Genomic DNA, 460,402 nt, shown 5'->3' with positions numbered 1-460,402 from the left:
GTGACACCCCGGCAGGTCTTCGAGGAGAAGACCCCCGAGCGCCTCGCGACCGTGGCGGAGACGGCCGACGGCGGCGGGCACACAGCCGTCGAGGACATCGGCGTCGGCGTGGTGCCCTGGACCCCGGTGATGCGGGAGCTGGGTGAGCCCGCACGCGGGCCGAGGTTCGCGCAGTGGGCCGTCATCGGCGCTCCGGCCGGCCTCGCGCACGACGTACTCCTGACCGGGGTGGCCGCGGTCCTCGACACCCACGACATGCTGCGCGCACGCGTGGTCACGGAGAAGCACGACGGCACGGACGGCGACGGCACCGAACCGCATCTCGTCGTCGGCGAACGAGGGACCGTGGACCCGGCGGCCCTGGTGACCCGAGTGGCAGCCGAGGACGCGGCGCCCGAAGCACTGGACGAGATCGCGGAACGCGCGGCGAAGGAGGCCGTCGGCCGTCTCGATCCATCAGGCGGCGTGATGTTCCAGGCCGTGTGGGTGGACGCGGGCCCGGCGCGGGTCGGCCGACTGGCCTTGATGGTCCACCACCTGGCCGTGGACGGAATGTCCTGGCGGATCCTGGTGCCCGACCTGGCCCAGGCCTGCGAGGCCGCGGCGGCGGGACAGGAGCCCGTGCTCGACCCGGTGGGGACCTCCTTCAGGCGCTGGGCGAACCTCCTGTCCGCACAGGCGAAAGAACCGGACCGCGTGGCGGAACTCGCCGCGTGGACGGCTCTCCTGGACGGCACGGAACCGCTGATCGGCCGACGTGCGCTCGACCCGGCGGTCGACACGGCCGAGAGCACACGCCGCGCGTCCTGGCAGGTCCCACGGGAGCAAGCGGCCACCCTCGCGGGCCGGACCCCCGCGCTGTTCCACTGCGGGGTCCACGAGGTCCTCCTGGCCACCCTCGCGGGAGCTGTCACGCACTGGCGCGGCGAGGCCGGGCCCGTACTGCTCGACGTGGAGGGCCACGGCCGTGAGCCGGTCGAAGGCACCGAACTCTCCCGCACCATGGGCTGGTTCACCAGCACACATCCGCTCCGTCTCGCCGTCGCGGACGTGGACCTCACCGAAGCGGCGGACGGCGGTCCGGCCGTCGGCGCACTCCTGAAGGCGGTCAAGGAACAGGCGCGGGCGGTGCCGGGCGACGGCCTCGGATACGGCTTGCTGCGCCACCTGAACCCCGGGACGGGACCGGTGCTCGCCGCCTTGCCCGGCCCGCAGATCGGCTTCAACTACCTGGGCCGGTTCACCGCCGGTGACCCTTCCGACAGCCGCACGGTCGCGGCCTGGCAGATGGCCGGGGACACGGCGATCGGCGGCTCGGCCGACCCGGACATGCCGTCCACGCACGCCCTGGAAGCGGGCGCGGCCATCGTGGACACTGCTGACGGGCCCGAGCTGACCCTCTCGCTCAGCTGGGCGGGCCGCGCCGTCGACAGCGCGGCGGCCGAACGCATCGGACGGCTCTGGCTGGACCTGCTCGGCGGCCTCGCCGCCCACACCACCGATCCCACGGCCGGTGGACACACACCTTCCGACTTCCCCCTCCTCGGCCTCGCGCAGAGCCAGATCGAGGAGCTCGAAGCCGGATTCGACCCGCGCTGAAGCCCTGTGGATCCGAAAGCTCCAAGGAGAGAAGAGATGACCCGATCACCGGTCGAGGACGTGTGGCCGCTGTCGCCGCTCCAGGAAGGGCTGCTCTTCCATGCCGCCTTCGACGACCAGGGACCGGACGTATACACCGTGCAGTCCGCGCTCGACATCGACGGACCCGTGGACGCGGGCCGGTTACGGGCATCGTGGGAGGCGCTCCTCACCCGGCACGCCGCACTGCGCGCCTGCTTCCGTCAGGTGAGCGGGGCGCAGATGGTGCAGGTCATCGCGCGAGACGTGGCGCTGCCCTGGCGTACGGATGACGTGTCGTCCCTCGCCGCGTCCGAACAGCCCGCCGCGCTGGAGCGCCTGGCGGAGAGCGAGCGGGCGGAGCCCTTCGACCTGGCGGTGCCTCCGCTGCTGCGCCTCCTCCTGATCCGCATCGGCGAGCACCAAAGCCGCCTGGTCGTCACCAGCCACCACATCCTGATGGACGGCTGGTCGGCCCCGATCCTCATCGGTGAACTCTCCGAGATCTACGCGGCGGGCGGCGACGCCTCCCGGCTCGGCCGCACGACCTCCTACGGCGAGTACCTGAAGTGGCTCGGCCGCCAGGACAGGGAGGCCGCGCGGGACGCCTGGCAGTCGGAACTCGCGGGCGCGGACGAACCGACGCTGGTGGCACCGGCCGTACCGGACCGGCTCCCCGTCTTCCCCGAGAACGTGAGCGAAGACCTCACCGAGGAGACCACGCGGGACGTGGTGGAGCTGGCCCGCGCCAACGGCCTGACGGTGAACACCGTGGTCCAGGGCGCGTGGGCGCTGGTCCTCGCGCGGCTCGCCGGGCGCACGGATGTGGTTTTCGGCGCGACGGTGGCTGGCCGTCCCGCCGAGCTGCCGGGCGTGGAGTCGATGGTGGGGCTGCTCATCAACACGCTGCCCGTCAGGGTTCAACTGGACGGCACACAACCCGTGTTGGAGATGCTCCGTGCGTTACAGGAGCGCCAGTCGGTGCTGATGGCGCATCAGCACCTGGGCCTCCCGCAGATCCAGAAGGCCGCGGGCCCGGGAGCGGGCTTCGACACGCTCCTGGTGTACGAGAGCTTCCCCCAGCCTCCGGCTGCCTCCGACTCCGCGTCTGCGTCCGCCTCGCCGGACAGTGAGCGTCTCTCCCTCAGGCCGGCGGGGTTCACCCGTGAGGCGGCGCACTATCCGCTGGCCCTGGTCGTCGGCCCCGGCGAACGCATGCACCTGAAGCTCGAGTACCGGCCGGACCTGTTCGGCCGAGGTGTCGCCGCGGCGGCGCTCGCATCGCTGGTGCGGGTCCTTGGAAACGTGGCCGCCGATCCCACGGTGGTCGTGGGACGCGTCGGCGCGATGGCGGCCGCCGAACGTGAGGCGGTGGTTCAGCCTCGGCGCGGGGTGGTGCCCGAGTTGATCGCCGGGCGCGTGGTCTCGTCGCCGGGCTCGGTGGCCGTCCAAAGCGAACGGACGCTGTCGTACGGGGAGTTGTGGGCTGAGTCCGGTCGCTGGGCCCAGTACCTGGCGGGCACGGGGGTGCGGCGCGGCGACCGTGTCGCGGTGGTGATGGAGAGGTCGCCGGACCTGGTGGCGCTGCTCCTGGGAATCTGGCGAGCAGGCGCCGCCTATGTGCCGGTGGACGCGGGCTGGCCGACGGAGCGGGTGGCGTTCGTTCTGGAGGACGCGGCTCCGGCACGAGTGGTGTGCACGTCGGGGAGCCGTGGCGTGGTGCCGGAGCGGGCCGCCGCGCGGCTGGTGGTCCTCGACGACCCTCAGGTGCGGGCGGCACTGGCGGCGTGCGGAACCGTCAAGCCGATCGTGCCGGTGGTGGCCGCGCAGGACGTGGCGTACGTGATGTACACGTCGGGCTCGACCGGCACACCCAAGGGCGTGGCCGTGCCCCACGGCAGTGTGGCGTCGCTGGTGGGGGAGCGGGGCTGGGATGTGGGTGCGGCGGACGCGGTCCTGATGCATGCCCCGCACGCCTTCGACGCGTCGCTCTTCGAGCTGTGGGTCCCGCTGGTCGCGGGTGGCCGTGTGGTGGTCGCCGAGCCCGGTGTGGTGGATGCCCAGCAGGTGCGTGAGGTCGTGAAGGGCGGTGTCACGGCGGTGCATCTGACCGCCGGTTCGTTCCGTGTCCTCGCCGAGGAGTGGCCCGACTGTTTCGCGGGACTGCGTGAGGTACTGACCGGTGGCGACGTGGTCCCGGCCGCGTCGGTGGCCCGTGTGCGCGAGGTCTGCCCGGACGTCGTCGTCCGCCACCTGTACGGGCCGACGGAGACGACGCTCTGCGCGACCTGGCACGTGCTGAGGCCGGGCGACGCGATGGCTCCCGTACTCCCGATCGGGAGTCCTCTGCCCCACCGCCGGGCCTACGTCCTGGACGCCTTCCTGCGGCCCTTGCCGCCGGGCGTGACCGGCGAACTCTACTTGGCCGGCGCCGGGTTGGCGCAGGGCTACTGGAACGGCCAGGGCCTGACCGCGGAGCGGTTCGTGGCGTGCCCGTACGTCAGCGGTGAGCGGATGTACCGCACCGGCGACCTGGTGCGATGGACCGAGGGTGGGGAGCTGCTCTTCGTCGGGCGCGCCGACGCGCAGGTGAAGATCCGTGGCTTCCGCGTCGAGCTGGGCGAGGTGGAGGCGGCCCTCGCCGATCACCCCGCCGTGGCTCAGGCCGTGGTGGTCGCCCGTGAGGACGGTCCGGGTGAGCGGCGCCTGGCCGGCTACGTCGTACCCGAGGGGACGGAGACCATCGACCCCCAACTCGTCCGCGCCCATGCCGCCGAGAGCCTGCCCGACTACATGGTCCCGGCCGCCGTCCTTGCCCTGGGCGCCCTGCCCGTGACCCGCAACGGCAAGGTCGACCGCGAGGCCCTGCCCGCCCCCGACTTCGCCGAGCGCGCCTCCTCCGGCCGCAAGCCCCGGACCGCGGCCGAGGAGACGCTGTGCCGCCTGTTCGCCGAGGTGCTCGACCTGGAGCGGGTCGGGCCCGACGACAGCTTCTTCGACCTGGGCGGCGACTCGGGCCTCGCGATGCGCCTCGCCGGACGGATCCGCGAGGAGTTCGACGCCGATCTCGGCATCCGGCAGTTCTTCGGCTCGCCGACGCCGGTGGGGGTGGCCCGGCTGCTCGCCACGAAGGCGCGGCCCGTGCTGCAAGCGGTCGAGAACCGAGACGAAGTCCCGGTCACGGCAGGGCAGTTCCGCACCTGGCTGATGTCGGGGCTCGACGAGGAGGCGGGAACCGACCGCATCCCGGTGGCGCTGCGGCTCAGTGGCGACCTTGACCAGGACGCGTTGCGGGCGGCCCTCGGCGATGTCGCCGCGCGGCACGAGATCCTGCGCACCACCTTCGACGGGGCCCGCGGTGGCGCTGTGCGGCAGCGCGTCCTGGACGCCGCCGTGTCCCGTCCCGCGCCGGCCCTGGTGCGGGCGACCGAGGCGGAGCTGCCGGAGCTGCTCGCCGCCCGCGCCAGGCACGCGTTCGACCTCGGGCAGGAAGTACCGTGGACGCAGGCACTCTTCCGCCTCTCGGACACCGAGTACATGCTGCTGCTTGTGGTGCACCGGATAGCCGCCGACGACGCCTCGCTGGACGTCCTGGTCCGTGACCTGGCGACCGCGTACGGGGCGCGCCGCGAGGGCCGGGTGCCGGAACGGGCCCCGCTGCCCCTGCAGTTCGCCGACTACGCGCTCTGGGAGCGGCAGCTCCTCCAAGGCGAGCAGGAACCCGAGAGCCTGTTCAACGACCAACTCGCCTACTGGCAGGACACCTTGGCGGGCATCGACGCCGAGATCGAGCTGCCCGCAGACCGGCCGCGCCCGACCATCGCCTCGCACCGGGCCGGGATGGTCCCGCTGCACCTCGACACCGAGGCGCACGGCCGTCTCGCCGACCTGGCCGATGACGACGGGACGACGACGTTCATGGTGGTGCAGGCGGCCCTCGTGCTGCTGCTCGCCCGGCTCGGCGCGGGCACCGACGTCACCATCGGCACACGGATCCCGCGTCGGGACGAGTCCGGTCTCGAATCGCTGGTGGGCCCCTTCGCCGGGGCGCTCGCGTTGCGTACGGACGCGTCCGGCGACCCCACGTTCCGCGAGTTGCTCGGCCGGGTCCTGACGGCGAACCAAGAGGCACGCGAACACCAGGACGTACCGTTCGAACGCCTCGTGGACGCCCTGGAACTGCCGCCCTCGCTCGCACACCACCCGGTGTTCCAGGTGCTCCTTGAAGTCGACGACAGCGTCGCCGAGCCCTGGGACCCCTGGGAGCTGCCCGGCCTGCGCACCACGCGCCTGGAGCTCGGCACGGAAGCCACCGAGCTGGACCTGGCGTTCAGCCTCACCGAACGGTACGAGCCTGACGGTGACCTCGGCGGCATAGACGGTCAACTCCGTTACGCCACAGAGCTGTTCGACCAGCGGACAGCGCAGACGATCGCGCAGCGCTTCGTCCGCGTGCTCGACCAGGTGACGGCCGATCCGGAGCGGCGCCTGAGCGAGGTCGACGTACTGCTCGACGCCGACGAGGCCCGTCGCCTCGTGGCGGGCGGGAACGACACCACCGCGGAGAGTCCCGCGCGCACCGTGGTGGAGATGCTGGCCGAGCAGACGGCACGTACGCCCCACGCGGTCGCCGTCACGGATCCGCACGGCGCCCTGACGTACGAGGCGCTGGACGCTGCGGCGCAGCGGCTCGCCCGTCGGCTGATCGAGCAGGGTGCGGGCCCGGAGAGCGTCGTCGACGTGGCGCAGCCGACCGGCAACGCCTTGGTCGTCGCGCTGCTCGGGGTGCTGAAATCCGGTGCGGCCGCCTCCTTTGCCGAAGACCCCGCACGCCCACGGAAGGGTGTCGATCTCACGGTCGCCGACGTCCCGATACCGGACGAGACCAACTGGGCGGCGGAGAAGGCCGGTTGTGCCCAGCCTGCCCTTCCGGGGCATCCGGCGCTGGTCCTCGCGGGCGCCGTCGTAGAACACCGCACGCTCGCCTCCCACACGGCGTACCACATGCATGCCTCCCCGGCGTTGGGCGCGGCACCGTTGCTGGATGCCAGGGCCCCGTTCGCGGCGCTCGTGTCGCCGCTGCTCGCGGCGCTCTGTGCGGGAGGGAGCGTGCGGCTCGGCATACCCGGTCAGGACCTCGGAGCGGGGGAGACCGGGACCCTGGTGGTCACCACCCCCGAGCAGCTTGAGGCCGCCCCCGAGGCCCTGGTCGTGGACCTGGCGGGCGAGGCGCGAACCGTGGGTCCGGCGGGCGAGTCGCCGGCCGTGGACCAGGTGCGCGGCTGGCGGGAACGGCACCCCTCGACGCCGCTGGTGTGCGGCTACGGAGTGCCGGAAACGGGAGGGGCCTGGCTGGAGCACCGGACGGGCCCCGAGACGGCCGGCGCCTGGGAGCCCCGCACCGGCAGCCCGGTCCAGAACACCCGCGCCTTCGTGCTCGACGAACGCCTGCGTCCGGTACCGCCGGGTGTCACGGGCGACCTCTACCTTTCGGGCACCACGCTGGCCCGTGGCTACGCGCGCGCCCCGGGACGCACGGGCGATCGGTTCGTCGCGTGCCCCTTCGGCGGCGCGGGTGAGCGCATGTTCCGTACCGGCGAACGGGCGAAGCGGACGAACGAGGGCCGCATCGCCGTACAGCCCGAGGACCAGGGGTGGAAGCGGGACACCGGCGCGGGGCGGCGCATGGGCAGGAACCGCGGCGACCTGGGTGTCCTGCTGCCACTGCGGCCGGAAGGCAGCCGCCCTCCGCTGTTCTGCCTGCACACCGGTATGGGCCTGAGCTGGACCTACGCCGCTCTCCTGCCGCACCTGCCCCAGGACCAGCCCGTGTACGGCGTCCAGGCGCGCGGGATCGCGCGGTCCGAGCAACTGCCGGGCAGCATCGAGGAGATGGCGGCCGACTACGCGGACGAGATCCGCACCGTCCAACCCGTCGGCCCCTACCACCTCCTGGGCTGGTCCATCGGCGGAACCATCGCCCAGGCCGTCGCCGCCCGCCTGGAGGAACTGGGCGAAGAAGTGGCGCTCCTGGCGCTGCTCGACGCCTATCCCGGCAGCGGCGCCGCCAAGTCGCGGTTCCGCGGCGAGGAGGGGCGGGAGTCGGAAGGCTACGGCGTGCTGCGACAAGGGGAGGGCGCCGACGTGGCCTCCCTCTACCGCTCGTCGGGCATGAGCGAGCAGGCCCTCTCCAACCTGGAGACGGTCGTCCGCAACATGTCGGGCTTCGCACCGGACCACACGCCCCGCCCCTCCCACGGCGACCTGCTGCTCTTCGTGGCGGCAGCCGACCGGACAGAGGAGCGGCCCGTCGCGGAAGCCGTCGCGAGCTGGCGTCCCTTCGTCGAGGGCGACATCGAAACGCACGAAGTGCCCGTCGGCCATTACGACATGCTCAAACCCGAAGCTCTTTCGCGCATCACGCGGGTTGTCGCGCGGAAACTCGCCGACAAAAATCCGGAACAGCGGACATCAACCCCAGCAACCGAAAAGGACTGAACGATGACCAATCCGTTCGACAACGAAAACGGCACCTTCCTGGTTCTCGTCAACGACGAGGGACAGCACTCCCTGTGGCCCGCTTTCGCCGAGATCCCCGAAGGCTGGACCACGGCCCACGGCGAGGGCACCCGGCAGGAATGCCTCGCGTACATAGAGGAGAACTGGACGGACATGCGGCCGAAGAGCCTCATCGCGGACATGAGCAGGAACGAGACGGCGGCGCCGTAGGTGGACACGGAATCGCTGGTGACCGTGGCGATCGGCGATGTCGCCGTCATCGTCATCGTCTCCCGCCTCCTCGGAGCGCTGGCCCGCCGCTGCGGCCAGCCGGTGGTCATCGGACAGATCGTCGCCGGTATCGCCCTCGGCCCCACGCTCCTCGGCCGCCTGCCCGGAGATCCGACATCGCGGCTCTTCCCGCCGGAGGTACTGCCGTTCCTGACGGTGCTCTCGCAGATCGCCATCGTGATCTTCATGTTCGTCGTGGGGTACGAGATGGACTGGCGGCAGCTGCGCCAGGGAGGCAGAGCGGCGGCCACCGTGGCGCTGTGCGCGTTCCTGGTCCCGGCCGGTCTGGGCGTGGGCGCGGTGGGGGTGTTCCACGGGGCGTTCGACGCGGTCCAGCCGGGGCACGCGGACGGCAGGGCGTTCTGGCTGTTCATGGCCGTGGCGGTCTCCGTCACCGCGCTGCCCGTGCTCGCGGCCATCGTCCGCGAGCGGGGGCTCGCGGGCACCCCCGAGGGCACCGTGGCCACCACTGCCGCCGGGCTCATGGACGTGGTGGCGTGGCTGGTCCTCGCCGCCGCGCTCGCCGGCACCGGGCACGCCACCGGCCGGTCGTGGCAGCTGACGCTGCTCCTGATCGCCCTGTTCGTGGCGGCCCTGTTCCTGCTGGTGCGCCCGGTGCTCGGGTGGTGGCTCCGGCGCTCCAGGGTGGTCCTCGCCAACCAGCTCACGATCGCGCTCGGCCTCGCGCTCGGCAGCGCCTGGGTGACCGCCGAGCTCGGTCTGCACCCCGTGTTCGGCGGGCTGCTCGCCGGCCTCACGATGCCCCGCAGGGACGGCGTGCCGGACGCCGATGTGCTGCGGCCGATGGAGCAGACCTCCGACCTGCTGCTCCCGCTGTTCTTCGTGACGACGGGCCTTTCCTTCAACATCGGCTCGCTGGACGGGAACGGCGGCCTCCTGCTCCTGCTGATCCTCGCCGTGGCGGTCCTGGGCAAGCTCGGACCTGCGTACGCGGCATCGCGGATCAGCGGCATGGACACGTACCGTTCGGCGACCGTCGCCGCGCTGGTGAACACCCGCGGTCTCACGGAACTGATCGTCCTGAACGTCGCGTTGGACGCGGGGATCATCGGCCCTGCGCTTTTCACCGTTCTCGTACTCATGGCATTGGTCACCACCTTCATGACGGGGCCTTTGCTCTCTCTCGCACGGCGCAGGCATGAACGGAAAATCCCGCACCGTCCGGAAAAGAAGGCCGTTCCCGCGCTGACGGATGGACAGCCTTGACGCCCGGGCAGGGCGATTTCAGACTCGACTGAGCATGAGAATTTGCTGTTTTCCCGTCCGGGAGAAAAGAGGGGGGATGACCTTGCCGGATTCCGAGGAATTCGACGTGGTGGTGGTCGGCGGAGGGCCCGCCGGGTCGACACTTGCCGCACTCGTGGCCATGCAGGGGCGGCGGGTCCTTGTCCTGGAGAAGGAGTTCTTCCCGCGCCACCAGATCGGCGAGTCGCTGCTGCCGTCCACCGTGCACGGCGTCTGCAGGCTGACCGGCGTCGCGGACGAACTGGCCAAGGCGGGGTTCCCGCGCAAGCGCGGCGGCACCTTCAGGTGGGGCGCCAACCCGGACCCCTGGACCTTCTCCTTCTCGGTCTCCCCGCGCATGAGCGGACCGACGTCGTTCGCCTACCAGGTGGAGCGTTCCAAGTTCGACGACATCCTGCTCAAACACGCCCGCAAGGTGGGCGCCGAGGTACGCGAAGGCTGCGCGGTGCTCGACGTCATCGACGACGCCGAGCGGGTCAGGGGCGTCACGTACACCGACGCCGACGGCAACGTACGCCGGGCGCTCGCCACGTTCGTCGTGGACGCGTCGGGCAACAAGAGCCGCGTGTACCAGCGTGTGGGCGGCAAACGCGAATACTCGGAGTTCTTCCGCAGCCTCGCCCTGTTCGGCTACTTCGAAGGCGGCAAGCGGCTCCCGGAGCCCAACTCCGGCAACATCCTGTCGGTGGCGTTCCCGAGCGGCTGGTTCTGGTACATCCCGCTCAGCGACACCCTGACGAGCGTCGGCGCCGTGGTGCGGCGCGAGATGGCCGAGAAGATCCGGGGCGACCAGGAGAAGGCGCTCATGGCGCTCGTCGACGAGTGCCCCCTGATCGGCGAGTACCTCGCGGACGCCAAGCGGGTCACCACCGGCCAGTACGGACAACTGCGCGTCCGCAAGGACTACTCGTACCACCAGACGACCTTCTCCCGCCCCGGCCTCGTCCTCATCGGCGACGCGGCGTGCTTCGTCGACCCGGTGTTCTCGTCGGGCGTCCATCTGGCGACGTACAGCGCGCTGCTCGCGGCCCGCTCCATCAACAGCGTCCTGTCCGAACGCGTCGACGAGGAACGGGCGTTGAAGGAGTTCGAGGCCCGCTACCGGCGCGAGTACGGCGTGTTCTACGAATTCCTCCTGTCCTTCTACGACATGCACCACGACGAGGACTCCTACTTCTGGCAGGCAAAGAAGGTCACCAGGACCGAGCGGCCCGAACTCCAGTCCTTCGTCGAACTCATCGGCGGAGTCTCCTCCGGCGAGCGCGTCCTGACCGACGCCGAGATCCTCGCCAAGCGGTTCTCCTCGGGGTCGCAGGAGTTCGCCGCCGCGGTCGACGAACTGGCGGGCAGCGAGGACGGAAGCATGGTGCCGCTGTTCAAGTCCTCGGTGGTGCGCGAAGTCATGCAGGAGGGCGGCCAGGTCCAGATGCGCGCCCTGCTCGGCGATGACGCCGAAGCGGAGGCCCCCTTGTTCAGCGGAGGCCTGGTGCCGTCACCCGACGGCATGTTCTGGCAGCAGCCCGTGCCCGCCCAGAGCCCGCCCGCATAGCAATCGAAGCGAAGGAGGTCCGCGCATGGCGCGGCCGTCAGACCTCTCCATGCACAACCGCAGGGACCGTCTCGACCCGCTGCCCGAGCTGAGCGAACTCAGCGCGCGGGCACCGCTGTCCGAGGTCGAGCTCGGCGACGGGCCAAGCTCCTCGACGGGCTGGCTCGTCACGGGCCACGACGAGGTGCGCGCGGTCCTCGGCGACGCGGAGCGGTTCAGCACGGCCCCGCCCGCGGGCGGCACCCGCCCTGTCCAGGCGGGCAACCTCATCCAGTACGACCCGCCCGACCACTCCCGGCTGAGGCTGCTGCTCACACCGGAGTTCACGGTCCGCCGGATGCGCGGCCTTGAGCCCGCCGTCGAATCCGTCGTGGCGGACTGCCTGGACTCCCTGGAGAAGGCAGGGCAGCCCGCCGACTTCATGCGGCACGTCGCCTGGCCCGTCCCCGGCCTCGTCATGTGCGAGCTGTTCGGCGTCGAGCGCGACGACCGGGCGGAGCTCGCGCGGCTGCTCAAGGTCAGCCGCCCCGCCTTCCGCGGCCGACAGCTGCAGATGACCGCGGGCGCCGCCTATCTCGCGTACGTCGACCAACTCGTCGCCCGCAACCGGCGCGCACCCGGCGACGACCTGCTCGGCAGGCTGGTGCGCCGGCACGGCGACGACATCGACGACGACGAACTCGTCGGCCTCACCGCGTTCGTCATGGGCTCCGGCGTCGAGAACATGGCCAGCATGCTGGGCCTCGGCATCCTCGCGCTGCTCGAACACCCCGATCAGCTCAGCCTGTTGAGGCGGTGCCCGCACCTGATCGACCAGGCGGTGGAGGAGTTCATCCGCTACCTCTCGATCATCCCGACGGCGTCGCCGCGGACCGCCCGCGAGGACGTACCCCTCGCGGGCAAGGTGATCAAGGCCGGGGACCAGGTGGCCTGTTCGCTGTTCGCGGCCAACCGCGTCCGGCCGCCCGGCGCGCCGCCGGACGTCCTCGACATCACCCGTGAGGCCACCGCCCATGTCGGGCTCGGCCACGGCATCCACTACTGCATCGGGGCGTCGCTGGTGCGGATGGAGCTCAGGAGCGCCTACCTGGCGGTGCTTCGCCGCTTTCCCGAACTGCGTTTGGCCGTACCGCCAAAGGAGATCCGCTTCCGGACACAGGCGCCGTACGGCGTGGAGACACTGCCGGTCACCTGGTAGGGGAGCCATGACATCGACGACTGAGACGACTGAGACGACCGAGACGACCGAGACGACCGAGTCCGGACCCGTGTACGTCCGCCGCGAAGGCTTCGGCCCGGCCGTACAGCTGCGCAGGCTGTCAGAGGGCCGTCCCGTCACCCGGATCGACGTGGGCCCGGGGACCGACGGAGTGCCCGTCTGGCTCGTCACGGGCCACGCGGAAGTACGCCAAGTCCTCGGCGACCACCGGAGGTTCTCCACCCGGCGCCGCTTCGGACCGCGCTCACCGGAGGGACGGGACGAGGGCCCGCGGCCCGACGAGCTGATCGGGCAGCTCATGGACTACGACCCGCCCGAGCACACAAGGCTCCGGCAGTTCCTCACGCCCGAGTTCACGCTGCGCCGGATGCGCAGGATCGAGCCGGGCATCACCGGCATCGTCACCGAGCACCTCGACGCCATGGAACGCACGGGGCCGCCCGCCGAACTGGTCGGGGCCTTCGCCTCGCCCGTCCCCGGCGCGGCCCTGTGCGAGCTGATCGGAGTGCCCCGCGACGACCGCGGCGACTTCCTGCGCCGCTGCCACGCCTTCCTCGCGCCCGGCCGGGGGCGGCAGCGCCGGGCGGCGGCAGGGGAACTGCTCTCGCGGTACGTCGCCGCGATGGTGGCCCGGCAGCGCACCGACCCCGACGAAGGCTTCCTGGGCATGCTGATCCGCGACCACGGCGACGAGGTCACGGACAAGGAACTGCGAGGTGTGTGCGTCCTGTTGGTGCTCGCCGGCCTCGACAACATCTCCGGCATGCTGGGCCTCGGCACCCTCCTGCTGCTCGGTCACCCCGACCAGCTCGCCGCCGTGCGCGACGACCCCGGAGCCGTGGACGGCGCGGTCGAGGAGTTGCTGCGCTACCTCTCGGTTCCGCACGCCCCGACGCCCCGGACAGCCCTGGAGGACGTCACCGTCGGGGACCAGCTCATCAAGGCGGGGGAGCACGTTCTGTGCTCGCTGCCGATGGCCAACCGAGACCCCGCGCTGCTCGCCGAGCCGGACCGCTTCGACATCGCACGGGCGCCGGGGGCCCATGTCGCCTTCGGCCACGGCATCCACCACTGCCTGGGCGCGGCACTGGCCCGCATGGAACTGCGGATCGCCTACCCGGCGCTGTTGCGGCGCTTCCCCGGCCTGCGCCTCGCCGTGCCCGAGCACGAGGTGCCGTTCCGCGTGCACGCGCTCGCCCACGGTGTGCAGCGGCTGCCGGTCACCTGGTGAAGGACAAGGCCAAGGAGGAACAGATGGACATACGGGTCGATCGCAACCGATGCGCGGGTTCCGGGCTCTGCATGGCCCAAGTGCCCGCTGTCTTCGACCAGTCCGACGAGGACGGCAAGGTCCTGCTGAACGCACAGGACCCGGGCCCCGCGGTGGCAGGGGCCGTGCGCGCGGCGGCCGCGCGGTGCCCGTCCGGCGCGATCACGCTGCACGAACACGACACCGCCGGCCACTGACGCTCTCTCAGACGCGGCCGCCCTGCGGCAAGCGCACCGTACGCAGCTCCCCGGCCGCCTCGACCCCTGCGCAGCCCGCGAGGCCCAGCGCGTCACGCAGCTCGTCGGCCAGCAGATCGAGGACCTGACGGACACCGGCCTCTCCGGCCGCGGCGAGCCCCCACACCGGCGGTCGCCCCACCAGGACCCCGTCCGCCCCCGACGCGAGCGCCTTGAGCACGTCGGTCCCGCTGCGGATACCGCCGTCCACCATGACCTCGCACGTGCCGCCGACGGCCTCGACCACCTCGGGAAGGGCGTCGATGCCGGGCAGCGCGCCGTCGAGCTGACGGCCACCGTGGTTCGACACCACGACGGCGTCCGCGCCCAGTTCGGCCGCCCGCACCGCGTCCTCGGGTGCAAGGACACCCTTCAGCACGAGCGGGAGACGGCTGGCAGCCCGCAGCTCCTCCACACAACGCCAGGTCACCGCGGGTGAGAACGCCTCGGCCGTATGGGCGGCCACCGCCGAGCCGTCCGCCGATGAGCGGTGCGCCGAAGAGGCCGCACCGCCGTCGAGATGCGCCGCCCGCACATGGCCGGGCAGCGCGAAGCCGTTGCGCACGTCCCGCAGACGCCGGCCCATCCAGGGCACGTCGACGGTGAGCATCAACGCCTCGCAGCCCGCGTCCTCGGCCCGGCGCGCCAGGTCCAGGGTGCGCTGCCGCTCGCGGAGCCAGTAGAGCTGGAACCACACCGTGCCGCCGACCGCCGTGACCTCCTCGACGGGGACGCTGCTCAGCATGGCCACCGTGAACGGCACACCCGCCGTCTTCGCCGCCCGGGCGGTGGCCAACTCGCCCTCGGGATGCGCCAGTCGGTGGTACGCGACCGGGGCGACCGCCACCGGCATCCGCACCGGACGCTTCAGGAGCGCCGCCTCCGTGGTGCACCCCGAGACGTCCCTGAGCACCCGGGAGGCGACGAAGATGCGGTCGAACGCCTCCCGGTTCGCGTCGAGGGACCGCTCACGGCCGCTGCCACCCGCGACGAAGTCCCACACCTCGGGTGGCAGGGCCGCGGCCGCGGCGCGCTCGACGTCGCTCAGATCGCGCACGGCCGCGGGGTCAGCGCGCCACACGCTGCCCGGTCCGTTCCAGCTCCACGGCCTCGTACAGCGCCTTGATGTTGGAGCTGCCGAAGGTCCGGGCGCCCTGGCGCTCGATGACCTCGAAGAAGATCGTGCCGCGCGGGTGCGTCGACGCGGTGAAGATCTGGAACAGCTGACCGTCGTGGTCCTCGTCGACGAGGAGGTTCGTCGCGCGCAGTTCGTTCAGGGTGTGGGACTTGAGCCCGATCCGTTCGGAGAGCAGTTCGTAGTACGTCGACGGGGTCTGGAGGAACGCGACACCGCGCGCGGACAGCGTGCGCACGGAGCGGACGGCGTCCTTGCTGGAGAAGGCCAGATGCTGGACCCCGGCGCCGTGGTGGCTCTTGAGGAATTCGTCTATCTGACCGGGCTGCGCCAGCGGATCGGGCTCTATGAGCGTCAGCGTCACCGCCCCGGTCGCGCTCTGCACGACCTTGGAGTCCATCGCCTGGGCGCCGACGACGATGTGCTCCTTGAAGACCTCACGGAAACCGAGTGCCTGTTGATAGAAGCGTGCCGTCGATTCGAGGTCGCCGGCGTTCAGGCACACCGCGATGTGGTCGATGTCGAGGAGCCCCACCTCACTGGTGCGCGCCTCGCGCGAGCCGAGCGCGGGAACGAAGCCGGCCGGGAGCCCGGGGCCTTCCTCCGGGGTCCGCTGGACCAGCGTGTGCACGACGTCGCCGAAGCCCGCGACGGTGGCCGTGACCGCAGGGCCCTCGCCCGCGTGCCGTGTCGGCTGCCGCACGGGACGTGCGCCGCCCGCCACCGCGGCGGCGAAGGCCGCGGACACATCCGCAGTGCGCAGGGCGATGTCGGCCACGCCGTGGCCGTGCGTGGTGACGTACGTGGTGGCGGGGTGGCGCCCCGCGGTCGCCTCGGTGAGCACCAGGGTCATCCGGCCCTGGCGCAAGGCGATGCTGCGGTGCTCGGCGGATCCGCCGGTGCCGACGACCGTGAAGGCGTACTCGTCGACCCAGGCGAACACCGCCGCCTCCAGGCCGTCGACATACATCTCGACATAGTCGATCGCGAGATCCGTGAGATCCGTGAGATCTGCGAGGTCATGGTTAGGGGCCGTTGCGGGTAAATCCGTCATCGGAGTCCTCGTGGGAAGAAGAATGCGGATTCTTGCTCTCGCGTCGGTTCGCGGAATGCCGGAACAGCAGAAAGCGCGAGGCAGAATTTTCTTTGCGGGCCTATGCTACGACTGCCTTTTTGTTTCCGCACCTGTCAAGCCATTGATGTGGATCTGTTGTCAGGAGACGCTGAAGCGATGGAAATCCTGCAAACGGAAATCGCCCTCGCCGAGTTGAACGCGGCCACACTGCACGCGTCGCTCGCCGATGTGTCGATGGAGTCCATGAACCTCCTCAACCAGGTCGCCGACACCTATCCGGACGCGATCTCGTTCGCGGCGGGCCGCCCGTACGAGGGCTTCTACGACGTGACCCAACTCCACGAATACCTCCAGGTCTTCTGCGACCACCTCCGTACCCGGCTCGGTCTGAGCGAGGCGGAGACCGCACGCACGCTGTTCCAGTACGGCGCGACGAAGGGGATCATCGGCGACCTCGTGGCGCGCAGTCTCGCCGTGGACGAGGGCATCGACGCCGACCCCGCATCCGTGGTCGTCACGGTCGGCTGCCAGGAGGCGATGTTCCTGCTGCTGCGCGCGCTGCGCGCCGACGACCGCGATGCCGTACTCGCCCCGAGCCCCACCTATGTCGGCCTGACGGGAGCCGCGTTGCTCGCCGACATGCCCGTGCTCCCGGTGCGCACCGCAGCGCACGGCATCGACCTCGACGACCTGCTGGCCCAGCTGCGCCGGGCACGCGCCGATGGGCGGCGGGTTCGCGCCTGCTACGTGACGCCCGACTTCGCCAACCCGGTGGGCGTCAGTCTGCCGCTCGCCGACCGGCACCGGCTCCTGGAGATCGCCGCCGACGAGGACCTCCTGCTCCTGGAGGACAACGCGTACGGCCTTCTGAACAGCGCCGCGGACCGGCCGCCCACGCTGAAGGCACTCGACCGCCGTCAACGCGTCGTCTATCTGGGCTCGTTCGCCAAGACCGGGATGCCGGGCGCCCGCGTGGGTTACGTGGTGGCCGACCAGCGCGTGACCGGCCACAGCGGCGGTGACGTCCTGCTCGCCGATGAGCTGTCGAAGCTCAAGAGCATGCTCACCGTGAACACCTCACCGATCGCCCAGGCCGTGATCGGCGGCAAGCTCCTCGCCCACGACTGCAGTCTGGTCGCCGCCAACCGCCAGGAGACGGAGGTCTACCGCCACAACCTGCACCAGGTGCTCGACGGACTCGACCGGCGCCTCGGGAGCCTTCCCGACGTCACCTGGAACGCACCGACCGGCGGCTTCTTCATCGTGCTCACCGTGCCCTTCACCGTCGACGACACCCTCCTGGAGCACGCTGCGCGCCGCCACGGCGTGCTGTTCACGCCCATGCACCACTTCTACGGCGCGTCGGACGGGTTCCGCCAACTCCGCCTGTCGATCAGCACGTTGACGTACGACCGGATCGAGCAGGGCCTCGACCGGCTCGCCGCGCTGATCCGCGAGCGTCTGGACGGTGAGGTCGCGTGACGATCCGCACCATGGCCGTCGTCGGCACCGGTCTGATCGGCACCTCCGTGGCCCTCGCGGCCCGCCTGCGCGGCGTGAGCGTCTACCTCTCCGATCGCGACGAGTCCGCCGTCCGCGCCGCCGCGGTACTCGGCGCCGGACGGCCGGAGCCCCCGCCGAGCCCCGTCGACCTGGCCGTGCTCGCGGTGCCGCCCAGCCAGATCGCCCCGGTCCTTGCCGAACTCCAGGGACGGGGCCTCGCGTTGAGCTACACCGACGTGGCGAGCGTGAAGGCGCACGCGGAGCGGGAGATCCTGGACACCGCCCCCGACCCGTCCCGCTACATCGGCGGCCACCCCCTGGCAGGACGCGAGCGTTCGGGCCCTCTCGCCGCCCGCGCGGAGCTGTTCCGGGACAGGGCCTGGGTGCTCACCCCCACCCGCCTCACCTCCCGGGCCGCCTTCGGCCGCGCCCTGGACCTGATCGCCCTGTGCGGCGCCGTACCCCGCGTGATGCGGGCCCGCGCCCACGACGACGCGGTGGCGCTGACCTCCCACGCACCGCATCTGGTGGCCAGCCTGATGGCGGCCCGCCTGCGGGAGGGCCCGGCGGAGGCGGCCCATCTGGCGGGGCAGGGGCTGCGCGACACCACCAGGATCGCCCGCGGCGACTCCCGGCTGTGGAGCGACATCGTCGAGTCCAACGCGGCGGCGGTCGCCGACATCCTCACCCGGCTCCAGGAGGACCTCTCCAGCGTCGTAGCCGCCCTGTACGACCTCGCCGACCGCGAGCGGGGGCAGGAGCTCTCCGGCAAGAGCAGGCACACCCTGGTGGACCTCCTCGACCGTGGCGTGGCCGGGATGGGGGAACTGGACGAGCCCCGCCCTGGACGGCCCGTGCCTTGCCCTCCGCGGTGAAGTCGCCGTCTTCGCAGGTGAGTTGGGGTGCTCTCGGCGCCTGCGCCCGGTGACCGGACGAGGCTGTACGGACGGAGCCGCTTGTATCCGCCGTGTGACCGGTCCCCGCGTAGAACTTGGCCCCATGTCCACCACACACAAGCGAAACACGCACAGGCGAACCGCACAGACACTGCTCGCGGCATCGGCCCTCGTGGCCGGCGTGCTCCTCAGCGGCTGCTCCGAAGACTCGTCGGCGTCGTCGTCCGACGACCCGAAGAAGGCGGACGCCTCACCCACAAGCCCCTTCGACCAGGCCCTCGCCTTCTCCCAGTGCATGCGCGAGAACGGCGTGTCCGGCTTCCCCGACCCGCAGAAGGACGCGGGCGGCGGCATCGCGCTCACGCCGGGCGGCGACGTCGACCCCAACTCGCCGGAGTTCCAGTCCGCCACGGAGGCCTGCCGCGACAAGATGCCCCAGGGCGGCCAGCTCGGCGGAGGCGGAGGCGGCGGTGAACCGCTGGACTCGGCCAAGGTCGCGGCGTGGGCGAAGTGCATGCGCGAGAACGGTCTGCCCAAGCTGCCCGACCCGGAGATCAACGGCGGCAACATGTCGCTCGACTTCGGCGCGAGCGGCATCGACCCCGGCAGCGACGAGTTCCAGAAGGCCAGGATCGCCTGCCAGGACAAGTGGCCCGGCGGCGGCCTCACCGGCTCCGGCGGCGGCGCCTGATGACCGCGCCGGACGAGACCCGTGAGAGGGAACGGGACGAAGAGGCAGGGGAGTTCGAGGAGGCCGAGCTCCATGAGACCTCGGCCCGCGGCGCCGGAGCCCTGGAGCTGCACACGCCCGGAGAGGTGTCCGAGCGGACCCCCGACGCCGTCGGTACCGCCTCCGAAGAGACCGCCCCCGGTGCGGGCGACGGCGACGACGACGGCGGCGACGGCGGCGAAGGCACCCCGCCCCCTCCGGCGAACCGCCGCAGGCGCCGCCCACTGCGGATGTCGCTGATCGTCGTCGTCGCGATCGCCGTGGTCGCGGCGGCGGGCGCCGCCACCACCGGCGTCTTCGGCGACGACGGCTCCGGATCGGCGGGCGACGCCCCCTCCGCGCCACCGAAGACCGCCGAGGTGGAGCGCACCACGCTGACGCGTACGGAGACCGTGGACGGAAACCTCGGCTACGGCGACGCGACAGCCGTACAGGCCCCGGCCGCCGCCAAGGCGGGCGCCGGGATCATCACCTGGGTGCCGGGCGACGGCGACACCGTCAAGCGAGGTGAGGCCGCCTACAGGGTGGAGGAGCGACAAGTCCCGCTGCTCTACGGCTCCACCCCCTTCTACCGCCCGCTGGAGACGGGCACCGAGGGCAGGGACGTCGAGATCCTGGAGAGGAACCTCTCCGCCCTCGGCTACACCGGCTTCACCGTCGACGACACGTACGACGCCGGAACCGCCGAGGCCGTGCGGGACTGGCAGGACGACCTGGGCCGCGAGGAGACCGGGACCGTGCAGCCGTCGGACGCCGTGGTCGCCCCCGGCGCCAGGCGCGTAGCCGAGGTGAAGGCCATGGCAGGAGCCCCGTCGAACGGGCCCGTCCTCACCTGGACCGGCACCGAACGCACCGTCACCGTCGACCTCGACGTGCAGTACGAGGACATGGTCGAGAAGGGCACCAAGGCCACCGTCACCCTGCCCGACGACACCACCGTGCAGGCCGAGGTGACCGACGTAGGCACCCCCTCCACGCCGTCCCAGGACGGCGGCTCCGAGGACTCGGGCGGCCAGTCGGGCGGCGACGACAAACCCACCCTGCCCGTGGAGCTGAAGGTCGGGGACCAGAAGGGCCTCGGCCGCTACCAGGCGGCAGCCGTGGAGATCTCCCTCAAGGCGGAGACCCGCAAGGACGTGCTCGTGGTCCCCGTCAACGCCCTGGTGGCGCAGAAGGGCGGCGGCTACGCCGTGGAGGTCGCCGGGGCCGACGGCGAGGTGAAGCCGCGGGCGGTCAAGGTCGGCATGTTCGCCGACAGCATGGTCGAGGTGTCCGGCGCCGGCATCACCGACGGCACGGTCGTGGGGGTCCCCAAGTGACCACTGCGGCCCACCCGGTGGTCGAACTGGCCGGAGTCTCCAAGACGTACGGAGAGGTCGAGGCGCTCAAGGGCGCCGACCTCGTCATCGGGCGCGGGGAGCTGCTCGCCGTCGTCGGCCCTTCCGGCTCCGGCAAGTCCACGATGCTCAACATCATGGGCACCCTCGACCGCCCCACCACCGGCACCGTGCACATCGACGGGCACGACATCGACCGCCTCAGCGACCGGGAGCTCTCCGCGCTTCGCGCCGGGACGATCGGCTTCGTCTTCCAGCAGTTCCATCTCGCCCCCGGAGTACCGGCGTTGGACAGCGTCGCGAACGGGCTGCTCTACAGCGGCAGGCCGCGCGCCGAGCGGCGCAGACTCGCCGAGCGGGCCCTGCGCCGGGTCGGCCTCGGCCACCGGCTCTACCACGAGCCGCATCAGCTCTCCGGCGGTGAGAAGCAGCGCGTCGCCATCGCACGTGCGGTCCTGGGCGACCCGCCGCTGCTCCTCGCGGACGAGCCGACGGGCGCCCTCGACTCCCGTTCAGGGGCGGTGGTGATCGAGCTCCTGCACGAACTGCACCGGGCGGGGACCACGGTCGTGGTCATCACCCATGACCGGGACATCGCGGGCTCACTGCCGCGCGAGGTCCGGATCAAGGACGGCCGCATCGAAGCCGACGCCGCGGCACTCCTCCCCGAGGAGGCCCTGCGATGAACCCGACCAAGGAGTTGAGTACGACAGGGGAGCGGGGCACGGCCCGCGAACTGCCCCGTCCCGCGCCACCGCCGCGCCCCAAGCCGGCCCGGATGGGCCCGGCCGACGTGCTGCGGGTCGGCGGGTCGGGCCTGCGCTCGCGCCCCATGCGGGTGTTCCTCTCGGCGCTCGGCATCGCCATCGGCATCGCGGCGATGGTCGGCGTGGTGGGCATCTCCACATCCAGCAGCGAGGACCTCAACCGGCGCCTCGCCGCCCTCGGCACGAACCTTCTGACCGTCTCGCCGGGCCAGTCGTTCGCCGGTGACGCGGCCCATCTGCCCGACTCGTCCGTCGACATGATCGGCAACATCAAGGACGTCGATTCGGTCTCCGCCATCGGCAAGACGAGCGCCAAGGTCTACCGCAACGACCACATCAAGAAGGAGGAGACCGGGGGCCTCAACGTCTACGCGGCCCGTACGGACCTGCCGAAGACGGCGGGCGCGCAGGTCGTCGACGGCCGCTGGCTGAACGCCGCGAACCAGCGCTACCCGGCCGTCGTGCTCGGCCCCAAGGCCGCCGAACAGCTGGGCGTCTTCCGGGCCGGACCCGACACGAGGGTGTGGCTGGGCGGTCAGTGGTTCACCGTCGTGGGGATCCTCGCTCCCAACGAACTCGTCCCCGACCTGGACTCGGCCGCGCTGGTCGGCTGGCCCGTCGCGGAGAAGGAGCTGGACTTCGACGGCTACCCGACGACGGTCTACACCCGCGCCGACGAATCCGCCGTGAGCGACGTCCAGTCCGTGCTCGGCGCCACCGCCAACCCGGAGAACCCCAGCGAGGCCAACGTCTCGCGCCCCTCCGACGTCCTGGAGGCCAAGGAAGCCACCGACGACACCCTCAGCGGCCTGCTGCTCGGCCTGGGCGCGGTCGCCCTGCTCGTCGGCGGGGTCGGCGTCGCCAACACCATGGTCATCTCGGTCCTGGAACGCCGCTCCGAGATAGGCCTGCGCCGCTCCCTCGGCGCCACCCGGGGCCAGATCCGTACGCAGTTCCTCTGCGAGGCCCTGCTGCTCTCGGCGCTCGGCGGCCTGGGCGGGGTCCTGCTCGGCATCGCCGTCACCTCCGGCTACTCCACCTACCAGGGGTGGCCCTCGGTGGTGCCGGTCTGGGCGATGGCGGGCGGTGTCGGCGCGACCCTGGTCATCGGCGGGCTCGCCGGCTTCTATCCCGCGGTCCGCGCAGCGCGGCTGCCTCCGACGGAGGCGCTTGCCACGACGTGACCCCATAAAGACGTGACCCCATACGGCAGTTACTCCATGGACTACCCCATGGACGCGGTGCCTTCGTCAGCCCAAATCCCCCGCGGGCGACGAGGGCATCGCTCTGTGCGTCGCTTGTTTCCGCAGTATGCCCAAATTGGTTCAACTGGACAGCCACCGTCTCTCGTATTCTCGCCCGTATGACTGAGCATTTAGGGAAAGTCGACGAAAGCGCCCTGCTCGATCTCCTTCAGGAGCAGCGCATCGGCACGCTCGTCACCCTCAAACGCGACGGCCGCCCGCAACTCTCCAACGTCGGCTATGCCTACGACCCCGACGACCGCCTCATCCGTCTCATGGTCACCGACAGCCGCGCCAAGACCCGTAATCTGCGCCGTGATCCGCGCGCGAGTTTCCTCGTCACCGACGGCACCGGCTTCTCCTACATGATCGCCGAGGGCGACGCCGAACTGACGCCGGTCGTGACCGACCCGCATGACGCGGTAGCCGACGAACTGGCCCTGGTCTTCCGGGGGTTCCAGGGTGAGCACCCCGACTGGGAGGGGTTCCGCGCCGCGATGGTGCGGGAGCGGCGCCTGGTGATACGGCTGCACGTCAAGCACGTGTACGGAGCCGCGGGGAAACGGATCCTCGCGGGCAGCGGTCCCAAGCTGGCCTTCAAGGGACCCGGCAGCGAGGCGGTGGCGGGAGGCCCCGGTCTACAGCTCGGCACGGACGGCCCGCCGCCTCACTTGCGGTAGAGATCGGTCAGGAGCGCCACGGCGGCGTGCGTCATGGGATGCGGGTCGTGGCGGCGCCAGATGAGATGGACGGCGATGGGGTCGGCGTCGCGCAGCGGGCGGAACACGACGCCGTCGCGGCGGTACTGGTTGGCGGTGCTCTCCGGGGTGAGGCCGACGCAGCGGCCGGACGCGATGATGGCCAGCCAGTCGTCGATGTCCTGGGTGTGCTCCACCGGAGGGCGCGCCTCTTCGGGCCACAGTTCGGCGGTGGTGGTGCCGGTGCGCCGGTCGATGAGGAGGGTCCGGTCCCGTATGTCGGCCAGGGGAACGGAGCGCCGCCTGGCCCACGGGTCGTCGCTCGCCAGGGCGCAGAAGCGGCGCTCGTGACCGACGACAGTGCTGGCGAAACGGGTCTCGTCGAAGGCCGTGCGGACGACCGCGAGGTCGCACAGACCCTCGGCGAGGCCGCCGGTCGCGGAGTTCGTCCGGATCAAGTACAGCTCGACGTCGGGGTGCCCGGCGGCCCAGCGGCGCTGGAACTCCGCCGTGTGCCGGCCCATCGCCGACCAGGCGTGGCCGATGCGCAGCCGGGTGTGTCCGGTGGTCGCCTCACGGATGAGGTCGTCGGCCTCCGCGAGCAGGTGCCGGGCCCGGGCGAGCACCTGTACTCCCGCGGTCGTGGGCGTGATGCTCCGGCTTGTGCGGTGCAGCAGGCGCACCCCGAGCACCTCCTCCAGTCCGCCGAGGGTGCGGGAGACGGCCGCCTGGGAGACACCCAACTCGGCGGCGGCATCGGTGAAGCCGCCGGCGTCGACGATGGCGACCAGGCAGCGCAGATGCCGCAGCTCCAGATCCATGACCTCAGTCTATGGGTGACCGGAGCGCATGGATAACCAGAGCGTATGGATGAGCACTCGTATGCATTTTTCGTATGCGCGCGAGTGACGCATTCTGCGGTGCATGCGAACGTCTCAGAGCGAAGCCGTGCCCGCCGCGGTCCAGGGTGTCCAGGAATGTTCGAGTGATCCGGCGCAGAGTTCACGGGGCCGCCTTTCGGGCATGGCGATGATGTTCGGCAGTGGCCTGTCCAACCAAGTCGGCGCCGCCACAGGCGCCTTGGCGTTCGGCGTCATCGGCCCTGCCGGTGTCGTGGCCGTACGGCAATGGGTCGCGGGAGCCGTGCTCCTGGCGGTGGGCAGGCCCAAGGTGCGCACCTTCACCTGGCGCCAGTGGTGGCCGCTGCTGTGCCTGGCGGCGGTCTTCGCCACCATGAACCTCTCCCTTTACACCGCGATCGACCGCGTGGGTCTCGGCCTCGCGGTGACCCTGGAGTTCCTGGGCCCGCTGACGGTCGCGCTGACCGCGTCCCGCCGTGCGGTGGACCTCGGCTGCGCTGTCGTGGCCGGGGCAGCGGTGGTCGCGCTGGCCCGCCCGCAACCCAGCACGGACTACGTCGGCATCGCGCTCGGCCTGCTCGCCGCCGCCTGCTGGGCCTCGTACATCCTGCTCAACCGCACGGTCGGAGCACGCCTCCCGGGCGTCGAGGGGTCGGCCGCCGCCGCGGGAATCTCCGGGCTCCTCTACCTGCCGGTCGGCATCGTGGTGCTCGCCCACCACACGCCGACAGTCACCGCCCTGGCGTGCGCGGCCGCCGCCGGGATCCTGTCCTCCGCGGTCCCGTTCCTCGCCGACCTGCTCGCCCTGCGCCGGGTCGACGCCCGCTTCTTCGGGATCTTCATGAGCGTCAACCCGGTCCTCGCGGCCCTCGTGGGCATGGTGGTCCTGGGGCAGTCCCTGGACTGGGTGGAGTGGCTGGCTATCGCGGCGATCGTGACGGCGAACGGGGTCAGCGTCCTGAAGTAGTCCCGAGACGACAACGGTCAGCCGCCCTTGCGAATGAAGCTGAGCTTAACGACGATTCAAAACTCTTTGCTTGTCCTTTCAGGTCGGCGGCGGCATCGTTCACTGCCAACGGCCCGAACAGGACAGGACAGGGAGAACAACAGTGAACGGCGTCCCCGGAAGAACGTGGGCAGCGGCAAGGGTGGGCGTACTCGCCCTCCTCTGGGGATCGACCTTCCTGTGGATCGAACTGGCCCTGGACGGCCTGTCTCCCGTACAGGTCACCCTCTTGCGCTGCGCACTCGGGGCGGCGACCTTGACGGTCCTGCTCTTCAGTACGCGCAACCGACTCCCGCGGGCCCGCACGACGTGGAAGCACATCTTCGTCGCCGCCTTCTTCTGCAACGCCCTGCCCTTCGGACTCTTCAGCGTCGGGCAGCAGACGGTCGACTCCGGGGTGGCAGGCGCGCTGAACGCGACGACTCCGCTGTGGTCCGTCCTGATCGGCCTCGCGATCGGTACGGAACGGGGACTGCGCCCCGTCCGCCTAGCCGGACTCCTCCTCGGTTTCGCGGGTACGTCGCTGATCTTCGCCCCGTGGCAGCAGTCAGGGCTGGCGAGTTGGGGCGCCCTCGCGATCGTGGGAGCGGCGGCGAGCTACGCCGTCGGCTTCGCCTACATGGGACGTCACCTCGTCGGGAAGGGCATGCCCACCCTGTCCCTCTCCGCCGCCCAGCTCATGGCGGCGACGGGCCTGACGGCGCTGGCCCTGCCGGTCGGCGGCCTGGAGACGATCCATGTCGATGCCACGGCCCTGATCGCCGTCGTCATCCTGGGGATCTTCGCCACCGGCGTCACTTTCCACCTCACCTACCGGATCATCGCGGACGAGGGCGCGACCAACGCCGCGACCGTCGGGTACCTGCTGCCGGTGGTCTCCGTGGCCCTGGGCGCCGTCGTGCTCGACGAGGCGTTCAGCTTCCGGGTGGCAGCGGGGATGGTGGTCGTACTCGTCGGAGTGGGCATGACGCGCCGCCAGAAGCGGATTCCGGTTTCACCGCCGATGGAAACCCCGGAAGCCTCGGGTCGTACGGCTGGGGCGCGGCGTCCGCGGGTAGATTCCCCGCATGACTGATGTCGTGGATGCCGACGAACTGCTGCGCCGAATCCAGCGGGCCCGGGACTGGGCCCAGCAGGAGGAGGGACGATGGAAGGCAGAGTCCGACAAATCCCAGACGGACGACCCGAACGAAGCGCTGAGAGCGGAGATCTTCGCCTCCGCGTACGAAGCGGTCCGAAAGGTCCTGGACGAGGTCGTCGAGCCGGGGGGCAACGAGCGCGCCTAGTGGGCGTCGCGGTCCTGCCGCCCCTGCCCAATTACCCCCCATGGCTGCGGCCCCCTGCTCGCAACAGGAGACAGCGGCTGTCCTGCGGCCACGGGGGCCGGGCTAGAACCTGCCGAAGTCAGCGCGACGTCCGATTTCCGCCAGCATCCGCGCCCCCACCGTCCCACTGTTGAGGGTGAAGGGAAGCGAAGAGAAGCAAGGCAGGAAAGAAGAGGGAGGTCATCATGACCGTCTACGCCACCGTCGGCAGCCCACTCGGCGAGTTGCTGCTTGTGGGCGAACCTACGCCGGACGGCGTCTCGCTGGCGTCACTGTCCATGCCCGGTCAGGGGAACGCGCCCGCCGTGCAGGGCAGTTGGGTCCGCGACCCGGACCGGTTCTCGGGGATCGCACGGCAGCTGGCCGCCTACTTTGGCGGTGAACCCACCGCGTTCGACATCGAGTTCACCCCGAGCAGCACGGACTTCCAGCGGCGCGTCTGGAGCGCCCTGGAGGAAATCCCGTACGGCACAACCACCACCTACGGCGCACTCGCCGCGCGCATCGGCGTGGACCGTGGGCGGATCCAGGCCCTCGGCGCCGCGATCGGCGCGAACCCGCTGCTTCTCGTGCGCCCGTGCCACCGCGTGATCGGCGCCGACGGCTCCATGCGCGGCTACGCGGGCGGCGTGGAGCGCAAGGTGCGTCTCCTCACCCTCGAAGGCGCCCTGCAGCCCACCCTCCTCTGACCCGCACGGCAGCACCTCGAAGGACCCACATCATGATCGACACCATGCACCCGGCGGCCGCCCGCGTCGGCGAACGCGTCCAGGCGGGGGACTGGGACGCGCTCGCCGCCGAGCTCGACGAGCACGGCCATGCCCTCACCGGCAGGATCCTTACCCCCAAAGCCTGCCGCGACATCGCCGCCCTGTACGACGAGACCGACCGCTTCCGCGCCACCATCGACATGGCCCGCTACCGCTTCGGCTCCGGCCAGTACCGCTACTTCACCCACGAACTCCCTGATGTCGTAAGGGAGTTGCGCGAGGCGTTCTACCCCCGGCTGCTGCCCATCGCCCGCGACTGGGCCGCGAGGCTCGACAAGCCCGCCCCCTGGCCCGACACCCTGGGGGAGTGGGTGGAGATGTGCCACGCGGCCGGGCAGGCCAAGTCCGCGCAGATCCTGCTCCGTTACGGACCCGGCGACTGGAACGCCCTGCACCGCGACGTCTTCGGCGACATGCTCTTCCCGCTCCAGGTCGTCATCGGGCTCGACGCCCCGGGGGCCGACTTCACCGGCGGCGAGTTCATCATGACCGAGCAGCGCCCCCGCGCCCAGTCGCGCGGATCGTCCACGACCCTGCCGCAGGGCCACGGGCTCATCTTCACGACCCGCGACCGTCCTGCGGCCTCCAAGCGGGGCTGGTCGACCGGACCGATGCGGCACGGCGTCAGCACCGTCCGCTCCGGGCGCAGGCACACACTCGGCCTGGTCTTCCACGACGCGGCGTGAACCCCTCCCGGGCGGGGGAGCCGGACCCGCGTACGTACACGCTGTGCGGCCCCGACGGAAAGCCGTACCCCAGCGGCACACCGGGCGCCCTGGGCGGGCACCGCCGCGGGCGCCTGTATGGCCGCCTCGACTGCCCCTCCGCGCTGCGGGCCGTCGCCCGCGGCCCCTACGCCACCCACCGGGTGTTCTTCCCCGACGAGGCCACCGCGATCGCGGCCGGACACCGACCCTGTGCGGTCTGCCTGCCCGCTCAGTACGCTCGCTGGAAAGCAGACCCAGAAAGCACCGGCACACCATGAGCATCCTCAAGGAGCGGGAGTCCTCCCGCTCGCCCCTCATCAGCGCCGCCGAGCGGGCCGCCTACGCGGACCTGCCCGCGCCCGCCCCGCACACCGAAGCCGAACTCGCCGCCCTCATCGGGGTGTTGACTCTCCCGAAGGCGCGGATCGAGACCGTCACCATCGGGCACAGCCGCGACACAGCCTCCCGCGCCGCCGCCGAAGCCTTCGCCGCCGCGTGGACGGATCGGGGTGGCACGGTCCTCACCGCAGTGAGCTGGCCCGAGACCGCCGCGTCCTGGCTGCGCCCCGCGCACCGGCTGACCGCGGAGATCCCGGACGCCTGGGTCGTGGCCGCGGCGCCCCTCGGCCTCGCCCAGCTGGCCCGCCGTCTGCGCCACTCCACCCGCTGGGACCCGGCCCGCACCTACGCGTTCGCATCCCTCCAGGACTCCCGCGTCCCCGCGCTCGCCGGGGACGACGTCCTGCACGGCTTGCGTGGCGTCACCGCCGGCGGCGCCACCTGGGACGTACGCCACCGCTGGGTCACCACCCACCCGCCCGCGGAGGCGACCTCGTGAGCGCCCTGATTCCCCGCCCCACCACGGAGATCGCCCCCGGCGCGGTGCACGTGCCCGAGTGGCTCACCCTGGCCCAGCAGCGCGAACTCGTCACCGTGTGCCGCGAGTGGGCCACAGGGCCGGTGCCGATCCGCCACACCGAACTGCCGCGCGGCGGGGTCATGTCCGTGCGGACGGTGTGCGTGGGCTGGCACTGGCAGCCGTACCAGTACACGCGCACCGCCGGTGACGTGAACGGCCGCCGGGTCGCCGCGTTCCCGGACTGGATGGTCGACCTCGGCCGCCGTGCGCTCACGGCGGCGTACGGCGACGGCGACCCGGCGGCCGCGGCCGACTACACCCCGGACACGGCCCTGATCAACTTCTATGACGGGCAGGCCAAGATGGGCATGCACCAGGACAAGGACGAGCGGTCATCGGCCCCGGTGGTCTCGCTGTCCATCGGCGACAGCTGCGTGTTCCGCGTGGGCAACACGGAGACCCGGACCAAGCCGTACACCGACATCGAACTGGCCTCGGGCGACCTGTTCGTCTTCGGCGGTCCCTCGCGCTACATCTTCCACGGCGTGCCCAAGGTCCACGAAGGCACCGCGGACCCCGCCACCGGCCTGACCTCGGGCCGCCTGAACATCACGATGCGGGTCACCGGCCTCACCGACTGACCCCGGCGACTACTCGAACCGCGAGGTGTCGCCCGCACCCCGGCGCACGATCTCGGCCTCGCCGCCGGAGAAGTCGATGACCGTGGTCGGGCTCGTACCGCAGTCGCCCGAGTCGACCACGGCGTCCACCACATGGTCGAGGCGTTCCTTGATCTCCCAGCCCTGGGTCAGCGGCTCCTCCTCGTCGGGCAGGAGCAGAGTGCTGGAGAGCAGCGGCTCACCGAGCTCGGCGAGCAGGGCCTGCGTGACGACGTGGTCGGGAATCCGGACACCGACCGTCTTCTTCTTCGGGTGCAGGAGCTGGCGCGGCACCTCCTTCGTCGCGGGCAGGATGAAGGTGTAACTGCCCGGCGTGGCCGCCTTGATCGCACGGAACACGTCGTTGTCGACGTGCACGAACTGGCCCAGCTGCGCGAAGTTCTCGCACACCAGGGTGAAGTGGTGGCGATCGTCGAGGTTCCGGATCTTCCGGATCCGGTCGAGGCCGTCGCGGTTGCCCAGCTGGCAGCCGAGCGCGAAACAGGAGTCCGTCGGATACGCGATCAGCGCACCGGAGCGGATGCTGTCGGCCACGGTGCTGATGCTGCGCTGCTGGGGGTTCTCGGGGTGCACGTCAAAATACTTCGCCATCCGCCGAGCGTACGTGATCGCATCAGCGGACCCGGGTTACTCACCGGGCCCAGCCGAACCACTTGGGCCCAGCCGAAACCACTCGGGCCCAGCCGAACCACGCGGGCTAGTCGTCGTCGACGACCGTGATCAGCGCGAGCGTGATGTTGTCGGGGCCGCCCGCGTCGATGGCGGCCTTCCACAGTTCGAAGACCGCCCGGCCGCCGTCGTGGGCCGCGAGCAGCTCGGCGAGGGTGTCCTCGGGCACGGGGTCGGTCAGGCCGTCGCTGCACACCAGGAAGCGTTCACCCCCGACCAGCGGCGACGTGCTGACGTGCGGCGTGATCGCGCTGAACCGGAGCGCGCCGCCGAGCGCCTGCGTGACGATCGACGTGGTGCGCCGGCCGGGCGCGGGCGGCGGGCTGTCGTCGACGCTCACCTGGCGGAGCGCGCCGTCCGCGCCGCCGCGGCCCACGTCCAGCACCCTGCTGTCGCCGACGTTGAACACCAGCAGTTCTTTCCCGAGGAGCACGACACCCGCGACCGTCGTCCCCATGGTCGTCAGCTCGGGATTCTCCTCGGCGGCCGCGTACACGGCGTGGTTGCAGGCGTTCAGCGCGTCATGCACGGCCTGCTCGCTGTCCAGCGAGGGCCCGATCGATGCCAGCTGCCGTACGACGAGGCCGCTGGCCACCTCGCCGCCAGGCTGGCCGCCTATGCCGTCGGCGACCGCGACGACGAGGGGGTTGCCGAGCGGGAACCCGAGGGTCTGCGGGTTCTCGGTCATCGTCGCGCACAGCGTCCATGGGCCGACGGCCAGGCTGTCCTCGTTGTGATCGCGTACGAGTCCGGGGTGGCTCAGCGCGGTGACTGTTATGTACGGCATCCGTGGGCCGCCTCTCCGCAACGGCGGGCGTGTTCCGCACCACCATTGTCGCGCCGGGAGCCGCTCCCGGCTCAGTGGCGGACCGTGGCCACCCTCTGCCCGTCGGTGACTGCGCGTGCCATGGTGGGAGAGTCAGCTGGTCTGGACCAGCTTTCGGTCGTGGTTCCGGTCGTGGTTCCGGTCGTGTTGAGGAGCGTACGCATGCGCGGCACAACGGTCTTGCCCGGCGAGGGGAACAGCGGATTACCGGGAGAGGAGGGCATGCCGACGCACCGCCTGGAAGTTCCCATGCCCAACGCGCTGCCGTTCGCCATCGGCACGTTCGACACCATCGGGCCGATGTCGCGCGCGTCGTTCCCGCACCGGCACACCTTCCACGAGATCGTCCACGTCACGGGAGGCACCGGCGGGCACGTCGTCGACCTGACCCGCTTCGCGCTGAGTCCGCCGAACCTGTGCTTCATCGCCCCCGGCCAGGTCCACCACTGGGAGAACGTCACCGGCCTGGAGGGGAGCGTCATCCTCTTCACCGACGACTTTCTCCTTGACCACCCCGCGGACCGCCAGGCACTGAGAGGGCTCGGACGGCACTCCTGGCTCGAACTCCACGACGAGGCGGCCGACCGGACCGCGCGCCTCGTCGCCGATCTCGACGGTGAGTACCGCGCGGGGGCCGAGGGTTTCCAGAGTGTGCTGCGGGCCCTGCTGCACGTCCTCGTGGTACGGGCGGCGCGGCTGCCCGCACACCAGTCGGCGGCGGCCCCGCCCACTCCCCGCACGCGGCCCGGCTCCGTCGCCGCGGAATTCGTGACCCTGCTCGGCACCCCGGAGCTCGGCACTCAGGAGGGGCCCCTGCGGTCCGTGCGCGCGTGCGCGAGGCACCTGAGCGTCTCCGAGAGCTACCTCAGCGAGGCGGTGAAGGCCTCCACCGGCCGCACGCCCGGTGAACTGATCCGGCAGACGCGCGTGCACGAAGCCAAACGCCTTCTCCTGCGTACGGAGTTGTCGGTCCGACAGATTGCGGACCGGGTCGGCTTCGGGGACCCCGCCTACTTCTGCCGCTTCTTCCGCCGCGAGACCGGAGCGAGCCCCGGGGACTTCCGGCGCGGCGGTGGCGATATTCACCACGACCACCGACTTGAGTCCATCGCCCGCGCACAGTCCCCGGCATAGCTTCGGAGCCGATCCGGAACCCACCCCACCCCTTCAGGAGGAGCGATGGAGCGCGAGATCGGTACGACCGGAGACGGCAGCGACGGCAGCGACGGCAGCGGCCCCAGCCGCAAGACCGTCCTGAGAGCGGCCGCCGCAGTGGGCATGTCCCTGCCCGTGGCCCTCATGGGCGTCCCCGCACTGGCCAGGACCGCAGGCGAACGGGGTGCGGTGCCGGAGGCGACCCCGGCCTGCGACGACGGTGACGACCCGACGCCGCCGCAGATGGAGGGGCCGTACTTCAAACCCAACTCGCCCCGGCGCACTTCGCTCCTCCAGCCCGGCACGCCGGGCGTGCGGCTCACCGTCACCGGCTACGTCTTCGGGCTCGCCTGCCGGCCGATGTCCCGGGTCCTGATGGACTTCTGGCAGGCCGACACTTACGGGACGTACGACAACACGGGGTTCCGTTTCCGAGGGCACCAATTCACCGACGCGAACGGCGCGTTCAGGCTCACCACGATCGTGCCCGGCCTCTATCCGGGCCGCACCCGGCACCTGCACGTCAAGGTGCAGGCCCCGGGGCGTCCGGTCCTCACGACCCAGCTGTACTTCCCCGGCGAGCCGCGCAACAACACGGACCCGATCTTCGACGCCCGGCTGCTCATGAACGTACGCACCGTCGGAAACGCGAAGGAGGCGGACTTCGACTTCGTCCTGAACGTGCCGCAGCAGCGCTGACTGCGGGCAGGCCGGGGGGCTGGGGCTGGGGCTGAGGGCGACCTCAGTCGCCCCCGCCGCCGCCCCCTCCGCAGCCGAATCCGGAGCCCGAGTCGTCGGACTCCAAGGCATGGTCCAGGGCGTTGCCCATACGGATCATGGCCCGGCCGAGGCCGGACGGAATCAACTGCGCCTCCATGACAGCGCGCCGGACCGTCCCCTTGGGGAGAACCTCGGGGCCGCCGAACACGTTTCAGCTGGCGCCGGGCCCTGGTCACCAGGCCCCAGTCCGCGAGCCGGTCACCGATCTCCGCAACCTCCGGGGCCTCCCGCAGGTCCGCGCACACGGACGCCGCGCTGCGGCTGTCAGGGCACGCCGTGACCAGGGCGATCTCGACCGGGTGCTCGGGCAACTCCCCACCATCGGCGCGTACGCGCGAAGCCCTGAATGCCCCCACCCCCTTCGGACACCCCGCCTTTCGGCTGTGGTGCCCGACGCCGGGAGCGCACATCCCTCTCCTTCGCCGCTTCAGAGCAAAACTTGAGGGTTCCGGCCCCATGAGTGCGCCCCTGTCACGCGGCCCCGCACCCCCTCCGTCAGCCCCGGGCGTCTTGACAGCAACTGCCTTGCGGAGATCGCCTGGAGGCCTGCCGCGTGGTGGCGGTGGGACACACGGGGGAGAGGCGGGCCATGTTGCGGGTGTACTTCACGGCCGAGGATCTGGCGCGGGTGCGGGTCGCCTCGGGACCTGACTTCCTCTGGGAGATCAGCAACAGCGTACAGACGCTGCAACGGCGGGACGGGGCAAGGGTGTTCGGGGAATGGCGGCGGTGGGCGAGGCCGCGTCTCTCCGACAGCTGCCGGCTCCTGTCGCCCCTGCTGCCGCCGCACGGCTGCTCCCCGGACTTCCTCACCCCCACCCACGGAGAAGGCGAGACACTCCACGCGGCGGTCGACACCCTCGTGCGCACCCCTCTGCCGCGGCTGCGCACCGATCTGACTCGGGTGGCCGCATCGCGTCCGCTCCCGGGCTGGACCGAGTCGCTGGCGCGAGGCGACGCCGCCGCTCTCCGGCAGTTGGGGCAAGCACTCCACACGTATCACCTGGAGGCGCTCGCGCCGTTCTGGCCGCGCATCCACGCCCAGATCGACGCCGACCGCATCATCCGTCTGCACAGCCTCCTAGGCGGCGGGACCGACGGGCTCCTCGGGGGCCTCGGGCCTCAACTGCGCTGGCTGCCCCCGGTGTTGGAGGTCGACTATCCGGTGGACCAGGAGCTGCGTCTCGACGGGAGAGGGCTCACCCTGCAGCCCTCGTTCTTCTGCTGGCCCACGCCCGTCACGCTCGCCGACGGTGAACTGCCGCCTGTCCTGGTGTATCCCATAGACCACGCGATGGACTGGACCCACCCCACGCCCTCCGAGCGTCCGGACGACGGCGCCCTGGGGCCGCTCATCGGACACACGCGCGCCGCCGTCCTCAAGGCGGCACGCACCGGCTCGTCCACGGTCGAGCTCGCCCGTCTCCTGGCGGTCACCCACCCGGCCATAAGCCAGCACGTGAAGGTGTTGCGCGCGGCCGGCCTGCTGACCACGGTCCGCAGGGCGGGGCGGTCGCTCCATGTCGCGACCGCGGAAGGCCGCGCGCTGCTGCGCAGTTGCGGGGCGTGAGCCGCCTCCGGCCGTAAGTCTGGGCTTTCATTGATTGCGTCTGGCATGGGCATGCAAGGAAGCTGGCTCGGCTGTTGCACACGCATCCCCCCACCGTGTTGCGTCCCGACACCCCGCCCTGCGCGCGCCGTTCAACGCGCGTCGACGTGTGAACTCCCGCGCACGGCACGAGGCGACGCATCGACGATCCGATGAAGGAGTGGCGTTGCGCACTACTCGTACTCTCACCCGCCGTGCCGCCGTGGCCGCCTCGCTCGCCATGACCGGCACTCTCTGCGCCGTGCCCGGCATCGCGCAGGCCTCCGCGCCCCCCACGCCCCCCGCGCCCCCCACGCCCCCCACGGCCTCCATGGCCTCCTCCGGGCACGGCCTGAAGTGGTTCCAGGAGCGTCACGGCCTGCCAAGGACCGGCTCGGTCGACGGCGCGACCGCGAGAGCCCTGCGGCAGGCGTCCGATGCCGAACTGCACCAGACCTTCCGGACGGCGGCCGACCTCGGGCCCGAGGAACTCGCCAACGCACGCACCGTCATCGGTGTCGGCAAGGGCGCACAGATCCCCGAACAGGGCCTCGTCATCGCGCTGATGACCGCCATGCAGGAGTCGAAGTTCGTCAACTACCTGACGCCCGTGGACCATGACTCGCTGGGGATCTTCCAGCAGCGCCCGAGCACTGGCTGGGGCACTCCCGAGCAGATCACCGACGTCGCCACCTCGTCGAAGTCCTTCTACGGAGTGGCCCCCTTCGGCAGCAATCCGGGGCTGATCCAGATCGACGGCTGGCAGACCATGCCCCCGGGCGACGTGTGCCAGGCCGTCCAGGTCTCGGCCTATCCCGACCGCTACGCGCAGTGGGAGCAGTTCGCCCGCGACCTGCTCGCCCAGGAAGGGCCCACGGTCCCGCCGATCCCCTGAGCCACGAGACCCACCGGCGACCCTCCCCCCCCACACCCCTCACTCCAGGAGCCCGTATGCGCAAGAGACTTGTCTCCACAGCGATCGCCGTGGCAGCCGTCGGCGCGCTCGTCACCCCGGCCGCCGCCCAGGCGGAACCCGCACACCCGCACAGCGTGTCCGTCCTCGGGCACGGTTCGAAGTCCGGCACCGCGGTCGTCAGCGGACAGAACGAGCCCGGCACCCGGCTGCGCGTCGGCGGTGCGCGGACCGAGAGCGCGCACACGCTCCCGGTCGACTACCAGGTCCAGGAGACCGGCTACTGGTGCGGACCCGCCGCCACCCGCATCGCCCTGTCCGCACGGATCGCCCCGCCGAGCCAGGGCGCTCTGGCCGCGCAGCTCGGCACCACCGAGGCGGGCACCGATCACATCAGCCAGGTCACCGGCGTGCTCAACGCCAACCTCGGCACCGGCTGGTACGAGACCAAGGAGATGCCGAACGATCCGCCCACCCAGGCCCAGAAGGACCTGCTGTGGAACGACATCGTCCTGGACATCGACAACAACTACCCGCTGGTGACCAACATCGTGGCGCCGCCCGGCAACCAGCCGCCCGGCTACCCGCCGGACCAGACGATCTACCACTACTTCACGGTCATCGGCTACGACGACGCGAACCGCACCGTCCTCATCGCCGACCCCGCCTCCTTCGGCGGCAACCAGATCTACTGGCTCTCCTTCGACCAACTCGCCACCCTGATCCCGCCGAAGGGGTACGCCGCCTGAGCGGAGAGCGGAGAGCGGTGAGTCGTCAGCCGTGAGCCGTACGTCGCCGGCTGTGGGTGGCGCCAAGACACAAGCGCCACCCACAGCCGCACGGTCGTCGTTCCGGGGGGGTAACGACGACAGCCTCAGCGGCGCCGACTCCGCTGAGGCCGAACAGGAAGCAGGGTCTGGGCGGACCTGCCGGCCTCAAGCTCAATGACGGTCACGACGAGCTACTTCTTGCTTCCGTCGAAACCAGGTGCATGGATGCACCGGCGCCCGGAATTTCTCAGCGGCCGTCCTGTACGTCCTCCAGGCGGAGGCGCAGACTGCGGATGCCGCGCCGGGCATGGCTCTTGACCGTGCCCAGCGGCCACCCGGTGCGCTCGGCGATCTGCGGGTGGGTCAGATCCTCGTAGAACGCCAGGCGCAACACCGTCCGCTGCGGCTCCGGCAGCCTCGCCAGCTCCTGTGTCATCAGCGTCCGGTCGACCGTCGAGTCCATGCCTTCGTGGGCGCGGTGATCCATGGTGGCGTACTGCGCGACCGCACCCTCGACGAGCGCCTCCCGTCGGGCGCGCGCGTTGAGCGCGTCCGCGATCCTGTGCCGTGTGATCCCCGTCAACCATGCGGCCAGGCTGCCGAATTCGGGGCGGTAGCCGGCCCGGCCACACCATGCGGCGAGGAACACCTGCTGCGTGATGTCCTCCGCCTCACGGCTGTCGCCGAGCGCGCGCTGGGCCAGGGCGTGCACCAGCGGACCCCACCGGCGGTACACCGCCGCGAGGCTCGCCTCGTCCCCACCGGCGAGACCCCCGCCCAGATCTGTGGTCCGCTCCCTGGCCTCCCTGGCCTCCCTGGCCTCCCTGGCCTCCCTGGCGGGGGCTCGCACCGGCTGTGCTGCCACCACTGCGCTCATAGGCGTCTCGTCACCTCCTCCCCGCGATCGCAATCGCCGTACGACCGAACGGAAACGGGCAGCCGCGCCGTCGCCGTGGCCGCGATCCGGTCATCCTGGAAACAACCGCTCGCGCTCGGCAAACCGCATCGGTTGTGCGTCGTATCGTGGCCGGATGAGCGAGGGGCAACGCCGTGGTCAGGGTGACGATGCGGCGATCACCGGAGTCACCACCGGCGCCCTGGCACGGCGCCTTGGAGTGTCACCGACGACGCTGCGGACCTGGGACCGCAGGTACGGTCTCGGCCCTGCCCGGCGCGATCCCGGTCACCACCGCCGCTGGTCCGAGCGGGACGTCGCCATGGTGGAGGAGATGGGTCGGCTCACCTCCTCAGGGATGCCGCCGGCCGAGGCCGCCCACGAGGCGCGCAAGCTGCTCGACCCCGGGACCGGAGCCGAGCCCGCCCCCGGCCACACCACCGTGCCGCGACAGCGAAGCACCGCAGGCCCTGCCCCGACGCAGTCACCCGACACGTTCGTCCGCCGCCGACGCGGCCTCTCGCGTGCCGCCGTACGGCTCGACGCCCCCACCCTCCAGGACCTGCTGGCCGACGCGGTGGAGAGCCACAGCCTGGTCACCGCGTGGCAGGAGGTGATGGTGCCGACGCTGCACGCGGTGGGCCGCAAGTGGGAAGAAGCAGGCGACCGTTATGTGGAGGTCGAGCACCTGCTGTCCTGGCACGTCTCCCGCACCCTGCACCGCTGCTCCATGGCCCCGACCGCTCCGGCGCCGCCGAACGCGCCCGCCGCGCACGCACCCCTCGTCCTTGCCTGCGTACCGGGTGAACAGCACTCCCTCCCGCTGGAGGCGCTCAGCGCGGCCCTTGGTGAACTCGGCGTCCCGCAGCGCATGTTCGGCGCGGCCGTGCCGGTCGAGGCGGTCTCGGCCGCCGTGCGCAGGACGGGTCCGGCCGTCGTCGTGCTGTGGGCACAGGCCCGCTCCACCGCGAGCGTCCCCCTGGCCCGGCACATCGCCGACACCCGATGGGGCGTGCGCGGCGCCCGCGGCCGTCCCGTGGTCATGCTCGGCGGGCCCGGGTGGGCGGGCCCGGCGGTGCGCGGTGCTCTGCGGCCCACCAGCCTGCGTGAGGCGCTGACCCAGATCGGCAGGGTGCGCGCCGAGAACGGGACCGACCGCGCAAGGTGACCGGCGCCGTCAGCCCGCCACCGTCAACGCCGTGCGCAGCGCGCTGCGTTCGTCGCGCCAGGCGGACAGAAGCCGTGCGCCCAGGCGGCCTTCGAGAAAGCCCGTGGCCTCGATGCCGAAGACCACGTCGGACTCCAGACCCGGTTCGCTCGCGAGGAGGCCGCCGATCACCTCGCGGCGCACCACCTGCTCATGGACGGCATCGGCTTCCACGTGCTCGTCGTAGAACCGCTCGGCCGCCCGCCCGGCGCCGCTCCTGCGCATGGCCTTGGCAAGCCGCCGCGAGCCCGGGGATGAGGTCACCTCGACGGCGGCGAAGTGCCCGACCAGCGCGCCGCGCAGCGCCCGGTGCAGGCCGAGCAGGGACATCAGATTGACCGTCGCGAGCGCCTCGCCCGGGGAGGCGTCGAGGTAGTGCCCGTACGCCGTCTCCAGCGAGAGGTCCTCCATGAGGTCGGCGAAGAGGCGGGCATGGATGTCCTCGGCGCGCCCGGCTCCGAACTCGTCGAACTCGACCGCCACCATGCCCGCCTTGGCCCGGCCGTGCAGCCGGGGGATGACCCAGGCGTGCGGGTCGGCCTCCTTGAGGTGGTACAGCGAGCGCGCCGCCGCGTACTCCCGCAACTGCCACAGTTCGCCGTCGCGTTGGAGATGGTGGCTGACACTGGTGCGGCTGTGGCCGACGGGCTCCACGAGCAGGTCGGCCAGGGCGCGTTCGGCGCTGTCCGTCGAACGGCAGTTGGCGCGCAGGGCGCCCAGGAAGCGCCCTTCGAACGCGCGGCGCAGTCCGAGGAGTTCGGGGTCCCATTCGAGGTCGTCGCGGACTCCGTCGAAGCCTTGGTAGTGCAGCTCGTAGAGCGTATAGAGCGCGAGCTGGAGGTCCTCGCCGTAGGGGTCGGCGTCGTGCGTGTCGAGGGGCAGCGGACCCGGACTCCCGCCCTCCCGCAGGGTGGTGACCACGAGCTCGGACAGTACGCCGCGGGGCTCGGGCAGGGCAGGGCTCGTGCGGCGCGACTCGCGAGGACCGTCGGAGAGCGCCTGGTACTCAGCGGACATCGGGTGCTTCCTCCCCCTCGGCGTGTTCGGCGTGCTCGGTGTCCTGGGTCTTCACGCGGCGGCGGTGACTGGTGTCGCACCACGGGTAGGTCCGGCTGCGGCGGCAGGTGCAGATCGCGGCGGTGAAGCGCCGGGAAGCGATGACGCTGCCGTCGTCCGCGACCACTTCGACAGGACCCTCGACGAGCAGCGGGCCCTCGGGGTCGATCGTGACGCGGCGGGGCCGCGGGTCCCGTGCGGCCGGCACGGGGTCAGGTGCGCTCTCAGCTGCGTTCTCAACTGTGTTCTCAGGTGTGCTTTCAGGTGCGTTCGGCACGGATGACCACCAGTTCTTCCATGTCCTCGTCCCCCAACAGCCCCTGCCCGCGCAGGAAGGCCAGGCGCGAGCGCAGGACCGGGCCGAGCGGAATCAGGGCGCGGTCGGCGACCGACGTCTCCAGGCCGGCCTTCGACAGACGCCGCAACGTGTCCTCGGTGCCGCACAGGGCCGAGTGGACCATGAGCAACACGCCCCCGGGGCGCAGCGCTTCGGGGGCCGCGTCACAGATGCGGTCGACCACCGCTCGGCCGTCCTGCCCAGCATCCCAGGAACGGGCCGCGCCGCGCCGCGGCAGCCGGCGGGAGGGAGAGGGCACGTACGGAGGGTTGCTCGCCACGAAGTCGTAGGACCGGCCCGGGACGGCGGCCGTGAGGTCGCCCTTCAGGACGGTGATGCGCTGCCGCGCCGCCACCGCGTTGAGGCGGGCGGTCAGGACGGCACGCCAGGCGATGTCCACCGCCGTCACCCGGGCACCGAGCCGCGCCGCGTGGACGGCGAGCGCGCCACTGCCGGTGCCGAGGTCCAGTACATCCGTGCCCGTACCGATGTCCTCGCGGCACAGTGCGCGGGCGAGCAGCTCCGTGTCGTCCTGGGGCGTGTACACCCCGGGAAGGGTCATCAGACGTCCCGGGGCCGCGCCCGCTGCCGTGTCGGCGACCATCACACACCTCCGGTCATCGCGGGGCCGGCCGGGCGGAACCCCTCCTTGCTCCGCCCTCTCACCACCCTCCGCCGTTCCGGCACCGGCCACCACTCGGGTGATGACGCACGGTGACGAGTCGGACCGACCGCGTGACTCTCCAGCCTCATGGGTTCCTTCTGGTGCTCGGGGCTCGCTCCCGCGACTGTCGTCCGTCCCTGGTGCCCGACGAACCGTGAAGCACACGTGCGGCGCCCGCCCTGCGGCGCCGGGCACGGGAGCGGGGCCGATGCGGAAGGAGGGGTGGTGATTGCGCCACTGCGCCGTGGGTACGCGGCCATCCCTGCCATCCAGCGGAACAGCTGTGGCACCCCACCACGAAAGGGCGCCATGCCGTACAACATCTTCGTACTCGGCCTCGACGAGGCCAATCTGCCGACCTTGCGCGCCGTGCCGAACGCGCAGGACTACGTCTTCCACCCCCTGCTCACCGTCGACGAGCTGCAGAGCGGTGAGGTGTCGGTCCCCGGGCTTCTCGCCGATGCCGAGCAGGTGCTCGACGCGTTCGACGGCCACATCGACGCGATCGTGGGCTACTGGGACTTCCCCGTCAGCACGCTCGTGCCGATCCTCGCCGAGCGCTACGGGACGCGCAGCACCAGTCTGGATTCCGTGGTCAAGTGCGAGCACAAGTACTGGAGCCGCCTGGAGCAGCAGCGGGTCACCGACGCGCATCCGCCGTTCGGCCGGGTCGACATGGAAAGCCCGGACCCCAAGCCGCCCGAGGGCATGGACTTCCCGATGTGGCTCAAGCCGGCGCTGTCCTACTCATCGGAACTGGCCTACGGGGTAGGGGACCAGGCCGAGTTCACGGAGGCGGCCGACCGCATCCGTGAGGGCATGGGGCGCATCGGGCGGCCGTTCGAGGACATACTCGACCGCGTCGAGCTGCCCCCGGAGATGGCCGACGTGGGCGGCCAGGTGTGCCTGGCCGAAGGGGCCCTGAACGGCATCCAGGTCGCGGTCGAGGGTTACGTCCACGAAGGCGAGGTCACCGTCTACGGCATCCTCGACTCGATCCAGTACCCCGACTCGTCGTGCTTCCTGCGCCACCAGTACCCCTCCACTCTCCCCGAGCCCGTGCTCGAGCGGCTGCGGGACGTGTCGGAGCGGGTGATGCGGCAGATCGGCATGGACGCGGCGACCTTCAGCATCGAGTACTTCTACGACCCGCGGTCCGACGCGATCAACCTCCTGGAGATCAACCCCCGTCACTCCCAGTCGCACGCGGAGATGTTCGAGTACGTCGACGGCGTACCCAACCACCACTGCATGCTGAGCCTCGCACTCGGCAAGGGCCCCGAACTGCCGTACCGCGAGGGCCAGTTCAATACGGCCGCCAAGTGGTACTACCGCTGGTTCGCCGACGCGACCGTCCACGACGTCCCCTCCCGCAAGGACATCGAGAGCATCGAGCGCCGCATCCCCGGAGTGCGCATCGACGTGGTGGTCGAGGAGGGGCAGCGCCTGTCGGACGGCTCCGAACAGGACAGCTACAGCTACGAGCTGGCCCACATCTTCACGGGCGGGGAGAGCGAGGAGGACATACGGGTCAAGTACGACCAGTGCGTGGCCGCCCTCGGCCTCACCTTCGACGAGGCCGAACCGGGCGGCCGCGACACGAAGAACGACTGAACCGCGAACACCTCCGCGACACGAAGGAGCGACCCGGCTTGCGCTATGTGAGCGACCTTCCGTACGAGACCAAGGAAGAGGAGAACGTCACCATCCCCGCGGCGGACGGAACCCGCCTCGCGGCCCGCATCTGGCGGCCGACGTCCTCCGACCAGGACCCCGTCCCCGCGGTCCTGGAGTACATCCCCTACCGTCAGCGCGACCTGACCGCGGAGCGCGACTCCATCCACCACCCCTACATCGCCGGGCACGGCTACGCCTGCGTCCGTGTCGACCTGCGCGGCACCGGCGACTCCGAAGGTGTGCTCAAGGACGAGTACCTGGAGCAGGAGCAGACCGACGCCGAGGACATCCTGGCCTGGCTCGCCGACCAGCCATGGTGCGACGGCACCACCGGCATGATGGGGATCTCCTGGGGCGCCTTCGCCGCGCTCCAGGTCGCCGCGCGACAGCCGGAGAGCCTGCGCGCCATCGTCATCGCGTCCTTCACCGACGACCGGTACGCCGACGACATGCACTACATGGGCGGCGCGCTCCTGTCGGACAACCTGGCCGAAGCGGGCACCATGTTCGCCTACGGCACCATGCCCCCGGACCCGGCCATGGTCGGGGACCGGTGGCGCGACATGTGGCACGAGCGGATGGAGGGCACCCGCCCCTGGGTGCTCGAATGGCTCAGGCACCAGCGCCGCGACGACTACTGGCGGCACGCCTCGGTCTGCGAGGACTACCAGGCCGTACGCTGCCCCGTCCTCGCGTCGAGCGGCTGGGCGGACGGCTACTCGAACGCCGTGACACGGCTGCTGGGCAACCTGGACGTGCCGCGCAAGGGCCTCATCGGCCCCTGGTCCCACAAGTTCCCGCACCTGGGCCAGCCGGGCCCCGCCATCGGCTACCTCCAGGAAGTGGTGCGCTGGTGGGACCACTGGCTGAAGGGCGTCGACAACGGCGTCATGGAAGGACCGATGCTGCGGACGTGGATGCAGGACAGCGTGCCGCCCTCCACGTCGTACGAGGAACGTCCGGGCCGCTGGGTGGGGGAGCCGTCCTGGCCCTCCCCGCACATCACTCCCGTCGTGCGGCGCCTTACGCGCCACGGTCTCTCCGACCCGGTCGCTCAGCATGAGGCTCCGGGCGACGCCGTCGGCACCGGCGGGGGCCTTTCCGTCCAATCACCGCTGTCCGTAGGCCAGTTCGGCGGGAAGTGGGCGTCCTACAACGCGCCCCCCGACCTGCCCTACGACCAGCGTGAGGAGGACGGCGGCTCGCTGGTCTTCGAGACCGACCCGCTGACCGAGCGTACGGAGATCCTCGGCTCGCCCTGCGTCGAACTAGACCTGAGCGTCAGCGAACCCGTCGCCATGGTCGCGGCCCGCCTGTCCGACGTGGCCCCCGACGGCAGAGCCACCCGCGTCAGCTACGGCCTGGTCAACCTCACCCGCAACGAGGCGCACAGCGATCCGCGTCCGCTGGAACCGGGGCGCCGCTACCGTGCGGTCATCCCGCTCAACGGCGTCGCCCAGGCCTTCCCGCCCGGCCACCGCATCCGCCTGTCCCTGTCCACCTCGTACTGGCCGCTGGCCTGGCCGCCGCCGAAGCCGGTGCTCCTGACCGTGTACGAGACGTCGAGCAACCTGACGCTCCCGGTCCGCCCGGTGGCTGAGCCCGATGCCCTGCCGGAGCAGCCCTTCGACGAACCGGAAGGCACACGGCCGAGGTCTCCCGTCCAACTCGTCGCGCCGGAGGAGCGCTGGCAGGTCAAGCGCGATCTGGTCGACTACGCCGCGGAGCTGGAGATCGTCAAGGACCGGGGGACGGTGCGGCTGGAGGACATCAACCTCGACGTCGGCCGCCGGGCCTACGAGCGCTACACCTCCATGGCCGAGGACTTCACCTCCGCCACCGGCGAGTCGGCCTGGACGATGTCCTTCCGGCGCGACGACTGGGACGTACGGGTGGAGACCCGCACGGTCCTCAGCTGCGACGAGGACAACTTCCGGGTGGACGCCACCCTCGATGGTTACGAGGGTGACCGGCGGGTTTTCTCGCGCACCTGGAATGAAACGGTGCCTCGCGACTTGCTGTGACACGCGGTGGAACCAGTCGCGGTGAGACGGCCGGAAGTTTCTGTTTGGCCTCTTTCCGGCAGGGCACCCGATGCGTTGGAGGTTGATCAACTCCTCCCGTTAAATGAATCCCCGTGTTTCAGGGAAAATCAACTGAGGAGTTCCCTATGAGCGACGAAATCTGGAGCTACGCTCCCACCGCCGGTCACGGCCCGGACGCCGATCTGACCGGTTACAAGGTCGAGGCCGCCGACGGTCACATCGGCAAGGTCGACAAGCACTCGAACGACGTCGCCAACCAGTACATCGTCGTCGACACCGGAGTGTGGATCTTCGGCAAGGAGGTGCTGCTGCCTGCGAGCACCGTCACCGCCATCGACCACGACGCGCGGAAGATCCTGGTCTCGCGCACGAAGGAGCAGATCAAGGACGCGCCCGAGTTCGACAAGGAGAAGCACCTGGGCGACCCCGCCTACCGTGACCAGCTCGGTGGCTACTACGGCGGTCTGGGCCCGGGTCACTGACTCTCGCGGAGATATCGACCGGGGCGTGAGAACGCCGCCCCAATGACACCGATGGCGTCCGAGGCACCAATTGCCTCGGGCGCCATCAGGTATTCGGGGAACTTCGGCAAGGGAACCCCGCGTCACTCGAATATCGCGGCACCCGGGGGACTGACAAAGCTTTTCTTGTCGGACGAATTCAATGCGCGATTCAACCGACGCGCGCGGCGATGGCTCGCGCGCACTCCAGGGACTCGGTACGCGTCGTGTCCACCTCCATGTCGTAGAGCACACCCTGGTGGACCACTTCGGCCTGGGAGGCGGCCATCCCGGCCACCCGGTCGCCCCGCGCCGTTTCCCGGCCCGCGGCGACCGCGCTGTCACAGCGGACGCCGACCCACAACACCCGCAGATCACCGAGGGCCTTCTGCCACCGCGTCTGCGACGCCGCACCGCCGAGGAAGACCTCGTCGACGATGACCCGCGCGCCGGAGCGGGCCATTGTCGCGACCCCTTCGATCCACGCAGCTTCCAACGCCCGGAACTCGGGGCCGACGGTCACCTCGCCGTCCGCGCCGAACTCGATTCCCTCCGACGCGGTCCGCATGGACGCGGGCATCGCGTCGACCAGCGTGTCGCAGCCGAAGGCCAGCCACGGGTCCGGCAGCACCGCCTGCAGACACCGCGCGATGCCGGACTTCCCGGAGCTGGACCCGCCGTTGAGCACGATCACTTGAGTCGTCACCGCGCCACAGTAGAAGCATCACCGCGGCGCAGGAAACGGATTTCGGCGCCCGTACCCGCGGCCGCGTAAGGTGCCCTCGACCGCGACCCGCTCGGTCAGCCCGTCCCGTCGTACGGGCTGACGCGGCGGTACGCGGCGCGCGCGTGCAGCACGCGGCCCGCCGTCGTGCCGACGAGGGCGGCAGCCAGCAGGCACGTGATCCACTCGGGGTCCCGGTGCCCGGCCCAGGAGATCTCCCCGATGGGATGCGTGGCGAAGACGTTCAGCAGCATCCAGCACAACAGGGCCGTCCCCGGAGCCGCGACGAAACGGCCCCGCACGCCGAGCAGCGCGGCCAGCACGGAGAGAGCCGCGAGCGCGAGCCCCGTGCGGTCGAGCGCACCGAGCAGATCGAGCACCGTCACCAGCACGAAGGCGCCGGCGTAGGCTCCCGTCCAGATGAAGGGCGTGGCCACGGGTTCGGGAACGACCCGCACGCCTTTTGCGATGTACCGCCACTCCACCAGCATCGATTCCTCCCCACCGCCGGTCCGCCGGGGCGCCGCTGCCCCGGGGACGTCCGTGACCGGCGCCTCCCGCAACGAGACCGACGCTCCGGAGATCGGGCACGGGCATGGTCTCGGGCAGATTGTCGCACCACATCCGATGAGGGCTGTCCGGCATCGTCCTCTGGTCGTGTCCCCGTCATAATTCCCGGATGAACCCCGTCTCGGCTCCCGAGCCCTCCGCGCCGCCACGGCGTGCCCGCGTCGTCGTCGTAGGAGCCGGACCGGCGGGCCTCACCGTCGCCAACATCCTCCGTGCCGCCTCCGTCGACTGCGTGGTCCTGGAGACGGAGACCAGAGAGTTCATCGAACAGCGGCCCCGTGCGGGCTTCATCGAGGAATGGGCGGTGCGCGCCCTGGAGGATCGGGGGCTCGCCGACCGGCTGCTCGCCCACGCGCAGACGCACAGCGAGTGTGAATTCCGCTGGGCCGGGGAGCGCCGCCGGTTCGCGTACGGAGAGCTCTCCGGGCACCGTCATTTCGTCTATCCCCAGCCCCTGTTGGTGACGGACCTGGTGCGCTCCTACGCCGATCAGGCGGGCGGCGACATCCGTTTCGGCGTACGCGACGTGGAACTGCACGGCATCGACACGGACCGGCCCTCGGTGTCGTACACCGACCCGGCGACGGGCGAGCGCATACGCGTCGACTGCGACGCGATCGCGGGCTGCGACGGCGCGCGCGGTGTGACGCGCACCTACCTGGGAGCCGAGCGGGCCACCATCGCCCGGCACGACTACGGCATCGGCTGGCTCGCCCTCCTCGCACAGGCGCCGCCGTCCTCGGACTGTGTCGTCTTCGGCATCCACTCGCGCGGCTTCGCGGCCCACATGGCCCGAAGCCCCCAGGTCACCCGCTACTACCTCGAGTGCCCGCCCGGCGACGACCCCGGGAACTGGCCGCACGAGCGTGTCTGGTCCGAGCTGCACGCCCGCCTCACGGTGGCGGGGGCGCCGCCGCTCACCGAGGGGCAACTGATCGAGAAGCGCGTCCTCGACATGCACAACTACGTCGTGGAGCCCATGTCCTACGGGCGGCTGTACCTCGCGGGCGACGCCGCCCACCTCGCCGCTCCGATCGCGGCGAAGGGCATGAACCTGGCATTGCACGACGCCCTGTTGCTCGGCGACGCCCTCGTCACCTACTGCGCGGAAGGGGACGACAGCGCCCTGAACGGCTACTCGGAGGCCAGTCTGCCGCGTGTGTGGCAGTACCAGGAGTTCTCCCAGTGGCTCTCGGAACTCCTGCACGGCACGTCGTCGGGCGACCCGTTCAAGGCGGGCACAGCGGCCGCCCGGCTGCGCAGGATCCTCGGCTCTCCGGCCGCCGCGGCCGCGTTCGCCGAGATCTACATCGGGAAGGGCGCCACCAACCACTGAGCGTCCGCGCCCGGTGACATTTGTACCGGGGGATCGGCGACATCCGGATCTGCCCCGCACCCTCGCTCGGCGGGCACGCTGAAGCGAGTGGTGGACGTCGGAGAAGAGGGAGGCGCGGAGGCCATGGTCCTGGCGAATCGGCAAGATCAGAATGTGCCGGAGAGCGGCACGTACGAGATCGACGCGGCGGCTTCGACGGTGCGGTTCCGGACGCGCACGGTCTTCGGCCTGTTCCCGGTCCGGGGCACCTTCGGCATCAGCCGGGGGCGGATCACCGTGGCTGATCCCGTCGAGGAGTCCTCGGTGGATGTGACGGTCAGGACGGACTCGTTCGACTCGGGTCTGCAGCGCCGCGACCGGCACATCGCGTCCGCCGACTACCTCGACGCGGCCAAGCACCCGGAGATCGAGTTCCGCGGCCGAGGGGTGACGGAATCCGCGACGGACACGGCAGTGCTGCAGGGGGAGTTGACCGTACGAGGCGTCACGCGGCCCCTCGCCGTCAGCGTCGGGTCGGTCGTGCTGAACGGGCGGCGGGTGACCGTCGAGGGCACGGCCATCGTCGACCGGTACGCGTTCGGAGTGACCACGGCGAAGGGCATGACCGGCCGCCGGATGAAGATCCGGCTCGCCGTCGAAGCGGTCGCCGGCTGACCGCAGCCGTCTACCGGCTGTGCCGGCCCCCGATCAGTGGCAGGACGGGGAAGGTGTGGTCCTGCCAGATTCGGCGGGACGCCTCTTCCGGGTAGGGGGCGACAGCCGGCCGGGAGCCGAAGACTTGCACCAGGCGTTGCGCGGTCTCGAAGACGGGCCAGCCGGGGTCACCGTTCGTGGCGAAGCCCGTCCACGCGGCGCGCATGCGGGCGGACAGCTCCGCCGCCTCCGGGGGCGGCTCCTCGCCGAGCAGCGCGGCGGGCTGGCCCCGGTCCAGATTGCCGAAGACGAGCGGCACGTCGAGGCCGTGACAGGCGCCGAGGACACCGCCCATGCCCGGGGCCGGCCAGGTCAGTTCGTAGACGTGGGCGCGGCCACCCCCGGTGGTCTGGGCCTCGGCGAGGTGGAGGCTCGGCATGCGGAACAGCCAGTCGGACAGGACCACTTCGTGCAACTCGTCAGGGCCCGCCGCCGGAAAACCGTCGAGGTAGCGGCGCGCGCCGTCCCGTCCGGGGCCAAAGACCCGCAGCGCGGCCTCCGCCTGTTCCTCCGTCACCTGACCGAGCAGCCCGTCGAGGGCGCTGAGCAGCCGCTGCTCGTCACGTGTGTGGCCGACGAGGAGCTCGATGCCGCGCCCCGCGCCGTCGGCCAGCGCCTGCCACGGAGTGACCGGCAGCGCATCCCCCTCGACGACCGGCGAGAACGCGATCGACCTGTGCGCCACCTGACCCCAGCGATCCGCCCACTGCCCCATCTTGGCGCCGACCGCGTCACCGGCGGCGGACAACCGCGCCGGGTCCACCGCGGACAGGTCGCCCACCGTGGGCCGCAGCCCCAGCTCGGTGGCGCACGCCGCGGTGATGTCGGCGGCCAGCTGCGGCGAGAAGAACGTGCCCTGCACACTCTGCGCCACGGCCCGGCCGAAGAGCCCGGCCGCGCGCGGCACAGCAAGGAGCGCGGCGACCGATCCGGCGCCCGCCGACTGTCCGAAGACCGTGACGCGGGCCGGGTCGCCGCCGAAGGCACGGATGTTGTCACGCACCCACTCCAGGGCTGCGACCTGGTCGAGCAGCCCCCGGTTGGCGGGCGCCCCCTCGATCTGCCCGAAACCCTCAAGACCCACCCGGTAGTTGAACGTCACCACGACCACGCCGCCGTCACGCGCGAGGCGGCCGCCGTCGTACTCGGGAAGGCCGGACATGCCGATCGTGTAGGCACCGCCCTGGATCCACACCATCACCGGGAGCCCCGCTCCCGGGCCGGGCTCGGGCGACCAGACGTTGACCGTCAGCCAGTCGTCGCCCACCACGTCCCGCGCCAGCGCGTCCATGCCGAAGTGGCCGCCCTGAGGGGGCGGCGGCCCGTACGACTCCGCCGGCCGCACCCCGTCCCATCCCCGCGCCGGCCGCGGCGCGGCGAAACGCAGCGGGCCGACCGGCGGCTCGGCGAACGGGATGCCACGGAAGACCGCCACCCCCGCCTCCCGAGTGCCGCGCAGCGCTCCGGCCGCCGTGTGTACCGTCGTGTCAGCGGTCATCACCACTCCCTCGCCAGGCAGCCGGGAACGCGAGCAGGAGGCGTCGCGCAGCCCCGGACACTCGGGAGCATCCCGCCGATTCCGGCTGCCGCGCCAACCATTTACGGGCGAGGCTGCGAGGCAGGCACGACCACGCCCTCGGGTGGGGCGTCCGTGCATACGAGTGAGGCGCGTGATGGACTCGGGGCATGGTTGTGAAGGCTCTCATCGTCGTCGACATGATCAACATGTACGACCACCCCGATGCGGAAATTCTCCGCAGGTCGGTCGAGGAAGTGCTGCCGAACGTCCGCAGGTTGATCGAGCGGGCGCGGGCCGAGGACATCGTGGTGATCTACGCCAACGACAACTTCGGTCAGTGGCGCTCCCACCATGACGAGCTCCTGGACATCGTCCTGAGCGGCCCCCATGCCGATCTGGTCGCTCCGATCCGTCCCAGGAACGACTCGCTCTTCGTGGTGAAGGCCCGGCACTCGATCTTCTACGACACCCCACTGGAGTACCTCCTCCGCCAGCGCGACATCGATTCCGTGCTCCTCTGCGGCCAGGTGACCGAGCAGTGCATCCTCTACTCGGCACTCGACGCCCACATCAGACACCTGGATGTGGTCGTGGCCGAGGACGCCTGCGCGAGCATCCACAGCGACCTCGCCGCCGCCGCGCTGAAGATGATGGAACGGAACATGCAGGCACGCCTGGTCCGTTCCACCGACGACGCGCTGTTCGGGCCCGAATGAACCCGCTGGACGAGCTGGACGCCCGCATCGCGGGGTGCGCCGCCTGCCCCCGGCTGGTCGCGTGGCGGGAGGAGGTGGGGCGGGTCAAGCGGGCCGCCTTCATGGACTGGACGTACTGGGCAAGGCCGGTGCCCGGGTTCGGACCGCCGGACGCCTCGATGATCGTCATCGGGCTCGCGCCCGCGGCGCACGGCGGGAACCGGACGGGCCGGATGTTCACGGGCGACCGTTCCGGAGACGTCCTCTACCGGGCGATGTACGAACTGGGCCTCGCGTCGAGCCCGCTGGCAGTGTCCATGGACGACGGCCTGACACTGCGTGGGGTGCGGGTGACGTCGCCGGTGCACTGCGCACCGCCCGAGAACAAACCGACCCCCGGCGAGCGCGACATGTGCAGGCCGTGGCTCGTGCGGGAGCTGGAGCTGCTGGGACCGCGGCTGCGGTCGGCGGTGATTCTGGGCGCGTTCGGCTGGCAGGCCGCCTTGCCCGCGTTCGCGGCGGCGGGGTGGCGCGTGCCGAAGCCGCGGCCGCGCTTCGCCCACGGAGCGCGGGTGACGCTGGAGCGCGAAGTGGCGCAGTCAACCGGCAGCCGCTCGGAGGCCGTCGCACCCGGGGAGTCCGAGCCGGGCCCTGTCACCCTGTACGGCTGCTTCCACGTCAGCCAGCGGAACACGTTCACGGGCCGGCTGACTCCGGACATGCTCAAGGACGTCCTGCGGGAGGCGGCGGGCGAGGCGGCCATTCCGCCGTACGCACGAGCGGATGGGCGGCACTGATCGGCCTGGCACGCGCCACCGATGACCTCAGCCGCCCTCGACCCCGGTCGAGTCGTGTGCCGAACCGACCGGCTTCGACTCCGGTGAGCCGCGCTGGCGCAGATAGACGGAGAAGATGGCCATCGACCCGACGGCGAGGAGTTCGGACTGCCAGTTCTGCAGCGTGCGGTTCCAGAAGTCCGCGGCGCCCAGGTACTGGAACCAGCTGATCGGCGCCTGGAGTTCGCGTAGGTGCTCCTCGTTGTACGCGGCCACGCCGGTGATCGACTGTGCCAGCCAGGAGAGCAGGAACACGGTGCACATAAGGGTGCCGAGGGACCGGGAGTACCAGGCCTGGCGCACGCCGCCCGCGGATGCCCAGCGCGGTGAGTCGGGCTTCGCGTGCCGGCCGACCTTCTGGTCCTTGTCCGCCTCCACGCCCGCCTTGCCGAGCTCCTTGGACTCGGGCGACCCTCGCTGGAGCAGCCAGACCGTGCCGAAGATGTAGAGGAAGAACTGCAGGTACTCGGACTGCCAGTTCTCCGTCACGTCCACGGCGAAGTCGGAGGTGAGGAGATAGCCGCCGAAGCTCACCGGCTGCAGTTGCTCGGCGACGAGGTGGTTGTTGAAGTCGGCGTGCCCGGCGATCGCCTGGCCGGCCAGGGAGAGGAGGAATCCCGTGCCGAACACCAGGGTCAGTCCGTTGTCGCGCAGAAAGCGCCCGACGCGCGTCATCGCTGCATCAGCCCCAGCGTGATGCAGTAGGCGAGGCCTCCGGTCACCATCAGGAGATACAGCGTGAACAGCGCCCGCACCCGTCAACCGCCCTTGATCAGACACTGATACGGCATGGCCGGGCGCTCCGTGCAGCCGGCCGCCGTGACCTTCCATCCGCCGGGGAAGGACGACAGGAAGAGCGTGTCGCGGTTCGTCACGACACGGGCCTGCCGCCCGTACACATCGACGACGCGCGCCTCGTCCGCCGTGCCCGCCTCGGGCAGCCCCGCGTCGGACAGGGCGCGTGGGCACGGCAGTTCGGCGTTCTGCTCCAGCTCGTCGCGGGTCCCGGGGGCGAGCGCCGCGCAGCCCCGCGTGGTGTCCGTCGTACGGAGGCTCTCCTGGAAGCGGAGCACCGCCGCGGATGCGGAGTCCTCGCGCTCCTGGACGCTGCCGCAGCCGCTCAGGGATGCCAGCAGCACCGCCACGAGCACCACCGGTCCCGCTCCGCGCATACCGCGCACCAGATCTGCTCTCCTTCGCGGGCCGCCGGTCTCCGAGTCGTCGCACCGGGGCGGTGATCCGCGCGGGTACGAGCTCTGCCGACGATGCCGCACACCTTCCCGGCGGGCGGAACCCGCGCATCCGACACGCTGTGGCAGCCGGTCCGATTCATCGTGGCGGCCTAGAGCACCTGCCCGCGGGCCGTGTGAGAGCCGTCCAGAACGGCGGAAGCCCCCGCACGGGAGTGGGCGGGGGCTTCGGCTTCGGCGGAGCCGGTCAGGTGTCGCGGCGCTTCATGGAGTCCCGCGTTTCCTGGGCGCGGTCGCGGGCGTCGCCCATGGCCTTCTTGGCCTCGCCCTTCGCCTGGTCCACCTTGCCCTCGGCCTGCTTGCCACGGTCACCCGTGACCTTGCCGGTCATCTCCTTGGCCTTGCCCTTCATCTTGTCCATGCCGCCCTTGTCAGCCATGACCACTCCTTTGTCGATACAGCGCCCACCGGTCTCACACACGGTGTCGGCCTCTGCGTTCAACGTAAGCGGGACACGGACACCCCGCCCGTCCAGCCGTCACACACGGTCACCACGGGCCGGGTCAGTCCAGGCAGAATTCGTTGCCCTCGGGGTCGGTCATCACGATGAAGCCCGCACTCATCGGGGGAGCGGGCTCGTCGCGACGCACCCGCTTCGCCCCCAGCGCGACGAGGCGGTCGCACTCGGCCTCAAGGGCAGCCATGCGCTCCTCTCCCTCAAGTCCGGGAGCCGCACGGACGTCGAGGTGGACGCGGTTCTTGGCGACCTTGTCCTCCGGGACCTGCTGGAAGAACACGCGTGGGCCCTGCCCTGCCGGGTCCTCGATGGCCGACTTCGAGTTGCGCTGGTCCTCCGGTACGCCGATCCGCGCGAGGAAGTCGTCCCATGCCGCGAGCGCGTCGGCGCCCTCCGGCAGGTCCACCCCGGGCGGGCCGGGGTGGACGTAGCCCAACACGTCGCGCCAGAAGGACGACAGCGCCCGCGGGTCATGCGCGTCGAAGGTGACTTGGATGTGGCGGCTCATGGGATTGCTCCGTTCGTGGCGGTATTCAAGCGGGGGCATTTCTTGCCGATCGGCGCACGCAGCCCAGCGTCTCCGAGGCGCCGCGCGGGCGCACGCTCGGCTGCGTTCATGAAGCCACCGTGACACCCCTGGCGGACAGGATCGGTCCGCCGGCTCCGTCGGCTCTGGCAGGCTGAGCGGCATGGACGGGGCACGCGATGACGAACTGGGTACGACGGAGCGGGTGCTCACCCTGCTCGGGCTGCTGCAGCAACGCCGGGTATGGACCGGCCCCGAACTCGCCGACCGGCTCCGGGTCACGCCGCGCACCGTACGGCGTGACGTCGAGCGGCTGCGCACGCTCGGCTATCCGGTGCACGCGGGCCAGGGCGTCGGCGGTGGCTACCGGCTCGGCGCGGGGCGGGACCTGCCGCCGCTGCTCCTCGACGACCAGGAGGCGATCGCCACCGCGGTCTCGCTGCTCGCCGGTGCGGGAGGAGCGGTGGCCGGCGCAGGTGACGCCGCACTCCAGGCGCTGACCAAGCTCGACCAGGTGCTGCCCGCCCGGCTGCGGCACGAGGTGCGCGCGCTCTCCGACTCGGTGGAGTTCTTCGGCGGAGGCCGCGCGCCCGTCGACCCCGAAGTGCTCATGACGCTGGCCAGAGCGTGCCGCGACGAGGTCGAGGCCGGATTCGACTACCCCTCAAGGGGCGAGGTGCGACGGCGGCGGGTCGAGCCCTACCGCCTGGTCGCCTCCGACCGGCGCTGGTACCTCCTCGCCTACGACCTCGATCGCGACGACTGGCGCAGCTTCCGCGTAGACCGGATGACCGACGCGTCCGCACGGACCTTCCGCTTCCGCCCGCGCGCCGCGCCCGACGCGGCGGCGTACGTACAGGAGGGGGTGGCCAGTCGGGTCTACTCGCACCGGGCGCGTTTCCTCGTGCACGCGCCGGCCGATACGGTGCGCGGGCAGATCCCGGCGTCGGCGGCGGTCGTACGACCGCGGGGGAGCGACCTCTGTGAAGTGCTCAGCGGGGCCGAGCGCCTGGACGCCGTGCTCATGCACATGCTCCTGCTGGGGCACGACTTCGAGGTGCTCGACCCTCCGGAGCTCGGCGAGCGGTGCCGCGCCTTGGCGGAGAGACTGCTGTCGGCCGGAGCGACGGCCCCTCCGTCGCCGGACACCAAGAAGCCCTGAACCGCGGCCACTTCGGCGCCATGCGGAGCCGGCGGTACGTGTCCCGCACGGCAGCAGGCCGCAGAAGACGTCGTCGAACGCTGACCTGTCAGGCTTCGCGCCACCAGTCTGGTCCTTGGGCATGGCCGCGTGAGGCTACCCGGCCGCGCGCTTCCCGAATACGGCTGTCAGGCGACGGAAGTGGCACGCGCGGGGTCGGTCAACCGCGCGGCGGCACACAGGACATCGGCGCCGACGATCGGCAGCCGGTGAACGCAACTCTCGTCGCACCCGTATCTAGGACCGGACATGTCCCCGGCTCCGGCCGGTGACCGCATTCGGTATCCCCCACAGGAGGCGACGAGTTGAGGCACAAGCGAATACCCAAGCGAAAGGCTGTGCTGGCAGGGGCTGCGGCATTGGGCATGGTCGCGACGGCCGTCCTGCTGCAGCAGGCCAACGCCTCGCAGTCCGGGTCGGAGACCGCTGAAGGGGCCGCCGCCAAGAGGCTCAGCGCGGCGTCGGCGACGAAGCTGGTCGAGCCGTTGGCCTCGCAGCTCGGCGACGCCTACGCGGGGGCGTACTACGACGAGGCGAAGCAGCAGCTCGTCGTCAACGTCGTGGGCGACGACAACGCGGTGAACGTCCAGGTGAAGAGAGCTGGAGCGGTGGCGCGGAGCGTCGACAACAGTGCGGGCGAACTGGGCTCCGCCACAAAGACGTTGGCGAGTCGCGCCACCATGGCGGGAACCGCGTGGGCCACGGACCCCAAGACCAACCAGATCGTGGTCACGGCCGACCGCACCGTCACCGGCGAACGCTGGGACAGGCTCGAAACGACCGTCGACTCACTCGGCTCAGGAATGGCCCGCATCCAGAAGTCCGCGGGAGAGTTCAAGCCCTTCGCCGCGGGCGGTGACGCCATCTTCGGAGGCGGCGCACGCTGCTCGCTCGGCTTCAACGTGACGACCGAGGACGGAAGCCCCGGCTTCCTCACCGCGGGGCACTGCGGGGTGGCCACCGACAGCTGGTCGGACGCCCAGGACGGCGCGGCCATCGGCACCGTCCAGGCCGCGACGTTCCCGGGGGACGGCGACTTCGCCCTTGTCACGTACGACGATCCGGCGACGGAGGCCCAGAGCACGGTCAACACGGGCGACGGCCAGAGCACGGAGATCGTGCAGGCCGCCGAGGCGGCGGTCGGGCAGGAGGTGTCCCGCATGGGCAGCACCACCGGGCTGCAATCCGGCGCCGTGACCGGCCTCAACGCCACGGTGAACTATCCGGAAGGCACCGTCAGCGGGCTCATCCAGACCGATGTCTGTGCCGAACCGGGAGACAGCGGGGGCTCGTTGTTCACCGCCGACGGAAGCGCGATCGGCCTCACTTCGGGCGGCAGCGGCGACTGCACAGCGGGCGGGGAGACCTTCTTCCAGCCCGTGACCACCGCACTCGCGGCGGTCGGGGCGGAGATCGGCGCGGGCGGCAACTGAGGTCCGCGCGGAGCTGATTGAGGCGCCGCGGTGGACACCTGCCGGTGATCACTCCGCGGCGCCGGTCAGCTGCCGGGAAAAAGAGGAGCCCACGGCAGGGCCGTGCGCCATGAAGGGCCGTCGCGCATCCAGTCCGCGATGACATCGGCGACCGGCTGCACCCCGATCACATCGCCCCGCGAGGGGACGTGAGCCTGGAAGTGCAGCTCGTTGCCGCCCTCCCGGTACTCGACCTGATGGCTGATGTCCTCGTTGAGGTACACCTGCATGAAGTGCTGGCCGTCCGGCAGCCGGTCGGTGCGTTCGATGATGACGAACGGGTGGCTGAGGTTCATGTCGGCGAGCAGGTCGTGCACTTCGTCGTCGGTGGGGGCGTCGATCGACTTCCCGCCGGCTTCACTCGCACGGAACAGCGGCTGGGTCATGCGATCAACTGTACGTGCCGGGTGGTGGGCGCCGCGGGCCAGCGGGCGGCCGGTGAAGTCCTGCCGACGGGGGCCGCGGGTCAGGAGGTCTGAGGCCCGGGCCAGGGGTGGTGCTGACGCCACCGCCCATGACCTGCGTCAGTCGACCGGCCTGCCGGGCTGATCGTGCGTGGAGCAGTGGATGCCGCCGCCACCGGAGGCGATGGCGTCGATCCGGACCGGCACGATGTCGCGCTGGGGGAAGTGCTCCCGCAGGATGCTCCGGGCGCGGCTGTCGGCCTTCCGGTCCCCGAACCTGGGCATGAACACGGAGTCGTTGGCGACGTAGAAATTGGCGTACGTCGACACGAAGTCGTCACCCTCACCGGTAATCCTGTCCAGGTCGGGCTGCGGCAGATCGATGACCTCGAAGGACCGTCCCCTGGCGTCCGTCGCCTCGCTGAGCACGGCCTTCGCCTGGTCGGCCGCGCGCGACCAGGAGTCGGCGGGCGTGCCGGGGAAAGCCCGGTCGAGGAGCACCACACCGGGCGCGGTGAAGCGCACGAGGCTGTCCACGTGCGCGTCGGTGATGTCCTCGCCGCGCACTCCGGCCAGCCAGATCACCTTCTTGATGCCCAGCGTCCGCTTGAGCTCGGCCTCGATCTGGTCCCGGCTCTTTCCGCGGTTGCGGTTGTCGTTGACGATCGAGCTCTCGGTGATGAGGAGAGTGCCCTCGCCGTCGGTCTCGAAGGAGCCGCCCTCGGAGACCAGGGGAGCCTTTCTGCGCGGGATGTCGTACTTCGACAGGAGGGTGCGGCCCACGCGGGCGTCGTTCGTGTGCTCCTGCTTGTCACCCCACCCGTTGAAGTTGAAGTCGACGCCGACGACACCGCCGTCCTGCTCCACGAACACGGGCACGGTGTCGCGGGCCCACAGATCGTCGATGACCAGAGGGATCACCTCGACGTCGCGCCCGCAGGCCTTCTGGGCGGCCTTCTGCTGCTCGGGCCCGGCCATCATCACGACGTACTCGTACTCCGCGATGGTGCGGGCGACGCGCGCGATGTCCTCGCGGACGTAGGGGAGGTCGTCGCCCCACACCGACTCCAGGGCGGGCCACGACATGAAGGTGCGCGCGTGACTCTCCCACTCGGCACCCATACGCAGCCCCTCGCTCGTCGTGCCCACTTCACCCGCGGTCCTGGCGCTCCCGGCCGGCTCGTCGCCGGGCCCGCACGCCGAGGCTCCGAGGACCGCGGTGCCGATACCGGCGAGCGCGCGGAGGGCCGAGCGGCGAGAGGGGAGAGGCGGGAGGAAGGAGGAGGAGGGAGACATGGCGGACAGGGGGGTCACGGTGAACTCCGATCATCGTGATGGGGATCCAGTTATCCCGTCTCGACTCTGACACGAACTGAAAATTCAGTCAAAGATGGAGACCTGGACCCATCACGGGTACGGCCGAAGGGCCGGGTAGGGTTCGGATCCATGGCGCCCCGCACTACTCAGATCCTCGAAGCGGCCGCACGGCTCATCGCCCGCCGCGGCGTCCGTGGCCTGCGTGTCGAAGAGCTCGCCGCCGAGGCCGGCGTCTCGACCGGGTTGATCTACTACCACTTCAAGGACCGCACCGGGATCCTGCGCCACACGCTGGAGTTCATCAACGACCGCGCCGAGCGCTACACCACCGGCCGCGCGGCGGACGCCGAACCGCTGGCTCCGCGTGAGGAGCTGGAAGAGACCCTCCTCCTGGAACTGCAGGAATCGCAGGTGGTCAGGGAGAACAGCACCGCCTGGGGCGAACTGCGGGCGAGCGCCGTCTTCGACGAGGTGCTGCGGGAGGACCTCGCCAGGGCGACCCTGGTGTGGGTGCAGGAGGTGGCGGCCCTCCTCGGCCAGGTGCGGCCGACGGCCCCGGCGCCCGCCCTGGCCGCGGCGGCAGAGCGGCTCACCGCCCTGCTCGAAGGGCTCAGCATGCGCTGGCTCAGCGGCGGACTGCGGATCGACCACGCGCGCGACCTGATGCGCGGTGCCATCGACGCCGAGCTGGCGCTGCTGCGGGAGCGGTAGATCCCTACGCTACTGAAAAACTAGTCAAAAACCCTGGCCGCCCGCCTCGGCCGGTGCGCGCCTCAGGCCATGCTCGTCGCGCCGTCCAAGGACTCACGGATGATGTCGGCGTGACCGGAGTGCTGGGCGGTCTCGCTGACGATGTGCATCAGCACCCGGCGGGCCGACCACTGCGCATCGGACTCGAACCACGGGGCCTTCGGCAACGGCCACCCGATGTCCAAGTCGGGCAGAGTGGCGACCAGTTGGTCGGTCCGGCGGGCCACCTCGGCGTACTCGGCCAGTACGCCGGCCAGCGTCTCGCCCGGCAGCATCCGGAACCCGTCGGACCGGCTGGCCCAGTCGGCCTCGGTCATGGATGTGAAGTCCGCCATCGTCGACGGGCCGTCCAGGATGAAGTCCACCCAGGACCGCTCGACCTCGGCGACGTGCTTGATCAGACCGCCGATGCACAGCTCGCTCGCGGTGGTCCGCAGCCCGGCCTGCTCGTCGGTGAGATCACGGGCGGTGAAGCGCAGGAATTGCCGCTGATGGGCCAGCGCCTCCAGCCATTCGGCACGCTCACCAGTGACGGCCGGGGTCTCCGCCACGTCGGGAGTGGTGTTCAGCTCGTTCGCAGCCATGGTCTCCGCCTTCCGGTGTTCCTGTCCTGCCGGTCAAGGAACACGCTATGAGGCGTATAGGCCAGATGCTGTCCTATATGGATTCATTACATGTAGGTCGCCACCCTCGCCCACGCCACTGGGGCCGCGCCGGCCGGGCGTACCTGGGGGTAGCCCTACCCGGAGCCGGGCGGCTAGCAGGATCGTCCCGGGCAGCGGCCTCCGGAAATGCTGGGACCGGCAGATGCCGCTGGTTTTCCGACATTCCGTAGGAGTTGGCTCGTGCGTGAGCAGGTATGGCAGACGTCCCGTTCTTCCCGGCCCCAGAGGGGGCAGAGGGGGCTGCCGCCCAGGCGGCAGAGCGGTCTGCGCAGAGCCGTTCCGGCCGCGGCCGTGGTGGCCGTCGGCGTCATGACGATGGGTGCCCTCGCGCCGCCCGCGGCGTCCGCCGCCCCCAGGCCGGACGCCGTGCGACAGGGCGTGAACTCGCTGGTGCACTCCGCTGGCCTGCCCGCCGCGCTGGCCAGCGCCCAGGACCGCGAGGGCCGCACCCGCACCTACACCGCGGGGGTCGGCGATCTGGCCACGGGCGCGAAGGTGCCCAGGGACGGGCGGGTGCGGATCGGCAGCAACACCAAGACGTTCACCGCGGTGGTCGTGCTGCAACTGGTCGGCGAAGGGAAGATCCGCCTCGACGCCCCGGTCGAGACCTATCTCCCGGGTCTCGTACGAGGCGATGGGATCGACGGGCGCCGCATCAAGGTCCGCCAGCTCCTCCAGCAGAACAGCGGACTGCCCAACTACAGCAACTACCTCGGGGACGACGTCCGTTACTTCGAACCCCGTGAGCTCCTCGACATCGCGCTGCGGCACAAGGCCGGCTTCGAGCCCGGGAAGAAGTGGGAGTACAGCAACACGAACTACGTGCTGGCCGGTCTGATCGTCGAGAAGGTCACAGGCCGCCCCCTCGCCAAGGAGATGGACCGGCGCATCATCAAGCGCATCGGGCTGCGCCACACATACTTCCCGGCCCCCGGCGACGCGACCATCCGAGGCCCCCACCCTCACGGCTACTACCGGGATTCGGCCGGCGCGCCTCTGCAGGACGTCACGGAGATCGACCCTTCCTGGGGGTGGGCCGCAGGCGCCTTGGTCTCCACCAACTCCGACCTCAACCGTTTCTACTCCGCGCTTCTGTCCGACCGCGGCCGCCTCCTCGCACCGGCCCAGCTCGCCGAGATGCGCGGTTCGACCCTCCCCGCCGAGGACACCTTCGGCCCCGGCGCCCGCTACGGCCTGGGAATCGTGAGCAAGCCGCTTCCGTGCGGTGACGGCCTCTACTGGGGCCACGGCGGCAGCTTCCCGGGATACGAGACCCGAGGCGGAGCCACCGACGACGGCCGCGCCGCCAACGTCGCGGTGACGATGCAACTGAACGACGAGGCGGGCAGGGAGCGCGTCGACAAGGTCGTGAACGAGGCCCTTTGCCGCTGAACCAGGCAGCCTGAGCGGCCTGAGTGGAGGCGGCCGCTCCGCTGAGCCCGTACCGGATCAGGAGCTCGCTCAGCGCGGGGCGGCCGACTCCTCGGCCGCCGTGCGCAGTGTTTTTGACGACAGCTCACCGAACCGCGGCCCGGCCCCGTACCGCCCCACCGCCACCGCCACCGCCTCCGCGTGAGCGGACCTGATCTTCGCGCTGCGCTCCCGGGCGACTCGGGTTAGTTTGATCACGTTTTTCCGACTTACTCCTTCTGTCCTGCTCCGTGTGGGGCGGAAGGGGAGCCCTACTGCGTGTAGGGGGAAGGCAGGCGATGGTCAAGACCCTGAGCGTCCCGCTCGCCGTACTGGAGAGGCACGGCCCGACGCCGGCCGTCCGCACCCCGCGACGCACCGGAGGCCAAGGCTGGCCGGCCGCCGTGGCGGTGGCCTTCACGCTGGCCCAACTGGTCCTCGTACGGCCCGGAATGGGGCTCGGATGGGACGAGGCGGTGTACGTCAGCCAGGTCAGCGGCCATGCCCCGGCGGCGTTCTTCAGCGCACCCCGTTCCCGAGGCATCTCCCTGCTGGTCGCGCCCATCGCCTCGTGGTCGTCGTCCACCTCACTCCTGCGGATCTATCTGGCTCTGCTGTCCGGCCTCGGCCTCTTCCTGGCGCTGCGCGTCTGGCGTGGTCTCTTCCCCCAACGGGTGGTGGTTCTGGCCGGCGTCCTGTTCGCGACGCTGTGGGTGACCGTCTTCTACGGCCCGGAGGTCATGCCCAACTACTGGGTCGCGATCGGCGCCCTGGCCTGCGTCGGATGCTTCCTGCGTGCCCAGGCCGACCGCCGCGACCGGGCCGCGCTGTGGGGCGCGGGCGCGAGCGCGGCGCTGCTGGCGTGGATGCGGCCCACCGACGCCGTCTGGGTGGTCATCCCGCTGTTCGTTCTGCTGGTGTGCGTCCGCCAGTGGCGGCGACCGCGGCTCCTTGCGGCGCTCGTCGTGGGGCTCGGGACGGGGGCTGTCGGCTGGGTGGCCGAGGCGTACGTCAGTTTCGGCGGCCTGGGTGAGCGCCTGGCCGACGCCTCCCGGATCCAGGGCGGCCTCGGCTGGAACATCGCCGTCCTGGACCAGCTGCGCAGCCTGGGCGGCCAGACCCTGTGCCGCCCGTGCAGCAACTCGCTCCCCTCCCCGGAGCTGATCGCATGGTGGTTCGCCCTGCCGCTGCTCGCCGCCCTGGGGCTTGCCGTCGCGGTCAGGGGCCGACGCACCGCGCGCACGCTCCTGCCGCTGGCCTGCGCCGCGACGGCGAGCGCCCCGTACCTGTTCATGATCGGTTACGCCGCGCCGCGCTTCCTGCTGCCGTTCTACGCGCTGCTGGCCATCCCGGTCGCCGACGCCCTCATTCACCTGGTCACCAGCGCGCGCCAAGCGTGGCGGCCGGTGGCGCTGACGTTGGCGGCGCTTGCCTTCGCCGGGCATGTGGCCGTGCAGTACGCGGTACTTGAGGACGCCGTGGCCCGTTCCACCGCCGGCCGGCAGGAGTGGGCCCGCACGGCAGCCGAGCTTCACCGACTCGGCGTACGGCCGTCCTGTGTGCTCAACGGACACGAGGCGCTCCCGATCGCCTTCTACGCCGGGTGCTCCTCCGCGCAGACCCAGGGGCACAACGCCAGCACCACCAGGGCGGACCTCCTTCGGACCGCACAGCGCACGCCGACGGCCACCCTCGCCACGGTGGAGGACGGGCCGCCGGGGTACGCGCGCGGCTGGGCGTCCCATCGGTTCGGTGACCTGAGCATCCATGTGGGACCTGCGGTGCGGGCAGGCAGTCGGGGGTGACGTCAGCCGGGCACCTGACACCCGTAGGGGCATATGAGCTCTTTTTGGCATATCAGCTGTTTGCGCCTCGTGGTGTCGGGTACCCCGGGATGGGGCCGGAACGCGGCGTTCCGGCCTGTGTCCCAGCTGCCCTCACTCGTCGCTCTGGAGAGTTCATGTCGGATCAGCGCAAGAGTTCGTTCGCGACCGTGAGCCCGTACACGGGGGAGACCCTCGTGGAGTTCCCGGTCATCGAGGGCGAAGAAGTCGATGCCACGCTTGAGACCGCGGGCCACGCGTTCGACGCCTGGCAAAAGCGCCCGATCGAGGAGCGCGCTGCCGTCGTCGGACGCGCGGCCGACCTGATGAAGGAACGCAAGGAAGAGCTGGCTCAGCTCATCACCCTGGAGATGGGCAAGCTCATCTCGGAAGCGCGCGGAGAGGTGGACCTCGCCGCGTCGATCCTGGAGTACTACGCGCGGCACGGCCCGGACTTCGCCGCGCCCGAGCCGCTGGACTTCGAGGGGGAGGGAGAGGCGTACCTCGTCAACGCCCCCCTCGGCGTCCTGCTGGGCGTCATGCCGTGGAACTTCCCGCTCTACCAGGTGGTCCGTTTCGCCGGGCCGAACCTGGTGCTCGGCAACACCGTGCTGGTCAAGCACGCCGGCATCTGCCCGCAGTCCGCACTCGCCCTGGAGACCCTCTTCCGCGACGCCCAGGCCCCCGTAGGCGTCTACACCAACCTCTTCGTGAGCCACGAGGAGATCTCGCGCATCATCGACAGCCCGGTGGTCCGCGGAGCCTCCCTGACCGGCAGCGAGGGAGCAGGGGCCCAGGTCGCCGAACGGGCCGGGCGGAACATGAAACCCAGCCTGCTGGAGCTCGGCGGCAGCGACGTCTTCATCGTTCTCGACGGCGAGAATCTCGAGCGCACGATCGGGGCCGCGGTGGCGGGCCGGATGGCGAACACCGGCCAGAGCTGCGTGGCCTCGAAGAGGTTCATCGTGATGGACGACGTGTACGACGACTTCGTCGACGGGCTGCGTCGCGAGTTCGAGGCGCTGCGGCCGGGCGACCCCGCGGACGAGGCGACCACCCTGGGCCCGCTCTCCTCCGAGCAGGCGGCTGCGGACCTCGCCGACCAGATTCGCGAGACGGTGGACCAGGGCGCGGAACTTGTCACCGGCGGGCATCGCATCGACCGTCCGGGCGCCTTCGTCGAACCGACGATCATCACCGGCGTCAAGCCGGGGATGCGCGCCTACGCCGAGGAGCTCTTCGGGCCCGCGGCCGTCATCTACCGCGTCGCCGACGAGGACGAGGCCGTCGCCCTCGCCAACGACAGCCAGTACGGCCTCGGCGGGTCCGTGTTCTGCGCGGACGTGGAGCGGGGCCGCCGGGTGGCGGAGCGCGTGGAGACCGGCATGGTCTGGGTGAACCACCCCACCTCGACCCAGCCCGACCTGCCGTTCGGCGGAATCAAGCGCTCCGGCTACGGGCGCGAGCTCTCGAAGCTCGGCATGCGGGAATTCGTGAACCGTAAGCTCGTGCGGATCCTGCCGCCCGACGCGGAGTTGAGCGGAATCGCCGGCTGAGCGACCCGCCCTCCCGCACGTCTCGCACATCCGCGGCGGGACAAGCCCTGACCACCAGCAATACAAGGAGCCATCGTGACCGCAGTACCCGACATCACCCTCAACAACGCAGTGCAGATCCCCCAGCTCGGCTTCGGCACCTTCCAGATCGAGCCGGAGGAGACCAGGGAGACGACACTGGCCGCGCTGGAAGCCGGCTACCGGCACATCGACACGGCCGAGATGTACGGCAACGAGAAGGAGGTCGGCCAGGCGGTCCGTGACTCCGGCATCGACCGCGCCGACATCTTCGTGACCAGCAAGCTCAACAACGACGCCCACGCGCACGACGACGCCCTCAAGGCGTTCGACCGCACCATGGACGACCTGGGCCTCGACTACCTGGACCTCTTCCTCATCCACTGGCCGCTGCCCGGCAAGGGTGACTTCGTGGAGACCTGGAAGGCCCTGGAGGAGATCTACCGCTCAGGGCGGTCCAAGGCCATCGGAGTCTCCAACTTCCAGCCCCACCACCTGCGCCGGCTGCTGCAGGGCAGCGACGTGGTGCCAGCGGTCAACCAGATCGAGGTGCACCCCTACCTCACCCAGGACGACGTCAGGGCCTTCGGCGCCGAGCACGACATCGCCACCGAGGCCTGGTCGCCCATCGCGCAGGGCAAGGTGCTCGACGACCCCGCCATCAACCGCATCGCGCAGCGGGTGGGCAAGTCGCCGGCCCAGGTGACCCTGCGCTGGCACATCCAGCGCGGAGACATCGTCTTCCCCAAGTCGGCGACCCAGAAGCGCATCGAGGAGAACTTCGACCTCTTCGACTTCGAGCTCAGCGAGGGCGACCTCGGTGAGATCTCCGCGCTGAACCGCGACGAGCGGATCGGCCCGGACCCGGACCGGTTCAACGGCTGATCGCTTCAACGGCCAAGGGCCGTCTCACCCCGTCGTGGGGAAGGCCTGTTCGGTCCAGATGGTCTTGCCGGAGGGGGTGTAGCGCGTTCCCCACCTCTGGACGAGCTGCGCGACGATGAACAGGCCGCGCCCGCCTTCGTCGTCCTCGCCGCTGTGGCGCAGGTGCGGTGAGGTGTGGCCCCTGTCCGCCACCTCGCACAGCAGGGTGCGGTCACGGATGAGGCGTACTTGGACCGGTCCTTCGGCGTACCGGACCGCGTTGGTCACCAGCTCGCTGACGACGAGTTCGGTCGCGAACGTCAGCTCCTCCAGCCCCCATCGGTGAAGCTGCTGGGTCGCCAGATCCCGGGCGCGGCCCACGGCGACGGGTTCCGCGGGCAGTTCCCATTCGGTGACCTGCGAGGCGTCGAGTTCGCGGGTACGGACGAGCAGCAGGGCGGTGTCGTCGGCCGTCGAGCCGCTCGGCAGGAGTTCCGCCACGGCCCGGTCGCAGAGTTCATCGAGCGACGCGTGCCGGTCGCTGAGCACCCGTCCCAAGGTGTCGAGCCCGTGATCGATGTCGCGGTCGCGCGCCTCGACCAGGCCGTCGGTGAAGAGAGCAAGCAGGCTGCCCACCGGCAGCTCGATCTCCATCGACTCGAACGGCAGGCCGCCCAGGCCCAGGGGCGGTCCCGCCGGCAGGTCGGGGAAGGTCGGCCGGCTGTCCGCGGCGACGACCGCCGGCGGCAGGTGACCGGCCCTGGCCATGACGCAGCGCCGGGAGACCGGGTCGTAGACCGCGTAGAGACAGGTCGCCCCGGTGGTCACATCGGCGTAGGTCCCATCCGGTGTTCCCAGCTCGCTGCGCTGCTCCTCCGCCGACTGCGCCACCAGATCGTCGAGCCGCGAAAGGAGCTCGACGGGATCCATGTCCATCTGGGCGAACGCGCGTACGGTCGTGCGCAGTCGACCCATGGTGGCGGCCGCCTGCAGACCGTGGCCGACCACGTCCCCGACCACGAGCCCGACCCGGGTGCCGGACAGGGGGATGACGTCGAACCAGTCGCCGCCGACCCCTGTCTCGTCGTCCGTGGGCAGGTAGCGGTGGGCCAGCTCGACCGCTGACTGCTCGGGCACGTGCTGCGGCAGCAGCTGGCGCTGGAGGGCGAGCGAGGCGGTGCGCTCACGGGTGAAGCGGCGGGCGTTGTCGATGGATACAGCCGTACGGGCGACCAACTCGTCGGCAAGTGCCACTTCGCCGCCGTCGAAGGTGGCCGGACCGGCGCCGTCGCGGATGAAGGTGACGAGTCCCAGGGTGCTGTTCCCGGCCCGCAGCGGCACGACCAGGACCGTGTCGTCGAGCACGAGCCCGCCCGAGGAGAGGCTGCGATACTGCGGCGAACCAGGTGGGTACTCCACGCGTGAATGGTTCACCGGGGGAGCCGGGGAAGCGGGGGGAGCGGGGGGAGCCGGGCGAGGGGGCGAGGCGTCCAGCCCCGGATTCTCCTGCGCGGCCTCCTCGGCCGAGCAGCGGGCGACCCGCACCAGAGACGTCGCCGCCGCGCGGCTCGTGGCCGGAACCTCGCCTTCCAGCACCCCTTGCGCGAGGTCGACCGTCACCGTGGTGGCGAACTCCGGTACCGCCACCTCGGTGATCTTCTCGGCGGTGACCCGCACGTCGAGGGCGGTCCCGATCCCGCGGCCTGCCTCGACGAGCAGGGCAAGACGCCGCTGGGCCTTGTAGCGATCGGAGATGTCGAACGCGTCCTCGCAGACTCCGATGACGCGTCCGTCGGCGTCCTGGAGCCGGTAGTAGGCGCAGGACCAGAGGTGGACCGTCTCCGGGTCGCTGGGGGGCCGGCCCTGGAAGTGCAGGTCCAGGAACGGTTCTCCGGTATCCAGTACGTGACGCATGACCGCTTCGAGCGTGGGCGGGTGCCCCTTCGTCACGAATTTTCCGTCGGAGTACAGCTCATCGGCCCGACGGCCCCGGAACTCGGCGAACGGCCGTCCGATCTCTCGTTCGAACGCCGTGTTGCACCAGGTCAGCCGCAGGTCGTCGTCGTAGATGCCCAGGCCGACGGGTGACTGGGTGGCAAGGCCGTGCAGCAGGGCCAGCCGGGATTCCCACTGCTGGAGATCCTTCAGCTCCGTCGCGACGAGGACGCGCGCCGCCGTGCCGGTGCCCGGCAGGGCGCACACCGCGGTGGCGACGATCAGCTCATGCCCGTCCCGGTGCCGGGCGACACGGATCTCGTTGCCCCGGAACTCAGGAGGCAGCGGCAGAACAGGGGGCTTCGGGCCGGGGGACAGGAACGTGGCAAGGGGCCGGCCGACGATCTCCTGCGGCGGGTAGCCGAGGAGCCGCTCCGCGGCGGGGCTCCACCCGATGACCGTGTCCTGGGCGTCGACGACCGCCGTGGCCGCCCTGGTGACATCGAGGGGACCACGAAAGTCGGCACCTTGCTCCGCGTTCCACGCCATCATGGCACCACACCAGCCCCGTTCATCCCCTACAGAATCCGCTGTCCTCGGGGCAGGCACAACCGCGGTACACCCACTCAACGGAATCGCGGCGGCGCGACAGGCCGTGTCGTGCCGGGGTTCAGCCGCGGGGCGTGCCGATGTTCCGCAGCCACTCCTGGACGTCGGCATCCGCCTTTCGGACCACTTCGCCGCGTAGTCGCGCTGCTTGCGCAGGCCCGTATTCGCCTCCCGGCGGGAGGCCGACCTCTTGACCTTGGTCGCCGCAGCCATTAGTTTGCGGTGGCTGTCGACCTGTCACGACCGAAAGGGGGCGACCAGCGGATGAACACCAGCTCTGATCTTGGTCGCCTCGCCCAGCGCACGGTCTGGGTTCCGGGTCGGATCGCGCACGGCTGCTGAGCCCGCCGTTCCGAACGGGCCGCAGAACCCGCCGTTCCGAACGGGCTGCTGAGCCCGCCGCTCCGAACGGCTGCTGAGCCCGCCGTTCTGATGTGCCCGTCGCCTGTCCGTGGCACATGTGCGCCCGCACGTCCGTGGCACATTCCGGGTTTCCCGTCACCACCTCTCGTCACCACCTCCTGGCACGTAACTGTTGCGTGCCGTTTTGCGCCCGCTTCTCTCACTGGCACCTCTGAGCACAGAAAGCTGCCTGAAATTGGCGAACATGAAGAATCGACCCATCGCGTACCGAAAAGAAGGCCTGGCATGGTAGCGGCGCGGATCACAGTCAACGGGAAAGAAGCACCGATTTCACCGGCTGCACCCCACACCACAACGCTGGACTTTCTGCGCGAGCGTGGTCTCACCGGCACCAAGGAGGGCTGTGCCGAAGGTGAATGCGGCGCGTGTTCGGTCCTGGTGGCCCGTCCCGGGGTGAACAAGCCCACCGACTGGGTGGCGGTCAACGCCTGCCTGGTCCCGGCCGCTGCCCTCGACGGTCAGGAGATCATCACCGCCGAAGGCCTCGCCACCGCAGGCGAGCCCGGCACGCCGCCCACGCTGCACCCGGTGCAGGAGGAGATGGCGGTCCGCGGAGGTTCCCAATGCGGTTACTGCACACCGGGATTCATCTGCAGCATGGCCGCTGAGTACTACCGGCCTGACCGCTGCGCGCACGCGGAACCGGCCGACAGCACCGCCTCGACTCAAAGCACTGACGCCGAGCACGGCCCGAACGGCTTCGATCTGCACGCGCTGAGCGGAAACCTGTGCCGCTGCACCGGCTATCGACCGATTCGCGATGCCGCGTTCGCCGTTGGTACGCCCACCGACGAGGACCGCCTTGCGCGGCGCCGCGAGCAATCCCCGCCCGCACCGGTCGCCACCGAATACACCCAGGGCGACACGACGTTCCTGCGGCCGAGCACCCTGGCGGAAGTGCTGCAACTTCTGCGCGAACGGCCCGACGCGGCGGTGGTCGCCGGAAGCACCGACTGGGGCGTGGAGGTGAACATCCGTTCCCGGCGGGAGAATTGCGTGATCGCTGTCGACCGGCTGCCCGAACTGCGGGAACTGCGGGTCGAATCCGGCCACATCGAGATCGGGGCCGCGCTGACGCTCACCGAGATCGAACGCCGTCTGAACGGCGAAGTCCCGCTGCTGGCAGAGCTGTTCCCGCAGTTCGCGTCCCGGCTCATTCGCAACAGCGCGACCCTCGGCGGCAATCTCGGTACCGGCTCCCCGATCGGTGACAGCCCGCCGGTGCTGCTCGCGCTGGAGGCGTCGGTGCTGCTCGCCGATGCCGACGGCGAGCGCGAGGTCCCCCTGTCCGACTACTTCACCGGCTACCGGCAGAGCGTGCGCCGCCCCGGCGAGTTGATCCGGGCGGTGCGCGTCCCGCTGCCGCTGTCGCCGGTCGTGGGCTTCCACAAGATCGCCAAGCGTCGCTTCGACGACATCTCCAGCGTGGCGGTCGCCTTCGCTCTCGACATCGAGGACGGAATCGTCCGCAAGGCACGGATCGGTCTGGGCGGCGTGGCCGCCACCCCGATCCGTTCCCTCGTCACCGAGGCGGCCCTGGAGGGCAAGCCGTGGGCGACGGAGACCGTCGAGGCCGCTGCCCGGGTGCTGCGGGGCGAGGGCACACCGATGAGCGATCATCGCGCCAGCTCCCTCTACCGTTCCGCGATGCTCGGCCAGAGCCTCCTGAAGCTGTACGCGCAGACCACCGAGGCGGTTTCCTCATGAGCCATCTGTCCGAACGCCCCGAAAAGCCCGTCGTCGGCGTGTCGATGCCGCACGAGAGTGCCTTCCAGCACGTCACCGGCACCGCGCTCTACACCGACGACCTGGTCCAGCGCACCAAGGACGTGCTGCACGCGTACCCGGTCCAGGTCATGAAAGCCTGCGGCAGGATCACCGCGCTGCGCACCGGGCCCGCGCTCGCCGTGCCCGGAGTGGTCCGCGTGCTGACCGGAGCCGACGTACCCGGCGTGAACGACGCGGGCATGAAGCACGACGAGCCGCTGTTCCCCGACGAGGTCATGTTCTACGGCCACGCTGTCGCGTGGGTGCTCGGCGAGACCCTGGAGGCGGCCCGGCTCGGTGCGGAAGCCGTCGAGGTGGACATCGACGAACGGCCTTCCCTGGTCACGTTGCAGGACGCGATCGCGGCCGAGAGTTTTCACGGAGCTCAGCCCGTGATGCTGACCGGCGACGTCGACGCGGGCTTCGCCGACTCCGCGCACGTGTTCAGCGGTGAGTTCCAGTTCTCCGATCAGGAGCACTTCTACCTCGAGACGCACGCGGCGCTGGCCCATCTCGACGAGGCGGAGCAGGTGTTCGTCCAGAGCAGCACCCAGCATCCTTCGGAGACACAGGAGATCGTCGCGCACGTACTCGGGCTGCACAGCCACGAGGTGACGGTGCAGTGTCTGCGTATGGGTGGCGGCTTCGGCGGCAAGGAGATGCAGCCGCACGGGTTCGCGGCCATCGCCGCGCTCGGCGCCAAGCTGACAGGCCGGCCGGTCCGGCTGCGGCTCAATCGGACGCAGGACCTGACCATGTCGGGCAAGCGCCATGGTTTCCATGCCAGTTGGAAGATCGGCTTCGACGCCGACGGACGTATCCGGGCCCTCGCCGCGACGTTGACCGCGGACGGCGGCTGGAGCCTGGACCTCTCCGAGCCGGTGGTGGCGCGTGCGCTGTGCCACATCGACAACACCTACTGGATTCCCAACGCGCGCATCGCCGGTCGCATCGCCAAGACCAACAAGGTCTCCAACACCGCCTTCCGCGGCTTCGGCGGACCGCAGGGCATGCTGGTGATCGAGGACATCATGGGCCGATGCGCGCCGCTGCTCGGCCTGGACCCCATGGAGTTGCGGGAGCGCAACTTCTACCAGCAGGGTCAGGCGACGCCGTACGGACAGCAGGTCGTCCAGTACGAGCGGATCGCCACTGTCTGGCAGAAGGTCCAGGAGAACGCCGGTGTCGCCGATCGCAGGCGTGAGATCGCCGCCTTCAACGCCGCGCACCCGCACACCAAGCGGGCACTGGCGATCACCGGCGTGAAGTTCGGCATCTCGTTCAACCTCACCGCCTTCAACCAGGGCGGCGCGCTGGTGCTGATCTACAAGGACGGCTCGGTCCTGATCAACCACGGCGGCACCGAGATGGGCCAGGGCCTGCACACCAAGATGCTGCAGGTGGCCGCGACCACACTGGGCATCCCCCTGCACAAGGTCCGGCTGGCCCCGACGCGCACCGACAAGGTCCCCAACACCTCCGCCACCGCCGCAAGTGCCGGGGCGGATCTCAACGGCGCGGCGGTGAAGAACGCCTGCGAGCAGCTGCGTGAGCGGCTGCTGCAGGTGGCCGCCACGCAGCTGGGTTCGAGCGCTGCGGACGTGCGCATCGTCGAGGGCGCCGCGCGCACCCTGGGCAGCGACAAGGAACTGGCCTGGGACGACCTGGTGCGCACCGCGTACTTCCAGCGGGTGCAGTTGTCGGCGGCCGGTTTCTACCGGACCGAGGGACTGCACTGGGACGCGAAGACGTTCAGGGGCTCGCCGTTCAAGTACTTCTCCCACGGCGCCGCCGCGGCCGAGGTGGAGGTGGACGGTTTCACGGGCGCGTACCGCATTCGGCGGGTGGACATCGTGCACGATGTCGGCGACAGCCTGTCCCCGATGATCGACATCGGTCAGGTCGAGGGTGGTTTCGTGCAGGGCGCGGGCTGGCTGACACTTGAGGACATGCGTTGGGACTCCAGTGAGGGGCCGAACCGCGGTCGCCTCCTCACCCAGGCCGCGAGCACCTACAAGCTGCCGAGCTTCTCGGAGATGCCCGAGGAGTTCAACGTCACGCTCCTTGAGAACGCCACCGAAGAGGGCGCCGTATACGGCTCCAAGGCGGTGGGCGAGCCCCCGCTGATGCTGGCCTTCTCCGTACGGGAAGCCTTGCGGCAGGCAGCCGCCGCGTTCGGGCCGAGCGGGGTCAGCGTCGAGTTGGCTTCTCCCGCAACGCCGGAGGCGGTGTTCTGGGCGATAGAGGCGGCTCGCCAGAGCGATGCCTCCCGGAACGGGTCCGCGCACGACGGGCTTGCCACCAACGGCCACCCCGGCAAGATCCGAACCGACGCGACAGCGTCAGCGCTGAACGGTGCCTGACATGACGTGGGTCGCCGCGGTCGCGCGGCTACGAGCACGCCGGGAGGCCGGGGTGCTCGTGACCGTCGCGACCGTGCGCGGCCATGCCCCGCGTGACGCCGGAGCGAAACTCGTCGTGGGGCAGACCGAGACGTGGGGCTCGATCGGTGGCGGCAATGTCGAGGCCGTCGCGATCGACCGGGCCCGGGAGATGATCATCGCGTCCAAGCCGGATCCGGAGCTGATCGATTTCGCCCTGAACGACAAGGTGACCAACCAGCACGGCGTGCAGTGCTGCGGCGGCACGGTCTCGGTGCTGCTCGAACCACTGGCGGTGGTACGGGCGGTGGCGATCTTCGGCGTCGGGCACGTCGGCCTCGAACTGGCGCGCATCCTGGCACGCCAGGACCTCGACCTCCACCTGGTCGACAGCCGTGCCGACCTCCTCACCGAGCGGCGGCTGGGTGCGCTGGCGGACGCGGTGGGCCAGGTGCACGTGCATCACACGCCGCTGCTGCCCGAGGAGGTCCTCGCGGAGTTGCCGCGCGGCACCCACGTCCTGATCATGACCCATGACCATGCCGAGGACGCCGCGCTGTGCGACGCCGCCCTGCGCACGACCCATCTCGGCTCCATCGGGCTGATCGGCTCGGCGGCCAAGTGGGCGCGCTTCCGTAAACGCCTCGCCACCGAGGGCGGACACGACGAGGCCACCATCGATCGCATCAAGACCCCGATCGGCCTCGCGGACATCACCGGGAAGGAACCCGCGACCATTGCCGTGAGCGTCGCCGCCGATTTGCTGCGCACGTTCGAAACCGAGGGGAACTGAGGAGCTCACTCTGGCGAAATCCGGAGTCCAGTGCGTCCCTGTTACGGCTTAGCAGTGCTGCTGCTCTGGCTGCTCTCCTCTTGCTGGTTCTTCGGACAGCTCGGGTTGTGGCAGGAACCCGGCTTCCACTGGGGGACGTAGATCCCCATCGTCTTGTGCCGCGTGACTTCCGCGGGCACGGGATTGTGGCAGGCGGGGCAGACGCCATCCGCGGCCTGCGGTGTCTTTGCATGCTCGTCGCTGCGCATATGACCAGAATAAGGTGATTTGCAAGAAAATGGGCAGAATTTTACGAAGGTGGAGTGTCCCGGTCCTCCTCCTGGGGTGGGTCGCTCCGCGGCTCCGGTGCCGGGACGGGGCGTCGAATGCTCAGCGTGACGGCCGCCGCAAGGACGGTGACGATCACCGCGAGGCTGATCGGTGACGGGATCTCCGGGATGCTGCTGCTGATCAGTTTGTGGGACGCCTGAAGGATCAGCTTCACGCCGATGAAGGAGAGGATCAGCGCGAGGCCCTTGCTGAGGTAGTGGAACCGATCCAGAAGGCCGGCGAGCAGGAAGTACAGCGCCCGCAGGCCAAGGATGGCGAACGCGTTGCTGGTGTAGACGATGAAGGCCTCGTCGCTGACCGCGAGGACGGCGGGCACACTGTCCACGGCGAAGATCAGGTCGGCTGCCTCGATCGCGGCGACGACCGCGAGCAGAGGAGTGGCGACGCGCTTGCCGGCCTCTCTCACGAAGAACTTCATTCCGGCGTACTCGTCCCTGACCGGCATTACCTTGCGCAGCAGCCGAACGGCGAAGCTCTTGCCCGGGTCGAAGCTTTCCTCTTCCCCTTTGAGGATCTTGTAGGTGCTGTAGAAGAGGACGGCCGCAAAGGCGAAGAGCACCGCGGTGAACCGGCTGACCACGGCCACGCCGGCGGCCAGGAAGATCCCTCGGAACACCAACGCGCCCATGACGCCGAAGAACAGCACACGATGCTGGTAGGCGCGAGGCACCTTGAAGTAGGCGAAGATCAGCGCGAAGACGAACAGATTGTCGACCGACAGGCTCTTCTCCAGCAGCCACGCGGTGGTGTACTCGACTCCCGGAGTCGTGCCGAGTACGAGGAAGACGACCGCTCCGAAGACGAGGGCGAGGCCGATCCACACGCCGCTCCACGCGGCTGCTTCCTTGAACCCGATGACATGCGCCTCCCGGTGCGCCAGCAGGTCAATGGCCAGCGACACGACCACGGTGACGGCGAACGTCGCCCAGAGCCAGAACGGCACATCGAGCACGGGAGACCCCCTGACACGGGCGGGGGCGGATGGAAGTCTTCCTCTGAACAATTCTGACCCAGCAGTTCACCCTTGTCGCCCGCACCCGGCCCACCGGGCCCACTGGGCCCGCCCGTCTGTGCCGTCCTCAGCGCGCGGTCCGCTCTGCCGCTTCCCGGGTGATGTCGGCGTAGAGGCGGAAGAGAGCCGGGCGCGATTCACCCTGTTCTCGTTCGTGCAGGGCCGCCCAGCACCGGGCGATGAGCTCCCGGGCCTGGGTGCCGGGCCAGGGCTGCGGCAGGAGCTGGGGCGGCAGCAGGGGGTCGGGCTCGATGGCGCGCGTGAGCTCCGCGGCCAGTTCGACCGCGATGGTGAGGAGCGCGGGGGGTGAGAGTTCGGTAGCCCCCGTGAGCAGGGCGAGGCGGGGCTGTGCGATGCGGCTGAGGCGGTGGTAGCGGTCGGCGATCTCTTGCAGGGGCCACAGACGGCGGGCGAGTTCGGCGGGCTCCTGGGTCTCGCCCCTGCGCAGGTCCGTCGTGGTGAGGAGGGTGAGCGCGTCGTGGGCGCCCAGACGGTGGGCCGCTTCTTCGACGTACGGCTCCCAGGTGTTGGCGCAGACGTACAGTCCGCCCTGGAGCGGGGCGCCGCCGAGGTGGACGAGCGTCTCACGCAGGGAGTCCCGGGCCGTGCGCGCCGACTCGGGCACCGCGAAAGCGACCAGGTGCCATACCCCGTCCCAGGGCGCGAGGCCGGCGTCCTGGTGGAATGCGTGCCGGAGGAAGTCCGCGTTGGGGGCGAGGGCACGCGTGGTGTCCTCGGTCGCGTGCAGCCGCGCCTTGCGGCCTCGGCCCTCATGGGTGAACCGTCCTTCGGCCACGAGGCGTTTGACGCACAGCCGCACCTGCTGGTCGCTCATGCCCAGGGTGTTGGCGACGGTGTATAGCTCGTCCGCCGCGACGGTTCCGTCCTCGCGGATCAGCGCGTGGACGAGCATGCGGGTGGGGATCTCGACGTGATCCGGCTCGGCGCTCACAGCTCTGTCATACCTTTCTCTCCGTGCGGTCCGTGCGGTCCGTGCGGTCCGTGCGGTCCGTCCGGTCCATGTGGTCCATGCGTTCCTCCCGTTCCGACGGCGCGGCGCATGGTGGTCACCGCGCCGAACCCCATCAGGCCGCGCAGGTAGGGCGTCCGCTCGGTCCGCACGGGCGCGAAGCCGCGCCGCTCGTACAGGGCCCTGGCCCGCGGATTGGTGTCGATCACGTCCAGTCTGATCTCCCGGCAGTCCTGCTCCGCCGCCACGGCGGCGACTTCCTCGAGCAGCAGGCTGCCGACGCCGCGGCCGCGCATGCCCGGGTCCACGGCTATGCCGTCCATGACGAGCTGGCCGGGGGCCGGGTGGCGTTCGAACAGGGCGAGGAGCAGGACTCGGTGCAGTCCTCGCAGGTGCCCGTACGCGCGCAGCACGCTGGCGGCCGATCCTCCGGTGAGGGCCCGGCCGTCGAGCTGGTAGCCGGCCAGGCCGACGAGCTGCCCGTCCAGCAGCGCGCACACCGCGCGATCGGTGTTGAGGTGGGCGACGATCAAGGGCACCGCCTTCTCCGGCGGGTTCAGAGCGGGGCCGAGTTTGCGCCCGAACGCGTCCCAGTACAGCTCGGCCGCCCGCTGTTCCGCCCCGGCCGGAACGCCCCGCCGGACCGTTACCGCCCCGGTGCCGGCGCTTGTCGCGTCCAGTCCCATGCCGTGCCTCCTCATCGCGTCTCTGACCTCAACTCAAAACTATCACCTTGCCTACGATCGTGGCAGTGCTGATAGTTTCAGTGCTGCGCGCAAACCGAGCAGAGGTGGTCAGATGCCCATGTCTCCCAAGATCCAGCCCCGACGGCGCGGGCTCCGCATAGCCGCATGGTTACTCGTCACCACCCTGGTCGTGGCGGCAGGCCTCGTCGGTGTGGTGCTGTGGCAGAACTCCTACGACATGGACGAGCGGCGAGTCTCGATCCGCCACGGCGGCCACACCCTCAACGGCGTACTGGCCACCCCCAAGGACGGCCGCAAGCGGCACGGCCTGGTCGTGTACGTCCATGGCGACGGCCCCGTCGACGCCACCCACGAGGACGGCTACAAGCCCATGTGGGAAGCGAACGCCAAGGCCGGGTACGCCTCCCTGTCCTGGGACAAGCCCGGAGTCGCGGGCGCCCCCGGCGACTGGCTCGCACAGTCCATGGACGACCGGGCCGAGGAGACAGCTGCCGCCATCGCCTGGGCGCGCGCTCGCCCGGATATCGACGGCGACCGGATCGGGCTCTGGGGCGCCAGCCAGGCGGGATGGGTCCTGCCGAAGGTCGCCGCCAAGACCTCCGTGAGCTTCGTCATCGCCGTCTCACCCGCGATCAACTGGCGCCGGCAGGGCCGCTACAACCTCCTCGCAGAGCTGCGCGCCGACGGCGCGTCGCCGGCCCGCATCAAGGTGGAGGTCACCAAGAGCGACACCACCCGCCGACTCCTCGAACGCCGTGCGACCTTCGAGGAGTACGTCACGGCGATGGGCGGCGACGCGGACGGCATGACCGCCGATCGCTGGGGCTTCATCTCCAAGAACCACACCGCGGACGCGACGCGAGACCTCCGCTCCCTGCGCGGCGTACCGGTGCTGCTGGCGCTCGCGGGCCATGACGTCAACGTCGACACGGCCGACACGGAGCGCGGCTACCGCAAGGTGCTGGGAGCGGACGGCGCACTGACGGTCGATCGCTACCCGGACGCGACCCACTCACTCCTCAAGCAGAACATCGAGCGGTCGGTCCTCAAGACCACGCTCACCGCACTCTTCTCCCCCCGCTCGCTCTTCGCGGACGGATTCCTGGACGGCCAACGAGAGTTCCTCAAGGGCCTCGGCCGAGTCACCAACGCCGCTCCATGACACTCCCGCACGGTCGGCCAAGTCGTGCGGCGCGTCCTATGCCGTGATCATGATTACCGAGTGCTGGATATAAGCGGCAAACCACGTGAAATGGTTTGGCGCGGGCGTGCGGGGTACCTGGCACGCCCAGTGGTCGCTGGCTCACGGAAATCGACAGGCAGGGAGAATTCATGTCCAACAACGCCGATGAGACAGTGGGATCCGTCCTCGTAGGGGTGGAGCAAGGGGATGACCAGCACACAGTCGTGCGATACGCGGCGCGGCACGCATCGCTCCACGGCGGTCGGCTGCACCTCCTGCATGTCGTGGAGGGAACTCCTCCGGCCGGGTCCGCAGCTCCGGCCGGGTCCGCAGCCGAACGGGAACGCCAGACCCTGGTGACGCAAGCGGTGGCGAGGGTCGTGCAACCGATGGTGGAGCTGGTCGAAACGGAGTTCCCCAAAGTCGCGGTGACGGCAGAAGCCGTGACCGGGCAGCCCGCCGGTGTACTCGTGGAACGTTCCGCCGAAGCGGCATGGCTGGTGGTCGGTCACCGCGGCAGTGGTGGATTCCCCCGACTGCCGCTGGGGTCGGTGAGCTGGCAGGTGGCCACCCACGCCTCCTGCCCCGTTGTCGTCATCCGCCCCGGCGCCAGTGCCGCCCGGGAGAACCGGATCGTGGTCGGCGTGGACGTCCGCGACATTCCCCACGAGGCCCTGGACCTCGCCTACGCCGAGGCCCAGGTTCGAGGCGCCGCCCTTCAGATGGTGCACGGCGCCTTTCACCTCGGCGAGATGCCTACCGGGCCGGGCATGGCGGCACCCGACTTCGCGGCTCTCGACGAGAAGGCGCGGCAGGTGCTGAAGGCGGAGGCCGCCAAGCGCCTCGCCCGGTACCCCGACGTACAGGTGGATGCGTACGTCGAGCGTGTTCGGCCCGCGACGGTTCTGGTCGAGGCGTCGCGGCGTGCCGGCCTGCTGGTCGTCGGTTCCCACGGGCGTACCGGGTTGCGGCGGTTGATGCTCGGGTCCGTGAGCGGCGAGGCGCTGCACAGTGCCGAGTGCCCCGTGGCCGTCGTACCGCACGCGCATTGACTGCTACATGTGCGGCTGGTTGTAGTAGCGGGCGAACTGTTCAAGGTAGGTCGGCTCGGTGCTGTATTTGGCCTCGTCGAATTCCGGGGCGTCCTTGATCTGGTCCTTCGTCCGATTCACGTAGACCTTTTCCTCGGCCGTGTCGATGCGGTCGATGGTCCCGGCCGGAAGGAGGACGTGCTTGCCGAAGATCCATGCTCCGGTGTCGACGACGATGTGGGCCGCGTCGACGTCCTCCGAGTGCTTGTCGATCTTGCCGATGTGGCCGTCGGTGGCCTCTACCTTGTAGCCGCTGAGGTCGATCCCCTTCTCGTGGCCCGAGCTGGGGTGGTAGCTCCAGATGCCTTCGCTCACGGAATGGCCTTTCTCGTGTGTGGAGATGCGTCTGCCGAAATCCACCAGTTTGGGCTGAACGTACGTCTGGGGCCGCGGAGCTGCCACCGGGTCGCCTGCGGTTGGCCGCCACATCCTTCGCCCGGCGCACCACCGTCCCCCGCACCCGCACCCGCACCCGGGCCGTCAGGTGATGGGCCGTCGACTTCGACGTCCCGAAGCACCATGAAGGTGGCGACGCCCGTCCGGACCAGTGCGCAACCTGAGCGTCTCGTGATCGTTCAGGAGGGTATGAGGAACACTAAGCGCGTAGTCGTTGCCCTGACCCTTACTGCCGCAGCCCTTTCTGTGGCCGGCCCCGCTAGTGCGGACGGCGGTTCCAGCGGCGAGGGAAGTATCAACCTCCCTGAAAGCCCCGGCGAGGTCGTCGATGGGGTGCGAACGGGTCTTGAGGTGGCGGCAATGAGCTGGGAGCTGGCCCAGGCCCGCGAGAGTTGAGCGCGAGGGGGGCTCATCGCTGACGGGGAACACCGCAGATGCTGCCGAGCGCACCATCCCGCTCGGCGGGGCGGGTGCAGGGCCGGCCTGGTCTTGTTCGAAGCCGGTACCCGCCGCCGATCGCCGATCGGCAACGCCCGCCCGCCCGCGGATCGGCCTGGTCCGCGGATGGGAATCACGGTTGCGACCGGCTCACTCCGCCACGGGCAGGCACTCGGCGAGGAGGTCGACGATGTCGTGCCAGGCGCGCTCCGCGTGCTGTGGGTGGTAGCCGACGCCGGGGAGCACGTTCTGGTCGACCGGTGGGTGGTGGAAGGCGTGCAAGGCACCGCCGTAGACCACGAGACGCCAGTCGACGCCCGCTGCCTGCATCTCGGCGGTGAACGCCTCCCGTTGCGCGGGCGGCATGATCGGGTCTTCCGAACCGACCCCGGCCCACACGGGGCAGCGTATGCGCGCCGCCTCGCCCGGACGGCCCGTGGTCAGTGCGTTGACTGTCCCGATCGCACGCAGGTCGACGCCGTCGCGCCCGAGCTCCAGCACGATCGCGCCCCCGGTGCCGTAGCCGATGGCGGCGATGCGGTCGGGGTCGGTACGCGGTTCGGCGCGCAACACGTCGAGCGCCGCGTGGCCGATGCCCCGCATCCGTTCGGGGTCGGCGAGCAGGGGCATCGCGTGCGCCAGCATTTCCTCGGGATCGGTGAACCAGCGCCCGCCGTTGATGTCGAAGGCCAGCGCCACGTACCCCAGTTCGGCGAGGGCATCGGCACGGCGGCGCTGGAAGTCGTTCAGCCCCGTCCCCTCGGGACCGACCAGGACCGCGGGCCTGGGGCCGACACCGGCCGGGAGGGCGAGGTGTCCGATCATCGTCAAGCCGTCGGCCGGGTACTCGATCGTGCGGGTTGTCACCGTCGTCATGAGACTGGACCGTAGTGATCGTCGATCCCGGCCGGGCCGGTGTTCACCGCTGGCAGAACGGCGTGGGACGTGGGGGCCGGCCGTCATCCAAGCTCGTTTGTGTGCTGGAACTGCCACGGCTGTGGCCACCACCCTCAGCACGGCGCGAGCGTGGCAAGGAAGCCGGTGCGGGCGAGCCCGCGGAGTCGGTGGGTGGGGCTCGTCCGGCCCGACTCCGGGCCCGCGACGGCCCCGGCGTCATCCACGCCGTACATGTTCCGCAGCGCGCGGACGCCGGTGCTGCGGAGCCAGAGCCCGGCGTCTCGTCCGAGGTCCGGCCAGGGCGCGCCGTCGCGCAGCTCCAGCTGCACCCGCCCGCGGGTGGCGACGCCGACCGCCTCGCGTCACTCTGCCGCGATCACCGCGATCACCGCGATCACCGCGACCACCGCGACCACCGCGACACGCGCGCTACCGCGCAGCGCGAGCGTCCCGACCGGGACTACTCCGTGCCGTCCGCCGGCAGGCGCTCCGGCAGCCCGAGCCGCGGGAACTGGTCGTCGTGGAACGTGACGATCTCGGTGATCGCCCCGCCGGTGACGCGCAGGACGTCGATCGGCAGCGGCAGGTACGCGCCCTCCTGATTCCGCCACTGGTAGAAGGCGACGGCGGACGTCGTCCCGCAGCAGTGTGGCGAGCCTGTCGGCGTCCGTGGCCACGCCGGCCTCGGTGTAGCGGCGCACCAGCTCGCGCGTCCCGGCATCCTGTTCGCCGCCGGTCCAGTCCTGCCGCTCGGCGGGCAGGTGCTCCCGCAGGAGCTCCGCGACGTCCTTCGCCGGCCAGCCGAGTACGTCCCGCAGGATCAGCACGGCCCGGGGGCTCGGCGCGAGGTGCTGGTCTGCGACCAGGTACGCCAGCTCGATCGTCTCCTGCGCGACGGCGACGGCGACGGCCTCCGGCTCGTCCGCGTCGCCCGCGGGCAGCTCATCGAGCAGCCGGTCCGGATACGGCTGGAGCCATAGCACCTCGCCGCCGGTCGCACCCTCCCGCCTCGTCGTGTCCCGTCGCGTTGGTGGGTTCAGAGTGAGAGTCACGGAATTCGCCGGGCGGGCGGTGAAAGGTAGTTCGGGCTTTCGCGGTGGAAGCGCATACGGGCCTCCAGCTGGTCCCACGGGATGTAGGCGGTGATCAGGCGGCGGGTGCCGGTGCTCGGGTCGAAGGCGTGACGCCCGTGCAGGATCCGAGTGTTGCGGAAGGCCAGGCATTCGCCTGCCTCGAACCGCCTGGTCACACGGTATTGCTCGCACGCGAGGTGCTTGAGGAACGTGTGGTAGGCGCGGTAGAAATCGGCGGCACGCTCGGGCGGGACCTGCCAGGACCAGGCGTGGGAGTGGCCGAAGTGCAGTGCCTGCACGCGCTCGTCGGGGCCAAGAGTGATGACCGGACGGCGCAGGCGGTACAGATAGCGGTGGCTGGAGTAGAGCTGCTCGAACTCCACGGGTGTGGTGGCCAGCAGGGCGAACCACGCCGGATACTCGGTGCGGAAGTCCTCGGCCGCCTTGAACCCGTCGAGGAAGAAGAACTCCCCGCCTGTCGCCTGGTTCTCGACGAAATAGCAGAACTCGAGCAGCGGGCCCACCGTCCGGTAGGGGTAGTCCGTGTGCGCGGTCAGGTTGAGGGACATCTCGGAGAGGTCCTCGGCTTCCGGCACCGCCCGCACGTCGGCGTATCGCCCGTACTCGGTGTGGTGAACGGGCTCGAACTCGGCCAGCAGGCGCTGGAGTTCGGCCTCCGTGGTGCCGCGGAGCAGGGCGAAGCCGTGGGTGAACAGATCGTCGGTCCAGGAACCGAGCCCGGCGTGACAGCCGGGCGCGTCATGCCACCGCATGTCCCGGATGCCCAGCGCCGCGGTGTCCCAGAGAACCTCGCCGGAGAACTGGCCCTCCGAGCTGCGGTTCCAGGCGTGGTCGAGCAGCCAATCCACTCGGTAGGTGCTGTGGTGGACCGGGTCTTCCCGCCATGTGATGTGCAGGAGCTCGCCATCCCGGCCGAGTTCAATCGTGATGGCCTCGGGCAGTGAGTCCGGCCGCACACTGAGGTCTGCGATCCTCTGGAATGAGGCGGAGTGCCGACAGGTTGCGCACGGGCAGCTGAAACGCAGCCATGGAACAGCGAACGCCGTCTCGTTCAGCGTGACGATGTCCCGTTCGATCGTCAGCGAGGTCATGCTTCCACTCTTTCCGCGCGCTCCCCACCAAACGCCCGCACCCCAGGGCCAGTTCACGCCTTTCTTTCGCTTGTTCCCGGATCTCATTGCGGCGAAGGGCAAGGACCTCGCACTGATCGACCGCCTTCACGCCGAACAGGGCGCCGGCACGGCCAACCCTGATGTTTCACCTCCGTACACGCGCCATCGACGCCCCGAATCGTCGCCTGGTCTGTTCAGGCCTCGCATCATCGGGTTGCGTATCTGAGGTATTGGACGTTGGAGTTGCGCGACTTGCTCCTGGAACAGAGGGTGGTGCGCCTGTGGGCCCGCCACCGACTCTGGCTCAGGAGATCCCAGCGGCGTGGCTGGGCCGGGACGCGAAGGCGAGAACTGGAGGCTGCTCTGGGTAAGTTGGGTATCCCTCGTGAGGAAGTGCCGGGAGTCCGCGGCGTCCTCGGGGCGTGGCGCCCGAACTGGGCGGCCTGCGCGCTGAGCGTCGTAGCGGGCTGGGTGACCATGTGGGCAGCCTGGCGGGTCTCGACCTCCTCGAGTGGACGGCGATGTTCGCCTCATGTCCCTCGTTCTCTTGTTGCCCTTGTTCTGGGCCGCACGATGGAGTTCAAGCGCTCGGTACCGGCTGGTCATGGGAGTGATTGCGGGGGTCGTGGCCGGCGGTGAGGTGCGCACCGCTCCTCGTGGCCGGCCGCGGCCAAGGCCGTGCCGGTCTACTTGGGTTCCGGCACGGCTTCGTCGTGTCGGATGGGTTCCGCCGGAGGGTACTTCTAGTCTTGCTCCGGTTCATCCATTTGTGACAGCGATCAGCCCCTGCGAGCTTGCCCTGGCCGATGCCGGGGCGGACGTCGCGGTGCTCGCCCGCGATGGGAGCCGCAACGCGGCAGTGGTCCGGGAAATCCAGACACGTGGCGTCCGCGCGACGCACCGGGAGGTCGACCTGACCGTGAAGGACGACCTGCAACAGGCCCTGGACGGCGCGGTCGAAGAGCTCGGAGCCCTCGATGTGCTGGTGAACAACGCCGGAGTGTGCGTGCACACCTCTTCGATGGAAGCCGACGAGACAGCGTGGCGCAGGGTGTTCGACCTCAATGTTGACGCCGTGTGGCGGTGCGCCACGGTTGCCGCCCGTCACATGGCGGCCCGCTCCGGCGGCTGCATCGTCAACATCGGCTCGATCGCCGGGCAGGTGGCCCTGCGCCCCCAGGCGCAGGCCGCCTACGACGCCTCGAAGGCGGCGGTGCATCAGCTCACCCGGTCCCTCGCGGTGGAGTGGGCCCCCGCCGGAATCCGGGTCAACGCGCTGGCCCCCGGCTATGTGCGTACCGAGATGGCCGCTGTCGATGAGCCGCGGCTTCGGCGCCGGTGGATCGATGACGTTCCGCAGCAGCGTTGCGCGCTGCCGGAGGAGATCGCCCCCGCGCTGGTGTTCCTCGCCAGCGAAGCGTCTGCCTTCATGACCGGGCAGGTCATCTTTCTCGACGGCGGCTACACCGCGGTGTGAAGCGCCTCGGAACTGTGCTGCCCGCACGAGGCGTTCGGCATAGGCCAGGCCAGGCCAGGCGATCCAGGTCAACGGCGAATGCCATGTGTTGGCAGCCCTTGTCGGCGTGCCACGTTCCACGCATCACGTCGGCCGTCAGGGCGGATTCGTGCTCTCCGACGATGAACTTGGCTGGGACCGGGTTGCCGGCGATCCGCATGCTCACGGTCGGGGATCCACCCGTGGGCATCGTCGGCCCGGCGAGATGAACCCGAAGCCCTTCTCGCCGTTGAACCATTTCACGGTGCCCTGCGCCATGTTCGCCTATCCCTTGTCCATGCCACGGCGCGCACGCGCGCGCCGGCCGTAGCATCGGCCCGGCTCCTGATCCTTCCCCTCAGCGGAGCCAATGAACCGGAGCCGCTACTGCCAGTAGGCCGGGCGTCGGTACCGGTGAGCGATGGTCATCGGTGGCACCAGGGGGTGCGGGGGACGATTGCCGGGCGCTGTGCGGATACCGCCGATCTCCAGAGGCAGGTTTGGATCAGGAGCGGCAGCAGGTCGAAGCGGCCCGGGCCAGGGGGCGGGGGCCAGCCCAGTTCGCGGGCCATCGCGGTGAGGCCGGCGTTACGGATCTCGCCGCGGACACTTCCGTGGGCGCAGACGTGCCCGGCGTAGGAGGAGAGTTCGCGGTTGAGGACGCGTGGGCCCGGTCTGCGCGATCTCTTCCGCGGTCAAAGGGTGGTCGGCTTGGGGTGGCGTCGCTGCGCCAACTCCGCTGTGAGCCAGGGGAGTTCATGCTTGACGTGTACGCGTGGGCTGCTGGCCGGAGCTAGGTCTTGGCTTCGAATACCCGGTTGAAGGGCGCGTCCGCGGTCCGGCGGAACGTACGGAAGCCCGCGCGCCGGGCGGTGTCGCGCAGCGTCGGCTCCGAGACGAGCGCACCGAGCGCGGGCCCCTCGGCTGCGAGGGAGTTGGGTACGCAGCACAGTGTGGAGATCGCGGCGAAGGCTTTGGCGACGGGATTGATGTTGCCCATGACGTCGTCGGCGGCCGGTGGCTCGACCAGCATGACGCTGCCGCCGCCGGGTGCCAGGGCGTGGTGGGCGGCGCGCAGGGCGCCGACGGGATCGCCCATGTCGTGGAGGCAGTCGAAGAATGTGATCAGGTCGTAGCCCTCGCCCCAGTCCTTCGTCGCGTCGATGCCCCGGAATTCGACGTGATCGGCGACACCGGCCTTGTCGGCGGCCTGGCGGGCATGCTCGATGGACGGCCCGTGGGAGTCGATGCCGACGAAGACGGCGTCGGGAAACGCCTGCGCCATCAGGATGGTGGAACTCCCGCGCCCGCACCCGACGTCCGCGACGCTGCCTCCGGCGCGGAGCCTCGCCTCGATGCCGGTGAGCGCCGGGATCCAGGAGGACACCAGGTGGCTGGCGTATCCGGGGCGTCGCATGCTCCGGTGGCAGCCTGAAGGCGCCCGTCGCGGAGTCGTACTCGACGTATCCGGCGGCGGCCTGCGCCAGCAGCCACTCCTGGACGTAGCGTTCATGGTTGCCGCTGGTCTCGGCCAGTTCCGTAGGTGTCTGCGGGCCGGAGTGGGCCATCGCGGCGAACAGGCCCTGGCGCAGGCCGATGTAGGTGAGGGCCGAGTGCAGAGCCGTCGACAGATCGCCGACGACCGTGCCCGCGAACTTTTCGACGCGCAGGGGATCCAGCGTCTTTGAACCAGAGACGGCGGATTCCTGCCCCGGGGCGGTCGGGGCGGACCGGCTGACGACGGCCCGGTATCGGGCCGTGCCACCTCGCACCGCGTCGAACGCCTGCTGGACGTCGTCCATGGCGAAGGGGTCGATGCGCGGGGTGATGTTGTTCATCGTGGCGAACCGGATCATCTCGGCCATCTCGGCCGGTGGGCCCACAGGCGATCCGGACACCAGCTTCTCGCCCATGACCAGGAGCGGCCCCGGGATCTCGACCGGCTTGGACTGGATGCCCAGCAGGTGTAGACGGCCTCCGGGCGCGAGTGCGGTGAGGTAGGTGGCCCAGTCCAGTGGCATGTCGGTCGTGACCAGGATCAGGTCGAGGGAGCCGGCGCAGGCTCGGACGGCCTCGCCGTCTCGGCTGTCGACCACGTGCCGGGCTCCGAGATCGATGGCGTCCGATTGCTTGCCGTCACTGGAGGTGAACGCGGTGACCTCGCATCCCTGAGCCCGCGCGAACTGCACGGCCAGATGCCCCAGTCCGCCGATGCCCGCGATGCCGACGCGGGCGCCTGTGCGCGGGAGGTTTCGCAGCGGGTGGTACACCGCGATCCCGGCACACATCAGCGGTGCGAGTGCTGCCGCGTCTGCGTCGGAGGGAAGAGGAACCGCCCAGACCGCCTGGCAGCGGACACGGTCCGCGAGTCCGCCGTATCTGCCCACGACGGTCCGCTCGATGCGGGGGCACAGGTGAAGGTGTCCGGCGAGGCATTGCGCGCAGTTCATGCAGCTGCGGGAGTTCCAGCCAAGACCGACCCGGTCGCCGACCGTGAGGTGTTCGACGTCCGAGCCGGTCGAGGAGACCGTACCGACGATCTCGTGGCCGGGGACGAACGGATGCGACGGGGCAAGCGGGGTGCCGCCCCAGTCCCCGTCGAGCAGCGAGACATCGGCGTGGCAGATACCGCAGTGCTCCACGGAGATCTCTACCTCGTCGGGTGCCGGCGGCCCGGGATCGTAGGTGAACGGCCTGAGTTTCGCGCCATGGGTCAGTGCGGCGTGGGCGGACACCCGGCTCATCGGTCTGTGCTCCTTCACTGTTCGTGTGCTCACAGTTCGCGCTTGCGTGCCAGCGTCATGCCGTCGGCGATCGGCAGCATGACGACTTCGAGGCGGTGGTCTGCGGCGAGACGGTCGTTGAACTCCCGTACGGCTGTGGTGTCGGGGCTGTGGATCTGTTCGTCGATCACGGTGCCCTTGCGCAGCACGTTGTCGATGACCAGGAGTCCGTCCGGGCGGACCCGTGGAAGCAGCTCTTCGACGTACGTCCAGTGGTTCCTCCTGTCGGCATCCAGGAAGACGAGGTCGAGTTCGGGCCGATGGGGCAGGGAGCGGACGGTGGACAGCGCCTTGCCGAGCCGAAGGTCGATCTTGTGTTGGACACCCGCGCGTTGCCACGCGGTCCGGGCGATGGAGGTCCATTCCTCGCTCAGGTCGCACGAGACCAGGCGGCCGGCCTGGGGGAGACCGCGGGCGACGCACAGTCCGGAGTAGCCGGTGAAGGTGCCGATCTCCACGGCGTGGCGTGCCCCGATCAGTCGCGCCAGCATCGTCAGCAGCGAGCCCTGGACGGGGGTGATCTGCATCCTGGAGATGTCGCCGAGTCGCGCGGTGGTGGCGATGAGTTCGGCGGCCACTGGATCGGGGGGACTGCGGTGGTCCACGACGTAGTCGCTCAGATCGCGCGTCATCGTGACGCTTTTGCTCCCGCTCACCGGCTGGTCTCCTTGGGGTGGGGGGACAGGGCCGGGCTGATCCGGATGGTGGCTTCGCGGTCGTTGCGGCCCTCGTAGAAGGCGCGCAAGCGAGGCTGTTCGGGGTCGACCATCGAGACGATGAAGCTCCACATCCCGCTGTTCTCCGCCAGCCTGGTGTCAAGTTCCGTGCAGGTGTCACGCAGGGGGTCGTCCGGCCACGGCACTCGATGGGTGTGATAGCTCCCGAACATCACTGACTCCAGGGCGTCGAAGGTGTTCTCGGCTTCCAGGAGCTCGGCAGGGTCGGCGACCCAGCCGCGCTGCTCGGCGGGCGTCTCCGAGGGGATCGCGTAGTGGGCGACGGCCTCGTCCATGACGTCTTGGTAGTGGCCGCTGCCGCGCAGGTTGACCCGGAGCGGAAAGAGGGCGGTGACACGGAAGCGGTGGCCGTCGGAGCGACCGCCCAGGAGACCGAAGGCTTTGCGCTCGGGCGTCTCCGAGGGTTCGTAGTGGCCCAGGAGCTTGCGTCGGGCATGGCCGACGATGGCGGCGTGGTGCTCTTCGGTGATGTGGATCTCCGGGCGGACGGGCCGGGTCATGCGAGTACGTCCAATGCGTCGCTGGTGTGCGCCAGCCAATGGCGGGCCTTGGTGGTCACCTGGTCGACCAGGGCGACGGATTCGCCGAGGTAGGTGGTGGGATTCACCAGGTCCGCGAGTTCGGAGTTGCTCCCGAGGTACCGCGAGGCATCGGCGGACCGGCACAACTCCGTCAGCAGAGAACAGTTGTTGCTCTGGGCGGCCTGGCTTCGTTCGTAGATCCATTGGTAGGCGGTCTGCTTGCCCATGTGGGGGGGGGCGAGCGCGAACATCAGGCGTTCGGTGCAGACCTCGTCGTCGAACAGGCGCAGGTTGTGGAGCATCCGGTCGGTACGCACGGCCATCCCGGACACGATGGTGCGCAGGAGGCTCGCTGCTGCCAGGGAGTAGTGCGACACGTCGGTCACGCAGGCCCATTCCAGCCGCAGCGAGCGCCCGTCACGTTCGTGCTCGCCGCCCATGGCGGTGATCGCGGTGGCCACCTGGGCGGCGGCGAGTTCGGCGAGCACCACGACCTGCTCACAGGTCTCCGGGTTGCGTTTGTGCGGCATCGTGCTGCTGCCGACCTTCCCCTGCCGCCAGGCCAGCTCGATTTGACGGTGTTCTGGTGGACGCCGAACAGAGCGGTCATCTCCGTGCGTTCAACCAGATGTGGGCCGAACTGGGGGTGCCGTGGCAGTGGACTGCCGGCCAGTACGCGCACAAGCTGCGGATCTCCGGCGGCACGGAACGCCTGGCCAGCCTGTACCACGACGCGGACTTCCGGGCCCGGGTCTCCCCGCCGCTCAGCTGGGAAGCGTGGATGCTCACGGTCCGCACCTGGCACCGGCACAAGACCCGTGTGTATCTGGCCCTGCTCGACGCGGGCGCGGTCCAGGCGCGGCCGGGGGTGCGCCGTCTCGCCGCCGAGGCCGCCGATGCGGGGTGGCGGCTCGCGGTGGCATCCAGCGGTGCGAAGGAGTCCGTGAGCGCCGCGCTCCGGATGGCCGTGGGGGCCGACCTGGCCGCCGCCTTCACCGTCGTGTCCGGGGCGCAGGTGAGCAGGAAGAAGCCCGACCCCGAGGTCTACCGGTACGCGGCGCAGAGCGTGGGCGTGGCCGCGTACGACTGCGTCGCCGTCGAGGGCACCCGTAACGGGATACTCGCTGCCCTCGCCGCCCGCATGCACTGCCTGGTGACGCCCACCCGCGTCTCCGCAGAGCACGACTTCACCGGGGCCTCCCGCGTCGTCACCCACCTGGGAGACCCGCACCGGGAACCGGCGCCCGACCTCAGCACGCCTGCCGCTCCGCACACCGCGCCGCCCGTCGTGCTGGCGGACCTGCAACAGCTGATCCTCGACGGACCCCGCGGCATCTCTTCCCCGGCGTGCCGCCCTGCGAGGTGCCGGCCCGGCCGCCCCCCGACCGCACCCGACAAGGAGGCGCACCCCATGACGACGGACGAAACCACCCCCGCCCGACACTCTGTTGCCGTAGGTCCTGCAGGTCCCGCAGCCTTCGCGCTGCTGCCCGACGGCAGCCCCCAGTGGACACCCGACGCGGTGCTCTTCGACTGCGACGGCACGCTGATGGACACCGAACCCTGCTGGAGCACTGCCCTGGCGGAACTGTTCGCCCGCAACGGGGTGCCCTGGAGGCCCGAGGACAAGCCCCACTACATCGGCGGGACCGTACGGGCGATGGCCGACCGGGCAGCCGACGCGTTCGGCGACCCAGGCCGGGCCGACGTACTGGAGAAGGAGTTGCTGGACCTCGTCGTCGAGGCAGTCGACCACTCGGCGGCGACCCCGTTGCCCGGCGCTCTCGAACTCTTCACCGCGCTCAGTTCCCTCGTGCCGACGGCCGTGGTCAGCAACTCGCCCCGGCGGGTCCTGGACATCGCACTGGAACGCGGCGGGCTGAGCCCCCTCGTGCGTTTCACCGTCGCCGCCGAAGACCCGCCCCGGCCGAAACCCGCCCCCGATCCATACCTCATGGCCTGCGCACACTTCGGCGTGAACGCGAGCCGCTGCCTCGCGGTGGAGGACTCCCTGACGGGCCTCACGTCCGCCCGCGCCGCCGGTCTGGTCACCGTCGGCGTTCCGACCTTGCCCGACCCGGCCTTCCCGGCCGACCTTCTCCTCGACTCCCTCCAGAACCCCGGGCTCGTCCGCTGGGCCACCGCCTGGAGCGGCTGAGTCGGCACAGCCATCGGCGGCTCCGTACTGCTCCCGCCGGGCACGACCTCCGGGTCCGTATCAATCAGAAAGCAGAGGCATGGGACTGGCATACCTACGCACGGACGCAGACCGGGCAATGGGCGTGGGCATGGGCCGCGTCCTGGTGCGGGAAACGGCGGGCTGCGGGCGGGACATGGCCCTGGCGCTGCGTATGGCGCAGGGGGCGAGCAGGCTGACCGCACCGTACTGGATGGGCCGCCGTTTCCTCGGGGCGGCCGGTCGCCCCCTCGCCGACGACGCCACGCTCTCGCTGAGCTTCCTCACCCCGCGACAGGCCGCCCGCGTACGCATCCGCAGGAACCAGAGCGACCTGCTCATCCTGTGGCAGGTCTTCCTCAAGCGCTTCTACGAACTCGGCGTCCACTACCGGCTCGACGAGGACATCGACACCCTCGACACGATCGTCGACCTCGGCGGCAACACCGGCCTCGCCGCGTCCTACTTCACCGCCCGCTACCACCCCCGCACCCTGCTGACCGTGGAGCCGATCCCGCAGAACCTGGCCGTCCTGCGGCACAACGCCGCGCTGTCCGGCCTGGACTGGAAGATCGAACCGGCCGCGGTGGCTGGGGAGTCCGGCACGGCGGAGTTCACCGTCAGCGCGTTCTGGGACACCTGCACCGCCGTGCCCGCGGTGGCGGATCTGCGTCGCACCCGCCCCTACCGGCTGGAGAACGTACTGGCCCGGCCCAGCGTGCGGGTGCCCGCGATCACCATGGACGAACTGCTCACCAAGCACGGCATCGAACACGTCGATCTGCTCAAGGTCGACGTCGAGGGCAGCGAGGCGGAGGTGTTCCGCGAAGTTCAGCCGTGGATGGAGCGGGTCGAACGGATCGTCCTGGAAGTCCACGACAAGTACATCGACGGAGACAGCGTCCGGGCCACCATGCGCGCGGCCGGATTCCGGCAGGTGCCGCCGTGCGTCCCGGAGCCCGCAGGGTTCAACCCGGTCGAGCTGTACGTCAAGTCATGAGCGAGGGCACTCCGATGTCTCGTAAAGCCGATCTCGCCGCACTGGTGAGATCCGCTCCACCCGTTGCCGTGGTGTTCGACTGCGACGGCACACTCATGGACACCGAACCGTGCGCCGATGCCGCACGCGGTGCCGTCTTCGCCCGCCGGGGGCGTGTCTACGACGACGCGGCCCGTGAGGCTCTCATCGGGCTGTCCCTGCCCCAGGGCGGCGAAGTGATGTCCCAGCTGTTCGGGGGCAACGCCGCCGAGCTGGCCGACGAGTTGGGGGCGGCGCTCCTGGCCGCGGTCGCCGCCGGGGCCAGGCCGATGCCCGGTGCGGCGGATCTGGTCACCCTGCTCTGCGGCGCCGGAGTGCCCCTTGCGGTGGCCAGCAATGGGCCGCGTGTTCTCCTGGACAAGTCGCTGGCGCGCGGCGGTCTGTCCCGGTGGCTGCCGGTCACGGTCTCGGGCGACGACGTCGTCTTCCCCAAGCCGCACCCGGACTGCTACCTCGCCGCCTGCTCCGCGCTTGGCGTCGAGCCCGGCAGGGCCCTGGCCGTCGAAGACTCGCCGGTCGGCGCGCGGGCGGCCCATGCCGCAGGGATGACCGTGCTCGGGGTGGGGGCCCTGACCCGCGGGCCGTACGTACACGCGCATGTACCGGCCCTTGACGACGCTGCGCTGGGGCACTGGCTCGCTGGGTGGCGATCAGCGGTGGCCGGGCCGCTTCAGAGCCCTCGCGCTGATCACCTCCTTCGGGGCGGGGCGGAGGAGTTGTCGCCCCACGCCCCTACTGTCTGATCCGTCAGCCGGGTCACGGAGAAGGAGTCGTCGGGGCGATGGCCTCGTTCGGTCCGGTCACCGCTTGCGCGCGCAACTTGTCCAGTGGGGTCACGCGTCCGCGTGCGTGCGTACTCATTCGGCGATGGCGGTGCGCGTCGTCCACCGGTATACGGGCAGCTGCTTGTTCCCGATGTCGCTGAACTCCCCCTCGTGCACGAAGTGTTCGTAGTGGGCGCCGAACCGGTACTTGAACTTCTCCGTCAGCGACGGGGACACCTGTACGCGCTCCGCGTCCGGAATGGCGGACGGACCGCCGACCAGCAGCACTTCGAAGTCCGACATGGCGTAAGCCTCCTGACACCTGGACGGGCCGTCTGTCGTGCCCCGCCAGGTTCGCGGCACTGCCTAAATTGGCGCCAAAAAGACTCCGCAGGGGGAGTTGTGGCGACCGTACGGCGCACGCCAGACTGGTCCTCAACACCCGTTGAGTAGAATCAATCCATTTGTCAGCTTCAGGGAGCAGATCGTGACTCCTCCGGCTGCCGGGCCGACCGCCGGCACAGCGCCGTCCGAACCGTCGGCCACGACCCGGCGTTCCACCAACTACCGTGTGCTGCTTGGCCCGTCGCTGCTCGGGCTCTTCCTGGTCATCGCCTTCGCCGGGCTGATGATCCCCGGCCTGCGCAACCCCGCCCCGCACGATATGCCGCTCGGGGTCGCGGGACCGCCCGCGGCCGTCGAGCGCCTCGGCCAGCAGCTGGAGGCGGGCGCACCGGGTGCCTTCGACGTGACCGGGTACGCCGACGAGAAGTCGGCCCGCGAAGCGCTGCGCGACCAGCAGATCCTGGGCGCCATCGTCATCGGGCCCCAGGGCGCGCCCGCCTTGCTCACCGCGAGCGCGGCAGGCGACGCGCCGACCCGGGCCACGACGGCGGCCTATGAGCGACTGACCGACCAACTCGGCACCCCGCCACAGGTGCAGGACGTCGCACCCCTGCCCGAGCACGACTCCCGCGGGGTCAGCGCGGTGCTGCTGTGCGTCGCCCTGTCCGTGGGCGGACTGCTCTTCCAGGTGGGCCTGAGTCTGGCAGCCGGAGGCGAACGGGCTTCTGCGCGTCGGCTGGCCTCCGTCGCCTACGCCGTGGTCGCCGGCCTGATCGGTGCCCTGCTCGCGGGACCGGTCACCGGTGCTCTCACGGGGCAGTTCACCGAGCTGCTGGGGATCTCGATCCTGCTGTCGCTGACCGTCGTCGGCGTAGTGGCGGCCTGTCAGGCCGTGTTGCGTGCGCTCGGCATCGTCGTCGGCGCGCTGCTTGTGCTGCCGCTCGGCGTGTCGTCGTCCGGCGGTGTCGTCGACCCCCACTTCCAGCCCACCTTCTACGCGGCCGTCTCGGAGTACCTGCCCATGGGCAGCACGGTCTCCCTCCTGCGGCGGGTCTTCTACTTCGACGGCAACGCGGTGGGCGGCCCGCTGCTCACCCTGGCGCTGTGGGCGGCCTTGTCCTGGATCCTGGCGCTGGTGGTGGAGCGGTTCCGGCCGTTCCGCCCGGACGTGGTCATCGTGCCCGCCTCCGCAGTACCCGTCGGCGACCCACGGACGGCCTGATGGCGGCCGAACCCGGCGGCCTTGCCGCGATGCCCGCGGAACCGGGCGGTCCCGACGGGTCGCAGGAGAACCGCCGCGAGCTGATTCGGCTCGCGGCGGTCGAGCTGTTCGCCCGGCACGGCTATCGCGGCACCACGGTCCGGGCCATCGCGGAACGCGCTGGTGTGGACCCGGCCCTGGTGATGTACCACTACGGCAGCAAGGAGAAGGTCTTCTCCGTGGTGATCCGGGAGGTGATGCGCGCAGAGGAGCTGCTGCCCGCCCTGCCCGAACTCCTCGACGAACCCCCCGGCACCGGCGGGCCCGACGGAGCACGGGGCGGTCCCGGCAGCCGGCTGGTCCGCGGCTTCCTGACCCGCTGGGAGGACCCGTCGACACGCTCCGCGCTCCTTGTGGTCTTCCGCTCGGCGATGGAGCATCCCGAGGCCTCGCAGCTGTTCCGGGAGGTGGCCGGCGGCGAACTCCTGATGCCGATCGCCCGCCGGATCCCGGCCCCCGACCCCGAACTGCGGGCCGTGCTTGTGGCGTCCCTGCTCGTAGGACTGATCACCGGCCGATACGTGGTGCCCATCGCCCCACTGGCCGACATGGACCTGGACACGGTCGTGGACCTCTACGGGCCACACGCGGAGGCCATGCTTCTGGGCCGGCTGGGCACGCCGCCGCCCATGCCGTGATGCCATCCCACTACCTCAACGGCGCCCGGGAAGCGTTCCCTTGACCAGTGCGTTCACCACCTGGCGCCGCTGGAGCTTGCCGCTCGGGGTCTTCGGCAGGGCGCCCCGGGGCACCACCTCGACCCGGTCGGGACGCAGCCCCGTCTCCGCGGAGACCGCCGCGATCACCGCCGCGCGGATCTCCGCGACGCGCTCGGAGTCGGCATGGCTGCGGGACTCCACCACCAGGACCAGTACCTCGGTGCTGCGCTCAGGGTCGGGGCAGCCCACGGCGGCCACCGCGTCCGCCCGCAGCCCGTCCACCGTGGCAGCCGCCGCCTCGAAGGCGTACGGGTGGTAGTTGGACCCGGCGATGATCACCACGTCCTTGATCCGGCCGGTGACGTACAACTGGCCGTTGTCCAGGAACCCCTGGTCGCCGGTGTCCAGCCAGCCGTTTTCGAGGACCTTCGCGGTCTCCTCGGGCTGGCGGTAGTAGCCCGACATCATGGAGAGGCAGCGCAGCAGGATCGTCCCCTGGCGGCGGTCCGGCAGGTCCGCGCCCGTCCCGTCCACCACCCGGATCTCGATCTCCTTCAGTGCGCTGCCCGACGACACCAGCTCCTGCCTGTCGGGATCGTCCGGCGAGGCCTCCACGACCTCCCCGTCGCCGGCCAGCCGGTCACGGCGGACGGGCAGCGTGATCAGCGGGTCGCCCGGCACGCACATGGTCGCCGCCAGGGTGATCTCCGCCATGCCGTAGCAGGGCGTCATCGCCCGCTCCCGGTAGCCGTAGGGGGCCATACGCTCGGCGAACGCCCGCAGTGTGCCGGCCTGTACGACTTCGGCGCCGTTGCCCGCGAGGCGCCAGGCGCTGAGGTCGAGCCCTTGCAGCTTGGTGTCCGGCACGTTCGTCGCGCACAGCCGGTAGGCGAAGTTCGGCGCCGAGGTGAACGTGCCACGGTAGCGGTGCATCGCCCACAACCACCGCTCCGGACGCAGCGCGAAGGACAGTGGCGGCATGCTCGCCACGGGCAGGCCGTGCAGCAGCGGAGCGAGGCTCAGCCCGATCAGCCCCATGTCGTGGTGGAGTGGCAGCCAGCTGACGATCAGATCGCCCGAGCGGTAGGCATGGTCACCGATCGCGGCGGCATTGGCGAAGACGGCCTCGTGGGTCAGCGTCACGCCCCGGCTGCTGCCCGTGGTGCCGGACGTGAACTGGATCAGCGCGAGGTCACCGGCTCGCGCCCGCACCGAGCCCGGCACAAGGCCGCCTTCGAACGGTGGCTCCACGACCGCCACCCCGGCCTGGGCGCACGGCGCCGACACGGCGTCCCGGAACTCCGGGGAGACCACCAGAGCACGTGGCTCCGCGCGGCTGATGAGCAGCCGCAGCCGGTCCTCCCAGCGCTGCCGGCGCATGGTGGCCAGGGGCGGCTCGCACACGAAGGGGACGGCGCCCAGCAGGAAGCAGCCGTGCAAGGCCGCGTAGGCGTCGACGCCGGTGTCCATGCAGACACCGACCCGGTCACCGGGGCGCACCCCGTGCTCGGCCAGCGTGGTCGCCGCCGCCCCCGCCAGCTCGGCGAGGTCCGCCGCGGTGAGCCGTACCGGCTCCCCGGAGCCCTCGACATAGGCCAGCGGCCGGTCGGGATCCTGGTCGGCCAGCTCCAGCAGGGCGGCGCCGATCGTGCTCGCGGAGGTCAGGGATACCGGGCCCGGGCGGTCTTCCGGCTCGAATCCCTTCCGGTCTATGTGTACGTCCTCGGTCGAAATGGCAACTGGCATTTCCTACCCCCGAATTGACCACCGCGGAGCGGCTGAAAATGACATGGTGAACGCGTGCGTATGATGTGCAGAATACAACGGGCAAGTCAAGCGCGGTAAGTTACGGACCACGGCTTTAGAGCACCGCAAGAGCGTCCTTAGTCGCCCCGGTCATTATGGATCGGCTGGAATTGTCCGGGCATTCTCGGGAATTCCGCAGCCGAAAGATCCGGATTGGTATTTCCGACGCAACCTAAGGAACATCACGCCGTGTTCGCGCTCGTTTTCCCCGGCCAGGGTTCGCAGCACAAAGGCATGGGTGCGCAGCTCTTCGCCGCATTTCCGGAACTGGTGGCGGAGGCCGACGAGTTCCTCGGCTATTCCGTCGAGGAACTCTGTCGTGACGACACGGACGGGCTGCTCCAGGACACAGAGTTCACGCAGCCCGCCCTGTACGTCGTGAACGCGCTGAGCCTGCTGGCACATCGCCTGGACGGCGGGCCCGAGCCCGACTACGTGGCGGGGCACAGCCTGGGTGAGTACAACGCGCTGCACGCGGCGGGCGTCTTCGACTTCGCCACCGGATTACGCCTGGTGGCCAAGCGCGGCGAACTGATGGCCCGGGTGGCCGACGGAGGTATGGCCGCCGTGGTGGGCCTGACGGCCGAGCAGGTCGACGAAGTCCTCGACGCACCGGGTCTGGGAAACCTGTCGATCGCCAACTACAACAACCCCACTCAGATCGTGGTCGCCGGTCCCCGGGAGGACGTCGAGCGCGCCCGACCCGCGTTCGAGGACGCGGGCGCGGGCCTCTACACGGTGCTGCGGGTCAGCGGCGCCTTCCACTCGCCGTACATGTCGGACCTCCGTGACGAATTCGCCGACCATGTACAGACCTTCGCTCTCCGGGCACCCGCCATCCCCGTGATCTCCAATGTGACCGCCCGCCCCTACGGCGATGACGTCGCAGGCGCGCTGATCCGCCAGCTCGACCACCCGGTGCGGTGGACGGACACCGTGCGCTACCTCCTCGCCCGGGGCGTCGCCGACATCAAGCCCGTCGGTCCGGGCCGGGCACTGCGCGGTCTGATCCAGGCGACCCGACGGGACGAGGAGCGGCCGGCCCCGCAGCTCGACGAGGCACCGGCGCCGCCGCAGGCGCAGGAAGGGGAGCTGCGCCTGCGGCGGCCCGAGCGGCAGCGTGGCGCCCGATCCGCCGGCACTTCCCGGGAGCCACTGCGCGACGCCCTGCTGAGCGACCTGCGCAGCGCGGTCGCCGAGGTGTTGAAGGTCGAGCCGTCCGCCGTCCGGTCCGAGGCGGAGCTCAGCACCCTCGGCTTCGACTCGATCCGGCTGATCGAGTTCGCTGAACGGCTGCGGCGGGATCTCGGCGTGGATCTCACCCCGTCCGTGTTCTTCGAGCACTTCACGCTGAAGGCCTTCGCCGACCATCTGCTCACCGAGCACCACGACCTGGTGACGGCCCGTCATCCGGACGCGGAGCACGAGGACGCGGAGCACGAGCACACAGAGCACAGGGGCAGGCGTCCGGTGGTGACCGCCGAGCGGGGCGCGCAGGCCGGCCGGGGCGCCGAGGACGACGCCCCGTATGCCGTCGCCGTCGTGGGTGTCAGCGCGCTCATGCCCGGCGCCGGGGACCTTGAGCAGTTCTGGCAGCGGTTGGTGGCCGGCGACGAACTCGTCACCGGCGTGCCGCGCGAGCGCTGGAGCGACTGGGCCGGGCCCGAGCGGGCGCGTGACGCGCACGGGGCCTTCCTCGACGAGGTCGACTCCTTCGACTGCTCCTTCTTCGGCATCTCACCGCAGGAAGCAGAGCTGATGGATCCTCACCAGCGGCTGTTCCTGCAGACCGTGTGGAAGGCGATCGAGGACTCCGGACGACGCCCCGGCGGCCTGGCCGGCAGCCGCACCGGGCTGTTCGTCGGCCAAAGCTCGATGGACTACCTGGAGGTGCTGGGCCACAGCGCCGCAGGACCCCAGGCGCACACCGCCACCGGCCTGGCGCACGCCGTCCTGCCCAACCGGGTGTCGTACCAGCTCGATCTGCGCGGCCCCAGCGAGGCTGTGGACACCGCCTGCTCCTCCTCCCTGGTCGCCGTCCACCGCGCGGTGCGCAGCCTGCGCTCCGGCGAGTGCGACCTGGCTGTCGCCGGCGGAGTGAACCTGCTCCTCAGCCCCACACCGTTCGAGTGCTTCGGCCTCGCCGGCATGCTCGCGCCGGACGGCCGCTGCAAGACCTTCGACCGGGCCGCGAACGGGTACGTCCGCGGCGAGGGCGTGGTGGCGGTCCTGCTCAAGCCCCTGGCCGCCGCCGAGGCCGACGGCGACCACATCCACGCCGTGATCCGGGGCAGCGCCGTGGGCCACTCGGGCCGCAGCGCCTCTCTCACCGCACCCAGCCCCGAGGCACAGGCGGACGTCATCGTCGACGCCTGGCGCGCCGCGCGCCTCGACCCGGCCACCGCGACACACATCGAGACTCACGGCACCGGCACCAGCCTCGGCGACCCGATCGAGATCGAGGGCCTCAAGCAGGCGTTCAGCCGCCTCTACCGCGACTGGGGGCACCCCGCGCCCGCCGTGCCGCACTGCTCCCTGGGCTCGGTGAAGACCGCCATCGGCCACCTGGAGGCGGCGGCCGGGCTCGCCGGGCTGGTCACCATGGTGCAGGCCCTGCGCTACGGCCGGCTTCCCGCCCTGCGCCACTTCGAGGCGCTCAATCCGTACATCCGCCTGGACGGCAGCCCCTTCCGCATCGGGGACCACGTCACGCCCTGGGGTGCGCCGACCGGCGCTGACGGCACCACGCTCCCGCGCCGCTGCGGCGTCAGTTCCTTCGGCTTCGGCGGCACGAACGCGCATGTCGTCCTGGAGGAGTACGTCACCGACCGGGCGACCCCGGTCCCGGCCGCGGGTCCGCTGCTGATCCCGCTGTCCGCCCGCACCCCCGAGGTGTTGCGGGAGTACGCCAGGGACCTGGTCCGCCACCTGGACCGGCACGCGCCCGCCGAGGGCGCCCCGGACTTCGCCCTGACCGCGCTGTCCGACACCCTCCAGCTCGGCCGTGAGCCGATGCAGACACGGCTCGCGGTGGTCGCGGCCGACATCGACGACCTGTACGACGCGCTCGTTCGCTTCCTGCGCGGCGAGGAGCAGGGCGACACCTGGTACACCGGGCATACCGGCGGCACCGCCGAGCTGTCCCGCGCCCTGCTCGACGGCCCCGAGGGAGCGGCTCATCTCGCCGCCCTGGTCGAGGCCGGGAAGACCGGCATCCTGGCCCGGCTCTGGGCCGCGGGCGCCGATTTCGACTGGGCGGTGCTGCGCGATGACCGGCCGGTGCGCCGGACGCCGCTGCCGACCTACCCGTTCGAACGCCGGCACTGCCGGCCGCAGGACCTCGCGTCGCACGGCCTCCCGCGCCCGGCGGTGGACGCGGCCGCCGTCGCCGCGGTGCCTGCCGCGCCCGCGGTCCCGGTCTCGCCGGAGGGGATCCAGGGGCATCTGGTCCAACTGTTCGCCGAGGCACTGAAGTGGCGGCCGGAGGAGATCGATCCGTCCGCCCGCTTCGAGGACCTCGGCCTCAACTCCCTCCTCGTGGAGAAGCTGCGCCGCCGCCTGGAGGAGCACTACGGTCCGATCGACAGCACCACGCTGTTCACGTACAAGAGTCTGGACGCGTTGGCACGCCATGTGACCGAGCGCGTCCGCCGCACGCCCGCACCGCCGGCGGTCCCCGCGTCGACCTCGGCACCCGTGCCTGCCGTGGCCGTCACGCCGACGGGAGTCCTCGGTGCCGCCTCCGACGAGGGGCACAACGCCGCAGACATCGCCATCATCGGCATCGGCGGCCGCTATCCCAAGGCCCCGACCCTGGCCGACTTCTGGGAGAACCTGCGCCACGGCAGGGACTGCGTCGGCGAGATACCGCTCGACCGGCCCGGCTACCGGCGTTACGCGGAGCTGGCCCGTGCGCGCTTCGGAGAGGCATGGCCCCGCTGGGGAGGGTTTCTGGACGACGTCGACGCGTTTGACGCGCAGTTCTTCCACATCTCGCCGCGCGACGCCCGGCTCCTCGACCCTCAGGAGCGGCTCTTCCTCTCCACCGCCTGGGAGACCCTGGAGGACGCCGGATACACCCCGGCGTCCCTGGCCGACCCCCGGCTCGGCGACCGGCGCGGCTCCGTGGGCGTGTTCGCGGGAGTGACCTACAACAACTACCAGATGTTCGCCGGGAACGACCTGGATCAGGGCGTCTGGCGCATGGTCACCTCCCAGACCTTCTCCGTCGCCAACCGGATCTCCCACCTGCTCAACCTCGGCGGCCCCAGCCTCGCGCTCGACACCGCCTGCTCCTCCTCCCTCTACGCGATCCACCTGGCCTGTGCCGCCATCCGCCGCGGCGAGTGCGCCACCGCTCTGGCGGGCGGCGTGAACCTGTCGCTGCACCCCAGCAAGTACGTGATGCTCGCTGAGGCCGGTTTCCTCGCCGAGGACGGCCGCTGCCGGGCCTTCGGCGAGGGCGGCACCGGCTACGTTCCGGCCGAGGCGGTCGGCGCGGTCCTGCTCAAGCCGCTCGACCGGGCCCTGGCCGACGGCGACCGGATCCACGCCGTCATCAAGGGCTCGGCGGTCAACAGCGACGGCCGCACCTACGGCTACGGCGTGCCCAACCCGGTCGCGCAGGCCGAACTGGTCCGTGCCGCGTTGCGCGACGCCCGCGTGGACGCCGGCACCGTCGGCTACGTCGAGGCGCACGGCACCGGCACCAGCCTCGGCGACCCCATCGAGGTGCGGGGCCTCACCGAGGCGTACGGGGACGCGGCGGCCCCGCACCGCCGGGACGGGCGCCCGCCGTGCGCCATCGGCTCGGTGAAGTCGGTCATCGGCCACGCCGAGGCGGCGGCCGGAATCGCCCAGGTCACGAAGGTCGTGCTCCAGATGCGGCACGGCACGCTCGTGCCCTCGCTGCTGCACTCGCCGGACCTGAACCCCCATCTCGACCTCGACAGCACGCCGTTCCGGGTACAGCGCGAGACCGCTCCCTGGGAACGGCTCCGGCCGCATGCTCCCGGCGTCGAGGAGGCGCCGCGCCGGGCGGGAATCAGTTCGTTCGGCGCGGGCGGGGTCAACGTCCACCTCGTCCTGGAGGAAGCCCCGGCCCGGCCTCGACCGCCCGCCGCGGGACCCGGCCGTCCGCTGGTGTTCCCGCTGTCCGCCCGTACGCCCGAGAACCTGCGCTCCTACGCGTCCCGCATGGCTGAGTTCCTGCGCTCCCTGGAGCGAACCCCGACGGGGCCGGACGAGGACGCGGCACGCCCGGGGGACGTCGCGCACACGCTGCAGCAGGGCAGGGAGGCCATGGAACACCGGGCCGCGTTCACGGCCCGCACCCTCGCCGAGGCGATCGACGGCTTCGACCGGGTGGCCGTCGGCCAGGACACCCCCGCCGGCGTCCACATCGGCCGCCGTCCCGGCCGCTCCGGCACCGCACCGACCGTGCCGGCGGACGCCACGCCCGAGGAGACCGCCGCCCGGTGGGCCGAGGGGGCCGACACCGACTGGGCGGCCACGCCCACCGGCGGGCGACGGATGTCGCTGCCGACGTACCCGTTCTCCCGCGAGCGTTACTGGCTGGAGCCGGGCAGCGGCACGGACCCGGCACGACCCGGACCCGTGCGTGACCCGCGCGCCGACGCGCGCGCCGACGCTCGTGATGACGCGGACCTGCGAGCCGAGCTCGCCGCCGTGCCCCGCAGCGAACGGCACACCACCCTGGCCACCCACATGCAGAGGGAACTCGGCGACCTGCTGCAGTTCCCGCCGGACAGCCCCCCTGGCCGGCAACGCGGCTTCTTCGAACTGGGCCTGGACTCCGTGATGGCCGTCCGGCTCGGCAACCTCCTGGAGGAGTCGCTGGGGCTGGTCCTCTACGCAGGCGTCGTCTTCGACTACCCCTGCATCGACGACCTCGCCGGCCATCTGCTGGAACAGCTCGACCTCGACGAGCCCGGCCCGGCCGCTGCGACGTCCGCCGTGACGCCGGTCGACTCCCCGGCACCGCAGGTCGTCCACTACACCGCCGACTGGGAACGGGCCGACGCGCCCCAGGGGCCCGGCGACTGGCTCACGCGCCCGGTCCTGGTCTTCGACGCCGACGGGTCCCTCACCGAACGCGTCCGGCGGTACCACCGCGACGCCGCCAAGGTCATCGGCGTACGGCCCGGCGAGCGGTACGAGGCTTCCGGCACCGAGCGGACCGTCCGGGCCGGGTCAGCCGAGGACCACGCGGTCCTCCTCACCGGCCTGGACTCACCGCCTGACACCGTCCTGCACGCCTGGACCGATCCACGCACCGCGCTGACGTCCGTGTTCCACCTCAGCCAGGCCCTGCTGCGGGGCGGTCTGCACCGGCCCGTGCGCCTGCTGCGCCTGCACACCCGCACCGGCGGACCGGCCGACGCGCTCGCAGAGGCCTTCGGAGGTTTCGCCCGCTCCGTCGAGCACGAGAACCCCCGCCTCGTCCAGCAGGCCGTGGCCGTGCACACCGCGGACGGCCACCCGGTGGACGCTCTCCTCGATGCCTGCCTCGCCGAACTGGCCGCCGAGACGCGCACCGAAGCCGAGGTCCGTCACGACGACCGGGGGCGATGGGTGCGCAGGCTCCGGGCGGTGCCCGCCCAACTGCCCGCACCGGCCGAGGTCACCGTCCGGGACGGTATGACCTGGGTGGTCACGGGCGGCGCCGGCGGCCTCGGCCTGCTCTTCGCCGGGCACCTGGCCCGCCGGGCCCGGGTCAACCTGCTCCTCGTCGGCCGCTCGGAGCTGACCGACGAGCGCCGGACAGCCCTGGAGGACATCCGCGCGCTCGGCAGCGACGTCCGCTACGAACGCGCCGATGTCGCCGACAGGGCCGAAGTGGACCGACTGCTCGCCCTCGCCCGGGAGCGCTGGGGCGCCGTGCACGGCGTCATCCACTCCGCCGGTGTGCTGCGCGACGGCCTGCTGCCGAACAAGACCGCCGACGAGATGGACACCGTCCTTGCCGGCAAGGTCGACGGCGCCGTCCACCTCGACGAGGCGACACGCGACGACGACCTCGACGTCTTCATGGTCTTCTCCTCGCTGGCCGCCCTCGCCGGCAACCCCGGCCAGGCCGACTACGCCTTCGCCAGCCGCTTCCTGAACGCCTTCAGCCGCGCCCGCGACGAGAAGCGGGCCGCGGGGGAGCGGTCCGGCGCGAGCATCGCCGTGGTGTGGCCGTTCTGGCGCGAGGGCGGTATGCGGGTCGACGCGGCCACTGAGGGCTTCGTACGCCGCAGGCTGGGCCTGACCCCGCTGGAGAACGCCGTCGGCTTGGCCGCGTTCGACGCGGCACTGCACCACGCGAGGCCCGAGTTCGGGGTCGTACACGCCGAACGGGCCAAGCTGGAACGGCTGTTGCGCATCGAACCGCCGGAGCACACCGACCGGCCGGAGCCGGCAGCCGTGGACGGCGTCTCGGCGGTCGCGGCCGAACTGGAGCACGTCCTGGCCGAACTGGAGCTGTAGGCGTGAAGTCCGCGCAGGTGTGCCGGACGGCCGCAACGGAGCCGGCCGCGCGGGCGCCCGGCGAACCACTGGGGGAGAGGAACAACCATGACCGATGACGCCCTGTTGAGGCGTTCCCTGGACGCCGTGCGCGCACTGCGGGAGCAGGTCGGGCAGTTGCGCGCCCGGACCGAGGAGCCGATCGCGGTGGTCGGTATGGGTTGCCGCTTCCCCGGCGGCGCGGACAGCCCCGAACGTTTCTGGGACCTGCTGCGCGCGGGCCGCGACGGCATCGTGGACGTTTCCGACGACCGCTGGCCGGCAGACCGCTGGTACTCGCCCGACCGCAACACCCCCGGCACCGCCTACACCCGCCGTGGCGGCTTCCTCACCGAAGGGGCTCACGCGTTCGACGCGTCGTTCTTCGGCATTTCGGACGCCGAGGCCCGCGAGATGGACCCGCAGCACCGGTTGCTGCTGGAGGCGAGCTGGCAGGCGCTCGAACATGCCGGGCTGCTCTCCGGAACCCGGGCCGAACAGCGCGTTGGTGTCTTCGTCGGCATCTCCGGCTCCGAGAACGCACTGCGGCCCCGCTCCCTGCGGGACGCCGGGCCGTACACCGCCACCGGCTCCGCGATCAGCGTCGCCGCGGGCCGGGTGGCGCACACCCTGGGGCTGCGTGGCCCCGCCCTCGCGGTGGACACGGCGTGCTCCTCGTCGCTCCTCGCCGTACACCTGGCGGTCGAGAGCCTGCGCCGCGGCGAGTGCGCGGCAGCCGTGGCCGGCGGGGTGAGCGCGATGATGTCACCCGCCGTCATGGTCGCCCTGAGCCGGATGGAGGCCCTGGCCGAGGACGGGCACTGCAAGGTCTTCGACGCCGCGGCCGACGGCTACGCCCGGGCGGAGGGCTGCGGCATGGTCGCCCTCATGCGCGCCGGGGACGCCGCGGCCGTACGCGCCCCCGTGCTCGCCCTCATCAGGGGATCGGCCGTGAACCACGACGGCCGCACCAGCGGCCTGACCGTCCCCAACGGCAGGGCGCAGCGCGAACTCATCACCCAGGCCCTGAAGACGGCCCGGACCGAACCGCACGACGTGGACTACCTGGAGGCGCACGGTACGGGCACTCCGCTGGGCGATCCGATCGAGGTGCGCGCCGCCGCCGACGTCCTGTGCGCCGGGCGGACCGCCGAGGCCCCGCTGCGCATCGGTGCCGTCAAGTCCAACGTCGGGCACCTGGAGGCGGCGGCCGGAGTGGCGGGCCTGATCAAGACGGTCCTCGCTCTGCGGCACGGGGAGATCCCGGGCAACCTGCACCTGCGCACCCCCAACCCGCGGCTCGGCATCGAGCGGCTACCGGTGGTCCTCAACGACCGGACGAGCCCTTGGCCGGGCCACCCGGACGGGCAGCCGCGCACCGCGAGCGTCAGCTCCTTCGGCTTCAGCGGCACCAACGTGCACGTCATCCTCACCGAACCCCCGACCACGCCGCCGCGCCAGACCGGCCCGGAACGCCCCGCCCACGTGCTGGCCCTGTCCGCCCGCGACCCCCAGGGCCTGCGCGACGCGGCGGCCCGCCTCGGCGACTGGCTGGCCCGCCACCCCGAGGCACCCCTCGCGGACGTCTGCCACACCACCACCGCCCGCCGCGCGCACTTCGCGCACCGCGCCGCTCTTGTGACCGCGTCGCGCGGCGAACTCACCGACTGGCTGACGGCCCTCGCCGCGGGCGACGTCCCCGAGGCGGCCGGCGGCGGCCGGCAGCTCTCCGCCTCCGACGCGGTCGGCGCCCGCGACCGCGCCCCCGCGCGACCGGTCGCTTTCCTGCTCGACGCCACCGCGGACCGGGCGGCCCGCATCGTCGCGGCGCTGCACCCCACCCACCCCGGCTTCCGCGCCCACTACGACGAGTGCGCCACCGAGTTGGCCACCGCCGCAGGCGCCACCCCGGTCGTCCCCGCGCACCCCGGCTCGGCCCTCGCGGCGGACGTGGGGACCGTCGCCTGCCAGGTCGCCCTGGTGCGTACGCTCGCGGACTGGGGCCTCGTTCCCGGTGCCGTGGCCGCCGGGAACGCCCCCGGCGACCTCGCGGCCGGCCTGCTCGGCGAGGCCCTCGACGTCCGCGACGCCGGCCTGCTGCTCGGCGCCCGGCACACCACTGCCCCCACCCCCGCGACCCTGCCCCGGCGCGCCCCCGCCCTGCGCTTCCTGTATGGCCCGCAGGCCACCGAGGTGACCGCCGACCAAGCCGCCGACCCGGCCTTCTGGTCCCGGACCGGGACCGGCATCTCACCGCGGGCGGCGGCCGGAGCGCTTGCCCCGCACGGCTACGACACCCTGGTCCACATCGGCGGCGCACCGGAACCGGGTGACCCGGACGGTGTGCGGCGGCTGCCCGGCCACGACATCTGGCGGGAGCTCCTCGACGGCCTGGCCCAGCGTCACCTGGCGGGCGAGGAGGTCGACTGGTCCGCCTTCGACGACGGTTACGACCGGACCCGGCTCGACCTGCCCGGCCAGGCCTTCCGGCGCCGCGCGTACGGCACCACGCCCGCAGAGCCGGACACCTCGGCGGTCCCCGGTACCGGCGCACCGGTCGGCACGCTGGGGCTACGGACGGTGCCGTCGCCGCTGGAGCAGCGGCAGTTCACCACCACGGTGAGCCGGGCACTGCTGCCCGAGGTCGCCGACACCGCGGGTGTCGTCCACGTCGGCTACTACCAGGACATGCTCGCTTCGGCGGCGCGCACCGGGGACGGACTGCGGCTGTCCGGCGTCACCTTCGAGCAGGCGCTCACGCTCCCCGGCACCCGGGAACGCGCCCTGCACCTCGTCATCGACCCGTCCGACGGCGACGGTTGGTCCGCGTTCTCGGTGCACAGCCGGGCCACCGACGAACCGGCCGGCTGGCGCCGGCACGCCGGTGGCCGGGTGCGACCCGGGCCGACCGCCGAGGACCCCGCAGCAGGTACTGAGCCGCTGACCGAGCAGGCCCGTGCGGCCATCACGGAGCGCTGTGCCGAACGGATCGACGGGGCCGAGTTCTACCGCCGCCTCAGCGAGCGCGGTGTTCCCTACGGACCTTCGGTCGAATGGGTCACCGAGGCGTGGCTCGGCGACGGCGAGATCCTGGCCAGGCTCCGTGCCCCGTCCACCGTTGAGACACAGGGCGGACCCGGCCGGCCGGCCCCCGAACTCCCGGTGCCGCCGGGCGTGCTGGACGCCTGCGCCCCGCTCTACGCGCTCGCCGCGCAGGAGCACTTGAACGAACGTGACCTGTTTATGGTCGCGGGCCTCGGCGAGGCCGGTTTCGGCGCCCCCGCGGACGGCCCCCTGTGGTGCCACATACGGCTGACCGTTCCCGCCACCCGCCACAGCCTGGTCGGCGACCACGTGCTGTGCGCCGAGGACGGCCGGGTGGTCGGCTGGGCCCGCGCCACCGAGATCCGGGTCATCAGCGCCGGCGATCCCACCCCGGACACCCCGCTCACCGACGCGGCAGCCGACGCGACCCGCGCGCGATGGCGCGGCCCGGCCGGCCGCGCGGCCCTGCGGTCCCGGCTCGCGCGGATGGTCGGGGAACTGCTGCACCTGCCGCCCGACGACGTCCCGTTCACCCGGTCGTTGTCGGATGCCGGCCTCGACTCGCTGGCCGCTCTGGAACTGCGTCAGCGGGCCCAGACGGAGACCGCGGTCGACCTCCCGGCCGACCTGCTCATCGCCGGACCCACGCTCGACGAGATAGTGGACCGCGTCACCGCGTCCGTCGAGGGGCACACCGTGACCGCGCTCCGGCGCCCCTACGACACGGACAGCGCCCGGTGGCTCCCGGCCACCCCGCGCGACGACTGCGCCGCCCGGGTGTTCTGTCTGCCCTACGGCGGCCGCGGAGCCTCGCTGTACCGGGACTGGGCGGCCGCCGCGGATCCCGAGATCGACGTGTGCCCGGTGCAGCTGCCGGGCCGCGAGGAACGGGGGGAGGAGCGTCCCCTCGATGCCGCGGAGGAGGCGGTGGAGGCCGTCGCGCAGGCCATCGAGCCCTACCTGGACCGGCCCTTCGCCTTCTACGGACACAGCATGGGCGCGCTGCTCGCCTTCCGGCTGGCGCACCGCCTTGGACCCAAGTACGGGGAGTCGCTGCGTCACCTCTTCGTCAGCGCGTTCAGCGCGCCGACGGGGCGGGAGAACCCGCTCGGCGCGCGGCTGCGGTCGGTCACCCGCAGCCTGGGCTTCACCGGCATGCCCGACCACGAGGACCTGATGCGCCTGCGCCGCGCGGAACCGGAACGCTATCTGGACGCGCTGCGCACAGAACTGGGCGACGATCTGGCCGGCATGGCGGAGGTGGCCCTGGACGGCGCGGGGTACGCGGACCTCCGCATCGTCGAGAACTACCGACACGACCTGACAGAGCCGTTGCTGGACGTGCCGGTGACGGTCTTCAACGGTGCCGCCGACCCGGTGGTGTCGGAGCCGGACGCGAGGGACTGGCAGACGCTGACCACCGGGGCTTTCGAACTGCTGGTCCTGCCGGGTGACCACTATTTCGTCCACGGCGACCAGAGCGGTCCGAGGGTCCTGGCGGAACTGACGCACCGCCTGCGTCCCTCACACGGGCCGACGCGGAGCTGATACCGGTCCGCCCCGGGAACCGGACCGGGCGGGCCGAGCCTGTGGCTCGGCCCGCCCGGTCGCGCAGGGGACGCCCGTCATGCCGTGTGGGGCAGCTCCAGCCGTTCGTCGGCCATCAGAATGGCCTGCTGCAGATCGCGCAGCGCCCGGCACGGTTCAAGGCCCAGCTCCTTGTTGAGCCGGGACCTGGCCTGCTGGTAGGTGCGCAGCGCGTCGGCCTGCCGCTCCGAGCGGCACAGGGCGAGCATGAGCTGGCGGTAGAAGGTTTCCCGCAGCGGGTGCTCGGACGTCAGGGAGCCGAGACGGCCCACGAGTTCGCGGTGCAGTCCGAGTGTGAGCTGTGCCTCGATGAGGGACTCGACGCACTCCAGCCTGGTCTCCTCCAGCCACGTGGCGAAGCCCTGGATGACCGGTCCGTCGCACAGGTCGCCCAGAGCCGGGCCGCGCCAGAGGGAGAGCCCCGCCTCGAAGGCGGCGACGGCGTTCTCAGGCCGGCCTTCCTTGAGGTGCCGCCGCCCCTGGTGGAGCAGCCCCTGGAACTGGTCGACGTCGAGCTCGTCGTTGCCCAGGTGGAAGAGATATCCCGGAGGCCTGGTGAGAATCGGATTGTGTCGGCTGCCGGGTTGTGCGAGGAACTTGCGGAGCTGGGAGATGTACACATGAATGCTCGCGGTGACCCGGCGTGGGGGATTGTCTCCCCAGATTTCGGCGATGGCCTCGTCGATGGAGACCACCCGCCGGGCGCGGATGAGCAGAAGGACCAGCAGTACCTGCACCTTCCTGGCACTGACGAACTTGCTGCCCCGGCTGTCGGTTACTCGAACCGGTCCGAGTATGTCGTATTGCACGAACGCAACCCCCGTTGAAAGCACGCTGTGTCCGGTACTGCTCTTTTGCCAGAACAAAGCTCATGTTTTGCTGCTCTCCACCTCCGTGTGATGAGCCGGGCTGTTGTTCCGTTGTGAAGGCTATGAGGAATCAGAGGGCGTCTGAAAGCCCCTAACCCCCCTAAGAATCCCCTAAGAATCGTCCCGAAACTACTGGTCATGGCCGAGATGACCGCGTTGTGGGCCGGCGTGGTCGCGGCGCCGGAGTCGTCGGTTCGGCAAGGCGGTCACAGCGCGAGTTTTCGCAGATTTCACAACGTCATGGAAGTTTGATACGTTGTGACAGTGACGAACTCTATTGCCGTGGCAGGCTTAGTGAAGACGTTCGGTCAGGTTCGGGCCCTCGACGGCTTCGACCTGACGGTCAGGCAGGGTGAGGTGCACGGCCTCCTGGGGCCCAACGGCGCCGGCAAATCCACGGCCATCCGGGTCCTGCTCGGCCTGCTGAGGGCCGACGCCGGCGAGGTGCGGATGCTGGGCGGAGACCCGTGGCACGAGGCCGTGGACCTCCACCGCCGTCTCACCTATGTCCCGGGAGACGTGAACCTCTGGCCCAATCTCTCCGGCGGCGAGTCGATCGACCTGATCGGCAGGTTGCGCGGCGGCATCGACAAGAAGCGCCGCGACGAGTTGCTGGAGCGGTTCAAACTCGACCCGACGAAGAAGTTCCGTACCTACTCCAAGGGCAACCGGCAGAAGGTGGCGCTGGTCGCCGCGCTCGCATCGGACGTGGAGCTGTTCATCTTCGACGAGCCCACCTCCGGCCTCGACCCCCTCATGGAGTCGGTCTTCCAGAGCTATGTGCTCGACCTGAAGCGGGCCGGCGCGACCGTACTGCTGTCCAGTCACATCCTGGCCGAGGCAGAGGCCCTGTGCGACCGCGTCAGCATCATCCGTGAGGGCCGCATCGTGGAGTCCGGCTCGATGAAGGAACTGCGTCACCTCACCCGTGTCTCGGTCACGGTCCAGACGGAACGCGAGCTGACCGGCCTGGACCGGTTCGAAGGAGTCCACGACGTGCGCTCCGTCGCCGACGGGCTCAGCTTCACCGTGGACAGCGGCAAGGTCGGTGCCGTGATCAGTCACGCGGCCGACTTCGGCATCGTGTCGCTGACCAGCACCCCACCCACCCTGGAAGAGCTGTTCATGCGGCACTACGGCGACGAGGTGCCCGCCCAGCCCGAGACGGCCGGAGCACGGCGATGAGCCGCTACTTCGCCGGCACCGGTGACCTCCTGCGGCTCGCCCTGCGCCGGGACCGGATCCAACTCCCGCTGTGGATCTTCGGCCTGACACTGGTACAGACGGCCACCGCCTCGAGCATCAGCGGTCTGTACGAGACCGAGAAGGACCGGATCGCCGCCCAGACCAGTGCCGCGGACAACCCGGCCTCACTGGTGTTCAGCGGCCTGGTCTCCGGCGCCAGCGAGGGCGCCACTGCGATGACGCAGTCCTTGCTGCTCGTGCTGGTGGCCGCCGCCCTGATGAGCACCCTCGCCGTCATCCGGCACACCCGGCAGAACGAGGAACTGGGGCGTTCCGAGCTGATCGGCTCCACCGCCGTCGGGCGGCACGCTGCCCTCACTGCCGGCCTGCTGCTCGCGATCCTGGCCAACGTGGTGCTCGCCGTCGTGAGCGCCTTGGGACTCGCCTCGGCGGGGCTGCCACTGGGCTCCTCCTTCGCGGCCGGCGCCGCGCTCGGCGCGGTCGGTGTCTCCTTCGCCGGCGTCGCCGCGATCACCGCCCAGATCTGGGAGAGCGCCCGGGCCGCCAACGGCGCCGCGGCGGCCGTGCTCGGTGTGGCGTTTATGCTGCGCGCCGTCGGCGACGTGGCCGGCCGCACCACCGGCGGCGGCCTGCGCGTGGAGAGCGCCTGGCCTTCCTGGCTCTCCCCGATCGGCTGGGGCCAGCAACTGCGCCCCTACGACCAGGACAACTGGTGGGTGCTGGCCCTGCCACTCGCCGCCTTCGCCGTCCAGGTCGGTGTGGCCTTCGCCCTGACCCGTATCCGCGACGTCGGTATGGGCATGCGCGCGGTCAAGCCCCGCCCGCCCGAGGCCACCCCCGCTCTCCTCAGCCCGACCGGTCTGGCCTGGTTCCTGCACCGTGGCTCCCTGGCCGGCTGGGCCGTCGGGGTGTCCGTCATGAGCTTCGCCTTCGGAGTCGTCGGCGACGAGATCAACGACCTGATCGGCGACAGCGAACGAACCGCCGAGATCATCCAGCAACTCGGCGGCACCGGCTCGCTGCTGGACTCCTACCTGTCCGCCACCATCGGCCTGATGGGCCTCGCGGTCGCCGGATTCGCCGTGCAGTCCCTGAACCGGATGCGCAACGAGGAGACCACCGGCGGAATGGAAACCGTGCTGTCCACGGCCACCAGCCGGTTCAGCTGGATGACGGGCCATCTGGTCGTCACGCTCGCCGGGGTCACCGTACTCATGTTGCTCACCGGGACCAGTGCCGCCGTCGGCTACGGCCTGGCCACCGGCGACATGGGAGCGGAGTTCGGTTCCCTCGTCGCGGCCGCGCTGGTGCGCCTTCCGGCCGTGCTGGTGCTGGCGGCGTTCGCCGTGCTCGTCTTCGGCTCCCTGCCCAGGCTCGCCGTAGGCCTGCCCTGGGCGGTGTTCGCGCTGTGCCTGCTGATCAGCCAGATCGGCTCGACCCTGGACCTGCCGCAGGTGGTCCGCGACATCTCGCCGTTCAGCCACGTGCCCGGGCTGCCCGGCGGCGACTTCACCGTCGGCCCGCTACTGGTACTGCTGGTGATCACGGCGGTGCTCACCGCCGCAGGCACCGCCCTGTTCCGCCGCCGCGACGTGGCCCTCCAGTGACATCCACCGGCTGAGGGCCGGCCGCGACGGCACGAGCCGTCACCGGGACCGCGGCAATTCCCCCGACGAGGTCCCGGTGACGGCTCTTCGTGTGCGCGGCGCCCCGCTCAGGACGGCAGGGCGCCGTCTCGCATGGCCAGCAGCGAGCCGAACGTCCACTGCACGGTCTGCTGGACGTGCCCCGGAGCACCGTGCACGTCGTCGAACTCATTGAGGGCCAGCCGCCGCACATGCCGACGCAGGAACACCGGATCCCCCGCGGGAATGATCTCGTCGCGCAAACTGGCCGAGTAGCACACCGGGATGTCCAGCGCGGAGAGCTCCTCCGGCGTCAACGGCCAATCGGCCAGCACATCGCCCAGCGCCGCGTCGTCGCCGGGGGCGACGCCCGTCAGACGAGCCAGCGTGTCCCGGGTGACGCGCGGCAGCTGACGCTGCCAGTCGCCGTCCGTGAAGAAGACACTGACCGGCGCCCCGGACGTCACGATCCCACGCAGCCGCGCATCCCGCCCGGCCCAACGCAGCGCCAGATGACCCCCGAAGCTGTTCGCGAGGGCGTAGGTGCGGGAGACGTCCGCACGGTCCGCGACCGCGTCCAGCACGGCCGGCAGCATCCGCCAGCTCTCCCGGTTGTACGCAAGGGTGTTCTCGCCCACGCCAGGCAGCTCCGTCACCACCACCGCCATGCCCAGCTGGGCCGCCTGGAGCACGACCGGTGCCCACTGCTCCTTCACGCTGACGATCCCTCCCGTCACCAGCAGCAGCGGCTTCGGCTCCCCGGCGGACAGACCACCCGCCCAGCAGACCAGCTCACCATCGGGCAACTTCACCCGCACCGGCTCGATGTCCGGATGCTGTGCGCGCCACCGGTCGAACACCGCCCGCGCTTGCTCGTACGCCGAGCGCCGCGCCGGACCGTCGACGAACGGGAAGCGGGCCATGGCCGAGCACAGGAAGGCCGGCAGCAACTGACCCGACCCGGTAAGCGTGGCCGCGGCCGCCGACCACTCCACCGCCCACGAACCCGGGGCGCCGTCCTCGTCGTTGGTGACGCGGTCCAGCACCCCTTCGTAGAGCTCGGGCGGCAGCTGCAGCGCCCGGGCGTGGACGGCCGTGAACTCCTTGAGTTCGGCGACGTCGTTCATCGTGTTCCCTCCCGCTTCCAGTGCACCGTCAGGCCCAGATGCCCGGGTGCCGCCGTGATCCGCCGCAGCTCGTGACGGAACAGGGCGGTCCCGTCCTCGGTGTGCCCCGACGCGTCGAAGCCGTTGCGTGGATAGAAGTCCTTGACCTTGCCGTTCTTCGAGGACGGCACATAACGCGCCTCGACCGCGCCGGCACCGGCGGCGCGGGCGTGCTCCAGCAGCACGGCCAGGCAGCCCTGTTCGATGCCCCGGGCGAAGACCCGGCAGCTGAGCAGGAAGTTGTCGATGTGCCACACCGGCCCGCCGGTTCGCACGAACACCGCCCCCACCAGCCCGTTGTCCCCGAAGCGGTCGCCGGACCGGATGGCGAGGACCAACTGTCCCGGCGAGCCGGCCAGGGCGCGTACCTCGTCCTCCTGGAGCCGCCGGGTCGTCAGGTTGAACTGGTTGGTGCGCTGGGTGAGCTGGGCGAGCCGGGCGGTGTCGGCCTCGCCCGCCGCGGTCAGTTCGACCCGCACCTCCAGCTCCCGCAAGTAGTCCTCCAGCGAGGCGAAGGAGTCCAGGAAGTCCTTGCGGACGAACTCCTCGCGGTAGCGCGCCGGGCGCCGTACGTCGTCCTCCGTGACGTCCCGCACGTCGAACCAGCCGTCGGCGAGTACCCGTTCGGCGTGCAGCGCCGGATCGCCGTCCAGATGCAGCACGGTGACTTCGGGCAGTTCGCGGGCGACCAGACCGCACTCGTATGCGCTGTCGTCGGCGAAGACCAGACTGTCCAGGCCGAGATTGAGGTCGTCGGCAAGGGCTCGCAGATTTTCGTGCTTGGGCTCCCAGTTGGCCACCACACGCACGAAGTCGTCCTCGCGCAGGATCATCTCGGGGTGCTCGCGCAGCACCTGCTGCACCGGCTCCAGGTCGTTCTTGCTGACCGCGGCCAGCAGCACCCCGCGCGACGCGAGTTGCGCGAGCACCTGTTGCAGGTGCCGAAAGGCCCGGCCCCTGCGCCCGCCGGCGACCTCGATGCCCTCCGGGCCGTCGTCGCCCAGCACCCCGCCCCACAACGTGCCGTCCAGGTCCAGGGCCAGCACCTTCTTCGCCCGGCCGGACCGGCCGCGCACCAGATGGGCCAGATCGCGGGCGAGCGCGGCGGTGAGCTCCGGCGTGTACGGCGTCCCCGTGTACGCCGCCAGGCGGGCGTCGCCCAGGGCGGCCGGGCCGGTGAGCAGCTGGTCCAGGTCGAGGACGACAAGACCCGGATGTTCCTCCATCAGCCCCAGCAGCCGGGCGTTCCCGTCCCGCCAGACCGCGCCCAGCCGGGCCCGGGAGCGGTGGTCCACCAACTGGGCCGGAAACTCACGGGGAAGGGGCAGCGAGGTGTACACGAGCGTGCCCGACCCCGCAGCGGCGTGGGTGGCGGCGAGCTTGTCCAGCAGCCGGACCTTCTCGGCCAGCACCCGCTCCACGTCCTCGGGCCGCCACGGCCGGGGAACCTCGTCGAACACCACGTCGGCGTCCAGCACACACACGACCAGGTCACCGCCGGCCGCATACACCTCGCTCGCCGGATCGGCCAGATCGAAGAGCCAACTGCCGAAATCGGCGACATGCGGCCGCAGCAGCAGCCCGTGCCGGGCCAGTTGCGCGGTGAGCGGCGGGATCAGACCAGCCACCGTCCCGTGCCCGGTGACCGTGACCGACACGGTCGGCTGCTCCGGGTGCTCGGCGAGCACCTCGTCGGCGGACAGGCGTGTCAACAACCGCCCTGCGCGCTGCAATTCGTCATCGCCGAGCCCGCGCAGCAGGGCGGGCAGCCGCCGATACTCGGCGATCAGGCGGCCGGACCGGTGCAGGTCGGCCACGGGGTCGGCGGCGGGCGGGGGAACGGGGGCCGGGGACACGGATCACACCCTCCAGGCGAGGCTTCGCGACGGTCCGCTCCGGGGCGCGACACCGCACCCGGGCGGGCGCCCCAGCCTCACCGCGCGCGCTTGGCGCCGGCTTGCAGCCGCCTAAAGCGGCCACCCTCCCGCCCTGGGCTCCCTGAAGTGCTCAGGACTCGTCGTCCGGAGCCTTACCCTGCGACTCGCGCCAGCGAGTCATGAGCTTGGGCACCTCGCCGCGGATGAACTCGAAGAACCGCCGCGTCTCGTCCAGCCGCGCAGCCCCCGGGTTCTCACTGCCGAGCGCGACGATCCCGTCGGCGAGGTTCTCCTCCAGCCGCAGGAACACCTCGTCGCGGCGGGCGAACATCTCGTACCACGTGCCGTCCACGACCCGGTAGTGATCATGACGCTGGCCCGGCTCACGCTGCCGCTCGACCAGCCCCAACTGCATCAGATAACGCACCGCCTGTGACACCGCGGCCCGGCTGATCTTCAGCTGCGCCGCCAGCTCGACGGCCGTCAGCCCGTCCTTGGAGATGAGTACGGCCACGAACACCCGCGCCGCCATCCGTGGAAAACCGAGCCCCGTCATGCTGAGGGCGAAGTGCTCGATGAAGCGGCCCACCGCCAGCTCCTGGTCGGTGCCTTGTCGAGTGCCGTCCGGGGCGACCGCCATCCGCGCATCCCTCCGCGTCATGTGTGCCGATGTGCCGTACGCCTGGGAGGAAGCCGAACGCACCGGGACTTTAGTTCAGTGTTTCATGAAAACTATATATTACCTGACGTCGAAAATGGCTTCCCGGCATACGCGTCGGCGCCGCGGCCCCTCAACAGGGCCGCGGCGCCGACACACACGCAACGGAACAGCAGAACCGAACCGTCAGTCCGCCTCCAGAGCGAACCCCGACTTGATCCACTTGCTGGACTCGATCGCGACCCCGAGAGCCCGGTCCCCCGGCGCCAGCCGCGACAGCAGCCGCTCCAGCTGGAAGAACACCAGCGCGTTGCCGTTGTTGCCGGTCTCCTCCACGCAGGACACCTCCCGCGCCTCCGGCAACCCCATCCGCTCCCGGATCCGCGCCGTCATCCGCCCCGACAGCTGCGGCGGCAGCACATACGACAGATCACCGGGCTTCCACTCCAGCCCGTCCAGCAATTCCTCGGCCGACTCGGCGGCCAGCAGGGGAACGGCCTCCTCGATCGCCTTGTAGTCCTCGCTCACCGGAGGACCATCAAAGCGCCGGCTCGCGCCGTACCAGTCCAGAGTCTGCCCCGGCTCCCGCCCCAGGCCCACCAGCCGCGTGAACACCGCCCGCAACGCCGGGCCCGGCGACGGCTCCGTGGTGAGCACCAGCGCACCCGCCCCGTCCCCGAACAGCACCAGGTTCACCAACTGCGACGGCGGCAGAGCCGCCGCGTCCATGTCCGGGTCCACCAGCTTCGCGGAGACGTCACCGCCCAGCACCAGAGCCGTGCGATGCCCCCCGGACAGCAGCAGCGACGCTGCCAGCGACAGAGCCTGCACCGCACCCGAACACCCCGACTGCAACTGGTACGTGGGCACCTGATCGATGCCCAGCCGGTCGGCAATCACGTTCACCGTCGTCGGCATCAGCATGTCGGGCATGGCAGTGCCCATCACCATCACATCGACGTCCGAGGGCTCCAGACCCGCCGCGGCCAGCGCCCGCCGACCCGCCGTCTCGCCCAGATCCGCCAGCGAGAACCGCGGCTCACCCGACTCCAGATCCACCGCGAGATGCCGGAACCTCGTACCGATAAAGGCCTCGGCCCACTGCTCCCACGCCGGACCCAGACCCATCCTGCGCCCCAGCGTCGCGTTGTCGATCCGCGGGCCCGGCACCGCCGTACCCACCGCCGCCATCCGCAGCACCGAAGGCCCGTTCAGAACCAGCACCGCGCCGCACCTCCCCGCCACCCGACGACCACCACGGGTCGGCACACCGAACGCACCGGACCCACCAGGCGCCCGGCACCCGCAGCCCGCCTCACCACGTCACCGGAAGCCGCTGCGCGGCGTACATCGTCGCCTGCGAACGCAGCGGCACCTCGTCCGCGTCCACCGCCAACCGGAGCCCCGGGAACCTCCGGAACAGCGCCGAATACGCGATCCGCATCTCCACCCGCGCCAGCTGCTGCCCGATGCACTGGTGGATGCCAAAACTGAACGCCATGTGCCCGGAGGTGGAACGCCCCACGTCCAGCCGGTCCGGATCCTCGAACCGCCCGGGATCACGATTGACCGCCGCGAGCGACACCGTCACCCCGTCACCGGCCTTGATCAGCTTGCCCTCCAGCTCGACGTCCTCCAGCGCCGTACGCGGCACCCCGAACTGCGCGATCGTCAGATACCGCATCAGCTCCTCGACGGCGTTGCCGAACAGCTCCGGTTCCTCCCGCAGCCGCGCCAGCTCATCGGGATGGCGCAGCAGCGCGTATGTGCCCAGCGCCAGCATGCTCGCCGTCGTCTCGTGCCCCGCCATCAGCAGCAGCATCCCGACCCCGGTCAGCTCCGCGTCGTTCAGCTCGCCGGTGGCGATCAGACCGCTCAGCAGATCGTCCGCCGGCTCCTTGTGCTTGAGCTGCACCAGCTCGTGGATCAACCCGTAGATCGCCGCGAAGGCCGCCGCCACCTCCTCGTGGGACGACCCGATCCGCATCACCGTCGTCGAATGGTCCTGGAACCGCGGACGCTCGCTGTACGGAACGCCCAGCAGCTCGCAGATGACCAGCGACGGGACCGGCAGCGCGAACGACGGCACCAGATCCGTCGGCGGCCCCTGGCGCTCCATCGCGTCCAGATGCTCCTCCGTGACCTGCGCGATACGCGGCTCCAGCGCCTTCATCTGCCGCACGGTGAACTGCCCGGTGAGCAGACGCCGGTACTTCGTGTGGTCCGGCGGGTCCATGTGCATGAAGAAGCCGGGCGGCACCGTCTCCCACGGCCGGCCCCCCGACGGCAGCTCGAACGGCACCTTCTTCAAGTCGCCGCGAGCGCTGAACCGTTGATCGCTGAGTACCTTCCGGGCCGCGGCGTGGCTGGTCACCAGCCAGCCCACGTGCCCGTCCGGATACAGCAGCGGACTCACCGGCTCCTCCTCACGCAGCCGGCCCAACTCCTCGGGTGGATCGAGCGGACGCGTGCGCTCGGTCGGCAACCGCCGCGGCGGCGTGGACAGCGTGTCCGTCATCTCGCGTTCCCTTCTCGGGCTGCTCCCACGACCGGCGAATCCGGCGCGGCGGGCGGAACCGGCAGGTGACACAACGCCAGGGCACGCCGGGCCGCGCCGCACGACGATGACGGGGAAAACACGGAGCGCAGCGCCCCGCCCTACCCCGCCGCGCCCGCGCGGTGCACGTGCGCCGGCGCACGGTGGTACGCCCACGCCGCGTGCGGGACACCGCTGTGCGACGGCGGCGCCAACCACACCGGTCCACGCCTTTTCGCCCAGCCTCGGGCAGCCCGCTTAAGCCGCCCTTGGATCCCCTTAACGCGGCAGCAGGCCGCACCCGCCTACCGGCTCTCGCCCCGCGCGGCCGCCTCACGGAAGCGGATGACCTGCCCCGGACACGAGCGCTCGGCCTCTTCCACCGCCTCCCAGTCCTCCGTCGGCGGATGCTCCTCCAGCAGCACCACCTGGCCCGTGCGCTCCTCCTGGTCGAAGACCCCGGGCGCGAGCAGCGCACACATGCCCGACGCCACACACCGGTTCACATCGACTCCGACCTGCATGGACGAATCCCGCATGAAGGCATCCTTCCGGACTCGGACCTGCGGAACAGGCCCGTAGCGTAAGGCCTTCGACCGTCCCTCACGAAGCCGCGAAAGGCTTTAGAAACCAGCAAGTCGCCTCTAAGCCGCACCCCGCAAGGTGAGCCGGGCGGCATACGTCGACCGCCCGGAACCGGACCACGAGAAAGGGCGGATCGGGGATGGTCGAAGCAACACCACGTGAGCGGGAGACAGTGCACGGCGTTGTGCTCGGTGGCGGCCTCGCCGGCCTTCTGGCCGCCCGCGCCCTGCGCAACCATGTCGACAAAGTGACCGTGATCGAACGCGACACCTACCCGGACCGACCGGAACCCCGCAAGGGCGTCCCCCAGAGCCACCACGCACACATCCTCTGGTCCGGCGGCGCCGAGGCCATCGAAGCCCTGCTGCCCGGCACACTCGACAGCCTGCGTGCCGCAGGAGCCCACCGCGTCGGCGTCAAACAGGACATGGTCCTTTACAGCGCCTACGGATGGCAGCACCGCTTCCCGTCCTCCCACTACGCCCTCACCTGCAGCCGCCCCTTGCTCGACCGGACGGTGCGGAACGCCGTACTGAGCGACCCGAGTATCGAAGTCCTCCAGGGCACGGAGGCACAGGACCTGCTGGGCGACCGCGAACGCGTCACCGGTGCCCGCATCCGCACCCAGGACGGCACCACCCGAGACCTCCCCGCCGACCTCGTCGTCGACGCCACCGGCCGAGGCTCACGCCTCAAGCACTGGCTGACCAAACTGGGCCAGCCACCCATCACCGAGGAGAGCGTCGACACCGGACTCACCTACGCCACGCGCGTCTTCCACGCTCCCGCAGGCGCCCCCCGGTCCTTCCCCGTCGTCAGCGTCTACGCCGACCACCGCACCGGCCGCCCAGGGCGCAACGGCCTACTCCTGCCCATCGAGGAAGGCCGGTGGATCATCACGCTCTCCGGCACACGAGGCGGCGAACCGACCGCCGACGAGTACCAGTTCGCCGAGTTCGCACGCGTCCTGCGCCACCCCCTGATCGCCGACCTGATCGACGCCGCCGAACCTCTCACGCCCGTCCGCACCACCCGCAGCACCCTCAACCGCCGACTGCACCTCGACCGCCTGCCCCGGCACCCCGAGGGACTCGTCGCACTCGGCGACTGCGTCGTATCCCTCAACCCCATCCACGGTCACGGCATGAGCGTCGCGGCCCGCTCCGCCCACGCCCTGGAGACCTGCCTCCGCCGCGCCGGCGGCCTCAAACCGGGCCTGGCCCGGACCGCCCAGCAGGCCGTCGCGGCCGCCGCCGACGCACCATGGCTGCTCTCCGCCTCCCAGGACCTGTGCTACCCCGACAACCGGGCCGACGTCAGCGACCCGCGCCTGACCACCCAGGCCGCCCAACGCCAGGGCTTCGCCGACCTCGTGACCAGCGCGTCGCTCGTGAACCAGCGCGTGTGTGACGCCCTCACGGCCGTCACCACCCTGACCGCACCGCTCGCCCACCTGGAGACCCCCGAGTTCCTCACGGCCCTGCGACAGGGCCCCGCACGGCCACCGCTGAACGCACCGCCGCTGAACGCGGAGGAAGCGGCGGTACTGCGGAGTACGAGGGCGCGGTAAGTCACCCCGCCGGTCACTGAACCGCCCCGCCGACGACGAACCGCCCCGGTGCCGATGATGGCACCGGGGCGGTTCGTCGTTGTGCCAGGAGCCGGTTCAGTGACCGGCGGACGGGGCGGCGTCGGCACTGTCGGCCCGGCCCAGCTGCCGGTCGATGAAGTCGAAGATCTCCTCCGTCGACGACTCCTGGATCTGGTCTCCCACATCCACGGCCGCCACCGGCCGTGCGTCGTTCCAGTTCGACAGCAGCGTCTGCAGTCGCAGCGTGATCCTCGCCCGGTCCTCGTCATCGGGCGTCAGCCGCGTCAACTCCGTCTCCAGCGTGTCCAGTTCCTCGATCACCCGCAGCGAGGCACTACCGGACGCCGGCACCAGTTCCTGAAGGATCCGACTGGTCAGGGCGTCCGGGGTGGGGTGGTCGAAGATGAGGGTGGCGGGTAGGCGCAGTGTGGTGGCGTTGGTGAGTCGGTTGCGGAGTTCGATGGCGGTGAGGGAGTCGAAGCCGAGGTCTTTGAAGGGGCGTTGTGGGTCTACGTTGTTGGGCTGGCTGTGGCCGAGGACGGCGGCGATGTGTGTGCGGACGAGATCGAGGATCAGGCGTTGTTTGTCGGCCGGCTCGGTGAGTGCGGCCAGCCGTTCGGCGAGTGCGGAGCCGTGGCTGGTGCCGGGGGGTGTGGCGGCGGTGCGTCGGGTGGGGTGCGGTGCGAGGTCGTGTAGGAGTGCGGGGATTGTTTCGGTGGTGCGGAGTGCGTTGGGGTTGAGGGGGAGGCAGAGGTGGTGGGGTTGGGTGGTGGTGAGTGCGGTGTCGAAGAGGTGGAGGGCGTGGTTGGTTTCCAGTGGTCGGGTGCCGTGGGTGACTTTGTGGAGTTGTGTGCCTGTGAGGTGGTGGGTGAGGTTGGTGGTGTGTTTCCAGTAGCCCCAGGCGAGGCTGGTGGCGGGTTGGCCGTGGTGGTGGCGGTGGTGGGCGAGGGCGTCGAGGTAGGTGTTGGCGGCGGCGTAGTTGGCTTGGCCGGGGTTGCCCAGGGTGCCGGCGGCGGAGGAGTAGAGGATGAAGGCGGTGAGGTCGAGGTGTCGGGTGGCGTGGTGGAGGTTCCAGGCTGCGTCGATTTTCGGGGCGAGGATGGGGTGGAGGCGGTCGGGGGTGAGGCTGGTGAGGGTGGTGTCGTCGAGGGTGCCGGCGGTGTGGATGATGGCGGTGAGTGGGTGTTCCTGGGGGATGGAGGCGATGAGTTCTTCGACGGCTTGGGGGTCGGTGATGTCGCAGGCCGCCAGGGTGACGTCAGCCCCGAGGGCCTCCAACTCGTGTTGCAGGTCAGTGTGTTGGGGTGCGGTGCGGGAGGCCAGGAGTAGGTGTTTGGTGGCGTGGGTGGTGATGAGGTGGTGGGCGGTGAGGGTGGCGAGTCCTCCGGTGCCGCCGGTGATGAGTACCGTGCCGTTGGGGTTGAGTGGTTGCACGGTGGGGTCGGCTGTTGTGGTGGTGCGGGTGAGGCGGGGTGTGAGGAGTTGGTTGTTGCGGTGGGCGAGTTGGGGTTCGCTGGTGGCCAAAGCGTTGGTCAGGTATGAGGTGTCGGCGGCCGGGTTGTCGGTGTCGATGAGGTGGATGCGGCCGGGGTTTTCGTTCTGGGCTGTGCGGACAAGGCCCCATAGGGGTGCGTGGGACAGGTGGATGTCTTCGGCTGGGCTGGTGGCAACCGCGTGCCGGGTGAGGATCACCAGATGGCGCTCGGTGGTCTCGTTGGTGGCCAGCCAGGACTGCAGATGCGTGAGAAGCGCCTCGGTGGCTGCGTGCGCGGCTGCCGGGTTGTCGCCGTCCACGTCCTCGTCCGGGGTGTAGAGGTCGACCTGGTCGAGGTCGACTTCCCCTGTGCCGGCTTCGGCCGGCTTCCAGGTGAGGTGGAAGAGGCTGTTGCGGGTTCCCGTGTCGGTGTTCTTGTGGAGTGTGGTGGGGTCGATGGGGCGGGTGGTGAGGGTGTTGATGGTGGCGACGGGTGCGCCGGTGGGGTCCCAGGCTTGGATGGTGATGTCGTTGCCTGTGGTGGTGAGGGTGACGCGTAGGTGGGTGGCGTCGGTGGCGTGGACGGTGACGCCGGTCCAGGCGAAGGGCAGCCGGGTCTCGCCGGTTGATGTGGTCTGGGTGGCGAGGGGGTGGAGGGTTGCGTCGAGGAGGGCCGGGTGGACGGTGTGTCCGCTCGGGTCGGCCTCTTCGGGCAGGTTGATCTCGGCGTGGAGGGTGCCGTCGGGCTGGGACCAGACCGAGGTGACGCCCTGGAAGGTGGGCCCGTACTCGTAGCCGGCTTCAGCCAGTTGCTCGTACAGGTTCGAGATCTCGACCGGGGTGGCGTTGGAGGGTGGCCACTGAGTGAGGGGTTCGGCGGGTTCCTGGGTTTTGGTGAGGGTGCCGGTGGCGTGGCAGGTCCATTCGGAGTCGGTGTCGTCCGGCTCGTGGGTGTGGGGGCGGGAGTGGATGGTGACCTGCCAGCCGCTTGCCTGGGGGACCGTTGTGACTTGGAGGTCGCGGTTGGTGGTGTCGTTCAGGGTGAGGGGTGTGTGGAGGGTGAGTTCGTCCAGGTGGGTGGCGCCGGTGTGGTCTCCGGCGTGGAGTGCCAGGTCGACCAGGGCCGTACCAGGCAGCAGGACGGTTCCGGACACGGCGTGGTCGGCGAGCCAGGGGTGGGTCTTCAGCCCGATGCGGCCGGACAGGACGATGTGATTCGTGTCTGCGAGCTGGGTGGCTGTGGTGACGAAAGGATGATCAGTTGCGGTGAGTCCCAGGTCGGTGGCGTCTGTCAGATGGGCGGGTATCTGGAGCCAGTAGGGCTGGTGTTGGAAGGGGTAGGTGGGCAGGTCGATGTGGGTGGTCTGTTGCTGGGGGAGTTGGGGTGTGAGGTCGATGTCGTGGTAGTGGGTGTGGAGGGTGGTGAGGGTGGTGAGGAGTTGGGCGGTGGTGTCGTGGTGGCGGGTGAGGGTGGGGTAGTGGTGTGGGTTGGCGGGGTGTGTGGTGAGGGTGTCGGCGAGGGCGGCGGCCAGGACTGGGTGGGGGCTGGTTTCGATGAGGGTGTGGTGGCCGTCGTCGAGGAGTTTGAGAGCTGTCTGGTGGAAGTGGACGGGGTGGCGGAGGTTGTCGACCCAGTAGGTGGCGTCCAGGAGCTGGTCGTCGGACAGCGGGGCGCCGGTGTGGGTGGAGTAGAAGGGAATGGTCGGCGCAACCGGCTGGATGTGGGCGCGGTGGGTGAGGTCGGTCAGGATCGTTTCGCGCAGGGCTTCGACGGCCGGGGTGTGCGACGCGTAGTCGACGGGGATGAGCCGGGCTCGGACGCCGCGTTGCTGGTAGGTCTCGACGAGTTCGGTCAGGGCGGTGGTCTCGCCGGCCAGGACGGTGGTGGCGGGTCCGTTGACGGCGGCCAGGTGGACGCCCTCGGGCAGGTCCGTCAGCTCCTCCGCCGGTAGTGGGAAGGACGCCATGGTGCCCGTACCGGCGAGCTGTGTGAGTGCCTGGGAGCGCAGGGTGACTACCGCGATGGCGTCCGCCAGGGTCAGCGCCCCGGCGATGTGGGCGGCGGCGATCTCGCCCTGGGAGTGGCCGATGACCGCGTCCGGGCTGACGCCGTAGTGCTCCAGCAGGCGGGCGATGCCGGTCATCACCGCGAACAGGGCAGGCTGGACGACATCGACCCGCGCCAGGGCATCCTCGTCGTCGGAGGCGAGGACGTCGAGCAGGTCCCAGTCGCACCAGCGGGCCAGCTCGTCCTGGCAGGCCGCCAGATGCGCGGCGAACAGCGGCTCTTCGGCCGCCAGCCGGTGTCCCATACCGGCCCACTGCGAGCCCTGCCCCGGGAAGACGAACGCGGTCCTGCCCGGTGCCGTTTCGCCCAGGCCGACGACTAGTGCGGGATGGCCGTTGCCGTCAACCAGTGCGGTGAAGGCGGCCTGCAGCTCCGCGCGGTCGTCGGTGACGATCCCGGCACGATGCTCGAGTTTGGCCCGTCCGTGCCACAGGTGGGTGGCGAGGGGGCCCGCCTCTACGTCCGGGTGGGCATCCACGAACGCGGCCAGCTGCCCGGCGGCCTCGGCGAGGGCGCTTGGCGTCCGTGCGGAGAGGACCACCGGCACCGGCCGGGACCGCTCCTGCGGTTCCGCATCGGGCTCTTCCGCGGCCTGCACGGAGGTGGGAGACGCGGATTCCAGAATGAGATGGGCGTTCGTGCCGCTCATACCGAAGGAGGAGACGGCGGCACGGCGAGGTCGGCTGGTCTCGGGCCACGGCTGGGGCTCCGTCAGGAGCGCGATGTGGCCGGACTCCCAGTCGACGTGGGTGGTGGGCCGGTCGACGTGCAGGGTGGGCGGCAGCGTTCCGTTCCGCATGGCTTCGATCATCTTGATGACGCCTGCGACGCCGGCGGCGGCTTGGGTGTGGCCGATGTTGGATTTGATGGAGCCGAGCCAGAGGGGTGTTTCGGTGGTGTGGGCCTGGCCGTAGGTGGCGAGGAGGGCTTGTGCCTCGATGGGGTCGCCGAGGGTGGTGCCGGTGCCGTGTGCTTCTACGGCGTCGATCTGGTCGGCGGTCAACTGAGCATTGGCGAGGGCCTGTTCGATGACGCGTCGCTGGGAGGGGCCGTTGGGTGCGGTGAGGCCGTTGGACGCGCCGTCCTGATTCACGGCCGAGCCGCGCAGGACTGCCAGGATCGGGTGCCCGCTGCTCTGGGCATCGGACATTCGTTCCAGCAGGACCAGGCCGACGCCTTCGCCCCAGCCGGTGCCGTCGGCCGCGTCGGCGAAGGGCTTGCAGCGGCCGTCGGGTGCCAGTCCGCGCTGGCGGGAGAAGACCTGGAAGGTGCCCGGCGTGGCCATGATGGTGGCGCCACCGGCCAGAGCCATGTCGCACTCACCGTTGCGCAGCGCCTGGGCCGCCAGGTGCAGGGCGACCAGGGAAGAGGAGCAAGCCGTGTCGACCGTGATTGCCGGGCCTTCGAGGCCGAACGTGTACGCCACCCGGCCCGATGCGATGCTCCCGGAGCCGCCCGTGGCGAAGTAGCCCTCCAGATGATCCGGCGCGCCGTGCATCCGCATCAGATAGTCCTGCGAGATGACGCCTGCGAAGACACCTGTGCTGCTGCCCTTGAGGGTGGTGGGGTCGATACCGGCGTGTTCGAAGGCTTCCCAGGCGGTTTCGAGGAGGAGCCGCTGCTGGGGGTCGGTGGCGAGGGCCTCGCGGGGGTTCATACGGAAGAAGTCCGCGTCGAACTCGCCCGCGTCGTACAGGAACGATCCCTTGCGCGTGTACATCTTGCCCGGGGCGTCCGGGTCCGCGTCGTACAGTGCGTCGAGGTCCCAACCGCGGTTGTCGGGCAGGTCACCGAGCGTCTCCCCGCCCTCGGCGACGAGCCTCCAGAGATCTTCGGGCTGCCTCACCCCTCCGGGATAGCGGCAGGCCATCGAGACGATCACGATCGGATCGTCGTCGACCACGGCCGACACCGCCTTGGGCGCCCGCATCTGCGGCTGCCGGTCCAGCAGCTCGGCTCGCAGGTGTGCGGCTAGCACGGTGAGCGTCGGGTGGTCGAAGACCAGTGTGGACGGGAGCTGGAGCGCGGTGGCGTTGGTGAGGCGGTTGCGGAGTTCGACGGCCGTGAGGGAGTCGAAGCCGAGGTCCTTGAACGGCCGTTGCGGATCGATCGTCTCGGGTCGGTTGTGGCCGAGGACGGCGGCTACGTTGCTGCGGACCAGGTCGAGCAGAAGGCGCTGCTGTTCCGGTTCGCCCAGGGCGGCCAGTTGTTGAACCAGCCCCGAGCGCTGCACCGCACTCGCTCCAGTCGCTGCCCCACGACGCCCCGAAGCCGTAACGAGATCCCGGAACAACGCCGGCACATCGGCACGTCGACGGAGACTCGCCGGCTCGATCGGCATACAGACCAGGGAGGCCTCCGCGCGTTCGTTGAGCGCGACGTCGAAGAGCCGCAGGCCCAGTTCCGTGCTGAGTGCGGTGTTGCTGTGGGCGAGTTGTGTGCCTGTGAGGTGGTGGGTGAGGTTGGTGGTGTGTTTCCAGTAGCCCCAGGCGAGGCTGGTGGCGGGTTGGCCGTGGTGGTGGCGGTGGTGGGCGAGGGCGTCGAGGTAGGTGTTGGCGGCGGCGTAGTTGGCTTGGCCGGGGTTGCCCAGGGTGCCGGCGGCGGAGGAGTAGAGGATGAAGGCGGTGAGGTTGAGGTGTTGGGTGGCGTGGTGGAGGTTCCAGGCCGCGTCGATCTTCGGGGCGAGGATGGGGTGGAGCCGGTCGGGGGTGAGGCTGGCGAGGGTCGTGTCGTCCAGGGCGCCGGCGGTGTGGATGACCGCCGTGAGCGGACGCTCCTGCGGGATCGACGCGATAAGTTCTTCGACGGCTTGGGGGTCGGTGATGTCGCAGGCGGCGAGGGTGACGTCAGCCCCGAGGGCCTCCAACTCGTGTTGCAGGTCAGTGTGTTGGGGTGCGGTGCGGGAGGCCAGGAGCAGATGCCTTGTGCCGTGGGTGGTGATGAGGTGGTGGGCGGTGAGGGTGGCGAGTCCTCCGGTGCCGCCGGTGATGAGGGTGGTGCCGTTGGGGTTGGGTGGTTGGGGGAGGGTGAGGATGAGTTTGCCGGTGTGGCGGGCTTGGCTGAGGTGGCGTAGGGCGTGGGGGGTGTGGCGGATGTCGAAGCAGGTGGTGGGTAGTGGTGTGAGGGTGCCGGTGTCGAAGAGTTCGCGCAGGGTGGTGAGTATGTGCTGGATGCGGTCGGGGCCGGCTTCGATGAGGTCGAAGTTCTGGTAGTGGGCTTGGTAGTCGGTGTGGATGGTTTCTGGGTTGCGGAGGTCGGTTTTGCCCATTTCGATGAAGCGTCCGCCGGGGTGGAGGAGGCGGAGGGTTGCGTCGGTGTATTCGTGGGCGAGGGCGTTGAGGGCGATGTCGATGCCGTGGTGGGGGGTGTGGGTGCGGAAGTGGTGTTCGAAGTCGAGGGTGCGGCTGGAGGCGATGTGGGTGGGGGTGAGGCCTTGTTGGGTGAGGAGGTGGTGTTTGGTGGGGTGGGCGGTGGCGTAGATGTCGGCGCCGGTGTGTTGGGCGAGTTGGAGTGCGGCTGAGCCGACTCCTCCGGTGGCGGCGTGGAGGAGGAGTGTTTCGCCGGGTTGCAGATCGGCAAGGTCGTACAGCGCGTAGTACGCGGTCAAGAAGGCCACCGGTACTCCGGCAGCGGTGGTGAAGGACCAACCCTCGGGCATGGACGTGACCAGACGGTGATCCGTGACGGACCGGGCGCCGGCGCCCGCCGGGAAGACACCCATCACGTGGTCGCCCACGGAGACGGTGGTGACGTCGTCGGCGATTTCTGTGACGACACCGGCGCCTTCGCTGCCGAGTGGTGCGTCGCCCGGGTACATGCCCAGGGCGATGAGGGTGTCGCGGAAGTTCAGCCCGATCGCACGGACGTCGACGCGCACCTGCCCGCTGGCCAGGGGGGCGTCCCATTCGGGGGCGGGCCGGCAGGTGACCGCTTCGATGGTGCCGGTCGAACCGGCGCTCAGTTTCCAGCTCTCCTCGGGTAGATCGAGTACACCGTTGCCCTCGGCGCGTTCGAGACGGGCCACGAGAAACTGGCCATGGCGAACGGCAATTTGAGGCTCGCCGGTGGCCAAAGCGTCGGCCAGGTATGAGGTGTCGGCCGGGTCGTCGGTGTCGATGAGGTGGATGCGGCCCGGGTTCTCGCTCTGGGCGGCGCGGACAAGGCCCCACAAGGGGGCGTGGGCCAAGTGGATGTCCTCGGCGGGGTGGGTTGCCACGGCGTGTTGGGTGAGTATGACGAGGCGTCGGTTGGTGGCGTCGTTGGTGGCCAGCCACGATTGCAGGTGAGCCAGGAGCGCTTCTGTCGCGGTATGCGCAGCCGTGGGGTCGTGGCTGTCCCCGTCCCTCTTCGGGAGGTAGATGTCCACTTCGTTGGGGTCGACATCTATGGTGCCTGCTTCGGCGGGCTTCCAGGTGAGGTGGAAGAGGCTGTTGCGGGTTCCCGTGTCGGTGTTCTTGTGGAGTGTGGTGGGGTCGATGGGGCGGGTGGTGAGGGTGTTGATGGTGGCGACGGGTGCGCCGGTGGGGTCCCAGGCTTGGATGGTGATGTCGTTGCCTGTGGTGGTGAGGGTGACGCGTAGGTGGGTGGCGTCGGTGGCGTGGACGGTGACGCCGGTCCAGGCGAAGGGCAGCCGGGTCTCGCCGGTTGATGTGGTCTGGGTGGCGAGGGGGTGGAGGGTTGCGTCGAGGAGGGCCGGGTGGACGGTGTGTCCGCTCGGGTCGGCCTCTTCGGGCAGGTTGATCTCGGCGTGGAGGGTGCCGTCGGGCTGGGACCAGACCGAGGTGACGCCCTGGAAGGTGGGCCCGTACTCGTAGCCGGCTTCAGCCAGTTGCTCGTACAGGTTCGAGATCTCGACCGGGGTGGCGTTGGCAGGTGGCCATTGGGTGAGGGGTTCGGCGGGTTCCTGGGTTGTGGTGAGGGTGCCGGTGGCGTGGCAGGTCCACTCGGAGTCGGTGCCGTCCGATTCGTGGGTGTGGGGGCGGGAGTGGATGGTGACCTGCCAGCCATTTGCCTGGGGGGTGGTGGTGACTTGGAGGTCGCGGCTGGTGGTGTCGTCCAGGGTGAGGGGTGTGTGGAGGGTGAGTTCGTCCAGGTGGGTGGCGCCGGTGTGGTCTCCGGCGTGGAGTGCCAGGTCGACCAGGGCGGTTCCGGGCAGCAGGACCGTTCCGGACACGGCGTGGTCGGCGAGCCAGGGGTGGGTCTTCAGCCCGATGCGGCCGGACAGGACGGTGGTGTGGGTGTCGGCGAGCTGGGTTGCCGTGCTGAGCAGCGGATGGTCAGTGGTGGTAAGTCCCAGGTCGGTGGCGTCGGTGAGTTGTGTGGGGGCTTGGAGCCAGTAGGGCTGGTGTTGGAAGGGGTAGGCCGGGAGGTCCAGGTCCTGTAGCGGCTTGGAGGGCAGATGCCGGGACAGGTTGATGTCGTGGTGGTGGGTGTGGAGGGTGGTGAGGGTGGTGAGGAGTCGGGTGGTGGTGTCGTGGTGGCGGGTGAGGGTGGGGTAGTGGTGTGCGTTGGCGGGGTGTGCGCTGAGGGTGTCGGTGAGGGCGGCGGCCAGGACCGGGTGGGGGCTGGACTCGATGAGGGTGTGGTGGCCGTCGTCGAGGAGTTTGAGAGCTGTGTCGTGGAAGTGGACGGGGTGGCGGAGGTTGTCGACCCAGTAGGTGGCGTCCAGGAGCTGGTCGTCGGACAGCAGGGCGCCGGTGTGGGTGGAGTAGAAGGGAATGGTCGGCGCAACCGGCTGGATGTGGGCGCGGTGGGTGAGGTCGGTCAGGATCGTTTCGCGCAGGGCTTCGACGGCCGGGGTGTGTGAGGCGTAGTCGACGGGGATGAGCCGGGCTCGGACACCGCGTTGCTGGTAGGTCTCGACGAGTTCGGTCAGGGCGGTGGTCTCGCCGGCCAGGACGGTGCTGGCGGGTCCGTTGACGGCGGCCAGGTGGACGCCGTCAGGAAGGTCCGTCAGCTCCTCGGCCGGTAGCGGGAAGGACGCCATGGTGCCCGTACCGGCGAGCTGTGTGAGTGCCTGGGAGCGCAGGGTCACCACGGCGATGGCGTCGGGCAGGCTCAGGGCTCCGGCGATGTGCGCGGCGGCGATCTCGCCCTGGGAGTGGCCGATGACCGCGTCCGGGGTGACGCCGTGGTGTTCCAGCAGCCGGGCGATGCCGGTCATCACCGCGAACAGGGCAGGCTGGACGACATCGACCCGCGCCAGGGCATCCTCGTCCTCGGAGGCGAGGACGTCGAGGAGGTCCCAGTCGCACCAGCGGGCGAGTTCGTCCTGGCATGCGGCCAGGTGTGCGGCGAAGAGCGGCTCTTCGGCTGCCAGCCGGTGTCCCATGCGGGTCCATTGGGAGCCCTGGCCGGGGAAGACGAATGCGGTCCTGCCCGCCTCCACCATGCCGGGGCCGACGACGAGTGCGGGGTGGCCGTTGCCGTGCGCCAGTGCGGTGAGGGCGTCACGCAGTTCGTCGGGGTTGTCGGTGACGATCCCGGCACGGTGCTCCAGCTTGGCCCGTCCCGACCACAGGCGGGCGGCCAGCGGGCCGACGTCCGTCTCCGGGTGGGTTTCGACGAAGGCGGCGAGTTGGCCGGCGGCTTCGGCGAGGGCCTGCGGGGTTTGTGCGGAGACGACCACCGGTACCGGACCGGCGTGCTGTGCCTGCGGCACCTCCTCCAAGGGTTCCGGCGCGGCCTCCAGGATCACATGCGCATTTGTGCCGCTGATGCCGAACGACGACACTGCCGCCCGGTTCGGCTGACCGGAGTCGGGCCACGGAATCGACTCGGTCAGCAGCGAGATGCTGTCCGCGCTCCAGTCGACATGGTGCGAGGGCTGATCCACGTGCAGAGTGGGCGGAAGCACCCCCTGACGCATCGCCTGGACCATCTTGATGACGCCTGCGACGCCGGCGGCGGCCTGGGTGTGGCCGATGTTGGACTTGATCGAGCCCAGCCACAGCGGCCGTTCGGCGGAGTGCTCACGCCCATAGGTCGCCAGCAGGGCCTGTGCCTCGATCGGGTCTCCGAGCGTCGTGCCCGTGCCGTGCGCCTCGACGACGTCCACCTGGCTCGCATCTAGCCGGGCGTTGGCGAGGGCTTGTTCGATGACGCGTCGCTGGGAGGGGCCGTTGGGGGCGGTCAGGCCGTTGGAGGCGCCGTCCTGGTTGATGGCCGAACCGCGCAGCACCGCCAGGACCGGGTGCCTGTTGCGCTGGGCGTCGGACAGTCGTTCCAGCAGGACCAGGCCGACGCCCTCGCCCCAGCCGGTGCCGTCCGCGGCCTCTGCGAACGGCTTGCAGCGGCCGTCCACGGACAGGACGCGCTGGCGCGAGAACTCGATGAAGGCGCCTGGGCTCGACATGACGGTTGCACCGCCCGCAAGAGCCATGTCGCACTCACCGTTGCGCAGCGCCTGAGCGGCCAGATGAAGGGCGACCAGCGACGACGAGCACGCGGTGTCGACGGTCACCGCCGGGCCCTCCAGACCGAACGTGTACGCCACCCGGCCCGAAGCCACGCTCGCCGCACTGCCGTTGCCCAGGTAGCCCTCGAAGCCTTCTGGGGCGTTTTGCATGAGGCGGGCGCCGTAGTCGCCGTAGATCACTCCGGCGTATACGGCCGTGTTGCTGCCCTTGAGGGTGGTGGGGTCGATGCCGGCGTGTTCGAAGGCTTCCCAGGCGGTTTCGAGGAGGAGGCGTTGCTGGGGGTCGGTGGCGAGGGCTTCGCGGGGGTTCATGCGGAAGAAGTCCGCGTCGAACTGGTCGGCGTCATGGAGGAACGTGCCGTAACTCGTGTAGCTCTTGCCGTTCGCCGCCGGATCCGGGTCGAAGAGGTTGTCCAGGTCCCACCCACGGTTCGTCGGGAAGCCGGACAGACCTTCGCGACGCTCGGCGACCAGGTCCCACAGGTCCGTGGCGGAGCGCACGCCCCCCGGGAAGCGGCACGACATCGAAACGATCACGACCGGATCGTCGGAGGTGTCCGTGCCAATGAGCACGGGCGCGGCCGATCGTGGCGCCGATTCCAGCAGCTCGGAGCCGATGTGGTCGGCCAGAAGCTGCGCATTCGGATAGTCAAAGATCAAGGTGGCAGGAAGCCGCAACCCGGTGACCCCGTCGAGCCGGTTGCGCAGCTCGACGGCGGTGAGCGAGTCGAAACCCAGGTCCCGGAAGGGCTGCTGCGGGTCCACGCCCGTCGCGTCGGAGTGCCCGAGGACAGTGGCCGCATTGCTCCGCACGAGATTCAGCAGCAGGCGCTGCTGTTCCGTCGGTGTCAATGCGGCGAGCTGCTGCGCCAGCCCCGAAGCCTCACGGGGCGCCGCCTTCGCAGCCCGGCGCAGCGGGCGGGGAGCCAGGTCGCGCAGGAGAGCAGGCACGTTGTCCGCGTCTCGGAAAGCGGACGCGGTCAGCGGGGCGCACAGGTGATACGCGGACGGGCTGACAAGAGCGGCATCGAGAAGGCGGAGGCCTTCCTCGGTGCTGAGTGCGGTGTTGCTGTGGGCGAGTTGTGTGCCTGTGAGGTGGTGGGTGAGGTTGGTGGTGTGTTTCCAGTAGCCCCAGGCGAGGCTGGTGGCGGGTTGGCCGTGGTGGTGGCGGTGGTGGGCGAGGGCGTCGAGGTAGGTGTTGGCGGCGGCGTAGTTGGCTTGGCCGGGGTTGCCCAGGGTGCCGGCGGCGGAGGAGTAGAGGATGAAGGCGGTGAGGTTGAGGTGTTGGGTGGCGTGGTGGAGGTTCCAGGCCGCGTCGATCTTCGGGGCGAGGATGGGGTGGAGCCGGTCGGGGGTGAGGCTGGTGAGGGTGGTGTCGTCCAGGGTGCCGGCGGTGTGGATGATGGCTGTGAGGGGGTGTTCCTGGGGGATGGAGGCGATGAGTTCTTCGACGGCTTGGGGGTCGGTGATGTCGCAGGCGGCGAGGGTGACTTCAGCCCCGAGGGCCTCCAGTTCGTGTTGCAGGTCGGTGTGTTGGGGTGCGGTGCGGGAGGCCAGGAGTAGGTGTTTGGTGGCGTGGGTGGTGATGAGGTGGTGGGCGGTGAGGGTGGCGAGTCCTCCGGTGCCGCCGGTGATGAGGGTGGTGCCGTTGGGGTTGGGTGGTTGGGGGAGGGTGAGGATGAGTTTGCCGGTGTGGCGGGCTTGGCTGAGGTGGCGTAGGGCGTGGGGGGTGTGGCGGATGTCGAAGCAGGTGGTGGGTAGTGGTGTGAGGGTGCCGGTGTCGAAGAGTTCGCGCAGGGTGGTGAGTATGTGCTGGATGCGGTCGGGGCCGGCTTCGATGAGGTCGAAGTTCTGGTAGTGGGCTTGGTAGTCGGTGTGGATGGTTTCTGGGTTGCGGAGGTCGGTTTTGCCCATTTCGATGAAGCGTCCGCCGGGGTGGAGGAGGCGGAGGGTTGCGTCGGTGTATTCGTGGGCGAGGGCGTTGAGGGCGATGTCGATGCCGTGGTGGGGGGTGTGGGTGCGGAAGTGGTGTTCGAAGTCGAGGGTGCGGCTGGAGGCGATGTGGGTGGGGGTGAGGCCTTGTTGGGTGAGGAGGTGGTGTTTGGTGGGGTGGGCGGTGGCGTAGATGTCGGCGCCGGTGTGTTGGGCGAGTTGGAGTGCGGCTGAGCCGACTCCTCCGGTGGCGGCGTGGAGGAGGAGTGTTTCGCCGGGTTGCAGATCGGCAAGGTCGTACAGCGCGTAGTACGCGGTCAGGAAGGCCACCGGTACTCCGGCAGCCGTAGTGAAGGACCATCCCTCGGGCATGAGGGTGACCAGGCGGTGATCCGTGACCGTCCGCGCACCGACGCCGTGCGGGAACATGCCCATGACGCGGTCGCCCACGGAGACGGTGGTGACGTCGTCGGCTACCTCCGTGACGATGCCAGCACCCTCGCTGGCCAAGAGCGCGTCGCCCGGATACATGCCGAGTGTGATCAGCACGTCGCGGAAGTTCAGCCCGATCGCACGGACGTCGATCCGCACCTGCCCCGGCGCAAGCTCGTCCGGGAGCTCGGGGTTGGGCAGGAACGCCAGGTTGTCCAGTGTGCCGGGGGCCGTCTTGTCCAGACGCCAGGTCGGTTCGTCGACCGGGATGGTCAGTCGGCCGTCGACGTGACCGGCCGATCGAACCAGCCTCGGTGCGAGGAACTGACCGTGACGCAGGGCCAGTTGATACTCACCCGTGGCGAGGGCTTCGGCAAGGTCCGACGTGTCGGCGGGGTTGTCGGTGTCGATGAGGTGGATGCGGCCGGGGTTTTCGTTCTGGGCTGTGCGGACAAGGCCCCATAGGGGTGCGTGGGACAGGTGGATGTCTTCGGCTGGGCTGGTGGCAACCGCGTGCCGGGTGAGGATCACCAGATGGCGCTCGGTGGTCTCGTTGGTGGCCAGCCAGGACTGCAGATGCGTGAGAAGCGCCTCGGTGGCCGCGTGCGCGGCTGCCGGGTTGTCGCCGTCCACGTCCTCGTCCGGGGTGTAGAGGTCGACCTGGTCGAGGTCGGCTTCCCCTGTGGTGGCTTCGGCCGGCTTCCAGGCGAGGTGGAAGAGGCTGTTGCGGGTCTCGTAGCCCGCACCGGTGGTCAGCGCGGTGGGGTCGACCGTGCGGGAGGCGAGCGTGGTGACGGTGGCGACGGGTGTGCCGGTGGGGTCCCAGGCCTGAAGGGATACGTCGTTGCCTGTGCTCGTGAGGGCGACACGGAGGTGGGTGGCGCCGCCCGCGTGCACGCTGACGCCGGACCACGCGAAGGGCAGGCGCAGTTCGCTGCCGGTGGCCGAGGAGAGGGCCCGGGCAGCGAGGGGGTGGAGGGTTGCGTCGAGGAGGGCCGGGTGGATGGTGTGTCCGGTCGGGTCGGCTTCTTCGGGGAGGGTGATCTCGGCGTGGAGGGTGCCGTCAGGTTGGGCCCACATGGCGGTGACGCCCTGGAAGGTGGGCCCGTACTCGTAGCCGGCTTCAGCCAGTTGCTCGTACAGGTTCGAGATCTCGACCGGGGTGGCGTTGGTGGGGGGCCATTGGGTGAGGGGTTCGGCGGGTTCCTGGGTTGTGGTGAGGGTGCCGGTGGCGTGGCAGGTCCAGGGCTCGGTGTCGGTGTCGTCGGGCTCGTGGGTGTGGGGGCGGGAGTGGATGGTGACTTGCCAGCCGTTTGCCTCGGGGGTGGTGGTGACTTGGAGGTCGCGGCTGGTGGTGTCGTCCAGGGTGAGGGGTGTGTGGAGGGTGAGTTCGTCCAGGTGGGTGGCGCCGGTGTGGTCTCCGGCGTGAAGTGCCAGGTCGACCAGGGCCGTTCCGGGCAGGAGGACCGTTCCTGCCACGGCGTGATCCGCCAGCCAGGGGTGAGTACTCAGGCCGATCCGGCCCGTGAACACCGTTGATGCACCGGAGGTTTCACCAGCCTCTGCCCCGGTTGTGGTGTCGGCAAGCTGAATGGCAGCGGCGAGCAGGGGATGCGCACTGGTCGCCATGCCCAGGTCGGTGGCGTCGGTGAGTTGTGTGGGGGCTTGGAGCCAGTAGGGGTGGTGTTGGAAGGGGTAGGTGGGCAGGTCGGTGTGGGTGGTTTGTTGCTGGGGGAGTTGGGGTGTGAGGTTGATGTTGTGGTGGTGGGTGTGGAGGGTGGTGAGGGTGGTTTGGTGGGTGTGGGTTTCGTTGGGGTGGTGGGGGTGGTGTGGGTGGGGAGGTGGGGTGTGAGGGTGGGGTGGGGGGCGAGTTCGGTGAACAGGGTGATGTGTTGGGTGTGGGTGAGGTGGGTGATGCCTTGGTGGAAGTGGACGGGTTGGCGGATGTGCTGGGTCCAGTAGGTGGGGCTGTGGTGCTGTTCGGGGGTTGCGGGGGTGCCGGTGAGGTTGGAGATGACGGGGATGGTGGCGTGGCCGAGGTGGTGGTGGGTGAAGAGGTTGGTGAGGTGGGTGGTGAAGGTGTCGAGGATGGGTTCGGTGTGGGCGCTGTGGAAGGCGTGGGTGACGTTGAGGGGGCGGGTGTGGATGCCGGCGGCCGTCAGTTCGCCGGCGAGTTCGTCGAGGGCGTTGCTGGGTCCGGCGAGGGTGGTGGCGGTGGGTGAGTTGTGGGCGGCGATTTCGATGTGGGGGTGGTGGTGGAGGTGTTTGGTGAGTGTGTCGGGGGTGGTGAGGGCGGCGAGCATGCCGGTGCCGGTGGGCAGGGTGTGGAGGAGTTTTGCGCGGGTGGCGACGATGTCGGCGGCGAGGTTGAGGGGGAGGGTGCCGGTGAGGTGGGCGGCGGAGAGTTCGCCGATGGAGTGGCCGATGAGGGCGTGGGGTGTGGCGCCGCTGGCCTGCAGGAGGCGGTAGGCGGCGATGTGGTGGGCGAAGAGGGCGGGCTGGGTGTAGAGAGTGGTCTCCAGCAGGGCCGCGTGGTCGCTGCCGGCTTCGGCGAACATCACCTGCTGCAGCGGTATCTGCAGGTGTGGGTCCAGGGCTTGGCAGACTTCGTCCAGGGCGTCGGCGTAGGCGGGGTACGTCTGGTGGAGGTGGGCTCCCATGCCGGGTTTTTGGCTGCCCTGGCCGGAGAGGACGATGGCCCAGCGGGCCGCTCCCGCCGTGGTGGGGGAGGGGCCGGTGATCAGGGCGGGGTGGTCGCGGCCGCCGGCCAGCGCGGTGAGCGCGGCGTGCAGTTCGTCGGGGTTGTCGGTGACGATGCCTGCGCGGTGTTCCAGCTTCGCGCGCCCCGACCACAGGCGGGCGGCCAGCGGGGCGACTTCCACCTCGGGGTGGGCTTGGACGAAGCCGGCGAGTCGGTCCGCTGTTTCGGCGAGGGCTTGGGGTGAGCGGGCCGAGACCACCACGGGCACCGGACCGGCGTGCTGTTCCTGCGGTTGTGTCTCGGCCGGTTGGGGTTCGGGGGCGGCCTCCAGGATCACATGCGCGTTCGTCCCGCTGATGCCGAACGAGGACACCGCGGCCCGGCGCGGACGGCCGGTCTCCGGCCACGGCCGGGACTCGGTCAACAGCGAGACACTGCCCGCACTCCAGTCCACGTGCCGGGACGGTTCATCGACATGCAGCGTCGAGGGCAGCACCCCCTGCCGCATGGCTTCGATCATCTTGATGACGCCCGCGACGCCGGCGGCGGCCTGCGTGTGGCCGATGTTGGATTTGATGGAGCCGAGCCAGAGCGGTTGTTCGGTTGAGTGCTCACGCCCGTAGGTGGCGAGCAGGGCCTGGGCCTCGATCGGGTCGCCGAGCGTCGTACCCGTGCCGTGCGCCTCGACCGCATCCACCTGGCCCGCGGTGAGCCCCGCATCCGCCAGGGCTTGTTCGATGACGCGTTGCTGGGAGGGGCCGTTGGGGGCGGTCAGGCCGTTGGAGGCGCCGTCCTGGTTGATGGCCGAGCCGCGCAGTACTGCCAAGATGGGGTGGCCGTGGCGCTGGGCGTCGGAGAGGCGTTCGAGGAGGACGAGTCCGGCGCCTTCGCCCCAGCCGGTGCCGTCGGCCGCGTCGGCGAACGGCTTGCAGCGGCCGTCGGGAGCCAGTCCGCGCTGACGGGAGAACTCGACGAAGGTGCCGGGGGTAGCCATCACGGTGACACCGCCGGCCAGGGCCAGTTCGCACTCACCGTTGCGCAACGCCTGGGCCGCCAGGTGGAGGGAGACCAGCGAGGACGAGCAGGCGGTGTCCACCGTGACGGCCGGGCCCTCCAGACCGAAGGTGTACGCCACCCGGCCCGAAGCCACGCTCGCCGCACTGCCGTTGCCCAGAAAGCCCTCGAAACCCTCCGGCGCGCGGTGCATAAGACGGCCCGCATAGTCGTCGTACATCACGCCCGCGTAGACGCCGGCCTTGCTCCCTTTGAGGGTGTGCGGGTCCAGGCCCGCGCGTTCGAAGGTCTCCCAGGCCGTCTCCAGGAGCAGCCGCTGCTGAGGGTCGGTCGCTGTGGCCTCGCGCGGGCTCATGCCGAAGAACTCGGGGTCGAATTCATCGGCCGAGTGCAGGAATCCGCCTTCGCGCGCGTAGCTCCTGCCGATCGCGTCCGGGTCGGGGTCGAAGAGGCCGTCGAGGTCCCAGCCGCGGTTGGCCGGGAAGCCGGAGATCGCGTCCGTGCCCTCGGCCAGCAGCGTCCACAGGTCCTCGGGCGAGCGAACCCCGCCCGGGTACCGGCAGGCCATCGCGACGACCGCCACCGGCTCCTGCCCTGCCGACTCGGCGTCCTGGAGGCGTTGACGCGTCTGGTGCAGTTCGGCCACTACGCGGGTCAGGTATTCCCGAAGCTTGGCTTCGTCCGACATGGGTCGTCGCTCCTCTATGCGGAATTGCTCTGGTGGTGAGCGGCTGTGGATCAGGAAAGGTCGAGATCGCCGTCGATCAGATCGAAGAGTTCCTCGTTGGACGCCGAACGCAGTTTGTCCTCGATGCCCTCGCCGCTTGTCGTCGGCCGTCCGCTCTCATTGAGGCGAGAGAGGAGAGCCTGAAGCCGACGGGTCACCTTCATCCGTCCGGAATCGTCCTCGGCACGTTCGATCAAGGCCTGTTCGAGCTCGTCGATCTCGGCCAAGAACGCCGATTCGATCGATGCCTCACCGATGCCGAGGGCTGTGCCGACGTACCGGGCCAAGTCAACGGGCGTCGGGTAGTCGAAGATCAGGGTGGAAGTGAGACGCAGGCTGGTGGCTTCACTGAGGCGGTTACGGAGTTGTACTGCCGTGAGCGAGTCGAACCCCAGCTCGTTGAAGGGCCGTTGGGGATCGATGGTGTCCGCACCCTTGTGGCCGAGCACTGCTGCGACGTCGGCGCAGACGACTTCGAGCACCAGCTTCTCCTGCAACTCCGGCGGCAGCGAACGCAGTCGGGTTGCAAGATCGGTGCCGGTCGGGTGGGCCGTGGCGGCGGTATGGCGGTTTGCCGGTGCGAGGTCATGGAGGAGGGGAGGCAGGCGATCGGTGGTGCGGAGTGCGTTGGGGTTGAGGGGGAGGCAGAGGTGGTGGGGTTGGGTGGTGGTGAGTGCGGTGTCGAAGAGGTGGAGGGCGTGGTTGGTTTCCAGTGGTCGGGTGCCGTGGGTGACTTTGTGGAGTTGTGTGCCTGTGAGGTGGTGGGTGAGGTTGGTGGTGTGTTTCCAGTAGCCCCAGGCGAGGCTGGTGGCGGGTTGGCCGTGGTGGTGGCGGTGGTGGGCGAGGGCGTCGAGGTAGGTGTTGGCGGCGGCGTAGTTGGCTTGGCCGGGGTTGCCCAGGGTGCCGGCGGCGGAGGAGTAGAGGATGAAGGCGGTGAGGTTGAGGTGTTGGGTGGCGTGGTGGAGGTTCCAGGCTGCGTCGATCTTGGGGGCCAGGATGGGGTGGAGGCGGTCGGGGGTGAGGCTGGCGAGGGTGGTGTCGTCCAGGGCGCCGGCGGTGTGGATGACCGCCGTGAGTGGGTGTTCCTGGGGGATGGAGGCGATGAGTTCTTCGACGGCTTGGGGGTCGGTGATGTCGCAGGCCGCCAGGGTGACTTCAGCCCCGAGGGCCTCCAACTCGTGTTGCAGGTCAGTGTGTTGGGGTGCAGTGCGGGAGGCTAGGAGCAGATGCCTTGTGCCGTGGGTGGTGATGAGGTGGTGGGCGGTGAGGGTGGCCAGTCCTCCGGTGCCGCCGGTGATGAGAACCGTGCCGTCGGGATCGAGGGTTTGAGGGGTGGCTTTTCCGGCTTGTGTGGTGGTGCGGGTGAGGCGGGGTGCGAGGAGTTGGTTGTTGCGCTGGGCGAGTTGGGGTTCGCCGGTGGCTAGGGCTTGTTGCACGTATGAGGGGTCGGCGGCCGGGTTGTCGGTGTCGATGAGGTGGAGGCGGTCGGGGTTTTCGTTCTGGGCGGTGCGGGCCAGTCCCCACAAGGGGGCGTGTGCCAGGTGGATGTCTTCGGTGGGGCCTGTTGCCACAGCGTGCCGGGTGAGGATGACGAGACGCCGGTCTGTGGCGTCGTTGGCGGCCAGCCAGGACTGAAGGTGGTGGAGGAGCGCTTCGGTTGCGTCGTGTGCGGCCTGCGGATTGTCCTGGGGATATGTCTCTGGCCGGTAGATGTCGACTTCGTTGAGGTCGACATCTGTGGTGCCTGCTTCGGCCGGCTTCCAGGCCATGTGGAAGAGGCTGTTGCGCGTTCCCGTGCCGATGTTCTTGTGGAGTGTGGTGGGGTCGACCGGGCGGGTGGCGAGCGTGGTGACGGTGGCGACGGGTGCGCCGGTGGGGTCCCAGGCTTGGACGGAGATGTCGTTGCCTGTGGTGGTGAGGGTGACGCGTAGGTGGGTGGCGTCGGTGGCGTGGACGGTGACGCCGGTCCAGGCGAACGGCAGCCGTACGTCACTCTCTATGCCCCTAGTGGTGGCGAGAGGGTGAAGGGCGGAATCGAGAAGCGCCGGGTGAATGGTGTGTCCGGCGGGGTCGGCCGTGTTGGGCAGGGTGACTTCGGCATGCAGGGTGCCGTCGGGCTGGGACCAGACAGCGGTGACGCCGCGGAAGGCAGGCCCGTACTCGTAGCCGGCCTCAGCCAGTTGCTCGTACAGGTTCGAGATCTCGACCGGGGTGGCGTTGGCAGGTGGCCATTGGGTGAGGGGTTCGGCGGGTTCCTGGGTTTTGGTGAGGGTGCCGGTGGCGTGGCAGGTCCATTCGGAGTCGGTGTCGTCCGGCTCGTGGGTGTGGGGGCGGGAGTGGATGGTGACCTGCCAGCCGCTTGCCTGGGGGACCGTTGTGACTTGGAGGTCGCGGTTGGTGGTGTCGTTCAGGGTGAGGGGTGTGTGGAGGGTGAGTTCGTCCAGGTGGGTGGCGCCGGTGTGGTCTCCGGCGTGGAGTGCCAGGTCGACCAGGGCGGTTCCGGGCAGGAGGACCGTTCCTGCCACGGCGTGATCCGCCAGCCAGGGGTGGGTCTTCAGTCCGATGCGGCCGGACAGGACGATGTGATTCGTGCCTGCGAGCTGGGTGGCCGTGCTGAGCAGCGGATGGTCAGTGGTGGTCAGTCCCAGGTCGGTGGCGTCGGTGAGTTGTGTGGGGGCTTGGAGCCAGTAGGGCTGGTGTTGGAAGGGGTAGGCCGGGAGGTCCAGGTCCTGTAGCGGCTTGGAGGGCAGATGCCGGGACAGGTTGATGTTGTGGTGGTGGGTGTGGAGGGTGGTGAGGGTGGTTTGGTGGGTGTGGGTTTCGTTGGGGTGGTGGGGGGTGGTGTGGGTGGGGAGGTGGGGTGTGAGGGTGGGGTGGGGGGCGAGTTCGGTGAACAGGGTGATGTGTTCGGTGTGGGTGAGGTGGGTGATGCCTTGGTGGAAGTGGACGGGTTGGCGGATGTGCTGGGTCCAGTAGGTGGGGCTGTGGTGCTGTTCGGGGGTGGCGGGGGTGCCGGTGAGGTTGGAGATGACGGGGATGGTGGCGTCGCCGAGGTGGTGGTGGGTGAAGAGGTTGGTGAGGTGGGTGGTGAAGGTGTCGAGGATGGGTTCGGTGTGGGCGCTGTGGAAGGCGTGGGTGACGTTGAGGGGGCGGGTGTGGATGCCGGCGGCCGTCAGTTCGCCGGCGAGTTCGTCGAGGGCGTTGCTGGGTCCGGCGAGGGTGGTGGCGGTGGGTGAGTTGTGGGCGGCGATTTCGATGTGGGGGTGGTGGTGGAGGTGTTTGGTGAGTGTGTCGGGGGTGGTGAGGGCGGCGAGCATGCCGGTGCCGGTGGGCAGGGTGTGGAGGAGTTTTGCGCGGGTGGCGACGATGTCGGCGGCGAGGTTGAGGGGGAGGGTGCCGGTGAGGTGGGCGGCGGAGAGTTCGCCGATGGAGTGGCCGATGAGGGCGTGGGGTGTGGCGCCGCTGGCCTGCAGGAGGCGGTAGGCGGCGATGTGGTGGGCGAAGAGGGCGGGCTGGGTGTAGAGAGTGGTCTCCAGCAGAGCCGCGTGGTCGCTGCCGGCTTCGGCGAACATCACCTGCTGCAGCGGTATCTGCAGGTGTGGGTCCAGGGCTTGGCAGACTTCGTCCAGGGCGTCGGCGTAGGCGGGGTACGTCTGGTGGAGGTGGGCTCCCATGCCGGGTTTTTGGCTGCCCTGGCCGGAGAGGACGATGGCCCAGCGGGCCGCTCCCGCCGTGGTGGGGGAGGGGCCGGTGATCAGGGCGGGGTGGTCGCGGCCGCCGGCCAGCGCGGTCAGCGCGGCGTGCAGTTCCTCGGGGTGGTCGGTGACGATGCCTGCGCGGTGTTCCAGCTTCGCGCGCCCCGACCACAGCCGGGCCGCCAGCGGGGCGACTTCCACCTCGGGGTGGGCTTGGACGAAGCCGGCGAGTCGGTCCGCTGTTTCGGCGAGGGCTTGGGGTGAGCGGGCCGAGACCACCACGGGCACCGGACCGGCGTGCTGTTCCTGCGGCTCCGTCTCGGCCGGTTGGGGTTCGGGGGCGGCTTCGAGGATCACATGCGCGTTCGTCCCGCTGATGCCGAACGAGGACACCGCCGCACGGCGCGGACGGCCGGTCTCCGGCCACGGCCGGGACTCGGTCAACAGCGAGACACTGCCCGCACTCCAGTCCACGTGGCTGCTGGGCTGGTCGACGTGCAGGGTGGGCGGCAGCGTTCCGTTCCGCATCGCCTGAATCATCTTGATGACGCCCGCGACGCCGGCAGCGGCTTGGGTGTGGCCGATGTTGGATTTGATGGAGCCGAGCCAGAGCGGTTGTTCGGTGGTGTGGGCCTTGCCGTAGGTGGTGAGGAGGGCTTGTGCCTCGATGGGGTCGCCGAGGGTGGTGCCGGTGCCGTGTGCTTCTACGGCGTCGATCTGGTCGGCGGTCAACCGGGCGTTGGCGAGGGCCTGTTCGATCACACGCTGCTGTGACGGGCCGTTGGGGGCGGTCAGGCCATTGGACGCGCCGTCCTGATTCACGGCCGAGGACCGGAGAAGGGCGAGGACGTGATGCCCGTTGCGCTGGGCGTCGGAGAGGCGTTCGAGGAGGACGAGTCCGGCGCCTTCGCCCCAGCCGGTGCCGTCGGCCGCGTCGGCGAACGGCTTGCAGCGGCCGTCGGGAGCCAACCCCCGCTGCCGGGAGAACTCGAGGAAGGCGGACGGTGTGGACATAACGGTGACACCGCCGGCGAGCGCCAGATCGCACTCGCCCTGGTGCAGGGCCTGGGCGGCCAGGTGCATGCCCACCAACGACGAGGAGCAGGCCGTGTCCACCGTCATGGCCGGGCCTTCCAGACCGAAGGTGTACGCCACCCGGCCCGAAGCCACGCTCGCCGCACTGCCGTTGCCGAGGTACCCCTCGAAGCCCTCGGGTGTCCGGTGCATCAGGCGCGGTCCGTAATCGGCGTAGATGACTCCGGTGAAGACGCCGGTGTTGCTGCCTTTGAGGGTGGTGGGGTCGATGCCGGCGTGTTCGAAGGCTTCCCAGGCGGTTTCGAGGAGGAGGCGTTGTTGGGGGTCGGTGGCGAGGGCTTCGCGCGGGTTCATGTGGAAGAAGTCGGCGTCGAACTGGTCGGCGTCGTGGAGGAAGGCGCCGTGGCGTGTGTAGGTCTTGCCGGTGGCGTCCGGGTCGGGGTCGTAGAGGTTGTCCAGATCCCAACCGCGGTTGGTCGGGAAGCCGGAGGTGGCGTCCTTCCCTTCGGCGACCAGCAGCCAGAGGTCTTCGGCCGTGCGGATGCCGCCGGGGTAGCGGCATGCGGTGGCGACGATGGCGATGGGGTCGTCGGTGGTGGGGGTGGTGTGGGTGGTGGCTGTGGTCTGGAGTGGGGTGTTGAGGAGCTGGTTGAGGAGGTGGGTGGTGAGGGCGTCCGGGGTGGGGTGGTCGAAGATGAGGGTGGCGGGTAGGCGCAGTGTGGTGGCGTTGGTGAGGCGGTTGCGGAGTTCGATGGCGGTGAGGGAGTCGAAGCCGAGGTCTTTGAAGGGGCGTTGTGGGTCTACGTTGTCGGGCTGGCTGTGGCCGAGGACGGCGGCGATGTGTGTGCGGACGAGATCGAGGATCAGGCGTTGTTTGTCGGCCGGCTCGGTGAGTGCGGCCAGCCGTTCGGCGAGTGCGGAGCCGTGGCCGGTGCCGGGGGTTGTGGCGGTGGTGCGTCGGGTGGGGTGCGGGGTGAGGTCGTGTAGGAGTGCGGGGATTGTTTCGGTGGTGCGGAGTGCGTTGGGGTTGAGGGGGAGACACACCTGATACGGCTGAGGTGCTGCCAGTGCGGAGTCGAACAGGTGGAGGGCGTGGTCGGTTTCCAGTGGTCGGGTGCCGTGGGTGACTTTGTGGAGTTGTGTGCCTGTGAGGTGGTGGGTGAGGTTGGTGGTGTGTTTCCAGTAGCCCCAGGCGAGGCTGGTGGCGGGTTGGCCGTGGTGGTGGCGGTGGTGGGCGAGGGCGTCGAGGTAGGTGTTGGCGGCGGCGTAGTTGGCTTGGCCGGGGTTGCCCAGGGTGCCGGCGGCGGAGGAGTAGAGGATGAAGGCGGTGAGGTCGAGGTGTCGGGTGGCGTGGTGGAGGTTCCAGGCCGCGTCGATCTTCGGGGCGAGGATGGGGTGGAGCCGGTCGGGGGTGAGGCTGGCGAGGGTGGTGTCGTCCAGGGCGCCGGCGGTGTGGATGATGGCCGTGAGTGGGTGTTCCCGGGGGATGGAGGCGATGAGTTCTTCGACGGCTTGGGGGTCGGTGATGTCGCAGGCCGCCAGGGTGACCTCGGCTCCGAGGGCCTCCAGCTCGTGTTGCAGGTCGGTGTGTTGGGGTGCGGTGCGGGAGGCCAGGAGTAGGTGTTTGGTGGCGTGGGTGGTGATGAGGTGGTGGGCGGTGAGGGTGGCGAGTCCTCCGGTGCCGCCGGTGATGAGTACCGTGCCGTTGGGGTTGAGTGGCTGCACGGTGGAGTCGGCTGCTGTGGTGGTGCGGGTGAGGCGGGGTGCGAGGAGTTGGTTGTTGCGGTGGGCGAGTTGGGGTTCGCCGGTGGCTAGGGCTTGTTGCACGTATGGGGCGTCGGCGGCCGGGTTGTCGGTGTCGATCAGGTGGATGCGGCCCGGGTTTTCGTTCTGCGCGGCGCGGACCAGGCCCCACAAGGGCGCATGTGGGAGGTGAATGTCCTCTGCAGAGCTTGTTGCCACGGCGTGCCGGGTGAGGATGACGAGGCGCCGGTCTGTGGCGTCGTTGGCGGCCAGCCAGGACTGCAGGTGAGCCAGGACCGTTTCTGTCGCCGTGTGCGCAGCTGCCGGGCTCCGGTCTTCCAGGTCGGCTGGGACCGCGTAGACATCGATCTGGTCGTGAGGCACGCCTTCATGGCCTGCTTCGGCGGGCTTCCAGGCTATGTGGAAGAGGCTGTTGCGGGTTCCCGTGTCGGTGTTCTTGTGGAGTGTGGTGGGGTCGATGGGGCGGGTGGTGAGGGTGTTGATGGTGGCGACGGGTGTGCCGGTGGGGTCCCAGGTTTGGATGGTGATGTTGTTGCCTGTGGTGGTGAGGGTGGCTCGTAGGTGGGTGGCGTCGGTGGCGTGGACGGTGACGCCGGTCCAGGCGAACGGCAGCCGTACTTCACTGCTCGTACCCGCCCCTGTGGCCAAGGGGTGGAGGGTTGCGTCGAGGAGGGCCGGGTGGACGGTGTGTCCGCTCGGGTCGGCCTCTTCGGGCAGGTTGATCTCGGCGTGGAGGGTGCCGTCGGGCTGGGACCAGACCGAGGTGACGCCCTGGAAGGTGGGCCCGTACTCGTAGCCGGCTTCAGCCAGTTGCTCGTACAGGTTCGAGATCTCGACCGGGGTGGCGTTGGCAGGTGGCCATTGGGTGAGGGGTTCGGCGGGTTCCTGGGTTGTGGTGAGGGTGCCGGTGGCGTGGCAGGTCCACTCGGAGTCGGTGCCGTCCGATTCGTGGGTGTGGGGGCGGGAGTGGATGGTGACCTGCCAGCCATTTGCCTGGGGGGTGGTGGTGACTTGGAGGTCGCGGCTGGTGGTGTCGTCCAGGGTGAGGGGTGTGTGGAGGGTGAGTTCGTCCAGGTGGGTGGCGCCGGTGTGGTCTCCGGCGTGGAGTGCCAGGTCGACCAGGGCGGTTCCGGGCAGCAGGACCGTTCCGGACACGGCGTGGTCGGCGAGCCAGGGGTGGGTCTTCAGCCCGATGCGGCCGGACAGGACGGTGGTGTGGGTGTCGGCGAGCTGGGTTGCCGTGCTGAGCAGCGGATGGTCAGTGGTGGTAAGTCCCAGGTCGGTGGCGTCGGTGAGTTGTGTGGGGGCTTGGAGCCAGTAGGGCTGGTGTTGGAAGGGGTAGGCCGGGAGGTCCAGGTCCTGTAGCGGCTTGGAGGGCAGATGCCGGGACAGGTTGATGTCGTGGTGGTGGGTGTGGAGGGTGGTGAGGGTGGTGAGGAGTCGGGTGGTGGTGTCGTGGTGGCGGGTGAGGGTGGGGTAGTGGTGTGCGTTGGCGGGGTGTGCGCTGAGGGTGTCGGTGAGGGCGGCGGCCAGGACCGGGTGGGGGCTGGACTCGATGAGGGTGTGGTGGCCGTCGTCGAGGAGTTTGAGAGCTGTGTCGTGGAAGTGGACGGGGTGGCGGAGGTTGTCGACCCAGTAGGTGGCGTCCAGGAGCTGGTCGTCGGACAGCAGGGCGCCGGTGTGGGTGGAGTAGAAGGGAATGGTCGGCGCAACCGGCTGGATGTGGGCGCGGTGGGTGAGGTCGGTCAGGATCGTTTCGCGCAGGGCTTCGACGGCCGGGGTGTGTGAGGCGTAGTCGACGGGGATGAGCCGGGCTCGGACACCGCGTTGCTGGTAGGTCTCGACGAGTTCGGTCAGGGCGGTGGTCTCGCCGGCCAGGACGGTGCTGGCGGGTCCGTTGACGGCGGCCAGGTGGACGCCGTCAGGAAGGTCCGTCAGCTCCTCGGCCGGTAGCGGGAAGGACGCCATGGTGCCCGTACCGGCGAGCTGTGTGAGTGCCTGGGAGCGCAGGGTCACCACGGCGATGGCGTCGGGCAGGCTCAGGGCTCCGGCGATGTGCGCGGCGGCGATCTCGCCCTGGGAGTGGCCGATGACCGCGTCCGGGGTGACGCCGTGGTGTTCCAGCAGCCGGGCGATGCCGGTCATCACCGCGAACAGGGCAGGCTGGACGACATCGACCCGCGCCAGGGCATCCTCGTCCTCGGAGGCGAGGACGTCGAGGAGGTCCCAGTCGCACCAGCGGGCGAGTTCGTCCTGGCATGCGGCCAGGTGTGCGGCGAAGAGCGGCTCTTCGGCTGCCAGCCGGTGTCCCATGCGGGTCCATTGGGAGCCCTGGCCGGGGAAGACGAATGCGGTCCTGCCCGCCTCCACCATGCCGGGGCCGACGACGAGTGCGGGGTGGCCGTTGCCGTGCGCCAGTGCGGTGAGGGCGTCACGCAGTTCGTCGGGGTTGTCGGTGACGATCCCGGCACGGTGCTCCAGCTTGGCCCGTCCCGACCACAGGCGGGCGGCCAGCGGGCCGACGTCCGTCTCCGGGTGGGTTTCGACGAAGGCGGCGAGTTGGCCGGCGGCTTCGGCGAGGGCCTGCGGGGTTTGTGCGGAGACGACCACCGGTACCGGTCCGGCGTGCTGTTCCTGCGGCACCTCCTCCAAGGGTTCCGGCGCGCCCTCCAGGATCACATGCGCGTTCGTCCCGCTCATTCCGAACGACGACACCGCCGCCCGACGCGGCTCACCCGTCTCCGGCCACGACTGCGCCTCCGCCAGCAGAGCGATATGGCCCGTCCCCCATTCCACATGGGTGGAGGGCTGGTCCACATGAAGGGTCTGGGGGAGCCGGCCATGTCGCATGGCTTCGATCATCTTGATGACACCTGCGACGCCGGCGGCGGCCTGGGTGTGGCCGATGTTGGACTTGATCGAGCCCAGCCACAGCGGCCGTTCGGCGGAGTGCTCGCGCCCGTAGGTGGCGAGGAGGGCTTGTGCCTCGATGGGGTCGCCGAGGGTGGTGCCGGTGCCGTGTGCTTCTACGGCGTCGATCTGGTCCGCGGTCAACCGGGCGTTGGCGAGGGCTTGTTCGATGACGCGTCGCTGGGAGGGGCCGTTGGGTGCGGTCAGGCCGTTGGAGGCGCCGTCTTGGTTGATGGCCGAGCCGCGCAGCACCGCCAAGATGGGGTGGCCGTGGCGTTGGGCGTCGGAGAGGCGTTCGAGGAGGACGAGTCCGGTACCTTCGCCCCAGCCGGTGCCGTCGGCCGCGTCGGCGAAGGGCTTGCAGCGGCCGTCGGGTGCCAGTCCGCGCTGCCGGGAGAAGACCTGGAAGGTGCCCGGCGTGGCCATGATGGTGGCGCCGCCGGCCAGAGCCATGTCGCACTCACCCTGGGTGAGGGACTGGGCGGCGAGATGCAGAGCGACCAGTGACGAGGAGCAGGCCGTGTCCACCGTCATGGCGGGGCCCTCCAGCCCGAACGTGTACGCCACCCGGCCCGAGGCCACACTGCCCGAACTGCCCGTGGCGATATAGCCCTCCAGCCCCTCCGGGTTCTGGTGGAGCCGCAGCAGATAGTCCTGCGAGATGACTCCGGTGAAGACGCCGGTGTTGCTGCCTTTGAGGGTGGTGGGGTCGATGCCGGCGTGTTCGAAGGCTTCCCAGGCGGTTTCGAGGAGGAGGCGTTGTTGGGGGTCGGTGGCGAGGGCTTCGCGGGGGTTCATGTGGAAGAAGTCGGCGTCGAACTGGTCGGCGTCGTGGAGGAAGGCGCCGTGGCGTGTGTAGGTCTTGCCGGTGGCGTCCGGGTCGGGGTCGTAGAGGTTGTCCAGATCCCAACCACGGTTGGTCGGAAGATCGCCGACGGCATCGATGCCGTCGCTGACGAGATCCCACAGCGCTTGCGCGTTCCGGACTCCGCCGGGGTAGCGGCATGCGGTGGCGACGATGGCGATGGGGTCGTCGGTGGTGGGGGTGGTGTGGGTGGTGTGGGTGGTGGCTGTGGTCTGGAGCGGGGTGTTGAGGAGTTGATTGAGGAGGTGGGTGGTGAGGGCCTGCGGGGTGGGGTGGTCGAAGATCAGGGTGGCGGGGAGCCGCAGGCTGGTGGTGCCGGTGAGGCGGTTGCGGAGTTCGACGGCGGTGAGGGAGTCGAAGCCGAGGTCTTTGAAGGGGCGTTGGGCGTCGATGGCCTCGGGGGTGTGGTGACCGAGGACGGCGGCGACGTTGCTGCGGACGAGGTCGAGCAGGCGGCGATCCCGGTCTGTTTCGGGCAGTGCGGTCAGTTCTTGGGCCAGGGCGCCGGCGGTGGTGGGGGACTCGGTGGCGGCGGTGCGCCGGGTCGGGTGCGGGGTGAGGTCCCGTAGGAGCGCGGGGACTGTTTCGGTGGTGCGGAGTGCGTTGGGGTTGAGGGGGAGACACACCTGATACGGCTGAGGTGCTGCCAGTGCGGAGTCGAACAGGTGGAGGGCGTGGTCGGTTTCCAGTGGTCGGGTGCCGTGGGTGACTTTGTGGAGTTGTGTGCCTGTGAGGTGGTGGGTGAGGTTGGTGGTGTGTTTCCAGTAGCCCCAGGCGAGGCTGGTGGCGGGTTGGCCGTGGTGGTGGCGGTGGTGGGCGAGGGCGTCGAGGTAGGTGTTGGCGGCGGCGTAGTTGGCTTGGCCGGGGTTGCCCAGGGTGCCGGCGGCGGAGGAGTAGAGGATGAAGGCGGTGAGGTCGAGGTGTCGGGTGGCGTGGTGGAGGTTCCAGGCCGCGTCGATCTTCGGGGCGAGGATGGGGTGGAGCCGGTCGGGGGTGAGGCTGGCGAGGGTCGTGTCGTCCAGGGCGCCGGCGGTGTGGATGATGGCCGTGAGGGGGTGTTCCTGGGGGATGGAGGCGATGAGGTCTTCGACGGCTTGGGGGTCGGTGATGTCGCAGGCGGCGAGGGTGACCTCGGCTCCGAGGGCTTCCAGCTCGTCGCGGAGTGTGGTGTGTTGGGGTGCGGTGCGGGAGGCCAGGAGTAGGTGTTTGGTGGCGTGGGTGGTGATGAGGTGGTGGGCGGTGAGGGTGGCGAGTCCTCCGGTGCCGCCGGTGATGAGTACCGTGCCGTTGGGGTTGGGTGGTTGGGGGAGGGTGAGGATGAGTTTGCCGGTGTGGCGGGCTTGGCTGAGGTGGCGTAGGGCGTGGGGGGTGTGGCGGATGTCGAAGCAGGTGGTGGGTAGTGGGGTGAGGGTGCCGGTGGCGAAGAGTTCGCGCAGGGTGGTGAGTATGTGCTGGATGCGGTCGGGGCCGGCTTCGATGAGGTCGAAGTTCTGGTAGTGGGCTTGGTAGTCGGTGTGGATGGTTTCTGGGTTGCGGAGGTCGGTTTTGCCCATTTCGATGAAGCGTCCGCCGGGGTGGAGGAGGCGGAGGGTTGCGTCGGTGTATTCGTGGGCGAGGGCGTTGAGGGCGATGTCGATGCCGTGGTGGGGGGTGTGGGTGCGGAAGTGGTGTTCGAAGTCGAGGGTGCGGCTGGAGGCGATGTGGGTGGGGGTGAGGCCTTGTTGGGTGAGGAGGTGGTGTTTGGTGGGGTGGGCGGTGGCGTAGATGTCGGCGCCGGTGTGTTGGGCGAGTTGGAGTGCGGCTGAGCCGACTCCTCCGGTGGCGGCGTGGAGGAGGAGTGTTTCGCCGGGTTGCAGATCGGCAAGGTCGTACAGCGCGTAGTACGCGGTCAAGAAGGCCACCGGTACTCCGGCAGCGGTGGTGAAGGACCATCCCTCGGGCATGGACGTGACCAGACGGTGATCCGTGACCGTCCGCGCACCCGCGCCATCGATGAAGACGCCCATGACACGATCCCCGACCGCCACGCCGGTGACGTCGTCGGCGATTTCTGTGACGACACCGGCGCCTTCGCTGCCGAGTGGTGCGTCGCCCGGGTACATGCCCAGGGCGATGAGGGTGTCGCGGAAGTTCAGCCCGATCGCACGGACGTCGACGCGCACCTGCCCGCTGGCCAGGGGGGCATCCCACTTGGGAGTGACCGCGCAGGTGACCGCTTCGATGGTGCCGGCGGAACCGGCAGCCAGCTTCCAGCTCTCCTCGGGCAGATCGAGTACACCGTTGCCCTCGGCGCGTTCCAGACGGGGCACGAAGAACTGGCCACGACGGTAGGCGAGTTGAGGTTCACCCGTGGCCAGGCCCTGGGTGACGTACGAGGTCTCGGCCGGGTTGTCGGTGTCGATGAGGTGGATGCGGCAAGGGTTCTCGCTCTGGGCCGTGCGGACCAGACCCCACAAGGGGGCGTGGGCCAGGTGGATGTCCTCGGCGGGACCAGTGGCCACGGCGGACCGGGTCAGGATCACCAGGCGGCGCTCGGTGGTCTCGTTGGTGGCCAGCCAGGACTGCAGGTGAGCCAGGACCGTTTCTGTCGCGGTGTGCGCAGCTGCCGGGCTTCGATCCTCCAGGTCTACTGGGGTCGCGTAGACATCGATCTGGTCCTCATCCACACCTTCATGGCCTGCTTCGGCCGGCTTCCAGGCCATGTGGAAGAGGCTGTTGCGCGTTCCCGTGCCGATGTTCTTGTGGAGTGTGGTGGGGTCGACCGGGCGGGTGGCGAGCGTGGTGACGGTGGCGACGGGTGCGCCGGTGGGGTCCCAGGCTTGGACGGAGATGTCGTTGCCTGTGGTGGTGAGGGTGACGCGTAGGTGGGTGGCGTCGGTGGCGTGGACGGTGACGCCGGTCCAGGCGAACGGCAGCCGTACTTCACTGCTCGTACCCGCCGCTGTGGTCAGGGGGTGGAGGGTTGCGTCGAGGAGGGCCGGGTGGATGGTGTGTCCGCTCGGATCAGCCTCTTCGGGGAGGGTGACTTCGGCGTGGAGGGTGCCGTCGGGCTGGGACCAGACGGCGGTGACGCCGCGGAAGGCAGGCCCGTACTCGTAGCCGGCTTCAGCCAGTTGCTCGTACAGGTTCGAGATCTCGACCGGGGTGGCGTTAGAGGGTGGCCACTGAGTGAGGGGCTGGGTCTGTTCGTTCGTTGTGGTGAGGGTGCCGGTGGCGTGGCAGGTCCATTCGGAGTCGGTGCCGTCGGGCTCGTGGGTGTGGGTGTGGGGGCGGGAGTGGATGGTGATCTGCCAGCCGCTTGCCTGGGGGACCGTTGTGACTTGGAGGTCGCGGCTGGTGGTGTCGTCCAGGGTGAGGGGTGTGTGGAGGGTGAGTTCGTCCAGGTGGGTGGCGCCGGTGTGGTCTCCGGCGTGAAGTGCCAGGTCGACCAGGGCCGTTCCGGGCAGCAGGACGGTCCCGGACACTGCGTGGTCGGCCAGCCAGGGGTGGGTCTTCAGCCCGATGCGGCCGGACAGGACGATGTGATTCGTGTCTGCGAGCTGGGTGGCTGTGGTGACGAAAGGATGATCTGTGGCGGTGAGTCCCAGGTCGGTGGCGTCGGTGAGCTGGGCTGGGGCTTCAAGCCAGTAGGGCTGGTGTTGGAAGGGGTAGGTGGGCAGGTCGATGTGGGTGGTCTGTTGCTGGGGCAGATGCCGGGACAGGTCGATGTTGTGGTGGTGGGTGTGGAGGGTGGTGAGGGTGGTGAGGAGTTGAGCGGTGGTGTCGTGGTGGCGGGTGAGGGTGGGGTAGTGGTGTGCGTTGGCGGGGTGTGCGCTGAGGGTGTCGGTGAGGGCGGCGGCCAGGACCGGGTGGGGGCTGGACTCGATGAGGGTGTGGTGGCCGTCGTCGAGGAGTTTGAGAGCTGTGTCGTGGAAGTGGACGGGGTGGCGGAGGTTGTCGACCCAGTAGGTGGCGTCCAGGAGCTGGTCGTCGGACAGCAGGGCGCCGGTGTGGGTGGAGTAGAAGGGGATGGTCGGTGCGAGGGGCTGAATGTGGGCGCGGTGGGTGAGGTCGGTCAGGATTGTCTCGCGCAGGGCCTCGACGGCCGGGGTGTGCGACGCGTAGTCGACGGGGATGAGCCGGGCCCGCACACCACGTTGCTGGTAGGTCTCGACGAGTTCGGTCAGGGCGGTGGTCTCGCCGGCCAGCACGGTGGTGGCGGGTCCGTTGACGGCGGCCAGGTGGACGCCGTCAGGAAGGTCCGTCAGCTCGTCCGCCGGTAGCGGGAAGGACGCCATCGTGCCCGTACCGGCAAGCCGCGTGAGCGCCTGCGAGCGCAACGTCACCACTGCGATGGCGTCCGCCAGGGTCAGTGCTCCGGCGATGTGGGCGGCGGCGATTTCGCCCTGGGAGTGGCCGATGACCGCGTCCGGGGTGACGCCGTAGTACTCCAGCAGCCGGGCGATGCCGGTCATCACCGCGAACAGGGCAGGCTGGACGACATCGACCCGCGCCAGGGCATCCTCGTCGTCGGAGGCGAGGACGTCGAGCAGGTCCCAGTCGCACCAGCGAGCCAGCTCCTCCTGGCAGGCCGCCAGGTGTGCGGCGAACAGCGGCTCTTCGGCTGCCAGCCGGTGTCCCATACCGGCCCACTGCGAGCCCTGGCCCGGAAAGACGAACGCGGTCCTGCCCGCCTCCACCAGGCCCTGCCCCACCACCAGGGCCGGATGACCACTGCCGTCCGCCAGCGCGGTGAGGGCGTCACGCAGTTCGTCGGGGTTGTCGGTGACGATCCCGGCACGGTGCTCCATCTTGGCCCGCCCCGACCACAAGCGGGCGGCCAGCGGGCCGACCTCCACTTCAGGGCGGGCTTCCACGAACGCGGCCAACCGGGCCGCAGTATCGGCCAGCGCCTGCGCCGACCGTGCGGACACCACCACCGGTACCGGACCGGAGTGCGGTTCCTGCGGCTCCTCCTCGGCGGGTTCCGGCGCGCCCTCCAGGATCACATGCGCGTTCGTCCCGCTCATACCGAACGACGACACCGCCGCCCGACGCGGCTCACCCGTCTCCGGCCACGACTGCGCCTCGGTCAGCAGCGAGACGGACCTCGCGCTCCAGTCGACATGACTTGACGGACGGTCGACATGCAAGGTCGGCGGCAGCACCCCGTGCCGCATCGCCTGCACCATCTTGATCACGCCCGCCACGCCCGCCGCGGCCTGCGTGTGACCGATGTTCGACTTCACCGAGCCCAGCCACAGCGGCCGTTCGGCGGAGTGCTCGCGCCCGTAGGTCGCCAGCAGGGCCTGCGCCTCGATCGGGTCTCCGAGCGTGGTACCCGTGCCGTGCGCCTCGACGACGTCCACTTGACCCGGCCGCAACCGCGCGTTCGTGAGCGCCTGCTCGATCACCCTGCGCTGTGACGGGCCGTTGGGGGCGGTCAGGCCGTTGGACGCGCCGTCCTGGTTGACGGCCGAGCCGCGCAGCACCGCCAGCACGGGGTGGCCGTTGCGCTGCGCGTCGGACAGCCGCTCCAGGAGCAGGAGGCCAACGCCCTCACCCCAGCCCGTGCCGTCCGCCGCCTCCGCGAACGCCTTGCAGCGGCCGTCCGCCGCCAGGCCCCGCTGTCGGGAGAAGACCGTGAAGGCGGAGGAGCTGGTCATCACCGTGGCGCCACCGGCGAGTGCGGCGTCGCACTCGCCGTTGCGCAGTGCCTGGATCGCCAGGTGGATGGCGACGAGCGAGGACGAGCAGGCGGTGTCCACTGTCACCGCCGGGCCTTCGAGACCGAAGGAGTAGGCCACCCGGCCCGAGGCCACGCTGCCCGCACTGCCGGTGGCCGCGTAACCCTCCAGATCGTCGGTGGCCCGGTACAGACGGAGCAGATAGTCCTGGGAGTTGAGCCCGGCGAAGACGCCGGTCGCGGATCCCTTCCTCCCGGTCGGGTCCAGGCCCGCCCGCTCGAACGCCTCCCAGGCCGTCTCCAGCAGCAGCCGCTGCTGTGGGTCCATGGCCAGTGCTTCGCGGGGTGAGATGCCGAAGAGGTCCGGGTCGAAGCGGTCTGCTCCTTCCAGGAAGGCACCCATCCGCGTGTAGCTCTTGCCGCCGGCAGCCGGGTCGGGGTCGTACAGGTCCTCCGCCCAGCCGCGGTCGGTGGGGAACTCGGTGATGCCGTCACGGCCTTCGGCCACGAGGTTCCACAGGTCCTCGGGCGAGCCGACCCCGCCGGGGTAGCGGCAGGCCATCGAGACGATGGCGATGGGCTCCGTGGACTTCGACTCGACCTCGCTGAGGCGGCGGCGGGCCTCACGGAGTTCCGCGGTCACCCACTTCAGGTTGTCCAGAAGCTTCTGCTCGTTCTTCATCGGCGCAAGCTCCTTGTCGAGGCGCGGAGTGGTGCAGGGGTGGTGAGGGACGATCGGTGGGCTGGTGCGTGGTGGTCGACGGGAGTCACGACTTGCCGAACTCCGTCTGGATGATGTCGAGGAGGTCGTCGACGGAGGCGGACTCCAGATCGCGGTTCTGCCGCTCGGCGGAAGCGTCCCGGTGCTCGCCGCTGGTCCCGTTGTGAGGACTGCCGCTGGTCCCGTTGTGAGGACTGCCACCGGTCCTGCTGTGAGGACCGTCGCCGGAACCGCTGTGCGAACCGTCGCCGGTCCCGTTATGAGAGCCGTTGCCGGAACCGCCGACCGACCCGTTTGCGGCAGCGCCGCCTGCGCCGGAACCTTCGTACGGCGACGTCTCGTTGAGCCGTTCCAGCATCCGCCGCAGCCGCTCCGCGGCCCCGCGACGTACCTCCGCGTCCTCCAGCGCGTCGCCGGTGAACGCGGTGTCGAGGCGTTCCAGGTCGGCCAGCAGGGACGCGCCGGTGGCGACGGGGCCGCCGAGTTCGGAGCGCAGACACTCGGCGAGGGCGTCCGGCGTCGGATGGTCGAAGACCACGGTCGTCGGAAGGCTCAGGCCCGTTTCGGCATTGACGCGGTTGCGCAGCTCGACGGCCGTGAGCGAGTCGAAGCCCAGGGCGTTGAACGGCTTCCCGGGGCGCACGCCGTCCAGCGAGACGTGCCCGAGCACGCCGGCGACCTGCGTTCGGACCAACTCCAGCAGGACTCGGTGCCGTTCCTCGGACGACAGTCCGGTCAGACGCGCGCGCAGTCGCGTACCGGGGTCCGTGTCCGTGTCCGTGTCCGTCCGCGGATTCGCCGAGGCCTGTGCGTTCCGGCCGGTTGGCTCCGCCAAGGCCTCCCGCACGTCCGGTAGTTCGGCGAGCAGCGGGCTGGGACGGCGGGAGGTGAAGGCCAGGGCGAAGGTTGCCCAGTCGATGTCAGCGATGGTGAGGTGCGGCTCTCGACCGCGTACGGCCTCGGCCAGCGCCGCCACGGCCGTCCGCGGATCGAGGCCCCGGATGCCGCGGCGGCGCAGGCGTCGTGTGTTCTCCTCGGTGTCGGCCATGCCACCGCCGCTCCAGGCGCCCCACGCGACCGCGGTGGCGGGCAGACCGAGGGCGTGGCGGTGCTCAGCGAGCGCGTCGAGGTAGGCGTTTCCGGCGGCGTACGCGCTCTGCCCGCCGCTGCCCCACACCCCGGCGGTCGAGGAGAACAGCACGAAGGCGCTCAGCCGGCCGGCGCCGTCCGGTTGCCGGGTCAGTTCGTGCAGATGGCGGGCCGCTAGGGCCTTCGGGCCCAGGACGTCCGCCACGTGCCGGGCGTCCAGTTCGTCCAAGGGACGGTCGACGCTTACGCCGGCCGTGTGGACCACCGCCGTGAGCGGGGTCTCGGTCGGTACGGCGTCCAGCAGCGCGGCGAGCGCCGACCGGTCGGTGACATCGCAGGCGCTGATGGTCACGGCGGCGCCGGCCTCGGCGAGTTCGGCCCGCAACGCGTCCGCGCCCGGGGCGTCCGGACCACGGCGGCTCACCAGCAGCAGGTGTTCGGCACCGTTCGCGGCCAGCCATCGGGCCGCATGGGCGCCGAGACCTCCGGTGCCGCCGGTGATCAGGACGGTGCCGCGTGGTGGCCAGGGCCCGTCCGACGTCGTGGGCATCGCCTGGGATGCCGGCGCGGGCGTCGCGTCGGATGTTGCTTCGGATCCCGACTGGGGCGCCACCTCGGATGTCGCCCCGGATCCCGACTGGGGCGTCGCCTCAGATGTCGACTTGGCCCCCACCGCGGCCCCGGCCCCCACCGCGGCCCCGGCCCCCACCGCGGCCCCGGCCCCCACCGCGGCCCCGGCCCCCACCGCGGCCCCGGCCCCCACCGCGGCCCCGGCCCCCACCGCGGCCCCGGCCCCGGCCCCGGCCCCGGCCCCGGCCCCGGCCCCGGCCCCGGCCCCGGCCCCGGCCCCGGACGCTGCCGCGACCGTCGCCTCGGACATCGGCTCCGGCTCCGGGGCCGGGGCCGGTGCAGACTGGGACACCGACCCCCCCGGCGTCATACGCCTGACCCGCCGTACGCGCGCCCCGTCCCCCCGCAAGGCGACCTGGTCCTCGGGCGCCGCTCCGCCGGCCGCATCCCCCGAGTCCATCGGCCCCAGCACGCGGACGAGTTCCTCCCGTCCGCGCGTACCGAGGTCTTCCGGAGTAGCGGGCAGGTCGATCAACCCGCCCCATCGAGCGGGCGCTTCGAGTGCCGCGACCCTGCCGAACCCCCACACCAGGGCCGCGTCCGGATCGGCGAGCAGCTCGCCCTCGTCCACGGAGACGGCCTGCCGGGTGACGGCCCACAGCGGAGCCTGGACGCCCGCGTCGCCGAGTGCCTGGGTGAGCGCGATCGTGGCGGTGAGCCCGGCCGGCACGCCCTGGCCGGTCTCCCGGACCAGGGCGAGCAGGGACAGCACGCCGTTGACGCGGCCGCCCTCCGTGCCGCCGTCCGTGCCGCCCTCCTCGGCGATCCGCGCGGTGATACGACCGGTCAGTTCCGCCCGCTCCGTCCCGCCCGGGTTGGTCTCCAGAGTGGCGATCCGCGCCCCGGCGTCCCGGAGGGCCCGGGCGCAGAACTCCGCCCATTCGCCCGCGTGTCCGTCCTGCGGCAGGACCAGCAGCCACGTCCCTTCCAGGCGGGCGTTCCCGCCGCGCGGCAGTCGGGTCCAGGCCGCCCGGTAGTGCAGCCCGGACTGCGCCGCGGCCGCCGCGCGGTCCTCCTCCGCGGGGTCCACCGGGTCCACCGGGTCCACCGGGTCGATCCAGTGACGCCGGTGCCGGAAGGCGTACGTAGGCAGGTCCACGGGCCGGGCGGGGCGCAGGACATCCGCCCAGTTCGGGCCGGTGCCATGGGCGTGGAGGGTGGCCAGGGCGTGCGACAGGGCCGTGGGTTCGTCGGGCGTCGCCTCGGCGGTCGTGCGGGCCGGCCGCAGCGCCGCGATCGCCGTGTGAGACTCCCCTCCCGGCAGGATCGCCCGCGTCAGGGCCGTCAACGTGGCGTCGGGGCCGATCTCCAGGAACGTGGTGGCGCCCTCGCTGAGGAGATGGGTGATGCCCTGCCGGAAGCGGACCGGGCGGCGGATGTGCTCGGACCAGTAGGCGGGATCGGTGAGTTGTTCCGCCGTGGCCTCGGTGCCGGTGATGTTCGAGACGACCGGCAGGGTCGGCGGGCGAAGGGTCAGCTCTGCCGCGGCGCCGGTGAACTCGTCCAGGACGGGGTCCATCTGCGCGGAGTGGAAGGCATGGCCGACCTTGAGGGCGCGGGTGCGGATGCCGGCGGTGCGCAGCTCCTCGGCGAGCGCGGTCAGGGCCGGGACCGGACCGGCGAGCACGGTCGCCGTGGGGGAGTTGTACGCGGCGATCTCCACCTCGGGATGCCGCAGCAGAGCGTCGGCGAGGGCGTCCGCATCCGCCTGCACGGCCAGCATTCCGCCGGTGTGACGTGGGAGCCGCTGCATCAGGGAAGCGCGGGTGGCGACGAGGCGGGCGGCGGTGGGGAGGGGCAGGGCGCCGGCGATGTGGGCGGCGGAGAGTTCGCCGATGGAGTGGCCGATCAGATGGTCCGGACGGACTCCCCACGCCTCCAACTGCCGGGTGAGTGCCGTGTGCAGGGCAAACAGACCGGTCTGGGTGTACAGGGTCTGGTCCAGCAGCGCGGCCCGTTCGGTGCCCGCCTCCGCGAACAGCACCTCGCGCAGCGGTACGTCGAGGTGGTCGTCCAGCGCCGCGCACATCTCGTCCAGTGCCTCGGCGAACACCGGGAGTGCGCCGTACAGTTGCGCTCCCATGCCGGGGCGCTGGCTGCCCTGGCCGGAGTACATGAACACGAGCGCGCCGGGTTTCGGCTCGGTCTCCGTGCGGATCACCCCGGCGGCGGCCGCCGACCCGCCCCGGGCCACCGTCCGCAGCCCGTCGAGGAGTTCCGTACGGTCACGGCCGAGCACCGTGGCGCGGTACGGCAGGGCGGTGCGGCGGGACGCGAGCGACCAGGCCACGTTCTGCGGGTCCAGCTCGGGGCGGGCCTGAACGTGATCGGCCAGTCGCGTGGCCTGGGCACTCAGCCCGTCCGGGGTCGCCCCCGAGACCAGCCACGGCACGACGGGACCGGACACCGCCGCCGCCGCGGACTGTTCGCCCGCAGAGCCGGAGCCGGGCGACACCCCCGTGCCGATGCCCCGACCGGCGTCTCCCGCTGCTCCGCTCCCGGCCCCTGGTGCCTCCTCCACGATTACATGCGCGTTCGTCCCGCTGATGCCGAAGGCCGACACCCCGGCCCGCCGCGGTCGTTCCGACCCGGCGCGCGACCAGTCGCGCTGTTCGGTGAGCAGCGCGACGGCCCCGGTGTCCCAGTCGACATGGCGCGACGGCCGGTCCGCGTGCAGCGTGCGCGGCAGCACGCCGTGGCGCATGGCCAGGATCATCTTCATCACACCCGCGACACCGGCCGCGGCCTGCGTGTGTCCCAGGTTGGACTTGACCGACCCCAGCCACAGCGGCTGGTCGGCGGTGTGTTCCCGCCCGTACGTCGCCAGTAGCGCCTGCGCCTCGATGGGGTCGCCCAGTGTGGTGCCCGTACCGTGGGCCTCGACGGCGTCCACCTCGGCGGCCGTCAGCCGGGCGTTGAGCAGGGCCTGCTTGATGACGCGCTGCTGGGAAGGGCCGTTGGGGGCGGTCAGGCCGTTGGAGGCGCCGTCCTGGTTGACGGCCGAGCCGCGCAGCACCGCGAGTACGGGGTGGCCGTTGCGCCGCGCGTCGGACAGCCGTTCCAGCAGCAGCAGGCCGGCGCCCTCGCCCCAGCCGGTGCCGTCGGCCGTGTCCGAGAAGGACTTGCAGCGGCCGTCGGGCGCGAGTCCGCGCTGCCGGGAGAACTCCACGAAGACCGCCGGGGTGGCCATCACCGTCGCGCCGCCCGCCAGGGCCAGTTCGCACTCGCCGTTGCGGAGCGACTGCGCGGCCAGGTGCAGAGCGACGAGGGAGGAAGAGCAGGCCGTGTCGACGGTCAGGGCCGGGCCCTCGAAGCCGAAGGTGTAGGCGACACGCCCGGACGCCACGCTCGGGGCGCTGCCGTTGCCCACGTACCCCTCGTACTCGGCGGGGGTGCGCAGCAGCAGTCGGCCGCCGTAGTCGCTGTACATGATCCCGGCGAAGACGCCGGTGGCCGAGCCGCGGAGCCGGTCGGCGGGGATGCCTGCGCTCTCCAGGGTCTCCCAGCACAGTTCCAGGAGCAGCCGCTGCTGCGGGTCCATGGAGGCCGCCTCGCGCGGCGAGATGCCGAAGAACTCCGCGTCGAACCGGTCGGCCTCGTGCAGGAAGGCGCCCGCGCGCGTATAGGTCGTGCCGGGCCGTTCACCGCTCGGGTCGAAGATCGCCTCGCCGGGCCAGCCGCGGTTCTCCGGGAAGGTGCTGATGCCCTCCCCGCCCCGGCGCAGCAGGTCCCACAGGGCGTCGGGCGAGTCCACGCCGCCGGGGTAGCGGCAGGCCATGGAGACCACCGCGATGGGGTCGTCGTCCGGGGCGCGGGTCGTGGTCACCGGTTGCACCACACCTGCGGTGGGGCCGGACAGTTCGGTCCCGAGCCAGTCGGCGAGGGCCTGCGGCGTGGGATGGTCGAAGACCGCCGTGGCCGGCACGCGCAGTCCCGTCGCGGCGCTCAACTGGTTGCGTATGTCCACCCCGGTGAGTGAGTCGACCCCCAGGTCGCGGAAGGACTGGCCGGGGCTCACCGACTCCCCCTCGGGGAGGTTGAGCGCCACCGCGGTCGTACGCCGAACCAGTGCGAGCAGGGCACGGTCCCGTTCGGGTCCGCCGAGCGCGCTGATGCCCGACCCGGTGGGGGAGGCCTCCGGTCGGGTGTCCGTCGCATGCGCGGCTGCCGGCTGAGGCGTGGGCGCCACGGAGCGCAGGACCGCCGAAAGGGTCGCGTTCCGGGACTGCGCGCGCAGCGCCTGGCGGTCCAGGAGCACCGGCGCGGTCAGCGCGGCTGGGCTGCGCAGCGCCGCGTCCAGCAGCGCCAGAGCCCGGTCCGCGGGCATCGCGCGGACACCGGCGCGGGCGATCCGGGCCCGTCCCGCCCGGTCCAGGCTCTCGCCCATCCCGCCCTGGTCCCACAGACCCCAGGCGAGGCTGACAGCGGGCAGCCCCCCGGCCCGGCGGTGCTGGGCGAGGGCGTCGAGGAAACTGTTGGCGGCGGCGTAGTTGGCCTGGCCGGGGGTGCCGATCACCGACGCGAACGAGGAGAACAGCACGAACGCCGCCGGGGGGCGGTCCGCCGTCAGCCGGTGCAGGTGCCAGGCGCCGTCCGTCTTCGGCCGCAGCACGGCGTCGAGTTGACCGGGCGTCAGCTCGGTGACGGTCGCGTCGTCCAGGACACCCGCCGCGTGCACCACGGCGGTGAGCGGATGCTCCGCCGGGATCAGCGCCAGCGTGTCGGCCAGCGCCTGCGGGTCGGCGACGTCGCAGGCCGCGAACGTCACCTCGGCGCCGAGCGCGATGAGTTCGCCGCGCAGGACCGGAGCGGACTCGGCGGCCTCGCCGCGCCGGCTGACCAGCAGCAGCCGGCGTACGCCGTGCGCGGCCACCAGGTGGGTGGCGACCTGCCCGCCGAGCGCGCCGCTCGCCCCGGTGACGAGGACGGTGCCCTCGGGGTCCAGGGCCGGCGGCGGGCCGTCCGCGGTGATGCGGGTGAGCCGGGGGACAAGGAGGCGGTCGCCACGCATCGCGACCTGCGGTTCGCCGGCGGTGAGCGCGTGACGCACCGCTTCGGCCACGGAGACGGATCCGGAGACCCCGTCGGAGGGGGCGCCGGAGGGGTCGTCGTCGATCAGCACGATCCGGTCGGGGTGCTCGGACTGCGCCGACCGCAGCAGCCCCCACAGCGGGGCCGTGTCCAGTGCGGGTACGTCCTCGTCCGGGCCCGTTCCCACCGCGCCGCGGGTGACCATCACGAGGCGGCTCGTCGCGGGCCGGTCGTCGGCGAGCCAGTTCTGCAGAACGGTCAGCGCGCGGGCCGCGGTGGTCCGCGCCCGTTCGGCGGTGGAACCGTCGCTGTCCCCGCCGCCCGCCGGGCATCGCACCACCAGGGTGCCGGGCTCGTCCGTGCCGGCGGGCGGCTCGGCGTACGTGTCGAGGCCCGTCTCCCACAGCGGGGCCGGGGCCACCGCCTGGCCCCCGGGCACGGTGAGCTCCCGCCACTCCACCCCGTACAGCGGATCCGGTACGGCGCCCAGGCCCGCCGCCGGGACCGGACGCAGTGTCACCTCATCCGCTCTGAGCACCGGAGTGCCGTCGGTGCCGGCGAGATCCAGGGCCAGGGTGTCCGGGCCGGTCGGTGTCACCCGGGCGCGCAGCCGGGATGCCCCGGCCCGTCCGAGGAGCCGTACGCCGGACCAGGCGAACGGCAGCCGCAGGCCCGTCCCCGTCGCGTCCAGCAGGCCCATGGTGTGCAACGCGGCGTCCAGCAGCGCCGGGTGGACGCCGTACTCCTCCAGATCCGTGTGCCGGTCGCCGGGCAGGGCCAGGTCGGCGTAGAGGTGCTCGCCCAGCTTCCAGACGGCGCGCAGCGAGCGGAAGGCCGGGCCGAAGCGCATCCCTCGGTCGTGCAGTCGCTCGTAGAGGTCCTCCAGCGGTACGGCCGTCGCGCCCGCGGGGGGCCAGGCACCGCCGCCGTCCCACGGAGCCGGGGTGTCGGGCGGCTCGGTCGCCAGAGTGGCGGTGGCGTGCAGGCTCCACTCGGCGCCATCGGCGCCATCGGCGCCATCGGCGCCATCGGCGTCATCGGCGTCCGGTTCGGCGGAGCCGTCGTGTGCGTCCGGCTCGGGGCGGGTGGAGAAGGTCAGCGTTCGGCGGCCGTCGGCCGCCGGCGCGCCCACGCCCACCTGGATCTCCAGGGCGCCGCCGTCCGGCACCACCACCGGGGAACGCAGGGTCAGTTCCTCCACCTGGGAACCGCCCGCGTGCCGGGCGGCGCACAGGGCGATCTCCGCCGTGGCCGTGCCCGGCAGTACCACCGCCTCACCGAGCACGTGGTCGGCCAGCCAGCCCGGTGCGCGGGTGCTGACGCGGCCGGTGAACAGAGTGCCCGGCCGCTCCGGATCCGCGACCTCCAGTACCGCTCCGAGCAGGGGGTGGCGGGTGGCCCGTACTCCGGGCTGTGTGCCGCTCGGTGCGGCCGGCGCCAGCCAGTACGTGCGTCGCTGGAACGCGTAGGCGGGCAGGTCGACCCGGCGGATGTCCCGGCCGGCGAACAACGGGCGCCAGTCGACGTCCGTCCCGTGTGCCTGCAGCCGAGCGACAGCCGTCAGCAGGGCCGGAGCCTCGGGGTGGTCGCGCCGCTGCGCCGATGTCACGACGACCGGCTCGGGATCGTCCGCCGCCGGGTCCGCGCCGTCGAGGACCGCTTGGACCAGGGGGCCGAGTGTGGTGTCCGGGCCCAGCTCCAGGAAGCCGGTGACACCGTGGCCGAGCAGGTCGGTGACGCCTTGGTGGAAGCGGACGGGCATGCGGATGTGCCGTGCCCAGTAGCAGGGGTCGTGGTGCTGCTCGGTGGTCGCGGTGGCTCCGGTGACGTTGGAGATCACCGGGATGTCGGCGACGCCGAGGGGGTGGCGGGCGAACAGCCCGGCCAGATGATCGCCGTAGGCCCTCAGGACGGGGTCGGTGTGGGCGCTGTGGAAGGCGTGGGCGACCTTCAGCGCCCGAGTGCGGATCCCGGCGGCCGTCAACTCGCCGGCCACCTGGTCCAGGACGTCGCTCGGCCCGGCGAGAGTGGTGGCGGCGGGCGCGTTGTGGGCGGCGGCCTCCGCCCGTGGATGCCGCGCGAGGTACTCCGCCAACGGCTCCGGGCCGCAGAGCACGGCGAGCATGCCGGTGCCCGCGGGGAGGGTGTGGAGGAGCTTGGCACGGGTCGCGACCATGTCGGCCGCCACCGGCAGGGGGAGCACTCCGGCGAGGTGGGCGGCGGAAAGCTCCCCGACCGAATGCCCGATGAGGTGATCCGGCCGGATGCCCCACGCCCGGAGCAGGCGGGTCAGCGCGGTGTGCACCGCGAACAGCGCCGGCTGCGTGTAGAGGGTGTGGTCGAGCAGGGCGGCCTGCTCAGTGCCCGCCTCGGCGAACAGCACGTCCCGCACGGGTACGTCGAGATGCTCGTCCAGCGCCGCGCACACCTCGTCCAGCGCCTCGGCGAACTCCGGAAACGCCGTGTACAACTCCCGCCCCATGCCGGGACGCTGGCTGCCCTGCCCCGGGTAGAGGAACGCGATGCGCCCGCTCTGCCGGACGCCCGTGACCAGCCCGCCGGCCGGCTCGCCCCGGCCGAGCGCGTCCAACTGGGCCAGCCGCTCGTGGCGGTCGTGGCCCAGCAGCACCGCGCGGTGCCCGAGGGCGGCCCGGCCCGTCGCCAGCGCGTGCGCCACGTCGTCGTCCCCCGGCTCCGGGTGGGCCCGCAGATGGCCGGCCAGTCGGACGGCCTGGGCCCGCAGCCCGTCCGCGCTCGCACCGGAGACCAGCCAGGGCAGGGCCGGTCCCGTGCCCGCGGGGCCGGAGGCGGGAATCCGGTCGGGGGACGCCGGCTGCTCGTCCTCGGCGGGCGCCTGCTCGACGATCACGTGCGCGTTGGTCCCGCTGATGCCGAACGCCGACACCGCCGCGCGCCGCGGGCGGCCGTTCTCCCGCCATGGCACCGGCTCGTTCAACAGGGCCAGCGCGGCCGGATCCCACTCGATGTGCGGGCTGGGCGAGTGAGCGTGCAGCGTGCGGGGCAGCTCCTTATGTCCCAGTGCCAGCACCAGCTTGATCAGTCCGGCCACGCCCGCGGCGGCCTGGGTGTGCCCGATGTTCGACTTCACCGACCCCAGCCACAGCGGCGCACCCGAGATACCGCGGCCGCGCCCGTACGTCTCCAGCAGCGCCTGCGCCTCGATCGGATCGCCCAGTTCGGTCCCGGTGCCGTGCGCCTCGACCGCGTCCACGTCTGCGGCGGCCAGGCCCGCGTCGGCCAGGGCCGCCCGGATCACCTTCTCCTGCGCACGCCCACTGGGCGCCGTCAGCCCGTTCGAGGAACCGTCGGAGTTGACCGCGCTGCCCCGGATCACCGCCAGCACCCGGTGCCCCCTGCGGCGGGCCTCGCCCAGCGGTTCCAGGAGCACCATGCCCGCACCCTCGGCCATGCCCATGCCGTCGGCACCGGCGCCGAAGGCCTTGCACCGGCCGTCCGCGGCCAGCACCCGCTGCCGGCTCATCTCGGTGAACGGCCCCACCGTCGAGAAGACCGTCGCCCCGCCGGCCAGCGCCATCGCGCACTCCCCGCGGCGCAATGCCTGCACCGCCAGGTGCACCGCGGTCAGCGACGTGGAGCAGGCGGTGTCCACGCTCACCGACGGCCCCTCCAGACCGAGGGTGTAGGCGAGGCGGCCGGACAGCACGCTCAGGACCGTGCCGGTCAGCAGATGCCCGCCGACCCCGGCCGGGGCGTCCCCGAGGAGACCGCCGTACTCGGTGGGATTGCTGCCGACGAACACGCCGGTGGAGGTGCCGCGCAGCGCGTGCGGATCGATACCGGCCCGCTCCGCGCTCTCCCAGGCCAGTTCCAGCAGCAGCCGCTGCTGCGGATCCATGGCGAGGGCCTCACGCGGCGAGATGCCGAAGAAGGGCGCGTCGAACCCGGACACGTCGTCCAGGAACCCGCCCTCACGCACGTACGAGGTGTGGGGCCGGCCGGGGTCGGGGTCGAAGTGGTCGTCCAGGTGCCAGTCGCGGTTCGCGGGCATCGCCGAGATGACGTCCCGGCCGTCCCGCAGCAGCTCCCACAGCTCCTCCGGGGAGTGCGCGCCGCCGGGGTAGCGGCAGGCCATGCCGACGACCGCGACCGGCTCCCGCCGCTGCTCCTCCAACTCCCGGAGCCTGCGGGTGGTCCGGCGCAGATCGGCCGTGAGCCGCTTGAGGTAGTCGCGCAGCTTGTCTTCCTCGGCCATGGCCTGGACAGCTCCTTTCGTCCGCCGCTTCCGGCTACGGTCGGCCGGTGACGTCGCGTCGGTTGCGGTTCAGTCGACGCCGATGCCGTCGGCGCCGAACTCGTGGTCGATGATCTTCAGCAGGTCGTCGGTGCTGGCCTCGTCGAGGTCCGCTTCGACGCCGCCGGGGCCGCCTCCGAAGGGCAGCGGGACGAGCGTGTCGGCCAGTGCCAGCAGCCGGTCGCGTACGGCCGTCCGCTCCCCGGCCGCCACGGGCGCCGCCTCCAGGGCGGCGGTCAGCCGGTTCAGTTCCTCGTGCACCGACCCGGCCGGCGCACTCGCGCCGTCCTCGCCCAGACGGCCCGTCAGGAACCGGGCCAGCGCCTGCGGACTGGGGTGGTCGAAGACGAGCGTCACGGGCAGCACCAGCCCGGTCGCCGCACGCAGCCGGTTGCGCAAAGCCACCGCGGTGAGCGAGTCGAACCCCAGCTCCTTGAACGTCCGTTCCGGACTGGGGCGGTCTGCGGGGGAGTGGCCCAGCACCGCGGACACCTCCGCGGTCACCACGTCCAGCACCTCCCGGGCACGGGCCGCCTCGGGCAGCCGGGCCAGCCGCCGCAGCCGCTCCGCGTCGACGCCCCCACCCGCGGCCTCCGGGTTCGCGGCACGCTCCAACGCGCCGCGCGCCGCGGGGATCTCGTCGAGCAGCGGCCGGGGCCGGGCCGAGGCGAACACCGGCGCGAAGGTCTCCCAGCGCACGTCGACCAGGGCCACCGGACGTCCACCGCCGGCGGCCAGTTCCCGGCCGAGTCCGGCCAGCGCGAGCCGCGGCTCCAGCAGGGGCAGGCCCTGCCGCTCCAGCTGCGCCTCGTCCAGTTCCTCGGGCAATTCGTCGCTGCGCCACGCGCCGAAGGCGACCGCCGTGGCGGTGCGGCCCCGCTGCCGCAGCTGCTCGGCGTACGCGTCGAGGAACGCGTTCGCCGCCCCGTACGCGCCGTGCTCGCCGCTGCCCCAGACAGCGGCGATGGAGGAGAAGAACACCAGCTCCGGCGAGCCGTCGGCATCCGCGACTTCCGCCAGGTGCACCGCTCCGAGCGTCTTCGCCGCCAGCACGTCGGCCAGCTCGGCGGCACCCGTGGCGGACAGCGGCGCGAGCCGGGTGGCCGTGGCCGCGTGCACCACCGCGCGCACCGGGCCCCCGCCCAGCGCGGCGGCCTCCCGCAGCAGCGCCCGCACCGACTCCCGGTCCGTGATGTCGCAGGACAGCGCCGTCACCCGGGCGCCGTGCGCGGCGAGTTCGGCGGCGCGCGCCGCATGGCCGGGTGCGTCGGGCCCACGACGGCTGGCCAGGACGACGTGCTCGGCACCGGCGTCGGCGAGCCAGCGCGCCAGGTGCGGCGCGAGCGCCCCGGAGCCGCCGGTGACCACAACCGTGCCGCCCGGCCGCCACACCGGACCCCCGGCGGGCACCGGGGCGGGGACCAGCCGGCGTACCCGGACGCCGCCCGGGCGGATCGCGAGCTGGTCCTCCTCACCGGCCCCGCCCGACAGGACGGTGCACAGCCGCTGCCACTCCTCGGCGCCGGGGTCGGGCGGCAGATCGATCAGACCGCCCCACATCCGGGGCTGTTCCAAGGCCACCACCCGGCCCAGACCCCAGGTCTGCGCCTGGACGGGATGCAGCAGCGGATCACCGTCGAAGGCACTCACCGCGGCACGGGTCAACGACCAGAGCGGAACGTCCGTCCCGAGGTCGGCCAGAGCCTGCACGAGTCCGAGCAGCCCGGCCACTCCGGACGGCAGCGCGCCGTGTGCCGGATGCGGCCGCTCGTCCAGCGCCAGCAGCGACAGGATCCCCTCGACCGGCCCGCCCGCCGACGCCTCCGCCACCCGCCGCGCGATCGCCGCGCGGTCGTCCGGTCCCAGGCCGGTCAGCTCCAGCTCCGTGACCCGCGCACCCCGGGCGGCCAGGGCGTCGTGGGCCGCCTCGGCCCAGTCGGCGGACCGCTGTCCGGATGGTGCGCCCGGGGTCACAAGCAGCCAGTGCCCGGTGCATCCCGCGGCCGGCCGTTCCGCGACGGGGCGCCACACCACCTCGTAGCGCAGGCCGGCGAGCGCGGCGTCGGCGCGGGTTCGGCCGCGCCATTCGTGCAGCGCCGGGACCACCTCGCGCAGCGCGTCCTCACCGACCCCCGGCAGCTCCCGGCGCAGCGCGGCGGCGTCCGCCCGCTCCACCAGGTCCCAGAACCGGTCGTCACCATCGTGTCCGCGGGTCGGCCCCGGCTCGCTCTCGGCCCGGTCGGCGAGCCAGTAGCGGCGGCGCCGGAACGGGTACGTAGGCAAGGGCACGGCCCGCGCGCCGGGGAAGACTGCCTGCCAGTCGGGCACCACACCGGCGGCGTACGCCTCCGCGAGCGCCTGCCGGAACCGTGGTTCACCGCCCTCGCCGCGGCGCAGCGTGCCCAGTGCCCGGCCGTCGGTCCCGGTCGCGTCGAGGCACTCCTCGACGGCCGGTGCCAGCACCGGGTGGGGGCTCATCTCCAGGAACACGGTGTGTCCCGCGTCCAGCAGCCGCTCCACCGCCCGCGCGAACAGCACCGGAGAACGCAGATTGCGGTACCAGTAGGCGGCGTCCAGGGTCTCGGTGGGCAGCAGCTCCCCGGTGACGGTCGAGAACAACGGCACCGAACCGGCGCGCGCGCTCACTCCGGAGAGCTCGCGCAGCATGTCCTCGCGCACGGGCTCGACCAGCGCCGAGTGCGAGGCGTACGCGATGGGCACCGCGCGGGCCCGCACACCCTGCCGCGCGCAGTGGGCCAAGTACGCCTCCACCGCGTCGGAGGCGCCGGCCACCACCGTGGCCGACGGTCCGTTGACGGCCGCCACACCGATCTCGCCGCCCTGCTCGGCCAGTTGGCGCTCCACCTCCGCGTCGGGCAGGGCCACCGTAGCCATGGCACCGCGCCCGGACAGCGCGCCCACGACCCTGCTGCGCGCGGCCACCAGCCGGGCGCCGTCCTCCAGGGACAGCGCGCCCGCCACCACCGCCGCGGCGAACTCGCCCTGCGAATGCCCCACGACCGCGGCCGGCGCAACCCCGTGGTGCCGCCACAACTCGGCCAGCGACACCATCACCGCCCACAGCAGCGGCTGTACGACGTCGTCGCGGCCCCAGCACGCGTCGTCCGCGGGGGCGTCCAGCATGCTCCGCAGCTCCCAGCCGGTGTGTGGTGCGAGGGCCTCTCCGCAGCGCCGCATCCACGCGGCGAACACCGGCTCGGCGTCCCACAACGCGAGCGCCATACCGGACCACTGCGAGCCCTGACCGGAGAACACGAACACCGGGCGCGCCGCACCTGCCACGGCCCGCCCGCGCACCAGTCGCGGCGACGTACCGCCCACGGCCAGGGCGTCGAGGCCCTCCACAAGTTCGTCCCGGCCGGCGCCCAGCACCACGGCCCGGTCCTCGAAGGACGCCCGGGTCGTCGCCAGCGACCACCCCACGTCGGCGACCGGAACCCCGGACACGCCGCGGACGGTGTCCGCCAACTCGACGGCCCGGGCCCGCAACGCCTCCTGCGAACGGGCGGACAGCACCCACAGCCCGGTGCGGGGGGCTCGGTCCTCCTCGTCCGGGCGCCGTCCGGTCTTCGCCGCGACCGGCCGGGGCGCGGCCTGCCCGGCCTCCCCCGCGCGCTGCTCGTCGATCGGCTCCGCAGGGCTCACGCCGCGCTCCCCGCGCTCCCCGCGCTCCCCGCCCTCCTCCGCCTCCACCGGCCGCGGCGCCTGTTCCAGGACGACGTGCGCGTTGGTGCCGCTGATGCCGAAGGCCGAGACCGCGGCGCGCCGGGGCCGGTCCGCCTCCGGCCACGCGGTGTCCGCCGCCAGCAGCGCCACCCCGCCCGACGTCCAGTCGACGTGCCGGGAGGGCCGCTCGGCATGCAGGGTGCGCGGCAGACGGCCGTGCCGCATGGCCTGCACCATCTTGATGATGCCCGCCACGCCGGCCGCGGCCTGGGTGTGCCCGATGTTGGACTTCACCGACCCCAGCCACAGCGGCTGTTCGGCCGAGTGCTCCGGCCCGTACGCCGCGAGCAGCGCCTGCGCCTCGATCGGGTCGCCCAGTGCCGTGCCCGTGCCGTGCGCCTCCACCGCGTCGATCTGCCGCGCGGTGAGGTGCGCGTCGGCGAGGGCCTGGGCGATGACCCGCTGCTGGGACGGGCCGTTGGGCGCGGTGAGCCCGTTGGAGGCGCCGTCGGAGTTGACCGCGCTGCCCCGTATGACGGCGAGCACCGGATGCCCCTGCGCCACGGCGTCACCGAGCCGTTCGAGCACGAGCAGACCCGCCCCCTCGGCCCAGCCGGTGCCGTCGGCGTCGTCGGAGAACGACTTGCAGCGCCCGTCGGAGGCCAGCCCGCGCTGCCGTGAGAACTCCACGAACATGCCCGGCGTCGACATCACCGTCGCACCGCCCGCCAGCGCAAGCCCGCACTCTCCCCGGCGCAGGGCCTGCGCCGCGAGGTGCACCGCCACCAGCGAGGACGAGCATGCCGTGTCCACGGTCAGGGCCGGCCCTTCGAGCCCGAGCGTGTACGCGATCCGCCCTGAGACGACACTGGGCGTCGTCCCGGTCAGCACGTAGCCCTCGGCGCCGCCGCTCGCCTCGTGCAGCCGCGGCCCGTAGTCCGTCGCCGACGCCCCCGCGAACACGCCGGTGGCCGATCCGCGCAGCCGGTCGGCCGCGATCCCGGCCCGCTCCAGCGCCTCCCACGCCAGTTCCAGAAGCAGCCGCTGCTGCGGATCCATCGCCATGGCCTCGCGCGGCGACACTCCGAACAACTCGGCGTCGAATTCCGGCAGATCGTAGAGGAACCCACCGCGGCGGGCGTAGCTCGTGCCGGCCCGGTCGGGGTCGGCGTCGAACACGGCCTCCAGGTCCCAGCCCCGGTCGGCGGGGAACTCGCCGATCGCGTCCCGTCCCGCCGCCACCAGCTCCCACAGGGCTTCCGGCGACACCGCCCCGCCGGGATAGCGGCAGGCCATCCCGATCACCGCGATCGGCTCGTGCTCGCGCTGCTCCATCGCCTGCAGCCGCTGCCGGGTCTGTTGCAGATCGGTGGTGACCGCCTTCAGATACGAGCGGAGCTTGTCCTCGTTGCTGGCCATGGAACGCCTTCGGGAACGGCGCCCGCGGGCCCTGCGGGGCAGGGAACCGCGCGGCGGATGCGGACCGGTGGGACTGCGTTCGGCGGGACGCGGCCCGTGCCCGGTCAGGGGCACGGACCGCCGGTGGTCACAGGGCTGGCTTGCGGGCCGAGGCGACCACGTAGTCCAGCGACTTCAGCTCCTCGGTGAGCAGGTCCTGGTCGCGGTGCGCGAGGGCGACCATCTTGTAGAAGAGCTTGCTGGAACGGCGCTGGAAGGCCGGGTCCTGCACTCGGCGCACGTGGTACTGCCGCCACTGCTCGTAGACGTTGTCCCGGATCGAGCGGACCTCGACGGCATCGAAGCCGGCGGAGGTCAGCAGATCGCCGTAGCGGTCGCGTGGGTACCAGTTGGCGTCGTCGATCATGATGCGGATCCACTTGATGGCGTGGGACCTGATGTCGGCCTTGGCCTTGCCGCCCGCCATCGGGATGATGTCGGCGGTGACCAGCACACCGCCGGGCCGCAGCACACGGAACGCCTCGGCGAAGAAGTCCGCGCGGGTGTCGAAGTGGAAGGCCGACTCCAGGGCCACCACCTTGTCGACGCTGTTGTCCGGCAGCGGGATCGCGGTCGCCGAGCCCTCACGGAAGTCGACCCGGTCCTGCAGGCCCTGCTTGCGGGCCCGTTCCTGGGCGATCCGGATGTGGATCCTGGTGATGTTGATTCCGATGATCTTGCTCGGCCCGTACCGGTCGATCCAGTGGAAGTCCTGGTCGCCGTAGCCGAAGCCGACGTCCAGGATCGTGTTGTCGGGCTTGAACTCCGCGGTGTCCGCCACGACGTCGGCCAGCGTCTCCGCGGCCTCGTCCAGCGTGGTGCAACCGGGCTTCCAGTAGCCGAGGTTGTAGTAGTGAGTGTCCTCGACCACGAGCCGATCCGGTGGGTACATCTCGTACAACCGCGCGGTCTTCTTCTCGGGGTCTGACGTTGTGCGAACCAGGAACAGGTTCCCCAGCATCCGCATGTCCTGCCACAGTGCCGACAGCTTCACGACGGCGCTCCCTTTCTGCGATCGGGCGCCCGAGACGGCCGCGGAAATCCCACATCTGACGAACGGGAAGCTAGGGGCGGGTTCTAAAGACCGCCTTGGTCCGGTCTAGACGCGTCAATGCCGGAGTGAACGAAGGGGGTCCGGCGCGCGCAGGGGGAGGCGACGGGAGGGACGGCAGATCCGTCGGCTTCTCCGTGTCCCACAGCGGAGGCCTGGCGGCCGTCGCCGTCTCGGAGCACACCGTCGGCGTCGATGTCGAGGACACAACTGACGGTCGGAACCCGGTGACTTGGGCGCTGTCGGAGCTCCACCCGCCTCCCTGTCGCCCGCACCGCGCGAACCGGTCGCGGACTGGTTGCGGGGCGCCGCGGCGGACTGGACCCCGGTGTACGCCGGTGAGTCCCGCCGCCGACTCCGCCTACCGACGCACCGGATGCGGCGCCGCCACCACTGGCCGGCCGGGGACGTGTCCGAGCCGGGCGCGCCCTGACGCTTTGGCGTGCCTTTGGCGGCGGCGCCCAGCATGCTCCCCGGGCCGGACGAGCCCGGACCGCCGTCAGGGGAGGAGCACCCGATGCTGGACGAGGCCGCGCGCAAACACATCGCCCTGGAGTACTGCCGGCGGATCAACGAGGGTGACGTGGACGGAGTCCTCTCCCTCTTCACCGATCCGCCGCACATCGAGGATCCGGTCGGCGACAAAACGTTCACCGACCGCGCCGCCTACCGGTCCCACCTCGCCGGCCTGGTGGCCTACGGCGTCCACGAGACCCCCGGCACCCCCGTCGCCGCCCTCGACGGAGAGCACGTGGCCCTTCCGATCGTCGCCGAACTCCGCCCCGATCAGGTACCGGAGGGAAAGTCCCTGCGGATCTCCCTGATTGCGCTTATGCGGATCGACGCGAGCGGCCGCATCCGGCACATGAGAGTTTTCAGCGGCCATACGGACATGTCACTGCACACGATGCCCGACACAGCGCCGAGCCGGCGCCTCCGGGACTTCGGCAATTCTTAGGGGCCCTTTAGCGGCCGTACGGAAACTCGCCGAAAGCATGCCTTCGCCTTTCGCCACGACTGGATCGAGTGCGGATGTCCAAGGAAGAAAAGCTCGTCGAGTACCTGAAATGGGTCACTGCCGAACTGCACGAAGCACAGCGGCGGCTTTCCGTCCTGGAGAGCGGGGCCAGGGAGCCGGTGGCGGTCGTCGCGATGGCCTGCCGGTACCCGGGTGGGGTTCGCTCGCCCGAGGACCTGTGGACGCTGGTGGCCGAGGGCACGGACGCGATCTCCGGCTTCCCGGCCAACCGCGGCTGGGACCTCGACGGCCTCTTCGACTCCGACCCGGACGCGTCCGGCAGGAGCTACGCGCGCGAAGGCGGATTCCTGCACGACGCGGCGGCGTTCGACGCGGCGTTCTTCGGCATCAGCCCCCGCGAGGCCACAGCGACCGACCCTCAGCAGCGGCTGCTCCTGGAGACGGCCTGGGAGACCTTCGAACGCGCGGGCCTGGACCCGCACACCCTCAGGGGCAGCAAGACCGGTGTCTACGCGGGCGTGATGTACAGCGAGTACGTCGCCCGGCTCCTCGACCGGCTGCCCAGCGGCTACGACGGTTTCCTGGGCAACGGCAGTGCGGCGAGCGTGGCTTCGGGCCGGGTGGCGTACACCTTCGGTCTGGAGGGCCCGGCCGTCACGGTGGACACCGCCTGCTCGTCCTCGCTGGTCTCCCTCCACCTGGCGGCCCAGGCGTTGCGCAACGGTGAGTGCGAACTGGCCCTGGCGGGCGGTGTCACCGTGATGTCGACGCCGGGGGTGTTCGTCGAGTTCTCCCGGCAGCGGGGGTTGGCTCCCGACGGCCGCTGCAAGCCGTTCGCCGACGCGGCCGACGGCACGGGCTGGGGTGAGGGTGTTGGCCTCCTGCTCCTGGAGCGGCTGTCCGACGCGCAGCGCAACGGCCATCCCGTCCTTGCGGTGCTGCGCGGCTCAGCGGTCAACCAGGACGGCGCGTCCAATGGCCTGACCGCCCCCAACGGCCCGTCACAGCAGCGTGTGATCGAACAGGCCCTGGCCGCCGCCCGGTTGACCGCCGACCAGATCGACGCCGTGGAGGCGCACGGCACGGGTACGACGCTCGGCGACCCGATCGAGGCCCAGGCCCTGCTCGCCACCTACGGCCAGGCCCACACCACCGAAACACCCCTCTGGCTCGGCTCCATCAAATCCAACATCGGCCACACCCAAGCCGCCGCCGGCGTCGCGGGCGTCATCAAGATGATCCAGGCGATGCGGAACGGAACGCTGCCGCCCACCCTGCACGTCGACCAGCCCAGCAGCCACGTGGACTGGAGTGCGGGCAGTGTCTCGCTGTTGACCGAGTCCCGGCCGTGGCCGGAGACCGGCCGTCCGCGTCGGGCCGCGGTGTCCTCGTTCGGCATCAGCGGGACGAACGCGCATGTGATCCTCGAAGCTGCCCCCGAACCCCAACCGGCCGAGACACAACCGCAGGAACAGCACGCCGGACCGGTACCCGTGGTGGTCTCGGCCCGCTCACCCCAAGCCCTCGCCGAAACAGCGGACCGACTCGCCGGCTTCGTCGAAGCCCATCCGGAGGTGGAAGTCGCCCCGCTGGCGGCCCGGCTGTGGTCGGGGCGCGCGAAGCTGGAACACCGCGCAGGGATCGTCACCGACCACCCCGAGGAACTGCACGCCGCGCTGACCGCGCTGGCCGGCGGCCGCGACCACCCCGCCCTGATCACCGGACCCTCCCCCACCACGGCGGGAGCGGCCCGCTGGGCCGTCGTCCTCTCCGGCCAGGGCAGCCAAAAACCCGGCATGGGAGCCCACCTCCACCAGACGTTCCCCGCCTACGCCGACGCCCTGGACGAAGTCTGCCAAGCCCTGGACCCACACCTGCAGATACCGCTGCAGCAGGTGATGTTCGCCGAAGCCGGCAGCGACCACGCGGCTCTGCTGGAGACCACTCTCTACACCCAGCCCGCCCTCTTCGCCCACCACATCGCCGCCTACCGCCTCCTGCAGACCAGCGGCGCCACACCCCACGCCCTCATCGGCCACTCCATCGGCGAACTCTCCGCCGCCCACCTCACCGGCACCCTCCCCCTCAACCTCGCCGCCGACATCGTCGCCACCCGCGCAAAACTCCTCCACACCCTGCCCACCGGCACCGGCATGCTCGCCGCCCTCACCACCCCCGACACACTCACCAAACACCTCCACCACCACCCCCACATCGAAATCGCCGCCCACAACTCACCCACCGCCACCACCCTCGCCGGACCCAGCAACGCCCTCGACGAACTCGCCGACGAACTGACAGCCGCAGGCATCCACACCCGCCCCCTCAACGTCACCCACGCCTTCCACAGCGCCCACACCGAACCCATCCTCGACACCTTCACCACCCACCTCACCAACCTCTTCACCCACCACCACCTCGGCGACGCCCACATCCCCGTCATCTCCAACCTCACCGGCACCCCCGCCACCCCCGAACAGCACCACAGCCCCACCTACTGGACCCAGCACATCCGCCAACCCGTCCACTTCCACCAAGGCATCACCCACCTCACCCACACCCAACACATCACCCTGTTCACCGAACTCGCCCCCCACCCCACCCTCACACCCCACCTCCCCACCCACACCACCCCCACCACCCCAACGAAACCCACACCCACCAAACCACCCTCACCACCCTCCACACCCACCACCACAACATCGACCTCACACCCCAACTCCCCCAGCAACAAACCACCCACATCGAACTACCCACCTACCCCTTCCAACACCACCCCTACTGGCTCCGGTCCGACCCCGCCAAGGGAAGCGAATCGCCCTACGTGGAGGCCGAGTTGTGGGAGGCGCTGGAGCGCGAGGACCTGGACGGCGCGGTGGCGGCGCTGGGGGTGGGGGACGCGGACGTCAAGCTGTGGCGGGAGGCGCTGCCAGGGCTCGCCGCTTGGCGACGGCAGCGGCGTTGGGGGCACCGGCTCGACTGGGAGGCCCTGGACGAGGAGCCGGTGTCCTTGCCGGCCGGCACCTGGGTGGTGCTCGTGCCCGCGCGGGCCGAGGAGCACCCGGTGGTGCGGACCGTGCGGGACGCCTTAGCCGAGGGCGGCGCCGGCGTTGTGGAGGTCCCTGTGGAGCGGGACACGGGCCGTTCGACGCTCGCGGCGAATCTGCGTGCGGCGCAGGCCCCCTCCCGCGGCCCGGTCGTCGGGGTGCTGTCGCTGCTCGCGTGTGCCGACACCGGACGGGACGGGGCGGACGGGCTGGATCTCTCCGCCACGCTGATGCACGCCCTGGACGACGCGGCCGTACAGGTGCCGGTGTGGTTCGTGACCACGGGTGCCGTCTCGGTCGGCTCGGACCCGTACGCCGACCCGGACCAGGCGCGTGTATGGGGACTGGCGCAGTCTCCCGCCGCCTCGGAACACCCCGAACGCTGGGGCGGGTTGGTCGACCTGCCCGTCGACGGGGCGGGGGACAGGCGGACACGGGAGCGGCTCAGGGCCGTGCTTGCAGGCCGTACCGGCCGCGTGGGCGGGCGCGAGGACCAGGTCGCCGTCCGGTCCGGGGGCTTCTTCGGGCGTCGTCTGCGGCCGGTCGACCTCACCGGTACGGGCACCGCGCCGCCCCTGACCCCGGACGGGACGGTGCTGGTGACAGGGGTGCCCGGAGCGCTCGCTGGTGAGATCGCCGTGCGGCTCGCCCGGGACGGCGTACGACACCTGCTGCTGGCCGCGGATCCCGGCGCCGAGGAGGGCGTCACCGAACTGGTCGCGATGATCGAGGAGTCGGGTGCGACGGCCACCGTCGTCCCGGTCGACCTCACCGACCGTGCCGCCGTAGTCGCGCTGCTCCGAACCGTCGCGCCGGAGCACCCGCTGACGGCGGTCGTGCACCTGGCCGCCGAGCTGGACGACACCGTGGCCGGTGCCGTGGACGGCGAGGACATCCACCGCCTGCTCGGGCCGGCCGCGGCCGCCGTGACCCATCTGTGCGAACTGACCGCGGAACGCGGACTGGAGGCGTTCCTGCTCTGCACGTCGGTGGTGGGCGCCCTGGGCGTGGCCGGGCTCGGCGGGCAGGGAGCCGTGCACGCCCACCTGGCGGCATTGGCGCAGGCGTACCGGGAGCGGGGGCTGCCCGTCACGTCGGTGGCCTGCGGCCCCTGGCACGACCCGGACGGGGCGGAGACCGCGGCCGGAAAACACCTGCGCTACCAGGGGATCCGTCCTCTGCCGCCGCGGCTCGCGGCCAAAAGGCTGCTGGGGTCGATGGGCGGCCCGGCGCGGGGACTGGTCCTGGTGGACGTCGACTGGGACCGCTGGGTCGGCCAGTCCGGGCAGGGCGCGACGGGCTCGCTGCTGCGCTCGATCCCGGAGGTCGAGGGACCCGGCGCGGTCGACGGCGCCCCGCCCGAGCCCGGCGCCGAGGCGGAACTCGGGGAGGCCGCCGCCCGGTTGCGGCACCAGCTGCTGAGCGCCTCCGGCGCCGAACGCGCGGCCCTGCTGCTCGATCTGTTGCGGGACACCGCGGCACAGGTGCTCGGCCACGCGGACGCGGCGGAGATCCCCGGGGACGCCCCGTTCACCGATCTGGGGTTCTCGTCCTTCACCGCGCTCGAACTGTGCAACCGGGTCGCGGCCCGGTCCGGGGTGCAGATCCCGCCCATGGCGATCTTCGACCACCCCACCGCCGAGGCCCTGGCGGGTCACCTGGTGACCACGCTCGACGCGGGGACCGAGTCCGCGCCGTTCGCCGGTGACACGTCCCCGACGACGTGAGCAACGCCCCGTACCGATCCATGTCATTTTCCGAAGGAGCCCTGTCATGAGTGAGCCGGTCGTCGTCGTGGGAGCCGGGCCCGCCGGTCTGATGCTCGCCTGCGAGCTGGCCATGCGAGACGTCCCCGTGGTCCTCGTGGACCCCCATCCCGCACAGCGTCTCGAAGCGCCCGCCATGGCGATCAACGCGGGCACCCTGGAGCTGCTTGACCAGCGTGGGCTGGCCGACGGACTGCGGGAGGGCACGGTCACTTTCCCCGAAGTCCGCTTCGCGGACCTGCCGCTGGCCTTCGACAAGGTCCCCGGACCACGCGAGCAGACGCACATGGTGTTGCAGTCCCGGCTGGAGAAGACGCTCATCGACCGGGCCCTGGACCTCGGCGTGGACCTGCGCTGGGGTACCCGGCTCACCGGCTTCGAGCAGGCACCCGACGGCTCCGGCGTCACCGCGGTCCTGGCCTCGGACACCGGCGAGGAGCGGCTGGACTGCCGTTACCTGGTCGGCTGCGACGGACGCGAGAGCCTGGTCCGCCAGGGGGCCGGCATCGACTACGTCGGGGACGACTGGGTGGTCGTGCGCGGGATCGTCGGTGACGTGGCGATCGACCGCGCGGACGTGGCGCCCGAACAGTACGGGCTGTCGTACACCCCCAACGGCGACCAGTTCCTCGGCGCCCCGCTGAGTCCTGGCACCATGCGTGTGTTCAGCGCCGAATTCACCACCAGGCCACCGGAGTTCGAGGACGGACCGGCGACCCTGGAGCAGCTCGGGGCCGCCGTGCGGCGGCTCACCGGGACGGAACTCAAGGCGACCGAGGCACACTGGCTGCGTCACTACTCGATCATCACCCGCAACGCCGAGCGCTATCGCGAGGGCCGGGTCTTCCTCGCGGGCGACGCCGCACACGTCCACTACCCGTACAACGGGCAGGGCATCGGGACCGCGGTCGGCGACGCGGTGAACCTCGGCTGGAAGATCGCCGCCGAGGTCCACGGCTGGGCCCCCGAAGGCCTGCTGGACACCTACCACGAGGAGCGGCACGCGGCGGGCCGGATGGCCTGCATGAACATCCAGGCACAGCTTGCCCTGCTCTACCCCCGCGCGCTCGCGCGCTACATGCGCGAAATGCTGGCGGAGTTCCTCGCGTTCGACGAGGTCAACGTCTTCCTGGCCGAGTTGGTGACCAACCTCGGCCCGGCCGTCCCGATGCGCTACGCGGGCTTCCCGGAGCCGCCCGAACGGGACCGGCTGCTGGGCCGCCGACTGCCGCGGGCCCGGATCAAGACGGCGAGCGGCGAGATCGCGGTGGCCGAGGTCCTGCACGGCGGACGCGGTGTCCTGCTCGACCTGTCCGGCCACACCGGAGGGCCGGACGTGGACGGCTGGACGGACCGGGTCGACGTGGTGCGGGCCCAGCCCGTGCCCGACCTCCCGGCCACCCTGCTGCTGCGCCCGGACGGCTGCGTCGCCTGGCACGACGACAACGGCTGGGGTGAGGACGTCCTCCGGGCCGCGCTCGCCGCCTGGTTCGGCGCCGCAGCCGACTGACCGGCGCCCCGCCCGCGCCAACAGACCAGGCCAAGGGCGGCTTTAGGTCATTCGCACAGAATCACCTCGTGGGCGCTGGGCCCGCCGCCGTGAGCCTCACCCGGCCTGTTCTTCCCAGCACATCCATCCGTCAGAAGGGACACCGTGCGTTCATCATCGTTCCCCATCCGGCTCACCGTGGCCGGAGCCGCGGCCATCGGGCTCGTCATACCGGCAGGCACCGCCGCAGGCGCGGCCGAGGCGGCCCCCGCCGACGGCAAGGCCCGCTCCGGCTGCGTCACCATCTCGTTCATCGAGCTGCTGGTCACCACCGAAACCATCGACGCGGCTCCGGCCGGGACGAGTGTCGGGGACGTCGTCGTCACCGAGGACGCGGTGCTCGACGAGGACCGCAACCGCATCGGCACCAACGACATCCAGGGCGTCATCATCAAGCACGACCCCGCGACGGGCGAGCTGTTCTCGTTCTCCACCTCCAAGTACACGCTCGACAAGGGCGTGATCCGGGTCGCCGGCATCGTCGACCTGAAGCGGCTGGTCGAGGGCGAGACGCTGAAGCTCCCGGCGGCCGGCGTGAAGGGCCGCTACGCCGGCAAGACCGGCGAACTGAGCTGGACCCTGATCAGCGCCACCGAGTCGCTCAACTCCATCAAGCTCTGCGACTGACCCCGCCGACCACCCGTACTACGCCCCGAGACCGGCGGGCCGCACCGCCCGCCGGTCACCGGCGTCCACTCAGCCGAGCCCGGGAAGGGCCATGACCCTCGAACACCTGATGCGGGCCGCAGCCACGGCCGACAGCCCCGGCAACTGGGCCACCGACCTCATGGAGAGCCTGGGCTCTCCCGGAGTCGCCGTCGCCACGGGGCTGGAGAGCCTCTTCCCCACCGTGCCCAGCGAACTCGTGCTCCTGCTCGGCGGGTTCACCGCCCGCCTCGGCGAACTCAGCTTCCTCGCCCTGCTGTTCTGGAGCACCGTCGGCTCGGTCGTCGGAGCCGTCGTCCACTACTACGTCGGCGCACTCCTCGGCAGGCGCCGCACCCGCGCGTTGTTCGTCCGCATCCCGCTGGTCCGGGAGACCGACCTGGACCGGGCCGAGGGCTGGTTCGCCCGCCACGGCGCCAAGGCCGTCCTGCTGTGCCGGCTCGTCCCCATCGTCCGCAGCTACGTCTCACTGCCCGCCGGCATCGAGCGTATGCCGCTGCTGCCCTTCGTCGCTCTCACCGCGGCCGGCACGCTGCTGTGGAACCTCGTCCTGCTCAGCGCCGGCTACGCGGCCGGCCGCAACGCCGACACCGTGCAGCGGTATGCCAACTGGTTCACCGCCGTCGTCGGGATCGCCCTGCTGGCGGTGATCGTACGGTTCGTCGTCACCCGGCTGCGCGCACGGCGCCGGGACCGCCCCGGCACCGCGACCGGATCGGTCTGACCTGCCCCAACGGCACTCAGACCATGGTTAGTTCCGCTTTACCCCTGCTGCTCAGCATGACCACAACAGCGCCCGGCACGGTATCCGCGCGCCCCGCCGGGCCCGACGGATCGGAGTTGGACCGTGTCGGAACCGGCGGCCAAAGACCTCGCAGGACTCGACCCCACCTCGGCCATCGCGGTGGTGGGAACCGCGTGCCGCCTCCCGCGGGCCGACACCCCCGAAGCCTTCTGGCAGGTGTTGCGCGACGGCCGAGACACCGTCACAGGCCTCCCCGCCGACCGCCCCGAACTGTGCGACAGCCCCGGGACACAGGCCACGCCTCGCAAGGGCGCCTTCCTTGACCACGTCGACCGGTTCGACCCGGCGTTCTTCGGCATCGGCCCCCGCGAGGCCGCCGCCATGGACCCGCAGCAGCGCCTGATGCTGGAACTGACCTGGGAGGCCCTGGAGCGCGCCGGCACCGTCCCCGCGACGCTCGGTGCCACCCGCACCGGCGTGTTCGTCGGAGCCATGTCCGACGACTACGCCCGACTCACCCAGCGCCACGGCCCGCTCGCCATCGGGCAGCACACCGCGACCGGGCTGCACCGGGGCATCATCGCCAACCGCGTCTCGTACACACTCGGTCTCACCGGCCCCAGTCTGACCGTCGACACCGGTCAGTCCTCCTCGCTCACCGCCGTCCACCTGGCCTGCGCGAGCCTGCGCAACGGTGAGTCCGCCCTCGCGCTCGCCGGCGGCGTACACCTCAACCTCGCCGCCGAGAACTACGCCGTCACCGAGGCCTTCGGTGCCCTGTCAGCGGCCGGCCGCAGCCACACCTTCGACGCCCGCGCGGACGGCTACGTACGCGGAGAGGGCGGCGGCGTCGTCCTGCTCAAGCGGCTCTCCGACGCCCTCGACCACGGCGACCACGTTCTCGGTGTCATCCTGGGCAGCGCCGTCAACAACGACGGCGCCACCGGCACCCTCACCACACCCGGCACCCGCGGCCAGGCCGACCTGCTGCGCCTGGCCTGTGACCGCGCCGGCATCACCCCCGGCGACATCCAGTACGTGGAACTGCACGGCACCGGAACCCGGCTCGGCGACCCCGTCGAGGCGGCGGCCCTCGGCGAGGCCCTCGGCGCCGGACGGACCAGCCCGGACCGGCTGCGCGTCGGCTCCGCCAAGACCAACGTGGGCCACCTGGAGGGCGCGGCCGGAATCACCGGGCTGATCAAGACACTGCTCTGCCTCCGGCACCGCGAACTGCCCCGCAGCCTGCACTTCCGCACCGCCCCCGAGTCCATCCCCCTCACCGAACTCGGCCTGCGTGTCCAGCGAGAGCACGGGCCATGGCCACACCCCGAGCGACGGCTGACCGCCGGTGTCAGCTCCTTCGGGATGGGCGGCGCCAACGCCCACATCGTCGTCGCCGAACCACCGGGCCGCACACCCCCGGCCGAAGAGCCCGCCCCCGCACCCGTCACTGCCGCGGGCACGCTGCCCTTCCTGCTCTCCGGCCGCAGCGCCGCCGCCCTGCGGGCGCAGGCACGCCGCATGCACACCCACCTCACGGAGACAGGCGGGCACGTGCCGCCCGTCGACATCGCCCGGGCCCTCGCCACCACCCGCACCGCCTTCGAGTACCGGGCCGCCGTACTCCCCTACCTGGCCGCCCCGCAGACGACCGACCCGACGGACACCACCGCCCTGCTCGCGGGCCTCGCCGCACTCGCCGACGACACCCCCGCCCCCGGTATCCTGCGCGGCACACCCCGCGAGGGCCGCGTCGCACACCTCTTCGCCGGCCAGGGCAGCCAGCGGGCAGCCATGGGCCGTGAACTGCACGCTCTGTGGCCGGTCTTCCGCGCCGCGTCCGATGAACTGTGCGCCGCGTTCGACACCGCCCTCGCCCCGTACACCGACCGCCCGCTGCGCGATGTCCTCTTCGGCGACAACGATCCCGACCTGCACCGCACGGTCTATGCCCAGCCGGCCCTCTTCACCTTCGAGGTCGCCCTGTTCCGGCTGCTGGAGAGCTGGGGCCTGCAACCGGACCTCGTGGCGGGCCACTCCATCGGCGAGCTCGCCGCCGCCCACGTCGCCGGAGCGCTCACCCTGCCCGACGCGTGCAAGCTCGTCGCCGCCAGGGGCGGACTGATGCAGGCCCTGCCCAGCGGCGGAGCCATGCTCTCCGTCCGGGCCCCCGCGGCCCACGTGGAAGAGCTGCTCGACGGACCGGACGCGCTCCACGGACTCGACCTGGCCGCCGTCAACGGCCCCAACGCCACCGTCGTGTCCGGAGACGCCGACGCCATCGACCGCCTCGCCCGCGCCTGCGCCGACCGCGACTGGACGACCCGCCGGCTGCGCGTCAGCCACGCCTTCCACTCGGCTCACATGGACGGCATGCTCGGCGACTTCGCCGCCGTCGCCGCCGGACTGGACCCGCGACCGCCGCGCATCCCGATCGTCTCCACGCTGACGGGCCAGGAGCTCACGACGGACGAGATCCGCGACCCCGGCCACTGGGTGCGCCATGTCCGAGAGACCGTCCGCTTCCACGACGCGCTGCGCCGGCTCGATGCCGTCGGAGTCACCACCCTTGTCGAGATCGGACCCGACGGCGTCCTGTCCGCCATGGCCGAGGACAGCCTGCCCAACGCCCTCGCCGTCCCCCTGCGCCGCGGCGCCGCACCAGAAGCCCGCGAGGTGCTCACGGCGGTGGCCCGCGCCCATGTGCACGGCGTCCCCGTCGACTGGCGGGCGGTCTTTCACGGCACCGGCACCCACCACGTCGACGTCCCCACCTACGCCTTCCAGCGCGAACGCCACTGGCTGGAGGGGGACGTACCCGGCCACTCATCCGCCGACCACGGCACAGCATCGGCCCCCTCGGCCCTACCCGAGCCCGTGGAATCCCCTGCCCTGGTCACGTCCGGTGCGCACCTCAGCCCGTCCGACGCCCTGGCCCTCGTCACCGCGGAGGCCGCCGACATCCTCGGCTACACCGACGCGTCGGCCCTGGAGACCCGACGAGCCTTCCGAGACCTCGGGTTCGACTCCATCTCCGCCGTCACCCTCAGGGACCGCCTGGCCGATGCCACCGGACTCGACCTGCCCAGCTCCCTGCTGTTCGACCATCCCACCCCCGAACGCCTTGCCACCCACCTTCACGCCCGTTTCTCCGGCACCGACCACCCGACCGAGACCACCGCTGCCGTCGCCGAGGTGGATGACCCGGTTGTGGTGGTGGGGGCGGCGTGCCGTTACCCGGGGGGTGTGGCGTCTCCGGAGGACCTGTGGGGGCTGGTGCGGTCGGCCGGTGAGGGCATTTCGGAGTTTCCGCAGGACCGTGGCTGGGACGTGGACCTGTTCGACGGCGATCCGGAGCGATCGGCAAAGTCGTCGTACACGCGTCATGGTGGGTTTCTGCATGACGCCGGTGACTTCGATGCGGAATTCTTTGGTATTTCGCCGCGTGAGGCGTTGGCGATGGATCCGCAGCAGCGGTTGGTGCTGGAGGTGTCGTGGGAGTTGTTCGAGCGGGCGGGTGTCGACCCGGACGCTCTGCGCAGCTCCCCGACCGGCGTCTACATCGGCGCGACCACCCACGAGTACGGCCCCCGACTCGCGGACGGCCATAACGGCCACGGCGGGCACCTGCTCACCGGGAGCACCGTGAGCGTGACCTCCGGGCGTGTGGCGTACGCGTTCGGCCTGGAGGGTCCGGCGGTGACCGTCGACACGGCGTGCTCGTCGTCGCTGGTCGCCCTGCATCTGGCCGCCCAGGCCCTGCGCAACGGGGACTGCACCCTGGCCGTCGCCGGAGGCGTCACCGTGATGGGTTCCCCCGGCATGTTCCTGGAGTTCTCGCGGCAGCGGGGGTTGTCGTCCGACGGTCGGTGCAAGGCGTTCGCGGAGGCGGCGGACGGTACGGGGTGGAGTGAGGGTGTTGGTCTGGTGTTGTTGGAGCGGCTGTCGGAGGCGCGGCGGCACGGTCATGAGGTGCTGGCGGTGCTGCGTGGTTCGGCGGTCAACCAGGACGGGGCGTCCAATGGTCTGACGGCTCCCAATGGTCCGTCGCAGCAGCGGGTTATCCGGCAGGCCCTGGCCAACGCCGGTCTGAGCGCGGGCCAGGTGGACGTCGTCGAGGCCCACGGCACGGGCACGACGCTCGGCGACCCGATCGAGGCACAAGCTCTGCTGGCGACCTATGGGCGGGATCACTCCTCGGAACGGCCGTTGTGGCTGGGGTCGGTGAAGTCGAACATCGGTCATACGCAGGCGGCGGCGGGTGTGGCCGGTGTGATCAAGATGATCGAGGCCATGCGGCACGGGGAGCTGCCGTCGACCCTGCACGTCGACCGACCCACCAGCCACGTGGACTGGAGCACGGGTGCGATCTCGCTGTTGACCGAGGCACAGTCCTGGCCGGAGAGGGGTGAGCCGCGTCGGGCGGGGGTGTCGTCGTTCGGGATCAGTGGGACCAACGCGCACGTGATTTTGGAGGCGGCGCCGGAGGTGGCGGAGTCTTCGACGGATGTGGCGGAGGCTCTTCCGGTGGTGCCGTGGGTGGTGTCGGGGCGCAGTGCGGAGGGGTTGCGGGCGCAGGCGGCGCGGTTGCGGGACTTCGCTGCGGATGCGGATGCCGGTGTGTCTGCGGTGGATGTGGGGGTGTCGTTGCTGTCGCGGTCGGTGGGGGAGTACCGGGCCGTTGCCGTCGGCTCGGACCTGGCCCAGTTGACGGAGGGGCTGGCACAGGTCGCCGACCGTCCCGTGGTGCCCGCTGGCTCCGGTGGGTCTGTCGGGTTGTTGTTTACCGGTCAGGGGTCGCAGTGGTCGGGGATGGGTTCTGGGTTGACTGGGTTTGCGGTGTTCCGGGAGGCGTTTGAGGAGGTGTGTGCGGGTTTTGATGGGTTGTTGAGTCGTCCGTTGGGTGAGGTGTTGGCGGATGGTGGGGAGTTGGTGGATCGGACGGAGTTTGCGCAGGCGGGGTTGTTTGCGTTTGAGGTGGCGGTGTTCCGGTTGTTGCGGGCGTGGGGGGTTGAGCCGGGTGTGTTGGTGGGGCATTCGGTGGGTGAGGTGGCGGCGGCGTTTTGTGCGGGGGTGTGGTCGTTGGGGGATGCGTGTCGTCTGGTGGCGGCGCGGGGGCGTTTGATGCAGGCGTTGCCGGCGGGTGGGGTGATGGTCGCGTTGCGGGGGAGTCTTGGTGAGGTGGAGGCGTTGTTGGAGGGTGTGTCGGGGGTGTCGGTGGCTGCGGTGAACGGGCCGAGGTCGGTGGTGATCTCGGGGTCTGGTGTGGTGGTGGATGGGTTGGTGGCGCGGTGGGAGGCGGGTGGTGGCCGGGCGCGTCGGCTGGCGGTCTCGCATGCGTTTCATTCGCCGTTGATGGAGCCGATGCTGGAGGATTTCCGTGGTGTGGTGCGGGAGTTGGAGTATCGGGCCCCGGTCATTCCGTTGGTGTCGAATGTGTCGGGGGAGTTGGTGGATTCGGCCGCTGTGTGTGATCCGGAGTATTGGGTTGGGCATGTGCGGGAGCCGGTGCGTTTCGCTGATGGTGTGCGGGCGGCGTGTTCGGCTGGTGTGTCGGTGTTTGTTGAGGTGGGTCCGGGGCCGGTGCTGTCGGCGATGGGGCAGGAGTGTGTGCCGGATGAGGCGGTGACGTGGGTGGCGTTGTCGCGTGGGCAGGGGTCGCCGGCTGCTGAGGTGTTGTTGTCGGGTGTGGGTGCTGCGTTTGCTGCGGGGGTGGGTGTGGACTGGCGGTCGGTGTTCGCGGGTGCTGGTGGGCGGCGGGTGGTGCTGCCGACGTATGCGTTCCAGCGTCGGCGTTTTTGGCTGGAGTCGTCGGGTGTGGGTGGGGGGCCGGAGGGTCTGGGGCTGGGTGCCTTTGGGCATGGTCTGCTGGGTGCGGCGGTGACGGTCGCGGGGACGGATACGACTGTTCTCACGGGGCGGGTGGCACGCTCCTCACATGGTTGGCTGGCGGGTCATGAGATCCGGGGCCGGGTGCTGGTTCCGGGTGCGGCGTTGGTGGAGATGGCGTTGCGGGCGGGTGATGAGACGGGTTGTCCGGTGTTGGAGGAGTTCACTCTCGAAGCGCCACTGGAGCTGCCCGGCACATCCGGTCTGCAACTCCAACTCACCGTCGAGCCGCCCGAAGCCGATGGATCCGGTCTACGCACTGTTGCCGTCCACGCCCGCCCCGATGACGATCCCACTCGACCGTACGCTCGTTGTGCCACGGGACGGCTTGCTCCACAGCGCGATCAGGGCGCCGGGGACTGGCAGGGGGCGTGGCCTCCTCCCGGCGTGGAGCCTGTGGATCTGATGGGCGCGTATGAGGAACTGGCCGAACGTGGTTATGCCTACGGCTCTGGCTTCCAGGGCTTGACGGGTCTGTGGCGTGACGGTGACGGTCACGTCCGCTATGCCGAGGTCACTCTGCCCGAGGAGCACACCGGCGGCCACGGCGCCGACGTCTTCGGCCTGCATCCCGCCCTGCTCGACGCGGTCCTGCACACCCTCCTCGTCGACAGCGACAACACCGACATACGAGTCCCCTTCGCATGGACGAGTGTCTCCCTGTACGCCACTGGCGCCACGCACCTGCGGGTCAAGGCCGTCCAGACCGGGCCAGACATGGCGGAGATCACTTTGTACGACGGTGAGGGCGGGCTGGTCGCGGAGATCGGTGAGCTGACCCTGCGTACGCTCTCTCCCGCCGATGCACAGGCCGATGCACTGGCCGTCACCGATCACCTCTACACCGTGCGCTGGACTCCTCAGCCGCTGAACACCAGCCCGGCGGACCTCACCCGTTGGGCCACCCTGGGCACCCCGGCACTGCCGGCCGGCGCCCGCCACTACCCCGACCTGCCCAGCCTCCTCGCCGACCCGGACCACCAGCCCGAGGCGGTCCTCTACGCCCCGCCCTCCGCCACACCCGTCCGCCAGGCCGTCCACACCCTGCTCACTCTCCTCCAGCAGTACCTGAGCGAACCCCGCCTGGCCAACACACCACTGACCATCCTCACCCGCCACGCCCACGCCCTGAACCCCGGCGACCCCATCGACCCCGCACACGCCGCCCTATGGGGCCTGACCCGCACCGCCCAAACCGAAAACCCCCACCGCATCCACCTCCTCGACACCGACAACAACCCCACCCACCTCCCCCAAGCCCTCACCACCACCACCCCCCAACTCGCCCTCCACAACAACACCCTCCACACCCCCCACCTCACCCGCCTCCACCTGCCGGAAGATCCCGAGGCAGTGTCGACTTGGCGTCAGGACGGGACGGTGCTGATCACCGGCGGTGCGGGTGCACTGGGGAGCCTCGTCGCACGCCACCTGGTAGCGACACACGGCGTACGGCACCTGCTCCTGACGGGCCGACGCGGCAGTGACACGCCGGGAGCGGGGGAACTGCGCGAAGAACTGGAGAGGCTGGGCGCCGAAGTGGCATTCGCCCGGTGCGACGTCGCCGACCGGGAGGCCCTGGCCGAGGTGCTCGCGTCAGTGCCGGAGGACCGGCCGCTCACCGCGGTCGTACACACCGCGGGCGTGCTCGCCGACGCGACGATCACGTCGCTCACACCGGAAGCGGTCGACGCTGTCCTCGCACCCAAGGTGGACGCCGCGATACACCTCGACGAGTTGACCCGCGACCTCGATCTCGACGCGTTCGTGCTCTTCTCCTCGGTGGCCGGCCTGCTCGGTACGCCGGGCCAAGGCAACTACGCGGCGGCAAACGCCTGTCTGGACGCCTTGGCCGCGCAGCGCCGCGCGCGGGGACTGCCCGGCCAGGCTCTCGCCTGGGGACTGTGGGGCGACACCAGCGACACGAGCGACACCAGCGACACCAGCGACACTGGTGGCTCTGGTGGCTCTGGTGGCTCTGGGGGCATGGGTGCGGCGCTCCGCGACGTCGACCTCGCCCGCTGGTCCCGCACCGGCATTGCCCCGCTGCCCCCGGCACTCGGACTCGCGTCAATTGACGCGGCGCTGCGCTCCCGCATGCCGAACATCGTCCCCGCGCGCCTCGACCTCCCGGCGCTGCGTGCCCAGGCTGGGACCGGTGAAATCCCCTTCCTGCTCCGGAACTTCGCGACACGTCCCGCGCGCAGGACGGCCGCTTCGACCACGGCCGGCGGTACATCCGCCCTGACCGCCACGCTGGCCGGACTCGACGAGCCGGCGATCCACGCCGAATTGCTCGGACTGGTGCGCGCCGAGGCGGCACGCGTGCTCGGCCACGACAGCGCAGGCACGATCGACCCCGAACAGGACTTCAAGGCCCTCGGTTTCGACTCGCTGACCGCCGTGGAACTGCGCAACCAGGTCAACGCGGCAGCGGGCACCCGGCTCGCCCCCACAGTCGTCTTCAACCACCCGACCCCTGCGACTCTCGCACGCCATCTGCGCGACGAACTCCTCGGAGCCGCCGCCACCGACGTCGTGACCCCCTCCGTAGCCCTTTCCACCGCTGAGGTGGATGACCCGGTTGTGGTGGTGGGGATGGCGTGCCGTTACCCGGGGGGTGTGGCGTCTCCGGAGGACCTGTGGGGGCTGGTGCGGTCGGCCGGTGAGGGCATTTCGGAGTTTCCGCAGGACCGTGGCTGGGACGTGGACCTGTTCGACGGCGATCCGAGCCGGTCGGGTAAGTCGTACACGCGTCATGGTGGGTTTCTGCATGACGCGGGTGATTTTGATGCGGAGTTCTTTGGTATTTCGCCGCGTGAGGCGTTGGCGATGGATCCGCAGCAGCGGTTGGTGCTGGAGGTGTCGTGGGAGTTGTTCGAGCGGGCGGGTGTCGACCCGGACGCTCTGCGCGGCTCCCCGACCGGCGTCTACGTCGGTGTGATGTACCACGACTACGCACCCCGCATGTCGACCGAGCACCAGGAGATCGAGGGCTACACGCTCACCGGAAACCTGTCCAGCGTGCTCTCGGGACGCGTGGCGTACGCCTACGGGCTGGAGGGTCCGGCGGTGACGGTCGATACGGCGTGCTCGTCGTCGCTGGTCGCCCTGCACCTGGCCGCCCAGGCGATGCGCAATGGCGAGTGCGACCGGGCCCTCGTCGGCGGTGTGACTGTGATGGCCACCCCGAACACCTTCGTCGAGTTCTCGCGGCAGCGGGGGTTGTCGTCTGACGGTCGGTGCAAGGCGTTCGCGGAGGCGGCGGACGGCACGGGGTGGAGTGAGGGTGTTGGTCTGGTGTTGCTGGAGCGGCTGTCGGAGGCGCGGCGGCACGGTCATGAGGTGCTGGCGGTGCTGCGTGGTTCGGCGGTCAACCAGGACGGGGCGTCCAACGGTCTGACCGCTCCGAATGGTCCGTCGCAGCAGCGGGTTATCCGGCAGGCCCTGGCCAACGCCGGTCTGAGCGCGGGCCAGGTGGACGTCGTCGAGGGACACGGGACCGGAACAAAACTGGGTGACCCCATCGAGGTCGACGCCCTGCTGGCGACGTATGGGCGGGATCACACGGTGGAACGGCCGTTGTGGCTGGGCTCGGTGAAGTCCAATCTCGGTCATACGCAGGCGGCGGCCGGTGTGGCCGGTGTGATCAAGATGATCGAGGCCATGCGGCACGGAGAGCTGCCGTCGACCCTGCACGTCGACCGACCCTCGGCACAGGTCGACTGGGACTCGGGGCATGTCGCCCTGCTGACGGACTCCCGGCCTTGGCCGGAGACGGGTGAGCCGCGTCGGGCGGCGGTGTCGTCGTTCGGGATCAGCGGGACCAACGCGCACGTGATTTTGGAGGCGGCGCCGGAGGTGGCGGAGTCTTCGACGGATGTGGCGGAGGCTCTGCCGGTGGTGCCGTGGGTGGTGTCGGGGCGCAGTGTGGAGGGGTTGCGGGCGCAGGCGGCGCGGTTGCGGGCGTTCGTCGAGGGTGAGGGTGCGGATGCCGGTGTGTCTGCGGTGGATGTGGGGGTGTCGTTGCTGTCGCGGTCGGTGGGGGAGTACCGGGCCGTTGCCGTCGGTTCGGACTTTGGCGAACTGGCGCGGAATCTGGTGAGCGCAGCCGAGACTTCTACCGCTGCGGCGACTGCTGCCGCCCGTGTCGGGTTGTTGTTTACCGGTCAGGGGTCGCAGTGGTCGGGGATGGGTTCTGGGTTGACTGGGTTTGCGGTGTTCCGGGAGGCGTTTGAGGAGGTGTGTGCGGGTTTTGATGGGTTGTTGAGTCGTCCGTTGGGTGAGGTGTTGGCGGATGGTGGGGAGTTGGTGGATCGGACGGAGTTTGCGCAGGCGGGGTTGTTTGCGTTTGAGGTGGCGGTGTTCCGGTTGTTGCGGGCGTGGGGGGTTGAGCCGGGTGTGTTGGTGGGGCATTCGGTGGGTGAGGTGGCGGCGGCGTTTTGTGCGGGGGTGTGGTCGTTGGGGGATGCGTGTCGTCTGGTGGCGGCGCGGGGGCGTTTGATGCAGGCGTTGCCGGCGGGTGGGGTGATGGTCGCGTTGCGGGGGAGTCTTGGTGAGGTGGAGGCGTTGTTGGAGGGTGTGTCGGGGGTGTCGGTGGCTGCGGTGAACGGGCCGAGGTCGGTGGTGATCTCGGGGTCTGGTGTGGTGGTGGATGGGTTGGTGGCGCGGTGGGAGGCGGGTGGTGGCCGGGCGCGTCGGCTGGCGGTCTCGCATGCGTTTCATTCGCCGTTGATGGAGCCGATGCTGGAGGATTTCCGTGGTGTGGTGCGGGAGTTGGAGTATCGGGCCCCGGTCATTCCGTTGGTGTCGAATGTGTCGGGGGAGTTGGTGGATTCGGCCGCTGTGTGTGATCCGGAGTATTGGGTTGGGCATGTGCGGGAGCCGGTGCGTTTCGCTGATGGTGTGCGGGCGGCGTGTTCGGCTGGTGTGTCGGTGTTTGTTGAGGTGGGTCCGGGGCCGGTGCTGTCGGCGATGGGGCAGGAGTGTGTGCCGGATGAGGCGGTGACGTGGGTGGCGTTGTCGCGTGGGCAGGGGTCGCCGGCTGCTGAGGTGTTGTTGTCGGGTGTGGGTGCTGCGTTTGCTGCGGGGGTGGGTGTGGACTGGCGGTCGGTGTTCGCGGGTGCTGGTGGGCGGCGGGTGGTGCTGCCGACGTATGCGTTCCAGCGTCGGCGTTTTTGGCTGGAGTCGTCGGGTGTGGGTGGGGGGCCGGAGGGTCTGGGGCTGGGTGCCTTTGGGCATGGTCTGCTGGGTGCGGCGGTGACGGTCGCGGGGACGGATACGACTGTTCTCACGGGGCGGGTGGCACGCTCCTCACATGGTTGGCTGGCGGGTCATGAGATCCGGGGCCGGGTGCTGGTTCCGGGTGCGGCGTTGGTGGAGATGGCGTTGCGGGCGGGTGATGAGACGGGTTGTCCGGTGTTGGAGGAGTTCACTCTCGAAGCGCCACTGGAGCTGCCCGGCACATCCGGTCTGCAACTCCAACTCACCGTCGAGCCGTTCGACGAGGACGAGAACGGCCGGCGAGGCGTCGAGATCTATGGCCGCCCCGACGACGACCCGACACGCCCCTACACCCGCCACGCCACGGGACGGCTCGCCCCGCAGGGAAAAACGCCCGCTGGCGACTGGCAGGGGGCGTGGCCTCCTCCCGGCGTGGAGCCTGTGGATCTGATGGGCGCGTATGAGGAACTGGCCGAGCGTGGTTATGCCTACGGCTCTGGCTTCCAGGGCTTGACGGGTCTGTGGCGTGACGGTGACGGTCACGTCCGCTATGCCGAGGTCACTCTGCCCGAGGAGCACACCGGCGGCCACGGCGCCGACGTCTTCGGCCTGCATCCCGCCCTGCTCGACGCGGCCCTGCACACCCTCCTCGTCGACAGCGACAACACCGACATACGAGTCCCCTTCGCATGGACCGACGTCAGCCTGCACGCCACCGGAGCCGCCCAACTGCGCGCGGTCGTACGTGAGGTGGATCAGGACACGGTCGCGGTCACCTTGTACGACGGTGAGGGCGGGCTGGTCGCGGAGATCGGTGAGCTGACCCTGCGTACGCTCTCTCCGGCCGATGCACAGGCCGATGCACCGGCCGTCACCGATCACCTCTACACCGTGCGCTGGACTCCTCAGCCGCTGAACACCAGCCCGACGGACCTCACCCGTTGGGCCACCCTGGGCACCCCGGCACTGCCGGCCGGCGCCCGCCACTACCCCGACCTGCCCAGCCTCCTCGACGACCCGGACCACCAGCCCGAGGCGGTCCTCTACGCCCCGCCCTCCGCCACACCCGTCCGCCAGGCCGTCCACACCCTGCTCACTCTCCTCCAGCAGTACCTGAGCGAACCCCGCCTGGCCAACACCCCACTGACCATCCTCACCCGCCACGCCCACGCCCTGAACCCCGGCGACCCCATCGACCCCGCACACGCCGCCCTCTGGGGCCTGACCCGCACCGCCCAAACCGAAAACCCCCACCGCATCCACCTCCTCGACACCGACAACAACCCCACCCACCTCCCCCAAGCCCTCACCACCACCACCCCCCAACTCGCCCTCCACAACAACACCCTCCACACCCCCCACCTCACCCCGCTGCACGACGACCCGCCCCTGTCCCCGCCGCCGGGCGTTGTGACCTGGCGCCTTGACACCAGCGAGCCGGGCACCATCGAGTCACTCCGGCTGGTGCCCTGCGAGGAGATGGCCGAGCCGCTCGCTCCCGGGACAGTCCGGGTGGCGGTGCGTGCGGCCGGGCTGAACTTCCGGGACGTGCTGATGGCGCTCGGGATGTACCCGGGCGAGCAGGTGATGGGCAGCGAGGGCGCCGGCGTCGTCACGGAGGTGGGGCCGGGGGTGACCGGACTCGCTCCCGGGGACCGTGTGATGGGCCTGCTGCCGCACTCCTTCGGGCCCGTCGCGGTCGCCGACGAGCGCCTGCTGGTGCGGATGCCGGACGGCTGGACCTTCGCGAAGGCCGCCTCCGTGCCGGTGGTCTTCCTCACCGCTTACTACGGGCTGCGCGACCTGGGACGTCTGGAGGAAGGGGACGCGGTCCTGGTGCACGCCGCGACCGGCGGCGTCGGCATGGCCGCCGTACAACTGGCGCGGCACTGGGGAGCGGAGGTGTACGCGACGGCCGGCCCGGCGAAACAGGGGCTGCTGCGGGACCTGGGGCTGGCGGAGGAGCGGATTGCGTCATCGCGCGATCTGGAATTCGCCGAGCGCTTCCTGCGGGTTTCCGGCGGAGGGATGCGGGTCGTGCTGAACTCGCTGGCGAAGGAGTTCGTGGACGCCTCGCTGCGGTTGCTGCCCGCGGGCGGGCGGTTCGTCGAGATGGGCAAGACCGACATCCGCGACGCCGCCGACGTCGCGGCCCGCCATCAGGGCGTCACCTATCGGGCGTTCGACCTGATGGAGGCGGGCCCGGACCGGATCCGGCAGATGCTCGGTGAGATCGTGACGCTGCTGGAAGCGGGCGTCCTTGACCCGCTGCCCGTGCGGACCTGGGACGTACGCCGAGCCACCGAGGCCTACCGTTTTATGAGTCAGGCACGGCACATCGGCAAGATCGTGCTGACCGTACCGTCGCCGCTGGATCCCGACGGCACCGTCCTGGTCACCGGTGGCACGGGCGCCCTGGGGGCCCAGGTCGCCCGGCATCTGGTGAGGGTACACGGTGTGCGGCACTTGCTGCTGACCAGCCGGCGCGGCCTCGACGCGCCGGGAGCAGGGGAACTGCGGGGCGAGTTGGCGGAGCTCGGGGTGTCCGTCACGGTGGCCGCGTGCGACGTCTCGCGGCGCGAGGAGGTGGCGCGGCTGCTGGCCGGTGTGCCGGACGCGCATCCGCTGACCGCGGTGGTACATGCCGCAGGGGTGACCGCCGACGGCACGCTCGAAGCGCTCGACGCCGATGCCGTGGACCGGGTCCTGGACCCCAAGGTGGCCGCGGCGGACCATCTCGACGAGCTGACCCGGCACCTCGACCTGAGCCGTTTTGTGCTGTTCTCATCGATCGCGGGCACGCTCGGTACGGCGGGTCAGGGCAACTACGCCGCGGCCAACGCAGGCCTGGACGCCCTGGCCCAGCGCCGGCAGGCGCTCGGTCACCCGGCGCTCTCGCTGGCCTGGGGGTACTGGGCACAGGAGAGCGAGTTGTCGGGGCACCTCGGTGACGCCGACCTGGCCCGGCTGAGCCGTAGTGGCATTTTGCCGCTGGCCACGGACGAGGGCCTGGCGTTGTTCGATGCCGCCGTGGCGCTGGGCGAGGCCGTGGTGGTACCGGCCCGGCTGAGCACCCGCGCCGAGCAGGGCTCCGACGTTCCGGCAGTGCTCAGCAAGGTGGTCCGGCCGATGCTGCGCCGCGCCGTGGGGAAGGACGCGTCCACCGGGACGGACGGGGCGCAGGCCCGGCAGCTGGCCACGCTGCCGCCGGCGCAGCGGGCCGAGGCGCTGGTGAGGCTGGTCCGTACGCACGCCGCGGTGGTACTCGGTCACGAGTCGCCGAACACCGTTCCCCGTGATGCCACGTTCAAGACCATCGGCTTCGACTCGCTGGCTTCGGTGGAACTGCGCAACCGTCTCAACTCGGCAACCGGGCTGCGTATTTCAGCCACTGCGGTGTTCGACAACCCGACGCCGGAGGCGCTGGCGGAGCTGCTCGGCACGGAACTGCCGGGCACGGTCACCGAGCCCGAGCCCGGTGCCGGCATGGAGAGCCTTGCCGCACTCGAAGGACAACTGGCCGCGGGCGCCCTGGACGACGAGGAGCGGTCGAGGTTCGCCAAGCGGCTGAGGTCGCTGCTCTGGCAGCTGGAAGACACGCACGCCGACCCCACCGGTGCCTCGGCGGCCGTGGACGAGCCCGGCGCCGAACTGTCCACGGCCAGTGACGACGAGATGTTCGCGCTGATCGACCGGGAGTTGGGCCGGGGCTGAGCGCCCTGCGGCCGGGGACACAAATGCCGCGGGCCCGTGAAGGAACGGGGCCCGCGGCAGGACGTGCAAGCGGTCGTACGAAGTGGTCAGGAGCCGGAGGCCGAGGCGGGTCGCCGATCCGTCGCACGAGAGGCGGCCGACTCGTCCCCGTCCGGGAAACCGGCGGCGTCCGGCCCGTACGTCTCCAGGAACTCCTTGAGTTCGGCCAGCACATCGGCTGCCTCGGCGCCGTCGATGACCCGGTGGTCGAACGCCAGGCTCAGCCGCATCATCGGAGCGACCACGACCGCACCCTTTCGGACAACGGCACGGTCCACCACCCTTCCGACACCGAGTGTGATGGTCGTACCGCCGAGCGACTGGAACCCGTCCACCGGCCGGTGGCCGAGGGAGGTGACGGCGACGGTGCCGACCAGCTCGCTGCGGTGTGCCAGTGAGCGGGTGGCCAGCCGGAACAGCAGCCGGCCGACCGGCACGGGCAGCCGGTGCAGCTTGCGCACCGGCGCGAACTCCGGCATGTGGTCGGGATCTCCGTCCCGGAACCGTTCCACGTGCCGCTGCACCGCCGCCAGGCTCGACCGTTCCAGTTCCGGGACGACGGTCGCCAGTACAACGCGTCGACCGCCCAGGGTCTTGTCCAGGGTCACCTTGCCACTGACCGTGGAGTAGCGCGCGATCCGGGGGCGCACCCGGCCGCGGACGGCCGCGTTGGCCTCCGGATGGCGGGCCAGTACCTGGCCCGCCGCCTGGAGGACGTAACTCACCACGGAGTACCGGCGACCCTCGTTGCGGGCCGCCGCCCGGTGGCGTTCGAGGCAGCTCATGTCCACCTCGGTGTCGAGGTAGACGGGCGCGGCGGCGCGGATCTCGTCGCAGTGGTAGAGGGTGTGCCGCCGCTCGACGGGGAACCGTGACTCGCTCACGCCGCGACCGCCACCTGATAGATGCCCCCGAGGGTCCCCGCCTCCAGCATGTCCGGCATGGAGACGCTGCGCCCGGTACGGCGTTCGAGAGCCGCGGTCAGCCAGAGCAGGTGGACGGAGTCCCAGCCGGCGATCTCGTCGAGGGGCCGTTGGGCGTCCTGGACGGACACCGCCAGCCCCAGCTCGTCACGGATCAGCACGACAAGATCGTCGATCGTGTTCATGAACGGGTCCTTCCGGGTTCGGGCCCACGACGGACAGTCAACGAGTCGTGGTCGCTGCGGAGTTCGAGAAGGCATGGAGATCGCGCAGGAGAGCGGTGGCGACGGCCCGTTCGGCGCCGTCCAGGTAGAAGTGGCCGCCCGGGAACCGCTCGATGCGGAAGCCGCCCGTGGTCAACTGCTCCCAGGCCCGCGCCTCCGCGTCGGTGACCCGCGGGTCGCTGGTGCCGGTGAAGACGGTGACCGGGCAGCGCAGGACGAGCCCGGGGTCGCGGCGATAGGTCTCGACGGCTGTGTAGTCGGCACGCAGCGCGGGCAGAATCATGCCCCGCATGTCAGGGTCGGCCAGGATCTGCGGATCGGTGCCGCTCAGCGCGGTGATCTCGGCGATCAGCCCGTCGTCGTCCTTCAGATGCACGGTCTCGTGGCGGGGTGTGGCGGGCGAGTGCCGACCCGACGCGATGAACCCGATGGGCGCATTGACGCCGCCGCGCTCCAGCAGGCCGGCCGTCTCGAAACCGATGACGGCGCCCATGCTGTGCCCGAACAGGACCAGCGGCAGGTCCGTCAGTGGTTCGAGCACCGAGGCGACCCGGGCCGCCAGGGCGCGAGTGTCCCGAAGCGGCGGCTCGTGACGGCGCTCCTGACGGCCCGGATACTGCACGGCCACACAGTCGACGGACGGCGGCAGTGCCCGGTGCAGTGCGAGGAACGCGCTTGCGGCGCCCCCCGCGTGTGGCAGGCAGACCAGCCGGACACTCGGTTGCCGGGCCGCGCCGAAGCGACGCAGCCACATGTCGTTGAACTCCCTGGGCACCGTCGTCATGCCTTCCTCCGCCCTCCCGGGTGCGAGAGCGCGTGGCACACGGCTGAGAGCGCAACCTGGGGCACTCGGTCTCATCTGACGTCAGCGACGGTAGGGACGCCGGTTGAAAGGCCGACAAAGCTCGGCTAAAGAACCGTGTACCGCAGCGCGGTCCGCGCGTTCACGCCGTACGGGTGCCCAAGTGGATGCCGATCTCCTTGCGATGCGTGATGCCCAGTTTCTGGTAGATGCGTGTGAGGTGCTGCTCGACCGTGCTGGCGGTGATGTGGAGGCGACGGGCGACCTGGCGGTTGGTGAGCCCCTTGGCCACCAGTTCGGCCACCCTGTGCTCGGCCCGGGTGAGCCTTTGGGGCGCGGCCGGGGGCGGCTTCGGCTCCTCCTCGCGGGGGACGGGCGTGGTCCCCTTCAGGCAGTTGTGGGCGATCAGGATGGCCGTGCGCCGGGCCAGGACGGCCCACTTGTCATGGCCGAGGACCCACAGGGCCTCGCCCAGGTCGATCAGGGTTCTCGCCAGCTCCGGTCGGTCGCCCGAAGCGTGGAACTCGTTTGCGGCCTTGAGGAGCAGACGTGGCCGTGCGTGCGGCTCGGCCAGTGCCGCTTGCAATCGAAGCGCCATGGCCTGGTTCCGGCCGGACGTGCGCGGGCCGCGCGCCGTGTGTTCCGCCATCATGTACGCCGCCTGTTTCGGGTGCCCGAGCCGCAGCCACGCCTCGGCGGCGAACAGCCGCCAGGGCACCAGGGTCGGGTGGTCGACGTGGAACTGCTCGGCCAGTTTGCCGATGCGCAGGTAGTCGGAGAGCCCCGCGTGCGGCCGGTTGGTGGCGATGAGGAGACAGCCGCGGGCCCGGAGATAGCTGAGCCAGTAGACGCTCTTCTCCCAGGCGGGCGGCACCGGCTTGGCGAACACCCGGGCGGCCTCGTCGTAGCGCCCCATCTCGATGTACAGGGCGGCGAGCGTGGACTCCGCGGCGCAGACCATCGCGCTGCTGCGCTCGGTGATGACGAGCTGCACGAGCCGGACGCAGTCCAGTCCGGCCGTCAGCTTTCCCTGGCGCAGGGCGACGAGAGCCTGTAGCAGGGCGAAGACCGTCTGCCAGCCGGGGGCTTCGCGGGCGGCGGACTCCTTGACCAGCCGCTCGCACCAGCGCCAGGCCGACTCCAGCCGGTCGGCGATGATCAGTGCCTTGACCGCACTGGACAGTGACCAGACGGTGGCGTCGGAGAGGACCGAGACCTCCAGGAGATTCTCGGCCGCTGTCGCCCAGTCGTCGCTGTCGCCGATGAGGAAGGAGCCTTCGGCGGTCCTGAACAGGGCTGTGGCCGATTCGTGCGCGGTTTGGCGGAGGAACGCGGCGGGCCGCTCGTCCGAGTGGACAGGGGTGAGGAAGCTGGACCAGGCCCACAGCCAGGCGATGTTGGGATGGTCGCCCGCCCTGACGTCCCCCGCGCTGGTCTTCGCGCCCTGCTTCTGCAGAACCGTGAAGGCCTCCTCCAGCCGGCCGCAGCCGAAGAGCAGGTCCGCCAGCCCGTCACAGGCCGTGCCGGGCATGGTGCCCGACTGGAAGGCCTCCATGAGTTCGGGCAGGTGCCGAGCCTCCACGGTCGTGGGGTTCATCCGCAGGGCGATCAGCGCCAGCCGCATGTGGATCTCGACGCGGTCGGGTCCTTCGGGACAGCCCTCCAGGGCGAGTTCGAGACACCGGACGCCCAGCTGGGTGTCCTCCTCGCCCATGGCAGTCTCCGCGGCGTTGCGCAGCACCGTCCGCTGCCATGGCTCCTCGGTGTGCCGTGCGGCCAACAGGTGCCGGGCCACTTCGGTGGCGGGTGCCCCCGCGCTGTACTGGGCGGCAGCCACCTTGATGTGCAACCTGGTCCGCACGGAGGGATCCACATCCGCGAGAACGGTCCGCTGGGCGGTCCGGTGGCGGAACGACATTCCGTCGATAACGCCGGAATCCCGGAGAGCCGCGATCTGCGCGTCGATGAGAGAGGAGGAAATACCGCTCATCCGGGACAGCAGCTCCGGTGAGGCGGAATCGCCGAGCACGGACAGCAGACAGCCGATTTTAACGGCGGCGCAACCACTGCGACGCAGGACGGACATCACTGCCTGCCCATACATTGCGAGTTCGGTGGACTGCTCCATTTCAGTCAGGGGAAGTGTCATGTCCCTGCCCTTGAAATCCTCGAGCAGGGCGCTCAGGAGGAGGGGGCTGCCGCCGCTGAGGTGATGGAGCAGCCGCACCCATCGATCGTGCGGCCGGTCGATCTCCGCCGCGGTCATCTCCCGGACTCCCCGCTCGTCGAGCGGACCCAGCCGGATGTGCTCGGTGTACGGGCGGCGCAGGAATTCCGTCTTGGTGGGTGCCTCTCGGTGCGGCAGGTGCGGTAAGTCGGTGACGACGAGCAGAATCCGTCGGTCCCTGTGCCAGGTGATGGTCTGGATCAGGAAGTCCAGCTGTGACCAGGGAATTTCCTGCACGTCGTCCACGCAGATCACCGCGAGGCCGCCGTCGGCCACGCGGGGCAGCGCGGTGGCGAACTGCACCGCCGGCGAGGCGGGCGCGGGCTGACTCTCCGGCAGGGACGCCGATGACTGCGCGACCAGCTGGTGAAAGAGGGAAAGGGGAGGGTCGGCGGTCACCGCCCTGCCCTGAACACTGAGGACCGTGACGTCAGCAGTTATGGCGTGTTCGGTGAAGGCGTGCAGCAGAGCGCTCTTTCCGGCGCCTGCGCCGCCGGTGACGACGATCGTTCTCGATGGGCCGTGGCCACAATTGGAAAGAGCTTCCTTCAGAATTCCGAGTTCTCTCTCACGACTTACGAAAGCCATTCCGGAATACTCACCCCCGTGGGCCTGCGTACTGTGGGCACGCAAGCGATGAGCAACTCTTCACCGTAAATCTCGGTCGCACCGTACATCTCGGCCACAAGATATCCACCGCGCGGTGATTTGCAAGGTCGCCTTCTCGCGGTGGCGGAAAAGTGCGCCCGTTTTTTGTTAAATTATCCATGCTGTCTGTATTCTCGTGGGCGCGTGAGGGTGCGTCCGGTAGCCGTGAATCCGGATTGGTGGCGTCCGGATATTCACTTGCGGGGCGCTGTGTACACTCCACCCGACGGCTTTGGTCGGGCTTTGGCCGGGCGGAACATCCTGCACGAATGGCTTCCCTGTACGCCTGGCTGCTCCGCGCGGCGCAGGATTCCCTGATCGCCTTCGGTCGGATATGGGTGTGGATCCCACCCGTCGAGTCCGAGCCGCCCTCGACGGGCCCGCCCCCGGGGCATCCGGAGCGGCTGTGTCCGGAGGTGCCGCTGAGCGCCACGGAGGCGGAGATCCTCAGGCTCCTTGCCGACCTCGACCCGCCGACGCCCCACGATCGCTAGCCGGATCGAAAGCGCTCGCTGCGAGGTGCATACGTGAGCGGTGCCCGACCTGGTTGAACGCAGGCAGTGGGCTGGTTGCGAGGGCATTCTTGCCACGTGCCATGTCGAGCTCAAGATCCACTGCGCCACCGTCACCCGGGGACGCACACTGTGTGGGATTCGTGACGATCGACGGCGCTCTGCTCGGTGCCGACGATCTGCTGCCCGGTGAGGTCGAGCCCGTCGTGGCCAGTCGCCCACGGGGCCTGCCTGGAGACGCATCATGATCGTCGGCAAGTGACGCCCCGTCAGTGGTCGACGTGGACGTGTCAGGCGCGGGCGCTGGGAAGAGATGAATGTCAGTCCGGCGACAGGATGGCCGGAAATCTTTCATGCTCGCCCAGCAGGGCGGGGGAGGGCAAGCCGTGGATATGTCGCACATCTGTATGGGTCGCAGCGTTCCCGCCGAGTGCTTGTGTTCAGGTTGACAGCCTTGTCGCTGAAGTCCCTGAAGCGGTTCGGCTTGGCGAATCACTCGGGATGCCAAGCCCTTGACTTTTTCTTTAGAGCATCGCTCACTCAATCCAGACGGCATCACAATTGGTGATTCAGGGTTCGCGAATCAGTGTGCAGGTAATGCGGGTGAAAGCGAGGAAAAGGTCGGCATGGCATTCGTAGGGGCGGTGCAGACGGTGGACTATGCGATCGGATGCCTCAGCTGGGCCAGCTCGCCTTGGATCCGCCGGTGGCCCCACCGCGGGTTCTCGTTGCCAGCCGCACGACCAGTTTCCTGACTGCGGCTGCCGTGGGCGGGCGCCCGGTGCGTCGGCGCCGATTGGTGTAGTCCCACTTCCTGGCGACCAGCCTTCGGTGCCAGGCCAGGAGCGTCCCTGGAGTGACCGGGAAGATTCTGCTCCAGTGGCGGCGCAGTATCAGCGGGGTAGCCGAGTTTCGGGCACCCACAGGGACGGGGACTGGGAATAGACCGGAACTACTGGTCAGGAGCGGTGTACCGGCGGGAGATACTGGGAGGGACCACACATTCCGGGCCACGCTGTGGCCTGATCCAGTAGAAGGCGCCTGGTGGGCAAAAGACCAGGTCAGGCGCCTTTTCTCGGGCCTCTAGAAGAAGCCGAGCTTCTTCGGCGAGTAGGAGACCAGAAGGTTCTTCGTCTGCTGATAGTGCTCCAGCATCATCTTGTGCGTCTCGCGCCCGATCCCGGACTGCTTGTAGCCGCCGAAGGCCGCGTGCGCGGGATACGCGTGGTAGCAGTTCGTCCAGACCCGGCCCGCCTGGATCGCGCGGCCCGCCCGGTAGGCGGTGTTCATGTCGCGCGTCCAGACTCCGGCGCCCAGGCCGTACAGCGTGTCGTTGGCGGTCTTGATGGCGTCGTCGAAGTCGTTGAAGGATGCGACGGAGACGACCGGGCCGAAGATCTCCTCCTGGAAGATCCGCATGCGGTTGTCGCCCTCGAAGATCGTCGGCTGGACGTAGTACCCACCGGCCAACTCACCGTCATACGTGATGCGCTGACCGCCCGTCAGGATCTTGGCACCCTCCTGCTGGCCGATGTCCAGGTACGAGAGGATCTTCTCCAGTTGGTCGTTGGAGGCCTGGGCTCCGATCATCGTGTCGGTGTCCAGCGGGTGCCCCGGCACGATCTGCTCGGTGCGGGCGATCGCCGCCTCCATGAACTCGCTGTAGTGACCCCGCTGGACGAGGGCTCGCGACGGACACGTACACACCTCGCCGTTGTTGAGGGCGAACATCGTGAAGCCCTCGAGCGCCTTGTCACGGAAGTCGTCGTTGGCGGCCCAGACGTCGTCGAAGAAGATGTTCGGCGACTTCCCTCCCAGCTCCAGCGTCACCGGCTTGATGTTCTCCGAGGCGTACTGCATGATCAGCCGCCCCGTCGTGGTCTCACCGGTGAAGGCGACCTTCGCGACGCGCGGGCTGGAGGCGAGGGGCTTGCCCGCCTCGACGCCGAAGCCGTTGAGAATGTTGACGACACCCGGCGGCAGCAGGTCGGAGACCAGACTCATCCAGTAGTGGATGGACGCCGGGGTCTGCTCGGCGGGCTTGAGTACGACCGCGTTGCCCGCCGCGAGAGCAGGCGCGAGCTTCCATGTCGCCATCAGGATGGGGAAGTTCCACGGAATGATCTGCGCGACGACACCGAGCGGCTCGTGGAAGTGGTATGCGACGGTGTCCTCGTCCACCTCGCTCAGCGACCCCTCCTGCGCACGGATGACCCCCGCGAAGTAGCGGAAGTGGTCGATGGCGAGCGGAATGTCGGCGGCCAGCGTCTCGCGCACCGGCTTGCCGTTCTCCCAGCTCTCGGCCACCGCGAGCTGTTCGAGGTTCGCCTCCATGCGGTCGGCGATCTTCCGCAGGACGTCCGCACGTTCGGTCGCGGAGGTGCGGCCCCATGCGGGCGCGGCGGCGTGCGCCGCGTCCAGTGCGCGCTCCACGTCCTCGGCCGTACCGCGGGCGATCTCGGTGAAGGGCTGCCCGTTGACCGGGCTCGGGTTCTCGAAGTACTGGCCGCGGGCGGGCGGGACGTACTCGCCGCCGATGAAGTGGTCGTAGCGGGCCTGGTAGGAGACAACTGCGCCGTCGGTGCCGGGCGCTGCGTAACGGGTCATCTTGGTGGCCTCCCGGGGAAGGCTGCCCGCCGTTGGGCAGCTCTCGCCCGGAGGGTAGGAGGACAGACGTTGCAGGTACGTTGCGGAAGCTGCTCGGCGGCTCGTTCGGCTATGGCGGGTGCGGTACTTGGGCGGGTGGCTGGGCTGCGGTTTTACCTCGCGTCACTCAACTCCGCATCCAGCTCCCGGAGCCGGGACAGCACCGGTGGTGTCGCCCGAACCTGTGCCAGCGCGCGCCACACCGCGAGGTCGCCCTCACCCCACGGGGTGTGCACCCAGTCCGCCAGGAGATCCGGGTCACGGCGTGCGATCAGCGCAGCCCGCAGCTGATCGGCGAGCCTGCGCCTCAGCCGGGCCACGGCAGGTGCCTGGGAAGCGGGCAGAAGTGGACCCGCGTACGCGGCGGCTGCCGCGGTGACCGCCCCCGAACCGAGCCGTCGCTCGACGGCGTCGACATCCGACTCGACCGGCACCGAGAGCCGGTACGGACGCGACCGCAGCAGATCCGGCCCCAGAAGCCGCCGCAGCCGGGCCAACTCGGCCCGCAGCGTCACGGGCGTCACCGACTCGTCCTCGTACAGCGCGCACAGCAGCTCATCGCCGGTCAGCCCCTCGGGGTGGCGAGAGAGCAGGACGACGATCTCGCTGTGCCTGCGGCTCAGCCGCACCTTGCGACCGCCGGTCAGCAGCAGTGCCTCGTCACGGCCGAGCGCGGTGAGCCCCACGGCATCTCTGTCCTCCACCGGCGGTGACAGCAGGGCCAGTTGAGACTCCGCTGCCCGAGCGACCGCCTGCACGAAGGCGAGGCTGTGCGGATGCGCGAGGCCGTCACCCCCGGTGATGTCCACCGCTCCGAGCAGCCGCCCGGTCCGCGGATCGTGCACCGGAGCCGCCGCGCACGTCCACGGCTGGACGCGCCGGATGAAGTGCTCGGCGGCGAACACCTGCACCGGGCGGTCCACCGCCACCGCCGTCCCCGGAGCATTCGTCCCCATCGCGGACTCCGCCCACCGTGCGCCAGGCACGAAGTTCATCCGCCCAGCCTTCTGCCGCGTCGCGGAGTGACCCTCGACCCAGAGCAGCCTGCCGTACGCGTCGCACACCGCGAGGAGATGCTCACCGTCCATCGCGAACGTGCCCATCAGCTCACGGAACAGCGGCATCACCCCGGCCAGCGGATGCTCGGCGCGATACGAACCGAGGTCCCCGTCGGTGAGCTCCACAGCCGCGCCGGTGTCCTCCGGGCTGACCCTGGCCCTGGCCGAGCGCCGCCACGAATCGGCCACCACGGAACGCACCGGTCGCGTGAGCGTCCCTGCCTCGGTGAACCTCTCGTGGGCGCGCCGCAGCACCCGCGCCCGCTCGGCAGGATCGGCACCGGCTTCCAGGGCCACCCATGGTTCGGTCAACTCGGCCTCCCGGGACGGCGATGGGTGCTGCCATCGTCGCCCCGCGAGCGTGCCCCGACAAGCGCTGTGGCAAGCCCCCGACAAGCGCTCGACCAGAGGTCCGACACGCGCCAGGTCGTGAGCCGACCGGTGTCACGCAGAGTTGACCAGGCGGATATAGCGCGTCCAGTCCCAGTGCCGCCCTGGATCGGTGTGGTCGGCGCCGGGCACTTCGACGTGCCCGATGATGTGCTTGCGGTCCTTGGGAATGTCGTACGTATCGCAGATGGCCGAGGTCAGCAGCGCGGACTGCTCGTACATCGCGTCGGTGAAGTACTCGGGCTGATCCACCCATCCTTCGTGTTCGATACCGATGCTTCGGGTGTTGTAGTCCCAGTTGCCGGCATGCCAGCCGACGTTGCGTTCGCGGACGCACTGGGCGATGTGTCCGTCCCTGGAGCGCACCACATAGTGGGCCGAAACCTTCTTCGCCGAGTTCTGGAAGATGGCGAGCGTGTCGGCGTAGCTCTCCTGGGTGACGTGGACGATCACGTAGTCGACGGGGTAGGTGCCGGGGCGGTTGGCGGCCGTGTAGTTGGAGCTGCTGGCCGGAACCCACTCGGCGAGTGGATAGTCGACCGCCCGAGGCCGGGCCGTGGCGCGGGTCGCGGGGAGGAGCGCGGAGGGAACGGCGGCCAGGGCCGCCCCCTGCAACAGCCTGCGCCTGCTGGGGAAGCGTCTTGCTCGATCCATGGCTGGCCTGCCTCTCGGTGGGGGGAACAGCTGGACTCTTTTTCAGTGGGCCAGCAGCGTGGCCGTCTCTCGCAGCCGCGCGTGCAGTCCCCGGTGAGTTTCGCGCGCGGGCAGCCACTCTTTGCGGAGCTTGGCCACGCACGTGTAGTTGGTGTCGCAGACATTGGCGAGCGGCGACTCGACGGTCTGTGTCGCGAACTGGTAGGCGTCGAGCTCGCTGAAGCCGTAGTCCCGCACCAGCCACCGCACCAGGTCGAGTTGGGATATTCGGAAGGCGTCCTCAAGCGGGCGTGCCGACCCGGTGGAGATGATGTGCGTATCGGACTCGATGCGTGGCCAGGGCGTGGTGATCCCCTTCAGGAGTTCGACGATCACGACTGTGTTCATCGCGCACTCCACGGCGACGCCGCAGGTTTCCCCCTCGCCTTGCCGTGCGTGTCCGTCGCCCAGGCTCAGGAGCGCGCCCTCCACGTTCACCCCGAGGTAGCAGGTGACCCCGGCCCGCATTTCGGGCGTGTCCATGTTGCCGCCGTGCGCGTCGGGCACGAGAGCCGAGCGCACCTCCAGGTTGGCGGGTGCGACACCGACCGTGCCGTGCATCGGATCCATCGGCAGCGCGATCTCGAAGTCTCCGTCGCGCGCGCTGAAGTGCGCGGTGCGCCGACCCCGGTCGAGCTGCCATATCCACACGGTCTCGGGCAGCGGAGGCTGGAGCGATGCGGTGGTGTGGGTGGAGGTGAGTGCTCCGAAGAGGGGGACCGTGGTGGACGCAGCCCAGTCGCGGGCCGGTTCGATCGACACGAAGTGCACGGCGACGGTGTCGCCCGGCTCCGCGCCCTCGACATGGAAGGGCCCGGTCTGCGGGTTCAGGAACGGGAACTGGCAGACCTCGGACACCAGATCCTTCTCGGAGCGCACATTCCCCGCGAAACAGTCCTCCGTATACAGGTCGAGCACCGTACCCGGAGCGATCCGCGCCACGGGTGGCGCACCGCCGAATGTCCAGGCGAACTCGCCCGGTTCGGGCCGTACGGTCAGGATCCGAGGCTGCTTCATGGCAGGACTGCTCTCTTCTGTCGCTCCGTGGGGGGCTTGGGGGGGCGTGGGGAAATTGGGGGACTTGGGGACCTTGTGCGGCCCGATGGCCCCGCGACGCAGCCCAGGACGGCTTGCTCCCGACACCTGAATCCCCCGATCCGCGTGGACACGAAACCGCCGCCGGAGCGATGGTGTCCCGCGTCAATTACGTTACGGCGAGGGAAGGTTGAGCCGGAAGAGCTCGATCTGAATCTGTGTACAGCACCGTGATTGTGGATAACGCGGCCACCCTTGAGGGTGCCCAGGGGATGAACGAGACGTACTCAGCCCAAAGCAGCCGCACCCACAGCGGCCTGTTCCTCCGCACGGCCGCGGGCGGTCGCGGCCTGAGCCGTGTCGCCGAGCCGGTCGGCCAGCCGGGCGCGGGCTCGCCAGTTGTAGGGGCAGATGGGACGCATGTTGATGCGTTCGCTGAGCAAGGTGCGCGCCAGGTCGTGCCGGCCGGAGCGGATGGCCGCCTCCACGAGGGTCCGCTGGATGGCGTCGCGCTGTGCGTGGCTGCCGCCGAAGGAATTGAGGTGGTACCGGATCGGGGCGAGCAACTCGACCACGCGGGCGTACCGCCGCTGCCCATAGGCGATCAGGGCGCGGCACACCGGGATGCCGATCTCGCGCGTCATCGCGTGGTTCGACACCGAGGGGCCGGGCCGGGCGAGCCATTGCTCGCGGTCCTTCACCAGCCGCTCGGCATCGGAGAGCCGCCCGGCCCCCACGTACGCCATGACGGCATGGACATCGTTGAAGGCGTAGTAGGCGCCGTCCTCGCGCCCGGCCCAAGCCTGGGCGAGGGCCACCCAGCGGGGCTCGACGTCGATATCGGCCAGGAGCAGCCGCCACAACAGGGCTGAGGAGTCCAGGAGTTCCATGGCGATGGCCTGCGACGCCTCGTTGTGGAGGGTGTTGTCGTAGACGCCGAGGACACGTTCGACGCTGCCCGCCTCCAGCGCGTACAGGGCGTAGTGCCACGCGTTGTGCACGGAAAGATAGTTTCCCTCGGCCCAGTCATCGGTCCGCGCGTCCAGATAGCGGATCCCCTCGCCGAACAGTCCTCGCATCTCGTACGTATGAACGACCGCATGGATGCCCCACACATCCCGTGGGTGACGTTCGACCGCCCGCAGTCCGATCTCCTCGGCGTGGCCGTAGTGCCCGGCCTCTTCGAGCCCGAAGGCGTACATCCCCAGCAGCGGGCCGAAGTGCGGGTCGTCACCGTCCCACGCGGAAAGCGCGCCACCGATGCGGTCACGCAGCCGCTGCGCGTCCCCGGTGAAGAAGTCGATCTGGTGCCCGACAGCCAGAGCGAGGGCGTCGCGGGGGAACTCGGTGCTGATCTCGCCGAGGATCTCCCCGGCCCGCAGCATGTCCCCGTCCAGCCACGACTCGGCAGCCGCCGCGTGCATCGTCTCGCGAGGCGAGAGCTCGGCAGGATCGATCGCGCTTCGGAAAGCGCTGAAGGAACGTCGGGCAGGGGCCGCGTCCTTCTCCTCGGTGCCGAGAAGCCCGAGGTAGGCGCCGAAGACGTGCGCCATCGCGGAATCCGGAGAGGCCGCCACCATCGCCTGGGCCTCGTCGGCGACTTCGGAACGGAAGAACAACAGCGCGTCGAGCGCTCGCTCGTAGTGGCGTGCGGCTTCGTCACTGGTGGCACTCAGGACGTGGGAATGCCGGTCCAATTCCATCGCTGTCCCCTCTCCCGTCGGATCGGTCCGATCCACGGGGTTTCGGTTCAATCGGCTGAGCCAGTCCGGCCGGTTCAGCCAGATCCACCCAGTTCAGTCTCGCGATTCTGCCCGCGAGGTACGAGGACGACGCTCGGTTCATCGGAACGACTTGTGACTGCGATGCGCTACGGCAGTTCCCGGGACCGCGGACCCGTCACGGTCTCGGCGTACGCGTGTTCCAGCCGATCACCAGCCCGGCCGGCGGGCAGACCAGAAGCGCCGCGAGAGGCGACACCCCTGTGGCGAGCGTCAGCGTGCCGGTCCCAGCCGCGAAGACACAGAGAAGTACGGAGATCTTGGGGCCGCGGGACAGGAGGTTCGGTACGGCGCCCAGAGCGAGGCTGCCCAGCACACTGCCGACGGACAGGATCCCCAGATACAAGCCGGTGAAGCCGTCCGCGTGGTACTCCCGTGCGTAGATCGGCAGCACCACATCCACCGCGGTCACCGCCATGACGAAGAGGGCGTCCGCGACCAGGAGGCGCCGCAGGGGAGCGGATGCCAGAGGGCCGAGCCAATGCCCGGACCGAGCGGAACGGGGCGGTGGGCCCTGCGAGTCGGACAGGAGACCGACCGCAGCGGCCGTCATCAGTGCCACGACCGCGAACGGTGCGATCGGTGAGACCGACAGGCTCAGCCAACTGGCAAGCAAAGGGCCGGTGATCAGCGCGCTGCCCATCATCGACGAGTCGAGAGCCATGGCCGTGGCCGATCGTCGCGAGTCGCCAGAAGCCGGGTACGTCCATCAAGTTCCGGTAGCCGGCGAAGGATCGCCGGGGCGCAGCATCGGTCGGCTCGGTGGGGTCGGCGCGGATCGAGCTTGCCCGGCCCACTACCGAGGCAGTCGGGCGCGCAGGGCCCGGACGGTCCAGTCGAGCGCCGGCGCCAGACTCTCGGGCGCGGGCCACCCGTTGATGACCGCGAGCAGCGTCAAGTAGCGGTCCCTGCGGGGGTCGTCCATGGTCTCCAGACGGGACACCAGGCGTAGGCGGAGAGCGGCGTCGTCAGGGAGGCCGAGGATGTGCGCGTAGTGATCTGCGAGCGTCGTGACGATCGCTTCGGCCTCGGGCGAGGCCGGATCGGTACCTGTCGTCAAGGCCGGGGTGATCTGCGCGCGAATCGCCTCGGCAAGGATGCGTGGCAGGCCGGTGCTGTTGTCCGGGGTGCGGTCGGCTGCCAGATCCCTGACCATGCCCTGCATGGTGGAGCGGAACCCCCGATCCTGGAACAGCTCGGCCAGCTCTACCCAAGCCTCGACCTGCTCGGCCTCGGGGTTGTCCGGCAGCTCGGGCGTGAGAGAGCGGGTGACCGCCGCGAAGGCAGGGTGGTCGTACAGGCCATCGAAGACTGCGCCCAGGAAGTCATCTATCAAACCTTGGCGTTCGTCCTCGGAGAGCTTGGCCAGCTTGTGCATGAGATCCAACTCCTCAGGGGTCGACCCGCGCTTGGCCACCGCTGTCAGGACCGCGCGCCGCAGGCGCAGCACACGGATCTGCACCTCCAACGCGTCCGCGTGCGCCGCCGCGACCTCGGGGAGCGAGACCTTCCGGATGGTGGGAAGGTCAAGGCCCAGGTCGCGCAGAGTGCGTACGAGGTCGAGACGGGCGACGGCGTCGGTGCCGTACAGGCGATAGCCGGCCGGGCTGCGGTCGGCAGGCGGCACGATCCCCGCGTCGGAGTAGAACCGGACGGTCTTGACCGTCAGGCCGGTCCGCCGCGCCAGATCACCGATCGAGTAGAGCGTGCTGCCGTTCATGTCCCCACCTTCACGTCTCCCCCTACTGGAGACTCAAGCTGAGTGCTGGGTCATTCACGGGGATGGGGCCCAGTACTTACTGCGCACGCGCGGAAGTGGTGACGTAGCGCGCCCCGAGCGGACGTCGGCCCTACGCCGCCGCCCCCGCCGCTCCCGCCGGATCATCAAGAACGGCCCGTACGACCGAGTGTGCCGCCCCCAGCAACGGGCCGTCGGAGCCCAGCCCGGAGACGGCGACAGCGCACGCCGTGCCCGCCGTGCGGCGCCCCAGCTCGCCCTCCAATGACGGCAGCAACCACGGCGCGAGCCGCGACAGCGCTCCGCCGAGCACCACCGAGCGCGGATCCAGCAGATTCACCGCACCGGTGAGCGCGATGCCCAGTGCGGCCCCCGCGCAGTGCAGCGCCCTTCGTACGTCCTCATCGCCCTGCGCGGCGCGCTCTGCGAGCAGGCCGACGCGGTCCGCACCCGGATCAAGGCCCGCCGCGCGCAACACCGCCTCCTCGCCCGCGTACTGCTCCAGGCAGCCACGGCCGCCGCACGGGCACGCCGGGCCGTCCGGCCACACCGGTACATGCCCCAACTCGCCCGCGAAGCCGCGTGTCCCGCGCAGCAGCCGCCCGTCGACGACCAGTGCGGCGCCGATGCCGATCTCCGCCGACACGTGGAGGAAGTCCTGGGGCACCTCGTCGCCGAGCCACAGCTCGGCCAGCGCCCCGAAGTTGGCCTCGTTGTCCACCGTCACCGGCAGCCTGCCCGGCACCAGGGCGCCGAGGTCGACGTCGTGCCAGTCGAGATTGGGAGCGCGTACCACCACCCCTGTGCCGCGGGCGACGAGACCCGGGACGGCGAGGGCGAGCCCCGCCGGACGCAGCCCTGCCAGGCGGGCTTCGTCGCTCACCTGCCGCACCAGCGCGATGAGTTCCTTGAGGACGGGTTGGGGTGCGCGCCCCCGGTTGTCTCCCTGTCGCACGGCACGCGCGCGTACCTCTCCGCGCAGGTCGACGACACACACCGCGAGATGGTCGACGCCCACTTCGGCGCCGATGCCGGCCGGTCCGCTTCCGCTGACTGCCAGCGCGGAGCCGGGGCGCCCCACCTTGCCGGGACGCTCGGGGCCCAGCTCGTCCAGGAGCCCGGAGCGGATCAACTCGTCCACCAGGGTGGAGACGGCGGCCCGCGTCAGACCGATTCGCGTGGCCACGGCGGCACGGGACAGCGGCCCGTGCGCCGCGACGGCGTGCATGACGCGTGAGAGGTTGCGGCGGCGCATCCCCTGCTGGGTGTCGGGCAGCGGGGCTCCGGACGTGCCCCGGCGCGCGTCGTGCGGTGGTGCGGTCATGCCCCCGTCAGTCCCCGTCTTCCGTCCTCATGGCCGGCTGTCCTCGTGGCCCCTGGCGCCGAGCAGCGGCGCCGCGTCGGAGACTACCCCGGCGATCCGTGCGAGCGCCGACTCGTCCCGCTCCACAGGGGGCAGTACGGGCCCCTCGGCCGTACCCCAGCGGCGCGCGACAGCCGCCGGATCCTCGCCCGTGAGGAGACCCGCGGCCTGGGCGGCGGCACCGAGGGCGACCAGTTCCCTGGCCTCGGGCACCTGAACGGGCCGTCCGGACAGGCGTCGCACGGTGTCCTGCCAGGCCGTGCCCCGCGCTCCGCCGCCGATGAGCAGGAGCGGAGTCGAGCGGTCCGCGTCCGCGTCAAGGACCAGATCGAGTGCGCCCAGGAGTGAGTGCACAGCCCCGTCGTACGCCGCCTGCAGCAGCTGCCCCGGAGTCGTGTCGTGCCGCAGCCCGTGCAACAGACCCGAGGCGTGCGGCAGGTCAGGGGTGCGCTCGCCGTCCAGGTAGGGCAGCAGGGTGACGGCGCCGCCCGCCTCCACCGCCTCTCGGTCGAGGCTCAGCAGCGCGGCCACGCGGTCCACGGCCAGGGTGCAGTTGAGGGTGCAGGCCAGCGGCAGCCAGTCCCCGCGCGCGTCGGCGAAGCCGGCCACCGTGCCCGTCGGATCCGCCTGGCGCCGCGTGGAGACCGCGTACACCGTGCCCGACGTTCCCAGGCTCAGGACCGGGGTGCCGGGGCGCAGGCCGAGTCCGAGAGCCGCCGCCGCGTTGTCACCGGTTCCGGGGGCGACCAGCGTGCCCTTGGAGAAGGGAAGTTCGCCGCTCCCGCGCACGGTGCCGACGACCTCACCGGGGCGGACCACGCGCGGCAGCAGCCCGGGGTCCAGGCCGACGAGTCCCAGGATCTCTTCGTCGTACGCCTCTGTCGCCGACCCCCACCACCCCGTACCGGAGGCATCGCCCCGGTCGGTCGAGCCGCATCCCGTGAGGCGTTCGGTGAGGTAGTCGTGGGGGAGTCGGACGGCTGCGGTGGCGCGGGCCGCCTCGGGCTCGTGCTCGCTGAGCCAGGCCCACTTCGTCACCGTGAAGGATGGCCCCGGCACGCTGCCGACGCGCTCGGCCCACGCCTTCGGGCCACCCAGGCGGTCAACCAGGGAGCGGGCCTGTGCCGCCGAGCGCACGTCGTTCCAGAGCAGGGCGGGCCGTACCGGCCTGGATTGCGCGTCCAGCGTGACGAGCCCGTGCTGCTGGCCGCCGACCGACACCGCGGCGGCCTCGCGTGCCGGCTCGCCGCACTGGTCGAGGGCCGCGCACAGGGCGTTCCACCACTCCTCGGGGTCGCTCTCGCGGGCGGCCCCCGAGCTGACGCTGTGCGAGGCCTGACCGCTCGCCACCACCCTGCCCGTGGCGGCGTCGACGACCAGGACCTTGGTGGACTGCGTGGAGCTGTCCACGCCGACGACGAGGGGCCCGTCGGCTGCTGGCGCTGATGACATCGGGGGTCTCCGTTCCCGCGGCTCTTTCCGGGCACGCCCGGACTTCTTTCCGTCCGACCTTCCCAGGGATGCCTCCGGATACTAATTTGTTAAGCGCCATGACGAAATAGGCGTGGCAACCGCAACAGGAGCGGGCACACAGCCGTGCCCGCCTCGGCCACACAGCCGTGCACCAGTCATCCAGGGAGCCGCACATGACGTACCAGCCCACTCCTGAGGACAAGTTCACCTTCGGCCTGTGGACCGTCGGCTGGCAGGGAAGGGACCCGTTCGGCGACGCGACCAGGGTGGCCATCGACCCGGCCGACTCCGTGCGGCACCTGGCCGAACTGGGTGCCTACGGAGTGACCTTCCACGACGACGATCTGATCCCCTTCGGCGCAACGGACATCGAGCGCGAGTCGCACATCAAGCGCTTCCGGCAGGCGCTCGACGCGACGGGCCTCGTCGTGCCGATGGCGACCACGAACCTCTTCACGCACCCCGTCTTCAAGGACGGCGGGTTCACCGCCAACGACCGGGACGTGCGCCGCTACGCGCTGCGCAAGACCATCCGGAACATCGACCTGGCGGTGGAACTCGGAGCACACACCTACGTCGCGTGGGGCGGCAGGGAAGGCGCGGAGTCCGGTGCGGCGAAGGACGTACGCGTCGCTCTCGACCGCATGAAGGAGGCCTTCGACCTGCTCGGCGAGTACGTGACGGAGCAGGGGTACGACCTGCGCTTCGCGATCGAGCCCAAGCCGAACGAGCCGCGCGGCGACATCCTCCTGCCCACCGTCGGGCACGCCCTCGCCTTCATCGAGCGCCTGGAGCGTTCCGAGCTGTTCGGCGTCAACCCCGAAGTGGGCCATGAGCAGATGGCCGGCCTCAACTTCCCGCACTCCATCGCCCAGGCCCTGTGGGCGGGCAAGCTCTTCCACATCGACCTCAACGGCCAGACCGGCATCAAGTACGACCAGGACCTGCGCTTCGGGGCGGGCGATCTGCGCAGTGCCTTCTGGCTGGTCGACCTCCTGGAGAGGGGCGGTTACGAAGGGCCGCGGCACTTCGACTTCAAGCCGCCGCGTACGGAGGACTACGCGGGCGTGTGGGCGTCGGCCGCCGGCTGCATGCGGAACTATCTGATCCTTCGGGAGCGTTCAGCCGCGTTCCGTGCCGACCCGGAGGTCCAGGAAGCCCTGCGGGCATCCCGCCTGGACGAGCTCTCCCTGCCGACCGCCGAGGACGGCCTCGCCGGACTGCTCGCCGACCGCGGCGCCTTCGAGGACTTCGACGTGACGGCGGCCGCGGACCGTGGCATGGCCTTCGAGCACCTCGACCAGCTGGCCATGGATCACCTCCTGGGGGCGCGGAACTGACCGGAAGCCCCACTCTGGAGCTCCACTCCGGAGGCATCAACTTGTGCGCAGGGGTCGCATCTTTACCCTTACGAGGCGACTCTTGACGGTATGGCCATGCCGCCCGTACCACCACCGCCTCCCCCTCCGCCGGGTGACTCGCCCCCTCCGGGCGATGGCGGCTTCGGACCGCCCGGGGGAGGGTACGGACCGCCTCCGGGCGACGGGTTCGGACCGCCTCCGGGCAGCGGGGGATGGCCTCCTGCGGGAGGCGGCGGTGTGCCCCCTGGCGGGGGCGGGTGGCCGCCTGCTCCGCCGTCGGGCGGGCCGTCCGGGCGCCGGGGCGGGCTGTTCGTCCTGCTCGCGGTGATCATCGCGATCGGAGCCGTCGTCGCCGTGGTCCTAGTGGCCACCAGCGGTGACGGCTCAGGTGACAAGAAGGGCCCCTCCGAGAGCAGTGAGACCTCGGACGGCAAGCCCACCCCGTCACTGAGCATCCCGTCGCAGATCCCTTCCGAGTTGCCTACGGAGGTGCCATCGAACCTGCCCAGTGGCCTGCCGTCGGACTTCCCCAGCGACGTTCCGAGCGACCTGCCCAGTGAACTGCCGAGCGCCCTGGACTCCCTGGTCCCCTCACGCGCGGAATGAAGTGCCCTACTACTGAGTTGGCGGGATCAGACGCCCTTCGGCAGCCGCACGTACGTCACCGTGGTCTCCACGTCGCTGTCCACGAGCCGGCCCTTCTCGTCGAACGCCTCCGCCCCGTCGGTCATCCCGAAGTCGTTGTCGTTGATCAGGGCGAGGGTGTGACTGTTCACGCGGGCCACGCCTTCGATCTTGTCGGGTACGCCGTCGATGCCCTCCAGGTCGACCAGGAGACGCTTCTTCAGGATGGGCACACCGGAGGCCGCCGGATCGTCGAGCTGCTCCAAGGAGGGCTTCGTGGCGGCGTCGTCCCACCGCTCGCCGAGGATGTCGGAGCGGCGGTCCAGCTTCACCGTCTGCAGCCGTGCGGCCTTGTCGGTGCGCTCCTCGACCAAGAGCCGGTCACGGCCGACGGCCACCACGGAGGAGATCTTCAGCTCGGACGTGTCGTTCTCGCCAGGGTCGACGACACCCACCGCGTCGAAGCGGTACGCGTACTCGGCGGTGACCGCCTGCTTCTTCGGCGAGAAACGCAGCAGCCGCGTCGTCCGCGATGCGTCACCCGCCTCCTCGTCCGGCACGGACAGGGGGCTCTGGACCGCCATCACCAGGTCCCCGCCCGGGAGTTGGGCAAGCCCTTCGAAGCCGCGATTGCCCTTGCGGTGCAGCAGGACGCCCGGAAGCGCCTCGACGACGGGATAGTCGGCGCCCGAGAGCTTCAGGCCCTCGGGGACAAAGCGCTTGAGCACCTTCCCGCGCGCGGAGACATGGACGAGCGAGGGCCCGTACTCGTCGACCAGCCAGAAGCTGCCGTCGTGCGCCCGCACGATGCCCTCGGTGTCGAGGCCGTTCGGGTCGTAGGTCAGCGCCGTCTTCGCGTCGTAGGTGTACGGCGCCTCATCGCGCCCCTCCTGGTTGGGGAGCCCGGTGACGGGCTTCCCGGAGGACGTCGTCAGCGGGAGCGCGTCGATGACCTTCACGGCGTCACCGGAGACGCGGATCTTCACGATCGCCGGATCGAAACCGGGGACGGGGAAGGTGCGCCGCTTCTTGCCGTCCACCTTGATCTGGCCGTTGGGCCCGCGGTCGGTGACCGTCCAGAACTCGCCCTTGCGGCCCGCCGGATAGATGTCACTGCCGATGCCGCCGAGATCCACACCGCGGTCGTCGCTCACCGTGCCGGGCAGCAGGGAGTTGCTGAACGCCCCCAGAGGGACGTCGCCGAGCGTCGCCGTCGAAGTGATCCGAGGCGCCTTCTCCTTGCCGCCGGTCTGGGCGCCCGTGGCGGTACTGGTCACCGTGATCGCGGCGAGCACGGCGAACGGCACACCCGCGGCGACGGAACGGCGGACGCGACGCTTACGGGCGGCGTGCGGGGACATGAGTGCCTCCTGGGGCGCAAGTGTTCGGTGACAGCGATCAGACTTCGCCGTCGCCGCGAACACAGGGAGGCGGACAGGTGAACGCGAGGGGGCGCGCCGACGGCGCCTCCCGCGAGGGGCAGGAGGCGCCGTCGTCACCCGCGGGCTGGTCAGCGGCAGTTGAGTACCTGGCCCTTGTCGTCCCCCTTCGCCTAGATCGCGCTGACGTACTCCATCACTCCGGGCTCTGCGGGAGGGGGCGCTCAGTCGCGGTCGGCACCCCCTGAACCGGCGTGATCCACACTCTCGGATGTCATGCCCGCGCTCAATCGCTGATGAGGGGGAGTCCACGGGCGGGTGTTCCCGGCGTGTGCGTGAGCAGCTTGGATACGCCGGTGGCCGCCGCGCGCATTCCGGCCAAGCGGAAGCTTCGGTGGCGTGAACGCGTCGGAGGGGCGAGCGCGTCGGAGGGGTGAACGCTTCAGGGTTGCTGGCGTGAGAGCGCTGTGGCTCGGTCGGTGCGGGCGTGGGCTCGGGTCCGGTGCGGGCGTGCGGAGGAGGCTCGCACCGGACCTGCCTGACCTACTCGCCGCTGGACACCACGGCCAGTGCCGTCGCGGGGTCATGGGTCGCGGGGCCCGCCGGGGTCCAGCGGCCGCGCTCCTTGCGGTAGGGCCACCAGCGGCCGTCGGAGCCGTGCCGCAGCTGGGCGTCGCTCCCGACCACGGTCCAGCGATTGCGGGCGGCGCGCAGCGGTGGACGCTCCCCGTCGTCCCAGGCCGCGTCCAGCGCCGCACGCGCGCGTGCCAGTGCGTCCGCCTCGGGGGCCCACTCCTCCTCCAGGACGGACAGGGCGGCCGGGCCTCCGTACTCCCAGGCCCGTACGGCCAGCGCGAGGCCGTCCTTGCCGCGGCCCCCAGCGGTCGCGAGGCGCACGGCCACCGACGCGGGAGCAGTGGCGGCGAGGCGTACGGCATCCTCGTCCAGCGTCAATTCCGGCTCGACCGGCTGCCGTTCGTGTCCGGGCGAGAGCGCCTCGGCCAGCATCCGGTGCGCCTCCACGGCCGCCTGCGCCGCCAGGAACTCGACTGCTGCCACATCGAGACCGGGCGCGGGCTCCGCCTCCGTGTCGAGGGAAGGCGGCAGGCCCGGCTCAGGCGGCAGCGGAGGCAGGTCGGGCAGCGGAGGCAGGATGGCCCCCTCCGCGTACGCCTCGTCGGCGTCCACGCCCTCCTGGGCCCCTTCCTGCTCCTCCTCGGGTGTCTCCTCGGCCTCCGCCCTTGCCACGCTTCGCACTTGGAGCTCGTCCAGGAGCTCGCGCTCCGCACGGCCACGCATCAGGAACAGCACGAACGGATCCTGGTCGAGCAGCCGGGCCACCTGATAACAGAGCGCTGCGGTGTGCCCGCAGTGGTCCCAGGCATCGCAGTCGCACTCCGGCTCCAGGTCGCCGATGCCCGGCAGGAGTTCGACACCCGATGCCGCCGCGTCCTCCACCAGATGCGGCGGCATCTCACGGTCGAGCAGCGCCGCGATGTGCCCGGCCCGCTCGACGGCCATGCCCAGGAAGCGGTCCCACTCGTCCCCGCTGAGCCGCTGCAGCAGCACGTCGGAGCGGCGCGGGGTGCCGTCGCGGTCCTGGACGACCGCGGTGATCCGGCCGGGGCGCACCGAGACCGCGCCCACGGCTCCCGCGCGCGCGAGCCTGCGTCCGGCCTTCAACTGCGCGAGGTCCAGCGCCGTGTCCTCCAGGGCCTTCAGCCAGGCCTGGCCCCACCAGCTCTGCGCGAACCCCCGGCCGTGCGTGGCCGGCAGCGCGGCGAAGGTGCGCTCATGGTCGTAGGCGCCCTCCCCGTGACCGCCGTCCCCATGGGTCTCGCCGGTCGTCTCGTCGTACATGTCGTTCATCGAGTCCCCCCTCGCAGTTCCACCAGATCCGACAGCTCGGCGTCGGTGAGTTCCGTCAGCGCCGCCTCCCCGGAACCGAGCACCGAGTCCGCCAGCTCGCGCTTGCGCAGCAGCATGTCGGCGATGCGGTCCTCGATCGTCCCTTCCGCGATCAGCCGGTGCACCTGCACCGGCTGCGTCTGCCCGATGCGGTACGCCCGGTCGGTGGCCTGCGCCTCGACGGCGGGGTTCCACCAGCGGTCGTAGTGCACGACGTGCTCGGCCCGGGTCAGATTCAGACCGGTGCCCGCTGCCTTCAACGACAGCAAGAAGACGGGGACTTCGCCGTCCTGGAAGCGCTCCACCATCGCCTCGCGCGCCGCGATGGGCGTGCCGCCGTGCAGGAACTGGGACGGGGTGCCGCGGGCCGCCAGGTGCTGCTCGATGAGGCGCGCCATCTGGACGTACTGCGTGAAGATGAGCACGCTCGCGTCTTCGGAGAGGATCGTGTCGAGCAGTTCGTCGAGGAGTTCCAGCTTCCCGGAGCGGCCCTCGATCCGCGGCTTGTCCTCCTTGAGGTACTGCGCGGGGTGGTTGCAGATCTGCTTGAGACCGGTGAGCAGCTTGACGATCAGGCCGCGTCGGGCGAACCCGTCGGCGCCGGAGATCTCGGCGAGGGTCTCGCGCACCACGGCTTCGTAGAGGCCCGTCTGCTCCGTGGTGAGGGATACGGCACGGTCGGTCTCCGTCTTGGGCGGCAGTTCGGGGGCGATGCCCGGGTCGGACTTGCGCCTGCGCAGCAGGAAGGGGCGTACGAGCTGGCCGAGCCGTTCGGCGGCCGCCGGATCCTTGCCGCTTTCGACGGCCTGGGCGTAGCGGGTGCGGAAGGTGCCGAGCTTGCCCAGCAGGCCTGGTGTCGTCCAGTCGAGGATGGCCCACAGCTCGGAGAGGTTGTTCTCCACAGGGGTGCCGGTGAGCGCCACGCGCGCGCGTGCGCCGATGGTGCGCAGCTGTTTGGCGGTGGCCGAGTACGGGTTCTTGACGTGCTGGGCCTCGTCGGCGACGACCATGCCCCACGGGCTGTGGGCCAGGCTGTCCGCGTCGAGCCGCATCGTGCCGTACGTGGTGAGCACGAACTCGCCGTCGGCGAGGCCTTCCAGGCTGCGCTGAGCGCCGTGGAAGCGGCGTACGGGGGTGCCGGGGGCGAACTTCTCGATCTCCCGCTGCCAGTTGCCCATGAGGGACGTCGGGCAGACGACAAGGGTGGGACCCGCGGACTCGCTGTTGGTCTGCCGGTGCAGGTGCAGGGAGATGAGCGTGATCGTCTTGCCGAGGCCCATGTCGTCGGCGAGGCAGCCGCCCAGACCCAGGGAGGTTATCCGGGCCAGCCAGTTCAGGCCGCGCAGCTGGTAGTCGCGCAGGTTGGCGGCGAGCGTTTCGGGCTGGCCGACGGGCTCCATGCCCTCGGGGTCCGCGAGGCGTTCGCGCAGAGTGGCGAGCCAGCCCGTCGGCTGGACGTCCACGCGCTGCCCGCCCACTTCGGTGGTGCCCGTCAGGACGGCGCTCAGGGCGTCGATCGGCGTGACCTTATGGTCCTGGTGTGCGCAGGCGCGCCGGGCCTCTTCGGGGTCGATGAGCACCCACTGGTCGCGCAGGCGGACCACCGGGCGGTTGGCCTCGGCGAGATGGTCGAGCTCGGCGCGGGACAGTTGCTGATCGCCCAGCGCGAACCGCCAGTTGAAGGCGAGCAACGCGTCGGCGGAGAGGTACGAAGGAGTGTCCGAGGACGGCTTGTCCGGGTCCTTCGCGTCGTCGTCGGGCGGGCCGATGACCGCGCGGGCGGTCAGGTTGCGCGCAAGTTCCTTGGGCCAGTGCACCTCGACACCCGCGGTGGCGAGCAGGCGGGACCCCTCGCCCAGGAGCGAGGTGACTTCTTCGTCGGCGAGCTCGATCGCATCGGGGACGGTGGCCGAGAGCAGTGGGGCGAGCGGCGGCCACGCGCGTGTGGCGCGCCGCAGCGCGAGCAGGGCGTCCATCCGCGACCGCGCCCCGAAGGCCTGCCCCGAGGCGCCGGAACCGGCCCACACCTCGGCCGCGTCCGCGACGAGCGAGGGGTCGCTGACGCTGTGCATCTGCAGCACGGCGCGGAACGGCAGCCGAGTCCCGTCGGAGGTGTCCGACACCAGGCCGGGCACCTCGACGCGCAGCGAGATCCGCACGCCGGCGTCGTGTCCGGCGGCGACATCGGTGGCCCAGGGGCGCTGCTCGGGGATGTGCTGAGGCTGCGGAGCGGCGAAGGCCGGAGCGCCGGCGGCCAGCGTCGCGGCGGGGGAGCGCGGCAGCGTGTCGGCCACCGCGTCCAGGAACTGGCGCAGCAGCCGCTCGGGTTCGGGCAGCCGCAGGGGCTCGAAGCCGCCCGCAAGCGGAAGGGCGTGCGCGGCGGGGGGCATCGCGGCGGCGAGGTCGCGCAGGCGTCGCAGATCATCGGTGCCGAGCGGCCCCGAGCGCCATGCGTCGTGATCACTCGGCGTCAGTCCGGGCAACAGGAGTCCGCGAGCCGCGAGTTGCAGTGCGAGCAGGCCTGCTGTGCCCCAGAAAGCGGCCGTCGGGTGAACCCCTGCCGATGCACGCGCGCGTGTCAGGACCGGCAGTGCCGCGCGCATCGGGAGCACGACTGCGGAAACGTCGCTGAGCTGGGCTCCGTCATCGCCGGGTACCGCGATGGTCAGATCCTCGACGGTGCCCGCGGAGCAGGAGGGCGGCGCCTCCCCGTCAGGTCGCCAGAAGGCGACCCGGCCGGTGCGTGCCGGGTCGGCGGATACGAACAGTACGGAGCAGCGGGACAGTTCAGAGATCTCGGAAGGTGAGGCGGCAGGGGGCCTGGACACGGCGATAGCGCATTCCTCAAACTTGACTACTGGGCCTGGAGCGGCCGAGAGTACAGCACATCGCGCCCAAGACGTTAGTGATCACGCGGTGATCCACGTCACGCCTTCCCGGGGGTGTACCTAACCCCCCTTCCCGGCGGTGCTGGCCCCCTCCCGAGACGGGTGAAGGCGCCATGGTTGCCGCAGGTCACGGGCTCATACGTTGTGCTACGTCAGCCCGATCCAGTCAGAGACCGGAGACCTCACCATGTCCCAGGCCGCCGCTGCAGTCGCGGAGCGTTCCCCAGGCACCACTCAAAGGCAGCCCGCCGGGAGCGATTTCGCGCCTCTCCTGCGCACCGTCAAGGAGCAGGGGCTCCTGGGCCGCCGAACCGGCTGGTACGCCCGCACCATCGTGATCAACGCCGTGGCGCTGGGCGCCGTGGCGACGGGTATGTTCCTCATCGGCGGCTCCTGGTGGGTGCTGCTCCTCGCGCCCGTCCTGGCCGCCCTGTGCGCCCGTACGGCGTTCATAGGCCATGACGCGGGTCATTCCCAGATCACCGGCGACCGTGGCGTGAGCCGCGCCATCGGGCTCATTCACGGCAACCTCCTCCTCGGCATGAGCTCGGCCTGGTGGAACGACAAGCACAACCGCCACCACGCCAACCCCAATCACCTCGACAAGGACCCCGACGTCGCCGCGGACGTCCTCGTCTGGACCAGCAAGCAGGCCAAGGTCCGCGTGGGCTTCCGGCGCTGGCTCACCCGTAACCAGGCCTGGCTGTTCTTCCCGCTGACGCTGCTCCAGGGCGTCGCCATGAAGATCTACGGCTTCCAGGACCTGCGCCGCCAGGAGCCGCGCGAACGCGTGCTTGAGGGACTCCTCCTGGTGGCGCACCTCGTCGGGTACGTGACACTCCTGCTGGTCACCATGCCGGTGGGCCACGCCCTTGCCTTCGCCGCCATCCACCAGGCGCTCTTCGGCCTGCACCTCGGACTGGCCTTCGCGCCCAACCACAAGGGCATGGAGATGCCCGACCCCGACGGTGAGCGATGGGGCCACCTCAGCCGCCAGGTCCTCACCTCGCGCAACATCCGCGGCAGCGTGCTGACCGACTGGTTCCTGGGCGGACTCAATTACCAGATCGAGCACCACCTGTTCCCGAGCATGCCCCGCCCCAGCCTGCGGCGCGCCCAGCGCTTGGTCCGCGCTCACTGCGCCGAGCTCGGCATGCCGTACACGGAGGCCGGATTCATCGACTCCTACCGGCAGGTACTGCGCCACATGTACGAGGTCGGCGAGCCGCTGAGGGCCGAGTAGCGGCGCCTGGACACGCGGCGGGCCTCAGGGTTACGTCAGGGTCGCTCCTCAGGGGTCTATCAGGGGAGCAGTCTGGAACCGTGGGCGGCCCGAGCCCGTTTCTCAAGACAGAGAGCGGCAGCAGCCGCGAAGGAGGCGACGCACATGTCGAAGAACGCGAAGATCGCCGCAGGAGGTGTGGCGGCCGGCATCATCCTGTTGATCTGGCTGCCCTGGTGGGCCGCCCTCCTGATCGTGCTCGGGGTCCCGGCCGCGGCCTATCTGACCCTCGACCCCGGACAGCGGCGCAGGCTGCGCCGCGTCTCGCGCAAGGAGATCGGCCACTGACCCGGCACCTCGCAGCGGGCACCACAGGGATGTGCGGACGCTCGGCGCCCAGGCCCTGACGGCTTCTCCGCTCGCGGTCCCGCCTCTGGGCGGCGCCGCGAGCGGAAAACCCATTGCGCCACAGCAGACCGGCGGTGACCATGTCCCACATGACTTCCCGAAAGGAGGCCCAGCGATCCCACGGTGATCGCTGATGGCCGCATACGAGGCGTCGCAGACGCCGTCCCCCCAGCCTCAGCCCCTTCCCGCGCCGCTGACATCGGCCTGGCTGAAGGCCCACTTCGACCCGCTGCCCTTCCCGGCCCGCATGAGCGCCCTCGCCCGCTACGCCCGCGCGCTCACCGAGGACGCGTACGGCACACTCCGCGCGGCTCTCGCCGCCGGCACACCTGACGAACGGCACACCGGCCTCTTCCTCGCCGTTGCCCGGCGCGACCTCACCACCATCGCCGAAGCCCTGACCGATCCCCACCTGCGCCGCCGCGCCCTCTCGGCCGCCATCCGGCTTCCCGTTCCGGAAGCGGCCCTGGAACAGCTCGCGTTGAGCGACATCCGGGCGGTACGGCACGAGACGTACCGCGTCCTGCGCCTCAGCCGCCGACGCACGCTCGCCGCACGCCTGCTGCCCGAGATCCACGAACGGTTCGGCGCCCGGGACGCCGCCCGCCTCCTGCCCGCCTGCCCCGCCGAGACGGCCGTCGCGTGGCTGCCCCGACTCGATCCGCCTCCGGGCGTACTGAGCGCGCTGACCCGCACCGCGCCGCTCGCCGTGGCCCAACTGCTCGTCACCCGCGGCGAGAGCCGCGCCAACCACGACCGCCATCGCTTCACGGGCCGCAACCGCGCGGTCGCCAGCGCGGCAGCGGAACGCGACCCGGAAGCCGGACTGCTGCTTCTGGCACGGGCCCCGCACCTCCTGACCTCGCGAGCCGCCCGTACGCTGCTGCGTCGTCCGGCCGAAGTCCTCGAGATCCTGCGCGCGGCCCCACCGGACCAGGACGGCTCATCCCGCGAATTGCGGATCTCAGCCGGGGCGTTGCCGCCCGCCACGCTGCGAGCCCTGCACACCCTTCCACCCGCGGACTTGGTGGACCTCGCCCGTCGCTGCCCCGTGACGCAGCCACGGCACCGCGGGCCGGGACGCCACGACATCGAGCCCGACAGCCTGCTGGTGCTGCTGCCCGCGCCGGAACGCCGCCGTCTGGTCGAGGAACGCACCGCCCGTCGCCGCTCGGTGCGGAGCCTGCCCGTGGCGACCCTCACGGCTCTGGAGCCGGCCGACAGGGCCGCACTCGTCATGCCCTGGGTGGAGCGCTGGTCCCGTCAGGAGTGGACATCGAGCCGACTGGCCGTCGCGCTCCCGCTCGCCCTGGGAGAACCGGTGCTGCGCGACATGGCCGGGCAGCACCGCATCCACCAGCGCCTGATGGCCTGGCCCGCGCTGCTCGCGTGCGCGGAACTCGAAGGCGACCCGGACGAGTTCGCGCGGATCGCGGGGGACTGCGAGCGGGCCTGGCACGACCAGGAGGAAGTACGCAGGGCCGCCCTCCAGCAGCTCGCGGGGGCGCCCCCGCGTCTGCTCGCGGCGCTGCCCGACCGGGTCCTGCGTGACGCGGCGCTGACCACCGTCCAGTCCCGCGACTCGACCTCCCACACCCTGGCCGCGGCGGACCAACTGCTCCGCCGCGCCGCCGAGAGCGCCGCGGCGACCGGCAGGCTCAACCGTGCGGCCTACGCGACGGAACTGCTCTGCCACGTCGTCTCCGACCCGCGCTCCCGCAAGACGGGCGCGCCGCTGCGCATCGGTGAGGAAGCCGCGCGTGCCGTCTGGTCCGCCACCTTGCCGGGCACACCGCCGCGCCCCGATCTCCGCACCGCCCTAGCGGAACTCCTTGCTCCGCACCTCACCGCGCTGCCGGAACTCGACGCACTGATGCGTGCCACGGCGTTGGAGTCCGACGACCCGGACCTCGCCGCCCGCGCGGCAGCAGCCTGGGCGGAACCGGCGGAGCTACGGGAGCGACGCAGCGCCGAACTGGTCGGTTGCGACGCCTCATTCGCAGCCGTGCCGACCATCCTGCGCACCGTCGTCACCCGTCGCACCGACCTGCTGGACTCCGTGCTGCTCGCAGCCCGGGAAGGGCTCACAGGCCGGCTACGCCCCCGAGCCGCTTCTTGGGCCCCGGGGCTGCACCCTGGTGTCACCGGTCGCTGGCTGCCCGAACAACGCCGCGCGTGGGATGAACACCACGCGCGCGTGGCCGCCGACGAACTGGCTCCCCTGCGCACCCGTGCCGACGCTGCAACGCAGGTGCACGACCCGGCGCTGCTCACCACACTCGTGGAGTCGGCGCCACAGCCTGTCGCCGCGGCAGCACTTGGCGCGCTGGGGGACGTCCTCAGTGCGGCTCACGACGGCGCACCGCCCGTCACGGAGCCACTGCTGGACATCCTGCTACGGCACGCCGCGACGGGCGGCGTCCGGGGGCGGGCCGCCATGGCGTCTGTCCGTCGACTCCTGGAGGCGGTGCCGGACGCGGAGGCGGTCGCCCTGCTCGCCCCCGTGGCCTGTGCGGCGGATGCCCCCGTCGGCTCCCGAAAGGAAGCCGTCCGAGCCCTCGGCGCGCTCACCGGGGACGCGGCGTTCGACGCTCTGGTGGCTGCCTGGGACGCACCGCGGCAACACCGTGACGTACGCGCCGTCGTGGCGCGCCATCTCATCTCCTCGATCGACCACCCCGCCGTAGCCGACCGCCTGGCCCGTGCGGCGGACGAACCCGCCGTACGGGAAGCGGTGGTTCACGCGCGCGTGGGGCCCGTGAGTGAATCCGCGGGGGAGGCTTACGCGGACTTTCTGGCCCGCCTGGTGAGGGACGGTGACCAGGAGACCGTAGTCGCGGCGTGCCGCGCCCTGCCCGCCTGGTTCACACCGGAATCGGCCGACGCCATGCGGGCCGTTGCCGACGTCGCCACGGACCCGGGGCGGCCTCGACGGGAGTGGGACGCGGCCGCACAGCAGTTGGCTTGGTTCCCCCTGGGGCCGGTAGGAGGGCCCATCCTGAAGGGCGTCATCCGGCGGCTTCAGGAACTGGCCGTCACCCAGGATCCGCAGGTGCGCGCTGACGCGCTCCGGCGCCTCTCGGGCATCGCCGAGGCCGTACGCGTCCGGCGAGGCTCTGCCCAGACGCTCCTCATCGCCGACGCCCTGGCCCTGTCGCTGCACGCCGTGGGCCTGTATGCCGATGCTGCGGCCCTGACATGGGACACCTCGCTGGCCGCCCTGCGCCACGGCGAACATCACGCAGCGCGCTGGCAGCGGCTGCTTGATCTGGTCGAGGAACGCCCCGAAAGGCTGCCCCTGGGGAGCGGATTCCACCTCGATACGCCGACGCCACGCGCGCGTGCGGCCCTGCGCGCCGCGGCCCGCCTGCTGCGTGAACGAGGTACTCCAGTGGCCGGAGCGATGGCGCTCGCGCTGGTGCGCGTCGGTGGCCGGGCGACGTCGTGGGACGAGGCCTGGCGCGCTGAACTGGTGGCTTTGCGCGATCACGCGGACCACGACACGGCGATGGCCGCGTTTCTCCTCGACCCCGAGCAGAAGCCCTGACGAGACACGGGACCAGGGGGCAGGGGGGAGGGGGATCAGGCCGGGCGTACGGCCATCTTGTCGAGCGCGTCGAGGAGCCAGGGCAGTTCGGGCCCGCGGCCCACCGGCAGCACCTCTCCCGGCTCTTCGTCGAGCAGCACGAACGCGATGTCGTCGGTCCTGGCGACCATGGACCAGCCAGGACCGTCGGCACGCAGGGTGCGCGCCTCTCCGGAGGCGAACGACGACCGCACGCGGCCCAGGGGCGGCGGAGTGCTCACGTAGGCCCGTGCTTCTGCCAGCACGCGACGTACGCCGGTGAGCGGAGCCTGATCGGCATCAGCGTCGGCGTCAGTGGGGGCGTCCGCATCGGCCTTGGAAGGCTCGCCGCTCTCCTGGCCGGTGGTCTCGCCCTCCTGCGCCGGGTCCTCCTCGGCACTGTCGGTCAAGAAGTCCGCGTCGTCGATCTGCTCGCGCCACGCCGCCCACTGGAGCGCGATCTCGTCGGCGCCGAGCCGACGTTGAGCGGGGCCCCATGTGTCGGACTGTGGAGGTGAGAGCGGCTTCTGGTCCGCTTCCTCGGGCTCGGGGTCGTGGGGAGCGGGCACATTGGGCGCGGCGACGGCGACCGCGAGCGGCCAGCCTGGCAGCGCGGCGACCACCGTACGTTCGTCGAGCGACAGGTCGTACTCCATGCCGCAGTCCCAGGAGGCGATGGCGACGGCCACGAGGGACACGTCGTCGACCACGACGGTCCAGCGGGCGCCCGCACCGTCCTGACCGAGCACCAGACCGTAACCGGCGGCGAGCGGGGCGAGCCCCAGGGCCGCGCACGCCTCCGGATAGTCGTCGCCGAGGACACTCGGGAACTTCGCGGGTGTCAGCAGCACCGCGGTCAGCACGTACAGCGCGTCGTCCTCGGCGGCGACAGCGTCGTCCGTTCCGGCCATGCCAGCCTCCCCATCGCTTCATCCGTCGGCGCACCCTAACCACAGGTCAGCTTGATCGTCGAGGGGTGCGTGATCAGGAAGAGCGCTCGTACGCACCGGGAAACTCGCTCGTACGCCCACGTTCCGGACGCCTACGCTGGGTGTCATGCCCAGAGCCAGTTCGCACTTCGTCTGTCTGCCGTGCCGCGCTTCTTTCAAGAAGTCGGCCGACTACGGCCGCGTGCGTGCCGACATCTGCCCTCGGTGCGGAGGTCAGTTGCTCAACGCGGGCTCCGCGCTCGCCGTGCCCAAGCGCCGTGATACGGCTGCCTGGCGCGCCTTGAGCGCGGTCCTGCTCTCCGGGCTCCGTTTCCGGCAGGGCTGCTGCGGCGGCCCCGGATACCGCCCAGGCACCCCGCGCGAGGTCCGAGAACGCCTCGCGCACGCGGCCGAGACAGGCAACCCCCTCCACGAGGCACTGGCCTGCCCCGATCCCACGCACACGGACGTCAGGCGGCAGGCAGGCCGAGGAGCGTACGCGCCACGTCCGTCGGAGACTCGTCGCGTTCCCGGGCCAGGGCGATGAGCGCTCGGCAGGCGAGTTCGCTCACACCGAAGGACAGAGCCTCCGGCGACACCCAGCCCGTCGCTTCGTCCTGGCGGTCCTGGTCGTCCTCGGCGCACGCCGCCACGTAGACGGCAGCCGCCTCGAAGAGATTGTGCGGGCGCTCCTCCTTCTTGACGCGAACAGCTTCGTCCGAGCGCCACAGCTTGCGGAGCTTGTCGAACATGTGGGCCACCTTCCCCCGGTTGTGGTTGCCGCTGATGATCACTCATCTGTTGTACCCCAACGTAGAGTTGGAGCTCCGGCGACAGAAGGGGGACGGTGCGGTGAAGCGTTATGACCGGCTCAAGGAGATTCGGCGTCTCGACCCGGAGAAGGACGCCCTGACGATCTACCGGCTCACCGCGACGTACGAGTTCCCCTGGGATTACACCCGCGCTCTCGAGCTTGCGCTCTACCGCACCTACGCCGTGCCCAGCATCGGTCGGCTCCTCGCCGAGACCGCGGAACTGACGGACCGTACGCAGAAGCGGTACGACGACACGGCCCTGCTCCTGGACACCGTCGTGGAGCACGGCTTCGGTACGGACGAAGGACGCACCGCGATCCGTCGTATCAATCAGATGCATCGCAGCTACGACATCAGCAATGAAGACATGCGCTACGTGCTGTGCACGTTCGTGGTGATGCCCAAGCGCTGGATCGACGCCTACGGATGGCGCAAGCTGTCACGCCACGAGACGACTGCGGCGGCTGTCTATTACCGCACCCTGGGGCGGCATATGGGGATCCAGGACGTACCGGACTCCTACGAAGCCTTCGAGGAGTGTCTCGATGCCTACGAAGAGGCCCACTTCGCGTGGGACGAGGGCGCGCGCAAGGTCTCCGACGCGACCCTCGACCTCATGGCCTCCTGGTACCCGCGTCCTCTGGCGCCCGTGTTGCGTGCCTCGACCCTCGCGCTGCTCGACGAGCCCCTTCTGCGCGCCTTCCGCTACGAACCGCCCAGCTCCGCCGCCCGCACGCTGGTCAGGCGCGCGGTGCGGTTGCGCGGCCGTGCCGTGCGCCTGATGCCGCCCCGTAACGCACCGCACTACGCCCGGCAGAACTGGGAGATCAAGAGCTACCCGAAGGGGTACCGGGTCGGCGAGCTCGGCACGTTCCCGGTGCCCGGCGTCCGGGGCTGCCCGGTGGCGCACACGGACGAGTCGGCGGCCACCTCAGCGGAGTGAGCTCAACTTCAGCGCAATGAACTCAACTTCAGCGCAGTGAATCCAACGTCGTCCGCAGCCAGGCGAGTTCCGCGCGGCTCGTCGCGCGGGCGATGGTGAGGATGCCACGTCGGAACGGGTCGTCCAGGTCCTCGGCGCCCAGCGGCCGTTCACCGTCGTAGAAGAAGCTGGCAGGCTCCTCGAGGAACGCCAGGCGGCGCTCGAGAACGCCGGCCTGGGCTGCCTTGTCGTCGACGTGGCGAAGGAATGCGAGGACCGTGAACCAGCGGTTCTCATCGGTGATGTCGGCCTGCTGAGGCTCCGTGAGCCTGCGGCGCAGCTCGCTCCGGCCCTCCGCGGTGAGGTTCAGGACATGGCGCGGGGCCGCCACGGAGCCGGGCTGCGTCTGGCGGGCCAGCAGGCCGGCCTTCTCCAGCCGTTTGATGGCGGGGTACAGCGTGCTCTCCGCGACCGGTCGTACGTGCCCGGTCAGGGCGGTGATGCGCTTGCGCAGCTCATAACCGTGCAGGGGTGCGTCGTAGAGGAATCCGAGGATGGCCAGTTCGAGCATGCCGTGCATTCTGCCGCACCAGCGGGGTACCTCCCACTCGTAATACATCGGTGCCGATGTATTCTCCTTCAGGAGCCAGGGCAGGCGAGTGAGGGAGTGGCGATGCGACAGGCACAGTTCGACGCGCAGGGCAGCTGTGTCCGCTGGACGGAGAGCGAAGGATCGAACCCGGCCCGGGTGTACGTGCACGGGCTCGGCGCGGCGTCGACGGTCTATCACGCGCACATCGCGGCCAGGCCCGAACTGAGCGGACGCCGGTCGCTCTTCGTCGACCTGCCGGGCCACGGCATCAGCGACCGCCCGGCGGATTTCGGCTACTCCCTGGAGGAACACGCCGACGCTCTGGCCACGGCGCTGGACGAGGCCCAGGTGACCGGAGCGGAGATCGTCGCGCACAGCATGGGCGGCTCCGTCGCCATCGTGCTCGCGCACCGCCGGAGCGACCTGGTGTCACGACTGGTCCTCACCGAGGCCAACCTCGACCCCAACCCGGCCGTGACGGCGGGCAGCAGCGGCATCGCGGCCTACGAAGAGGAGGACTTCGTGGCCGACGGCCACGCGCGCGTGCTCGACAAGATCGGCCCCCTGTGGGCGGCGACCATGCGGCTCGCCGACCCTCGCGCCTTGCACCGCAGCGCGACAGGACTTGTGAGAGGTACGCAGCCCACGATGCGCGCGATGCTCATGGAGCTGCCCGTGGAGCGGGTCTTCTTGCAGGGAGCGCGGAGCGGGGAACTCATGGGTGCGGACGAGCTGATGGCATCCGGGGTACGAGTGGTGACCGTGCCGAAGGCGGGGCACAACGTCATGTTCGAGAACCCGGAGGTGTTCGCCTCCGCCGTCGCCGGACGCCAGTGATCAGCCCCCTGGGGGCGTGCAGCCAGCCCCGGGGGGCCTAGCCCTCTCGTACGGCCAGAGCGAGGAACCGCGCGTCCTCGTCGACGTACGACGTCAGTTGCCAGCCCGCACCGGCGAGCAACGGGCGAAGGTTCGCCTCGGCCCGCAGATCGTCCGGGGTGATCTGTCGGCCCTGTCGCGCGGCCAGCGCCGCCCGGCCGATGGGGTGGAAAAGGGCGAGGGACCCTCCGGGGCGTACGACACGCCTCAACTCCCGCAGGTTCTCCGCCGGATCGGGCAGATGGGAGATCAGCCCCGCGCCGAACACGGCGTCGAGTACCGCGTCGCGCACCGGGAGCCGGGTCACGTCCGCGAGCAGGAGCTGCCCTTCGCGGTGTCTGCCCGCCCGTGTGGCTGCCTCCAGCATGGCGGGAGTCAGATCGACCCCGAGTACGACTCCGGAGGGCCCTACGGCCTCCCTGAGCGCGGGCAGCGCACGTCCGGTGCCACACCCGGCGTCGAGGACGCGGTCGCCGGGGCGCAGGCCGAGTTCGGACGCGGCCGCCCGATAGGCGGGCCCGTCATCGGGGAACCGGGTGTCCCAGTCGGCCGCTCGGGCGGAGAAGAAGTCACGGACACGCGTGTGGTCATCGCTCATGTGGCCATGATTGCTCAACGACTCGCATGCGCGCTGGGGGCACACGTTCGAGCGTGACGCGATCGTTCAGGACCCTCTCTCTGTCATATTCCAACACCTTTCGAACTGCGCCCCCGTTGTGCGCCCCTGTCCGGACTAGCGTCCCGGAGCCATGGGACACCTGGACCACGCCACCTTCGGATGGCTGACCCCCGTGCTGTCGTACGCGATGGCCTGTATCGGCGCCGCTCTCGGGCTGCGCTGCACCGTCCGTGCGCTCGGCGCCACGGGCGCGTCACGCCGCAACTGGCTCATCACCGCGGCCTCCGCCATCGGCACGGGCATCTGGACGATGCACTTCGTGGCCATGCTCGGCTTCGGAGTCACCGGCACCGAGATCCACTACAACGTGCCCCTGACGATCCTGAGCCTCATCGTCGCCATGGCCGTCGTCGGAGTCGGTGTCTTCGCCGTCGGCTACGGCCGTGATCGTGGGCGTGCGCTCGCGCTCGGCGGGCTCACCACCGGGCTCGGCGTCGCGAGCATGCACTACCTGGGCATGGCCGCGCTGCGGCTGCACGGCGACGTGCGCTACGACCCCGTGCTGGTCGGCCTCTCCGTGGTCATCGCCGTCGTCGCCGCGACCGCGGCCCTGTGGGCGGCGCTCAACATCAAGTCGCCGCTCGCGGTCGCCGTCGCGTCACTTGTCATGGGCGGGGCGGTGAGCAGCATGCACTACACCGGAATGCTGGCCGTGAGCGTGCGGGTCACCGAGTCGGGTGCGGCACTGCCCGGCGCGACGACCATGCAGTTCATCTTCCCCCTCGCGGTCGGCCTCGGGTCCTATCTCTTCCTGACCTCGGCGTTCGTCGCGCTCTCCCCGACCTCGGGGGAGCGTGAGGCCTCCGTGGCGGCCCAGCGACCGGTGGAGCGTGCCGCCCCGTAGCGGCGCACCCGGACCGGTTCACGGTCGGGCGGACACACGCCCCGAAATCTTTCCGAGCGAGGAGGCCATGCGTACACCCCGTAGGACCCCCGACCCGGCCGACGGCATAGCGCCGCCGAAGCCCGGGGCCCCGGCACGCGGTCGACGCGCACACGCGGGACCGCCCGCCGACGAACGGCCCGACGCGGAAGCCCCCGTGGAGCCCGGACCGCTGACGCACCCCGCGTCGCGCGAGCGCTCGTGGTGGCCGCGCCCTCGTACCGTACGAGCCAAGATCGTGTGCCTCCTGATGGTGCCGGTCGTCTCCCTGCTCGGGCTGTGGGGGTACGCCACGGTCAGCACGGCCCAAGACGTCGCGCACCTCAGGCAGTTGCAGCGCGCCGACACAGAGGTGCGCGGCCCCGTCGACACGGCCATCGCCGCACTGCAGGCCGAGCGTGTGGCAGCCGTGCGCTACGCGACCGAGCCCGCCCCCGACCGTGGCAGCGAACTCAAGAGGCAGGCGGAACGCACCGACCGCGCGGTGGCGAAGCTGCGGCGGGGCGAGGGCCGGACGGTCGCCGACGGCGCCGATCTGCCCACCGGCGTGGCGTCCAGGCTTACGTCGTTCGTCTCCGCGGCCGAGGGCCTGAGCACGTTGCGGACCGACGTGCTCGGCCGGCGCACGGGCTGGGACGCGACCTACGGCCAGTACACGAAGACCATCTCGGCCGCCTTCGGGGTCGGCGGCGCACTCACCGGCGTCCAGGACGCCCAGCTCGGCTCCGACGCGCGCGTGCTGCTCGAATTCTCCAGGGCCGCCGAGATGCTGGCGCGCGAGGACGCAGTCGTGTCCAGCGCCCGGCTCGACGGCTCCCTGGACGGCGAGCGACTGCGGCAGTTCACCGGAGCCGTCGACACCCGTCGGACCCTGACCGACGCGACGGTGGCGGATCTGCGCGGACCCGAACGAGCAGCCTGGCAGGACCTCGTGGAGGGAAGCGCGTACGCCGATGTGCGCGCCGTCGAGGACAAGGTGCTCGTCGCACCACCGGGCCGCGAAGCCGCCGACGCGTCATCGGCCGCCGCGTGGGACAGGTCCCACGCGGCCATACGGGACGAGCTGCGCGCGATCGACGTGGGCGCGAGCCGCAGCGCCGCCGACCGGGCCGACCCGTTCACCCGCGGGTTGCTCACACCGGCGGGCGCCGCCGTGCTGCTCGGGCTCGTGGCCGTCGCCGCCTCACTGGTCATCTCCGTACGCATCGGGCGAGGTCTGGTCGTCGAGCTGGTGAGCCTGCGCAACGGCGCGCTGGAGATCGCCCGCCACAAGCTTCCACACGCCATGCGGAGGCTGCGCGCCGGCGAGGAGATCGACATCCACGCCGAAGCACCACCCGGCCCGCCCACCGAGGACGAGACGGGACAGGTCTATGAGGCGCTCGGCACGGTGCACCGGGCGGCCCTGAGCGCCGCCATCGAGCGCGCCGAACTCGCCAGCGGCATCTCAGGCGTCTTCGTCAACCTCGCCCGAAGGAGCCAGGTTCTCGTCCACCGCCAGCTCAGCCTCCTCGACAGCATGGAGCGCAGGGCGGACGACCCGAACGAACTCAGCGACCTCTTCCGGCTCGACCACCTCACCACCCGGATGAGGCGGCATGCCGAGAGCCTGATCATCCTCTCCGGGGCCGCGCCGGGGCGCGCCTGGCGCCTGCCCGTCTCGCTGACGAACGTCGTCCGTGCGGCCGTCTCCGAAGTCGAGGACTACGCGCGCGTGGAGGTACGACAACTCCCCGCAGCCGCGGTCGTCGGCACCGCCGTGGCCGACCTCACCCACCTCCTGGCCGAACTCGTGGAGAACGCCGCCCAGTTCTCGCCACCCCACACCAAGGTGCGGGTCAACGGCGAACCCGTCGGCAACGGCTACGCCCTGGAGATCGAGGACCGTGGCCTCGGCATGGGCGCGGAGACCCTGGCCGAGGCCAACTGCCGCATCGAGCAGTCCGAAGCACTCGACCTGTTCGACAGCGACCAACTGGGCCTCTTCGTGGTCAGCAGGCTCGCCGCCCGGCACGGGATCAAAGTGCACCTCCGCACGTCCCCCTACGGCGGCACCACCGCGGTCGTCCTCCTGCCCACCGCACTGCTGCAGAGCACCACGCCGGAGAGCCCCGGAGCCCACACCATGGAACGTGACCGCGAACAGAACGGGCACGCGCGCGTACCCGATGCCGCACCGATGAACGGCAACTCCGTGCCTGCTCCGGCCCCCCGCCCCGCACTGGCCGCGTCGACGGAGACCCCCGCGGCGACACCCCCGGGCGTCACCGCTCTCCGCCTGCACAAGCCCCCGGACTCGGAACCCGACAGCGTCCCGGAGCCCTCGGACGACCTCCCGCGCCGCGTGCGCCAGGCCAGCCTGGCCCCCCAACTGCGCGAGCGACCCCGCGACGACGCGGCCGGATCCGTGAGCGTCCGCGAAGACACCGAACGCAGCCCCGAAGAGGCACGGGACCGCATGTCCGCCTACCGCGACGGCTGGGCCCGCGGCGGCGGCCGCCGACCGGGCATCGTCGGCGCGGTCCCCGACATCCCAGGGGCCGCCCCGGCCAGTGACAGCACCGAAGGAGATCACGCATGATCCAGGATCAGAGCATCACCGCCGGCAGGGCCGGCGAACTCGACTGGCTGCTCGATGACTTGGTGCTGCGCGTCGGTGAGGTACGGCACGCCGTGGTGCTCTCCAACGACGGACTCGCCGTCGGCGCCTCGACCGCCCTCACCCGAGAGGACGCCGAACACCTCGCCGCGGTCGCCTCCGGGTTCCACAGCCTCGCCAAAGGTGCGGGCCGGCACTTCGGGGCCGGGGGAGTGCGCCAGACCATGGTCGAGATGGACGACGGCTTCCTGTTCGTGGCAGCGGCGGGTGACGGCTCCTGCCTCGCCGTACTCAGCTCCGTGACCGCGGACATCGGCCTGGTCGCCTACGAGATGGCACGCCTGGTCAAACGGGTGGGCGAGCATCTCTACACGCCACCGCGCTTCGCGGCGCAGCCGCCGGCCGTCGGATGACACAGGGCGGTCGACGCAGATGACCGAGGACAGGAGCGGCGTCCCGCGCGACGCGGGCAGCCAGTGGTACGACAACGAGGCCGGACCACTGGTCCGTCCCTACGCGATGACGGGCGGAAGGACCCGGCCGGGCCCCCAAGGAGTGCGCTTCGATCTGATCGCACTCGTCGCGCTGGACGAGAACGCACCGGGCCCCGGGGACGACACCGCACTCGGTCCGGAACACCGGTCGCTCATCGAACTGTGCCGCACCGAGACCCAGTCGGTCGCCGAGCTCGCGGCCGACGCCGATCTGCCCGTGGGCGTGGTCAGGGTGCTGCTCGGAGACCTGCTGGAAATGGGCTGCGTGAAGGTGAACCGACCCGTGCCACCCGCACAGCTACCCGACGAGAAGATCCTGCGAGAGGTGATCGATGGGCTCCGAGCGCTCTGACGCCGACGGCGGCGACACGACCGCCATGGCGTTGAAGATTCTGGTCGCGGGCGGCTTCGGGGTGGGCAAGACCACCCTGGTCGGTGCCGTCAGCGAGATCCGCCCGCTGCGCACCGAGGAACTCCTCAGCGAGGCGGGCCAGTCGGTGGACGACACCGGCGGAGTCGACCGCAAGACCACGACGACCGTCGCCATGGACTTCGGCCGCATCACCATCAGGTCGGGCCTGTCGCTGTACCTCTTCGGTACGCCTGGACAGGACCGTTTCTGGTTCCTGTGGGACGAGTTGTCCCAGGGCGCGCTCGGTGCCGTCGTCCTCGCGGACACCCGACGGCTCGAGGACTGCTTCCCCGCCGTCGACTACTTCGAGCACCGGCACATCCCGTTCGTGGTGGCCGTCAACTGCTTCGCGACCGCTCGTACGTACGGTGCACATGAAGTGTCACGGGCCCTGGACCTCGACCGCGGCACCCCCGTGGTGCTGTGCGACGCACGGGACCGCGATTCGGGAAAGGAGGTGCTGATACGTCTGGTCGAGTACGCCGGGCGGATGCATACCGCCCGGCTGCTCGACACGGTGGGCTGAGGACAGCCGTTGGGCTGAGCGCAGCCGTTGGGCAGAGGTGTGGTCAGTCGGCGACGCCGCCGTGAGCGATCACCTTGTCGATCTTGACGCGCACGAGCAGCTCACCGGGCACGCCATTGCGCTCGCCGAACTCCTCGGCGCGCCCCTCACCCATGTAGCGGGCGCCGAGCCGGGCAGCCCAGTGCCGCACCTGGTCGAGATCGTCGATCAGTCGTGCCTGCCCTTGAATCACCACGAACGCGAACGGAGGCCTGTCGTCGTCCACACAAAGGGCGACGCGCCCGTCCCGCGCCAGGTTCCGTCCCTTGACGGTCTCTGCCCCGGTGTTGAACACCAGCTCGTCCCCGTCCAACAGGAACCAGATCGGTGCGATATGTGGGCTGCCGTCCGCCCGGACGGTCGACAGCTTGCCGGTACGGGTGCCCTGCGAGACGAAAGCCCGCCACTGGTCCTCGGTCATCTTCTGTGCCATGTCCTCATCATGCTTGCCGGAGGGCCGATGGTGGGGAAGGCTGGCAGGTCAGTTCCTTCAGCCAGGGGGAACAGAAAAGCGGGGAGACGGGAACATGGTGCAGAACACGGGCCTCGGTTGGCTGCTCGACGACCTGACCAAGCGCATGGAGCCCGTACGGCACGCGTTGGTGCTGTCCAACGACGGCCTGGTGACCGGCGCGAGCTCCGAGCTGAAGCGCGAGGACGCGGAACACCTGGCCGCGGTTTCGTCGGGCCTGCACAGCTTGGCCAAGGGCTCGGGGCGGCACTTCCGTGCGGGCAGCGTCCGCCAGACGATGATCGAGTTCGACGACGCGGTGCTGTTCGTCACGGCGGCAGGCGACGGCAGTTGCCTGTGCGTTCTCAGCTCCGCGGAGGCGGACATCGGTCAGGTCGCGTACGAGATGACACTCCTCGTCAATCGTGTCGGCGAGCATCTCGGCGTGGGTGCCCGGCAGCCGGAACGGATACCGGTCGTAGACCTCTGACCAGCTGAAACGTCGGCGTGTCGAGAGTTATCCACAGGCTCGACGCGGATCGCGTTGATCGCGCTACGGTTTTCCCGAGAGCAAAGACGCCTCACGGGGGAGAACCACCATGACAGGTCACACGATCACGCAGGAAACCGCTGACACGGCAGCGCGGACACCGGTCACGCAGAGCCGAGCAGCACGAGAACTGGGGCTGAAACGCGGCGAGTTCGAGCTCGCCGTGATGCTGGGACGCATCCACACCGTCAGCGACACAGGCGGGGGACGGCGCCGCGTCGCACGCGAGGAGATCGAGCGCGTCCGTGCCGGGGACGGCTTTCCCGAGGCATGGCTGGAGAGCATCAGAGCCGTGGGGACCACGGAGGGCGCGGCTCTCATGGACATCTCCACGGCCCGGTTCACCCGGCTCACACGCGCGGGCTTCGTCACGCCGGTGAAGTTCTACCTCAATCGCTACCGAGCGGTGGTCTGGCTGTATCTGGCCGAAGAGCTGAAGCATTTCGCCGAGAAGCTCAGGCCGCCTGTTCTCCCTGCTCAACGCTAGGACGCGGGCCCTCGGGCTCAACTTGAGGGGCGGCAGAAGGACCCTCGGGAAACGTGCCGTCAACGTCGGATTCAGTGACCTGGGGAGCGCCTGGGGAGAACGCCGGGGAATCCGATCCGCTCGCGAACCAGGCGTCCATTGCCTGCCGTCCGCGGCCGTCAGCTTCGGGCAGGAAGTGCCCGTACACCTTCAGCGTGATCGCGGCATCTGCGTGACCGAGCCACTTCGAGACTGCCACGGGATTCTCCCGCGCGTCCAGCTGCACGCTGGCGAACGTATGCCGCAGGCAGTGGAAGCCGTGCTCGTGCGCGGCATCGTAGACGAGCCGGTTCCCGCGCCCGGTCTTGCGCTCCCTCTTCTCCGGAGCCGGAATGACCCCCACCGCGGCGAGGGCCCGTTTCCAGTAGTGCTCGTTCCACATGTTCGCGCGCACCGCGGAGTTGTTGCGGTTGGTCACCAGCAACCGGTGCGTCTGCGGCGCACGCTCCCTGGCCTCCACCTTGGTCAGGGGCGGCCGTGGATCCTTCCAAGCCAGCGTCACAGCCTGCGCCGGGTAGGCGGCAACGTGCTCCTTGATGCGGGCCACGAGATGGCCAGGGACGGGCACGGTGCGGGTCTTGTTCCCCTTGGGCAGCGAGTACACCAGCTTCCCGCCCACGCTACGGACCTGTCGATTTACGTGGATGACACCGCCCTCAAGGTCTACGTCGTCGATGGAAAGGCCAAGCGACTCACCGTGACGGAGGCCGGCGCCTGCGCCGATGTCCACAAGGATCCGGTACTGCGCGGGCAGAGCCGCCTGTACGGCGCTGACGCGTTCGCGGGTCCACGCACGTGCCTTGTTCTGCGGCTTGGCCGGCGCCTTGATGCTCTTGGCCCGGCAGGGGTTCTTGGGGATGCGTTCGTCGTCGACGGCGCAATCAAGGATGTTGTTGAGGTACTGCCATACGGGTACAGCGGTGCCGGGGGAGATGACGCCTTCGAGGTCCTTGAGCCACATCCGGAGGGTGTCGACCTTGATCTGCCGTAGCGGCAGACTGCCGAGGAAGGGGAGGATCTGGTTGCGGACCCTGCGACTAACGGTTTCCAGGGTCGCGGGGTCCCCGGTGCGGCTTAGCCACCAGTGCTCCTCGACGTACTTGCGCAGCAGGATGTTGCCGTCGCGCGGATCGATGAACTCGCCCTTGGCGCTGTCACTCTGAGCGTCGGCGAGCCAGGATTTCGCGGCTGCGAGCTGCTTGTCAGGGAAGGACCGGGCGCGCACCCCGGGGATTCCGGTGACCTTGTAGCGCTTGCCCTGACCGTAACGGTCAGTCGGCTCTCGCGTCGCCTTGCCCGTCTCGGGATCGGGCGGCCCCTTCTTGTACCAGCGGTCTTCGATGTACCCCGGCATGCGACCCCCTCGAACGAGCCGTCAGGCGGCGACAGTCTCAGGGGAATCCATCGTGACGATCTCCCCCCGCCACAGCTGGAACCAGCATCCCCCCGCCAAGAACTCTTCGATGGCGGGATTGAGGACCTGCACGAACCGCTCGACAGTTGCGGTAGGGGAGATGTGCAGGGCGACCAGCCCCCGCAGCTCACGTATCTCCAGCAGGGGCGCTGGCCGGAGGCGCGACACCTCGAAGGTGCAGCTGAGCGGGCTGCCGGGCGTGGAGGCCGAGATGACCTCGCCTTCCCAGATCTGATACCACTCCGCCTGGGAAAGGAAGTCGCTGAGCGTGCGGTTGAGGGAGGGGATGAACTCGCTGGGCTGTGCCTGCCGGGCGACGGAGATCTCTACGAGCCCACGGTCTTCCCGCCAGTCGGACACCTTGCCGTTCGCAAGGTCAGTTGCGGCTCTGTACACGACGCGCAGCATGGGAACCTCCCGACGATCGGTACACGTGTGGCCTGGAGGTCGCATGTGTACGGGTGTGGAAGGTTACGACCCGCAAGCAGTCGTAGACAATCGGTTGTGGAAAATAGCGACTTGCGGTCTTTGCCGATCAACTCGCAGATTCGCGCCGACTGCTGTGCTATTCCTCTCGGCGTGCCCGCTCGTCGGCCTCGATCATCGCGAGCCAGCGCTTCTGTTCCTGCTCCGGCATGCCGCCTAGGTGGCCGAGGATGATGCGCACCGTGCCGCCGTAGCCGACGAGTTCGGTGGCGCGGTAGTCCAGCCACTGCTCGGCGGCGGCTGCCTTGATGCGGTCCTCGGACTTTCCGAGCGCTGCGGCGATGGCGCCGATCTGGATCGGGCTGGGTGCCGCGGCCGGGGGGTTCTTGACGAGTTTCTGGAAGTACTGCCAGGAGATTTTGGTTTTGGTCGTGGGGTCGATCGCGGCTTTGCCGAGTTCCCTCAGGCTCTTGCCTCTGTCGAGGGCTTCTTGGATGAGTTGGGAGAGTGCGCCTGCGGGGGAGGGGTCGGCCGCGCCGGGGTCCGGGGCGTTGGCCGGGGCCGTCATGTCCTCGTGGTCCTCTCGGTTCACTCTTGCACCTGCTGTTTCTGTCTGTGGGGGCGGACGTCGGGAAAATAGCAGGTCAGCCCGTACAACCATCCCCGTTTGTAGACGGATCGTCTACAGATCGATGCTATCCAGCCGGAAAGTTTGCCGATACTCGACATTGGGGTGACCCAATCTGTAGACACAGTGACTACGGGGGTGCTCTACTGGAACCAGTCAAAGCCACTCCGTACCACTGGAGATCCACTTGAGTCAGGCCCGCTATCCACTGAAAAGCCCCGCGATCTTCAAGTGGGCCATGGAGAACCCCGCCAGCGGAATCCCCTACTCGGTACGGAAGCTGGCTGCCGCCAGCGGGTGCGACGCAGGAACCATCCAGAAGCTGCGCGACGGAAAGCAGCAGACCGTGAGCGTCCGAGACGCCCACGCCCTCGCGGAGGCCACGGGCTACCCCCTCCTCGGTCTCTTCATGCCCCCAGTGACGCTAAATCGCGTCACATCGACTACGGATCAAGGACAGGAGTAGCCGTGCCGCGTACCCCCCAGTACGACCGACCGGCCCCGCCCGGATACGTCTACGCCGACGAGGCCTCACGCCTCACCGGGCGCGCCATCGAAACCCTCTATAAGGACCGGCAGAAGAAGCCCGAGGACAACACGGGTCCTGAGTCGGAAACGCTCAACCGGAAGGCCGTCTGGAGCCTCACCGCCATCGACGAATGGCTGGCAGAGCAGATGAGCCCGCGACCCAGCGCCGAGCGCGAAGCGGAGAACCGGCCGCCGGAGCCCCGCAGGCCGCGCAAGAAGGTCGCCGCCCGGACTTCGAAGCGTTCCGCCGCCGCGTTCGACCCCGCCGCCTAGAGCGGCTTGCGGCCCCAACCGCCGGGGGCCTAAGCCCGGCAGCCAGGGCCTCTGAGGAACTCCCTCACCTGCATCCACGTGCAAGAGAAAGAGACACCCCGTGTCCGACATGGTCCCATCTCCGAGCACCCCGTTGGTGTTCACCTTCCCGGAGACCGCGCAGCACGTGCGGTCCGTGATGATCGACGGCCAGCCCTGGTTCGTCGGCAAGGACGCCTGCGACGCCGTGGGCATTAGCAAGTACCGCGACGCACTCGTCCAGCTCGACGAGGACGAGAGGGTGTCCGCGGCCGTGGACACCCCTGGTGGCGCCCAGCAGATGGTGCTCGTATCCGAGCCTGGCGTTTACGCCCTGCTGCTGATCTCTCGATCGCCGCGGGCCAAGAGCTTCCGTCGTTGGATCGCCCACGAGGTCGTTCCTTCTCTCCGACAGACCGGTTCGTACTCGGTGCAGCCGCGCGAGATGACGAAGCTGGAAGCCCTCCAGGCGGCGATCGAGTCCGAAGAGGGGCGCCTCGCAGCCGAGGCTCGCGTCGCCGAGCTGGAGCCTGCGGCCAACTCGTGGCAGACGCTCGCCTCAGGCGACGGAGACTTCTCGGTCGCGGACGCGGCGAAGATCCTGTCCCGTGACCCGGCGATCGAGACGGGCCGCAACCGGCTGTTCGGGCTCCTCCACGAACTCGACTGGGCCTACGTCCAGAACGCCGACCACCGGTACCGGGCGAAGCAGTACGCGGTCGAGCGCCGCTGGCTGTCGGAGCTGCCCCAGTCGTACACGCACCCGCGCACCAAAGAGCTGACGCTCGGTGCCCCGCAGTTGCGCGTCACGGTCAAGGGCGTCCATGAGCTGCACAAGCGGCTCGGCGGTACAGCCTCCGTGCAGATCCCGGCGGCTTCGTCTCAGGGAGGCACGTCATGAGCGCCCTGACCCCGGACTTGATCGCTGACGTCGAGGAGTCGTTCCTGGGCTTCTGGGACGACGCACTCATGGACATCGTGCGCCAGCCGTACACGGAATGTGCACTGCGCGTCTACGCCTGGCGCGATGGCGGCTCCCACATCCCCGCCGACGGTGAGGACGGTGCCGCATGAGCGCCCGCCTGTCGCCGCAGCGCGAAGCCGAGACGGTTGCGGGTGCCGATGCCCTGATGGCGAAGTGCCGTCGTCGTGGGCAGGCTTCCCTCGCCGATGTCGAGTGGTTGAAGAACGACGTGCACGACCTGGCCGCCGAGCTGGCTGCGGTCCGCGCCGAACGCGACGAGGTCCGCACCGAGCTGGGGAAGTACGCCGACCACGAGCCGACGGCCGCCGAAGAGCTGGCCTACCTCACCCGCTGCCTCAACGACGTGCACGCGGTATGCGACGGGGCCGAGGAACAGTCTCTCCGCTGGGAGAACCCGCTGCCCGTCCCAGAGTGGGTGCCCGTCGTCCGTGAGGCCGCCGACGGTGTACGCCCCGACAACCCGGGCGACCGCCGCCGCCACATCTACATCGACGGCAAGGGCAACGCCTGGCTGTCCCTCAGCCACGAGAACGGCATCCGCTACATCGGCCGTCTCGCCGGCTCCTTCAACGGCGACGACACCGTCGACTCGGTCCGCGAGGCCACGGGATCGATCCGCGAGATCGGCAGGTGCTGGTGATGACGACGACTCCGCACCGCGACATCGCCGCCCTGGACGTGCCCGCCGACACGGTGGCCGCTGAGGCTGCGTGCATCACCCTCCGGCAGGCGGCCACAGCCACGCACAGCGAGTCCGACCGGCTCGCCTACGCGCTCGACCAGCGCCTCGTCGCCCACATGGACGAGGAGCCCACCGACGCGACCTATCCCGGATGGGCCGAGCACATCGCTGCCCTCGCCGCCAGCAACAAGCGCCACCAGGAGGCGTCATGAACAACCTGCACCTGGACGCCGGCCTCGCCGGGGTCATCGACGTCGTGCGTGAGGCGCACGCCCCGATCGCGAAGGCTCTCGCCGAGCAGGAGCCCGTTAGTGCCGTCGACTTCGCAGCCCTTCACGGCGCCGTCACCGGCCTGCTCGGCGCGATCGACGCCCGCACCCCGGCGCAGGCCAAGGCGGTGGCGGCATGACGACCGTGATCAGCACCCTGACAGATGCCGACGGCGTCGAAGAGTCCCTCGTTGCCCTCGACGCCGACTACACGGCTGTGTACGGGCCTGAACTGCGCACCTGGTCGCGCGGCGTGCGAGGCGAGTACTTCTCCACTTGCATTACGCGGCGCTCCCGACAGAGCGAGGCAGTCCCGCTGCGACCCCGCCGATCCTCGGCGGGCCGCAGGCGCAGGCACTGCAAGCAGTTGCCGTACCGCATCGACCAGATCGCGCCCGGCGCGGTCACCGTGCTGGCGACGCCCGTATGGACGGACACGTCGGGGGAGATGACGCAGACCTTCGTGGTCCGCGCCAGCAACGCGGACGGCGACATGGTCCGCCTGCCGCAAGGCGGATGCCGACGGCTCGCCGCACTGCTCCAGGGAGCATTCCCCGCAGCCGACTGGGAGCGCACGCAGACCTGGCACGCCGACACAGGTCGCCTCACCACCTGGGGCCGCCACGCGTCCCGAGCTTTCCGTGACAGCGCGGACGCCGGGTTCGTCGAGTCGCTCGCCGCCTACGACGCCCGCCTCGCCGCGAAGGAGGCGTGATGGGACTCGAACTCGGAACCGACGACCCCCGCCGCCGCAAGGCCAGCCCGGGACAGCAGCGCCGCGCCGCCGTCCGTGTCGCCGATGCGATCGCCGCCGAACACCCCCACGCGCTCGACGACATCATGCCGCGGCTCGCCGGACGTGAGCTCGGCCAAGACCCCGCCATCGCCGCCGACCTCAGCGGCCTCCTCGCCGCGCTCGGCATCGAGGCCAGGACCAACCGGGAGGCGCCGTGAAGGCCGCCCCGCGCACCACCCTCGCCGAACGCGTCGCCGGTCGTGGCCGCCTGGCCACCAAGGTCCGGGACATCGAGGAGCGGATCAAGCAGCGCCGCGACGACTCCTACGACGACCAGCCGACCCCCGAGCGGAGGAAGCCGTGATCAGCACAACCGCACCTACCAAGGTCGAGATCGCCGACGTCCTCGACAAGGCCATCGAGGTCATCGACCGCGTCGGCTGGCACCGCGGCTACCTCTACGACGAAGAGCAGTGCGAGGAAGGCACAGCGTTCGGCGAGTGCCGGGTCGACATGCTCGGCGCGATCAACACGGCCGTCACCGGAAGCCCGCTGCTCGGCGTCAGCAAGCGCCGCCTCGAAGACCGCATCGCGTTGGCCGACGCGACAGCGCTCGCTGTCGCCCGCTACCTCAAGATCCCGGCGATCCCGCGACAGATCGCCTGGTGGAACGACGAGTTGGAGCGCACCGCAGACGACGTCCGCAACGCCTTCCGCGACACCGCGGCCGAACTCCGGGCGGAGGCGGCGGCATGACCCTCACCGACCTCATCCCCGGCCTGCGGGACAAGCCGAAGGGCGAGCCCAAGCACCGCGTCGACGACTACCTGAAGGCGCTGAAGGCTGAGCACGCGCAGCAGCTCGCCGGACTCCGTCATCAGATGGACGGACTCCGTGAGGAGAACGTGGCGCTGCTCAACGCGAAGGCCGCAGCAGATGACGGCTCCATCATCCTGGAGCAGCTCATCACCGACCTCGAAGCGGACGTGAAGCGGCTCAACGAGCAGGCGGGCATCGACCGGAAGCACCTCGCGCAGCAGGCGGGCATGGTCCGCACCCTTCGCGAAGACCTCGACGAGGCGACAGGGCGCAGGGCCGACAAGAAGAACGTCGAGACGGCCGCCACCAAGACACAGGAAACCGACGTCAGCGCAGTCCGCAGGGCCGCCCGCCCGGTCGCCCTGCAGGACGCCGCCGCAGCCGGACTCCTCAGCCCCGTCGTCCAGGTGTCGACATCCGGCGCCTCCGCCGACCCCGGACACGTGCGGGCCGCCAGCTGGGGCGTCGACGCCACGGTGCCGCTCAAGACCGTGAAGGGGGTGGCGTGATGGACCCGTACTACAGCGACGGCCACGTCACGCTGTACCTCGGCGACAGCCTCGACATCCTGCCCACACTCCCCGACGCCTCGGTGGACTCGATCGTCACCGACCCGCCATACGAATTGTCGTTCATGGGCCGCGCCTGGGACGCCTCAGGTGTCGCCTACAACGTGAAGCTGTGGGACGAGTGCCTGCGCGTCCTGAAGCCCGGCGGGCACCTCCTCGCCTTCGGCGGCACCCGCACCTACCACCGCATGACCGTCGCCATCGAGGACGCGGGCTTCGAGATCCGCGACAGCCTCCACTGGATCTACGGCAGCGGCATGCCGAAATCGCTGGACGTGTCCAAGGCCATCGACAAGGCGGCCGGGGCGACGCGCGAGGTCGTAGGACCGCGGATGCGTTCGGACGGCAGGACGGCGCTAGCAGCCCGGGGCGGCGACGAATCACGCGGTGACGGCTGGGATCGCCCGTGGCGTAGTGACCCTGAAGCGGTTGCCGCTAACGGCATGATCACCGCGCCTGCCACGGAGGATGCCGCCCGCTGGCCGACGAACGTGCTCCTCACTCACCCTCCGCTCCTCAACGACCACGACGAACCCGTCGGGGACGCCTGCGCCGACGGCTGCGTGCCCGGCTGCCCCGTCGCCGACATGGACCGGCAGAGCGGCCTCAGCACAAGCCCGAGCAGCCCCGTGAAAGGGCAAAGGCGCAGTGGCGGAGTCATGGGCGTCAGCGACGGAAACCATGTCAGCAACAGCGGCCACGGCGACACCGGCGGCGCCTCCCGCTTCTTCCCCGTCTTCCGCTACGAGGCCAAAGCCCCCGCATCGGAGCGCCCGCGTCTCGCGGACGGCACCGCGCACACGACCGTGAAGCCCCTCGCCCTGATGCGCTGGTTCGTCCGCCTGATCACCCCGCCCGGCGGAACGGTCCTCGATCCGTTCGCAGGCTCCGGAACCACCCTCGAAGCCTGCGTCATCGAAGGCCTCCACGCGATCGGCATGGAACTCGGCCCCGACCACGCCGCCCTGTGCAAGACCCGGCTGTCCAAGCCCCTCGCCACCGTGCTCTTCGGCGACCTCGACACCGGCTAACCCGCGATCTGCCGGGCCGTCGGCTGCACACCCGCCGACCGCCCGGCACCCACACCACAACCCCATAGACGCCGCGTCGAACCGCCACCCCCCCTGGTGGATCCGCGGCAGCCGAGGCCCCGCCCTCCCTCCCCCTGGCGGGCGGGGCCCGGCAACTCACACCCGAAAGCGAGCCTCATGAGCACCAGCAACCCCGCGAAGGCCCCCAGGCCTCTCGCCTTCATCGACACCGAAACAACGGGCCTGGACGCCGACCACCACGACGCGTGGGAGATCGCCGTCATCCACCGCCGGCCCGGCCACCCCGACGCCGAGTACTTGTGGCAGATCCGCGTCAGCCTCGCCGAAGCCGACCCTGAGGCGCTCGATCTCAACGGCTACCACAAGCGGTTCGCCGTACCCGAGGGCGAGATGGCCGTCCGGCTGGCCACGGGCAGCACGCCCGACGCCCGCCCCGTCTCCGGCCGGGATCTGATGCTCGACCTGATGGGGATCCTCGACGGCTCTGTCCTCGTCGGATCCAACCCGGCGTTCGACGAGCGGTTCCTCACCAAGCTGTTCCGACAAGCCGGCACCACCCCGGCCTGGCACTACCGCACCCGCGACGTCGCGACGATGGCCGTCGGCCACCTGTACGGGCAGGCCTACACCCTCACCAAGCAGAACTGCGACGCCGAGTTCTACGCCCGCGCCGACCAGCTCCTCGACGACGGCTGGCGCTCCTACGAACTGTCCCGCCTCATGGGCATCGAGCCGCCGACCAAGGGCGTCGCCCATACGGCGCTCGGCGATGCCCGCTGGGCCCGCGACGTGTACGACGCAATCACCAAGGCCGACGCGTTCTACACCGCGTCCGACGAACAGCTTGCCGAGATGGCAGGCGAGGCGCTCTCCCGCACCAACGGAGACGCATCATGACCGCCCCGCGTCACGCCCACGAGACCGACAACGGCCGCTACTACACCGACCCGACGGGCGGCCCTGACCTCGTCTCCGTCACCAACGTCCTCGACACCTCCGTCAACAAGACGCGCGCCCTCGCACCGTGGGCAGTCAAGGTCACCCTGGAGTGGATTCTCGACCACCGCATGGAGGTCGCCCGCCGCGCCATCACCGACCGGGACGCGCTCACCAAGCAGCTCAAGCAGATCCACAAGGACGCCCGCGACACCGCCTCCGACCTCGGCACCCTCATCCACAAGGCCGCCGAGAAGCGGCTCCTGGGAGCGCCGTTCGCCGTCGAGCGCGAAGTCGCCCCCTACCTGGTGCAGCTGGAATGCTTCCTCGGCTTCTGGGGTGTCGACATCGACAAGCACGTCGTCGCCGCCGAGATCACCTGCCTGCATCGCAGGCTCGGCTACGCCGGGACCGCCGACCTCATGGTCTGGCTGCCCACCGGCGAAGACCGCGCCCTCGAACTCTGGTTGATCGACTTCAAGACGTCGGCGACCCGCTCCGCCAAGGCCGTCTACCCGGAGAACACCCAGCAGCTGGCGGCCCTGCGCTACTGCGAGACGGTCCTGCTCCCTGACGACTCCGAGCAGCCCATGCCGGAGATCCAGAAGGCCGGGGTCCTCAACCTGCGGGCCAAGTCCCACGCCCTCGTCGAGATGCCCGCCGGCCGCGACGCCCACAAAGCGTTCCGCGGGGCGCTCGTCAACGCGCTGTGGCACCACGCCGCCCCCTCCTCCTATCCGGCCCTCCTCGCCCCCGACCAGCCCGTCCCGGCCCGGTGGCGCAACTTCCGAAAGGTGGCCTGACATGGGCTCCCGGCTCCTCAACATCCAGCGGCGCGCTGCCGAACACGGCCGCCTCCGCACTGGCTACACCCAGGGCAACAAGCCGATGCGCTCCGCGACGTGGGTCGTCACGTCGCACTCCGAAGAGCACGTCCGTACCGCGGCCAAGCTGTGGGGCGGCGAGCCCGAATCGTGGAAGCCGCTGAACTCGACGATCGAGCAGTGGCGGGTCATCACCAAGGCGGCCTCCATCGAAGCCCTGATCACGCCCGGTGATCCGCTCAACCAGTACAACGAGATGTGGTCCAAGGGCGGCTGCCAGCGGCGCTGCGACGGCGAGACCGAACTCCTCTCCCGCCAGCCCTGCCTGTGCCTCGCCCGGTTCGGTGAGGAGTGGCACCAGCAGAAGAAGGGCACCGTCTGCTCCGCCACCTCACGCCTCAACGTGATGCTGCCCGACCTGTCAGGGATGGGTTTGTGGCGGGCCGAGACCCACAGCTTCTACGCCGCATCCGAGTGGGGCGGCATGGTCGACATGGTCCTCGCCGGAACCAACGGCGACGGGTTTGTGCCCGTGACGCTGCGGATCGAACCGCGGCAGGTCGTCCGCAACGGCGAGACGAAGAAGTTTCCCGTCGTCGTGGTCGAACTGCGCGGCGTGACCCCGCGGCAGGCGCTGTCCGGCCCGCTGTCGACCGCGCTCGCCCTCGACCCGTCTGGCACGCAGCCTGTCGCCGCGATCGAGGCGCCGCGCCCCGACTACCTCGCCGAGGCCGAGGGCGCGCTCACTCCGGATGACGTCGGCGACGTGTACCGGCGGGCTTTCGCTGCTGGCCACCTCAACGACGAGCTGATCGCCGATCTCAAGGAGATCTCCGACCGGCTGAAGGCCGAAGCCGAGCCGGTCGACGCCGAGCTCGAACCCGAAGGCGGCTGGCCCGCCGTCGCGCAAGTGCCGACCCCGTAAACCGCATCGAGGGGCCGCTCGCACCCGTAATGCGAGCGGTCCCTCTGAGCCCAGGAGACCACACGCCATGACGTGGCACACCGGTCGCATGGCCGGCTTTGACATCGAATCCACCGGACCAGACCCCCTGATTGCACGCATCGTCAGCGCCTTCATCGTCCAGGTCGGCGGCGGCCAGCCCACTACCACCGCGAACTGGCTGGCCGACGTCGACGGCGAGGAGATCCCCGCCGGAGCAACGGCCGTTCACGGAATCAGCACGGAGCGAGCCCGCGCCGACGGCGTGAACCTGCGCAGCGCCGTCGAGGAGATCCTCGGCGCGCTCACCCAGATCGTCCTCGGCGGCATACCGGTCGTGGCCATGAACGCCCGCTACGACCTGACCCTCCTCGACAGGGAAGCCGGACGATTCGATCTAGCCCAGCTGCCTGCTGGGCCGGTCATCGACCCGTTCGTCATCGACAAGGAAGTTGACCGGTACCGGCCGGGGAAGCGCACCCTCGCCGCCCTCTGCCAGCACTACGAGGTTCGCCTCGATGCAGCCCACAGCGCAGACGCCGACGCGATCGCCGCCTGTCGGGTCGCCTGGCGGCAGGCCACCCACTACCCGGCACTCGCCCTCATGAGCCTCGATGAGCTTCACGGCGCCCAGACCCGATGGGCCGCCGAACAGGCCGAGAGCCTCCAGGAGCACTTCCGCAAGAAGGACCCGCAGGCCGTCGTCGAAGGCGCCTGGCCCCTCATTCCGCGGCAAAAGGAAGGCACGTCATGACCATCACCCCTGACGAGGCCCGCGAGCAGGCCAACGCCACCCTCGCCGCCCTGTACGCCACCGTCACCGACTGGGACACCGCACTCCTCAACCAGGCCATCGACGCGATCGGCGGCGACGGACGCCCCTTCTCCATGAACGACGTGCGCGCCGTACTCCCCGAGCTCGGCCACGGCGCGGCCGGCCTGCTCTTCCACTCGCTGGTCCGCCGCCGCCACCCCCGCCAGTTGGTCATCGTCGGCGAGGAACCGTCGACCGCCGAGTCCACCCACGGCAAGCCGATCAAGGTCTATGTGCTGTCGGCCGAACGCCTCGCCGCCATCACGGACAGCAGCGAGCGGAGGGCGGCATGAAGACCACCGTCATCCTCCTCGCCGGCGGCCGTGAGCTGACCGAGCCCGGCGTCGTCGCCGGAACCATCGCAGACACCGCCCTCAACATCGCCGAAGGCCCCGTCGTCATCCGACACGGCGCCTGCCCCGGCGAGAAGTCCGCCGACCAGGCCGCCTCCGACTGGATCCGCGACTGCGGCGAATGGCTCGGCGTCACCGAAGACCCGATGCCCGCCGACTGGGACCACTGCGCCGCCAACTGCCCACCCGGCCACCGGCGGACCAAGAAGCCCGGCGATAGCGCCCACCCCGGCCAGCTCAACGACTACTGCCCCGGCGCCGGGCCCCGACGCAACGCAGAGATGGTCGCCAAGCAGCCGAAGCCCGAGTGGATGGTCGCATTCCCGGAGCCCGGCCAGCCCAACTACGGGACGCGCGGCTGCATGAAGCTCGCCGAAGCCGCGGGGATCAAGGTCTACGAGGTGACGCCGTGACCGCCTGGATCTACCCCGCGGCCGTCACTCTCGCCGCCGCCATCGAAACCGTCCGCTGGGCCTGGAAGCGCCACGGGAGGCAGACGTGAAAGCCGACGCCTTCGCCCTGATCGACACCTACACCACCGCCATGACGTGGGCCGTGCGCGGCTGGTACGCCGCCCTGATCGTGCTCGTCGCCTTCGCCGCCTGGGTCGTCATCGAGATCGGCCGACGGGTTTTCGACCGCATCGGCGCCGACTTCACCCGCGCCCGCCAGACCATCGCCGACATCCAGCAGCCCCGGAAGGAGGAGTCGTGACCACCGCCGTCCGCGAAGCCCCCCACCACAACACACTTGTCTGCGTTAAGCACTACAAGTGCCGCCTTCCCGACTGCCTGGCCCGTAGCGCCGAGTACGACCGCACCCGCAACAGGCTCGTCGCCTACTCCCGCTGGCAGCCCTTCACCGACGCCGAGCCCGTCCGCCAGCACATCCGCATGCTCATGAGCTACGGCATCGGATGGCAGCGCGTCAGCCGGCTCTCCGGGGTCTCCCACGGCGGCGTCTCACGCATCCTGTACGGATCGCCCTACGAAGGGGGCGCCCGCACAAAACGGGTTCGTACCACCACCGCCGACAAGATCCTGGCCGTCAAGCCCTCCTTTGAGCAGCTCGCGCCCATGGCGCGCGTCGACGGCACAGGCACCCGACGGCGACTCCAGGCCCTCATCGCCAACGGATGGCCGCAGAAGCGGCTCGGCACAGAAATGGGCATCAAGCACCACCGCCTCATCTGGGACCACGTCCGCCAAGAGGTCGTGGCCGCCGACACCGCTCGCCGCGTCGCCGCACTGTACGACCGACTGTGGAACGTCGACCCGGTCACCCGAGGCATCAGTCCCCGCTTCGCCGCCGAGGCCAAGGAGCGCGCCACCGCCAACGGCTGGCCCCCGCCGGGGGCATGGGACGACGACTACATCGACAGCCCTGCCGCCACACCCGACCTCGGCGACGACGTAGACCGGTATACCGCGATCGCCGAAGACGCCCGATGGCTCATCAGCGAGCAGAACTACAGCGCCAAGCAGGCCGCCCACCGTCTCGGCATCACCAGCGAACACCTGTACCGCGCATTCCGCGAGCGACCCGAGGCGGTGGCCGCATGAACCACGCCTGGATGGACGACGCCCTATGCGCCCAGGTCGGAGCTGACCTGTTCTTCCCCGAAGCCGGCGCCGGATACCAGCTCGCCAAGAAGATCTGCGACCGCTGCCCCGTGCGTGACGCCTGCGTACAGACCGCCGCGGAGTTCGAGGGCGACGTCCACGTCCACCTTCGCCACGGCGCCTGGGGCGGACTCACACCACAAACCCGCGTCCGCCGTTCCAAGACCCAGAAGGAGGCCGCCTGATGCCCAGTGCGCCCAAGAAGCAGAAGGCCCGTGTCGCCGCGCACCGTCCGGCAACCAGGCGCCGCCGCTTCCGCCATGACGAGTACATCGCCGTGGACCTGTTCTCAGGCTTCGGCGGCCTCACCGAGGGCATCAAGCGGGCCGGATTCACCACGATCATGGCGGCGAACCACAACGAGTACAAAGTCGAAGTCCACGAGGCCAACCACCCCGAGGCCGAACACTGGATCGCCGACCTCGTCGACCCGGAATCGTCCGACTACCACTCGGTCCGCGACCTCCCCGCAGCCGACCTGCTCGTCGCCGGCGTCAGCTGCGTCAACCACTCCCAGGCCAACACGCTCAAGGCCTACGCGCAGGGCCTGACCCTGTTCGGGATGGACGACCCGGACTACGAGGAGCGCGTCACCCGCTCCGAACGGGACCGCGCCACAGCGAACTGCGTCCTGCACTACGCCGCCCAGCACCGGCCGCGCATGGTCCTCGTCGAATGCACCACCGAGCTCCAGTCGTGGGGCCCGCTCCACCCAGGCAGCAAGAAGATCGGCGACGGCAGCACCTACCGGTGGTGGCTCAAGCAGTTCGACCTGCTCAACTACAACCACCAGGTGCTGTTCCTCAACAGCCAGTTCTTCGACGTCCCGCAGTCCCGGAACCGCGGCTACTGGGCGTTCGTCCACAAGTCCCTGCCGATGCCGGACCTCGAGCACCGGCCCGTATCCCGCTGCCACCGCTGCGACAAGGACGTAGAGGCGGTGTGGACGTGGCGCACCGGGATCCCACCCACCGGGAAAGTCGCCTACGGCGAACAGTACGAGTACCGGTGCCCGTCGTGCCGCACACTCGTCGTTCCCCCGATGGCGCCGTCGATCACCGCGCTCGACCTCACTGATCTCGGCACCCGCATCGGCGACCGACCCACCAAAATCTTCAAGGACGGCCACCGCGGGCCCTTCGCCGCATCGACAACCGCCCGCATCGAACGCTGCCGCCGGAAGTTCGCCGACTTCCCCGCGATCCTCATGCCCGCCAAGGGCGTCCACGGCTCGGAACGGCTGCTGCTACAACCGATGGCGACGCAGACCAGCCAGCAAGAGGTCGCGCTGCTGTCGACGGGCCAGGGGCTGTGGGACGAGCCGGCGCTCGCGCTCGCCGTCGACAACTACCAAGGCGCACCGCGCGGCGCCAGCGAACCGCTCCCCACCCAGGTCGGCTCCGAGACTCTCGCCGTCGTCTCTTCCGGAGTCATCCCGTACCGCAAGCACACCGTGCCCGCCGTGCACGCGGAACCGATGTCGACCTTCACCTCGGAACAGATTCCTGGACTGCTCACCGCGGCCGGCTGGTTCAAGCAGAACGGTCCCACGGGCACCGAGACCGCCGCCCACCCCGCGACCGATCCGCTCGGCACGCTCACCTCCCGCGACACGACGGCACTCCTCACCGCCAACTGGGGCCCCGCACTGTCGCAGATCCCGTTCGAAGAGTGCTTCTACCGAATGATGGCCGCCCACGAGATCGGCCGAGGCTGCGGCTTCGACGTCGACTTCCGCGACTACAACGGCACCTTCACCGTCTGGGGCACCGCCCGCGACCAAGTCGACGGATTCGGAAACGCCGTCAGCCCGCAGGTCGGCACGTGGATCGGGGAGCGGCTACGCGCCGCCCTCCACAGCCACTGGGACCGCGGCCCCGACCTCGCCACTGCCGCGTGACAACCCGCCGCCGACGCGCTTCGCCCTGACACCGCGCCGCACTCGCAGACCGCCACCAGCACCAGCAGAAACGAGCCCCGCGTGTGAACACCGAATCGAGGCAGGACGCCGACGGCAACAGCCCCAACCTCCGGGCCACTGCCGAAGAACTCCACAACGCCGGCCTCTGCGTGCTGCCCGTCAAAGGCGACGGAACCAAAGCCCCCGACGTCCGCACCTGGACCCCCTACAAAATCCGGCGCTCCACACCGCAAGAACACGACCAGTGGTTCGCAGACGGACAGCGCACTGGGATCGGCATCGTCACCGGCGCCGTCTCCGGCAACATCGAACTCATCGAGTTCGAAGGCCTCGCCGTCCAAGAGGGCATCCTCGACGAGGTCACCGAACTCGCCCACAACAGCGGGCTCGGCGACCTGTTGGAAGCCGTCACCACCGGCTGGGCCGACCAGTCGCCGTCCGGCGGCGTCCACTACAAAGTCGTCGTCGACGGCAGGCCCGCCGCAGGCAACACCAAGCTCGCCCGCCGCCTGGCCCGCACCGACGAATACACGCCCGAAGAGCGCCAGCGCCTCATCGAACGCCCCAACACCAAAATCGTGCGGGTTCTCATCGAAACCCGCGGCGAAGGCGGCTTCGTCGTCATCGCCCCCTCCCACGGCACCACCCACCCCAGCGGCAAGCCCTACCGGCGGCTCGCCGGCGGGCCCGCGACGATGGCCGTCGTCACCCCCGACGACCTCGACGCCCTGTACGCCCTGTGCCAGGCACACGACGCGATGCCCGCCGAAGAACGCGCCAAGACCGCCCCCCGCCCCAAGCGGGAACTGCCCGCCGGACACGTGCGGCCCGGCGACGACTTCGAGAACAAAGCCGACTGGTCCGAGATCATCGGCGAGGACTTTGAGCCGCTCTTCACCCGCGGCCAGACCACCTACTGGCGGCGCAAAGGCAAGCCCCGCGGGATCTCTGCAACCACCGGGCACGCCGCCGACCGTGACCGCCTGTACGTCTTCTCCACCTCCACCGCATTCGACGCCGAAACCCCTTACGACAAGTTCGCCGCCTACACCCTGCTCACCCAGGGCGCCACCAACGCCGACGCCTTCAGGCGGGCCGCCGCCGACCTGCGCAGCAAGGGCTACGGCTCCGAGCCCCCGCGCCAGCGCCTGACCTCCGTGCCCCGCCAGGCGGCACCGTTCACCGACGGATCCTCAGCACTCGACCCCGACACCGCCCCCGCCGCCGACGAGCAGGACACTGACGGCGCCCCCGACCTCAGGCTCGTCCGCGGCACGCCCGAACTGGACATCACCAACGAAGCCGACGCTATCGACGGCCTCCTCGCCGTCATGGCCAGCGGCCAGCTTCCCGACCTGTACAAGCGCTCCACCGGCCCCTGCTGGGTCTACCAGGACGACCAGGGCAACCCGCTCATCCGCCAGCTGGGAACCGACAACCTGCGCGCCTACCTCGGCGACCACGTCACCACCTTCCAAGTCGTCCGCGACCCGCTCACCGAGGGCACCCGCGAAGTCCGCGAACTGTTCATGCCCAAAACGTGCAGCACCGTCCTCGGCCGCCGCGACTGGCCGCTGATGACACTGCGCGGCATCGTCACCGCCCCCGTCGTCCGCCCCGACGGCACCCTCATCCAGGCCCCCGGCTACGACAAGCCCACCGGCCTGTACATGCACCCGCGCACCCCGCTGCGGCGGCTGGCCCCGCAAGTCTCCGCCGAGTCCGTACAGCGCGCCAAGGACATCGTCCTCGGGCAGATGCTCGCCGACTTCCCCTTCGTCGACGACTGCGACCGCGCCCACTACCTCGGCGCGCTGCTGACCCCCGTGCTGCGCCCCTACTTCCACGGCCCCACACCGATGTTCGTCATCACCGCCACCGCACCCGGCAGCGGCAAATCCCTCCTCAAAGACGTCTTCAAAGCCTGCTACGGCATCTCGGAAACCGCCTGGCCGGAGAACGACGCCGAACTGCGCAAATCCATCACCACGCAGCTCTACACCACCGGGCAGCCCGTCGTCGTCCTCGACAACCTGCCCAACGGGCACATCATCAAGTCCCCCATCCTGAGCAGCCTGCTGACCGCCGAACACTGGGGCGACCGCGTCCTGGGCTCCACCGCATCGGTCACCATGCCCAACGACCGGTTGTGGATCATCACTGGGAACGGGCTGCGCACCGGCGGCGACAACGGACGCCGCGCCATCTGGATCCGACTGGACCCCAACTGCCCCGACCCAGACCAGCGCGACGGCTACACCGTCGGCGACCTGCGCCCCTGGCTGCGCACCAACGCCTCCACCGTCGTCGCCGCCCTGGTCACCATGGTCCGGGCCTGGCTCACAGCAGGCGCCACACCCGTCCGTGTCCGCAAGGGCGACTACTCGGAATGGGCCAGCATGATGGCCGGCCTGCTCTCCTACCTCGACGTACCCGGCTGGCTGTCCAAGGACGGCGGCGACCAGGACGACGAAGAGCAGGAGTGGGCGGCCTTCCTCGCCGCCTGGCACCGCGAGCTCGGCGAGGACCCCGTGCCCACCGGCATGCTCCTGACCCGCGTCGCCGACCAGATGCCCCGGCTGCGCAACGGTGAACTCCCCACCGCCCAGGGGCTGGGCGCCTGGCTCAAGAGCCGCGACGGGCGGTACTTCAAGGCGCCGGAGCTCGGCAGCTTCAAGCCCGTGAAGGTCTGGGACGCCCACAAGTGCCAGAACCTGTGGCGCGTCGAGGCCCACCAGGGGTTCGGAACCCTGGGGGGTGCCGCGTGAGGATCCGCGACGTCGCGTTTTGCAGGGACCTGCAGGGACCTGCAGGGACCTCTCTCCAGGTCCCTGCACGGCCGTTGACCTGCACGTTTGCAGGGACGCAGGGACTTGCAGGGACTTTCGTCTCCCTCCCTTATGCGCATGCGCATAAAACACGTACCGCGCAACATGCATGCGCTGCAGCGTGCATCGCATTTATTTTTCTGCCCCTTCATAGCGAAGAACCTGAGAAAAGTCCCTGCAGGTCCCTGCATCCCTGCAAAACGCCAGGCCACAGCGTTTTCGGGGGGTGGGTCAGGTCCCTGCACTACTCCCTGCAGGTCCCTGCACTCCCTGCAAAACCGCAGGTGGGCCCCGAGAGCCGAGGTGACCGTCATGAGTGATATGCCCGAGATGTTCACCCCGCGCCCCTATCAGGCCGAAGCGATCAAGGCCCTGATATCCGGATGGCAGGGCTCCAGTAACCGGCTCGCCGTGGTCCTCCCCACCGGCGCAGGCAAAACCGTCGTCTTCGCCAACCTCATCAGCGAACTCCTCCCGCAACTCGGAGGCCGTCGCGCCCTGGTCATCGCCCACCGCGAAGAACTCCTCGAACAGGCCGCCGCAAAGATCCGCGCCGTGCGCCCCGACCTGCGCGTCGGCATCGTCAAGGCCGAACGCGACGAACACGCCGACACCGACGTCATCGTCGCCAGCATCCAGACCCTCGCCGTAGAGCGCCGCCGCACAGCCATCCACGACATCGGCGTGATCATCGTCGACGAATGCCACCACGCCGCCGCCCCTAGCTACATGAACGTCCTCGAGCACTTCGGCGCCTGGCGCGGCCTGCCCACCGCCGGGTTCACCGCCACCATGACCCGCGCCGACGGCGGCCTCGCCGACGTATGGCAGGACGTCGTATTCACCCTCGACATCCTCGAAATGATCGAGGACGGCTACCTGTGCGACGTCCGCGGCAAACGCGTCATCGTCGAAGGCCTCGACCTGGACACGGTCAAAACCCGTGCCGGCGACCTGCAGGACGGACAGCTCGGCCAGGCCCTCGCAGAGTCCGACGCAGGCCCGGTCGTCGCCAAGGCCTACCAGGAGCACGCCGCAGGCCGGGCAGGCGTCGTCTTCACCCCCACCGTGGCCACCGCCCAGTCCATGGCCAAGGAGTTCACGGCCGCGGGCATCCCGGCCCTCGCGGTCTGGGGCGACATGGGCCGCGACGATCGGGCCGCCGCACTCGATGCGTACCGGCGTGGCGACGCCCAAGTCTTGTGCAACTGCATGGTCCTCACCGAGGGGTTCGACGCGCCATGGACCTCCTGTGCAGTGATAGCCCGGCCCACCAAGTCCGCGGGCCTGTACTGCCAGATGGCCGGCCGGGCGCTGCGTCTCTTCGACGGTAAGAAGGACGCGCTGATCCTCGACGTGATGGGCGCCTCCACCCGCCACAAACTGGCATCCATCGTCGACTTGACCGGCCGCACCGTCACCGTGTCCGACGAGGAGCAGACGCTGCGTGAGGCCGCAGAAAAGGCGCAGGAGACCGCGAAGCGCCGCCTGGACGTGTCCCGTGTCCAGGTCGAGGAGTTCGACCTGTTCCACTCCTCCACCACCCGGTGGCTCAGGACCGGCTGCGGGGTGTGGTTCATCCCCGTCGGCGACGACACCTACGTCTTTTTGATCCGTAACCCGGTGGAGCGCACGTACTGGATGCGCCGCTTCGACCCGCAGTACGGCGTGGTCGGCCCGAAGCAGGACGTCGCGCTGCCGCTGCCGGACGCGAAGGCGTGGATGGAGCGGCAGGCCAAAGCTCTGGGCAGCCGTTGGCTGGCCTCCCGGTCGGCGCCGTGGCGCAACAGGCCTGCGAGCGCGAAGCAGCTCAGCTTCTGCCGCAGGACCGGCATCGCCGTACCCGCGGGCAGCACGGCCGGCGAGGTCTCCGACCTGCAGGCGACGCACATGTTCTCGACGATCCTCAACCGGCTCGGCCTGTCGGCCGCAGCGTGATGGGAGCTCCGATGCACGAACCTGTCCCCGCCGCCCACGCGGGTCAGCTCCCCGCAAGTGCCGTCCGAGATGACGCTGTTCCGCTGGTCATCGGCCTCGACCTCAGCCTCAAGTGCACGGGAGTAGCGGGCGCGGGATGGACGGACTTCATCCGCCCGAAGAAGCTCACCGGCCATGCGCGGCTGAAGTTCTTGATCGACGAGGTCACCTCGTTCATCCGCCGAGCAGACCTGGTGGTCATCGAGGGGCCGTCGTTCGGCGGCGGCGTGAAGCACCGCCACGAAGACCTCGCCGGGCTGCGCGTCATGGTCCGCCACGCCTGCTGGCGCCGCGACATTCCCTACGCCATAGCCCCGCCGTCCTGCCGCGCCCTGTATGCGGCCGGTAAGGGCAACGCGTGCAAGGGCGAGGTGCGCACTTCGGTGGCGGACCGGTACGGCATCGAACTCGAGGGCGTCGCCCGCTACGACGAAGCCGACGCCTATGCGCTGCTCGCGATGGGCCTGCACCACCTCGGTCATCCCCTCGCGGACGTGCCGGAGAAGAACGCGTCCGGCCTCGAGGGATGCCAGTGGCCCGCATCCCACCTTCCCTCCTTCACGGCTCAGGAGGAGGGCGAGGCCGCCTGACCGCACGTTGAACCCCGTCCACCCCACCCCGGCCTTGATCCACCCCAACTCGACTGAAGGAGAAGCCTGAATGACCACTCGAACGTTCCCCCGCGATCAACTCACCGCTATGGGTGTCCCGAACGACTGGGATGCCGAGGACGGTCAGCAGGCCGAGCACCTGCACGAGCGGCAGGTCGACACTCGCCGCTGGGTGTCCGTCCACGAACTCGTCTTCCGCGCCCCGGATGACGGACTGGCGTACAGCGTCCACTACGAGCGGGGCCTGACCGAGCAGCAGGACGGCCACGACCACTGGGGCTACCGCGACGAGATCAAGGCCACCGAGGTCGAGCAGCGTCCCGTCGTCGTCCATCAGTGGACGGCCGTCGACGCCCCCGCAGACCGCAGCCTCGACAGTGTTCTGCCCGCCTGGGAGGTGATGTACGAGCCAGGCAACGTCTCCGACTACCTGATCGGCTACACCAACAGCGAGGCCGGAGCGAAGGGCGCCGCGGAGGCGTGGCTGCGGTCCGAGTCAGAGGTGACCGGCCGTCTGGAGTGGCTGCCGCAGAACCCGTCGTCCGGCTACGACACCGAGTTCGAGCTGATCGAACGCCACGACGACGGCGTCGACACCGGACCCGGCATCACCATCCGCCGTCGCGCGCAGGGCGGGGCGGTGCAGCGGTGAGCGCCCACGCCTTGGGCGTCGAGGTCTCCTGTGACGGCCCCGACGAGTCCCGCGATTGCCCGGAGTCGGCCGCGGTCCGTGCCCGCTTCGCCTCGCTGACCGCGGCTGAGGTGCGGGCGGACGGCCGGGCCGACGGCTGGGTGCGGCCCCGGCGCGGCGGCCGGCTGGTCGACCTGTGCCCCGCCTGCCAGCCCGCCCCGTGATCCCCAACCCGACCCGAAGGAGAAGCACATGAGCACCGACCCCCGTATCCGTCAGCTCGCCCGACGCCGCCAGGACATGGCGCACGAGGAGTTCAGCGGCAATCCGTCCTGGGAGCAGCTCCGATCGGAGTCCAAAGCGGTGCTGCTGTTCGAGGCTGAGGAGTGGCTGCGCGCCGCTGTCGAGGCCGGTATCGCCCCTACGGCCGAGCGACCCAGCCGTGACCACAGCGCGGTCTGGGTCGACGAGGAGGGCTTCCTGTACGGCGAGTACCAGACCAGCCCGCCGACCCTGCTGGCCGACGCCGCGATCCTCCGCCTCGTGTGGGCGGGCGACGTCTGCTCGTCGAAGCGGGAGATGGAAAACCAGGGCGCCGAGTTCCGGCTCATCGGCTGGTCCCAGTGAGCACCCCGTGACCACGCGAGCGCACCGCCCGGCTGCTGTCCGGGCGGTGCTCACCCCACCCTGCATTGGAGTGCACCTGTGAGCAAGCAGCTTGAGATCTCGGCGCTGATGCGGCGGGCGGAAGTGTTCTGGGCGCGGACCGATCGGACTGCGACCTGCTGGCTGTGGCACCCGCCCCTCGACCGCGAGGGGTACGGAAAGTTCTCCGTCAGCAAGGTGCAGTTCTACGCGCACCGCTACGCCTACTTGATCACGGTCGGTCCCATACCCGACGGGATGCATCTAGACCACGTCTGCCACACGCGAGATGCCCAATGCGCTGGAGGCAGGGGCTGTCTGCACCGGCGTTGCGTGAACCCAGACCACCTCGAAGTTGTAACGCCGGGGGAGAACGCCCTCCGTAGCAACAGTCCGTTCGCCATCGCCGCGCGGCGCACCCATTGCCCGCAAGGCCACCCCTACGACGAAGCGAACACGATCCGGCGCCAAGGGAGTCGCGTGTGCCGAACGTGCGAGCGGGCCAAGGGCGAGCGCCGGCGTGATCAGGGCCGAGCGCTGCGAGCGCAACGAGAGGCGTTGAGGCGGATCGAGAACCCGCCCCCTGCTGTCGGTCAGATCTGGCAGGACACCGACCCACGCAGTCACGGCCGCACGGTCCGCATCGTCGAGGTCAGCGACACCCACGCCCTCATCGAACTCCACGAGCGCCTCGGGAACGAGACGCCCGGACGCCGTACCCGCGTCCGCCTCCACCGCTTCCGGCCCCGCAGGGGCTACCGCTACCTCGGCACCAACTGACCATCCCCACCGACCCGATCAAGGAGAAGCACCGTGACCACTGACCTGTTCGTTCCGCCTGCTGCTGACGGGCTGCCGCTTGCCGCGCTCGATTCCGCGACCGAAGGCGCCAACCGGCTTGATGCTGCGGCTCGAACGACTTCCGGCCGGAACTTCCTCGCTCACGCGCTGGTGCAGTTGGCCCGTGACGGCTGGCTGCGCGCCGAGCCCGGTGAGGGATTCGAGCCTGTCCGCGAGCGAGAGGCGGCCGAGCCTAAGGAGGAGCCCGCCACTGTCCTTGCCGAGTGCGATGCGATCGAAGCCGACTACCGCGATCAGCACGATGACGTTGCGATCGGCGCCCGCGCCGCCGTCATGCGCATCCGCGCACGGGCCGCCCTCCCCGAGACCCGCCGCGAGTTCGACGCGCAGGCCGGGCTGCAGCGCCCCGCCGACGACCTGCACCACGGGGGGGAGCCCGTCGACGGGCTCGGCGAGGCAGCTCAGTCGGTCGTCGAGCCCGGCCTCTACCGGCATTTCAAGGGTGCCCACTATGAGGTAGCGGCCACGGCTGCGCACACGGAGTCGGGGGAGCGGCTGGTCGTGTACCGGTCCGGCGACGACTGGTGGGCGCGGCCGGTGGAGTCGTTCGTCGGCGAGGTGGGGGACGGCGAGGGGCGGCAAGCGCGCTTCACTCGGCTCGACGGCCCCGCATCCGTGGGCGCCGTGCGGTGCGGATCCTGCGAGCACGAGACGCGCTACCACGACGTCGACGGTCGCTGCTGGTTCACCGTCGAGCAGGGCGTACCCGAGCGGGATTCCGTCTGTGCGTGCCAGCTCCGCCGCATGGCCGCCGACCTCCCCGCCGCCCGTATCCGAGAGCTCCAAGACCTGCTGGCCGATCCGACCGCAGACTTCGGCGAAGCAGCGATGTGGATCCCGGTGCGCCTCGACACCGAACCGCGCAATGCCCCCTTCGCGAAGCGACTGTTCCGGCTGGCGCGCATCACCGCCGTGATCAGCGAGGACCAGCCGTGACGGGCCCGCGGATCACCATCGGCGCCGACGGCCGAGCGAAGCCCGCCAGACCTGCCAAGCAGGCCGCCCGCAAGTACGTCAATCACATGGCCGCCCGCATCCTCGCGACCTGTTACCCCGGCCAAGTCCCCGCCGCCGTCATCGAACGCGCCCTCACGCAGATGGCGAAACGCGACGGGCTGGCCGTACCGAAACCTCAGCCCCGGAGGACCACATGACCAGCCCCGCCGACGAACTCCGCGCCGCCGCCGAGACGCTGCGCGCCCTCGCCACTGCCGCCAGCACCGATCCGCAAGGCCGACCCACCGCGCACTGGGACGTCCGCTACCGCCCCGGCGTCCTCCCTGGCGCTCCCGCACAGCGCGACGGAAGCTGTGCCCTCATCGCCACTGACAGCCCCACCGCAGTACGGCTCCTGCACGGCGGGTCGATCGGTACGCGGGGCGGCCAGCCGTCCATCTCGCCGGACCACGGGCGATACGCCGCTGCCATGGACCCCACCGTAGGCCTCGCCCTCGCCGACCTGCTCACGGCCGTGGCCGACAACCCCGACGACCCGGGCGTCCGCGAAGGCAACGCCAGGCACGTCGGCTGCGCCCCCGCCACCTGCCCCGCTGCCGCCGCCCTCGCCGTCGCCCGCGCGATCAACCGGGAGCAGCCGTGACGGGCGGTATGGCCCTCGAGCCGTCCGGCCACTCCGAGATCGACCTGCTCGAGGACCCGCCGCCCGCCGTCAACGTCGACGAGCGCGGCCAAGGCGCAGTCGTCATCACCGCCACCAACGTGCAGCTCAGCGACGAAGCGGGGGAGTGGCTGTGACCAGACCCTCCAACAGCCCCCGCGGCGAGCACACGCCGAAACCGGGCGTCACCTGGATGACCAGCACCGTGCGGACCGAAACCGTGATCCCCGACGACGCGCCCGACCCGAAACCCAACCGCGCCGCCCGGCGTGCGGCAGCCCGAGCACGGAGGAAGCGATGACTCGCTCGTTCGCTGAGGAGCAGCTCCGGAATCAAGTCCGGGACGCGCTTGAGCACGCCAAGATCAGTCAAGCCTCAGCCTGCCGCAGCCTTGGCCTCAGTACCAAGCACATGTCCAGCATGCTCACCGGAAGGGCCACCCTCACCCTCGACTGGGCGGAGAAGATTCTCCAGCTCTGCGGGCAAGGCCTCCTGATCTACGCCACGGCCGCGAGTCGCAGGGCACCCGCCCCCCGGACCAGGCTCGACGACATGACCAGTGATGAACTGGACGACCTCTACGTCAAGTTGGACCAGTACTGGGCGCGCATCGCCAAGCAGAGCATCACGCTCCAGGAGTACAAGCGCGACAACTTTCAGCTCCGCATGGACATCGTGGCGCTGCTCGGAGGGGTGAGCGTCTCGGAAATCCAGCCGGGAGAGATCAGCGCAGCTCGGAAGGACGCCGCATGACCGACACCCCAACACCCCGCCAGACGGCCCCAGAAGCCCCTGAGGGTGCCTCGCAGCCCCGAGGAGGCGCCGGGCGGCCTCCGGGGGCCTCGCAGTCGCTCAGCGGTGCCGTGGAGGGCTCCGCCACCGCCCGCCCCACCGACAAGATCCGCTCCCCGTGGACACCCGAACAGGTCGACGCCCTCAACCGATTCCAACGGGAAGGCGGCATGCACCCGTTCACCTGCGGCAACGAACACCCCGCCCACCCGAACGCCATCCTCGAAGCCACCGAAAGCGGATGGCGCTGCCACGTCCTCGGCTGCGACTACGAGCAGGACTGGGCGCACGCCTTCATGGCCGACCCGAACGCCTGGCCGCAGCCGTTGCGCGATGTCGCCCGAGCCATAGGCGACTTCGCCGAGCACCAGGCCGTCGTCCCACCCCGCCTCAAGGCCCTCGCCGTCAACGCCGTCGGACCCGCCCTCCAAGCCCGCGGGGAGTGGCTGCGCCTCACCACCCGGCAGGCCGTGGCGGTCGCGGTCCTCGTCGCCGTCAAAGCCGAGCTTGAAGCGGCCACCCGAGGCCTGCCCGACGTAGCCGGAAAGTGCCCGGCGTGCCTCCGCAGCGGACTCTTCCTCGGCGACGGCGGGTACGTCACCTGCCCGCAGGTCGACTGTCCCGACCCGACCGCCGCCCACGACGCCATCGAGGAGCGAGCGGGCGCCAACGCCTACGACCAGGCCATCAACACACCTCCGTCCGCAGCTGCGGCAGCCGCCATCCGTCAGCGGCTGCACGACGGCACTACTCCCCGCCGACGCGTGGACCGGACAACCCCGGATAACTCTGCGACCAGCAGCGACGGGCCGACCGTCGCCGAATGCGCCGCTGACGACAGGCGGCACTGGAGCGAACGCCAGTACGAGGGGGGCTCGTGACCGACCGAACTGACCAGGCCTTCGACGCCGAACTGGCCCACGTCTCCGCAGAGATAGGTCGCGCCGATACAAAAGCAGGTCTCCTCATCGGCCTCGCCGGCGCCGCACTCGCCGTCGTCGGCGGCACCGTCAAGGACTCCAGCCTCCCCCTGGCCGCACAGATCATCGGCGGGTGCGGAGTTGCGGCGTTCTGTGCCGCGATCGTGATGCTCCTCCTCGTCGTCCGGCCCGCCCTCGGCGGCAGCACCCCGCACGGCTGGCCGCACTGGGCCACCTGCACACCCGACCAGATCCGCGAGCAACTCCTCGAAGACCAGCGTGCTGATCGGCTCTGCGTCCTCGCCCGCCTCGCTGCTCGGAAGATGTACGGGATCCGGCATGCGATCCACTTCCTCCTTGGCGGGATCGGCTGCCTCGCTCTCGCTGCCGTCACAGGACTCGCACTCGCCGCCTAATCCCGTGACGGCACCCGCGCGGCGAGGTTCGTCAGGAGCCGCTCCGCCGCCTCCCGATCCGGCACGGCGCCGGACGCCACCGCGGCCAGCACGTCGAGCACGTCATGCGCCTCCGCCAGCGACAGCAGCGGCAGCAGCGAGGACGGCGGGTCGGTGGCGGTCGGGATGTCGGCGGAGAGATCCATGACCGGGGTAACGATGGCGGCCGGGATGAGGGACGGGCAGGGCGCCTGACCTGCCAATACGGCAAGGGGTGATATCAGTCTGATATCAGCGAGATATCGTGGTGGCCTAGGCCATGACAGGGAGACCGTGATGCGCACCGAACTCGCAGCCGAGAAGGCAGCAGCCGTCGCAGACTGGGCCGAACAAGAGCGCGAGACGTCACCCGAACTGGCGGCAGTCCTCGAAGACATCGCCGCCAACGGACTCCCCGGCCAGGATGAATGCGTGCCCTGGGAGCAAGTACGCGACGGCCACTACCAGCAGCTCGGCATCGACCCGACGCGCTGGCATGTCGCCTAGGCACGGCCCCTGGCGGGCGCAAGCGATCCTCACCCCCGGCGCCCAACGCCAGATCGACCGGTACGACACCGGCGAGATGATCGCCGCCGACCGTGCCATCGTCGCCGTCCAGACCAACCCCGGCATCGGAGACCTCGCACCCGGCCGCGAACCGCTGCGCGACTACCGCGAACCCGACACCGGCGCCCGGATCGTGTACTACATCGCCGAATTCGGCAGCCACGTCGTCATCGTGTACATCGAGGTGTGAGCCGTGACGGACTGGGCGCCGCCCCCGCCCGGTGACACCCGCGAACAGCTCCCCGACGATGTACTCGCCCTCATCGAGACGCGGCCGTACACGTCCACCGCATGCGAGACCGCGGGCCTCCTCACCGAAGCCGGCGCCGTCCACACCTACCGGGCCGGCGAACTCGAAGCGTGGGCCGACCGCATGCACCAGCGGTGCCGCCGGAATCAGAAGTTCACCGGCAGGCTCTGCGACTGCACCTGCCACTGACCACGCAGAAGCCCCCGCCCGGAGCGATCCGGTGCGGGGGCTTTCACGTGTGGCCGTGAGGCCGGGGTGTTCCTACCCCCGCAGAGGCGGGGAGCAATGCGACCTGCCAACGAACAACGGGCCATCCCCGCAGGTGCGGGGAGCAAGGTGTTACGCCCCTCGACTCAGGGCCATCCCCGCGTCGGCGGGGAGCAAGACCAGCCTGCTTGCTGCCGGTCTCTCATCTACTGGTCCACCCCCGCAGGAGCGGGGAGCAGTAGGACGAGGCTACTCGGCGGCGTAGTGCAAGGCGAGCGCTTCGCGGATTTCGTCGATCGACTCGGCGCGGACGGTGAGCCAGTAGCGCACGTCGAGATCCTGAGGGTTGTCCTTCAGCAGCTTAGGCCGCGCCGGGTGGTGGGCGATGACGACTTGACCCTCACCGTCGATGTCGACGAGCTGCGCCAGGTAGGCGTGGATCGCCTCGTGTGCCTCACGCTTACTGATCCCGTACTGCTCCATGACCTCGGTGAGGAGGTCGTAGGAGGCGATCTCGCGACCGGGGAAATCGTCGTAGATGACGGGCTGGGCGTCGCGGTAGCGGGCGGCCAGCCCGTAGACCCGCGTCCTGGAGATGCCGAGGATGGTGGCCGTTTCTTCGGCGCCGTGCTCCTGTACGAGGTCGTGGGCGATGCGGTCGCGGCGTGCGGCGACTGCGGCCTTGGCCTCGTCGATGAGTCCGCCGGCGGCGTCGTAGGCCTCGCGCGGGGTGAGCTTGTCGTGTTCGGTCCAGTCGATGTGCAGAGCCATGTCGGTTCCTGTGGGGTGCGGTGGTGGTCAGGCGGCGAGCTGGGTGCGGAGCTGGGCGGCCAGGTCGAGGACGTCGGCGATGGTGACCTGGGGGATGTCGCCGCTGTAGGTGGTGCGCAGTTGGCCGGAGTCGCGGGCCTGCGGGGCGTCGTCCCAGTCGGTGTCGGCGAGGTCGGTGATGACGATGGTTGCTCGCTGGAGGACGGTTACGGCGTGGAGGCGGTCGCCGAGGTCGGTGATGGTGTCGATCTTCTCGGCGAGGAGCGGGACGATGCCGGTGACGCTGATCAGGTTCTCTCCGTTACGAGTCCGGCGCTTGATGGTCGGGGTGATGGTGACCGGGCCTCCGCCGGGAAGGTCGGCGGTGTAGGTCGCGGTGAGGTCGAGAGCCATGGGGGCCTGCTTCCTGGCGCGCATGGCGCCGATGGCGATGCGGGCGGCGAGGGAGGCGGTGTCGATGATCCAGCGGCCGGCCGTCTTGATGGCGGCGATCACGTTGTGGCGGCACCAGGTGCGGATGGTGGCCGGGGTGACGTGGGCCTGGGTGGCGGCTGCTGCTGTATCCATAACGCCATTCAACCCTTCCCTTGAATGGCTGTCAAGGGAAGGGTTGAATGACCTAGAAGGTTTTGGTTGCGCTTAGTTCACCGCAAGCTCAGCCGCCAACGCCAGCGCCACCAGCCGAAGGTCTTCGCGAGACATGACCTGCGTCAACTTTTGAGCAACCTGTTCCGGGTCGCGAGCATGAATGGTGATCGCGTCGCAGCCCTCACGGTCCGCGACGAACAGGCCTGCTCCGCGGCGGACCGCGAGTAGACCTTCGTCCGACAGGAGCTTCAGTGCGCGCTGTGCGGTGGTCTCGGAGACGCAGTAGTGCTTCGCCGTCTGAACGATGCCGGGGATCCGTGCGCCAGTTGGGTACATGCCCGAGACGATCCCGGCCCGCAGCTCCGCCGCAATCTGCTCGTATCGGTGAATCCGTGCGTCTGCCTCTATAGGAGAAGGCGGCGCGGCGTTGAGTTGCACGTTGTGTAGCGGACTCTCCGAGTGGATCGCTGCCCTCTCGGCCGCCCGCGCCGCCTCAAGCGAAGGGAGCCACGCGAGATCAAATCTCGCGACGTCTCGCCACCACGACTTCTGCAGGGAGTGGCTGGCCCATCGGGATGTCGGTGAAGCAGTGATTCCGACGTAAAGCAGCCGCTCGTCTGAATCGAATAGGCGGTAGATGGCCGTGCCGCGCTGCTCTTCCATCAAATCTCCGATCCGTCGGTGAGTTCAACGCCCCCGCCAGATAGCGGGGGCGTTGCGATCGAAGGCGGGTTACGCGGCCAGCAACTCCGGCTCCAGCTCCGTGATCCGGTACTCGCCTGGCAGCGGCGGCATCGGAACGTCGAACGCGGAGCCCAGCAGGTGGCGCGTCATCAAATCCCGCTCCCACTCCGAACGACCTGGCGGCAAGACGAGCACCAGCCGCGCGGCATCCCGGATCACGTAGCCCGTGAAACCCGGCTCAGTGATCGACGACTCCACCGGGTCCACGTCCAGCTCGGCCAGGAGATCGGGGAGCGGGGCGGTCAGGAGATGGGCGGTGGTGGGGGTCGGCGGCTGCTCTAAGACAGCAGAGGCTGTTACCTTCATGGGGAGCTCCCTTTGACGAGACGGGCTTACAGATCAGCGAGTGGCAACTCGCTGGTTGAAACGGCCGGGGTGTTGACGCACCTCGGCCGCTCGCATGCCAGGCCCGAAAGCGCGGCCCGGCAGACCAAGAACATAGACGGCTATCGACTTCCGGCCCGTCGACAGGGGCGCCGACCAGCCTCTTCCGACTGTCAACCGGTCCGACTGTCAACCGATCACAGCCACGGAACGCTCCTCCCGGAGGGCCTGTAGTGGTAGGCGAAACGGACATAAGGCGGGCCGGTGACTGGCCGGAACTCGACGATGATGCGGCGTCTCATGAACCTAGCCCCCTACGGGTCGAGTTCACGATCTGGCCGACGAAATCCGGCGCCACGAGACTCGCCGAGATTCGCCGAGGCTCACATGACAGATTCTCAGAATGACGAATTCGCACGTCACCGACCTGCGGTTTGGACTTTGACACTCACTCCCCGTTTGTCATTGTCCCGAAAAGGTCTCGGCCGGAACTCGACCATGCGGAACGCTACGACTGCGCCAAGGCGCCCCCGCCACAAACCAGACGCCGGACGCCAGGCCCCTGAACTGCGCACCGTCCGACTTGCCGGGCTGGATAGGATTTGGCGCGCGCCCCACGGAGTGCGCGGCCGATCGCTGGCCAGAGGTGGAGACGACCGGAAGGTGACGGGGCAGTACTAGGCCGCGTCTTGGTTGTGCGTGACGTTGTAGCGAGGCTTCTCCGTGCGGATTGCGAAGGCCTCCATGGCGAGAGCTTCGGTTCTGGTGGCGAACCATTCAAGCGACAGGTCGACGACCTCTGGCCACCATTCCTTCTCGGTGGCGTGCTTGGCCCAACGCTGCGGCGGGGTGGCGCTGATCCCAACGTAGAGGAGGTCCCCCTGCTCGTTGCGGAGACGGTAGACGGAGGTCCGGCGGTTGTCGGCGGCTTCCCTGGCCTCCGCACGTGCCGCTTCCTGGGCCTTCTGTAGACGTCGCTCTCGGGCCCGCTCGGACTCGGTCGCTTCGATCTCTTCCTGCGTGAGGGCGCGCACGGGCACCCAATAGTCGGGGTGGTCGGCAAGCGGTTGATAGAGGAATCCGGGTTGCGGATAGGAGTAGCTGACTGGAGGGTCGTAGGGGTCCTCGTACATCCGGATCGGCCCAGGTGGAAGATCTATGAACATGCCGCTCCTTACGGTGCGTGTGGCCTCAACCACTCTCAGGGTCGACTGTAAGAGGTCTCTTGAGGTGTGTGCAACGCTCTCGTCTGTATCGAAAACAAAGAAGCCCCGGCGCTGATGCGCCGGGGCTCTTGTTGTTGCAGGTCAGAACTCGTACTCCAGCTCGTAGAGATGGCCAGCCTTGATCATGAACTCCGCCTGGATCGGACGGGCGTCCACGCTGTACGTCACACGGAACTGACGCAGCACCGGCAGCTTCGTGGGCATCTTCAACGCCTTCTGCTGCAGTGGAGTTGGCCAGCGAGCGGCGACCTTGTCGACGCACCTCAGCGTCGGCAGGCCAGCCTCGGCGAGAATGCGGCCCGCCCCGCCCTTGATCCGCCGCTTCTCGGCAATCGGCGTGCCCTGGGCGAGGTCGAGCGGGAAGTACACCTCGACCAACTCGCACGGCTGGTCGTCTAGGTACAGCACCTGTCGGCGCAGGATCGCGGTGTCCTCGTCGTCGAGTCCGAACGCGTCGCGCACGAGGCGCGGTGGTACGACCTCCTCGACGTCCAGGAGTTCGGCTCGGCCGGCGGAGCCCTTACGCTCTGCGGCGGTAATCCACTGGTACTTCCCGCCATCCGTGGGCGGGTTCTTGTACTCGGCCGGTGTCATCGTCCGCTGGCGATGCTCCCGAGCGAAGACACCAGCGCCGCGGCGGGTGTAGACCAGCCCCTCGCGCTCCAGGATCTCCATGGCGTTCTTGATGGTCTGAGCCGCCGCGCCGAACTGGTCGTGCAGCTTGCGACTTGAGGGGAGCGCCTCGCCGGGCGGGAAGTCGCCATTCAGGATTCCGTCACGCAGGTAGGCCGCGATCTGGTCCTGTACGGGCCAGACGGTCTCTTCTTCGGGTGTCTCTGTCACGTCAGTCGACCTCCATCGAGTAGTGGAGCCGCCCAATGCGGCCGGGGCTGACCATGACTGACACCTCGTAAGGCTGTCCGTCTGGGGTCGCGATCGTGCGGGTAAGGGTCAAGACCCACTCGCTGCTGTCGGCAAGCTGGAGAACTTCCGCCTCCTCCTTGGAGGGTGGCCGCGTCTGTACGTCTTCGCTGACCGCGCCCGGCCGATATCCCAGCTCGGCGAGTAGGGTCACCGCGCCACCGCGGATCTTTCCCGTCGCTGCCAGCTGCGTGCCTTCAGCGACACCGAGAGGCCAATACGAGTTGGCGTACTCGATGGGTTCCCCGTCGAGAAGGATCAGCCGCTGCCGGGCCACGACAGGTGTGCCCGCCTCAACCCCCATCGCTTCGGCGACAGCAAGAGGCGCAGGCTGCGAGCCTGCACCGAGGATGCGCTGCGTTCCGGAGTGCCCTCTCTCGGCTGCCTCTTTGCCCCAGGCGTCACCCTGGCCGCTCTCGATGTACGGCGTTGATGAGCCTGTCCACCGCTCGTCTGTCACTCCAGCTCCTCCAGTGCGCGACATCTCTTGAGGCATCCATCAATTTCTCCACCATAAGCCCACGTCAGCGCGGGCCGCGGGGCTGCTGAGACCGGCAATCTCGAATGAGAGCCTTGCAGCCTCTCAAGAGTCCTCCTACAGTTGAGATGTCAGCCCGCCCCGACTCCAGGATTGGAGAGCCCGATGCTGCCTGCGGCTCAAGAGCTGCTCACCGTGAAGGAGACCGCAGTTGTGCTGCGGGTTTCCGAGCCGACGGTCTACCGCTGGATCGCCAATGGCGATCTCCCGGCCATCCGTTACGGGCAGCCGCGAGCCGAAGGCGACACTCGGCGCGGTGGGGCGATCCGAATCGAGAAGGACGTCGTCATGGCGCTCCGCTCTTCCGAGGAGGTGGCCTGATGGCCACGGCAACCCCCACCCTGAGCCCCGCCGATCAGGCAGCGCATGACGCCGCCTCCTACGTCCGCCCCCGCCAGGTCCTCGAACGTTTCCCCGCTGGTGGCCCGCGCGGCTCGTGGCCTGCGGAGGACTTCGCTGAGGCCCGCCGCATGGAGGGCCAGCAGGCGGAGGTCGTGATGGATCTTGCCTCTGACGCGTTCCTCGTGATCGTGCGGAATGGGGTGGCGTCGTGAGGCGCGCTTCGGGTGCCGTGGCGGCCGTCGTCGTCGCTCTGCTGCTGCTCACCGCGTGCGGGCCGAAGCAGGGGCCGGCGGGGACGGTGACGGGCCGGCATGACACGTACTGGTCGGCGACGAAGCAGTGGACGTACAAGCTGACCGTCCGTAAGCCGGCTGGTGGCGAGCCGACGTTCCGTGTGACGCGGGCCGTGTGGCGTTCCTGCGAGAAGGGCGACGCCTACCCGGCGTGCGCCTCCTAGATCGCCGTGGGCGGCGGGTGTTTCGGTTCCCCCCGCCTCGCCGCTCACGGCCCCACTTCTTGATCCTGAAGGGATTCCTCATGAGCTCGAAGGACTACCAGCCCACACAGGCCACCGACGAGAACGGCCAGGACCGCGGCACGTTCGAGAGCCCCTTCCTCGCGAAAGCCCGCTCCGAGACCGAGACGAACCTCGGTGCGACGAACGGCGACTGGACCTTCACGCCTGCCGAGAACAACTGATCCGGAGAGGGCTCAGCCATGAATCAGCTCCACATCGACGACCTCACCGAGGGCGACGAGCTTGGCTCTGCCGAAATCCCCGAGTGCTGCGACGCCCTGATGGACGAGATGCCCAGCGGCTTCCAGTGCGGGCGCTGCGCCTCTCGCGTCGACTTCGACGCTGACCGGACCGTCACCGACGTGCGGTTCGCCTGACCGGCCTCGCCACCCCACCCCACTTCTTGATCCCCGAGAGGGCCGCCATGTTCAAGCGTGACTGCGAGACCGGCGAAGAAGTCGCCCACCGCGTGACCACCGAGGACGGGCGCACCTTCGTCACCGCCACCAACGACGAGTTCTGGCGTCAGACGCCGGGCGCCACGGTCGAGGAAGTACGCGGCCACACGCACTCGCGTGGCCTCGGGTTCGTCGTCGAACGCGTCACCGACTGACCTACCCCCAGTCGCCGCGGGTGGCGGTCGATCCCCCGAATCCCGCCGCCCGCGGTCCCACTTATAGACCCCCGTCTGCCCTTGGAGGGCTGTCATGCCGTACACCCCGATCGCCCCGAATCTCGTCGAGGCCATCGTCGGGCACATCCGGTACCACCAGAAGAACCTCGGCGCTCGCTACCACAGCGAGGACTACACCGAGCACGAGACGGCCGGAGAGATGACCACGGTGGGCGGTGCCACCGTCGAGGTAATGGCGCTCGTCAAGTTCGACAAGAAGTACAGCTACGGCCAAGACGCCGAGCGTTCCGTCCAGGTCGGCGCCACCGCCAAGTGCCACGGCTGGGGCTGCGCCGACCCTCGCAGCGAGGAGTCGTTCGGCGAGGCGGCCCCGCTGGACGCGAACGGCTACGACATCGCAGCGACCGCCGAGCCGCTGGTGCAGGCGGCCCGCGAGTGGGCGCAGGCCCACGCCGAGAAGTGCCGCGCCCAGCCGTACACCGGCCGCTAGACCCCCACGACCCCACCGTTCCTGCGTCCTTGAGAGGATCCGCCATGTCTGCTCAGACCCGTGTCGCGTATCTGGCCGAGTACCGCAAGGCCCGTGACGAGGAGGACTTCGACCGCGCCCTGGAGTTGGCGTTCGCGGCGATGGACCACGACGCCGACCACCCCGACGAGCCGTCACTGATGGCGGAGCTCCGCGGGCTGCACACCAAGGCGGCTGCCTGATGGGCCGCAAGTTCAAGGACATGGAGACGCCGGAGCAGCGGTATCTCGCCGCGACGGCCGAAGTCCGGGTCGGCCAGTTGGGGAAGGCCGCGCACGCCGCGGACCAGGAGGCGCAGCGGCAGCAGATGACCGCCGACATTTATGGCCGGGAGGGCAAGGACTACACGGATCGGCCGAAGGCTGAGCGCGCTGCCCGTGAGGCTCGCAAGCACCGTGAGCGCGCGGACCGGTTGTACGGCGAGGCTCGGAAGGTTGAGGCCGCCGCCAATCCGAAGCCGCAGAAGCGGCGGTGGTTCTGATGTTCGGCCGGACTCCGGGGCAGCGCGGCTCCCTCTCTCGTACTCCCCCTCCGATGAAGGGACTTCCCTGTGGATCAGAACCAGGTCGATGAGATCGGCCGCCGTATCGGCTCGGCGGCGGCGCAGTTCGCGCCGAGCCACAGGCCGACGCCGGCGCAGACGGCGGATGCCGCCGCGGTCCTGCACGCGATGGTGCAGTCGGCCGAAATCTACGGCGTGACCTTCGCCGACTTCGACGGCGTCGCCGACTTCCCTCGCATGGCCATCCAGCTGGTGCAGTCCCGCGACCTGCAGATTTGAACCGCCCCCACCCGCCACTTCAGGAGGAATCCATGCCCACCACCCCCGAGGAGATTGCCGCCGCCGAGGCTGCCGCCGACGCGAAACTCGCCGCCGTGCACGAGGTGATGGACCGCGCCAAGGATCAGGGGCCGACGTTCGGCGGCTCCATCGTCCACGGCGACCAGTACGGCGTCACCGGCGGCACGCACTACGGCGACATCCACGTCGGCCACTGACCAACTACCCCACCCAGCAAGGAGCCCGCCATGCCGCCGAAGCCTGAGGACTTCCACTGCGGTCAGTGCGCCGCGCACTTCGTGCTCCACAAGGGCGGCAAGAACCTGCCCTGCGCCTGGTGCGAGGGACACGCCCACGAAATCCACTGGTGGAAGTGATCTCCCGCCCTGCAAACCCCACTAGCGAAGGGAGGCCGCCATGCGGCTTCTGCACTGGCTGCTCCTGGCGGCCCTCCTGCTCATCGTCGGCATGTGGCCGCAGACCGCCGAGGTCACCTTCGGCGTGATGGCCGACGGGGCGAACGCGATCCTCGCCCAAATCCCCGGTCTGCTGCTCCTCCTCGGCGGGGGCTGGCTCGCAACGCGACGGAGGGCCGCCTGATGCGCGCCCTCTACCTGCTGGCCATGGTCTTCCCGTTCATCCTGCTCGCCTTCCTGATCGGACGAGGTCTCTCGTGAAATCCCCGCCCGTCGGTGCCAGCCGCGACTACCTCGTGGCGATCTCCCTGATCGCCGGAGTCGGCTACACCGCATCCGCCGAATACAACCTGGCCCGCGCTATCGGCTCCCCGGTACCAGTGGCGGTACTGCTACCCCTCGCTCTCGACGTGTACGTCGTCGCTGCGATCCGCCGCAACCGCGGCCGGGACATCGCCCTGTCGCTTCTCCTGATGGGTGTCGCGCAGGTGTCGGCGCACCTCCTGGAGTCCCGCGTCGTGGTGGTGTCGGTACCGCTCGTCGTCGCCGTTTCGCTGCTCATCCCGCTCGTCATCTGGCGCGTCCACGCACTGGCGGTACTGCCGCAGAAACTGCAGGCGAAGACCGGTACCGCTCCCGGTACCGAACCGGCCCCCACAGTCGAGCGAGTACCGGTACCGGACGCCCCCCCGGTACCGGTCGCCGAACCGGTACTGACGCTCGCCGCGAGCCGCCCGGAACTCGACGCCGTACCGGACTCAGTACCGGCCCCGGTACCGGTACGGCCGCGCCGCCGCACCAAGAACCCGACCACCAAGAAGAGCCCGCGCAGTACTGGCACCAAGCCCCGCCAGAAGACGGCCGGTACCGCCTCGTTCGACGAGCACGTACAGACCGCCACCGCCTGGCTGGCCGCCGAACCGAAGCTCTCCGGTACCGACATCGGCAAGAAGCTCGGTACCGGCGACTCCTACGGCCGACGCGTGCGCCGCGCCGCCCTCGGTACCGCGGGCACTGGCCCCGCGCACCCGACTACCAACGCCGCCGTCGGACAAGGCGGAGAGGGCTACAACTGATGAGCATCCACAACGGCGCGGCTGTCGAGGAGAAGCTGCCGCCCCTCAAGCTGATCCCCCCGCCGACCGAGAGCGCCCCCGAGGCGGCTCCGCAGCCCGCGGCGAAACCCGAACGCCGTCGCCTGCGCGAAGGAGTGCGGGTCGTCCTCGCCGACGACCGCACCCGCGACACCTACCGGTACATCGTCCGGCACGGCGCCTACCTGGCCGGCGGCGCCAGCATCGTGTACCGCCGCGCCTGGGACAGCCGCAGCACCTCCCGTCATGAGCGAATGCAGCGCACTGCCGAAGCGGCCGGGAACATCGAGGAGGCCAAGGAGTGGGAGGAGCGTGCGCACCGCTTCCGCCAGGCCCGTCACCAGCGGCGCATGGAGATGCTCGCCGCGATGCGGCAGGCGCCCAAGGCCGTAGCGTCCGGCGCCGTCGCCGGCGCGGGCCTGCTCCTCCTCCTCGGCATAGCGCTGGCCTGGGCAAACGGCGACGTCAAAGACGTGATCACCCCGGCTGCGTTCTTTGTCGACCTGATCCGCTGGGCGTTCTTCATCGGCTCCGTCGTCTGGGGCCCGGCGAAAATGGCGCTGCCTGCGCTCGGTCTGTTCGCTCTGTGGCGGGTCGGCCAGCAGCGTCAGGCCGCTCCGCAGTGGGCGCTCCCCGCGAAGCAGCGCGTCGAAGGCGAGGCCATCACCCCGTCGATCGTCGTCAAAGCGTTCCGTGACCTGCGGATTGGCGAGTTGAAGAAGGCCATTCTGGCGATGGAGGACGGTGCAGCGTCGATGCTGTCGCCGATCGTCACCGCAGGCTGTGGCGTCGAAGTCGACGTCACCCTGCCGTCGAGCGTCTCCACCGACGAGATCATGGCCAAGCGGCGCAAGCTCGCCGAGAACCTCAACCGGCACGAGCACGAGGTGTACGTCAGCATCGCCCCTGCCGCCCGCACAGTGCGGGTGTGGATCGCCGACAGTGGCGCCCTCGACGAACCGATCGGACCGTCTCCGCTGGTCACGGACGCTAGCCTCACTGCGGACTACAAGAGTGGACGCGCCCCTTGGGGTGTCGACCTGCGTGGCGACGCTGTCCTGATCAGCCTCTTCCAGAAGATGGTGCTGGTCACGGGCCTGTCGAATCAGGGCAAGACCGCCAGTCTCCGGGCGCTTGCTCTCTGGCTGGCCATGGACCCGACCGTCGAGTTCCGCATCGGTGACCTCAAGGGCATCGGCGACTGGCGCATGTTCCTCGGGCTGGCGACGATCCTCATCGAAGGCCCGACCGACGACCACGTCATATCGGTCACCGAGATGGTCGAAGACGTCTTCGACGAGATGAACCGGCGGTTGCAGGCCCCAGAGGGCACCGTTTTCAAGCCTCTGGTCTGCATCGTTGACGAGGCGCAGGTCGCCTACGGTTCGGGCGCCAGGGAGACGTACATCGACGACAAGGGGAACGTCAAGTACGGCGCCCCCTACGGCGGCGCCAAGGCTACGAGCAGGTACTTCCGTGCCGTCAAGGGCATCCACGACCAGGGCCGCATCGTCAACGTGCTGATCTGGGAAGGCACGCAGGACCCCACCGACCAGAACCTGCCCAAGCGTTCCCGCGAGGGCAACCACATCCGTGCCGCGCTGGTCCTCGGCACCAAGTCTCAGGCCGAAATGGCACTCGGAGAGGCACCCGTCGAGAAGGGCGCCGCACCGCACAAGCTGCGGCAGGGCTACGACAAAGGGCAGCTCGTCGCCGCAGGTGAGGGCGTCCCGCTGGCTCCCGGGCAAGTGTCGCTGAACATCCGCACCCACTTCATCGACGGCGACGACGCCGCGGAGGTTGCCGAGCGGGCCAAGACGCTCCGGAACCGCGTGGCGACGCTCGGCCGTCCGCAGGCCGTCGAGCAGCGCGACGAGCTCGCCGACCTGAAGACCGTCCTCGGAAGCGAAGACCGCGTCCGCACCCCGGAAGTCCTCCACCGCCTCAAGAACCTCTCCGAGTCCTACTACAAGGACTGGGACGGCAGCCGGCTCAAGAGGGTCCTCACGGACGTCGGCGAGGACACCGGCACGTACAAGGGCTACCCCGTAGTGAACCGAGACCGGGTTCTGCGGGCCCTCGCCGAGCACGAATAGGCCACCCCAAGAGCTTGGTGGGGCGGTAAGCCCCTGGTGACTTTCCACCAACCGCCCCACCCACCAGCCCCACCAGCCCTGACCTGCATGTTCCTGGGTTTGGTGAGGCAGATCGGCGCCCCACCAAGACCCCGGAACCCCCGGAATTTGATGGTTCCGGCTGCTCGCACCACCTCACCCGCCAGAGCGTTCCCGTTTCCCGAAGGAGCCCCGTGACCACCCAGCCCGCCGCACCGCCCGAGCCGGCCATCGTCGTGATCGACGAGGCGCAGCTCCTAATCGGAGGCACTCTCAACGCCGGGAAGACCCTCCCCTCCGACCTCATCGATGCCATGCGTCGCCACACCGCAACCAACACCAAGGAGTCCTGATGCCCGGCTCGTACACCACCCGCGAGAAGTGGGAGATCGCCAAGATCAGCGCCAAGACGCTGAAGCAGGCCGCCGCCTCGGACGGCCCGCACGGCACCACCGACATCGTCGACCCACGCCTCGATGTCCGACTGCAGTCCATACGGCGGCGCGGCGAGGAGCGCTACGAGCGCGAGGCCGCCGCCGTCTTCCAGAACTTGGACCGAGCCGAGGGTGCAGTCGCACAAGCCAAGGCCGACCTCAAGACCGCCCCAGACTCCCGAGCGAAGGCCGCGGCCCGTCAGGCGCTACAGAAGGCCAAGAGCGACCTGAGCAAGGCCGACCGCGCCGCCCGCAAGTACTGACCACCACCGCCGAGAGGAGCCCGTCATGACCCAGCCGCTGCCCGACCGGCTGCCCGACCTCACGGCCGGGCAGCAGCAGGTCCCCGCCCATCACCGTCCGCCCAACGTCATCTACGACGAGCACGGCCGCCCCGTGCACTTCACCATCGGCCAGCCCATGCACCCGACGCAGATGGTCGTCCAGGCGCCTGTACAGCAGGGCCTGTCGCCCGACATGCAACGCCTGATCATCATCACGTTCCTGATCCTCGCCGTGGTCGTCGTCTGCACCGCCGCAGTGTGCGCGGTCGTCGTCCTCGTCGGCGGAACGCTGATGGGGATCATCGGCACCGTCTCCGCGAACCTCCCAATGATCGGCCTGAGCATGGCGGGCGTGATCCTCGCCGCCGGATGGGCCGCCACAAAGATCCGTCCCGACAAGGGCAAGTAGCCCACCGGAAAAGGAGAAGCCCATGTCCAACCGTCAGCCCGCCCCTGAAGAGATCCAGGACGCTGGTCGACAACTGCAGCGCGGCGGGTTCCTCGGAACCGGCAGCAGCAAACTCGCCGACAAGCTCGTCGAAGACGCCGGTGAGGACGGCCAGGCCGTGGCGATGGCCATCCTTAGCGCCGCAGCCGACCACAAGCCGCGCCCCTGGGCCCGCTAGAACCCCGACTCCGAAGGAGAACCCCATGACCAACACCTACGAGATCGACGTGTTCCAGACTGTCCGCCCCGCCGTCGACCCGACGGTCCGCTGGGCCGCGACCGTCCACGACCCGGCCGGCCGGGTGGTCGCCGCATCCGGGCCGCAGGACGGCCGGCAGGCCGCCATCGACACCGCCACCCACAACGTGCCCGCCGCGGTCTGAACGCCCACCAGCGCGCCCCCTCCGCATGCAGCGCGGAGGGGGCGCCGCGCAAAACCTTACCGAGAGGACACTCGAACCATGGGATACGCGTACTACGAGATCATCCGCAACGGCGAGAAGATCGAGGCCGGTTACAGCGTCAAGGCGGACTGCGAGAAGACCGGCTGCAAGGAGAAGATCGACCGCGGTCTCGGCTACCTCTGCGGATCCACACCCGGCGGCGACGAGTACGGCTGCGGCGGCTACTTCTGCGGCGACCACCGCCTCGGCGGATACGCGACCGCCAACGGGCTGTGCCAGACCTGCTGGGACGCCGCAGCGGAATCCGCCCGGTGGATCCACCCCAAGACGGGCGAGGAGTTCGACCTGCGTGACAGCTACCTGCCCGCCGGCGACCGATACACCTCGGACGGCATCGTCTGGTGGTACACCGGGACCATGCAGAACGGTAGCCCGGTCATGGCGTGCCGCGACATGTACGGCGACATCGGCGGAGCCTACGACCGGCTTCTCAGCGAAGGCGAGTGGGAGAACGCCGCCATCGTCTACCACCGGCAGTGGGGCGCACCCGCCGCCTGAACTACCCGCCCACGACGGGGCCCCGCCCGGATTCCCCGACCGGGGCTTTCGTCATGCGCGGCACGGCTCGCGCCATCCACCGGTCGTCGGTGACCTGCCGCGGGTACAGGGCGGGCTCTAACCCGAGCTGCGCGCACAGGAGTTCTAACGCCTGCTGGCGCTCCCGCTCAGTGTCTGCCTGGACTCCGTAGCGGATCGCCATGGTCAGAGTGTGACGGGGTGGGTGGGGGAGCGGGGCGGGAACCGGCGGATTAGGCCTCCGGTAGGGCTGCCTTCCGGGCGCGGGCGAGTTCGGCCCGGCTCTGGTAGCGAGGGTCGACGGGGATGTCGTTGGCGTCCCGGATGCGGCGGAAGGTCTCGGCGGATTCGCCGGTGAGCTCGGCCAGCTGCGCGGGGGTGGCGCCGTTGCGGAGGGCCTCCAGGGCGATGGTACGCGTGGCGGGCTTGAGCTCGCGTTCTGTCTCGCGGGCCTTCTTGTAGCGGGCGAGGGTGCGCGCATCTTCCTCGGTGGGGGTCCATTCGCTGGTCATGCCTGCATTGTGCCATCTAGCGGAGCACTCGCGATAGTCCACTCTTCAGTCCACGTGTGAGGACTATTGACAGTCCACATGCGTGGGCTGCATGATGGGGTCATCGCCAGGGAGACCAGCAGGGGAGACAGCTATGGCCACCACCGAAATCACCGTCAGCGTCGAGGACCTCGCCAAAGGCGACGAGATCGTGGCCTACACCGTCTGGAGCTTCGACCACGGAACGCGGACCATCACCGGATCCTGGATCGTCGACTCCCTGTACTGGAAGGCGGCCGACCGTCTCGCCGACGTCTACACCAACGGCGTCATGCTCATGTTCCGCCGCGGCGACCAGGTGACCGTCCGCCGGGAGGCGACGACACCCGAGCCGCAGGCTGAGAACGCAGAGCAGCCGACCAGCGGCCAGCAGTTCACCCAGGAGATGCGGCGTTTCCTCTCCATCGGCACCCGCACCCGCCGCGACCGCAACGGCCGCGACCTGCACCGCGAGATCGCCGAATGGACCGTCACCGCCGCCATGCAGCGCGGCACCCTCCACCCCGGCCAGGAAGCTGTCTTCGCCCCCGCCTTCGACGCCGCCAGCTCCTGGGTCAAGGACATCAAGAACGGGCGCGGTTCCTGGATCGTCATCGAGCACATCGACGCCCTCAGCCCCTGGCAGTTCTGCAAGCTCCTCGGCGACATGGTCGACGCCGGAGTCGACACCACTAGCGCGGGAGCCCAGTACTTCGCCCGGATGCGCACCGAGCTCCTTGCCCAGGCTGCCTGACCCACCCCAGGGCCCGGCCGGGGGGAGGCCGGGCCCGCCGATCCACCGCACATTGCTGGCCCGCCGCGCACCCCGACCACGGAACGAGGCAATCAGATGACCACCCGACGCACCTTCCACACCAGCCTGTTGCTCACCTACCAGGAAGGCCAGCGGGTGTTCTTCGTGCGCGATTCCGAGCGCACCCCGCTCACCGTCCAAAAGGTCGGCTACGACGCCACTGGTCGACACCCGGTCGTCTTCTTCGAGGCCCCGGACAAGCCCCCCAGCGCCTACCCACACCACCTGGCCCACGTGGACGAGGCCCTGAGGCCCACCCTCGTACAGCTGGAACTGTCCCACCGGGAACTTGCGGGCCAGGTCAACGCACACACCGCCGGGTGCTCCTTCTGTCGGCGCGAGCACGTCTGGTGGGGGACCGCGCTGCGCTGCCTGGAAGGGAAACGGCTGATCGACGCTGTCGGTCAGGTGCTCTACTACCGCGACAACATTGAGCCGTGGCTGACCGGAAAGCCGGTCGACCCCGCGCGTCTGAGCAACGGTCAGCCGGTCACCGTGCGGCCCCACGACGGGCCGGAGCTCGACGCCTGCGTCTCCCGCATCGCTACAGGCATCGGTTGGCACGAACCGGGCGAAGGGGGCCTGATCCTCGTCCGTCCGACTAACGACCAGGCGCCCGCGCTCTACCCGATCCAGCAGGTCTTTCACAGGCCCTGAACCTCGCCCGGACCGCCCTCTTCCAGGCCGCTTACACGAGGTGCGCATAGGAGGCCCTGATGAACGCAATGGTGAAGGAAGCGCGACTGCGCATCATGCGGTTGGCCCGGCACCGGGACACGCTGAAGACGGTCGAGGGTGTCGAGCAGCGCACGTCCATGAACGACGCCCGCACCGCCCTGTGTATCGCTCTGGGTCGGGACCTCGACGACATCGACGCCACCTCCGGGCACAGCCTCAGCCGCGAATCCTACGAGTCCGTCCGGCAGTCCTGGCGATGGAACGTCCAGATGCACGGCTGGAGCGAGTGGTACGAGCGCGGGCTATCTGAGGCGCAGGCCTGGTGGCGGGAGCGTCGCCCCGAGTTCGTCGACGGAGACGACTGGCTCGCCGGAATCGTCAAAGACGGCCCGTCCTGATCACCGCACACTTCCGCCCAAGGAGACGCCATGGAGTTCACGTCAGAGGTCATCCGCTGCGTGTGGGGTGACCGCCAGACCGAGGCGATCATCGCCGCCGTCGTGGTCGTCGTACTCGTCGGGCTGCGTGAGCTGTTCCGGCCCGGCAGTTGAAAGCCCGCCCGCCGAGTCGGACTCGGCGGGCTCTGCTGTGCCATCGGTCCACTCCTGTCAACCCGTAGTGCAACAATTGGCTCATCCGTCACCCTGCTTCCCCGTACCACCCGAGGAGCCTGCCGTGCACGACCACCCCACGCTCGACGGTTACGAATGGCCGACCTGCACGGCTCCGGGTTGCGGCCGGGAGCTGTGGACTGCCGAAGTGGACCGTCTGGTCTGCCGCATCTGCGAGGACAAGACAACCGTCCGCCTCACCGAACTCTCCACCCTCTTCGCGAAGCTGGACACGACCGCAGCGCTGATGCGGGGGGCGCGGCGAATAGGCGGCGGGTCCGGGACGAAGAACCCGCCGATCCCGCCTCGGCTGGAAGTCCTCGACCTCGTTGCGCCCGGTGGAGGTGTGGCGGCCCGGCTGCGAGTGATAGAGGACTCGTGGCGCACCGCCCTCGCCTGGGAGATCGCGCCGGACAGCGACGGCAACAGGGTCTTCGCGTCGTGGCGCATCAACCCTGGCGAGGCCGTGAAACGGCACGTCAAGTTCCTCGCCGACAACCTGCTGTGGGCGTGCGGCGGATACGAGTCCGTCGGACAGGACGTCGAGACGATCCGCAAGCTCCACGCCGAATGCGCGGCCATCGTCAACGACGAACGGAAGCCCGGCCGGGTCGCCATCGGCCTGTGCCCCGTCCGGCTCGACGACGGGCACTGCCGGGAGCAGCTCACCGCGTCCGCCGCATCACATCGTGTCCGGTGCGGGAACTGCGGCAGCCGGTGGGAGACCCTGGGCGAGTGGCGGCAACTCCGGGCCGCGCAGGAGCAGGTACTCGCCGAAGCGGCAGGAGTCGCGGCATGAACGTCTTGGCCCGCGCCGGGCGCACCTACTGGCGTCTCAACGAGATCGCGTGGCAGCACATTCGACGCGCAGCAGTACCGATCATCGCGGCAGTCGGTGTCGCCTCCGTTGCGTTGTGGTTCATCGGACTCGTGAGCGGCGAACCGGCTCTCTTGTGGGCGCCCGCCGTCTATGCGTGGACCTTGATGTTCTCGTGGGCAGTTGCGAGGTGGCTGCCGTGACCCACGCGGCGGACAGCCTGCCTGTCGTGACGGCGAGCAACGGGCAGCCGTTCATGCCGTGCGATGCGGTACTTGCTCTCCTACGGTCGATCGCCGAGTCCTGCCGGACTCTTGCCGACGACCCCGACTGCGACCTCTACTCTGCTGGGGCCGCCATCAACATCGAAGCCGACGCCCTCGAAGCGCGCGCCATCGCAGCCACCACGGAGGTGCCATGAGCACTCGCCCGCCTATCGGCACCCGATACCGCATCAACTGGGCAGACGGCGTGAGCGGCGGCGTCACTGTCGTTCCCACCGGCGGAACAGTGCCGGACGACGAGGTCAACGTCATGCACGACGGCGACGGCAGCATCGTCACCGTCGGCGTCGGTCGACTCGGGAACCCCGAGACCGTGACCATTGTGGCCGCCACACTGCGCACCGCCGCCGAATGGTTCTCCGGCGACGACCGCGACACGATGCGCGAAGTCGCAGACCAGACCGAAGCGAACTGGGACAGCATCTGCCCCGTCTGCGAGGAAGTCGACTGCGACGAGGATTGCCCACTCGAACACCTGCGGGCGGCGGTAGCGCGCGGCGAACTACGGAGGCGGGCGTGAGCGAGATCGCCGAGTTCTTGCGGGCCCGGTACGCGATCGCCCGCAAGTCCGAGGAGAACAAGCGGCGGCTGCGGAACGACATCGACTTCGAGTGGGAGCACCGCTACGAGATGGACAATGAGTACGTCCTCCTTGGCGGGCACCGTCGAGTCGACGCTGACGAGTTCTGGCGGCAATCCGGTGAGCCCGCACCTGACCCGGCCGTCATCGCCGACCTCGACATGAAGCTCGCCCTCGTCGACCTGTTGGAGTCGGCAGAGTCATGGAACGGCTACCGCACTGGAAGTACCGCCCTCCATATCCTCGCCCAGCCGTTCGTCGGGCATCCGGATCACAAGGGGGAGGAGTGGGCGCCGTGAGTAAAGCCGTCCCCAATCAAGGCCTGTTCAGGGTGTACACCGTCGCGTGGGTCGTCGCTGCCGGCATGGTGGTGGTCGTCACTTTCGCCGTCATCGACCTGCCGCCCGAGGGCATCGTGGCCTACCTGCTCGTCGGGGCGATCTTGTGGGGCATCGACATGGCACTCACTGGCGGAAGGTCCGAGCCGGGTCACGGAGCCTCGCACGCCATCCTCGTTGCCGCCTTCGCCCTCGTCTGGCCGCTCGTACTCCTTGGAGTGATGGGCTACCTCGTATGGGGAGTGGCGCGAGAGCTCCAGAGTTGAACTACTTGCCCTCTGAGCTGGGCGAGCATATCTTGGTCTCAAGATGCGATCTTTGTGACTTGAGGGGCCGCCGGGAAGGCGGCCCCTTTCGCATGCCCGGGGGTGATCGAATGCCCGGACTTCTCATCCCTGCAGACCTCGCAGCCCACGTCGCCGGACGCCCTGAAGCGACCATCCGGCGATGGGCCGCCGAAGGCCGCCTCACCCGGCATCACGACCGCTGGCGTCGCAAGAACGGCGTCCTGTACGACATGGACGAGGTCCCCGAGGCCGAACGCGACAAGGACACCTGCGCGCTTATCACCCCGGCGGACGCGCCACCCGTCATCGAGACGGCCTTACTCGCCGCCTAAAGCCCCCTGCGCTGGTGGTCGTCGCAGGGAGGGCCTTGTAGCGCACCCCCCGCGCTCGGCCCTTGCTGTCCGCCCGGCCGTGGGGGCCGGGCGGACACGCAACCCCAAAGACGGGGCGGTCCGCTCATCCGCCCCCGTCCCGCCGTCTACTTCACCCATGCCAGGCGGCGGGACACGCACGGGATGGAGGCGGCGGCAATGAGGCGCACACTCACCACCGTCGGTATCGCTGCCGGGCTACTCCTGGCAAGCGTCGCCGCACCCACCGCCGAAGCCGGGCCCACCGGGAAGCTCCGCTTCGCCGACACCTTCGACACCCCGGTGGCGAAGGGCCGGTTCACGGACTGCGGCCACTACGTCGACACCCCGAAGGCGTACTGCGGCGGCCTCACCGGCAGCATGCGCGCCAACTGGTGGGCGTATCCGAAGGGCTGGCCCGACACCGCCACCCAACGTCGGTACCCGGTCGGCGGCGTCTACGACCCGGCATCCACGGTGTGGATCTCCGGCGGCCAGATGCACATCCGCATGTGGCGCGGCCCCAGCGGACCCGTCCACTCGGCGGCCGTCGTGCCGAAGAAGCTCATGGCCCAGCGGTACGGACGGTACGAGGAACGGTTTCGGGTGTCCAAGGTCGCCGTCGGCTACAAGAGCGCGCACCTGCTGTGGCCCGTCGTGAATGAGACGTGCCCCGACTGCGAGATCGACTTTCCCGAGTCCGAGTGGACTGAGGACATTCACGCCTTCACCCACCCCAAGGGCGGCGGCAAGCAGGACGCCTTCGACACCAACCGGTCCTGGGGCGCCTGGCGGACCTCGGTCATCGAGTGGTCGCCCGGCGAGGTGAAGTACTTCCTCGACGGCCGACTCGTCGGCCGCTCCACCCGCGGTATCCCCGACAAGCCGATGAGCTGGATCATCCAGAACGAGGCCGCCCTCAACGGGGACCAGGCCCGGACGAACTCGTCCGCGCAGATGGACATCGCCTACGTCAAGGGCTGGACCTGGGGCTGACCCCCCGAGAGGAAGATCAAAATGGCCAACATCACGTTCAATGTTGCCCTCGGACGGGTCGCATCCCTAGCCGCCCTGCCCGCCGCCAACGACGCACTCATCGCCGTACCCATCGAGACGACCGGCATCGTCGCCGACTCCGTCATGCGCGACTACGACGACCTCGCCGCGCTCCTCGCCGGCGCCTCCAACGAGCAGACCACCATGGGCCGCAAGACCCTCACCGGCGTCACGGTCACCGTCGATGACACGAACGACCGGGTGGCCGTCGACGCAGCGGACATCACGTGGACCGCGGCAACCGGCAACGCGATCTCCGCGATCGTCATCTGCTACGACCCCGACACCACGGGCGGCACCGACGCCGATCTGATCCCGCTGACAAAGCATGACTTCGCCATCACGCCAGACAGCAGCGATGTCACGGCTACTGTCGCGGACTTCTTCCGCGCGACATCGGCGGCCTGATCATGCCGCTCGATGCGACAGGACGAGCACGCACTCTTGCCCAGTTGATGCGTGATTCCAGCCTGTCGTTCGCCGGGATCACCAAGCCGGATCTTGCCGCGGCGGTGGCTGCGACGGATGACTGGATCGACGCCAACCAGGCCAGCTTCAACTCGGCGTTGCCGCAGCCCTTCCGTAGCGCGGCCAGTCTCCCGGTGAAGACGCTGCTGTTCTGCTTCGTGGCGATGCGCCGGGCGAACCGACTCCGGGCGGAGGAGGACGGCTGACATGGCGAATGTCAGGTTGGACCTCGACCCCGAGCAGGCCACGTTCCTTGGCTCGGCGTTCCCGCAGTACGACAAGTTCAACGGCACCGCATTCCCCGTATCTGGCCTGCGGTACGACGCGGCGGGCACGGAAACGGCGTACTGGAAGCTGGATTCGTTCGGCTACGGCTCCGGGAACATCACCTGCGATCTGCTGTGGCAGGCGGAGAACGCGACGTCCGGGGTGGTGCGCTGGGAGGTCGCCATCGCTGCGATCACTGCGGACACCGACAGCCAGGACGTGACGACGAAGGCCTTCGCGACCGTCCAGACCGTTGACGACACCCACCTCGGGACGACAGGCAAGCGCGTCATGCTCGCCACCGTCACGATCTCCAACCTCGACTCGATCGCCGCAAGTGACCTGGTATGGGTGAAGATCGCCAGGCTTGGCGGTCACGCCAACGACACGATGGCCAACGACGCGTGGCTCATTCAGGCGAGGTTGACGTACTCCGACACCTAGTAGGGGGCCGTCATGGCGGTCAGGTTCGACGCCGACGGTGAGGACTACACGCGAGCGCTGACACTCGGCTCCCAGGCCGCAGTCTCCGTCTCCTGCTGGGTGAAAGTCAGCGTCGACCGCAACGCGTTCTCGACCGCCGTCTCCCTCGACAACGGCACCGCAGACGCGGTCTTCCTACAGACCAACGCCGACGGCACGTCGATGGGCGTGTACGAGGAGCCTGCTGGCAGCTTCCGCGGTACGACCCGCGCGCTGACCGTCGGCACTTGGTACTGGTTCGGCTTTTCGATCAACGGCACTACCGGGACCATGTACTCCCGGGCGCTGGCCGACACTACCGTCACTACCGCGGCGCTTACCGGTATCGCCGCCACCCACAACCTTGCGACTCTCCGTATCGGCGAGTCCGCGTGGGGCGCCGAGTGGTTGAACGGCGCCGTCACTGCCGTGAAGGTCTGGACTGCGGCGCTCACCCAGGCCGAGCTTGAGGGTGAAGCCCTCGCGCATCGGCCGCGGCGTACCGCCAACCTGACCTGCTGGTATCCGCTCACCCGCGCGGAGACTACCGACTACAGCGGTAACGCCCGCACCCTGTCCGGCGGCACTGGTGCGGCCACCGAAGACGGCCCCGGTATCGGCTGGGGTCCGGGACGGCCGCGCCGCGTCAAGATGGCCACCAGCGTCAGCCAGGCGCTGACCAACGCGGCCGAGACCGGCACAGCGCAGCCGCTGAGCAAGTCGAAAGGGCGCGCCCTCGGGACAGCCTCCGAAACCGACGCCGCGCAGCCCCTCGCACGTCGCAAGACCCAGACGCTCCCGTTCGCTTCAGAGACCGGCACGGCGCAGGCCCTCACCAGCCCCGGAACTCCGCTCGCTGACCTCGCCGACGACTTCAACGACGGCACGGTCGACACGGCCCTGTGGCCCAACAGTTTCGGCACCTACTCCGAGACCGGCGGCCGGGCGCGCGTCGCCTGCACCACCAGCTACAGCGCCTTCAGCTCCACCCTCGACTACACGCTCACCGGCTCGTCGATATTCCTGCGCTCCTACCCGCCCGCTCTCGGTGGCGCAACGACCGAGGCGTGGTCGCAGATCCTCATCAAGGCGACCACGGCCGGCACAGACATCGGGTTCGAGCACCGGCTGATCACCGGGCAGCTGGCCATGTTCAGCCGCGCCGGGTTCGTCGACGGCGGCGAAGTCGCCATCGCCTACTCGCCCACCGACCACGCCTGGCTGCGGATCCGCGAAGCCGGCGGCACCACCTACTGGGACACCAGCGCCGACGGCTCGACCTGGACCAACCGGCGCAGCCTGACCAGCCCCGCCTGGACGAGCGACAACAACCTCGAGTTCCAGCTCATCGCCCACCGCTCCGACGGCACCGACGACTACGCCGAATTCGACAACGTCAACGTCGCCCCCGCGATGGTCGTCGCTATCGATCCGGCCGGGGAGTCCGACGGCGGCCAGCCGCTCGGAGCACGCAAGGCGAAGCTCCCGGGCCTCGCCGGCGAGACGGGCAACGCCCAAGCCCTCGCGGCACGCAAGGCCACAACGGCCGGGCTCGCCGCGGAGAGTGGAACCGCCCAGGCTCTGACACGCACCAAGCGCAGGGCTGTCGGCACGTCGACCGCTACGGAAACGTCGCTGGCCGTCGGCAAGACGAAGCGGCTGCCGCTCGGTACGACCCAGGCCACCGACGCTGCCCAGCCTCTCCAACGGGCCAAGACGGCGCCTCTGGTCACTGCCCAGAGCGGCGAGGACGCGCGGGCACTCGGCAAGAGCAAGACAACCGCGGCCGGCGTTGCGGGCGAGACAGCCACGGCCGTCCCGCTCGCAGCTGGTCGGGCGCGGCCTCTGACTGCGGCAGTAGAGGATGCCACCGCTCAGCGGTTGGGGAGGAGTCGGTCCCTCGGTCAGGCCGTCGAGGACGAGGCTCCGCTGCCCGTAGGCCGGGCCAAGGCCAGGCCTCTGACGTCGGCTTCCGAAGTGGCGACCAGCCAAGCGCTGGGCGCCGCGAAGACGGCCCAGCTGCCGCACGCTGCCGGGCAGGAGACTGCGCAGCAGCTCGGTCAGATCCGCAGCCGTCTCCTCGGAACGGCTTCCGAGGAGACGGCAGCCCAGCCGGTCGGTGCAGCCAAGAGCAAGACCGTCCCGTCCACGGACGGTACGGAGGCAGCTCAGCCGCTGACCGCGGTCAAGGCTCGCCCCCTCGGCGAGGCATCGGCCATCGCCGAAGCCCTGGTCCTTGGGCGTACCAAGTCCCTACTGCTGCCGACCGCGTTGGCAGACGAGACGGCGCAGCCGCTTGGCGGGGCACGCGAAGCCCCCCTCACGGCAGCCACCGAGAACGGCACGGCACGCCCGCTCGGCTCGAGCAAGACCGCGGCACTCTCGCCCGCCAACGGGCTGGACGACGCGGTCGAGCTGACCGCGAGCAAGGCCCGCGCGGCAGGCACGGCAGACATCGTGGAAGCCGCCCAGGCCATCACGCTGGCCAAGCGGCAGACGCTCGAACCCGCGGACTCCGCCGACATGGCGCAGCTGCTTGATGCCAGCAAGGTACGCCTGCTCGGCACCGTCACAGAGACAGCGCAGGCCCTGCCACTCACGTCCGCCGGATCCATCGCCGCAGCCACCGAGACCGGGACCGCGTACCTTCTGGGCCGCAGCAAGACGAAGGCCCTCGGTGTCGCCGTCGAGACCGCGGCGAGCATCCCGCTCACCGCAGGCAAAGCCGCAGTCCTCGGCACAGTTGTTGAGGCAGATGCGGCGCGGCCCGTCTCGACGGCGCCGCGCTTCGGCACTGCGGTCAGCACCGAGACCGGCATGGAGCTGGGCCGGTCGAAGCGATTCGCCCTCAGCTTGGCCGTGACCGTCGATTCCCCCGGGCAGCTGGGCGTTCGCAAGGTGCGGGCGATCAGTGCGGCCACCGAGACCGACACAGTGCTCGCTCTCGGTTCCAACGCCCCGCCGCCCGTCGACTGGGACATCGAAGTCGGCGCCCCGTACAGCCGCTGGAAGACCGGTGCACCGCACGGCGACACCTACGCCAGCGGCATCCCGGCCAGCCCGTGGCAGGCCGGGGATCCGCACGGTGACACCTACAGCGCAGGCTTCCCAGACGACTCGGACTGGGGGGTGGCTGCACCGTGCTGATCCCCGCCACCTCGACCGAGTACCTGCACGTCCCCGTCACTGCCCCGCCCGGTGTCGACCTCACTGGAGCCCCGGTGAAGATCGCGGCCGTCGGGCACCGCAACAACCCGACCAGCACGGAGTGGAAGACGGCCGAGTGGGACGACGGCGAAGCCCGGCTCCTCATCGGCCCCGGCAGCACGCTCGTCCTTACTCGCGGCGACTACCGGGTGTGGGTGAGCGTGGATCCGCCCGGCGCCGAGAACATCACCCGCATGTCCGGACACCTCGGCGTCACCTGATCTGAAAGGAGGGCAGTAGTCATCGCGGACAATCTTTCGGATACGGCCGAGAACCGATCTCTCGACTGGCTTATGGGAACGGCGACGACCGCCCCTACGCTCCCGCTCAAGGTCGCCCTCGTCACCGCCAACGGCAGCGACAGCGCGGCGGGCACAGAGGTGACAGGCGGCAGCTACGTGCGCAAGAACCTCACCGTCGGCGCGGCAGCATCTGGGGCTACCTCCAACACGGCCGACATCGTCTGGACCGGCATGCCAGCCGGGACGATCGTCGGCGTCGAGATCTGGGACTCCGCAGGCAGCCCAGTCCGCTGGTGGCGTGGACCGCTCGCGGCCAGCCGCACTCTCGCTTCCGGGGATGAAGCGAGATTCCCGGCAGGCACATTGACGTTCGCGCAGGCTTGATCGGGGGCGGCCATGGCCCTCATCGGCACACTCCAGGACAACTTCAACGACAACATCATCGGGCCCGACTGGGGCAACAGCTACGGCGGTGTCAGCGAGACCGGCGGCAAGGCCAGAGTCCCGTGTGCGGCCGGGGTGTTCGCCGGCTACCAGACCGCGAAGGACTGGACGCTGGCGGGCTCTTCAGCGTCCGTGCAACTGCCGTTGGCCGCGGCGGCGAACGGTGCGAGCACTGAGGCGCAGACCGCGTTCAACATCATCCAGGCGACGGCTGGCACGTACATCGCCATCAACATCAACACGGTGGCGAACACGATCCGCTTCGAGAACAACGTCGGCTACACCGACGGTTCCGCCGTGAGCCTCACCTACAGCGCGGCAACCCACGCCTGGCTCCGCATCCGCGAGAGCGCAGGAACCCTGTTCTGGGATACCTCCACCGACGGATCCGCCTGGACGAACCGGCGCTCCATCTCCACCCCGGCCTGGGTCACCAGCAGCGTCAACGCGGTCGCCGTCGAACTCCTCGGCTGGCGTAACAACGGCAGCACCAACTTCAGCGAGTGGGACAACTTCAACACGGCGGCCTCCAGTGCGGCCGTGCACTTCATGTCGGCCAGCCTCACCGCCGACGGCGCCCTCGGCTCGGCCCTCACCCCATCCGCAGTCCTCGGCGCCAGCCTCGCCGCCACCAGCAGCCTGGACTCCACCGTCACGCAGGCAGCCGTCCTCAGCGCCGACCTGGCCGCCAGTGCATCCCTCGGCGCGCAGACGGACGCCGCAGCCCGCGACGACCTCACCCCCCTCATCGGCAAGCCGCAGAGCGGATGGACGGTGAGCGCGCCGTGGATCTAGCCGCCATCTCCACCGAATACGTCAAGGTCACCGTCGTCGCCAAAGCGGGCGGAGCCAGCATCAACCCGGCTGTGCCGCCGCAATTCGCGTTCCTCGCCACCGACGTCAGCCCAGAACCCGGCGACTGGCTGACCGGCGAATGGCTCGCCCCGCACGGCCGGATCCTCATCGGCCCCAACGGGGGTGTGACCACCCTTGAACCGGCCGACTACAAGGTGTGGGTCAAGTTTGCGGGCGGTTCCGAAACCCCGATCCACCGCACCGGCACGCTCACCGTCTACTGAGGAGACCGTCATGCCCACCAGTGACGCCGAGGGCAAGGACTGGTCCCTCGAACGATTCCGCCACCACCTGCCGAACACGGTCACCGACGTCGGGCCCGGCGAAGGCACCTACGCGCGCCTGTTCCGGGCCGCCCATGAAGGCGTGTGGTGGACGGCCGTCGAGATCCACAAGCCGTACATCGCCAAGTACAAGCTGAAGTCCACGAAGACGCGGAAGATGTACGACGAGATCCACGTCGAAGACGTCCGCGAATCCGAAGACCACCTCTTCTACCGGGACCTCGTCGTCCTGGGGGATGTGCTGGAGCATCTGTCGCGCGAGGACGCGGTCACGTTGCTGGAGCGGATCGTCGCCGCTGGCGCCTGGAACATTCTCGTGTCCGTGCCGATCGTCGAGTCCGAGCAGGGCGAGGTCGACGGCAATGTGCACGAAGCCCACCTCCACCAGTGGGATGCCGACGATATGGACCAGGTGTTCGCCGGGCTTGGCGGGCAGGTGGGTAGCCTGCGCGGTGACACGCTCGGCGTCTGGTGGTGGACGCGGACGTGAGCCGGACGATCTACCGCTACGAGATCCCCGTCGACGACCAGTGGCACGCCCTCGACCTCACCGGCGACGTCGTCCACGTCGACTGCCGCGACATCTACGTCGTCGAACTGCGGGCCATCCACACCGACGGGCCCGCCTCCCGACGCGGCTTCCGCGCCTACGGCACCGGCCATCCCACCCCCGACGACGTGGAGCATGTCGGCACCGCCATCGCCCCCGGCGGTCATCTCGTCTGGCACCTCATGGAACTGCCCTAACCCCACGGAGCCCGCGCCGTGCCTGACCCCACCCACCTGCTCGGACGGTACTTCGGGAGCATCCCCGAACCCGAGAGCGCCTACGAAGACCTCGTCACTCGCATGAGCGTCGCTGAAGGCGGCTTCCTCTGGACTCGCGAAGAAGCCACCGCACTCGTCGACGCCGTCCTCCATGAAGCGGCCGAGAAGATCCGCACCGAAGAAGCACCCGACGGGCGGGACGACACCTTCGACGCAGGCGCCGTATGGGCATCCGAACTCATCCGCCCAGCCAGCAGCGAGGCTCCTCAGCCTGACGGCACGGGAGCCATGGAGGCGGCGCCATGACCACACCCGACTACGACCTGATCGACCGCCTCGAACGCGAGCTCGGCATCGGCCAGCGCGCGCGTAAGAAGCCCATGCGGACGGCCCGCCCGGTGTGCCTCATCAAGGACTGCGACGGCACCAACACCGACATCAGCACCTGGAGCGGCGTGCTCGTCATGCGCATCCACGAACACTGACCACCCCACACCGGAAGGCCCGCGCCCCATGGCTGCCGAATTCGCCGCTGCCGATCTACGGCGGCTCGCCGACATGCTCGACGCCCTCACCGAGGCGAGCGCCCGAACTGGCGTGGTCGTGACGAGCTACACCGAGGACAACATCACCGTCAACGACCACGTCATTCGACTCCACTGGAAAGACGGCGAACAGCCTGGCCGGTACACCGTCGAGTGGCCCGACTCGTAGGAGCCCGCGCCATGGATCTCCACGCCTGGATCACCCAGCAAGTAGACAAGATCGAGGGCATCGCCCGTGCGGCTGACGAAACGCTGGGACAGGTTCTCTCCCAAGTTGAATACGTCGACAAGCACACCGTGGCAGATGAGCGGCACATCAACTTGCACGCCCCGATCGCAGTTCTGCGCCGCTGCGAGGCGGACCGCCGCATCCTCGCCCGGCACAGGCTCGACCCGTCCAGGACCACGGACAGTACGTTCGCAGCCGCATGCGAAGGCTGCGACGAAGACACTACATGGGGCCTGCCCTGGGTCGACAACCTCAACGACTGCCCCGAACTCCTCGACCTCGCCCACGCGCACGGACTGACGGACGAGATCCTCGCCGGACTCGACCGGCCGCAGGCGCCGATGCGCGAGGCGCGAGAGCCCCACCCCGAAGGCTTCGCAGGGATGCTCCGCGATGCCTTCGACCGCGCCCTAACCCCGCCCATCACCACCAGCGACGTACCCGAAGCGCTACGCGGACCGCACTGGAAGCCGTAACCGACCACCCCACAGGAGCCCGCGCCATGGCCCGCTACCGCAAGAAGCCCATAGAGATCGACGCCGTCCGCTGGACTGAAGACGAGCCCATGCAGATGCTCATCGACTTCACGAACGGCCTCGTCAAGCTCAACGACGTCGACCGCGAGTTCACCGTCTACGACCGCCTGCACGACACGTGGGTCAAGTTCGAGTACGGGGACTGGATACTCAAGGGAGTCCAGGGCGAGTTCTACCCCTGCCGAGACGACGTCTTCGCCGCCACCTACGAGGCGGTGGACGCCTGATGGCCCGCATCCAGATCCTCGAACTCCCCATGGTCCACGTCGGAGACGTCAGCGAGACACCGTTCCTGCTCGTCATCGATCAAGTCGACGATGACACCGCTGAGGACATCACGCACTGGCCGGAGGACATCGCCACCCGGATCGGTGCACGCCAAGTCCTCTGCCTCCCCGGCACCGTCGACATCCCCGCGAACGACCTGCCGCCGTCCATCGACGAAGCCTTCAAGAACGACGTCGAAAGCTGGGCCGCAGGAACCAACGAGACCATCATGCGCATCGTCGAAGCGATGAGCGGCGGCACGAAGCGCACCCCGTCACCCCGTCCAAGAAACGACGGCCAGCGCCTAGCTGCTGAGCGCACCGACATCGCCCGCGACATGGACCGCCTCGCCAAGTGGAAGCACGAACTCGCCGACGCCCTCGGCGTGGACCGCACCCGCGACTGGGACGACATCCGCAACGCCGCCGCCGGACTCCGCCAAGGCCGCGACGAGGCCCGTAGCTGGGCCCGTCACGGCTACGAGATCGGACAGAAGCACTGCTCCTGGACCGACCACGGTGTCGCACCCGCATGGCTCACCGATGGCTGGCCGCCCCACATCGACAGCTGCGAACACCTCAAAGTCGCAGCCGAGTATGACGAGGCACTCACGCGCGTCCGTAATCTGCCCGAGCAGCCCGAGGTGATGGACGCCCAGCACCCAGACCCCAGCGGCTACCTGCACGGTTACGGCGTCGCCATCCGCGAGGCGAAGCAGGCGAGCAGCGAGCCGAGGCCGACCGCATACGAGCGCGGCGGATACATCGCCAGTGCTGACGATGGTGACAACACCGACGGGGCAACGGCGTCATGACCGCCTACCTGATCGTCCACTCACGCGAGCAGCGCAAGGACGACGCCGTCATCCAGGACGACAACCTCGCCCTCACCATCCAGGGCAGCTGGGCCGTCCTCTCCGACGGCGACGGCGTCTGCCTCGCCATCCCGTCCGGACAAGGCGCCAGCATCCAACGCATCGACGACATCCCGGAGGGCCGCACCGAAGGAGGATGAGTAACGTGGCCACCGAAGAGACCAGCGCCACCGGCGCAGCAGCCACACAGCGACTCCTGAAGTACTGGGCCCACGGACCAGGCGCAGCGAAGATCCAACCCGGAACGCCAGGAGCATTCCGCCGATGCCAGACCGAGCTCGGCAAGTACATCCAAGGCCGACAACTCGACGGCTTCTGCGCACGCGTCATCCACGAAGCCACAGGCGAATGGCCCGGCCAGCACCGCGGCGACAAGGGCGGCGACTGATGGGCAGCCAAGGTCGACGGTCGGCACCGCTGCCCAAGGGCTGGGCGCGCATCCGGGCACGCATCCTCAAGCGCGACGGCTGGGCCTGTCAGTGGCTGGTCGCGACGGGCGGTCGGTGTGGTGAGCCGGCCAATCAGGTGGACCACAAGGTCAATGCGGCACTGGGCATGGACGATCACAGTGATCAGAATCTGTGGGCCTTGTGCCAGTGGCACCATGATCAGAAGACAGGGCGAGAGGCCTCGGCCGCTGCCCACGCGAAGCCGCCCCGAGCCCGGCCGACCGAGGATCACCCTGGGCTGATCGCTTGACATCGATCACGCGGTAGATCAACTCCCGTGATCGGGCTGGGATTGATCACGCATCCAAGAACCCTGGGGGATGCCCCCTAGATCATCCCAATCTGCGGATCGGGCACGTTAGCTTGGCGCGGTGCGCATGACTCTGGGGATCTAATGATCAAGCTCTGACCTGCGATTACGTCATCGGCGGGTCTCTGACCTGCGAGTGGCCGTGACGGTCGGAGTGCGTCACAGATCTTCATTTCTGCTGGTCAGGGCATGTATTGCCGTCACGCACCCTGCTATCCTGGATACATGACGACGAAGCGCTGCGAGGGGTGTCCGGAACGGCTCGGCGCCCGGCATGCTCACAATGCGCGCTTCTGCTCAGGCCGTTGCCGCATGGCTGCCCACCGCGCCGCTCGCCGGCAGGCCGATCCGGTGCCGTCGGCGATGACGCGCAGGCGCCAGTGGGTGCGGCGGACGGAAAGCAAAGTCCCCCTGTCCGTGGTCGGCCCAAAGGTCCGGCCAGCTTCGTCGACCGACCCCGAGACGTGGGCAAGCTACAGCGCGGTCAACCGCTCGACGGCCGGAGCGGGCACCGGATTCGTCTTGAGCGCGATGGACCGCCTCGTGTGTATCGACCTCGACCACGCACTGCTGGAAGGCGAGTTGCGGACGTGGGCCCGCAGGATCGTCGACAGGCTGCCGCCGACGTACATCGAAATCTCCCCGTCCGGCACCGGCCTGCACATCTGGGGCTTGGGAACTGTCGGGCAGGGGCGTCGGATCCGGCGTGGAGAGTCTGCCGTTGAGGTATACGACCGTGGCCGCTACATCACCGTGACCCGCGAGCCGTTCGAAAGCGCACCGTCTACGCTGGCCGACCTGACACGGGTGATCGACGACTTGCTGTGAGGGGGTGACCCTGATGGCTGGTCGAGGTATGGCCCCGAAGGCGACTCGGTCGCGGGCCCGAGACTCGAAGGCGCGGGACGCTGAGCTGAACCGGGTCGAGGACGACGATGAGGTCCGTGGGCCGGAGCTGCCCGAGGGCGTACTGCCCGATCAGGAGTCGTGGCATCCGCGGACGGTGCAGTGGTGGGAGACTTGGCGGCGCTCGGCCCAGGCGCAGGTCTTCATCGACACCGACTGGGACTTTCTCCTCGATACGGCCCTGCTGCATCACGTGATGTGGACCAAGGGCCGCTGGGAATTCGCATCCGAGGTGCGTCTGCGGGCCGCGAAGTACGGGGCAACCCCGGAGGACCGGATGCGCCTAAAGCTGAAGATCGAAACCCCGGGGGACAGGCAGGCGCCTTCCGAGACGCCGCGGTCGACCTTGAGCCGGCGTAAGAACCTGCGGATCGTCAGCGAGGACGTCGGCTAGGGGGTCCCCATGCCTTGGAGGGGGCCGTCATACGAAGGCGAGTTTCCGTCCCTTGGCCACCAGATCGTCGAGCACGTCGAGGAGTACCTCTGTCACGGTCCTGGCGACGTTGTCGGCGAGCCGATCGAGCTGGACGATGAGTTCTACGCGTTCATCGTCAAGGCCTATCGTCTGAACCCGGAGACGGGGCGCCGCATGTACCGGCGGGCGTTCCTCTCGCGGGCCAAGGGGCGCGCGAAGTCAGAGATCGCCGGAATGCTCGTCTGCGCCGAGGCTCTGTTCCCGGTGCGCTTCGACGGATGGGACGCAGCCGGTGAGCCGGTGGGCAGGTCGGTGAAGTCGCCGTTCATTCGCTGTCTGGCCACCGAGGAGGGGCAGTCCGGGAACACCTACGACAACGTGTCGACGATGCTCGAGTACGTGGTCGAGCATTACGGGGACGATTTCCCGGGCATCGACATCGGCAAGTCGGCGCAGTCGTCGAGCCGGATCGTTCTGCACCACCAGCGCGGCGAGATCACCCCGTCGACGGCGTCGTCCGCGGCGAAGGACGGCGGCAAGGAGACCTTCGCGGTCTTCGACGAAACGCACCTGTACGTGCAGCCGGAGCTTCGGCGCATGCACGGCACGGTCCGGCGCAACCTGCGCAAGCGCAAGGAGGCCGAGCCGTGGTGCCTGGAGACGTCGACGATGTACGAGCCGGGCCAGGACTCTGTAGCCGAGGCCACACACACCTACTTCAAGGCGATCAAAGAGGGCCGGGTCCGCGACGCGGATGCTGCAGGCCTGCTTTTCGATCACCGGCAGGCCAGGGACGGAACGGACCTGGCCGACCGTGACGCGCTGCTGGCCGGGCTGAAGGAGGCCTACGGCCCGGCCGCCTCGTGGATGGACCTGGACGGCATCATCGCCGAGATCTGGGATCCGCAGTCCGCCCCGTCGGACTCGCGACGCTACTGGCTGAACCAGCCGGTCGCCGCGGAGGATGCGCTGCTCGATCCGGCGGCCTGGTCGCAGAATGCGTCGCCGATGCGCCTGGAGCCTGGCGACGATGTCGTCCTCGGGTTCGACGGCGGCAAGACGGATGACGCAACCGCCTTGATCGCCATGCGGGTTTCGGATCGGCTCGTGCAGCCGGTCGGGATCTGGGAGCGCCCTGACGGGCCGCAGGCCAAGGGCTGGGAAGTCGACCGGAAGCAGGTAAGCGACCTGGTGGCCCACGCTTTCGGGCAGTGGCAGGTCCGGGCGTTCTTCGCGGACGTCAAGCTGTGGGAGTCCTACATCGACGAATGGACGGACACCTACCGGGATGAACTCGTCGTGCGGGCCTCCCCGAAGGCCGCGGTCGGCTGGGACATGCGCGGCCGTCAGCAGGAGCTGACCCTGGCCACTGAGGCGCTGGTGCGGGCCATCGAGGACGGCAAGCTGCCGCACACCGACCATCCGATCCTGAACCGGCACGTGGGCAACGCCCGGCGCCGGCCGAACAAGTGGGGCGTGTCCTTCGGCAAGGAGTCGCGGGAGTCCCCGAAGAAGGTCGACGGTTTCGCGGGGATGCAGCTGGCGGACATGGCGCGCCGCGCCCTGTCGGCTTCCCCGGACTGGGCGAAGCGGCAGAAGAAGAGGCAGCGCACCGGGCGCGTGCACGGATTCGCATAGAGCAGGGAGGTGGGCGCGGCATGGCCGTAATCGGCGAGGATCAGGCGGTGGCGACGGCGAAGCGCCTGCTGAAACTGCGTGAGGTCGAACAGCCCCGCCTGCAGCGGATCGCGGACTACATGGCTGGCAAGCATGCCAGCGTGTACGTGCCGTCGGGCGCGCGGGCCGAGTACCGGTGGCTGATCGAGCGCGCCAAGGTGAAGATCCTCCCCTTGGTCGTCAATGTGGTCGCACAGAACATGTACGTCGACGGATACCGGCCCAAGGGCAAGGACGACAACGCAGCCCCGTGGCGGGTGTGGCAAGCCAATCGGCTGGATGCACGCCAGCACGGCGTGCACCGGGCGGCGTTGACCTACGGGGCCGCCTACGTGGTGGTGATGCCAGGCAAGCCTGTCCCGGTCATCACTCCGTTCTCTCCGCGCCGCCTCACCGCCCTGTACGCGGATCCCGTCAACGACGAGTGGCCGCTCTATGCGATCGAAGACCGTGTCGAGAACACGGCAGAAGGCCCCCGTCGGGTCGTGCGCATCTACGACGAGCAGGCCCGCTACACGCTGTCCGGCAAAGCCGACAGTACTGACCTGACGCTGGACGAAGACGGCGTGATGCGCCACAACCTGGGCGTCTGCCCGGTGGTCCGGTTCGTCAACTCTGACGACCTGGACGGCGACGGCGTGATCGGCGAGGTCGAGCCGCTCATCGACGCCCAGGACCAGCTGAACATGACCACCTTCAACCTGCTGATGGCGCAGCAGTACGCCGCTTTCCGGCAGCGCTGGGTCACAGGCATGGCCCCGCCGCTCGACGAGCAGAATAATCCGATCGAGCCGTTCCGCTCCCGCGTCGACGGGCTGTTCGTCGCTGAAGACGCCGACACCAAGTTCGGCGAGTTCGGACAGACCGACCTCAAGGGCTACCTGGACAGCCGCGAGGCGACGATCCGCCACATCTCGACCCTGTCGCAGGTGCCGCCGTATCACCTGCTCGGCCAGATGGTGAACCTGTCCGCGGAAGCCCTCGCGGCTGCGCGCGACGGACTCGACCGGAAGATCGACGAGAGGGAGTCGCTGTTCGGCGAAGGCTGGGAGCAGACACTGCGCCTGTCCGGCCTCGCATCGGGCGACACGAAGGCTTGGGAAGATACCGTCGCGCAGGTCGTATGGCGTGACACCTCCGCCCGCTCCCTGGCCCAGACCGTGGATGCTCTCGGCAAGCTCGTCACGATGCTCGGGGTTCCCCCACAGGAACTGTGGGAGAAGATCCCCGGCGTGACGCAGACGGACGTCGAGCGCTGGAAGACCACGGCGGCACAGGGCGACGCGATGGGCCGCCTGAACGGCATCATCGAAAAGCAGATGTCACAGCAGCTCGCTCCGGTGCCCCCGCTGCCTGACGTGGCAGCCTGATGGCAGCCAATCCGGGCCAGGCGCAGCGGTATCGCGGCATACAGGCCCTGATAGCGGCACGCATGGCGCAGCGGGTCCTGCAGGTGTGGCGGGACCTGATGAATCCGGCGAAGGTCGACGCGTCCTGGCTCGCCGTCCGGGCCGCCCTCGTTCCCATCGTGGAGCAGGGCAGACAGCAGTCGGCGGAACTCGCGCGCGTCTCCTATGCGGATGCCCGGCGCGCGGCGACAGCCGTAGAGGACGGCTTCAAGCCCCAGGACCCGCTTCCGCTACTGCTGGACCGCCTAGAGTCAGCCCTCGACGTCACCGGCCCCGTCGAGTTCAAGAGAGCCATTGCCGCAGGCAAGACCCCTCAGCAGGCCATGGAAGCCGCAGCCGTCCGCATGGTCGGAACCACCCAGTACCTGGCCCTCGAAGGGGGCCGGTCGGTGATGAAGCGGTCCATCGAGGCCGACGAATCGGCTACGGGCTGGGCGAGGGTAACGGACAACGATCCGTGCGCCTGGTGCGCGATGCTCGCCAGCCGCGGACCGGTCTACAAGACGGCCAGAACGGCTGGCGATCCGCGCAAGGGCGGCAACTCGTACCACGATCACTGCGCCTGCCAGGCATGGCCTGCATTCACGCACGACGAACCCTTCATCGGCATTGCCGAGAAGCTCTATGACGACTGGCTGCGGACCACACGAGGACGCGGCGGCAAGCATGCCGTCAACGCCTTCCGCCGCTGGTGGGAGTCAGAGGGGCGCACCGCCTACGCGGCACCCGAGCGCTCCTGACCCCGAACCCGGCACCCGCGGTGCCGGATCACCCCTCAACGAGGCGCCTGCCGACACGGCTGGGCGCCTTTCGCGTAGCCACCCCGCGCCCGCCGGCATGGCGGCGCACCCGACACGGGAGCCCATCAATGGCCGAGAACACCTCGGAGACCGCCAGCGGCACGCCGGCAGTTCCGACCCCCGCCGAAGCCGTCGCAGCAGGCCAGATCCCCGCACAGACCCCGCCTCCGCCCGCTCAGCAGAAGACAACCTCAGGGCCCCAGGCCCAGGAGGCCGCCAAGGCGGAGATCACGGACTGGGAATCCGAAGCGACCAAGTGGAAGGCACTGTCCCGGCAGCACGAGAACAAGCACCTGGCCGCTCTCGGCTTCAAGTCGAAGGACGAGATCGACCAGCTGCGCCAGGCCGCACAGAAGCACGCCGAGTTCGAGGACACCCAGAAGTCCGAGCTCCAGCGCGCCAACGAGCGGGCCACAAGCGTCGAGCAGAAGCTCACGGAGCTTCAGTCGACGAACGCCCGCCTCATGGCTGCGGCCACGCACAACATCCCGCCGGACCTGATCGACCTTCTCGGCTCGGGCAGCGACGAGGAGATCAACACGCGCGCCGAGGTGCTCGCCGAGCGCCTCAAGGCCAGCGCGCCTCCGTCCGCCGCCACCCAGCACCGGCCCGTCGAATCCCTGACACCGGGCGCAGCGACCGCCTCCGGCTCCGCCGAGGCAACCCCCGACCAGTGGATTCGAACCATGGCCGGCCGTACTCCCTGATCTGAACCTCACCGCAGCACCGGAATTACCCGCACGGGGCCGGGGTCGCTGCATTTCCGGAAGGAGACCCCGTGCCTTTCAACTCGCTCATCAGCCGGGACGCCAGCAATGATCCGCTCGTCCCGACCCCGGTCTCCGCGGAGATCATCCAGGAACTCCCTGCGGCTTCTTCTCTGCTGCAGCGGGCCCGCAACGTGCCGATGTCGTCCAAGACGCAGCGGCAGCCGGTCCTCGACGTCATGCCGCTGGCCTACTTCGTGGGCGGCGACACCGGCCTGAAGCAGACCACGGCGCAGGACTGGAAGAACGTCGACCTGGTCGCCGAAGAGATCGCCGCGATCGTGCCGATCCCCGAGGCGTACCTCGACGACGCCCAGATGCCGATCTGGGAGCAGGTTCGGCCCCGTCTCGTCGAGGCGATCGGCGCGAAGCTGGACGGCGCAGGTCTCTTCGGGCTCGACAAGCCGTCCACGTGGCCCTCCGCCGTCTACCAGTCCGCCGTCGCCGCAGGAAACGCCGTCATCACCGGCGCCGGCGCCGACTTCGGCGTCGACGTCTCCCTCGCCGCAGGGAAGGTCGCCGAGGACGGCTTCGCCGTCAACGGCTTCATCAGCCGTCCGGGACTCACCTGGAAGCTGAACGGCATGCGCAGCGAGCAGGGTCTGCCGATCTATCAGCCGAACATGCAGGGCCAGCCCGGCGGCACCCTGTACGGCTACGGCATGTCGGAGCTCACCAACGGCGCCTGGGACATGTCCGAGGCGGAGCTGCTGATGGGCGACTGGTCGAAGGCGATCGTCGGCGTCCGCCAGGACATCAGCTTCAAGCTGTTCACGGAGGGTGTCATCTCCGACGACGACGGCAAGGTCCTCCTCAACCTGATGCAGCAGGACTCCGTCGCCATGCGCGTGGTCATGCGCGTCGCGTTCGCCACGGCCAACCCGGCGACCCGCCTGAACACCAACGCGGCAACCCGCTCGCCGTTCGCGGTCGTCCAGGCGACCACCGCCGCATCCTGACCCGTCCGGCCGGCGACCCTCAGGGATCGCCGGCCGACGGCAGATCGGAGTCCACCTTGCGCGTCCTGGCGATGCTGCACGCCTACCCTCCGGCCCACAATGCGGGCGCCGAATGGGCGGCCCACAGCCTGCTGCGCGAGCTCGCTGCGCGCGGGCACACCGTGGACGTCCTCCTCTCCCAGGCGGCGGAAACCAAGGACACCTACGAGATCGACGGCGTCAGCGTTCATCCTCACCGCGGCAAGGCGGACCCGGGCCGGTGGATGCGGGGTCCGGGGCGCGCGAACGTGATCGTCACGCATCTGGAGAACACGCCTCGCGCCTCCGTGCTGGGCGAGCTGAACCGCATCCCGGTCGTCCACCTGCTGCACAACACCTTCGAGAAGTCGAAGTCATGGCTGGTGAAGGGGTCCCCGACGCTGGCCGTGTACAACACGGCCTGGATGCAGGCGGATGCTGAGGCGTGGTGGCGCATCCACCGCGGCGACCGTCCGATGCCGTGGGGAATCACCGTGCACCCGCCCGTGGCGGTCGCCGACTATTCGGCCACGCCCGGCGACCGCATCACTCTGATCAACCTGACCGAGGAGAAGGGCGCGAAGGTCTTCTACGCGCTGGCGGAGCGGATGCCGCGCCGCAAGTTCCTGGGCGTGATCGGTGGCTATGGCAATCAGGTCGTGCGTGAGGATCTTCCCAATGTGGAGATCGTTCCGCACACGCCAGGGGATCGCATGGCCAAGGACGTCTACGCCCGAACGAAGATCCTCCTGGCGCCGTCGTCCTACGAGTCGTATGGCCGCGTGGCTGTCGAGGCGATGTGCTCCGGGATTCCCGTCATCGCCCACCCGACGCCCGGACTCATGGAGTCGCTCGGCGAGGCCGGATCCTTCTGTGACCGCGACGACCTGGAGGCGTGGGAGGCCGCCATCCGGCAGCTGACGGCCCCGACCACTTACCGGCAGGCGTCCAAGGCGGCTGCCGCACGGGCCGCCGGACTCGATCCAGAGGCAGAACTCGATCTCTGGTGTGTGGCAATGGAGGGGGTGGCCAAGCGTGGATCCCCTCGCTAACGTCAGCGATCTTGCTGACCGTCTTGGCCGCCCGCTTACCGCAGGTGAAGAAGCCCGCGGGATGGCGCTGCTCGGCGACGCCTCCGCCCTGGTCCGCATGTTCACCGGCCGGGAGTTCACGCGCACCGACGACGACACTGTGGTGGTGAGGGCGCAGCAGGGCGAGATCCGGCTGCCGCAGCGGCCTGTCATTGACGTCTCCTCCGTCGTCGCGATCGGAGCCGGAGGGGCCCCGGACCTTCCCGTCGTGGGCTGGCAGTGGGACGGCATCGACGTTATCCGCACGTCGACCGAGAGCCCGTCGATCAACATGCCAGAGCTCTGGTACGACGACGACTTCGAGGCCTATCCGGGCACCTTTCGGGTGGTTTACAGCCATGGGGAGACGGCGGTGCCACCGGATGTGGTGGCCGTAGTCGCGCGGATGGCACTGCGGACCTTGACGGCGCCGACCATGGCAGGTGGCGTGACCGGCGAGACGATCGGCCCGTACAGCTACCGCACGGACGGAACGAGCGCCGGAACGGCCGTCGCCATGACGGACGACGACCGCAAGATGCTGGAACTTGCGGGCTATCGACGCAAGTCCGGCATGACCACGGCGAGGTGGCGGTGACGAAGCCACTGCGAATCATCGCCCGAGTGCACGCGATGCCGCCCGAACACAACGCGGGCGCGGAGCACATGCTCGTGTCCATGCTTCGCCCCTTGGCGGAGCGCGGTCACGACGTACAGGTATGGCTGTCCCGGTACGGCGAAGCGCGCGAGCGGTACGAGTACCGCGGCATCCAGGTCGTACCACTGAGGGCAGGACTGGACTTCACGTCAGCCCTGCGCCACGCGGACGTGGTCGTGTCGCATCTGGAGTGCGTCCCGTCGACCGCTTCGCTGGCCCGCGGGTTCGGAAAGCCCCTGGTGGTGCTGTGCCACAACACTCATCGGCTCAGTTTTCGCGACATGGCCGCCGGGGGCACTGCACTGGCGGTCTACAACAGCCAGTGGATGCAGGTCGAGGCAGAATTGTTCTTCGCCGAGTACCCGGCGGGAGTGCTCCCGCAGAGCGGCCTGATTGTGCGCCCGCCGGTGTTCGCCGGCGAGTACGCGACGAATCCCGGCAAGGCCGTAACGCTCATCAACTGCAGCCCAGAGAAGGGCTCCAGTGTTCTTGAGGCCCTCGCTCGCCGGATGCCCGAACAGTCATTTCTGGCGGTACGAGGCGCATACGGGGAACAGATCCCCCCGGACTTGCCGAACGTCGAGATCATCGAGCATGTGGACGGCGGCGCCATGCGCGAGCAGGTCTACGCCCGCACGAAGGTGCTGCTCATGCCGTCCTCCTACGAGTCGTGGGGGCGTGTCGGGGCCGAAGCGATGGCCTCCGGAATCCCCGTGCTGGCTCACCCGACGCCGGGTCTGTGTGAATCGCTCGGCGAGGCGGGGATCTTCGTCGATCGGAATGACGTGGATGGCTGGGAAGCCGTTCTCCGGGAGCTGCTGACGCCGTCCGCCTACCGGCTGGCGTCGAAGCGCGCGAAGATCCGCAGCGCCGAACTCGACCCCACCGCAGACCTCGCCGACTGGTGCGAAGCCATCGAGGAGGCGGCCCGTGCGTGAACTACCGCACGGCGACACGGTGACGATCCTCCGGCCGGGACCATCGACGTCACAGGACATCTACGGCAACGACGTACCAGGCGCGGTCGCGGAGATTCCCGTGCCCGGCTGTGCGGTCGCTCCCCGAGACGGAACCGGATCCGCAACGAACGAGATCGTCGGCGACCGCGACACCGTCATCTCAGGCCTGACGCTCTATGCCCCTTTCGGCACCGACATCCGTGCCACCGACCGCGTCAGGGTCGGCGACGACATCTACGAAGTCGAGGGCCACGTCGGCTCATTCCGCTCCCCGTTCTCCGGCTCCACAGGCCCGGTTGTGGTGGCACTCGAACTCGTCACGGGCTAGCCATCAGGCCTCCAGTCGTCACACGTTGAGGAGTTGAGGGCATGGCTGCACGATTCAAGATGTCCCGGACAGGCGTGGGCGAGCTGCTGCGTTCGCCGATGATCCAAGCCGAGATGCTGCGCCGAGCCGAGGTCATCAAGTCCGCGGCCGTAGCGATGTCGCCGATCGACGAGAGCGATCCCCGCGCCGGCCACTACAAGGCCTCCTGGTCGACCGATAGCACCTCTCGCGGCGGCCGCCGCCACGACCGCGCGGTCGCCTATGTTCGCAACAGCGCCTATTACGCCCGCTGGGTCGAGTACGGCACCGAGCGAGTGCCCGCCCATCACGTACTCCTTCGCGCCGCCCTGATAGGCGGGCGGAACTAGTGGCGGCAGTCGGCAGCGTGGACATTGAGGCCGAACTGGTCGCCTGGCTGCACGCCAGGCTCACCGTCCGCGTACTCACCGATTTGCCCGCCAACCTGGCCGATGTCCTGCCGGTCATCCAGTTGCAGCGCGTCGGCGGTGACGACGACACCCTTCGGCTAGACCGGGCCTTTGTCGAAGTCGACGTCTACGCGGCTACGCGCCCGGCGGCGTCGGCCTTGATGGCGCAGGCGCGTTCAGTGCTCCTGTCGGAGTTGAGCGGCGCCGTCACCGATTCCGCCGTGTTCACCATGGCGCGAACCATCGCTGCGCCCTCGTGGCGCTCCTACGAGAACCCAGCCCTGCGCCGTTTCGGTGCTTCCTTCGAGATCTATAGCCACCCGGTCTCCTGACCGTTTGCGGGCCCGCGCCCCCCTGATCCCGCCCGTGCGCGGGCTTCACGCATGTCTGGAGACAACGATGGTCAACATCACCCGCGCCGCCGATTTGACGGTTATCGGAGCAAATGGAGGGGGTTGGGTAGGCGACACGGGCACTACTGCGCCTGCGTCGCCTCTCGTTCAGCCGCTCTCTCCGTGGGAGCCGCTCGGTGCGATCTCGGACGACGGTCTGACCTACGGCTTCGACGAGGACTCGCAGGAGTTCACTCCCTGGGGTCTGACGTCGCCGTTCCGCACGCAGATCACCAAGTCGGTGCGCACGTTCAAGGTCACCCTGTGGGAGACCGCCCGCGTCGCCGTCCAGTCGATCATGTACCGGATTCCGGCCGCCGAACTGGAGCCCGTCTCCGGCATCACGAGCTTCGCGGAGACCGCGAGCCCGGTGCCGGACCGCCGCGCCTGGTGGTTCCTCGTCATGGACGGAGACACCGCCAAGGGCTTCTACGTCCCCCAGGGTGAAGTCTCCGACCGCTCCGACGTGACGTTCAAGCAGGACGAGATGTCCGGCTACGAGATCACCGTCACCGCCTACCCGGACGCTGCTGGGAACACCGTCTACCACACGGACTCGGTCCCGGCGACGCCCGACTACACCGGCTCCTGACCCCCTCTGACTGGTGGACGGGCTGCGCACGCGGGCCCGGCCCGTCCACCTCCCTTCCCACGCCCGCGCCATAGACGAACGAGAGGCCCGCGCCATGGCTGCCAATGCCAGGACCGCAACCGCCCGCACGAAGCCCGCCGCCCGCAAGAAGACTGCTGCCGCCCGGCCGCCCCGCAAGACGGACGTCGTCGTCCCGGACGTCGAGCCCGACGAGGACTTCGACGACGAGGATGACGACGCCGCTGAGGCCCAGGAGTCCGAGGCGCTCGGCGGCTACGTGACCGCCACGCTGCGTGGCGAGGAGCTGCGGGTTCTGCCGCCGATGGTGTGGAGGCAGTCGTGGAACCGGCTGCTGAACTCCGGCCAGATCGACGCGTTCGCCGAGCTTGCCATCCACCCGGACGACTTCGAGCTGTATGAGGATCTCGACCCGACGAATGGGGAGTTCGGCGAGTTCATCGGTGAGGCCAGCGAGCAGGCGCCGGAGAGCCAGGGAAAATCGCATGGACCCAACAGGTCTACGAGGCGCACTCGGAGGCGGTAGAGGCCGATCTCTGGCGCTTCTACCAGCGGGATGTCTTGGACGTGCACCGCGGGGCGATGACGTGGCGGCAGTTGCGGGTCCTGATCCAGCACCTGCCGCCTGAGTCGTCGACGATGACCGCGCTCCGCAACCTGCTTACGGATGAAGAGCTGGCCGAGCAGGCGGAGAAGGGCGAGCCGGAGAAGGGCCGCTGGAGCCAGTTGGAGCAGCTCACGGCATCCGTGCTTGATGCGATCCGGCGTCTGGAGCACGTCTATATCTGCTCCCACGTCGAGAAGAAGCGTGACCAGCCCGCCGCGCCGGAGCCCACTCGACGGCCCGGCGCGAAGCCGCTTAGACCCACGCCGAAGATCTCTGAGCAGGCCGCAGAGCGTCTCTTCCAGCTCATCAACGGAGGCGCCGCCTAGCGCTGCCACGAGGGGAGGCCCCTCGTGGCGATCCAGGTCGGCAGCGTCGAAGTCGACGTCATCCCCAACACACGGCAGATATACAGCCGGCTCCGCGCAGGGCTCGTCCCGGCCGCGACGCGAGCCGGTGAGGATGCGGGCAACGCCGCCGGCCGCAGCTTCGGTCCGGCGATGCAGGCGCAGGTCGGCAACGTCGGTCTGGCGATCGGTGAGCAGATCGGGCAGCAGATCGCCGCTCGTATCACCGCTTCGCTGCGGGATGCGATCCGTGACGGCGTCACCCAGGGCGGGCGCACGGCTCGTCCTTCGGCTGTCCGGCAGGGCGACGACACGGCGGGCGCCTTCTCGCGTGCGATGAAAACTCATCTGCAGGCGGCTTTCCGGTCGCTGCCGAAGTTGCAGATCGGTGCCGACACTTCCGAGGCGGACTCGGATCTGCAGGCGCTGCGTTTCCGCATGGAGACGCTGGCGGACAAGCGGATCGGCATCGATATTTCCGCCGCTGACGCCAAGGCTGAGATCAGGGCGATCGAGGCTGAGCTCACCCGCCTCGGCGCGAAGCATCCGAACGTCCAGGTCAGGGCTGACACGGCTGCGGCGCTGACGCAACTGGCGACCGTCCGGGCCGCGATCGCTGCGGTCGACGGCAAGCGCATCAACATCCGGACCGACGTCAGTACAGCTCAGGCGACCGCCGCGCTGTTCCAGCTGACCGTGGCGCTCGGTGCGGTGGCAGCCATCCCTGCCATTCCGATCCTCGCTGCGGGGATCGGATCTATTGCCTCGGCGGCTGTTGCCGCCGGGGCTGGCGTTGGCGCGCTTGTAGCCGTCGCCATCCCCGCCTTCGTCGGCATCGCAGGCGCTTTGCAGGCACAGAAGACCGCCCAGGATGCGGCGGCCACCGCCTCCATCAAGGGCGGCCAAGCCGCCGGGCAGGGCGTCTCCAAGGCTGTGCAGTTGGCGGGTGCGCAGCAGTCGCTGGCGACGGCGCACCGCAATGCAGCCCAGCAGATCTCGCAGGCCCAGCGGGCGGTCGCAGATGCCGTCGAATCGGGTGCGCAGCGGGTCCGGCAAGCCCAAGAAGGCGTCAAGGACGCGGTACGGAGTGCAGCCGAGGCGAACCGGTCGGCCGCACAGCAGGTGAAGGCCGCCCAGCAGTCGGTGGCGGACGCAGTACAGCAGGCGGCCGACCGGCAGCGGGATGCCGCAGAGCGGGTAGCGCAGGCCGAGGACTCTCTCGCCGACGCCCAGCGCACCGCGCGGCAGGCCCAACAGGATCTGACGCAGGCCCGTAAGGACGCCGTCCTCGAACTGGCCGAACTGTCGACGCGCCTGGCGGGTGCGCAGCTCTCCGAGCGGGACGCGGTCTTGTCGGTGCAGGAGGCCCGGGATCGGCTGCGGGCGACGCAGGCCGTCGGATCGAAAGCCACGCTGCTCCAGCAGCAGCGCGCCCAGCTCGCCTACGACCAGGCCGTGCAGCGGCTCAAGGAGCAGAAGGACGAGACGAAGAACCTTGCCGCGGAGAAGAAGGCCGCGGACAAGGCCGGCGTTGAGGGCTCCGACACGGTCAAGTCGGCGCAGGAGCGCCTGGCGGGCGCCCAGCGCAACGTGGGGGATCAGCAGACGGCGCTGGCGAAGGCCCACCAGGAGGCGGCGCAGCAGCAGATCCAGGGGACCAGGGACATTGCTGCCGCGCAGGCGAAGGTGTCGGAGGCGCAGCGTAATGCGGCGCGCACGCAGGAGGACGGGGCCCGGTCGGTAGCCCGCGCCCAGCGTGAGGTGACCCAGGCTGCGAAGGAGTCCGCTGAGGGAGTGTCACGCGCGCAGGAGCAGCTGGCTCAGGCGCGGATGTCGGCGGCGGACTCGATTGCGTCGGCTGAGCGGCAGATTGCCTCCGCGTCGCAGCAGGCGGCCGGGGGCGTCGATCAGGCTGCCGTCGCGCAGGCCAAATACCAGGAGGCTCTCGCAAAGCTGACGCCGTCCGCGCGAGCCACGTTCGATGCGTTCGTGTCGCTGAAGGGCGCTTTCGGCGACTGGTCGAAGTCGCTTCAGCCGCAGGTCATGCCCATCTTTACGCGGGCGCTGAATGGGCTGAAGAATTCGCTGCCCGGTTTGACGCCGTTCGTGAAGGCCGCCGCCGACGCGATCGGTGAGCTCCAGGACCGGGCCTCGCGCGGCTTCAAGTCCGAGGGCTGGAAGGAGTTCAAGACCGATCTCGCTGGGGCAGTGCGTCCAGCGATCATCGGCATGGGTATCGCCTTCGGGAACCTCTTCAAGGGCATGGGCGGCATCGTCCAGGCCTTCCTGCCGCACATGGACTCCATCTCGGCGCGAATGCAGGGCATCACCGCCCGGTTCGCGACCTGGGGCACCAGCCTCAAGGGCAGCCCGGCGTTCGAACGGTTCCTCGCGTACTCCGCCGAGCAAGGCCCGATCATGGCGCGGGCGCTAGGCGACATCAGCTCAGCGTTCTACCAGGTGGCCCGCGCTCTGGCGCCGCTGTCGGGGCCGATCCTGGAGATCCTCGGCTCTCTGGCCCGCGGTCTCGCGTCGATCGCCGAGACCCTGCCGTGGCTGATCCAGGGCATGTACCTCGTCTACGTCGCCACGAAGCTGTGGACGATCGCGATGTTCCTGTTCAACCTGGTGATGAAGGCTAACCCGCTGGTCCTGCTGGGGCTGGCGATCGTCGCCCTCGTCGGATTCGTGATCTACGCCTACCGGCACTTCGACTGGTTCCGAAACGGCGTACAGGCCGCCTGGTCAGGCATCCAGACGGCGGCGATGGCGGCCTGGAACGGTTTCCTGAAGCCCGCCTTCGACATGATCGTCGCTGGCGCGCAGACGGTGGGCCGCTGGGCGACGTGGCTCTGGCGTGTGGCGATCAAGCCTGCGTTCGACGGTATCTCGCTCTCGGCGCGGGTTCTCGCAACGGTCATCGTCACGCTTCTCGTTGCCCCCGTCGTGATCGCTTTCCGGCTGGCGGCGGCCACCGGAACGTGGCTGTGGAAGGTGGCCATCGGCCCGGCGTTCCGCGGGATCGGTGCGCTCGGCAAGTGGCTGTACGAGAAGGCACTCAAGCCCGCGTTCGACGGGATCGGTGCAGCAGGCCGCTGGCTATACCGGACGGCGTTGAAGCCTGCGTTCGACGGGATAGCTGCGTCCGGTCGCTGGCTGTACCGTGTCGCGATCAAGCCTGCGGCGGATGGCATCGTCGCCTCCTTCCGTTTCGTCGGCAAGATCGGGTCGTGGCTGTACCGCACCGCGATCCGACCTGCGTTCCGTGGCATCGGTGATGTCGGGAGGTGGCTGTACCGGTCCGCGATCAAGCCTTCATTCGATGCGATCGCGAGCCGGGCGTCGTGGCTGTACAACAAGGCTCTCAAGCCCGCCTTCTCCAAGATCAAGGAGGCGGTGCGGCTTGTCGGCCGGGCTTTTGACACGGCGCGGAAGGCGATCGGTACGGCGTTCGGGAAGATCAAGTCGATCGTCTCCGAGCCCGTCAACTTCGTGATCAAGTATGTGTACACGAAGGGCATCAAGGCCGTCTGGGACAAGGTCGCCAAGTTTGTGGGCCTGGACAAGCTCCCCGACGCGCCCAAGCTCCTCGAGGCGGGCGGCACGGTCGGCAACGGGTTCGGGCCTGCCCGCCCCATGGTCACCAATCGTCCGACGGCGATAGTGGGTGAAGGCAACCCCCGTTACCCCGAGTTCGTGATCCCGACTGACCCCAAGTACCGCAGCCGTGCGCAAGCCCTGCACGCCGCGGCGGGCACCAGGCTGATGGCGAAGGGCGGCATCCTCGGGCCGCTCGACGGGGCTTGGGACTGGACGAAGGACACCGTCAGCGACGTCGTCGGCACGGGCATCGACTGGGCGAAGGCGGGCGCCGACCTGCTGACCAACCCGTCGAAGATCTGGACGAAGCTCGTCAAGCCCATTGTCGGCAAGATCGCCAAGGGGGTGGGTGTAGCCGGTAAATGGGGCAGCATGATCGGCAAGTTCCCGCTCAAGATGATCACGGGCCTGAAGGACAAGATCGTCAGCGCTGTCAGCTCCATGTTCGCCGGAGGCGGTGGAGGCGGGGAGTGGGCCAAGCCGGTCAACGCCAAGTACGGCACGAGATTCGGCAAGAAGGGCTCCATGTGGTCCTCCGGCTACCACACCGGCCTGGACTTCCCCGCCCCTACCGGCACGACGATCCGCGCCGTCAACGACGGCACGATCTCCCAGGTCGCATCAGGCGGGCCTTACGGCAAGCACGTCGCGATCAACCACGGCGGCGGCCTGTCCAGCTTCTACGCACACATGTCGTCGATGGTCGCCAAGATGCACAAGCACATCGGACGCGGCAAGCCCATCGGGAAGGTCGGCTCCACCGGCAACACGACCGGTCCCCACCTTCACCTGGAGGCACGCAGGAACGGCAAGGCCGTCGACCCGATGCCGTTCCTCACCGGAGGCGGCGGAGGCAACGCCCAAGCCACCGGAGCCGCCCAGCAATACGCCAAGAGCATCCTGGGCCGCTACGGCTGGGGCCCCTCGCAGTTCGGTCCGCTGAAGAAGCTGTGGAACGGCGAGTCCGGCTGGCGCTGGAATGCACTCAACCGCAGTAGCGGTGCATATGGTATCCCTCAGTGTGTGGATATATCGACTGAGATCCTGACCCGTCGTGGCTGGCTTCGATATGACGAGGTTCGCGTCGGCGACGAGACGATCGGCTACAACCTCGCCACCGGCAAGAGCGAGTGGACGAGCATCACCGACGTGCACCACGGTGCTGGCGAACTGCGTCGATTCGGTACAGAGAAGTGGTCAGCCAACTCCACGCCCAACCACCGCTGGTTGGTGGAGCGCACAGAGCCGCTATGCGAAGTCGCGGATCTCGGAGACATCCCTGCGGGGTTGTGTCAGTGCGGGTGCGGTGAGGCTACGACGCTGGCTAAGAACAGCAACCCTGCGAAGGGTGTCGTTCGGGGGCGCCCAAACCTCTACGTGCATGGACACCACACGCGCGGACGTCGACGTGACCCTGCCGCTGCCGACGAGTTCTTCGTACAGCAGCAGGACTTGAAGCGACGTCAGCGGATCGTGCTCGCACGCCCCGCTGAGACCACCTCCGGACTCGACATCACGGTGCAGGAAGCCGCGCTCCTCGCGTGGGTCGCCGGTGATGGCTGGCAGGTCAAACCGCGACCATCTCGCGGTGTGAACGCGGAGAAGGGCTACAAGTCCGGCTCCAGGCCAATGACGTACCACATCGGACAGACCAAGGAGCTGAACTGGGCTGCCATTGACGCGGCGGTGGACGGTCACGGCCGCGTCTGCCGCACCCGAGAGCGTCACGTGAATGGAGAGCTGCGACGCGACAGGGAATGGCGTCTGGCGGCCCCCTACGCGCGGGACCTCACGGAACGGGCAGGGAACCCGAAGACGGAGTGCGTCGAGCAGGTACTCGCGATGTCAACGGAGCAGCGCGAAGCCTGGCTGAACGCGATCATTAAGGCGGAAGGCCACGTCTCGGCTGCGCACGGCGAACGGAAGCCGGTCACGCAGATATCCCAGAAGGCGGGCCCGCTCGCTGACGCGATCGTGCTGGCGGTCTACCTCTCGGGCCAGCGGCCCAGCGTCTACGTGAGTACGCGCACGGGCGGCAGGCGCGGGACTGTGCCGGTATGGACGATCACGCTGACGTCTCCGCACCTTGGCGAGCCCCGGAAGGTGGTGGGCGGAAAGGAGGTCTGGAAGGACGAGTCGATGGGCGTCCAGCCCGTCTGGTGCGTGACGACGGAGCTGGGGACCTGGACGGCACGGCAGGAGGAGAACGTCTTCCTGACCGGCAACTCCCTCCCGGCGTCGAAGATGCGGTCGGCGGGTGCCGACTACCGGACCAACGCTAAAACCCAAATCCGATGGGGCCTGAACTACATCAAGAAGCGCCCGGACTACGGGTCGCCTGCACGCGCCTACTCGAAGTGGCAGTCGCGCAGCCCGCACTGGTACGACCAGGGTGGCTACCTGCAGCCCGGCCTCAACCTGGCCTACAACGGCACCGGCAGGCCCGAGCCCGTCTTCACGGGCACACAGGCCAACGCCCTGACACGGCTGGCGACGTCACCGTCGGGAGGAGGCGGCGGCCAGTTCGAGGGCGACCTGTACCTCGACTCCGGGGCGTTCCTCGGGCACGTCCGCGGCGAAGTGCAGCAGACGATGACCGATCTCACCAACACGCTGACCGCAGGCCGGAGGTGAGATGTGCCGATCCCCGGGAATCTCCTGTCGGCAACAACCGAGTCCGTCGACCCGAACACTTCCGGCTGGGTGAGCAAACTCAACGCGACGATCGCCAAGGGAACGGGAGGGAGGAACGGCGACGGCTGCTTGGTCGTCAAGTCCGTCGCGGCGGGCGAGATGCAGGCCCGCACCGTCTCCTCCTACCCCGTCACCGCTGGCACGACGTACCAGACGTTCGCCGACGCTGCCGGGGTCGTACCTGAGCGCATCGGCATCCGCTGGCTGTCAGCTTCCAGCACCGAAATCTCGATCACCTGGTCCCTGACCACGTTGGCGGCGTCCAGCGGATGGCACCGCGTCGGCGTGGCCGGGATGGCGCCGGCGGGCGCGACACAGGCGCAGGTTCTCCTGTCGTCGACTCCGGCCGCGGGGCTGGTCAACCAGTACTGGGAGAACGTCTACCTCGGCTTGCCGATCCGCACGACCGGCAACCTCTTCGCGTTCGGCACAGAGTCCGCCGAGATCGACGCGTCCGGGTGGACGGCCGAAGTCAACGCCAGCGTTACCCGGCAAGTCCCCGTCGCGTCGTGGGCGGTGGACAACTATCTGGCGGGCGGCCACACCATCGCGGTCACCGCGACCGGTGCGGGCAACGCCGCCGCGGTGTCGACCGACCGGCCCACCGTCACGCCGGGCACCGACTACCTGGCCTACGCCTACCTGAACCCGCCGACGCTCCTCGCCGACGTGTGGATCGAGTTGCGGTACTACGATGTCAACGGCAACCAGATCAGCGCCACCCGCTCCACCCTCGTCTCGCCTTCCCCGGGTTCGGGCTGGTACCGGCAACGCGCCTCCGCCATCGCTCCGTCGAATGCCGCAACCTGCGGCATTGCGGCGGGAGTCAACGGTGCTTCGGCAGGCCAGGTGCTGCGACTGGAAGGTGCAGTTGTCGCGGTCGCCACGGTCTTGCAGGCCGGGACGACCCTCCCGTATGCCGACGGCTCGTTCGAGCAGGGTGTCGCCGGGTGGACGCGACCCTCCGGTGTGGCAGTCATCAGCCGCTCCACGCCGTGGGGGCAGGTCGCCTTCGACGGCTCGTACTCTCTGTCCGTCACGTCGGCGACAGCCACGGCGAGCGTCGTGCGCTCCGCTAAGTTCGCGGCCCCGGGCGGGGTGGGTACCAGCTACCGGGCTCAGATCCTCGCCACCCTGGGCGCAGGTTCGTGGACCGTGAACGTCAAGGTCCGCTGGTACGACGCGGCGAACGCCGATCTCGGGACTACCGGCGGCACCTCCTATAGCTTCCCGGGTGCCTCTTGGTACGCGATGTCCACGGACGCCAGCGTGCCCGCCACCGCCACGCAGGGAGCGATCGAGCTCACCCTCACGGCGGGTGCCACCAACTCGGCGATGTACGTCGACATCGCCGCCCTGTGGCTGGCAGTGCCGCTCACTGCGGTGCAGGTCGTCGACGAGAGCGCCAGCATCACGTTGACGCTGCGCGAGCTCACCGTCGGCCAGTCCATCAGCGTCTACCGCGAAGGCGAAGACGGCATCCGCACCCTGGTGCGCGGCCCGCTCGGTCTCCTCGACCGGACTCGCATCACATCAGACCTGATGATCATCGAGGACTATGAGGCGCCCCTCGGCGTCCCGGTGCGCTACCGGATCGAACTCTGGCCGGACGGGGCAACCACACCGGGAACCCGCACCTCCGACACCGTCACCATCACCGCTGGCGACCCCAATCTGGCCTGGCTGAAGGACCCCGGGAATCCACAGAGGAACATCCGGCTCATGATCTCGAAGCCGCCCGACTGGCAGCGGCCCATCGAACAGTCCCTCTACAGGGTCAAAGGGCGCCGCAACGCCGTAATCCTCAGCGACACGCGAGGCGGCCTCGAAGGCGACCTCACCCTATGGACGCGCTCCGACGACGAACGCAAAGCACTGCACTGGCTACTGGACTCCGGGAATGTCCTCCTGTGGCAGGCCGTCCCGGGCATGGGCGTCGACGACATGTACGTCAGCGCCGCCCAAGCCACGGAGGCCCGCGTCGGCGGCACCGCCCAGGAGCAGTGGCGCGCGTGGACGCTTCCCCTCACGCAAACCGACATGCCCGTCACGACCGGGCTCAGCGGATCTGCGGGCCGCACCTGGCAGGACGTTCTCGCCGAATTCGACACGTGGGGAGATCTCCTCACCACGTATGCCACCTGGGAGGACGTCCTCCTCGACCGCCGGTTGGGGTGATCCATGTACCCCGTCAGTAGCCGGTTCCTGCCACGCCTCGGCGAAGCACACACGCCGGTCACCGAGGTGAAGCTGTTCAAGACGGACGGCAGCGTGGTCACGCTCGAGCACACAGGCGGCTCGGTGCCTGTGGACCGCGGGCAGGCGATCCGCCGTACCTGCACCGTTACCTCGGCGGACGTGACGCTAATCCCTCGCACCCCCGCGGACGAGCTCGCCACCTACGGGGCCCGGCTTCGGATCGCGCGCGGCGTCACCTACGGCGACGGCTCCCAAGAGCTCGTGCCTATCGGGGTCTTCCGGCTCGACGGCGTGGACGGCGACCCAACAGACGGCCCGGTCACGCTGACGGGTAAGTCGCTGGAAGCATGCGTCGCCGACGATAAATTCACCGAGCCCTACAAGGCGACCGGCACCGTCGTCGGCGCCGCCACCGCACTCATCCAACGCTCCCTACCTGACGCCGACGTGATCAGCCTCATCGTCGACACCCCGATCGGCGCGCGGACGTTCGACGTTGAAGCTGACCCGTGGGCAGGCGTCGAGGAGATCGTGGCCGCTGCCGGAGCCGAGTGCTACACGAACGCGGATGGGGTGTTCGTCATCGCCAGCCTGCCCGAGCTGCTGGCCAACCCCGCCGTGTGGGAGGTCGCCGCCGGCGAGGGCGGCGTGTACGTGCAGGGCAGCCGCGGCATGAGCTCCGACAAGGTGTTCAACGGCTGCCTCGCCCGTGGTGAGAACACCGAGGAGAATGTGGCCCCGGTCTCCTACCTGGCCACTGACAGCGATATCAACAGCCCGACCTACTGGGGCGGCCCGTTCGGTAGGCGCCCGGACTTTTACGCCTCCAGCACGCTGACCACCGTCAACGCGTGCGCGCAGGCCGCCAACTTGAAGCTGATCGCCGGGAAGGCCCCCAACGCGAGTGGTGACTTCTCGTCGCTGCCGAATCCGGCGCTGGAGTGCGGCGACGTCATCCGCGTCATCCACCCTGACGGAACCCGCGAGCTGCATCAAGTCCAGAGCTTCTCCGTGCCGCTGGACACCGGCGGCGACTTCCCGATCACCACTATCGCGGCGAAGGAGGACTCGTGAAGGAAACCTTCGGCACGGTCCGCAAGCTCGCCGACGCACTCCAGCAGCAGGCCGTGTCCGCAGGCGCCACCGCGACGAGCGTGCGGGGCGCGGACTGGCGGCTCGCCACCGTACAGACCGTCAACGCAGGCGGGACTGTGCTTACGGACGACGGCATCACGGTGCGGCAGATGGAGACGTACACGATGCCGCAGGTCGGCGACGTCATCGTCATCAGCCAGTCCTCGTCAGGGAACTGGCTGGCCGCAGGCCGTACAGCTACTGCCGACCTCGGCATCGGGCAGACCCTCGTCGCCTTGAAGACGGCGGACACGTCTCGCACTAACAACGCCGCACCTGCCGATGACCCGCACCTCACGTTCGCCGTCGCCGCGAACGCCTCCTACATCGTGGATGGCTGGATCAAGTACAGCGCCTTGGTCGACCTCGACATCACCGTCGACTGGACGACCCCGGCCGGAGCGCTCGGCGAGTGGACGGGCCACGGCATGGGCCTGGGCACCACCGCCCAGTCCACGAACGGCTACAGCATCCGCACCGAGACCAACGACGTGGCGCAGCCCCGCAACTTCAGTGGCACGACCAGCGCCGTGGGGGAGTACTCGGTGCTCATCGCCGGGACGCTGCGCGTGCAGGGAACTGGCGGCACCTACGCCCTGCAGTGGTCACAGGGAAACACCGGGGCCACAGCCACCACTGTCTACACCGATTCCTGGCTCCGTCTGACCCGCATTGCTTAAGGAGTGACCCGCGTGCCCATCACGGATGACTACGGGCAGGGCGTCCAGATCGCCGCGCTCACCGACGCTCCCGACGCCGGGAAGCTGGCCAAGGACATCGTCAACGCGATCGTGCAGCGCGGCGTCATGCGCTTCGCCTCCGCCTCCGGACGAGCTGCGGCCCTCACCGGCGCCGCCGCTCCTGTCGAGGGCATGCAGACGTGGCTCCAGGACGTGAACCGGCTCGACGTGTACGACGGAGCGGGGTGGGTGGCAGTGTCGACGGGCGCCTCCGCCTGGACGACGGTCAACCTCGCGTCGGGCTTCCAGCAGAACGGCAACTCCAACGGAACGCTGCAGTACCGCTTGCTGAACATCTCCGGCGAGGAGTCGCTCCAGCTGCGCGGGGCGGTCGGCCGTTCCTCCTGGCCGTCGACGCCAGCGGGCAGCTACATCATCAACACGACGGCGCTGCCGTCGATCGTCCGCCCGGCGACGCTGCGCACCGTCACGATCCCCTGCTCCGACATTGCCTCCGACCGCATCGCCCTCAAGCTGGACGTTCAGACCGACGGCTACCTGCAAGTTTTCGGCACCGGGTCCGGCGTGAAGCCTCCGTGGATCGGCTTCAACGGGACCATCGTCAGCCTCTAACACCCAGCGCCGGACTCCAAGGAGAAGTCGTGACCACCACACTGCCTGAGCAGCATCCACTCCACACGCATCCCTCTCTCGACCTCACCCTCCCCGCTCGCTACTGGGAAGACGAGGACGGCAAGGTCACCCTGACCGGGAACTTCACGCGCCCCGACGCTCAGCCTTTCCCCGTGCATGAGGCCATCCCGCTGGGCAGCTTCCACGATGGCGAATGGGATGCGGCATACATGACCTCCACGTGGATCGGCGGCATCACCCCTGACAAGGATCACACCTGGGTGAAGCTCGACATCACCAGAGACGGCCGCCTGAAGGCGTACTGCCGGGTCCCCGTCGAGACCGTCTACCTCACCTGCACGGCTGTGACCCGGCCGCCGAAGCCACGGCAAGGCGATCCCGCGGCACGATGACTCCCGCCCACGTCAGCGCCATCCGATAAGGAGGCCGTCGTGGCCACCGTGTGCAAGTTGTACCGCGGCGACAAGCCGCAGCTCATCCCTCCGGAGACGTGGATGCTCGTCACCTATGAGCGAGTGATCAGCAACGAGCGCAGCATGGCCCGCAGTCTGTCGCTGATCATGCCGCCGTTCGGCGGGGACTTCATCTGGTCCCGCAACCTTCGCTGGGCCGCCATCACGCCGCCGGAAGGCGATCTGCGGCCACGGCAATTCATGTCCCGGTTCATCCGTGATCCGCACGGTGAACGCGACGACACCGGGGCCGCCGACCACCCCGCCACGCCAGGCCGCAGCTGGGAGACCACGATGTGGCCGTTCTACGGCGAAGCAAACCAGCCCGTCGGCGTCGAGGTATGGCACGACCACCACGAGGCCTGGCTGCTCGAGCACGCCCAATTCGTCGGCATGACCTGGGACTACTAGAAGGGGCAACCCGTGAAGCTGATCACCCGCGGCCAACTCGGCTGGCCCGCATCCGCCGCACCCGCACAGTCCTCGACGAAGGGCGTCAAGGTCCACTACGAGGGCACCACCGTGAGCACGACGCTCCTCACCGACCACGACAAGTGCATCGCCCTGTGGAAGGCCATCCGCAAGGCGCACCTCGCAAACAAGGCCGAGGGCTACAGCGACGTCGCCTACAACTACGCGGCCTGCCCCCATGGCTACCTCCTCGAGGGACGCGGCCTGGGGAAGCGGACCGGCGCCAACGGCAGCCAGGCGCTGAACGTCGCGCACTACGCGGTCCTCGGCCTCCTCGGCTCGAAGGGCCTGACCGAACCGAACGATCCGATGCTCCACGCGATCCGTGACGGCATCGAACTGCTCCGGAAGCACGGCGCCGGCAGCGAAATCAAGGGACACCGGGACGGCTACGCCACCGCCTGCCCCGGAGGCCCGCTCTATACCTGGGTGCAGAAGGGTGCACCGCGCCCCGGCGGCAGCACGCCCCCAAAGCCCGGACCCGGTACGCCCAGGTACGAGCCGTTCCCCGGCGCCTCGTTCTTCATGAAGGGCGACAACCCGGCCCTGGGCAAGGTCTCGAAGATCTTCACCGCGATGGGAAAGCGGCTCGTCGCCGTCGGCTGCGGCCGGTACACGGTCGGCCCCGGCCCCACCCTCGGCAAGGCCGACGTCGCCTCCTACGAAGCCTGGCAGCGCGAATGCGGATACAGCGGCGCCGCCGCGAAGTGGCCGCCCGGCAAAACCACCTGGGACAAGCTGAAGGTGCCCGTCGCATGACGGCGTTCACCGCCGAACGCTGGGCCTAGGGACCGCCATGGCCGACGATCCCGGTGCCGAAAGGGACTCCCGATGGACACCGGACATGCTGCGAATCTACTTGTCAGAGATCGGCGACGAGCGGGACCTCCGATACCAGCAGCGGTTCGACGCGCAGACCAAAGCCATCGAAGCCGCCCTACTGGCCGCGAAGGAAGCCGTGATCAAAGCGGAGCTGGCCAACGACAAGCGCTTCGAAGGCGTCAACGAGTTCCGCCAAACCCTGTCCGACCAGGCCGCACAGTTCATGACCCGGACGGAATCCGAAGCAGCCACCTCCCGCAACAGCGAACGCATCCAAGACCTCACCGACCGACTGAACCGGGCCGAAGGCCACGGGCAGGGCCTGAACGCCGGATGGGGCTACCTACTGGCTGCCATCGCGGCCGTCGCCACGATCATCGCGATCGTCCTGTCCCTCAACCGCTAACCCGCGCAGAACGGAATAGTCCTCATGAAGATCTTCAACAGAGACCCGGTTCTCTTCCTGAACAGCCTGGCCGCCGTACTCGGCCTGGTCGTGACCTTCAACGTCGGACTGACGGAGACCCAGGCCGGATGGACGGTCGCGAGCGTCTCCGCGATCCTCGGTGCGATCGCTGCCTTCCTGACCCGGCCGATCGCAGTGCAGGCATTCACCACCCTCGTTGCCACCGTCGCCTCTGCTGTGGCCGCATTCGGCTACGACGTCGCACCCACCACCACGGCCGCCATCAACGGCCTCGTCCTCGCCGTCATCATGTTCATCACCCGCGGCCAGGTCTCCCCGGTCGCCTCCTCGGCGCCCGCCTCGCAGCCCGCGAAGCCGAGCGTTCTCTGAGCGGAGCAGCACGTGACCGACGAGCCGACCCTCGGTGAGGTCGCCAGACGCCTTGAGGCCATCCACGCAGACCTCAAGGAAGACCTCCGCGAGCACGGTGCACGGCTCGACAAGAAGGTCAGCGTCGAACGCTACGAGCTCGAGCGCCGCACCGCCGACGAAGTGCACCGGCAGCTCATCGAACGCATGACGGCGATCGAGGCGGAACGCCTCCAAGCGATACGAGACGACGAACTCGCACGGCGCAAAGTCGAGGACCAGCGGCGGGCCGACCGCCGGCTCATCCTGACCGGGCTGATTGTGCCTGTACTCATCGTGCTACTTCAGGTGTACCTCTCGACGAGGGGAGCAGGCACGTGAGGTCTCACACCTCCCCGGCCAAAGCGCGCCGCCGCGCAGACATCTGGTTCGCCCTGGCCGCGATCGCAGGCGTTGCCGCGCTGGCGTGGGTCGTCATCACCATGCAGTCCCTGAGTCACGACCTGCGCACCGCCAACGAGGCCAGGGATGCGCTCGCATCGCAGGTCGAACGGCTCGGCGGGAAACCGGTGGCGGGCCCGCCGGGCAGCCGCGGCGAGTCCATCACCGGACCTCGCGGCCCCAAGGGCGAGAACGGCGAACCCGGCAGGCCGGGGGAGAAAGGACCGCCCGGCCAGGACGGTAAAGCCGGAGACGACGGCGAACCAGGCAGTGACGGCACGGACGGGGTCGGCGAGACGGGCCCACCCGGCACCTCAGGCGCTGACGGCGCGGCGGGGCCACCGGGGCCTCAAGGCGAACCCGGACCCGCCGGACCAGCAGGACCGCAGGGGGAGCAGGGTCCCGCAGGCGAGGACGGGACTGATGGCCGCGACGGACAGACCTGCCCCGACGGCTACTCACTCCAGCCGCCGGCCGACGACCCCGACGCGCTGGTCTGCCGGAGGGACAGCGCGCCACCGCCCGACCAACCGGAGAACGGCCCGCAGGGTGCGGCCCTCGACCCGCAGCGCCGCCAGTACTGAGGAGAGCCGATGCCCGAACCGCGCCCGATGACCCGCCGGATCGACGACTCGGCCGGCGACATGCCGTCCCTTGTCGAACTCGGCCTTGCCGAACCCCAGCCGCAGCCCAGCTACGAGGGCCTCTTCGTGGAGCCGGACCCTCCGCCGGAAGGCCCGACCGAGTAGACGATGCCCCCGCCCCTGCCTCGTGCAGGCGGCGGGGGCATCTCTACGTCTACTCCGCTAGCTGCTTCTTCAGCTCGGCAACGTGCGGCCCGGAGTCGGTCGCGGGGATCTTCCAGCGGTGGGCGGTCTCCTCGCCGTCCACATAGAGCAGCGTGCCGCCCTTCGCCTGGGCGGGCGTGAGGTCGAATGCCTGCAGCCGCCACTGATAGGTGCCAGGCTGCACCAGATCAGCGTTGTTGTACTTGTCGACGACGATGCTCGACGAGTTGCCGCTGTCGAAGCCGATCGACTCTCCGTCCGGTGCGATCCACGACCAACCCCCGCCACTGATCGGCGCCACCTCGTCCGCCGGCGCCCCGGTCATCGCCTTGTCCTTCATGGTGACGACGGCGAAGACGCCGTTCTTCGCGGTTTCCGTGCCGCTCTTCTTCACGTACACGACAGTGTCGGGCGTGATCTGCAGTTCGCCGGTACCGCCGTCGCCGACGGTCCGCGCTGGCTCGCCTAGCTTGAGATCCGCCTCTTGGCCCTCGGTCCCGTCCCCACCGGTGCCGGCGCCTTCCTTTCCGGCGCAGTGATCCAACCATTCCTTCTGGCTGACGTACTGGTCCGCGCAGTCGACCTTCTTCGTGGGCTCCTTCGCCGCGGACGGCTTCGTCTCGGCCTTGTCGTCCCCATCGTCGCCGCAGGCGGTCAGGGCGGCGAGGAGGAGCGCGGCGGTTGCGGTAGCAGTACGAACGCGCACGAGTGCCCCCAGCGTTGAGCCAGTCGGGACACCGTAGGGCAGAAGCGGCCAGCGGGGGAGGGGCGGCGACGTGACTGCGCCCCGGACTCAAGCGAGTCCGGGGCGCAGCGTCAGCGTCGAGGCTCCTATGTAGGGGAGGGGCCGCTGCCGGTGAAGGGGACGAGTTCGCCGCCGTCGGCGTGCGTGGCGACGATGGCGCCCTCCTTGCCGTCAGGCATGCACAGTCGCACTCGGTCGGCGGTTACGAGCTTGTAGCCGAGCCCCGGCTCGCTCGATCCCAGGGTGCCGTGCCACTGCTTGATGCCCGAATCGGTGAACACGTCGAAGCGTGCGTACACGGGGATCTCCTCGCCGCCGATGACGACGTGGGCCTCGCTCTCGTATCTCTTTGCCATGCGGCCAGTCTGCACCCGAGGTCTGACAGCGGCTCCCGCGTCAACCATCGCCAGCGCATAACGTCTTGTGGAGTGCTGCGAGTTGACCGTGGGCGACTCTCGATAACATGCCATATCGCGGGCGGCGAAACGGTACAATTAGCTATGCTTCAGAGCCCTGAAATCAACTCCGGACCAGGCTGGTACGAGGTGATCAACCCTCGCAACGCCACCACCAACATCGCCCTCGTGCACGAAGACGGATCGCTCTATCTCCCTGAAGGGGAAGGCGCACTGAGCTCGACCGAGTTCGCGTTCGCCGCAGCCCGGGGCGACGCGCACAAGCTCATACGGGCCGACGAAGTCCCGAGCATCGCCTCCCTGCCCGACAGGGAGAACTGAGCGATGACCGTCAACGTGCACCTCGGCGACGAGCAAGGACTTGACCGGAGTCGCCGCTATCTACGTCCAGTAGCTCGCCTCCAACTGCCGGACGAGCCAGACCTCGTGCACGTTGCCGTGTACGAATGGCTACCCATGTTCGAGGCGTGGGCCACGGGCCCGGCAATCTGTGGACGCTCGACCACGCAGGGACCCCTGCCGGATGGCACCGAGGCAACTTGCTCCGCCTGCCTCGCGTATCAGCCGAAGTACCAGATGATGATGCAGCCGACGCAGACCCCCCTCGCGCAGAACGCGCTGAGCCAGCAGGTGCGAGCCGCAGTCAAGGAGTCCGGCCTGAAGCAGGCATGGATCGCGGAGCGACTCGGCATTACTCAGAAGTACCTGAGCCAGCTACTGACGGGCCACGCCCCGATCTCGCTGGAGTGGGCCGAGAAAATCCTCCCCCTGTGCGGGAAGCGGATCAGGATCGTCATCGAGGAAGCGGCGTGACCGATCTCGCTCCGCGCCAGCCGGACGCGGCTCCCGCCGTCCGTGATGCTGCGACGCTCGCCGTGCTCGCCGCGATGGAGCAGGCCGCCGAACAGCACCTCGACGCCATCCGCCCCAACAACACGAAACGCGGCTACGCCAACGACTGGAACCTCTGGACCGAGTTCCACGACTGGCTCGCCGAACAGGCCGGCCACCGTCTCGCGTTGACCGACGTCACGAAGGGCACCCTCGTCGGCTTCGTCGTCTGGCTCGACACCGTCAAGCTCGCCGCACCCAACAGCATCGACCGACGCATTACCGGCGTCACCGTCACCGCCCGGAACGAGCACGGCATCGAAGTCCCCAAGGCCGCCACCGTCGCAGCCCGGCAAGCACTCAAGCCGCTGAAGAACGATCCCGAGCGGCAGGCGCGCGGTCGAGGGAAGGCTGCCGCCGTCACTCCGGAGCAACTGCGGCAGATGAACGCCGCCGTCGCCGACGGACTCACCGGACTCCGCGACCGCGCCCTCTGGCTCATGGCCTTCGGGATTGCAGGGCGCTCCGCCGAAGTCGCCGCCCTCCGCGCCGACACCATCGTCCACGTCAGCCAAGGCCTCGACGTCCACGTGCCCGCCGTCAAAGGACGCCCACCCCGAGACGTCGTCGTCAGCTACGGCAAGAACGTCGACACCTGCCCCGTCCGTGCCTGGCTCACCTGGCGGGCAGCATCGGGCATCGCCAGCGGGCCCGCCTTCCTGCCCATCGACGTCTGGGGGCATCTCGGAAACCGTGCACTCTCCCCCGAGGCCGTCCGGGAGATCATCGCCCGCAACGCCGAACGCGCAGGCGTCGCCGTCCGCCTCACCGGTCACAGCATGCGAGCAGGCTTCATCACCACCAGCCGCAAGGCAGGCAAGCGCGAAGAAAAGATCCGCGCCCAGTCCGGGCACGCCGACAACAGCCCCGCCTTCTGGGGATACATCCGCGAAGCCGACAAATGGACCGACGCTGCGAGCGAGGGCATTGGACTGTGAGCGCAGCAACGCCCCCGCACCAGCGCTGGCTGCGGGGGCGTTCTGCTGTCCGGGGCCTAGCCCCACCACGTGTCGCTCACGGCGCCTCCCTGAGAAGTAGGTGCGGCCACCGAGGTCCCGAAGGACTCCACCCGAAGGTGGCTGCGAACTCAGGTGGCCGCTTTGCTACGGTAGGTGAATCCCGTACCGCCTGTCAGTAGTGCGTGCCAAACTGATGATGCGGCTAGCTCAACGTCAGAGCACCTGGAGACCCGCTCGCAGGGCACTCGGGAGATAGCGGTTCGACTCCGCCACCGCACCGTCTGCCGGGATCAGCCGGGCTCGGGCAACCGCATCCCTCCCGCCCTATCGGCGGGGCAGAGGCCCCCGGAGATGCGCGCGCCCGCCCTCATGTACCGAGGGCGGGCGCTCGCGCTGATCGGCCTCGCTACAGGCAGCTTCTGAACGAGAAGTCGGCCTCGCTGCCGTCCGTGCGAAGCACGTAGAAGCAGCGCGTATTCCCTGTTCCTTCCGGGTTCACCTGCACCTTGAAGCCAGCGATCCCGCCGTCAGCCTTCTCGTCTACGTCAGGGTGTCGCGCAATGAGCGCTGTCAGGAACGCGACGTGGGCTTCATCAGTTACGGCCTCAGGCTGGCCCGGCCCCGACCCGGTCTGGCCTGGGTAGCTGCGGAGGACGTCCTGGCACCTCTGCGTTGCTGCGGCTTTAGTAGGAAAGTGTTCACCGTTGATATCTACTGGTATCGCCATAAGGGTAGGATCGCCCCTTTTCGCCGCGAATACTAGATGCGGCGGGCGCACGCTCTTCACCCCTGCGGCTGGAGCAGCTGCCCCGGCTTGGTCTCCTCGACACGGACGTTCGTGCACCCGCCGGCTTCGAGCTTCGCCCGCCGGTCTTCGGCGCTGGCCTTGTCGTAGCTGCAGACTGTCGCCCGCGCCGCACCGTCAGGGTCGGTCCAGGTGAGCCCGTAGTTCTTCATCGTGATCGCCATGCCGTCATCATCGCTGGCGGCACTGACAATCAGCGGACCCTGGTGACGGTGACGGTGGCGTGCCTGGTGGTCCCGGCGGCAACTTCGACGACCGGCCCCGAGGTGGTCGTGTACGCCTCCCCGTCCCTGGTGCGTGCCCGTCCGCCGGTTTCCGTGTCGGCGAGGTGCCGGGCCACGTCACGGCTGAGTGCAGCCGTGAGAGCCCGCGACAGCATGCGCCGCCCGTCCGGCAGCTCCACGACCACCTTCGACGGTCTCGCGACGTTCCCGGTGTAGCCGATGACCTGCGCATCAACCGTTTCCGAATGCCGCAGCTTCCGCCACGCCGGGGTTCGCCCCGCTCGGTACGTCGCGCTGGCCTGCTTGGCGACGACCCCTTCGATGCCTTGGCCGGCGAGCTGCTCGATCCAGGCCCGCGCCACATCCGGGTCGTCGGTGGCGGGCACGGGCTGGATGGGCGGCGGCTGCCCGGCGAGGACGTCGAGGAGCGCGGCCCGCCGCTCCACGTAGGGCCGTCTGCGAAGGTCGACGCCTGCGTGCATGAGGCAGTCGAACGCCGCGAAGCTGGCGGGGTAGCGGTGCATGAGGTCGGTGAGGCGTCGACCGCGGGCAGAGGCGCGGGAGCGGACCGCACCGAAGTCCATCCTTCCGTCCCGCCAGATGACGGCTTCTCCGTCGAGCACCGTGTCGGGCGGCAGGTCCATGCCCGCGCTGGCGATGTCGAGCCACTGTTCGGTGGCGTCCCGCCCGGACCGGGTCTGGATGCGCACTGTGTCGCGCCACCACAGGACGGTCCTGTCGCCGTCGAACTTGGGTTCGTACCACCAGCCCGGACCGACGGGCAGCACGTCGGCGCGTTCGGCGAGGGCGACAGCGACGGGATACTCCACGGTCACATCGTCCGGCCGACGGCTGGTGGGCGCGCGGCGGGCTGCTCCGACTGTCGGCTCGTCGTCTAGCTGGGCAGGTCGAGGCCGGTCTCAGGCTTACAGATCTCGCAGCACTCCGTCTTCAGCTCGTCATCGGTGAGCGCGATGATCGCCTCAGTGCGGTCGAGGTAGCCCATCTGCGTCTTGTAGAGGGTGCAGCCGCCGCGGTGGAGGATCGGGTGCCCGTCCTCGGCCCGCTTGGGCTGGATCTTCCAGCTCATCTCGATACGGGCCCGTTCGCGGCGTTTCCGATCCTGCTCGACCTGCACCTCCAGCTCGCGGACCTTGAGGCGCTCCTGGTTGAGCTGCCATTCGAGCCAGGCCACGAGGGTGCGGTGCTTTTCGAGGCGTTCAGACAGCGGCAGATCGGACATGCGTTCGAGTCTACGGGTGTCGGCGGCTCACGCGACCCGGCCGTGTTGTCAGTGGCCGCCGCTACTCTGTCCGTATCTATCCGCGCTGTGGCTGCAGCGCTGCCGCCCCGCCCCCGTGATGCAGGGGCGGGGCGCTCGGCATTGGAGGGCCTGTGACTGAAGATCTCGCGCAGTGGCTCGGCAACCAGCTCGACGAGGACGAACGGATCGCGCGCGGCGCAACGTGGTGCGACGAAGCCGCGTCGTGGCACACCGAGCCATCCCCCTACGGCGCACGGGACAAGGGCCAGCGCTGGTACATCGAGGACGCGATGGACGACGGAGTCATCTCGCACGTCGACCCGGCGGCATCGGACGATGAAGGCGTGGCCCGACACATCGCCACCCATGATCCGGCGCGGGTGCTGCGCGAGATCGACGCCAAACGGCAGATCGTCGAACAGCACAAGCGCTACGCGGCAGAGCGCCGCCGCACGATGGGGGGCTGGGATCCGCAATCCGACGACTCGCCCATCCTCGCCGCCCTCGCCTCCGTATACGCGGACCGGCCCGGCTACCGCGAGGAGTGGCGGCCGTGACGGACGTCGAGAAGCTGCTCACCGACATCCGCTTCTACGACCAGGTGCTCGGCGATGCCCGCCGCACGATCCTCTGCCCGCCCGACCTGGTCGACTCCGTAAAGGCGGTGGTCGAGGCGCGTGACGTCGGCGGCCTCTATCAGGTGAAGGCCTCGCCGTGCTGCCCGGAGGGGCGCCTGATCGTCATCGACGAGCAGGGCCTCGAAGCAGCGATGCGCGAGACGGTGCAGAGCTTCGCGCGGGGGATCCGTCTCCGCTAGGCCACTTCCGGCTCCGGGTGCCGCACGTGCTTCTTCAGCTCGGTCTCGACGGCGAGCCTCGACTCCCCGGACTCTGCGGCGAACTCCCGGATCCGCTCCTGCACCGCGAGGGCGGTGTCCACGGATAGCGTCCCGGCCTGGATCTCCTCCCAGGCGGAACGTTCCAGCGTGATCAGGTCGTCAGGGAGTTCGATAGCCACGGCGAGATATTACGCCGCCTCCACAGCTTCCCCACGCCACCTGCGCTCCTGGTCCGCCTGTTGCGCCGTGCGTATCTTTCCTAGTTCATCTTGATTGCCAATCTAGATTGGCTACCTTGGTTACATGACGAAAACCGAGAGCGAGATCAAGCTCCAAGGCCGCATCTACGACTCCCTGGCCGCCTTCAACAAGACGGCCGAATGGCCCGCCTTGCAGCTCGCGCAGATGCGCCAGCACCTCGCCGAGCACCTGGCCAACGACCTGCTCTCCTCCTGCCGCCCCGACATCCTCGCCGAGGCGATCGAAGCCGCGCGCGGCGAGTATTTGGAAGACAGCACCGGCACCCCGGAGGACGAGGCGTACAACCAGGCTGTCTCTGACGTCGTTGCCGCCATCGGCGCCTTGCTGGAGGGGAAGTGAGCGAGCGACTTCTCCCTACCGGCACCTGCTGGTGCGGCTGCGGCACCGAGACCGGCATCGGCAGCTTCTTCGCCCGAGGCCACGACAAGATCGCCGAGGCGGCCCTGGTTGCAGCCGAGTACGGCGGCACCGTCCCCAAGCTCCTCGCCGCTCACGGCTACGGTCCCGACAAGTCCGTCACCGAAGCGGCCGTTACCGGAGGAGGCTGGATCCGCTGCTCCGTCGAGGGATGCTCCTACGTAGGCGCCGAAGTCAGCGTGCGCAACCATGAAAGTCGACCCCATAAGGAGAAGTGACCATGGCAACCGGATTCAGCGAAGGTGAGCGCGTGCGGGTCGCACCTCACGTGGAGGGCCTCGCAGGGATGCTCGGTACCGTGGTGAAGCCTGGCCACGGCTACCTCGCAGATTGCCCCGTGCTACTCGACGAGGATGCGGAGGGGCTCCCTGTAGCCTTCTCCGACGCCGACCTGACCAAGGAGTGCTGACCGGCGACGCTCAACGAACGGTGCCCCGCCTGAGGTAAGCAGGCGGGGCACCGTCGCGTGAGCCTACGTCACGCCGCCTCGACGATCCCGTCCCGCAGCGACTCCGCCTGCGCCACAGCCGTCCACTCGGCGACCAGCACCTCGTACCGGGCCCGGTCCTCGCCCGACAGCCGCACTTCCGGGCGTCGCATCAGCTCCCGGATCTCGTCGTTCACCACGGCCGCAGACCGCGCGGAACCAGACGACGGCGGAGTGGGGATCATGCGGCAAGTCTAGGCGGCCGGTACGACAAGACCCAGGATGCGGCGACATCGGCATATGACGATCACGGCTACGCGTCATCCCCGCGGACCAGCTTCACCAGCAGCTCCGTGTCCCGCAGATCCGACAGCACCACCTCAGCGCCAGCCTCCCGCAGTGCCGCCTCGTCGCTCTTGCCGGACGCGACAGCGATGACCCGCACCCCGTTCTCATGCCCGCCCTCCACATCCGCCGGGGTATCCCCGATTAGCACCGCCTCGCCAGCCGGGACCGCAGCGCGCTCGAGCGCCAGCCGGACAAGCGCCGGACGAAGATCGTCGTCCTCCCCGTAGGCGCCTGCCTCCCAGTCGATGTGCGTATCCAGGCCGAACACCCCCAGCTTGACCTCCGAGACGGGGCGGACGTTCCCCGACACCACGGCCTGCCGAACCCCCGCTGCGTCGAGCGCATCGAGGGCGGACGCAGCGCCAGGGAGGGCATGGCCGCGCTCCCGCAACTCCCCGGCCCGACGCAAATGCTCCTCCGCCAGGGCCGCGGCGAACCGCTCGAAGTCACCGCGGGCCGTCGTCAATCCGTGCAGCTTCGCCGTCTCCCGGAAGATGACCGGCTCCGTAATCCCATCGATCTTCGCCTGCTCTCTCATCGGCTGACCGAGCGTCTGCTCGAACGCGGACGCCGACAGCTCGCGGCCCACACCGCGCGTCGAGATCAGAGTGTGGTCGATGTCCCACAACACCAGCCGCGCCATAACGCACCCTCTCTCGCCCAGCCGTAACAACCCGTCACCCATACGTGGAATCACCGTCCCACACGGGAACACTCCGCCATACGCTGACCCAACCAGCCGACACAAACGGGGAGGTGGCGGGCATGAGCACACCACGCCTCCCGGTCGGCGCCCGCATCCGCTACCACCGCGAACAAACCGGACGCAGCCAAGTCGCCATCGCCGGACTATGCGGCATCACCGAGCGCTACCTCTCCCTCATCGAAAACGGAAGGAAGAGCCCCTCACCCGATCTGCTCGGCCGACTCGCCGCCGAACTCGGCGTCACCATCGCCGCGCTACTCAGCGACGACCCCGTACCCGAAGCCGTCCCGGCCATCACCGCCGCACCCAGCGTCGCCCACGCCCTCATGGGATGCAGCACCCCACGCAGCGAACCCGCAGCCACACCCGGCGACCTGCGCGACCGCATCGAGAACGCCTGGAGGATCTGGCAGACCTCCCAGACCCGCTTCACCGAAGCCGAGGAACTACTGCCCGCCCTCATCGCCGACGTAGAGCATGCAGGCAAAGTCCACCGATCCGGCAGCGACTTGCACGCCCGCCGCGAAGTGTCGCGATGCGCCGCCGACCTGTACGGGCTGCTGCGCTCCTACTGCCGCCGCACCGGACGCCTCGACCTGTCCCTCATGGTCGCCGACCGAGCCATGCGGGCCGCTGAGGACGCCGACGACCCCATCCGCATCGCAGCCGCCCAATGGAACCTCGGCCACGTCCTGCTCTCCCACAACGACGCCGGAGCCGTCGAACATGCCCGGGAAGTCGCCGTCCTCGCCGTCGAAGACCTCCAACACGCCCCGGCCGGACAAGAGAAGGACGCGGTCGCCGGCGCCCTCGAGCTGGTCGCCGTGGTGGCCGAGGCCCGCACAAGACGCTGGTGGGATGCCCGCGCCCGGCTGGAGAAGCGTGCCCTCCCGCTCGCCAAGCGGTGCGGCGAGGGCAACGCCCACCACACCGTGTTCGGCCCGACCAACGTCCGTCTGCACGCCGTGAGCATCGAGATGCTGGCAGGGGAGGCCTCCGAAGGCCTCCACGTCGCCGACAAGATCGACGTAAGCCGGATGCCGTCCCGTGAACGCCAGTTCACGTTCGGCCTCGAGGTCACCCGCCTGTACGACCTGCGCCGCGAAGACGCCGCGGTCCTCGTCCACCTCCTCGGCCTCGAAGAACTCGCACCCGAAGACCTCGCCCGCAGCCCCCTCGCCGCCGACATGATCGAAGGACTGCTACGGCGGGTACGCCCCACCTACCGCGGCCAGGCCGTCGGGCTCGCCCAACGGCTCGGCCTGCTCTGACAACCCGAACTGCCAGGCACCCCGAACCGCCAGTTCGGGTAGCGCGGACGCACCGCCACTAGCTTCTGCGCATGGCCAGCGGAAATGCCCCCTACGTGCCAGGACCGGCAGGTACCCGGATCGTGGCCGCCGGCGTCGACTGGGACGCCGTCAAAGTCGTCCGGTCCTTCGGCTTGCAGGCCCTCGACCGGATAGCGGAACCCGGGGCGGTCGTCGTGGACCCCAACAGGGCCGCTCCTGCCGTGTACTTCTTCGTCCGGCCCGGCACTACGGAAGGCTGGAACGTCGCCCAGTCCACGGCGCTGAGCGCCACCACCCACGTGACGCTGCCGCCCGAGAGCCGGGTCATGCCGCCCGGACCGTACTGGCTGACATCGCCCACGGAGGGCCGCCTCCATACCGATACGGCGGCACTACGGACGGCGCTGGAAACAGTCACCGGGCCGCGGCCGGCGTGGAACCCGAGGATGGAGCACTTCGCATGAACGCCCCCAATTACGCGCGCATCGAGATCCAGGGCCTGTGCTGGAGCAAGAAGCCCGACGACGTCCTGCACTGCACCCTCGGACCGGCCCACAAGGGCGACCACTTCCACGCATACACCAAGACGCGGTGGCCGAACCGGGCGCGGCAGCCGCAAGGCTGAGACTCCCGTCCGTCGTCCGGGCGCGGCGGACTGGACGGCGGGCGGGGCTAGATGGGGATGCGGCGTGCGCGAGGTGTGACCTTCTGGTGAATCGTTACCCCTAGCTTGACCTGGGGTGATCGGTTCACACGGGGCGCGAACGGAATGTCTTTACCTGTCCTTGCCACGGGCTTCCGCTGCGTGCATATATGCATTTCAATACTGGTCATCAACGGTGATGGTTGGTCGCAGCGCCCCCACGCGCGACTGGCACCTCAGTGGAGGAGGTCAGTGACGTGTACTCGCAGCGCATATGCGATGAGCAGCAGGTCCGAGTATCGCGGGTCGCGAGCAGCGCTCTCGTAGCGCTGAATGCTGCGACGCTCCAGTCCCGCGCGGTTACCTAGCTCCTCTTGCGACAGCTCGGCAGCCTGGCGCAGTTGGGCTATGCGGTGGCCGAGGGCAACTCGACGGGCGAGGACCCAGTCGGGTCGGGGGGTACGGCGAGAGGGCACCCTGAGAACACAAAGACTAAAACGATCTTGTGTCAGTACCCAAACGGTCGCTACTTCCGACACGAGCCCTGCGGCTCTGGCATATGCCGCAGGGCTGAAGGTAGTGTCCGAGATTCGAACGCACGTTCACTCGAAAGAGTGAGCATCGCCTGACCTGCGGTTTCCGTTGGGCAGGGAGGGAACTATGAGCGTCACCCCAGCAGCAGCCAGCCCAACCCACAGGAGACGACGGGACATGGACAGCGAAGAGATCCTCGCCCTCTATACCTGGGCCCCGGGGGTCTGCTTCCGCCACCCTGCAGCCGGCGAAGTCGAGACTGCCACCGTCAAGAAGGTCCACCCCCGACATGGCGGCGAAGAGGAAGTCCGCGCCTGCCGCACCTGCGTCCTCGTCATAGAGAGAGACCGCCGCGAAGCGGCGCTGAAGGCTGGCCTGCCTTACGAACCCGGCCACGCTGGGGAGGCCCCGGTGTAGCTATCCGGGCAGCTCGCGGCCGCTGCCGTGGGGTCCTTTTCGGGGAGAATCTGGGGAGGCGTGGCGCCAGGGGGAGCGACTGGGGAGCAAGGGAAGCGCCACTCGACACCACCCGCCACCACCCAGCACCCCCGGGAACCCCCAGCTCAAGGCATGATCCAGCCGACGCCCGGAGAGCCCCGCTGGTGCGAGACAACGCCGGTGAAGTTCTACCTCAATCGCTACCGAGCGGTGGTCTGGCTGTATCTGGCCGAAGAGCTGAAGCATTTCGCCGAGTCCGAGGTCAACGCCGGTCTGCTCACCGGTCGAGCGCCCGGCACGATCCGCGCCCAGCTGGAGGCGGGCGTCGACCTGCGGGCACGGAACTGGCGGGGCCGCCATGCGGGAGCGCTGCTGCGGCAGTCCGACGACCCCTGGGAGCGTGCCGCGGCTGTGGCCTCGCTGCTCGACCCGGTTCAGATCGCGGAAATCATCAAGGATCCGTACGAACGCGCATACGTACGAAGGCTCATGCCCCAGTCCTTCGGACAGGGCGCACCGGAGTCACCGGCGGGACGGATCATTCAGAAGATCACGACCGCGGACGATCCGGACGAGATCCGCTGGCTGCGGGCCAACCTCACCATCGGCCTCTCCCAGGCCCGAGGACTGCGCCCGGCACCGCGGCCCGCGCCGAAGCCTGGGTCCGATCCGGCGCCCGGTGCCTTCCCTGGCTTTGGGGCACAGCCCGATGTCGAGCCGAGCCCCCACCCCGCGCCGCATCACGAAGCACGACCCGCCGCACTGCCCGAAGAAGGGAAGACAGAGCGGGCGTCGGAGCCACGCGGCCTACTCAAGTGGATGCGTCGCAGGGGAGCATAGCCAGAGCCCCAGGCGAGCGCGGCCAGGCGAGCGTGAGGGCAGGACCCGGTCGCGCGTTGCGCCACTACATGGTCGCGTCGAGATCCTTGGCGTAGTGCTCGATCGCGGGACGGTAGCCGGCGATGTCCGGGTCCTGGCTCGTGGCGGCGAGCAGGGTCAGCAGGATCTCCATCGCGTCGCGTGCCCGGCCGGTGTTGTAGAGGGCCATGGCCAGGAAGGTCTTGAGGGCGGCGTCGTCAGGAAACCCGGCCGCCGCGTCGCCCAAGGTCGTGACGGCTTCTGGATACCGGCCAAGGACGCGATAGGTGCTGCCCAGCCCCAGGAGCGCTCCCCGGCGGTCATCAGGAGAAAGGCCTGATCCCTCGACCGCACGTACATAGTGCGGCACCGCCTCGGCCTCCAGGCCGAGTGTGTCGTGCACCCACGCGGTCTGGTACGCCACCTCCGCGTCCAGAGGGAACCGCTCGCACAGGGCCAGCAGTCGCTCCTTCGCCTCCTCGCGGCGACCGTCCTCGCGGAGCCGCACAGCGTCGGCGAGCAGGCGGTCGCGCTCCCCGGTCATGTCCTCATCCCCCATCAACATCCCTCAGCAACGCCCCATCCCTCGCTCTTCCTTACCCGTACCGACCGGAGGCACAAATGCCCCTTTGCAAGCCGGGCTCACGCGACCCCTCGCTCACCCATCGGTGGGCGTCACGAACCCGTCGACGGGCGGCCGTCCATGTGCCGCTCTCCGTAGGCCCGGAAGAGCCCTTCCTGTACGACCGAGACCAGCAGCCTGCCCTCGATGTCGTAGATACGACCTCGCGCGAGACCGCGGCCGCCCGTCGCGATCGGGGACTCCTGGTCGTAGAGGAACCACTCGTCGGCGCGGAAGGGGCGGTGGAACCACATGGCGTGGTCCAGCGAAGCCATGTCGAAGCCGCGCGGGCCCCACAGCGGTTCCACCGGGATGCGGACGGCGTCCAGGAGCGTCATGTCGCTCGCGTACGTCAGCGCGCAGGTGTGGACGAGGGGGTCGTCGCCGAGCGGGCCCACCGCGCGCATCCAGACCGCGCTGCGCGGCTCGGCGTCCTTGATCTCCTCGGCGGTCCAGCGCAGCCGGTCCACGTAGCGGATGTCGAAGGGCTGGCGTCTGGCCATCCGCTCAAGCTGCTCAGGAAGTTCGCCCAGATGCTCGGTGATCTCCTGGGCGACCGTCGGCAGCGACTCGGGGTCGGGAGCCGTGATGCGCGGCGGCAGCTGGTGCTCGAACGCGCCCTCTTCGGGCTGATGGAAGGAGGCGGTGAGATTGAAGATGGTGCGACCCTGCTGGACCGCGGTCACCCGGCGCGTGGTGAAGGAGCGCCCGTCCCGCACCCGCTCGACCTGGTACACGATCGGCACGCCCGGGCGGCCGGGCCGCAGGAAGTAGGCGTGCAGCGAGTGCACCGGACGCTGGCCCTCGGTGGTGCGCCCGGCGGCCACCAGAGCCTGCCCCGCGACCTGCCCGCCGAACACCCGCTGCAAGGACTCCTGCGGGCTGCGGCCACGGAAGATGTTGAGCTCGATCTGCTCCAGGTCCAGCAGGTCGACAAGCCGGTCGGCGGGATTGTTCATGGCGGTTCCTCGACTCCTGTCCGGGGGGAAGCTCGGTGCGGTCAGCGGTCAGAGCTGGCCGACGTCGGTGACGCGGACGACGGCGCGGCCCTCCTCGTCGGAGGCCGCGAGATCGACCTCCGCGCTGATACCCCAGTCATGGTCGCCGTTCGGGTCGGCGAACGTCTGCCGGACGCGCCACAGACCGTGCTCCGGCTCCTCCTCGATGAGCAGCAGCTTGGGTCCGCGGGCGTCGGGACCGGTGCCGAGATCTTCGTACTCGTCCCAGTACTTGTCCATGGCCGCGCCCCAGGCGTCCGCGTCCCAGCCGGAATCGGCGTCCAGTTCGCCCAGCTCCTCGACGTGGTCGAGCGCGGCGAGCTCGACGCGGCGGAAGAGGGCGTTGCGGACCAGGACGCGGAAGGCGCGGGCGTTGGCCGTGACCGGCTTGACCTGATCGGCCTTCTCCTGGGCCTCCTCCGCCGTCATGACCTCGGGGTTGGCGAGCTGCTCCCACTCGTCGAGGAGGCTGGAGTCGACCTGTCGGACCATCTCGCCGAGCCAGGCGATGAGGTCTTCCAGGTCCTCGGACTTCAGGTCGTCCGGGATGGTGTGCTCAAGGGCCTTGTACGCGCTCGCGAGGTAGCGCAGCACGATGCCCTCGGTGCGGGCGAGCTCGTAGAAGGACGTGAACTCCGTGAAGGACAGCGCCCGTTCGTACATGTCGCGGATCACGGACTTGGGGGAGAGCGGGTGGTCGCCGACCCACGGGTGGCTCGTCTTGTAGGTGTTGTACGCGTGGAAGAGGAGCTCCTCCAGCGGCTTGGGGTACGTGATGTCCTGGAGCCGCTCCATGCGGTCCTCGTACTCGACGCCGTCCGCCTTCATCAGGGCCACGGCCTCGCCGCGTGCCTTGTTCTGCTGGGCGGCGAGGATCTGACGCGGATCGTCCAGGGTGGACTCGACGACGGACACCATGTCGAGGGCGTACGAGGGGGATTCCTGGTCGAGCAGGTCGAAGGCGGCGAGGGCGAACGTCGACAGCGGCTGGTTGAGCGCGAAGTCCTGCTGCAGGTCGACCGTCAGACGCACGATGCGGCCCGAGGCGTCCGGCTCGTCGAGCTTCTCGACCACGCCGCCGTCGAGCAGCGAGCGGTAGATGGCGATGGCGCGGCGGATGTGGCGCAGCTGCTGCTTGCGCGGCTCGTGGTTGTCCTCAAGAAGGTGACGCATCGCCTCGAAGGCGTTGCCCGGGCGGGCGATCACCGCGAGGAGCATGGTGTGCGTGACGCGGAAGCGGGAGGTCAGCGGCTCGGGCTCGGAGTTGATGAGCTTCTCGAACCCGGCCTCGGTCCACCCCACGAAGCCCTCGGGCGCCTTTTTGCGCACTACCTTGCGGCGCTTCTTAGGGTCGTCGCCCGCCTTGTTGAGCGCCTTCTCGTTCTCGATGACGTGCTCGGGCGCCTGCGCCACGACCAGGCCCGCCGTGTCGAAGCCCGCGCGTCCCGCGCGGCCCGCGATCTGGTGGAACTCCCGGGCGCGCAGGGTCCGTACGCGCGTGCCGTCGTACTTGGTGAGGGCGGTGAAAAGGACCGTGCGGATCGGGACGTTGACACCGACGCCGAGGGTGTCCGTGCCGCAGATGACCTTCAGGAGACCGGCCTGCGCCAGCTTCTCGACGAGACGCCGGTACTTGGGCAGCATGCCCGCGTGGTGCACGCCGATCCCGTGGCGGACGTACCGCGAGAGGTTGCGGCCGAACTTGGTGGTGAAGCGGAAGCTGCCGATCAGCTCGGCGATCTTGTCCTTCTCCTCACGCGTGCACATGTTGATGCTCATCAGCGACTGCGCGCGCTCGACGGCCTGTGCCTGCGTGAAGTGCACGATGTAGACCGGCGCCTGCTTGGTCTCGAGGAGCTCGGTGAGCGTCTCCGTGATCGGCGTCAGACGGTACTCGTACGACAGAGGGACGGGGCGGGTCGCGGAGCGGACCACCGACGTGGGGCGTCCCGTGCGCCGTGTCAGGTCCTTCTCGAACATCGAGACGTCGCCGAGCGTCGCGGACATGAGGATGAACTGCGCCTGCGGCAGCTCGAGGATCGGGATCTGCCAGGCCCAGCCGCGGTCCCCCTCCGCGTAGAAATGGAACTCGTCCATCACGACCTGGCCGACGTCGGCGTTCTTGCCGTCCCGCAGCGCGATCGACGCGAGGACCTCGGCCGTGCAGCAGATGACGGGGGCGTCGGAGTTCACGGACGCGTCGCCGGTCAGCATGCCGACGTTCTCGGTGCCGAAGAGCTTGCACAGGTCGAAGAACTTCTCCGACACCAGCGCCTTGATCGGCGCCGTGTAGAAGGTGACCTTGTCCTGGGCCAGCGCCGTGAAGTGCGCACCCGCCGCGACCAGGCTCTTTCCGGAGCCGGTCGGAGTGGACAAGATCACGTTGGCTCCGGAGACCACCTCGATCAGCGCCTCCTCCTGAGCCGGATAGAGAGTGATCCCCGTCTCCTCGGCCCACGAGGAGAAGGCTTCGAAGAGGGCATCGGGGTCGGCATCCGGCGGCAGCTGATCAATAAGGGTCACACCCCCATCTTGCCTTCCTTCTGTCCCGATCCGGGAACCGGCGGTCTGTACGAAGATCACGAACGCTACGCTGTGTGGCCAACGGGGCGTCAGCACAACAGAAATGGGGCGGGGAACAGCCATGATGGGTCCGGCACACTCACTGTCGGGGGCGGCGGCCTGGCTCGGCGTCGGAGCGGCCGCGGCGGCCGCGGGGCACACGATGCCCTGGCCGGTCCTCCTCGTCGGAGCCTTGATCTGCGCCGGGGCCGCGCTCGCGCCCGACCTCGACCACAAGTCGGCGACCATCTCGCGGGCCTTCGGACCCGTCTCGCGAGGCCTGTGCGAGATCGTCGACAAGCTCTCGGCCGCCGTCTACAAGGCCACCCGCAAGCAGGGCGACCCGCGCCGGGCCGGCGGACACCGCACCCTCACGCACACCTGGCTGTGGGCCGTCCTGATCGGGGCCGGCTCTTCCGCTCTCGCCATCTTCGGCGGCCGCTGGGCGGTTCTCGCGCTGCTCTTCGTCCACATGGTGCTCGCCATCGAAGGCCTGCTGTGGCGGGCCGCGCGGGGGTCGAGCAGCGATGTGCTGGTGTGGCTGCTCGCCGCGACGAGCGCCTGGATCCTCGCCGGGATCCTGGACAAGCCCGGGAACGGCGCGGACTGGCTGTTCACCGCACCGGGCCAGGAGTACCTCTGGCTGGGGCTGCCGGTCGTGCTCGGCGCCCTGGTGCACGACATCGGGGACGCGCTCACGGTCTCCGGCTGCCCGATCCTGTGGCCCATCCCCATCGGCCGCAAGCGCTGGTACCCCGTGGGACCGCCGAAGCTGATGCGGTTCCGGGCGGGCAGCTGGATCGAGCTGAAGGTCCTGATGCCGGCCTTCATGCTGCTCGGGGGAGTGGGCGGGGCGGCGGCACTGAACTTCATCTGAGGAAGTTCATCTGGGGAAGTTCGTCTGGGGAACTTCATCTGACGGCGGATTCTCGTGCGGTACTGCCCCCGGCGATGAGTTCCGGCCGTGGTCAGGGTCTACACGGCCATGACAACGCACATGCTCACCACACGTGGGGCAGAGCTCGCCTACGACGTCCGCGGCCCGGTGCCGACGGCGGACGGGCGGCCCCCGCTGCTCATGATCGGCCAGCCCATGACCGCCGAAGAGTTCGGAGCTCTGGCGGCCCGCTTCCCCGACCGCACCGTGGTCACCTACGACCCACGTGGCCTCGGCCGCAGCAGCCGCAGCGACGGCAGGACCGACCATGACCCCACGGTCCAGGCCGGCGACGTGCACGCCTTGATACAGGCGCTGGGGGCCGGGCCCGTCGAACTGTTCGGGAGCAGCGGTGGAGCGGTGGTCGCGCTGGCACTGGTGGCGGCCGATCCCGACGACGTGACCACCCTGGTCGCGCACGAGCCGCCGCTGCTCGCCCTGCTTCCCGACGCCCCGGCGGCCGAGCGCGCAAGGGCCGGTGTTCTGGCGGCGTACGACAAGAGCGGCTGGGGTGCCGGTATGGCGGCTTTTATCGCGATGACGTCTTGGCAGGGCGAGTACACCGACGCCTACTTCGCCGAGCCCGCGCCCGATCCTGCCGCGTTCGGCCTGCCGACGGAGGACGACGGCTCGCGCGGCGACCCGCTGCTCTCCGACCGGTCATGGGCGGTCAGTGGGTATCAGCTCGACGTGGGCGCGCTCGCCGCGGCATCGACGCGGATCGTGATCGCGGTGGGGGAGGAGTCGGAGGGCGTGCTCACCTGGCGTACCTCGGAGGCGGCAGCCGCGCTCCTGGGGCAGCGTCCGACCGTGTTCCCGAGTCACCACGGCGGCTTCACGGACGGTGAGTCCGGATACCCGGGCAAGCCGGACGAATTCGCGCTCAGGCTGCGCGAGGTGCTCGACAACGCCGATTCCGGGGGCAGTTGACCGCACGGCGGCTCTTCTCGCTTCGGTCCTCTTCGGCGGGACAGAGCGAGAAGGGCCGCTCCGTCCCGCCGCGGCACCGCTACCCGTGCCAGGACCGCCAGAGCGCCGCGTACGCGCCGCCCGCTCCCACCAGCTCGTCATGGCTGCCCAGCTCGCTGATCCGGCCGTTCTCGACCACCGCGATGACATCCGCGTCGTGCGCGGTGTGCAGCCGGTGGGCGATGGCGACGACCGTGCGGCCGTCCAGGACGCGCGCGAGGGAGCGCTCCAGGTGGCGTGCCGCGCGCGGGTCCAGGAGCGAGGTCGCCTCGTCGAGGACCAAGGTGTGCGGGTCGGCGAGGACCAGGCGGGCAAGGGCGATCTGCTGGGCCTGTGCCGGGGTGAGGGCGAAGCCGCCCGAGCCCACCTCGGTATCCAGGCCCTCGCTCAGGGTCTGTGCCCAGGTGTCCGCGTCGACCGCGCCGAGCGCCGCCCACAGTTCGGCGTCCCGGGCCCCGGTCCTGGCCAGCAAGAGGTTGTCGCGCAGCGAGCCCACGAAGACGTGGTGCTCCTGGTTGACCAGCGCCACGTGCGAGCGGACTTCCTCCGCCGGCATGGCCGACAGCTCGGCCCCGCCCAGCGTCACGTGACCGTTGCGCGGTGCGTAGATCCCGGCGAGCAGCCTGCCGAGCGTGGACTTGCCCGCGCCCGACGGGCCGACCAGGGCGACGCGCGAGCCAGGCTCGACGGCGAGTGACACCTCCCGAAGGACGTCGACGCCCGCGCGGTAGCCGAAGTGCACATCGTCCGCGAGCACATCGCGTCCGTCAGGAGTGACGGAGCCGTCGCCCGCGTCCGGTTCGATGTCCCGTACGCCGACCAGGCGGGCCAGCGAGACCTGGGCGACCTGCAGCTCGTCGTACCAGCGCAGGATGATTCCCAGTGGGTCGACGAGCATCTGTGCGATCAGTGCGCCCGTGGCCAGCTGGCCGATACCGATCCAGCCCTGGAGGACGAACGCGCCGCCGATCATCAGGACGGAGCAGAGCACGATCGTGTGGGTGAAGGTGATGACCGGGAAGAGCACGGAGCGCAGGTAGAGAGTGTGTCGTTCCCATGCCGTCCATTCCTTGATACGGCGCTCCGACAGCTCCACGCGGCGCTTCCCGAGCCGGTGGGCCTCCACCGTGCGCCCCGCGTCGATGGTCTCGGCGAGGGCCGCGGCGACAGCGGCGTATCCCGCGGCCTCCGAACGGTAGGCGGAGGGCGCCCGCTTGAAGTACCAGCGGCAGCCGACGACGAGCAGCGGCACCGCGACGAGGACGGCGGGCGCAAGCGGCGGCGCCGTCACGGCGAGACCGCCGACCAGGAGCCCCGCCCACACCACGCCGATCGCGAGCTGCGGCACCGCCTCCCGCATGGCGTTCGCGAGCCGGTCGACGTCCGTGGTGATCCGCGAAAGGAGATCACCCGTCCCGGCCCGCTCCAGCACACCCGGCGGCAGCCCGACCGACCGCACGAGGAAGTCCTCGCGCAGATCGGCCAGCATCCGCTCACCGAGCATCGCGCCGCGCAGCCGCACCTGATGGACGAAGAAGGCCTGCACGAGCAGGGCGACGGTGAACAGGCCGATGGTGCGCCCCAGATGGAGGTCACGGGCGCTGTCCGCGACGTTCTCGACCAGATCGCCCAGCAGGTAGGGACCGGCCATCGAGGCGATCACGGCGCAGGTGTTGACCGTGATGAGCAGGGCGAAGGCCCGGCGGTGCCGCTTGACCAGCTCGCGTACGTAGGCCCCTACCGTCGCGGGCGCGCCCACGGGCAGGGTGTCCGCGGTGGTCGGGGCCGCCGGGTCGTACTCCGGTGGCGCCAGGCCGATCATGCCGTCTCCTCGATGTCGATCTCGGTGTGGGTCAGTTTCACTGAGGCCTGTTCCTCGTCCGTCTCACGCGTCACGACCGCCCGGTAGCGCGGGTCGCTGTGCACCAGTTCGCGGTGCACGCCCACCGCCGCGACCTCGCCCTCGTGGAGGAGGACCACGCGCTCGGCCCGGTCGAGGAGCAGCGGCGACGACGTGAGGACCACCGTCGTCCGCCCCTTGCGCAGCCCCTTGACGCCGTCGGCGATCCGCGCCTCGGTGTGCGAGTCGACGGCGGACGTCGGCTCGTCGAGCACGAGGACCTCGGGGTCGGCGATCAACGAGCGGGCCAGCGCGAGCCGTTGCCGCTGCCCGCCCGACAGGGAACGTCCGCGCTCGGTGACATGGGCGTCCAGCGGGGCCTCGCCCACCGAAGCCTGCGCCAGGGCGTCCAGAACATCGGCGCACTGGGCGGCCTCCAGGGCTTCGTCGGCGCTCACCGCTCCCGACGCCGGTACGTCGAGGAGTCCGCGGAGCGTGCCGGAGAGCAGCACCGGGTCCTTGTCCTGTACGAGGACGGCGGTGCGGGCGGTGGCCAGCGGCGCCTCGTCCAGCGGTACCCCGCCGAGCAGCACGGACGGCAGCTCCTCCGCGTCGTCGAACGCCGCGTGCCCGCCGAGTCGTTCGGCGAGCCGTCCCGCCTCGTCCGGGTCGCCGCACACGACGGCGGTGAGACGGCCCGACGGGGCCAGGAGTCCGGTCGCCGGGTCGTAGAGATCACCCGTGGGCACCGTCCGAGTGACGTCGTGCGTTCCGTCACCGGCATGCGTCGTGCGCTGGAGCGCGAGCACCCGGGCGGCACGCTTGGCCGAGGGGCGCGAGAAGCTGTAGGCCATCGCGATCTCCTCGAAGTGCCGCAAGGGGTAGGTCAGCATCGTGACCGCGCTGTAGACGGTGACCAGTTCGCCGACGGTGATCCGGCCCTCGCGGGCCAGGTTCACGCCGTGCCAGACGACCACGATCAGGAGCAGCCCCGGCAGCAGCACCTGCACCGCCGAGATCGCCGCCCACATCCGGGCGCTGCGCACGGCGGCCGTACGCACCTCCTGCGAGGCACGGCGGTAGCGGTCGAGGAAGAGTTCCTCGCCGCCGATGCCGCGCAGCACCCGCAGCCCCGCCACGGTGTCCGAGGCGAGTTCGGTAGCTCGCCCGGCCTTCTCGCGCTGGTGGTCGGCCCGCCGGGTGGCGCGCGGCAGCAGCGGAAGCACGGCGAGCGCGAGCACCGGCACACCCACCGCGACGAGCACGCCGAGAGCGGGCTGGTAGATGACGACGCCCACGCAGACGAAGACGACCGTGAGTGCGGCCGCCGTGAACCGCGAGATGGCCTCCACGAACCAGCCGATCTTCTCGACGTCACCGGTGGACACCGCCACCACTTCACCGGCGGCGACGCGCCGCGTGAGCGCCGAGCCGAGCTGCGCGGTCTTGCGGGCCAGGAGCTGCTGGACACGGGCGGCCGCGGTGATCCAGTTGGTGACCGCCGTGCGGTGCAGCATGGTGTCGCCCAGCGCGATGGCGATGCCGCACAGCGCCATTACCGCGCCCGCGATGCCGAGGCGCCCCCCGGAGCGGTCGACGACAGCCTGCACGGCGAAGCCGACGAGGTAGGGGATCACCGCGATGGAGCCGAAGTGCAGGAGGCCCCAGGCGAGCGACTTCAGCTGGCCGTCGAGCTGGTTCCGCCCGAGCCAGCGCAGGAAGTGGGGGCCCGAGCGGGCATCCGGCATGCCCGGGTCGGTGTACGGAAGATCGCGAATCTGCATGACGTGTGACGTCCCAGGGTCGGGGTCGGAGAGACGGACCGTCGGTTCGGCGGAGCATGCCGGCGTGAACGGACGGTGGTGAACGGACGGTGGTGAACGGGCGGTGGTGAACGGGCGGAGCAGCAGCTCCAGTTGCGGAGGCAGCTGCCATCGAGGGGCGGTAACAGGCCGTGAAAGGTTCGCCTCGGACGGTGGCGCGAAGCAAACGATTTTCCGTCGGGGAGTAAAGATTCGGCCCCTTCTCCGCCCGGGGCCGGGCACCGGGACGGCTCACGTGAACCGAGTGCGACCATGGACGCATGCGTATAGCCGGTGCGGTGCGAACGGCGGCCGCCCTCGCGGCCTGCGGTGTTCTTCTGACGTCCTGTGGAAGCTCGGACGGCGGGGCGAAGGCCGGAGCGAAGAACGACGACGCGGGCCGGGCGAAAAGAGCCGAGGCGTCGGAGACGACCGACCTCAAACGCATCCCCGACGTGGGCGACCGCCTTCAGAACAAGATCCCCAAGAACTCCCGCCAGGTCGTCGCGGTCTACGGAGAGGGCGAGGACTCGGCGAAGTCCACCGCCGTCCTGTACGAGAAGTCCGGCTCGACCTGGGACAAGACCCGCAGCTGGGCCGCGCACAACGGCAAGAAGGGCTGGACGACCGACCACCGCGAGAACGACAAGCGCAGCCCGGTCGGCGTCTTCACGCTCACTGACGCGGGCGGCGTCCTCGCCGACCCGGGCGCGAAGTTCCCGTACACCCAGAGCACGTCGATGCAGGCCCCGCACTACTGGCCCAAGACGCACTGGCACGACTTCGACTACGTCATCGCGATCGACTACAACCGCGCCAAGGGCACCCCGCCCAACGACCCGACCCGCCCCCAGGGCCAGTCCAAGGGCGGGAGCATCTGGCTGCACATGGACCACGGAAGCGGCACGTCGGGCTGCGTCAGCCTGTCGAAACAGGGCATGAAGTACCTCCTGAAGAACCTCGACCCGAAGCAGCACCCGGTCGTGCTGATGGGTGACAAGGCGAACTTGAAGGCCTAGCCCGCGCGTCCACCTGCCGGGCTTCGCACTACGCATTGCGGTGATCGAAGGCCCGCCGTACATGCCGTCGGTACATCGCATTTCGACGGCCGGCTCCCGGGGTTTGGAGCAAGATCCAAGATTTACGCCGATGTGATCTGGAGGTCTTTTACGGAAGCGGGCACTCCGCCATAGTGACGCCTCGCGGAAAGAAAGTTCCGTATGGCAGAAGTAAGTTGAAGCCTCACTACAGGAGTGCCCGTGCCGCAGTCCGTACCGTCCCTACCGCGACGCGTAGCACGCACATTGCGAACCTCACTGTTCGCGCAGGTCGCCTGTGCGTTGGTGCTCGGAGTCCTCGTCGGAAGGCTGTGGCCCGACGCGGGCACGGCCGTCCAACCGCTCGGCAACGGCTTCGTACGTCTCATCAAGGCGATGATCGCCCCGCTCGTGTTCTGCGTGGTCGTCGCCGGAATCACCAAGGCCGGAGACCTCAAGGCCTTCGGCCGCATCGGGATCAAGGCCCTCATCTGGTTCGAGGTCGCGACCACGATCGCCCTCGTCGTCGGCCTGGTCGCCGGAAACCTCGTCAGCCCCGGCACCGGCATGAACGTCGACCCCTCCACACTCGACGCCTCGGCCGTCGACGAGAAGACCGGCGGCGGTGAACTTCCCTCGACCAGCGAATTCATCCTGCACTCGCTGCCCGACAGCGCGATCGGCGCCTTCGCCGAGAACTCGCTGCTCCAAGTCCTCGTCCTGTCCTGCCTGGTGGGCGCGGCCCTGCTGCACCTGGGCAACACGAAGGTCCCCGCGATCCTGCCCGCCATCGAGCAGGGCCAGGAGATCGTCTTCGCGATCGTCGGCTTCATCATGAAGCTGGCACCGCTCGCCGTCTTCGGCGCGACCGCGCACCTGGTGGGGGAGTACGGGCTCGGCGCCCTGTCGACGTACGGCAAGCTCATCGGCGTCTGTTACGCGGTGGCCCTGCTCTTCCTCGTCCTGCTCGGCGTCGCCCTCAAGGCGTTGACCGGCCTGAGCCTGTGGAAGTTCGTCCGCTACACGCGCGAGGAGATGCTGCTCGCGCTCGGCACGGCCTCCAGCGAGGCCGTCATGCCGCGCATGATGCAGAAACTGCGCCAGGCGGGCTGCCGCGACGACGCGGTGGGCCTTGTCCTGCCGACGGGGTACTCCTTCAACCTCGACGGCGCCTCGATCTACCTCTCCGTCGGTACGTTGTTCATCGCGCAGGCCGTGGGCGTGGACCTGAGCCTGGGCCAGCAGATCACCGTGGTCCTCGTCCTGATGCTGACCAGCAAGGGCATGGCGGGCGTGCCCGGTTCGGCGTTCCTGGCGCTCTCCGCGACCGCCTCCGCGCTCGGGGTCATCCCGGCCGGCGCGGTCGCGCTGCTGCTCGGCGTGGACCGCATCATGGACGCCATGCGCGTCGCCACGAACCTGCTCGGCAACTGCGTCGCCGTCTTCGTGGTCTCGCGCTGGGAAGGCGCTCTGGACACGGCGCGGGCGAAGAAGGTGCTCGGCGGCGAGATCGCGTTCGTACCGGAACAGGCGGACGAGCCCGGCAGTGCCGATCTGAGCACCGCCGGGCCCAAGTCCCTTACGCCTGCGGCTTCGACGAGTCCACTCCCGGACGCGCCTTCTTCCACAGCCCGCGAGTGAAGTCAGGGATCGCCTGCGGCGCGCCCTTCGCCTTGATCGACAGATGGCTCAGGGGGACGGGCGACGTCCAGACCGCGGCGTCGTAGACGTCGAAGTCCGGCACGAGGCCGAGCTGCATGGTCTGCATCAGACGGAAGATCATGATGTAGTCCATGCCGCCGTGCCCGCCCGGCGGGTTGGAGTGCTCCTTCCACAGCCAGTGGTCGAAGTCCGCGGCGTACTTGCCGAAGTCGTGCCACTTGTCGTCCGTGTGGTCCGGCTCGATGTAGATGCGCTCGGGGTAGTCCTCGAAGACGCCCTTCGTGCCGCCGAGGCTGTTGATGCGGCTGTAGGGGTGGGGGGTCGAGACGTCGTGCTCCAGACGGATCACCCGCCCCTTCGCCGTCTGGACGAGGCTGATGGTGCGGTCGCTCTCGATGTACGTCTCCTTCCAGCTCGGGTCGCCCGCGGGCATGTGCGCCTTGCGGTACTCGGCGAGACCGAGGGCGGGCGTGCCGAAGCTGGAGATGTGCGTGACGCGGTCGCCGCGGTTGATGTCCATGTAGTTGGAGACCGGGCCGAAGCCGTGGTTCGGGTAGAGGTCGCCACGCAGCCGCGTGTGCCACAGGCGCCGCCAGGGGCCCTCGTAGTAGTCCGGGTCGAACATCAGGCCGCGCAGGTCGTGGTTGTAGGCGCCCGCACCGTGCAGCAGATCACCGAACTTGCCCGCGTGGGCCATGCGCAGGACGCGCATCTCGTTCTTGCCGTAACAGCAGTTCTCCAACTGCATGCAGTGTCTGCGGGTCCGCTCGGAGAGGTCGACCAGTTCCCAGAGCTGGTCGAGCTGGAGGGAGACGGGACACTCCACGCCGACGTGCTTGCCGTTCAGCATCGCCGACTTGGCCATGTCGAAGTGCCAGTCCCAGGGCGTCGCCACGTACACGAAGTCGATGTCCCCGCGCTTGCACAGGTTCTCGAAGTCGTGATCGCCCTTGGTGTACGTCGCCGGTGCGGGCTGGCCCGCGTCGGTGACCTTCTTCGCGGCGGCCGCGGTCTTGTCCTTGACCGGGTCGCAGAGCGCGACGACCTTCACCCCCGGGATCGCCAGGAACAGGTCGATCATGCTGCCGCCGCGATTGCCGAGCCCGACGATGCCGACGCGCACCGTGGAACGCCGCTCGAAGGGCACGCCGATCATGGTCTTGCCCTTGCGGGGCGGCGCCTCCGCGGCCGAGGCCGCAGCGGCGGGCGCCGCTGGAGCGCCCTGTGGGGCGTCGGCGTGGGCCGTGCCGCCGGAGAGGGCGCCGAGGCCGAGCCCGGCCCCCGCGAGGCCGGCGGTGCGGAGCACGGCACGGCGGGATGCGCCGTCGGTGGAGTCGTCAGGGGTGGTGGACTCGTCAGGGTTCGGTATCGCGTGCTCGTCGTGCATCGGACCTCCGTGGCTTGGATGCCTGCGCTGGAACGGATGCCACCCTGATGGGGGGACGGGCGTGGCGCAAGGGACCGAAGTGGCCAGGGAGTTGGATTTATTTCGCGCCCTCGTGCGGGGCGACTTGTGCGGCCGTATCAGCCGGTGGTGTTTCGGAGGTGTTCACGGACGCGTCGCGCGCTCCAGCTCCAGGAGAACGGAGTAGTAGGCGCGGCCCGTGGCGTGGTCCATGCCCACCTCGCACATGCGGTTCGCCGAGAGGTGCGCGTCGAAGGGGCGGGCGGTGACCTCGGCCGCCTCCTTGCGCGTGGCGGACTCCGTCAGCTCCTTGTGCAGCATGCCGCGGTCGCCCGCGAAGGCGCAGCAGCCCGCGTCGTCCGGGACCACCACTTCGTCCGCGCAGGCCTCGGCGACGGCGCGCAGCTGGGCCTCGTCGCCGAGATGGCTCATGGAGCAGGTGGGGTGCAGGACGGCGGAGCCGACCGTGCGGTACACGCTCAGGTGGGGGAGCAGTTCGTCCGCGGCCCAGACGAGGGAGTCGACCACGGTCAGCTCCCGGTGCAACTGCCGGTTGTCGGCGGTGAGATAGGGCACGACTTCATGCGCGATGCCGAGCGTGCAGGACGAGGCGTCCACGACGAGGGGCAGCCTGCCGCCCGCTGTCCAGCCCCAAGCCGCCTCGACGATGCGATTGGCCATCACCGCATTGCCCTTGTCGTACCCCTTGGAGTGCCAGATCGTCGCGCAGCACGTCCCCGCGACATCGTCCGGAATCCAAACGGGCCTTCCCGCGCGCGTGGAGACGGCAACGATCGCTTCCGGGAGGGAGCGGTCGCCGGGGCTTGCGAAGATGCGGTTGACGCACGCCGGGTAGTAGACGGCGCTCGCGCCCACGCGCGTGGTGCGCGGCAGCTTTCGGGCGGCCGCTCCCGGGATGTCCGGCAGCCACTCGGGAACCAGATCGGGGCGGACGGCCTTGCGCGCGGTGCGCGTCACCGAGGTCAGGAGCCGGTCGCTGATGCGGTCGGCGGCGGCCACGGCGAGCCGCGCGGCGGCCTCGACCGCCTTGAAGTTCCTGGCGGCGAGGGCGGCCGCCTTCTCCTCGCGTGGCGAGTGCCGTGCGTGGCGGAAGTCCTTCATCAGGGCGCCCGTGTCGATGCCCACGGGGCAGGCGAGCTTGCAGGTGGAGTCGCCGGCGCAGGTGTCCACGGCGTCGTATCCGTACGCCTCGACCAGGCCGTCCTCGACCGGGGAGCCGGGTGCCTGGCGCATCATCTCGCGGCGCAGCACGATCCGCTGGCGTGGAGTGGTCGTCAAGTCCTCGCTGGGGCAGGTCGGTTCGCAGAAGCCGCACTCGATGCAGGGATCCGCGATCAGCTCCACCTTGGGGATCGTCTTCAGGCCGCGCAAGTGTGCCTTCGGGTCGCGGTCGAGGACGATGCGCGGCGCGAGCACACCGTCCGGATCGATGACCTGCTTGGTGCGCCACATCAACTCCGTGGCCTTCGGGCCCCATTCGAGCTCCAGGAACGGGGCGATGTTGCGTCCCGTGGCGTGCTCGGCCTTGAGCGAGCCGTCGAAGCGCTCGACGGTCAGCCTGCAGAATTCCTCCATGAACGCGGCATAGCGTTCCACGTCCGACGGCAGGCCCGCGTCGAAGGCGAGCAGGAAGTGCAGATTGCCGTGCGCGGCGTGCCCCGCGACGGCCGCGTCGAAGCCGTGCCGGGTCTGGAGTTCGAGGAGGGCGCCGCAGGCGTCGGCGAGACGCGACGGCGGCACCGCGAAGTCCTCGGTGATCAGCGTCGTCCCGGACGGTCGCGAGCCGCCGACCGCCGTCACGAAGGCCTTGCGGGCCTTCCAGTACCCTCCGATCGTCTTCGGGTCGCGCGTGAAGGCGTTGGTCACCGATGCGACCGGCGCGACGAGTTCGAGCCCCTTGACGACCTCGGCTGCCACTGCTTCGTACGCCTCCTGGCGTGCTTCGTCCGGGGCGCGGAACTCCACCAGGAGCGCGGCCGTCGACTTCGGGAGCCGCGCCCAGTCGGCGGGCACCCCCGCCACGCTGGTCGAGGCGCGCAAGGTGTTGCCGTCCATCAGCTCGACGGCCAGCGCGCCCGCCTCGTTGAACAGCGGGACGGCCGCCGCCGCGGCCGGCAGGGAGGGGAAGAAGAGCAGGCCCGTGGTGACGTGCCGGTCCAGCGGAAGCGTGTCGAAGACGACCTCCGAGATGAACCCGAAGGTGCCCTCGGAGCCGACCATCAGGCCGCGCAGGATCTCAACCGGCGTCGCGCCGTCCAGGAACGCGTCCAGGCGGTAGCCGTTCGTGTTCTTGATCTCGTACTTGGCGCGGATGCGGGCCGTGAGCTCCTGGTCCGCCTCGATCTCCCGCTTGATCGCCAACAGGCCCTCGCACAAGGCTGGTTCGGCGTGCGCCAGCTGGTCGTCGGCCTGCGGGTCCGCCGTGTCGACGACCGTGCCCGTCGGCAGGACGAAGCTGAGCGAGGCCACCGTGCGGTACGAGTTGCGCGTGGTGCCCGCCGTCATCCCTGACGCGTTGTTCGCGACGACCCCGCCGACCGTGCAGGCGATGGCGCTCGCCGGGTCGGGGCCGAGCACCCGGCCGTGCCGGGCGAGCGTGGCGTTGGCCCGCAGGATCGTCGTCCCGGGGCCGATGCGGGCCTGCTCGCCGGCGCCGATGACCTGGACGCCCGCCCAGTGCTTGCGGACGTCGACCAGGATGTCCTCGCCCTGGGCCTGGCCGTTGAGCGAGGTGCCCGCCGCGCGGAAGACGACCTCGCGGCTCCTGCCGTGCGCGTACGACAGGACGGCGGAGATGTCGTCGATGTCCTCGGCGACGACCACGACCTGCGGCACGAACCGGTAGGGGCTCGCGTCGGATGCGTACCGCACGAGGTCGGAGATCTTCGTCAGGACCTTGTCACCGCCGAGCAGGGCGGTCAGCTCCGAGCGCAGCGGCTCGGGAGTGCCCTTGGCCTGCCGGTCCGGCACCCGGTCGTGAGCCGGACCCTCCGAGCGCGACGCGGGGCGCAGGGCCTCCGGTTTGGGCTGCAGGATCGGCATGAGCTCTCCTCGGCGGGGCGTGCGGTCGGAGGGGCGGATAGTCGGCCAGGGTCAGCAGCGCCGGACGTCCGGCACATCGAACAGTGCGTTCAGGAGGCCGCCCAGCTGCTCGCGCTGCTCGGCGTCCAGTGGAGCCAGGATGTCCTCCGCGGCGGCCCGGCGCGCGCTGCGCAGCTCCCTCAGCGCCTTGCGTCCCGCGTCCGTGAGCTCGATGCGGATCACCCGGCGGTTGGTGGGATCGGGGACGCGGCGCACGAGGTCACCGGCCTCCAGGCCGTCGACCAGGCTCGTCACGGCGCGCGGGACCACCTCGAGGCGCTGGGCCAGGTCGGCCATGCGGGGCGGGGTGTCGTAGTGCACGAGGGTGCGCAGCAGGCGCGACTGGGCCGGGGTGATGCCGATCGGCACCAGATGGCGCTTCTGGATGCGGTGCAGCCTGCGGGTCAGCCGCAGCAGCTGTTCGGCGAGCAGTCCGTCGGCGTCCGGGGTGTTCATGCGGGAACATTATCAGGACCTTGTGCATTGTGAGCGTAGGTAACAGTGAGCTATGCTCCCTCAATGATCGTCGGCCTTATGTCTGCCGACCCTCATCGTCGGTCCCTGTGCCGACTGCCCCGGTCGGCCCGTGCGCCGGCGCCGTCTCACCTCCCGTAGGAGCCCATGCCTCACGACGAACCCAAGTGGACACCGCAGCCCCTGGCCCCCGGCCAAGAGGAACAGCCGCGGCAGGTCCGCCGCATCCTCCGTCTCTTCCGCCCCTACCGCGCCCGCCTCGCGGTCGTCGGCCTGCTGGTCGGCGCCGCCTCCCTGGTCTCGGTCGCCACCCCCTTCCTGCTGAAGGAGATCCTCGACACCGCGATCCCGCAGGGACGGACGGGCCTGCTGAGCCTGCTCGCCCTGGGAATGATCCTCAGCGCGGTCGTCACCAGCGTCTTCGGCGTCCTGCAGACCCTGATCAGCACGACCGTCGGCCAGCGCGTCATGCACGACCTGCGCACCGCCGTGTACGGCCGGCTGCAGAGCATGTCGCTCGCCTTCTTCACCAGGACCCGCACCGGTGAGGTCCAGTCCCGCATCGCCAGCGACATCGGCGGCATGCAGGCGACGGTCACCTCCACCGCCACGTCCCTGGTCTCGAACCTCACCAGCGTGATCGCCACGATCGTCGCGATGCTCGCCCTCGACTGGCGCCTGACGGTCGTGTCGCTGCTCCTGCTGCCCGTCTTCGTGTGGATCAGCCGCCGGGTCGGCCGCGAACGCAAGAAGATAGCCACGCAGCGGCAGAAGCAGATGGCCGCGATGGCGGCGACGGTCACCGAATCGCTCTCCGTCAGCGGCATCCTGCTCGGCCGCACGATGGGCCGCGCCGACTCGCTCACCAAGTCCTTCGCCGACGAGTCCGAGCGCCTCGTCGACCTCGAGGTCCGCTCGAACATGGCGGGTCGCTGGCGCATGGCCGTCATCTCGATCGTCATGGCCGCCATGCCCGCCGTCATCTACTGGACCGCGGGCCTCGCCTTCCAGATGGGCGGCCCGACGGTCTCGATCGGCACGCTCGTCGCCTTCGTCTCGCTCCAGCAGGGCCTGTTCCGGCCCACCGTGAGCCTGCTCTCCACCGGCGTACAGATCCAGACCTCGCTCGCGCTCTTCCAGCGCATCTTCGAGTATCTGGACCTGCCCATCGACATCAACGAACCCGAGCGCCCGGTCCGCCTGGACAAGATCAAGGGCGAAGTCCGCTTCGAGGACGTCGAGTTCCGCTACGACGGCGAGGACGGCCAGAGCCGCCCGATCCTCGACGGCATCGACATCACCGTCCCCGCCGGCGGCAGCCTGGCCGTCGTCGGCCCCACCGGCTCCGGAAAGTCGACCCTCAGCTATCTGGTGCCGCGGCTGTACGACGTGACGGGCGGCCGCGTCACGATCGACGGCGTCGACGTACGCGACCTGGACTTCGACACGCTGGCCCGCGCGGTCGGTGTCGTCTCCCAGGAGACGTATCTCTTCCACGCCTCGGTCGCCGAGAACCTGCGCTTCGCCAAGCCCGACGCCACGGACGAGGAACTGATCGCGGCCGCCGGCGCCGCCCAGATCCACGACCACATCGCGTCCCTGCCCGACGGGTACGACACGGTGGTCGGCGAGCGCGGCCACCGCTTCTCCGGAGGCGAGAAGCAGCGCCTCGCCATCGCCCGTACGATCCTGCGCGATCCGCCCGTGCTCATCCTGGACGAGGCCACCAGCGCCCTGGACACGCACACCGAGCACGCCGTGCAGGAAGCCATCGACGCCCTGTCCGCCGACCGGACGACACTCACGATCGCCCACCGCCTCTCCACGGTCCGCGACGCCGACCAGATCGTGGTCCTGGAAGCGGGCCGGACCGCCGAGCGCGGCAGCCACGAGGAACTCCTGGAGAAGGACGGCCGTTACGCCGCCCTGGTCCGAAGAGACGCCCAACTGGAGCCAGCAACATGAAGATATGCACGGAATGTCGGCATTTGCGGGATACCGTGCCCGCATGCTGCAGACCAAGACTCCGCGCCGGGGCACGATTCGACTGACGCGTCGGGGCCGGATCGCCCTGATCGCGACCGGAGCCGTCGCGGCGGTCACCGCCGTGTCGGTGCCGCTGCTGCTCCCGGATGACGACGGACGCCCCGAGTCACTGACCATCCCGGAGGGCTGGCGCTCCAGCCAGGTGTACGGGGCCGTCGACAAGGTCCTCGATGTGCCGGCCGGCACCACGAAGAAGGCCCTTCCCAAGGCGGGCCTCAAACTTCCCGCCGACGCGCGCGGCAACCCCGAGGGTTACCTCTTCCCGGCCACGTATCCCATCAGCGACCAGTCGACCCCCGCGTCCGTGCTCTCGTACATGGTGAACACGGCAGCCAAGAAGTTCAGCGGCAACCACGTCACGGCGGGCGCCGAACGCAACGCCGTGAACGTCTACCAGACCGTCACCATCGCCAGCATCATCGAAGCCGAGGCAGGCTCCAAGGCGGACATGGGCAAGGTGGCCCGGGTCATCTTCAACCGCCTCGAACAGGGCATGCCGCTGCAGATGGACTCGACGATCAACTACGCCCTGAACCGCTCCACGCTGAACACTCGCGACCGCGACACGGAGATCAACAGCCCTTACAACACCTATGCGCGCATGGGTCTGCCCCCCACTCCTATCGGCAACCCCGGCGAGGAGGCGATGCGCGCGGCGACCACCCCGGCGCAGGGCAACTGGCTGTACTTCGTGACGGTGAAGCCGGGAGACACCCGCTTCACTGCGAGCTTCGAGGAACAGCAGAAGAACGTGGCTGAGTTCAACAAGAACAAGAGCAAGGACCAGAAGAAGCAGGGGACCTGAGGGCGCCGGACGTGCTGGAGCCCGGCGCTCGGACGGCGGCACGAGCGCCGGGCGCCCCGGTTTCACACCGTGACGGGCACGTCCTCAAGGAGCCGTTTGATGTCCCGCACCGCCGCCCGCCCCGCACGGTTCGCGCCGATCGTGCTGGCCGATGGCCCGTACCCCACCAGGTGGACGCGGGGGTCGGCGACGGCGCGGGTGCCCTCGATCCGGATGCCGCCTCCGGCCTCGCGCAGCCGCAGCGGCGCCAAGTGCTCGATGGCCGCACGGAATCCGGTGGCCCAGAGAATGACGTCGGCCTCCACGTGCCGCCCGTCGTCCCACTCGACACCGCTCGGCGTGATGCGGTCGAACATCGGGAGCCGGTCGAGCACCCCGTCGGCCCGCGCCTGCCGGATAGCGTCGTTGACGGGCAACCCGGTCACGGACACCACGCTCTGCGGCGCGAGCCCCTGCCGCACCCGCTCCTCGACCATGGCGACCGCCGAGCGCCCCCAGTTCTCGTCGAACGGCCCCTCGCGGAAGACGGGCTCCCGCCGGGTGACCCAGGTGGTCTCGGCGGCGTACGGGGCGATCTCCATCAGATGCTGGGTGCCCGAGGCCCCGCCGCCCACGACGATCACCCGCTGCCCCCTGAACGCCTCGGGCCCCGGATAGACGGCCGTATGCAACTGCCGCCCACGAAAGGTGTCCTGGCCCGGGTAGCGCGGCCAGAACGGACGGTCCCACGTGCCCGTGGCGTTGATCAGCGTCCGGGTGGCCCACGTCCCGGCCGAGGTCTCGACCAGCAGCCGCCCGTCGTCGCCTTCCCGCACCTGCCGTACGTCGACGGGGCGGCGCACCCGCAGGTCGAAGCGCTGCTCGTACGCCTCGAAGTACTCCCGGATGACTTCCGAAGAGGGGCGCGCGGGGTCGGCGCCGGTCAGCTCCATCCCCGGGAGTGAGTGCATGCCGTGCACTTTCCCGTAGGTGAGCGAGGGCCAGCGGAACTGCCACGCACCGCCGGGGCGGGGCGAGTGGTCCAGGACGACGAAGTCCCGGTCAGGCTCGAAACCGACCCTGCGCAGGTGATAGGCGCTGGACAGGCCCGCCTGCCCGGCGCCTATGACGACCGCGTCCACCTCTTGTGCCTCTTGTGCCGCTTCGTGTGCGGCCGCGTCCCCTGCCCCGATGTCGTTCACGCTTCTACTAACTCCATCGGGGCGTGGGATCTTCCCGCGCAGGCCTCCGGGTCAGCGCCCGCCCGCCACCAGCAGCGGGGCGCCGCCCGGAGCCGAGGCAGGGCGCCCGTTCGCCGCGGGCACCCCCGCCAGCTGCGACGCCGGAATCCGGGGCAGCAGCCCGCGCGCCGCCAGATCCGGGATCACGCCCTCGCCGAACCAGTACGCCTCCTCCAGATGCGGATAGCCCGAAAGGACGAAGTGCTCCACCCCCAGCGCGTGGTACTCCTCGATCCGGTCGGCGACGTCCGCGTGGCTGCCGACGAGGGCGGTGCCCGCGCCGCCCCGTACGAGACCTACGCCCGCCCACAGGTTCGGTGAGATCTCCAGGTCGTCGCGGGAGCCGCCGTGCAGCGCGAGCATCCGCTGCTGACCGACGGACTCACTGCGGCCGAGCGCCTGCTGGGCGGCGGCGATGGTGTCCGGGTCGAGGTCGTCGAGCAGCCGGTTCGCCGTGGCCCACGCCTCGGCGGCGGAATCACGCGAGATGGTGTGAAGGCGGATCCCGAACCGGACCGTGCGCCCCTGCTCATCGGCGAGACCACGAATCCAGTCGATCTTCTGCTTGACCTGCTCCGGCGGCTCGCCCCACGTCAGATACACATCCGTGTGCCGCGCGGCGACCGGCCCGGCCGCCGCCGACGAGCCACCGAAGAAGATCTCCGGCAGCGGGTCCGGCGGCAGCGCGGTGAGACCGCCCTGAACGTCGTAGTGCTCGCCGTGGAAGTCGAAGGGCTTACCGCCCCACACGCCCCGTACGACGGACAGGAACTCATCGGTACGGGCATAACGGCGATCGTGGTCGAGATGGTCGCCGAAGCGCCGCTGCTCGGTCGAGTCGCCGCCCGTGACGACGTTCAGGAGCAGCCGCCCGCGCGTGATGCGCTGATACGTGGCCGCCATCTGCGCGGCGAGCACCGGGGAGATCACGCCGGGCCGGAACGCCACCAGGAACTTGAGCCGCTCGGTGTGCTGGGCAAGGGCGACCGTCGTCAGCCAGGCGTCCTCGCACCAGGTGCCGGTCGGGGTGAGGACCGCCTCGAAGCCCACCTGCTCGGCGGCCTTGGCGATCTGGATCAGATAGTCGATGTCGGGGGCCCGCACCCCGCTGACGGGGGTGACGCGGGAGCGCTTGATGCCGCCGTCCGTGTAGGCGTGGCGGTCCACGAGGGTGCGGCCGTCGCCGCCGGTCGGCAGGAACCAGTTGAGGTGGACGGTCATCGTCAGGACTCCTTGCGGTACGTGCGCGGCGTGCTGGTGGAGGGCGGCAGGTCGCCGTTGAAGCGGGTGTCGACGAAGTCGCCGAAGTCGATGCGGCGCGGGATGAGCTTCTGGTCGGCGAAGGTGTCCGCGATCTCCTGCTCGGAGGCGGTCACGTTCTTGTCCACGGCCACCGGGACCCGTGTGCCGTTGGTGCGCTTGACCGCGGCGAGCGCGACCTCGTAAGGCAGTCCGGTGTCCTTCGCCCAGACCTTCGCCCACGCCTCCGGATGGTCGTAGACCCAGTCCTGTGCCTTGCGCAGCCGCTTGAGGTAGTCGTCAATGGCCGCGGACTTCTTCTTGTCCTTGAGCGCGCCGGGCGCCGCCACCTGGAAGTTGAGGCCGTTGACGACACCGTCGCCGTCGGTCAGGACATGGCCCTTCCTGCTCTCGAGGACCTGCGAGGTGTACGGGTCCCAGACGGACCAGGCGTCCACCTTGCCGCTGGTGAACGCGGCCAGTGCGTCGGCCGGCTGGAGATACTTGACCTTGACGTCCTTGAAGCCGAGCCCGGCCTTCTTGAGGGACGCGATCAGCTGGTAGTGCGCCGAAGAACCCTGCGCCACGGCGACGGACTTGCCCTTGAGGTCCTCGGCCTTCTTCAGCGGCGAGCCGTTCGGGACGAGGATCGCCTCACCCGCCGCGGTGCCGTGGGTGGCGGCCACCACGGAGATCTTCGAGTTCGCTCCGGCGGCGAAGACGGGCGGTGTGTTGCCGACGGCGCCGATGTCCACGGCTTTGGCGTTGACGGCTTCCAGGAGGGGAGGCCCGGAGGTGAAGGTGGACCAGCGGATCTTGTACTTCAGGTCGTCGAGCTCCCCGGCCGCACGCAGCACGGCCTCCGAACCACCCTTCTGGTCCCCGACGTTGAGGGTGAGCGACCCCTGGCCGTCGGTCCCGCCACCGGCGCCGCCGGACGAGGTGTTCGCGGAGGAGCCGGAGCAGGCGGCGAGCAGCAGGGCCAGGGGGAGGAGCAGGGCGGGGGCGGCGAGATGTCGTCGCATGGTGAGTCCGTTCGGTCTGTTCGTGCTGTTCACGGGGGAAGGGGGAAGGGGGATGCGGGAGGTTCATGCCGCGGCAGCGGCTTCCGCGGAGTGGGGCGCGTCGACGCCCAGGCGCTGCAGAAGCTCGGTACGCAGTTCGGCGAAGCGCGGATCGGAGATGCCGCGCGGCCGGTCCAGATCGATCTCGGTCTCGTACGCGATGACCCCGTCGTCCATGACGAGCACCCGGTCGGCGAGGAGCACGGCTTCCTCGACGTCGTGCGTGACGAGCAGGACGGCGCAGCCGCGCCGCTGCCACAGTTCGTCGACGAGACGCTGGGCCTTGATGCGGGTGAGCGCGTCGAGGGCGCCGAACGGCTCGTCGAGCAGCAGCAGATCGGGCTCGCGCACCAGGGCTCGGGCCAGTGAGGCGCGCTGAGCCTCGCCGCCGGAGAGCGTCTTGGGCCAGGCGTTCGTACGGTGCTTGAGCCCGACCTCCTCCAACGCCCTTTCGGCTGCACCGCGTTCGGGCTTTCCCTTCAGCCCCAGCAGGACGTTGCGCCACACGCGCTTCCAGGGCATGAGCCGGGGCGCCTGGAACGCGACGGCCTTGCGGCGCGGCACGAGGACCGTTCCCTCGATGTCCCGGTCGAGCCCGGCGAGGATGCGCAACAGGGTCGACTTGCCGCAGCCGCTGCGCCCGAGCAGCGCCACGAACTCACCCGGCCGCACGTCGAGGTCGAGGTGATCGATGACGGCACGCCCGTCGAAGGAGCGGGTGAGACCTTCGACGCGTACGGCCGAAGTGGCCTGTGTCGTCAGGGCGTTGGGGGTCACCGGCCGGTGAACGTCGGTCGCCATTGCAGCAGCAGCCTTTCGAGGGTGCGGACGATGAAGTCGGCGATGAGGCCGAGGAAGGCGTAGACGATCAGGCAGACGACGATCACGTCGGTCCGCAGGAAGTCACGCGCCTGGACCATCAGGAAGCCGATCCCGGAGTCCGCGTTGATCTGTTCGGCGAAGACGAGGGCGAGCCAGGCGATGCCCAGGGAGTACCGCAGCCCGGTCATCGCACCCGGCAGCGCGCCCGGCAGGATGACGTGCCGCACGAGCCCCCACCGCGAGAGCCCGAGGGACTCACCGGCCTCGATGAGCTGCGAGTCGACCCCGCGGATGCCCGCGTACACGTTCAGATAGAGCGGGAAGGAGACGCCCAGCGTGATGATGGCGACCTTGGGCGCCTCACCGATGCCGAACCAGATGATGAACAGCGGGATGAGCCCGACGAACGGCACGGTACGGAGCATCTGCACGCTCGCGTCGACGAGATCCTCGCCGACGCGGAAGAGCCCGGAGACGAGCGCGAGCGAGGTCCCGACGAGGGTGCCGAGCAGCAGTCCCACCGCGACACGCTGCAGGGAGACCCCCATGGCGGAGGTCAGCGAACCGTCGCCGAGGAGATCGCGGGCCACGCCGGCGATGGTCCCCGGCGAGGCGAGGATGTCTTGGGTCAACACCCCTGTGGAGCTGAGGAGTTGCCACAGGGCGAGGAGCGCGAGGGGGCCGGATGTGCGGCGCAGCCAGCGGGGGACGCGGGCGCGGCGGGTGGACGACGGGACGATGGGGGCGAGGTCAAGTTCTGATATTACCGAAATGTCGGGTACGGAATCCGGCGGGGCATGGCTGATGCTCATGGGTCTCCACGGCAGGAGGGAGGGATGCCCGAATGGCCTACGCGCGGGATGGCGAGATCAACCGCGCGAGGGCAGCAGGGCAGAGAAGTGCGAGGGGGGAGAAGCTGGCTGAGGGGGCGTCAGCGGCCGCGACGACACGCGGCGGAAGCCACCCGCAGCAGGTCGATGTGACCGCGCGTGGTGAGCAGAGCTGAACGCGACATGCCGCAGAACGTAGCCAGATCGTCCGCGCACGGTCAATGTCGTCTCGAAAGGCGGACGCCGTATATCAGTGAATGGGAACGCCGTGAGGGAAGATGGACCCATGCCCGATGCTTTCACCACACGTGTCCTGAACGTCACCACCGGCTCGGCGGAGAAGGTCTTCGACCTCACCGACGACATCCAGAGCTTCCTGAGCGAGGCGGCGGCCGGCCGTGACGGCCTGCTCAACGTCTTCGTCCCCCACGCGACTGCCGGCATCGCGATCCTGGAGACGGGCGCGGGCAGCGACAACGACTTGCTGGCCGCGCTGCACACCCTGCTCCCCGCCGACGACCGCTGGCAGCACCGCCACGGCAGCCCCGGCCACGGCCGCGACCACGTCCTGCCGGCGCTGGTGCCGCCGCACGCGACGTTGCCGGTGGTGGGCGGCCGCCTGGAGTTGGGGACGTGGCAGTCGGTGTGCCTGGTCGATACGAACCGGGATAATCCGGAGCGAAAGGTGCGCCTCACCTTCCTCGCGGGCTCCTGAGCTCCTCGCCGAGCGCGGGGTGGTGTGCCGCCGGGCGCCTGCTCGGTGCTGCTGGCCATTGCCGCAAGTCCTGTACGACAGAAGCGAGTTGGCTATACGAATGATGCTGTGCACTCACTGCGTCGGCGCGACAACTGGTGGTCACTGACGGTTCGGCTGCTGATCCACCTGCTTCCCGGCGTGGCGGTCGGGATCGGGGCCCTGCTCGGACTGGTCTCCGCCGACCGCGTCACACCCGTCATGCTCGTCCTCACGGCTCTGCTGACGGTGAGCGGCATCGCGGTTCCGCCGGCCGTCGACCGGCTTCGGGTGCGGGCCGCGCGGCAGACCGAGGAACAACTCCTCCTCGCGCAAAGGCTGGAGAGCGCGGCCACGGAGCGTGCGGAGCAGCTGCGCGGTCACTTTCGCCCGAGGGGGCGTGGCGTTCTACCATCCAGCCTCAGAGAAGGCACGTACTTCGCGGGCCGGGTGCGGGCCCTGCGCGAGCTGACCGCGTGGATCAACACCGAGGGTCCGGACATCACGCGATCGCGCGTGGTGACCGGGGCACCCGGATCAGGCAAGTCAGCCGTGCTCGGACGGCTGGTGAGCCTGGCCGATGCCCGGCTGCGCGGTGAGACGCCCACCGCACCGGACCAGGCCCTGCCGCGGATCGGCGCCCTCAGCGCCGCCGTACATGTGAGGGGCCGCACGGTTGACGAGGTCGCCGCCGAGATCGCACGGGCGCTGACCATCGACGAGGCAACGGCCGGTGGCCTGCTCGCCAACCTCCGGGAAGACCGGGGACATCGGGCGACCGTGGTGGTCGTGGACGGGGTCGACGAGGCAGCGGACGCCCAGCGACTCATCGTCGATCTGTTGGAACCCCTCGCGGCGGCGGCGGGCAGGACGGGCATACGCCTTCTCGTCGGCACCCGTCCGGGAGGTCAGGACGACCTGTTGCGCCTGTTCGGAGGCTCGGCGCGAGTCATCGACCTGGACGAGGCCCGCTATCTGGACCGGCGTGACATCGCCGAGTACGTCCGCCTCACGTTGCTCGCCGAGAGCGACCCGCAGCTCCCCACGCCCTACCGGCCCTGCCCTGAACTCGCGGCATCGGTCGGCGCCGCTGTGGCAGTTCGCTGCGGCCGCAGTTTCCTGGTGGCACAGCTCACCGCACTGTCCCTCATGGCAGCGAGCGAACCCGTCGACACGAACAGCGCGGGCTGGCAGGAGACGTTTCCCACCACCGTCGGTGCCGCGATGGAACGCTACCTGCATGACGTGCAGCACGGCGGACCGTGGTTGCGCGACCTTCTGATGGTCCTGGCCTGGTCCCAGGGAGACGGCTTCGACGACCCGCGAACCTGGGCGGCCGCGGCCACAGCACTGGGCACCGACACGTACTCGGAACGGGACGTCAACCGGTTGCTCCTGGACACCACGGCGATCGACCTGCTCCACCGCACCGAACGCGGATCGGAAGTCCGGTTCCGACTCTTCCACGAAGCGCTCGGCGAACACCTGCGCCAGCTCAGTGTCCGGCAGCGTCCACCGGTCGAGACCCACCGGCGTCTCACAGAAGTACTTCTCGAGCGCTTGTCACCGACGTCCGGCGACGGGTTGGTCTGGGCCGACGCCGACGCCTACACGCGCACGTACCTGCCCTTCCACGCAGGCCAGGGCCAGGTGCTCGACAGGCTGCTGCGTGATCCGAGTTTCCTGGCCACGATGGATCCCGCCCGCCTGCTGGCAGCCCTGCCGACGGCGTGCACCCCGTCGGGCCGGAGGCTGGCCCGCACCGTCCAGCGAGTCGGACAGCAGCTGCTCGTGGCATCCGAGGACGAGCGTGTCTGCTACCTCGAAATGGCGGCGCGAATGGCCGGCGACGAGGAGTTGGCCGCCTCATTGGCCGCTGCCTTCCCCGCCCGCCCCTGGGCGGTGCGCTGGGCGCACTGGGACGACCTGGCCGCGACTCGCATGCTCGGTCACCACGACGACTACGTCCTCGCCCTCGCCACCGTTGAGCACCCGAGGGGAGCCGTGGTGCTCTCGGCAAGCGCGTGGGCTGTCCAGGCATGGTTCCTCAGGGACGGCAGCCCGTTGGCATCCGGGGTGCATGAACCCGAATCGGCCATCGTCGACATGACGGCGTCAGCGCGGAGTGACGGCATCGCCATCATCACGCTGCATCAGGACGGTCGTCTGCTGCGAACGGTGCCGGGCACTACCGACGGCCCGGGAGTACTCGCGGACCAGCGTGCCCCGCACGGCGTTTGGGCCGTCGTCATCGAGGGCGCCGCCGCAGTCGCGACCGTCAGTGAGGAGCGCGTCATCGAGATCCTGTCCGCCGATGACGGCAGGTCGCTGAATCTTCCCCGCATGGTTCTCGGAGAACAGGAACGAGTACTCACGGTGGGCAATGCGGGCGGACGATGCCTGGCCGTGCTGACCACGGACATGGCCGAGATCAGCACGTGGGACGTTGAGTCCGCCCGGCCGATCGGTGAACCATTCGAAGCCAGACCGGAGATGTCGGCCTGGCGCGCCGACCTGGATGTCTGGAGCGCTTCGGTCGCGGAGCACGAGGGCGGACCAGTCCTGCTTCTGGGGACACAGGCCGGCCGGGTGATCCTATGGGATCCGGTGCGAGGGACGAGGATCGGCGATCCCTATCGCGGTGGAGCCGGCGTATTCTCCACTCTCTTCTCGGGCCGTCACAGCGATCTGTGGTGCTGGGGCGATTGGAACGGGGACGTGTTCATCCGCCGGTCGGCCCAGGGTGAAACAAGGCGGATCGCCGTTCACGACGGCGGGGTGGAGTCCGTGGCGCAGTGTGAAATGGACGGAACCTGCTGGATCATCACGGGCGGGCGTGACGGTGCCGTCCGGGTCTGGGACAGCCGGACGGATGGTCCGGACGCTCCGGCCAACAAGTATCACGGGGTTGTCGCGGGTGCCGGGGAAGTGGAGGGCGATTGCGTCGCGGCGCTCAGCACAGACGGACAGTTCGTGATCTTCACCGCGGACACCGGCGACATCCTCGCGAGACTCGGATCGTCCGCCGAGAGGCGCTACCGGAGCGCGGCGGCCATGCCCGGCGACCCGACGTCCTTCGTCACCTTGGACACGGAAGGGCTCATCGCGCTGCGGCGATTCCCGGACGGTCGGGTGTCGTACGACCGCCGACTCCCGGCGGAGGAGGAATGGGCCCGTATCTCCGTCCTCGGGCGAGAGCGACCGCTGCTGCTCGCCGCCGCCGTCAGCGGTCGGCTCGGCTTCTTCGACCTGGCCTCGGGCGAACCGATCCGGCCACCGCTCCACTGCCACGCCGGAAGATTCGCGGTGGCCCCGCTTCCGGACCAGCCTGACGATGCCCTGCGATTCGTCACATGGGGCTGGCAGGAAGACCAAACGCGCTTGTGGACCGTGACGGGCGAAGACGCACGGTTCGAGGATCTGGCCCTTTCCGGACGTACGGACATCGGCACCCCATTTCGCACCACGGCTGTTTCCTTCGGCCGCTCGGGCCGCGTTGCCGTCGTCGTGGGCGTGGGGTCCTATTCCCGGTTGACCGTCTGGAGCGCCGAAGACGGTACACGTATGACTCAGGCCCAACTTGAGCGCGGGCACTGCATGGAACTGACGGACATCGACATGGCTCAGTACGGCCAGCGATCGATCGCCGTCACCGGTGGTCACACCTGTTCCGTGGCGCTGTGGTCCCTGGAAAGCGGACTGGAGCACCATGTGCGAGTCGGGTCACCCCTGTGGCGAACCAAAGTCCTTGGCCCACGTGGAGTGGTCGTGATCGGATCACGCGGCATCATGGCCATCGAGCTCGGCTCCCGGACATTCGACCGAGTCGTCGGACCTCTCGATGGATGAAGGTCTTCCACTTGCCGGAGTTCGAGGTCTTGTCAGTCTGGCGCCCCATGGATAGGACTGTCCGTGTGGGTGATCACCGGAGCGTGTCCCGCCGCGTAGGCATGCGGGCCTGTCGCGGTGACTTCTCGATTCGCGACGGAAGGCGGAGCAACTCATGAGCCACGCGCAGAACACAGGGGTGAGCCGACGCCGTGTCCTGGGCGGAGCGGTCGGGCTCGCCGCTGTCGCGGCAGGTCTGCCCTCCGGCCCCGCGTTCGGGGCTCCGGAGCAGTCGCTGCCCGACGCGGCACGCTGGCGCAGACACGTGGCGCGGGTGACGATCAGCCGCGATGACTGGGGCGTCGCGCACGTGGTGGGCGAGAGTGACGCCGATGCCGTGTTCGGGATGATGTACGCCCAGGCCGAGGACGACTTCAACCGGATCGAACGCAACTATCTGGTCGCCCTCGGCCGCCTCGCCGAGGCGGAGGGCGAGAGGGCGATCTGGCAGGACCTGCGCCAGCGGCTGTTCCTCGACCCCGAATCCCTCAAGAAGGATTACGCGAAGACCCCGGTCTGGCTGCGCACGTTGATGCGGGCATGGGCGGACGGGCTCAACTACTACCTCGCGACACACCCCGAGGTGCGGCCGAGTGTGCTCGAGCGGTTCGAGCCGTGGATGCCGTTGAGTTTCTCGGAAGGCAGCATCGGCGGCAACATCGAATCGGTGCCGCTCAGTCAGCTCGAAGCCTTCTACGGCAAGCGAGCGGTGCCGATGACCGATGATGAACGGGGGCTGCTGCTGCGCGAACCCACGGGATCCAACGGCATGGCGATCGCGCCGAGTCGTACGCGAAACGGCCGTGCGCTGCTGCTGATCAACCCCCACACCAGCTTCTTCTTCCGTTCTGAGCAGCATGTGACCAGCGGTGAAGGGCTCAATGTCTACGGCGCCGCCACCTGGGGGCAGTTCTTCATCTACCAGGGCTTCAACGCGCACACAGGATGGATGCACACGACGAGTGGCGTCGACAACGTCGACGAGTTCGCCGAGCGGATCGTGACGGGGGCGGACGGCAGCCGCTTCTACCGTTACGGCGACGAGCTGCGTCCCGTGACGACGAAGACGATCACGTTGTCCTGTCGCACCGCGGACGGCAAGCAGGACGAGCGCCGCTTCACCACCTTCGCCACACACCACGGCCCGATCGTTCGTGAGGCGGAGGGCAAGTGGATCGCGTGCGCACTGATGAACAAGCCTCTCGACGCGCTCAAGCAGAGCTTCCTGCGCACCAAGACACGGGATTACGCGGGCTATCTCCGGGTCGCGGGCCTGAGGGCGAACAGCTCGAACAACACACTCTTCGCGGACTCGAAGGGCGACATCGCCTTCCTGATGCCGCAGTTCATGCCGGTGCGTGATGACCGCTTCGACTACCGGAAGCCCGTCGACGGCAGCGATCCGGCGACCGACTGGCGCGGTCTGCACAGCCTCGCGAGCATGCCGCAGGCCGTGAACCCGAAGAACGGCTGGGCTTTCAACACGAACAACTGGCCCTGGACCGCCGCCGGTGCGGACAGCCCCGACGCGGCCGACTACCCGCGCTACTTCGACCAGGCCGGAGAGAACCCGCGCGGGCCGCAGGCGATCCGGGTGCTGTCCGCGCGCGACGACTTCACCCCGCAGACGCTGATAGCGGCTGCCTTCGATCCGTACCTCACCGCCTTCGCACGCTTGGTTCCGGGGCTTGTCGCCGCGTGGGACCAACTGCCCGCGGGCAGCGGCCAGAAGGCGGAGCTTGGCGGGCCGATCGCCCTGCTGCGCGGCTGGAACTACCGCTGGGCCGAGCGGTCGACCGCCACGTCGCTGGCCGTCTTCTGGGGGGAGGCGCTGTGGGCGCTTACCTCTCGGTCGGCTGCGGATGCCGGTTTGTCGGTGTGGGATTACATGGCCGACCGTGCTTCCGATGAGCAGCGGCTCGGGGCGCTGAGGACAGCGGTGGAGCGGCTGACGCGGGACTTCGGCAGCTGGGAGGTGCCGTGGGGCGACATCAACCGCTATCAGCGCAACGACGGCTCGATCGTCCAGGAGTTCAGCGACGACAAGCCGAGCATCCCCGTGCCCTTCACCTCAGCGCGATGGGGCTCACTCGCGTCGTTCGGAGCGATGCGCTACCCCGGAACGAAGCGCTACTACGGCACCAGCGGCAACAGCTTCGTGGCGGTGGTGGAGTTCGGGCCGCGGCTGCGTGCCTGGGCGGTGACGGCGGGAGGCGTCAGCGGGCATCACGACTCGCCGCACTTCGACGACCAGGCTGAACGGTACGCGCAGGGCAACCTGCGGCCCGTCTACTTCTATCCGGAGGACCTCGAGGGGCATGTCGAGCGGAGTTACCGGCCGGGAAGGGCGGTTTCCGGTCGGATCATGGCCGAGACGTGAGAGGGCCGTTGACAGGTTTCCGGGGCCTTCGTAGCTTTCCAAATCGTCGGGAATATCGATGATTTGAGAAGTAGATCATTACGATCTCGGGGGAATGATGTCCGGACGAACGACGACGGTGGGCGGGCGGGGGTGGACCCTGGCCGTGGTGTGTGTGGCCACGTTCATGCTGCTGCTCGACCTGACCGTGGTGAACGTGGCGCTGCCCGACATCAGGGATGCGTTCGACGCGAGTTTCACCTCGCTCCAATGGGTGCTCGACGCGTACGCCCTCGGTCTGGCCGCTGTTCTGCTGACAGCCGGATCGCTGGCCGACCGCCTGGGGCGCAAGCGTGTCTTCAATATCGGCTTCGTCGTGTTCCTGGCGGCTTCGCTCGCCTGCGGCCTCGCGAACGATGCCGTCGTCCTGTCCGTGGCCCGCGGCGTCCAAGGACTCGGGGGAGCGGTCCTGTTCGCCGTAGGGCCCGCGCTGATCGGGCAGGAGTACCAGGGCAAGGACCGGGGCAAGGCCTTCGGCATCTTCGGCGGCGTGGTCGGCCTGTCCATTGCCTTCGGCCCGCTCATCGGGGGCGCGCTCACCGACGGGCTCAGCTGGCGCTGGATCTTCCTGGTGAACATTCCGGTCGGGCTGCTCGCCATGGCCGTGAGCGCGCTGCGGATGCGTGAGTCCCGTGCGGAGTCGGCCCCCGCCGTGGACTGGTGGGGTCTGGTGCTCTTCACCGGCGCGCTGACGCTGCTCGTGCTCGCGCTGCTGCGAGGAGAGGCCGAGGGATGGGGCAGCGTGCCCATCGTCGGCATGTTCGTGGTCTCTGTGGTGCTCCTCGCGGCGTTCGGCGCTGTGGAGAGGCGGCGCGGTGAACGGGCCATGTTCCAGCTGTCGTTGTTCAGGAACAGGACGTTCAACGGAGTGTCGGTGGTGACGCTGCTGTGCGCCGCCGCGACCATGTCCGCGATCTTCCTCCTGGTGTCGTACGTGCAGAACGTCCTTGCGTACTCGCCGTGGGAGACCGGCCTGCGGTTCCTTCCGCTGACCGGGACGCTGTTCGTCGCGGCAGCGATCTCGGGATCGCTGACCACCCGGGTGCCGCAGCGCCTGCTGATGGGAACGTCCCTCGCGCTCATCGCGCTCGGGCTTTCGCTGGTCGCGCTCACCGGGCCGGACACGTCCTGGACGGCGCTGCTGCCGAGCATGTTCGGGATCGGCCTTGGCATGGGTCTCTTCAATCCGCCGCGCGCGTCGCTGTCCATCGCCGTCGTGGAACCGTCCAAGGCGGGCATGGCCTCGGGGATCAACGAGACGTTCCAGCAGGTGGGCGTCGCCATCGGTATCGCGGGCTTCGGCGCGGCGTTCCAGGGCAGGGTGGCCGACCTGTTCGCGCAGTCCGAAGCCGGTCGCCAACTGGGCTCCTCCGCGCATGAGTTCGGCGAGGCCGTCGCGGCGGGCGGCGGCGCGGAGGCCGCCGGGCGCGCGCCCTCGGGGATGGGCCCCGCACTCGAAGCGGCGGCCCGCACCGCCTTCGTGGACGGGCTGACCGATGTGATGTTCGTGTGCGCGGTCGTCGCCGCCGTCGGCGCGCTCGTGGGATTCGTCTTCATCCGCACACGCGACCTGCACGAGAGCGCCCGGGGCGAGACCGTGCAGATCGGCACCCGGACTGTGGTGAACGGCCTGGACGCACAAGGGCTCTTGGGGGACGAGAGCGCCGGAGCGCCGGTCGTGGCCCAGTCGGTGCGAGCCGGGGGAGATGGGTAGCCCGGTCGGAGACCGACCGGGCTACCCGCCCCGACCGGACGCGGCACTGTGAGTGGCACCGGCCTTGGAGGCCGGTGCCACCGCCAGTACCCTTGGGGTGATCGACGATCGGCACGGGGGATGTTCGGCACCACCGAGCAACAGCATCCCTGGGCCGGTCATTTTCCGAGATCTCAGCAGCTCTCGCAGCTCTCGCAGCTCTCAGCGGCGCTCAACAGCGCCCAGCAGCAAAGGGGACGGCCCGGATGGCAGAGGCGACGCCCACCCCGGCGCAACCCGCCGCGCTCGACTTCCCCCTCGTCCGCAGGACCGGCTATCTGCTGAACAAGGCGGGATCGATCCTGATGGAGGACGCGGAGCGGGTGCTCATGGCGCAGGGCATGCGCCTGCGCTATTTCTATGTCCTCGCGGCGCTGGAAAGTGATCTGAGCCTGTCTCAGCAGGATCTGAGCAGACTCCTCCATCTCGACCCGACGACCATGGTGGCGCTGATCGACGAGATGGAGCGGGCCGGCCATGTGGAGCGGCGGCGCAATCCGTCGGACCGCAGGCGCTACATCCTGCGCCTCACCGAAGGCGGCCGCGAGGCACTCGAGCGCGCCGGGCGCGCCGTCGACGCCGTGGAGCAGGACTTTCTCTCCGCCGTGCCCGCGGAGGACCGCGACCGGCTGCGGGCGCTGCTCGGCGATCTGCTCGCCGACCGCTGGCCGCGCGTGATCGCCTGCGAGTGATGTCCGGCCGAATTCAGTAATTGATCCGGTGAAACTGGAATTAAAGAATCCCTATTTGAGGTTTCCTTTGGGTGGATCTGTGGAGGCCGTCACAGATTCCATTAACTAATTGCTTCCCCCTGGCGTGCTGGATAGTGTTTTTTCTGTCCGGGCCGCTCGGCCCGCGACACGGGGGAAGGTAAACGGGGAATGAGCAACAAGGAATTATTATACGGATCTCTGGACAGCTGCCTCGGACCTGGCAGCTCCCGCTTTTTCGGAAGCGGATACAAACGCGTCACTCAAGGCCTCAAAAACATCACCACCGACGGGTCCGCCGAACCGGGTGCGCTCGTCACCGCGCGGGGCACGCTCACCTATCCGCGCGACTGGTCCCGCAAGACGGGCGCCGGTGAGCTGCGACCGCATCTGAGCAGCATCGACGCACTGGTGCTCGCCGCGAACCTGGCGGAGACACACCTCGCCCGGGCCTTCGGGCTCGGCGCCGCCGAGCGGCGCAGGATCTGGGTGCGCCGAGCCGACGTACGGGCCGGCAGCACGCCCCACGAAGACCTCGCGGACTTTCCCGTGCACGGCAGGCTGGTCGCCGTCGATGGTCCGACCGGGGAAGACCCCATGCTGGCCAGCACGTTCGACTGCCGGGTCGGGCGCCTGAAAGTGCGCTGCACGCTCGTGCACGAACAGGGTGACAGGGCGGGGACACCGGTCACGTACTCCGACGAGAAGCAGGCACTGGGGCCGGCGCGAGCCCGCCACTACGGCGCGGGCTACAAGCAGCGCGACCAGTACGCCGAGCAGGTCCGCGTCGACCTCGACCGGCAGGAGATCCGGGGGCTGCAGCGCGTCGTGGCGACGGACGGGGATGCGCACACAAACGGGGATGCGCATACGTACGGAGCGGAAGCGGCTTACGGGCCGTCGGTCTCCCTGGTCGACGCGCTCGTGGGTGTGGCCCAGCTGGCCCAGGTCCTGCTCTACGCACAGGACGGTCTTTCCCGCGGCAACACCGACACGCTCTGGATGAGGCGCTTCGTCATCGGCGCGGGCACACCGGTGCGCCCCCTGGGGCACAGCTTCACCCCGACCGTGAGCACCGCCGGCTCCCGGCTCCTCTCCATGGGCGAAGCCCGCTGGCGCACCGCGGAACTGGCGGTGGACGACTTCGCGGGGATCGACGGCCGTTGCTGGCTGGCGCACCGCCTGCCCGCCGCCGCGTAATCGAACGGCAGAATTTCGCTTTCGATATTCGCACTCAATTCGCACCAGAGTTACACGCAAGAAACGCAACGGGGGAAATAGATCATGCGTTTTACGCCCACGCTCCGATTAGGAGACGTGCTCGTCGTACTCGAAGGGCCGGCCCGCATGCTCTGGGAAGAGCGCGCTTCAGGGTACGAAACGAAGCAATGGACACCGAAGGGAATATGGCCGGACGCGGAACAGCGTGCCGAGGTGCGCGAGCACCTGGACGGGGAACGGCCGCTGCTCGTCCTGCTCGACGAAGCCCGATGCCGCGTCCCCATGCTCCGCGAGGAATGGCAGGCCGCGCCCTGCCGACTGCTGCGCGACCATCTGGACGCCGGCTGCGAAGACCCCGCGGACGATGAGGTCGTCGAGGTCAGCCTGCCGTTTCTCGACTGGCTGCCCGAGGCACACAGGGAGCGCGCAGCGCGCTTCCTCGCGGAGAGCGACGCGGAACTGTCCTGTACGCCGATGGCGTTCCTGCCGCCACTGATGACCGAGAAACGGCACGAGGGAGTGCCGCTGAGCCCGCGCTTCGCCCGGCGGCTGCTGCCGAACGCGCTGACCGGGGACCGCCTCGCCGCAGCCGTCGAGCACCTGTTCGCCGATGCGTCGCAGTACTGCGCGGCGGCGACCGGCTCGGCGAGGTGACCCATGAACCCGCTGAACCCGCTCCCCAGCCTGGGGGAGATCGGCCTCCGGATCGTCGCGACAGCCACGCGGAATCTGGCGCTCACCGGCCGGCGGACGGCGGAGGTCCGCAGCCGACAGGCGGAGGACGCCATCGCCCCGAGGAGGCACTGATGGGACGTTCGGTCATGGTCACCGGCGGCAACCGCGGCATCGGGCTCGCCGTGGCGACCGCCCTGGCGGCAGACGGCGACCGCGTCGCCGTCACCCACCGGGACACCGCACCGCCCGACGGACTGCTCGGCGTCCGCGCCGAGATGACGGACTCCGGAAGCATCGATGCCGCTTTCAAGGAGGTCGAGGCCGCACACGGGCCGGTCGAAGTGCTCGTCGTCAACGCGGGCATCACGCGCGACGCCCTGATGCTGCGCATGGACGAGCAGGACTTCACGGACGTGGTCGACGTCAACCTGCACGGCGCCTTCCGTGCCGTGCGACGTGCCGTGCGCGGCATGGTGCGGGCGCGCTGGGGGCGGATCGTCCTGATCTCCTCCATGACCTTCGCGTACGGAGCACCGGGTCAGGTCAACTACGCGGCCGCCAAGGCCGGAATGCTCGGCATGGCCCGCTCCCTCGCCTGGGAACTCGGCCCCCGGAACATCACGGTCAACGTCGTCGCACCAGGCCTGATCGACACGGCCATGAGCCGCGCGATCACTGATCAGCGACGCGAACACCTGCTGTCCGTCACTCCGCTCGGGCACGTCGGCGAAGCGTCTGATGTCGCCGCCGCCGTGCGCTATCTCGCCGGCGAATCGGGCCGCTACGTCACCGGAGCGGTTCTGCCGGTCAGCGGAGGCCTGGGCCTGGGCGTCTGACCACATCACCCCACGCCCCGGCTCCGGCCGGGGCACCCACGACGGGAAGAGAGCACACCATGGGGAACACAAGCACCCCCATACCGCACAGCGGTCTGCACCTGGCGATCTCCGGAACGTACTCCAGCGGCAAGAGCACCACGACCGAGACGCTGTCGATGGCGACGGGCATCCCCCGTACGCACGCGATGACGTCCCGGGAGATCCTCGTGGACCTCGTTCCGGGCAAACAGGTCCAGGAACTCAGCGCGATGGAACTGACGATGCTCGGGCTGCGCCGGCTCGAGGAACGGATCCACCACGAGGCGGGCCAGGGGCCGTTCATCTCGGACGGCTCCGTGATCCATGAGTGGATCTACGGCGAGGCCCGCATGCGGGTCGGCATCAACCCCGGGGCGAACCTGTTCCTGCGGGCGGTGAAGAACATCGCCGGGCTCCCGGTGAAGCGGTTCTACCGCCAGTACATGGATGCCTACGGCGCGGTCGCCAAGGCCCGCGCCAAGCGGATCTACGACGCCTATGTGCACCTGCCGGTCGAGTTCGAGATGAAGGCCGACGGCCACCGGCCGGTCTCCGAGACGTTCCGGAAGATGTCCGACGATCTGCTGATCGAGACCCTGGAGGAGCTGGAGATCCCCTACCACGTGGTGGGCGGCAGCGTCCGCGAACGCGTGGAGCGGATCGTCGAGATCTTCGGCCTGCCCCTGGTGATGCCGCTCGACGAAGCGATCGAACGGGCCGGCGCGAAGGTGCGCAGGGCCGCCGAGGTCCTGGAACAGGACGCCCGCTTCCACGAGGCCCAGCGGGCGAAGTCCCTGCGGCGGCGCGTCTCGTACGCGGTGCGCTTCTGACGGCGGCGGGGCTCGACATCACGCGTCGAGCTCCCGCAGGACGGCCCGGCCCGCCGCGCGGTGTTCGGCGGCCGTGGCCGGGGCCGTTGCGTCGAGGACGGTCGCGATTCCCTCGTGGGCCAGCGCTTCCTCGTTGCGGTACCCCAGCACCGGGGCGAGTTCGAGAGCCTGGCGGTGCAGGCGCAGGGCCTCCTCGGGCAGGCCCGCGAGGCGGCAGGTCTCGGCGTAGCCGTTGAGGAAGTGGATCTTCCAGTGTTCCTCGAAGAGCTCGTCGAGCAGCGCGAACGCCTGCCGGTGGCTGGCCAGTGCCTCTTCGTAGCGCCCCATGCGCCGCAGCGCGACACCCAGGCAGTTGAGACACCACGCCTCGTTGTGGAGGTGCCCGTCCTCGCGGGCCAGCGCCAATGCCTGGTGCAGGTGCTCCGCCGCCTCGTCGGGCTCCTCGTGGGCGATGGCCACGCCGAGGGTGATCCGAGCCGTCAGCGTGGGCGGCGACGCGGGGTCGGCGTGGGGGATGCCGAGGACCTCACGCGCCCGCTGCGCCGCCTCCTCGCGGTGTCCCAGCTGGAGCATCGCCCAGGCCTCCGACGCTGCCGCACTGGCCTTGCCCGTCGGGCAGCCGGCCTGCTCGTACAACTTCCCTGCCAGCCTGAAGAGTTCGAGCGGCTCCTCGACATACCCCTCGTCCCACTTCAGATAGCCGCGCCGCAGGGTCAGTTCGGCTTCCGACCCCAAGTCCCCCGCCTGGGACAACCGCGGCCGTGCCGCCTCGTACGAGGCGGCGGCCTCCGCCATGCGGCCCGCGTTGTAGCGCGCGAAGCCCAGGTCACTGTGCGCGTCGGCCAGTTGGTGCGGGTCGCCGCCGTCGTCGCGAAGATCGCCGAGATGCAGGAATCGGACCGCGTCATGGCCGAGCGGATCCATGCCGTGATCAAGGAGAGCGTGCCGGAGCTGTCGCCGAAGCTCTGGTACGGGATGCCCTCGTACGCCAAGGACGGCAAGGTCGTCTGCTTCTTCCAGAGCGCGCAGAAGTTCAGCGCGAGGTACGCGACGTTCGGCTTCAGCGACAAGGCGAACCTCGACGACGGCGCCATGTGGCCGGCCTCGTACGCCCTGACGGAGCTGACCTCCGAGGGCGAGGCGCGGATCGCGGCGCTCGTGCGGAACGCGGTGAGCTGAGCTGGTCGCGTCAGGGCGAAGTCGCGTACCGCGTGCCGACATTCCCCGCGTGCCATTCGTGGTTGCCGCCGACCCAGTTCGACAGGCCCGTCATGAAGCGGGCGACGAGTGGGTCGGTGGTCGAGAGCGCGGCGGCCTGCTCCTCGAAGAGGTGGACGACGTCGTTGTGGACCTCGATCGCCTTCTGGAAGGCCTCCTCGATGGAACACTTCTCCTCGGCGGCGATCACGGTCGGCAGGCTGTAGTGGAAGCGTTCGCTCTGCTGCTCCTTGCGCACCGAGTAGAGGTCGTTGCAGAGGGTCGCGGCGTTCGAGGACAGGGCGACGGCGCGCTGTACGGCGGGCTCGGCGAAGAGGTGGGCGGGCAGCTCGTAGCCGCCGACGGCGTCGGTGATGGTCAGACACGGACGGAAGCTGTTGAACTGCCGCTGCACCAGGTACTCCCACACCGCCGGTGTGCGGCGCTGGGTGATGCAGTCGCCCTCGGCGTTGTAGCCGAGGTAGAGACCGGCGATGTCGTGCCGGTAGCGGTGTGCCTGGGCCGGGGTGGCAAGGACCCGGAAGTGGTCCATGGCCGACCGCATCGAGCGCAGGGCCGGGTGGGATTCCACTCCGGACCGCCAATCGGCTTCGTAGCGCGGTGTGTTGTGAGCCGGGTCTATCGCGGACTGGGCGACCGCGAGTGCCGCGCCGCGCCGGTCCGCGTGGCCGCCGTACTCCGCTTCGCAGAAGTAGTCGTCCACGGCGTTCTCGCCGACCAGCAGGCGTGCCGCGGCCATGAGGTGCTCGATGCCCGGTGCGTCCGGGTGGCACAGGACCACCGACCGCCCCGGGTCGAAGCCGACGAGCGCCTCCCGGTGCTCGGTGCCCGGGTAGAGGCCCACCTCCTGCTCGGCCCACTCGACGAGCCGGTGGTTGATCTCGTCGGCGAGCGCGCGGTCGTCCCGTACGGCCGGCGGGCAGTAGAGGCCCTCGATCCGTCGAGAGGACGGCTCAGGCGCCGAGCGGGTCTCCGATGGAGGTTCCGCGTCCGGTTCCGTGTCCGGTTCCGTGACCGGTGCGAGGCGCAGGGAGCCGGTCCCGAGACCGGAAGGGCCAGAGAGTATCCGCGCCAGCAGCCGGGGTGAGGGAAGAGCCTGAGTGGGTCCGTCAGTCGTACGCGTTCCGGGAATGGGCGCCTTCATCCGCAACTCCGTCCACGGGAGAATCGGCTCGACTCGGTCCTCAAGGGCTTCTCGGTCGTCGACGCAGGGATAGCACGGCACTCGGGGCGCAACAAGGCGGCTCGCTCGATTCCGGCCGTCCTCGGACGCGGAGGCTGCCGCTCCCACAGCGGATCACAGGCTGTTTGTGCAGCGTATCCGGGAAGTGAGGACTCTGGCGCAAACGCGTGGTGTGGGCCTGGGGCCGCTCTCGACCGACGTCATGGCGCGCTGCTTCACTTGCGGCGCGCAGCTCCCAGCAACGCAGTGCCGTGGAAGGGAACCAGGATGGCGACCGCAGCGTCGGCCGAGCAGCCGGAGCAACCCGAACAGAGCGCGGGGCAGGAGCAGTTGAGCCTGGGCATAGCAGCCGCACGCAATCTGGCGACCACCACCAAGACCGTTCCGCAGATGCAGAACATCAGCTCCCGCTGGCTGCTGCGGACGCTGCCCTGGGTGGAGGTGGGCGGCGGCACGTACCGGGTGAACCGGCGCCTGGTGTACGCGGTCGGCGACGGTCGGGTGACCTTCGTCCAGGAGGGTGCCGAGGTCCGCGTCGTCCCCGCGGAACTGGGCGAGCTGTCGCTGTTGCGCGGCTACGACGATCCCGAGGTGCTGCGGGCGCTGGCCGAGCGGTTCCAGCAGCGGGAGCTGGCGCCGGGAGAGGTGCTCGCCCAGGCGGGGCGGCCGGCCGACCACGTCTACCTGATCGCGCATGGCAAGGTGGAGATGACCGGGACCGGCAAGTACGGCGAGGAGACCCGGCTCGGGATGCTCGCCGACGGCGGGTTCTTCGGCGGGCAGGTGGTCGCGGACGAGCCCGGCGACTGGGAGTTCACGACGCGTGCGGTCACCGCGTGCACCGTGCTGGTGCTGCCCCGGCAGGCGTACGAGGAGGTCGCGGGGCAGAGCGAGGGGCTGCGGACCCACGTGCGGCAGCGTCAGGCCGAGGGGGAGCGGCCGCGCAACAAGCGCGGTGAGGCCGACATCGCGCTCGCGGCCGGGCATGCGGGCGAGCCTGCGCTGCCGGGTACCTTCGTGGACTACGAACTCGCGCCCCGCGAGTACGAGTTGAGTGTGGCCCAGACGGTCCTGAAGATCCACACTCGGGTCGCCGACCTCTACAACGACCCCATGAACCAGGTCGAACAGCAGCTGCGGCTGACCATCGAGGCGCTGCGCGAGCGCCAGGAGTACGAACTGGTCAACAACCGGGAGTTCGGCCTGCTGCACAACGCCGACTACGGCCAGCGCATCTCCACCCACTCCGGGCCGCCCACGCCTGACGACTTCGACGAGCTGCTGAGCATGCGGCGCCAGACCAGGGCGTTCTTCGCGCACCCGCGTGCCGTCGCCGCCTTCGGCCGTGAATGCAACAAGCGGGGCATCTACTTCGGCGACACCGAGGTCGGCGGCCACCGGCTGCCCGCATGGCGCGGGGTGCCGATCTACCCCCTGGGAAAACTGGAGGTCTCCGCCGAGGGCGCCACCTCCATCCTGGCGATGCGTACGGGCGAGGAGGCGGAGGGGGTGGTCGGCCTGCGCCAGACGGGGATACCCGACGAGTACGAGCCGGGTCTGAACGTGCGGTTCATGGGCATCAACGACCAGGCCGTCATCTCCTACCTGGTCAGCGCCTATTACTCGGCGGCCGTGCTCGTCCCCGACGCGGTCGGAGTCCTGGAGAACGTCGAGGTCGCCCGGACGCCCGCCTGACACCGAAGGAGCTCTCACGATGACGGTGACTCCGGATGCCTCTGCCCGCGTGGTGCGCACCGCCTACCAGCGGGCGGTCGCGGACTACTGGAACAACGAGAAGGACCCGGTCAACCTCCGCCTCGGCGATGTCGACGGCCTCTACCACCACCACTACGGGATCGGCGACTGGGACCTGTCCGTGCTGGACGGCCCGGAGGAGACCCGGGACGAGCACGTCATCGAGGAGATGCACCGTCTGGAGTCGGCGCAGGCGGACGTCCTCCTCGACCACTTGGGGGCCATCGAGCCCGGCCACCGCCTGCTCGACTCCGGCTGCGGCCGGGGCGGCACCAGCATCATGGCCCATCAGCGCTTCCGCTGCCGGGTCGACGGCGTCTCCATCTCCGAGTCACAGGTCGAATTCGCCAACGACCAGGCCCGTAAGCGTGGCGTGGCCGCGAAGGTGGGCTACCACTTCCGCAACATGCTGAACACGGGCCTCCCGGCCGGTGCCTTCCAAGGGATCTGGAACAACGAGTCCACCATGTACGTGGACCTGTTACCGCTCTTCGCCGAGTACTCCCGGCTGCTGGTCCACGGCGGGCGCTACGTCTGCATCACCGGCTGCTACAACGACGTGACCGGTGGCCGCTCCAAGGCGGTCAGCCGCATCGACGAGCACTACACCTGCAACATCCACTCCCGCGGCGCGTACTTCAAGGCACTTGCGGCCAACGGCCTTGTCCCCATCAACGTCGTCGACCTGACCGCCGCGACCATCCCCTACTGGGAACTGCGGGCCAAGTCCTCGCTCGCCACCGGCATCGAGGAACCCTTCCTGACCGCGTACCGCGAAGGCAGCTTCCACTACCTCCTCATCGCCGCCGACCGCATCTGACCCGCCCCGAGCGCCCGCCGTACGGTCCGGTCACGGGAGACCCAGCCGGCCACTACGTAGGTCCCGCGCCCACACGGCGACGGCGCCGGTGGCCAGGGCCGCGCCGAGGGCGCAGACGCCGGACCAGCCAGCGGCCGCCCAGACGACGGACGCGAGTGCGGAGCCCAGTGCGCCGCCGAGGAAAAGGCTCGTCGAGAACGCCGAGTTGATGCGGTTGCGGGCCTCGGCGTTGAGCGCGAACAGGAGGGTCTGGCTGCTGTTGAGCACCGCCTGTTGGCCGATGTTCAGGGCGATGACACCGACCGCGAGCCAGACCAGGGAACTTCCTCCCGCCAGCAGGATCAGCCAGCCGGTGAGCAGCAGGGCGGTCGCGCCGCCGGTCACCAGGTGGACGCGGCCGCTGTCGCTGAGGCGCGCCGCGAACGTCATCGACAGGATGCCCACGGCGCCGAACAGGCCGAACAGGCCGATCGCGGGCGCGGACCAATTGAAGGGGGACCCGGCCAACAGGAAGGTGAGCGCGGTGAGTTGGACGCTGTACGACGCGAAGGACAGAGCGCCGAGCAGGGATCGGCGGCGCAGCACTCTCTCCTCGCGCAGCAAGGAGAGAGTGGAGCGCAGCAGGGCCGGGTAGCGCAGATCGGCGGTGACCGCGAGGTACGGCAGGCGGCGGTGCAGTGTGGCGGCCGCGCCCGCCATGAGCGCGGCGAGGACCCAGTACGCGGTGCGCCAGCCGCCCAGTTCGGACAGGCCGCCCGCGGCGGTGCGGGCCAGCAGGCCGCCGAGCAGGACGCCCGACATGACGGTGGCGACGGCGCGGCCACGGGTCGCGGCGGTGGCGAGAGCGGCGGCGTGCGCGACGACGACCTGGGCGCCGACGGAGGTGAGGGCCGCGAGGACGGTGCCGGCGAGGAGGACCGGGCCGCTGGGGGCGAGGGCCGAGACGCCGAGGAAGAGCGCGGTGGCCAGGAACAGGGTCACCGCGAGGCGGCGCCGGTCGATGACGTCGCCGAGCGGGACGAGCAGCAGAAGACCGAGCGCGTACCCCGCCTGTGACGCGGTGACGACGAGTCCCGCCAGGACGCTGCCGAGCTGGAGGTCGTGGGATATGAGGTCGAGCAGCGGCTGGGCGATGTAGTTCCCCGCGGCGGACAGACCGGTGGCGACGGCCATGAGGAGCAGCAGGCCGCGGCGCGGGGCGTCGTGTTCCTCCGGATCCGTCGCGCGAGGGTGGTGAAGTCCCGTCTGTGTCATGGGAGTCAGCCTGGGCCGACCTCATTGATGAGTCCAACACATCCTTGTCATGCGAACAATCGCGAAGCACGATGAATCGCATGGAGTTGCAGCAGTTGCGCTATGTCGTCGCCGTCGCCGAGACGGGTGGGTTCACCCGGGCCGCCGAGCGGTGTCTGGTGGTGCAGTCCGCGCTCAGCCATCAGATCGGGAAGCTGGAGAAGGAGCTCGGGGCGCGGTTGTTCGAGCGGACGAGCCGACGGGTGGCGCTCACGGCGGCGGGCGAGGCTTTCCTGCCCGCCGCGCGGCAGGCGCTGGAGGCATCGGAGAGGGCGCGGGCCGAGGTCGCGGCGGCCACCGGCGAGATCAGGGGGCGCCTGGCCATCGGGGCGATCTCGACCGTGACGGCGGTCGACGTGCCGGAGCTGATGCGGGCCTACCACGCCACGTACCCGCAGGTCACGATGCGGCTGATCGACGGCATGAGCGAGGCCCTGGTGCGCGCGGTGCGCGAGGGGGGCCTCGACCTGGCGTTCCTGGGGGTGCCGCCCTCGTTCCGTACGGACGACCCCGGCCTCGGCAGCCGGACGCTCGTGGTCGACCGCCATGTGGCGGTGGCCGCCCTCGACCACCCGCTGGCGGTCGAGGCGTCGGGCGAGGCGCTGCCGCTTGAGCGGCTCGCGGACGAGGTGTTCGTGGACTTTCCGGCGGGCATCGCGGCGCGGGCGCAGACCGACGAGGCGTTCCAGGCCGCGGGGCTGCGGCGTGAGGTGGCGTTCGAGGCCAAGGGGCTTGAGTTCTTCGCCGATCTGGTGCGTGGCGGGCTCGGCATCGCGCTGCTTCCGTCACGCCTCGTGCCGCGGCTTCCCCGGCTGGCGGTGATGCCGGTGAAGGACGGGCCGGTCCGCGAGGAGCGTCTTGTGTGGAGCCGGACGCGGAACTCCCCGGCGGCTGCCGCGTTCCTGGAGTCGATGCCGGACTGACCGGCGGCGGCCGAAGCGCTGGAGCGCCCGGCAGCCCGGGTGACCCGTGTCTCACCAGGGCGGCTCCACTTGTTTATGCAACGAGTTGCATAGCAGGATCGGGGTATGGCGCTAGAGCACGCGATCCTCGTCTCGCTGTTGGAGAAGCCGGGCTCCGGCTATGAGCTCGCCCGGCGGTTCGAGCGGTCCATCGGCTACTTCTGGACCGCCACCCACCAGCAGATCTACCGCGTTCTCAAGCGCATGGAGAGCGACGGGTGGATCGATGTCCGCGAGGTGCCGCAGCAGGCCCGGCCGGACAAGAAGGAGTACTCCGTCGCCGCCCTCGGGCGGTCCGCGCTCTCCCGGTGGCTGCACGAGCCGATCGAACCCGAGAGCGTGCGACACGAGCTCGCCGTGAAGATCCGCGGCGCGGCCTTCGACGACCCGGTCGCACTGATCCGCGAGGTCGAGCGGCACCGCCAGGCGCACACCGACCGGCTCGCACGCTATCTCGCGGGGGAGCTGCGTGACTTCACCGGCCCCGAAGCGCCCTCCACGCCCGACGCCGGACAGGAGCTCCAGCATGTCGTGCTGCGCGGAGGCATCGCGTACGAACGGATGACGCTCGCCTGGCTGGACGACGTGCTCGCCACCCTCCACCGGCTCGGCCGCAAGGACTGAACCGGCCGGACGCTCCATCCGCTCCACCTCACCACCCCTCACCGAACCTCCCGATCCGGAAAGGCGAACACCCATGGCCGACCCGCTGCTGTTCAACCCGCGCACCTACGACCCGAAGCACTTCGACCCCGAGACCCGCAGGCTGCTGCGCGCGACCGTCGACTGGTTCGAGGCCCGTGGCAAGCGCCGGCTGATCGAGGACTACCGCGACCGCGCCTGGCTGGCCGATTTCCTCGAGTTCTCCGCCAAGGAAGGGCTGTTCGCGACCTTCCTCACCCCGGCCTCCGCCGCGGACGGGCAGCAGGACAAGCGCTGGGACACCGCCCGGATCGCCGCCCTCAACGAGATCTTCGGCTTCTACGGGCTCGACTACTGGTACGCGTGGCAGGTCACCATCCTCGGCCTCGGCCCGGTCTGGCAGAGCGAGAACGCCGCAGCCCGCACGCGCGCGGCCGAACTCCTCTCCCAGGGTGAGGTGTTCGCCTTCGGTCTGTCCGAGAAGACCCACGGCGCCGACATCTACTCCACCGACATGCTCCTGGAGCCCGACGGCAACGGCGGCTTCCTGGCCAGCGGCTCCAAGTACTACATCGGCAACGGCAACGCGGCCGGGCTCGTCTCCGTCTTCGGCCGCCGCACCGACGTCGAGGGCCCCGACGGCTACGTCTTCTTCGCCGCCGACAGCCGCCACGACGCGTACCACCTGGTCAAGAACGTCGTCGACTCCTCGAAGTACGTGAGTGAGTTCCGCCTGGAGAACTACCCGGTCGGCCCCGACGACGTCCTGCACACCGGCCGTGCTGCCTTCGACGCCGCCCTCAACACCGTCAACGTCGGCAAGTTCAACCTCTGCACCGCCTCGATCGGCATCTGCGAGCACGCGATGTACGAGGCCGTCACCCATGCCCACAACCGCATCCTCTACGGCCGCCCCGTCACCGCCTTCCCGCACGTGCGCCGCGAGCTGACCGACGCGTACGTCCGCCTCGTCGGGATGAAGCTCTTCAGCGACCGCGCCGTGGACTATTTCCGCTCGGCCGGGCCCGACGACCGCCGCTACCTCCTCTTCAACCCCATGACGAAGATGAAGGTGACCACGGAGGGCGAGAAGGTCATCGACCTGATGTGGGACGTCATCGCGGCCAAGGGCTTCGAGAAGGACAACTACTTCGCGCAGGCGGCCGTCGAGATCCGAGGCCTGCCCAAGCTGGAGGGCACGGTCCACGTCAACCTCGCGCTGATCCTCAAGTTCATGGGCAACCACCTGCTGAACCCGGCCGCGTACGAGCCCGTGCCGACCCGTCTGGACGCGGCCGACGACGACTTCCTCTTCCGGCAGGGCCCTGCCCGAGGGCTGGGTGCCATCCGCTTCCACGACTGGCGCACCGCCTACGACACGTACGCCGAGGTGCAGAACGTCGCCCGTCTGCGCGAACAGGCCGACGCCCTCTGCGAGTTCGTCACCACGGCCGCCCCCGACGAGGAGCAGAGCCGCGACCTCGACCTTCTCCTCGCCGTCGGCCAGCTGTTCGCGCTGGTCGTGCACGGCCAGCTGATCCTTGAGCAGGCGCGCCTGACCGGTCTCGACGAGGACGTGCTCGACGAGCTGTTCGCCGTTCTCGTACGCGACTTCTCCGCGCACGCCGTCGAACTGCACGGCAAGGACTCCGCCACCGAGGCCCAGCAGAACTGGGCGCTTGGCGCGGTACGGCGCCCGGTCGTCGACGAGGCGCGCTCGGCACGGGTGTGGGAGCGCGTCGAGGCACTGTCGGGGGAGTACGAGATGGCGCCGTAGCCGGCGCCCGTCGCGGAGGGGGTCAGGTGGCGAACACCTGGGAGTCGTCGGCGAACGCCTTGAACTCCAGGGCGTTGCCGGCGGGGTCGAGGAGGAACATCGTCCGCTGTTCGCCCTTCTGGCCCTCGAAGCGGACGTACGGTTCGATGACGAACTCGATGCCCGCCGTACGCAGTCGCTCGGCGAGCTTCTGGAACTCGGGGACCGGCAGGATCAGTCCGAAGTGCGGCACCGGGACGTCGTGGCCGTCGACCGGGTTCTGGATGCGCTGAGGGCCTTTCGGCGCGAGGTGCGTGACGAACTGGTGGCCGTGCAGATTCCAGTCCACCCAGGTGTCCGCGCTGCGGCCCTCCTCCAGGCCGAGGACCTCGCCGTAGAAGAGACGCGCCGCGGCGAGGTCGTCGACCGGCATGGCCAGGTGGAACCGGGGGATGGCGGAGTCGAGAGCGGTCATGGCGCTGCCTCCTGTGGCGTGGGCCGAGCGGACCTCAGGCGTTCCGTCACTTCCGGGCGCAGTCCGGGCACACCCCGCGGTACGTCACCTCGGCCTCGGACACGGTGAAGCCGAAGCGTTCGGAGTCCGGCAGCGCGGCCAGGGGGTCGCCGCCGGGGTGTACGTCGCGGATGGCGCCGCAGCCCGAGCACACCAAGTGCTGGTGGGGGTGGTGGGCGTTCGGGTCGTACCGCTTCGCGCGGCCGGTGGAGACCTCGATCACCTCGCCGAGGGAGACCAGCTCACCGAGGGTGTTGTAGACCGTGGCACGGGAGATCTCCGGCAGCCGGTCCGTGGCGCGCGCGAGCACCTCGTCCGCGGTCAGATGGACGTGTTCACCGTCGAGTACCTCGGCGACCACCCGGCGTTGAGCGGTCATCCGCCACCCACGTCCGCGGAGCCGTCCCAGAAGATCGCTCATGCCTACCAGCCTAACTGTGCATCGTCTGACGACTGAATTCGTACGGACCCGTCTGTCGTATTGACTTGGACTTGGTCCATCGTAGGATCAGTTCCGGCCGACGGCCAAGGGACAGGGCAACAGCAGGGAACAGCACGTGACTTCAGGAGACGGGTCCGTTCGCCCCGGCATCCGGTACCCCGTTCGCGGAGAAGCAGTCCCGCGAGCGCACCGCTCACGCGCGCACCGGCCCTTGGACGGTGATCACCTCGGCGCCGGTTTCCCGGCCGCCGGGGTCCGTGCCGTCCCCGGGCGCCCCCGACCGTTTCGCCGTTCGCAGTTTCTGAGCACCGTGATCCGCCCCGTCCGGAAGGATTCCCATGACTGAGAACCATGACGCGATCGTCACCGACCCGAAGCCGGAAGAGACTGGCGGCTGCCCGGTAGCGCACGGTCGCGCGCCGCACCCGACCCAGGGCGGTGGAAACCGCCAGTGGTGGCCGGAGCGGCTCAACCTGAAGATCCTCGCCAAGAACCCCGCCGTGGCCAACCCCCTGGGTGAGGAGTTCGACTACGCCGAGGCGTTCAAGAGCCTCGACCTGCCGGCCGTGAAACGCGACATCGCCGAGGTCCTCACCACCTCGCAGGACTGGTGGCCCGCCGACTTCGGCAACTACGGCCCGCTGATGATCCGCATGGCCTGGCACAGCGCGGGCACCTACCGGATCAGCGACGGCCGCGGCGGTGCCGGTGCGGGGCAGCAGCGCTTCGCGCCGCTCAACAGCTGGCCGGACAACGTCAGCCTCGACAAGGCGCGCCGGCTCCTGTGGCCGGTGAAGAAGAAGTACGGTCAGAGTCTTTCCTGGGCCGACCTCATGGTCCTCACCGGAAACGTCGCCCTGGAGACGATGGGCTTGGAGACCTTCGGCTTCGCCGGTGGCCGTGCCGACGTGTGGGAGCCCGACGAGGACGTGTACTGGGGCCCCGAGACCACCTGGCTCGACGACGAGCGCTACACCGGCGACCGCGAGCTCGAGAACCCGCTCGGCGCGGTCCAGATGGGTCTCATCTACGTCAACCCCGAGGGCCCCAACGGCAACCCGGACCCGGTTGCCGCGGCCCGCGACATCCGTGAGACGTTCCGCCGCATGGCGATGAACGACGAAGAGACCGTCGCGCTCATCGCGGGCGGCCACACCTTCGGCAAGACCCACGGCGCGGGACCGAGCGAGGCCGTCGGCGACGACCCCGAGGCCGCGCTCATGGAGCAGCAGGGCTTCGGCTGGAAGAACACCCACGGCACCGGCGTGGGCAAGGACGCGATCACCAGCGGCCTCGAGGTCATCTGGACCACCACGCCCACGCAGTGGGGCCACGACTTCTTCAAGCACCTCTTCGAGTACGACTACGAGCTCACCCAGAGCCCGGCGGGTGCGAACCAGTGGGTGGCGACGAACGCCGAGGCGATCATCCCCGACGCGTTCGACGCGTCGAAGAAGCGCCTCCCGATGATGCTCACCACCGACCTGGCGCTGCGCTTCGACCCGGTCTACGAGCAGATCTCGCGGCGTTTCTACGAGAACCCGGACCAGTTCGCGGACGCCTTCGCCCGCGCCTGGTACAAGCTGACGCACCGTGACATGGGCCCGATCGGGCGCTACCTCGGCCCGGAGGTGCCCGACGAGGTGCTGCTGTGGCAGGACCCGCTGCCGGCGGCCGAGGGCGAGCCGGTCGACGCCTCGGACATCGCATCGCTCAAGGAGGAGATCCTCGCCTCGGACCTCACCACCGCGCAGCTGGTCTCCGTGGCCTGGGCCGCGGCGTCCTCCTTCCGCGGCAGCGACAAGCGCGGTGGCGCCAACGGCGGTCGCATCCGCCTGGAGCCGCAGCGCAGCTGGGAGGTGAACAACCCGGACGACCTCGCGCAGGTCCTTCGCACGCTCGAGGGCATCCAGTCGTCCTTCAACTCCGGTGCCAAGAAGGTCTCGGTGGCCGACCTGGTCGTCCTCGCCGGGTCCGTGGCGGTCGAGAAGGCGGCCAAGGACGCGGGCGTCCAGGTCGAGGTGCCGTTCACGCCGGGCCGTGTCGACGCCTCGCAGGAGCAGACGGACGTCGAGTCGTTCGCCGCGCTCGAGCCGACCAACGACGGCTTCCGCAACTTCGTCGGCAAGGGCAACCGCCTGCCGGCCGAGTTCCTGCTGATCGACAAGGCGAACCTGCTGACCCTGAGCGCGCCCGAGCTGACGGTCCTCGTCGGCGGACTGCGCGTCCTTGGCGCCAACCACGCCGGGTCGAAGCACGGCGTGTTCACGGACAAGCCGGGCACCCTGTCGAACGACTTCTTCGTCAATCTGCTCGACATGGGCACGACCTGGAAGTCGACGTCCGAGGCGCAGAACGAGTTCGAGGGCCGTGACGCGAGCGGCGCGGTCAAGTGGACCGGCACCCGCGCCGACCTCGTCTTCGGCTCGAACTCCGAGCTGCGCGCGCTCGCCGAGGTCTACGCGAGCGATGACGCGAAGGAGAAGTTCGTCAAGGACTTCGTCGCGGCCTGGGTCAAGGTCATGAACCTCGACCGGTTCGACCTGGTCTGAGTTCTCTGAGCGGTACGTCCGGGTCCGGCCCACATGGGCCGGACCCGGACGCTTTTTCAGATGTCCAGGAGGCGGCGCGCGTCGACCGGCATCCCCGTGGCGAAGGAGTGGTTCGCGGCGAGGCCCGTGGCCAGCGAGCGGGCTCCGTCGACGGCGTCCGCCGCCCGGCCCAGGGAGTCCGCGTCGCCCGGGGCACGCTCGCCGAAGAGATCGGCCAGCATGCGCACGTCCCCGCCGCCGTGGCCGCCCACGCCTGAGGGCACCTTCACTTCCCGCGGCTCCTCCCAGAAGCGGCGCAACAGGAGTTGGGTGCGCCCGGCCTCGTCGCCGACCGCCGCGCCGTGCATGACGGCGCTCGCTCCCTCGGTCCGCACGTCGGGGCGCGTCCAGGTGGACTCCTCCACGAGGAGTTCGACGCGTCCCTCGCTGCCGTTGAAGGCGATCCGGTAGCCCTCCCATGGCGCGTACGCAGTCAGGTGGTACGTCAGGGTCGCGCCGGAGGAGTAACGCACCAGGACCGCCATGTCGTCCTCGATGCTCACCCCGGGCCCGAACACGTTCTGGTCGCGGTGGTAGCCGTCCTCACCCTCCGCTTCCAGGTACAAGGCGCTGAGTACGGACGAGTCGGCCAGGCGGATGGCGAAGGGGTCGTCCTCGGCGGCGGGGGAGCCGTGGGCGCGGGTGTAGTCGCGGGCCAGGCCGCGCCGGGCGCCCGCCTCGTCGCCGTAGAAGAAGAGCCCGCCCTGGGCGTAGACGGTCTCGGGCCGCGTGTCCAGCCACCAGTTGACCAGGTCGAAGTGGTGGGTGGCCTTGTGCACCATCAGACCGCCGGAGTTCGCCTTGTCGCGGTGCCAGCGGCGGAAGTAGTCCGCGCCGTGCCGCAGGTCGAGCAGCCACTCGAAGTGCACCGAGCCGACCTCGCCGATCGAGCCGTCCGCCAGGAGCTCGCGCACGGCCGAATGCACAGGGTTGTAGCGGTAGTTGAAGGCGACCCGGACCTCACCGCCCGTGCGGCGCTGTGCGTCGAGGATGCGGCGGGCGCGCTCGGCGGTCGTGGTCATCGGCTTCTCGGTGACCACGTCGCAGCCCGCTTCGAGGGCCCGCACGATGTAGTGGTCGTGGAGGTGGTCGACGGTGCAGACCACGACGAGGTCGACGCGTTCACGGCGCAGCATCTCCTCGAAGTCGTCCGCGGAGTACGTCGGCACGGGTGGGCGGCCGGGGTGGGCGGCCTCGATCCAGTCGTTGTGGACGGCCATGCGGTGCGCGTTGACATCGCAGAAACCGGCCAGCTCGATCCGGTCCGCGTAGGGACCGGCGAGCGCCTCGGTGAAGAGCTGGGCGCGGGCGCCGAGTCCCACCACGGCACAGCGGCGACGGCGCGCGGCGTCGATGGGCATGCGTGAATCCGTTCAGGAGATTGAGTGTGCGGACGGCCGGATGTGGGCGTCGCGGGGGGAGGTGGTGAGCGCGCGGCAACGTTCGCCGTCCACATCATTGAGTCGTTTCAGTTCGTTTCAGTTTTCGGCTCCGAGGTCTTGTCCTGACATTCCCGCGGTGCCTAGGGTCGGCACCGGTGCAAGCGCTTTCTAAGCTCGTTCGAGGAGACCGTATGTCCTCCACTTCCACCCGTCTACGGGCCGCTGTCGTCGGCGCGGGCGGCATCGTCACCGGAAGTCATCTGCCCGCGCTGCGGGCCCACTCCGACCGGATCGAGCTGAGAGCCGCCGTCGACGTCGACCCCGCTCGGCTCACCGCGTTCCGCGCCGAGGCGGCGGCGCGGGACATGGACGTCGAGGGCTACGCGGACTTCGACGCGATGCTCGACGCGGTCCGCCCCGACCTGGTCCTGATCGGCACCCCGCCGTCGCTGCACCGGACGCAGACCGTGGCCGCCCTGAAGGCGGGCGCGTGGGTGCTGTGCGAGAAGCCCCTGTGTCTCTCGCTCGCCGAGTACGACGAGATCGCCGCCGCCGAGGAGGCATCGGGAACGTACGCGTCGGTGGTCTTCCAGCACCGTTACGGCTCGGGCGCCGTCCACGCCCGCGAGCTGATCGCGAGCGGCGAACTCGGTGCGCCCCGGGTCGCGCACTGTCAGACCACCTGGCACCGCGACAGCGCCTATTACGCGGTGCCGTGGCGCGGCCGGTGGGAGAGCGAGGGCGGCGGCCCCACCATGGGGCACGGCATCCACCAGTTCGACCTGCTCCTGCACCTGCTCGGCGACTGGACCGAGGTGCGCGCCATGGCGGCCCGCCTCGTGCACGACACCGAGAGCGAGGACGTGTCGACCGCCCTGGTGCGGTTCCAGGGCGGCGCGCTCGCCACCGTCGTCAACAGCGTCCTGTCCCCGGACGAGGTCAGCCGCATCCGCGTCGACTGCGCCGACGCGACGGTCGAACTCACCCATCTCTACGGCCACTCCAACGGCGACTGGGTCTACACCCCGGCCCCGCACGTCGACGCAGGGCGCACGGACGCGTGGCGCACCCCCGCCATCGACGTGCCCAGCTCGCACGCCGCGCAGCTCGGCGCCCTCCTCGACGCCCACGAGCGGGGCGTACGACCGCCGGGCAGCGGCGTGGACGCCCGCCGCACCCTCGAATTCGCCGCCGCGCTCTACAAGTCGGCGTTCACCGGACAGCCGGTGCTCGCGGGCGAGATCACATCCGGCGACCCCTACTACCCGGCCATGCACGGCAGCCACCCCGACTGGAGCCCCACGCGATGACGATTCAGGTCACCCATACCCACGGCGAGCGGATCACGGTCCGGTCGGGCGATGTCGAGCTGCTCAGTTACGTCTACGCACCGGACCCGGACGCCTTCGAGGCCCGCAAGCCCTACATCCACCCTCTGCGCACCCTGGCCGGACACCAGGTCTCGGGCTACCGGCCGAACGACCATCGCTGGCACAAGGGCCTCCAGATGACCGCGAGCCATCTGTCGGGGCAGAACTTCTGGGGCGGCAACTGCTATGTCCACGGCGAGGGTTATCTGCGCCTGCCGGAGCGCGTCGGGTCCATGCGCCACGACGGCTTCCCCGCCATCGCCGTCGACGAGGACCGCCTCCACTTCACCGAAGAGCTCACCTGGATCGAGAACGGCGGTCAGGAATGGGCCAGGGAAGAGCGGGACATCACCGTCCACTCGGTCGACGAGGACGCCGGGTCCTGGGCCCTTGACTGGTCGATCCGCCTGACCAACATCCGTGACGAACCGCTGCGCTTCGGCTCGCCGACCACCGCGGGCCGCGAGATGGCCGGATACACCGGCCTGCAGTGGCGCGGTCCGCGTGACTTCACCGGCGGCACCGCCTTCGGCCCCGACGACGACAAGGACGCGGACGGTCTTATGGGAACCCAGGGCCCCTGGCTGGCCTTCACCGCCGAGCACGACGACGTCGACGCGCACTCGACGCTCGTCTTCGCGCACTGCCCGGAGAACGCGGACGGGATTCACGACTCGCACTGGTTCGTACGCTCCGAACCCATCCCGACCGTCGCGTTCTCCTGGGCGTTCTTCGAGGAGTTCGAGCTGCCGCCCGGCGCGTCCTTCACCTACCGCTACCGCGTCGTGATCGCCGACGGCGCCTGGGACCGCGACCGCGTCGCCACCCACCTGAAGGGACTGACATGGTGAGCCTCCCGCACCCCCTGCCCGGAGCCGTCGGCCTCTCGCATCTCAGCGCCTACGCATGGGAGGCCGCCGACGGAGTGTGCGGCGGCACCCCGCATCTGCACCTGGTGTGCACAGAGGCGTACGTCGTCACGGGTGGCCGCGGTGCCGTCCAGACGCTGAGTCCCGACGGCTACCGCGAGGTCCCCCTGGAAGCGGGCTCCGTCGCGTGGTTCACGCCCGGCACCGTCCACCGCATGGTCCAGGGCGGTGGCCTGCGGATCACGGTCCTGATGCAGAACAGCGGCCTGCCGGAGGCCGGGGACGCCGTCTTCACCTTCCCGCCCGACGTGCTCGCCGACCCCGAGCGGTACGCCGCCGCGGCACGGCTCCCCGCGAAGACCGGCCCCGAGGCGGAGGCAGCCGCACGCAAACGCCGTGACCTGGCCGTCGAGGGGTACCTGCCGCTGCGGGACGCGCTCAGGGCCGGGGACAACGGCCCCTACCTGGACTTCCAGCAGGCCGCGGCCCGGCTTGTGCGGGACAAGGTCCCCACGTGGCGCGAGCTCTGGCGGGCCGGGGCCCTTGCCGCCGCCGAGCGCACCGGCGCCCAGCTCGACGCCCTGGAGTCCGGCAGCCCCGACTACCTCGCGGGCTCGGGCTCGTACGACAGCCGTCCTTCGCGCCTCGGCGGCTACGGCATGTGCGGGCGCCGCGACGAGTACGAACTGCCGGGCACCACGCTTCCGTACCACGGCGAGTAACCGCCCCTCTTCATAGAAGCGCCCGTCAAGAATCCAGAGAGGAGAGGTGTCATCGGCATGCCCGGAAGCAGGACAAAGTGGTCCTGCGCAACGGTCGCGGTGCTCACGCTCAGTGCGCTGCTCACCGGCTGCGCCGGCTCGGACGAATCGAGCGGCGGCGGCAAGACCGTTCTGCGCTACACCTGGTGGGGCAACCCCGACCGGGCGGCCCGTACTCAGGAAGCCGTCGCGCTGTTCGAGAAGGAGCACCCCGGGATCACGGTGCAGACCTCGTTCGCCGGCTACGAGGCGTACAAGCAGAAGCTCGCCACCCAGGCGGCGGGCGGCGACGCCCCCGACGTCGTGCAGCTCGACTACCGGCAGATCGACCAGTACGCGTCCGGCGGCATCCTGCTCGACCTCGGAAAGCAGAAGAAGGCCCTGCGTACCGACGAGATCGACGCGGGGCTCCTCGCCACCGGTGTCGTCGACGGCACCCAGTACGCGATCCCCCAGGGCCGCGGCACCGAGACCCTCGTGTACGACGCCAAGCAGTGGGAGGCGGCCGGGGTGCCACGCCCGCGCAAGGGCTGGACCTGGGGCGAATGGGCCGACGCCATGCGGCAGTTGGCCAAGAGGACCGGGAAGCCGGGCTCCGTCGACCCCGGACAGAGCGAGGACTGCTTCGAGGTGTGGCTGCGCGGCCAGGGCAAGGCCCTCTACACGAAGGACCGCCGACTCGGCTTCACGGCCGACGACCTGACCCGCTGGTGGACCTTCACCGACAAACTGCGGCGCGAGGGCGCGGTGTCGGCCGCCGAGCAGACCACCCAGCTCGACGGGTCGGTGGAGAACCAGCCGCTGGCCCGCGGCAAGGCGATCGCCGACTTCAACTGGGACGCGCCCGCCAGCGGATACACGCCCATCGTGGGCGAAGGGCTGACGCTCGCCCCGATGCCGTCCGGCGCGGACGGCACACCCGGCCAGTACTTCAAGCCATCGATGTTCATGGGCGCCGCCGCGAGCACCGAACACCCGCAGGAGTCCGCCGAGTTCATCGACTTCATGATCAACGACGAGAAGGCGGCGGCGATACTCGGCGCCTCCCGCGGCATCCCCGTCAACGAACCGATCCGCGACGAACTCGGCCCCGACCTGAAGGACTTCGACAAGACCGTCGCCGACTACCAGGACTCTGTCGACGGCAGCCTCAAGGCGCCGCCGCAGGCCCCGCCCACCGGCGACAACTCCCTGCAGACCACCTTCCAGCGCGACTACGACCAGGTGTCGTTCGAGCAGATGACGCCCCGCGAGGCCGCGGAGGACTTCATCACCGAGGCGAAGGCGGAGCTGAGGTCATGACCACCACCACCGGCATACCCGCTGAAGCCGCGCGGACCAAGAGCCCCGCACCACCGCCGAAGCAGCCCGGCAGGCTCCGGCGCGAGGGTGCAGCCTGGGTGTTCCTCTCGCCCTGGGTCCTTGGCGCCGTCGTCCTGACGCTCCTTCCGATGGCCGTCTCGCTGTATCTGTCCTTCACCGACTACGACCTGTTCAACGCCCCGCGCTGGGTGGGCTTTCGCAACTACGTCCAGATGTTCACCGAGGACCCGCGCTACTGGCGCTCGGTCGGCGCGACGCTGATGTACGTCGTGATCGCCGTGCCGCTGCAACTCGCACTCGCCCTCGCCGTCGCCCTCGCCCTGAAGTCCATGAAGCGCGGCAAGTCCTTCTACCGCTCCGCCTTCTACGCCCCTTCGCTACTCGGCGCGTCCATGTCGATCGCCCTGGTGTGGCGGGCGGTCTTCAACGACGGCGGCACCGTCGACAACCTCCTGTCGGACATCGGCATCCACACCGGCGGCTGGGTCAACAAGCCCGGCTGGGCGCTGCTCGCCGTGGCGCTCCTGACGGTCTGGCAGTTCGGCGCCCCCATGGTGATCTTCCTGGCGGGTCTCCAGCAGATCCCCACGGAGCTCTACGAAGCCGCCGCGGTGGACGGGGCGAGCCGCAGGCGGCAGTTCGTCTCCATCACCCTGCCGATGCTGTCACCGGTGCTCTTCTTCAACCTGGTGCTCCAGACCATCCAGGCCTTCCAGGTCTTCACGCCCGCCTTCGCGGTCAGCGGCGGCAAGGGCGGCCCCGCCGACTCCACCCTCTTCTACACGCTCTACCTCTACGACCGCGGCTTCGTCGCCTCACACATGGGCTACGCCTCCGCCATGGCCTGGGTCCTGCTGATCGCCATCGGAGCCGTGACCGCGGTGCTCTTCCGCACCTCGCGCTCCTGGGTCTTCTACGCGAACGAGGGGGAGCGATGACCACCACCACTGACACCACCGCCGGCCGGCGGTCCCTTCCCTGGCGCCGCGTCGCGCTGCACGCCGGGTGCCTGGCCGCGCTCCTGGTGATGCTCTACCCGCTGGCCTGGCTCGTCGCCACGTCGCTCAAGCCCGCCGAAGAGGTGATCGCGAGCCTGAACCTGCTGCCGAGCAAGCTGGAGTGGTCGAACTACACGACCGCCCTCGACGGCGTCGACGGCGTGTCCGTCGGACGGCTGCTCTCCAACTCCCTGCTGATCGCGGGCGGCGCGGTCCTCGGCAACGTACTCAGCTGCTCGCTCGCGGCCTACGCCTTCGCGCGGCTGCGCTTCCGCTTCCGAGGGCCGCTCTTCGCCTTCATGATCGCGACGATCATGCTGCCGCACCACGCCGTCCTGATCCCGCAGTACATCATCTTCAACCAGCTCGGCATGGTGAACACCTACTGGCCGCTGATCCTGCCGAAGTTCCTCGCCACCGAGGCCTTCTTCGTCTTCCTCATCGTGCAGTTCATGCGCGGTCTGCCGCGCGAGCTGGAGGAAGCCGCCAGGATCGACGGCTGCGGGCCGTTCCGGAGCTTCTTCCTGGTCGTCCTGCCGCTCACAAGGCCCGCGCTGATCACCACCGCGATCTTCACCTTCATCTGGACCTGGAACGACTTCTTCACCCAGCTGATCTATCTCTTCTCGCCGGAGAAGTTCACGCTGACGCTGGCGCTGCGGTCGTTCGTGGACGCTTCGAGCCAGTCCGCGTTCGGCCCGATGTTCGCCATGTCGGTGATCGCGCTCCTTCCGATCGTGCTGTTCTTCCTCGCCTTCCAGCGTTTCCTCGTCGAGGGCATGGCCAACTCGGGGGTGAAGGGATGAGCGCGCGGGCCCGCGAGACGGGCGAGATATTCGGGCCGCGGATGACTCTGTTCGCGGACGTCCTCGCACTCGGCGTGGTCACGGCGCTCGCCTGTCTGCCGCTGATCACCGCTCCGGCGGCGCTCTCCACCGCCTGCGCGGTGGTGCGCGGCACCGGGGAGGGCCAACCCGCCACGGCGAGGCGTTACTTGGCGCTGCTGTGTGACCGGTTCCGTGCCGGGGACATTGCCGCGGGGGCGGTCGCGCTCGCCGGGGTGTCGCTGCTCGCGGCGGACCTTGCGCTGGCCGGGGCGGGGCTGCCGGGTGCCCGGGGCTTCGCCGTGACGGCGGCGGCGATCGGAGCGTGCGCCGTGGTCGTGGGCCTGCGCGCCTGCGCCCGTCCCGAAGCGATCGGCGACTGGCGTGCCGCGGTGCGCGGAGCCGCCGGTGAATCGGCGCGGGATGTGGGCGGCAGCCTCCTGGTCCTGCTCGCCCTCGCGGCGGCCGTGCTGTGCGCATGGATGATGCTGCCGCTCGCGTTCCTCGTGCCGGGGCCGCTGGCCCTGGCCCTCACCGCCATCGACGTACGCAACGTACGCATGCCTCATGGGGAGACAGCGTGATAGCCCGCAGGACTTTCCTGGCCACCTCCGCCACCGCCACCGCCGCGGGGGTGGGGGGACTTGGCGGCGGCTCGGCGGCAGCCGCGTCCGAACAGCCGCGCCAGGACCAGGACTTCGTCGACTTCCTCACCGAGGCCGCCGACGCGCGCGCCGCCGCCGTCATCGACGGGTACGACGACGACCTCACCGAGCTGCGCGACCAGGGGAAAGCCCGCGCAGCCGCCCGCAGTCTGCGCACCCTCACCTCCGTCCACGTGCACCCCGGCTCGCGGTACCACCACGACGACGCGCTCCTGGGTCCGCTGGGCGGACTCGCGGAGGCCCTCGCCGACGAACAGTTCGACGACGGTCTTTGGGACCAGGGCGCCGTCCACTCGCCGCCCGACACAGCGTTCTCCATCGTCGACCTCAACATCGCCCACGCCCTCCTCGACAAGGACGGCGAACGGTCCACCGCGAAGCTGCGGGCCACGGTCGAGCGGATCCTGCGCAAGGCGGGCCCCGGCCTCGCGAACGGCGGTGTGCACACCGCCAACCACCGCTGGCTGGTGTGTTCCGCGCTCTCCCGCATCCACCGGCGCTGGCCCGACCCGTCCTATCCCCGGCGGATCGACGCCTGGCTCGCGGAGGGCATCGACCAGCTCCCGGGCGGCGAGTACAGCGAGCGCAGTCCCACCTACTCGGCGGTGGTGACCAACCCGGCCCTGCTGACCATCGCCCGCTTCCACGACCGGCGCGACCTGTACGCACACGTACGGGACAACCTCACCGCCTCGCTCTACGTCACCGAGCCCGGCGGCGAGGTGGAGTCCCTCCATTCGCGACGCCAGGACCAGGCCGCGCTGCGCTACCTGCCCGAGTTCTGGCTCCAGTACCGGGAGTTGGCGATCCGCGACGGCAACGGAACGTTCGCGGCGGTCGCCGAGCTGCTGCGGGAGCGCGGCACCGGGCAGACCTTCGGCGAGACTCCGCCGGGCGACCGGCTCGCCGAGGTCCTCGACCGCCCCGAGCTCGCACGTGAGCTGCCGCAGGTGAAGCCCCTGCCGACCGACTTCGAGCACCACGACGACAGCTGCCGCCTGGTGCGCGTGCGCCGCGGCGAGCGGACGGCGAGCATCTTCGGCGGCACGGACCTGCCCGAGGTGCACGCCATCTCGTCGGGCCTGTCCACCAACCCCACGTTCTTCAAGATGCGCAAGGGCGCCGCGATCCTCGACTCGCTGCGGCTCGCCCCCCGGTTCTTCTCGCTCGGACCCTTCCGGTCCGAGGGCCTTGAACGGCAGGGCGACGCGTGGCGGCTGCACGCGGAGGTCCGCGCGGCCTTCCACCAGCCACTGCCACGGCGCCACCGGCGCAAGGACGGGCTCTACCCGCTCACCGACGACGGCCGCTTCTGGTCGGCGATGGACTTCCCGCACCGGCCCAAGGAGTACCGGGCGCTGCGCACCGAGATCCTGGTGCGCGAGACGGACGACGGAGGCTGGGACCTGTCCTTCGACGTGTCGGAGTCCGCGGTGCCGCTGGCCCTCGAACTGTGCTTCCGGCGGGGCGGTGAACTGTCGGGGGAGGGCCTGGAGCCGGTCGCCGGAGCCGATGACACCTACCAGCTCGTCAGCGGCGAGGCGACCTACGCGGTCGGCGACGACCGGATCACCTTCGGCCCCGGCAACGGCAAGGGCGGTAAGCAGCCGCCCGTGGTCGAGCCGGGGGAGCGCTACACCTGGATGAACGGCTCCCTCACCCCGGACGGCATCCGGGTCCTGATCACCGGCCGTTCGCCGCTGACGTATCGGATGACCCTGCGCTGAGCCGTTGTTCGTGGGACTCAGGGCGGCGGGCGAAGAAGACGAACTCCTTGCCGGGGCGGTCCGGGGCGCCCCGGACCTCGTCGACGACATAGCCGTGCGCGGCGAGCGTGGCGGCCACCTCGGCGCGCTCGCGGAAGCGCAGGGTCGAGTCGGAGGTGAGGGCCTCGCCCGTCGCGGTGAGGATGTAGGTGTGGCGGAAGCTCACCAGCGGCAGGTGGACGCCGGTGACATCCACCCAGGTCTCGACGGGACCGACGCCCTCGACCGTGACGGTGCGGTGGGTCGCGGCACGGTTCCACTCCTCCCACGCCCGCCGGGCCGGGTCGCGGGTCTCGAAGACGAGGTGCCCGCCCGGCCGCAGCGCGGTGTGGATGCCGCGAAGGGTGGACTCCCACACCTGCGGGTCCGCGATCGCCTGGGCCACATTGGCGGTCATGGTGGCCAGGTCCACCCGCATCTCGGGGAGCGCGGTCGCCTCGCCGTGGATCCACCGCACGCGCTCGCTGCCGGGCTTGGAGCGCGCGACATCGAGGGAGGCCGCGGCCGGTTCGACGCCGGTCACCGAAAGGCCGCGGTCGGCGAGGAGCAGTGCGAACGTACCCGTGCCGCACCCCACGTCGAGCACCTGACGCACCTTCAGTTCCGCTGCCACGTCGGCGTACACGTCGAGGTCGCCGCGGTCCGACTCGATCGGATCGTAGAGCGCCGCAAGCCGTGGATTCTCGTACGCCTCATCTGCCACGCCCGGCAGGCTACCAACGGGCGTGGCAGATGAGGCAGCCGCAGGGACCTACCTCTCGACGGTCAACTCCTGGATGCCTGCCGGCTTTTTGGCGTCCGCCGAGGTGATGGCCACCCGGATGTAGCGGGCCGCACCGCCGTCGGGTGAGGCAGGGCTCCAGTGCCGCCCGTCGAGCGACGTCTGGACCGTGTGCTTCGTCGGCTTCACGTCCGTCCAGCGCGGGGTGATCTCGGCGATACGGGCGACCTTGCCGAGGTCCGCGGTCAGGGTGGCGCGGGCGGTGTCGGGGACCCAGGCGGTGGCGGTGTTGCCGTCGAGTGCGGCGTCCGCGTACTGGCCCGGCTGCTCCGAACTCGCCTTCGCGTCACGGCACCTGGCGAGGTTGTCGGTGGGCTCGAGGTCCGGGCGACGGGTCTTGATGTGTGCGGGCGCGTCCTGGCTGACGACCTGCTTGCCCTGCGGCGTCTCGATCTCGAAGGGCTCGCCGTGGGTGAGGCGCACCGTGGTCTCGTGGGCGCCGATGGCGATGTCGTACGTACGGCCTTGCCAGTGCAGGGAGTTGAGCTTCACGCCCTGGGACAGCTGCGGCGGCAGCATCGGGTCGAGGTGCACGCTGTTCTCGCGCATCCGCTGCCCGGTCAGGCCGTTGGTGAAGACCTGGAGGAAGCCGCCCTGGCCGGTCGTGAAGTTCTGCGCCGGGGAGCCCGACAGCGGGTCGGATGCTCCCGCCTTGTCGCCGCGCGCTTCGGAGAAGAGGTCGAACGGGCCGCGTACGAAGGGGCGGATGGACCGCGTCAGGTAGGTGTACGCGGAGCAGCCGGGCTCGCCGATCGCGGCGGCGTCGATGGCGTGCACCGAGTCGGTCATGGCGGGGCCGTCGGGGTCGGTGCGGGCCGCGTAGTAGTCGAGGGTGTTCGTGGCGGCCTTCTTCGACATCGGCCACTCCAGCGGGTACATCAGGAGCACGGTGTCCGCCTGCTTGATCACCGAGCCCTTGTAGCCGTCGTACTGCTGGAAGACCTGCTTCTCCTTATCATAGGGGATGCGCAGCTTGTCGGCGACGGTGTTCCAGTTCGCCGGGGCGTCCTTGCCGAGGATCTTCGCGGCGTGGGTTGCGGTGCGCAGGGTGGTGGCGGCTCCCGCGTTGGTGAAGACGCCGTCGTCGACGCCGTTGCTGTACTCGTCGGGTCCTGCGACGTCCTTGATGGAGTAGCTGCCGTCGTCGTTGCGGGTGGCGCGGTCGGCCCAGAACTCGGCGATCCCTTGGATCACCGGCCAGCCGCGGGTGCGTAGCCACTGGGTGTCCTTGGTCGCCAGGTAGTACTGCCAGGCCGCCAGGGCGATGTCGCTCTGCAGGTGGTTCTGGGTGCGGCAGTGCGGCGGGTCCACGCTGTGGCACTCGGACTTGAGGTCGCCCTTGCTCGCGCTGGTCCAGGGGTAGAAGAGGCCGCGGTGGCCGAGCTTCTTCGCGTTGGCGCGGGCGCCGTCCCGGGTGCGGTATCGGTAGTCCAGCACGGACTTGGCGAGGTCGGGGTGCGCGGCGAGCAGCGCCGGATACATCCAGGTCTCCGCGTCCCAGAAGACGAGGCCCGCGTAGTTGTCGCTGCTCAGGCCGGTGGGGGAAATGCTGTTGGCCGAGCCGGGGCGAGTGCTGGAAAGGAGCCCGTACTGGGCGGACCGCACCCACGACTGGAGTTCGCCCTGCCCTGCCACCTCGATGTCACCGCGCCACAGCTTGCGCCAGGCGGCGGTGTGCCCGGCGAACAGTGCGTCCCAGCCGCGCCCGGCGGCACGCTGCGAGGCCGCGACGGCGTCGCGCTCGGGGGAGCGGGAGGTCAGCGCGGTGTCGACGCCGACGTACTTGGTGAACTCGTAGGTCCGGCCGGACCGGACAGGCAGTCCGACGGACTGGTGGGCGCTCAACTTGCGGGCAGGAGCTGAGTTTTGTTCATTTCCTGTACGCATGCCATGCCCGGCGCGCAGCGTCGAGGCGACCGTCCCTTCGGTCTTCGTACCTTCGGTGCGGAACCCGACGGCCATGGTCCGCCCTCCGGAGCGGGCGCCTGCGCCGGTGGGGGTCACGCGCCGTGCGCCGCGTCCGTCGATGCGGTCGGTGACCTTCGCGTCGCCGTCCCAGCGCGGGGTCATGCGCAGGCGTACGGCGCCGACGTGGGGGTTGTCGCGGTCCGCGAGGACGTCGTAGACGAGGTCGGTGGCCCGGCCGTCGGCGGCCGTCCAGGTGAGCTCGGTCCGCACCAGGCCGCGGCGCAGGTCGAGGCTCTGCCGGTAGTGCGAGATCCGGGAGGCCGGGGTCGCGGAGGTGAACGTCTCGGCCTGGGGACCACCGGTGGACACCGTGAGCGGGCTCCAGGTGGGGATGGCCGCGGCGACCTGGCGGTCCTCGGTGGTGTCCTTGTTGTGCGCGTACAGCCCGGAGACGAACGAACCGTCGTAGCGGCGGCTGAACAGCGGCCATCCGGTCTTGGCGTCGGAGGCGGTGTAGCCCGCTCCGTTGGGTGCGACACGCTGGCCGAGATAGCCGTTGCCGACGAAGGCGTGGTACGTGTCCTTCGCGTCGATACGGTTCGACGTCAGCGTCCAGTCGTCGTCGGAGGACGCGGGCGTCGTCGGCTTGTCGGTTCTCGGGGACGCGATGTCGGCCGCCGCGGTGGGGGGAACGGCTGCCGCAAGCACGCCCACGAGGAAGGGTGCGATGAACCGGGCCGTGCGGGGGAGGGACCTCATTGTGCTCCGTTGCGGGGTCGCCGGGGAAGGTCAGGCGACCATAAAGATGTGAACGGTCCGCGTCAATGAATCGCGCGCTGTGTTGAAGAATCAAACGAACCAGCGAGTAGGTCCTACTCTTTGGTGCCCCGGGCCCACAGCGAGCGCACATGCCCGAGATGGCGGGTCATGCACTGTTCCGCCCCCTCCGCGTCACCCACCATCATCAGGTCGAGGAGCTCGATGTGCTCCTGTGCCGACGGGATCAGCCGGCCGCGCTCGTCCAGTGCCGTCAGGCCATAGAGGCGGGAGCGCTTGCGCAGGTCGCCGACGGTCTCGACGAGGCGGTCGTTGCCGCCGAGCGCGAGCAGGGAGAGGTGGAACTGCCGGTCGGCCTCGAGATAGCCGATGAGGTCGTGCTCCCGGGCCGCGCGCACGATCTCGTCGGCCACAGGGCGCAGCCGTTCCAGCTGCGCGCGTGACGCGGACCGGGTGATGCGGCCGATCATCGGGACCTCGATGAGAGTACGGATCTCGGTGTACTGGTCGAGGTCGCTTTCATTGACCTCGGTGACGCGGAAGCCTTTGTTGCGGACCGGTTCCACCAGGCCCTCGCGGGCCAGATCGAGCATCGCCTCGCGCACCGGCGTCGCGGAGATCCCGAAGTCCTCGGCGAGGACGGGCGCCGAGTAGACCTCGCCGGGCCTCAGTTCGCCCGATATCAGCGCGGCCCGCAGATGGTGGGCGACCTGATCGCGCAACCGCTCCCGGGGAGTGACGAGGGTGCGCTGTGTGAGGTGCCCCATGGTGGTGATCCCTTCGTGGCCCCGCAGGCCGTGGCCCACGTGCCCGCCCCGAGTGGTGCACCAGCGTACAAGGTCACCTTGTTCTCCCCCCAGGATCCGGTGCGCCGTCAGAGCCCGCGAGCAGGGTGAACGCCCAGGTGCGGCAAGGGAGTTGTGATTCACCCAGTGTCTGAGGGGTTGTCAGTACCATTTCACATTACTACGTTACGCATCACATGGCGCGGCCCGCTCTCCTCAAGTTGCCCCAGCTGACCGGCAGTTGAGGCAGACGGCCCAGCGCCGTGCGCGCACGCACCGCTTGCCCCACCTCCCACACATCAGGAGCCTGTCGTGCACCAGTCCCGTACTACCCTGCGCAGATCCGTGGTCGCCGCGGCGATATCCGTGACGCTGTGCGCCACCGCCGCGCCGGCCGCCTCCGCGGACGCCCCCGCGCCCGACCGGCGCCCGGCCACCGCGTCACCCGCCGCGCCGGGACCTGAGGCGCCGAGCCCCTTCGACCGGGTCGACCGCCGCGCCAAGGCCCCGAAGCCCGCCGCCCGGAAGCTCCCGGCGCCCGGCGGACTCACCGAAGGCCGCGTCCCCGGCCCCCGTACGGACAAGGCGAGGGTCACGGCCGACGTGCCCCGCGCCACGGTCGGCAAGGCGTTGGTGCCGTGCACCCTCGACGGCGTCACGGGCCTGTCGCCCGCTCAGTTCGTCGACTTCCTCGCCGATCCGGCCGTCACCGCCGACGGCTGTCTGCGGGGTCTCATCTGGAACTGGGACCGGCGCCTCGCCCCGGTCATGTCGGCCGCGCACATCCAGGCCGTCTCCCAGCGCGTCACCCAGCTCGCCGCATCCCACGACGGCACCAACGGCAGCCATCTCCTTGAGATGTTCACCTACCTGCACGCCGTCTCCTACCAGGGCTTCTCGCACGACGAGGTCGACCTCACCGACCCGGCGACCCTGGCCGCCATGCGCCGGGCCGTGGACGCCTTCGGCACGGCCGCCCACGCCTTCGACGCCACCCGCTCCAACGCCGAGACGCTCCGCGAGGCGCTCACCGCGGCCAGCGCGGCAGGGCTGCGTCAGTATCAACTCCCGCTCGTCAAGCGGGTCCTGGCGACGATGGACGCCGCTCATCCCGACACCGCCCAGGACAGCCGCTGGGCCGGCGCCGCCCTCTCCGCGCTCACCCTGAACTACCTCGGTATTCACCCCGGCAACCAGGACACCGCCTTCCGCGCCGCGGTGGCCGCCGACCCCTCCTACCGCGCGGCCTTCAAGGCGTTCGCCGGGCACACCCACCTCAAGGGCAAGCCCAACGCCTGGGTGGTGCGCGACGCAGTGAGCGAGTACGGGCGCATGGGCCAGATCGACGCCCTGCGCACCGAGATCGTCGCCGGGCTCGGCCCGCTCCTGGACACCACCGCACGCAACTTCGGTGACGGCAGCGCACCGTGGGCGAAGGTCGTCACCTGGCTGATCGAGTTCGAGGCCTGCAAGCCGTACAAGGTGTGCAGGGACGACATCGAGCGCCGCGTCTTCCCGCAGACCTACGTGTACGACGAGGGCGGAATGAAGGTCCGCACCGCCCTCGACCGCGCCACCGTCGACCAGCTCTACTACGCGAGCAAGCAGGTCAAGGCCCAGTTCCACCGCGTCGTCGGCACCCAGGAGCCACTCAAGGGCGACCCCAACGCAAGCCTGACCACGGTCCTTTACGCATCCCGCGCCGACTACGAGAACTACCATCCGCTGCTGACCGGCATGGGCACCGACAACGGCGGCGTGTACATCGAGAGGGGCGCGACCTTCTACACCTACCAGCGGCGTGTTCCCCAGGACTCCTCGCTGACGCTCGAGGAGCTGTTCCGCCACGAGTACACGCACTACCTCAACGGCCGCTGGGCGGTGCCCGGCTTCTTCGGCGAGGGGCCGTGGTACGAGGGTGACCGGACGACCGCGATGGACGAGGGCACGGCGGAGTTCTTCGACGGTGCCACGCGCGACGACGGCATCAAGGTCCGCAAGTCCCTGATCCAGGGCATCATCGACGACACCGCGGGCGGCGGACCGCGCATGAGCGTGAACCAGTTGCTGCACGCCACCTACGACGGTGACGGCTTCCGCTTCTACGACTACGCGGGTGCCTTCTTCGAGTTCCTGTGGACCGAACGCCCCGCGCAGATCAAGGAGATGTACCGCCACCTGCGCTCCGACGACCCGGGTGCCTTCGACGCGTGGCGCGACCGCCTGGGCCGGGACTCAGGGCTGCAGAGCGCCTACGACGCCTTCCTCGACAAGCAGATCGCCCACGTGGACGACCTGTTCGTGCCCGACACCGAGTACGTCCCCGTCGACCAGCTGCGTGACAGCACGGCCGAGCAGGTCCGCTCCTCGTTCGTCGCGACGACCGGCATCACGCCCGAGTGCCGCTCCATCAGCGCGCCGGGCCGCCCGCGGTTCGTGTGCACCGGCCGGGTCACCGCGAACCTCCGTGACGCGGCAAGCCCCGACCTCGTCTTCAAGGACATGTCCGAGACCGTCGACTTCTTCATCCTCGACCGGGCCGCGGGCGGCGACAACAACCTCACCGACATGAACTGCGCCTTCGGCGAGGTGGACATCTGGGCCAACGGCCGCGCCGGGACGTCGCACTACACGTGCGAGGGCCCCCTGCGCGGCTGACATCCGTCCCCGTGCCGGCGGACGGCATCCGTGCGCGACACCGGTGATTTCGCCGATGTCGGCACCCCGTCGGCGCCACCACGGTGGGGACCGCCAACGAACACGGCGGTCTCCACCGGGGTGTACCTCCCTCTCCCGGGTGGCTCCGCCACTACCGAGAGGACCCCTCCGTGCGCCTGCACGTCTTCTCCCGCCCTGTGATGCGGGCCGCTCTGGCCGCCGCGGTCGCCACCGCGGGCCTCCTTGGCACCGGCCTCGCGCCCGGCGCCCAGGCCGCCGCGGACAACCCGTACGAGCGCGGCCCCGCACCCACCGTCTCCAGCATCGAGGCCGCGCGCGGCTCGTACGCCGTCTCGCAGACCAGCGTCTCGTCGCTGAGCGTGTCCGGCTTCGGCGGCGGCACGGTCTACTACCCGTCGTCCACCGCCGACGGCACCTTCGGCGCGGTCGTCATCTCCCCGGGCTTCACCGCCTACCAGTCGAGCATCGCCTGGCTCGGGCCGCGGCTCGCCTCCCAGGGCTTCGTGGTCTTCACCATCGACACCAACACGACGCTCGACCAGCCCGACAGCCGGGGACGCCAACTTCTGGCCGCGCTGGACTACTTGACGAAGTCCAGCTCGGTGCGGGGCCGCGTCGACGCCTCCCGGCTGGGTGTGATGGGGCACTCGATGGGCGGCGGCGGCAGCCTGGAGGCCGCCAAGAGCCGTACCTCGCTGAAGGCGGCGATCCCGCTGACCGGCTGGAACGCCGACAAGACCTGGCCCGAGCTGCGGACACCGACGCTGGTGGTCGGCGCGGACGGTGACACCGTCGCGCCCGTGTCCTCCCACTCCGAGCCGTTCTACCAGTCACTGCCGAGCACCCTGGACAAGGCGTACCTGGAGCTCAACGGCGCCACCCACTTCACGCCGAACTCGTCCAACACGACGATCGCGAAGTACAGCATCTCCTGGCTGAAGCGGTTCATCGACAACGACACCCGCTACGAACAGTTCCTGTGCCCGCTGCCGAGGCCGAGCCTCACGATCGAGGAGTACCGGGGCAACTGCCCGCACGGCTCCTGATCCTGATGACCCGTCATGGGGGCCCGCCGTCCGTCGCCGGCTAATCGGCGGCGGACGACGCGTGCCGTGCCCCCGCCTCCGGACTGTGCCCGCGCACACCCGGACGAGGCTGCCGCTGGTGGCGTGCCCAGTGCGATGGACGCGGGGCTTCCGGGCCGTGTTACGCGGAAGTAACGTGCGGGCGTGACCCTTTCGACGACCGTACCCGGCGTGCTCAGGGCTCCCGAGCTGCACGGCCGCCGCGAGGAGATCGCCGCGGTGGAATCCCTGGTGGGGCGCTTGCGGGCAGGCCGAGGCGGCGTGCTTGCCCTCGTCGCGCAGCCCGGCCTCGGGCGCAGCGCGCTCGTGGAGTACGCGCGGGCGATCTGCGACCCGGTCCCGTCGGTGCGGCCCACGGCCCCGGCGGCGCTGCCGAGGGAGGGACCGCTGCTGGTCTGCATCGACGACGCGCACACTTGGTGCCCGGCGGCCCGGTCCGCTCTCTTGGCCGACCTGCGCCGCCTGCCCGCCGAGAGCTCAGTCGGCGTCATACTCACCCTCACTGAACACCACACCAGGGCGGGCGAGTTGGGCGGCCTCGCGACCGTGCGCCTGGGCCCGCTCGACGACAGTGCGGCTGCCGCCCTGCTCGACCGGCTGACCCGCGGCTCGGCCGACCCGGTGGTCGGAGCCTGGCTGATCCGCGAGGCAGCGGGCAACCCGCGCCTGCTCTCCGCGCTCGTCGCGGCCCTCACCCCCGGCCAACTGTCCGGCCGCACTCCGCTCCCTGACCCGCTCCCCGGCGGCGAAGCCGTCCTCGCCGCCTACGCCACCCACATCGACGAACTCCCCCACCACACCCGCGCCCTACTGCTGCTCGCGGCGGCGGCCGGGGAGCATGAGCCTGAGGGGGCGGGGGCGGACCTGGCTTTGTTGGTGCGGGCGGCGGCGGAGGTCGGGGAGGGTGAGGGTGCGGGTGCGGGTGGGGGCCTCGTCCGGTTGTTTCGGGCGGCGGCGGGGGTGCGTGAGGCTGAGGGTGCGGGTTTCGCCCAGTTGTTGCGGGCGGCGGCGGACAGAGAGCACGTACCCGGGAGTGGGGCCGCGGACCTGGCTTTGCTGCTGGGGGCAGGGGCAGGGGCAGGGGAGCGCGAAGCCGGTGGTGTGGGTGCAGATCTCGCCCAGCTGTTGCGGGCTGGGGCGGACAGGGAGCATGAACCCGGGAGTGGGGCCTCGGGCCTGGCTTTGTTGTTGCGGGCGGCGGGGGTTGGGGAGGGTGAAGCCGAGGGTGCGGGTGAGGGGCTGGCTCCGTTGTTGCGGGTAGCGGCGGGCGGCGAGCACGGACTCCGGGGTGGGGCCGCGGACCTGGCTTTGCTGCTGGAAGCTGCGGCGGGCGGGGAGGGTGAGCCTGGGGGTGGTGCCGCGGACCGGGCTTTGTTGTTGCGGGCGGCGGCGGGCGGGGAGTGTGGAGCCGAGGGGGTGGGTGCGGGGCTTGAGTTGTTGTTGTGGGGTGGCTGTGGTTCCGCGGGGCTTGCGCCTGCTGAAGCTGCTGGTGTGGTCGTCGTAGTGGGTGGGCGCGTCCACTTCACTCACCCCCTCCTTCGCCGGGCGGTACTGCACCGCGCCCCGCTCGCCCGCCGCCGCGCCGCCCACGCCCGCCTCGCCGCCGTCTGCCGTGACCGCCTCTCCTGCCTGGTCCAACTCGCCTGCGCCGCAGGGGACCACGACGCGCGGCTCGCCGGAGCCCTCGCCGCGGCGGCGACCGCACCCCGTCCGCACGCCGAGCGTTCCGCCGCCCTGGCCCGCGCCGCGGCACTCACCGCCGACACGACGCTGCGTACCGACCGGCTCGCCGACGCGGCGGAAGCGGCCCGCTTGGCAGGGGACCCCGTCCGGGCCCGTGCCCTGCTCGCCCGCACAGCTGCCGTTCCCGCCCACGGCGGCGTCCACCGTGTGCGCGGACTCTTGGCCCTCGCCGACGGGCCGGTCGCCGATGCCAGGGAGGCCCTGCTCACCGCCGCCGCGCTGCTCCCGCCCGAACCGGCCCGCCACGCGCTGCTGGCCGCGGCGGAGGCGGCCTGGGCGATGGGCGACGCCGCGGCCTACCGGGAGGCGATGGCGCGCGTCCCCGCCTGCGCCGACGACCCGCCCCTGGAGGCGTACCGCGCCGGGATGTGCGCGGTCCTGTCCGGCCGCACCTCCGAAGGCCACGCCCTGCTGCGTCGATGCCTGGACGACGTACCCACCACGAACGAGCCCGCCGGGCTGCTGCGCGCCGCAGCCGCCGCCCTGGTCGTCGGCGAGGTCGAGAGCGCCTGCGGCGCGGGCGCCCGAGCGCTCGCCGCCGTGCGCGCATACGGGCCCGAGGTCCTGCTGCCGCGGGCCCTGGAACACCTGGCGTACGGAGAACTGCGTGCAGGGCGGCACACCACGGCCCGGGCCCACGCCCTCGAAGGGCTCAAGGCCGCGCACCGCACCGGGCAGCCCAATGTCGCTGCCTGCCTGCACGCCGTTCTCGCGCTCGCCGCGTCCGTGGGGGGTGACGCGGAGGCCTGCGCCAGGCATGCGGCGGCCGCTGCCGAGGGCGCCGGACCGCATGGACTCAACCAGGCCGCCACGCTCGCCGTCTGGGCCGTCGCCCGAGCGGATCTCGCAGCGGGGCGCCCAGGGGATGCGGCGGCCCGCCTCGCACCACTGGTCGCCCCGGGACCCCGGCGCGGGCACTTCGCCGTCAGGATGCTGGCCGCCCCCTGCTTCGTCGAAGCAGCCGTACAGGCCGGGCGCACAGCAGAAGCCCACAGCGCCACAGCCGAGTTCACCCGCTGGACCGAGGCCACGGCGGACCGGCTCGCCCCGGCCCAACTGGCCCGCTGCCGCGCCCTGCTGGCCCCGTCGCAGCAGACGGCCGCCGCGTACGAGAGCGCGCTCGCGCACCACGACCGCTCACCCGGCGAGTTCGAACGCGCCCGTACGCAGCTGCTGTTCGGCCAGTGGCTGCGCCGCAGGCGCCGTACCCGCGAGGCGCGCGGCCCGCTGCGGGACGCGCTGGTCGGCTTCGAGCGGTGCGGGGCCCGCGCGTGGGCGGACCGCAGCCGCGGCGAACTCCGCGCCGCGGGCGAGGCGGTCGCGGGGGAGCCGGGACCGGGGCCGGGACCGCTCGCCGCACTGACCCCGCAGCAGCAGCGCATCGCCCGTCATGTGGCGGAGGGCGCCACCAACCGCGAGGTGGCCGTGCGCCTGTCGGTGAGCCACCGCACCGTCGACCACCACCTGCGCAATGTGTTCGCCGCGCTCGGCGTACGCTCCCGCGTCGAGCTGTCCCGGCTGCTCGCCGAAGACAAAGGGTTGCCGGACCGTGATGAGGAGATTGCCGCACACCTCTAGGTACCGACTGGGCGGTATGCCATTCTTCGGGCGTCAGGAAGATCCGGCGTGCACACTTCCCGTGGAGGCCCCATGCCACACGTCCTGCGGTCACGGGTCGGGCCCCTGCACGAAGTGCCCGCCATCGCCCCGCTCGCACCGGGCGCCCGCTCCCTCCTCGACGCCGAGGCCGTCGCCGTACTGCACCGCGCGGCCCGCGCCCTGCTGAGGGACCTGCCCGCGATGACCGACCGGCTCGTCGCGGAGCTGCGCGAGCGGGAGCCCGCCTACCGGGCCGACATCGAGGCCCGCCCCACCGAGGTGTGGCAGGAGGTGCACCGCTCCCTGCGGTACAGCGTCACCTCGCTCCTCCAGCCGGGGGAGACCCGGGAGGCCGCCCACCGCACGTCCATCCAGATCGCCGGGGTGCGCGCCGAACGGGGCCTGCCGCTCGACGCGTTGCTGCACGCCTTCCGGCTCGGCGGGGCGATGGTGTGGCAGGGCCTGGTCGAGGAGGTCTCGCGCGGCAACCCCGACGACATGCGCCTGCTCATCCATGTCGCCACGGACGTGTGGAACTTCGTCGACGAGCACTGCGGCGTGGTCGCCGACGCCTACCGCCGCACCGAGCGCCGCATCGCCTGGCGGCACGAGAACCGGATGCGGCTCCTGACCGCGGGCCTCCTCGACGGGAGCGCCCGCCTCACCGACCTGCCCACCGCCGCCGAAGTCCTGGGCCTGCCCGAGGACGGGTGGTACGCCGTGATCGCCTTGGCGGGAGAGGAGTGCATCCTCACCCTGCCGCCGGGGACGCGGGCCCTGCGCCACGCCGGTCCCGACACCCAGTACGCCTTGGTGCTGCTCGGCGACGCCGAAGGCGACCCGGCGGCCGAACTGTCCGCGCTCGGCGCCGGCCTCGCCCTGCCGACCGGGGCCCGCGCCGGCATCGGTTCGCCCGTGGAGGGCCTTGCCGCCGTCCCGCACGCCCGCCGCCTCGCCGACACGGCGCTGCGCGCCTGCCCCCGCAGCGGCGGCACCGTACTCCTGGACGAACGTCTGCCCGACGCCCTCGTCGTCTCGTCGCCCGATCTTGCGGAAGCGCTCGCCGAGCGCGTACTCGGCCAGTTACGGTCCCTCGACCCCACCGACCGGGACCTCCTGCTCGACACGCTCGTCGTCTGGCTGGAGACGGATGGCTCCGCGCAGCGCGCGGGCGCCCGCCTCTACTGCCACCGCAACACCGTCCTCAACCGCCTGCGACGCGTCGAGCAGTTGACGGGTCGCAGCCTCACCCGGGTCGGTGACCTCGTGGAGATCTCGCTCGCGCTGGGGGCGCGCAGGCTGCTCGGCGGGTGACCGCGAAAACGGCGGTGGGCGGCAAGGGGATCCCTTGCCGCCCACCGCCGTTTTCGCAGTCACCCGTGTCAGGGCCGGTGTCAGACCACCGGCACCGGGTACGTCGGGTACTCCACGCCGGAGACGTGCTGGACGACGCGGATGACCTGGCACGAGTAGCCGAACTCGTTGTCGTACCAGAGGTAGAGAATCGCGTTGTCGCCGTCGACCTTCGTGGCGCCCGCGTCGACGATCGAGGCGTGCCGCGAGCCGACGAAGTCCATGGAGACGGCGTCGGGAGCGGTCGTGAAGTCGATCTGTCGCTTCAGCGGCGAGTGCAGCGAGACGTCGCGGAGGTGCTCGAGGACCTCTTCGCGGGTGGTCTCGCGGCCCAGGCGCAGGCTCAGGATGGCGATCGAGACGTCCGGGACGGGGACGCGGATCGAGCTGCCGGTGATGGGCGCCTTGAGGTCGGGCAGTGCCTTGGCGACGGCGGAGGCGGCGCCGGTCTCGGTGATGACCATGTTCAGCGGCGCGGAGCGGCCGCGGCGGTCGGCCTTGTGGAAGTTGTCCAGGAGGTTCTGGTCGTTGGTGAACGAGTGGACGGTCTCCACATGGCCGCGCAGCACGCCGTACTCGTCGGCCATGGCCTTCAGGGGCGGCACGATCGCGTTCGTGGTGCAGGAGGCGCAGGACAGGATCTGCTCGTCCGGCTTGATCGTGTCGTGGTTGACGCCGTGCACGATGTTCGGGACGTCGCCCTTGCCCGGCGCCGTCAGGACGACCTTGTCGATACCGGGGCGCAGGTGCTGGGAGAGCCCCTCGCGGTCGCGCCACTTGCCGGTGTTGTCGATGAGGATGGCGTCCTTGACGCCGTACGCCGTGTAGTCGACCTCGGAGGGGTCGTTGGCGTAGATCACCTTGATCTCGTTGCCGTTGGCGATGATCGTGCTGTTCGCCTCGTCGACGGTGATCGTGCCCTGGAACTGGCCGTGGATGGAGTCACGGCGCAGCAGCGAGGCGCGCTTGACCAAGTCCTGATCGCCGCCCTTGCGGACGACGACGGCGCGCAAGCGAAGGCCGTTGCCCGAACCGGCCTTCTCGATGAGCAGGCGGGCGACGAGGCGGCCGATGCGACCGAACCCGTAGAGGACGACGTCGCGTCCCTCGCGGCTCTCGATCTTGTTCTCGCCCGTGGCGCCGGCGACGGCCTCGGCGGTGAACTCCGCGACCGACAGACCGCGGTCATCGGTCCTGTACGCCTCCGCGAGCAGGCCGAGGTCGATCTGCGAAGGACCGAGATCGAGCGTCGTGAGGGCCTGGAGGAACGGCAGCGTCTCGGTGACGGAGAGTTCCTCACCGGCTATCTGCCGGGCGAATCGGTGGGTCTTCAGGAGGCTGACCACCGACTTGTTCACCAAGGAGCGGCTGTGGAGCAGGACGGTCACGTCCCGCTCCCGGTGCAGCTTCCCGATGATCGGGATCATCGACTCCGCGATCTCCTCGCGGTGCTTCCAATTGGTGAACGAGTCGTCATTGACAGTCACAGGAGTATCTTTCGAGCTAGGCGGCGCTCATATGCTAACCCGACGCCGCTTTTGATCATGCAATGGGTGCCGCCCGCCCGCGCTTCAGGGGGTATTCAGAGGGGAACTCAGAGGGGAACGGCGACGGCGTTGAACGTCGTCCCCGGCTCCTGCGGGCTGGTGAAGCGGGCGTTGACGAGATAGAGACGGTCGCCCCAGCGGGCCGCGGTGGTGGGCACGTCGAAGCGGGGGTCGGTGATCGTGTGGCGCAGGGTGGCGGAGCCCGCCTGGGCGTCGAGGTGGAACACGCTGATGAGGTTCAGCCGGTTCTGTACGACGTACAGGGTGCGGCCGATGCGCAGGAGGCCGTCGCCGTTGACCACGTTGTCCGCGCCGACCAGCGTGATCTCGGTGGCGTGCCCGGTCTTGAGATGCACCCGATAGAGCTTGCCGGGGGAGCTGCTGACGACGATCAGGCCCCGGCCGTCCGGCGTGCCGACGATGCCGTTGGCGTTGATCACGTCCGGTGTCTGCACCCAGTCGCCGCCGAGCGGCAGCGCGCGCACCTTGCCCTTGCCGCTGCGCGGCACTCCGTGGAGCACGCTGTCGCGCGAGTCGGTGAACCAGGCGCGGTCGCCGAGCAGGGTGACGTCATTGATGAAGTGGCCGGCGGCTTCCGTGAGTTGGTACGTGGCCACGAGCTTGCCGCTGCGGGTGTCGAGGACCCGCGCGACCCCGGTGTTACCGGCGATGTAGAGCAGGCCGTCGTCGTCCAGCTTCAGACCGACCGCCACCATGCCCGCGGCGCCCTCGTAGAAGACTTCGCCCCGGCCGGTGCGCAGGTCGGTGCGGTAGACGGCGCCGTTGGCGCGCGAGCCCATGTAGGCGTATGGCTTTCTGCCGATGGCTATCCCCTCGGGGAGGAAGCCGTCGGGGAGCGGGAACTCGGTCGGCCATGTGGCGCCGTGCGCGGTGGTGGCTGCCCCGGCCGTTCCGGCGCCGGTCGCCACCGTGAGGGCTGCGAGGGTGGCGCCGCCGAGGACGGTGCGCCGGGAAGGCTGGGGGTGATTCCGGTGATCGCGGGTCATGTTCCGGGGCCTCCGTGGAGAGCGGGGGTGGGGAGCCTCAATTGCCGCAACTCTGTTGCGTGTGCGGCGTGTTGACAACGAGGTGGCCGTGCCCCGGGTTCCCTGGCGTCCCGCTCCCGCGTGCGACCTGCGGCTCAAACCCTGCCTTCGTGACCCCATAAGCTGTCCTTATGAGGTCATAGGTCAAGGCCGGGTACTAACTTAGGATTGCCTTAGTTTAGGCTTCCCCACGAGCCCCACGTCTTCGCTCGAAGGGAAACCTGATCATGTCTCGCCCTCTGCGGGTAGCCGTTGTCGGAGCCGGTCCGGCCGGCATCTACGCCGCCGACGCGCTGCTGAAATCCGCAGCGGCGGTCGAGCCCGGTGTGTCGATCGACCTCTTCGAGCGGATGCCCGCGCCCTTCGGCCTCATCCGCTACGGCGTCGCCCCCGACCACCCGCGGATCAAGGGCATCGTCACGGCCCTGCATCAGGTCCTGGACAAGCCTCAGATCCGCTTCTTCGGCAACGTCGACTACCCGAACGACATCGACCTGGACGACCTGCGCAGCTTCTACGACGCGGTGATCTTCTCCACCGGCGCGACGGCCGACCGGGCACTCGACATCCCCGGCATCGACCTCGACGGCTCGCACGGCGCCGCGGACTTCGTCTCCTGGTACGACGGGCACCCGGAGGTCCCGCGCACCTGGCCGCTCGACGCGGAGAAGGTCGCCGTCCTGGGCGTCGGCAACGTGGCCCTGGACGTGGCGCGCATCCTCGCCAAGACCGCGGACGAGCTCCTGTCGACCGAGATCCCGCCGAACGTCCACGAGGGACTCAAGGCCAACAAGGCTCGTGAGGTGCACGTCTTCGGGCGTCGCGGCCCCGCGCAGGCCAAGTTCAGTCCGATGGAGCTGCGGGAGCTCGATCACTCCCCGAACATCGAGGTCATCGTCGACCCCGAGGACATCGACTACGACGATGGCTCGATCGCGACCCGGCGCGGCAACAAGCAGGCCGACATGGTGGCCAAGACCCTGGAGAACTGGGCCATCCGCGACGTCGGTGACCGCCCGCACAAGCTCTTCCTGCACTTCTTCGAGTCGCCGACCGAGATCCTCGGAGAGGACGGCCGGGTGGTGGGCCTGCGCACCGAGCGCACCGCCCTCGACGGCACCGGCAACGTCAAGGGAACCGGCGAGTTCAAGGAGTGGGACCTCGGCGCCGTCTACCGCGCCGTGGGCTACCTCTCCGACGAGCTGCCCAAGCTGCCCTGGGACATCGCGTCGGGCACGGTGCCGGACAAGGGCGGCCGGGTCATCGAGGAGACCGGCGAGCACCTGCAGTCGACGTACGTCACCGGCTGGATCCGCCGCGGACCCGTTGGCCTCATCGGCCACACCAAGGGCGACGCCAACGAGACGGTCGCCAGCCTCCTGGACGATCACGCGAACGCCCGTCTGCACACGCCCACCGCCCCCGATCCGGCGGCCGTGGAAGCCTTCCTCGGCGAGCGGAACGTCCGCTTCACCACCTGGGAGGGCTGGTACCGCCTCGACGCCGCGGAGAAGGCCCTCGGCGTGGCGGAGGAGCGCGAGCGCGTGAAGATCGTCGAGCGCGAGGACATGCTCAGGGCGAGCGGGGCCTAAAGGAGCCTCGTCCGCGTCTTGTGTGAGCGGCGGCGCCCGCCGCGAGGGGTGCGAGGAGCCAGACGCGAATCAGGGCGCCGTATCTGCGTTCATGGCATACGGCGCCCTGGCCTTCATGGCGGGTGACTCAATGGCTCACGCCGCTGCCTGCCCCCTCAGCCATGAGAGCGGCTCTGGCGGGGTCCCCGCCTGTCGGACCTCTGCGCCGTCGTGGGCGGTCAGTTCCCGTTGTGTCTCGTGCATCTCTGCCAGCAGGTGCTTCACCCGGTCTTCCAGGCACGGGCCGGTGGTTTCCCTGGGGACGGTCACCCAGACCGGCCCGCCTTGCCGCGTATCGCCGACGGCGTGACCGAAGAAGCCCCTAGCGTCGCTCTGGTGCTCCACGATCCGCACGCCGCAGTAGCCGACGAGCTCCTGCAGGGATGCGACGGCTTCCGGGCGGGCGTACTCGCGTCCCTGCCCGATGAACTCATTGAGGCAAGCCCGCAGTTGGTCTGCCTCGTCGAAGGTCATCTCCACGTGGTGCCGCTTCTGGGTGGTGCCGATGGTGAGGTCGATCAGAGGAAGCGGGGCATGCGGCATGTGCTCCATGACGAGATCGAGTGTCTCTGCCTCCCGCCCGTATTTCGTGTGCACCACCGGATGGAGCCCCAACTCCATACTGACCTCCTCCGTGGCATGGAACTGGTCGACCAGGAGCCCGCTCACACTGTGCTCCTCCTGGTCCCGGTACTGGCACCAGGGCGGACAGGGGGCGACGAGTTCAAGTGGATGAGTGGCGGCCGGGTAGAGGTCGACGGCTTCGGCCGCACCGCCGAGGATGACGGCCTCGAACCGGTGCCGCAGCCCTCGGAGCCGCAGGGCGAAGTTGTCCAGGCCGGTGATGAACGACCCCAGGGCAGCGAGGCCCAGTTCAGCCGTACCGTCGACGGCCGCCAGCCATAGACGGGGCTGCTCGCCCCGCGCTTCCTCGTCGTGCCCGAGGCCGATCTGCACGGACAGCAAGGGGACTTCGAGGCTCGGGCTCATCTCTGCAGGGGCAGGCAGACGCACCGGGGTGCTGACATGACTCCCGACTGCCTCCGCGTGAGCCTCGCGGGCGCACCAGGCAGGGCACTCGTGCTCGGCCGGGTGCAGGGGCAGAACTGTCGTGGTGGACATGATGTCTCCTTTGTCTGGGAGTGGCTTCCTGTCCAGCAGTTTTGATCCCGCTCATGGGCATCACGCCCTAAACTCGCAAATTGGGTATACGGCCCGTTCATCCAGGTCAGGCTGGTGCCCCCGGCAGCCGAGGTAGCTCAACATGCCACCGTGCCATGGGCAGTTGTTGCTGTTACCGGGCTCCCGGCCGCGGTTTCGGCGACGGTCCAGGCGATGGGCTCCTGGACCAGCTGGCATACGTCCTCGTTGATGTCAGGCGTGGATGTCAGCGGGCGTGTGCTCGCCCCACAGTTCAGTCGCCCGAGTGGCCCCAGAAGTGGATCTCTTGAGGGTTACCCTCGCTGTCGTGCAGCACTGCGCAGCGTCCGATCCATCGCGATCGGGGGAAGACATCGAAGTCTTTGACGTGCTCACGGGTGAGCTTGTCAGCACCCAGCAGCTCGCGCGCTTCCTCGACCGTCACGGGCTCCACAGTGTTGCAGTCCGGGTTCTCGCCAGGTCCTACGACGCGGAAGATGTCCAGGATCGAGTGTGTGCCTGCCTCCTGGACGAGCTCGTTCTCCCATAGCTCCTCTAGCGAGTGAGGCCGCGGTTCTCGCTCCTCCTCCGGTCGCCAGTCTCCGCCCTTGACCCAGTAATAGTCCCCGGCTTCGAACACCACGTGGCGCAACTGAGAGATGCCTCCTCGGCGGCCGCCAGCCACGGTTCTGGCTGCTCGACGGCATGGCTGACGGTGATGCGGCAGTCCCAAGGCGCGCGGCGACCTCGGCCGGCGGACAAGCCCGAGGCGGTACAACTCGGTATGGCGGCCGAGCTGCTGGAGCAGGTGCTGGAAGTAGGGGTGACGAGGATACGGACTGGAGGTGCTGCGCCTTCTGGCGATGGACCTGACGGGAGCTTCGGGGGAGACGCTTCGCGTAGCGACCAGCTCACACGAGTTCGGGCAGGATGAGTAGTGTGCTGAGCGGGAGCGCAGGTCTCGTGAACGATGAGGGGTCCGGATGGAAACCACCGGGGCGTCTGCACAGGCACATTGGCTAGCTGGCCAATGGCAGCGCGAGCATGCTCAGAGTCTGGAGGAGTGGCGAAGGTCTGACGCCAGTCTCACGATGCCGCATCTCACCACGTTGTGTCGAGCCGTAAACGACACGGCTAGGCAACTGTCCAGTAGCCCGCAGTCCTTGGGTGCCAAGTTACCGCCGACTCGCAATTGCTGCGACGAACTGTATTTCCAGGACTCCGACGAAGCCGCGGCGTACACGGTGCAGCACCTCACCGATCGGTACGGCAGGGTGACGCAGGTCTTGGAGCGCTTGTTTGCCGCGGGTCATCTCCCTCTGCGTCGCCGACAGATGTCGGTCCTTGAGGTTGGGGCAGGGCCGGCCCCAGGTTTGTACGCCGCGCGCGACTTCTACGCCGATTTGGCGTTGTGGGCCGAGACCTCGGGGCATGAGGTCCCGTTTCTGCCTGTGATGCGTATGCACGCATTGGACAAAGGCGAGGCATGGGGGCGGCTCCTGCACTCGCTATCAGAGCATCTGATAGCGCTGAGGTCAGATCTTCCCAGCTCTCCTGGAGCGTTTCCATTCCGCGTTGAGTACAGCAACCTCGCCGGGTTCTCAGTAATCCGCGAGCATGTAAGAGCACTCGACCACGCGGCAGAAAGTATCTCCGCAGAATTTGATCAGAGTGATGAACCCATCACGCGCGCTACTGCCCGGCGGTTCGCGGAAGAGGACGGCGTTGGCAGGCCCAGTGCTTATGACCTTGTGGTCACGAGCAACTTTCTTACGGCGGAGGGTAGCGTCAAGGAATTCCAAATGGAACTCCGTCAATTGGCTAGCGGTCTGACTCCCGGTGGGCTGCTCATCGTGATCGGGGCAGCTGCTGGAAACAAGTATGCTCGCATATGGTCGGCGCTGCGGACGCTGATGCGTTGCACTGAGCTCACTGAGATCAAGGGGTTTGAAGAGCCAATTGCTGCGAACCTGAACCCGGAGTGGGCCAAGGCGATCCGCCGCCAGAGGCAAGATATCCTGGACGAACTCCGAGGCGTCGACGCTCTTCCAAACGAAGTAGCTGGTCTCCAAGCGACCGATGGGTTCCCGACGTTCCGAGTACTTGTGTGGAAGAACCAGAGGCCGGCCAGGAAGGGGCCACGTCGTCGAGCCAGCGCCACGGGCTGACGGTGATCGCAGGCCGCGCCCGGCGGCGCGCGCCCGCGCCGTGCTCGGGCCTTTCGCATCCTGCAAGTCAACTGTGCTGAACCGCCCTGTCTGACCTCTCCGTTTCCCCTGCGGGCCTGGTCCCGCCTCGGCGTGGAGGAGCCGCGTACTACATCGTCGACGGCGCGGGCGTTGAGGCCGCGTGCGGCGGATTCAGTGACGCGGCCTGCGACGTGGCCAGGCTCGGCGAGATGCTCCGCCTCCAGAAGAACGGGAACCAGAAGTGATCCGCAGCCGACCACTGGTGAGCACGTCCCGAACGGCCCACTGGATCGAGGTTGCCGCAGCATGCACTGGTACGAGGACGACGGATTCTGGTCCGACTTCTCCGAGACGATGTTCTCCGAGCGGCGGCGGGCTCAGACGGCGGACGTCGTCGCACGTTCGCCGCTGCTCCAATTCCCGGCGGGCAGCCGCGTACTGGACCTGTGCTGCGGGCCCGGCCTCTACCTGGTGCCGCTGGTGCGCCGCGGCTACACCGTCACGGGGGTGGACCTCAGCGCCGGGCTGCTTGAGCGGGCGCAGGCCGTGTGCGAGGAAGCCGCGGTCGATGTCCGCCTGATCCGGGCTGACATGCTCACCCACGTCGAGCCGGACACGTACGACGTCGTGCTCAACGTCTTCACCTCCTTCGGCTACTTCGACGACCCGCAGGACAACTTCCGGGTGCTGCGCAACGCGCATGACTCGCTGGTTCCGGGCGGGCAGCTGCTCGTCGACGTGATGGGCAAGGAAGTGCTCGCCGGGTGGATCGGCCGCCCTCAGGTCGTCGAACTCGACGGTGCGTACGTGGTGCAGCGCGACACCGTCCTGGACAGCTGGACCCGGCTGCGGACCGACTGGACGCTCGTGCGGGGCGGGGTGGCGCGCGAGGCCTCGATCACCTCCTTCCTCTACAGCGCCGCCGAACTGCGCACGCTCTTCGAGGACGCCGGGTTCACCGGCGTGGAGTGTTTCGGCGGCTTTGACGGTGAGATCTACGACCAACACTCGCGGCGCCTGATCGTGCGAGGAACCAAGCCCGGCCTGTGACCGGGGCAGTTCGTGAATCTCCGGGAACTCGGCGGCACCGACCGCCGACTACTGGACCGTGCGGCGTTCGCTCAGGAGCGGCGCACCGCTTCGAACTGTCCGATGGGTGAAGGGACTTCATGACCGAGGCCACATCCGATGCCACGACAGAGGCATCGTCCGGGACTGCCTCCCCGGAGGCAGCCCCTTATGAGCCGGCAGCGGCCAAAGCGGGCCGCGGGCGGCTCGTCACCACGCTGACCGTGCTCTCCGCGACGCTGGTCGTCTCCGTCCTCGCCGGGATCGCCCTCGGTCCCACCGTCGTGCCGCTCGGGGACGTCGTGCGGTTCCTGACCGCCGCCCTCACCGGCGGCAGCATCGGGGCCGATGACGTGACCGGCTACTCCATCGTCTGGCACGTGCGCACCCCACGGGTGCTGCTCGCCGCCGTGGTCGGGGCGGGGCTCTCGGTCGTCGGCGTCGCCATCCAGGCGCTGGTGCGCAACGCCCTCGCGGACCCGTTCGTCCTCGGCATCTCATCCGGTGCCTCTGTCGGGGCCACCGCGGTCGTGGTGTTCGGGGTCTTCGCCAGTCTTGGCGTCTACGCGTTGTCCGCCGCCGCGTTCCTCGGCGCGCTCGGCGCCACCGTCCTTGTGTACCTGGCCGCGCGAGGGCCGCTCGGCCTGACGCCCTTGCGTCTTGTCCTGACCGGCGTCGCGCTGGCCTACGGGTTCCAGGCGCTGATGAGCGTGATCGTCTTCCTCTCCCCGAACGGCCAGGCCGCGCGCACCGTGCTGTTCTGGCTGCTCGGCAGTCTCGGTTCGGCGTCCTGGGAATCGCTGCCGCTGGCGGCCGGTGCTGTACTGGTGACGGTCGTGGTGCTGCTGCGCCAGAGCCGTTCCCTCGACGTCCTTTCGCTGGGGGACGAGACCGCGGCCAGTCTGGGCGTGGACGCGGAGGCGCTGCGGCGCCGTCTCTTCCTCCTCACGGCGGCGGTCACCGGCCTGATCGTCGCGGTCAGCGGCGCGATCGGCTTCGTCGGGCTCGTCCTGCCGCATGTCGTGCGCATCCTCGTCGGCTCGACGCACCGCCGCGTCCTTGCCGTCGCTCCGCTCGCCGGGGCCTGCTTCCTGGTCTGGGTCGATCTCGTCGCCCGTACCGCCTTCGCCCCCGAGGAACTGCCGCTCGGGGTCATCACCGCGCTCATCGGCGTACCGGTGTTCATCGTGCTGATGCGGCGCCGCGGCTATCTGTTCGGAGGGCGGTAGATGACCCTCGTACTGCGGGAGCTCTCGGTCGAGGCGGCGGGGCGTGCTCTGGTCGACCGGTTGAACATCGAGGTGGCGGCCGGGCGGATCGTCGGGCTCGTCGGCCCGAACGGCAGCGGCAAGTCCACCGCCCTGCGCTGCGTCTACCGGGCGCTGAAGCCGACGTCGGGAGCCGTGCTCCTGGACGGCGCGGACCTCACCTCCCTCAAGCTGCGCGACAGTGCCCGGTCGATCGCCGCGCTCACTCAGGAGAGCCACACCGAACTCGACTTCACCGTCGAGGAAGTCGTGGCCCTCGGCCGCGCCCCGCACGCACGCGGCAACCAGCCCCTCACCGCACGCGAACGCGCCCTGTGCCGAGAGGCGATGGACCGCCTCGACGTCACCCACCTCGCGGACCGCAGCGTGCTCACCCTCTCCGGCGGCGAGCGGCAGCGCGTGCTCGTTGCGCGCGCCCTCGTCCAGGAACCGCGCGTCCTGGTCCTCGACGAGCCGACCAACCACCTGGACATCCGCCACCAGGTGGAGCTCCTCTCCTTCCTGCGCGGATCGGGCCTCACGGTGCTCACGGCCCTGCACGACCTCAACCTGGCGGCCGCCGCCTGCGACAGCATCGCCGTCCTGAGCGCCGGCTCTCTGGTCGCCACGGGCAGCCCGGCGGAAGTCCTCAACCCCGAGCTGATCCGCAAGGTGTTCGGCGTCGACGCCACCGTCGTGCACCACCCCCGCACCGGGACGCCCCAACTCGTCTACGACCTCGCCCCCACCGGCACCCCGGCACCCGCCGACGCCCTGTCAGAAGGACCCCACTCATGATCCGACCACCGCTGCCCCGCGCCCTGGCAGCCGCCGTGCTGCTGACGACCGGGCTCCTGACCAGCGGCTGCGGCGCCGAGGTCGAGCCGACGGCGAAGAGCAAGGCGGAGACGGTCACCGTCTCCAACTGCGGCAAGGACGTCACGTACACCCGTCCCCAGCGTCCGGTGGCCTACGACGTCAGTGGCGCTGAGAAGATGTTCTCCCTCGGCCTCGCCGACCGGATGCGCGGGTACGTCATGAACAAGCTCGGCGACCCCTCCATCAAGGGCTCGCCCTGGCGCCAGGACTACGCCGACGTGGAGCGCCTCGGCACCGAGCGCATCACCCGCGAGATCGTGGCCGACGCCAAGGCCGACTTCGTCTTCGCCGGCTGGAACTCCGGCTTCAGCGAGGAGCGTGGCATCACGCCCGCCCTCCTGGAGAAGGTCGGGTCCGCCAGCTATCTGCACACCGAGACGTGCTGGGACTACGGCGACAAGAGCGTCGACGTCACGCCGCTCGAGGCGCTCTACACGGATCTGGACAACCTCGGCCGGATCTTCGGCGTCGAGAAGCGCGCCGAGAAGGTCGTCACCGACCTCAAGGAACGCGTCACCGCCCTGAAGAAGACCTGGCCCGCCAAGGGCGACCCCGCCAAGGTCTTCGTCTACGACTCGGGCACCGACCAGCCCTTCACCGCCGGGCGCCATGCCGCACCGAACGACATCATCAAGGCCGCAGGCGCCGCGAACGTCTTCGACGACCTGGACAAGGGCTGGACGACGGTGGGCTGGGAGCCCGTGATCAAGGCGAAGCCGGAGGTCATCGTCATCATCGACTACGCCGACCAGCCGGCCAAGGAGAAGATCGCCTACCTGAAGTCGCTGGACAGCCTGAAGTCGGTCCCGGCCGTGAAGGAGAGCCGCTTCTTCGTCATGTCGTACGGCGACGCCGTGAGCGGCCCGCGCAACGTCAAGGGCGCGGAGCGCCTGGGCGGCTACCTCCGGTCGGTGGGCCGATGACCCCCTTGCCCACGGCAGCGGCCCCTGCCGCCCCCGCGGCCACCGTCCACGGGCACATCACCGACGCGATGAAGGCCCCCGACCTGCTGCGGCTCTCCGACAACATCGTCCTCGCGCGCTTCGAGACGATGAAGGTGTACGCGGCGCTCGGCGCCGTCCGCACCCTCCTCGAACGCGGCACCGTGCGGCCAGGCCAGACCCTCGTCGACAGCTCCAGCGGCATCTACGCGCTCGCCCTCGCCATGGCCTGCCACCGCTACGGGCTCGGCTGCCACATCGTGGCCTCCACCACCGTCGACGCCGCTATGCGCGCCCAGTTGGAGATCCTCGGCGCCACGGTGGATCAGATGCCGCCCTCCGACAGCCTGCGGCTCGACCAGGAGCGGCGGGTGCGCCGTGTACGCCAACTGCTCGGCGAGCGCACCGATCTGCACTGGATGCGCCAGTACCACGACGGTGTCCACTACGCGGGCTACGAGGAGTTCGCGGACCTTGTCGACGCCGCGCTGCCCGACGCCCCGCTGACCGTGGTCGGCGCCGTCGGCACCGGCGCCTCCACCGGAGGGCTCGTCCAGCCGTTGCGCCAACGCGGCCGCGAAGTACGGCTGTTGGGGCTGCAGCCGTTCGGCAGTGTCACGTTCGGCAGCGAGGACTTCAGTGACCCCGAGGCGATCATCGCCGGGATCGGCAGCTCGATCCCCTTCGACAACGTCCGCCACGACCTGTACGACACCCTCCACTGGGTGGACTTCCGGCACGCCATGGCGGGAGCCGTCGATCTGCTGCGCGCTCACGCGGTGTTCGCCGGTCTGTCCACCGGGGCGGCCCACCTCGTCGCGGGCTGGGAGGCGGCACGCAACCCGGACCGGACGCACTTGGTGATCGGCGCCGACACGGGACACCGCTACACCGAGCGGGTCTTCGCCCGCCACCAGGAGGCCCTCGACCCGCGCACCCTCAAGCCGCACCAGATCACGGACCTGACCGACCTCGCGCCGCCCTGGTCGGCGATGGAGTGGAACCGGCGCAGCTACGACGTACGCACGAAGAAGCACGAGACGCACCAGAAGCACGAGCAGCACGAGCAGCACGAGCAGCACGAGCAGCACGAGCAGCACGAGCAGCACGAGATGGAGGGGAAGGCATCGTGACCATCGCCGCCCTGGAAGCACTCACCTTCGGCCTCGGACGGCTGGTGGAGGCAGCCGATGCCGCCGGGCACCGGCTCTGTCTGCTCACCGGCAACCGAGCCGTCTACCGGCACGAACTGGACCGCATCGCACCGGGCGCACTCGACATCGTCGACGTCGACACCCACGACGCGGCCGCGTCCGCCACGGCTCTGGCAGCGGTGCCCGGCCTGAAGGGGCTCATCAACTCGACCGACACCTGGAGCGTGCCGGGCGCGGACCTGGCCGCCGAACTCGGCCTGCCGGGGCCCGACCCGACCGCGGTCCGCCTCCTGCGGGACAAGTCCCGGGTGCGCAACCTCCTCCACGAACAGAACCTGAGCCGCGGCCCCGCCCTCACGATCCCGGCCGAGCCCGCGGCGGCCGGCGAGGTGCTCCGGCAGATCGGCCTGCCGGTGGTCCTCAAGGACTCGGCGGGCACCTCCTCCCGTAACGTCTGGCTGGTCCGCGACGAGCGACAGCTGCACGCCGCTCTCCGCGAAGCCGCTGGGCGCCCCTTCTCCGGGCGGCTGTTCGCGGAGCCCTTCTTCGCCGGCCCCGTCTACAGCGCCGAGACGCTCAGCTGGGCGGGCGAGACGAAGCTCCTGGGCGTGCTCAGCCGCCAGATGTCTCCCGAGCCCTCCGTCCGCGAGGAGGCCGCCGCCTTCCCGGTGGCCCTGCCGGAACCTGACTTCGCCCTGATCGAGGACTGGGTGGGGCGCGTCCTGGAGACGGCGGGACACGACGCGGGCTTCGCACACGTCGAGTTCGTCCTCACCGCCGAAGGACCGGAGCTCGTCGAGATCAACCGGCGCATCGGCGGCGCGCTCGTCGGCGAGGCACTGTGCCGCGCCCTGCGCACCAACGTGTACGACGCGATGGTCGCCGTGGCGCTCGGCCTGCGCCCCGCCCTGCTCGACGCACCTGCGGCCACGGGCCCCGCCACGGGATTCGTCCTCGTCTACCCCGACCGGCCGGGCACCCTCACCGGATGGACCCGCGTGGACGGCCTCTCCGCCTTCCCCGGCTCGCCCGAGTGGTACCCGACCGCGGCCCCCGGCGACCGCCTGGAGCACGTGAGCGATCAGCGCGGCTGCACCGGGATCGTCCTTGCCGAGGGCGCGACCGCCGAACTCGCCCTGCACCGCGCGCTGAGCGCGGCCGGGAGCATACGCCCGCTCGTCGCCGCCGACGCCCCGGAGTGACACTCCTTGGGAAGCCGCGCGGGCGCCTGCGATCCGGCCTCGCGCGGCTCACCGGGCCGCAACGCTTCCTCCTTGCCGGATCGTTCCTGATCCCGCTGGGCAGCTTCGCCGTCCTGCCCTTCATGTCGGTGCTGCTCCACGAGCGGCTCGGCATGGGGCTCGGCACGGTCGGCGTCGTGCTCGCCGTCGCCTCGCTGGTGCAGTTCTCGGGAGGCGTGGTGGGCGGCGCGATCGCCGAGCGCATCGGTCTTCGACGCACGATGCTGCTCGCCCTGGTGATCCGCACGGCGGGCTTCGCCTGCTTCCTGCCGGGGCTCCGCCATCCGGCCGCCGCCGTCTTCGCCCTCTTCCTGGTGTCCGTCGGCGCCGCGCTCTATCTGCCCGCGAACAAGGCCTACTTGATACACGAGGCCGACGAGGAGCAGCGCCCCCTGCTGCTGTCCACGAGCAGCTCGGCCCTGAACGCGGGCATCGCCTTGGGACCGCTGGCGGCGGCGCCCTTCGTCCTCAGTGCCTCGGCCGGACTCTTCACCGCGGTGACCGCGCTGTTCGCGGTGATCACCGCGGGCCATGCCCTGCTGCCCACGGAGAGCCCCGACCACGGGCAGACCACCGGGGCCGGACAGGAGCAACCCCCGCACCGGGAAAGGGTGTTCTCCGGGCTCGCCGTGCTGCCCTTCGCGACCACCGTGCTGAGCCTGTACGTCTTCATGTTCTTCCAGCACTACCTCGCGCTGTACGCGGTGCCCCGCACATCGACGACGTACTACGGCCTGGTCCTCGCCCTCTACGCCCTTCTGCTCGTCGTCGCGCAACCCCTCCTCTCGGACTGGATCGCGCGCCTGCCCTACGTCCGCGCCCTGTGGTTCGGCTTCGGCGTGATGGCCGCCGGGATGGCCACGCTCGCCATCGGCAACCGTGCCGCGATCCTGGCCGGGGCCCTGCTCGTCTGCCTCGGTGAGATCGTCCTCTTCTTCAAGAACGACCTCGAAGCCCTCGCACGGTCGCCCCGCGCACCGGCGGTCGTGTTCGGCCACCAGCGGCTCGCGGCCGGAATCGGCGCCTTCGCCAGCGGCATCGCCGGAGGCGAGGGCTACCAGCTGGCCGAACGCACAGGCGGCGCCGGTCTGTTCTGGGCCGCGGTCGCCGTGCAGTGCGCGCTGCTTCCACTGTTCCTGAGGCGCCGGGCCACGGTCACAGGCCGAGGTCGCTGAGGCCGGGGTGGTCGTCGGGGCGGCGGCCGAGCGGCCAGTGGTACTTGCGGTCGGACTCCTGGATGGGCAGGTCGTTGATGCACGCGTGCCGGACACGCATCAGGCCGTCGTCGTCGAACTCCCAGTTCTCGTTGCCGTACGAGCGGTACCAGTGGCCGGAGTCGTCGTGCCATTCGTAGGCGAAGCGCACCGCGATGCGGTTGCCGTCGTGCGCCCACAGTTCCTTGATGAGGCGGTAGTCGAGCTCACGGGCCCACTTGCGCGAGAGGAAGGCGACGACGGCGTCGCGTCCCGTGACGAACTCCGCGCGGTTCCGCCAGCGGGAGTCCTCGCTGTAGGCGAGGGCCACCTTCTCGGGATCGCGGGAGTTCCAGCCGTCCTCGGCGAGGCGGACCTTTTCGGTGGCGGTCTCCCGGGTGAAGGGCGGGACCGGGGGTCGTGCGGACATGGCTCTCTCCTGACTGTCGCCACCGTGAGAACGATCGTTCTCCGGCAGGGGGCCCACGATATGAGAACGCTCGTTCTCGCGCAATCATGCGGGCGCGCGCAGGGGCGTAGTAGGGTCAGAGAACGACCGTTCTCACCTCTCACCTCTCACCTCTCACCCTCGTCCCTGGAGCCCTCATGGACCGCGCCGAAGCGGAAGTCAGACTGCTCGACGCCGCAGACGAGCTCTTCTATGAGCGGGGTGTGCAGGCCGTGGGCATGGACCAGGTGCGTGCGGCATCCGGCGTCTCGCTCAAGCGCCTCTACCAGGTCTTTCCGTCGAAGTCGGAGCTGGTCCGCGCCTGGCTCGAACGCCGGGATCGCCGTTGGCGGGCACGACTCGCCGAGTACGCCGACGCCCGTACCCAAGGGACGGAGCGTGTCCTCGCGGTCTACGACTGGCTCTACGAGTGGTTCTCCGAGCCGGACTTCCGGGGGTGCGCCTTCATCAATTCCTTCGGTGAACTCGGTGCCGTGGACCCGGCGGTGGCCGACACCGTCCGGGCGCACAAGAGTGCCTTCCACGACTACATGGCCGGACTTGTGGCAGCCGCGGGCGGATCGGGGCAGACTGTCGGCCCGTTGGTCCTGCTCGCGGAGGGGGCCATGACCGCGGCCGCCATATCGGGCTCACCCGAACCGGCGCGCCAAGCCCGGCAGGGCGCGGCTCAGTTGCTGGCCGCGCGGTGACCGCCGGTCGCAGAACAGGAAGAAGGCTGATGGCGAAGACGTATCGCGTCGGGTTCGGCACGCGTCTGATCAACGGCGTGTTCCGGACGATGACCCGGTTCGGGGTCGGAAAGGGCTACCGGTACATCCTGACCGTGCGCGGCAGGAAGTCGGGCCGCCTGTTCTCCATCCCGGTCGACGTGATGTCGGCCGGGGGCGAGCGCTGGGTCGTCGGCGCCTACGGGGTGAGCAACTGGGTGCGCAACGCCCGCGCGGCCGGGCAGGTCGACCTCAGCAGGGGCGGCAAGTCGCAGACCGTGCGCGTGGTCGAGCTGGGCCCCGAGGAGAGCGTCCCCGTGCTGCGTCAGTACTGGCGCGAAGTGCCCGTCACCCGCCCCTACTTCGACGTGACGGGCGACTCGACGGACGAGGAGTTCGCCGCCGAGTCGGTACGTCATCCGGTGTTCCGGCTGGTCTAGGTCAGCCGGTCGTCCGTGCCGGCCGGTCTGAGTCAGCCGGTCTTCTGTTCCGGCCGGTCCGAGTCAGCCGGTCTTCGCGCCGGCGTGCAGGGCCAGGGCGGTGCGGGCGGGAAGGGTGGTCTCGACCTTTCCGTCGTCCCCGACAGTGACCGTGTTGCCCTCGCAGCTGTCCGGGGACGCCTTGGCGACATTGCAGTACGTGCCGCCGGGCAGGGACGTCGCGAACGTCCGGGCCAGCTCGCCGTCGCCGTTGTTGAGGGCCACGAAGCCCTTGTCGCCGCGGCCGAAGGCGAGGGCACTGCCGCCGTTGTCCCACCAGTCGGTCAGCTCGGCGGCGCCCACCTCGTTGCGGAACCCGACCAGACCGGTGATCGCCTGCTGGGCGTGCGTGTTCGTCCAGCCGTCCGCGCCGCTGGGCGGGCCCGCGTCCTTCTCGGACCACTCGTAGCCGGAGTACACGTTCGGTGAGCCGTAGGGGGACGCGAGCATGAAGACGTTGGCCAGGGCGTAGGTCGCGCCGTCCTTGTAGGTGAGCGTCGAGCCGCCCCGCTCTGTGTCCCAGTTGTCGACGAACGTACGCGCCGAGCCGCTGCCCAGTTTGCCGTCCGCGACCGACTTCAGCTGTGCGATGTTCCCGCCCTGGAAGGCGCTCTTGAGGTGCCCGCCGTAGCGGAACTCGTCGACGTCCCCGATGCCGGTGTACTCCTCGGGCTGCACAGCCTCGCCGCTTCCGTGGATCACCTCCGAGACCCAGAACCCGGGGTCGCTCATCTTGCCCTTGATGGCGGCGACGTCGTCGGCGGACATGTGCTTCGCGGCATCGATGCGGAAGCCGTCCACACCCAGGGACCGCAGGTCGTCGAGGTAAGCGGCGATGGTGCCGCGCACCGCGTCGCTGCCTGTGTCCAGGTCCGCCAGACCCACCAGTTCGCAGTTCTGGACGTTGTCACGGTTGGTGTAGTCGTTGATGCTCGTACGGCAGGTGTGGAAGTCCGCGTCCTGGAAGTAGCCGGGATACTCGTACTTGCCGTACCGCGTGCCCCCGGTGCCCGTCCCCGAGCCCGCCGCCATGTGATTGATGACGGCGTCCGCGATGACCTTGACGCCCGCCTGGTGGCAGGCGTCGACCATGCTCTTGAAGGCGGCACGGTCGCCGAGACGGCCCGCGATCTTGTAACTGACGGGCTGGTACGAGGTCCACCACTGCTCGCCCTGTATGTGCTCGGTGGCGGGCGACACCTGGACGTAGCCGTAGCCGGACGGGCCGAGCTGCTCGGTGCAGGCCTTGCCCACGTCCGCGTACCGCCGCTCGAACATGGTGGCGGTGACGGTCTTCTCGCCGGGCGGCGTCGCTTGCGACTGCCAGGGTGCGAACGTCGCGAGGCCGGCCGCGGCCAGGACTCCGGCCGACGTGGTGGCAAGGAGGCGGGATCGGTGCTGCATGGTGCGGCTCCTTCGTGGGGGGATTTCGAGGGAGCCTGCCGCCCGCGCATGTACGCGTCAAGGCTTTCTGCAAGAAATTTCAACAACTGGGAGTTCGTGCGGGGGAGTTGCTGCAAGAAGTTGCGCAGATTCAGTTCTTACTCAGGGGTAGGATCGCCGCTCCCCTTGTTATACGGTCTGTCTAACAAGCGGGCCGCGGCGCGTTGCGGGACGGCGCCCCGGTCCGTTGCCTGAGCGAACAAGAGAACGTACGCATCAGAGTCAAGGAGCCGCAGCATGGCAAGCAGCACTGTTCGGCCGACCTCGCAGGACCGCCCCGAAGAGGACGACGTGGCCCGGCGGTTGCTCGACTCGGCCGCCGTGTCGGCCTACGACCCGGCCACGGAAGTGGACTGGGACACGCCGCTCGACCGGGACTTCCACGGCGCGAGCCCGGAATGGAGCTCCCTGTACGGCACGGCGTACTGGCAGGAGCTCACCGAAGCCCAGCGCAAGGAGCTCACGCGGCAGGAAGCCGCCTCTGTGGCCAGCACGGGCATCTGGTTCGAGATGATCCTCCAGCAAATGGTGCTGCGCGACGTGTACGCGAAGAACCCGGCCAGCGACGAAGTGCAGTGGGCGCTCACCGAGATCGCCGAGGAGTGCCGGCACTCGATCATGTTCGCCCGCGGTGCCCAGAAGCTGGGCGCGCCCGCCTACCGGCCACACCGGTTCGCCGTCGAACTGGGCCGTGCGTTCAAGACGTTGGCCTTCGGTGAGGCGGCCTACGCCGCCATCCTGGTGGCCGAAGAGGTGCTCGACGTCATGCAGCGCGACTGGATGCGCGACGAGCGCGTCGTGCCCTTCGTCCGCACGATCAACAACATCCATGTCGTCGAGGAATCGCGGCACATGAAGTTCGCCCGCGACCAGACGACCAAGCGGATGGCCGGGACGGGCCGGGTGCGCCGCCAGCTCAACGCGTTCGTCATCGCCATCGCGTCGTACGTCATCGTCACGAGCATGGTGAACCGCAAGGTGTACGCGAACGCCGGGCTCGACGAGAAGCGTGCCATCGCCGAGGCGAAGGCCAACGAACACCACAAGTCCATGATGCGGTCCAGCTGTTCGGGCCTGATGGAGTTCCTGGCCTCCTCCCGGCTGCTCACCAAGCCGGCGCTGGCCTTCTACAAGCGCGCCAACCTCATCTGAGCCAACCTCATCTGAGCCGGCTTGATCTGAGCCGGCCTACCTGAGCCGTCCCTGAGCCGGCCTCACCTGAACCGAGCGAGTCGAGCCGACGACATGACCTCCTACGCCATCACCCAGACCTGCTGCAACGACGCCACCTGCGTCGCCGTGTGCCCGGTCAACTGCATCCACCCGACGCCGCAGGAAAGGGCGTTCGGCAGCACGGAGATGCTGCACATCGATCCGACGACCTGCATAGGCTGCGGCGCCTGCGCCGACGCCTGCCCGGTCGAGGCGATCTTCCCCGTGGACAGCCTGCCCCTCGCACAGCGGGAGTACGCGACGATCAACGCGGCCTACTACGCGGACCGGACGCCCGAACCGGCCCCGGACGGACCGAACTTCCACGCCTGGGACGAGCCGACCTTCCCGCGCGTCCTGCCGTCCGACTTCGCGCCGCTCAAGGTCGCCGTCGTCGGCACGGGACCGGCCGGGATGTACGCGGTCCAGGACCTGCTCCTGCACACCAGCGCCGAAGTGACGCTGATCGACCGGCTGCCCGTGACCGGCGGCCTCGTACGCTACGGCGTGGCGCCGGACCATCCCGCCACCAAGAAGGTCGGCGACACGTTCGCACGGTTCCACACACACCCGAGGGTGCGGATGCACCTCGGGCTCGACGTGGGCACCGACGTCACCGCGCAGGAGCTGGCCGCACACCACGACGCGGTCATCTACGCCGTGGGCGCCTCGGCCGACCGCACACTGGCCGTACCGGGCGAGGACCTGCCCGGAAGCATCTCCGCGAGGGCGTTCGTCGCCTGGTACAACGGCCACCCGGACGCGGCGCCGGACGCGATCGACCTGTCCGCCGAGCGCGTGGTCGTCGTCGGCAACGGCAACGTCGCCCTCGACGTCGCCCGGATCCTGCTCGCCGACCCCGACAGCCTCGCCCGCACCGACATCGCCGACCACGCCCTTGCGTCGCTGCGTGCGGGCAAGGTGCGCGAGGTGGTCCTGCTCGGACGGCGGGGCCCCGAGGACGCCGCGTACACCAAGTCCGAACTGCTCGCCCTGCAGCACGTCCCGGGCCTGGACCTGGTCGTCGACGACCATGATCCCCGGACCGTGTCGGCCATCGACGAGGCCGGTCCGGCGACCGACCCGAAGGGTAAGGCGGCACTCCTGCGAGGCGTCACGCGCGACCGCGTCGACTGGGCGGAAGCACCCGCTCCGGGACGGCGCATCGTGCTCCGCTTCCACTCGGCTCCGGTGGAGATGCTCGGCGAGGAAGCCGTCCAGGGCGTGCGCGTCGCGGAGGCGTCGGGGGAGCGGACGATACGGACGGACATGGTGCTGCGCGCGATCGGCTACCGAGGGGTGCCGGTCGCCGGACTGCCCTTCGACGAGAGCACCGGCACCGTCCCGCACGACGGAGGCCGGGTGACCGGAACGACCGGCACCTACGTGGTGGGCTGGATCAAGCGGGGCCCCAGCGGCGGCATCGGCGCCAACCGCACCTGCGCCGCCGAGACCGTCACCACGCTCCTGGCCGACGCGGTCGCCGGCGCCCTGCCCGCCCCCCGGAGCACGCCGAAGGCCTTCCACCGGCTCGCCCGGCGCCGCAAGGGAAAGGGAGGCGCCGCGCTGAGCCGGTAGCGTCGGCTCACTCGGCTCACTCGGCTCACTCGGCTCACTCGGCGCGGGCCTCGGCCAGGGTGTGCGCGACCAGGGCGTTGGCATGGCCGTGGCCCAGGCCGTGCTCGGTCTTGAGCCAGCCGACGAGCTCCATGTGCTTGGTCAGCGGCGAGGAACGGATGAGGTCCTTCCACTCCGGGATCGGCGCCCGTACTTCTTCTCGATCGAAGGAAGTAGCTGGCAGGGCCCTTGGTGGCTTCGGTCATGGTGATGCCGTCCCGTCTTTCGGAGTGTGGTTGCCCATAAGACGGGCGGGAAGCGATCAAGTCATCGGCCGGCCCGGGTGGCCTGGGTCACACATCCCTTCGCCTCCGTACGAGGAGTCGCATGCCACTAGGCGCATGCCACACCGGCATTGGGCATGTACGGATGCATGAAGAGCACCCTCAGCGCGCGCCGCAGTCGGGCACGCGGGATACGCAGAGCACGTCGGGCCGGAGCCTGGCTCCTGGTGGCAGCAGCCGCGGCGGCGCTGTGCGTGGGACTGCCCTGGCTGGTCTGGAAAGCGCCTTACGTCATGGACTCCCGGTACATCGACGAGGAGACCGTGGGTGAGGGCACCGGATCGGCTGCCCTGGTCACCGGTCTGCGTACCGCACTGGTGGCGTGCATCGCTGCCCTCGGCGCCGGAATCGCACTCCTCTACACGGCCCGCACCTATCGCCTCAACCACCGTGGGCAGGTCACGGACCGATTCACGAAGGCCCTTGAGCGCCTGGGATCCGACAGGCTCTACGTCCGGATAGGCGGCATCCTCGCCCTGGAGCAAATCGTTCAGGACGCCCCCGAGCAAGCCACCGACGCCGCCCGCGTCCTCAGCCACTTCCTCCGGGACGGCGCCCCACGTACGCCCAAGCCCCCGGCCACGGCCGGCGAACCGAGCAGCGGGGAACCCGACCCCGCCGAGCCGCTCCCCGACGAGCCAGCCGCGGACATCCAGGTCGCGCTCACTGCCCTGACCCGTCCCGAGTCCCGCACCCACGTGGATCCGCGCGAGCCCCTCGACCTCCACGGACTTCACCTCGCCGGCGCCAACCTCCAAGGAGCGGATCTCACCGGCGCCGACCTCGTCAGAACGACCCTCACCCAAGCCAACCTCCAGGGGGCGACGTGCACCAACGCCAACTTGCGCGAGGCGGCACTCACTTGGGCCAATCTGACCAACGCGACGCTCACCGGCGCGAACCTGACCGAGGCGACGCTCGCCAACGCCAAGATGAGGGGCGCCACACTCGCCGGTGCCGTCCTGGTCAGAGCGACACTCACCCGGACCTTCATGTCGGGGACGACGCTCACGCACACAGACCTGCGCGACGCCACACTCAACGGGGCCGACCTGAGAGACGCGACGCTGGAGGGGGCCAACCTGAAGGGAGCGGACCTCACCGACGCCCGTGAGCTGTTCAAGGAGCAGATCGACGCCGCCGGAGTCGACTCACGGACGATCCTGCCCTCGCACCTGTTCGCGGGGCCTCCTCCACCCCCGGCCCGATCGAACGGTGCCGGCTAGTCCGGCGTCCCCGCGTCCCCGTGCCACCGCGCCCGGCGAACGAATGGCGGGCCCGGGCGGCCGGGCTTAGCCTTGGATCAGTGAACGCCTCCGTTCACTGCCTGCTTGACACGCACTGCCTGCCTGACACGCCAGCAATCCCATGACGGGCTCTCGGACGACACCCTCAGAGCCTGCCGCCTCCCCGAAGCGGGGCAGCGGCAGCGGTATCGCACTCCTCGTCATCGCCTCGTGCCAGCTGATGGTGGTCCTCGACATCACCATCGTGAACATCGCTCTACCGCACATCCAGACCTCGCTCGGCTTCTCCACCGAGACCCTGTCCTGGGCGATCAACGCCTACACGCTGACCTTCGGCGGCCTGCTCCTGCTCGGTGGGCGCCTCGGCGACATCCTCGGACGCCGAAGGGTCTTCATGTTCGGCGTCCTGCTCTTCGTCTTCGCCTCGCTGCTCGGCGGACTCTCCCAGGAATCCTGGCAGTTGCTCGCGGCGCGCTCGCTGCAGGGCGTCGGCGGCGCCATCGCCTCGCCCACCGCGCTCTCGCTGATCACCACGACCTTCCGCGAAGGACCCGAGCGGAACAGGGCGTTCGGAGTGTTCGCGGCCGTCTCGGCGGGCGGCAGCGCGATCGGACTGCTGGCGGGCGGACTGCTCGTCGAATGGCTCGACTGGCGCTGGGTCCTGTTCGTGAACATCCCCATCGGCCTGCTCATCGCCTTCGCGACGCCCCGCTACATCCGTGAGTCCGAACGCCACCCGGGGCACTTCGACATCCTCGGCGCGCTCACCTCCACCGCGGGCATGGTGCTGCTCGTCTACGGCTTCATCCGCGCCTCCGAGGACGGCTGGAGCGACAGCGTGACCATCGGGGCCTTCGCGGGGGCCGTCGTCCTCCTCGGCCTGTTCCTCACCGTCGAGCGCCGGTCGAGGCAGCCCATCACGCCCCTGTGGATGTTCCGCGACCGCAATCGTGCCGGTGTCTACGGGATGATGCTGTGCCTGGCCGCGGCCATGTTCGGGATGTTCTTCTTCCTGACGCTGTTCGTGCAGAACATCCTGAACTTCAGCCCGCTGCGGGCCGGTCTCGCCTTCCTGCCGGTGAGCGCGATCATCGCGGTGGGCGCGGGACTCGCCTCCCAGCTGCTGCCCAAGTGGGGGCCCAAACCCTTCATGGTCGTGGGCGCGACGCTGGCCGCCGCGGGGCTCGGCTGGCTGACGCTGACCGATGTCGACAGCACGTACACGGGAAGCCTGCTCGGGCCCATGCTGGTCTTCGGCTTCGGCATGGGCATGCAGTTCGTGTCGCTGACCCTGATGGCGGTGTCGGGTGTGGAGTCGCAGGACGCCGGAGCGGCTTCCGGCATCCTCAACGCCACACAGCAGGTGGGTGGTTCGCTCGGCCTGTCCGTCCTTGTCACCGTCTTCGGCACGGCAAGCCGAAACGAGGCCACCGACCAGGTCCCCCGCTTCATGGCGGAGGCGACCAGGGCCGAGCAGCTGGAGTTCCGCAGGACGGGAGAGCTGCCGGGGCGCTGGGGCGATGAGGTCCTCGCCTCGGGCATCTCGAGCTCCTTCATCGCCGCTGCCGTCTTCGCCGTCGTCGCCGCGCTGATCGCCCTGGTGGTCATCCAGGTGCGGTCCGCCGACCTGGAGCGCCTCCAGGGCGGCGGCGTTCCGCTCGCGCCAGCCGTGGACACGCCGGGCGCGGGCGATGCTTCTTCCCCCGGCGACGGCTCTGCCCCACGCAAAAGCCCTCCCGCGCCCGGCTGAAGCCCCCGCGGCAAGCCCGCGCGGCGCCCCGCCGACGTATGGCCTGATTCCCTTGGTGTGCAAGCCAGTTGACAGCGGGCAGACGTAGTATGACCAGCCGATCAGGAGCGGGGGCTGTGGGGGCGGCGCGGGGCAAGGACCCATGGAGACGGGCTTGGACACGGACACCGACTACCGCTTACTGGGCCCGGTCGAGGCGTGGCGCGCGGGCCGCCGCCTCAGCCTCGGCGGACCCAAGCCCCGGGCCCTGCTCGCGGCGCTGCTCCTGGAACCTGGGCGCGTGGTGTCCGTCGAGGGGCTGATCGACGCCATCTGGGGCGAGAGGCCGCCGGACACGGCACGTTCCCTGATCCAGTCGTACGTCTCCGCGCTGCGCCGCGCGCTGTCCGCCGATGCCATCGAGACCCGGCCGCCCGGCTATCTGATCCACGCGGACGCCACCCTCGTCGACCGCGTCGAGTTCGAGCGCCTTGCCGTACAGGGCAGGCAGGCCGCCGCCGAAGGAGATCACGGCGCGGCCGCCCGGCTGTTGGGGGACGCCCTCGCCCTGTGGCGCGGCCCCGCGCTCGGCGGCATCGGCGAGACGCTGCGGGCCATGGCCGACCAGCTGGAGGAGGCGCGGCAGGCGGCCCTTGAGGAGCGGATCGCCGCGGAGCTGGCCCAGACGGGCCGCGAGAGGGAACTGGTGGCCGAACTCACCGCGTTGGTCGCCACACACCCCACCCGGGAGCGCCTGCGCGGCCAACTGATGCTCGCCCTCTACCGGTTGGGACGCCAGGCCGACGCCCTCGCGATCTACGCGGAGGGCCGCGACGTACTCGCGGAGGAGCTCGGCATCGATCCCGGCCCCGACCTCACCCGGATGTACGAGGCGATCCTGCGGGCCGACGAAGGGCTGCTGCCCACCGCGGCGGACGCCCCCGGCCCCGCCTCAAGGGAGGCCGCCGCCGTCCCGGTGGCGGCCCTCCTGCCGCCCACCATCGGCGACTTCACCGGCCGGGACACGCAGCTCGCCGACGTGCGGGACGCGCTGTCGGGCCCCCGCGAAGCCATGCCGGTCGTCGTGCTTTCCGGGCCCGGCGGCGTCGGCAAGTCCACGCTGGGCATCCGGGCGGCGCACCAGGTCGCCGACGCGTATCCGGACGGGCAGCTGTACGCCGAGCTGCGGGGCGCCACCGATCCCGTGGCGCCCGGCGAAGTCCTCGGCCGGCTCCTTTACGCCCTGGGGGCAGATCCGCCCGACGGGGACGCCGAGCGGCGCGACCTCTTCCGCAGCCTGGTCTCCGGGCGCCGCGTCCTGCTCGTGCTCGACGACGCGGCCAGCGAGTCCCAGGTGCGCCCGCTGCTTCCCGGCAGCGCCACGTGCGGGGTGCTCATCACCGCGCGGGCCCGCCTCGGCGCCCTGCCCTGCACCCACCGCACCGATCTCGACGTGCTCGACACCGAGCCGGGGACCGTACTCCTCGGCCGCGTCGCGGGGGAGCGGCGGGTCAGGGACGAGCCGGACGCCGCCCGGCGCATCGTCGAACTGTGCGGCGGGCTCCCGCTCGCCATCCGGATCGCCGGCGCCCGCCTCGCCACCCGGCGGCACTGGACCGCGCGCATGCTCGCCGACCGGCTCGCCGACGAACACCACCGCCTGGACGAACTCGCCGTCGGCGACCTGGAGGTGCGCGCGGGACTCGGCATGAGCTACCGGGCCCTGGACGCCCCCGCCCGTACCGCCCTGCGCCGCCTCGGCCTGCTCGCCGCGCCCGATGTCGCCGCGTGGGTGGTGACCGCCCTGCTCGACGTGCCGGAGGCCGATGCGGACCGCGTCGTGGAACAGCTCATCGACGCCCAGCTCCTGCACTGCACCGGCGTCGACCGCGCGGGCCAGCCCCGCTACCGGCCCCACGACCTGGTCCGCGTGTACGCCGCCGAACGCGCCGACGCCGAGGACCCGCCCGCCGAACGGGCCGCCGCCGTCGGCCGCGCACTGGGCGCCTGGCTCTGGCTCACCGGCCTCGCCGCGTCCGCCACACCCTCGGGCGCTGTTGAGCTGCACCGCGGGCTCCTGGACTCCACCAGCCCGAACGGATCCCCGGCCGGCTCCCTGCGGCAACTCGTCCGCCCCGTCGGACCGGAAGCCACCCAAAGGGCACTCGCCGACCCGGCCGCCTGGTTCGAGGCCGAGGCCGACGCGATCGCCGCCGCCGTCGAGCGCGCGGCTGCCCTCGATCTGCACACCCTGTCCTGCGAAGCCGCCGCGGCCCTGTGCTCCTCCGCGTACACCGTCGGCAACCGTTTCGAAGCCTGGTGGCGCACGCACGACGCGGCCCTGGCCGCCGCCCGCCGAGCCGAGGACAGGGCGGGGGAGGCCCTGTTGCTCATCGGTCTTGGCCAACTCCGCTACGAACAGGACCGGTTCCCCGAATCACAGGGCTACTTCAAGCAGGCCGCCATGCTCTGCGCCGAACTCGGTGACGTACGTGGACAGGCGGCCGCCTTCGCCGGGCTCGGCAGCGCCCTGCGCGAAGCGGGGCGGCTGCGCGCGGCGCAGGAGACGCTGGTGCGCGCCGTCGACGGGTTCCGTGAACTCCACGACGACCCGGGCCTCGGCCTGTCCTGCCGCTACGCCGGGTCCGTCCAGCTCGAACTCGGTGACTTCGCCGCATCCCGCGCCTTCCTCGACGAATCGCTGCGGGCCTACCGCAGGCTCGGCAGCCGCCGCGGCGAATCCCTCACGCTGCGCTCGCTCGGCCTGGTCCACCGCTCGCTCGGCGAGTATGAGGCGGCGGAGGAACTCTCCAGCCGTGCGGTGGACCTCCTCAGCACCCTGGGGGACCCGCTCATGTTGGCGTACGCGATGCAGGCGCGGGCCAAATCCCGCATCAGGCTGGGGCGTTCGGCCGAGGCGAAGGCCGAGATCCGCGACGTCCTCGACATCTGCCGCGGCCAACGCGACCGCTTCGGCGAGGCCTTGGGCCTGCGCACCCTCGGCGAGTGCGAACTCGCCGCGGGACGCCTCGACGCCGCGGAGCAGCACCTGACCGCGGCCGCCGCCCTCTGGAACGACCTCGGGCTTCCCCTGCCCCGCGCCCGCACCCTGCGCGATCTCGCGGCGGCGCGCGAGGCCGCGGGGGACAGGGCGGCGGCAGGTGCGCTGCGCGCCGAGGCACGCGAGGTCTTCGCGGCGTACGAAGCGCGCGAACGCAACGAGCCCGGGCTCTGAGGGTGCTTCAAGGGCGGCCTGTAATCCGCTTGTCCCGGACTTGCAGAGAATTTACAGCGGGCTGCGTCACGCTGTGGTTGTCGGCGGGTGAACACGCCGACGCCATCGGGGGATCGCAGGAAACAACGGGGGACTCAGCGGAATTCAACGGGGGAAGCACGGGGGAAGGCCACTGATGCCTCGTACGGCCCACACCACCGACACCGTCGGTCGTGTGGGCCGCTCGTCGCGTAGAGCCCCTGCCAGGGCACGGAGGGGACTCCGGGGGCGGGCGGCAGCCCGTCCCCGGGGCTGTGCCCGCCACCGTCGCCACGAAGGGGCAATCATGTCGTCGATCATCCTCATGAACGATCCCCGAGTCGTCGGCATCCCGGTCCACGACTGCGGCGAAGCCCTCGTGGACCTGCGCCAACTGCCCTTCGTGGACGTCGACGACCGCCTCGCCGACGCGGCCGGGGCCTACGCCCAGCTCCGTGAGGGCGTGGCCTGGCGCCTGGCCCGCGCAGCCCGGCTGCTGCCCGAGGGCCTGCGCCTCCTGGTCACCGAGGGGTACCGGCCGCTGGCCCTGCAGATCCAGTACTTCGAGGAGTACGCCGCCGAGCTGAAGAAGGCCAACCCCGACTGGTCGGACGCCTACCTCCATCAGCAGACGAGCCGCTCTCTCTCACCGCCGGAGGTGGGCCCGCACGTCGCGGGCGCCGCCGTCGACCTCACCCTGCGGAGCGCGTCCGGCACCGAACTCGACCTCGGTACCCCGGTGAACGCCAGCCCCGAGGAGAGCGACGGCGCCTGCTACATGGACAGCGCCCTGATCTCCCCGGCCGCCCGCCGCAACCGCCGCACCCTCACCGCGGCCCTCGCCACGGCAGGCCTGGTCAACTACCCCACGGAGTGGTGGCACTGGTCCTACGGCGACCGCTACTGGGCCCTCACGACCGAGGCCCCCTCCGCGCGGTACGGCCCGGTGACGCTGGACGCCGCGGCGACCTGAGGATCCTGCCGGTCCTAGGGTCACTGGCGTGGACATCGACGAGGCATGGGGACTGCTGAACGACGCGGCGAGCTCCGGGGACCCGCTGCGGGTGCGGGATCCGGAGCTGCTCGCGGGGGCACGGGAGCTGTGCGGGCCAGGGGCGCATCGCCAGGCCCGGCTGGTGCTCGGGTGGTGTCACTGGGCGCGGTTCGCGGTGCGGCCCGATGACGGCGATCCCGCCGACCTCCAGGCCGCGGTCGACGCGCTCACGCCGTGCTTCGTCTTCGGCCTGGAACCTCTGCCGCAGCCGCTGCTGCCACGGCTCGTCGAGGCAGCGGCATCCCGGGCGCAGCGCCTGTTCAGCGAGGTGATGACCAACGGCCTCGACCGGGCGTCGCTGGAGGAGGCCGCCCGCATCTGTCGGCGCCTGATCGACGCGCTGCCCGACGGCAGCCCCGACCGGCGCTCCTATCTGGACTCGCTGTGTTTCGCCCAGCAGTACGTGTACCGCTGGACCGGGGCCGCCGCCGATCTCGAAGAGGCCGTCGAGTCCGGTCGGGCTGCGGTCGCGGCATGCCCCGCGGACGATCCGGGGCGCGGTGTCGTCGGGGCGAACCTCGTCGCCGCGCTGAGGATGCGGTTCGAGCGGACGGGCGCCGACGCCGACCTCGACGAGGCGCTGCTCCACGTGCCCGAGGTGCCCGACACCCCCGGGGCGGGCGTGCTGTGCGCGCAGGTGTCCGGCGAAGTGGCCCGGCTGCGTACGTACCGGTATGCGCGCCACGGCGACGAAAGCGACCTCGAGGCGGCCCTGAGCGCCGTCCGCCGGGCACTGGACGCGCTGCCGGCCGGTCACCCGCACCGCGCCGCGTGCGGGCCCCTGTTGAGCCGGGCGCTGTCCGCCGAACTCAGATGCGCCGAACTGCGGCAGGGGCGAACGCCGCTGGGCATGGCGGAAGCCGCACTCCCCGAGCACATTCCCACCGACCGGCGCGTACGGCCCCGCCCGCTGACCGAGGCCGAACGTGCCGTGCTGAGCGACGCCGCCGCGCGGGAAGACCTCACCTTCGACGCGGCCGTGGACGCCGGTCACGAGAACGCGTCGGCCATGGTCGTCGAAGACCTGCGCGCCTCCGTCGCCGCCTCGCCCGCCGGTCATCCGGCGCATGCCGAGGCCCTGGTCCGGCTCGGCATCGCACTGGGCGGCCGTGGCGGCACGACCGGCTCGGCCGAGGAACTCACCGAGGCGGTGCGGCTCTGCCGCGCGGCGGTGGACGCCGCCGCCGAGCATCCCTGGCTGCGCGCGTACTGTCTCTCGCAGCTCGGCGAGCGGTTGCGGCACCGGGCCGAGGCGGCGGGCGCGGCGAAGGGCGCCGACCTCGACGAGGCGGTACGCGCCCACGAGGAAGCCGTGCGCGTGACCCCGGTCGGTTATGACGTCCGCGTCCAGTGCCTGGCCAACCTCAGCGTCGCGCTGATCACCCGGTTCGACTGGAGGCAGGACCCCGAAGACCTCGCCCGGGCCGTGGCCGCCGCCCGGCAGGCGCTGGCCGCGGGGTTCGGGGAAGGACCGGACCACGCCGACGTGCTGACGGGCCTCGCCGCCGCCCTGCTGCGCGCCTACGAGTTGTCGAACAACGCGGACGACCTCGACGCCACCCTGGACGCCGCACGGCAGGCGGTGGCCGCGGGGGACCCCGACGATCCCAGGCACGTCAACCGGCTGCTGGAATTGAGCAATGCCCGGCTCGCGGCCTTCCGGCGCTCCGGTGATCCGGACGAGGCCGCCGCGGCAGTGGCCGTGCTCCGCGAGGCGGTCGCGGCCATGCCGCCCGAATCCCCGCGCAGGCAGCGGCTCTTGAGCGCTCTGGCCACCGCGCTGATGGAGCGCGGCGACACGGACGCCGCCGTGGTGGCAGCTCGGGAAGCCGTCAACACCGCGACCCCCGGCCACGCGGACTGGCCGCGGCTGTGGAACGTCCTCGGCCGCGCCCTGTGGCAGCGGGCCGACACTTCCGGCTCGCACGACGACATGGCGGCGGCGCGGGCGGCGTGCGAAGAGGCGGTCGCCGCGCTCCCCGCCGACCATCCAGAGCGCGACCTGGCCCTCAGCGGACTGCAGGCGATGCTGCTGGCCCGTCATCGGCGCACCGCCGACCCCGCGGACCTCTCGGCGGCGGCGGACCTGGCCGCGGAGGTGGAGCGCATGCTGCCGTCAGGCCATCCGCGCAGGCCGGCCGCGCTGGCGAATGCCGCCGCGATCCACTGGGACCGGCACAAGCTCGGCACCGGGGACCCGCACGACCTGGATGCCGCGGTCGAGTTGCTGCGTGCCGCGGCCGACGCGGCACCGGCCGGTCACCCCTCCCACGGGCAGTGCCAGTCCAACCTGGGCAGTGCTCTCTACGCCCGCCGGGGGAGCGGCGGCAGTGAGCGGGACCTGGAGGAGGCCGTCGCCGCGCACCGGCGCTCGCTCGCGGCGCTGTCGTCGGGGGACACACGCCGCCCGGCACGGGTGTGGCGGCTCGCGCAGGCGCTGCTTGCGACATCGGTATCGGCATCTGCGCGGGCATCGGATGCGGCGCGGGAGGCGCTCGCCCTCCTGGGCGAAGTCACGCAGGACACAGAGGCCGCGCCCTCCCTACGCGTCGAGACCGCCCGCCTGGCGGCAGCTCTGATCGGCGACGACCACCCGGTCGAAGCGGCGGGCCTGATGGCGGACGCGGTGCGCCTGCTGCCACTGACCGCACCCCGCGAGCTCAACCGCTGGGACCAGCAGCACACCTTGCGCCAGTTCTCCGGCCTTGCCGCGGAGGCCGCGGCCCGGTCCCTGGCGGCCGGCGCGGAACCGGCCCACGCCCTGCGTCTCCTGGAACAGGGGCGGGCCGTGCTCCTCGGCCAACTCCTCGCGACCCGCGGTGATCTGGCGGGGCTGCGCGAGCGCAGCCCCGACCTGGCGGCGCGCTTCGTCCGGCTCCGCGGCCGGCTCGACAACGCGGCCCTCCACGACCCGCTCGAATCCATCACGCCCGGCGACCCGCTACGGCCCACCGGCACGGAAGCCCGCCGACGGCTGACCGCCGAACTCACCGAGACACTGGCCGAGATCCGCGCGCTCGACGGCTTCGCGTCGTTCCTGCTGCCGCCGGACGACGCGGAACTGCGCGCCCAGGCCGATGAGGGGGCGATCGTCGTGCTCAACGTGACGGCCCTGCGCAGCGACGCCCTGTTGCTGACTTCCGACGGCGTGACGCACTTGCCGCTGCCGGGCCTCGACCCGGACACGCTCGCCGAGCGGGCCGCCGACTTCCACCGGGCCCTGGCCAGGACCGCCGCCCCGGAGGAGTCCACGCGGATGGCGGCACAGCAGGTGCTGCACGACGTCCTCTGCTGGCTGTGGGACGTCGCCGCCGGGCCCGTCCTCGACCACCTGGGCCACCACGGGACGCCACCGGAGGGCGTGGCCTTGCCCCGCGTCTGGTGGGCGCCCGGCGGGGCGGTGAGCACGCTGCCGCTGCACGCCGCCGGACACCACAAGGAGGCGGTACGAGGCCGGGGCGAGCGCACGGTCATGGACCGGGTCGTCTCCTCCTACACCCCCACCGTGCACGCCCTGCGCCACGCACGCCGTGCACTTCCCGCGACGTCCGGGACCCCCGGGGTTTCGCTGATCTCCGTCATGGCCAGGACGCCGGGTGCCACGGACCTGCCCAACGCCCAGGTGGAAGCCGAGCGCGTCGCCGCCCGGCTGCCCCGCCCGGTGATGCTCACCGAGGCGTCCACGGCCGACGTCCTCGGCCACCTCCCGGACTGTGCCGTCGCGCACTTCGCGTGCCACGGCGTCAGCGACCCCGCCGACCCTTCCCGCAGCCGTCTGCTTCTGCACGACCACCGGGAGCGCCCGCTGACGGTGGCGGGCCTCGCGCCCGTCGCCCTCGACCGCGCCCAACTGGCGTACCTCTCCGCCTGCCGTACCGCCGTCAGCGATTCCACGGACCTCGTCGACGAGGCGATCCACCTCACCACCGCGTTCCAACTAGCGGGCTTCCGCCATGTGGTGGGCACCCTGTGGGAGATCAACGACCGCTTCGCCGCCCACCTCGCGGATGCCTTCTACGCCGAGCTGGCCACCGAGCCGGGAGCGGTCGACGCCCGCCACGCGGCACGCTCCCTCCACACGGCCGTCCGCACCGCCCGCGATCATCTGGTGCGCGCCCCGTCGCTGTGGGCGGCGCACCTTCATGCGGGTGCCTGAGCCTGAGCGGGTGCGTCGGGGTCCGGGGGCGACGCGCCCGCGGGGCCCTGCGGCGGCTCCGGAGGCTCGTCCGGGTCGTTCGCCTCCCCGATGGGCTGGTAGCCGCGGTGCTCACCGGGGTCGTCGAGGAAATACTGTTCCCACGGCGTCAGTTCGTCATCCGGTGCTGTCATTCCCGGTCCTTTCAGGGGCGTTGAGCAGTTCCACCATGTCAAGATCAGCCATGCGGAGATAGATCCCGTCCGTGGACTCCACTCGCGGCCCGAAGGAGCCGTCCGCGCCCATGCAGTACGACACTTGCAGGTACAGGTCCGCCTCCTGCGGATAGCCCGAGGCGTACGACCGGGTGCCGAACCAACCCCCGACCCACGTACCGTCCTTGAGCCGCGCCCGCACGAAGCGCCGTCCGCTGTCGGCCCGGGTGCCGAAGGCGTAGTCCCACGCCGTGGGCACGGGCCGGTACACGGAGCGGGCACGTCGCCGCTCCCGGTAGGAGACCGCGGCCGCGGCCGCCGCGGGCACCGCAAGGAAGAGCAGCAGCGCCCACAGCCCGATCGCCCGCGGATGCTCGGCCGCCAGCGCGCTCGGCCCGGAGCGCTCCGCCTTGCGCCACGCCTCGACAAGGACGGGCCCCGCGACAATGGCGTACAACCCGTTCAAGGCCACACTCGCCGTGATCGCGCGCAGTACTCGCTCCCCGAGCTGCGCCTCCCCGGCGACCGGGCCCCGCCACCGCTCGCGCAGGAACTGATAGGTCAGCCCCGGCAGAAGGAGCAGTACGAGGGCCACGAGCTGGCCGATCGTGGACGGCGGCTGCATACCTCTCCTCTCCGCGCCTACTCCGGTACCGACAAGGCCGTGTCGGTAGCACGGACAAGGACCGCGCAGCAACATGTCCGACACCAGCGGTAGTTGATGTTCTTGTGGCGTCCGTCGCCATTCTGCACCGCTTGCGGTGGCTCCTACGGTTGCCGGCACACCCTCCGTCGGGAGCCGCCATGCCGTCGTACGATAGCCGTTTCCCTCCGCAGCCGTCCGAACGGTCACAGCCGTCCGCAGGACCGCCTCCCCGCAAGGGGCGGTGGCGCCGGGCCCTGGGAAGGGTGACCGCCGTCGTGGGCCTGGTCGTGACCGGAGCGGTGTTCTCGCCGCCGCCCTCGGCGCAGGCGGCCGTCGCCCTGGAGAAGGTCGGCGACTTCGGTGCCAACCCCGGCAGTCTGAACATGCACGTGTACCGGCCGACGACCCTGGCGGCGAATCCCGCCGTGGTGGTGGCCATGCACGGCTGCACTCAGAGCGCGCAGATCTACGCCGACAACGCTGGCCTGGTGAAATTCGCCGACCAGCACGGATTCCTGCTCGTCTTCCCCGAGCAGACGTCCGCCAACAACAGCAGCAAGTGCTTCAACTGGTTCCAGCCGGGAGACACGCGACGCGGGCAGGGCGAGGCGGCCTCGATCCGCCAGATGGTCACGCATGCCGCTTCCGCGTACGGCGGCGACACGGAGCGGGTGTACGCCACCGGTCTGTCGGCCGGCGGCGCCATGACGTCGGTGATGCTCGCCACCTACCCGGACGTGTTCAAGGCGGGCGCCGTGGTCGCGGGCCTGCCGTACGACTGTGCCGACGACGTGCTGTCCGCGTACAGCTGCATGAGCCCCGGCGTCGACCGCACCCCCTCGGCGTGGGCGCAAGGCGTCCGTGACGCCTACCCCGGCCATACGGGTCCCTGGCCGCGGGTGGCGATCTGGCACGGCGACAACGACCCCACCGTCGCCAAGAAGAACGCCGATGAACTGCGTGATCAGTGGACCGCCGTCCACGGCCTGGACCAGAGCCCGGACCGCACCTCCGTCATCGGCCCCGACTCGACGCGCAGGGAGCAATACCTTGGGACGGACGGGACCGTAGCCGTGGAAGTCGACCGGGTCCCCTCCATCGGCCACGGCACCCCGGTCGACCCGGGGACGGGCGCGGAGCAGTGCGGTGCGACCGGGACGGCGAACTTCATCGACTCCATCTGCTCCAGCCACTGGATCACCGGCTTCTTCGGCCTGGACGGCTCCGCCCCCGACCCCGTCGGTCTGCCGGCCCCGAGCGGCCTGGCGGCGACCGGCGCCACCGACACCTCCGTCACCCTGAACTGGAACAGCGTCACCGACGCCGCGTCCTACGCCGTCTACAGGGACGGCACGCGTGTCGCCACCCCGACCGGCCCTCCGTTCACGGACACCGGCCTCAGCCCCGGCGGCAGCCACACGTACAGCGTGGCCGCCCGCGACCCGGACGGCGCGGAAGGGGCGCGGTCGTCCCAGGTGACCGCCTCCACCACGGGCTCCGCCGCCAAGTGCTGGAAAGCGAACAACTACCAGCAGGTCCAAGCCGGACGAGCCACCACCAGCGGCGGCTACGCCTACGCCAAGGGCTCGAACCAGAACTTGGGCCTCTACAACACCGCTGTCACGCACACCCTCAAGGAGTCGCCCACCGGCTACTACGTCATCGCCGACGGCGCCTGCCCCTGATCGCCCCCGCTCGGCAACCGCCGTACGCATTCACGCCCACCGGAGGAACCCGTGCCCGCCACACATCCGCCCCGACGTATCAGCGCCCTCGCCCTGACGGCGCTGCTCGTCACGCTCGCCGCGGTTCCAGCCGCCGCCAAACAGCCCGGCGCAGACCGAGGCGGCGGCGCAGGGCACTGCGGGTCACCGGCGAGGCTGCAGGTGCCGGGCGCCGAACGCCAAGAGGCCGCCTGTCTCGCAGAGTTGACCACCGCGGGGACGGTTTCCTCGGGCCACACCGACCCGGCCGACTGGGCGGGCCTGACCCCCGCCGGGCTCACGACACCGCGCGGCGTGCCCGGCATCCAGATCGACGGCTACTTCCCCGACAGCTCGGCGACCAACACCAACCACGGCTGGAAGCACGACGCCCAGTTCGTCATCCGCCTGCCCGACCGCTGGAACGGCGGCCTCGTGGTCGCGGGCACACCCGGCGTCCGTGAGCAGTACGCCAACGACCGCGCGATCGGCGACTGGGTGCTCTCCCAGGGCTACGCGTTCGCCTCGACCGACAAGGGCAACACCGGCGCCGCCTTCTACCGGGACGGGGCCGAGCCGGGCGACGCCATCGCCGAATGGAACACGCGCGTCACTCAACTCACCCGCGCCGCCCAGGCCGTGGCCGCCCAGCGGTACCACCGGCCTCCTGCGCGCACGCTGGCCACCGGCATGTCCAACGGCGGTTACCTGGTGCGCTGGCAGTTGGAGAACCATCCCGAGCTCTACGACGGGGGAGTGGACTGGGAAGGCACGCTGTGGCGGACCAAGGGGCCGAACCTGCTCGGCTTCCTGCCGCCCGCGCTGCGCGCCTATCCGACCTACGCGGCGGGTGGTGAAGGAGCGGACAAGGCCCGTCAGGAGATGGTCGCCGCCGGGTTCCCCGCCGGTTCGGAGTTCCTGTGGCCCTATCACCACCAGGTCTACTGGGACCTGACCCAGCGGATCTACCGCGAGGAGCTGGACCCGGGCTACGACGGCGCGACCGAGGCCGGAACTCCCTTCTGCGCGCCGGGGACACCGGCGTGCGACGCCGACTACGCGTACGCGACCCGGCCGCGGGAAGTCCGCGACGCCGTGCGGAAGATCGCCCTGACCGGACGCATCGGCAAACCGCTGATCACCCTGCACGGCACCCTCGACGTCCAACTGCCCATCAGCAAGGACTCGGACGTCTACGCGAAGATGGTGCGTGGCGCGGGCCGCGGCGGCCTGTTCCGCTACTACCGCGTCGAAGGCGGCACGCACGTCGATTCACTCGTCGACACGTTCCCCGGCAAGCTGCGTCCTCTGGTGCCCTGCCACCGTTCCGCCTTCACGGCGATGGAGGCCTGGCTCGACCGGGGGAAGCAGCCGCCGCCCAGCCGAACCGTGCCGCGTCCGGAGACCACCGACCCGGCAACTCTGCTTGCCCGATGCCGCCTTACCGGGCAGTAGTTTCGGCCAACCCTGGGCAGGGACCCGCGCGCCGGAAGGCGAGCTTCCCGAACGGCCAGCCAGAAAAGGCCGAGTTGACCTAAGATCGCCACGCTCCCCATTCGTAAGGGAGTTCGGTGCGTTCGGGGAGGGTTCGTTCGTCGTGGTGAAGGTGTGCAGGACCGCCGGGGCAAGTGCGGCGTGGTGAGCCGTCTCAGGCGCGGGTCCGTGGGCCGCGAGGCCGTGGTCTGGCTGATGGCCGTGGTCCTCGCGATCGCGGGCGCGGTGCTCGCCGCACTGGATGCCGCGGCGGAGTGGCGGCAGGTCCTGGCCGGCGGCTGCGCCGCGGTCGCGGTGCTGCTGCTCGCCTGGGTGCTGCTGCTGGTGCGGCAGTTGTCCGCCGAGCGGGCCGACCGCGCCCGGCTGGAGCGCCTTGCCGCGGCCCGGGAGGCCGAGGTCACGCACCTCGCCGGTGTACGGCTCCCGGCGATCGCGGAGCGCGTACGCGCCGGGCAGCGCCTTGAGGGTGTGCCGGGGCCGTTGGCGGCGCCCGCGGAGACCGGTGAGCAGTTCGCGCGGGCCCTGTCCGCCGTGGCCGTCGCCCTGGGGTCGGACGAGGCGGTGCGCCGCGAGCGCGGACTGCGCGACTCGGTGCAGGCCGCGTTCGAGTCCGTCGCGCGCACCATGCACGCGATGGCCACCGTGCAGCAGCAGGTTCTCGACCGGGTCGAGCGCTCCATCGACGACCCGCACCTCATGGGCGAGGTGATGAAGGCCGACCACGCGGCGGCACAGATGACCCGCAAGGCCCAGACGCTTCTCGTCATGTGCGGGATCTGGCCCGCCCGCAGGGAGACACGGCCGGTCTCGCTGTACGACTGCGTACGCGGCGCGCAGTCGCGGATCGTGGAGTACAGCCGGATCGAGGTGCACGGCGGACAGACGCTGTACGCCGTGCCGCCCGCGGTGGAAGGGCTGATGCACGCCATCGCCGAACTCCTGGAGAACGCCACGGTGTTCTCGCCTTCGCGCTCCCAAGTCGTCGTCACCATCCGCGAGGTGGGGGCCGGAGCGGTCCTGGAGATCGACGACGCCGGACTCGGGATGCCGCCGGACGTGCTGCACCGGGCGATGGGCCAGCTCCGCGACGACCAGGACCTGGCCCGCCTCGGCGCGGTGCCGCGCCTCGGCCTGGCCTGCGTGGGCCGCTGGAGCCGGGAGCTCGGCTTCAACGTGGAGCTGAGCGGGGCTTCGGCCTACGGCGGCACGCGTGCGGTGACGTTCGTGCCCTTCCGCCTGCTCACCGAACCGCCCTCGCGGCTCACGGGATCCCACCGGGCGAGCAGCCAGCCGGCTCCGCCGCAGCAGGCCACCGAGCCCGGGCCCGCGGCCGTCCCCGTACGGCAGCCGATGGTTCCCGGCGGGTCGCCGGAGCACGTCGACGCGCGGACGCACGACCAGCACGACCCCGCCGCACACGAAGAGTTCTCCGTCCGGGCCGCACCGGGTGTGCCTCCCGCGCGCGAGACACCTGCCGGTCTGCCCCGGCGGCGCAACCGGCGCCAAGCGGCCCCGGGAGCTCCGCACCGGCCGGGCCCGGGGCAGCGGCAGGCACCACCCGCCGCACCCACGACCCCCTGGACGCCGGAGGCGGCGCGTGCGTCGATCGCCAGCGTGGTGTCCGGTTCGCTCCGTGGCCGCGCGGCCCTCGACGCCGACGCGGCTCAGCCTGCGGAGCGGGAGGCGAACCCGTCGGCGGAGCCCCGGCCGACCGCGGCACCGACCCAACCCCCCACCCCTGACGAGCATGACGGAGGCCGGCAGTGACCGGAATCATCACCCCCCTTCCCGACCTGGGCTGGATGCTCCGCCCCCTGATCGAGATCCCCGGGGTCCGGCACAGCGTGGTGGTCTCCGAGGACGGCCTTCGGCTCGGACACGCCTCCGCGGAGAACCTCACCGGCCCGGTGGCCGACCTCAGCGTCGCCGAAGCCGAGTCCCTCTCCGCGGCCTGTGCGGCGATGACCATGACGGGCCGTTCCACGACCGCGCTGCTCTTCGGCTCCGGCGCCGGCGTACGGCAGTTGATGCTGGAGTCCGACCACGGCTTCGTGCTGTTCACGCACGCCGGTGTGGGCGCGCACCTGGGGGTCGCCACCGACCTGGAAGCGGACGTCGGCCTGGTGGCCCAGCAGATGCAGCTGCTCGTGGTGAAGATCGGCTCGCACCTGAGCAGCCAGCCGCGGGATCCGGCCGCCGCGGCGTCATGACGGAACCGCGGCCGGAGGAGCCGACGGCCTCGGCGATCCGCCCGTACGTGATCACTCGCGGGCGGGCGGCAGCCGACACCGAGGCGCTGGCCTGGGAGTCCCTGGTGATGGCGACGGACGCGGCCTTTCCCGCCTCGCTCCAGCCCGAGCACCAGACCATCCTGGCGCACTGCCAGGGGCTCCTCTCGGTGGCCGAGGTGGCCGCCCACATCGGCCAGCCCCCCTCGGTCGTACAGGTGTTGCTCTGCGATCTCCTCGAATGGGGGCTCATCGTGACCCGCCCGCCCGTTCCCCCGGCCGAACACACCGATGTGACCATGCTCAGAAAGGTCCTCCATGGTCTCGAAAGCCGCCTCTGACGCACCGGCACCGGCCCCGCGGCCCGCCGGTTCCGGGAAGTACCTCACCTCCAGCGTCGCCGGCGCGGCCAAGATCCTGGTCGTCGGGCCGCTCGGGGTCGGCAAGACCACCCTGATCGGCACCGTCTCGGAGATCAAACCCCTGTCCACCGAGGCCGTCATGACCCAGGCGGGCGCCCGGGTCGACACCGTCGCGGCCGGCGGCAAGACGACCACGACCGTGGCCCTCGACTTCGGCCGGATGACCATCGACGGCGAGCTGGTGCTCTATCTGTTCGGCACCCCGGGCCAGCAGCGGTTCCTGCCCGCCTGGCGGGACCTGGCCAAGGGCGCGCTCGGTGCCCTGGCCCTGGTGGACACGCGTGACCTGGAGGCGTCCTTCGACGCCCTGGGCAACCTGGAGGAGCTCGGGCTGCCCTTCGCGGTGGCCGTCAACATCTTCCCCGGCAGCCCCCAGCACACCGCCGACGATCTGCGCACCGCACTCGACCTGCTCCCCGGCACCCCCGTGGTGACCTGCGACGCACGCGACCCCGCGTCCTCGGTCCGGGCCCTGATCGCCCTCGTCCAGCACCTCATCCACGTCGCCACGGAGACCTCATGACCTCGCCCCACGCCGCGGCCGGACCGCCCGCCCGCTGCCCGGTCACCGGAGCTCCGGCGCCGACCGCGTTGCACGGACCCGACCTCGACGGCGACGCCCTGCCCGCCCTGTACGAGCAACTGCGCCGCGACCACGGGCCGGTGGCGCCCGTCGCCATCGCCCCAGGCGTCGACGCCTGGCTCGTCATCGGCCACCGCGAAGTGCTCCAACTGACCCGCGACGAGCAGGATTTCTCGCACGACCCGCGCCGCTGGAGCCTGCTGCGGGAAGGCCGTGTGCCCGCCGACTCACCGATCCTGCCCATGGTGGGCTGGCGCCCTGCCCTGCTGTTCGCCGACGGACAGCAGCACCGCAGGATGCGCGCCGCCGTCTCCGCCGCGCTGGCCGGGATCAACGGCCACGAACTGCGGCGCTCCGTGCGGGCCGCCGCCGAGCAGGTGATCGTGTCGTTCGCGGAGCGCAGCGAGGCCGACCTGGTGGCCGACTACGCGCGCAAGCTGCCGATGCGCGTCATCACCGCGCTGCTCGGCGTGGACGAACAGACAGGGCGTCACCTGGTGGAGGCCGTCGCCGGAACCGTCGCCGCCACCGCTGACTCCGCCGACGCCAGCAAGCGCATGGGCGCGATCCTGCTCCAGCTGATCGAGGAGAAGCGGCGCCGCCGCGGCAACGACATCACGTCGGCCCTGCTGCACCACCCGGCCCGGCTCACCGACGAAGAGGTCCTGCACAACCTCGTCGTCATGTTCGTCGCGGGCAACCAGACCACCGTCAACTGGATCGCCACCACTCTGCGCATCCTGCTGTGCGACCCGCAGTTCCGCTCCTCGCTGACCGGCGGCCACCTCAGCGTGGACGACGCACTCGACCTGGTCCTGTGGCGCTTCCCGCCCACCCAGAACTTCCCCGCCCGCTATGCCACCCGGGACATGACCTTCGGCGGGCAGTCCGTCCGCACCGGCGACATGCTCATCCTCGGTCTGGCGGGCGCCAACGCGGACCCGCAGATCCTCCCGGACGACGGCGCACCGGTCGTGGGCAACCGCTCGCACCTGGCCTTCGGCGCGGGCCCGCACATCTGCCCCGCCCAGGACCCGGCCCGGCTCATCACCCGTACCGCCGTGGACACGATCCGCCACCGCCTTCCCGACCTCGAACTGGCCATCCCGCAGGACGAACTGGAGTGGATCAAGTCACCCTGGAGCAGGGGACTCGCCGCGCTCCCCGTCCGCTTCACCGCCCCTGTCCTGTCGCAGCATTCGGCACCCTTGCCGGAGGCCCAGGCCGTGCTCTGACCGGCCACCCCGTCAGCCATCGGCCGCGGCCGACCCGCCCCCTCGACCAGGAGAGCCCGTTGAACACGTCACCGGTGAACACCGACGCCGCAGCAAGCCGGCCGCACCGCTTCGACCCGGCCGGCGGCTGCCCGCACGCGGACAACGCCCGGCTCCTGTCCCGCGGCGCCGTCACGCCGGTGGTGCTGCCCGGTGACGTACAGGGCATGGCGGTCCTCGGCCATGACGCGCTCAAGGAGTTCCTCGCGCACCCCGATGTCGCCAAGAACGCACAGCACTTCGCCGCGCTGCAGGCAGGCGAGATAGCCGACGGCTGGCCCCTGAAGACGTTCGCGACGGTGCAGGGCATGACCACCGCCGACGGCACCGACCACCGCAGGCTGCGCTCCCTGATGGGCAAGGCGTTCACCGCGCGCCGGGTGGCGGAGCTCCAGCCGCGGATCACGGCCCTGACGACCGAGCTGCTCGACAACCTGGAAGAGGCCGCGGCGGGCGACGGCGTGGCCGACCTCCGCAAACACTTCGCACTGCCGCTGCCCATGGGGGTCATCTGCGAACTCCTGGGCGTGGACGCCGAGTACCACGACCGGCTGCACCACCTGTCGAACCAGATCGTCGCCACCGACATCGGCCCCGAAGAGGCGATGGCCGCCAACCGGGAGATGGTGGAAGTCCTCGGAGCGGTCGCCACCGCCCGCGCCGCCAGCCCCGGCGACGACCTGACCAGCGCCCTGATCGCGGCCCGTGAGGAGAACGGCGACCGGCTCAGCCCGCACGAGCTGCTCGGCACCCTGATGCTCACGATCATCGCCGGGCACGAGACCACCCTCAACCTCATCACCAACGCCGTACGCGCCCTGTGCACCCACCGCGAACAGCTCGCCCTGGCCAAGGCCGGCAAGGTGAGCTGGGCGGACGTGGTGGAAGAGACCCTGCGCTGGGACAGCCCCGTCAGCTACTTCCCCTTCCGCTACCCGACCCGTGACCTCACACTCGACGGCACGGTCATCCCCAAGGGCACCCCTGTCCTGGCCGGCTACTCCGCGGCGGGCCGCGACAAGCAGGCGCACGGCCCCGACGCCGACCGCTTCGACATCACCCGCGACAACACCACCACCCGGCACCTGTCCCTGGGCCACGGCGCGCACTTCTGCATGGGCGCACCGCTGGCCCGCATGGAAGCCACCATCGCCCTGGAGCAGCTCTTCAGCCGCTTCCCCGACCTCGACCTGGCCGTCCCGGAACCCGACCTGCCCCGCCACGCCTCTTTCGTGGGGAACAGCGTGCAGAAACTCCCCGTGCGCGTGGGCGCCCGCCGACCGTAGCCGGTCAGGCCAGGACCTTCGCCTTGGCCTTCTCGTACTCCTCGGCGGTGATGTCGCCGTTCTTCCTCAGCTCGGCGAGCCGCGCCAGCTCGTCGACGTGACCGCCACCCGGCCCTGAGCCGGCCGCCTTCTGTACGTAGGCGCGGAACGCCTGCTCCTGCTCCTTGGCCTGCGCCACATCCCGCTCGCCCATGCTGCGGCCACGGGCGATGAGGTAGACGAGGACGCCGAGGAAGGGGAGTCCGCGAGGTCGCGGAATCAGTTCCGGTGAGTCAGGCATATCGCCGAAAAGGGAGTCCCGCATCTCGGGCCGCGAGGCTTCCGCGATCACGAGCCGAGGCGGTACTCGGCGCGGTCCTGCCAGCGTGTGCCGTCCCAGGCGATGAGGTGTACCGCGCGGACACGGCAGCTCAGCGGCAGCAGGGGTTCCAGTTCGGCCTGCAACGCGTCGTACGCGGCGTCCTGGGTCGCGGGGCCCTCGCTGTTCGCGACCGTCAGATGCGGGGTGAGCGGGGGGTCGAAGATCCCCCGGTAGGGCACGGCCTCCGGCCAGAGCTCGGTGAGGTCCTTGGTCAGGGCAGTGACCGGGGCGTGCGGCCACGGGTCGAGGTAGAGCACACCGGGATAGCGGGCGAACTCGGCGAAGGTCAGAGTGAAGGCGTCGTGCCCGGCGAAGAGACCGGACAGTTCGCGGCGGGCCGCGGCGTCGAGGCGGCTCTCGTGCACGAAGGGGTAGAGCACCGTCACATGGGCCGGGAACCCCGCCCGGACCAGCGGGTCGGCTTCGGGGAGCTTGATGGTGAGCGCGGTGTCACCCGGTATGTCCGGCCATCCGTCCCCCGCGGCCTCGCGCTCGGCACACTCTTCATCGGCATTCATCACGCGCCATGATCGCACCGGGATCACACCGGGCGGCGATTGGCTCCGCCCTCGCGGAATGGGCGGGCCCCCGCCGGAGTTCGAGCAGACATGACGAACGATCAGCGCACGATCACGAACCCGGACACCCTCCACGACCCGACGCCGTTCGGCTACAGCCACGCCGCATCGGCACCCGGCGAACTCGTCTTCATCGGCGGCCAGTACGCCTCCGACGCCACCGGAGCCCCTGTGCCCGGCGCCTTCGCCGCCCAGGTGGACCTGGCCTTCGACAGGCTGCTGTCGGCCCTGGAAGGGGTCGGCCTCGGATACGAGCACGTGGTACGGCTCGGCACCTTCATCGTCGACCACGACCTGGACAAACTGGAGGCCCTGGGCAAGGCGCTGCACGCCCGCTTCGGCGACCGGCTCCCCGCGCAGACGCTGAGCGGTGTGGCCTCGCTCGCGCTGCCGGGGATGCTGTTCGAGGTGGATGCGGTGGCGGTACGGCCGTGAACGAAGGGACGACAGCCATGGCGAACAGGAACAGCGCCCTCCTCGTGATGGACGTCCAGCGCGAGATCGTGGACCTCGCCGACGACGGCTCGGGATATCTGCCGCGCCTGCGCCGTGCGATCGACGGCGCCCGCGCGGCGGACATCCCCGTGATCTACGTGGCCATCGCGTTACGGCCGGGCTATCCGGACGTCAGCACCCGCAACAAGGCGCTCACGGCAGTGGCGCGAGCGGGTCTGCACATCGAGGGCGAGCCCGGCACCGAGATCCACCCCGACATCGCGCCTCGGCCGGGCGACACCGTGGTCACCAAGCGGCGCGGGAGCGCGTTCTCGGGCAGTGACCTGGACCTGGTGCTCAGGGCGCGCGACATCAACAACCTCGTTCTCACCGGCATCGCCACCAGCGGCGTAGTGCTGCACACCGCGTGTCACGCGAACGACCGGGACCTCGGACTCACCGTCCTGTCGGACGCCTGCCTCGACCTGGACCCCGAGGTGCACGCGCTCCTGATCGGGAAACTGTTTCCGCAGTGGGCGGAGGTCGTCGCCGTCGAGGAGTGGCTCAAGGGCATCGCGGCGGCGTAGCGCCGCCTGCTCGGAACTTCAGACTTCAGACCTCGGTGACGGCCGTCAGGATGACGGCCGAGTCGGCCAGCGCGGTCAGGCCGTGGCGCTCGTGCGGGATGGGCGCGAACTCACCCTCGCCCAGTTCGAGCGTATCGCTCGCAGTGGTGAGCCCGACCCGCCCGCGCAGGACGAACAGGGTCGCGGCCGTGGGCGTCTCGTGCTCGCTCAGCTCGTGTCCGTTGATGAGCACGATGAGGCTCTGGCGCAGCGGACCGTCGTGCAGGAGCAACTCGGCGCTGCGCCCGTGCGCGGCGGCGCGGGCCTTTTCGAGGTGCTCTCCGACGAGGGCGTAGAGGTCGGCCACTGCAGGTCCCTTCGACGGAGAGCGGACGGGCGTGTGCGGACTCGCGTGTGCGGACACGCGTGTATGGACACGCGGTCCCCAGTCTTCCCTTTGCCCGCGTGCCCCGCATCCGGCGGCCGGAACCTGATCACCCGATGGTGGCGTCCTTCCAGCCACGCGACGCTCACAGCCGGGGAGCGGGGGGAGACAGGGGAGCTCAGTGGAGCGGCTGGACAGCGGGGCGGCGCCGGAGACGCGGAATCCGCGCCTGCGGCGGTGGCCGGGCCGCGGCGCCCGGCTGCGGCGGGGAGTGGACGCGAAAGGCAGGTCCCCCTGGACGCGCGGCCGGATTCTCGCGGCGCTCGCCGTCCTGACCGCGGCCCTGCTGGCGTTCCACTCCGCCGTGCCCAACACCGTCGGCCGCTTCGGCAGCCTCCTTGAGACGTTCCTGCCCTGGCTCGGCCTGGCCGTTCCCCTGTTGCTCGCCCTGGCCCTGCTGCGCCGATCGGCCCTGGCACTGGCGGCCCTGCTGCTGCCGGTGGCCGCCTGGGGGATCCTCTTCGGCGGGCGGGTGACCGCCGGGGACGATGGCAGCCACGACATCACGGCCGTCCAGCACAACGTCAGCGACGTGAACACCGACCCCGCGGGCACGGCCCGCGCCCTGAGCGACTCAGGCCCGGATCTCATAGCCCTGGAGGAGCTGACGCCGACTGCGCTGCGGACGTACGAGCGGGAGCTGGCCCCGGAGTATCCCTACCGGGCGGTGAGGGGCACGGTCGGCCTCTGGTCGAAGCATCCGCTGACGGACATCAGGGCGGTGGACATCAGGCCGGAGGGGGTCGGGAAGGACTGGAACCGCGGGATGAGGGCGAAAGCTCGTACGCCATGGGGTGATGTCGCGGTGTACGTCGCCCACTTGCCCTCGGTGCGCGTCCAGTGGCACGGCTTCAGCTCCGGGCGACGGGACGAGAGCGCCGACCTGTTGGGTGCGGTACTGGCCGCCGAGGCGCTGGAGAAGGTGATCCTGCTGGGTGACCTCAACGGCACGGTGGACGACCGTGGCCTCGACCCGGTCACCACACGTCTGGACTCGGTGGGACGGGACTTCGCCTTCAGCTGGCCCGCGTCCTTCCCGGTCTCGCGGATCGACCACATCATGGCGCGCTCGGCGACGGTCACCCACGTCCGGACGCTGCCCGCCACGGGCAGCGACCACCTTCCCGTCGCCGCCGGCATCTCCCTCGCCCCCTGATCAAGAGTTCCACTTCCGAACTCCCGCCATCCATAGGTATGTTGCCCTCGTCTCTTTCTCGCGTTGGGGGAGGGGCGCCCGGGGTCGGCCGTCATACGGCGGCCGGGTTGGGCGCCCCGGAACCGAGAGGAGGAGATATGGCCGAGCGCAAGTCGTCCATGCGGACAAAGGTGGGGCAGGATCTCGCGACACGCATCACGGCGGCCCTGGTGGGCCGCGCCCTCTGGGCGGTGATCGTGGAGCTTTTCCGGCGCGACCTTTGAGGGCTTGAACAGCCCTGGGCAGCGTTCAGCGGTGCCCCTTGGCGACCCCCATACCAAGGGGCACCGCCTGTCCGGCGCAGAGGTGCCTCCAGCCCCTTAGAGGAAGCTGACGTTCTGGGCCAGGGCGAGGCGGCCCGAGTAGTTGATGGTGTTCGTGGCCGGACGCATGTACGCGCGCCAGGCGTCGGAGCCGGACTCGCGGCCGCCGCCCGTCTCCTTCTCGCCGCCGAACGCGCCCCCGATCTCGGCGCCGGACGTGCCGATGTTGACGTTGGCGATGCCGCAGTCGGAGCCCTCGCAGGACAGGAAGAGCTCGGCCTCCTGCTGGTCGCGGGTGAAGATGCTGGAGGAGAGACCCTGCGGGACGTCGTTGTGCAGGGCGATGGCCTCCTCCAGGGTGTCGTAGGTGAGCACGTACAGGATCGGGGCGAACGTCTCCTGGCGTACGACGTCGGTCTGTTCGTCGACCCGGACGACGACCGGTTCGGCATAAGCGGCCCCCGGCGCCGCGTCCGCAAGGCGCCTGTTGCCGCCGGCGAGGATCTTGCCGCCCTGCGCCTGTACGCGGGCGAGAGCGTCCTGCATGCCGTCGAGGGCGGCAGGGGAGATGAGCGGGCCGACGAGGGTGTTCTCGTCGAACGGGTCACCGATGGGGAGCTTGGTGTACGCGGCCGTCAGGCGCGCGACGAGGGCATCGGCGATGCCGCGGTGGACGATGAGACGGCGCAGCGTGGTGCACCGCTGGCCCGCCGTGCCCGCCGCCGCGAAGACGATGCCCTGCACCGCGAGGTCGAGGTCGGCCGACGGAGCCACGACCGCGGCGTTGTTGCCGCCGAGTTCGAGCAGGCTGCGCCCGAACCGGGCCGCCACGCGCGGGCCGACCTCACGCCCCATGCGGGTGGAACCGGTGGCGCTGACGAGCGCGACGCGCGGATCGTCGACCAGCCGCTCGCCCACGGCACGGCCGCCGAGCAGGAGACGGTGTACGTCGCTGGGCGCGCCGGTCTCCTTCGCGGCCTGGGCCAGCAGCCGGTCGCAGGCCAGCGAGATCAGCGGGGTGAGCTCGGACGGCTTCCAGACCACGGTGTCACCGCAGGCGAGCGCCACCGCCGTGTTCCACGACCACACCGCTGCGGGGAAGTTGAACGCGGAGATCACTCCGACCACACCGAGCGGGTGCCAGGTCTCGGCGAGGCGGTGGCCGGGGCGCTCGGAGGCGATGGTGCGGCCGTAGAGCTGGCGCGAGAGGCCGACCGCGAAGTCGCAGATGTCGATCATCTCCTGGACCTCGCCGAGCGCTTCGGAGCGGATCTTGCCCGCCTCGATCGTGATCAGGTCGGCCAGGTCGTTCCTGTGGTCGCGCAGCAACTCCCCCAGACGGCGCACGAGTTCACCACGGCGCGGGGCCGGCGTGGTGCGCCACGTGAGGAACGCCTCGCGGGCGGCGGCGACGGCGTCCTCGGTATCGGCGGCGGTCGACGCGGTCAGGCCGAAGAGGTCCTCGCCCGTGATGGGCGTACGCGCCTGGAAGTCGCCGCCCTCCGGGACGGTCACGCCGATGTGCCGCAGGCTCGTGCGGGCACGGGTACGCAGGTCGTCCGTGGCGGGCACGGTGGTGCCGGTCATGATGCTCCCTGGGTGAGGTGAGGTGAGGTGAGGTGAGGTGAGGTGAGGTCTGTGGGTCGGGGGCAGGGTCAGTCGTGGGTGCCGTCGATGTCGAGGCCCAGTTCGCGGCCGATCTGGGTGATCGAGAGACTCTGCTGGTGTTCGTACAGGGCGTACGGGTCGAGGACCTCGCGGCCGATGGCGCCGGAGAGCCAGTCACTGTCGTACGCGGTGCCTTCCTGCTCGGTGTTCCGCGATCCCTCGCCGCTGAGGTTGGACTGGAAGATGCCGGCGGCTGAGCGCGGCAGGAAGTCCTCGTAGACGACAGGGTCGGCCCGCACCCAGCCTCGGCTCTCCAACGCGTCGATGGTGGCGGGAGGTTGGGTGCCGTCGTGTGGACGGTCTGGTGTGGCGCGGTAGGTGAAGTAGGCCAGCTCCTGTGCGGCGAGCTCCCGCTCGGTGGCCGGTACGTGTGCGCTCCACAGGGCGCGGGCCACTTCGGTGCGATCGGCCGCGGGGCGTCGGGCGGTCTCGGCGTCGGCGAGGGTGAGCAGGCGGTCGTAGAGCGCGCGGCCCGCCGGGGTGAGGGCGATTCCGCGGGCCTCGACCTCGCCGAACCGCACCCGCAGGGCGCCGCGGGTCACGCTGCCGTCGGCCAGGCGCAGGGCGCGCGGTTCGGCGAGGGCACGGAAGGACGTCTGGCGCAGCAGCAGGTCGGGGCCCTTCCAGCCGGGCGGGCCCTGGATGGTGTCGATCATCTCGATGCCGCGGTCGGTCATGCGCCGGTACAGCTCGTCGATGTCCAGGACGCGCGGGGTGAGGTGGTTGATGTGGGTGGAGCGGACGCCCCCGATGTCCGCGGCGACCGCCGATACCCTTTCCAACTCCTCGTACCAGGACTTGTCGATCGGTTCGGTGGACAGCTCGAAGGCCTGGACGGCGAGTTGGAGGAAGCGCTCGGCATCCGCCTCGGGCAGTTCACACTCTGCCTCGGCCCGGTCCGCCAGGGCGAGCAGCTCCGGAGGGAACAGCTCGCGCCCGGCCAGGAACGTCTCCAGGCGGGAGCGCAGCTCGGCGTCGAAGAAGCGTGGGTCCGCGGGCGTGAGCAGCGAGGTGAAGACCCGGAAGGGGTTGCGCGCCAACTCCTCGGCGTCCACCGGACGGAACGCCGTCGACACGACAGGCACCGCGCTCGCGGCCGCCTCCCGCAGGTCGTAGAAGCCGACCGGACGCATGCCGAGCGCGCCGAAGATCCGGGCGACGTGGCGCAGTTCGGTGGGAGTGCCCACACGGATGGCGCCGTGCCGCTCCGCCGTGACCCGGCTGATGGAACCGAGCCGTTCGGCATCGGCGCCCTGCGCGCGCAAGGCGTCCTCGTTCACTTCGCGCGAGACGTCCACGAGGGTGTTGTAGGCCGGGACTTCCCGCCCGTACATCTCCGAGAGCCGGGCGGCGAAGGCGGCCCGCAGCTGCCACTGGCTGATCATGGAAGGTCTGCCTTTCCGACGGTCCAGAACGGGGGAGGGGTCAAACGACGTGCGCCTCGGGACGGATCGCGGCCCCGGCACGGAAGCGGTCGGCGCTCATCGGCGCGATGTCGACGCACGGCTCGCGTTCCAGATGGAGATCGCGCACGACCTCGCCGACCGCCGGGGCCTGGAGGAATCCGTGCCCCGAAAACCCGGTGGCGTAAAGGAAGTTGGGCAGTTCGCCGGAGCGGCCGATCAGGGCGTTGTGGTCGGGCGTGACCTCGTACAGGCCCGCCCAGCCGTCGGCGACCGGCATCGCGGCGAGGGCGGGGGCGCGACGGCGTACGACGTCCTGGAACAGGTCAAGCCACTCCAGGGTCCAAGTGGTGTCGAAACCGTCGGCCTGGCGGGGGTCGGCCAGGCCGAGGAGCAGCCCGCCGTCGCTGTTGTGGAAGTACGCGGACGAGGTGAAGTCAATGGTGAAGGGGATACGCGGAGCCGTCGGCGAAAGCCTTTCGGTGAAGGCCAGTTGGCGGCGCACCGGCCGGACGGGAAGGCCGACGCCGACCATGGCCCCGATCTGCCCTGACCAGGCGCCGGCCGCGCAGATCACGGTGGAGCAGGCGACGGTGCCGCGGTCGGTGTGCACGGCACTGACGCGGTCGCCGGTGGTGTCCATGCCGGTGACGCGGGTGTGCGTGGCGAAGCGGACGCCCGCCCGGGCCGCCGCGTCGGCGTAGCCGTGCACGACCAGGCCGGGCCGGGCGTGCCCGTCGGTGGGGGAGTGGACGGCGGCCACCAGGCCCTCGGTGCTCAGATACGGGCAGAGACGCCGGGCCTCGTCGGCGTCGATCATGCGGCTCGGCACGCCCAGGCTGTTCTGCAGCCGCACGCTCTCGGTGAACTCCGCGACCTGCCGCTCGCCGGTGAGCAGGAAGAGATAGCCCACGGTGTCCAGGCGGATGTCAGCGCCGGGCCGGTGCGGGAAGTCCTGGAAGGCGCGGAGACTGCGCCGGCCGAGCTCGATGTTGAGCGGGTCGGAGAAGTGGGCGCGCACGCCGCCGATCGGTTTGCCGGAACTGCCGCAGGCGAGCTCGCCGCGTTCGACGACGACGATGTCGCACACCCCCGCCTCGGCGAGGTGGAAGGCGATGGAGGCCCCCATCACGCCCCCACCTACGACCACGACATCGGCGGTCGGCGGGAGGGTGCGGAAAGCGGGGGCGGAGGCGGGAGCGGTGGACGGAAGCGGTGACGAGGACAAGAGGCCGATCCTTTCCAGAGGCCGACGTCCGGAACAACTGACCTGAAGAGGCGTCAGTTCACGGGCGGGGCATGGCCGTCAGTAACTTGCTCAGTAACTCGCGGGGCGCTGATCAGCTGGCTGCCCGCCATCGTGACGCAACCCAACCGTTGACGTCCATGAACAGATCCTGCTCCTGATCATTGACGATCTCTATACGGCCGCCTGATGATGGTGGCCTCATGGACTGGACGAGCTCCCAGCTGCGGTCCTTGGTGGAGCTGACCCGGCGCGGCACCATCACCGCCGTGGCGAAGGCCCTGGGCTACACCCCCGGCGGCGTCTCCCAGCAGATCGCCGCGCTGGAGAAGGCCGCGGGGACACCGCTGCTCCGCCGGGCGGGCCGCCGGGTCGAGCTCACCGACGCCGGGGCCACGCTGGCCCGGCACGCCGAGCGGATTCTGGCCACGGAGGCCGAAGCCGTCGAGGAGCTGGAGCGCGGTCGCGGCGCGGTCTCCGGCACCCTGCTGGTCGGCCTGTTC

Annotated in this window: 405 protein-coding genes and 10 pseudogenes (2 of these 415 only partly in view); 281 read left to right on the top strand and 134 right to left on the bottom strand. The window is 70.1% G+C overall.

Annotated features, from left to right (window positions below; translation table 11 throughout):
• The 8 genes from E5671_RS07340 to E5671_RS07305 all read left to right on the top strand — a co-directional run.
• A protein-coding gene (locus E5671_RS07340; RefSeq protein ID WP_160503030.1) for a non-ribosomal peptide synthetase crosses the window boundary here: on the top strand, positions 1-1,599 show its 3' portion. Its footprint begins 12,324 nt before the window's first position; the window shows 1,599 of its 13,923 coding nt (coding positions 12,325-13,923); its start codon lies beyond the left edge, outside the window; its stop codon occupies positions 1,597-1,599.
• A gap of 36 nt (positions 1,600-1,635) precedes the next feature.
• The gene (locus tag E5671_RS07335) at positions 1,636-8,115 is read left to right on the top strand and encodes an amino acid adenylation domain-containing protein (protein WP_160503029.1); all 6,480 of its coding nucleotides are present in this window, start codon (positions 1,636-1,638) and stop codon (positions 8,113-8,115) included.
• Between the two features lie 3 nt (positions 8,116-8,118).
• Positions 8,119-8,346 (top strand): MbtH family protein, encoded by a 228-nt coding sequence (locus E5671_RS07330; protein ID WP_160503028.1) that lies wholly within the window; start codon positions 8,119-8,121, stop codon positions 8,344-8,346.
• A complete protein-coding gene (locus E5671_RS07325; protein WP_160503027.1) occupies positions 8,347-9,633 on the top strand; it encodes a cation:proton antiporter domain-containing protein in 1,287 nt (428 codons plus the stop codon).
• A gap of 76 nt (positions 9,634-9,709) precedes the next feature.
• Positions 9,710-11,221 (top strand): tryptophan 7-halogenase, encoded by a 1,512-nt coding sequence (locus tag E5671_RS07320; RefSeq protein ID WP_160503026.1) that lies wholly within the window; start codon positions 9,710-9,712, stop codon positions 11,219-11,221.
• A 25-nt stretch (positions 11,222-11,246) separates the two neighbouring features.
• A complete protein-coding gene (locus E5671_RS07315; RefSeq protein ID WP_160503025.1) occupies positions 11,247-12,419 on the top strand; it encodes a cytochrome P450 in 1,173 nt (390 codons plus the stop codon).
• Positions 12,420-12,426: 7 nt separating this feature from the next.
• Positions 12,427-13,671: a cytochrome P450 gene (locus E5671_RS07310; protein ID WP_160503024.1), complete on the top strand. Its 1,245-nt coding sequence runs from the start codon at positions 12,427-12,429 to the stop codon at positions 13,669-13,671.
• Positions 13,672-13,694: 23 nt separating this feature from the next.
• Positions 13,695-13,907 (top strand): ferredoxin, encoded by a 213-nt coding sequence (locus E5671_RS07305; RefSeq protein WP_160503023.1) that lies wholly within the window; start codon positions 13,695-13,697, stop codon positions 13,905-13,907.
• A gap of 7 nt (positions 13,908-13,914) precedes the next feature.
• Here the strand turns inward: E5671_RS07305 and E5671_RS07300 are convergent, their stop codons facing one another.
• Together E5671_RS07300 and hppD are read right to left on the bottom strand one after the other, a co-directional pair.
• On the bottom strand, positions 13,915-15,003 hold the full coding sequence (locus tag E5671_RS07300; protein ID WP_336605692.1) for an alpha-hydroxy acid oxidase: 1,089 nt from the start codon (positions 15,001-15,003) through the stop codon (positions 13,915-13,917).
• 10 nt (positions 15,004-15,013) lie between these two features.
• Entirely contained in the window at positions 15,014-16,135 is a 1,122-nt protein-coding gene (hppD, locus tag E5671_RS07295) for a 4-hydroxyphenylpyruvate dioxygenase (RefSeq protein WP_160503021.1), read from the bottom strand.
• Positions 16,136-16,312: 177 nt separating this feature from the next.
• Between hppD and E5671_RS07290 the strand changes: the two genes are divergently transcribed.
• The 7 genes and pseudogenes from E5671_RS07290 to E5671_RS07260 all read left to right on the top strand — a co-directional run.
• A complete protein-coding gene (locus tag E5671_RS07290) occupies positions 16,313-17,638 on the top strand; it encodes an aminotransferase-like domain-containing protein (RefSeq protein WP_160503020.1) in 1,326 nt (441 codons plus the stop codon).
• On the top strand, positions 17,635-18,534 hold the full coding sequence (locus tag E5671_RS07285; protein WP_336605691.1) for a prephenate dehydrogenase: 900 nt from the start codon (positions 17,635-17,637) through the stop codon (positions 18,532-18,534). Before E5671_RS07290 ends, E5671_RS07285 begins: the two co-directional genes overlap by 4 nt.
• A 124-nt stretch (positions 18,535-18,658) precedes the next feature.
• Positions 18,659-19,246 carry a hypothetical protein gene (locus E5671_RS07280; protein WP_160503019.1) on the top strand — a complete coding sequence of 196 codons (588 nt, stop codon included), beginning with the start codon at positions 18,659-18,661 and terminating at the stop codon, positions 19,244-19,246.
• The gene (locus E5671_RS07275) at positions 19,246-20,604 is read left to right on the top strand and encodes a peptidoglycan-binding protein (protein WP_160503018.1); all 1,359 of its coding nucleotides are present in this window, start codon (positions 19,246-19,248) and stop codon (positions 20,602-20,604) included. The genes E5671_RS07280 and E5671_RS07275 overlap by 1 nt, the downstream gene beginning before the upstream one ends.
• Complete coding sequence (locus E5671_RS07270) at positions 20,601-21,308, top strand: ATP-binding cassette domain-containing protein (protein WP_160503017.1); 708 nt, start codon at positions 20,601-20,603, stop codon at positions 21,306-21,308. The genes E5671_RS07275 and E5671_RS07270 overlap by 4 nt, the downstream gene beginning before the upstream one ends.
• A 92-nt stretch (positions 21,309-21,400) precedes the next feature.
• Complete coding sequence (locus E5671_RS07265; RefSeq protein ID WP_237330480.1) at positions 21,401-22,573, top strand: ABC transporter permease; 1,173 nt, start codon at positions 21,401-21,403, stop codon at positions 22,571-22,573.
• Positions 22,574-22,752: 179 nt separating this feature from the next.
• Positions 22,753-23,184 (top strand): annotated as a pseudogene (locus E5671_RS07260) (PPOX class F420-dependent oxidoreductase); the annotation flags it as partial.
• 116 nt (positions 23,185-23,300) lie between these two features.
• Here the strand turns inward: E5671_RS07260 and E5671_RS07255 are convergent.
• Positions 23,301-24,152 (bottom strand): LysR family transcriptional regulator, encoded by an 852-nt coding sequence (locus E5671_RS07255; protein WP_160503014.1) that lies wholly within the window; start codon positions 24,150-24,152, stop codon positions 23,301-23,303.
• A gap of 103 nt (positions 24,153-24,255) precedes the next feature.
• On the opposite strand from E5671_RS07255, the gene E5671_RS07250 reads away from it, so the two are divergent.
• The 8 genes from E5671_RS07250 (at position 24,256) to E5671_RS07215 (ending at position 29,499) form a co-directional block, all read left to right on the top strand.
• The gene (locus E5671_RS07250) at positions 24,256-25,158 is read left to right on the top strand and encodes an EamA family transporter (RefSeq protein ID WP_160503013.1); all 903 of its coding nucleotides are present in this window, start codon (positions 24,256-24,258) and stop codon (positions 25,156-25,158) included.
• Between the two features lie 142 nt (positions 25,159-25,300).
• Entirely contained in the window at positions 25,301-26,272 is a 972-nt protein-coding gene (locus E5671_RS07245) for a DMT family transporter (RefSeq protein WP_336605690.1), read from the top strand.
• Positions 26,265-26,483 carry a hypothetical protein gene (locus tag E5671_RS07240; RefSeq protein WP_160503012.1) on the top strand — a complete coding sequence of 73 codons (219 nt, stop codon included), beginning with the start codon at positions 26,265-26,267 and terminating at the stop codon, positions 26,481-26,483. The genes E5671_RS07245 and E5671_RS07240 overlap by 8 nt, the downstream gene beginning before the upstream one ends.
• A gap of 224 nt (positions 26,484-26,707) precedes the next feature.
• Positions 26,708-27,211 (top strand): methylated-DNA--[protein]-cysteine S-methyltransferase, encoded by a 504-nt coding sequence (locus E5671_RS07235; protein ID WP_160503011.1) that lies wholly within the window; start codon positions 26,708-26,710, stop codon positions 27,209-27,211.
• A 32-nt stretch (positions 27,212-27,243) separates the two neighbouring features.
• Positions 27,244-27,978 carry a 2OG-Fe(II) oxygenase gene (locus tag E5671_RS07230; RefSeq protein ID WP_160503010.1) on the top strand — a complete coding sequence of 245 codons (735 nt, stop codon included), beginning with the start codon at positions 27,244-27,246 and terminating at the stop codon, positions 27,976-27,978.
• Positions 27,975-28,277, top strand: a complete 303-nt coding sequence (locus E5671_RS07225; protein ID WP_160503009.1) for an Ada metal-binding domain-containing protein — start codon at positions 27,975-27,977, stop codon at positions 28,275-28,277. The genes E5671_RS07230 and E5671_RS07225 overlap by 4 nt, the downstream gene beginning before the upstream one ends.
• On the top strand, positions 28,274-28,837 hold the full coding sequence (locus tag E5671_RS07220) for a hypothetical protein (RefSeq protein WP_160503008.1): 564 nt from the start codon (positions 28,274-28,276) through the stop codon (positions 28,835-28,837). The genes E5671_RS07225 and E5671_RS07220 overlap by 4 nt, the downstream gene beginning before the upstream one ends.
• Positions 28,834-29,499, top strand: coding sequence for an alpha-ketoglutarate-dependent dioxygenase AlkB (locus E5671_RS07215; RefSeq protein ID WP_160503007.1), 666 nt, complete (start codon positions 28,834-28,836; stop codon positions 29,497-29,499). The genes E5671_RS07220 and E5671_RS07215 overlap by 4 nt, the downstream gene beginning before the upstream one ends.
• 9 nt (positions 29,500-29,508) lie before the next feature.
• Here the strand turns inward: E5671_RS07215 and E5671_RS07210 are convergent, their stop codons facing one another.
• Positions 29,509-30,129, bottom strand: a complete 621-nt coding sequence (locus E5671_RS07210) for an L-threonylcarbamoyladenylate synthase (protein WP_160503006.1) — start codon at positions 30,127-30,129, stop codon at positions 29,509-29,511.
• A gap of 106 nt (positions 30,130-30,235) precedes the next feature.
• A complete protein-coding gene (locus E5671_RS07205) occupies positions 30,236-30,994 on the bottom strand; it encodes a PP2C family protein-serine/threonine phosphatase (RefSeq protein WP_160503005.1) in 759 nt (252 codons plus the stop codon).
• A 201-nt stretch (positions 30,995-31,195) separates the two neighbouring features.
• Here E5671_RS07205 and E5671_RS07200 point away from each other — a divergent pair, with 201 nt between their 5' ends.
• Positions 31,196-32,167, top strand: coding sequence for an AraC family transcriptional regulator (locus tag E5671_RS07200; protein ID WP_160503004.1), 972 nt, complete (start codon positions 31,196-31,198; stop codon positions 32,165-32,167).
• Positions 32,168-32,212: 45 nt separating this feature from the next.
• Positions 32,213-32,878: pseudogene (locus tag E5671_RS07195) on the top strand (dioxygenase family protein); the annotation flags it as partial.
• A gap of 52 nt (positions 32,879-32,930) precedes the next feature.
• Here the strand turns inward: E5671_RS07195 and E5671_RS46990 are convergent.
• Positions 32,931-33,065: a hypothetical protein gene (locus E5671_RS46990; protein ID WP_272902824.1), complete on the bottom strand. Its 135-nt coding sequence runs from the start codon at positions 33,063-33,065 to the stop codon at positions 32,931-32,933.
• A gap of 492 nt (positions 33,066-33,557) precedes the next feature.
• Between E5671_RS46990 and E5671_RS07190 the strand changes: the two genes are divergently transcribed.
• From E5671_RS07190 to E5671_RS07180, 3 genes are all read left to right on the top strand, one after another.
• The gene (locus E5671_RS07190) at positions 33,558-34,538 is read left to right on the top strand and encodes an ArsR/SmtB family transcription factor (RefSeq protein WP_160503002.1); all 981 of its coding nucleotides are present in this window, start codon (positions 33,558-33,560) and stop codon (positions 34,536-34,538) included.
• Positions 34,539-34,797: 259 nt separating this feature from the next.
• On the top strand, positions 34,798-35,451 hold the full coding sequence (locus E5671_RS07185) for a peptidoglycan-binding domain-containing protein (protein WP_443032777.1): 654 nt from the start codon (positions 34,798-34,800) through the stop codon (positions 35,449-35,451).
• 56 nt (positions 35,452-35,507) lie between these two features.
• On the top strand, positions 35,508-36,218 hold the full coding sequence (locus E5671_RS07180; protein ID WP_160503000.1) for a C39 family peptidase: 711 nt from the start codon (positions 35,508-35,510) through the stop codon (positions 36,216-36,218).
• A gap of 268 nt (positions 36,219-36,486) precedes the next feature.
• On the opposite strand, the gene E5671_RS07175 is transcribed toward E5671_RS07180, so the two are convergent.
• Entirely contained in the window at positions 36,487-37,116 is a 630-nt protein-coding gene (locus tag E5671_RS07175) for an RNA polymerase sigma factor (protein WP_160502999.1), read from the bottom strand.
• A 154-nt stretch (positions 37,117-37,270) separates the two neighbouring features.
• On the opposite strand from E5671_RS07175, the gene E5671_RS07170 reads away from it, so the two are divergent.
• On the top strand, positions 37,271-38,302 hold the full coding sequence (locus E5671_RS07170) for a MerR family transcriptional regulator (protein WP_160502998.1): 1,032 nt from the start codon (positions 37,271-37,273) through the stop codon (positions 38,300-38,302).
• 9 nt (positions 38,303-38,311) lie between these two features.
• On the opposite strand, the gene E5671_RS07165 is transcribed toward E5671_RS07170, so the two are convergent.
• Genes E5671_RS07165 through E5671_RS07155 form a run of 3 tightly spaced genes read right to left on the bottom strand, consistent with a single transcriptional unit; the run spans position 38,312 to position 40,338 of the window.
• Positions 38,312-39,358, bottom strand: coding sequence for an iron-containing redox enzyme family protein (locus tag E5671_RS07165; RefSeq protein WP_160502997.1), 1,047 nt, complete (start codon positions 39,356-39,358; stop codon positions 38,312-38,314).
• Complete coding sequence (locus E5671_RS07160; protein WP_160502996.1) at positions 39,348-39,605, bottom strand: CDGSH iron-sulfur domain-containing protein; 258 nt, start codon at positions 39,603-39,605, stop codon at positions 39,348-39,350. The genes E5671_RS07165 and E5671_RS07160 overlap by 11 nt, the downstream gene beginning before the upstream one ends.
• A 52-nt stretch (positions 39,606-39,657) precedes the next feature.
• Complete coding sequence (locus E5671_RS07155) at positions 39,658-40,338, bottom strand: HemK2/MTQ2 family protein methyltransferase (protein ID WP_160502995.1); 681 nt, start codon at positions 40,336-40,338, stop codon at positions 39,658-39,660.
• Positions 40,339-40,707: 369 nt separating this feature from the next.
• On the opposite strand from E5671_RS07155, the gene E5671_RS07150 reads away from it, so the two are divergent.
• From E5671_RS07150 to E5671_RS07140, 3 genes are all read left to right on the top strand, one after another.
• A complete protein-coding gene (locus E5671_RS07150; protein WP_160502994.1) occupies positions 40,708-42,012 on the top strand; it encodes an ATP-grasp domain-containing protein in 1,305 nt (434 codons plus the stop codon).
• 38 nt (positions 42,013-42,050) lie between these two features.
• Positions 42,051-44,099, top strand: coding sequence for a CocE/NonD family hydrolase (locus tag E5671_RS07145; RefSeq protein ID WP_160502993.1), 2,049 nt, complete (start codon positions 42,051-42,053; stop codon positions 44,097-44,099).
• 146 nt (positions 44,100-44,245) lie between these two features.
• Complete coding sequence (locus tag E5671_RS07140; protein ID WP_160502992.1) at positions 44,246-44,602, top strand: PRC-barrel domain-containing protein; 357 nt, start codon at positions 44,246-44,248, stop codon at positions 44,600-44,602.
• Between the two features lie 190 nt (positions 44,603-44,792).
• Here the strand turns inward: E5671_RS07140 and cpt are convergent, their stop codons facing one another.
• A complete protein-coding gene (gene cpt, locus E5671_RS07135) occupies positions 44,793-45,326 on the bottom strand; it encodes a chloramphenicol phosphotransferase CPT (RefSeq protein ID WP_160502991.1) in 534 nt (177 codons plus the stop codon).
• A 95-nt stretch (positions 45,327-45,421) separates the two neighbouring features.
• Positions 45,422-45,835 (bottom strand): hypothetical protein, encoded by a 414-nt coding sequence (locus E5671_RS07130; RefSeq protein WP_336605689.1) that lies wholly within the window; start codon positions 45,833-45,835, stop codon positions 45,422-45,424.
• A gap of 188 nt (positions 45,836-46,023) precedes the next feature.
• Between E5671_RS07130 and E5671_RS07125 the strand changes: the two genes are divergently transcribed.
• Positions 46,024-47,250, top strand: coding sequence for a 4-hydroxybenzoate 3-monooxygenase (locus tag E5671_RS07125; protein ID WP_160502990.1), 1,227 nt, complete (start codon positions 46,024-46,026; stop codon positions 47,248-47,250).
• 123 nt (positions 47,251-47,373) lie between these two features.
• A complete protein-coding gene (locus tag E5671_RS07120; RefSeq protein ID WP_160502989.1) occupies positions 47,374-47,904 on the top strand; it encodes a YceI family protein in 531 nt (176 codons plus the stop codon).
• Between the two features lie 10 nt (positions 47,905-47,914).
• On the opposite strand, the gene E5671_RS07115 is transcribed toward E5671_RS07120, so the two are convergent.
• Complete coding sequence (locus tag E5671_RS07115) at positions 47,915-49,441, bottom strand: carboxylesterase/lipase family protein (RefSeq protein WP_160502988.1); 1,527 nt, start codon at positions 49,439-49,441, stop codon at positions 47,915-47,917.
• A 188-nt stretch (positions 49,442-49,629) separates the two neighbouring features.
• Here E5671_RS07115 and E5671_RS07110 point away from each other — a divergent pair, with 188 nt between their 5' ends.
• Both E5671_RS07110 and E5671_RS07105 read left to right on the top strand, forming a co-directional pair.
• Positions 49,630-50,178 carry an isochorismatase family cysteine hydrolase gene (locus E5671_RS07110; protein WP_160502987.1) on the top strand — a complete coding sequence of 183 codons (549 nt, stop codon included), beginning with the start codon at positions 49,630-49,632 and terminating at the stop codon, positions 50,176-50,178.
• The gene (locus E5671_RS07105; protein WP_160502986.1) at positions 50,175-50,954 is read left to right on the top strand and encodes a uracil-DNA glycosylase; all 780 of its coding nucleotides are present in this window, start codon (positions 50,175-50,177) and stop codon (positions 50,952-50,954) included. The genes E5671_RS07110 and E5671_RS07105 overlap by 4 nt, the downstream gene beginning before the upstream one ends.
• Before the next feature lie 27 nt (positions 50,955-50,981).
• Here E5671_RS07105 and E5671_RS07100 read toward each other — a convergent pair whose 3' ends face one another.
• From E5671_RS07100 to E5671_RS07085, 4 genes are all read right to left on the bottom strand, one after another.
• On the bottom strand, positions 50,982-51,668 hold the full coding sequence (locus tag E5671_RS07100; protein ID WP_160502985.1) for a DUF6766 family protein: 687 nt from the start codon (positions 51,666-51,668) through the stop codon (positions 50,982-50,984).
• Positions 51,669-51,751: 83 nt separating this feature from the next.
• On the bottom strand, positions 51,752-52,165 hold the full coding sequence (locus E5671_RS07095) for a hypothetical protein (RefSeq protein ID WP_160510033.1): 414 nt from the start codon (positions 52,163-52,165) through the stop codon (positions 51,752-51,754).
• 265 nt (positions 52,166-52,430) lie between these two features.
• The gene (locus tag E5671_RS07090; protein WP_160502984.1) at positions 52,431-52,622 is read right to left on the bottom strand and encodes a CsbD family protein; all 192 of its coding nucleotides are present in this window, start codon (positions 52,620-52,622) and stop codon (positions 52,431-52,433) included.
• Between the two features lie 124 nt (positions 52,623-52,746).
• Entirely contained in the window at positions 52,747-53,208 is a 462-nt protein-coding gene (locus E5671_RS07085) for a VOC family protein (RefSeq protein ID WP_160502983.1), read from the bottom strand.
• 181 nt (positions 53,209-53,389) lie between these two features.
• Between E5671_RS07085 and E5671_RS07080 the strand changes: the two genes are divergently transcribed.
• On the top strand, positions 53,390-54,388 hold the full coding sequence (locus tag E5671_RS07080) for a helix-turn-helix transcriptional regulator (RefSeq protein ID WP_160502982.1): 999 nt from the start codon (positions 53,390-53,392) through the stop codon (positions 54,386-54,388).
• 404 nt (positions 54,389-54,792) lie between these two features.
• On the top strand, positions 54,793-55,860 hold the full coding sequence (locus tag E5671_RS07075; RefSeq protein WP_202121040.1) for a S1 family peptidase: 1,068 nt from the start codon (positions 54,793-54,795) through the stop codon (positions 55,858-55,860).
• 65 nt (positions 55,861-55,925) lie between these two features.
• Here E5671_RS07075 and E5671_RS07070 read toward each other — a convergent pair whose 3' ends face one another.
• Both E5671_RS07070 and E5671_RS07065 read right to left on the bottom strand, forming a co-directional pair.
• Positions 55,926-56,285 (bottom strand): hypothetical protein, encoded by a 360-nt coding sequence (locus tag E5671_RS07070; RefSeq protein ID WP_160502980.1) that lies wholly within the window; start codon positions 56,283-56,285, stop codon positions 55,926-55,928.
• A 138-nt stretch (positions 56,286-56,423) separates the two neighbouring features.
• The gene (locus E5671_RS07065; protein ID WP_160502979.1) at positions 56,424-57,599 is read right to left on the bottom strand and encodes an agmatine deiminase family protein; all 1,176 of its coding nucleotides are present in this window, start codon (positions 57,597-57,599) and stop codon (positions 56,424-56,426) included.
• Positions 57,600-57,749: 150 nt separating this feature from the next.
• On the opposite strand from E5671_RS07065, the gene E5671_RS07060 reads away from it, so the two are divergent.
• Positions 57,750-58,331, top strand: a complete 582-nt coding sequence (locus E5671_RS07060) for a TetR/AcrR family transcriptional regulator (protein ID WP_160502978.1) — start codon at positions 57,750-57,752, stop codon at positions 58,329-58,331.
• A 62-nt stretch (positions 58,332-58,393) separates the two neighbouring features.
• On the opposite strand, the gene E5671_RS07055 is transcribed toward E5671_RS07060, so the two are convergent.
• Positions 58,394-58,954: a DinB family protein gene (locus E5671_RS07055; protein ID WP_160502977.1), complete on the bottom strand. Its 561-nt coding sequence runs from the start codon at positions 58,952-58,954 to the stop codon at positions 58,394-58,396.
• Between the two features lie 390 nt (positions 58,955-59,344).
• On the opposite strand from E5671_RS07055, the gene E5671_RS07050 reads away from it, so the two are divergent.
• Positions 59,345-60,427, top strand: a complete 1,083-nt coding sequence (locus E5671_RS07050) for a serine hydrolase domain-containing protein (RefSeq protein ID WP_237330477.1) — start codon at positions 59,345-59,347, stop codon at positions 60,425-60,427.
• A gap of 69 nt (positions 60,428-60,496) precedes the next feature.
• Here E5671_RS07050 and E5671_RS07045 read toward each other — a convergent pair whose 3' ends face one another.
• Positions 60,497-60,664: a hypothetical protein gene (locus E5671_RS07045; RefSeq protein ID WP_160502975.1), complete on the bottom strand. Its 168-nt coding sequence runs from the start codon at positions 60,662-60,664 to the stop codon at positions 60,497-60,499.
• Positions 60,665-60,744: 80 nt separating this feature from the next.
• On the opposite strand from E5671_RS07045, the gene E5671_RS07040 reads away from it, so the two are divergent.
• The 3 genes from E5671_RS07040 to E5671_RS07030 all read left to right on the top strand — a co-directional run bounded on the left by E5671_RS07040 (position 60,745) and on the right by E5671_RS07030 (position 64,727).
• A complete protein-coding gene (locus tag E5671_RS07040; protein ID WP_202121039.1) occupies positions 60,745-62,250 on the top strand; it encodes a hypothetical protein in 1,506 nt (501 codons plus the stop codon).
• Positions 62,251-62,405: 155 nt separating this feature from the next.
• Positions 62,406-63,824: an NAD-dependent succinate-semialdehyde dehydrogenase gene (locus E5671_RS07035; protein WP_160502974.1), complete on the top strand. Its 1,419-nt coding sequence runs from the start codon at positions 62,406-62,408 to the stop codon at positions 63,822-63,824.
• A gap of 75 nt (positions 63,825-63,899) precedes the next feature.
• Positions 63,900-64,727, top strand: coding sequence for an aldo/keto reductase (locus E5671_RS07030; RefSeq protein WP_160502973.1), 828 nt, complete (start codon positions 63,900-63,902; stop codon positions 64,725-64,727).
• Positions 64,728-64,751: 24 nt separating this feature from the next.
• Here the strand turns inward: E5671_RS07030 and E5671_RS07025 are convergent, their stop codons facing one another.
• Entirely contained in the window at positions 64,752-67,193 is a 2,442-nt protein-coding gene (locus tag E5671_RS07025; RefSeq protein WP_160502972.1) for a SpoIIE family protein phosphatase, read from the bottom strand.
• Positions 67,194-67,898: 705 nt separating this feature from the next.
• On the opposite strand from E5671_RS07025, the gene E5671_RS07020 reads away from it, so the two are divergent.
• Genes E5671_RS07020 through xdhC form a run of 3 tightly spaced genes read left to right on the top strand, consistent with a single transcriptional unit; the run spans position 67,899 to position 72,614 of the window.
• Positions 67,899-69,380, top strand: a complete 1,482-nt coding sequence (locus E5671_RS07020) for a xanthine dehydrogenase small subunit (RefSeq protein ID WP_160502971.1) — start codon at positions 67,899-67,901, stop codon at positions 69,378-69,380.
• On the top strand, positions 69,377-71,803 hold the full coding sequence (gene xdhB, locus E5671_RS07015; RefSeq protein ID WP_160502970.1) for a xanthine dehydrogenase molybdopterin binding subunit: 2,427 nt from the start codon (positions 69,377-69,379) through the stop codon (positions 71,801-71,803). The genes E5671_RS07020 and xdhB overlap by 4 nt, the downstream gene beginning before the upstream one ends.
• A 1-nt stretch (position 71,804) precedes the next feature.
• On the top strand, positions 71,805-72,614 hold the full coding sequence (xdhC, locus tag E5671_RS07010) for a xanthine dehydrogenase accessory protein XdhC (protein WP_202121038.1): 810 nt from the start codon (positions 71,805-71,807) through the stop codon (positions 72,612-72,614).
• Positions 72,615-72,903: 289 nt separating this feature from the next.
• Here the strand turns inward: xdhC and E5671_RS07005 are convergent, their stop codons facing one another.
• The 3 genes from E5671_RS07005 to E5671_RS06995 form a co-directional block, all read right to left on the bottom strand.
• The gene (locus E5671_RS07005) at positions 72,904-73,896 is read right to left on the bottom strand and encodes a TerC/Alx family metal homeostasis membrane protein (RefSeq protein WP_160502968.1); all 993 of its coding nucleotides are present in this window, start codon (positions 73,894-73,896) and stop codon (positions 72,904-72,906) included.
• A gap of 127 nt (positions 73,897-74,023) precedes the next feature.
• Positions 74,024-74,869 (bottom strand): PaaX family transcriptional regulator C-terminal domain-containing protein, encoded by an 846-nt coding sequence (locus E5671_RS07000; protein WP_160510031.1) that lies wholly within the window; start codon positions 74,867-74,869, stop codon positions 74,024-74,026.
• A gap of 35 nt (positions 74,870-74,904) precedes the next feature.
• Positions 74,905-75,612, bottom strand: a complete 708-nt coding sequence (locus tag E5671_RS06995) for a GNAT family N-acetyltransferase (RefSeq protein ID WP_160502967.1) — start codon at positions 75,610-75,612, stop codon at positions 74,905-74,907.
• 118 nt (positions 75,613-75,730) lie between these two features.
• Between E5671_RS06995 and E5671_RS06990 the strand changes: the two genes are divergently transcribed.
• A complete protein-coding gene (locus E5671_RS06990) occupies positions 75,731-76,795 on the top strand; it encodes an alpha/beta hydrolase family protein (protein WP_160502966.1) in 1,065 nt (354 codons plus the stop codon).
• Positions 76,796-76,965: 170 nt separating this feature from the next.
• Positions 76,966-77,868: a universal stress protein gene (locus tag E5671_RS06985; RefSeq protein WP_160502965.1), complete on the top strand. Its 903-nt coding sequence runs from the start codon at positions 76,966-76,968 to the stop codon at positions 77,866-77,868.
• 3 nt (positions 77,869-77,871) lie between these two features.
• On the opposite strand, the gene E5671_RS06980 is transcribed toward E5671_RS06985, so the two are convergent.
• The 5 genes from E5671_RS06980 to E5671_RS06960 all read right to left on the bottom strand — a co-directional run bounded on the left by E5671_RS06980 (position 77,872) and on the right by E5671_RS06960 (position 81,823).
• Positions 77,872-78,222, bottom strand: coding sequence for a PRC-barrel domain-containing protein (locus tag E5671_RS06980; RefSeq protein ID WP_160502964.1), 351 nt, complete (start codon positions 78,220-78,222; stop codon positions 77,872-77,874).
• Between the two features lie 669 nt (positions 78,223-78,891).
• Positions 78,892-79,617 carry a dienelactone hydrolase family protein gene (locus E5671_RS06975; RefSeq protein WP_160502963.1) on the bottom strand — a complete coding sequence of 242 codons (726 nt, stop codon included), beginning with the start codon at positions 79,615-79,617 and terminating at the stop codon, positions 78,892-78,894.
• A gap of 134 nt (positions 79,618-79,751) precedes the next feature.
• Positions 79,752-79,967 carry a hypothetical protein gene (locus E5671_RS45340; RefSeq protein ID WP_202121036.1) on the bottom strand — a complete coding sequence of 72 codons (216 nt, stop codon included), beginning with the start codon at positions 79,965-79,967 and terminating at the stop codon, positions 79,752-79,754.
• A 33-nt stretch (positions 79,968-80,000) separates the two neighbouring features.
• Positions 80,001-80,690, bottom strand: coding sequence for a hypothetical protein (locus tag E5671_RS06965; RefSeq protein WP_237330121.1), 690 nt, complete (start codon positions 80,688-80,690; stop codon positions 80,001-80,003).
• Positions 80,687-81,823, bottom strand: a complete 1,137-nt coding sequence (locus E5671_RS06960; protein WP_160502962.1) for a TauD/TfdA family dioxygenase — start codon at positions 81,821-81,823, stop codon at positions 80,687-80,689. The genes E5671_RS06965 and E5671_RS06960 overlap by 4 nt, the downstream gene beginning before the upstream one ends.
• Before the next feature lie 790 nt (positions 81,824-82,613).
• On the opposite strand from E5671_RS06960, the gene E5671_RS06955 reads away from it, so the two are divergent.
• Positions 82,614-83,321 (top strand): SDR family oxidoreductase, encoded by a 708-nt coding sequence (locus E5671_RS06955; RefSeq protein ID WP_202121035.1) that lies wholly within the window; start codon positions 82,614-82,616, stop codon positions 83,319-83,321.
• Positions 83,322-83,522: 201 nt separating this feature from the next.
• Here the strand turns inward: E5671_RS06955 and E5671_RS47740 are convergent, their stop codons facing one another.
• The 7 genes and pseudogenes from E5671_RS47740 to E5671_RS47375 all read right to left on the bottom strand — a co-directional run bounded on the left by E5671_RS47740 (position 83,523) and on the right by E5671_RS47375 (position 87,952).
• Positions 83,523-83,618, bottom strand: a complete 96-nt coding sequence (locus tag E5671_RS47740; protein WP_237330120.1) for a cold shock domain-containing protein — start codon at positions 83,616-83,618, stop codon at positions 83,523-83,525.
• Between the two features lie 146 nt (positions 83,619-83,764).
• Positions 83,765-84,013 (bottom strand): annotated as a pseudogene (locus tag E5671_RS06945) (nitric oxide synthase oxygenase); the annotation flags it as partial.
• A 119-nt stretch (positions 84,014-84,132) separates the two neighbouring features.
• Entirely contained in the window at positions 84,133-84,756 is a 624-nt protein-coding gene (locus E5671_RS45335) for a class I SAM-dependent methyltransferase (protein ID WP_202121034.1), read from the bottom strand.
• 52 nt (positions 84,757-84,808) lie between these two features.
• Positions 84,809-86,083: pseudogene (locus E5671_RS47735) on the bottom strand (NAD(P)-dependent alcohol dehydrogenase); the annotation flags it as partial.
• A gap of 29 nt (positions 86,084-86,112) precedes the next feature.
• Complete coding sequence (locus E5671_RS06935; RefSeq protein ID WP_336605688.1) at positions 86,113-86,778, bottom strand: O-methyltransferase; 666 nt, start codon at positions 86,776-86,778, stop codon at positions 86,113-86,115.
• Positions 86,775-87,359, bottom strand: a complete 585-nt coding sequence (locus E5671_RS06930) for a hypothetical protein (RefSeq protein WP_160502960.1) — start codon at positions 87,357-87,359, stop codon at positions 86,775-86,777. The genes E5671_RS06935 and E5671_RS06930 overlap by 4 nt, the downstream gene beginning before the upstream one ends.
• Positions 87,356-87,952, bottom strand: coding sequence for a hypothetical protein (locus E5671_RS47375; RefSeq protein ID WP_336606038.1), 597 nt, complete (start codon positions 87,950-87,952; stop codon positions 87,356-87,358). The genes E5671_RS06930 and E5671_RS47375 overlap by 4 nt, the downstream gene beginning before the upstream one ends.
• An 11-nt stretch (positions 87,953-87,963) precedes the next feature.
• Between E5671_RS47375 and E5671_RS06920 the strand changes: the two genes are divergently transcribed.
• From E5671_RS06920 to E5671_RS06910, 3 genes are all read left to right on the top strand, one after another.
• Complete coding sequence (locus E5671_RS06920; RefSeq protein ID WP_272902868.1) at positions 87,964-89,538, top strand: HAD-IA family hydrolase; 1,575 nt, start codon at positions 87,964-87,966, stop codon at positions 89,536-89,538.
• Between the two features lie 79 nt (positions 89,539-89,617).
• The gene (locus tag E5671_RS06915) at positions 89,618-90,556 is read left to right on the top strand and encodes an FkbM family methyltransferase (protein ID WP_160502957.1); all 939 of its coding nucleotides are present in this window, start codon (positions 89,618-89,620) and stop codon (positions 90,554-90,556) included.
• Positions 90,553-91,338, top strand: coding sequence for an HAD family hydrolase (locus E5671_RS06910; protein WP_336605687.1), 786 nt, complete (start codon positions 90,553-90,555; stop codon positions 91,336-91,338). Before E5671_RS06915 ends, E5671_RS06910 begins: the two co-directional genes overlap by 4 nt.
• Before the next feature lie 114 nt (positions 91,339-91,452).
• Here E5671_RS06910 and E5671_RS06905 read toward each other — a convergent pair whose 3' ends face one another.
• Entirely contained in the window at positions 91,453-91,662 is a 210-nt protein-coding gene (locus E5671_RS06905) for a DUF5988 family protein (protein ID WP_160502955.1), read from the bottom strand.
• 184 nt (positions 91,663-91,846) lie between these two features.
• On the opposite strand from E5671_RS06905, the gene E5671_RS06900 reads away from it, so the two are divergent.
• The gene (locus E5671_RS06900) at positions 91,847-92,926 is read left to right on the top strand and encodes a hypothetical protein (protein ID WP_160502954.1); all 1,080 of its coding nucleotides are present in this window, start codon (positions 91,847-91,849) and stop codon (positions 92,924-92,926) included.
• Complete coding sequence (locus tag E5671_RS06895; protein WP_272902822.1) at positions 92,926-93,603, top strand: TetR/AcrR family transcriptional regulator; 678 nt, start codon at positions 92,926-92,928, stop codon at positions 93,601-93,603. Before E5671_RS06900 ends, E5671_RS06895 begins: the two co-directional genes overlap by 1 nt.
• A 15-nt stretch (positions 93,604-93,618) precedes the next feature.
• Here the strand turns inward: E5671_RS06895 and E5671_RS06890 are convergent, their stop codons facing one another.
• On the bottom strand, positions 93,619-95,370 hold the full coding sequence (locus tag E5671_RS06890) for a fatty acyl-AMP ligase (protein ID WP_237330119.1): 1,752 nt from the start codon (positions 95,368-95,370) through the stop codon (positions 93,619-93,621).
• 249 nt (positions 95,371-95,619) lie between these two features.
• Here E5671_RS06890 and fabD point away from each other — a divergent pair, with 249 nt between their 5' ends.
• A complete protein-coding gene (fabD, locus tag E5671_RS06885; RefSeq protein WP_336605686.1) occupies positions 95,620-102,921 on the top strand; it encodes an ACP S-malonyltransferase in 7,302 nt (2,433 codons plus the stop codon).
• 87 nt (positions 102,922-103,008) lie between these two features.
• A complete protein-coding gene (locus E5671_RS06880; RefSeq protein WP_160502953.1) occupies positions 103,009-107,532 on the top strand; it encodes a beta-ketoacyl synthase N-terminal-like domain-containing protein in 4,524 nt (1,507 codons plus the stop codon).
• Between the two features lie 77 nt (positions 107,533-107,609).
• On the opposite strand, the gene E5671_RS06875 is transcribed toward E5671_RS06880, so the two are convergent.
• A complete protein-coding gene (locus tag E5671_RS06875) occupies positions 107,610-108,380 on the bottom strand; it encodes a BTAD domain-containing putative transcriptional regulator (protein WP_160502952.1) in 771 nt (256 codons plus the stop codon).
• 324 nt (positions 108,381-108,704) lie between these two features.
• Between E5671_RS06875 and E5671_RS06870 the strand changes: the two genes are divergently transcribed.
• Entirely contained in the window at positions 108,705-109,625 is a 921-nt protein-coding gene (locus E5671_RS06870) for an ATP-binding cassette domain-containing protein (protein WP_160502951.1), read from the top strand.
• Positions 109,622-111,253, top strand: a complete 1,632-nt coding sequence (locus tag E5671_RS06865; RefSeq protein WP_160502950.1) for an ABC transporter permease — start codon at positions 109,622-109,624, stop codon at positions 111,251-111,253. The genes E5671_RS06870 and E5671_RS06865 overlap by 4 nt, the downstream gene beginning before the upstream one ends.
• Before the next feature lie 107 nt (positions 111,254-111,360).
• Here E5671_RS06865 and E5671_RS06860 read toward each other — a convergent pair whose 3' ends face one another.
• The 6 genes from E5671_RS06860 to E5671_RS06835 form a co-directional block, all read right to left on the bottom strand.
• On the bottom strand, positions 111,361-112,398 hold the full coding sequence (locus tag E5671_RS06860) for an alpha/beta fold hydrolase (protein WP_160502949.1): 1,038 nt from the start codon (positions 112,396-112,398) through the stop codon (positions 111,361-111,363).
• The gene (locus E5671_RS06855; protein ID WP_160502948.1) at positions 112,395-114,293 is read right to left on the bottom strand and encodes an HAD-IIIC family phosphatase; all 1,899 of its coding nucleotides are present in this window, start codon (positions 114,291-114,293) and stop codon (positions 112,395-112,397) included. The genes E5671_RS06860 and E5671_RS06855 overlap by 4 nt, the downstream gene beginning before the upstream one ends.
• 151 nt (positions 114,294-114,444) lie before the next feature.
• Entirely contained in the window at positions 114,445-114,954 is a 510-nt protein-coding gene (locus E5671_RS06850; RefSeq protein ID WP_160510026.1) for a GbsR/MarR family transcriptional regulator, read from the bottom strand.
• Between the two features lie 204 nt (positions 114,955-115,158).
• Positions 115,159-116,196 carry a 3-oxoacyl-[acyl-carrier-protein] synthase III C-terminal domain-containing protein gene (locus E5671_RS06845; protein ID WP_160502947.1) on the bottom strand — a complete coding sequence of 346 codons (1,038 nt, stop codon included), beginning with the start codon at positions 116,194-116,196 and terminating at the stop codon, positions 115,159-115,161.
• A gap of 91 nt (positions 116,197-116,287) precedes the next feature.
• Positions 116,288-117,490: a cytochrome P450 gene (locus E5671_RS06840; protein WP_160502946.1), complete on the bottom strand. Its 1,203-nt coding sequence runs from the start codon at positions 117,488-117,490 to the stop codon at positions 116,288-116,290.
• 323 nt (positions 117,491-117,813) lie between these two features.
• Positions 117,814-118,047, bottom strand: a complete 234-nt coding sequence (locus E5671_RS06835) for a ferredoxin (RefSeq protein ID WP_160502945.1) — start codon at positions 118,045-118,047, stop codon at positions 117,814-117,816.
• A 185-nt stretch (positions 118,048-118,232) separates the two neighbouring features.
• Between E5671_RS06835 and E5671_RS06830 the strand changes: the two genes are divergently transcribed.
• Positions 118,233-119,663 (top strand): FAD-dependent oxidoreductase, encoded by a 1,431-nt coding sequence (locus tag E5671_RS06830; protein WP_160502944.1) that lies wholly within the window; start codon positions 118,233-118,235, stop codon positions 119,661-119,663.
• Positions 119,664-119,759: 96 nt separating this feature from the next.
• Here the strand turns inward: E5671_RS06830 and E5671_RS06825 are convergent, their stop codons facing one another.
• From E5671_RS06825 to E5671_RS06795, 6 genes are all read right to left on the bottom strand, one after another.
• Positions 119,760-134,540 carry a type I polyketide synthase gene (locus tag E5671_RS06825; RefSeq protein WP_160502943.1) on the bottom strand — a complete coding sequence of 4,927 codons (14,781 nt, stop codon included), beginning with the start codon at positions 134,538-134,540 and terminating at the stop codon, positions 119,760-119,762.
• Entirely contained in the window at positions 134,516-137,410 is a 2,895-nt protein-coding gene (locus tag E5671_RS06820) for a type I polyketide synthase (protein WP_160502942.1), read from the bottom strand. The genes E5671_RS06825 and E5671_RS06820 overlap by 25 nt, the downstream gene beginning before the upstream one ends.
• Before the next feature lie 50 nt (positions 137,411-137,460).
• Complete coding sequence (locus E5671_RS06815; protein WP_160502941.1) at positions 137,461-154,065, bottom strand: type I polyketide synthase; 16,605 nt, start codon at positions 154,063-154,065, stop codon at positions 137,461-137,463.
• Between the two features lie 85 nt (positions 154,066-154,150).
• Entirely contained in the window at positions 154,151-165,088 is a 10,938-nt protein-coding gene (locus E5671_RS06805; RefSeq protein ID WP_237330118.1) for a type I polyketide synthase, read from the bottom strand.
• 69 nt (positions 165,089-165,157) lie between these two features.
• Positions 165,158-170,233 (bottom strand): type I polyketide synthase, encoded by a 5,076-nt coding sequence (locus E5671_RS46975; RefSeq protein WP_160502940.1) that lies wholly within the window; start codon positions 170,231-170,233, stop codon positions 165,158-165,160.
• A 127-nt stretch (positions 170,234-170,360) separates the two neighbouring features.
• Positions 170,361-171,266: an SAM-dependent methyltransferase gene (locus E5671_RS06795; RefSeq protein ID WP_336605685.1), complete on the bottom strand. Its 906-nt coding sequence runs from the start codon at positions 171,264-171,266 to the stop codon at positions 170,361-170,363.
• A 574-nt stretch (positions 171,267-171,840) separates the two neighbouring features.
• Here E5671_RS06795 and E5671_RS06790 point away from each other — a divergent pair.
• The 8 genes and pseudogenes from E5671_RS06790 (at position 171,841) to E5671_RS46965 (ending at position 194,904) form a co-directional block, all read left to right on the top strand.
• Positions 171,841-172,281: a nuclear transport factor 2 family protein gene (locus tag E5671_RS06790; protein WP_160502939.1), complete on the top strand. Its 441-nt coding sequence runs from the start codon at positions 171,841-171,843 to the stop codon at positions 172,279-172,281.
• 86 nt (positions 172,282-172,367) lie between these two features.
• Positions 172,368-174,854, top strand: a pseudogene (locus E5671_RS06785) (type I polyketide synthase); the annotation flags it as partial.
• A gap of 272 nt (positions 174,855-175,126) precedes the next feature.
• A pseudogene (locus E5671_RS47730) lies at positions 175,127-175,204 on the top strand (hypothetical protein); the annotation flags it as partial.
• A 108-nt stretch (positions 175,205-175,312) separates the two neighbouring features.
• The gene (locus E5671_RS46105; protein WP_237330116.1) at positions 175,313-177,076 is read left to right on the top strand and encodes a beta-ketoacyl reductase; all 1,764 of its coding nucleotides are present in this window, start codon (positions 175,313-175,315) and stop codon (positions 177,074-177,076) included.
• Between the two features lie 46 nt (positions 177,077-177,122).
• Positions 177,123-178,625: an FAD-dependent monooxygenase gene (locus E5671_RS06770; RefSeq protein ID WP_160502938.1), complete on the top strand. Its 1,503-nt coding sequence runs from the start codon at positions 177,123-177,125 to the stop codon at positions 178,623-178,625.
• A gap of 144 nt (positions 178,626-178,769) precedes the next feature.
• The gene (locus tag E5671_RS06765; RefSeq protein WP_160502937.1) at positions 178,770-179,291 is read left to right on the top strand and encodes an allene oxide cyclase barrel-like domain-containing protein; all 522 of its coding nucleotides are present in this window, start codon (positions 178,770-178,772) and stop codon (positions 179,289-179,291) included.
• Between the two features lie 91 nt (positions 179,292-179,382).
• Positions 179,383-180,054, top strand: a complete 672-nt coding sequence (locus E5671_RS06760; RefSeq protein WP_160502936.1) for a DedA family protein — start codon at positions 179,383-179,385, stop codon at positions 180,052-180,054.
• A gap of 123 nt (positions 180,055-180,177) precedes the next feature.
• Positions 180,178-194,904, top strand: coding sequence for an SDR family NAD(P)-dependent oxidoreductase (locus tag E5671_RS46965; protein WP_336605684.1), 14,727 nt, complete (start codon positions 180,178-180,180; stop codon positions 194,902-194,904).
• 86 nt (positions 194,905-194,990) lie between these two features.
• On the opposite strand, the gene E5671_RS06750 is transcribed toward E5671_RS46965, so the two are convergent.
• From E5671_RS06750 to E5671_RS06735, 4 genes are all read right to left on the bottom strand, one after another.
• Positions 194,991-195,827 (bottom strand): 2-oxo acid dehydrogenase subunit E2, encoded by an 837-nt coding sequence (locus tag E5671_RS06750; RefSeq protein ID WP_160502935.1) that lies wholly within the window; start codon positions 195,825-195,827, stop codon positions 194,991-194,993.
• Positions 195,824-196,051 (bottom strand): acyl carrier protein, encoded by a 228-nt coding sequence (locus tag E5671_RS06745; protein ID WP_160502934.1) that lies wholly within the window; start codon positions 196,049-196,051, stop codon positions 195,824-195,826. The genes E5671_RS06750 and E5671_RS06745 overlap by 4 nt, the downstream gene beginning before the upstream one ends.
• A 37-nt stretch (positions 196,052-196,088) precedes the next feature.
• Positions 196,089-196,874, bottom strand: a complete 786-nt coding sequence (locus tag E5671_RS06740) for a thioesterase II family protein (protein WP_160502933.1) — start codon at positions 196,872-196,874, stop codon at positions 196,089-196,091.
• 160 nt (positions 196,875-197,034) lie between these two features.
• Positions 197,035-199,707, bottom strand: a complete 2,673-nt coding sequence (locus E5671_RS06735) for a LuxR C-terminal-related transcriptional regulator (protein ID WP_160502932.1) — start codon at positions 199,705-199,707, stop codon at positions 197,035-197,037.
• Positions 199,708-200,036: 329 nt separating this feature from the next.
• Between E5671_RS06735 and E5671_RS06730 the strand changes: the two genes are divergently transcribed.
• Positions 200,037-200,261, top strand: coding sequence for a DUF6059 family protein (locus tag E5671_RS06730; protein WP_160502931.1), 225 nt, complete (start codon positions 200,037-200,039; stop codon positions 200,259-200,261).
• A gap of 679 nt (positions 200,262-200,940) precedes the next feature.
• Here the strand turns inward: E5671_RS06730 and E5671_RS46095 are convergent.
• From E5671_RS46095 to xylB, 10 genes and pseudogenes are all read right to left on the bottom strand, one after another.
• Positions 200,941-201,203 (bottom strand): annotated as a pseudogene (locus tag E5671_RS46095) (hypothetical protein); the annotation flags it as partial.
• A 159-nt stretch (positions 201,204-201,362) separates the two neighbouring features.
• Positions 201,363-202,886 carry an acetaldehyde dehydrogenase ExaC gene (exaC, locus tag E5671_RS06725; RefSeq protein WP_160502930.1) on the bottom strand — a complete coding sequence of 508 codons (1,524 nt, stop codon included), beginning with the start codon at positions 202,884-202,886 and terminating at the stop codon, positions 201,363-201,365.
• A 152-nt stretch (positions 202,887-203,038) separates the two neighbouring features.
• Positions 203,039-204,295, bottom strand: coding sequence for a GAF domain-containing protein (locus E5671_RS06720; RefSeq protein WP_160502929.1), 1,257 nt, complete (start codon positions 204,293-204,295; stop codon positions 203,039-203,041).
• 132 nt (positions 204,296-204,427) lie between these two features.
• Positions 204,428-205,027, bottom strand: a complete 600-nt coding sequence (locus E5671_RS06715) for an N-acetylmuramoyl-L-alanine amidase (protein WP_160502928.1) — start codon at positions 205,025-205,027, stop codon at positions 204,428-204,430.
• Positions 205,028-205,069: 42 nt separating this feature from the next.
• Entirely contained in the window at positions 205,070-206,083 is a 1,014-nt protein-coding gene (locus tag E5671_RS06710) for an acetamidase/formamidase family protein (protein WP_160502927.1), read from the bottom strand.
• A 305-nt stretch (positions 206,084-206,388) separates the two neighbouring features.
• Complete coding sequence (locus E5671_RS06705) at positions 206,389-207,804, bottom strand: tetratricopeptide repeat protein (RefSeq protein ID WP_160502926.1); 1,416 nt, start codon at positions 207,802-207,804, stop codon at positions 206,389-206,391.
• Positions 207,805-208,000: 196 nt separating this feature from the next.
• A pseudogene (locus E5671_RS06700) lies at positions 208,001-208,552 on the bottom strand (MFS transporter); the annotation flags it as partial.
• 126 nt (positions 208,553-208,678) lie between these two features.
• Positions 208,679-209,602, bottom strand: coding sequence for a MerR family transcriptional regulator (locus E5671_RS06695; RefSeq protein WP_160502924.1), 924 nt, complete (start codon positions 209,600-209,602; stop codon positions 208,679-208,681).
• A 130-nt stretch (positions 209,603-209,732) separates the two neighbouring features.
• Positions 209,733-210,944 carry an ROK family transcriptional regulator gene (locus tag E5671_RS06690; RefSeq protein ID WP_160502923.1) on the bottom strand — a complete coding sequence of 404 codons (1,212 nt, stop codon included), beginning with the start codon at positions 210,942-210,944 and terminating at the stop codon, positions 209,733-209,735.
• 27 nt (positions 210,945-210,971) lie between these two features.
• Complete coding sequence (xylB, locus tag E5671_RS06685) at positions 210,972-212,435, bottom strand: xylulokinase (protein ID WP_160502922.1); 1,464 nt, start codon at positions 212,433-212,435, stop codon at positions 210,972-210,974.
• A gap of 194 nt (positions 212,436-212,629) precedes the next feature.
• Here xylB and xylA point away from each other — a divergent pair, with 194 nt between their 5' ends.
• Together xylA and E5671_RS06675 are read left to right on the top strand one after the other, a co-directional pair.
• Positions 212,630-213,796 carry a xylose isomerase gene (gene xylA / locus E5671_RS06680; protein ID WP_160502921.1) on the top strand — a complete coding sequence of 389 codons (1,167 nt, stop codon included), beginning with the start codon at positions 212,630-212,632 and terminating at the stop codon, positions 213,794-213,796.
• Positions 213,797-214,054: 258 nt separating this feature from the next.
• A complete protein-coding gene (locus E5671_RS06675) occupies positions 214,055-214,423 on the top strand; it encodes a hypothetical protein (protein ID WP_336605683.1) in 369 nt (122 codons plus the stop codon).
• 26 nt (positions 214,424-214,449) lie between these two features.
• Here E5671_RS06675 and E5671_RS06670 read toward each other — a convergent pair whose 3' ends face one another.
• The 3 genes from E5671_RS06670 to E5671_RS06660 all read right to left on the bottom strand — a co-directional run bounded on the left by E5671_RS06670 (position 214,450) and on the right by E5671_RS06660 (position 220,556).
• Positions 214,450-215,802 carry an esterase-like activity of phytase family protein gene (locus E5671_RS06670; protein WP_160502920.1) on the bottom strand — a complete coding sequence of 451 codons (1,353 nt, stop codon included), beginning with the start codon at positions 215,800-215,802 and terminating at the stop codon, positions 214,450-214,452.
• 561 nt (positions 215,803-216,363) lie between these two features.
• Positions 216,364-217,680 carry an SWIM zinc finger family protein gene (locus E5671_RS06665; RefSeq protein WP_202121587.1) on the bottom strand — a complete coding sequence of 439 codons (1,317 nt, stop codon included), beginning with the start codon at positions 217,678-217,680 and terminating at the stop codon, positions 216,364-216,366.
• Between the two features lie 5 nt (positions 217,681-217,685).
• Positions 217,686-220,556 (bottom strand): SNF2-related protein, encoded by a 2,871-nt coding sequence (locus tag E5671_RS06660; protein WP_160502919.1) that lies wholly within the window; start codon positions 220,554-220,556, stop codon positions 217,686-217,688.
• Positions 220,557-220,803: 247 nt separating this feature from the next.
• Here E5671_RS06660 and E5671_RS06655 point away from each other — a divergent pair, with 247 nt between their 5' ends.
• From E5671_RS06655 to E5671_RS06645, 3 genes are all read left to right on the top strand, one after another.
• Positions 220,804-221,859, top strand: a complete 1,056-nt coding sequence (locus tag E5671_RS06655; protein ID WP_160502918.1) for a fatty acid desaturase family protein — start codon at positions 220,804-220,806, stop codon at positions 221,857-221,859.
• Between the two features lie 144 nt (positions 221,860-222,003).
• Positions 222,004-222,186, top strand: coding sequence for a hypothetical protein (locus tag E5671_RS06650; protein WP_160502917.1), 183 nt, complete (start codon positions 222,004-222,006; stop codon positions 222,184-222,186).
• A 193-nt stretch (positions 222,187-222,379) separates the two neighbouring features.
• A complete protein-coding gene (locus tag E5671_RS06645) occupies positions 222,380-225,793 on the top strand; it encodes a hypothetical protein (protein ID WP_160502916.1) in 3,414 nt (1,137 codons plus the stop codon).
• Between the two features lie 35 nt (positions 225,794-225,828).
• On the opposite strand, the gene E5671_RS06640 is transcribed toward E5671_RS06645, so the two are convergent.
• Together E5671_RS06640 and E5671_RS06635 are read right to left on the bottom strand one after the other, a co-directional pair.
• The gene (locus E5671_RS06640; protein WP_160502915.1) at positions 225,829-226,722 is read right to left on the bottom strand and encodes a hypothetical protein; all 894 of its coding nucleotides are present in this window, start codon (positions 226,720-226,722) and stop codon (positions 225,829-225,831) included.
• Positions 226,723-227,210: 488 nt separating this feature from the next.
• A complete protein-coding gene (locus E5671_RS06635; protein WP_160502914.1) occupies positions 227,211-227,492 on the bottom strand; it encodes a hypothetical protein in 282 nt (93 codons plus the stop codon).
• Positions 227,493-227,592: 100 nt separating this feature from the next.
• Here E5671_RS06635 and E5671_RS06630 point away from each other — a divergent pair, with 100 nt between their 5' ends.
• Positions 227,593-228,498, top strand: a complete 906-nt coding sequence (locus E5671_RS06630; RefSeq protein WP_336605682.1) for an oxygenase MpaB family protein — start codon at positions 227,593-227,595, stop codon at positions 228,496-228,498.
• Positions 228,499-228,526: 28 nt separating this feature from the next.
• Here E5671_RS06630 and E5671_RS06625 read toward each other — a convergent pair whose 3' ends face one another.
• The gene (locus E5671_RS06625) at positions 228,527-229,048 is read right to left on the bottom strand and encodes a PadR family transcriptional regulator (RefSeq protein WP_160502913.1); all 522 of its coding nucleotides are present in this window, start codon (positions 229,046-229,048) and stop codon (positions 228,527-228,529) included.
• A 102-nt stretch (positions 229,049-229,150) separates the two neighbouring features.
• On the opposite strand from E5671_RS06625, the gene E5671_RS06620 reads away from it, so the two are divergent.
• Positions 229,151-229,906 carry an alpha/beta fold hydrolase gene (locus E5671_RS06620; RefSeq protein WP_160502912.1) on the top strand — a complete coding sequence of 252 codons (756 nt, stop codon included), beginning with the start codon at positions 229,151-229,153 and terminating at the stop codon, positions 229,904-229,906.
• A 37-nt stretch (positions 229,907-229,943) separates the two neighbouring features.
• Here the strand turns inward: E5671_RS06620 and E5671_RS06615 are convergent, their stop codons facing one another.
• Positions 229,944-230,543 (bottom strand): class I SAM-dependent methyltransferase, encoded by a 600-nt coding sequence (locus E5671_RS06615; RefSeq protein WP_160502911.1) that lies wholly within the window; start codon positions 230,541-230,543, stop codon positions 229,944-229,946.
• A gap of 151 nt (positions 230,544-230,694) precedes the next feature.
• Here E5671_RS06615 and E5671_RS06610 point away from each other — a divergent pair, with 151 nt between their 5' ends.
• The 5 genes from E5671_RS06610 to E5671_RS06590 all read left to right on the top strand — a co-directional run bounded on the left by E5671_RS06610 (position 230,695) and on the right by E5671_RS06590 (position 235,538).
• On the top strand, positions 230,695-231,468 hold the full coding sequence (locus tag E5671_RS06610) for an MHYT domain-containing protein (protein ID WP_160502910.1): 774 nt from the start codon (positions 230,695-230,697) through the stop codon (positions 231,466-231,468).
• Positions 231,469-231,535: 67 nt separating this feature from the next.
• On the top strand, positions 231,536-234,088 hold the full coding sequence (locus E5671_RS06605) for a sensor histidine kinase (protein WP_160502909.1): 2,553 nt from the start codon (positions 231,536-231,538) through the stop codon (positions 234,086-234,088).
• Entirely contained in the window at positions 234,085-234,519 is a 435-nt protein-coding gene (locus tag E5671_RS06600; protein ID WP_160502908.1) for a roadblock/LC7 domain-containing protein, read from the top strand. Before E5671_RS06605 ends, E5671_RS06600 begins: the two co-directional genes overlap by 4 nt.
• Before the next feature lie 19 nt (positions 234,520-234,538).
• Positions 234,539-234,952 carry a DUF742 domain-containing protein gene (locus E5671_RS06595; RefSeq protein ID WP_160502907.1) on the top strand — a complete coding sequence of 138 codons (414 nt, stop codon included), beginning with the start codon at positions 234,539-234,541 and terminating at the stop codon, positions 234,950-234,952.
• A complete protein-coding gene (locus E5671_RS06590; protein WP_160502906.1) occupies positions 234,933-235,538 on the top strand; it encodes a GTP-binding protein in 606 nt (201 codons plus the stop codon). Before E5671_RS06595 ends, E5671_RS06590 begins: the two co-directional genes overlap by 20 nt.
• 43 nt (positions 235,539-235,581) lie before the next feature.
• Here the strand turns inward: E5671_RS06590 and E5671_RS06585 are convergent, their stop codons facing one another.
• Positions 235,582-236,010: a PPOX class F420-dependent oxidoreductase gene (locus E5671_RS06585; protein ID WP_160502905.1), complete on the bottom strand. Its 429-nt coding sequence runs from the start codon at positions 236,008-236,010 to the stop codon at positions 235,582-235,584.
• 94 nt (positions 236,011-236,104) lie between these two features.
• On the opposite strand from E5671_RS06585, the gene E5671_RS06580 reads away from it, so the two are divergent.
• On the top strand, positions 236,105-236,518 hold the full coding sequence (locus E5671_RS06580) for a roadblock/LC7 domain-containing protein (protein ID WP_160502904.1): 414 nt from the start codon (positions 236,105-236,107) through the stop codon (positions 236,516-236,518).
• Positions 236,519-236,627: 109 nt separating this feature from the next.
• Positions 236,628-237,026, top strand: a pseudogene (locus tag E5671_RS06575) (DUF6397 family protein); the annotation flags it as partial.
• A 7-nt stretch (positions 237,027-237,033) separates the two neighbouring features.
• Here the strand turns inward: E5671_RS06575 and E5671_RS06570 are convergent.
• The 3 genes from E5671_RS06570 to E5671_RS06560 form a co-directional block, all read right to left on the bottom strand.
• A complete protein-coding gene (locus E5671_RS06570; RefSeq protein WP_160502903.1) occupies positions 237,034-238,458 on the bottom strand; it encodes a tyrosine-type recombinase/integrase in 1,425 nt (474 codons plus the stop codon).
• A gap of 21 nt (positions 238,459-238,479) precedes the next feature.
• Positions 238,480-238,926, bottom strand: a complete 447-nt coding sequence (locus E5671_RS06565) for a hypothetical protein (RefSeq protein ID WP_160502902.1) — start codon at positions 238,924-238,926, stop codon at positions 238,480-238,482.
• Positions 238,927-239,083: 157 nt separating this feature from the next.
• Positions 239,084-239,536 carry a hypothetical protein gene (locus E5671_RS06560; protein ID WP_160502901.1) on the bottom strand — a complete coding sequence of 151 codons (453 nt, stop codon included), beginning with the start codon at positions 239,534-239,536 and terminating at the stop codon, positions 239,084-239,086.
• A gap of 504 nt (positions 239,537-240,040) precedes the next feature.
• Between E5671_RS06560 and E5671_RS06555 the strand changes: the two genes are divergently transcribed.
• The 36 genes from E5671_RS06555 (at position 240,041) to E5671_RS06380 (ending at position 264,215) form a co-directional block, all read left to right on the top strand.
• The gene (locus E5671_RS06555) at positions 240,041-240,373 is read left to right on the top strand and encodes a hypothetical protein (protein ID WP_160502900.1); all 333 of its coding nucleotides are present in this window, start codon (positions 240,041-240,043) and stop codon (positions 240,371-240,373) included.
• A 109-nt stretch (positions 240,374-240,482) separates the two neighbouring features.
• A complete protein-coding gene (locus tag E5671_RS06550) occupies positions 240,483-241,292 on the top strand; it encodes a BRO family protein (protein WP_237330468.1) in 810 nt (269 codons plus the stop codon).
• Complete coding sequence (locus tag E5671_RS06545) at positions 241,289-241,465, top strand: hypothetical protein (protein ID WP_160502898.1); 177 nt, start codon at positions 241,289-241,291, stop codon at positions 241,463-241,465. The genes E5671_RS06550 and E5671_RS06545 overlap by 4 nt, the downstream gene beginning before the upstream one ends.
• Positions 241,462-242,016, top strand: a complete 555-nt coding sequence (locus tag E5671_RS06540) for a hypothetical protein (protein ID WP_160502897.1) — start codon at positions 241,462-241,464, stop codon at positions 242,014-242,016. Before E5671_RS06545 ends, E5671_RS06540 begins: the two co-directional genes overlap by 4 nt.
• Entirely contained in the window at positions 242,016-242,270 is a 255-nt protein-coding gene (locus E5671_RS06535) for a hypothetical protein (RefSeq protein WP_160502896.1), read from the top strand. Before E5671_RS06540 ends, E5671_RS06535 begins: the two co-directional genes overlap by 1 nt.
• The gene (locus tag E5671_RS06530) at positions 242,267-242,467 is read left to right on the top strand and encodes a hypothetical protein (RefSeq protein ID WP_160502895.1); all 201 of its coding nucleotides are present in this window, start codon (positions 242,267-242,269) and stop codon (positions 242,465-242,467) included. Before E5671_RS06535 ends, E5671_RS06530 begins: the two co-directional genes overlap by 4 nt.
• A complete protein-coding gene (locus E5671_RS06525) occupies positions 242,464-243,042 on the top strand; it encodes a hypothetical protein (RefSeq protein ID WP_160502894.1) in 579 nt (192 codons plus the stop codon). Before E5671_RS06530 ends, E5671_RS06525 begins: the two co-directional genes overlap by 4 nt.
• The gene (locus E5671_RS06520; RefSeq protein ID WP_160502893.1) at positions 243,042-243,281 is read left to right on the top strand and encodes a hypothetical protein; all 240 of its coding nucleotides are present in this window, start codon (positions 243,042-243,044) and stop codon (positions 243,279-243,281) included. The genes E5671_RS06525 and E5671_RS06520 overlap by 1 nt, the downstream gene beginning before the upstream one ends.
• On the top strand, positions 243,278-243,427 hold the full coding sequence (locus E5671_RS06515) for a hypothetical protein (RefSeq protein WP_160502892.1): 150 nt from the start codon (positions 243,278-243,280) through the stop codon (positions 243,425-243,427). Before E5671_RS06520 ends, E5671_RS06515 begins: the two co-directional genes overlap by 4 nt.
• Positions 243,424-243,819 (top strand): DUF6197 family protein, encoded by a 396-nt coding sequence (locus tag E5671_RS06510; RefSeq protein ID WP_160502891.1) that lies wholly within the window; start codon positions 243,424-243,426, stop codon positions 243,817-243,819. The genes E5671_RS06515 and E5671_RS06510 overlap by 4 nt, the downstream gene beginning before the upstream one ends.
• Positions 243,816-244,391: a hypothetical protein gene (locus E5671_RS06505; protein WP_160502890.1), complete on the top strand. Its 576-nt coding sequence runs from the start codon at positions 243,816-243,818 to the stop codon at positions 244,389-244,391. Before E5671_RS06510 ends, E5671_RS06505 begins: the two co-directional genes overlap by 4 nt.
• Positions 244,391-245,482, top strand: a complete 1,092-nt coding sequence (locus tag E5671_RS06500; protein WP_160510018.1) for a DNA-methyltransferase — start codon at positions 244,391-244,393, stop codon at positions 245,480-245,482. Before E5671_RS06505 ends, E5671_RS06500 begins: the two co-directional genes overlap by 1 nt.
• A gap of 177 nt (positions 245,483-245,659) precedes the next feature.
• Positions 245,660-246,400 carry a 3'-5' exonuclease gene (locus E5671_RS06495; RefSeq protein ID WP_160502889.1) on the top strand — a complete coding sequence of 247 codons (741 nt, stop codon included), beginning with the start codon at positions 245,660-245,662 and terminating at the stop codon, positions 246,398-246,400.
• Positions 246,397-247,242 (top strand): hypothetical protein, encoded by an 846-nt coding sequence (locus E5671_RS06490; RefSeq protein WP_160502888.1) that lies wholly within the window; start codon positions 246,397-246,399, stop codon positions 247,240-247,242. The genes E5671_RS06495 and E5671_RS06490 overlap by 4 nt, the downstream gene beginning before the upstream one ends.
• Position 247,243: 1 nt before the next feature.
• On the top strand, positions 247,244-248,188 hold the full coding sequence (locus tag E5671_RS06485) for a recombination directionality factor (RefSeq protein WP_160502887.1): 945 nt from the start codon (positions 247,244-247,246) through the stop codon (positions 248,186-248,188).
• A 67-nt stretch (positions 248,189-248,255) separates the two neighbouring features.
• Positions 248,256-248,960 carry an exonuclease domain-containing protein gene (locus tag E5671_RS06480; RefSeq protein ID WP_160502886.1) on the top strand — a complete coding sequence of 235 codons (705 nt, stop codon included), beginning with the start codon at positions 248,256-248,258 and terminating at the stop codon, positions 248,958-248,960.
• On the top strand, positions 248,957-249,313 hold the full coding sequence (locus E5671_RS06475; protein WP_160502885.1) for a hypothetical protein: 357 nt from the start codon (positions 248,957-248,959) through the stop codon (positions 249,311-249,313). Before E5671_RS06480 ends, E5671_RS06475 begins: the two co-directional genes overlap by 4 nt.
• Positions 249,310-249,786 carry a hypothetical protein gene (locus E5671_RS06470; RefSeq protein ID WP_160502884.1) on the top strand — a complete coding sequence of 159 codons (477 nt, stop codon included), beginning with the start codon at positions 249,310-249,312 and terminating at the stop codon, positions 249,784-249,786. The genes E5671_RS06475 and E5671_RS06470 overlap by 4 nt, the downstream gene beginning before the upstream one ends.
• Positions 249,787-249,871: 85 nt before the next feature.
• The gene (locus E5671_RS06465) at positions 249,872-250,087 is read left to right on the top strand and encodes a hypothetical protein (RefSeq protein WP_160502883.1); all 216 of its coding nucleotides are present in this window, start codon (positions 249,872-249,874) and stop codon (positions 250,085-250,087) included.
• A complete protein-coding gene (locus E5671_RS06460) occupies positions 250,084-250,935 on the top strand; it encodes a hypothetical protein (RefSeq protein ID WP_160502882.1) in 852 nt (283 codons plus the stop codon). The genes E5671_RS06465 and E5671_RS06460 overlap by 4 nt, the downstream gene beginning before the upstream one ends.
• Positions 250,932-251,180 carry a WhiB family transcriptional regulator gene (locus E5671_RS06455; protein WP_160502881.1) on the top strand — a complete coding sequence of 83 codons (249 nt, stop codon included), beginning with the start codon at positions 250,932-250,934 and terminating at the stop codon, positions 251,178-251,180. Before E5671_RS06460 ends, E5671_RS06455 begins: the two co-directional genes overlap by 4 nt.
• A complete protein-coding gene (locus E5671_RS06450) occupies positions 251,180-252,895 on the top strand; it encodes a DNA cytosine methyltransferase (protein WP_160502880.1) in 1,716 nt (571 codons plus the stop codon). The genes E5671_RS06455 and E5671_RS06450 overlap by 1 nt, the downstream gene beginning before the upstream one ends.
• Positions 252,896-252,978: 83 nt before the next feature.
• Positions 252,979-255,684: a bifunctional DNA primase/polymerase gene (locus E5671_RS06445; RefSeq protein ID WP_160502879.1), complete on the top strand. Its 2,706-nt coding sequence runs from the start codon at positions 252,979-252,981 to the stop codon at positions 255,682-255,684.
• A gap of 372 nt (positions 255,685-256,056) precedes the next feature.
• Positions 256,057-257,682 carry a DEAD/DEAH box helicase gene (locus tag E5671_RS06440; protein WP_202121029.1) on the top strand — a complete coding sequence of 542 codons (1,626 nt, stop codon included), beginning with the start codon at positions 256,057-256,059 and terminating at the stop codon, positions 257,680-257,682.
• Positions 257,683-257,693: 11 nt separating this feature from the next.
• On the top strand, positions 257,694-258,311 hold the full coding sequence (locus E5671_RS06435; RefSeq protein ID WP_237330115.1) for a hypothetical protein: 618 nt from the start codon (positions 257,694-257,696) through the stop codon (positions 258,309-258,311).
• Positions 258,312-258,381: 70 nt separating this feature from the next.
• Positions 258,382-258,984 (top strand): hypothetical protein, encoded by a 603-nt coding sequence (locus E5671_RS06430; RefSeq protein WP_160502876.1) that lies wholly within the window; start codon positions 258,382-258,384, stop codon positions 258,982-258,984.
• A complete protein-coding gene (locus E5671_RS06425; RefSeq protein WP_160502875.1) occupies positions 258,981-259,187 on the top strand; it encodes a hypothetical protein in 207 nt (68 codons plus the stop codon). The genes E5671_RS06430 and E5671_RS06425 overlap by 4 nt, the downstream gene beginning before the upstream one ends.
• Positions 259,188-259,215: 28 nt before the next feature.
• Positions 259,216-259,590 carry a hypothetical protein gene (locus E5671_RS06420; RefSeq protein WP_160502874.1) on the top strand — a complete coding sequence of 125 codons (375 nt, stop codon included), beginning with the start codon at positions 259,216-259,218 and terminating at the stop codon, positions 259,588-259,590.
• A 576-nt stretch (positions 259,591-260,166) separates the two neighbouring features.
• Positions 260,167-260,388, top strand: coding sequence for a DUF6354 family protein (locus tag E5671_RS06415; protein ID WP_160502873.1), 222 nt, complete (start codon positions 260,167-260,169; stop codon positions 260,386-260,388).
• Between the two features lie 33 nt (positions 260,389-260,421).
• Positions 260,422-261,405, top strand: coding sequence for a DUF1653 domain-containing protein (locus E5671_RS06410; RefSeq protein ID WP_202121028.1), 984 nt, complete (start codon positions 260,422-260,424; stop codon positions 261,403-261,405).
• Positions 261,402-261,623 carry a hypothetical protein gene (locus E5671_RS06405; RefSeq protein WP_160502872.1) on the top strand — a complete coding sequence of 74 codons (222 nt, stop codon included), beginning with the start codon at positions 261,402-261,404 and terminating at the stop codon, positions 261,621-261,623. Before E5671_RS06410 ends, E5671_RS06405 begins: the two co-directional genes overlap by 4 nt.
• Positions 261,620-262,069 carry a hypothetical protein gene (locus tag E5671_RS06400; protein WP_160502871.1) on the top strand — a complete coding sequence of 150 codons (450 nt, stop codon included), beginning with the start codon at positions 261,620-261,622 and terminating at the stop codon, positions 262,067-262,069. Before E5671_RS06405 ends, E5671_RS06400 begins: the two co-directional genes overlap by 4 nt.
• On the top strand, positions 262,066-262,224 hold the full coding sequence (locus E5671_RS06395) for a hypothetical protein (RefSeq protein WP_160502870.1): 159 nt from the start codon (positions 262,066-262,068) through the stop codon (positions 262,222-262,224). The genes E5671_RS06400 and E5671_RS06395 overlap by 4 nt, the downstream gene beginning before the upstream one ends.
• Before the next feature lie 274 nt (positions 262,225-262,498).
• Complete coding sequence (locus E5671_RS06390) at positions 262,499-262,840, top strand: hypothetical protein (protein ID WP_160502869.1); 342 nt, start codon at positions 262,499-262,501, stop codon at positions 262,838-262,840.
• Positions 262,837-263,760, top strand: a complete 924-nt coding sequence (locus E5671_RS06385; RefSeq protein WP_160502868.1) for a hypothetical protein — start codon at positions 262,837-262,839, stop codon at positions 263,758-263,760. Before E5671_RS06390 ends, E5671_RS06385 begins: the two co-directional genes overlap by 4 nt.
• Positions 263,757-264,215 carry a Pycsar system effector family protein gene (locus E5671_RS06380; protein WP_160502867.1) on the top strand — a complete coding sequence of 153 codons (459 nt, stop codon included), beginning with the start codon at positions 263,757-263,759 and terminating at the stop codon, positions 264,213-264,215. The genes E5671_RS06385 and E5671_RS06380 overlap by 4 nt, the downstream gene beginning before the upstream one ends.
• Here E5671_RS06380 and E5671_RS06375 read toward each other — a convergent pair.
• Positions 264,212-264,400: a hypothetical protein gene (locus tag E5671_RS06375; protein WP_160502866.1), complete on the bottom strand. Its 189-nt coding sequence runs from the start codon at positions 264,398-264,400 to the stop codon at positions 264,212-264,214. The genes E5671_RS06380 and E5671_RS06375 overlap by 4 nt on opposite strands.
• 130 nt (positions 264,401-264,530) lie before the next feature.
• Between E5671_RS06375 and E5671_RS06370 the strand changes: the two genes are divergently transcribed.
• From E5671_RS06370 to E5671_RS06360, 3 genes are read left to right on the top strand one after another with little or no spacing between them, the layout of a single operon-like run.
• Complete coding sequence (locus tag E5671_RS06370; RefSeq protein ID WP_160502865.1) at positions 264,531-264,740, top strand: hypothetical protein; 210 nt, start codon at positions 264,531-264,533, stop codon at positions 264,738-264,740.
• Positions 264,730-264,990: a hypothetical protein gene (locus tag E5671_RS06365; protein WP_160502864.1), complete on the top strand. Its 261-nt coding sequence runs from the start codon at positions 264,730-264,732 to the stop codon at positions 264,988-264,990. The genes E5671_RS06370 and E5671_RS06365 overlap by 11 nt, the downstream gene beginning before the upstream one ends.
• Positions 264,991-264,993: 3 nt before the next feature.
• Positions 264,994-265,239, top strand: coding sequence for a hypothetical protein (locus tag E5671_RS06360; RefSeq protein WP_160502863.1), 246 nt, complete (start codon positions 264,994-264,996; stop codon positions 265,237-265,239).
• Between the two features lie 267 nt (positions 265,240-265,506).
• Here E5671_RS06360 and E5671_RS06355 read toward each other — a convergent pair whose 3' ends face one another.
• The 7 genes from E5671_RS06355 to E5671_RS06325 form a co-directional block, all read right to left on the bottom strand.
• Positions 265,507-266,028 carry a hypothetical protein gene (locus E5671_RS06355; protein ID WP_160502862.1) on the bottom strand — a complete coding sequence of 174 codons (522 nt, stop codon included), beginning with the start codon at positions 266,026-266,028 and terminating at the stop codon, positions 265,507-265,509.
• Positions 266,029-266,055: 27 nt separating this feature from the next.
• The gene (locus E5671_RS06350; RefSeq protein WP_160502861.1) at positions 266,056-266,595 is read right to left on the bottom strand and encodes a helix-turn-helix domain-containing protein; all 540 of its coding nucleotides are present in this window, start codon (positions 266,593-266,595) and stop codon (positions 266,056-266,058) included.
• A gap of 72 nt (positions 266,596-266,667) precedes the next feature.
• Positions 266,668-267,279, bottom strand: a complete 612-nt coding sequence (locus tag E5671_RS06345; RefSeq protein WP_160502860.1) for a GntR family transcriptional regulator — start codon at positions 267,277-267,279, stop codon at positions 266,668-266,670.
• Positions 267,280-267,348: 69 nt separating this feature from the next.
• Positions 267,349-267,666: a hypothetical protein gene (locus tag E5671_RS06340; RefSeq protein WP_160502859.1), complete on the bottom strand. Its 318-nt coding sequence runs from the start codon at positions 267,664-267,666 to the stop codon at positions 267,349-267,351.
• Positions 267,667-268,361: 695 nt separating this feature from the next.
• Complete coding sequence (locus E5671_RS06335) at positions 268,362-268,850, bottom strand: GIY-YIG nuclease family protein (RefSeq protein WP_160502858.1); 489 nt, start codon at positions 268,848-268,850, stop codon at positions 268,362-268,364.
• A gap of 141 nt (positions 268,851-268,991) precedes the next feature.
• On the bottom strand, positions 268,992-269,753 hold the full coding sequence (locus tag E5671_RS06330; protein WP_160502857.1) for a GntR family transcriptional regulator: 762 nt from the start codon (positions 269,751-269,753) through the stop codon (positions 268,992-268,994).
• A gap of 1 nt (position 269,754) precedes the next feature.
• Positions 269,755-270,291: a GntR family transcriptional regulator gene (locus E5671_RS06325; protein WP_336605680.1), complete on the bottom strand. Its 537-nt coding sequence runs from the start codon at positions 270,289-270,291 to the stop codon at positions 269,755-269,757.
• A gap of 183 nt (positions 270,292-270,474) precedes the next feature.
• Between E5671_RS06325 and E5671_RS06320 the strand changes: the two genes are divergently transcribed.
• From E5671_RS06320 to E5671_RS06225, 21 genes are all read left to right on the top strand, one after another.
• Positions 270,475-270,690, top strand: coding sequence for a helix-turn-helix domain-containing protein (locus E5671_RS06320; RefSeq protein ID WP_160502855.1), 216 nt, complete (start codon positions 270,475-270,477; stop codon positions 270,688-270,690).
• A gap of 20 nt (positions 270,691-270,710) precedes the next feature.
• Positions 270,711-270,923, top strand: a complete 213-nt coding sequence (locus E5671_RS06315; protein WP_160510016.1) for a hypothetical protein — start codon at positions 270,711-270,713, stop codon at positions 270,921-270,923.
• Complete coding sequence (locus E5671_RS06310; RefSeq protein ID WP_160502854.1) at positions 270,920-271,168, top strand: hypothetical protein; 249 nt, start codon at positions 270,920-270,922, stop codon at positions 271,166-271,168. Before E5671_RS06315 ends, E5671_RS06310 begins: the two co-directional genes overlap by 4 nt.
• Positions 271,169-271,248: 80 nt before the next feature.
• A complete protein-coding gene (locus E5671_RS06305; RefSeq protein WP_160502853.1) occupies positions 271,249-271,410 on the top strand; it encodes a hypothetical protein in 162 nt (53 codons plus the stop codon).
• Between the two features lie 18 nt (positions 271,411-271,428).
• Positions 271,429-271,605 carry a hypothetical protein gene (locus E5671_RS06300; protein WP_160502852.1) on the top strand — a complete coding sequence of 59 codons (177 nt, stop codon included), beginning with the start codon at positions 271,429-271,431 and terminating at the stop codon, positions 271,603-271,605.
• Positions 271,606-271,652: 47 nt separating this feature from the next.
• Positions 271,653-271,841, top strand: coding sequence for a hypothetical protein (locus E5671_RS06295; RefSeq protein ID WP_160502851.1), 189 nt, complete (start codon positions 271,653-271,655; stop codon positions 271,839-271,841).
• A gap of 94 nt (positions 271,842-271,935) precedes the next feature.
• Complete coding sequence (locus E5671_RS06290) at positions 271,936-272,352, top strand: hypothetical protein (RefSeq protein WP_160502850.1); 417 nt, start codon at positions 271,936-271,938, stop codon at positions 272,350-272,352.
• 44 nt (positions 272,353-272,396) lie between these two features.
• On the top strand, positions 272,397-272,573 hold the full coding sequence (locus E5671_RS06285; protein ID WP_160502849.1) for a hypothetical protein: 177 nt from the start codon (positions 272,397-272,399) through the stop codon (positions 272,571-272,573).
• Positions 272,573-272,872, top strand: a complete 300-nt coding sequence (locus E5671_RS06280; protein WP_160502848.1) for a hypothetical protein — start codon at positions 272,573-272,575, stop codon at positions 272,870-272,872. The genes E5671_RS06285 and E5671_RS06280 overlap by 1 nt, the downstream gene beginning before the upstream one ends.
• Positions 272,873-272,941: 69 nt before the next feature.
• Positions 272,942-273,172 carry a hypothetical protein gene (locus E5671_RS06275; RefSeq protein WP_160502847.1) on the top strand — a complete coding sequence of 77 codons (231 nt, stop codon included), beginning with the start codon at positions 272,942-272,944 and terminating at the stop codon, positions 273,170-273,172.
• 32 nt (positions 273,173-273,204) lie between these two features.
• Positions 273,205-273,390 (top strand): hypothetical protein, encoded by a 186-nt coding sequence (locus tag E5671_RS06270; protein ID WP_160502846.1) that lies wholly within the window; start codon positions 273,205-273,207, stop codon positions 273,388-273,390.
• 30 nt (positions 273,391-273,420) lie between these two features.
• The gene (locus E5671_RS46960; protein WP_272902820.1) at positions 273,421-273,549 is read left to right on the top strand and encodes a hypothetical protein; all 129 of its coding nucleotides are present in this window, start codon (positions 273,421-273,423) and stop codon (positions 273,547-273,549) included.
• A gap of 40 nt (positions 273,550-273,589) precedes the next feature.
• On the top strand, positions 273,590-273,772 hold the full coding sequence (locus E5671_RS06265; RefSeq protein WP_160502845.1) for a hypothetical protein: 183 nt from the start codon (positions 273,590-273,592) through the stop codon (positions 273,770-273,772).
• 73 nt (positions 273,773-273,845) lie between these two features.
• Positions 273,846-274,664: a hypothetical protein gene (locus tag E5671_RS06260; RefSeq protein ID WP_160502844.1), complete on the top strand. Its 819-nt coding sequence runs from the start codon at positions 273,846-273,848 to the stop codon at positions 274,662-274,664.
• The gene (locus E5671_RS06255; protein ID WP_160502843.1) at positions 274,664-276,778 is read left to right on the top strand and encodes an ATP-binding protein; all 2,115 of its coding nucleotides are present in this window, start codon (positions 274,664-274,666) and stop codon (positions 276,776-276,778) included. Before E5671_RS06260 ends, E5671_RS06255 begins: the two co-directional genes overlap by 1 nt.
• Positions 276,779-276,990: 212 nt before the next feature.
• Complete coding sequence (locus E5671_RS06250) at positions 276,991-277,149, top strand: hypothetical protein (RefSeq protein ID WP_160502842.1); 159 nt, start codon at positions 276,991-276,993, stop codon at positions 277,147-277,149.
• Positions 277,149-277,493, top strand: coding sequence for a hypothetical protein (locus tag E5671_RS06245; RefSeq protein ID WP_160502841.1), 345 nt, complete (start codon positions 277,149-277,151; stop codon positions 277,491-277,493). The genes E5671_RS06250 and E5671_RS06245 overlap by 1 nt, the downstream gene beginning before the upstream one ends.
• Positions 277,494-277,518: 25 nt before the next feature.
• Positions 277,519-277,923, top strand: coding sequence for a hypothetical protein (locus tag E5671_RS06240; protein ID WP_160502840.1), 405 nt, complete (start codon positions 277,519-277,521; stop codon positions 277,921-277,923).
• Positions 277,924-277,945: 22 nt separating this feature from the next.
• Complete coding sequence (locus E5671_RS06235; RefSeq protein WP_160502839.1) at positions 277,946-278,140, top strand: hypothetical protein; 195 nt, start codon at positions 277,946-277,948, stop codon at positions 278,138-278,140.
• A 25-nt stretch (positions 278,141-278,165) separates the two neighbouring features.
• Positions 278,166-278,345 (top strand): hypothetical protein, encoded by a 180-nt coding sequence (locus E5671_RS06230; protein ID WP_160502838.1) that lies wholly within the window; start codon positions 278,166-278,168, stop codon positions 278,343-278,345.
• 78 nt (positions 278,346-278,423) lie between these two features.
• Positions 278,424-278,924 carry a hypothetical protein gene (locus E5671_RS06225; RefSeq protein WP_160502837.1) on the top strand — a complete coding sequence of 167 codons (501 nt, stop codon included), beginning with the start codon at positions 278,424-278,426 and terminating at the stop codon, positions 278,922-278,924.
• Between the two features lie 251 nt (positions 278,925-279,175).
• Here the strand turns inward: E5671_RS06225 and E5671_RS06220 are convergent, their stop codons facing one another.
• Positions 279,176-279,454 carry a hypothetical protein gene (locus tag E5671_RS06220; protein WP_160502836.1) on the bottom strand — a complete coding sequence of 93 codons (279 nt, stop codon included), beginning with the start codon at positions 279,452-279,454 and terminating at the stop codon, positions 279,176-279,178.
• A 133-nt stretch (positions 279,455-279,587) separates the two neighbouring features.
• Here E5671_RS06220 and E5671_RS06215 point away from each other — a divergent pair, with 133 nt between their 5' ends.
• From E5671_RS06215 to E5671_RS45315, 60 genes are all read left to right on the top strand, one after another.
• Positions 279,588-280,226 carry a hypothetical protein gene (locus tag E5671_RS06215; RefSeq protein WP_160502835.1) on the top strand — a complete coding sequence of 213 codons (639 nt, stop codon included), beginning with the start codon at positions 279,588-279,590 and terminating at the stop codon, positions 280,224-280,226.
• Between the two features lie 96 nt (positions 280,227-280,322).
• Positions 280,323-280,943: a hypothetical protein gene (locus E5671_RS06210; protein WP_160502834.1), complete on the top strand. Its 621-nt coding sequence runs from the start codon at positions 280,323-280,325 to the stop codon at positions 280,941-280,943.
• Positions 280,944-281,002: 59 nt separating this feature from the next.
• The gene (locus tag E5671_RS06205) at positions 281,003-281,362 is read left to right on the top strand and encodes a hypothetical protein (RefSeq protein WP_160502833.1); all 360 of its coding nucleotides are present in this window, start codon (positions 281,003-281,005) and stop codon (positions 281,360-281,362) included.
• Positions 281,363-281,392: 30 nt separating this feature from the next.
• Positions 281,393-281,515 (top strand): hypothetical protein, encoded by a 123-nt coding sequence (locus tag E5671_RS46955; protein WP_272902819.1) that lies wholly within the window; start codon positions 281,393-281,395, stop codon positions 281,513-281,515.
• A gap of 124 nt (positions 281,516-281,639) precedes the next feature.
• Positions 281,640-282,374: a hypothetical protein gene (locus tag E5671_RS06200; RefSeq protein ID WP_160502832.1), complete on the top strand. Its 735-nt coding sequence runs from the start codon at positions 281,640-281,642 to the stop codon at positions 282,372-282,374.
• A complete protein-coding gene (locus E5671_RS06195; RefSeq protein ID WP_160502831.1) occupies positions 282,371-282,595 on the top strand; it encodes a hypothetical protein in 225 nt (74 codons plus the stop codon). The genes E5671_RS06200 and E5671_RS06195 overlap by 4 nt, the downstream gene beginning before the upstream one ends.
• Positions 282,592-282,813: a hypothetical protein gene (locus E5671_RS06190; protein WP_160502830.1), complete on the top strand. Its 222-nt coding sequence runs from the start codon at positions 282,592-282,594 to the stop codon at positions 282,811-282,813. The genes E5671_RS06195 and E5671_RS06190 overlap by 4 nt, the downstream gene beginning before the upstream one ends.
• A complete protein-coding gene (locus tag E5671_RS06185) occupies positions 282,810-283,196 on the top strand; it encodes a hypothetical protein (RefSeq protein ID WP_160502829.1) in 387 nt (128 codons plus the stop codon). The genes E5671_RS06190 and E5671_RS06185 overlap by 4 nt, the downstream gene beginning before the upstream one ends.
• On the top strand, positions 283,193-283,555 hold the full coding sequence (locus E5671_RS06180; RefSeq protein ID WP_160502828.1) for a DUF6221 family protein: 363 nt from the start codon (positions 283,193-283,195) through the stop codon (positions 283,553-283,555). The genes E5671_RS06185 and E5671_RS06180 overlap by 4 nt, the downstream gene beginning before the upstream one ends.
• Positions 283,552-283,860 carry a hypothetical protein gene (locus tag E5671_RS06175; protein ID WP_160502827.1) on the top strand — a complete coding sequence of 103 codons (309 nt, stop codon included), beginning with the start codon at positions 283,552-283,554 and terminating at the stop codon, positions 283,858-283,860. The genes E5671_RS06180 and E5671_RS06175 overlap by 4 nt, the downstream gene beginning before the upstream one ends.
• Positions 283,861-283,970: 110 nt before the next feature.
• Entirely contained in the window at positions 283,971-284,213 is a 243-nt protein-coding gene (locus E5671_RS06170; protein WP_160502826.1) for a DNA-binding protein, read from the top strand.
• Positions 284,214-284,411: 198 nt separating this feature from the next.
• Entirely contained in the window at positions 284,412-285,227 is an 816-nt protein-coding gene (locus E5671_RS06165) for a glycoside hydrolase family 16 protein (protein ID WP_160502825.1), read from the top strand.
• Between the two features lie 21 nt (positions 285,228-285,248).
• A complete protein-coding gene (locus tag E5671_RS06160; RefSeq protein WP_160502824.1) occupies positions 285,249-285,695 on the top strand; it encodes a hypothetical protein in 447 nt (148 codons plus the stop codon).
• A gap of 2 nt (positions 285,696-285,697) precedes the next feature.
• Positions 285,698-285,961, top strand: a complete 264-nt coding sequence (locus tag E5671_RS06155; RefSeq protein ID WP_160502823.1) for a hypothetical protein — start codon at positions 285,698-285,700, stop codon at positions 285,959-285,961.
• A 1-nt stretch (position 285,962) separates the two neighbouring features.
• Entirely contained in the window at positions 285,963-286,466 is a 504-nt protein-coding gene (locus E5671_RS06150; protein ID WP_160502822.1) for a hypothetical protein, read from the top strand.
• A gap of 12 nt (positions 286,467-286,478) precedes the next feature.
• Positions 286,479-289,631 carry a LamG-like jellyroll fold domain-containing protein gene (locus tag E5671_RS06145; protein ID WP_160502821.1) on the top strand — a complete coding sequence of 1,051 codons (3,153 nt, stop codon included), beginning with the start codon at positions 286,479-286,481 and terminating at the stop codon, positions 289,629-289,631.
• Positions 289,625-289,912 carry a hypothetical protein gene (locus tag E5671_RS06140; RefSeq protein ID WP_160502820.1) on the top strand — a complete coding sequence of 96 codons (288 nt, stop codon included), beginning with the start codon at positions 289,625-289,627 and terminating at the stop codon, positions 289,910-289,912. The genes E5671_RS06145 and E5671_RS06140 overlap by 7 nt, the downstream gene beginning before the upstream one ends.
• A gap of 21 nt (positions 289,913-289,933) precedes the next feature.
• On the top strand, positions 289,934-290,317 hold the full coding sequence (locus E5671_RS06135; protein WP_443032776.1) for a phage tail fiber protein: 384 nt from the start codon (positions 289,934-289,936) through the stop codon (positions 290,315-290,317).
• A gap of 12 nt (positions 290,318-290,329) precedes the next feature.
• Positions 290,330-291,172, top strand: coding sequence for a hypothetical protein (locus E5671_RS06130; RefSeq protein WP_160502818.1), 843 nt, complete (start codon positions 290,330-290,332; stop codon positions 291,170-291,172).
• The gene (locus E5671_RS06125) at positions 291,163-291,456 is read left to right on the top strand and encodes a hypothetical protein (RefSeq protein WP_160502817.1); all 294 of its coding nucleotides are present in this window, start codon (positions 291,163-291,165) and stop codon (positions 291,454-291,456) included. Before E5671_RS06130 ends, E5671_RS06125 begins: the two co-directional genes overlap by 10 nt.
• Positions 291,457-291,466: 10 nt before the next feature.
• Positions 291,467-292,006 carry a methyltransferase domain-containing protein gene (locus tag E5671_RS06120; RefSeq protein ID WP_160502816.1) on the top strand — a complete coding sequence of 180 codons (540 nt, stop codon included), beginning with the start codon at positions 291,467-291,469 and terminating at the stop codon, positions 292,004-292,006.
• Positions 292,003-292,263: a DUF7352 domain-containing protein gene (locus E5671_RS06115; protein ID WP_160502815.1), complete on the top strand. Its 261-nt coding sequence runs from the start codon at positions 292,003-292,005 to the stop codon at positions 292,261-292,263. The genes E5671_RS06120 and E5671_RS06115 overlap by 4 nt, the downstream gene beginning before the upstream one ends.
• A gap of 18 nt (positions 292,264-292,281) precedes the next feature.
• Entirely contained in the window at positions 292,282-292,590 is a 309-nt protein-coding gene (locus tag E5671_RS06110; RefSeq protein ID WP_160502814.1) for a hypothetical protein, read from the top strand.
• Entirely contained in the window at positions 292,587-292,769 is a 183-nt protein-coding gene (locus E5671_RS06105) for a hypothetical protein (protein ID WP_160502813.1), read from the top strand. Before E5671_RS06110 ends, E5671_RS06105 begins: the two co-directional genes overlap by 4 nt.
• 28 nt (positions 292,770-292,797) lie before the next feature.
• A complete protein-coding gene (locus E5671_RS06100) occupies positions 292,798-292,998 on the top strand; it encodes a hypothetical protein (RefSeq protein ID WP_160502812.1) in 201 nt (66 codons plus the stop codon).
• Between the two features lie 11 nt (positions 292,999-293,009).
• On the top strand, positions 293,010-293,534 hold the full coding sequence (locus tag E5671_RS06095) for a DUF6221 family protein (RefSeq protein WP_160502811.1): 525 nt from the start codon (positions 293,010-293,012) through the stop codon (positions 293,532-293,534).
• Between the two features lie 26 nt (positions 293,535-293,560).
• Positions 293,561-293,821 (top strand): hypothetical protein, encoded by a 261-nt coding sequence (locus tag E5671_RS06090; RefSeq protein WP_160502810.1) that lies wholly within the window; start codon positions 293,561-293,563, stop codon positions 293,819-293,821.
• On the top strand, positions 293,821-294,675 hold the full coding sequence (locus E5671_RS06085) for a hypothetical protein (RefSeq protein WP_160502809.1): 855 nt from the start codon (positions 293,821-293,823) through the stop codon (positions 294,673-294,675). The genes E5671_RS06090 and E5671_RS06085 overlap by 1 nt, the downstream gene beginning before the upstream one ends.
• A complete protein-coding gene (locus tag E5671_RS06080; protein ID WP_160502808.1) occupies positions 294,672-294,875 on the top strand; it encodes a hypothetical protein in 204 nt (67 codons plus the stop codon). The genes E5671_RS06085 and E5671_RS06080 overlap by 4 nt, the downstream gene beginning before the upstream one ends.
• A 5-nt stretch (positions 294,876-294,880) precedes the next feature.
• Positions 294,881-295,123 (top strand): hypothetical protein, encoded by a 243-nt coding sequence (locus tag E5671_RS06075; RefSeq protein ID WP_336605679.1) that lies wholly within the window; start codon positions 294,881-294,883, stop codon positions 295,121-295,123.
• Positions 295,123-295,434 carry an HNH endonuclease gene (locus E5671_RS06070; RefSeq protein WP_160502807.1) on the top strand — a complete coding sequence of 104 codons (312 nt, stop codon included), beginning with the start codon at positions 295,123-295,125 and terminating at the stop codon, positions 295,432-295,434. Before E5671_RS06075 ends, E5671_RS06070 begins: the two co-directional genes overlap by 1 nt.
• Positions 295,435-295,719: 285 nt before the next feature.
• Positions 295,720-296,322, top strand: a complete 603-nt coding sequence (locus E5671_RS06065; protein WP_160502806.1) for a bifunctional DNA primase/polymerase — start codon at positions 295,720-295,722, stop codon at positions 296,320-296,322.
• Positions 296,323-296,335: 13 nt separating this feature from the next.
• Positions 296,336-296,794, top strand: coding sequence for a phage terminase small subunit (locus E5671_RS06060; protein ID WP_237330114.1), 459 nt, complete (start codon positions 296,336-296,338; stop codon positions 296,792-296,794).
• A 9-nt stretch (positions 296,795-296,803) separates the two neighbouring features.
• Positions 296,804-298,453 carry a terminase large subunit gene (locus E5671_RS06055; RefSeq protein WP_160502805.1) on the top strand — a complete coding sequence of 550 codons (1,650 nt, stop codon included), beginning with the start codon at positions 296,804-296,806 and terminating at the stop codon, positions 298,451-298,453.
• Between the two features lie 20 nt (positions 298,454-298,473).
• Positions 298,474-299,862, top strand: coding sequence for a phage portal protein (locus E5671_RS06050; protein ID WP_160502804.1), 1,389 nt, complete (start codon positions 298,474-298,476; stop codon positions 299,860-299,862).
• Positions 299,862-300,641, top strand: a complete 780-nt coding sequence (locus E5671_RS06045; RefSeq protein WP_160502803.1) for a VG15 protein — start codon at positions 299,862-299,864, stop codon at positions 300,639-300,641. The genes E5671_RS06050 and E5671_RS06045 overlap by 1 nt, the downstream gene beginning before the upstream one ends.
• A 128-nt stretch (positions 300,642-300,769) precedes the next feature.
• Entirely contained in the window at positions 300,770-301,408 is a 639-nt protein-coding gene (locus E5671_RS06040) for a hypothetical protein (RefSeq protein WP_160502802.1), read from the top strand.
• 71 nt (positions 301,409-301,479) lie between these two features.
• The gene (locus E5671_RS06035) at positions 301,480-302,427 is read left to right on the top strand and encodes a phage major capsid protein (RefSeq protein WP_160502801.1); all 948 of its coding nucleotides are present in this window, start codon (positions 301,480-301,482) and stop codon (positions 302,425-302,427) included.
• A 56-nt stretch (positions 302,428-302,483) separates the two neighbouring features.
• Positions 302,484-303,497, top strand: a complete 1,014-nt coding sequence (locus E5671_RS06030; RefSeq protein WP_237330113.1) for a glycosyltransferase family 4 protein — start codon at positions 302,484-302,486, stop codon at positions 303,495-303,497.
• Positions 303,481-304,113 (top strand): hypothetical protein, encoded by a 633-nt coding sequence (locus tag E5671_RS06025; RefSeq protein ID WP_160502800.1) that lies wholly within the window; start codon positions 303,481-303,483, stop codon positions 304,111-304,113. The genes E5671_RS06030 and E5671_RS06025 overlap by 17 nt, the downstream gene beginning before the upstream one ends.
• On the top strand, positions 304,104-305,111 hold the full coding sequence (locus tag E5671_RS06020) for a glycosyltransferase family 4 protein (protein ID WP_336605678.1): 1,008 nt from the start codon (positions 304,104-304,106) through the stop codon (positions 305,109-305,111). The genes E5671_RS06025 and E5671_RS06020 overlap by 10 nt, the downstream gene beginning before the upstream one ends.
• Positions 305,104-305,460, top strand: coding sequence for a hypothetical protein (locus E5671_RS06015; protein WP_160502799.1), 357 nt, complete (start codon positions 305,104-305,106; stop codon positions 305,458-305,460). The genes E5671_RS06020 and E5671_RS06015 overlap by 8 nt, the downstream gene beginning before the upstream one ends.
• 41 nt (positions 305,461-305,501) lie before the next feature.
• The gene (locus E5671_RS06010; RefSeq protein ID WP_160502798.1) at positions 305,502-305,828 is read left to right on the top strand and encodes an HK97 gp10 family phage protein; all 327 of its coding nucleotides are present in this window, start codon (positions 305,502-305,504) and stop codon (positions 305,826-305,828) included.
• Positions 305,828-306,220 carry a hypothetical protein gene (locus tag E5671_RS06005; protein ID WP_160502797.1) on the top strand — a complete coding sequence of 131 codons (393 nt, stop codon included), beginning with the start codon at positions 305,828-305,830 and terminating at the stop codon, positions 306,218-306,220. Before E5671_RS06010 ends, E5671_RS06005 begins: the two co-directional genes overlap by 1 nt.
• Before the next feature lie 67 nt (positions 306,221-306,287).
• Complete coding sequence (locus tag E5671_RS06000; RefSeq protein ID WP_160502796.1) at positions 306,288-306,872, top strand: phage tail tube protein; 585 nt, start codon at positions 306,288-306,290, stop codon at positions 306,870-306,872.
• Between the two features lie 94 nt (positions 306,873-306,966).
• Positions 306,967-307,416 carry a hypothetical protein gene (locus tag E5671_RS05995; protein ID WP_160502795.1) on the top strand — a complete coding sequence of 150 codons (450 nt, stop codon included), beginning with the start codon at positions 306,967-306,969 and terminating at the stop codon, positions 307,414-307,416.
• Between the two features lie 56 nt (positions 307,417-307,472).
• Entirely contained in the window at positions 307,473-307,823 is a 351-nt protein-coding gene (locus E5671_RS05990) for a hypothetical protein (RefSeq protein WP_160502794.1), read from the top strand.
• Positions 307,824-307,847: 24 nt separating this feature from the next.
• Positions 307,848-314,075 carry a peptidoglycan DD-metalloendopeptidase family protein gene (locus E5671_RS47370; protein WP_160502793.1) on the top strand — a complete coding sequence of 2,076 codons (6,228 nt, stop codon included), beginning with the start codon at positions 307,848-307,850 and terminating at the stop codon, positions 314,073-314,075.
• A 69-nt stretch (positions 314,076-314,144) separates the two neighbouring features.
• On the top strand, positions 314,145-316,313 hold the full coding sequence (locus tag E5671_RS05980; protein WP_336605676.1) for a hypothetical protein: 2,169 nt from the start codon (positions 314,145-314,147) through the stop codon (positions 316,311-316,313).
• A gap of 3 nt (positions 316,314-316,316) precedes the next feature.
• Complete coding sequence (locus E5671_RS05975; RefSeq protein ID WP_160502791.1) at positions 316,317-317,408, top strand: DUF5047 domain-containing protein; 1,092 nt, start codon at positions 316,317-316,319, stop codon at positions 317,406-317,408.
• Positions 317,405-318,148 (top strand): hypothetical protein, encoded by a 744-nt coding sequence (locus E5671_RS05970; RefSeq protein ID WP_160502790.1) that lies wholly within the window; start codon positions 317,405-317,407, stop codon positions 318,146-318,148. The genes E5671_RS05975 and E5671_RS05970 overlap by 4 nt, the downstream gene beginning before the upstream one ends.
• Positions 318,149-318,160: 12 nt before the next feature.
• Entirely contained in the window at positions 318,161-318,781 is a 621-nt protein-coding gene (locus E5671_RS05965; protein ID WP_160502789.1) for a hypothetical protein, read from the top strand.
• Between the two features lie 29 nt (positions 318,782-318,810).
• The gene (locus E5671_RS05960; protein ID WP_160502788.1) at positions 318,811-319,194 is read left to right on the top strand and encodes a hypothetical protein; all 384 of its coding nucleotides are present in this window, start codon (positions 318,811-318,813) and stop codon (positions 319,192-319,194) included.
• Between the two features lie 39 nt (positions 319,195-319,233).
• Entirely contained in the window at positions 319,234-319,665 is a 432-nt protein-coding gene (locus tag E5671_RS05955; protein ID WP_160502787.1) for a hypothetical protein, read from the top strand.
• A gap of 12 nt (positions 319,666-319,677) precedes the next feature.
• On the top strand, positions 319,678-320,484 hold the full coding sequence (locus tag E5671_RS05950) for a peptidoglycan-binding protein (protein WP_160502786.1): 807 nt from the start codon (positions 319,678-319,680) through the stop codon (positions 320,482-320,484).
• 37 nt (positions 320,485-320,521) lie between these two features.
• Positions 320,522-320,953 (top strand): hypothetical protein, encoded by a 432-nt coding sequence (locus E5671_RS05945; protein ID WP_160502785.1) that lies wholly within the window; start codon positions 320,522-320,524, stop codon positions 320,951-320,953.
• 24 nt (positions 320,954-320,977) lie between these two features.
• A complete protein-coding gene (locus tag E5671_RS05940; protein WP_160502784.1) occupies positions 320,978-321,343 on the top strand; it encodes a hypothetical protein in 366 nt (121 codons plus the stop codon).
• 12 nt (positions 321,344-321,355) lie between these two features.
• Entirely contained in the window at positions 321,356-321,703 is a 348-nt protein-coding gene (locus tag E5671_RS05935; protein ID WP_160502783.1) for a hypothetical protein, read from the top strand.
• Entirely contained in the window at positions 321,700-322,347 is a 648-nt protein-coding gene (locus tag E5671_RS05930; RefSeq protein ID WP_336605675.1) for a collagen-like protein, read from the top strand. The genes E5671_RS05935 and E5671_RS05930 overlap by 4 nt, the downstream gene beginning before the upstream one ends.
• 9 nt (positions 322,348-322,356) lie before the next feature.
• Positions 322,357-322,512 carry a hypothetical protein gene (locus E5671_RS45315; protein WP_202121026.1) on the top strand — a complete coding sequence of 52 codons (156 nt, stop codon included), beginning with the start codon at positions 322,357-322,359 and terminating at the stop codon, positions 322,510-322,512.
• A gap of 49 nt (positions 322,513-322,561) precedes the next feature.
• Here E5671_RS45315 and E5671_RS05925 read toward each other — a convergent pair whose 3' ends face one another.
• Complete coding sequence (locus E5671_RS05925) at positions 322,562-323,257, bottom strand: hypothetical protein (protein WP_160502782.1); 696 nt, start codon at positions 323,255-323,257, stop codon at positions 322,562-322,564.
• Between the two features lie 125 nt (positions 323,258-323,382).
• Complete coding sequence (locus tag E5671_RS05920) at positions 323,383-323,652, bottom strand: hypothetical protein (RefSeq protein ID WP_160502781.1); 270 nt, start codon at positions 323,650-323,652, stop codon at positions 323,383-323,385.
• 144 nt (positions 323,653-323,796) lie between these two features.
• Between E5671_RS05920 and E5671_RS05915 the strand changes: the two genes are divergently transcribed.
• From E5671_RS05915 to E5671_RS46950, 3 genes are read left to right on the top strand one after another with little or no spacing between them, the layout of a single operon-like run.
• Positions 323,797-324,033 (top strand): hypothetical protein, encoded by a 237-nt coding sequence (locus E5671_RS05915; protein WP_160502780.1) that lies wholly within the window; start codon positions 323,797-323,799, stop codon positions 324,031-324,033.
• Positions 324,034-324,036: 3 nt separating this feature from the next.
• Complete coding sequence (locus E5671_RS05910) at positions 324,037-324,525, top strand: helix-turn-helix domain-containing protein (RefSeq protein WP_160502779.1); 489 nt, start codon at positions 324,037-324,039, stop codon at positions 324,523-324,525.
• On the top strand, positions 324,522-325,541 hold the full coding sequence (locus tag E5671_RS46950; protein WP_160502778.1) for a tyrosine-type recombinase/integrase: 1,020 nt from the start codon (positions 324,522-324,524) through the stop codon (positions 325,539-325,541). Before E5671_RS05910 ends, E5671_RS46950 begins: the two co-directional genes overlap by 4 nt.
• 427 nt (positions 325,542-325,968) lie before the next feature.
• Here the strand turns inward: E5671_RS46950 and E5671_RS47725 are convergent, their stop codons facing one another.
• From E5671_RS47725 to E5671_RS05890, 4 genes are all read right to left on the bottom strand, one after another.
• A complete protein-coding gene (locus E5671_RS47725; protein ID WP_160502777.1) occupies positions 325,969-326,289 on the bottom strand; it encodes a DCL family protein in 321 nt (106 codons plus the stop codon).
• 56 nt (positions 326,290-326,345) lie between these two features.
• Positions 326,346-326,531 carry a hypothetical protein gene (locus E5671_RS45310; protein WP_202122781.1) on the bottom strand — a complete coding sequence of 62 codons (186 nt, stop codon included), beginning with the start codon at positions 326,529-326,531 and terminating at the stop codon, positions 326,346-326,348.
• A gap of 29 nt (positions 326,532-326,560) precedes the next feature.
• Positions 326,561-327,421 (bottom strand): ATP-dependent DNA ligase, encoded by an 861-nt coding sequence (locus tag E5671_RS05895; RefSeq protein ID WP_160502776.1) that lies wholly within the window; start codon positions 327,419-327,421, stop codon positions 326,561-326,563.
• A 65-nt stretch (positions 327,422-327,486) separates the two neighbouring features.
• Positions 327,487-327,834 carry a DUF6233 domain-containing protein gene (locus tag E5671_RS05890; protein WP_160502775.1) on the bottom strand — a complete coding sequence of 116 codons (348 nt, stop codon included), beginning with the start codon at positions 327,832-327,834 and terminating at the stop codon, positions 327,487-327,489.
• Between the two features lie 152 nt (positions 327,835-327,986).
• Between E5671_RS05890 and E5671_RS05885 the strand changes: the two genes are divergently transcribed.
• A complete protein-coding gene (locus E5671_RS05885; protein ID WP_160502774.1) occupies positions 327,987-328,412 on the top strand; it encodes a DUF6221 family protein in 426 nt (141 codons plus the stop codon).
• Positions 328,409-328,672 carry a hypothetical protein gene (locus E5671_RS05880; protein ID WP_160502773.1) on the top strand — a complete coding sequence of 88 codons (264 nt, stop codon included), beginning with the start codon at positions 328,409-328,411 and terminating at the stop codon, positions 328,670-328,672. Before E5671_RS05885 ends, E5671_RS05880 begins: the two co-directional genes overlap by 4 nt.
• Here E5671_RS05880 and E5671_RS45305 read toward each other — a convergent pair.
• A complete protein-coding gene (locus E5671_RS45305; RefSeq protein ID WP_237330989.1) occupies positions 328,669-328,872 on the bottom strand; it encodes a hypothetical protein in 204 nt (67 codons plus the stop codon). The two genes, E5671_RS05880 and E5671_RS45305, sit on opposite strands and share 4 nt — an antisense overlap.
• A 124-nt stretch (positions 328,873-328,996) precedes the next feature.
• On the opposite strand from E5671_RS45305, the gene E5671_RS05875 reads away from it, so the two are divergent.
• From E5671_RS05875 to E5671_RS05865, 3 genes are read left to right on the top strand one after another with little or no spacing between them, the layout of a single operon-like run.
• Positions 328,997-329,293 (top strand): hypothetical protein, encoded by a 297-nt coding sequence (locus tag E5671_RS05875; protein ID WP_160502772.1) that lies wholly within the window; start codon positions 328,997-328,999, stop codon positions 329,291-329,293.
• On the top strand, positions 329,290-329,589 hold the full coding sequence (locus tag E5671_RS46075) for a hypothetical protein (protein ID WP_237330112.1): 300 nt from the start codon (positions 329,290-329,292) through the stop codon (positions 329,587-329,589). The genes E5671_RS05875 and E5671_RS46075 overlap by 4 nt, the downstream gene beginning before the upstream one ends.
• Positions 329,590-329,591: 2 nt before the next feature.
• Complete coding sequence (locus E5671_RS05865; protein ID WP_160502771.1) at positions 329,592-329,780, top strand: hypothetical protein; 189 nt, start codon at positions 329,592-329,594, stop codon at positions 329,778-329,780.
• A 68-nt stretch (positions 329,781-329,848) separates the two neighbouring features.
• On the opposite strand, the gene E5671_RS05860 is transcribed toward E5671_RS05865, so the two are convergent.
• Together E5671_RS05860 and E5671_RS05855 are read right to left on the bottom strand one after the other, a co-directional pair.
• Positions 329,849-330,043: a hypothetical protein gene (locus tag E5671_RS05860; protein WP_160502770.1), complete on the bottom strand. Its 195-nt coding sequence runs from the start codon at positions 330,041-330,043 to the stop codon at positions 329,849-329,851.
• Between the two features lie 68 nt (positions 330,044-330,111).
• Positions 330,112-330,789 carry an HAD family hydrolase gene (locus tag E5671_RS05855; RefSeq protein WP_160502769.1) on the bottom strand — a complete coding sequence of 226 codons (678 nt, stop codon included), beginning with the start codon at positions 330,787-330,789 and terminating at the stop codon, positions 330,112-330,114.
• A gap of 122 nt (positions 330,790-330,911) precedes the next feature.
• Between E5671_RS05855 and E5671_RS05850 the strand changes: the two genes are divergently transcribed.
• The 3 genes from E5671_RS05850 to E5671_RS05840 all read left to right on the top strand — a co-directional run bounded on the left by E5671_RS05850 (position 330,912) and on the right by E5671_RS05840 (position 332,769).
• Positions 330,912-332,123: a helix-turn-helix domain-containing protein gene (locus E5671_RS05850; protein ID WP_160502768.1), complete on the top strand. Its 1,212-nt coding sequence runs from the start codon at positions 330,912-330,914 to the stop codon at positions 332,121-332,123.
• A gap of 71 nt (positions 332,124-332,194) precedes the next feature.
• A complete protein-coding gene (locus tag E5671_RS05845) occupies positions 332,195-332,608 on the top strand; it encodes a hypothetical protein (RefSeq protein ID WP_202121025.1) in 414 nt (137 codons plus the stop codon).
• On the top strand, positions 332,605-332,769 hold the full coding sequence (locus E5671_RS05840) for a hypothetical protein (RefSeq protein WP_160502767.1): 165 nt from the start codon (positions 332,605-332,607) through the stop codon (positions 332,767-332,769). Before E5671_RS05845 ends, E5671_RS05840 begins: the two co-directional genes overlap by 4 nt.
• 254 nt (positions 332,770-333,023) lie before the next feature.
• Here the strand turns inward: E5671_RS05840 and E5671_RS46945 are convergent, their stop codons facing one another.
• Complete coding sequence (locus tag E5671_RS46945) at positions 333,024-333,263, bottom strand: helix-turn-helix domain-containing protein (protein WP_160502766.1); 240 nt, start codon at positions 333,261-333,263, stop codon at positions 333,024-333,026.
• Between the two features lie 235 nt (positions 333,264-333,498).
• On the opposite strand from E5671_RS46945, the gene E5671_RS05830 reads away from it, so the two are divergent.
• Both E5671_RS05830 and E5671_RS05825 read left to right on the top strand, forming a co-directional pair.
• Positions 333,499-333,738, top strand: coding sequence for a hypothetical protein (locus E5671_RS05830; protein ID WP_160502765.1), 240 nt, complete (start codon positions 333,499-333,501; stop codon positions 333,736-333,738).
• Between the two features lie 153 nt (positions 333,739-333,891).
• On the top strand, positions 333,892-334,599 hold the full coding sequence (locus E5671_RS05825) for a DUF6397 family protein (protein WP_160502764.1): 708 nt from the start codon (positions 333,892-333,894) through the stop codon (positions 334,597-334,599).
• A 64-nt stretch (positions 334,600-334,663) separates the two neighbouring features.
• Here the strand turns inward: E5671_RS05825 and E5671_RS05820 are convergent, their stop codons facing one another.
• The 3 genes from E5671_RS05820 to E5671_RS05810 all read right to left on the bottom strand — a co-directional run bounded on the left by E5671_RS05820 (position 334,664) and on the right by E5671_RS05810 (position 338,883).
• Positions 334,664-335,161 (bottom strand): tetratricopeptide repeat protein, encoded by a 498-nt coding sequence (locus tag E5671_RS05820; protein ID WP_160502763.1) that lies wholly within the window; start codon positions 335,159-335,161, stop codon positions 334,664-334,666.
• Between the two features lie 131 nt (positions 335,162-335,292).
• Positions 335,293-336,198, bottom strand: a complete 906-nt coding sequence (locus E5671_RS05815; RefSeq protein ID WP_160502762.1) for an acyl-CoA thioesterase — start codon at positions 336,196-336,198, stop codon at positions 335,293-335,295.
• A 48-nt stretch (positions 336,199-336,246) separates the two neighbouring features.
• Positions 336,247-338,883: a DEAD/DEAH box helicase gene (locus tag E5671_RS05810; RefSeq protein ID WP_237330111.1), complete on the bottom strand. Its 2,637-nt coding sequence runs from the start codon at positions 338,881-338,883 to the stop codon at positions 336,247-336,249.
• Here E5671_RS05810 and E5671_RS05805 point away from each other — a divergent pair.
• Together E5671_RS05805 and E5671_RS05800 are read left to right on the top strand one after the other, a co-directional pair.
• A complete protein-coding gene (locus E5671_RS05805) occupies positions 338,882-339,676 on the top strand; it encodes a metal-dependent hydrolase (protein WP_160502761.1) in 795 nt (264 codons plus the stop codon). The two genes, E5671_RS05810 and E5671_RS05805, sit on opposite strands and share 2 nt — an antisense overlap.
• A 108-nt stretch (positions 339,677-339,784) precedes the next feature.
• On the top strand, positions 339,785-340,666 hold the full coding sequence (locus tag E5671_RS05800; protein WP_160502760.1) for an alpha/beta fold hydrolase: 882 nt from the start codon (positions 339,785-339,787) through the stop codon (positions 340,664-340,666).
• 79 nt (positions 340,667-340,745) lie between these two features.
• On the opposite strand, the gene E5671_RS05795 is transcribed toward E5671_RS05800, so the two are convergent.
• Positions 340,746-342,527 (bottom strand): ABC transporter ATP-binding protein, encoded by a 1,782-nt coding sequence (locus E5671_RS05795; RefSeq protein WP_160502759.1) that lies wholly within the window; start codon positions 342,525-342,527, stop codon positions 340,746-340,748.
• Complete coding sequence (locus E5671_RS05790; RefSeq protein ID WP_160502758.1) at positions 342,524-344,329, bottom strand: ABC transporter transmembrane domain-containing protein; 1,806 nt, start codon at positions 344,327-344,329, stop codon at positions 342,524-342,526. Before E5671_RS05790 ends, E5671_RS05795 begins: the two co-directional genes overlap by 4 nt.
• 299 nt (positions 344,330-344,628) lie before the next feature.
• Here E5671_RS05790 and E5671_RS05785 point away from each other — a divergent pair, with 299 nt between their 5' ends.
• Together E5671_RS05785 and E5671_RS05780 are read left to right on the top strand one after the other, a co-directional pair.
• Positions 344,629-345,366, top strand: coding sequence for a L,D-transpeptidase family protein (locus tag E5671_RS05785; protein ID WP_160502757.1), 738 nt, complete (start codon positions 344,629-344,631; stop codon positions 345,364-345,366).
• A gap of 240 nt (positions 345,367-345,606) precedes the next feature.
• Positions 345,607-347,025: a cation:dicarboxylate symporter family transporter gene (locus E5671_RS05780; RefSeq protein ID WP_160502756.1), complete on the top strand. Its 1,419-nt coding sequence runs from the start codon at positions 345,607-345,609 to the stop codon at positions 347,023-347,025.
• Here E5671_RS05780 and E5671_RS05775 read toward each other — a convergent pair.
• From E5671_RS05775 to E5671_RS05765, 3 genes are all read right to left on the bottom strand, one after another.
• Positions 346,964-348,433 (bottom strand): Gfo/Idh/MocA family protein, encoded by a 1,470-nt coding sequence (locus tag E5671_RS05775; RefSeq protein WP_160502755.1) that lies wholly within the window; start codon positions 348,431-348,433, stop codon positions 346,964-346,966. The genes E5671_RS05780 and E5671_RS05775 overlap by 62 nt on opposite strands.
• 162 nt (positions 348,434-348,595) lie before the next feature.
• Positions 348,596-351,514 (bottom strand): FAD-binding and (Fe-S)-binding domain-containing protein, encoded by a 2,919-nt coding sequence (locus E5671_RS05770; protein WP_160502754.1) that lies wholly within the window; start codon positions 351,512-351,514, stop codon positions 348,596-348,598.
• 51 nt (positions 351,515-351,565) lie between these two features.
• A complete protein-coding gene (locus E5671_RS05765) occupies positions 351,566-352,009 on the bottom strand; it encodes a MarR family winged helix-turn-helix transcriptional regulator (protein WP_160502753.1) in 444 nt (147 codons plus the stop codon).
• Between the two features lie 165 nt (positions 352,010-352,174).
• Here E5671_RS05765 and E5671_RS05760 point away from each other — a divergent pair, with 165 nt between their 5' ends.
• Together E5671_RS05760 and mltG are read left to right on the top strand one after the other, a co-directional pair.
• The gene (locus tag E5671_RS05760) at positions 352,175-353,992 is read left to right on the top strand and encodes an ABC transporter ATP-binding protein (RefSeq protein ID WP_160502752.1); all 1,818 of its coding nucleotides are present in this window, start codon (positions 352,175-352,177) and stop codon (positions 353,990-353,992) included.
• 46 nt (positions 353,993-354,038) lie between these two features.
• A complete protein-coding gene (mltG, locus tag E5671_RS05755) occupies positions 354,039-354,878 on the top strand; it encodes an endolytic transglycosylase MltG (RefSeq protein ID WP_160510007.1) in 840 nt (279 codons plus the stop codon).
• 62 nt (positions 354,879-354,940) lie between these two features.
• Here mltG and E5671_RS05750 read toward each other — a convergent pair whose 3' ends face one another.
• The 6 genes from E5671_RS05750 to E5671_RS47720 all read right to left on the bottom strand — a co-directional run bounded on the left by E5671_RS05750 (position 354,941) and on the right by E5671_RS47720 (position 360,238).
• Positions 354,941-356,059: an NAD(P)-binding domain-containing protein gene (locus E5671_RS05750; protein WP_336605674.1), complete on the bottom strand. Its 1,119-nt coding sequence runs from the start codon at positions 356,057-356,059 to the stop codon at positions 354,941-354,943.
• A 51-nt stretch (positions 356,060-356,110) separates the two neighbouring features.
• Positions 356,111-357,319: an LLM class flavin-dependent oxidoreductase gene (locus E5671_RS05745; RefSeq protein WP_160502751.1), complete on the bottom strand. Its 1,209-nt coding sequence runs from the start codon at positions 357,317-357,319 to the stop codon at positions 356,111-356,113.
• Between the two features lie 2 nt (positions 357,320-357,321).
• Positions 357,322-358,362: an ABC transporter substrate-binding protein gene (locus E5671_RS05740; protein WP_160502750.1), complete on the bottom strand. Its 1,041-nt coding sequence runs from the start codon at positions 358,360-358,362 to the stop codon at positions 357,322-357,324.
• Positions 358,363-358,425: 63 nt separating this feature from the next.
• Positions 358,426-359,202, bottom strand: a complete 777-nt coding sequence (locus E5671_RS05735) for an ABC transporter ATP-binding protein (protein ID WP_160502749.1) — start codon at positions 359,200-359,202, stop codon at positions 358,426-358,428.
• Positions 359,175-360,035: an ABC transporter permease gene (locus E5671_RS05730; RefSeq protein WP_160502748.1), complete on the bottom strand. Its 861-nt coding sequence runs from the start codon at positions 360,033-360,035 to the stop codon at positions 359,175-359,177. The genes E5671_RS05735 and E5671_RS05730 overlap by 28 nt, the downstream gene beginning before the upstream one ends.
• Positions 360,036-360,154: 119 nt before the next feature.
• Positions 360,155-360,238 carry a putative leader peptide gene (locus E5671_RS47720; protein ID WP_356129427.1) on the bottom strand — a complete coding sequence of 28 codons (84 nt, stop codon included), beginning with the start codon at positions 360,236-360,238 and terminating at the stop codon, positions 360,155-360,157.
• Between the two features lie 101 nt (positions 360,239-360,339).
• On the opposite strand from E5671_RS47720, the gene E5671_RS05725 reads away from it, so the two are divergent.
• The 10 genes from E5671_RS05725 (at position 360,340) to E5671_RS05685 (ending at position 373,139) form a co-directional block, all read left to right on the top strand.
• Positions 360,340-360,768, top strand: a complete 429-nt coding sequence (locus tag E5671_RS05725) for a secondary thiamine-phosphate synthase enzyme YjbQ (RefSeq protein ID WP_160502747.1) — start codon at positions 360,340-360,342, stop codon at positions 360,766-360,768.
• Positions 360,769-360,876: 108 nt separating this feature from the next.
• Positions 360,877-364,635, top strand: a complete 3,759-nt coding sequence (locus E5671_RS05720) for a hypothetical protein (protein ID WP_160502746.1) — start codon at positions 360,877-360,879, stop codon at positions 364,633-364,635.
• A gap of 154 nt (positions 364,636-364,789) precedes the next feature.
• Positions 364,790-367,054 (top strand): penicillin acylase family protein, encoded by a 2,265-nt coding sequence (locus tag E5671_RS05715; RefSeq protein WP_160502745.1) that lies wholly within the window; start codon positions 364,790-364,792, stop codon positions 367,052-367,054.
• A 94-nt stretch (positions 367,055-367,148) separates the two neighbouring features.
• Entirely contained in the window at positions 367,149-368,807 is a 1,659-nt protein-coding gene (locus E5671_RS05710) for an MFS transporter (RefSeq protein WP_237330110.1), read from the top strand.
• Between the two features lie 245 nt (positions 368,808-369,052).
• The gene (locus E5671_RS05705) at positions 369,053-369,538 is read left to right on the top strand and encodes a MarR family winged helix-turn-helix transcriptional regulator (protein ID WP_160502744.1); all 486 of its coding nucleotides are present in this window, start codon (positions 369,053-369,055) and stop codon (positions 369,536-369,538) included.
• A 189-nt stretch (positions 369,539-369,727) separates the two neighbouring features.
• The gene (locus E5671_RS05700; RefSeq protein WP_160502743.1) at positions 369,728-370,756 is read left to right on the top strand and encodes an AvrD family protein; all 1,029 of its coding nucleotides are present in this window, start codon (positions 369,728-369,730) and stop codon (positions 370,754-370,756) included.
• Between the two features lie 84 nt (positions 370,757-370,840).
• Positions 370,841-371,431 carry a hypothetical protein gene (locus E5671_RS05695; protein ID WP_202121023.1) on the top strand — a complete coding sequence of 197 codons (591 nt, stop codon included), beginning with the start codon at positions 370,841-370,843 and terminating at the stop codon, positions 371,429-371,431.
• Between the two features lie 3 nt (positions 371,432-371,434).
• Positions 371,435-371,584 carry a hypothetical protein gene (locus E5671_RS45300; protein WP_202121022.1) on the top strand — a complete coding sequence of 50 codons (150 nt, stop codon included), beginning with the start codon at positions 371,435-371,437 and terminating at the stop codon, positions 371,582-371,584.
• Positions 371,584-372,288, top strand: a complete 705-nt coding sequence (gene fabG / locus E5671_RS05690; protein WP_160510004.1) for a 3-oxoacyl-ACP reductase FabG — start codon at positions 371,584-371,586, stop codon at positions 372,286-372,288. Before E5671_RS45300 ends, fabG begins: the two co-directional genes overlap by 1 nt.
• A gap of 59 nt (positions 372,289-372,347) precedes the next feature.
• Positions 372,348-373,139, top strand: a complete 792-nt coding sequence (locus tag E5671_RS05685; RefSeq protein WP_160502742.1) for an AAA family ATPase — start codon at positions 372,348-372,350, stop codon at positions 373,137-373,139.
• A gap of 18 nt (positions 373,140-373,157) precedes the next feature.
• Here the strand turns inward: E5671_RS05685 and E5671_RS05680 are convergent, their stop codons facing one another.
• A complete protein-coding gene (locus tag E5671_RS05680) occupies positions 373,158-373,712 on the bottom strand; it encodes a tetratricopeptide repeat protein (RefSeq protein ID WP_237330457.1) in 555 nt (184 codons plus the stop codon).
• 171 nt (positions 373,713-373,883) lie between these two features.
• Here E5671_RS05680 and E5671_RS05675 point away from each other — a divergent pair, with 171 nt between their 5' ends.
• Positions 373,884-374,318, top strand: coding sequence for an iron chaperone (locus tag E5671_RS05675; RefSeq protein ID WP_443032775.1), 435 nt, complete (start codon positions 373,884-373,886; stop codon positions 374,316-374,318).
• A 10-nt stretch (positions 374,319-374,328) separates the two neighbouring features.
• Here E5671_RS05675 and E5671_RS05670 read toward each other — a convergent pair whose 3' ends face one another.
• The gene (locus E5671_RS05670) at positions 374,329-375,501 is read right to left on the bottom strand and encodes a family 2 encapsulin nanocompartment cargo protein terpene cyclase (RefSeq protein WP_160502741.1); all 1,173 of its coding nucleotides are present in this window, start codon (positions 375,499-375,501) and stop codon (positions 374,329-374,331) included.
• A gap of 306 nt (positions 375,502-375,807) precedes the next feature.
• On the opposite strand from E5671_RS05670, the gene E5671_RS05665 reads away from it, so the two are divergent.
• Together E5671_RS05665 and E5671_RS05660 are read left to right on the top strand one after the other, a co-directional pair.
• Entirely contained in the window at positions 375,808-377,235 is a 1,428-nt protein-coding gene (locus tag E5671_RS05665; RefSeq protein WP_160502740.1) for a family 2B encapsulin nanocompartment shell protein, read from the top strand.
• Between the two features lie 19 nt (positions 377,236-377,254).
• Positions 377,255-378,115, top strand: coding sequence for a geranyl diphosphate 2-C-methyltransferase (locus E5671_RS05660; protein ID WP_160502739.1), 861 nt, complete (start codon positions 377,255-377,257; stop codon positions 378,113-378,115).
• Positions 378,116-378,145: 30 nt separating this feature from the next.
• Here the strand turns inward: E5671_RS05660 and E5671_RS05655 are convergent, their stop codons facing one another.
• A complete protein-coding gene (locus E5671_RS05655; RefSeq protein WP_160502738.1) occupies positions 378,146-379,369 on the bottom strand; it encodes an MFS transporter in 1,224 nt (407 codons plus the stop codon).
• An 80-nt stretch (positions 379,370-379,449) separates the two neighbouring features.
• Between E5671_RS05655 and E5671_RS05650 the strand changes: the two genes are divergently transcribed.
• From E5671_RS05650 to E5671_RS05640, 3 genes are all read left to right on the top strand, one after another.
• Positions 379,450-380,331: a LysR family transcriptional regulator gene (locus E5671_RS05650; protein ID WP_160502737.1), complete on the top strand. Its 882-nt coding sequence runs from the start codon at positions 379,450-379,452 to the stop codon at positions 380,329-380,331.
• A gap of 105 nt (positions 380,332-380,436) precedes the next feature.
• A complete protein-coding gene (locus E5671_RS05645; RefSeq protein ID WP_160502736.1) occupies positions 380,437-380,994 on the top strand; it encodes a PadR family transcriptional regulator in 558 nt (185 codons plus the stop codon).
• A gap of 73 nt (positions 380,995-381,067) precedes the next feature.
• The gene (locus E5671_RS05640; protein WP_160502735.1) at positions 381,068-382,789 is read left to right on the top strand and encodes an acyl-CoA dehydrogenase family protein; all 1,722 of its coding nucleotides are present in this window, start codon (positions 381,068-381,070) and stop codon (positions 382,787-382,789) included.
• Between the two features lie 22 nt (positions 382,790-382,811).
• Here the strand turns inward: E5671_RS05640 and E5671_RS05635 are convergent, their stop codons facing one another.
• Complete coding sequence (locus E5671_RS05635) at positions 382,812-383,243, bottom strand: VOC family protein (RefSeq protein WP_160502734.1); 432 nt, start codon at positions 383,241-383,243, stop codon at positions 382,812-382,814.
• Positions 383,244-383,289: 46 nt separating this feature from the next.
• Positions 383,290-383,703 (bottom strand): Fur family transcriptional regulator, encoded by a 414-nt coding sequence (locus E5671_RS05630; RefSeq protein WP_160502733.1) that lies wholly within the window; start codon positions 383,701-383,703, stop codon positions 383,290-383,292.
• 359 nt (positions 383,704-384,062) lie between these two features.
• On the opposite strand from E5671_RS05630, the gene katG reads away from it, so the two are divergent.
• Positions 384,063-386,276 carry a catalase/peroxidase HPI gene (gene katG / locus E5671_RS05625; protein WP_160502732.1) on the top strand — a complete coding sequence of 738 codons (2,214 nt, stop codon included), beginning with the start codon at positions 384,063-384,065 and terminating at the stop codon, positions 386,274-386,276.
• Positions 386,277-386,332: 56 nt separating this feature from the next.
• Here katG and E5671_RS05620 read toward each other — a convergent pair whose 3' ends face one another.
• Positions 386,333-387,676 carry a Gfo/Idh/MocA family protein gene (locus tag E5671_RS05620; protein ID WP_160502731.1) on the bottom strand — a complete coding sequence of 448 codons (1,344 nt, stop codon included), beginning with the start codon at positions 387,674-387,676 and terminating at the stop codon, positions 386,333-386,335.
• A gap of 212 nt (positions 387,677-387,888) precedes the next feature.
• Between E5671_RS05620 and E5671_RS05615 the strand changes: the two genes are divergently transcribed.
• The 8 genes from E5671_RS05615 to E5671_RS05580 are packed head-to-tail and all read left to right on the top strand — an operon-like array spanning position 387,889 to position 396,234.
• Positions 387,889-389,007: a Gfo/Idh/MocA family protein gene (locus tag E5671_RS05615; RefSeq protein ID WP_160502730.1), complete on the top strand. Its 1,119-nt coding sequence runs from the start codon at positions 387,889-387,891 to the stop codon at positions 389,005-389,007.
• On the top strand, positions 389,004-389,918 hold the full coding sequence (locus E5671_RS05610; RefSeq protein ID WP_160502729.1) for a PmoA family protein: 915 nt from the start codon (positions 389,004-389,006) through the stop codon (positions 389,916-389,918). Before E5671_RS05615 ends, E5671_RS05610 begins: the two co-directional genes overlap by 4 nt.
• Positions 389,912-390,658 (top strand): cupin, encoded by a 747-nt coding sequence (locus E5671_RS05605; protein WP_160502728.1) that lies wholly within the window; start codon positions 389,912-389,914, stop codon positions 390,656-390,658. Before E5671_RS05610 ends, E5671_RS05605 begins: the two co-directional genes overlap by 7 nt.
• Before the next feature lie 57 nt (positions 390,659-390,715).
• Entirely contained in the window at positions 390,716-391,999 is a 1,284-nt protein-coding gene (locus tag E5671_RS05600; RefSeq protein ID WP_160502727.1) for an ABC transporter substrate-binding protein, read from the top strand.
• Positions 391,996-392,958: a carbohydrate ABC transporter permease gene (locus tag E5671_RS05595; RefSeq protein WP_160502726.1), complete on the top strand. Its 963-nt coding sequence runs from the start codon at positions 391,996-391,998 to the stop codon at positions 392,956-392,958. The genes E5671_RS05600 and E5671_RS05595 overlap by 4 nt, the downstream gene beginning before the upstream one ends.
• Complete coding sequence (locus E5671_RS05590; RefSeq protein ID WP_160502725.1) at positions 392,955-393,824, top strand: carbohydrate ABC transporter permease; 870 nt, start codon at positions 392,955-392,957, stop codon at positions 393,822-393,824. Before E5671_RS05595 ends, E5671_RS05590 begins: the two co-directional genes overlap by 4 nt.
• Positions 393,821-394,426: a hypothetical protein gene (locus tag E5671_RS05585; protein ID WP_160502724.1), complete on the top strand. Its 606-nt coding sequence runs from the start codon at positions 393,821-393,823 to the stop codon at positions 394,424-394,426. The genes E5671_RS05590 and E5671_RS05585 overlap by 4 nt, the downstream gene beginning before the upstream one ends.
• The gene (locus E5671_RS05580) at positions 394,423-396,234 is read left to right on the top strand and encodes a hypothetical protein (protein ID WP_336605673.1); all 1,812 of its coding nucleotides are present in this window, start codon (positions 394,423-394,425) and stop codon (positions 396,232-396,234) included. Before E5671_RS05585 ends, E5671_RS05580 begins: the two co-directional genes overlap by 4 nt.
• On the opposite strand, the gene E5671_RS05575 is transcribed toward E5671_RS05580, so the two are convergent.
• The 3 genes from E5671_RS05575 to E5671_RS05565 all read right to left on the bottom strand — a co-directional run bounded on the left by E5671_RS05575 (position 396,191) and on the right by E5671_RS05565 (position 400,506).
• On the bottom strand, positions 396,191-396,976 hold the full coding sequence (locus E5671_RS05575; RefSeq protein WP_160502723.1) for a methyltransferase domain-containing protein: 786 nt from the start codon (positions 396,974-396,976) through the stop codon (positions 396,191-396,193). The two genes, E5671_RS05580 and E5671_RS05575, sit on opposite strands and share 44 nt — an antisense overlap.
• Before the next feature lie 48 nt (positions 396,977-397,024).
• Positions 397,025-399,721, bottom strand: coding sequence for a discoidin domain-containing protein (locus tag E5671_RS05570; RefSeq protein WP_160502722.1), 2,697 nt, complete (start codon positions 399,719-399,721; stop codon positions 397,025-397,027).
• 113 nt (positions 399,722-399,834) lie between these two features.
• The gene (locus E5671_RS05565) at positions 399,835-400,506 is read right to left on the bottom strand and encodes a GntR family transcriptional regulator (protein WP_160502721.1); all 672 of its coding nucleotides are present in this window, start codon (positions 400,504-400,506) and stop codon (positions 399,835-399,837) included.
• A gap of 330 nt (positions 400,507-400,836) precedes the next feature.
• Between E5671_RS05565 and E5671_RS05560 the strand changes: the two genes are divergently transcribed.
• The 4 genes from E5671_RS05560 (at position 400,837) to E5671_RS05545 (ending at position 408,944) form a co-directional block, all read left to right on the top strand.
• Positions 400,837-403,182, top strand: a complete 2,346-nt coding sequence (locus tag E5671_RS05560; protein ID WP_160502720.1) for a collagenase — start codon at positions 400,837-400,839, stop codon at positions 403,180-403,182.
• Positions 403,183-403,382: 200 nt separating this feature from the next.
• The gene (bdeA, locus tag E5671_RS05555) at positions 403,383-404,249 is read left to right on the top strand and encodes a bis(hydroxyethyl) terephthalate hydrolase (RefSeq protein WP_160510002.1); all 867 of its coding nucleotides are present in this window, start codon (positions 403,383-403,385) and stop codon (positions 404,247-404,249) included.
• A 183-nt stretch (positions 404,250-404,432) separates the two neighbouring features.
• Positions 404,433-407,609, top strand: a complete 3,177-nt coding sequence (locus E5671_RS45295; RefSeq protein ID WP_336605672.1) for a helix-turn-helix transcriptional regulator — start codon at positions 404,433-404,435, stop codon at positions 407,607-407,609.
• A 72-nt stretch (positions 407,610-407,681) separates the two neighbouring features.
• On the top strand, positions 407,682-408,944 hold the full coding sequence (locus tag E5671_RS05545; RefSeq protein ID WP_160502719.1) for a PucR family transcriptional regulator: 1,263 nt from the start codon (positions 407,682-407,684) through the stop codon (positions 408,942-408,944).
• 80 nt (positions 408,945-409,024) lie between these two features.
• Here the strand turns inward: E5671_RS05545 and E5671_RS05540 are convergent, their stop codons facing one another.
• Both E5671_RS05540 and E5671_RS05535 read right to left on the bottom strand, forming a co-directional pair.
• Positions 409,025-410,470, bottom strand: a complete 1,446-nt coding sequence (locus E5671_RS05540) for a glyceraldehyde-3-phosphate dehydrogenase (protein ID WP_160502718.1) — start codon at positions 410,468-410,470, stop codon at positions 409,025-409,027.
• A gap of 107 nt (positions 410,471-410,577) precedes the next feature.
• Entirely contained in the window at positions 410,578-411,537 is a 960-nt protein-coding gene (locus E5671_RS05535) for an SMP-30/gluconolactonase/LRE family protein (protein WP_160502717.1), read from the bottom strand.
• Between the two features lie 266 nt (positions 411,538-411,803).
• Here E5671_RS05535 and E5671_RS05530 point away from each other — a divergent pair, with 266 nt between their 5' ends.
• Positions 411,804-413,168 (top strand): FAD-dependent oxidoreductase, encoded by a 1,365-nt coding sequence (locus tag E5671_RS05530; protein ID WP_160502716.1) that lies wholly within the window; start codon positions 411,804-411,806, stop codon positions 413,166-413,168.
• Between the two features lie 135 nt (positions 413,169-413,303).
• Here the strand turns inward: E5671_RS05530 and E5671_RS05525 are convergent, their stop codons facing one another.
• On the bottom strand, positions 413,304-414,329 hold the full coding sequence (locus E5671_RS05525) for a DUF6907 domain-containing protein (protein WP_160502715.1): 1,026 nt from the start codon (positions 414,327-414,329) through the stop codon (positions 413,304-413,306).
• Positions 414,330-414,621: 292 nt separating this feature from the next.
• On the bottom strand, positions 414,622-414,792 hold the full coding sequence (locus E5671_RS45290; RefSeq protein WP_202121021.1) for a hypothetical protein: 171 nt from the start codon (positions 414,790-414,792) through the stop codon (positions 414,622-414,624).
• Between the two features lie 718 nt (positions 414,793-415,510).
• On the opposite strand from E5671_RS45290, the gene E5671_RS05515 reads away from it, so the two are divergent.
• The 8 genes from E5671_RS05515 to E5671_RS05480 all read left to right on the top strand — a co-directional run bounded on the left by E5671_RS05515 (position 415,511) and on the right by E5671_RS05480 (position 424,241).
• Positions 415,511-416,515 (top strand): hypothetical protein, encoded by a 1,005-nt coding sequence (locus E5671_RS05515; protein WP_160502713.1) that lies wholly within the window; start codon positions 415,511-415,513, stop codon positions 416,513-416,515.
• 327 nt (positions 416,516-416,842) lie between these two features.
• Positions 416,843-417,586: a class I SAM-dependent methyltransferase gene (locus E5671_RS05510; RefSeq protein WP_160502712.1), complete on the top strand. Its 744-nt coding sequence runs from the start codon at positions 416,843-416,845 to the stop codon at positions 417,584-417,586.
• Positions 417,587-417,705: 119 nt separating this feature from the next.
• Positions 417,706-418,833, top strand: coding sequence for a FecCD family ABC transporter permease (locus E5671_RS05505; RefSeq protein WP_160502711.1), 1,128 nt, complete (start codon positions 417,706-417,708; stop codon positions 418,831-418,833).
• Complete coding sequence (locus E5671_RS05500) at positions 418,834-419,649, top strand: ABC transporter ATP-binding protein (protein ID WP_160502710.1); 816 nt, start codon at positions 418,834-418,836, stop codon at positions 419,647-419,649.
• Complete coding sequence (locus E5671_RS05495; RefSeq protein WP_160502709.1) at positions 419,646-420,653, top strand: ABC transporter substrate-binding protein; 1,008 nt, start codon at positions 419,646-419,648, stop codon at positions 420,651-420,653. Before E5671_RS05500 ends, E5671_RS05495 begins: the two co-directional genes overlap by 4 nt.
• Positions 420,650-421,804: a pyridoxal-phosphate dependent enzyme gene (locus E5671_RS05490; RefSeq protein WP_160502708.1), complete on the top strand. Its 1,155-nt coding sequence runs from the start codon at positions 420,650-420,652 to the stop codon at positions 421,802-421,804. The genes E5671_RS05495 and E5671_RS05490 overlap by 4 nt, the downstream gene beginning before the upstream one ends.
• Positions 421,801-423,027, top strand: coding sequence for an ATP-grasp domain-containing protein (locus E5671_RS05485; protein WP_160502707.1), 1,227 nt, complete (start codon positions 421,801-421,803; stop codon positions 423,025-423,027). Before E5671_RS05490 ends, E5671_RS05485 begins: the two co-directional genes overlap by 4 nt.
• Positions 423,024-424,241, top strand: coding sequence for an MFS transporter (locus E5671_RS05480; protein WP_160502706.1), 1,218 nt, complete (start codon positions 423,024-423,026; stop codon positions 424,239-424,241). Before E5671_RS05485 ends, E5671_RS05480 begins: the two co-directional genes overlap by 4 nt.
• Here E5671_RS05480 and E5671_RS05475 read toward each other — a convergent pair.
• A complete protein-coding gene (locus E5671_RS05475; protein WP_160502705.1) occupies positions 424,222-424,689 on the bottom strand; it encodes a nuclear transport factor 2 family protein in 468 nt (155 codons plus the stop codon). The two genes, E5671_RS05480 and E5671_RS05475, sit on opposite strands and share 20 nt — an antisense overlap.
• A gap of 176 nt (positions 424,690-424,865) precedes the next feature.
• Between E5671_RS05475 and E5671_RS05470 the strand changes: the two genes are divergently transcribed.
• Positions 424,866-425,417 carry a TetR/AcrR family transcriptional regulator gene (locus E5671_RS05470; RefSeq protein ID WP_160502704.1) on the top strand — a complete coding sequence of 184 codons (552 nt, stop codon included), beginning with the start codon at positions 424,866-424,868 and terminating at the stop codon, positions 425,415-425,417.
• Between the two features lie 29 nt (positions 425,418-425,446).
• Positions 425,447-425,875 carry a nitroreductase/quinone reductase family protein gene (locus E5671_RS05465; RefSeq protein ID WP_160502703.1) on the top strand — a complete coding sequence of 143 codons (429 nt, stop codon included), beginning with the start codon at positions 425,447-425,449 and terminating at the stop codon, positions 425,873-425,875.
• Between the two features lie 63 nt (positions 425,876-425,938).
• Here the strand turns inward: E5671_RS05465 and E5671_RS05460 are convergent, their stop codons facing one another.
• Positions 425,939-427,318, bottom strand: a complete 1,380-nt coding sequence (locus tag E5671_RS05460) for an alpha-amylase (RefSeq protein ID WP_160502702.1) — start codon at positions 427,316-427,318, stop codon at positions 425,939-425,941.
• Between the two features lie 276 nt (positions 427,319-427,594).
• On the opposite strand from E5671_RS05460, the gene E5671_RS05455 reads away from it, so the two are divergent.
• Positions 427,595-428,509, top strand: coding sequence for an AurF N-oxygenase family protein (locus E5671_RS05455; RefSeq protein WP_160502701.1), 915 nt, complete (start codon positions 427,595-427,597; stop codon positions 428,507-428,509).
• 93 nt (positions 428,510-428,602) lie between these two features.
• The gene (locus E5671_RS05450) at positions 428,603-430,147 is read left to right on the top strand and encodes an FAD-dependent oxidoreductase (RefSeq protein ID WP_160502700.1); all 1,545 of its coding nucleotides are present in this window, start codon (positions 428,603-428,605) and stop codon (positions 430,145-430,147) included.
• A gap of 34 nt (positions 430,148-430,181) precedes the next feature.
• On the opposite strand, the pseudogene E5671_RS05445 reads toward E5671_RS05450, so the two are convergent.
• A pseudogene (locus E5671_RS05445) lies at positions 430,182-430,392 on the bottom strand (DUF4287 domain-containing protein).
• 245 nt (positions 430,393-430,637) lie between these two features.
• On the opposite strand from E5671_RS05445, the gene E5671_RS05440 reads away from it, so the two are divergent.
• The 5 genes from E5671_RS05440 to E5671_RS47365 all read left to right on the top strand — a co-directional run bounded on the left by E5671_RS05440 (position 430,638) and on the right by E5671_RS47365 (position 441,909).
• Positions 430,638-431,696 (top strand): pentapeptide repeat-containing protein, encoded by a 1,059-nt coding sequence (locus E5671_RS05440; protein ID WP_160502699.1) that lies wholly within the window; start codon positions 430,638-430,640, stop codon positions 431,694-431,696.
• A 142-nt stretch (positions 431,697-431,838) separates the two neighbouring features.
• Entirely contained in the window at positions 431,839-433,467 is a 1,629-nt protein-coding gene (locus E5671_RS05435; protein WP_160502698.1) for an MFS transporter, read from the top strand.
• A 154-nt stretch (positions 433,468-433,621) separates the two neighbouring features.
• Positions 433,622-436,681 (top strand): AfsR/SARP family transcriptional regulator, encoded by a 3,060-nt coding sequence (locus E5671_RS05430; RefSeq protein WP_237330109.1) that lies wholly within the window; start codon positions 433,622-433,624, stop codon positions 436,679-436,681.
• Positions 436,682-437,006: 325 nt separating this feature from the next.
• A complete protein-coding gene (locus tag E5671_RS05425; protein WP_160502696.1) occupies positions 437,007-437,672 on the top strand; it encodes a M15 family metallopeptidase in 666 nt (221 codons plus the stop codon).
• A 28-nt stretch (positions 437,673-437,700) separates the two neighbouring features.
• A complete protein-coding gene (locus tag E5671_RS47365; protein WP_160502695.1) occupies positions 437,701-441,909 on the top strand; it encodes a CHAT domain-containing protein in 4,209 nt (1,402 codons plus the stop codon).
• On the opposite strand, the gene E5671_RS05415 is transcribed toward E5671_RS47365, so the two are convergent.
• Positions 441,894-442,082, bottom strand: a complete 189-nt coding sequence (locus E5671_RS05415; RefSeq protein WP_160502694.1) for a hypothetical protein — start codon at positions 442,080-442,082, stop codon at positions 441,894-441,896. The two genes, E5671_RS47365 and E5671_RS05415, sit on opposite strands and share 16 nt — an antisense overlap.
• Positions 442,066-442,728, bottom strand: coding sequence for a DUF6338 family protein (locus E5671_RS05410; RefSeq protein WP_160502693.1), 663 nt, complete (start codon positions 442,726-442,728; stop codon positions 442,066-442,068). Before E5671_RS05410 ends, E5671_RS05415 begins: the two co-directional genes overlap by 17 nt.
• A gap of 284 nt (positions 442,729-443,012) precedes the next feature.
• Here E5671_RS05410 and E5671_RS05405 point away from each other — a divergent pair, with 284 nt between their 5' ends.
• The 8 genes from E5671_RS05405 to E5671_RS05370 all read left to right on the top strand — a co-directional run bounded on the left by E5671_RS05405 (position 443,013) and on the right by E5671_RS05370 (position 451,739).
• Positions 443,013-444,434, top strand: a complete 1,422-nt coding sequence (locus tag E5671_RS05405) for an extracellular catalytic domain type 1 short-chain-length polyhydroxyalkanoate depolymerase (RefSeq protein WP_443032572.1) — start codon at positions 443,013-443,015, stop codon at positions 444,432-444,434.
• A 51-nt stretch (positions 444,435-444,485) separates the two neighbouring features.
• Positions 444,486-445,907: a 3-hydroxybutyrate oligomer hydrolase family protein gene (locus tag E5671_RS05400; RefSeq protein ID WP_160502691.1), complete on the top strand. Its 1,422-nt coding sequence runs from the start codon at positions 444,486-444,488 to the stop codon at positions 445,905-445,907.
• 234 nt (positions 445,908-446,141) lie between these two features.
• A complete protein-coding gene (locus E5671_RS05395; RefSeq protein WP_160510000.1) occupies positions 446,142-447,713 on the top strand; it encodes an ATP-binding protein in 1,572 nt (523 codons plus the stop codon).
• Positions 447,710-448,156, top strand: coding sequence for a roadblock/LC7 domain-containing protein (locus E5671_RS05390; RefSeq protein WP_160502690.1), 447 nt, complete (start codon positions 447,710-447,712; stop codon positions 448,154-448,156). The genes E5671_RS05395 and E5671_RS05390 overlap by 4 nt, the downstream gene beginning before the upstream one ends.
• Complete coding sequence (locus E5671_RS05385) at positions 448,153-448,515, top strand: DUF742 domain-containing protein (protein WP_160502689.1); 363 nt, start codon at positions 448,153-448,155, stop codon at positions 448,513-448,515. Before E5671_RS05390 ends, E5671_RS05385 begins: the two co-directional genes overlap by 4 nt.
• Positions 448,493-449,119 (top strand): GTP-binding protein, encoded by a 627-nt coding sequence (locus tag E5671_RS05380; RefSeq protein ID WP_160502688.1) that lies wholly within the window; start codon positions 448,493-448,495, stop codon positions 449,117-449,119. The genes E5671_RS05385 and E5671_RS05380 overlap by 23 nt, the downstream gene beginning before the upstream one ends.
• Positions 449,116-450,414, top strand: coding sequence for a cytochrome P450 (locus E5671_RS05375; protein ID WP_160502687.1), 1,299 nt, complete (start codon positions 449,116-449,118; stop codon positions 450,412-450,414). The genes E5671_RS05380 and E5671_RS05375 overlap by 4 nt, the downstream gene beginning before the upstream one ends.
• A 59-nt stretch (positions 450,415-450,473) precedes the next feature.
• A complete protein-coding gene (locus E5671_RS05370) occupies positions 450,474-451,739 on the top strand; it encodes a cytochrome P450 family protein (protein WP_160502686.1) in 1,266 nt (421 codons plus the stop codon).
• A 4-nt stretch (positions 451,740-451,743) separates the two neighbouring features.
• Here E5671_RS05370 and E5671_RS05365 read toward each other — a convergent pair whose 3' ends face one another.
• Together E5671_RS05365 and E5671_RS05360 are read right to left on the bottom strand one after the other, a co-directional pair.
• Positions 451,744-452,019, bottom strand: a complete 276-nt coding sequence (locus tag E5671_RS05365) for an SHOCT domain-containing protein (RefSeq protein WP_336605671.1) — start codon at positions 452,017-452,019, stop codon at positions 451,744-451,746.
• 47 nt (positions 452,020-452,066) lie between these two features.
• Positions 452,067-452,618: a 2'-5' RNA ligase family protein gene (locus E5671_RS05360; RefSeq protein WP_160502685.1), complete on the bottom strand. Its 552-nt coding sequence runs from the start codon at positions 452,616-452,618 to the stop codon at positions 452,067-452,069.
• Positions 452,619-452,708: 90 nt separating this feature from the next.
• Here E5671_RS05360 and E5671_RS05355 point away from each other — a divergent pair, with 90 nt between their 5' ends.
• Together E5671_RS05355 and E5671_RS05350 are read left to right on the top strand one after the other, a co-directional pair.
• The gene (locus tag E5671_RS05355) at positions 452,709-453,113 is read left to right on the top strand and encodes a RidA family protein (RefSeq protein ID WP_160502684.1); all 405 of its coding nucleotides are present in this window, start codon (positions 452,709-452,711) and stop codon (positions 453,111-453,113) included.
• A gap of 17 nt (positions 453,114-453,130) precedes the next feature.
• Complete coding sequence (locus tag E5671_RS05350) at positions 453,131-453,700, top strand: cysteine hydrolase family protein (protein ID WP_160502683.1); 570 nt, start codon at positions 453,131-453,133, stop codon at positions 453,698-453,700.
• A gap of 25 nt (positions 453,701-453,725) precedes the next feature.
• Here E5671_RS05350 and E5671_RS05345 read toward each other — a convergent pair whose 3' ends face one another.
• Positions 453,726-454,046, bottom strand: coding sequence for a cupin (locus E5671_RS05345; RefSeq protein ID WP_160502682.1), 321 nt, complete (start codon positions 454,044-454,046; stop codon positions 453,726-453,728).
• A 289-nt stretch (positions 454,047-454,335) separates the two neighbouring features.
• Here E5671_RS05345 and E5671_RS05340 point away from each other — a divergent pair, with 289 nt between their 5' ends.
• The gene (locus E5671_RS05340) at positions 454,336-455,280 is read left to right on the top strand and encodes an endonuclease/exonuclease/phosphatase family protein (RefSeq protein WP_160509998.1); all 945 of its coding nucleotides are present in this window, start codon (positions 454,336-454,338) and stop codon (positions 455,278-455,280) included.
• A 137-nt stretch (positions 455,281-455,417) separates the two neighbouring features.
• Entirely contained in the window at positions 455,418-455,543 is a 126-nt protein-coding gene (locus E5671_RS46935; RefSeq protein WP_272902818.1) for a hypothetical protein, read from the top strand.
• 96 nt (positions 455,544-455,639) lie between these two features.
• Here the strand turns inward: E5671_RS46935 and amaB are convergent, their stop codons facing one another.
• From amaB to E5671_RS05325, 3 genes are all read right to left on the bottom strand, one after another.
• Positions 455,640-457,169 carry an L-piperidine-6-carboxylate dehydrogenase gene (gene amaB, locus E5671_RS05335; protein WP_160502681.1) on the bottom strand — a complete coding sequence of 510 codons (1,530 nt, stop codon included), beginning with the start codon at positions 457,167-457,169 and terminating at the stop codon, positions 455,640-455,642.
• 68 nt (positions 457,170-457,237) lie between these two features.
• A complete protein-coding gene (gene hglS, locus E5671_RS05330; RefSeq protein WP_160502680.1) occupies positions 457,238-458,635 on the bottom strand; it encodes a 2-oxoadipate dioxygenase/decarboxylase in 1,398 nt (465 codons plus the stop codon).
• Between the two features lie 40 nt (positions 458,636-458,675).
• Entirely contained in the window at positions 458,676-459,881 is a 1,206-nt protein-coding gene (locus E5671_RS05325; RefSeq protein WP_160502679.1) for an NAD(P)/FAD-dependent oxidoreductase, read from the bottom strand.
• 221 nt (positions 459,882-460,102) lie between these two features.
• Between E5671_RS05325 and E5671_RS05320 the strand changes: the two genes are divergently transcribed.
• On the top strand, positions 460,103-460,402 hold the 5' portion of the coding sequence (locus tag E5671_RS05320) for a LysR family transcriptional regulator (protein WP_160502678.1). Its footprint extends 609 nt past the window's final position; the window shows 300 of its 909 coding nt (coding positions 1-300); the start codon lies at positions 460,103-460,105; its stop codon lies beyond the right edge, outside the window.

It is taken from the genome of Streptomyces sp. BA2, assembly GCF_009769735.1.
In the GTDB taxonomy this organism is placed as follows: domain Bacteria; phylum Actinomycetota; class Actinomycetes; order Streptomycetales; family Streptomycetaceae; genus Streptomyces.
This window is presented reverse-complemented; position numbering and strand designations above follow the sequence as displayed.

Bases quoted from the DNA above. Each gene is read 5' to 3' on its own strand.
- E5671_RS06240 (WP_160502840.1), top strand. From the start codon at position 277,519: ATGACCCAGCCGCTGCCCGACCGGCTGCCCGACCTCACGGCCGGGCAG.
- E5671_RS06565 (WP_160502902.1), bottom strand. From the start codon at position 238,926: ATGCTGCGCGTCGTGTACAGAGCCGCAACTGACCTTGCGAACGGCAAG.
- E5671_RS07020 (WP_160502971.1), top strand. From the start codon at position 67,899: ATGGTAGCGGCGCGGATCACAGTCAACGGGAAAGAAGCACCGATTTCA.
- E5671_RS06420 (WP_160502874.1), top strand. From the start codon at position 259,216: ATGAGCACCGACCCCCGTATCCGTCAGCTCGCCCGACGCCGCCAGGAC.
- E5671_RS05850 (WP_160502768.1), top strand. From the start codon at position 330,912: ATGAGCACACCACGCCTCCCGGTCGGCGCCCGCATCCGCTACCACCGC.
- E5671_RS06355 (WP_160502862.1), bottom strand. From the start codon at position 266,028: ATGGCTCTGCACATCGACTGGACCGAACACGACAAGCTCACCCCGCGC.
- E5671_RS05735 (WP_160502749.1), bottom strand. From the start codon at position 359,202: ATGGCGACCGACGTTCACCGGCCGGTGACCCCCAACGCCCTGACGACA.
- E5671_RS05990 (WP_160502794.1), top strand. From the start codon at position 307,473: ATGACGTGGCGGCAGTTGCGGGTCCTGATCCAGCACCTGCCGCCTGAG.
- E5671_RS07205 (WP_160503005.1), bottom strand. From the start codon at position 30,994: ATGCCGTACATAACAGTCACCGCGCTGAGCCACCCCGGACTCGTACGC.
- E5671_RS06070 (WP_160502807.1), top strand. From the start codon at position 295,123: ATGGGCAGCCAAGGTCGACGGTCGGCACCGCTGCCCAAGGGCTGGGCG.
- E5671_RS05845 (WP_202121025.1), top strand. From the start codon at position 332,195: ATGGCCAGCGGAAATGCCCCCTACGTGCCAGGACCGGCAGGTACCCGG.
- E5671_RS47720 (WP_356129427.1), bottom strand. From the start codon at position 360,238: ATGTCGCGTTCAGCTCTGCTCACCACGCGCGGTCACATCGACCTGCTG.
- E5671_RS06545 (WP_160502898.1), top strand. From the start codon at position 241,289: ATGAGCGCCCTGACCCCGGACTTGATCGCTGACGTCGAGGAGTCGTTC.
- E5671_RS06705 (WP_160502926.1), bottom strand. From the start codon at position 207,804: ATGGAATTGGACCGGCATTCCCACGTCCTGAGTGCCACCAGTGACGAA.
- E5671_RS06145 (WP_160502821.1), top strand. From the start codon at position 286,479: ATGGCGGTCAGGTTCGACGCCGACGGTGAGGACTACACGCGAGCGCTG.
- E5671_RS06390 (WP_160502869.1), top strand. From the start codon at position 262,499: ATGTCCAGCATGCTCACCGGAAGGGCCACCCTCACCCTCGACTGGGCG.
- E5671_RS07240 (WP_160503012.1), top strand. From the start codon at position 26,265: ATGACTGATGTCGTGGATGCCGACGAACTGCTGCGCCGAATCCAGCGG.
- E5671_RS06435 (WP_237330115.1), top strand. From the start codon at position 257,694: ATGCACGAACCTGTCCCCGCCGCCCACGCGGGTCAGCTCCCCGCAAGT.
- E5671_RS06335 (WP_160502858.1), bottom strand. From the start codon at position 268,850: ATGTTCATAGATCTTCCACCTGGGCCGATCCGGATGTACGAGGACCCC.
- E5671_RS06915 (WP_160502957.1), top strand. From the start codon at position 89,618: ATGGGACTGGCATACCTACGCACGGACGCAGACCGGGCAATGGGCGTG.
- E5671_RS07115 (WP_160502988.1), bottom strand. From the start codon at position 49,441: ATGACCGCTGACACGACGGTACACACGGCGGCCGGAGCGCTGCGCGGC.
- E5671_RS05715 (WP_160502745.1), top strand. From the start codon at position 364,790: ATGAGCCACGCGCAGAACACAGGGGTGAGCCGACGCCGTGTCCTGGGC.
- E5671_RS06895 (WP_272902822.1), top strand. From the start codon at position 92,926: ATGGCGGCCGAACCCGGCGGCCTTGCCGCGATGCCCGCGGAACCGGGC.
- E5671_RS45300 (WP_202121022.1), top strand. From the start codon at position 371,435: ATGAACCCGCTGAACCCGCTCCCCAGCCTGGGGGAGATCGGCCTCCGG.
- E5671_RS06840 (WP_160502946.1), bottom strand. From the start codon at position 117,490: ATGACGGACACGCTGTCCACGCCGCCGCGGCGGTTGCCGACCGAGCGC.
- hglS (WP_160502680.1), bottom strand. From the start codon at position 458,635: ATGATCAGCCAGTGGCAGCTGCGGGCCGCCTTCGCCGCCCGGCTCTCG.
- E5671_RS07040 (WP_202121039.1), top strand. From the start codon at position 60,745: ATGGTCAAGACCCTGAGCGTCCCGCTCGCCGTACTGGAGAGGCACGGC.
- E5671_RS05415 (WP_160502694.1), bottom strand. From the start codon at position 442,082: ATGACAGCACCGGATGACGAACTGACGCCGTGGGAACAGTATTTCCTC.
- E5671_RS06040 (WP_160502802.1), top strand. From the start codon at position 300,770: ATGGCCGAGAACACCTCGGAGACCGCCAGCGGCACGCCGGCAGTTCCG.
- E5671_RS06640 (WP_160502915.1), bottom strand. From the start codon at position 226,722: ATGGCCGGAACGGACGACGCTGTCGCCGCCGAGGACGACGCGCTGTAC.
- E5671_RS05615 (WP_160502730.1), top strand. From the start codon at position 387,889: ATGTCCTCCACTTCCACCCGTCTACGGGCCGCTGTCGTCGGCGCGGGC.
- E5671_RS06730 (WP_160502931.1), top strand. From the start codon at position 200,037: ATGGCTTCCCTGTACGCCTGGCTGCTCCGCGCGGCGCAGGATTCCCTG.
- E5671_RS05620 (WP_160502731.1), bottom strand. From the start codon at position 387,676: ATGCCCATCGACGCCGCGCGCCGTCGCCGCTGTGCCGTGGTGGGACTC.
- E5671_RS06120 (WP_160502816.1), top strand. From the start codon at position 291,467: ATGCCCACCAGTGACGCCGAGGGCAAGGACTGGTCCCTCGAACGATTC.
- E5671_RS06690 (WP_160502923.1), bottom strand. From the start codon at position 210,944: ATGACCGCACCACCGCACGACGCGCGCCGGGGCACGTCCGGAGCCCCG.
- E5671_RS05825 (WP_160502764.1), top strand. From the start codon at position 333,892: ATGATCCAGCCGACGCCCGGAGAGCCCCGCTGGTGCGAGACAACGCCG.
- E5671_RS06695 (WP_160502924.1), bottom strand. From the start codon at position 209,602: ATGAACGGCAGCACGCTCTACTCGATCGGTGATCTGGCGCGGCGGACC.
- E5671_RS06215 (WP_160502835.1), top strand. From the start codon at position 279,588: ATGGCCACCACCGAAATCACCGTCAGCGTCGAGGACCTCGCCAAAGGC.
- E5671_RS05350 (WP_160502683.1), top strand. From the start codon at position 453,131: ATGGCGAACAGGAACAGCGCCCTCCTCGTGATGGACGTCCAGCGCGAG.
- E5671_RS45310 (WP_202122781.1), bottom strand. From the start codon at position 326,531: ATGGCGATCACGATGAAGAACTACGGGCTCACCTGGACCGACCCTGAC.
- E5671_RS07165 (WP_160502997.1), bottom strand. From the start codon at position 39,358: ATGTCCGCTGAGTACCAGGCGCTCTCCGACGGTCCTCGCGAGTCGCGC.
- E5671_RS05545 (WP_160502719.1), top strand. From the start codon at position 407,682: ATGCCACACGTCCTGCGGTCACGGGTCGGGCCCCTGCACGAAGTGCCC.
- E5671_RS05570 (WP_160502722.1), bottom strand. From the start codon at position 399,721: ATGAGGTCCCTCCCCCGCACGGCCCGGTTCATCGCACCCTTCCTCGTG.
- E5671_RS45315 (WP_202121026.1), top strand. From the start codon at position 322,357: ATGCCCGAACCGCGCCCGATGACCCGCCGGATCGACGACTCGGCCGGC.
- bdeA (WP_160510002.1), top strand. From the start codon at position 403,383: ATGCGGGCCGCTCTGGCCGCCGCGGTCGCCACCGCGGGCCTCCTTGGC.
- E5671_RS07125 (WP_160502990.1), top strand. From the start codon at position 46,024: ATGAACCCCGTCTCGGCTCCCGAGCCCTCCGCGCCGCCACGGCGTGCC.
- E5671_RS07080 (WP_160502982.1), top strand. From the start codon at position 53,390: ATGGACGGGGCACGCGATGACGAACTGGGTACGACGGAGCGGGTGCTC.
- E5671_RS06170 (WP_160502826.1), top strand. From the start codon at position 283,971: ATGCCCGGACTTCTCATCCCTGCAGACCTCGCAGCCCACGTCGCCGGA.
- E5671_RS06595 (WP_160502907.1), top strand. From the start codon at position 234,539: ATGACCGAGGACAGGAGCGGCGTCCCGCGCGACGCGGGCAGCCAGTGG.
- E5671_RS05940 (WP_160502784.1), top strand. From the start codon at position 320,978: ATGAAGATCTTCAACAGAGACCCGGTTCTCTTCCTGAACAGCCTGGCC.
- E5671_RS07050 (WP_237330477.1), top strand. From the start codon at position 59,345: ATGACGATGGGTGCCCTCGCGCCGCCCGCGGCGTCCGCCGCCCCCAGG.
- E5671_RS06605 (WP_160502909.1), top strand. From the start codon at position 231,536: ATGCGTACACCCCGTAGGACCCCCGACCCGGCCGACGGCATAGCGCCG.
- E5671_RS05865 (WP_160502771.1), top strand. From the start codon at position 329,592: ATGGCAACCGGATTCAGCGAAGGTGAGCGCGTGCGGGTCGCACCTCAC.
- E5671_RS06350 (WP_160502861.1), bottom strand. From the start codon at position 266,595: ATGGATACAGCAGCAGCCGCCACCCAGGCCCACGTCACCCCGGCCACC.
- E5671_RS07105 (WP_160502986.1), top strand. From the start codon at position 50,175: ATGAACCCGCTGGACGAGCTGGACGCCCGCATCGCGGGGTGCGCCGCC.
- E5671_RS06045 (WP_160502803.1), top strand. From the start codon at position 299,862: ATGGCAGCCAATCCGGGCCAGGCGCAGCGGTATCGCGGCATACAGGCC.
- E5671_RS06080 (WP_160502808.1), top strand. From the start codon at position 294,672: ATGACCGCCTACCTGATCGTCCACTCACGCGAGCAGCGCAAGGACGAC.
- E5671_RS06990 (WP_160502966.1), top strand. From the start codon at position 75,731: ATGTCTCCCAAGATCCAGCCCCGACGGCGCGGGCTCCGCATAGCCGCA.
- E5671_RS06960 (WP_160502962.1), bottom strand. From the start codon at position 81,823: ATGACCTCGCTGACGATCGAACGGGACATCGTCACGCTGAACGAGACG.
- E5671_RS06450 (WP_160502880.1), top strand. From the start codon at position 251,180: ATGCCCAGTGCGCCCAAGAAGCAGAAGGCCCGTGTCGCCGCGCACCGT.
- E5671_RS06995 (WP_160502967.1), bottom strand. From the start codon at position 75,612: ATGGGACTGGACGCGACAAGCGCCGGCACCGGGGCGGTAACGGTCCGG.
- E5671_RS06635 (WP_160502914.1), bottom strand. From the start codon at position 227,492: ATGTTCGACAAGCTCCGCAAGCTGTGGCGCTCGGACGAAGCTGTTCGC.
- E5671_RS05510 (WP_160502712.1), top strand. From the start codon at position 416,843: ATGCACTGGTACGAGGACGACGGATTCTGGTCCGACTTCTCCGAGACG.
- E5671_RS06320 (WP_160502855.1), top strand. From the start codon at position 270,475: ATGCTGCCTGCGGCTCAAGAGCTGCTCACCGTGAAGGAGACCGCAGTT.
- E5671_RS05840 (WP_160502767.1), top strand. From the start codon at position 332,605: ATGAACGCCCCCAATTACGCGCGCATCGAGATCCAGGGCCTGTGCTGG.
- E5671_RS06710 (WP_160502927.1), bottom strand. From the start codon at position 206,083: ATGAAGCAGCCTCGGATCCTGACCGTACGGCCCGAACCGGGCGAGTTC.
- hppD (WP_160503021.1), bottom strand. From the start codon at position 16,135: ATGACGGATTTACCCGCAACGGCCCCTAACCATGACCTCGCAGATCTC.
- E5671_RS05380 (WP_160502688.1), top strand. From the start codon at position 448,493: ATGGTCTCGAAAGCCGCCTCTGACGCACCGGCACCGGCCCCGCGGCCC.
- E5671_RS46935 (WP_272902818.1), top strand. From the start codon at position 455,418: ATGGCCGAGCGCAAGTCGTCCATGCGGACAAAGGTGGGGCAGGATCTC.
- E5671_RS06495 (WP_160502889.1), top strand. From the start codon at position 245,660: ATGAGCACCAGCAACCCCGCGAAGGCCCCCAGGCCTCTCGCCTTCATC.
- E5671_RS06185 (WP_160502829.1), top strand. From the start codon at position 282,810: ATGAGCACTCGCCCGCCTATCGGCACCCGATACCGCATCAACTGGGCA.
- E5671_RS05365 (WP_336605671.1), bottom strand. From the start codon at position 452,019: ATGCCTGACTCACCGGAACTGATTCCGCGACCTCGCGGACTCCCCTTC.
- E5671_RS06220 (WP_160502836.1), bottom strand. From the start codon at position 279,454: ATGACCAGCGAATGGACCCCCACCGAGGAAGATGCGCGCACCCTCGCC.
- E5671_RS05465 (WP_160502703.1), top strand. From the start codon at position 425,447: ATGGCGAAGACGTATCGCGTCGGGTTCGGCACGCGTCTGATCAACGGC.
- E5671_RS45335 (WP_202121034.1), bottom strand. From the start codon at position 84,756: ATGCGACGCCCCGGATACGCCAGCCACCTGGTGTCCTCCTGGATCCCG.
- E5671_RS05710 (WP_237330110.1), top strand. From the start codon at position 367,149: ATGATGTCCGGACGAACGACGACGGTGGGCGGGCGGGGGTGGACCCTG.
- E5671_RS06500 (WP_160510018.1), top strand. From the start codon at position 244,391: ATGGACCCGTACTACAGCGACGGCCACGTCACGCTGTACCTCGGCGAC.
- E5671_RS05495 (WP_160502709.1), top strand. From the start codon at position 419,646: ATGATCCGACCACCGCTGCCCCGCGCCCTGGCAGCCGCCGTGCTGCTG.
- E5671_RS05565 (WP_160502721.1), bottom strand. From the start codon at position 400,506: ATGGGGCACCTCACACAGCGCACCCTCGTCACTCCCCGGGAGCGGTTG.
- E5671_RS05810 (WP_237330111.1), bottom strand. From the start codon at position 338,883: ATGGCTGTTCCCCGCCCCATTTCTGTTGTGCTGACGCCCCGTTGGCCA.
- E5671_RS06525 (WP_160502894.1), top strand. From the start codon at position 242,464: ATGACGACCGTGATCAGCACCCTGACAGATGCCGACGGCGTCGAAGAG.
- E5671_RS05995 (WP_160502795.1), top strand. From the start codon at position 306,967: ATGGCTGCCAATGCCAGGACCGCAACCGCCCGCACGAAGCCCGCCGCC.
- E5671_RS05525 (WP_160502715.1), bottom strand. From the start codon at position 414,329: ATGTCCACCACGACAGTTCTGCCCCTGCACCCGGCCGAGCACGAGTGC.
- E5671_RS06000 (WP_160502796.1), top strand. From the start codon at position 306,288: ATGGTCAACATCACCCGCGCCGCCGATTTGACGGTTATCGGAGCAAAT.
- E5671_RS07095 (WP_160510033.1), bottom strand. From the start codon at position 52,165: ATGCGCGGAGCGGGACCGGTGGTGCTCGTGGCGGTGCTGCTGGCATCC.
- E5671_RS05640 (WP_160502735.1), top strand. From the start codon at position 381,068: ATGGCCGACCCGCTGCTGTTCAACCCGCGCACCTACGACCCGAAGCAC.
- E5671_RS05395 (WP_160510000.1), top strand. From the start codon at position 446,142: ATGGCCGTGGTCCTCGCGATCGCGGGCGCGGTGCTCGCCGCACTGGAT.
- E5671_RS06890 (WP_237330119.1), bottom strand. From the start codon at position 95,370: ATGCCAGTTGCCATTTCGACCGAGGACGTACACATAGACCGGAAGGGA.
- xdhB (WP_160502970.1), top strand. From the start codon at position 69,377: ATGAGCCATCTGTCCGAACGCCCCGAAAAGCCCGTCGTCGGCGTGTCG.
- E5671_RS06455 (WP_160502881.1), top strand. From the start codon at position 250,932: ATGAACCACGCCTGGATGGACGACGCCCTATGCGCCCAGGTCGGAGCT.
- E5671_RS05670 (WP_160502741.1), bottom strand. From the start codon at position 375,501: ATGAAGGCGCCCATTCCCGGAACGCGTACGACTGACGGACCCACTCAG.
- E5671_RS06100 (WP_160502812.1), top strand. From the start codon at position 292,798: ATGGCTGCCGAATTCGCCGCTGCCGATCTACGGCGGCTCGCCGACATG.
- E5671_RS07180 (WP_160503000.1), top strand. From the start codon at position 35,508: ATGCGCAAGAGACTTGTCTCCACAGCGATCGCCGTGGCAGCCGTCGGC.
- E5671_RS07100 (WP_160502985.1), bottom strand. From the start codon at position 51,668: ATGACGCGCGTCGGGCGCTTTCTGCGCGACAACGGACTGACCCTGGTG.
- E5671_RS06150 (WP_160502822.1), top strand. From the start codon at position 285,963: ATGGCGAATGTCAGGTTGGACCTCGACCCCGAGCAGGCCACGTTCCTT.
- E5671_RS06790 (WP_160502939.1), top strand. From the start codon at position 171,841: ATGCTGGACGAGGCCGCGCGCAAACACATCGCCCTGGAGTACTGCCGG.
- E5671_RS06300 (WP_160502852.1), top strand. From the start codon at position 271,429: ATGAATCAGCTCCACATCGACGACCTCACCGAGGGCGACGAGCTTGGC.
- E5671_RS06600 (WP_160502908.1), top strand. From the start codon at position 234,085: ATGATCCAGGATCAGAGCATCACCGCCGGCAGGGCCGGCGAACTCGAC.
- E5671_RS05385 (WP_160502689.1), top strand. From the start codon at position 448,153: ATGACGGAACCGCGGCCGGAGGAGCCGACGGCCTCGGCGATCCGCCCG.
- E5671_RS06235 (WP_160502839.1), top strand. From the start codon at position 277,946: ATGTCCAACCGTCAGCCCGCCCCTGAAGAGATCCAGGACGCTGGTCGA.
- E5671_RS07070 (WP_160502980.1), bottom strand. From the start codon at position 56,285: ATGACCCAGCCGCTGTTCCGTGCGAGTGAAGCCGGCGGGAAGTCGATC.
- E5671_RS06050 (WP_160502804.1), top strand. From the start codon at position 298,474: ATGGCCGTAATCGGCGAGGATCAGGCGGTGGCGACGGCGAAGCGCCTG.
- E5671_RS06985 (WP_160502965.1), top strand. From the start codon at position 76,966: ATGTCCAACAACGCCGATGAGACAGTGGGATCCGTCCTCGTAGGGGTG.
- E5671_RS07000 (WP_160510031.1), bottom strand. From the start codon at position 74,869: ATGCTCGTCCACGCGCTGATCCGCGAGGACGGAACCGTCGCGGCGGAC.
- E5671_RS05375 (WP_160502687.1), top strand. From the start codon at position 449,116: ATGACCTCGCCCCACGCCGCGGCCGGACCGCCCGCCCGCTGCCCGGTC.
- E5671_RS06770 (WP_160502938.1), top strand. From the start codon at position 177,123: ATGAGTGAGCCGGTCGTCGTCGTGGGAGCCGGGCCCGCCGGTCTGATG.
- E5671_RS07060 (WP_160502978.1), top strand. From the start codon at position 57,750: ATGGCGCCCCGCACTACTCAGATCCTCGAAGCGGCCGCACGGCTCATC.
- E5671_RS05505 (WP_160502711.1), top strand. From the start codon at position 417,706: ATGACCGAGGCCACATCCGATGCCACGACAGAGGCATCGTCCGGGACT.
- E5671_RS06305 (WP_160502853.1), top strand. From the start codon at position 271,249: ATGAGCTCGAAGGACTACCAGCCCACACAGGCCACCGACGAGAACGGC.
- fabG (WP_160510004.1), top strand. From the start codon at position 371,584: ATGGGACGTTCGGTCATGGTCACCGGCGGCAACCGCGGCATCGGGCTC.
- E5671_RS46960 (WP_272902820.1), top strand. From the start codon at position 273,421: ATGCCGCCGAAGCCTGAGGACTTCCACTGCGGTCAGTGCGCCGCGCAC.
- E5671_RS07175 (WP_160502999.1), bottom strand. From the start codon at position 37,116: ATGAGCGCAGTGGTGGCAGCACAGCCGGTGCGAGCCCCCGCCAGGGAG.
- E5671_RS05945 (WP_160502785.1), top strand. From the start codon at position 320,522: ATGGCCGACGATCCCGGTGCCGAAAGGGACTCCCGATGGACACCGGAC.
- E5671_RS07085 (WP_160502983.1), bottom strand. From the start codon at position 53,208: ATGAGCCGCCACATCCAAGTCACCTTCGACGCGCATGACCCGCGGGCG.
- E5671_RS05610 (WP_160502729.1), top strand. From the start codon at position 389,004: ATGACGATTCAGGTCACCCATACCCACGGCGAGCGGATCACGGTCCGG.
- E5671_RS05680 (WP_237330457.1), bottom strand. From the start codon at position 373,712: ATGCTCCAGCTGGGACACCGCGAGGAGGCGGCGCAGCGGGCGCGTGAG.
- E5671_RS06470 (WP_160502884.1), top strand. From the start codon at position 249,310: ATGAAGACCACCGTCATCCTCCTCGCCGGCGGCCGTGAGCTGACCGAG.
- E5671_RS05535 (WP_160502717.1), bottom strand. From the start codon at position 411,537: ATGACCCGCGATCACCGGAATCACCCCCAGCCTTCCCGGCGCACCGTC.
- E5671_RS05910 (WP_160502779.1), top strand. From the start codon at position 324,037: ATGACCGTCAACGTGCACCTCGGCGACGAGCAAGGACTTGACCGGAGT.
- E5671_RS06480 (WP_160502886.1), top strand. From the start codon at position 248,256: ATGACGTGGCACACCGGTCGCATGGCCGGCTTTGACATCGAATCCACC.
- E5671_RS06365 (WP_160502864.1), top strand. From the start codon at position 264,730: ATGTCGCCTAGGCACGGCCCCTGGCGGGCGCAAGCGATCCTCACCCCC.
- E5671_RS06430 (WP_160502876.1), top strand. From the start codon at position 258,382: ATGACCACTCGAACGTTCCCCCGCGATCAACTCACCGCTATGGGTGTC.
- E5671_RS06440 (WP_202121029.1), top strand. From the start codon at position 256,057: ATGAGTGATATGCCCGAGATGTTCACCCCGCGCCCCTATCAGGCCGAA.
- E5671_RS06735 (WP_160502932.1), bottom strand. From the start codon at position 199,707: ATGGCTTTCGTAAGTCGTGAGAGAGAACTCGGAATTCTGAAGGAAGCT.
- E5671_RS06910 (WP_336605687.1), top strand. From the start codon at position 90,553: ATGAGCGAGGGCACTCCGATGTCTCGTAAAGCCGATCTCGCCGCACTG.
- E5671_RS07150 (WP_160502994.1), top strand. From the start codon at position 40,708: ATGCCGTACAACATCTTCGTACTCGGCCTCGACGAGGCCAATCTGCCG.
- E5671_RS05630 (WP_160502733.1), bottom strand. From the start codon at position 383,703: ATGAGCGATCTTCTGGGACGGCTCCGCGGACGTGGGTGGCGGATGACC.
- E5671_RS05890 (WP_160502775.1), bottom strand. From the start codon at position 327,834: ATGTCCGATCTGCCGCTGTCTGAACGCCTCGAAAAGCACCGCACCCTC.
- E5671_RS06230 (WP_160502838.1), top strand. From the start codon at position 278,166: ATGACCAACACCTACGAGATCGACGTGTTCCAGACTGTCCGCCCCGCC.
- E5671_RS06290 (WP_160502850.1), top strand. From the start codon at position 271,936: ATGCCGTACACCCCGATCGCCCCGAATCTCGTCGAGGCCATCGTCGGG.
- E5671_RS46990 (WP_272902824.1), bottom strand. From the start codon at position 33,065: ATGGAGGCGCAGTTGATTCCGTCCGGCCTCGGCCGGGCCATGATCCGT.
- E5671_RS05740 (WP_160502750.1), bottom strand. From the start codon at position 358,362: ATGCGACGACATCTCGCCGCCCCCGCCCTGCTCCTCCCCCTGGCCCTG.
- E5671_RS07200 (WP_160503004.1), top strand. From the start codon at position 31,196: ATGCGCGGCACAACGGTCTTGCCCGGCGAGGGGAACAGCGGATTACCG.
- E5671_RS06740 (WP_160502933.1), bottom strand. From the start codon at position 196,874: ATGACGACGGTGCCCAGGGAGTTCAACGACATGTGGCTGCGTCGCTTC.
- E5671_RS05475 (WP_160502705.1), bottom strand. From the start codon at position 424,689: ATGTCCGCACGACCCCCGGTCCCGCCCTTCACCCGGGAGACCGCCACC.
- E5671_RS07185 (WP_443032777.1), top strand. From the start codon at position 34,798: ATGACCGGCACTCTCTGCGCCGTGCCCGGCATCGCGCAGGCCTCCGCG.
- E5671_RS47740 (WP_237330120.1), bottom strand. From the start codon at position 83,618: ATGGCGCAGGGCACCGTGAAATGGTTCAACGGCGAGAAGGGCTTCGGG.
- E5671_RS05500 (WP_160502710.1), top strand. From the start codon at position 418,834: ATGACCCTCGTACTGCGGGAGCTCTCGGTCGAGGCGGCGGGGCGTGCT.
- E5671_RS05730 (WP_160502748.1), bottom strand. From the start codon at position 360,035: ATGAGCATCAGCCATGCCCCGCCGGATTCCGTACCCGACATTTCGGTA.
- E5671_RS07315 (WP_160503025.1), top strand. From the start codon at position 11,247: ATGGCGCGGCCGTCAGACCTCTCCATGCACAACCGCAGGGACCGTCTC.
- E5671_RS05695 (WP_202121023.1), top strand. From the start codon at position 370,841: ATGCGTTTTACGCCCACGCTCCGATTAGGAGACGTGCTCGTCGTACTC.
- E5671_RS05645 (WP_160502736.1), top strand. From the start codon at position 380,437: ATGGCGCTAGAGCACGCGATCCTCGTCTCGCTGTTGGAGAAGCCGGGC.
- E5671_RS06485 (WP_160502887.1), top strand. From the start codon at position 247,244: ATGGGCTCCCGGCTCCTCAACATCCAGCGGCGCGCTGCCGAACACGGC.
- E5671_RS07320 (WP_160503026.1), top strand. From the start codon at position 9,710: ATGACCTTGCCGGATTCCGAGGAATTCGACGTGGTGGTGGTCGGCGGA.
- E5671_RS06540 (WP_160502897.1), top strand. From the start codon at position 241,462: ATGAGCGCCCGCCTGTCGCCGCAGCGCGAAGCCGAGACGGTTGCGGGT.
- E5671_RS05785 (WP_160502757.1), top strand. From the start codon at position 344,629: ATGCGTATAGCCGGTGCGGTGCGAACGGCGGCCGCCCTCGCGGCCTGC.
- E5671_RS06860 (WP_160502949.1), bottom strand. From the start codon at position 112,398: ATGAACGACGTCGCCGAACTCAAGGAGTTCACGGCCGTCCACGCCCGG.
- E5671_RS07220 (WP_160503008.1), top strand. From the start codon at position 28,274: ATGAGCATCCTCAAGGAGCGGGAGTCCTCCCGCTCGCCCCTCATCAGC.
- E5671_RS06105 (WP_160502813.1), top strand. From the start codon at position 292,587: ATGACCACACCCGACTACGACCTGATCGACCGCCTCGAACGCGAGCTC.
- E5671_RS05470 (WP_160502704.1), top strand. From the start codon at position 424,866: ATGGACCGCGCCGAAGCGGAAGTCAGACTGCTCGACGCCGCAGACGAG.
- E5671_RS06615 (WP_160502911.1), bottom strand. From the start codon at position 230,543: ATGAGCGATGACCACACGCGTGTCCGTGACTTCTTCTCCGCCCGAGCG.
- E5671_RS06670 (WP_160502920.1), bottom strand. From the start codon at position 215,802: ATGTCCCCGCACGCCGCCCGTAAGCGTCGCGTCCGCCGTTCCGTCGCC.
- E5671_RS05875 (WP_160502772.1), top strand. From the start codon at position 328,997: ATGACGAAAACCGAGAGCGAGATCAAGCTCCAAGGCCGCATCTACGAC.
- E5671_RS07065 (WP_160502979.1), bottom strand. From the start codon at position 57,599: ATGTCTCCCTCCTCCTCCTTCCTCCCGCCTCTCCCCTCTCGCCGCTCG.
- E5671_RS06550 (WP_237330468.1), top strand. From the start codon at position 240,483: ATGGTCCCATCTCCGAGCACCCCGTTGGTGTTCACCTTCCCGGAGACC.
- E5671_RS05585 (WP_160502724.1), top strand. From the start codon at position 393,821: ATGAGCGCGCGGGCCCGCGAGACGGGCGAGATATTCGGGCCGCGGATG.
- E5671_RS06745 (WP_160502934.1), bottom strand. From the start codon at position 196,051: ATGAACACGATCGACGATCTTGTCGTGCTGATCCGTGACGAGCTGGGG.
- E5671_RS05860 (WP_160502770.1), bottom strand. From the start codon at position 330,043: ATGATCCCCACTCCGCCGTCGTCTGGTTCCGCGCGGTCTGCGGCCGTG.
- E5671_RS06245 (WP_160502841.1), top strand. From the start codon at position 277,149: ATGCCCGGCTCGTACACCACCCGCGAGAAGTGGGAGATCGCCAAGATC.
- E5671_RS07235 (WP_160503011.1), top strand. From the start codon at position 26,708: ATGACCGTCTACGCCACCGTCGGCAGCCCACTCGGCGAGTTGCTGCTT.
- E5671_RS07265 (WP_237330480.1), top strand. From the start codon at position 21,401: ATGGGCCCGGCCGACGTGCTGCGGGTCGGCGGGTCGGGCCTGCGCTCG.
- E5671_RS07305 (WP_160503023.1), top strand. From the start codon at position 13,695: ATGGACATACGGGTCGATCGCAACCGATGCGCGGGTTCCGGGCTCTGC.
- E5671_RS05855 (WP_160502769.1), bottom strand. From the start codon at position 330,789: ATGGCGCGGCTGGTGTTGTGGGACATCGACCACACTCTGATCTCGACG.
- xdhC (WP_202121038.1), top strand. From the start codon at position 71,805: ATGACGTGGGTCGCCGCGGTCGCGCGGCTACGAGCACGCCGGGAGGCC.
- E5671_RS07210 (WP_160503006.1), bottom strand. From the start codon at position 30,129: ATGGCGAAGTATTTTGACGTGCACCCCGAGAACCCCCAGCAGCGCAGC.
- E5671_RS06835 (WP_160502945.1), bottom strand. From the start codon at position 118,047: ATGCGGGATTCGTCCATGCAGGTCGGAGTCGATGTGAACCGGTGTGTG.
- E5671_RS06655 (WP_160502918.1), top strand. From the start codon at position 220,804: ATGTCCCAGGCCGCCGCTGCAGTCGCGGAGCGTTCCCCAGGCACCACT.
- E5671_RS05455 (WP_160502701.1), top strand. From the start codon at position 427,595: ATGGCAAGCAGCACTGTTCGGCCGACCTCGCAGGACCGCCCCGAAGAG.
- E5671_RS05600 (WP_160502727.1), top strand. From the start codon at position 390,716: ATGCCCGGAAGCAGGACAAAGTGGTCCTGCGCAACGGTCGCGGTGCTC.
- E5671_RS46975 (WP_160502940.1), bottom strand. From the start codon at position 170,233: ATGGCCAGCAACGAGGACAAGCTCCGCTCGTATCTGAAGGCGGTCACC.
- E5671_RS06280 (WP_160502848.1), top strand. From the start codon at position 272,573: ATGGGCCGCAAGTTCAAGGACATGGAGACGCCGGAGCAGCGGTATCTC.
- E5671_RS05795 (WP_160502759.1), bottom strand. From the start codon at position 342,527: ATGATCGGCCTGGCGCCACCGGAGTACGACCCGGCGGCCCCGACCACC.
- E5671_RS05745 (WP_160502751.1), bottom strand. From the start codon at position 357,319: ATGACCGTCCACCTCAACTGGTTCCTGCCGACCGGCGGCGACGGCCGC.
- E5671_RS07275 (WP_160503018.1), top strand. From the start codon at position 19,246: ATGACCGCGCCGGACGAGACCCGTGAGAGGGAACGGGACGAAGAGGCA.
- E5671_RS05590 (WP_160502725.1), top strand. From the start codon at position 392,955: ATGACCACCACCACTGACACCACCGCCGGCCGGCGGTCCCTTCCCTGG.
- E5671_RS07120 (WP_160502989.1), top strand. From the start codon at position 47,374: ATGGTCCTGGCGAATCGGCAAGATCAGAATGTGCCGGAGAGCGGCACG.
- E5671_RS06340 (WP_160502859.1), bottom strand. From the start codon at position 267,666: ATGAAGGTAACAGCCTCTGCTGTCTTAGAGCAGCCGCCGACCCCCACC.
- E5671_RS05790 (WP_160502758.1), bottom strand. From the start codon at position 344,329: ATGCAGATTCGCGATCTTCCGTACACCGACCCGGGCATGCCGGATGCC.
- E5671_RS06225 (WP_160502837.1), top strand. From the start codon at position 278,424: ATGGGATACGCGTACTACGAGATCATCCGCAACGGCGAGAAGATCGAG.
- E5671_RS07170 (WP_160502998.1), top strand. From the start codon at position 37,271: ATGAGCGAGGGGCAACGCCGTGGTCAGGGTGACGATGCGGCGATCACC.
- E5671_RS07075 (WP_202121040.1), top strand. From the start codon at position 54,793: ATGGTCGCGACGGCCGTCCTGCTGCAGCAGGCCAACGCCTCGCAGTCC.
- E5671_RS06625 (WP_160502913.1), bottom strand. From the start codon at position 229,048: ATGCTCGAACTGGCCATCCTCGGATTCCTCTACGACGCACCCCTGCAC.
- E5671_RS06345 (WP_160502860.1), bottom strand. From the start codon at position 267,279: ATGGAAGAGCAGCGCGGCACGGCCATCTACCGCCTATTCGATTCAGAC.
- E5671_RS06090 (WP_160502810.1), top strand. From the start codon at position 293,561: ATGGCCCGCTACCGCAAGAAGCCCATAGAGATCGACGCCGTCCGCTGG.
- E5671_RS06270 (WP_160502846.1), top strand. From the start codon at position 273,205: ATGCCCACCACCCCCGAGGAGATTGCCGCCGCCGAGGCTGCCGCCGAC.
- E5671_RS05805 (WP_160502761.1), top strand. From the start codon at position 338,882: ATGATGGGTCCGGCACACTCACTGTCGGGGGCGGCGGCCTGGCTCGGC.
- E5671_RS07250 (WP_160503013.1), top strand. From the start codon at position 24,256: ATGCGAACGTCTCAGAGCGAAGCCGTGCCCGCCGCGGTCCAGGGTGTC.
- E5671_RS06375 (WP_160502866.1), bottom strand. From the start codon at position 264,400: ATGGATCTCTCCGCCGACATCCCGACCGCCACCGACCCGCCGTCCTCG.
- E5671_RS06385 (WP_160502868.1), top strand. From the start codon at position 262,837: ATGACCGACACCCCAACACCCCGCCAGACGGCCCCAGAAGCCCCTGAG.
- E5671_RS06210 (WP_160502834.1), top strand. From the start codon at position 280,323: ATGACCACCCGACGCACCTTCCACACCAGCCTGTTGCTCACCTACCAG.
- E5671_RS07310 (WP_160503024.1), top strand. From the start codon at position 12,427: ATGACATCGACGACTGAGACGACTGAGACGACCGAGACGACCGAGACG.
- E5671_RS05760 (WP_160502752.1), top strand. From the start codon at position 352,175: ATGCCTCACGACGAACCCAAGTGGACACCGCAGCCCCTGGCCCCCGGC.
- E5671_RS07110 (WP_160502987.1), top strand. From the start codon at position 49,630: ATGGTTGTGAAGGCTCTCATCGTCGTCGACATGATCAACATGTACGAC.
- E5671_RS06590 (WP_160502906.1), top strand. From the start codon at position 234,933: ATGGGCTCCGAGCGCTCTGACGCCGACGGCGGCGACACGACCGCCATG.
- E5671_RS05775 (WP_160502755.1), bottom strand. From the start codon at position 348,433: ATGCACGACGAGCACGCGATACCGAACCCTGACGAGTCCACCACCCCT.
- E5671_RS07290 (WP_160503020.1), top strand. From the start codon at position 16,313: ATGGAAATCCTGCAAACGGAAATCGCCCTCGCCGAGTTGAACGCGGCC.
- E5671_RS06850 (WP_160510026.1), bottom strand. From the start codon at position 114,954: ATGGCGGTCGCCCCGGACGGCACTCGACAAGGCACCGACCAGGAGCTG.
- E5671_RS05975 (WP_160502791.1), top strand. From the start codon at position 316,317: ATGTACCCCGTCAGTAGCCGGTTCCTGCCACGCCTCGGCGAAGCACAC.
- E5671_RS05530 (WP_160502716.1), top strand. From the start codon at position 411,804: ATGTCTCGCCCTCTGCGGGTAGCCGTTGTCGGAGCCGGTCCGGCCGGC.
- E5671_RS07090 (WP_160502984.1), bottom strand. From the start codon at position 52,622: ATGGCTGACAAGGGCGGCATGGACAAGATGAAGGGCAAGGCCAAGGAG.
- E5671_RS07255 (WP_160503014.1), bottom strand. From the start codon at position 24,152: ATGGATCTGGAGCTGCGGCATCTGCGCTGCCTGGTCGCCATCGTCGAC.
- E5671_RS06065 (WP_160502806.1), top strand. From the start codon at position 295,720: ATGACGACGAAGCGCTGCGAGGGGTGTCCGGAACGGCTCGGCGCCCGG.
- E5671_RS06580 (WP_160502904.1), top strand. From the start codon at position 236,105: ATGGTGCAGAACACGGGCCTCGGTTGGCTGCTCGACGACCTGACCAAG.
- E5671_RS06085 (WP_160502809.1), top strand. From the start codon at position 293,821: ATGGCCCGCATCCAGATCCTCGAACTCCCCATGGTCCACGTCGGAGAC.
- E5671_RS06490 (WP_160502888.1), top strand. From the start codon at position 246,397: ATGACCGCCCCGCGTCACGCCCACGAGACCGACAACGGCCGCTACTAC.
- E5671_RS07190 (WP_160503002.1), top strand. From the start codon at position 33,558: ATGTTGCGGGTGTACTTCACGGCCGAGGATCTGGCGCGGGTGCGGGTC.
- xylA (WP_160502921.1), top strand. From the start codon at position 212,630: ATGACGTACCAGCCCACTCCTGAGGACAAGTTCACCTTCGGCCTGTGG.
- E5671_RS47725 (WP_160502777.1), bottom strand. From the start codon at position 326,289: ATGGCGATACCAGTAGATATCAACGGTGAACACTTTCCTACTAAAGCC.
- E5671_RS05815 (WP_160502762.1), bottom strand. From the start codon at position 336,198: ATGAACAATCCCGCCGACCGGCTTGTCGACCTGCTGGACCTGGAGCAG.
- E5671_RS06975 (WP_160502963.1), bottom strand. From the start codon at position 79,617: ATGACGACGGTGACAACCCGCACGATCGAGTACCCGGCCGACGGCTTG.
- E5671_RS05410 (WP_160502693.1), bottom strand. From the start codon at position 442,728: ATGCAGCCGCCGTCCACGATCGGCCAGCTCGTGGCCCTCGTACTGCTC.
- E5671_RS06520 (WP_160502893.1), top strand. From the start codon at position 243,042: ATGGGACTCGAACTCGGAACCGACGACCCCCGCCGCCGCAAGGCCAGC.
- E5671_RS06055 (WP_160502805.1), top strand. From the start codon at position 296,804: ATGCCTTGGAGGGGGCCGTCATACGAAGGCGAGTTTCCGTCCCTTGGC.
- E5671_RS06610 (WP_160502910.1), top strand. From the start codon at position 230,695: ATGGGACACCTGGACCACGCCACCTTCGGATGGCTGACCCCCGTGCTG.
- E5671_RS05770 (WP_160502754.1), bottom strand. From the start codon at position 351,514: ATGCCGATCCTGCAGCCCAAACCGGAGGCCCTGCGCCCCGCGTCGCGC.
- E5671_RS06880 (WP_160502953.1), top strand. From the start codon at position 103,009: ATGACCGATGACGCCCTGTTGAGGCGTTCCCTGGACGCCGTGCGCGCA.
- E5671_RS05820 (WP_160502763.1), bottom strand. From the start codon at position 335,161: ATGACCGGGGAGCGCGACCGCCTGCTCGCCGACGCTGTGCGGCTCCGC.
- E5671_RS06865 (WP_160502950.1), top strand. From the start codon at position 109,622: ATGAGCCGCTACTTCGCCGGCACCGGTGACCTCCTGCGGCTCGCCCTG.
- E5671_RS07025 (WP_160502972.1), bottom strand. From the start codon at position 67,193: ATGATGGCGTGGAACGCGGAGCAAGGTGCCGACTTTCGTGGTCCCCTC.
- E5671_RS05605 (WP_160502728.1), top strand. From the start codon at position 389,912: ATGGTGAGCCTCCCGCACCCCCTGCCCGGAGCCGTCGGCCTCTCGCAT.
- E5671_RS06165 (WP_160502825.1), top strand. From the start codon at position 284,412: ATGAGGCGCACACTCACCACCGTCGGTATCGCTGCCGGGCTACTCCTG.
- E5671_RS06585 (WP_160502905.1), bottom strand. From the start codon at position 236,010: ATGGCACAGAAGATGACCGAGGACCAGTGGCGGGCTTTCGTCTCGCAG.
- E5671_RS06475 (WP_160502885.1), top strand. From the start codon at position 248,957: ATGACCATCACCCCTGACGAGGCCCGCGAGCAGGCCAACGCCACCCTC.
- katG (WP_160502732.1), top strand. From the start codon at position 384,063: ATGACTGAGAACCATGACGCGATCGTCACCGACCCGAAGCCGGAAGAG.
- E5671_RS06400 (WP_160502871.1), top strand. From the start codon at position 261,620: ATGACCAGCCCCGCCGACGAACTCCGCGCCGCCGCCGAGACGCTGCGC.
- E5671_RS06715 (WP_160502928.1), bottom strand. From the start codon at position 205,027: ATGGATCGAGCAAGACGCTTCCCCAGCAGGCGCAGGCTGTTGCAGGGG.
- E5671_RS06255 (WP_160502843.1), top strand. From the start codon at position 274,664: ATGAGCATCCACAACGGCGCGGCTGTCGAGGAGAAGCTGCCGCCCCTC.
- E5671_RS05460 (WP_160502702.1), bottom strand. From the start codon at position 427,318: ATGCAGCACCGATCCCGCCTCCTTGCCACCACGTCGGCCGGAGTCCTG.
- E5671_RS06620 (WP_160502912.1), top strand. From the start codon at position 229,151: ATGCGACAGGCACAGTTCGACGCGCAGGGCAGCTGTGTCCGCTGGACG.
- E5671_RS06645 (WP_160502916.1), top strand. From the start codon at position 222,380: ATGGCCGCATACGAGGCGTCGCAGACGCCGTCCCCCCAGCCTCAGCCC.
- E5671_RS05725 (WP_160502747.1), top strand. From the start codon at position 360,340: ATGCCCGATGCTTTCACCACACGTGTCCTGAACGTCACCACCGGCTCG.
- E5671_RS06155 (WP_160502823.1), top strand. From the start codon at position 285,698: ATGCCGCTCGATGCGACAGGACGAGCACGCACTCTTGCCCAGTTGATG.
- E5671_RS05920 (WP_160502781.1), bottom strand. From the start codon at position 323,652: ATGGCAAAGAGATACGAGAGCGAGGCCCACGTCGTCATCGGCGGCGAG.
- E5671_RS05800 (WP_160502760.1), top strand. From the start codon at position 339,785: ATGACAACGCACATGCTCACCACACGTGGGGCAGAGCTCGCCTACGAC.
- E5671_RS06930 (WP_160502960.1), bottom strand. From the start codon at position 87,359: ATGACCCGGCCCGTCCGCCCGGAGATCCACATCACCGAAGAGCACCAC.
- E5671_RS05915 (WP_160502780.1), top strand. From the start codon at position 323,797: ATGCTTCAGAGCCCTGAAATCAACTCCGGACCAGGCTGGTACGAGGTG.
- E5671_RS07140 (WP_160502992.1), top strand. From the start codon at position 44,246: ATGAGCGACGAAATCTGGAGCTACGCTCCCACCGCCGGTCACGGCCCG.
- E5671_RS06010 (WP_160502798.1), top strand. From the start codon at position 305,502: ATGGCTGCACGATTCAAGATGTCCCGGACAGGCGTGGGCGAGCTGCTG.
- E5671_RS46955 (WP_272902819.1), top strand. From the start codon at position 281,393: ATGGAGTTCACGTCAGAGGTCATCCGCTGCGTGTGGGGTGACCGCCAG.
- E5671_RS06195 (WP_160502831.1), top strand. From the start codon at position 282,371: ATGAACGTCTTGGCCCGCGCCGGGCGCACCTACTGGCGTCTCAACGAG.
- E5671_RS05635 (WP_160502734.1), bottom strand. From the start codon at position 383,243: ATGACCGCTCTCGACTCCGCCATCCCCCGGTTCCACCTGGCCATGCCG.
- E5671_RS07130 (WP_336605689.1), bottom strand. From the start codon at position 45,835: ATGCTGGTGGAGTGGCGGTACATCGCAAAAGGCGTGCGGGTCGTTCCC.
- E5671_RS05655 (WP_160502738.1), bottom strand. From the start codon at position 379,369: ATGACACAGACGGGACTTCACCACCCTCGCGCGACGGATCCGGAGGAA.
- E5671_RS06820 (WP_160502942.1), bottom strand. From the start codon at position 137,410: ATGTCGGACGAAGCCAAGCTTCGGGAATACCTGACCCGCGTAGTGGCC.
- E5671_RS07155 (WP_160502995.1), bottom strand. From the start codon at position 40,338: ATGGTCGCCGACACGGCAGCGGGCGCGGCCCCGGGACGTCTGATGACC.
- E5671_RS06530 (WP_160502895.1), top strand. From the start codon at position 242,267: ATGAACAACCTGCACCTGGACGCCGGCCTCGCCGGGGTCATCGACGTC.
- E5671_RS06650 (WP_160502917.1), top strand. From the start codon at position 222,004: ATGTCGAAGAACGCGAAGATCGCCGCAGGAGGTGTGGCGGCCGGCATC.
- E5671_RS06205 (WP_160502833.1), top strand. From the start codon at position 281,003: ATGAACGCAATGGTGAAGGAAGCGCGACTGCGCATCATGCGGTTGGCC.
- E5671_RS05705 (WP_160502744.1), top strand. From the start codon at position 369,053: ATGGCAGAGGCGACGCCCACCCCGGCGCAACCCGCCGCGCTCGACTTC.
- E5671_RS06265 (WP_160502845.1), top strand. From the start codon at position 273,590: ATGCGGCTTCTGCACTGGCTGCTCCTGGCGGCCCTCCTGCTCATCGTC.
- E5671_RS05765 (WP_160502753.1), bottom strand. From the start codon at position 352,009: ATGAACACCCCGGACGCCGACGGACTGCTCGCCGAACAGCTGCTGCGG.
- E5671_RS07035 (WP_160502974.1), top strand. From the start codon at position 62,406: ATGTCGGATCAGCGCAAGAGTTCGTTCGCGACCGTGAGCCCGTACACG.
- E5671_RS06130 (WP_160502818.1), top strand. From the start codon at position 290,330: ATGGCCCTCATCGGCACACTCCAGGACAACTTCAACGACAACATCATC.
- xylB (WP_160502922.1), bottom strand. From the start codon at position 212,435: ATGTCATCAGCGCCAGCAGCCGACGGGCCCCTCGTCGTCGGCGTGGAC.
- E5671_RS06535 (WP_160502896.1), top strand. From the start codon at position 242,016: ATGACGACGACTCCGCACCGCGACATCGCCGCCCTGGACGTGCCCGCC.
- E5671_RS07230 (WP_160503010.1), top strand. From the start codon at position 27,244: ATGATCGACACCATGCACCCGGCGGCCGCCCGCGTCGGCGAACGCGTC.
- E5671_RS06760 (WP_160502936.1), top strand. From the start codon at position 179,383: ATGACCCTCGAACACCTGATGCGGGCCGCAGCCACGGCCGACAGCCCC.
- E5671_RS05650 (WP_160502737.1), top strand. From the start codon at position 379,450: ATGGAGTTGCAGCAGTTGCGCTATGTCGTCGCCGTCGCCGAGACGGGT.
- E5671_RS05595 (WP_160502726.1), top strand. From the start codon at position 391,996: ATGACCACCACCACCGGCATACCCGCTGAAGCCGCGCGGACCAAGAGC.
- exaC (WP_160502930.1), bottom strand. From the start codon at position 202,886: ATGACCCGTTACGCAGCGCCCGGCACCGACGGCGCAGTTGTCTCCTAC.
- E5671_RS06295 (WP_160502851.1), top strand. From the start codon at position 271,653: ATGTTCAAGCGTGACTGCGAGACCGGCGAAGAAGTCGCCCACCGCGTG.
- E5671_RS07280 (WP_160503019.1), top strand. From the start codon at position 18,659: ATGTCCACCACACACAAGCGAAACACGCACAGGCGAACCGCACAGACA.
- E5671_RS06095 (WP_160502811.1), top strand. From the start codon at position 293,010: ATGGATCTCCACGCCTGGATCACCCAGCAAGTAGACAAGATCGAGGGC.
- amaB (WP_160502681.1), bottom strand. From the start codon at position 457,169: ATGACCGGCACCACCGTGCCCGCCACGGACGACCTGCGTACCCGTGCC.
- E5671_RS07055 (WP_160502977.1), bottom strand. From the start codon at position 58,954: ATGGCTGCGAACGAGCTGAACACCACTCCCGACGTGGCGGAGACCCCG.
- E5671_RS05360 (WP_160502685.1), bottom strand. From the start codon at position 452,618: ATGAATGCCGATGAAGAGTGTGCCGAGCGCGAGGCCGCGGGGGACGGA.
- E5671_RS05425 (WP_160502696.1), top strand. From the start codon at position 437,007: ATGTCGTCGATCATCCTCATGAACGATCCCCGAGTCGTCGGCATCCCG.
- E5671_RS07335 (WP_160503029.1), top strand. From the start codon at position 1,636: ATGACCCGATCACCGGTCGAGGACGTGTGGCCGCTGTCGCCGCTCCAG.
- E5671_RS06060 (WP_237330114.1), top strand. From the start codon at position 296,336: ATGGCTGGTCGAGGTATGGCCCCGAAGGCGACTCGGTCGCGGGCCCGA.
- E5671_RS06830 (WP_160502944.1), top strand. From the start codon at position 118,233: ATGGTCGAAGCAACACCACGTGAGCGGGAGACAGTGCACGGCGTTGTG.
- E5671_RS06570 (WP_160502903.1), bottom strand. From the start codon at position 238,458: ATGCCGGGGTACATCGAAGACCGCTGGTACAAGAAGGGGCCGCCCGAT.
- E5671_RS05685 (WP_160502742.1), top strand. From the start codon at position 372,348: ATGGGGAACACAAGCACCCCCATACCGCACAGCGGTCTGCACCTGGCG.
- E5671_RS06285 (WP_160502849.1), top strand. From the start codon at position 272,397: ATGTCTGCTCAGACCCGTGTCGCGTATCTGGCCGAGTACCGCAAGGCC.
- E5671_RS05665 (WP_160502740.1), top strand. From the start codon at position 375,808: ATGGCGACCGCAGCGTCGGCCGAGCAGCCGGAGCAACCCGAACAGAGC.
- E5671_RS06905 (WP_160502955.1), bottom strand. From the start codon at position 91,662: ATGTCGGACTTCGAAGTGCTGCTGGTCGGCGGTCCGTCCGCCATTCCG.
- E5671_RS06160 (WP_160502824.1), top strand. From the start codon at position 285,249: ATGGCCAACATCACGTTCAATGTTGCCCTCGGACGGGTCGCATCCCTA.
- E5671_RS06665 (WP_202121587.1), bottom strand. From the start codon at position 217,680: ATGTACGACGAGACGACCGGCGAGACCCATGGGGACGGCGGTCACGGG.
- E5671_RS06505 (WP_160502890.1), top strand. From the start codon at position 243,816: ATGACCCTCACCGACCTCATCCCCGGCCTGCGGGACAAGCCGAAGGGC.
- E5671_RS06370 (WP_160502865.1), top strand. From the start codon at position 264,531: ATGCGCACCGAACTCGCAGCCGAGAAGGCAGCAGCCGTCGCAGACTGG.
- E5671_RS05490 (WP_160502708.1), top strand. From the start codon at position 420,650: ATGACCCCCTTGCCCACGGCAGCGGCCCCTGCCGCCCCCGCGGCCACC.
- E5671_RS05435 (WP_160502698.1), top strand. From the start codon at position 431,839: ATGACGGGCTCTCGGACGACACCCTCAGAGCCTGCCGCCTCCCCGAAG.
- E5671_RS05700 (WP_160502743.1), top strand. From the start codon at position 369,728: ATGAGCAACAAGGAATTATTATACGGATCTCTGGACAGCTGCCTCGGA.
- E5671_RS07330 (WP_160503028.1), top strand. From the start codon at position 8,119: ATGACCAATCCGTTCGACAACGAAAACGGCACCTTCCTGGTTCTCGTC.
- E5671_RS05660 (WP_160502739.1), top strand. From the start codon at position 377,255: ATGACGGTGACTCCGGATGCCTCTGCCCGCGTGGTGCGCACCGCCTAC.
- E5671_RS05355 (WP_160502684.1), top strand. From the start codon at position 452,709: ATGACGAACGATCAGCGCACGATCACGAACCCGGACACCCTCCACGAC.
- E5671_RS05830 (WP_160502765.1), top strand. From the start codon at position 333,499: ATGGACAGCGAAGAGATCCTCGCCCTCTATACCTGGGCCCCGGGGGTC.
- E5671_RS06805 (WP_237330118.1), bottom strand. From the start codon at position 165,088: ATGGCCGAGGAAGACAAGCTGCGCGACTACCTCAAGCGGCTCACGGCC.
- E5671_RS06815 (WP_160502941.1), bottom strand. From the start codon at position 154,065: ATGAAGAACGAGCAGAAGCTTCTGGACAACCTGAAGTGGGTGACCGCG.
- E5671_RS05450 (WP_160502700.1), top strand. From the start codon at position 428,603: ATGACCTCCTACGCCATCACCCAGACCTGCTGCAACGACGCCACCTGC.